Source organism: Bradyrhizobium dasycarpum, assembly GCF_042019905.1.
Lineage (GTDB): Bacteria > Pseudomonadota > Alphaproteobacteria > Rhizobiales > Xanthobacteraceae > Bradyrhizobium > Bradyrhizobium japonicum_B.
This window is the reverse complement of sequence record NZ_CP169574.1, coordinates 675,325-1,129,195: the sequence shown is the minus strand read 5'-3', so window position 1 is coordinate 1,129,195 and position 453,871 is coordinate 675,325. Positions and strand designations below refer to the sequence as shown.

General features: G+C 65.3%; 392 protein-coding genes, 2 tRNA genes and 62 pseudogenes (2 of these 456 running past the window's edge). 211 read left to right on the top strand and 245 right to left on the bottom strand.

The annotated features are described in order from the left end of the window. Positions 1-335: the 5' portion of a carboxymuconolactone decarboxylase family protein gene (locus ACETMP_RS05745; protein WP_375160211.1), read on the bottom strand. It extends 142 nt beyond the left edge of the window; only the first 335 of its 477 coding nucleotides appear in the window; the start codon lies at positions 333-335; its stop codon lies off the left edge, out of view. 54 nt (positions 336-389) lie between these two features. Here ACETMP_RS05745 and ACETMP_RS05740 point away from each other — a divergent pair, with 54 nt between their 5' ends. Beyond that, a complete protein-coding gene (locus ACETMP_RS05740) occupies positions 390-920 on the top strand; it encodes a MarR family winged helix-turn-helix transcriptional regulator (RefSeq protein ID WP_375160210.1) in 531 nt (176 codons plus the stop codon). A gap of 35 nt (positions 921-955) precedes the next feature. Here the strand turns inward: ACETMP_RS05740 and ACETMP_RS05735 are convergent, their stop codons facing one another. Both ACETMP_RS05735 and ACETMP_RS05730 read right to left on the bottom strand, forming a co-directional pair. Continuing rightward, the gene (locus ACETMP_RS05735; protein WP_375160209.1) at positions 956-1,207 is read right to left on the bottom strand and encodes a hypothetical protein; all 252 of its coding nucleotides are present in this window, start codon (positions 1,205-1,207) and stop codon (positions 956-958) included. 64 nt (positions 1,208-1,271) lie between these two features. After that, positions 1,272-1,532 carry a hypothetical protein gene (locus ACETMP_RS05730; protein WP_375160208.1) on the bottom strand — a complete coding sequence of 87 codons (261 nt, stop codon included), beginning with the start codon at positions 1,530-1,532 and terminating at the stop codon, positions 1,272-1,274. A 148-nt stretch (positions 1,533-1,680) separates the two neighbouring features. On the opposite strand from ACETMP_RS05730, the gene ACETMP_RS05725 reads away from it, so the two are divergent. After that, a complete protein-coding gene (locus tag ACETMP_RS05725; RefSeq protein ID WP_375160207.1) occupies positions 1,681-2,910 on the top strand; it encodes a lytic murein transglycosylase in 1,230 nt (409 codons plus the stop codon). A gap of 103 nt (positions 2,911-3,013) precedes the next feature. Here the strand turns inward: ACETMP_RS05725 and ACETMP_RS05720 are convergent, their stop codons facing one another. The 3 genes and pseudogenes from ACETMP_RS05720 to recJ all read right to left on the bottom strand — a co-directional run bounded on the left by ACETMP_RS05720 (position 3,014) and on the right by recJ (position 6,645). Beyond that, positions 3,014-3,811 (bottom strand): aldolase, encoded by a 798-nt coding sequence (locus ACETMP_RS05720; protein WP_375160206.1) that lies wholly within the window; start codon positions 3,809-3,811, stop codon positions 3,014-3,016. A 96-nt stretch (positions 3,812-3,907) separates the two neighbouring features. Further along, positions 3,908-4,717, bottom strand: a complete 810-nt coding sequence (locus ACETMP_RS05715) for an SDR family NAD(P)-dependent oxidoreductase (RefSeq protein ID WP_375160205.1) — start codon at positions 4,715-4,717, stop codon at positions 3,908-3,910. A gap of 87 nt (positions 4,718-4,804) precedes the next feature. Further along, positions 4,805-6,645, bottom strand: a pseudogene (gene recJ, locus ACETMP_RS05710) (single-stranded-DNA-specific exonuclease RecJ). Between the two features lie 278 nt (positions 6,646-6,923). On the opposite strand from recJ, the gene ACETMP_RS05705 reads away from it, so the two are divergent. The 3 genes from ACETMP_RS05705 to ACETMP_RS05695 all read left to right on the top strand — a co-directional run bounded on the left by ACETMP_RS05705 (position 6,924) and on the right by ACETMP_RS05695 (position 10,803). Continuing rightward, a complete protein-coding gene (locus tag ACETMP_RS05705) occupies positions 6,924-8,000 on the top strand; it encodes a methyl-accepting chemotaxis protein (protein ID WP_375160204.1) in 1,077 nt (358 codons plus the stop codon). 371 nt (positions 8,001-8,371) lie between these two features. Beyond that, positions 8,372-9,115: an SDR family oxidoreductase gene (locus ACETMP_RS05700; protein WP_375160203.1), complete on the top strand. Its 744-nt coding sequence runs from the start codon at positions 8,372-8,374 to the stop codon at positions 9,113-9,115. A 395-nt stretch (positions 9,116-9,510) separates the two neighbouring features. Further along, a complete protein-coding gene (locus ACETMP_RS05695; protein WP_375160202.1) occupies positions 9,511-10,803 on the top strand; it encodes an adenylate/guanylate cyclase domain-containing protein in 1,293 nt (430 codons plus the stop codon). 75 nt (positions 10,804-10,878) lie between these two features. Here the strand turns inward: ACETMP_RS05695 and ACETMP_RS05690 are convergent, their stop codons facing one another. From ACETMP_RS05690 to ACETMP_RS05665, 6 genes and pseudogenes are all read right to left on the bottom strand, one after another. Then, positions 10,879-11,892, bottom strand: a complete 1,014-nt coding sequence (locus tag ACETMP_RS05690) for a 4-hydroxythreonine-4-phosphate dehydrogenase PdxA (RefSeq protein ID WP_375160201.1) — start codon at positions 11,890-11,892, stop codon at positions 10,879-10,881. Further along, positions 11,889-13,427 (bottom strand): tripartite tricarboxylate transporter permease, encoded by a 1,539-nt coding sequence (locus tag ACETMP_RS05685; protein ID WP_375160200.1) that lies wholly within the window; start codon positions 13,425-13,427, stop codon positions 11,889-11,891. The genes ACETMP_RS05690 and ACETMP_RS05685 overlap by 4 nt, the downstream gene beginning before the upstream one ends. A gap of 12 nt (positions 13,428-13,439) precedes the next feature. Then, positions 13,440-13,922 carry a tripartite tricarboxylate transporter TctB family protein gene (locus ACETMP_RS05680; RefSeq protein WP_375160199.1) on the bottom strand — a complete coding sequence of 161 codons (483 nt, stop codon included), beginning with the start codon at positions 13,920-13,922 and terminating at the stop codon, positions 13,440-13,442. Between the two features lie 177 nt (positions 13,923-14,099). Further along, positions 14,100-15,091, bottom strand: a pseudogene (locus tag ACETMP_RS05675) (Bug family tripartite tricarboxylate transporter substrate binding protein). 53 nt (positions 15,092-15,144) lie between these two features. Continuing rightward, positions 15,145-16,395, bottom strand: coding sequence for a CaiB/BaiF CoA transferase family protein (locus ACETMP_RS05670; RefSeq protein WP_375160198.1), 1,251 nt, complete (start codon positions 16,393-16,395; stop codon positions 15,145-15,147). 9 nt (positions 16,396-16,404) lie between these two features. Continuing rightward, on the bottom strand, positions 16,405-17,199 hold the full coding sequence (locus ACETMP_RS05665; RefSeq protein ID WP_375160197.1) for an enoyl-CoA hydratase/isomerase family protein: 795 nt from the start codon (positions 17,197-17,199) through the stop codon (positions 16,405-16,407). A gap of 118 nt (positions 17,200-17,317) precedes the next feature. On the opposite strand from ACETMP_RS05665, the gene ACETMP_RS05660 reads away from it, so the two are divergent. Both ACETMP_RS05660 and ACETMP_RS05655 read left to right on the top strand, forming a co-directional pair. Beyond that, positions 17,318-17,983 carry a GntR family transcriptional regulator gene (locus ACETMP_RS05660; protein WP_375160196.1) on the top strand — a complete coding sequence of 222 codons (666 nt, stop codon included), beginning with the start codon at positions 17,318-17,320 and terminating at the stop codon, positions 17,981-17,983. Positions 17,984-18,147: 164 nt separating this feature from the next. Beyond that, positions 18,148-19,131, top strand: coding sequence for an MBL fold metallo-hydrolase (locus ACETMP_RS05655; protein WP_375160195.1), 984 nt, complete (start codon positions 18,148-18,150; stop codon positions 19,129-19,131). A gap of 72 nt (positions 19,132-19,203) precedes the next feature. Here the strand turns inward: ACETMP_RS05655 and ACETMP_RS05650 are convergent, their stop codons facing one another. The 5 genes and pseudogenes from ACETMP_RS05650 to ACETMP_RS05630 form a co-directional block, all read right to left on the bottom strand. Continuing rightward, positions 19,204-19,923 carry a haloacid dehalogenase type II gene (locus ACETMP_RS05650; RefSeq protein WP_375160194.1) on the bottom strand — a complete coding sequence of 240 codons (720 nt, stop codon included), beginning with the start codon at positions 19,921-19,923 and terminating at the stop codon, positions 19,204-19,206. A gap of 140 nt (positions 19,924-20,063) precedes the next feature. Then, a complete protein-coding gene (glpX, locus tag ACETMP_RS05645) occupies positions 20,064-21,065 on the bottom strand; it encodes a class II fructose-bisphosphatase (protein WP_375160193.1) in 1,002 nt (333 codons plus the stop codon). An 86-nt stretch (positions 21,066-21,151) separates the two neighbouring features. Then, complete coding sequence (locus ACETMP_RS05640) at positions 21,152-22,468, bottom strand: homoserine dehydrogenase (protein WP_375160192.1); 1,317 nt, start codon at positions 22,466-22,468, stop codon at positions 21,152-21,154. 29 nt (positions 22,469-22,497) lie between these two features. Further along, positions 22,498-23,717 (bottom strand): annotated as a pseudogene (locus tag ACETMP_RS05635) (LL-diaminopimelate aminotransferase). Between the two features lie 215 nt (positions 23,718-23,932). Beyond that, complete coding sequence (locus ACETMP_RS05630) at positions 23,933-24,208, bottom strand: hypothetical protein (RefSeq protein WP_375160191.1); 276 nt, start codon at positions 24,206-24,208, stop codon at positions 23,933-23,935. A gap of 252 nt (positions 24,209-24,460) precedes the next feature. On the opposite strand from ACETMP_RS05630, the gene ACETMP_RS05625 reads away from it, so the two are divergent. Together ACETMP_RS05625 and ACETMP_RS05620 are read left to right on the top strand one after the other, a co-directional pair. After that, positions 24,461-26,269 (top strand): PHA/PHB synthase family protein, encoded by a 1,809-nt coding sequence (locus tag ACETMP_RS05625; RefSeq protein ID WP_375160190.1) that lies wholly within the window; start codon positions 24,461-24,463, stop codon positions 26,267-26,269. A 142-nt stretch (positions 26,270-26,411) separates the two neighbouring features. Then, positions 26,412-26,809 (top strand): annotated as a pseudogene (locus ACETMP_RS05620) (MAPEG family protein). 28 nt (positions 26,810-26,837) lie between these two features. On the opposite strand, the gene ACETMP_RS05615 reads toward ACETMP_RS05620, so the two are convergent. The 3 genes from ACETMP_RS05615 to ACETMP_RS05605 are packed head-to-tail and all read right to left on the bottom strand — an operon-like array spanning position 26,838 to position 29,535. Next, positions 26,838-27,161: a hypothetical protein gene (locus ACETMP_RS05615; protein ID WP_375160189.1), complete on the bottom strand. Its 324-nt coding sequence runs from the start codon at positions 27,159-27,161 to the stop codon at positions 26,838-26,840. Between the two features lie 56 nt (positions 27,162-27,217). Further along, positions 27,218-27,691, bottom strand: coding sequence for a hypothetical protein (locus ACETMP_RS05610; protein ID WP_375160188.1), 474 nt, complete (start codon positions 27,689-27,691; stop codon positions 27,218-27,220). A gap of 8 nt (positions 27,692-27,699) precedes the next feature. Next, positions 27,700-29,535 carry a caspase domain-containing protein gene (locus tag ACETMP_RS05605; protein WP_375160187.1) on the bottom strand — a complete coding sequence of 612 codons (1,836 nt, stop codon included), beginning with the start codon at positions 29,533-29,535 and terminating at the stop codon, positions 27,700-27,702. 216 nt (positions 29,536-29,751) lie between these two features. Between ACETMP_RS05605 and ACETMP_RS05600 the strand changes: the two genes are divergently transcribed. After that, positions 29,752-29,886, top strand: coding sequence for a hypothetical protein (locus ACETMP_RS05600; protein ID WP_375160186.1), 135 nt, complete (start codon positions 29,752-29,754; stop codon positions 29,884-29,886). Between the two features lie 134 nt (positions 29,887-30,020). Here ACETMP_RS05600 and argC (ACETMP_RS05595) read toward each other — a convergent pair whose 3' ends face one another. The 4 genes and pseudogenes from argC (ACETMP_RS05595) to ACETMP_RS05580 form a co-directional block, all read right to left on the bottom strand. Further along, positions 30,021-31,004 carry an N-acetyl-gamma-glutamyl-phosphate reductase gene (gene argC, locus ACETMP_RS05595; RefSeq protein ID WP_375160185.1) on the bottom strand — a complete coding sequence of 328 codons (984 nt, stop codon included), beginning with the start codon at positions 31,002-31,004 and terminating at the stop codon, positions 30,021-30,023. A gap of 42 nt (positions 31,005-31,046) precedes the next feature. Next, positions 31,047-32,093, bottom strand: coding sequence for an N-acetyl-gamma-glutamyl-phosphate reductase (gene argC, locus ACETMP_RS05590; RefSeq protein ID WP_375160184.1), 1,047 nt, complete (start codon positions 32,091-32,093; stop codon positions 31,047-31,049). Beyond that, positions 32,090-32,774 (bottom strand): annotated as a pseudogene (locus tag ACETMP_RS05585) (FMN-binding negative transcriptional regulator). Before ACETMP_RS05585 ends, argC (ACETMP_RS05590) begins: the two are co-directional and overlap by 4 nt. A gap of 269 nt (positions 32,775-33,043) precedes the next feature. Next, positions 33,044-33,573 (bottom strand): annotated as a pseudogene (locus ACETMP_RS05580) (DedA family protein). 273 nt (positions 33,574-33,846) lie between these two features. On the opposite strand from ACETMP_RS05580, the gene parE reads away from it, so the two are divergent. The 4 genes and pseudogenes from parE to ACETMP_RS05560 all read left to right on the top strand — a co-directional run bounded on the left by parE (position 33,847) and on the right by ACETMP_RS05560 (position 38,287). Further along, positions 33,847-35,889, top strand: a complete 2,043-nt coding sequence (parE, locus tag ACETMP_RS05575) for a DNA topoisomerase IV subunit B (RefSeq protein WP_375160183.1) — start codon at positions 33,847-33,849, stop codon at positions 35,887-35,889. 441 nt (positions 35,890-36,330) lie between these two features. Continuing rightward, positions 36,331-37,119: an outer membrane protein gene (locus tag ACETMP_RS05570; RefSeq protein WP_375160182.1), complete on the top strand. Its 789-nt coding sequence runs from the start codon at positions 36,331-36,333 to the stop codon at positions 37,117-37,119. A 189-nt stretch (positions 37,120-37,308) separates the two neighbouring features. After that, positions 37,309-37,494, top strand: a complete 186-nt coding sequence (locus ACETMP_RS05565) for a hypothetical protein (RefSeq protein WP_375160181.1) — start codon at positions 37,309-37,311, stop codon at positions 37,492-37,494. A gap of 21 nt (positions 37,495-37,515) precedes the next feature. Continuing rightward, positions 37,516-38,287: pseudogene (locus ACETMP_RS05560) on the top strand (SDR family NAD(P)-dependent oxidoreductase). Between the two features lie 109 nt (positions 38,288-38,396). Here the strand turns inward: ACETMP_RS05560 and ACETMP_RS05555 are convergent. From ACETMP_RS05555 to ACETMP_RS05540, 4 genes and pseudogenes are all read right to left on the bottom strand, one after another. Continuing rightward, positions 38,397-39,164 carry an outer membrane protein gene (locus tag ACETMP_RS05555; RefSeq protein WP_375160180.1) on the bottom strand — a complete coding sequence of 256 codons (768 nt, stop codon included), beginning with the start codon at positions 39,162-39,164 and terminating at the stop codon, positions 38,397-38,399. A gap of 179 nt (positions 39,165-39,343) precedes the next feature. Then, positions 39,344-40,585 (bottom strand): FAD-dependent oxidoreductase, encoded by a 1,242-nt coding sequence (locus ACETMP_RS05550; protein WP_375160179.1) that lies wholly within the window; start codon positions 40,583-40,585, stop codon positions 39,344-39,346. Positions 40,586-41,005: 420 nt separating this feature from the next. Continuing rightward, positions 41,006-41,443 carry a hypothetical protein gene (locus ACETMP_RS05545; RefSeq protein WP_063831428.1) on the bottom strand — a complete coding sequence of 146 codons (438 nt, stop codon included), beginning with the start codon at positions 41,441-41,443 and terminating at the stop codon, positions 41,006-41,008. Positions 41,444-41,532: 89 nt separating this feature from the next. Beyond that, positions 41,533-43,048, bottom strand: a pseudogene (locus ACETMP_RS05540) (caspase domain-containing protein). Between the two features lie 464 nt (positions 43,049-43,512). Between ACETMP_RS05540 and ACETMP_RS05535 the strand changes: the two are divergent. The 4 genes and pseudogenes from ACETMP_RS05535 to ACETMP_RS05520 all read left to right on the top strand — a co-directional run bounded on the left by ACETMP_RS05535 (position 43,513) and on the right by ACETMP_RS05520 (position 48,438). Next, positions 43,513-45,071, top strand: a pseudogene (locus ACETMP_RS05535) (DEAD/DEAH box helicase). 167 nt (positions 45,072-45,238) lie between these two features. Then, positions 45,239-46,306 (top strand): GGDEF domain-containing protein, encoded by a 1,068-nt coding sequence (locus ACETMP_RS05530; protein ID WP_375160178.1) that lies wholly within the window; start codon positions 45,239-45,241, stop codon positions 46,304-46,306. Positions 46,307-46,480: 174 nt separating this feature from the next. After that, a pseudogene (gene fabA / locus ACETMP_RS05525) lies at positions 46,481-47,010 on the top strand (bifunctional 3-hydroxydecanoyl-ACP dehydratase/trans-2-decenoyl-ACP isomerase). A gap of 735 nt (positions 47,011-47,745) precedes the next feature. Then, the gene (locus ACETMP_RS05520) at positions 47,746-48,438 is read left to right on the top strand and encodes an outer membrane protein (protein WP_375161848.1); all 693 of its coding nucleotides are present in this window, start codon (positions 47,746-47,748) and stop codon (positions 48,436-48,438) included. 392 nt (positions 48,439-48,830) lie between these two features. On the opposite strand, the gene ACETMP_RS05515 is transcribed toward ACETMP_RS05520, so the two are convergent. Then, complete coding sequence (locus tag ACETMP_RS05515; protein WP_375160177.1) at positions 48,831-49,559, bottom strand: Crp/Fnr family transcriptional regulator; 729 nt, start codon at positions 49,557-49,559, stop codon at positions 48,831-48,833. Positions 49,560-49,719: 160 nt separating this feature from the next. Then, the gene (locus ACETMP_RS05510) at positions 49,720-49,959 is read right to left on the bottom strand and encodes a hypothetical protein (protein WP_375160176.1); all 240 of its coding nucleotides are present in this window, start codon (positions 49,957-49,959) and stop codon (positions 49,720-49,722) included. Positions 49,960-50,206: 247 nt separating this feature from the next. Here ACETMP_RS05510 and ACETMP_RS05505 point away from each other — a divergent pair, with 247 nt between their 5' ends. Further along, positions 50,207-51,544: a hypothetical protein gene (locus ACETMP_RS05505; protein ID WP_375160175.1), complete on the top strand. Its 1,338-nt coding sequence runs from the start codon at positions 50,207-50,209 to the stop codon at positions 51,542-51,544. Here ACETMP_RS05505 and ACETMP_RS05500 read toward each other — a convergent pair. Further along, positions 51,478-51,837 (bottom strand): hypothetical protein, encoded by a 360-nt coding sequence (locus tag ACETMP_RS05500; protein ID WP_375160174.1) that lies wholly within the window; start codon positions 51,835-51,837, stop codon positions 51,478-51,480. The two genes, ACETMP_RS05505 and ACETMP_RS05500, sit on opposite strands and share 67 nt — an antisense overlap. 121 nt (positions 51,838-51,958) lie before the next feature. Here ACETMP_RS05500 and ACETMP_RS05495 point away from each other — a divergent pair, with 121 nt between their 5' ends. Next, positions 51,959-52,519 (top strand): spermidine synthase, encoded by a 561-nt coding sequence (locus tag ACETMP_RS05495; protein WP_375160173.1) that lies wholly within the window; start codon positions 51,959-51,961, stop codon positions 52,517-52,519. Positions 52,520-52,545: 26 nt separating this feature from the next. Here ACETMP_RS05495 and ACETMP_RS05490 read toward each other — a convergent pair whose 3' ends face one another. From ACETMP_RS05490 to ACETMP_RS05450, 9 genes are all read right to left on the bottom strand, one after another. Continuing rightward, complete coding sequence (locus ACETMP_RS05490) at positions 52,546-53,037, bottom strand: TfoX/Sxy family protein (protein ID WP_375160172.1); 492 nt, start codon at positions 53,035-53,037, stop codon at positions 52,546-52,548. Positions 53,038-53,234: 197 nt separating this feature from the next. Next, positions 53,235-53,576 (bottom strand): iron-sulfur cluster assembly accessory protein, encoded by a 342-nt coding sequence (locus ACETMP_RS05485; RefSeq protein WP_028136648.1) that lies wholly within the window; start codon positions 53,574-53,576, stop codon positions 53,235-53,237. Positions 53,577-53,693: 117 nt separating this feature from the next. Continuing rightward, complete coding sequence (locus ACETMP_RS05480; protein WP_018641712.1) at positions 53,694-54,065, bottom strand: SUF system Fe-S cluster assembly protein; 372 nt, start codon at positions 54,063-54,065, stop codon at positions 53,694-53,696. Beyond that, a complete protein-coding gene (locus ACETMP_RS05475) occupies positions 54,062-55,309 on the bottom strand; it encodes a cysteine desulfurase (RefSeq protein WP_375160171.1) in 1,248 nt (415 codons plus the stop codon). The genes ACETMP_RS05480 and ACETMP_RS05475 overlap by 4 nt, the downstream gene beginning before the upstream one ends. Continuing rightward, a complete protein-coding gene (sufD, locus tag ACETMP_RS05470) occupies positions 55,306-56,628 on the bottom strand; it encodes a Fe-S cluster assembly protein SufD (protein WP_375160170.1) in 1,323 nt (440 codons plus the stop codon). The genes ACETMP_RS05475 and sufD overlap by 4 nt, the downstream gene beginning before the upstream one ends. 12 nt (positions 56,629-56,640) lie before the next feature. Next, positions 56,641-57,393 (bottom strand): Fe-S cluster assembly ATPase SufC, encoded by a 753-nt coding sequence (gene sufC, locus ACETMP_RS05465; RefSeq protein ID WP_028136651.1) that lies wholly within the window; start codon positions 57,391-57,393, stop codon positions 56,641-56,643. A gap of 132 nt (positions 57,394-57,525) precedes the next feature. Then, complete coding sequence (sufB, locus tag ACETMP_RS05460; RefSeq protein WP_375160169.1) at positions 57,526-59,022, bottom strand: Fe-S cluster assembly protein SufB; 1,497 nt, start codon at positions 59,020-59,022, stop codon at positions 57,526-57,528. Positions 59,023-59,135: 113 nt separating this feature from the next. Further along, on the bottom strand, positions 59,136-60,275 hold the full coding sequence (locus ACETMP_RS05455; protein ID WP_375160168.1) for a cysteine desulfurase family protein: 1,140 nt from the start codon (positions 60,273-60,275) through the stop codon (positions 59,136-59,138). A 9-nt stretch (positions 60,276-60,284) separates the two neighbouring features. Beyond that, entirely contained in the window at positions 60,285-61,520 is a 1,236-nt protein-coding gene (locus tag ACETMP_RS05450; protein ID WP_375160167.1) for an acyltransferase, read from the bottom strand. Between the two features lie 59 nt (positions 61,521-61,579). Between ACETMP_RS05450 and ACETMP_RS05445 the strand changes: the two genes are divergently transcribed. The 3 genes and pseudogenes from ACETMP_RS05445 to ACETMP_RS05435 all read left to right on the top strand — a co-directional run bounded on the left by ACETMP_RS05445 (position 61,580) and on the right by ACETMP_RS05435 (position 63,554). Then, positions 61,580-62,311, top strand: coding sequence for a hypothetical protein (locus ACETMP_RS05445; protein ID WP_375160166.1), 732 nt, complete (start codon positions 61,580-61,582; stop codon positions 62,309-62,311). After that, the gene (locus ACETMP_RS05440; RefSeq protein WP_375160165.1) at positions 62,233-62,583 is read left to right on the top strand and encodes a LytTR family DNA-binding domain-containing protein; all 351 of its coding nucleotides are present in this window, start codon (positions 62,233-62,235) and stop codon (positions 62,581-62,583) included. The genes ACETMP_RS05445 and ACETMP_RS05440 overlap by 79 nt, the downstream gene beginning before the upstream one ends. A gap of 324 nt (positions 62,584-62,907) precedes the next feature. Then, positions 62,908-63,554, top strand: a pseudogene (locus ACETMP_RS05435) (alpha/beta hydrolase). 103 nt (positions 63,555-63,657) lie between these two features. Here the strand turns inward: ACETMP_RS05435 and ACETMP_RS05430 are convergent. Both ACETMP_RS05430 and ACETMP_RS05425 read right to left on the bottom strand, forming a co-directional pair. After that, on the bottom strand, positions 63,658-64,335 hold the full coding sequence (locus tag ACETMP_RS05430; RefSeq protein WP_375160164.1) for a glutathione S-transferase family protein: 678 nt from the start codon (positions 64,333-64,335) through the stop codon (positions 63,658-63,660). Positions 64,336-65,346: 1,011 nt separating this feature from the next. After that, entirely contained in the window at positions 65,347-66,447 is a 1,101-nt protein-coding gene (locus ACETMP_RS05425; protein ID WP_375160163.1) for an anhydro-N-acetylmuramic acid kinase, read from the bottom strand. 163 nt (positions 66,448-66,610) lie between these two features. Here ACETMP_RS05425 and tyrS point away from each other — a divergent pair, with 163 nt between their 5' ends. The 4 genes from tyrS to ACETMP_RS05405 all read left to right on the top strand — a co-directional run bounded on the left by tyrS (position 66,611) and on the right by ACETMP_RS05405 (position 71,880). Then, positions 66,611-67,864, top strand: coding sequence for a tyrosine--tRNA ligase (tyrS, locus tag ACETMP_RS05420; protein WP_375160162.1), 1,254 nt, complete (start codon positions 66,611-66,613; stop codon positions 67,862-67,864). Between the two features lie 56 nt (positions 67,865-67,920). Then, on the top strand, positions 67,921-69,192 hold the full coding sequence (locus tag ACETMP_RS05415; protein ID WP_375160161.1) for an MFS transporter: 1,272 nt from the start codon (positions 67,921-67,923) through the stop codon (positions 69,190-69,192). A gap of 207 nt (positions 69,193-69,399) precedes the next feature. Then, positions 69,400-69,810, top strand: coding sequence for a DoxX family protein (locus ACETMP_RS05410; RefSeq protein ID WP_375160160.1), 411 nt, complete (start codon positions 69,400-69,402; stop codon positions 69,808-69,810). Between the two features lie 375 nt (positions 69,811-70,185). Then, positions 70,186-71,880: a methyl-accepting chemotaxis protein gene (locus ACETMP_RS05405; RefSeq protein ID WP_375160159.1), complete on the top strand. Its 1,695-nt coding sequence runs from the start codon at positions 70,186-70,188 to the stop codon at positions 71,878-71,880. A 171-nt stretch (positions 71,881-72,051) separates the two neighbouring features. On the opposite strand, the gene ACETMP_RS05400 is transcribed toward ACETMP_RS05405, so the two are convergent. Beyond that, positions 72,052-75,861, bottom strand: coding sequence for a DUF3971 domain-containing protein (locus ACETMP_RS05400; protein ID WP_375161847.1), 3,810 nt, complete (start codon positions 75,859-75,861; stop codon positions 72,052-72,054). 204 nt (positions 75,862-76,065) lie between these two features. Between ACETMP_RS05400 and ACETMP_RS05395 the strand changes: the two genes are divergently transcribed. Both ACETMP_RS05395 and ACETMP_RS05390 read left to right on the top strand, forming a co-directional pair. After that, positions 76,066-76,749: a peroxiredoxin gene (locus ACETMP_RS05395; protein ID WP_375160158.1), complete on the top strand. Its 684-nt coding sequence runs from the start codon at positions 76,066-76,068 to the stop codon at positions 76,747-76,749. Positions 76,750-76,860: 111 nt separating this feature from the next. Further along, positions 76,861-78,213, top strand: a complete 1,353-nt coding sequence (locus tag ACETMP_RS05390; RefSeq protein WP_375160157.1) for a peptidoglycan DD-metalloendopeptidase family protein — start codon at positions 76,861-76,863, stop codon at positions 78,211-78,213. Between the two features lie 90 nt (positions 78,214-78,303). Here the strand turns inward: ACETMP_RS05390 and ACETMP_RS05385 are convergent, their stop codons facing one another. From ACETMP_RS05385 to ACETMP_RS05365, 5 genes are all read right to left on the bottom strand, one after another. Further along, the gene (locus tag ACETMP_RS05385; RefSeq protein ID WP_375161846.1) at positions 78,304-79,215 is read right to left on the bottom strand and encodes a DMT family transporter; all 912 of its coding nucleotides are present in this window, start codon (positions 79,213-79,215) and stop codon (positions 78,304-78,306) included. An 86-nt stretch (positions 79,216-79,301) separates the two neighbouring features. Then, positions 79,302-80,174, bottom strand: coding sequence for an NAD(P)-dependent oxidoreductase (locus ACETMP_RS05380; protein WP_375160156.1), 873 nt, complete (start codon positions 80,172-80,174; stop codon positions 79,302-79,304). A gap of 2 nt (positions 80,175-80,176) precedes the next feature. Continuing rightward, a protein-coding gene (prfB, locus tag ACETMP_RS05375) for a peptide chain release factor 2 (protein ID WP_375160155.1) occupies positions 80,177-81,308 on the bottom strand; the annotation gives its coding sequence in 2 pieces (ribosomal slippage) (positions 80,177-81,238 and positions 81,240-81,308; 1,131 coding nt in all). A gap of 106 nt (positions 81,309-81,414) precedes the next feature. Further along, on the bottom strand, positions 81,415-83,913 hold the full coding sequence (locus ACETMP_RS05370; RefSeq protein WP_375160154.1) for a penicillin-binding protein 1A: 2,499 nt from the start codon (positions 83,911-83,913) through the stop codon (positions 81,415-81,417). Positions 83,914-84,205: 292 nt separating this feature from the next. Next, entirely contained in the window at positions 84,206-85,501 is a 1,296-nt protein-coding gene (locus ACETMP_RS05365) for an N-acetylmuramoyl-L-alanine amidase (RefSeq protein ID WP_375160153.1), read from the bottom strand. 704 nt (positions 85,502-86,205) lie between these two features. On the opposite strand from ACETMP_RS05365, the pseudogene ACETMP_RS05360 reads away from it, so the two are divergent. The 3 pseudogenes from ACETMP_RS05360 (at position 86,206) to ACETMP_RS05350 (ending at position 92,198) form a co-directional block, all read left to right on the top strand. Next, a pseudogene (locus ACETMP_RS05360) lies at positions 86,206-89,314 on the top strand (Rne/Rng family ribonuclease). 104 nt (positions 89,315-89,418) lie between these two features. Continuing rightward, a pseudogene (locus tag ACETMP_RS05355) lies at positions 89,419-90,916 on the top strand (amidase). A gap of 50 nt (positions 90,917-90,966) precedes the next feature. Next, positions 90,967-92,198, top strand: a pseudogene (locus tag ACETMP_RS05350) (NAD(P)/FAD-dependent oxidoreductase). Positions 92,199-92,244: 46 nt separating this feature from the next. Here the strand turns inward: ACETMP_RS05350 and ACETMP_RS05345 are convergent. The 3 genes and pseudogenes from ACETMP_RS05345 to ACETMP_RS05335 form a co-directional block, all read right to left on the bottom strand. Beyond that, a pseudogene (locus ACETMP_RS05345) lies at positions 92,245-92,417 on the bottom strand (cation:dicarboxylate symporter family transporter); the annotation flags it as partial. Positions 92,418-92,428: 11 nt separating this feature from the next. After that, positions 92,429-92,986 carry a biotin transporter BioY gene (locus ACETMP_RS05340; protein ID WP_375161845.1) on the bottom strand — a complete coding sequence of 186 codons (558 nt, stop codon included), beginning with the start codon at positions 92,984-92,986 and terminating at the stop codon, positions 92,429-92,431. Positions 92,987-93,080: 94 nt separating this feature from the next. Beyond that, a pseudogene (locus ACETMP_RS05335) lies at positions 93,081-94,266 on the bottom strand (pyridoxal phosphate-dependent aminotransferase). Positions 94,267-94,456: 190 nt separating this feature from the next. Here ACETMP_RS05335 and ACETMP_RS05330 point away from each other — a divergent pair. From ACETMP_RS05330 to aat, 10 genes and pseudogenes are all read left to right on the top strand, one after another. Next, a complete protein-coding gene (locus ACETMP_RS05330; protein WP_375160152.1) occupies positions 94,457-95,854 on the top strand; it encodes a M48 family metalloprotease in 1,398 nt (465 codons plus the stop codon). 94 nt (positions 95,855-95,948) lie between these two features. Then, positions 95,949-96,716, top strand: coding sequence for a DsbA family protein (locus ACETMP_RS05325; RefSeq protein WP_375160151.1), 768 nt, complete (start codon positions 95,949-95,951; stop codon positions 96,714-96,716). 210 nt (positions 96,717-96,926) lie between these two features. Next, positions 96,927-97,800, top strand: a pseudogene (locus tag ACETMP_RS05320) (DUF1236 domain-containing protein). Positions 97,801-98,027: 227 nt separating this feature from the next. Continuing rightward, on the top strand, positions 98,028-98,495 hold the full coding sequence (gene aroQ / locus ACETMP_RS05315) for a type II 3-dehydroquinate dehydratase (protein ID WP_028136675.1): 468 nt from the start codon (positions 98,028-98,030) through the stop codon (positions 98,493-98,495). A 37-nt stretch (positions 98,496-98,532) separates the two neighbouring features. Beyond that, complete coding sequence (accB, locus tag ACETMP_RS05310) at positions 98,533-99,021, top strand: acetyl-CoA carboxylase biotin carboxyl carrier protein (RefSeq protein WP_375160150.1); 489 nt, start codon at positions 98,533-98,535, stop codon at positions 99,019-99,021. Positions 99,022-99,101: 80 nt separating this feature from the next. Continuing rightward, positions 99,102-100,460 (top strand): acetyl-CoA carboxylase biotin carboxylase subunit, encoded by a 1,359-nt coding sequence (gene accC / locus ACETMP_RS05305; RefSeq protein WP_375160149.1) that lies wholly within the window; start codon positions 99,102-99,104, stop codon positions 100,458-100,460. A gap of 106 nt (positions 100,461-100,566) precedes the next feature. Further along, on the top strand, positions 100,567-102,093 hold the full coding sequence (locus ACETMP_RS05300; protein WP_375160148.1) for a CHASE3 domain-containing protein: 1,527 nt from the start codon (positions 100,567-100,569) through the stop codon (positions 102,091-102,093). Continuing rightward, positions 102,090-102,530 (top strand): response regulator, encoded by a 441-nt coding sequence (locus tag ACETMP_RS05295; protein ID WP_028136679.1) that lies wholly within the window; start codon positions 102,090-102,092, stop codon positions 102,528-102,530. Before ACETMP_RS05300 ends, ACETMP_RS05295 begins: the two co-directional genes overlap by 4 nt. After that, positions 102,527-103,630, top strand: coding sequence for a sensor histidine kinase (locus ACETMP_RS05290; RefSeq protein WP_375160147.1), 1,104 nt, complete (start codon positions 102,527-102,529; stop codon positions 103,628-103,630). The genes ACETMP_RS05295 and ACETMP_RS05290 overlap by 4 nt, the downstream gene beginning before the upstream one ends. A gap of 59 nt (positions 103,631-103,689) precedes the next feature. Then, positions 103,690-104,370 (top strand): leucyl/phenylalanyl-tRNA--protein transferase, encoded by a 681-nt coding sequence (gene aat, locus ACETMP_RS05285; RefSeq protein ID WP_375160146.1) that lies wholly within the window; start codon positions 103,690-103,692, stop codon positions 104,368-104,370. Positions 104,371-104,409: 39 nt separating this feature from the next. Here aat and ACETMP_RS05280 read toward each other — a convergent pair whose 3' ends face one another. Further along, entirely contained in the window at positions 104,410-105,444 is a 1,035-nt protein-coding gene (locus tag ACETMP_RS05280; protein WP_375160145.1) for a DUF2155 domain-containing protein, read from the bottom strand. A gap of 205 nt (positions 105,445-105,649) precedes the next feature. On the opposite strand from ACETMP_RS05280, the gene ACETMP_RS05275 reads away from it, so the two are divergent. The 3 genes from ACETMP_RS05275 to ACETMP_RS05265 all read left to right on the top strand — a co-directional run bounded on the left by ACETMP_RS05275 (position 105,650) and on the right by ACETMP_RS05265 (position 107,995). Beyond that, entirely contained in the window at positions 105,650-106,597 is a 948-nt protein-coding gene (locus ACETMP_RS05275) for an alpha/beta hydrolase (protein WP_375160144.1), read from the top strand. Positions 106,598-106,610: 13 nt separating this feature from the next. Then, positions 106,611-107,618: a Na+-dependent transporter gene (locus ACETMP_RS05270; protein ID WP_375160143.1), complete on the top strand. Its 1,008-nt coding sequence runs from the start codon at positions 106,611-106,613 to the stop codon at positions 107,616-107,618. Positions 107,619-107,740: 122 nt separating this feature from the next. Next, positions 107,741-107,995, top strand: a complete 255-nt coding sequence (locus tag ACETMP_RS05265; protein WP_375160142.1) for a PepSY domain-containing protein — start codon at positions 107,741-107,743, stop codon at positions 107,993-107,995. Between the two features lie 89 nt (positions 107,996-108,084). On the opposite strand, the gene ACETMP_RS05260 is transcribed toward ACETMP_RS05265, so the two are convergent. Beyond that, complete coding sequence (locus ACETMP_RS05260) at positions 108,085-109,023, bottom strand: GlxA family transcriptional regulator (protein ID WP_375160141.1); 939 nt, start codon at positions 109,021-109,023, stop codon at positions 108,085-108,087. Positions 109,024-109,118: 95 nt separating this feature from the next. On the opposite strand from ACETMP_RS05260, the gene ACETMP_RS05255 reads away from it, so the two are divergent. Then, a complete protein-coding gene (locus tag ACETMP_RS05255) occupies positions 109,119-109,805 on the top strand; it encodes a DJ-1/PfpI family protein (protein ID WP_375160140.1) in 687 nt (228 codons plus the stop codon). A gap of 511 nt (positions 109,806-110,316) precedes the next feature. Here the strand turns inward: ACETMP_RS05255 and ACETMP_RS05250 are convergent. Further along, positions 110,317-110,724 (bottom strand): NADH:ubiquinone oxidoreductase subunit NDUFA12, encoded by a 408-nt coding sequence (locus ACETMP_RS05250; protein WP_375160139.1) that lies wholly within the window; start codon positions 110,722-110,724, stop codon positions 110,317-110,319. A 228-nt stretch (positions 110,725-110,952) separates the two neighbouring features. Between ACETMP_RS05250 and ACETMP_RS05245 the strand changes: the two genes are divergently transcribed. The 3 genes from ACETMP_RS05245 (at position 110,953) to ACETMP_RS05235 (ending at position 114,529) form a co-directional block, all read left to right on the top strand. After that, on the top strand, positions 110,953-111,630 hold the full coding sequence (locus ACETMP_RS05245; protein ID WP_375160138.1) for a BA14K family protein: 678 nt from the start codon (positions 110,953-110,955) through the stop codon (positions 111,628-111,630). Positions 111,631-111,875: 245 nt separating this feature from the next. Further along, a complete protein-coding gene (locus tag ACETMP_RS05240; RefSeq protein WP_375160137.1) occupies positions 111,876-112,292 on the top strand; it encodes a response regulator in 417 nt (138 codons plus the stop codon). Then, positions 112,289-114,529, top strand: coding sequence for a CHASE3 domain-containing protein (locus ACETMP_RS05235; RefSeq protein WP_375160136.1), 2,241 nt, complete (start codon positions 112,289-112,291; stop codon positions 114,527-114,529). Before ACETMP_RS05240 ends, ACETMP_RS05235 begins: the two co-directional genes overlap by 4 nt. 51 nt (positions 114,530-114,580) lie before the next feature. On the opposite strand, the gene ACETMP_RS05230 is transcribed toward ACETMP_RS05235, so the two are convergent. Further along, positions 114,581-115,477: a DMT family transporter gene (locus tag ACETMP_RS05230; RefSeq protein WP_375160135.1), complete on the bottom strand. Its 897-nt coding sequence runs from the start codon at positions 115,475-115,477 to the stop codon at positions 114,581-114,583. Between the two features lie 762 nt (positions 115,478-116,239). Between ACETMP_RS05230 and ACETMP_RS05225 the strand changes: the two genes are divergently transcribed. From ACETMP_RS05225 to ACETMP_RS05205, 5 genes are all read left to right on the top strand, one after another. Beyond that, positions 116,240-120,007, top strand: coding sequence for a vitamin B12-dependent ribonucleotide reductase (locus ACETMP_RS05225; protein ID WP_375160134.1), 3,768 nt, complete (start codon positions 116,240-116,242; stop codon positions 120,005-120,007). A 176-nt stretch (positions 120,008-120,183) separates the two neighbouring features. Continuing rightward, a complete protein-coding gene (locus ACETMP_RS05220; RefSeq protein ID WP_375160133.1) occupies positions 120,184-121,461 on the top strand; it encodes a nucleotidyltransferase in 1,278 nt (425 codons plus the stop codon). Continuing rightward, positions 121,424-122,080 (top strand): hypothetical protein, encoded by a 657-nt coding sequence (locus ACETMP_RS05215; protein ID WP_375160132.1) that lies wholly within the window; start codon positions 121,424-121,426, stop codon positions 122,078-122,080. Before ACETMP_RS05220 ends, ACETMP_RS05215 begins: the two co-directional genes overlap by 38 nt. Further along, a complete protein-coding gene (locus ACETMP_RS05210; protein ID WP_375161844.1) occupies positions 121,966-122,946 on the top strand; it encodes a CBASS cGAMP-activated phospholipase in 981 nt (326 codons plus the stop codon). Before ACETMP_RS05215 ends, ACETMP_RS05210 begins: the two co-directional genes overlap by 115 nt. Positions 122,947-123,051: 105 nt before the next feature. Beyond that, the gene (locus ACETMP_RS05205) at positions 123,052-123,564 is read left to right on the top strand and encodes a ParB N-terminal domain-containing protein (RefSeq protein WP_375160131.1); all 513 of its coding nucleotides are present in this window, start codon (positions 123,052-123,054) and stop codon (positions 123,562-123,564) included. A 77-nt stretch (positions 123,565-123,641) separates the two neighbouring features. Here the strand turns inward: ACETMP_RS05205 and ACETMP_RS05200 are convergent, their stop codons facing one another. Both ACETMP_RS05200 and ACETMP_RS05195 read right to left on the bottom strand, forming a co-directional pair. Continuing rightward, positions 123,642-124,376: a hypothetical protein gene (locus ACETMP_RS05200; protein ID WP_375160130.1), complete on the bottom strand. Its 735-nt coding sequence runs from the start codon at positions 124,374-124,376 to the stop codon at positions 123,642-123,644. A gap of 408 nt (positions 124,377-124,784) precedes the next feature. After that, a pseudogene (locus ACETMP_RS05195) lies at positions 124,785-125,348 on the bottom strand (type 1 glutamine amidotransferase domain-containing protein). A gap of 370 nt (positions 125,349-125,718) precedes the next feature. On the opposite strand from ACETMP_RS05195, the gene ACETMP_RS05190 reads away from it, so the two are divergent. Then, positions 125,719-126,216, top strand: coding sequence for a DUF421 domain-containing protein (locus ACETMP_RS05190; protein WP_375160129.1), 498 nt, complete (start codon positions 125,719-125,721; stop codon positions 126,214-126,216). 164 nt (positions 126,217-126,380) lie between these two features. Here the strand turns inward: ACETMP_RS05190 and ACETMP_RS05185 are convergent, their stop codons facing one another. From ACETMP_RS05185 to ACETMP_RS05160, 6 genes are all read right to left on the bottom strand, one after another. Next, entirely contained in the window at positions 126,381-126,647 is a 267-nt protein-coding gene (locus tag ACETMP_RS05185) for a DUF2312 domain-containing protein (protein WP_025575662.1), read from the bottom strand. Between the two features lie 299 nt (positions 126,648-126,946). After that, positions 126,947-127,228: a hypothetical protein gene (locus ACETMP_RS05180; RefSeq protein ID WP_375160128.1), complete on the bottom strand. Its 282-nt coding sequence runs from the start codon at positions 127,226-127,228 to the stop codon at positions 126,947-126,949. 168 nt (positions 127,229-127,396) lie between these two features. Continuing rightward, positions 127,397-128,053 (bottom strand): cell envelope biogenesis protein TolA, encoded by a 657-nt coding sequence (locus tag ACETMP_RS05175; RefSeq protein WP_375160127.1) that lies wholly within the window; start codon positions 128,051-128,053, stop codon positions 127,397-127,399. Positions 128,054-128,151: 98 nt separating this feature from the next. Then, positions 128,152-128,580 carry a VOC family protein gene (locus tag ACETMP_RS05170; protein ID WP_375160126.1) on the bottom strand — a complete coding sequence of 143 codons (429 nt, stop codon included), beginning with the start codon at positions 128,578-128,580 and terminating at the stop codon, positions 128,152-128,154. Between the two features lie 273 nt (positions 128,581-128,853). After that, positions 128,854-129,213: a c-type cytochrome gene (locus tag ACETMP_RS05165; protein WP_375160125.1), complete on the bottom strand. Its 360-nt coding sequence runs from the start codon at positions 129,211-129,213 to the stop codon at positions 128,854-128,856. Between the two features lie 128 nt (positions 129,214-129,341). Continuing rightward, complete coding sequence (locus ACETMP_RS05160) at positions 129,342-129,794, bottom strand: pyridoxamine 5'-phosphate oxidase family protein (RefSeq protein WP_375160124.1); 453 nt, start codon at positions 129,792-129,794, stop codon at positions 129,342-129,344. A 163-nt stretch (positions 129,795-129,957) separates the two neighbouring features. Here ACETMP_RS05160 and ACETMP_RS05155 point away from each other — a divergent pair, with 163 nt between their 5' ends. Both ACETMP_RS05155 and ACETMP_RS05150 read left to right on the top strand, forming a co-directional pair. After that, positions 129,958-130,131: a hypothetical protein gene (locus ACETMP_RS05155; protein WP_164718698.1), complete on the top strand. Its 174-nt coding sequence runs from the start codon at positions 129,958-129,960 to the stop codon at positions 130,129-130,131. A 121-nt stretch (positions 130,132-130,252) separates the two neighbouring features. After that, on the top strand, positions 130,253-130,603 hold the full coding sequence (locus ACETMP_RS05150) for a zinc ribbon domain-containing protein YjdM (RefSeq protein ID WP_375160123.1): 351 nt from the start codon (positions 130,253-130,255) through the stop codon (positions 130,601-130,603). A 69-nt stretch (positions 130,604-130,672) separates the two neighbouring features. Here ACETMP_RS05150 and ACETMP_RS05145 read toward each other — a convergent pair whose 3' ends face one another. Then, complete coding sequence (locus ACETMP_RS05145) at positions 130,673-130,927, bottom strand: hypothetical protein (protein ID WP_375160122.1); 255 nt, start codon at positions 130,925-130,927, stop codon at positions 130,673-130,675. 171 nt (positions 130,928-131,098) lie between these two features. Beyond that, positions 131,099-131,302 (bottom strand): hypothetical protein, encoded by a 204-nt coding sequence (locus tag ACETMP_RS05140; RefSeq protein WP_257194443.1) that lies wholly within the window; start codon positions 131,300-131,302, stop codon positions 131,099-131,101. A gap of 259 nt (positions 131,303-131,561) precedes the next feature. Between ACETMP_RS05140 and ACETMP_RS05135 the strand changes: the two genes are divergently transcribed. Further along, entirely contained in the window at positions 131,562-132,875 is a 1,314-nt protein-coding gene (locus ACETMP_RS05135) for a hypothetical protein (RefSeq protein ID WP_375160121.1), read from the top strand. A gap of 5 nt (positions 132,876-132,880) precedes the next feature. Here the strand turns inward: ACETMP_RS05135 and pdxY are convergent, their stop codons facing one another. After that, a complete protein-coding gene (gene pdxY, locus ACETMP_RS05130; RefSeq protein ID WP_375160120.1) occupies positions 132,881-133,699 on the bottom strand; it encodes a pyridoxal kinase in 819 nt (272 codons plus the stop codon). A 57-nt stretch (positions 133,700-133,756) separates the two neighbouring features. Then, complete coding sequence (locus ACETMP_RS05125; RefSeq protein WP_375161843.1) at positions 133,757-133,918, bottom strand: hypothetical protein; 162 nt, start codon at positions 133,916-133,918, stop codon at positions 133,757-133,759. A gap of 197 nt (positions 133,919-134,115) precedes the next feature. On the opposite strand from ACETMP_RS05125, the gene ACETMP_RS05120 reads away from it, so the two are divergent. Further along, positions 134,116-134,460 (top strand): DMT family transporter, encoded by a 345-nt coding sequence (locus tag ACETMP_RS05120; RefSeq protein WP_375160119.1) that lies wholly within the window; start codon positions 134,116-134,118, stop codon positions 134,458-134,460. A 28-nt stretch (positions 134,461-134,488) separates the two neighbouring features. Here the strand turns inward: ACETMP_RS05120 and ACETMP_RS05115 are convergent, their stop codons facing one another. From ACETMP_RS05115 to ACETMP_RS05095, 5 genes and pseudogenes are all read right to left on the bottom strand, one after another. Further along, complete coding sequence (locus tag ACETMP_RS05115; protein ID WP_375161842.1) at positions 134,489-134,809, bottom strand: hypothetical protein; 321 nt, start codon at positions 134,807-134,809, stop codon at positions 134,489-134,491. 71 nt (positions 134,810-134,880) lie between these two features. Further along, a complete protein-coding gene (locus tag ACETMP_RS05110; RefSeq protein WP_257180249.1) occupies positions 134,881-135,087 on the bottom strand; it encodes a hypothetical protein in 207 nt (68 codons plus the stop codon). A gap of 225 nt (positions 135,088-135,312) precedes the next feature. Further along, a complete protein-coding gene (locus tag ACETMP_RS05105) occupies positions 135,313-135,591 on the bottom strand; it encodes a hypothetical protein (protein WP_375160118.1) in 279 nt (92 codons plus the stop codon). Positions 135,592-135,761: 170 nt separating this feature from the next. Beyond that, entirely contained in the window at positions 135,762-136,877 is a 1,116-nt protein-coding gene (locus ACETMP_RS05100; protein ID WP_375160117.1) for an SH3 domain-containing protein, read from the bottom strand. A gap of 156 nt (positions 136,878-137,033) precedes the next feature. Beyond that, positions 137,034-138,955 (bottom strand): annotated as a pseudogene (locus tag ACETMP_RS05095) (FAD-binding monooxygenase). Positions 138,956-139,058: 103 nt separating this feature from the next. Here ACETMP_RS05095 and ACETMP_RS05090 point away from each other — a divergent pair. Both ACETMP_RS05090 and ACETMP_RS05085 read left to right on the top strand, forming a co-directional pair. Beyond that, entirely contained in the window at positions 139,059-139,523 is a 465-nt protein-coding gene (locus tag ACETMP_RS05090) for a MarR family winged helix-turn-helix transcriptional regulator (RefSeq protein ID WP_375160116.1), read from the top strand. Between the two features lie 115 nt (positions 139,524-139,638). Continuing rightward, entirely contained in the window at positions 139,639-140,070 is a 432-nt protein-coding gene (locus ACETMP_RS05085) for a hypothetical protein (protein WP_375160115.1), read from the top strand. Positions 140,071-140,096: 26 nt separating this feature from the next. Here the strand turns inward: ACETMP_RS05085 and ACETMP_RS05080 are convergent, their stop codons facing one another. Then, the gene (locus ACETMP_RS05080; RefSeq protein ID WP_375160114.1) at positions 140,097-140,705 is read right to left on the bottom strand and encodes a L,D-transpeptidase; all 609 of its coding nucleotides are present in this window, start codon (positions 140,703-140,705) and stop codon (positions 140,097-140,099) included. A gap of 361 nt (positions 140,706-141,066) precedes the next feature. On the opposite strand from ACETMP_RS05080, the gene ACETMP_RS05075 reads away from it, so the two are divergent. Beyond that, the gene (locus tag ACETMP_RS05075) at positions 141,067-142,110 is read left to right on the top strand and encodes a hypothetical protein (RefSeq protein WP_375161841.1); all 1,044 of its coding nucleotides are present in this window, start codon (positions 141,067-141,069) and stop codon (positions 142,108-142,110) included. A 364-nt stretch (positions 142,111-142,474) separates the two neighbouring features. After that, on the top strand, positions 142,475-142,705 hold the full coding sequence (locus ACETMP_RS05070; RefSeq protein ID WP_028136727.1) for a DUF6894 family protein: 231 nt from the start codon (positions 142,475-142,477) through the stop codon (positions 142,703-142,705). Here the strand turns inward: ACETMP_RS05070 and ACETMP_RS05065 are convergent, their stop codons facing one another. Beyond that, entirely contained in the window at positions 142,706-143,491 is a 786-nt protein-coding gene (locus tag ACETMP_RS05065; protein ID WP_375160113.1) for an SDR family NAD(P)-dependent oxidoreductase, read from the bottom strand. Between the two features lie 128 nt (positions 143,492-143,619). Between ACETMP_RS05065 and ACETMP_RS05060 the strand changes: the two genes are divergently transcribed. Then, positions 143,620-144,009 carry a hypothetical protein gene (locus ACETMP_RS05060; protein ID WP_375160112.1) on the top strand — a complete coding sequence of 130 codons (390 nt, stop codon included), beginning with the start codon at positions 143,620-143,622 and terminating at the stop codon, positions 144,007-144,009. A 117-nt stretch (positions 144,010-144,126) separates the two neighbouring features. Beyond that, on the top strand, positions 144,127-144,372 hold the full coding sequence (locus tag ACETMP_RS05055; protein WP_375160111.1) for a hypothetical protein: 246 nt from the start codon (positions 144,127-144,129) through the stop codon (positions 144,370-144,372). Between the two features lie 20 nt (positions 144,373-144,392). On the opposite strand, the gene ACETMP_RS05050 is transcribed toward ACETMP_RS05055, so the two are convergent. The 5 genes from ACETMP_RS05050 to ACETMP_RS05030 form a co-directional block, all read right to left on the bottom strand. After that, positions 144,393-144,578: a hypothetical protein gene (locus tag ACETMP_RS05050; protein ID WP_375160110.1), complete on the bottom strand. Its 186-nt coding sequence runs from the start codon at positions 144,576-144,578 to the stop codon at positions 144,393-144,395. Between the two features lie 207 nt (positions 144,579-144,785). Continuing rightward, a complete protein-coding gene (gene minE, locus ACETMP_RS05045) occupies positions 144,786-145,067 on the bottom strand; it encodes a cell division topological specificity factor MinE (protein WP_375160109.1) in 282 nt (93 codons plus the stop codon). Continuing rightward, positions 145,064-145,879: a septum site-determining protein MinD gene (minD, locus tag ACETMP_RS05040; RefSeq protein ID WP_375160108.1), complete on the bottom strand. Its 816-nt coding sequence runs from the start codon at positions 145,877-145,879 to the stop codon at positions 145,064-145,066. Before minD ends, minE begins: the two co-directional genes overlap by 4 nt. Before the next feature lie 19 nt (positions 145,880-145,898). Further along, on the bottom strand, positions 145,899-146,597 hold the full coding sequence (minC, locus tag ACETMP_RS05035; protein ID WP_375160107.1) for a septum site-determining protein MinC: 699 nt from the start codon (positions 146,595-146,597) through the stop codon (positions 145,899-145,901). 413 nt (positions 146,598-147,010) lie between these two features. Continuing rightward, on the bottom strand, positions 147,011-148,015 hold the full coding sequence (locus ACETMP_RS05030; protein ID WP_375160106.1) for an ABC transporter substrate-binding protein: 1,005 nt from the start codon (positions 148,013-148,015) through the stop codon (positions 147,011-147,013). A gap of 100 nt (positions 148,016-148,115) precedes the next feature. On the opposite strand from ACETMP_RS05030, the gene ACETMP_RS05025 reads away from it, so the two are divergent. The 6 genes from ACETMP_RS05025 (at position 148,116) to ACETMP_RS05000 (ending at position 153,322) form a co-directional block, all read left to right on the top strand. Beyond that, positions 148,116-148,763, top strand: a complete 648-nt coding sequence (locus tag ACETMP_RS05025; RefSeq protein ID WP_028136736.1) for a TetR/AcrR family transcriptional regulator — start codon at positions 148,116-148,118, stop codon at positions 148,761-148,763. Between the two features lie 83 nt (positions 148,764-148,846). Continuing rightward, positions 148,847-149,617 (top strand): ABC transporter permease, encoded by a 771-nt coding sequence (locus tag ACETMP_RS05020; RefSeq protein ID WP_028136737.1) that lies wholly within the window; start codon positions 148,847-148,849, stop codon positions 149,615-149,617. A 27-nt stretch (positions 149,618-149,644) separates the two neighbouring features. Beyond that, entirely contained in the window at positions 149,645-150,682 is a 1,038-nt protein-coding gene (locus ACETMP_RS05015) for an NAD-dependent epimerase/dehydratase family protein (protein WP_375160105.1), read from the top strand. Further along, positions 150,669-151,490 (top strand): GNAT family N-acetyltransferase, encoded by an 822-nt coding sequence (locus ACETMP_RS05010; RefSeq protein ID WP_375160104.1) that lies wholly within the window; start codon positions 150,669-150,671, stop codon positions 151,488-151,490. The genes ACETMP_RS05015 and ACETMP_RS05010 overlap by 14 nt, the downstream gene beginning before the upstream one ends. Positions 151,491-151,496: 6 nt before the next feature. Further along, positions 151,497-152,552, top strand: coding sequence for a dihydrodipicolinate synthase family protein (locus ACETMP_RS05005; RefSeq protein WP_375160103.1), 1,056 nt, complete (start codon positions 151,497-151,499; stop codon positions 152,550-152,552). Then, the gene (locus tag ACETMP_RS05000; protein ID WP_375160102.1) at positions 152,540-153,322 is read left to right on the top strand and encodes an ABC transporter ATP-binding protein; all 783 of its coding nucleotides are present in this window, start codon (positions 152,540-152,542) and stop codon (positions 153,320-153,322) included. Before ACETMP_RS05005 ends, ACETMP_RS05000 begins: the two co-directional genes overlap by 13 nt. Positions 153,323-153,635: 313 nt before the next feature. Here ACETMP_RS05000 and ACETMP_RS04995 read toward each other — a convergent pair. From ACETMP_RS04995 to ACETMP_RS04985, 3 genes and pseudogenes are all read right to left on the bottom strand, one after another. Next, positions 153,636-154,728, bottom strand: a pseudogene (locus ACETMP_RS04995) (TRAP transporter substrate-binding protein). Between the two features lie 114 nt (positions 154,729-154,842). Continuing rightward, on the bottom strand, positions 154,843-155,100 hold the full coding sequence (locus ACETMP_RS04990) for a hypothetical protein (RefSeq protein WP_024338019.1): 258 nt from the start codon (positions 155,098-155,100) through the stop codon (positions 154,843-154,845). 68 nt (positions 155,101-155,168) lie between these two features. Next, positions 155,169-156,137, bottom strand: coding sequence for a DUF2778 domain-containing protein (locus ACETMP_RS04985; RefSeq protein WP_375161840.1), 969 nt, complete (start codon positions 156,135-156,137; stop codon positions 155,169-155,171). A 201-nt stretch (positions 156,138-156,338) separates the two neighbouring features. Between ACETMP_RS04985 and ACETMP_RS04980 the strand changes: the two genes are divergently transcribed. Beyond that, on the top strand, positions 156,339-156,776 hold the full coding sequence (locus ACETMP_RS04980) for a DUF1810 domain-containing protein (RefSeq protein ID WP_375160101.1): 438 nt from the start codon (positions 156,339-156,341) through the stop codon (positions 156,774-156,776). A gap of 111 nt (positions 156,777-156,887) precedes the next feature. Continuing rightward, positions 156,888-158,969: a methyl-accepting chemotaxis protein gene (locus ACETMP_RS04975; RefSeq protein ID WP_375160100.1), complete on the top strand. Its 2,082-nt coding sequence runs from the start codon at positions 156,888-156,890 to the stop codon at positions 158,967-158,969. A gap of 70 nt (positions 158,970-159,039) precedes the next feature. On the opposite strand, the gene ACETMP_RS04970 is transcribed toward ACETMP_RS04975, so the two are convergent. Further along, positions 159,040-159,630 (bottom strand): NADPH-dependent FMN reductase, encoded by a 591-nt coding sequence (locus tag ACETMP_RS04970; protein ID WP_375160099.1) that lies wholly within the window; start codon positions 159,628-159,630, stop codon positions 159,040-159,042. A gap of 50 nt (positions 159,631-159,680) precedes the next feature. Further along, positions 159,681-160,628: a helix-turn-helix domain-containing protein gene (locus tag ACETMP_RS04965; protein ID WP_375160098.1), complete on the bottom strand. Its 948-nt coding sequence runs from the start codon at positions 160,626-160,628 to the stop codon at positions 159,681-159,683. 298 nt (positions 160,629-160,926) lie between these two features. Between ACETMP_RS04965 and ACETMP_RS04960 the strand changes: the two are divergent. From ACETMP_RS04960 to ACETMP_RS04950, 3 genes and pseudogenes are all read left to right on the top strand, one after another. Continuing rightward, a pseudogene (locus ACETMP_RS04960) lies at positions 160,927-162,037 on the top strand (DUF2336 domain-containing protein). Further along, complete coding sequence (locus tag ACETMP_RS04955; protein ID WP_375160097.1) at positions 162,034-162,360, top strand: PilZ domain-containing protein; 327 nt, start codon at positions 162,034-162,036, stop codon at positions 162,358-162,360. The pseudogene ACETMP_RS04960 and the gene ACETMP_RS04955 overlap by 4 nt, the downstream one beginning before the upstream one ends. 47 nt (positions 162,361-162,407) lie before the next feature. Next, complete coding sequence (locus tag ACETMP_RS04950) at positions 162,408-163,523, top strand: HD-GYP domain-containing protein (protein ID WP_375160096.1); 1,116 nt, start codon at positions 162,408-162,410, stop codon at positions 163,521-163,523. 25 nt (positions 163,524-163,548) lie between these two features. Here ACETMP_RS04950 and ACETMP_RS04945 read toward each other — a convergent pair whose 3' ends face one another. Continuing rightward, positions 163,549-163,752, bottom strand: coding sequence for a hypothetical protein (locus ACETMP_RS04945; protein WP_080672188.1), 204 nt, complete (start codon positions 163,750-163,752; stop codon positions 163,549-163,551). 131 nt (positions 163,753-163,883) lie between these two features. Continuing rightward, a complete protein-coding gene (locus ACETMP_RS04940) occupies positions 163,884-164,561 on the bottom strand; it encodes a nitroreductase (protein ID WP_375160095.1) in 678 nt (225 codons plus the stop codon). Positions 164,562-164,679: 118 nt separating this feature from the next. Here ACETMP_RS04940 and ACETMP_RS04935 point away from each other — a divergent pair, with 118 nt between their 5' ends. Next, positions 164,680-165,642: an alpha/beta hydrolase gene (locus tag ACETMP_RS04935; RefSeq protein ID WP_375160094.1), complete on the top strand. Its 963-nt coding sequence runs from the start codon at positions 164,680-164,682 to the stop codon at positions 165,640-165,642. 6 nt (positions 165,643-165,648) lie between these two features. Here the strand turns inward: ACETMP_RS04935 and ACETMP_RS04930 are convergent, their stop codons facing one another. Continuing rightward, complete coding sequence (locus ACETMP_RS04930) at positions 165,649-166,113, bottom strand: cupin domain-containing protein (RefSeq protein ID WP_375160093.1); 465 nt, start codon at positions 166,111-166,113, stop codon at positions 165,649-165,651. A gap of 159 nt (positions 166,114-166,272) precedes the next feature. On the opposite strand from ACETMP_RS04930, the gene ACETMP_RS04925 reads away from it, so the two are divergent. Further along, on the top strand, positions 166,273-166,521 hold the full coding sequence (locus ACETMP_RS04925; protein ID WP_049820148.1) for a hypothetical protein: 249 nt from the start codon (positions 166,273-166,275) through the stop codon (positions 166,519-166,521). Positions 166,522-166,722: 201 nt separating this feature from the next. On the opposite strand, the gene ACETMP_RS04920 is transcribed toward ACETMP_RS04925, so the two are convergent. Further along, the gene (locus tag ACETMP_RS04920) at positions 166,723-167,604 is read right to left on the bottom strand and encodes an MBL fold metallo-hydrolase (protein ID WP_375160092.1); all 882 of its coding nucleotides are present in this window, start codon (positions 167,602-167,604) and stop codon (positions 166,723-166,725) included. A gap of 148 nt (positions 167,605-167,752) precedes the next feature. On the opposite strand from ACETMP_RS04920, the pseudogene ACETMP_RS04915 reads away from it, so the two are divergent. Continuing rightward, a pseudogene (locus tag ACETMP_RS04915) lies at positions 167,753-168,734 on the top strand (glycerophosphodiester phosphodiesterase family protein). Here the strand turns inward: ACETMP_RS04915 and ACETMP_RS04910 are convergent. From ACETMP_RS04910 to ACETMP_RS04880, 7 genes and pseudogenes are all read right to left on the bottom strand, one after another. Then, the gene (locus ACETMP_RS04910; protein ID WP_375160091.1) at positions 168,731-170,353 is read right to left on the bottom strand and encodes an ABC-F family ATP-binding cassette domain-containing protein; all 1,623 of its coding nucleotides are present in this window, start codon (positions 170,351-170,353) and stop codon (positions 168,731-168,733) included. The pseudogene ACETMP_RS04915 and the gene ACETMP_RS04910 sit on opposite strands and share 4 nt — an antisense overlap. Before the next feature lie 129 nt (positions 170,354-170,482). Then, positions 170,483-170,854 (bottom strand): hypothetical protein, encoded by a 372-nt coding sequence (locus ACETMP_RS04905; protein WP_375160090.1) that lies wholly within the window; start codon positions 170,852-170,854, stop codon positions 170,483-170,485. A gap of 28 nt (positions 170,855-170,882) precedes the next feature. Next, positions 170,883-173,956 (bottom strand): annotated as a pseudogene (locus ACETMP_RS04900) (efflux RND transporter permease subunit). Continuing rightward, positions 173,851-175,713, bottom strand: coding sequence for an efflux RND transporter periplasmic adaptor subunit (locus tag ACETMP_RS04895; protein WP_375160089.1), 1,863 nt, complete (start codon positions 175,711-175,713; stop codon positions 173,851-173,853). The pseudogene ACETMP_RS04900 and the gene ACETMP_RS04895 overlap by 106 nt, the downstream one beginning before the upstream one ends. A 51-nt stretch (positions 175,714-175,764) precedes the next feature. Beyond that, positions 175,765-176,148 carry a hypothetical protein gene (locus ACETMP_RS04890; RefSeq protein ID WP_375160088.1) on the bottom strand — a complete coding sequence of 128 codons (384 nt, stop codon included), beginning with the start codon at positions 176,146-176,148 and terminating at the stop codon, positions 175,765-175,767. Positions 176,149-176,309: 161 nt separating this feature from the next. Then, positions 176,310-176,663 carry a hypothetical protein gene (locus ACETMP_RS04885; RefSeq protein ID WP_375160087.1) on the bottom strand — a complete coding sequence of 118 codons (354 nt, stop codon included), beginning with the start codon at positions 176,661-176,663 and terminating at the stop codon, positions 176,310-176,312. A 77-nt stretch (positions 176,664-176,740) separates the two neighbouring features. Beyond that, the gene (locus ACETMP_RS04880; RefSeq protein WP_375160086.1) at positions 176,741-176,995 is read right to left on the bottom strand and encodes a hypothetical protein; all 255 of its coding nucleotides are present in this window, start codon (positions 176,993-176,995) and stop codon (positions 176,741-176,743) included. An 80-nt stretch (positions 176,996-177,075) separates the two neighbouring features. Between ACETMP_RS04880 and ACETMP_RS04875 the strand changes: the two are divergent. Next, a pseudogene (locus tag ACETMP_RS04875) lies at positions 177,076-177,848 on the top strand (DUF3750 domain-containing protein). Positions 177,849-177,947: 99 nt separating this feature from the next. Here ACETMP_RS04875 and ACETMP_RS04870 read toward each other — a convergent pair. The 7 genes and pseudogenes from ACETMP_RS04870 to ACETMP_RS04840 form a co-directional block, all read right to left on the bottom strand. Next, positions 177,948-178,382, bottom strand: coding sequence for a hypothetical protein (locus ACETMP_RS04870; protein ID WP_375160085.1), 435 nt, complete (start codon positions 178,380-178,382; stop codon positions 177,948-177,950). A gap of 237 nt (positions 178,383-178,619) precedes the next feature. Beyond that, the gene (locus tag ACETMP_RS04865) at positions 178,620-179,324 is read right to left on the bottom strand and encodes a GrlR family regulatory protein (protein ID WP_375160084.1); all 705 of its coding nucleotides are present in this window, start codon (positions 179,322-179,324) and stop codon (positions 178,620-178,622) included. A 252-nt stretch (positions 179,325-179,576) separates the two neighbouring features. After that, positions 179,577-179,726 (bottom strand): hypothetical protein, encoded by a 150-nt coding sequence (locus ACETMP_RS04860; RefSeq protein ID WP_007609497.1) that lies wholly within the window; start codon positions 179,724-179,726, stop codon positions 179,577-179,579. 72 nt (positions 179,727-179,798) lie between these two features. Next, positions 179,799-180,620: a tetratricopeptide repeat protein gene (locus ACETMP_RS04855; protein WP_375160083.1), complete on the bottom strand. Its 822-nt coding sequence runs from the start codon at positions 180,618-180,620 to the stop codon at positions 179,799-179,801. Positions 180,621-180,652: 32 nt separating this feature from the next. Beyond that, the gene (locus tag ACETMP_RS04850; RefSeq protein WP_375160082.1) at positions 180,653-181,336 is read right to left on the bottom strand and encodes a substrate-binding domain-containing protein; all 684 of its coding nucleotides are present in this window, start codon (positions 181,334-181,336) and stop codon (positions 180,653-180,655) included. Positions 181,337-181,354: 18 nt separating this feature from the next. Continuing rightward, positions 181,355-182,056, bottom strand: a complete 702-nt coding sequence (locus tag ACETMP_RS04845) for a GrlR family regulatory protein (protein WP_375160081.1) — start codon at positions 182,054-182,056, stop codon at positions 181,355-181,357. Between the two features lie 194 nt (positions 182,057-182,250). Next, positions 182,251-183,286, bottom strand: a pseudogene (locus ACETMP_RS04840) (glutamine synthetase beta-grasp domain-containing protein). Positions 183,287-183,824: 538 nt separating this feature from the next. Between ACETMP_RS04840 and ACETMP_RS04835 the strand changes: the two are divergent. The 5 genes from ACETMP_RS04835 to ACETMP_RS04815 all read left to right on the top strand — a co-directional run bounded on the left by ACETMP_RS04835 (position 183,825) and on the right by ACETMP_RS04815 (position 186,977). Then, on the top strand, positions 183,825-184,028 hold the full coding sequence (locus ACETMP_RS04835) for a DUF2735 domain-containing protein (protein ID WP_028136764.1): 204 nt from the start codon (positions 183,825-183,827) through the stop codon (positions 184,026-184,028). Positions 184,029-184,325: 297 nt separating this feature from the next. Next, positions 184,326-185,069: a tyrosine-protein phosphatase gene (locus tag ACETMP_RS04830; RefSeq protein ID WP_375160080.1), complete on the top strand. Its 744-nt coding sequence runs from the start codon at positions 184,326-184,328 to the stop codon at positions 185,067-185,069. Between the two features lie 24 nt (positions 185,070-185,093). Beyond that, on the top strand, positions 185,094-185,774 hold the full coding sequence (locus ACETMP_RS04825) for an SDR family oxidoreductase (protein ID WP_375160079.1): 681 nt from the start codon (positions 185,094-185,096) through the stop codon (positions 185,772-185,774). A 115-nt stretch (positions 185,775-185,889) separates the two neighbouring features. After that, positions 185,890-186,576, top strand: a complete 687-nt coding sequence (locus tag ACETMP_RS04820; protein ID WP_375160078.1) for a DUF2161 domain-containing phosphodiesterase — start codon at positions 185,890-185,892, stop codon at positions 186,574-186,576. A gap of 95 nt (positions 186,577-186,671) precedes the next feature. Then, on the top strand, positions 186,672-186,977 hold the full coding sequence (locus ACETMP_RS04815) for a hypothetical protein (RefSeq protein WP_375160077.1): 306 nt from the start codon (positions 186,672-186,674) through the stop codon (positions 186,975-186,977). An 80-nt stretch (positions 186,978-187,057) separates the two neighbouring features. On the opposite strand, the gene ACETMP_RS04810 is transcribed toward ACETMP_RS04815, so the two are convergent. From ACETMP_RS04810 to ACETMP_RS04780, 7 genes and pseudogenes are all read right to left on the bottom strand, one after another. Continuing rightward, complete coding sequence (locus ACETMP_RS04810; RefSeq protein WP_375160076.1) at positions 187,058-187,663, bottom strand: GNAT family N-acetyltransferase; 606 nt, start codon at positions 187,661-187,663, stop codon at positions 187,058-187,060. 152 nt (positions 187,664-187,815) lie between these two features. Then, a complete protein-coding gene (locus ACETMP_RS04805; RefSeq protein WP_375160075.1) occupies positions 187,816-188,187 on the bottom strand; it encodes a PaaI family thioesterase in 372 nt (123 codons plus the stop codon). A 201-nt stretch (positions 188,188-188,388) separates the two neighbouring features. Further along, positions 188,389-189,592: pseudogene (gene kynU, locus ACETMP_RS04800) on the bottom strand (kynureninase). Between the two features lie 20 nt (positions 189,593-189,612). Then, a pseudogene (gene kynA, locus ACETMP_RS04795) lies at positions 189,613-190,450 on the bottom strand (tryptophan 2,3-dioxygenase). A gap of 36 nt (positions 190,451-190,486) precedes the next feature. Further along, positions 190,487-191,296 carry an alpha/beta hydrolase gene (locus tag ACETMP_RS04790; RefSeq protein WP_375160074.1) on the bottom strand — a complete coding sequence of 270 codons (810 nt, stop codon included), beginning with the start codon at positions 191,294-191,296 and terminating at the stop codon, positions 190,487-190,489. Between the two features lie 252 nt (positions 191,297-191,548). Then, entirely contained in the window at positions 191,549-192,826 is a 1,278-nt protein-coding gene (locus tag ACETMP_RS04785) for an ArgE/DapE family deacylase (protein WP_375160073.1), read from the bottom strand. 53 nt (positions 192,827-192,879) lie between these two features. Beyond that, positions 192,880-193,605: a pyridoxamine 5'-phosphate oxidase family protein gene (locus tag ACETMP_RS04780; protein WP_375160072.1), complete on the bottom strand. Its 726-nt coding sequence runs from the start codon at positions 193,603-193,605 to the stop codon at positions 192,880-192,882. A gap of 74 nt (positions 193,606-193,679) precedes the next feature. On the opposite strand from ACETMP_RS04780, the gene ACETMP_RS04775 reads away from it, so the two are divergent. Together ACETMP_RS04775 and ACETMP_RS04770 are read left to right on the top strand one after the other, a co-directional pair. Then, positions 193,680-195,152 (top strand): PLP-dependent aminotransferase family protein, encoded by a 1,473-nt coding sequence (locus tag ACETMP_RS04775; protein ID WP_375160071.1) that lies wholly within the window; start codon positions 193,680-193,682, stop codon positions 195,150-195,152. Between the two features lie 67 nt (positions 195,153-195,219). Further along, positions 195,220-195,468, top strand: coding sequence for a DUF6719 family protein (locus ACETMP_RS04770; RefSeq protein WP_375160070.1), 249 nt, complete (start codon positions 195,220-195,222; stop codon positions 195,466-195,468). On the opposite strand, the gene ACETMP_RS04765 is transcribed toward ACETMP_RS04770, so the two are convergent. After that, positions 195,469-195,834, bottom strand: a complete 366-nt coding sequence (locus ACETMP_RS04765; RefSeq protein WP_375160069.1) for a hypothetical protein — start codon at positions 195,832-195,834, stop codon at positions 195,469-195,471. Positions 195,835-195,868: 34 nt separating this feature from the next. Next, positions 195,869-196,033, bottom strand: coding sequence for a hypothetical protein (locus ACETMP_RS04760; RefSeq protein WP_375160068.1), 165 nt, complete (start codon positions 196,031-196,033; stop codon positions 195,869-195,871). Here ACETMP_RS04760 and ACETMP_RS04755 point away from each other — a divergent pair. Together ACETMP_RS04755 and ACETMP_RS04750 are read left to right on the top strand one after the other, a co-directional pair. Further along, positions 196,014-196,439 carry a hypothetical protein gene (locus ACETMP_RS04755; RefSeq protein WP_375160067.1) on the top strand — a complete coding sequence of 142 codons (426 nt, stop codon included), beginning with the start codon at positions 196,014-196,016 and terminating at the stop codon, positions 196,437-196,439. The genes ACETMP_RS04760 and ACETMP_RS04755 overlap by 20 nt on opposite strands. Positions 196,440-196,451: 12 nt before the next feature. Beyond that, on the top strand, positions 196,452-196,637 hold the full coding sequence (locus tag ACETMP_RS04750; protein WP_375160066.1) for a hypothetical protein: 186 nt from the start codon (positions 196,452-196,454) through the stop codon (positions 196,635-196,637). Here ACETMP_RS04750 and ACETMP_RS04745 read toward each other — a convergent pair. Further along, positions 196,627-197,175 (bottom strand): CreA family protein, encoded by a 549-nt coding sequence (locus tag ACETMP_RS04745; RefSeq protein ID WP_375160065.1) that lies wholly within the window; start codon positions 197,173-197,175, stop codon positions 196,627-196,629. The genes ACETMP_RS04750 and ACETMP_RS04745 overlap by 11 nt on opposite strands. Before the next feature lie 208 nt (positions 197,176-197,383). Here ACETMP_RS04745 and ACETMP_RS04740 point away from each other — a divergent pair, with 208 nt between their 5' ends. From ACETMP_RS04740 to ACETMP_RS04720, 5 genes and pseudogenes are all read left to right on the top strand, one after another. Then, entirely contained in the window at positions 197,384-198,991 is a 1,608-nt protein-coding gene (locus tag ACETMP_RS04740; protein WP_375160064.1) for a L,D-transpeptidase family protein, read from the top strand. Between the two features lie 92 nt (positions 198,992-199,083). Continuing rightward, a pseudogene (locus ACETMP_RS04735) lies at positions 199,084-199,652 on the top strand (glutathione peroxidase). 167 nt (positions 199,653-199,819) lie between these two features. Next, the gene (locus ACETMP_RS04730; RefSeq protein WP_375160063.1) at positions 199,820-200,839 is read left to right on the top strand and encodes a polysaccharide deacetylase family protein; all 1,020 of its coding nucleotides are present in this window, start codon (positions 199,820-199,822) and stop codon (positions 200,837-200,839) included. Positions 200,840-200,846: 7 nt separating this feature from the next. Continuing rightward, entirely contained in the window at positions 200,847-201,398 is a 552-nt protein-coding gene (locus ACETMP_RS04725) for a dihydrofolate reductase (RefSeq protein WP_375160062.1), read from the top strand. A 405-nt stretch (positions 201,399-201,803) separates the two neighbouring features. After that, positions 201,804-202,919: a helix-turn-helix domain-containing protein gene (locus ACETMP_RS04720; RefSeq protein WP_375160061.1), complete on the top strand. Its 1,116-nt coding sequence runs from the start codon at positions 201,804-201,806 to the stop codon at positions 202,917-202,919. A gap of 3 nt (positions 202,920-202,922) precedes the next feature. Here ACETMP_RS04720 and ACETMP_RS04715 read toward each other — a convergent pair whose 3' ends face one another. After that, positions 202,923-203,375: a DoxX family protein gene (locus ACETMP_RS04715; RefSeq protein ID WP_375160060.1), complete on the bottom strand. Its 453-nt coding sequence runs from the start codon at positions 203,373-203,375 to the stop codon at positions 202,923-202,925. Between the two features lie 296 nt (positions 203,376-203,671). Then, positions 203,672-205,982 (bottom strand): annotated as a pseudogene (locus ACETMP_RS04710) (NADP-dependent malic enzyme). 246 nt (positions 205,983-206,228) lie between these two features. On the opposite strand from ACETMP_RS04710, the gene ACETMP_RS04705 reads away from it, so the two are divergent. Continuing rightward, a complete protein-coding gene (locus ACETMP_RS04705) occupies positions 206,229-208,193 on the top strand; it encodes a hypothetical protein (RefSeq protein WP_375160059.1) in 1,965 nt (654 codons plus the stop codon). 187 nt (positions 208,194-208,380) lie between these two features. On the opposite strand, the pseudogene aspS reads toward ACETMP_RS04705, so the two are convergent. Next, positions 208,381-210,152: pseudogene (gene aspS / locus ACETMP_RS04700) on the bottom strand (aspartate--tRNA ligase). A 195-nt stretch (positions 210,153-210,347) separates the two neighbouring features. Here aspS and ACETMP_RS04695 point away from each other — a divergent pair. Further along, positions 210,348-211,820, top strand: coding sequence for a YdiU family protein (locus ACETMP_RS04695; RefSeq protein ID WP_375161839.1), 1,473 nt, complete (start codon positions 210,348-210,350; stop codon positions 211,818-211,820). Positions 211,821-211,934: 114 nt separating this feature from the next. Here the strand turns inward: ACETMP_RS04695 and ACETMP_RS04690 are convergent. Together ACETMP_RS04690 and ACETMP_RS04685 are read right to left on the bottom strand one after the other, a co-directional pair. Next, positions 211,935-212,469, bottom strand: a pseudogene (locus tag ACETMP_RS04690) (transposase). 125 nt (positions 212,470-212,594) lie between these two features. Then, positions 212,595-212,819 (bottom strand): hypothetical protein, encoded by a 225-nt coding sequence (locus tag ACETMP_RS04685; protein WP_375160058.1) that lies wholly within the window; start codon positions 212,817-212,819, stop codon positions 212,595-212,597. Positions 212,820-212,886: 67 nt separating this feature from the next. Here ACETMP_RS04685 and ACETMP_RS04680 point away from each other — a divergent pair, with 67 nt between their 5' ends. The 5 genes and pseudogenes from ACETMP_RS04680 (at position 212,887) to rnd (ending at position 218,302) form a co-directional block, all read left to right on the top strand. Beyond that, the gene (locus ACETMP_RS04680; RefSeq protein WP_375160057.1) at positions 212,887-213,504 is read left to right on the top strand and encodes a phosphodiesterase; all 618 of its coding nucleotides are present in this window, start codon (positions 212,887-212,889) and stop codon (positions 213,502-213,504) included. A gap of 1 nt (position 213,505) precedes the next feature. Continuing rightward, on the top strand, positions 213,506-214,456 hold the full coding sequence (locus ACETMP_RS04675) for a carbohydrate ABC transporter permease (RefSeq protein WP_375160056.1): 951 nt from the start codon (positions 213,506-213,508) through the stop codon (positions 214,454-214,456). Continuing rightward, entirely contained in the window at positions 214,453-215,322 is an 870-nt protein-coding gene (locus tag ACETMP_RS04670; RefSeq protein WP_375160055.1) for a carbohydrate ABC transporter permease, read from the top strand. The genes ACETMP_RS04675 and ACETMP_RS04670 overlap by 4 nt, the downstream gene beginning before the upstream one ends. An 11-nt stretch (positions 215,323-215,333) precedes the next feature. Next, positions 215,334-216,668: an ABC transporter substrate-binding protein gene (locus ACETMP_RS04665; protein ID WP_375160054.1), complete on the top strand. Its 1,335-nt coding sequence runs from the start codon at positions 215,334-215,336 to the stop codon at positions 216,666-216,668. Positions 216,669-217,154: 486 nt separating this feature from the next. Further along, positions 217,155-218,302 (top strand): annotated as a pseudogene (gene rnd, locus ACETMP_RS04660) (ribonuclease D). A 164-nt stretch (positions 218,303-218,466) separates the two neighbouring features. Here the strand turns inward: rnd and ACETMP_RS04655 are convergent. From ACETMP_RS04655 to ACETMP_RS04635, 5 genes are all read right to left on the bottom strand, one after another. Continuing rightward, the gene (locus ACETMP_RS04655) at positions 218,467-219,849 is read right to left on the bottom strand and encodes an aspartate aminotransferase family protein (RefSeq protein ID WP_028136798.1); all 1,383 of its coding nucleotides are present in this window, start codon (positions 219,847-219,849) and stop codon (positions 218,467-218,469) included. Positions 219,850-220,064: 215 nt separating this feature from the next. Further along, on the bottom strand, positions 220,065-220,235 hold the full coding sequence (locus tag ACETMP_RS04650; RefSeq protein ID WP_196236032.1) for a hypothetical protein: 171 nt from the start codon (positions 220,233-220,235) through the stop codon (positions 220,065-220,067). Between the two features lie 30 nt (positions 220,236-220,265). Next, positions 220,266-220,829 carry an isochorismatase family protein gene (locus tag ACETMP_RS04645; protein ID WP_375160053.1) on the bottom strand — a complete coding sequence of 188 codons (564 nt, stop codon included), beginning with the start codon at positions 220,827-220,829 and terminating at the stop codon, positions 220,266-220,268. A gap of 25 nt (positions 220,830-220,854) precedes the next feature. Next, a complete protein-coding gene (locus ACETMP_RS04640; RefSeq protein WP_257194360.1) occupies positions 220,855-221,475 on the bottom strand; it encodes a GNAT family N-acetyltransferase in 621 nt (206 codons plus the stop codon). Next, positions 221,462-222,079 (bottom strand): hypothetical protein, encoded by a 618-nt coding sequence (locus tag ACETMP_RS04635; protein WP_375160052.1) that lies wholly within the window; start codon positions 222,077-222,079, stop codon positions 221,462-221,464. The genes ACETMP_RS04640 and ACETMP_RS04635 overlap by 14 nt, the downstream gene beginning before the upstream one ends. A gap of 71 nt (positions 222,080-222,150) precedes the next feature. On the opposite strand from ACETMP_RS04635, the gene ACETMP_RS04630 reads away from it, so the two are divergent. Continuing rightward, a complete protein-coding gene (locus ACETMP_RS04630; protein WP_375160051.1) occupies positions 222,151-223,191 on the top strand; it encodes a LysR family transcriptional regulator in 1,041 nt (346 codons plus the stop codon). A gap of 18 nt (positions 223,192-223,209) precedes the next feature. Here the strand turns inward: ACETMP_RS04630 and ACETMP_RS04625 are convergent, their stop codons facing one another. Further along, positions 223,210-224,364, bottom strand: coding sequence for an autotransporter outer membrane beta-barrel domain-containing protein (locus tag ACETMP_RS04625; RefSeq protein ID WP_375160050.1), 1,155 nt, complete (start codon positions 224,362-224,364; stop codon positions 223,210-223,212). A 377-nt stretch (positions 224,365-224,741) separates the two neighbouring features. Between ACETMP_RS04625 and ACETMP_RS04620 the strand changes: the two genes are divergently transcribed. Next, positions 224,742-224,948 (top strand): cold-shock protein, encoded by a 207-nt coding sequence (locus tag ACETMP_RS04620; RefSeq protein WP_018645416.1) that lies wholly within the window; start codon positions 224,742-224,744, stop codon positions 224,946-224,948. A gap of 91 nt (positions 224,949-225,039) precedes the next feature. On the opposite strand, the gene purN is transcribed toward ACETMP_RS04620, so the two are convergent. Together purN and purM are read right to left on the bottom strand one after the other, a co-directional pair. Continuing rightward, entirely contained in the window at positions 225,040-225,693 is a 654-nt protein-coding gene (purN, locus tag ACETMP_RS04615; protein ID WP_375160049.1) for a phosphoribosylglycinamide formyltransferase, read from the bottom strand. Then, positions 225,693-226,766, bottom strand: a complete 1,074-nt coding sequence (purM, locus tag ACETMP_RS04610) for a phosphoribosylformylglycinamidine cyclo-ligase (RefSeq protein WP_028136805.1) — start codon at positions 226,764-226,766, stop codon at positions 225,693-225,695. Before purM ends, purN begins: the two co-directional genes overlap by 1 nt. 156 nt (positions 226,767-226,922) lie before the next feature. Here purM and ACETMP_RS04605 point away from each other — a divergent pair, with 156 nt between their 5' ends. The 4 genes and pseudogenes from ACETMP_RS04605 (at position 226,923) to ppx (ending at position 232,126) form a co-directional block, all read left to right on the top strand. Next, on the top strand, positions 226,923-227,465 hold the full coding sequence (locus ACETMP_RS04605) for a CDP-alcohol phosphatidyltransferase family protein (RefSeq protein ID WP_028136806.1): 543 nt from the start codon (positions 226,923-226,925) through the stop codon (positions 227,463-227,465). Positions 227,466-227,587: 122 nt separating this feature from the next. Continuing rightward, positions 227,588-228,266, top strand: a pseudogene (locus ACETMP_RS04600) (chromosomal replication initiator DnaA). 148 nt (positions 228,267-228,414) lie between these two features. Then, positions 228,415-230,608 (top strand): annotated as a pseudogene (locus tag ACETMP_RS04595) (RNA degradosome polyphosphate kinase). Between the two features lie 15 nt (positions 230,609-230,623). Continuing rightward, positions 230,624-232,126, top strand: a complete 1,503-nt coding sequence (gene ppx / locus ACETMP_RS04590) for an exopolyphosphatase (protein WP_375160048.1) — start codon at positions 230,624-230,626, stop codon at positions 232,124-232,126. Between the two features lie 17 nt (positions 232,127-232,143). Here ppx and ACETMP_RS04585 read toward each other — a convergent pair. The 3 genes and pseudogenes from ACETMP_RS04585 to ACETMP_RS04575 form a co-directional block, all read right to left on the bottom strand. Beyond that, positions 232,144-233,542: pseudogene (locus ACETMP_RS04585) on the bottom strand (sensor histidine kinase). Beyond that, the gene (locus tag ACETMP_RS04580) at positions 233,539-234,204 is read right to left on the bottom strand and encodes a response regulator transcription factor (RefSeq protein WP_028136810.1); all 666 of its coding nucleotides are present in this window, start codon (positions 234,202-234,204) and stop codon (positions 233,539-233,541) included. The pseudogene ACETMP_RS04585 and the gene ACETMP_RS04580 overlap by 4 nt, the downstream one beginning before the upstream one ends. After that, positions 234,204-234,530, bottom strand: a complete 327-nt coding sequence (locus ACETMP_RS04575; protein ID WP_375160047.1) for a PepSY domain-containing protein — start codon at positions 234,528-234,530, stop codon at positions 234,204-234,206. Before ACETMP_RS04575 ends, ACETMP_RS04580 begins: the two co-directional genes overlap by 1 nt. Before the next feature lie 132 nt (positions 234,531-234,662). Between ACETMP_RS04575 and ACETMP_RS04570 the strand changes: the two genes are divergently transcribed. From ACETMP_RS04570 to ACETMP_RS04550, 5 genes and pseudogenes are all read left to right on the top strand, one after another. Then, complete coding sequence (locus ACETMP_RS04570; protein WP_028136812.1) at positions 234,663-234,938, top strand: PepSY domain-containing protein; 276 nt, start codon at positions 234,663-234,665, stop codon at positions 234,936-234,938. Between the two features lie 11 nt (positions 234,939-234,949). After that, positions 234,950-235,513: a cytochrome b/b6 domain-containing protein gene (locus tag ACETMP_RS04565; protein WP_375160046.1), complete on the top strand. Its 564-nt coding sequence runs from the start codon at positions 234,950-234,952 to the stop codon at positions 235,511-235,513. Between the two features lie 329 nt (positions 235,514-235,842). Next, positions 235,843-236,877 carry an efflux RND transporter periplasmic adaptor subunit gene (locus ACETMP_RS04560; protein ID WP_375160045.1) on the top strand — a complete coding sequence of 345 codons (1,035 nt, stop codon included), beginning with the start codon at positions 235,843-235,845 and terminating at the stop codon, positions 236,875-236,877. Beyond that, positions 236,878-239,951 (top strand): annotated as a pseudogene (locus ACETMP_RS04555) (efflux RND transporter permease subunit). Beyond that, positions 239,948-240,259, top strand: a complete 312-nt coding sequence (locus ACETMP_RS04550) for a DUF3240 family protein (protein ID WP_375160044.1) — start codon at positions 239,948-239,950, stop codon at positions 240,257-240,259. The pseudogene ACETMP_RS04555 and the gene ACETMP_RS04550 overlap by 4 nt, the downstream one beginning before the upstream one ends. A gap of 9 nt (positions 240,260-240,268) precedes the next feature. Here the strand turns inward: ACETMP_RS04550 and ACETMP_RS04545 are convergent, their stop codons facing one another. Both ACETMP_RS04545 and ndk read right to left on the bottom strand, forming a co-directional pair. Then, on the bottom strand, positions 240,269-241,129 hold the full coding sequence (locus ACETMP_RS04545; protein WP_028136817.1) for a TerC family protein: 861 nt from the start codon (positions 241,127-241,129) through the stop codon (positions 240,269-240,271). A 57-nt stretch (positions 241,130-241,186) separates the two neighbouring features. Then, positions 241,187-241,609 (bottom strand): nucleoside-diphosphate kinase, encoded by a 423-nt coding sequence (gene ndk, locus ACETMP_RS04540; RefSeq protein ID WP_028136818.1) that lies wholly within the window; start codon positions 241,607-241,609, stop codon positions 241,187-241,189. A gap of 312 nt (positions 241,610-241,921) precedes the next feature. On the opposite strand from ndk, the gene ACETMP_RS04535 reads away from it, so the two are divergent. The 3 genes from ACETMP_RS04535 to ACETMP_RS04525 all read left to right on the top strand — a co-directional run bounded on the left by ACETMP_RS04535 (position 241,922) and on the right by ACETMP_RS04525 (position 244,499). Next, positions 241,922-242,176 carry a sulfur globule protein precursor gene (locus ACETMP_RS04535; RefSeq protein WP_257180360.1) on the top strand — a complete coding sequence of 85 codons (255 nt, stop codon included), beginning with the start codon at positions 241,922-241,924 and terminating at the stop codon, positions 242,174-242,176. Positions 242,177-242,400: 224 nt separating this feature from the next. Beyond that, a complete protein-coding gene (locus tag ACETMP_RS04530) occupies positions 242,401-242,574 on the top strand; it encodes a hypothetical protein (RefSeq protein ID WP_375160043.1) in 174 nt (57 codons plus the stop codon). A gap of 62 nt (positions 242,575-242,636) precedes the next feature. Beyond that, complete coding sequence (locus tag ACETMP_RS04525) at positions 242,637-244,499, top strand: ABC-F family ATP-binding cassette domain-containing protein (protein WP_375160042.1); 1,863 nt, start codon at positions 242,637-242,639, stop codon at positions 244,497-244,499. A gap of 82 nt (positions 244,500-244,581) precedes the next feature. Here ACETMP_RS04525 and ACETMP_RS04520 read toward each other — a convergent pair whose 3' ends face one another. The 4 genes and pseudogenes from ACETMP_RS04520 to ACETMP_RS04505 form a co-directional block, all read right to left on the bottom strand. Continuing rightward, positions 244,582-245,547 carry a tripartite tricarboxylate transporter substrate binding protein BugD gene (locus ACETMP_RS04520; protein WP_375160041.1) on the bottom strand — a complete coding sequence of 322 codons (966 nt, stop codon included), beginning with the start codon at positions 245,545-245,547 and terminating at the stop codon, positions 244,582-244,584. Positions 245,548-245,818: 271 nt separating this feature from the next. Further along, the gene (locus ACETMP_RS04515) at positions 245,819-246,301 is read right to left on the bottom strand and encodes a hypothetical protein (protein ID WP_375161838.1); all 483 of its coding nucleotides are present in this window, start codon (positions 246,299-246,301) and stop codon (positions 245,819-245,821) included. 165 nt (positions 246,302-246,466) lie between these two features. Next, positions 246,467-246,920: pseudogene (locus ACETMP_RS04510) on the bottom strand (DNA polymerase III subunit chi). Between the two features lie 6 nt (positions 246,921-246,926). Beyond that, positions 246,927-248,426, bottom strand: a complete 1,500-nt coding sequence (locus ACETMP_RS04505) for a leucyl aminopeptidase (protein WP_375160040.1) — start codon at positions 248,424-248,426, stop codon at positions 246,927-246,929. A 338-nt stretch (positions 248,427-248,764) separates the two neighbouring features. Here ACETMP_RS04505 and lptF point away from each other — a divergent pair. From lptF to ACETMP_RS04460, 9 genes and pseudogenes are all read left to right on the top strand, one after another. Beyond that, a pseudogene (lptF, locus tag ACETMP_RS04500) lies at positions 248,765-249,933 on the top strand (LPS export ABC transporter permease LptF). After that, a pseudogene (gene lptG, locus ACETMP_RS04495) lies at positions 249,930-251,030 on the top strand (LPS export ABC transporter permease LptG). Before lptF ends, lptG begins: the two co-directional pseudogenes overlap by 4 nt. Next, positions 251,030-253,509, top strand: a pseudogene (locus tag ACETMP_RS04490) (LPS-assembly protein LptD). The pseudogenes lptG and ACETMP_RS04490 overlap by 1 nt, the downstream one beginning before the upstream one ends. A 68-nt stretch (positions 253,510-253,577) precedes the next feature. Continuing rightward, a complete protein-coding gene (locus tag ACETMP_RS04485; RefSeq protein ID WP_375160039.1) occupies positions 253,578-254,513 on the top strand; it encodes a SurA N-terminal domain-containing protein in 936 nt (311 codons plus the stop codon). Beyond that, positions 254,513-255,559 (top strand): 4-hydroxythreonine-4-phosphate dehydrogenase PdxA, encoded by a 1,047-nt coding sequence (gene pdxA, locus ACETMP_RS04480; RefSeq protein WP_375160038.1) that lies wholly within the window; start codon positions 254,513-254,515, stop codon positions 255,557-255,559. The genes ACETMP_RS04485 and pdxA overlap by 1 nt, the downstream gene beginning before the upstream one ends. Then, on the top strand, positions 255,559-256,416 hold the full coding sequence (gene rsmA, locus ACETMP_RS04475; protein ID WP_375160037.1) for a 16S rRNA (adenine(1518)-N(6)/adenine(1519)-N(6))-dimethyltransferase RsmA: 858 nt from the start codon (positions 255,559-255,561) through the stop codon (positions 256,414-256,416). Before pdxA ends, rsmA begins: the two co-directional genes overlap by 1 nt. Positions 256,417-256,439: 23 nt before the next feature. Then, complete coding sequence (locus ACETMP_RS04470) at positions 256,440-257,498, top strand: alcohol dehydrogenase (protein ID WP_375160036.1); 1,059 nt, start codon at positions 256,440-256,442, stop codon at positions 257,496-257,498. A 77-nt stretch (positions 257,499-257,575) separates the two neighbouring features. Next, positions 257,576-257,812, top strand: coding sequence for a hypothetical protein (locus ACETMP_RS04465; protein ID WP_257180376.1), 237 nt, complete (start codon positions 257,576-257,578; stop codon positions 257,810-257,812). Between the two features lie 156 nt (positions 257,813-257,968). Then, positions 257,969-258,685: a Crp/Fnr family transcriptional regulator gene (locus ACETMP_RS04460; protein ID WP_375160035.1), complete on the top strand. Its 717-nt coding sequence runs from the start codon at positions 257,969-257,971 to the stop codon at positions 258,683-258,685. Between the two features lie 11 nt (positions 258,686-258,696). Here the strand turns inward: ACETMP_RS04460 and ACETMP_RS04455 are convergent, their stop codons facing one another. Continuing rightward, positions 258,697-259,434: a Crp/Fnr family transcriptional regulator gene (locus tag ACETMP_RS04455; RefSeq protein ID WP_375160034.1), complete on the bottom strand. Its 738-nt coding sequence runs from the start codon at positions 259,432-259,434 to the stop codon at positions 258,697-258,699. Positions 259,435-259,583: 149 nt separating this feature from the next. Between ACETMP_RS04455 and ACETMP_RS04450 the strand changes: the two genes are divergently transcribed. Together ACETMP_RS04450 and ACETMP_RS04445 are read left to right on the top strand one after the other, a co-directional pair. After that, positions 259,584-259,823 carry a hypothetical protein gene (locus ACETMP_RS04450; protein WP_375160033.1) on the top strand — a complete coding sequence of 80 codons (240 nt, stop codon included), beginning with the start codon at positions 259,584-259,586 and terminating at the stop codon, positions 259,821-259,823. 17 nt (positions 259,824-259,840) lie between these two features. After that, on the top strand, positions 259,841-260,542 hold the full coding sequence (locus ACETMP_RS04445) for a Crp/Fnr family transcriptional regulator (RefSeq protein ID WP_375160032.1): 702 nt from the start codon (positions 259,841-259,843) through the stop codon (positions 260,540-260,542). 18 nt (positions 260,543-260,560) lie between these two features. On the opposite strand, the gene ACETMP_RS04440 is transcribed toward ACETMP_RS04445, so the two are convergent. Continuing rightward, positions 260,561-261,187, bottom strand: coding sequence for a cupin (locus ACETMP_RS04440; RefSeq protein ID WP_375160031.1), 627 nt, complete (start codon positions 261,185-261,187; stop codon positions 260,561-260,563). A gap of 157 nt (positions 261,188-261,344) precedes the next feature. Between ACETMP_RS04440 and ACETMP_RS04435 the strand changes: the two genes are divergently transcribed. Together ACETMP_RS04435 and ACETMP_RS04430 are read left to right on the top strand one after the other, a co-directional pair. Next, the gene (locus tag ACETMP_RS04435; protein ID WP_375161837.1) at positions 261,345-262,226 is read left to right on the top strand and encodes a GyrI-like domain-containing protein; all 882 of its coding nucleotides are present in this window, start codon (positions 261,345-261,347) and stop codon (positions 262,224-262,226) included. Positions 262,227-263,489: 1,263 nt separating this feature from the next. After that, on the top strand, positions 263,490-264,704 hold the full coding sequence (locus tag ACETMP_RS04430; RefSeq protein WP_375160030.1) for a hypothetical protein: 1,215 nt from the start codon (positions 263,490-263,492) through the stop codon (positions 264,702-264,704). Here the strand turns inward: ACETMP_RS04430 and gmk are convergent. From gmk to ACETMP_RS04385, 9 genes and pseudogenes are all read right to left on the bottom strand, one after another. Then, on the bottom strand, positions 264,637-265,296 hold the full coding sequence (gene gmk, locus ACETMP_RS04425; RefSeq protein ID WP_375160029.1) for a guanylate kinase: 660 nt from the start codon (positions 265,294-265,296) through the stop codon (positions 264,637-264,639). The two genes, ACETMP_RS04430 and gmk, sit on opposite strands and share 68 nt — an antisense overlap. Before the next feature lie 3 nt (positions 265,297-265,299). Beyond that, on the bottom strand, positions 265,300-266,187 hold the full coding sequence (locus ACETMP_RS04420; RefSeq protein WP_375160028.1) for a YicC/YloC family endoribonuclease: 888 nt from the start codon (positions 266,185-266,187) through the stop codon (positions 265,300-265,302). 115 nt (positions 266,188-266,302) lie between these two features. Further along, a pseudogene (mltG, locus tag ACETMP_RS04415) lies at positions 266,303-267,577 on the bottom strand (endolytic transglycosylase MltG). A gap of 123 nt (positions 267,578-267,700) precedes the next feature. Beyond that, positions 267,701-268,968, bottom strand: a pseudogene (fabF, locus tag ACETMP_RS04410) (beta-ketoacyl-ACP synthase II). A gap of 107 nt (positions 268,969-269,075) precedes the next feature. Continuing rightward, positions 269,076-269,315, bottom strand: coding sequence for an acyl carrier protein (locus ACETMP_RS04405; RefSeq protein WP_008551805.1), 240 nt, complete (start codon positions 269,313-269,315; stop codon positions 269,076-269,078). A gap of 312 nt (positions 269,316-269,627) precedes the next feature. Then, entirely contained in the window at positions 269,628-270,365 is a 738-nt protein-coding gene (gene fabG, locus ACETMP_RS04400; RefSeq protein WP_375160027.1) for a 3-oxoacyl-[acyl-carrier-protein] reductase, read from the bottom strand. 14 nt (positions 270,366-270,379) lie between these two features. Then, complete coding sequence (gene fabD, locus ACETMP_RS04395) at positions 270,380-271,339, bottom strand: ACP S-malonyltransferase (protein ID WP_375160026.1); 960 nt, start codon at positions 271,337-271,339, stop codon at positions 270,380-270,382. 187 nt (positions 271,340-271,526) lie between these two features. After that, positions 271,527-272,554 (bottom strand): annotated as a pseudogene (locus ACETMP_RS04390) (fatty acid desaturase family protein). Positions 272,555-272,557: 3 nt separating this feature from the next. Beyond that, positions 272,558-273,263 (bottom strand): annotated as a pseudogene (locus ACETMP_RS04385) (TetR/AcrR family transcriptional regulator C-terminal domain-containing protein). A 337-nt stretch (positions 273,264-273,600) separates the two neighbouring features. Here ACETMP_RS04385 and rpsF point away from each other — a divergent pair. The 4 genes and pseudogenes from rpsF to rplI all read left to right on the top strand — a co-directional run bounded on the left by rpsF (position 273,601) and on the right by rplI (position 276,108). Next, a complete protein-coding gene (gene rpsF / locus ACETMP_RS04380) occupies positions 273,601-274,101 on the top strand; it encodes a 30S ribosomal protein S6 (protein ID WP_126258271.1) in 501 nt (166 codons plus the stop codon). A 5-nt stretch (positions 274,102-274,106) separates the two neighbouring features. After that, a pseudogene (gene rpsR / locus ACETMP_RS04375) lies at positions 274,107-274,345 on the top strand (30S ribosomal protein S18). 132 nt (positions 274,346-274,477) lie between these two features. Beyond that, positions 274,478-275,566: a hypothetical protein gene (locus tag ACETMP_RS04370; RefSeq protein ID WP_375160025.1), complete on the top strand. Its 1,089-nt coding sequence runs from the start codon at positions 274,478-274,480 to the stop codon at positions 275,564-275,566. Then, complete coding sequence (gene rplI / locus ACETMP_RS04365) at positions 275,509-276,108, top strand: 50S ribosomal protein L9 (protein WP_028136849.1); 600 nt, start codon at positions 275,509-275,511, stop codon at positions 276,106-276,108. The genes ACETMP_RS04370 and rplI overlap by 58 nt, the downstream gene beginning before the upstream one ends. A gap of 115 nt (positions 276,109-276,223) precedes the next feature. On the opposite strand, the gene ACETMP_RS04360 is transcribed toward rplI, so the two are convergent. The 3 genes from ACETMP_RS04360 to ACETMP_RS04350 all read right to left on the bottom strand — a co-directional run bounded on the left by ACETMP_RS04360 (position 276,224) and on the right by ACETMP_RS04350 (position 278,309). Continuing rightward, complete coding sequence (locus tag ACETMP_RS04360; protein WP_375160024.1) at positions 276,224-276,691, bottom strand: PaaI family thioesterase; 468 nt, start codon at positions 276,689-276,691, stop codon at positions 276,224-276,226. An 11-nt stretch (positions 276,692-276,702) separates the two neighbouring features. Beyond that, positions 276,703-277,299 (bottom strand): TetR/AcrR family transcriptional regulator, encoded by a 597-nt coding sequence (locus ACETMP_RS04355; RefSeq protein WP_375160023.1) that lies wholly within the window; start codon positions 277,297-277,299, stop codon positions 276,703-276,705. Positions 277,300-277,406: 107 nt separating this feature from the next. After that, positions 277,407-278,309 carry a hypothetical protein gene (locus ACETMP_RS04350; RefSeq protein WP_375160022.1) on the bottom strand — a complete coding sequence of 301 codons (903 nt, stop codon included), beginning with the start codon at positions 278,307-278,309 and terminating at the stop codon, positions 277,407-277,409. A gap of 279 nt (positions 278,310-278,588) precedes the next feature. Between ACETMP_RS04350 and ACETMP_RS04345 the strand changes: the two genes are divergently transcribed. The 3 genes from ACETMP_RS04345 (at position 278,589) to alr (ending at position 283,564) form a co-directional block, all read left to right on the top strand. Further along, positions 278,589-279,839 (top strand): class I SAM-dependent methyltransferase, encoded by a 1,251-nt coding sequence (locus ACETMP_RS04345; RefSeq protein WP_375160021.1) that lies wholly within the window; start codon positions 278,589-278,591, stop codon positions 279,837-279,839. An 896-nt stretch (positions 279,840-280,735) separates the two neighbouring features. After that, complete coding sequence (locus ACETMP_RS04340; RefSeq protein ID WP_028136855.1) at positions 280,736-282,241, top strand: replicative DNA helicase; 1,506 nt, start codon at positions 280,736-280,738, stop codon at positions 282,239-282,241. A gap of 51 nt (positions 282,242-282,292) precedes the next feature. Then, complete coding sequence (gene alr / locus ACETMP_RS04335) at positions 282,293-283,564, top strand: alanine racemase (RefSeq protein WP_375160020.1); 1,272 nt, start codon at positions 282,293-282,295, stop codon at positions 283,562-283,564. Between the two features lie 142 nt (positions 283,565-283,706). On the opposite strand, the gene ACETMP_RS04330 is transcribed toward alr, so the two are convergent. Further along, on the bottom strand, positions 283,707-283,928 hold the full coding sequence (locus ACETMP_RS04330; protein ID WP_028136857.1) for a cysteine rich repeat-containing protein: 222 nt from the start codon (positions 283,926-283,928) through the stop codon (positions 283,707-283,709). Positions 283,929-283,968: 40 nt separating this feature from the next. On the opposite strand from ACETMP_RS04330, the gene ACETMP_RS04325 reads away from it, so the two are divergent. Further along, positions 283,969-284,739: an exodeoxyribonuclease III gene (locus tag ACETMP_RS04325; RefSeq protein ID WP_375160019.1), complete on the top strand. Its 771-nt coding sequence runs from the start codon at positions 283,969-283,971 to the stop codon at positions 284,737-284,739. 130 nt (positions 284,740-284,869) lie between these two features. On the opposite strand, the gene ACETMP_RS04320 is transcribed toward ACETMP_RS04325, so the two are convergent. Further along, on the bottom strand, positions 284,870-285,646 hold the full coding sequence (locus ACETMP_RS04320) for a potassium channel family protein (protein WP_375160018.1): 777 nt from the start codon (positions 285,644-285,646) through the stop codon (positions 284,870-284,872). Between the two features lie 87 nt (positions 285,647-285,733). Continuing rightward, the gene (gene treZ / locus ACETMP_RS04315; RefSeq protein WP_375160017.1) at positions 285,734-287,560 is read right to left on the bottom strand and encodes a malto-oligosyltrehalose trehalohydrolase; all 1,827 of its coding nucleotides are present in this window, start codon (positions 287,558-287,560) and stop codon (positions 285,734-285,736) included. A gap of 264 nt (positions 287,561-287,824) precedes the next feature. Here treZ and ACETMP_RS04310 point away from each other — a divergent pair, with 264 nt between their 5' ends. From ACETMP_RS04310 to ACETMP_RS04300, 3 genes are all read left to right on the top strand, one after another. Continuing rightward, positions 287,825-288,106, top strand: coding sequence for a DUF3606 domain-containing protein (locus ACETMP_RS04310; protein WP_375160016.1), 282 nt, complete (start codon positions 287,825-287,827; stop codon positions 288,104-288,106). A gap of 23 nt (positions 288,107-288,129) precedes the next feature. After that, the gene (gene glgX, locus ACETMP_RS04305; protein WP_375160015.1) at positions 288,130-290,367 is read left to right on the top strand and encodes a glycogen debranching protein GlgX; all 2,238 of its coding nucleotides are present in this window, start codon (positions 288,130-288,132) and stop codon (positions 290,365-290,367) included. A 196-nt stretch (positions 290,368-290,563) separates the two neighbouring features. Beyond that, complete coding sequence (locus ACETMP_RS04300) at positions 290,564-291,289, top strand: sulfite exporter TauE/SafE family protein (RefSeq protein ID WP_375160014.1); 726 nt, start codon at positions 290,564-290,566, stop codon at positions 291,287-291,289. 10 nt (positions 291,290-291,299) lie between these two features. On the opposite strand, the pseudogene ACETMP_RS04295 reads toward ACETMP_RS04300, so the two are convergent. Next, positions 291,300-293,352, bottom strand: a pseudogene (locus tag ACETMP_RS04295) (putative bifunctional diguanylate cyclase/phosphodiesterase). A 17-nt stretch (positions 293,353-293,369) separates the two neighbouring features. Continuing rightward, on the bottom strand, positions 293,370-294,518 hold the full coding sequence (locus ACETMP_RS04290) for an ABC transporter substrate-binding protein (RefSeq protein ID WP_375160013.1): 1,149 nt from the start codon (positions 294,516-294,518) through the stop codon (positions 293,370-293,372). Between the two features lie 193 nt (positions 294,519-294,711). On the opposite strand from ACETMP_RS04290, the gene radA reads away from it, so the two are divergent. The 5 genes and pseudogenes from radA to ACETMP_RS04265 all read left to right on the top strand — a co-directional run bounded on the left by radA (position 294,712) and on the right by ACETMP_RS04265 (position 300,886). After that, positions 294,712-296,157, top strand: coding sequence for a DNA repair protein RadA (radA, locus tag ACETMP_RS04285; protein WP_375160012.1), 1,446 nt, complete (start codon positions 294,712-294,714; stop codon positions 296,155-296,157). Positions 296,158-296,324: 167 nt separating this feature from the next. Next, a pseudogene (locus ACETMP_RS04280) lies at positions 296,325-296,955 on the top strand (CvpA family protein). Positions 296,956-296,981: 26 nt separating this feature from the next. Further along, a complete protein-coding gene (gene purF, locus ACETMP_RS04275) occupies positions 296,982-298,505 on the top strand; it encodes an amidophosphoribosyltransferase (RefSeq protein ID WP_375160011.1) in 1,524 nt (507 codons plus the stop codon). Between the two features lie 141 nt (positions 298,506-298,646). After that, complete coding sequence (locus ACETMP_RS04270; RefSeq protein WP_375160010.1) at positions 298,647-299,387, top strand: SDR family NAD(P)-dependent oxidoreductase; 741 nt, start codon at positions 298,647-298,649, stop codon at positions 299,385-299,387. A gap of 272 nt (positions 299,388-299,659) precedes the next feature. After that, complete coding sequence (locus ACETMP_RS04265; RefSeq protein ID WP_375160009.1) at positions 299,660-300,886, top strand: ABC transporter substrate-binding protein; 1,227 nt, start codon at positions 299,660-299,662, stop codon at positions 300,884-300,886. A 172-nt stretch (positions 300,887-301,058) separates the two neighbouring features. Here ACETMP_RS04265 and ACETMP_RS04260 read toward each other — a convergent pair whose 3' ends face one another. The 8 genes and pseudogenes from ACETMP_RS04260 to ACETMP_RS04225 all read right to left on the bottom strand — a co-directional run bounded on the left by ACETMP_RS04260 (position 301,059) and on the right by ACETMP_RS04225 (position 310,123). Beyond that, a complete protein-coding gene (locus ACETMP_RS04260; RefSeq protein WP_375160008.1) occupies positions 301,059-302,315 on the bottom strand; it encodes a TCR/Tet family MFS transporter in 1,257 nt (418 codons plus the stop codon). After that, the gene (der, locus tag ACETMP_RS04255) at positions 302,312-303,694 is read right to left on the bottom strand and encodes a ribosome biogenesis GTPase Der (RefSeq protein WP_375160007.1); all 1,383 of its coding nucleotides are present in this window, start codon (positions 303,692-303,694) and stop codon (positions 302,312-302,314) included. The genes ACETMP_RS04260 and der overlap by 4 nt, the downstream gene beginning before the upstream one ends. A 48-nt stretch (positions 303,695-303,742) precedes the next feature. Then, the gene (locus ACETMP_RS04250) at positions 303,743-304,291 is read right to left on the bottom strand and encodes a hypothetical protein (protein WP_375160006.1); all 549 of its coding nucleotides are present in this window, start codon (positions 304,289-304,291) and stop codon (positions 303,743-303,745) included. 33 nt (positions 304,292-304,324) lie between these two features. Further along, the gene (locus tag ACETMP_RS04245; protein WP_375160005.1) at positions 304,325-304,978 is read right to left on the bottom strand and encodes a tetratricopeptide repeat protein; all 654 of its coding nucleotides are present in this window, start codon (positions 304,976-304,978) and stop codon (positions 304,325-304,327) included. A 167-nt stretch (positions 304,979-305,145) separates the two neighbouring features. Further along, positions 305,146-306,739, bottom strand: a pseudogene (locus ACETMP_RS04240) (class I adenylate-forming enzyme family protein). Between the two features lie 154 nt (positions 306,740-306,893). Beyond that, positions 306,894-307,478: an NnrU family protein gene (locus ACETMP_RS04235; protein ID WP_375160004.1), complete on the bottom strand. Its 585-nt coding sequence runs from the start codon at positions 307,476-307,478 to the stop codon at positions 306,894-306,896. A 191-nt stretch (positions 307,479-307,669) separates the two neighbouring features. Then, positions 307,670-308,248: a hypothetical protein gene (locus ACETMP_RS04230; RefSeq protein ID WP_375160003.1), complete on the bottom strand. Its 579-nt coding sequence runs from the start codon at positions 308,246-308,248 to the stop codon at positions 307,670-307,672. Positions 308,249-308,500: 252 nt separating this feature from the next. After that, positions 308,501-310,123, bottom strand: coding sequence for a peptide chain release factor 3 (locus tag ACETMP_RS04225; protein ID WP_375160002.1), 1,623 nt, complete (start codon positions 310,121-310,123; stop codon positions 308,501-308,503). A gap of 174 nt (positions 310,124-310,297) precedes the next feature. Here ACETMP_RS04225 and sugE point away from each other — a divergent pair, with 174 nt between their 5' ends. Beyond that, the gene (gene sugE / locus ACETMP_RS04220; protein WP_028136879.1) at positions 310,298-310,612 is read left to right on the top strand and encodes a quaternary ammonium compound efflux SMR transporter SugE; all 315 of its coding nucleotides are present in this window, start codon (positions 310,298-310,300) and stop codon (positions 310,610-310,612) included. Here sugE and ACETMP_RS04215 read toward each other — a convergent pair. The 7 genes from ACETMP_RS04215 to ACETMP_RS04185 all read right to left on the bottom strand — a co-directional run bounded on the left by ACETMP_RS04215 (position 310,605) and on the right by ACETMP_RS04185 (position 317,153). Then, the gene (locus ACETMP_RS04215; RefSeq protein WP_375160001.1) at positions 310,605-311,612 is read right to left on the bottom strand and encodes an anion permease; all 1,008 of its coding nucleotides are present in this window, start codon (positions 311,610-311,612) and stop codon (positions 310,605-310,607) included. The genes sugE and ACETMP_RS04215 overlap by 8 nt on opposite strands. Before the next feature lie 70 nt (positions 311,613-311,682). Beyond that, positions 311,683-312,327: a DUF47 domain-containing protein gene (locus tag ACETMP_RS04210; RefSeq protein ID WP_375160000.1), complete on the bottom strand. Its 645-nt coding sequence runs from the start codon at positions 312,325-312,327 to the stop codon at positions 311,683-311,685. Positions 312,328-312,483: 156 nt separating this feature from the next. After that, positions 312,484-313,452: a branched-chain amino acid ABC transporter permease gene (locus ACETMP_RS04205; protein WP_375159999.1), complete on the bottom strand. Its 969-nt coding sequence runs from the start codon at positions 313,450-313,452 to the stop codon at positions 312,484-312,486. Between the two features lies 1 nt (position 313,453). Then, entirely contained in the window at positions 313,454-314,317 is an 864-nt protein-coding gene (locus tag ACETMP_RS04200; protein ID WP_008551982.1) for a branched-chain amino acid ABC transporter permease, read from the bottom strand. A 65-nt stretch (positions 314,318-314,382) separates the two neighbouring features. Further along, positions 314,383-315,603 (bottom strand): ABC transporter substrate-binding protein, encoded by a 1,221-nt coding sequence (locus ACETMP_RS04195; protein ID WP_028136883.1) that lies wholly within the window; start codon positions 315,601-315,603, stop codon positions 314,383-314,385. A gap of 55 nt (positions 315,604-315,658) precedes the next feature. Then, the gene (locus ACETMP_RS04190) at positions 315,659-316,405 is read right to left on the bottom strand and encodes an ABC transporter ATP-binding protein (protein WP_375159998.1); all 747 of its coding nucleotides are present in this window, start codon (positions 316,403-316,405) and stop codon (positions 315,659-315,661) included. Further along, on the bottom strand, positions 316,398-317,153 hold the full coding sequence (locus ACETMP_RS04185) for an ABC transporter ATP-binding protein (RefSeq protein ID WP_028136885.1): 756 nt from the start codon (positions 317,151-317,153) through the stop codon (positions 316,398-316,400). The genes ACETMP_RS04190 and ACETMP_RS04185 overlap by 8 nt, the downstream gene beginning before the upstream one ends. 313 nt (positions 317,154-317,466) lie before the next feature. On the opposite strand from ACETMP_RS04185, the gene ACETMP_RS04180 reads away from it, so the two are divergent. Continuing rightward, the gene (locus tag ACETMP_RS04180; RefSeq protein WP_375161836.1) at positions 317,467-318,153 is read left to right on the top strand and encodes a hypothetical protein; all 687 of its coding nucleotides are present in this window, start codon (positions 317,467-317,469) and stop codon (positions 318,151-318,153) included. A 60-nt stretch (positions 318,154-318,213) separates the two neighbouring features. On the opposite strand, the gene ACETMP_RS04175 is transcribed toward ACETMP_RS04180, so the two are convergent. Next, positions 318,214-318,573 carry an ArsC family reductase gene (locus ACETMP_RS04175; RefSeq protein ID WP_375159997.1) on the bottom strand — a complete coding sequence of 120 codons (360 nt, stop codon included), beginning with the start codon at positions 318,571-318,573 and terminating at the stop codon, positions 318,214-318,216. Positions 318,574-318,677: 104 nt separating this feature from the next. On the opposite strand from ACETMP_RS04175, the gene ACETMP_RS04170 reads away from it, so the two are divergent. Continuing rightward, complete coding sequence (locus tag ACETMP_RS04170; RefSeq protein ID WP_375159996.1) at positions 318,678-319,049, top strand: tRNA-binding protein; 372 nt, start codon at positions 318,678-318,680, stop codon at positions 319,047-319,049. Between the two features lie 209 nt (positions 319,050-319,258). On the opposite strand, the gene ACETMP_RS04165 is transcribed toward ACETMP_RS04170, so the two are convergent. The 6 genes and pseudogenes from ACETMP_RS04165 to ACETMP_RS04140 form a co-directional block, all read right to left on the bottom strand. Continuing rightward, positions 319,259-320,308, bottom strand: coding sequence for a LacI family DNA-binding transcriptional regulator (locus ACETMP_RS04165; protein ID WP_375159995.1), 1,050 nt, complete (start codon positions 320,306-320,308; stop codon positions 319,259-319,261). Then, on the bottom strand, positions 320,305-320,949 hold the full coding sequence (locus tag ACETMP_RS04160; RefSeq protein WP_375159994.1) for a ThuA domain-containing protein: 645 nt from the start codon (positions 320,947-320,949) through the stop codon (positions 320,305-320,307). Before ACETMP_RS04160 ends, ACETMP_RS04165 begins: the two co-directional genes overlap by 4 nt. Before the next feature lie 10 nt (positions 320,950-320,959). Beyond that, positions 320,960-322,057 (bottom strand): Gfo/Idh/MocA family protein, encoded by a 1,098-nt coding sequence (locus ACETMP_RS04155; RefSeq protein ID WP_375159993.1) that lies wholly within the window; start codon positions 322,055-322,057, stop codon positions 320,960-320,962. A gap of 22 nt (positions 322,058-322,079) precedes the next feature. Next, positions 322,080-322,928 carry a carbohydrate ABC transporter permease gene (locus tag ACETMP_RS04150; RefSeq protein ID WP_375159992.1) on the bottom strand — a complete coding sequence of 283 codons (849 nt, stop codon included), beginning with the start codon at positions 322,926-322,928 and terminating at the stop codon, positions 322,080-322,082. Continuing rightward, positions 322,921-323,852, bottom strand: a pseudogene (locus ACETMP_RS04145) (carbohydrate ABC transporter permease). The gene ACETMP_RS04150 and the pseudogene ACETMP_RS04145 overlap by 8 nt, the downstream one beginning before the upstream one ends. Position 323,853: 1 nt before the next feature. Then, positions 323,854-325,113 carry an extracellular solute-binding protein gene (locus tag ACETMP_RS04140; RefSeq protein WP_375159991.1) on the bottom strand — a complete coding sequence of 420 codons (1,260 nt, stop codon included), beginning with the start codon at positions 325,111-325,113 and terminating at the stop codon, positions 323,854-323,856. A 169-nt stretch (positions 325,114-325,282) separates the two neighbouring features. Here ACETMP_RS04140 and ACETMP_RS04135 point away from each other — a divergent pair, with 169 nt between their 5' ends. From ACETMP_RS04135 to ACETMP_RS04035, 21 genes and pseudogenes are all read left to right on the top strand, one after another. Next, positions 325,283-326,041, top strand: coding sequence for an SDR family NAD(P)-dependent oxidoreductase (locus tag ACETMP_RS04135; RefSeq protein ID WP_375159990.1), 759 nt, complete (start codon positions 325,283-325,285; stop codon positions 326,039-326,041). Positions 326,042-326,264: 223 nt separating this feature from the next. After that, a complete protein-coding gene (locus tag ACETMP_RS04130; protein ID WP_028136896.1) occupies positions 326,265-327,515 on the top strand; it encodes an ABC transporter substrate-binding protein in 1,251 nt (416 codons plus the stop codon). A 127-nt stretch (positions 327,516-327,642) separates the two neighbouring features. Further along, positions 327,643-328,470: an AraC family transcriptional regulator gene (locus ACETMP_RS04125; RefSeq protein WP_028136897.1), complete on the top strand. Its 828-nt coding sequence runs from the start codon at positions 327,643-327,645 to the stop codon at positions 328,468-328,470. A gap of 201 nt (positions 328,471-328,671) precedes the next feature. Continuing rightward, the gene (locus tag ACETMP_RS04120; RefSeq protein WP_375159989.1) at positions 328,672-329,682 is read left to right on the top strand and encodes a branched-chain amino acid ABC transporter permease; all 1,011 of its coding nucleotides are present in this window, start codon (positions 328,672-328,674) and stop codon (positions 329,680-329,682) included. Between the two features lies 1 nt (position 329,683). Beyond that, on the top strand, positions 329,684-330,772 hold the full coding sequence (locus tag ACETMP_RS04115) for a branched-chain amino acid ABC transporter permease (protein WP_375159988.1): 1,089 nt from the start codon (positions 329,684-329,686) through the stop codon (positions 330,770-330,772). Then, the gene (locus ACETMP_RS04110; protein WP_375159987.1) at positions 330,765-331,547 is read left to right on the top strand and encodes an ABC transporter ATP-binding protein; all 783 of its coding nucleotides are present in this window, start codon (positions 330,765-330,767) and stop codon (positions 331,545-331,547) included. Before ACETMP_RS04115 ends, ACETMP_RS04110 begins: the two co-directional genes overlap by 8 nt. Beyond that, positions 331,540-333,758: pseudogene (locus tag ACETMP_RS04105) on the top strand (ABC transporter permease). The gene ACETMP_RS04110 and the pseudogene ACETMP_RS04105 overlap by 8 nt, the downstream one beginning before the upstream one ends. A 3-nt stretch (positions 333,759-333,761) precedes the next feature. Continuing rightward, entirely contained in the window at positions 333,762-334,595 is an 834-nt protein-coding gene (locus ACETMP_RS04100) for a phosphoenolpyruvate hydrolase family protein (RefSeq protein ID WP_375159986.1), read from the top strand. Between the two features lie 26 nt (positions 334,596-334,621). Beyond that, positions 334,622-337,528, top strand: a complete 2,907-nt coding sequence (locus tag ACETMP_RS04095) for a flotillin domain-containing protein (protein WP_375159985.1) — start codon at positions 334,622-334,624, stop codon at positions 337,526-337,528. Between the two features lie 9 nt (positions 337,529-337,537). After that, positions 337,538-337,966, top strand: a pseudogene (locus tag ACETMP_RS04090) (SRPBCC family protein); the annotation flags it as partial. A gap of 10 nt (positions 337,967-337,976) precedes the next feature. Continuing rightward, a complete protein-coding gene (locus ACETMP_RS04085) occupies positions 337,977-338,420 on the top strand; it encodes an SRPBCC family protein (protein WP_375159984.1) in 444 nt (147 codons plus the stop codon). A 2-nt stretch (positions 338,421-338,422) separates the two neighbouring features. Further along, entirely contained in the window at positions 338,423-339,241 is an 819-nt protein-coding gene (locus tag ACETMP_RS04080) for an FAD binding domain-containing protein (RefSeq protein WP_375159983.1), read from the top strand. 6 nt (positions 339,242-339,247) lie between these two features. Continuing rightward, the gene (locus ACETMP_RS04075; protein ID WP_375159982.1) at positions 339,248-339,724 is read left to right on the top strand and encodes a (2Fe-2S)-binding protein; all 477 of its coding nucleotides are present in this window, start codon (positions 339,248-339,250) and stop codon (positions 339,722-339,724) included. Between the two features lie 13 nt (positions 339,725-339,737). Further along, a pseudogene (locus ACETMP_RS04070) lies at positions 339,738-341,331 on the top strand (xanthine dehydrogenase family protein molybdopterin-binding subunit). A gap of 1 nt (position 341,332) precedes the next feature. Beyond that, complete coding sequence (locus ACETMP_RS04065; protein WP_375159981.1) at positions 341,333-342,355, top strand: xanthine dehydrogenase family protein molybdopterin-binding subunit; 1,023 nt, start codon at positions 341,333-341,335, stop codon at positions 342,353-342,355. A gap of 10 nt (positions 342,356-342,365) precedes the next feature. Continuing rightward, a complete protein-coding gene (locus ACETMP_RS04060; protein ID WP_375159980.1) occupies positions 342,366-343,247 on the top strand; it encodes an AAA family ATPase in 882 nt (293 codons plus the stop codon). After that, complete coding sequence (locus ACETMP_RS04055) at positions 343,244-344,365, top strand: VWA domain-containing protein (protein ID WP_375159979.1); 1,122 nt, start codon at positions 343,244-343,246, stop codon at positions 344,363-344,365. The genes ACETMP_RS04060 and ACETMP_RS04055 overlap by 4 nt, the downstream gene beginning before the upstream one ends. Further along, positions 344,362-345,246, top strand: coding sequence for an amidohydrolase family protein (locus tag ACETMP_RS04050; protein WP_375159978.1), 885 nt, complete (start codon positions 344,362-344,364; stop codon positions 345,244-345,246). The genes ACETMP_RS04055 and ACETMP_RS04050 overlap by 4 nt, the downstream gene beginning before the upstream one ends. Before the next feature lie 31 nt (positions 345,247-345,277). Beyond that, a complete protein-coding gene (locus ACETMP_RS04045) occupies positions 345,278-346,126 on the top strand; it encodes an N-acyl homoserine lactonase family protein (protein ID WP_375159977.1) in 849 nt (282 codons plus the stop codon). 20 nt (positions 346,127-346,146) lie between these two features. Next, the gene (locus tag ACETMP_RS04040) at positions 346,147-347,721 is read left to right on the top strand and encodes an isochorismatase family protein (protein WP_375159976.1); all 1,575 of its coding nucleotides are present in this window, start codon (positions 346,147-346,149) and stop codon (positions 347,719-347,721) included. 3 nt (positions 347,722-347,724) lie between these two features. After that, positions 347,725-348,351: an FMN-dependent NADH-azoreductase gene (locus ACETMP_RS04035; RefSeq protein WP_375159975.1), complete on the top strand. Its 627-nt coding sequence runs from the start codon at positions 347,725-347,727 to the stop codon at positions 348,349-348,351. A gap of 162 nt (positions 348,352-348,513) precedes the next feature. Here ACETMP_RS04035 and ACETMP_RS04030 read toward each other — a convergent pair. Together ACETMP_RS04030 and ACETMP_RS04025 are read right to left on the bottom strand one after the other, a co-directional pair. Beyond that, positions 348,514-348,598, bottom strand: a tRNA-Leu gene (locus ACETMP_RS04030). A gap of 181 nt (positions 348,599-348,779) precedes the next feature. Continuing rightward, complete coding sequence (locus tag ACETMP_RS04025) at positions 348,780-349,022, bottom strand: FliM/FliN family flagellar motor switch protein (RefSeq protein WP_018647371.1); 243 nt, start codon at positions 349,020-349,022, stop codon at positions 348,780-348,782. Between the two features lie 118 nt (positions 349,023-349,140). Between ACETMP_RS04025 and lipB the strand changes: the two genes are divergently transcribed. Further along, on the top strand, positions 349,141-349,890 hold the full coding sequence (lipB, locus tag ACETMP_RS04020) for a lipoyl(octanoyl) transferase LipB (protein ID WP_375159974.1): 750 nt from the start codon (positions 349,141-349,143) through the stop codon (positions 349,888-349,890). A 6-nt stretch (positions 349,891-349,896) separates the two neighbouring features. Here the strand turns inward: lipB and ACETMP_RS04015 are convergent, their stop codons facing one another. Both ACETMP_RS04015 and ACETMP_RS04010 read right to left on the bottom strand, forming a co-directional pair. Continuing rightward, complete coding sequence (locus ACETMP_RS04015) at positions 349,897-350,562, bottom strand: substrate binding domain-containing protein (RefSeq protein ID WP_375161835.1); 666 nt, start codon at positions 350,560-350,562, stop codon at positions 349,897-349,899. Beyond that, complete coding sequence (locus tag ACETMP_RS04010; protein WP_375161834.1) at positions 350,534-350,785, bottom strand: LysR family transcriptional regulator; 252 nt, start codon at positions 350,783-350,785, stop codon at positions 350,534-350,536. Before ACETMP_RS04010 ends, ACETMP_RS04015 begins: the two co-directional genes overlap by 29 nt. Before the next feature lie 97 nt (positions 350,786-350,882). Here ACETMP_RS04010 and ACETMP_RS04005 point away from each other — a divergent pair, with 97 nt between their 5' ends. Beyond that, positions 350,883-351,296 carry a tautomerase family protein gene (locus ACETMP_RS04005; RefSeq protein ID WP_375159973.1) on the top strand — a complete coding sequence of 138 codons (414 nt, stop codon included), beginning with the start codon at positions 350,883-350,885 and terminating at the stop codon, positions 351,294-351,296. A 219-nt stretch (positions 351,297-351,515) separates the two neighbouring features. Next, positions 351,516-352,229 (top strand): DNA helicase, encoded by a 714-nt coding sequence (locus ACETMP_RS04000; RefSeq protein ID WP_375159972.1) that lies wholly within the window; start codon positions 351,516-351,518, stop codon positions 352,227-352,229. Positions 352,230-352,271: 42 nt separating this feature from the next. On the opposite strand, the gene ACETMP_RS03995 is transcribed toward ACETMP_RS04000, so the two are convergent. Further along, on the bottom strand, positions 352,272-352,694 hold the full coding sequence (locus ACETMP_RS03995; RefSeq protein WP_375159971.1) for a 4-oxalocrotonate tautomerase family protein: 423 nt from the start codon (positions 352,692-352,694) through the stop codon (positions 352,272-352,274). A gap of 111 nt (positions 352,695-352,805) precedes the next feature. Here ACETMP_RS03995 and ACETMP_RS03990 point away from each other — a divergent pair, with 111 nt between their 5' ends. Continuing rightward, positions 352,806-353,657, top strand: coding sequence for a LysR substrate-binding domain-containing protein (locus tag ACETMP_RS03990; protein WP_375159970.1), 852 nt, complete (start codon positions 352,806-352,808; stop codon positions 353,655-353,657). Positions 353,658-353,762: 105 nt separating this feature from the next. After that, the gene (locus tag ACETMP_RS03985; protein WP_375159969.1) at positions 353,763-355,283 is read left to right on the top strand and encodes an ATP-binding protein; all 1,521 of its coding nucleotides are present in this window, start codon (positions 353,763-353,765) and stop codon (positions 355,281-355,283) included. 67 nt (positions 355,284-355,350) lie between these two features. Here the strand turns inward: ACETMP_RS03985 and ACETMP_RS03980 are convergent, their stop codons facing one another. From ACETMP_RS03980 to ACETMP_RS03965, 4 genes and pseudogenes are all read right to left on the bottom strand, one after another. Then, positions 355,351-355,650 carry an acylphosphatase gene (locus ACETMP_RS03980; RefSeq protein ID WP_128918091.1) on the bottom strand — a complete coding sequence of 100 codons (300 nt, stop codon included), beginning with the start codon at positions 355,648-355,650 and terminating at the stop codon, positions 355,351-355,353. Beyond that, the gene (locus ACETMP_RS03975) at positions 355,647-356,513 is read right to left on the bottom strand and encodes an oxaloacetate decarboxylase (protein ID WP_375159968.1); all 867 of its coding nucleotides are present in this window, start codon (positions 356,511-356,513) and stop codon (positions 355,647-355,649) included. Before ACETMP_RS03975 ends, ACETMP_RS03980 begins: the two co-directional genes overlap by 4 nt. A 148-nt stretch (positions 356,514-356,661) precedes the next feature. Then, complete coding sequence (locus ACETMP_RS03970; protein ID WP_375159967.1) at positions 356,662-358,677, bottom strand: acetyl-CoA carboxylase biotin carboxylase subunit; 2,016 nt, start codon at positions 358,675-358,677, stop codon at positions 356,662-356,664. 193 nt (positions 358,678-358,870) lie between these two features. Beyond that, a pseudogene (locus ACETMP_RS03965) lies at positions 358,871-359,948 on the bottom strand (putative zinc-binding metallopeptidase). 219 nt (positions 359,949-360,167) lie between these two features. On the opposite strand from ACETMP_RS03965, the pseudogene ACETMP_RS03960 reads away from it, so the two are divergent. From ACETMP_RS03960 to ACETMP_RS03945, 4 genes and pseudogenes are all read left to right on the top strand, one after another. After that, positions 360,168-362,646 (top strand): annotated as a pseudogene (locus tag ACETMP_RS03960) (PAS domain S-box protein). 223 nt (positions 362,647-362,869) lie between these two features. Next, positions 362,870-364,153 carry an MFS transporter gene (locus tag ACETMP_RS03955; protein ID WP_375159966.1) on the top strand — a complete coding sequence of 428 codons (1,284 nt, stop codon included), beginning with the start codon at positions 362,870-362,872 and terminating at the stop codon, positions 364,151-364,153. 26 nt (positions 364,154-364,179) lie between these two features. Further along, positions 364,180-365,430, top strand: coding sequence for an arsenic transporter (locus ACETMP_RS03950; protein WP_375159965.1), 1,251 nt, complete (start codon positions 364,180-364,182; stop codon positions 365,428-365,430). Between the two features lie 130 nt (positions 365,431-365,560). Further along, the gene (locus tag ACETMP_RS03945) at positions 365,561-365,797 is read left to right on the top strand and encodes a hypothetical protein (RefSeq protein WP_257180467.1); all 237 of its coding nucleotides are present in this window, start codon (positions 365,561-365,563) and stop codon (positions 365,795-365,797) included. Positions 365,798-365,866: 69 nt separating this feature from the next. Here the strand turns inward: ACETMP_RS03945 and ACETMP_RS03940 are convergent, their stop codons facing one another. Both ACETMP_RS03940 and ACETMP_RS03935 read right to left on the bottom strand, forming a co-directional pair. Beyond that, positions 365,867-367,231, bottom strand: a complete 1,365-nt coding sequence (locus tag ACETMP_RS03940; protein ID WP_375159964.1) for an MFS transporter — start codon at positions 367,229-367,231, stop codon at positions 365,867-365,869. Between the two features lie 27 nt (positions 367,232-367,258). Next, positions 367,259-368,020 (bottom strand): GntR family transcriptional regulator, encoded by a 762-nt coding sequence (locus ACETMP_RS03935; protein WP_375159963.1) that lies wholly within the window; start codon positions 368,018-368,020, stop codon positions 367,259-367,261. Between the two features lie 194 nt (positions 368,021-368,214). Here ACETMP_RS03935 and ACETMP_RS03930 point away from each other — a divergent pair, with 194 nt between their 5' ends. From ACETMP_RS03930 to ACETMP_RS03920, 3 genes are read left to right on the top strand one after another with little or no spacing between them, the layout of a single operon-like run. Then, entirely contained in the window at positions 368,215-369,414 is a 1,200-nt protein-coding gene (locus ACETMP_RS03930) for a mandelate racemase/muconate lactonizing enzyme family protein (protein ID WP_375159962.1), read from the top strand. A 12-nt stretch (positions 369,415-369,426) separates the two neighbouring features. Then, positions 369,427-370,194: a glucose 1-dehydrogenase gene (locus ACETMP_RS03925; RefSeq protein WP_375159961.1), complete on the top strand. Its 768-nt coding sequence runs from the start codon at positions 369,427-369,429 to the stop codon at positions 370,192-370,194. 20 nt (positions 370,195-370,214) lie between these two features. Next, on the top strand, positions 370,215-371,246 hold the full coding sequence (locus ACETMP_RS03920; RefSeq protein WP_375159960.1) for an L-idonate 5-dehydrogenase: 1,032 nt from the start codon (positions 370,215-370,217) through the stop codon (positions 371,244-371,246). A 75-nt stretch (positions 371,247-371,321) separates the two neighbouring features. On the opposite strand, the gene ACETMP_RS03915 is transcribed toward ACETMP_RS03920, so the two are convergent. After that, positions 371,322-372,206 carry a DUF2380 domain-containing protein gene (locus tag ACETMP_RS03915; RefSeq protein ID WP_375159959.1) on the bottom strand — a complete coding sequence of 295 codons (885 nt, stop codon included), beginning with the start codon at positions 372,204-372,206 and terminating at the stop codon, positions 371,322-371,324. Positions 372,207-372,396: 190 nt separating this feature from the next. On the opposite strand from ACETMP_RS03915, the gene ACETMP_RS03910 reads away from it, so the two are divergent. Together ACETMP_RS03910 and ACETMP_RS03905 are read left to right on the top strand one after the other, a co-directional pair. After that, complete coding sequence (locus ACETMP_RS03910; RefSeq protein ID WP_375159958.1) at positions 372,397-373,782, top strand: histidine kinase; 1,386 nt, start codon at positions 372,397-372,399, stop codon at positions 373,780-373,782. After that, positions 373,779-374,441, top strand: a complete 663-nt coding sequence (locus ACETMP_RS03905) for a response regulator (protein ID WP_375159957.1) — start codon at positions 373,779-373,781, stop codon at positions 374,439-374,441. The genes ACETMP_RS03910 and ACETMP_RS03905 overlap by 4 nt, the downstream gene beginning before the upstream one ends. A 27-nt stretch (positions 374,442-374,468) precedes the next feature. Here ACETMP_RS03905 and ACETMP_RS03900 read toward each other — a convergent pair whose 3' ends face one another. Beyond that, positions 374,469-375,452: a VOC family protein gene (locus tag ACETMP_RS03900; protein ID WP_375159956.1), complete on the bottom strand. Its 984-nt coding sequence runs from the start codon at positions 375,450-375,452 to the stop codon at positions 374,469-374,471. Between the two features lie 145 nt (positions 375,453-375,597). Here ACETMP_RS03900 and ACETMP_RS03895 point away from each other — a divergent pair. Then, positions 375,598-376,390, top strand: a pseudogene (locus ACETMP_RS03895) (DNA-binding transcriptional regulator). Here ACETMP_RS03895 and ACETMP_RS03890 read toward each other — a convergent pair. After that, the gene (locus ACETMP_RS03890; protein ID WP_375159955.1) at positions 376,387-377,562 is read right to left on the bottom strand and encodes a cytochrome P450; all 1,176 of its coding nucleotides are present in this window, start codon (positions 377,560-377,562) and stop codon (positions 376,387-376,389) included. The pseudogene ACETMP_RS03895 and the gene ACETMP_RS03890 sit on opposite strands and share 4 nt — an antisense overlap. A gap of 22 nt (positions 377,563-377,584) precedes the next feature. Then, positions 377,585-378,733 carry an ABC transporter substrate-binding protein gene (locus ACETMP_RS03885; protein WP_375159954.1) on the bottom strand — a complete coding sequence of 383 codons (1,149 nt, stop codon included), beginning with the start codon at positions 378,731-378,733 and terminating at the stop codon, positions 377,585-377,587. Positions 378,734-378,946: 213 nt separating this feature from the next. Here ACETMP_RS03885 and ACETMP_RS03880 point away from each other — a divergent pair, with 213 nt between their 5' ends. After that, the gene (locus ACETMP_RS03880) at positions 378,947-380,299 is read left to right on the top strand and encodes a bifunctional 3-(3-hydroxy-phenyl)propionate/3-hydroxycinnamic acid hydroxylase (protein ID WP_375159953.1); all 1,353 of its coding nucleotides are present in this window, start codon (positions 378,947-378,949) and stop codon (positions 380,297-380,299) included. Positions 380,300-380,481: 182 nt separating this feature from the next. Continuing rightward, positions 380,482-381,333, top strand: coding sequence for a fumarylacetoacetate hydrolase family protein (locus tag ACETMP_RS03875; RefSeq protein WP_375159952.1), 852 nt, complete (start codon positions 380,482-380,484; stop codon positions 381,331-381,333). Between the two features lie 18 nt (positions 381,334-381,351). Here ACETMP_RS03875 and ACETMP_RS03870 read toward each other — a convergent pair whose 3' ends face one another. Then, the gene (locus tag ACETMP_RS03870) at positions 381,352-382,194 is read right to left on the bottom strand and encodes a hypothetical protein (protein ID WP_375159951.1); all 843 of its coding nucleotides are present in this window, start codon (positions 382,192-382,194) and stop codon (positions 381,352-381,354) included. A gap of 213 nt (positions 382,195-382,407) precedes the next feature. Between ACETMP_RS03870 and ACETMP_RS03865 the strand changes: the two genes are divergently transcribed. From ACETMP_RS03865 to ACETMP_RS03850, 4 genes are read left to right on the top strand one after another with little or no spacing between them, the layout of a single operon-like run. Continuing rightward, positions 382,408-383,292, top strand: coding sequence for an IclR family transcriptional regulator (locus ACETMP_RS03865; protein ID WP_375159950.1), 885 nt, complete (start codon positions 382,408-382,410; stop codon positions 383,290-383,292). Position 383,293: 1 nt separating this feature from the next. Continuing rightward, on the top strand, positions 383,294-384,490 hold the full coding sequence (locus ACETMP_RS03860; RefSeq protein WP_375159949.1) for a CaiB/BaiF CoA transferase family protein: 1,197 nt from the start codon (positions 383,294-383,296) through the stop codon (positions 384,488-384,490). Between the two features lie 57 nt (positions 384,491-384,547). Then, on the top strand, positions 384,548-385,534 hold the full coding sequence (locus tag ACETMP_RS03855) for a Bug family tripartite tricarboxylate transporter substrate binding protein (protein ID WP_375159948.1): 987 nt from the start codon (positions 384,548-384,550) through the stop codon (positions 385,532-385,534). Positions 385,535-385,557: 23 nt separating this feature from the next. After that, a complete protein-coding gene (locus ACETMP_RS03850) occupies positions 385,558-386,778 on the top strand; it encodes an ABC transporter substrate-binding protein (RefSeq protein WP_375159947.1) in 1,221 nt (406 codons plus the stop codon). Positions 386,779-386,808: 30 nt separating this feature from the next. On the opposite strand, the gene ACETMP_RS03845 is transcribed toward ACETMP_RS03850, so the two are convergent. The 5 genes from ACETMP_RS03845 to ACETMP_RS03825 form a co-directional block, all read right to left on the bottom strand. Further along, a complete protein-coding gene (locus ACETMP_RS03845) occupies positions 386,809-387,075 on the bottom strand; it encodes a hypothetical protein (protein ID WP_375159946.1) in 267 nt (88 codons plus the stop codon). 123 nt (positions 387,076-387,198) lie between these two features. Beyond that, positions 387,199-387,696 carry a ferritin-like domain-containing protein gene (locus ACETMP_RS03840; RefSeq protein WP_028136948.1) on the bottom strand — a complete coding sequence of 166 codons (498 nt, stop codon included), beginning with the start codon at positions 387,694-387,696 and terminating at the stop codon, positions 387,199-387,201. A gap of 260 nt (positions 387,697-387,956) precedes the next feature. Next, positions 387,957-388,448, bottom strand: coding sequence for an SRPBCC family protein (locus tag ACETMP_RS03835; protein WP_375159945.1), 492 nt, complete (start codon positions 388,446-388,448; stop codon positions 387,957-387,959). A gap of 3 nt (positions 388,449-388,451) precedes the next feature. After that, on the bottom strand, positions 388,452-388,832 hold the full coding sequence (locus tag ACETMP_RS03830; RefSeq protein ID WP_375159944.1) for an ArsR/SmtB family transcription factor: 381 nt from the start codon (positions 388,830-388,832) through the stop codon (positions 388,452-388,454). A gap of 104 nt (positions 388,833-388,936) precedes the next feature. Next, positions 388,937-389,641: an SDR family oxidoreductase gene (locus tag ACETMP_RS03825; RefSeq protein ID WP_375159943.1), complete on the bottom strand. Its 705-nt coding sequence runs from the start codon at positions 389,639-389,641 to the stop codon at positions 388,937-388,939. A 117-nt stretch (positions 389,642-389,758) separates the two neighbouring features. Between ACETMP_RS03825 and ACETMP_RS03820 the strand changes: the two genes are divergently transcribed. Next, positions 389,759-390,601, top strand: coding sequence for a GNAT family N-acetyltransferase (locus tag ACETMP_RS03820; protein ID WP_375159942.1), 843 nt, complete (start codon positions 389,759-389,761; stop codon positions 390,599-390,601). Positions 390,602-390,708: 107 nt separating this feature from the next. Here ACETMP_RS03820 and ACETMP_RS03815 read toward each other — a convergent pair whose 3' ends face one another. Beyond that, positions 390,709-391,155 (bottom strand): hypothetical protein, encoded by a 447-nt coding sequence (locus ACETMP_RS03815; RefSeq protein ID WP_375159941.1) that lies wholly within the window; start codon positions 391,153-391,155, stop codon positions 390,709-390,711. Positions 391,156-391,433: 278 nt separating this feature from the next. Here ACETMP_RS03815 and ACETMP_RS03810 point away from each other — a divergent pair, with 278 nt between their 5' ends. After that, the gene (locus tag ACETMP_RS03810; RefSeq protein WP_375159940.1) at positions 391,434-391,715 is read left to right on the top strand and encodes a hypothetical protein; all 282 of its coding nucleotides are present in this window, start codon (positions 391,434-391,436) and stop codon (positions 391,713-391,715) included. 986 nt (positions 391,716-392,701) lie between these two features. Here the strand turns inward: ACETMP_RS03810 and ACETMP_RS03805 are convergent. Beyond that, positions 392,702-393,272 (bottom strand): annotated as a pseudogene (locus ACETMP_RS03805) (hypothetical protein). A 393-nt stretch (positions 393,273-393,665) separates the two neighbouring features. Between ACETMP_RS03805 and ACETMP_RS03800 the strand changes: the two are divergent. Beyond that, positions 393,666-394,325 (top strand): peroxiredoxin, encoded by a 660-nt coding sequence (locus ACETMP_RS03800; protein WP_375159939.1) that lies wholly within the window; start codon positions 393,666-393,668, stop codon positions 394,323-394,325. 117 nt (positions 394,326-394,442) lie between these two features. Here ACETMP_RS03800 and ACETMP_RS03795 read toward each other — a convergent pair whose 3' ends face one another. Continuing rightward, positions 394,443-396,173, bottom strand: a complete 1,731-nt coding sequence (locus ACETMP_RS03795) for a methyl-accepting chemotaxis protein (RefSeq protein WP_375159938.1) — start codon at positions 396,171-396,173, stop codon at positions 394,443-394,445. 167 nt (positions 396,174-396,340) lie between these two features. On the opposite strand from ACETMP_RS03795, the gene ACETMP_RS03790 reads away from it, so the two are divergent. Together ACETMP_RS03790 and ACETMP_RS03785 are read left to right on the top strand one after the other, a co-directional pair. Then, positions 396,341-397,732 carry a cryptochrome/photolyase family protein gene (locus ACETMP_RS03790; protein ID WP_375161833.1) on the top strand — a complete coding sequence of 464 codons (1,392 nt, stop codon included), beginning with the start codon at positions 396,341-396,343 and terminating at the stop codon, positions 397,730-397,732. Between the two features lie 68 nt (positions 397,733-397,800). Then, the gene (locus ACETMP_RS03785) at positions 397,801-398,097 is read left to right on the top strand and encodes a histone (RefSeq protein ID WP_375159937.1); all 297 of its coding nucleotides are present in this window, start codon (positions 397,801-397,803) and stop codon (positions 398,095-398,097) included. A gap of 159 nt (positions 398,098-398,256) precedes the next feature. Here the strand turns inward: ACETMP_RS03785 and ACETMP_RS03780 are convergent. Continuing rightward, positions 398,257-399,128 (bottom strand): annotated as a pseudogene (locus tag ACETMP_RS03780) (DMT family transporter). A gap of 97 nt (positions 399,129-399,225) precedes the next feature. Next, positions 399,226-399,672 carry a hypothetical protein gene (locus ACETMP_RS03775; protein WP_028136960.1) on the bottom strand — a complete coding sequence of 149 codons (447 nt, stop codon included), beginning with the start codon at positions 399,670-399,672 and terminating at the stop codon, positions 399,226-399,228. Positions 399,673-399,961: 289 nt separating this feature from the next. Here ACETMP_RS03775 and ACETMP_RS03770 point away from each other — a divergent pair, with 289 nt between their 5' ends. Next, positions 399,962-400,225, top strand: a complete 264-nt coding sequence (locus tag ACETMP_RS03770; RefSeq protein ID WP_375159936.1) for a hypothetical protein — start codon at positions 399,962-399,964, stop codon at positions 400,223-400,225. 31 nt (positions 400,226-400,256) lie between these two features. Here ACETMP_RS03770 and ACETMP_RS03765 read toward each other — a convergent pair whose 3' ends face one another. Continuing rightward, positions 400,257-400,718, bottom strand: a complete 462-nt coding sequence (locus ACETMP_RS03765) for a host attachment protein (RefSeq protein WP_375159935.1) — start codon at positions 400,716-400,718, stop codon at positions 400,257-400,259. Positions 400,719-400,757: 39 nt separating this feature from the next. Then, on the bottom strand, positions 400,758-401,045 hold the full coding sequence (locus tag ACETMP_RS03760; protein WP_375159934.1) for a DUF3775 domain-containing protein: 288 nt from the start codon (positions 401,043-401,045) through the stop codon (positions 400,758-400,760). 22 nt (positions 401,046-401,067) lie between these two features. On the opposite strand from ACETMP_RS03760, the gene ACETMP_RS03755 reads away from it, so the two are divergent. From ACETMP_RS03755 to ACETMP_RS03745, 3 genes are all read left to right on the top strand, one after another. Continuing rightward, entirely contained in the window at positions 401,068-401,358 is a 291-nt protein-coding gene (locus ACETMP_RS03755) for a hypothetical protein (RefSeq protein WP_375159933.1), read from the top strand. Positions 401,359-401,406: 48 nt separating this feature from the next. Then, a complete protein-coding gene (locus ACETMP_RS03750) occupies positions 401,407-401,703 on the top strand; it encodes a hypothetical protein (protein ID WP_375159932.1) in 297 nt (98 codons plus the stop codon). A gap of 436 nt (positions 401,704-402,139) precedes the next feature. Continuing rightward, entirely contained in the window at positions 402,140-403,105 is a 966-nt protein-coding gene (locus ACETMP_RS03745; protein ID WP_375159931.1) for a helix-turn-helix domain-containing protein, read from the top strand. A 76-nt stretch (positions 403,106-403,181) separates the two neighbouring features. Here the strand turns inward: ACETMP_RS03745 and ACETMP_RS03740 are convergent. The 3 genes from ACETMP_RS03740 to ACETMP_RS03730 form a co-directional block, all read right to left on the bottom strand. Further along, a tRNA-Arg gene (locus ACETMP_RS03740) sits at positions 403,182-403,258 on the bottom strand. A gap of 148 nt (positions 403,259-403,406) precedes the next feature. After that, on the bottom strand, positions 403,407-403,937 hold the full coding sequence (locus ACETMP_RS03735) for a hypothetical protein (protein ID WP_375159930.1): 531 nt from the start codon (positions 403,935-403,937) through the stop codon (positions 403,407-403,409). Positions 403,938-404,109: 172 nt separating this feature from the next. Beyond that, a complete protein-coding gene (locus tag ACETMP_RS03730; RefSeq protein WP_375159929.1) occupies positions 404,110-404,682 on the bottom strand; it encodes a hypothetical protein in 573 nt (190 codons plus the stop codon). 179 nt (positions 404,683-404,861) lie between these two features. On the opposite strand from ACETMP_RS03730, the gene ACETMP_RS03725 reads away from it, so the two are divergent. Continuing rightward, entirely contained in the window at positions 404,862-405,245 is a 384-nt protein-coding gene (locus ACETMP_RS03725) for a VOC family protein (RefSeq protein WP_028136969.1), read from the top strand. Between the two features lie 148 nt (positions 405,246-405,393). Here ACETMP_RS03725 and ACETMP_RS03720 read toward each other — a convergent pair whose 3' ends face one another. Beyond that, a complete protein-coding gene (locus tag ACETMP_RS03720; RefSeq protein ID WP_375159928.1) occupies positions 405,394-405,891 on the bottom strand; it encodes a hypothetical protein in 498 nt (165 codons plus the stop codon). 250 nt (positions 405,892-406,141) lie between these two features. Here ACETMP_RS03720 and ACETMP_RS03715 point away from each other — a divergent pair, with 250 nt between their 5' ends. Then, on the top strand, positions 406,142-406,495 hold the full coding sequence (locus ACETMP_RS03715) for a GrlR family regulatory protein (RefSeq protein WP_375161832.1): 354 nt from the start codon (positions 406,142-406,144) through the stop codon (positions 406,493-406,495). Here the strand turns inward: ACETMP_RS03715 and ACETMP_RS03710 are convergent, their stop codons facing one another. The 9 genes and pseudogenes from ACETMP_RS03710 to ACETMP_RS03670 all read right to left on the bottom strand — a co-directional run bounded on the left by ACETMP_RS03710 (position 406,496) and on the right by ACETMP_RS03670 (position 420,234). Then, complete coding sequence (locus ACETMP_RS03710; RefSeq protein WP_375159927.1) at positions 406,496-409,183, bottom strand: PAS domain S-box protein; 2,688 nt, start codon at positions 409,181-409,183, stop codon at positions 406,496-406,498. Positions 409,184-409,306: 123 nt separating this feature from the next. Continuing rightward, complete coding sequence (locus ACETMP_RS03705) at positions 409,307-410,221, bottom strand: DMT family transporter (RefSeq protein WP_375159926.1); 915 nt, start codon at positions 410,219-410,221, stop codon at positions 409,307-409,309. A gap of 77 nt (positions 410,222-410,298) precedes the next feature. Continuing rightward, on the bottom strand, positions 410,299-411,096 hold the full coding sequence (locus tag ACETMP_RS03700) for an NUDIX hydrolase (RefSeq protein ID WP_375159925.1): 798 nt from the start codon (positions 411,094-411,096) through the stop codon (positions 410,299-410,301). A 7-nt stretch (positions 411,097-411,103) separates the two neighbouring features. After that, positions 411,104-412,054, bottom strand: a pseudogene (locus ACETMP_RS03695) (dihydrodipicolinate synthase family protein); the annotation flags it as partial. A 108-nt stretch (positions 412,055-412,162) separates the two neighbouring features. Beyond that, positions 412,163-413,040, bottom strand: a pseudogene (locus tag ACETMP_RS03690) (SDR family oxidoreductase). A gap of 117 nt (positions 413,041-413,157) precedes the next feature. Continuing rightward, on the bottom strand, positions 413,158-414,018 hold the full coding sequence (locus tag ACETMP_RS03685; RefSeq protein ID WP_375159924.1) for a MaoC/PaaZ C-terminal domain-containing protein: 861 nt from the start codon (positions 414,016-414,018) through the stop codon (positions 413,158-413,160). A gap of 202 nt (positions 414,019-414,220) precedes the next feature. Beyond that, the gene (locus ACETMP_RS03680; RefSeq protein WP_028136978.1) at positions 414,221-414,610 is read right to left on the bottom strand and encodes a Zn-ribbon domain-containing OB-fold protein; all 390 of its coding nucleotides are present in this window, start codon (positions 414,608-414,610) and stop codon (positions 414,221-414,223) included. Then, the gene (locus ACETMP_RS03675; RefSeq protein ID WP_375159923.1) at positions 414,610-415,767 is read right to left on the bottom strand and encodes a thiolase domain-containing protein; all 1,158 of its coding nucleotides are present in this window, start codon (positions 415,765-415,767) and stop codon (positions 414,610-414,612) included. Before ACETMP_RS03675 ends, ACETMP_RS03680 begins: the two co-directional genes overlap by 1 nt. Before the next feature lie 973 nt (positions 415,768-416,740). Further along, positions 416,741-420,234 (bottom strand): annotated as a pseudogene (locus tag ACETMP_RS03670) (indolepyruvate ferredoxin oxidoreductase family protein). Between the two features lie 282 nt (positions 420,235-420,516). Between ACETMP_RS03670 and ACETMP_RS03665 the strand changes: the two are divergent. After that, positions 420,517-421,740: a c-type cytochrome gene (locus tag ACETMP_RS03665; protein ID WP_375159922.1), complete on the top strand. Its 1,224-nt coding sequence runs from the start codon at positions 420,517-420,519 to the stop codon at positions 421,738-421,740. A 139-nt stretch (positions 421,741-421,879) separates the two neighbouring features. On the opposite strand, the gene ACETMP_RS03660 is transcribed toward ACETMP_RS03665, so the two are convergent. Further along, a complete protein-coding gene (locus tag ACETMP_RS03660; protein ID WP_375159921.1) occupies positions 421,880-422,521 on the bottom strand; it encodes a trimeric intracellular cation channel family protein in 642 nt (213 codons plus the stop codon). Positions 422,522-422,687: 166 nt separating this feature from the next. Between ACETMP_RS03660 and ACETMP_RS03655 the strand changes: the two genes are divergently transcribed. Then, positions 422,688-423,080 carry a hypothetical protein gene (locus tag ACETMP_RS03655; protein ID WP_375159920.1) on the top strand — a complete coding sequence of 131 codons (393 nt, stop codon included), beginning with the start codon at positions 422,688-422,690 and terminating at the stop codon, positions 423,078-423,080. 192 nt (positions 423,081-423,272) lie between these two features. Here ACETMP_RS03655 and ACETMP_RS03650 read toward each other — a convergent pair whose 3' ends face one another. Genes ACETMP_RS03650 through ACETMP_RS03640 form a run of 3 tightly spaced genes read right to left on the bottom strand, consistent with a single transcriptional unit; the run spans position 423,273 to position 424,846 of the window. After that, positions 423,273-424,082, bottom strand: a complete 810-nt coding sequence (locus ACETMP_RS03650; RefSeq protein ID WP_375159919.1) for an oxaloacetate decarboxylase — start codon at positions 424,080-424,082, stop codon at positions 423,273-423,275. Positions 424,083-424,133: 51 nt separating this feature from the next. Then, positions 424,134-424,484, bottom strand: coding sequence for an antibiotic biosynthesis monooxygenase family protein (locus ACETMP_RS03645; protein WP_375159918.1), 351 nt, complete (start codon positions 424,482-424,484; stop codon positions 424,134-424,136). A gap of 53 nt (positions 424,485-424,537) precedes the next feature. Then, on the bottom strand, positions 424,538-424,846 hold the full coding sequence (locus ACETMP_RS03640) for an NIPSNAP family protein (RefSeq protein ID WP_375159917.1): 309 nt from the start codon (positions 424,844-424,846) through the stop codon (positions 424,538-424,540). A gap of 212 nt (positions 424,847-425,058) precedes the next feature. On the opposite strand from ACETMP_RS03640, the gene ACETMP_RS03635 reads away from it, so the two are divergent. Further along, the gene (locus ACETMP_RS03635) at positions 425,059-425,757 is read left to right on the top strand and encodes a winged helix-turn-helix domain-containing protein (RefSeq protein WP_028136987.1); all 699 of its coding nucleotides are present in this window, start codon (positions 425,059-425,061) and stop codon (positions 425,755-425,757) included. A 255-nt stretch (positions 425,758-426,012) separates the two neighbouring features. Beyond that, positions 426,013-426,261, top strand: coding sequence for a GCG_CRPN prefix-to-repeats domain-containing protein (locus ACETMP_RS03630; RefSeq protein ID WP_375159916.1), 249 nt, complete (start codon positions 426,013-426,015; stop codon positions 426,259-426,261). Positions 426,262-426,415: 154 nt separating this feature from the next. Here the strand turns inward: ACETMP_RS03630 and ACETMP_RS03625 are convergent, their stop codons facing one another. Next, positions 426,416-426,703, bottom strand: coding sequence for a twin-arginine translocation signal domain-containing protein (locus ACETMP_RS03625; RefSeq protein WP_375159915.1), 288 nt, complete (start codon positions 426,701-426,703; stop codon positions 426,416-426,418). Positions 426,704-426,903: 200 nt separating this feature from the next. Then, complete coding sequence (locus tag ACETMP_RS03620; RefSeq protein WP_028136990.1) at positions 426,904-427,218, bottom strand: hypothetical protein; 315 nt, start codon at positions 427,216-427,218, stop codon at positions 426,904-426,906. Positions 427,219-427,351: 133 nt separating this feature from the next. Between ACETMP_RS03620 and ACETMP_RS03615 the strand changes: the two genes are divergently transcribed. Together ACETMP_RS03615 and ACETMP_RS03610 are read left to right on the top strand one after the other, a co-directional pair. Beyond that, positions 427,352-428,005 (top strand): glutathione S-transferase family protein, encoded by a 654-nt coding sequence (locus tag ACETMP_RS03615; RefSeq protein ID WP_375159914.1) that lies wholly within the window; start codon positions 427,352-427,354, stop codon positions 428,003-428,005. 75 nt (positions 428,006-428,080) lie between these two features. Beyond that, complete coding sequence (locus ACETMP_RS03610; RefSeq protein ID WP_196236034.1) at positions 428,081-428,233, top strand: hypothetical protein; 153 nt, start codon at positions 428,081-428,083, stop codon at positions 428,231-428,233. A 109-nt stretch (positions 428,234-428,342) separates the two neighbouring features. Here ACETMP_RS03610 and ACETMP_RS03605 read toward each other — a convergent pair whose 3' ends face one another. The 3 genes from ACETMP_RS03605 to ACETMP_RS03595 all read right to left on the bottom strand — a co-directional run bounded on the left by ACETMP_RS03605 (position 428,343) and on the right by ACETMP_RS03595 (position 430,798). Further along, positions 428,343-428,690 carry a hypothetical protein gene (locus tag ACETMP_RS03605; RefSeq protein ID WP_375159913.1) on the bottom strand — a complete coding sequence of 116 codons (348 nt, stop codon included), beginning with the start codon at positions 428,688-428,690 and terminating at the stop codon, positions 428,343-428,345. A gap of 14 nt (positions 428,691-428,704) precedes the next feature. Continuing rightward, positions 428,705-429,127 carry a hypothetical protein gene (locus tag ACETMP_RS03600; protein ID WP_375159912.1) on the bottom strand — a complete coding sequence of 141 codons (423 nt, stop codon included), beginning with the start codon at positions 429,125-429,127 and terminating at the stop codon, positions 428,705-428,707. A gap of 138 nt (positions 429,128-429,265) precedes the next feature. Continuing rightward, positions 429,266-430,798 carry an acyl-CoA carboxylase subunit beta gene (locus ACETMP_RS03595; RefSeq protein ID WP_028136994.1) on the bottom strand — a complete coding sequence of 511 codons (1,533 nt, stop codon included), beginning with the start codon at positions 430,796-430,798 and terminating at the stop codon, positions 429,266-429,268. Between the two features lie 377 nt (positions 430,799-431,175). On the opposite strand from ACETMP_RS03595, the gene ACETMP_RS03590 reads away from it, so the two are divergent. Both ACETMP_RS03590 and ACETMP_RS03585 read left to right on the top strand, forming a co-directional pair. Further along, positions 431,176-431,769: a hypothetical protein gene (locus ACETMP_RS03590; RefSeq protein ID WP_375159911.1), complete on the top strand. Its 594-nt coding sequence runs from the start codon at positions 431,176-431,178 to the stop codon at positions 431,767-431,769. A gap of 79 nt (positions 431,770-431,848) precedes the next feature. Beyond that, a complete protein-coding gene (locus tag ACETMP_RS03585; RefSeq protein ID WP_375159910.1) occupies positions 431,849-432,844 on the top strand; it encodes a dienelactone hydrolase family protein in 996 nt (331 codons plus the stop codon). Positions 432,845-432,991: 147 nt separating this feature from the next. Here ACETMP_RS03585 and blaOXA read toward each other — a convergent pair. From blaOXA to ACETMP_RS03545, 8 genes and pseudogenes are all read right to left on the bottom strand, one after another. After that, positions 432,992-433,811 (bottom strand): annotated as a pseudogene (gene blaOXA / locus ACETMP_RS03580) (class D beta-lactamase). Between the two features lie 67 nt (positions 433,812-433,878). Further along, positions 433,879-434,142: an EscU/YscU/HrcU family type III secretion system export apparatus switch protein gene (locus ACETMP_RS03575; RefSeq protein ID WP_028136997.1), complete on the bottom strand. Its 264-nt coding sequence runs from the start codon at positions 434,140-434,142 to the stop codon at positions 433,879-433,881. Then, positions 434,139-435,749, bottom strand: coding sequence for a flagellar hook-length control protein FliK (locus ACETMP_RS03570; RefSeq protein WP_375159909.1), 1,611 nt, complete (start codon positions 435,747-435,749; stop codon positions 434,139-434,141). Before ACETMP_RS03570 ends, ACETMP_RS03575 begins: the two co-directional genes overlap by 4 nt. Positions 435,750-435,817: 68 nt before the next feature. Next, positions 435,818-436,612, bottom strand: a complete 795-nt coding sequence (locus ACETMP_RS03565; protein WP_375159908.1) for an ATP12 family chaperone protein — start codon at positions 436,610-436,612, stop codon at positions 435,818-435,820. A gap of 73 nt (positions 436,613-436,685) precedes the next feature. Further along, a complete protein-coding gene (locus ACETMP_RS03560) occupies positions 436,686-436,994 on the bottom strand; it encodes a hypothetical protein (RefSeq protein ID WP_375159907.1) in 309 nt (102 codons plus the stop codon). 31 nt (positions 436,995-437,025) lie between these two features. Then, positions 437,026-438,240 carry an RluA family pseudouridine synthase gene (locus tag ACETMP_RS03555; RefSeq protein WP_375159906.1) on the bottom strand — a complete coding sequence of 405 codons (1,215 nt, stop codon included), beginning with the start codon at positions 438,238-438,240 and terminating at the stop codon, positions 437,026-437,028. A 52-nt stretch (positions 438,241-438,292) separates the two neighbouring features. Beyond that, entirely contained in the window at positions 438,293-439,630 is a 1,338-nt protein-coding gene (locus tag ACETMP_RS03550) for a replication-associated recombination protein A (RefSeq protein ID WP_375159905.1), read from the bottom strand. Continuing rightward, positions 439,627-441,033: a DegQ family serine endoprotease gene (locus tag ACETMP_RS03545; protein WP_375159904.1), complete on the bottom strand. Its 1,407-nt coding sequence runs from the start codon at positions 441,031-441,033 to the stop codon at positions 439,627-439,629. Before ACETMP_RS03545 ends, ACETMP_RS03550 begins: the two co-directional genes overlap by 4 nt. Positions 441,034-441,339: 306 nt before the next feature. Here ACETMP_RS03545 and ACETMP_RS03540 point away from each other — a divergent pair, with 306 nt between their 5' ends. Then, positions 441,340-442,953, top strand: a complete 1,614-nt coding sequence (locus tag ACETMP_RS03540) for an OprO/OprP family phosphate-selective porin (protein WP_375159903.1) — start codon at positions 441,340-441,342, stop codon at positions 442,951-442,953. A 99-nt stretch (positions 442,954-443,052) separates the two neighbouring features. On the opposite strand, the gene ACETMP_RS03535 is transcribed toward ACETMP_RS03540, so the two are convergent. Continuing rightward, positions 443,053-443,430: a helix-turn-helix domain-containing protein gene (locus ACETMP_RS03535; RefSeq protein WP_028137006.1), complete on the bottom strand. Its 378-nt coding sequence runs from the start codon at positions 443,428-443,430 to the stop codon at positions 443,053-443,055. Between the two features lie 120 nt (positions 443,431-443,550). Here ACETMP_RS03535 and ACETMP_RS03530 point away from each other — a divergent pair, with 120 nt between their 5' ends. Continuing rightward, complete coding sequence (locus ACETMP_RS03530; RefSeq protein ID WP_375159902.1) at positions 443,551-444,564, top strand: zinc-binding alcohol dehydrogenase family protein; 1,014 nt, start codon at positions 443,551-443,553, stop codon at positions 444,562-444,564. Between the two features lie 106 nt (positions 444,565-444,670). On the opposite strand, the gene ACETMP_RS03525 is transcribed toward ACETMP_RS03530, so the two are convergent. Together ACETMP_RS03525 and ACETMP_RS03520 are read right to left on the bottom strand one after the other, a co-directional pair. Next, positions 444,671-444,967, bottom strand: a complete 297-nt coding sequence (locus ACETMP_RS03525) for a DUF1330 domain-containing protein (RefSeq protein ID WP_375159901.1) — start codon at positions 444,965-444,967, stop codon at positions 444,671-444,673. An 8-nt stretch (positions 444,968-444,975) separates the two neighbouring features. After that, entirely contained in the window at positions 444,976-445,764 is a 789-nt protein-coding gene (locus ACETMP_RS03520; protein ID WP_375159900.1) for an SDR family NAD(P)-dependent oxidoreductase, read from the bottom strand. Positions 445,765-445,957: 193 nt separating this feature from the next. Between ACETMP_RS03520 and ACETMP_RS03515 the strand changes: the two genes are divergently transcribed. Next, positions 445,958-446,935, top strand: coding sequence for a Bug family tripartite tricarboxylate transporter substrate binding protein (locus ACETMP_RS03515; protein WP_375159899.1), 978 nt, complete (start codon positions 445,958-445,960; stop codon positions 446,933-446,935). 78 nt (positions 446,936-447,013) lie between these two features. Here ACETMP_RS03515 and rplQ read toward each other — a convergent pair whose 3' ends face one another. The 9 genes and pseudogenes from rplQ to rpsE all read right to left on the bottom strand — a co-directional run. After that, positions 447,014-447,430, bottom strand: coding sequence for a 50S ribosomal protein L17 (gene rplQ / locus ACETMP_RS03510; RefSeq protein WP_375159898.1), 417 nt, complete (start codon positions 447,428-447,430; stop codon positions 447,014-447,016). Between the two features lie 242 nt (positions 447,431-447,672). Continuing rightward, a complete protein-coding gene (locus ACETMP_RS03505) occupies positions 447,673-448,704 on the bottom strand; it encodes a DNA-directed RNA polymerase subunit alpha (RefSeq protein WP_375159897.1) in 1,032 nt (343 codons plus the stop codon). A gap of 114 nt (positions 448,705-448,818) precedes the next feature. Continuing rightward, complete coding sequence (gene rpsK / locus ACETMP_RS03500) at positions 448,819-449,208, bottom strand: 30S ribosomal protein S11 (protein WP_007603045.1); 390 nt, start codon at positions 449,206-449,208, stop codon at positions 448,819-448,821. A 122-nt stretch (positions 449,209-449,330) separates the two neighbouring features. After that, a pseudogene (gene rpsM / locus ACETMP_RS03495) lies at positions 449,331-449,698 on the bottom strand (30S ribosomal protein S13). A 185-nt stretch (positions 449,699-449,883) separates the two neighbouring features. Further along, complete coding sequence (locus ACETMP_RS03490; protein ID WP_375159896.1) at positions 449,884-450,786, bottom strand: adenylate kinase; 903 nt, start codon at positions 450,784-450,786, stop codon at positions 449,884-449,886. A 265-nt stretch (positions 450,787-451,051) separates the two neighbouring features. Further along, positions 451,052-452,383 carry a preprotein translocase subunit SecY gene (gene secY / locus ACETMP_RS03485; protein WP_375159895.1) on the bottom strand — a complete coding sequence of 444 codons (1,332 nt, stop codon included), beginning with the start codon at positions 452,381-452,383 and terminating at the stop codon, positions 451,052-451,054. 151 nt (positions 452,384-452,534) lie between these two features. Continuing rightward, the gene (rplO, locus tag ACETMP_RS03480) at positions 452,535-453,020 is read right to left on the bottom strand and encodes a 50S ribosomal protein L15 (RefSeq protein WP_375159894.1); all 486 of its coding nucleotides are present in this window, start codon (positions 453,018-453,020) and stop codon (positions 452,535-452,537) included. A 76-nt stretch (positions 453,021-453,096) separates the two neighbouring features. Continuing rightward, positions 453,097-453,291 (bottom strand): 50S ribosomal protein L30, encoded by a 195-nt coding sequence (gene rpmD, locus ACETMP_RS03475; RefSeq protein WP_011088137.1) that lies wholly within the window; start codon positions 453,289-453,291, stop codon positions 453,097-453,099. Positions 453,292-453,316: 25 nt separating this feature from the next. Next, positions 453,317-453,871: the 3' portion of a 30S ribosomal protein S5 gene (gene rpsE / locus ACETMP_RS03470; RefSeq protein WP_014494507.1), read on the bottom strand. The gene runs 42 nt beyond the window's last position; 555 of the gene's 597 nt are visible here — the last part of the coding sequence; its start codon lies off the right edge, out of view; it ends in the stop codon at positions 453,317-453,319.

Here is a 453,871-nt window from a genome sequence, read left to right as displayed (position 1 = left end):
GCGTAGACCTCCTCGCTGACGCCGTCGGGCAGCAAGGTCAAGGCCTCGGCCCAAGCCAGCGCGGCCCGCTCGCGCGGCGAAAAATTCGGCGCCTCGCGCCAGACTGCGACCAGATGAAGCTTGTCGACGGGAACGCCGATCCGTTCCGACAGCAGGACGTGGTGCTGCACGCAGAAGGCACAGCCGTTGATCTGCGAGGCGCGCAGCTTGACGAGCTCGACGAGCTGCTTGTCCAGGCCGGCCTTGCCCGCAAGCTGCCCCAGCGCCAACACCACATCATATACGTCGGGCGCGATCTTCTTGAAATCCTCGTATTCGCTGCGGGCATGGGACATTGCGGTTCACCTCGTCTTATTGTAAGTGTCCTTATATCTTATAAGAGCTCTGATATGTCGCGCAAGACCGCTGTCGTCACAAGATCGAAAACTGCCCACCAGGTGCAAGAAGCTGCCGGCCACGGCACAGTGCGCGTCCCCGCTCCCGGCGAAGGCAAGCGCGGCGAGCAAGGCTATCTCGGCTATCTGCTGCGCCAGGCTCATGCCGCGGTCCGGCTGACGATGGAGCGGGCCCTCGCCGATCTCGGCGTGACCTCGCCGCAATTCGCCGTGCTGACGATGCTGAATGCCTATCCGGGTCTGTCGGGCGCCGACGTTGCCCGCCTCACCTTCCTGACGCCTCAGACCGTCGGGGTCATCATCCGCAATCTCGAACGCGACGGCGCGATCGTGATGACGCCCCATCCCGTTCACGGCCGCATCCAGCAATGGACGCTGACACCGCGCGGCGCGGCGCTTCTGAAAGCCTGCCGGGCGCGTGTGATCGAATTGGAGAAGCGCCTTGCTCGGAGCCTGGATGCGAAGACCGAGACTGCAATCCGGCGCTGGCTCACCGGCATCGCGACCGAACTGCAAGAAGATTAGACGCTCCGTCCCGCCTCCTGCGACCCGCAAGGGCTCTATCCCCTCTTCAGCGCATCCTTGACCTCGCCGTCGGGCCAGGCTTCGCCTGCGGCGATCACCCGCACGCGGGTTCTGTCGCCAGCATTGACCAGCACATGCGAACTCACCCGGTCGCGGCTCGGCTCCAGGTGCAAATCGGTTTCGGGCTTCCAGCTCAGCGTGGTCGCGAGATCGCCGGGAAAGATCTGCCATTGCGAGCCGTCATCGAGTTCGACGACATGGCTCTCCGCATGCGTGCGTATCTTCATTCCAGCCCGATTTTCCTGATGAACAGAACTTGGCCCCGGCGCACTCTGACCGGGGCCTGTTCCGTCAGTCGTTGTCGTGATGAATCACGGTCTTTTCGCGATTTCCGTATTCATCTTCCTTCTTGATCACCGTGGTGCGATCAGAGGGCTCGCGCTCCCGGATCACGGTGGTGCGGTCGCGATCCCGATGCCGCTCGCGGTACTCGTGGGATTGACCGACCGTCACGCCAGCGCCGGCCGGACCGACGTGAACGCCGACTTCGTCGGCGAACGCGGGCATAGCGATCGCCGTGACCATTGCGGCCGCCAACAGATATGTCCTCATATTCTCCTCCTCATCTCGTGCGGAAGGAATGCGGGACTGCGACAGTTTGTTCCGGCGGGAACAGGACCATCGGACCGACACCAAAATCAAGCACCGGCTGTTCCAGGAACCCACTCACACGCACCATGTTTCCGGCTAGAATGTGCCCATGAAACACGCTGATTCCTCGCCCCATCAAACCCGCCGCGCGCTCCTGAAATCCACGCTGGGCGCGGCCGCGCTGCTCGCATTGCCCGGAAGCGGTCACGCTGCGCCTCCGGGCTTCGAAGAATGGCGCGAGAGCTTTCGTGCACGTGCGATGGCGAAGGGCATTTCCGCTGCGACCTGGCAACGCGTGATGGGGCGGGTCGAACCCGACATGAGCGTGTTCAAGCAGATGCGCAACCAGCCCGAATTCCACGAGCAGGTCTGGCAATACATCAATCGCCGCGTCTCCGACTGGCGCATCATCAACGGCACGATCGCGCTGAAGAACAACGAGTCGTTGTTCGCCCGCATCGAGCGCGATTTCGGCGTCGAACGCGGCACGCTGCTGGCGCTGTGGGGCGTCGAGTCCGCCTATGGCGATCCCCTGGTGCAGCAGAACCACATGAGGCCGGTGTTTCCATCGCTCGCGGCGCTCGCCTGGAATGAGCCGCGCCGCAAGACCTATTGGGAGACCGAGCTCATCAACGCGCTGCGCATCGTGGACAAAGGCTGGAGCACGCCGGAGGAGATGAAGGGCTCCTGGGCCGGCGCGATGGGGCACTCGCAATGGATGCCGGAGGTCTGGCTCAATGTCGGCATCGACTACGACGGCGACGGCAAGGTGTCGCCGTTCGGCAAGCCCGACGATCTGCTCGGCTCGACCGCAAAGTATCTCGTCAATCGCGGCAAATGGCATCGCGGCGAGCATTGGGGCTATGAGGTGCGCGCGCCCGGCAATATGAGCGGCAGCCGCACCTATGCGGCCTGGCAGGCGGCCGGCGTCACCCGCGCCGACGGCCAGCCCTTCCCGCAGCCGAATGCATCGGCGCAGATGTGGACACCGGTCGCGGGCGGGCCGACGTTCCTGCTGGGGCCGAATTTCTACTCGGTGAAGAGCTACAACCCTTCGATGAACTATGCGCTGGCGATCTGCCATCTCGGCGACCGCTGCCTCGGCGCCCCGCCGTTCATCCAGCCCTTCCCCGGCTCCGAACGCGCACTGACGCTCGCCGAGGTGCAGGAGATGCAGACGCGCCTGACCAAGGCCGGCTTCGACACCGGCGGCACCGACGGCCGCGTCGGCAACGACACCATGAAGGCGGTCAAGGATTTCCAGCAGCGCGCAGGCATCACGCCGGCAGACGGCTATGGCGGGCTGAAGGTGCTGGCGAAGCTGCGGCAGGGGTCGTAGGCACCGGTCATTCCGGGGCGCGCCTAGCGAGAACGCGGAATCTCGCGCCACATCTCTGGATTCCGGGTTCGAGGCTCCGCCTCGCCCCGGAATGACACAATAGTCAATGCCGGTACTGCGGCTCCTCCGCATCCAGCTGCCTACGGATCGCGGCAAGGTGCAGCCGTGCGGATTCGCTATCGCCCTCGCGCATCTGCCGGTAGGTCTCCGCCGCAACGGCGGGATCGACCGGCAGCACCTTCCGTCCCGTCGACATCGCAAGCACCTGCACCTCGGCAGCCCGTTCGAGGTAATAGAGGTCGTCCCAGGCCTCCGCGATGGTCGGGGCCAGCACCATCACGCCGTGATGCTTCATGAAGACGATATCGGCGTCGCCTACCGCCGAGGCGATCCGGGCGCCTTCGCGGCTGTCGAGCGCGAGGCCGTTATAGTCGCGGTCGACGGCCGTCCGGCCATAGAATTTCAGCGCGGTCTGGCCGGCCCAGATCAGGGGATCGCCTTCGGTCATCGACAGCGCCGTGGCGTAGGGCATGTGGGTGTGGAACGCGACCTTGGCACGCGGCAGCAGCCTGTGCATCTCGGCGTGGATGTAGAACGCGGTCGCCTCGGGCACGCCCTCGCCGTCGAGCACGTTGCCGTGGAAGTCGCAGATCAGGAGCTTCGACGCGGTCAACTCGCGAAAGGCGTAGCCATAGGGGTTGACCAGGAACAGATCGTCATGGCCGGGCACGACGGCCGAGAAGTGATTGCAGATGCCTTCCTCAAAACCGTTGCGCGCGGCCATGCGGAAGCAGGCGGCGAGGTCCTCGCGCGCGGTGCGGATCGCATCGGTCGCAAGGTCCGGCCGGTTCGAGCGGAATGGCGCGGGCGCGGATGAGGAAGCGTGAAGGCTGTGCGCCATGGCGAAGAACACCTCTGTCGGGTCGGGGGCTAGTCACGTTGTACAGCGGCCGCGCCTGCGCGTCAGCCCCTCACTTGCCACCCTGCCCTGCGCGGATCAGGCCCGCCGCGGCACGCCGCCTGCGTTCATGCCGCCGTCGATCACAAGCTCGCTTCCGGTGACGTAGCGCGAGGCATCGGAGGCCAGGTACAGCACGCCGGAGGCGATCTCCGCGGCCTGCCCGGCGCGGCCGAGCGGAGTTGCGACCTTGGCCCGTTCCTCCGGATCGATCGGCGCGTTCTGGCCGGCGCCGGTCGCCCCGGTCGGGATCTTGGCCCAGATCGGCGTGTCGATGATGCCGGGATGAACCGAGTTGACGCGGATGCCGTCGCCGGCCGCGGCGCATTCCATGGCGATCGACTTGGCGAACAGCCGCACGCCACCTTTCGTCGCTGAATAGGCCGACAGGCCGGGTGCGCCGCGCAGGCCCGCCAGCGAGGACATCATGACGATCGAGCCGCCGCCATGCTTGCGCATCAGGGGAAGGCAATGCTTGACCGAGAGAAAGACACCGTCGAGATTGATCGCGTTCTGCTTGCGCCAATCGGCGAGCGTCATGTCCACGATCGAGGGCACCGCAATGCCGATGCCAGCATTGGAGACCAGAATGTCGAGCCGCCCGTAGCGCTTGCCGATCTCGGCGACCACGTCGATCCAGCGCTCCTCGCTGGTGACGTCCTGTTCGAGAAAGAGCGCCTTGCCGCCGGCACTCGTCACGCGCCTGGCGAGCTCCGGGCCGCGCAGCTCGTCGATATCGGTGATGACGACGGTGGCGCCTTCGCGCGCGAACAGCTCGACGATGGCCTCGCCGATACCGGAGGCCCCGCCCGTCACCAGCGCGACCTTGCCCTCAACCTGCCCTGCCATGTTCACTCCCTTTTCTTGTTATTCGAGACGCTATCTTTCACGCATGATCTTTTCGGAAAACCGCTTCACACTTTTCCGGATCATGCGTCATCTAATCACGGACGGCCCCTGGTCCGGTAGCGCGACGTCGACGACGCGGAATTGCACCCGCTCGGCGCCCTGATAGCGGTCGACCGAGAGTGAGCCGGCGACATGCAATTGCTGGCCGCGATTGGCGAGCAGCGCGTTGCCGAGCTTCTGGCCGACCGAGCGGAACGCGATGCCGTTGACGATGGCGCCGTCGCCCGACTTGAAGCGCAGCCTCAGGTGAGCCTGGCCGACCTCGTCGGCAAAGACGAGCTGGTGCGCCGGCAGCGCCAGCACGGGCTCCGGATTGCCGCTGCCGAACGGACCGGCGCGGTTGAGCGTCGCCGCAAGCTCCGGCGTCACCGCGCGCGCGGAGACCGCGCCGTCGATATAGAGCTCGTTGACGTGGCGGGCCTCGGCGACGTCCTGCGCCAATGCGTTCTCGAGATAGGCCCGGAATTCGGCGAGCTTCTCTTTCCGCAGCGTCACGCCCGCGGCCATCGCGTGCCCGCCGCCTTTGAGCAGAATGCCGTCGGCCACCGCCTGCCGCACTGCCTTGCCGAGATCGACGCCGGCGATCGAGCGGCCCGAGCCGGTGCCGATGCCGCCGGGTTCCAGGGCGATGGCGAAGGCGGGCCGCGCAAACTTCTCCTTGAGGCGGGAGGCCACGAGGCCGACGACGCCGGGATGCCATCCCTCGGAGGCCGTGACGATGACGCCGAGCTTGTCCTCCAGGCCGATCGAGGCCAGCGCCTCGGCTTCGGCCTGCGCTTCGGCCGCCTGCTCGATCACGCGACGTTCGCTGTTGAGGCGGTCGAGCTCGGCCGCGATCCGCGCCGCCTCGACGCTGTCGCCCTCCAGCAACAGCCGCACGCCGAGATCGGCGCGGCCGATCCGGCCGCCAGCGTTGATGCGCGGCCCGAGCATGAAGCCGAGATGCCAGGCCTCCGGCGGCCCGTTGAGCCGGGCCACGTCCATCAGCGCGGTATGGCCGACATGATCGCGCCGGCGCATCGCGATCAGGCCCTTGGCGACGAAGGCGCGGTTGAGGCCGATCAGCGGCGCCACGTCGGCAACCGTGCCGAGCGCGACGTGATGCAGCATGCCGAGCAGATCCGGCTCGGGCATCTCCGCGCTCCAGAAACCGCGCTGACGCAGCTCGCGATTGACCGCCACCAGCGTCACCAGCACGAGACCGACCGCGGCGAGATGGCCAAGGCCCGAGAGATCGTCGAGCCGGTTCGGATTGACCAGCGCGTCAACCTCCGGCAGCTCGGTGCCGGCCTGGTGATGGTCGATCACGACCACGGACATGCCGAGGCGCCTGGCTTCGGCGAGCGGCTCGATGCTGGTGGTGCCGCAATCGACGGTGACGAGCAGCGTGGCGCCCTTGGCGGCGAGCGCACGCACCGCTTCGGTATTCGGTCCGTAGCCTTCGAAAATGCGATCGGGAATGTGGATCAGGGGATCGAGGCCGCAATGGCGCAGGTGCCAGGCCAGTAGCGCTGCCGAGGTCGCGCCGTCGACATCATAGTCGCCGAAGATCGCGACCTTTTCGCCCTTGGCTGCGGCATCCGCGATCCGCTTCGCCGCGGCCTCCATCTCCGTCACGGTAAAGGGGTCCGGCAAGAGCTTGCGGATGGTCGGATCGAGAAAGTCGGGCACGGCGTCGATGTCGACGCCGCGGCCGGCCAGCACCCGGGCCAACAACTCCGGAAGCTGGTGCCGCTGCACGATCGCGAGCGCCTGGGCCGCCCCCGGGCATCCAGCCGGTCGCGCCAGAGCTTGTCGGTCAGCGAGCGCGCGACGCCGAGAAACGCTTGGGGCGCTTCGACGGGCAAGGCGGTGGCAGGCGGCGTCATGTATCGCAGTTGGTTTGAGGAAGCCGCAGCCAACGCGGTCGCGCCGGTCCGGCTTGCGGAGTGATTGACCCGGAATCTCCGGGCATTTGCAATCTCCGCGGCGCACAAAGCGGTGGATTGCCGATTTGCTGCGCTGAGTGACTATCATTTGGGCAATCCGCCGAACAGCAAATTAAGCAGGCGTTAGGCGGAATCTTCGAAAAAGAATCGTATTCGATCTGTAATTTGTAGTTCCGGGTTCGTTGCAGATCAGACCTCATTGCCAAGGGATGCCCCCGATGTCTGCTGCGCTGGGCCTGAAGGCCAAGCCGATCGCCACCGAACCCGCTGAGGACGATTCCGACATTTCCGCGCTGATCAACCGCCTCACCGCGGAGGTCAACCAGATCGCGGTCGACAAGACCAAGTCGATCCAGCACATCACCAACCAGATGAAGATGCTGGCGCTGAACGCGCTGATCGAGAGCTCGCGCGCCGGCGCGCAAGGCGCGGGTTTCGCGGTGGTGGCGCAGGAGGTGCGCGGCGTCGGCCAGCAGGTCGAGACCATCGCGCGTGAGCTCGAAACCCAATTGACGAAGCGCACCGGCGACCTCGTCTCCTCGATCGAACGCATGAGCCAGCGTTCGCGCGGCGAGCGCATGATGGACCTGTCGCTGAACGCCATCGAGCTGATCGACCGCAATCTCTACGAACGCACCTGCGACGTGCGCTGGTGGGCGACCGATTCCGCCGTGGTCGATTGCGCGGCATCGCCGAGCGCCGCAGCCATCTCCCATGCCTCGCAGCGCCTGGGCGTGATCCTCGGGGCCTACACCGTCTATCTCGACCTGTGGCTCTGCGATCTCGACGGCAACGTCATCGCCAACGGCCGGGCCGACCGCTTCCGCGCCGTCGGCCAGAACGTCGCCCACACCAAATGGTTTCGCGAGGCGAAGGGCTTGCGCTCCGGTGACGATTACGTCGCCGGCGACGTCGAGAACCAGCCGCTGCTCGGCAACGCGCAGGTGGCGACCTATTGTGCCAGCGTCCGCGCCGGCGGCCAGGCGAGCGGCGCCCCGATCGGCGTGCTCGCCATCCATTTCGACTGGGAGCCACAGGCCCGCGCCATCGTCCAGGGCGTGCGCGTCGGCGACAGCGACAAGGCGCGCGTGCTGCTGGTCGATTCAAACTTGCGCGTGATCGCGGCGTCCGACGGCCAGGGCATCCTCAGCGAGCGCATCTCGATCTCGCTGAACGGCCAGCGCTCCGGCTTCTATCACGACCGCAACGGGTCGCTGGTCGCCTTCCATGCAACGCCGGGCTACGAGACCTATCGCGGGCTCGGCTGGTACGGCGTCATCATTTGCGGGGCGTGAGGCACTAGGCTGATCTTAAAACTGCGAAAACAACCCCATGCACAGTAGACTCGGGGTTGTTTTCATTGGCATTTTGCGCCACCAGAACGCCGCCTCGCCAAAGCTCTTTTGACACGTCGGGCAAAACGCCGGCCTTCCTGGCGCGGCCATGACCATGCCCGCACGCCCCTGCAAGAGGGGAATGATCCCCGACCGACCAGCTCACATCCCCCCATATGCGCGGTTGAGCATTTTCCGACGAGCCAAGCCGATTCCAGGCAAAAGCCCGCCGCATTGCTCGGGTAGATTCCGCGCTCGCGTTGAGGGGCGGACCAGGCGTCGCTTCAGGCCCTTCACCAAGCTCACATTTGCCCCATGCCGAGGAGACCTTCATGAAGATTGTCGTGATCGGCGGAACCGGGTTAATCGGATCCAAGCTCGTGGCGAAGCTCAGACAGCAAGGCCACGACGCCGTCGCCGCCTCACCAAAATCGGGCGTGAATGCGGTGACCGGCGAGGGCCTCGCTGCGGCATTGGCGGGCGCGGATGTTGTCGTCGATGTCGCCAACGCGCCGTCCTGGGAGCCCGCCGCCGTGCTCGAATTCTTCGAGCGTTCAAGCAAGAATCTCGTCGCGGCAGAGGCTGCGGCGGCCGTGAAGCATCACGTGGCCCTGTCGATTGTCGGAACCGAACGGTCGCCCGACAACGCCTATTTCCGTGCCAAGCTCGCGCAGGAGACCATCATCAAGGCTGCCTCAGTCCCCTACTCGATCGTGCGCGCCACCCAGTTCTTCGAATTCCTCGGCGCCATCGCCGAAATGGGTGCGAGCGACGGCAGGATCGTCGTTCCATCGGCCTTGTTTCAACCGATCGCTGCCGACGACGTCGTCGCTCACCTCGCTGAGGTCGCAACGGGCAAGCCGCTCAACGGCACGATCGACATCGCGGGTCCCGAAAAGGCTCCCTTCAATGAATTCATCGCACGCCGCCTGAAGGCATCCGGCGACACCAGACCGGTGGTCGGAAACCCGAAGACGCCGTATTACGGCAGCCTCATTGACGACACGTCGCTGAATCCGCTCGGCACGGCGCGACTGGGGCCAACGCCGCTTGCAACGTGGCTCGCACGTCTCTGACACCCAAACCAGGGCGTGCTGGTCGAGGATGGGCGCGGAGGTTCCTCACCCGCCCACATCCACGCGCCCTCCGTCCTCATCTATGCCACGGTCCTGAAGGTGCGATCCGCAATCAGATCAATGACGGCCCGGCCAAGATCTTCAAACGGAAGAGACTCTTTCGAAAAGCCAGTTCCCACCTCGGATCAGAATCTGCGGTGCGATGTCCGGCCCAGATGACCCGCCCTCCTCCACGGCGCGCCGAGCGTACTAGAGCTGCGCGATGATGGAACCGGCGCAGCTCTGCTGCGGAACGCCACTTGTCGCATGTCCGGGCACGTCCCAAATGAACGGGGTGGTCGATCGCTGGCTTCGAACCGGCGGGCCATCCAAGGTCCTCCGCGACGGAGACCAGCATGCCGTCACCGACACCCGCAAATGAGACTGAGAGATTGGCCGCCCTACGCGCGCTCGACATCCTCGATAGCGCGCCTGAAGCCGCTTATGACGAGATCGCCGAGCTCGCGGCGCAACTCTGCGGCTGCCCGGTCTCCTACATCAGCTTCATCGACGACGAGCGGCGCTGGCTCAAGGCGCGATATGGTCTACCGGCTGACGTCACCGACGCTCCGCGCGAGAATGCAGTCTGCACAACGACGATCTGGGGCACCGAGCTGCTCGTCGTTCCCGACCTGAAACAAGATCCGCGTTTCGAAAACAGCCCGATGGTCGCGCTGAAGCCATCCTGCCGATTCTATTGCGGCATGCCACTCATCACCGATGAAGGTTATGCGCTCGGCACGCTATGTGTGATGGACTTCGAGCCACGGCAGCTTTCCTTCGAGCAGACGGAGGCTCTCCGAATGCTGTCACATCAGGTGCTGGCCCAGCTCGAACTGCGCCGCAAATTGATCGAGTCCCGCCAGACCATCGAGCAGCTGGAGGAGGCACGCATGGAGGCCGCCACCGAGCGAGAGCGCGCCGAGAATCTGCTGCGCAACGTCCTGCCGGCGCCGATCGCCACCGAGCTGACACGCCACGGCAGGGTCCAGCCGAAATACACCCGGTCGGCCACCATTCTGTTCGCGGATATCCAGGGCTTTACCCTGCTCGCCGAACGGGCCGAGCCGGCGAGGCTGATTAATCTCCTCGATGAATATTTTTCGGCTCTGGACGAAATCGGTGCCCGACACGGCCTGGAGAAGGTCAAGACCATAGGCGATGCCTATATGGCGGTTGCCGGGGTGCTCTCGCCCGACCGACGACACTCGATCGATGTCTGCCTTGCCGCATTGGAGATGCGAGCCCGGCTTGATCATCTCAGAGCCCAATGCGAAGCGACCGGCGAACATGCCCTACAGTTGCGCATCGGCATACATACCGGCCCGGTCATCTCAGGTGTCGTCGGCAACCGCCGGATGACCTTCGACATCTGGGGTGATGCGGTCAACACCGCGTGGTTCATGGAAGCGTTTGGAATAGCGGGCCGGATCAACATCTCGGAATCCGTGGCGGGGCACGTCCACGGGCTGTTCGACCTGGAATCGCGCGGCCCTATCGAGGCCAAGCATGCGCGCGCGCACGAAATGTTCTTTCTCAACGGCCTGAAGAGGGAATATTCGCGTAACGAGGACGGCGATCTTCCGAACGATCGTTTCATTTCGGAATATCACCGCATCGGTGGTTCGCGGCTGGCTCAGGAACGGTGAGAGCGTTCACTGCCGGAACGATGATCGCAAGACCGCTTGCAGACGAACTGCCTCGCTCGTTCACCTGATTTTCGGTCAGCTCGAGCTGGCACCGTGACGCGCCGCCATCTCCGCCGCGAGCAGCAATGCGGCGCGGCTGGCGCCGATCGAGGCAATGCCCTGCCCTGCGATGTCGTAAGCGGTGCCGTGCGCGGGCGTGCAGATCGGGAACGGGAAGCCGCCGAGCAAGGTCACGCCGCGATCGAAGCCCATCAGCTTCATCGCGATCTGGCCCTGGTCGTGATACATCGTCAGCACCGCATCGAACGCGCCGGCCTTGGCGCGCAGGAACACGGTATCGGCGGGAAACGGTCCCTCCGCCGCAATGCCCTCGGCCCGGCCGGCTGCGACCACGGGCCCGATCACGTCGATCTCCTCGCGGCCGAAATTGCCGCCGTCGCCGGCATGCGGATTGAGACCGGCGACCGCGATGCGCGGCCGTGCGAAGCCGGCCTTGCGCATGCAGGCATCGGTCAGCGCGAGCGCACGATGGATGCGCTCGCCGGACAGCTTTGCCGCGACGTCCCGCAGCGGGATATGGGAGGTGACCCGCGCGTTCCAGAGCCGGTCCAGCACGTTGAATTCGCTTGCCGGCGTGTTGAGGCCGACCACTTCGGCCGAGAACGCGATCTCGTCGTCGTACTCGGCGCGCGCAAGCCGCATCGCCTGCTTGTTGAAGGGCGTGAAGCAGACCGCGTCGACGCCGCCGTCGCGGCCAAGCTCGAGCGCGTGCCGGTAATTGATCAGCGCGAATTTCCCGCCGGCGAGAGCCGCGGTCTTCGGCTCGACTTCTTTGGGGTCGAGATGGCCGAGGTCGACGAACAGCGCCTCGCCCGCGGCCGCGCGAAAGTCGGCGCCCTGCTCCACCGTCGTCAGCGCCGGCTTGACGCCGGCAACGCGCGCGCCCTCGTCGAAGATGCGGCGATCGCCGATGACGACGAGCCGGCAGCGCGCGCGGATGTCATCCTGCGCCACCAGCTTGGCCGTCAGCTCGGGGCTGATGCCGGCGGGGTCTCCCATGGCGAGCGCAATCAGCGGCTTTGCGGTCATATGATCGCTTTCTCCTGGCCTGTCGCGCCGGCGGCGGGGGATGCGGGTTTGCGCCGGAGGCGCGCGAGCTGCAGCACGAGCGGCAGCAGCAGAAGCGCGATGCCGGCCACGATCAGGCATGTCACCAGCTTGTTGGCAAAGAAGATGCCGAGCGATCCCTTGGACATCAGCATCGACTGCCGGAACGCGTCCTCGGCCTTGTCGCCGATGACGATGGCGAGCACGAGAGGCGCCAGCGGGTAGAACAGCTTCTTGAAGAGATAGCCGACGACGCCGAAGCCGAGCATCATGACGACGTCGAGATAGGAGTTCGAGACGGAATAGGCACCGACGACGCAGATGATCACGATCAGCGGCGCGATCACCACGAAGGGGATCCGCATCAAGGCGGCGAAGACCGGAACGGTAAGCAGCACCAGCACGACCGCGACGATGTTGCCGACATACATCGAGGCGATCAGGCCCCAGACAAAGTCCTTCTGATCGACGAACAGCATCGGCCCTGGATTGAGGCCCCAGATCATCAGTCCGCCCATCATGACGGCCGCGGTCGCCGAGCCGGGAATGCCGAGCGCGAGCATCGGCAGCAGCGCGCTGGTGCCGGCGGCATGATCGGCGGTCTCCGGCGAGACGATACCTTCGACCTCGCCCGTGCCGAAATACCGGCCGCGGCGCGAGAACCGGCGCGCGATGCCATAGCTCATGAACGAGGCCGCGGTCGGGCCGCCCGGCGTAATTCCCATCCAGCAGCCGATCGCAGCGCTGCGCAGCAGCGCCACGCCATGCCGCGGCAGACGGCCGACGGCACGAAACACTTCGCGCCAGTCGATCTTGGACGAGACCGCGCGGGCATGAAACTCCTCCTCGACCGCGACCAGCAGTTCGCCGATGCCAAACAGGCCCATCACCGCGACGACGAAGCTGACGCCCTTGACGAGCTCGTCGATGCCCATGTTGAGGCGTACGCTGCCGGAGACGGTGTCGATTCCGATCGCGGCGATAGCAAAGCCGATCGCGAGCGCCACGACCGTCTTGATCGGCGCCGCACCGCCCATGCCGACGAAGCTGGCAAAGGCCAGGAAATAGACCGCAAAATATTCGGCCGGACCAAAGGCGAGCGCGACCTGCGCCACCCAGGACGCCAGGAACGTGATCAGGACGACGCCGACCAGGGCGCCGAACGCCGCCGAACCGAAGGCGGTCGCCAGCGCCGTGGTCGGCCGGCCGTCCCGTGCCATGGGATAGCCGTCGAAAGTGGTCGCGACCGACGACGGCTCGCCCGGAATATTGAACAGGATCGAGGTCACGGAGCCGCCGAACAGCGCGCCCCAATACATGCTGGAGAGCAGGATGATCGCCGACACCGGCTGCATGCCGAAGGTCAGCGGCAACAGCAGCGACACGCCGTTCGGCGCGCCCAGCCCCGGCAGCACGCCGACGAGAATGCCGAGCAGCACGCCGACGACCATCAGGACCAGGTGCGGCACCGTCACCGCGATGGTGAAACCGTGCAGGAGCTCCTGGAGATTGTCCATCCCGCCGCTCCCTCAGAACCCGAGCGCGGAAGCGAGCGCGCCGTGCGGCAGGCTCACCTGGAACATGCGCTCGAACACGAGATAGAGCGCGAGCGCCGTGGCGCCTGCCATGGCGAGCGCGCGCGGCACGGATTGGTGCCGGGGGATCGCCAGCACGGTGAAGACATAGAGGGCGGAGGCGACGTACATCCCGGCGAGCGGGATCGCGGCGACGAAGATCGCAGCCGGCACAAACAGGCCGGCGAGCCGGCGCAGCTCGATCGACGTGATCGCGATGGGAACGTTTGCGAGCCTGGCAGCCGGCAGCGCGCCGCGTACCAGATTGTAGAGGCTGCCGAGCACGACGATGATCCCGGTCAGGAACGGGAATGTGCCGGCGTCTACCCCGGCGCTCGACCAGCCGATACCGTTGTCGAGGCTGGAGACGACGACGGCCACGCCGAAGCTGCCGGTGAGCACGGCGGTCAAAAGTTCAAGCGCGCGGCGGGAGATCATGGGCAGCTCCAGCGAAACAGTCCTCATCCTGAGGAGCGCGCCTTGGCGCGCGTCTCGAAGGACGGCTCCGAGCGACGTCGCATCCGCGGCCATCCTTCGAGACGCCCGCCTCCGGCGGGCCCTCAGGATGAGGACCAGGACTGCAGTCGGCAGTGCGATCGAAGGCCATCCTCGGCCTCACTTCACCAGCCAGCCCTGCTCGCCGGCGACCTGCTTGACGTGCTCGAGGTCCGCCTTGATGAACTTGTCGAGCTCGGCACCGGTGAGGAAGGTGTCGACCTGAGACGTCTTCTCGATGTAGTCCTTCCATTCCGGCGTTGCCTGTACCTTCTTCATGAGGTCGACATAGAACGCGGCCTGGTCCGGCGTGACCTTGCCGGGCAGCCACACCGTGCGCGGCTGCTCATATTGCTTGATGTCGAGGCCCTGCTCGACGCAGGTCGGAACGTCGCTCCAGCCTTCGGTCGCGGTGACTTTCGGACCCTGCGGCAATCGCTTCGGGCTGAACACGCAGAGCGGACGCTGCGTGCCGCCGCGCCATTGCCCGAGGCTCTCGCTGGGATTGTTGACGTGGAATCGAGATGACCGCCGGCAAGCTGCACGGCGGTCTCGGCGCCGCTCTTGAAGGGGATGTAGGTCAGCTTGACCTTGCCAACCTTCTCGATCATGCGCGTCAGGACCTCGTCGGTGTCCTTGGACTGCGCGCCGCCCATCTTGAATTCGCCAGTTGCCGCCGCCTTCAGATAATCGCCCGCATTCTTGTAAGGCGAATCCTGCTTGACCCAGAGCAGGAACTCGTCCTGCGCCATCGCCGCGATCGGGGTGAGATCGGTGTAGTTGAAGGCGACCTTGGAGACGAGCGGCTGCTGCCAGGCGTTCGACGTGCCGAAGATCACCTTGTAGGGATCGCCGGCCGACGCCTTGCCGTAGACGTAGCCTTCGGCGCCGCTGCCGCCGCCCTTGTTGACGACGACGATCGGCTGCTCCGTCAGCTTGTGCTTGGTGATGATGTTCTGCACCGCGCGGGCGAGATTGTCGGTGCCGCCGCCCGGCCCGGCAGTCGCCACGAACTCGATCGGCTTTTGCGGTTGCCAGGCACCGAGCGCCGGCATGGTGCCGGCGAGCACAGTCGCGGCCGCGGAGAGCAGAAATGTTGACGTCCGACCCATGATTTCCTCCAGCTGGTATTTTTTATCTTTGGTCTTGTCGTATCGACGTCCGGTCAGGCGACGCGTTCCTCGCGTCTTGAGCCCAGGACGATGGCGCCTTCTTTGGCGAGCGCTTCGATCTGCATCTGGTCGAACCCGTGCTCGGCCAGCACCTCTCTCGTGTGCTCACCGTAGACCGGTGCGCCTGACAGCACTTTGCCTGGGGTCTCCGAAAACTTCACGGGAAGCCCGATCGTCTTCACGGGACCGAGCGTGGAATGCTCGACCTCGACGACCATCTCGCGCGCCAGCGTCTGCGGATCGCTGAGCGCCTCCAGCATGTCGTGCACGGGGCCGCACGGCACGCCCTTCTCGTCCAGCGCGGCGAGCCAGTGCGCCCGCGATCGGGTGCGGAAGCGCTCGCTCAAGACCGCTTCGAGCTCCTTGAGATTGGCCATGCGGTCGGCGCCGTTGACGAAGCGCGGATCGGCGGCGAGCTCACTCGCGCCGAGCGCCTCCAGCATCAACAGCCAGTGCTTCTTGTTGGCACCGCCGACCACGAGCCAGCCGTCCGAGGCTTCGAACGCCTGATACGGCGCGTTGAGCGGATGGGCCGAGCCCATCGCGCGCGGCGCGGTGCCTGCGGCGAGCGCGATGGTCGACTGCCAATAGGTCTGCACCAGCGCGGCCTCGTATAGCGAGGTTTCGACCCACTGCCCCTCGCCGGTCTTGAGACGGTGCGTGTAGGCCGCCAGGATGCCCATGCTCGCGAGCAGGCCGGCGGTGATGTCGGACAGCGGCGGGCCGCACTTCACCGGCGGACCGTCGGGGCGCTCGCCGGTAAAGCTCATGATGCCGCTCATGGCCTGCGCGACGAGATCGAAACCACGGCGGTGCTTGTAGGGACCGGTGCGGCCAAAGCCAGACAGCGAGCAATAGATCAGCGATGGATATTGCTCGTGCAGCTCCTCGTAACCGAAGCCGAGACGTTCCATCGCGCCGGGCGCAAAGTTCTCCACCAGCACGTCGGCATCCGCGATCAGCCGGCGCAGCACCTGCTTGCCGCCCTCGGTCTTGAGGTCCAGTACGATGCCGCGCTTGTTGCGGTTCATCATCAGGAAGGAGGCCGCCTCATCCCCGATCTTCGGCGGCACCGAATGACGGGTATCGTCGCCGTTCGGCGATTTCTCGATCTTGATGACGTCGGCGCCCATGTCGGCGAGCATCAGGGTGCAGGTCGGCCCCGCCATGACATGGGTGAGATCGACGACCTTGAGGCCGGCGAGCGGTCCCGAACGGCGCGAGGTGGATTGCGAGCTTTGCATCGGGGCGTCCTATTGGCCGCGCCATTGCGGCGCGCGCTTGTTGAGGAAAGCATCGAGCCCTTCGCGAAAATCCTGGCTCGTGTAGCACATCAGGATGAGGTCCTCGCCCTCGTCCCGCGACAGCCGCCGTTGCAGGCGGGCGACCGCCTGCTTGGTCGCGTTCAGCGTCAGCGGCGCGTGGCTCGCGAGCAGCCGGGCGACCTCGCCGGCACGGCGATCCAGCGCGGCAAGATCCTCGACGACCTCGCCGAGCAGCCCGACGCTGGCGGCTTCCGCGGCATCGACCAGGCGCGCGGTGAAGATCAGGTCCTTGACGCGCGCAGCGCCAATCAGCGCGGTGAGACGGCTGACGTTGGACATCGACAGGCAATTGCCGAGCGTGCGGGCGATCGGGAAGCCGATCTTCGCGCTTGCCGTGCCGATGCGCAGGTCGCAGGCCGCGGCAATGCCCGCCCCGCCCCCGGTGCAGAACCCGTTGATCGCCGCAATGGTCGGCACCCGGCACTGCTCGAGCGTGGTCAGAATCCGGTCGATACGGTTCTCGTAGTCGATCGCGTCCTGCGGCGTCTTGAACTCGCGGAACTGGTTGATGTCGGTGCCCGAAGCGAAGGCCTTGTCACCGGCTCCGCGCAGCACCAGCACCTTGATGGTCTGGTCGCGGTTGGCCTGCTCGCAGACCGCGGCGAGCCGTTCGTACATCGCGAAGGTGAAGGCGTTGCGCGCCTGCGGCCGGTTGAAGGTGATCCGCCCGATGCCGTCGTTGCATTCAAAAACGAGGTCGTCCGTCGCCGCCGCCAGGTCCATTTCCTCGTGTCCTCTTGTTTTTTGTATTTTTGAATGCAAAATTCGCGATTAGCAAGCTGGAACTTCAAGATTTCGGGTAAGTACGCCAGTTTTGCATTCAAATTGGAGCGCCGGTCCCATGCTTCACGAGGATGTCGTCAGCCGTATCCGTGCGATCCTGCTCGACGGCGAGATTCCGCCGGGCGCCCGGATTCCCGAGCGCGAGCTGTGCGAGCGGCTCGGCATCTCGCGCACGCCGCTGCGCGAGGCGCTCAAGGTGCTCGCTGCCGAGGGGCTCGTGCAGCTCTTGCCGCATCGCGGCTCGCGCGCGGCAAAACTGACCGACAAGGACATGCGCGACCTGTTCGAGGTCTGCCAGGGCCTGGAGGCCCTCGCCGGCGAGCTCGCCTGCGAGCGCATCACGGACGCAGAGATCGACGCAATTGCCGCCGCGCATGCAGCCATGGTGCAGCATTATCGCGACGGCGACCTGATCCAGTACTACCGCGGCAACCGCGCCATTCACGAAGCCATCGTGACCGCGGCCGGAAATCCCGTGCTCGCGGGGCTTTACACATCGGTGACGGCACGCATCCGCCGCGCGCGTTACGTCACGCCGATGACACCGCAGCGCTGGGCCCTCGCGGTGAAGGAGCACGAGGCGATCCTGAACGCGCTGCAGCGGCGCGACGCGGCCGGCCTCTCGCATATTCTGCGCGCGCATCTGCGCCACAAGCGCGAAGAGGTGCTGCAGGCCGGCTTTGCCGAGACAGAAGGCAACGATCTCGCGCTGAGAATTGCGTGACGCGCAATTCCGCGGTCGGATGCATCCGCAAAGCCAATTCTACTTGCTAGCTTGTCGTAAGCGGCGCAGCATGGCCCCTGCCGACCTCTGGCCGCGTGGCCGCTGGGGGCGGTCGCAACGCGCGAACAATCGCGCAAAGCAAGAGATAAAAGCGGAGGAAACGCATGACAATCGATGTCTCACGTCGATCCCTACTTGCACTTGGAGCCAGCCTTGGGGCAGGCCTTGGTGCCAGCGCGATGCTCGGTAGCAGCGCGTTGGCGCGAGCTCCCAAGCTCGGCACCCAGACGCCGTACTGGCACCGGTTCGTTCTCGGCGACGCCGAGGTGACCGTCGTGTCCGACGGACCGCTGCCCCTCGGCGATCCCTCCGGGACCTTCACCGGCGTTCCCAAGGAAGAGGTCAAGAAGATGCTGGCGGACAATTTCCTGTCGCCGGACAACGTCGTGCTCGAACAGAATTCGCCGATCGTGAACACCGGCGACAAACTGATCCTGTTCGATACCGGCATGGGCTCATCGAAGATGTTCGGCGCCAGCACCGGCCGGCAGCAGAAGAGCATGATGGAGGCCGGCATCAAGCCGGGCGACATCGACGCCGTGGTCTGTTCGCATGCCCATATCGACCATATCGGCGGCATCGTCGATGAAGGCGGCAAGCCGCTGTTTCCGAACGCACAGGTCTACATCTCGCAGACCGATTTCGATTTCTGGACCGACGAGGCCAAGCTCGGCAGCCCGGCCAAGGATTTCGTCGTGCATGCCCGCAAGAACCTGCTGCCGGTGCGCGACCGCATCGTGTTCTTCAAGGACGGCCAGGAATTCCTGCCCGGCGTGCAGGCCATCGCGGCGCCCGGTCACACTGTCGGCCACACCATCTTCATGGTGTCGTCGGCCGGCAAGTCCTTTGCTTTCCTCGGCGACCTCTCGCACCATTCCGTGCTGCTCCTGGAGCGGCCGCGGATGGAGTTCTCCTACGACACCGATCCGAAGCAGGCGGCCGACACGCGGGTCAAGCTGCTGACGATGCTCGCGGCGAACAAGACGCCAGTGATGTCCTATCACTTCGCCTGGCCGGGCTACGGTCATGTCGCCAAGGCCGGCGACGGATTCCACTATTATCCCGAACCGATGAAGATGACGCTGTAGCGCAGATCACCTCCGGGCGGCGCTCGCGCTGCCCGGACCGCTGTTGCCGCGCACTTCGATCGAGCACGGCAGCTAGCACCCCAGCCTGTCGGCGATGCCGCCAAAGTCCCTGGCGACGATGTCCCAATTGCCGGTCGCCTCGAAGTCGACCTTCTGCAGCGGACCGTACTCCGTCGGCCGTGCCACGAACGCCGTCTTCAGCCCGTTCTTTTGCGCGGCCGCGAGATCGCCGTTGTGGGCGGCGACCATCATCACTTCTTCCGGCTTGAGGCAAAGCAGCTTTGCTGCGCCGAGATAGGTCTCGGGATCGGGCTTGTAATGCTCGAACAGCTCGGCCGACATGATGAGGTCCCACGGCAGGCCTGCGAACTTCGCCATGTTGGTGAGCAGCGCGACGTTGCCGTTCGAGAGCGGCGCGATCACGAACTTCGATTTCAGCCGCGTCAGGCCGGCGACGCTGTCCGGCCAGGGATGGAGGCGGTGCCAGCCCTTGGTGAGGTAGTCGAGATCGGCTTCGGTGAGGCCTTTGATCGCGAACTGCGCGACCAGCTTCTCCAGCGAGCGGCGGTGCAGATCATCGAGCATGACGTAGCCGCGCTCGGGATGCTGGCGCACGTCGTCCATGGAGGCCATGTACATGCCGCGCCAGCCGTCGACCAGGGCGGTCCAGTCGGCGCTGATGCCGCGCTGCCTGCTCCACCACATGAAGTCGGCGATCAGGCTGGTGCGCCAGTCCACGACGGTGCCGAACACGTCGAAGACCAGGGCTTTGACGGCGGAGAGATCGGACATGGCGCTTCCCTCTTGTTCTTATCATTGTCATTCCGGGGCGATGCGCAGCATCGAGCCCGGAATCCAGAATTTGTGGCGCGAGATTCCGGGTTCTCCGGGCCGCGCCTTGCGCGGTCCCGTCGCCCCGGAATGAAGCGGGCTTAGTCCAGATGGAACTTGGCGAGCTCGCGATGCTCGGCCTTGATGTAGCGCACGGTGCCGGTGACGGAGCGCATCACCACCGTCTCGGTCTCGATCACGCCGTCCTTGCGGAACTTGACGCCTGACAGCAGCGAGCCGGTGGTGACGCCGGTGGCGGCGAACAGGCAGTCGCCGCGCGCCATGTCCTCGATGCCGTAGATCATCTTGGGATCGTTGACGCCCATCTTGGCGGCACGCTCGCGCTTCTCGTCGGAATCGAGGATCAGGCGGCACTGCATCTGGCCGCCGATGCAACGCAGCGCCACCGCGGCGAGCACGCCTTCCGGCGCGCCGCCCGTTCCGAGATACATGTCGACGCCGGTGTTGTCAGGATCGGCGCAGTGAATGACGCCGGCGACGTCGCCGTCGGTGATCAAGCGCACGGCGGCGCCGGTGGAGCGCACGCTCTCGATGATGCTGGCGTGGCGCGGACGGTCGAGCACCAGAACGGTGATGCCCTCCGGCTTGACGCCCTTGGCCTTGGCGAGGCGGCGGACGTTGTCGGCCGGGCTCGCATCGAGCTCGACGACGCCCTTGTCGTAGCCGGGACCGATCGCGAGCTTCTGCATGTAGACGTCGGGAGCGTGCAGCAGCGTGCCGCCGTCGGCCATCGCCATGGTGGCGATCGAGCCCGGCATGTTCTTGGCGCACAGCGTGGTGCCTTCGAGCGGATCGACCGCGATGTCGACCTCCGGACCCGTCTTGAGGCCGACCTGCTCGCCGATATAGAGCATCGGCGCCTCGTCGCGCTCGCCCTCGCCGATCACGATGGTGCCCTGGATCGGCAGCTTGTTGAGCTCGCGCCGCATCGCGTCGACCGCGGCCTGGTCGGCCGCCTTCTCGTTGCCGTGGCCGCGCAGGCGCGCCGACGACACTGCCGCCCGCTCCGTCACCCGCACGATCTCCAGCGTCAGGATGCGCTCGAGCAACGCTTGCGGCGGGACTGAAATATGGGTCGACATCGGCTAACTCCTTCAAACCGGTTTGGGACAGATATTCTCTGCCCGCATCAATTCGCAACGCCCACGATTCGTTCGAACGAACCGCCTCAGTTCTTCTCGATCCGGATCACCTGCGGCCGTCCGCTGATCACCTTGTCCTTCTGCACGGCCGCGAGGGCACGGCGCACGGCATCCTCGTGCGTGGCGTAGGTGATCAGGATGACGGGCACGGGGACCGCCTTGCCGTCCGCCGGCGCAGCGCCGCCATTGGGATGACGCTGCACGATCGACTCGATCGAAATCTTCTGCTCGGCAAGCCGCGTCGCGATCGCAGCCGCGGTGCCGGGGAAATCCCGCGCCAGAAGGCGGATGTAATAGCCGCCCTCGTGGCGCTCCATCGGCGCCTTCTTGGTGTCGCGCAATTGCGCGATGGGGCGGCCGAACGGATTAGCGCGGATGCCGCGTGCGACGTCGGCGATGTCGGCGACCACCGCTGAGGCGGTGGCGGCGCCGCCGGCGCCGGGGCCGACCAGCGTGATCGGCGGAATGCCCTCGCCGTCGATCGTGACCGCATTGGTGACCCCCATCACCTGCGCGATCGAGGAGGATTTCGGCACCATGGTCGGATGCACGCGCTGCTCGATGCCCGTGGCGGTGCGCACCGCAACGCCGAGCAGCTTGACGCGGTAGCCGAGATCGGACGCCGCGCGCAGATCTTCCGGCGCGATGGATGAGATACCTTCGACATACACCGCGCTTTGAGCAACTTTCGTGCCGAAGGCGAGGCTGGCGAGGATCGCGAGTTTTTGCGCGGTATCGTGGCCGTCGACGTCAAAAGACGGGTTGGCCTCGGCATATCCGAGCCGCTGCGCGTCCTTGAGGCATTCGGCGAAGGACAGCCCCTCCTGCTCCATCCGGGTCAGGATGTAATTGCAGGTGCCGTTCAGGATGCCGTAGACGCGGTTGATGCCGGTGCCGGCAAGCCCCTCGCGCAACGTCTTGATGACGGGGATCGCGGCGCCGACGGCTGCCTCGAAATTCAGCGCTCCGCCGTGCTTTTCAGCCGCCTTGGCGAGCTTGATTCCGTGCTTGGCCAGCAGCGCCTTGTTGGCGGTCACGACCGACTTGCCGGCGTTGAGTGCGGCCTCCACCGCCGCCAGCGCGGGATCGCCGGCGCCGCCCATCAGCTCGACGAAGCAATCGATGCCGGGATGGGTGGCCAGCGCCATCGGATCCCTCACCCATTCGACGCCGCGCAGATCGATGCCGCGCTTCTTCGCCTTCGAGCGCGCGGTGACGGCGACGACGCGGATGCCGCGGCCGCTGCGGGCCGCCAGCACGCGCGCCTGCGTTTCGATCAAACGGACCACTTCGGCGCCCACGGTGCCGAGCCCCGCTATGCCCACTTTCAGGGGTGCAACCATGATGTCTTAGAAAACCTGCCGAAGAGAACTCAACGCCGATTGGCGAGCGGAACGACGTTGTGCAACGTTTCGATGCCGCTTTCAAGGAAGCGTCGCACGCCGCGCGCGGCCTGCCTGATCCGTTGCTCGTTTTCCACCATGGCGATGCGGACATATCCTTCACCATGCTCGCCGAAGCCGACGCCGGGCGAGACCGCAACGCCCGATTTCTCCACCATCAGGGTGGCGAACTGCATGCTGCCGACGCTGCGGAAGGCCTCCGGCAGCGGCACCCAGGCGAACATCGAGGCCTCCGGCGGCGGATCTCCCACCCCGCCCGGCCGAACGATTCAACCAGTGCATCGCGGCGCTTGCGATAGGTGTCGCGCATCTCCTTGATGCAATCATCCGGGCCGTTCAGCGCCGCGGTCGCGGCCACCTGGACCGGCGTGAACGCGCCGTAATCGAGGTAAGATTTGACGCGGGCGAGCGCTGCGATCACGCGCTCATTGCCGACCGCAAAGCCCATGCGCCAGCCGGCCATCGAATAGGTCTTCGACATCGAGGTGAACTCGACCGTGCAGTCCATCGCGCCGGGCACCTGGAGCACCGAGGGCGGCGGGTTGCTCTCGTCGAAATAGACCTCGGCATAGGCGAGATCGGACAGGATCAGGATCTCGTGCTTCTTGGCGAAGGCGACGAGGTCCTTGTAGAAATCGAGGCTCGCGACATAGGCGGTCGGGTTCGAGGGATAGCAGACCACGAGCGCGAGCGGCTTCGGGATCGAATGGATGATCGCCCGTTCGGCCGCCTCGAAGAATTGCGGCGTCGGCTCGGAGGGCACCGAGCGGATCACGCCGCCCGCCATCAAGAAGCCGAAGGCGTGAATCGGATAGCTCGGGTTCGGACAGAGGATGACGTCGCCGGGCGCGGTGATCGCCTGCGCCACGTTGGCAAAGCCCTCCTTCGAGCCGAGCGTCGCCACGATCTGGGTGTCAGGGTTGAGCTTCACGCCGAAGCGGCGGGCGTAGTAGCCGGCCTGGGCCCGGCGCAGTCCGGGGATGCCCCGGGACGCCGAGTAGCGGTCGGTGCGCGGCTTGCCCAGCGTCTCCTTCAGCTTCTCCAGCACATGCGCCGGGGCCGGCAGATCCGGGTTGCCCATGCCGAGGTCGATGATGTCGGCGCCGGCATTCCGCGCGGCCGCCTTGGCCCGGTTGACCTGCTCGAACACGTAAGGCGGAAGGCGGCGGATGCGGTAAAATTCTTCCATGGCTCTCTGGGCTCCCGGGCAACCGGTCAGGACAGAATCGAAAGACAGGACGGCTTTACGGAAAGCGGCTCGGTCCCGCTGCGAAAATCGCTCAAAATCAAATACTTAGAGCAATCATCGACAACGAAGACTGAAGGCCTTCGCCCTGACTTTCGGCTGAACCGGGCTCTTTTAGCACGGCAAGGCGGGGGCGCCAGCGATTCCCTTGCAGCGCCTCACTTCGCATCCTTGCCGGCAACGGCCTGGCGATCGCGCGCGGCGGCGAGCTCAGCCTCGATCTTGGCGCGCTGCTCCGGCGGGATGATCGCCTGATCGCGATCCGGAGGCAGGTCGTGCACCGGCAGATAGCTCCCGGGCTCCCTCGAAGGCGCCTGCGCGTCCATCGGCGTCATATCCGCGAACTGACTCGAACAGCCGCCCAGCGCAAATGCCACGCTCAGCAGCGCGCCACCGATCAGCAGCGACCTCTGTAGGACCCTCAACGCCAACACTTGGGAAATCCCCTGCTCGTCCCAACGCAAGCTGCCGCACACTAACCCGACAACCTGCCCAAGCTCAAACCATTGCTGCCCACAAATGGAACGAGCGAGAAAACATCAAAGGCCCACGACCGGAGGGTTGCACCGCGATTGTGACAAAACCAAGAAGCTTTGTCGCAGTGCAGCACATCTTCGAGCGGGTTTAACGTCAAACATGCGAGCTTCGCGGTGACGAATACGGAATGAGTCGTTACTGTTCTGCCCATGAGTATGGCCACGACCGATACGCCTGAACCCGAGACGAAGTTCGATGCGGAAGCCTTCGCGATGAATGTCGCGCGGGCGATGGAGAGCGGCGGCAAGGCACTTGCGGCCTACCTCAAGCCGCGCGAGAGCGGCGAGGTGCAGGATCGCCCGCCGGCCGAGCTTGCCGAGGTCGTCAAGACCTTCACCTCGGTTGCCGAATATTGGTTGTCGGATACGTCCCGCTCGTCCGATCTGCAGACCAAGCTCGCCAAGGATTATCTCGACCTCTGGGGCTCGGCGGTGCGCCGCATGGCCGGCCAGGACGCTCCCCCTGCGATCGCGCCCTCGCCGCGGGACAAGCGCTTTGCCGATCCGGAATGGAAGTCGAACCAGTTCTTCGATTTCGTCATGCAGCTCTATCTGCTCACGACCAAATGGGCGCAGGAGCTGGTGCGCGACGCCGAAGGGCTCGATCCGCATACCCGCCGCAAGGCCGAGTTCTACGTCCAGCAGGTCACCAACGCGCTGTCGCCGTCCAACTTCGTGCTGACCAATCCGGAAGTGCTGCGCGAGACCCTGGCGAGCAGCGGCGAGAACCTTGCGCGCGGCCTTTCGATGCTGGCCGAGGACATCGCGGCCGGCAAGGGCATGCTGAAGATCCGCCAGTCCAACCCGGACAACCTCGTCGTCGGCGTCAACATGGCGACGACGCCGGGCAAGGTGATCTATCAGAACGAGATGATGCAGCTGATCCAGTATTCGCCGACCACGGAGACGGTGCTGCGCACCCCGCTCCTGATCGTGCCGCCCTGGATCAACAAGTTCTACATCCTCGATCTGAAGCCGGAGAAATCCTACATCAAATGGTGCGTCGACCAGGGCATCACCGTGTTCGTGATCTCATGGGTCAATCCCGACAAGCGGCTCGGCAACAAGAGCTGGGAAGACTACATGAAGGAAGGCCCGCTCACGGCGATGGACGTGATCGAGAAGGTCACCGGCGAGATGAAGGTGCACACCGCCGGCTATTGCGTCGGCGGCACCATGCTGGCGACCACGCTGGCCTGGCTCGCCGAGAAGCGCCGCCAGCGGGTGTCGTCGGCAACGTTCTTCGCGGCGCAGGTCGACTTCACCCATGCCGGCGACCTTCTGGTGTTCGTCGACGAGGAGCAGATCTCCTCGCTCGAGCAGGACATGAAGGCAGCCGGCGTGCTTGAAGGCTCGAAGATGGCGATGGCCTTCAACATGCTGCGCTCCAACGATCTGATCTGGTCCTACGTGGTCAGCAACTATCTCAAGGGCCAGCAGCCCAGCGCATTCGACCTCTTGCACTGGAATTCCGACGCGACCCGCATGACGGCGTCGAACCATTCCTATTATTTGCGCAATTGTTATCTGGAGAACCGGCTCTCCACCGGCACGATGGTGCTCGACAACACGCTGCTCGATCTCTCCAAGGTCAAGGTACCCATCTACAATCTCGCCACCCGCGAGGACCACATCGCGCCGGCGGAATCGGTGCTGTACGGCTCGCAATTCTTCGGCGGTCCGGTGAAATATGTGCTGTCGGGCTCGGGCCATATCGCAGGCGTGGTCAATCCGCCGGCCTCCAACAAGTATCAGTACTGGACCAACGACAACATCAAGGACGTCAGCGTCGCCGAGTGGCTGAAGGGCGCGGTCGAGCACAAGGGCTCGTGGTGGCCGGACTGGCGGCAATGGCTGGGCGAGCTCGATCCGGAGCAGGTTCCGGCGCGCCTACCGGGGAGCGACGCATTCCCGCCGATCGAGGACGCGCCCGGCAGCTATGTCAGGGTGCGCGCATAGTGCATGATCCGGAAAGTGCGGAGCGATTTTCCGGTTAGATCATGCACAAACAAGAAACGAAGCTTTCCTTGCGTATGGCGAAATCTCTCGCGCTTTCGTATAGACTCGCGCTCACCACAGCGACGACAGAGGGGACCGGACTATGACGCGCGAATTGTTCTGGCTGACACTGACGGTGATTCTGACCGGGATCCTCTGGATTCCTACACGATCAACCGATGTCAGGTCCGCGGCCTCAGCGGCGCGATGGCCAACCCTTCTCGCAACGACAAGCCGCAATCGGACTGGGCGAACCGGCTGATGTTCGCGCATGACAACGCGGTCGAGAACCTCGTGGTCTTCGCGCCGCTGGTGCTGATCCTCAACGCGATCGACTATTCCACCAAATGGACGGTGCTCGCCTGCGCCATCTATTTCTGGTCCCGCGTCGCACATCTGATTGTCTACGCGCTCGGCATCCCGGTGTTCCGCACCCTCGCCTTCACTGTCGGCTTCCTCGCCCAGGCCGTGCTGGCGCTGGCGATCTTCAGGGTGTTTTGAAGGGCGCGCCCCGCATCGTTGGCCATACTCAACCGCGCAGCGCCGCGTCGATCTGAGACGCAACGTCGCCATCATCGAGATACCCGGCGATGCCATGCCGATTGTCGGTATGGTTGTTCACGAACGGGTAGTTCTTGACTGGTGGCTTGACGTTGAAATTCCCGGCGTTGAGGGGGTAAAGCGCCACGACGTCGCGGTCATCGAATGCATTGTACCAATCCCGGACCCCGACCGGCACCGTCAGCGGTGTCGCAAGCTTGTTGCGTATGGCCCGGATGCCGAGCGGCGACCCAACCGTGATGAGGCGCGGCACCGAATTGCCGACATGCTCGCGCAACACCTCGTAGGCCACAACCGTGCCGAGCGAATGCGCGACGATAACGGTGGGCTCAGTCGTCAGCGCGGCAGCTACGATCCTGTTGATCTCGCGCCGCGTCCTGAATCATTGACATAGACGAATACGTCACGCAGCAGCTTGCCGATGCTGTAATCCGAGACGCCTGGCGTCCGGCGGTCGATGGCGCGAATGACCGCCTGAACCCACTCCCAGTTTTCCGGACCACGCGTCCCGGGCACCGCTCCCAACTCGCCTTCGATTTCGCGATGCGTCACCTTGTCGTCATGGCTGAGCTGGATGGCAACATCCTCCAGAAATGCCGCATAATCGTCGGCCACCGCGCCGCGCGTTGCGATGCCATCGGCGGGAGGCAGGTCGTAACGCTGCAATTGCTTGATCAGTTCGTCGCCGTAGAACGGCGCGTCGATCTTGAGGTCAGCCGGCAGGCTGCCGCCGATTCCCCCAAATCCGCGGCGCAGCGCCGTCATCCACTCGTCTTCGATGATTTTCGACGACTTGCCTTCCTGCGCGCGGCCATGAACCAACATCAACCTCATCGAAACTCTCCCCGCTTCATCGCATCGCGCAACAGCGCCAGCCCTTCCGGTGCGAACGTGCTCCACAATCCCGGCAGCAGCCAATCGCGGGCCTTGCTCGCGGCTTCTGGCAACACTGCGCCTCGCACCGCGAGCAGGGACCAGCCCTGGCGCAGCACTGGGCAAAACGGCAAAATTGGTAATTCGGTTGCGGAAGCTTCGCGCGGCCGAACGTCCCGGCGCGCCAACATGGCGACGTCGAACAATTCGGCGCGCAGATCCTGACGCATATAGTTCAGCACCGACTCGACTTCGGCGTCGATGCCGGCGCTGGCATAAGCGTAGGCCGCATACAGACCAAGTGCCGGATCGAACACTTTCAGACTCCGGACCTTGTCGGCAAAGGCCTTCGCGTCCTGCGGCGCAATGCGGAACACGCCGAGACTGGCGGCGGCCGCCACCGCAGCCCGCAACGCCTCCACATCTTTCTGGACCTGTTGATAGTCGCCCCAGCGCGCGCTTGTCGTGGACGGCACATAGTTGACGTTGGTCACAGCGCCTCCATCGACGAAGACGTGTCCGACGTAGCCTCTCAGTCCCGGCAGCATCGCACCGTTTCCGCCGCCGAATTCGATCAGCACGCTTGTCGAGGGCAAATCCGGTCCGTACGGCCCAAGTCGCACAAGTTGAGGGCCAAGGACTTCGATTGGGAAGTGAGGAGAAAGTGCCTTGACTACCTGCGCACCGGTCACAGCGAATCCGGTTTCGGTTTCGAAGTGGTCAACTGGAGCCGCGGCCGAATAACGCTCGATCGCGTCCGAGATTTTCGCGCCATGGCGCGCTTGACGAACAACCGCGGCGGCGGCCTCGGCGCCCTGCCCCTGACTGACCAGATCGATCGCCTCACGCGCAAGCGAGGCGACCGATCGAGGGGCCGACGACCGATGGACCCGTCTCGAGGGCGGAGGCCGGTGCTCGCTTCTGCGAAGACCCAACTCTTCCAAAGCCTTGCCCATCACGTTGCCCAGCCTCTCGAGCGACGGAACGATTGTGTCAATCTTCAAGAGGGACGTCGTCCGCTCGACGCGTCCAACATAGGCTTGAACGGATTCCAGGATGAACTCCGGCGCTTGCCCAGCCTTGGGCAATTCGTCCGAGGCCGCGTCCTCGACCAGTTCGCTGATGAGATCCCGGAGCCTTCGGTTGGTGATGACCTCAATGAACCCGCCGTTCTCAGGGATCTTTTCGACGAATTCCGCTGGCGGATCACGATATCCTCGGATGAATTCTCGCGTGAAGACTCCACCGCCGCGCGCATCATCATTCGCCTTGGCGGCTTCCACTGCCACCAGTGACGGCAATGTTGCAAACACACGATCGATCTCCGGCCGGGTACGCCGCCTGAGCCCCAGATTGGGAAAGATCGCCCCGCCGTCGACCCGGCTGTCCTGCATCCGCGCGGGGATCGAGCGGCAGGCATCCGAAATGAACACCACGCTCTTGAGCCCACTTTCCCGAGCCGCCATCACAGATGCTTCGACGGAAATCGCCTCGCTGGCGCGGTCAGGAGCACCCGACAGCAGCCAGACTTCAGAGCCTCCGTTCTGGAAGCCGTGACCCGCAAAATAGATCACGACCTGCGAATAGGTGGCCGCCGCCACAACGCGTTCTACCTCGTCGGCAATACTGGCGAACGTCACCGGCGCGACGTCATCGACGAAGGTCTTCACTTCAAAGCCCTGCTCGGGCCTTGCAATCCATTCGGCAAATGCCTTTGCATCCTTCACCGCCCCGTTCAACGGCGCAGGTGATCTTGGCTTGTTCACACCAATCACGATCGCGATGCGGGACATTAAGTCCTCCGTCGACCGGCGGCCAGCCGTCGTTGCGACGGCGAATTCAACTAAAGATAGCAATTGCGGTCAAACCCTAAATGACCGCTCCCGAGAAGCGCCGCCAGCAAGGCCCGGTGCGATTGCGTGCCTTGGACGCTCGACCGGGGAAGTATCAAATGGTCTTGCCCACGGCATCGCTCGCGTTCGAAGCCATCAGCAACCGCAGCCGCCAGCGTGACCCTCACGGCTAGTGGCGCACTGGCGCGGGCCGGCACGTTCTCGCGCACCGATCGGTTCGATCAGGACGTCGATCTGACCACCGCCCGCATCAATTGCCGGCTCGGCGGGCAGCTCGTCGCGAAGCATTGAGGCCTCGTGTCCCGGACGCGCGAAGCGCGCGCCGGGATCCAGAAGCCGCAAACCAATCAGGAAGCATAGGCCCCGGCTCTGCAGCGCATCACCGAAGAAGCGCTGCGCTGCGTCCGGGGCACGGGTGCCTGCCCCTACTCCTCCGGCAGGCCCAGCATCAGCCGCATGTTCTGCACGGCTGCGCCGGATGCGCCCTTGCCGAGATTGTCGAGCCGGGCGACCAAGACCGCCTGATGATATTTGTCGCTGGCGAAGACGTAGAGCTCGAGCGTGTTGGTGTCGTTGAGCGCCTCCGGCTCGAGCCGGCCGCCCTTTGACGCTTCGTTCTGCAGCGGCATCACCTTGACGTATTTCGAGCCGGCGTAACGCTTGGCCAGCGCGGCTTGCAGGTCGGCTCCGCCAGGCTTCCCGGGCAGCGTGTCGAGCTGCAGCGGCACCGAGACCAGCATGCCCTGCCGGTAGTTGCCGACGGACGGGATGAAGATCGGCCGCCGCGTCAGGTTGGAATAGAGCTGCATCTCGGGCAGATGCTTGTGCTCGAAGCCGAGGCCGTAGAGCTCGAACGACGGCGCGCTGCCGTCTTCAAAGCTCGCGATCATCGACTTGCCGCCGCCGGAATAGCCGCTCACCGCGTTGACGGTGACGGGATAATCGGCCGGCAGCAGCCCGGCATCGACGATCGGCCGCAGCAGCGCGATCGCGCCGGTCGGATAGCAGCCGGGATTGGAGACCTTGCTGGCGGCCTTGATCTTGCCGGCCTGGTCCGGCGTCAGCTCGGGAAAGCCGTAGGCCCAGTCCGGCGCGACCCGGTACGCGGTCGAGGCGTCGAGCACCTTCGGCGCATGAGCCCCCATGCTGTCGACCAGGGCGACCGTCTCCTTGGCGGCATCGTCGGGCAGGCAGAGGATGACGAGGTCCACCTCCTCCATCAGCGCCTTCTTGGCCGCGGGATCCTTGCGCTTGTCGTCGGAAAGCGCCTTCACGACGACGTCGTTCTGGAGCTTCAGCCGCTCGTTGATGCCGAGGCCGGTCGTGCCGGAGCCGCCGTCGACGAAGACGCTGGCGGGTTTCTTGGCAGCGTCGGTCGACGGGGCTTTGGCGGTGTCCGTTAGGCTCATGATACGCTCCTTTCGAGCTTGTTCGTGTCGTGGCGCCTCGCCTTATGGAAATAGCGCGATCTGCTCCAGGCCGGCGGTCTCAGGAAATCCAAACATCAGGTTCATGTTCTGGATCGCCTGACCGGCCGAGCCCTTCACCAGATTGTCGAGCGTCGAAAGCACGATCGCCCGATCCTTGATGCGGTCGGCGACGACGCCGATCTGAACATAGTTGGAGCCGCGCACGTTCTGCGTCTGCGGCAGCACACCCTTTTTGGTGACATGCACGAACGGCTCGTTGGCATACGCATTCTGAAGCGCCGCCCGCAGATCGTCGGGCGTTGCACCGTTGAGCTTGACGTAGGAGGTGCAGAATTCGCCCCGCGCCATCGGAATCAGATGCGGCGTGAAATTCACCGTCACTGCGGCGCCCGCCGCGAGGCTGATTTCCTGCTCGATCTCAGGCGCGTGCCGGTGAGTGCCGACCGAATAGGGCGACAGCCCCTCGCCCGCTTCGCTGAACAGCGTGTTCTGCTTCAGCCCGCGGCCGGCACCGGTGAGGCCCGATTTCGCGTCGATGACGATGTCGTTCACGTCGATCAGCTTGGCCTTCGCCAGCGGCACCAGCGCCAGCAAGACCGCGGTCGGATAGCAACCGGGACAGGCGACCAGCCGGGCGGAAGTAATCTTCTCCCGGTAGAATTCAGTCAACCCATAGACGGCCTCCCCTTGCAGTTCGAGCGCCCGATGCTCATGGCCGTACCACTGCGCATAGGTGTCCTTGTTGCGCAGCCGGAAGTCCGCGGACATGTCGAGGATCTTGATCTTGGGATTGGCCTTGAGCACGGCCGCAATGATCTCCTGCGTGGTGCCGTGCGGCAGCCCGCAAAGCACCGCGTCGAGCTTGGTCCACTCGACCTTTTCCCACTCCACCAGTTCTGGCAGATCGAGCATGAAGAAGTGCGGAAACACCTCGCTCATGGCCTTGCCTGCATGGGTGTTGGCGGTGAGCGCCGTGATCTCGGTATTCGGATGCCGCGCCAGAAGGCGCACCGCGTCGGCCCCGGTGTAGCCGGACGCACCAAGAATGCCGATCTTCTTCCTGCTCATCGCACGCCCCCTTCGGGCGTCATCGCTTGCTGCGCTTGTATCGTCTCTGTTGCGAAGGCCAACGGTCTCGCTTCGCGCATCAGGCCTGCGATCGTGCGCGCGTCCGCATCCGTTTGCGCGCTGAGCGCATTGGCGATCGCCGCATAGTCGGCGTCCGATTTGTGCTGGTTGAGCTTGAAGCTGCCTTCGACCTCTTCAACGTTCATCACCAGACCCACGATCGCCTTCTTCATCGTCTCCAGGCGGCCCGCTGTCATCTTGCCCGACGTCCACGGCTTCTTCGGCAGCAGCCAGCTCTCGAACTTGTCGCTGAGCGTATCGATCTGCACCGACAATTCGTCGTCCGTCAGAAGACGCACCGGCCCGCTCAGATGCACCGACTGGTAGAGCCAGGTCGGAACCTGATCCGGCGAGACGTACCAGTCCGGCGATACATAGGCATCGGGGCCGTTGACCGCGAGCAGCCAGGACGCATCGCCGCCCGCAAGCTTTAGCAGCGGATTGTGACGCGCGACATGAAAGGCGGCCTGCGGCGTGCCGTCGGCGGCGTAAGTCAGATAGAACGGCAGCGGCGAGGCGATCGGCTTGCTGCCGTCGAACGCACATGGTGCCGAAGCCGCGCGCTTCGGCGAATTTCAGGCTTGCGGCGCGGTCCTGCTTGAAAAAGGGTGGCGTGTACATCGTGGTCTCCTGCTGGGCCTCCTTGGGGGCCGCCGGATCAGGTCGCGCTGACAGGAGAGAGAATGCCGCGGATCGGATCCAGCGGCAAAGACGATGATCTCAAACGCGATCGACCGCCCAAACCGCTAAAGAGCGGCGGCGGCGACGGGCGAACAGGATGGTCGCGGCGTTGATCATGGCGCGCGGCTATAAAGCGAGATCCGGTTCCCGTCAAGGCAACCCCTGTCATTCCGGGGCGATGCAGAGCATCGGAGCCGGAATGACGGGACCTAGATCACCCGCCAGATCCATTCCATGATCTTGGCGAGCACGTCGCCGAACAGCAGGAGCACGGCGGACCAGAGTAGGGCCGAGACGAAATTGGCGACCTGGAAGGTCCAATAGGGCATCTCGAAAATGCCGGCTGCGAGCGGCACCGAGGCGCGCAAGGGGCCGAAGAAGCGGCCGATGAAGATGCTGGGAATGCCCCAGCTGCGCACGAAGGCCTCGCCTCTGGGCAGAAGTCCCGGATAGCGCGAGAGCGGCCAGATCTCGGCGACCTTTTCCTTGTAGCGATAGCCGAACCAGTAGGAGACCCAGTCGCCCAACGCCGCGCCGAGGCCGCCGGCGATCCAGACCGGGTAGAAGCTGATGCCGCTCACCCCGATCAGCGCACCGATCGCGACCAGCGCGCCCCAGGCCGGAACCAGCAGCGAGACGAAGGCGAGCGACCCTCGAAGGCGAGCAGGAACACGATTGGGGCCGCCCAAGCCTGGTGAACGCGCACGAAATCGGCCAGGGCGTGCGCAAATTGCTCCATCAAAAAATAGCCTTCCCGCCCCGTCTCAAGGTGCTGCTCGATGAAAAAGACTGGTAAGCCAAGCACTTGTGTGACATCAAGTCACAAAACGCCACAGGACGCCTGGCGAACCGTCAAATTGCCGGGAATGGATGGCCTGCGGCGTAAAATCGTCGGGATTGGCTCCCAACACGCCGCCCGGCCCGCCCCTGCAATAACCTTTCCCGGTCAGAAGTGGCATAGTCGGCCAAATCGATTCGCCGCTTATGCGGCCCTCAAAACGCATCAAGATATATGTCCAAGCAGTTGAAACCCAAAGCAAACGACGACTTTTTCGGCGGCGACGAGCCGAAGCCCCGGGCCGCCAGGCCGGCGCCACGCGGAAGCGGCGGCGAAGCCGACTACACCGCCGCCGACATCGAGGTGCTCGAAGGCCTGGAACCGGTGCGGCGCCGGCCGGGCATGTATATCGGCGGCACCGATGAGAAGGCTTTGCACCATCTGTTCGCCGAGGTCATCGACAACTCGATGGACGAGGCGCTGGCCGGACATGCGACCTTCATCGGAGTCGAACTCAGTGCGGATGGGTTCCTGACCGTCACCGACAACGGCCGCGGCATCCCGATCGATCCGCATCCGAAGTTTCCGAAGAAGTCGGCGCTCGAAGTGATCATGTGCACGCTGCATTCGGGCGGCAAGTTCGACAGCAAGGTCTATGAGACCTCCGGCGGTCTGCACGGCGTCGGCATCTCCGTGGTGAACGCCCTCTCCTCGCGGCTCGAGGTCGAGGTCGCGCGCGGCCAAAAGCTGCACCGCATGATTTTCGAGCGCGGCCATCCCAAGGGTAAGCTCGAGGACCTCGGCAAGGTCAACAACCGCCGCGGCACGCGCGTGCGCTTCAAGCCCGACACCGACATCTTCGGGCCCAAGGCCGCCTTCAAGCCGCAGCGCCTGTTCAAGATGACGCGCTCGAAGGCCTACCTGTTCGGTGGCGTCGAGATCCGCTGGAACTGTGCGCCCGAGCTGCTCAAGGGCGTCGAGGATGTGCCGGCGGAAGCCACGTTCCACTTCCCCGGCGGCCTCAAGGACTATCTGGCGGCGGCAATCCACGCCGACACGCTGGTCCATCCCGACATCTTCTCCGGCAAGTCGGGCCGCAACGGCGCGCATGGCGCCTGCGAATGGGCGGTGGCCTGGACCGCGGATGCGGACGGCTTCCTCTCCTCGTACACCAACACCGTCCCGACGCCCGACGGTGGCACGCACGAATCCGGCCTGCGCAGCGCGCTGCTCCGCGGCCTGAAGGATCACGCCGAGCGCGTCGGCCAGGGCAAGCGCGCCTCGTCCATCACGTCTGAAGACGTGATGGTGGGCGCGGCCGTGATGCTGTCCGTGTTTGTGCGCGAGCCCGAATTCCAGGGCCAGACCAAGGACCGTCTCGCCACCGCCGAAGCGCAGCGCATCGTCGAACAGGCCATGAAGGATCCGTTCGACCATTGGCTGTCGGGCAATCCGAACATGGCAAACCGGCTGCTCGACTTCGTGATCGACCGTGCCGAGGAGCGACTGCGGCGCCGCCAGGAAAAGGAAACGGCGCGCAAGACCGCCGGCAAGAAGCTGCGCCTGCCCGGCAAGCTCGCCGACTGCACCGATGCCGGCACCGACGGCTCCGAGCTCTTCATCGTCGAAGGCGACTCGGCCGGCGGCAGCGCCAAGCAGGCGCGCGACCGCAAGACGCAAGCGGTGCTGCCATTGCGCGGAAAGATCCTCAACGTCGCTTCCGCCGGCAAGGACAAGCTGACCGCGAACGCACAGCTCTCCGATCTCGTGCAGGCGATCGGCTGCGGCCAGCTGCTGCAATATCGCGAAGAGGATCTGCGCTACCAGCGCATCATCATCATGACCGACGCCGACGTCGACGGCGCGCACATCGCCTCGCTCCTGATCACCTTCTTCTACCGGCAGATGCCGAAGCTGATCGACGAAGGACATCTCTTCCTTGCGGTGCCGCCGCTCTACAAGCTGACCCACGGCACGAAGTCGGTCTACGCGCGCGACGACAAGCACAAGGACGAGCTGATCAAGACCGTCTTCAACGCCAACGCCAAGGTCGAGGTGAACCGCTTCAAAGGCCTCGGTGAGATGATGCCGGCGCAGCTCAAGGAGACCACCATGGATCCGGCCAAGCGGACCTTGCTCAAGGTGGTCCTGCTGCCTGATGACCGTGATACCACCGCCGATTCGGTGGAGCGCCTGATGGGCACCAAGGCGGAGGCGCGTTTTGCCTTCATCTCGGACAAGGCTGAGTTTGCCAGTGAAGAGTTGCTGGACGTCTGAACGCCAGCATTGTCGCCCTCCACTCAAGAGCCCCGGCCAGAAGCCGGGGCTTTTCGTCCTGAAGGCCCATTCATGGCCGGATTTACCAACCTACCGTCCGCCCCGCCTCTTGCGATTCCCGGCACGGTGGCCCCGATCTGACCGCCGACTCACGGTGGTCGGACCGTGGCGGCACGGCATCGATCTCGGAGAAGGCTGAATTTCCTAACGAAACCCCACCTGAATTGGCAGCCCGATAATTTTTACAAGCTATTGAATTTACATCATTATTGATGATTTTTGCGCTCAGGTCCCAAACGCGCACTCCCCGGCGTTTTCCGGCGACTGTGCCTGCCCGGCAACAGCATTTCGGCGGGAAACGTCTATAGTTCAGGCCATCAGATGACACGAACTTCAGTGCGCTCGCGCTTGTTACGACAGACCAAGGTTGGGGATTTTGACATGAAGAAGGTTTTGCTCGCACTGACCGCGGTTGCCGCGATGACCGGCTCGGCCTCGGCCGCCGACCTCGGCGCCCGTCCCTACGCGAAGGCCCCGATGCCGGCGCCCGTCGCCAACTGGACCGGCTTCTACGTCTTCGGCGGCGGCGGCGGCGGCCTCTCCAACACCGACCAGCATGTCCAGACCACGGTCGGCGCGGTTCCGCTGACGATCAACCAGCGTCAGGGTGGCTCGGGCTGGTTCGGCACCGTCGGCGCCGGTTACGACTGGCAGTTCAGCGGCACCTGGGTGGCCGGTGTGTTCGCCGACGGTCAGTTCGGCAGCATCAAGGGCACCATCCAGGATCCCACCGTTGTCGGCGGCCTCACGGGCAGCCAGAAGCTGGAAACCTCGTGGGCTGCGGGTGTTCGCCTCGGCTGGCTGGTCGCACCGAACGTTCTCTCCTACGTCAACGGCGGTTACTCGGGCGCGCATTTCGGCCGCACCAACTTCACTAACCTCGCCGGCACGCCCGCTGGTGTCCACCTCGACGGCTACGACCGCCACGGTTGGTTCATCGGCGGCGGCGTCGAGAACAGCCTGAACTTCTTCGGCATCACCTCGCCCGGCTGGTTCATGAAGACCGAGTATCGTTCGGCCTTCTACAGCGGCAAGACCAACACCGAGCTGAGCGACGTCGGCAACGTTCCGCTCGCCAACAGCATCCGCACCACCCATTGGAACCAGACCATCAGCACCTCGCTGGTCTACCGTTTCAACTGGACCGGACCGGTCGTCGCGAAGTACTGATCTGATCACACGATCAAGCGTCAAAGCCCCGGCATCGCCGGGGCTTTTTCGTTTTGAGCTCCAGCGTTCTTGCGGCCGCGGCCCATTGTATCGGCACCAGAGCTACGGCTAGTCTGGCGTCAAGTTTTCGTGGCTGCGGCTTTCGTTGATGCCGTGGAACGCGACAGAAGCGGATCGATGGAGGAACGCATGCGCAGATTTCTGCTTGTCGCAGGCCTGTTTGCAACCGCCATCGGGCTGCTCTGGATCGGCCAGGGCACCGGCACCGTCCCTTGGCCGGGATCGAGCTTCATGGTCAACCAGCTGCAATGGGCCGGCTATGGCGCCGCCATGGCCGGCTTCGGGCTGGTGCTGATCTGGCAGAGCAACCAATAAAACAAACCAGGACATGAAAGCATGACATCCAGCCGGTTCGATCTCCGCGGCAAGGTCGCGATCGTCACAGGAGGCAATGGCGGCATCGGCCTCGGCATGGCGCGCGGTCTTGCCGATGCAGGCGCCGACATCGCCGTGGTCGGGCGCAACGAGGCGAAATCCAAAGCAGCCGTCGACGATCTCGGCCGGCGCGGCATCAAGGCAATCGCGGTTGCGACCGACGTCACTGACAGGGCCGCGATCGAAGCGATGATTGCCCGCGTGCTGAAGGATCTCGGCCGCATCGACATCCTCGTCAACAACGCCGGCATGAGCATCCGCAAGCCGCCGCACGAGCCTCGAGCTCGACGAGTGGAACAAGGTGATCGAAACCAACCTCACCAGCGCCTTCCAGTGCTCGAAGCTCGCCTATCCGCACCTGAAGGCGTCCGGCAACGGCAAGGTGATCAACATCGGCTCGATGATGTCGATCTTCGGCGCGAGCTTCGCCACCGCCTATGCGGCGAGCAAGGGCGGCATCGTGCAGTACACGCGCGCCTGCGCCAATGCCTGGGCGCCTGACAACATCCAGGTCAATGCGATCCTGCCGGGCTGGATCGATACCGACCTCACCCGCGGCGCGCGGCAGCAGGTGTCGGGATTGCACGAGCGGGTGCTGGCCCGCACGCCGGCGGGACGCTGGGGCGACATCGACGACTTCGCCGGAATCGCGGTGTTCCTGGCATCGCCCGCCTCGAACTTCGTCACCGGGACGGCGATTCCAGTCGACGGCGGCTTCTCGGTGATGGCCTGAGGCGCGTCCATCATCGAGCAGCGCAAAAAAGAAGCCCCGGACAAATCCGGGGCTTTTGAATTTGGCAGTGCTTTTCTTGATCGTTGGTCGCGTTGCGTCGTCGACGTGCTCAGTAACGGGCGATGGTCGGGGCGTCGAACTTGTAGCTCGCGCGCACGACGGCCCACTGGATGTCGCGCGGCTTGGTGTCGAAGGTGTAGTTCCCTGCCGTCCCGCCGAGCTGATAGGTCTGGCTGCCGAACGCGGCGTAGTTGTATTCGAGACCCACGATCCAGTTGCGGGTAACGCCGTATTCCCAGCCGGCGCCGATGGTCCAGCCGTTGTGCCAATGGGTCTGTCCGCCGGAACCCGTCGCCACACCGGTGGTGTCGATGACCGAGAGACGGTTGTTCACGCCGGCATAGCCGCCCCTGATGTAGAACAGGTTGTTCTGCACGGCGAAGCCGGCGCGGCCGACGATCGTCGCGAGCACGTTGGCGCGCCAGGAGAACACGTCGTCCCCGGCACCGAACGCGGTGTTCGTGAACGAACCGTGGTTGTCGAGGCCGGAGATCGTGCCTTCCATGCCGAACACGTAGTTGTTGGCCTGCCAGTTGTAGCCGATCTGGGCGCCGCCCATGACACCCGAGCTGCGCTGACGATAGCCCTGGCCCGGGACGAGGTCGCCGAACGGCGCGCCGATCCCGTTGTTGACGAACTGCTCGTTGGTCCATGCGCCGCCGATGTGGCCGCCGACATAGAAGCCGGTCCAGTTGAACAGCGGCTCGACATAGGCGGGCGCCTTGTTGTAGCGCGCGCCGAGATCGGCGGCGGAAGCAGCGCCGGTCGAAACCAGAGCGGTCGTGCAGGCGAAGGCGGCAATCAACTTATTACGCATGGTATACCCCGTGTCCTTTGATGGGTGCACGGTCACAGACGGGCGTTACTAAAATTGGAATCAACAGAGTTAACGCGGCGCGCGGGGCTGCACAGGTCCGCAATTCCGCCCGCGCTGTTGCAGACCCGCAACGCCCGAGGTGCGATTTAACGCGGCATTATCCCTACCGATGTGTTGCGCTATGGCGCGGCCTTCGAATGCACGTGCTCGGGCCGCACGCCGAGCGCCAGCAGGCGCGCCGGAATGCCCTGGAGCCATGGCAGCGCGCTGATGAGGCGCACGATCAGCGGCACCTTCAGCGGCCGATCGCCGTTCCGCAGCGCGCCGCTGATGATGTTGTTCTGCACGAGCACCTGCATGCGCTGCGTCATCTTCACCGGGAATTCGCGGCGACGCCTGACGGCATCGAGCTCGTCCTCGGACGGGCAGCCAGGCTGAAGCTTGTCCGCCAGCAGATTTGCGGTCGCGACCGCGTCCTGCACGGCGAGATTGACGCCGATGCCGCCGACCGGCGACATCGCGTGCGCGGCATCGCCGATGCAAAGCAGGCCCGGCCGCGTCCAGCGCGGCAGCCGGTTGATCGCGACGGTCAGCAGCTTGACGTCGTCGAAGCTCTTCACCTCGGCAATGCCTGCCTTGAGGACCGGTGCCATGCGCACGACGTCGTCGAGCAGCGCCTGCAGCCCCCTCGCCTTCACCGCCTGGTGTTGTCCCTTGGCGATGACATAGGCGCATTGCCAATAATCGCCGCGATCGAAGGTGATCATCATCTTGCCGGGCTCGACGCGTGCGAACACGTTTTCCGTCGCCTCGGCGTTGCGGCCGGCGCGGAACCAGAGCACGTCCATCGGCGCGCCGATCTCCTCGACCGCGAGGCCCGCGCGCTCGCGCACCGTCGAGTGCCGGCCGTCGCAGGCGATGGTGAGATCGGCTTCGATGTCGATGAGACCGTCAGGCGTCTTCGCGCGCACGCCGGCGATGGCTTCGCCGCGGCGGATCAGATCGACCGCCTCGGTGCTCATCATCACCTCGAGCGAGGCAAAGCGGCGGCCGGCCTCGCGCAGGAAGTTCAGGAAGTCCCATTGCGGCATGAAGGCGATGAAAGGATATCTGGTGCGGAGTCGCGAAAGATCGGCAATGCGCACCGGCGTGCCGCCGAACAGGCCGTCCATCGTCTGCAGGCGCTGATGCGGCAGCTTCAGGAAGCCGTCGATCAGGCCGAGCTCGTCCATCACTTGAAGCGTCGAGGGGTGCAAGGTGTCGCCGCGAAAATCGCGGAAGAAATCCGCATGCTTCTCCAGCACCACGACCTCGATGCCGGCCCGCCCCAGGAGATAGCCGAGCATCATGCCCGCAGGTCCGCCGCCGACGATGCAGCAGCGGACCTGTTTCGTCCGGTTCGTTGGTTGGTCGGATGTCATTGCAGCCACGATCCGCGATGTGAGATCGATCAAGCTATGGCCGGCAATGTAACGCCGATTCCGCTGGAGCGGAGCTTGAAATCTGGATGTGCGATGCCGGCACTGGCCGGCAGCTCGGATCGTGCGGGCCCGTCCGATCCCGGGAATAAGCCGCGCCCCCTGTTGTTATCAGGATACGACCCGAAAGGGCACCCGAGGGAACGTTCAACGTGGCATGGTTGCTTGCAGGGGTGGCAGCCTGGCTGACCATCAACATCGCGCTGGTCTATTTGCGCACGCGCCGAGCCCGCGATGCGGAAGAGAACGAGCCGCGGATGTAGCTCTGGCTGCGGCAGCCGCTCGCGTCAGGGCCGTCGGGCGCCACTTGCGAGGCAACAGATAGGCCCGCAGCACGCGGGCCTATCCTGGACGGCAGCCAGCCTATTTCTGATCTTCATTGCTGGTCCCGGTGCCCGGGCTGCCGATCGGCAAGCCGTTCGGCGCATGACCGACACCCGCGTTCCGTTCGGCTTGCGCGGCCGATGGCGAGGTGCCGTTTGCGGTCGGCGGCTGCACGTTCGGATTGTTCTGGCTCCTGTTGGTGTTGACGTTCGCCCCGGTCGTGGTGCCCTGCGTTCCCATGCCGGAAGGAGCCGATGGCCCCGAGTTGGCGCTGCTGGAGGATGTGCCCATTCCGGCGCCCGAGCTCGCCGCGGACCCGGCCCCGCCGGTCCCCGTTCCGGCAGCAGCACCGGCACTGGCACCGCCACCCGCACCGCCGCCCGCTCCTCCTCCGCCTCCGCCGCCACCTCCTTGAGCGAAGGCCGCGGTCGAAAGTGCCGCACAAGCAATGGTCACGAGGATGGACTTGCGGATCATGGATCGTCTCCCTGGTTTGCTGGACAATCCAGGTCGCCCGGAAGTTGTTCCACTTCCGAGCATCACAACCTATCCGCCGACAATCGCCCTCAATTGCTACTGCGGTTCGCGCTGCGAAAACTCTTGATCTCGGACACGCTGCCGTCGCGATAGGTCAGCTCCACGGAGACGGTCTGCGTCGCCGGTGCGAGCTTCATGTAGAGCGGCATGCCGGCGGTGATGGCGCTGGGATCGCGCATGTCGCAGGGCGGCATCTTCAGCACCTGGTTGGGCACGGCGGTGTCGATGCCGATGCGCACCTCGCGGATGGCGCAGCGGTAGGACACGAGGTGCGTGTAGTAGACCAGGAGTCCGTTGAAATCGCGGAACGACAGCCAGCTCGTCGACGTCATGTCGAGGATCTTGCGCTGATCGCGGATCAGGGCGGCCTCGGGATCGAACCGGATCGGGAACGGCCCCTGCATGTCGCCGGACTGGTCGACATAGCGGACCTCGATGGTGCCGGCCTGCGCATCCGGCGGCAATTCGATCGAGGGATTCGGCATCCGCTTGCGGGTGCGCGGGTCGAGCGTGTCGATGAAGCCGGTCTCGCGGAAATCGCCCTTGCCGGCCATGCGCCAGGAAATGCCGAGCGTCGGGTCGGCGAACGAGAACACCACGCTCCAGCCGCCATTGTGCCGCGAGAAGCTGGCGATCGGCGCGTTGGTGGTCACCTCCTTCGGCAGCTGCGGCACCGACACCGGCGGCAGCGCAGCGAGCTTCTGCGGCGGCGGATCGTCGGAACGCGCGACAGCGTCCTTGGCGACACCGCTGAGGAAGACGTCGTCGACCATCTGATCGAAATAGACCGGCACCTGCCTGTGCTTGACGGTATCGGCCATCTCGCTGACCGCGCGGCGGGTGCGCTGCGCCACCTGCACGAGGTTCTCGCCGGGCTTGAGCAGCTCCCTGGCGAAGGTGCGGGTGAACACCGAATTGGGGTTGGTGTCGTCATTGGACAGGCGATCGAGTGCGGTCTGGCGGGGACCGGCCGAGAACACCGAGAACACGCCTTCGGGCAATTGCGTCATCGGCGCGAGCCCGCCGGCGCCGGCAACCGCGCGGGTGCCTTTGCGCTCGAACGGGTTGTTGCGGCAGGCGTCGAACACCAGGATCGAGGTCCGCGCCTTCTTGTTCTGCAGGCGCTCGATGATGCGATCGGCAAGGATCGCGGAGTCACGCACCACACTCCTCCTGCCCTTCCGTCGCCGCCGGCACGTCGGTCGGCAGCAGGTAGTTCTGGCCTGCGATCTCGAAGCCGTGGCCCGCATAGAAGAAGAACGCGGTATCGCCGGGCTCGATCGCCTTGTCGAAGGCGAGCAGCGTCTCGGAGAATTGCTGCCGGCTCTGGTTCTCCGCGACCATCACCGAGAAGCCGAGCTGCTTCAGCGTATCGCCCATGGTGCGGGCGTCGTTGACCGCCTTGAGCAGCTTCGGGACGTTCCTGTAATCGTTGTTGCCGACCACGAGCGCGATGCGCTTCTCGGCATGAGCGGGAAGCGCAAAGCCGCCGAGGATCGCCGCGAGGCCAAAGGCCGCCAGAATTCTGAAAAGCGGACGCGTCATCGCAATTTCCCGTTGCAGAACGGCGGAGAGGCCGCTTCCTTCGAACGGCAGCTCATTGGACCCCCCTGCCGCTGAGGGATAGTCGGCCCAGGCGTAACGACGGTTCAAGGGGCCCATGGCATGGCTCCCGGCGACTTCCGGACGCGAGGGCGCACGGGTCGGCGCTAGCCGCCGCGCCGAGGGCCCGCTCGGTCAATGCGTGGGCCGGAAAACCCTAGCCGCGCCCGAGATTTGGGCAAAACCTCAGGTTTTTTAGGGCCTTCCCGCGCCTGCTCCATTGACTTTGGCCGATTCCGCCCTATGTTCCGTGGCGACGCGGCTCAGATCGAAGAGCGATTCCTGAGCCTTGCGCTTTGTTCGCGTGAGTCAGCACCCCCAGCTTCTTTGAGAGCGCGCCGTTTCGGGGTGGAACGCGACAGCCTTATCACCCTCGATTCCGAACGGCGGTTTCGACCAGAGGCTCAATGTCCTTCTCAAATCTCGGACTGTCCGAAAAAGTCCTCGCCGCAGTGGCGGCCACCGGTTACACCACCCCGACCCCCATCCAGGAACAGGCGATTCCCCACGTCCTCGCACGCAAGGACGTACTCGGCATCGCCCAGACCGGCACCGGCAAGACCGCGGCCTTCGTGCTGCCGATGCTCACCATCCTCGAAAAAGGGCGCGCCCGGGCACGTATGCCCCGCACCCTGATCCTCGAGCCGACCCGCGAGCTCGCGGCCCAGGTCAAGGAGAACTTCGACCGCTACGGCGCCGGGCAGAAACTGAACGTCGCGCTGCTGATCGGCGGCGTCTCGTTCGGCGACCAGGATGCCAAGCTGACGCGCGGCGTCGACGTGCTGATCGCGACCCCCGGTCGCCTGCTCGACCATACCGAGCGCGGCGGCCTCCTGCTCACCGGCGTCGAGCTGCTCGTCATCGACGAAGCCGATCGCATGCTGGACATGGGCTTCATCCCCGACATCGAACGCGTCTGCAAGCTCGTCCCGTTCACACGGCAGACCCTCTTCTTCACCGCCACCATGCCGCCGGAGATCCGGCGCATCACCGAAACCTTCCTGCACAATCCGCAGAAGGTCGAGGTCTCAAGCCCGCCACCACCGCCGTCACCGTCACGCAGGTCCAGGTGCCTGCCGGCCGCGAGGCGCACGAGAAGCGCGAGCTGCTGCGCCGCCTGCTGCGCGAGGCCAAGGACCTCAAGAACGCGATCATCTTCTGCAATCGCAAGCGCGACGTCGCGGTCGTTCACAAATCGCTGCAGAAGCACGGCTTCAGCGTCGGCGCATTGCACGGCGACATGGATCAGTCGGCCCGCACGGCCGCACTCGAGCAATTCCGCAAGGGCGAGCTGCCGCTGCTGGTCGCCTCCGACGTCGCCGCCCGCGGCCTCGACATTCCCGAGGTCAGCCACGTCTTCAATTTCGACGTCCCCCATCACGCCGACGATTACGTCCACCGCATCGGCCGCACCGGCCGCGCCGGCCGCACCGGCACCGCGATCTCGATCGTGACGCCGCTCGACCAGAAGTCGATGGTGGCCATCGAAAAACTGATCGGCCAGAGCATTCCGCGCGCCGAAGGCGATTACGAAATCCAGGCTGAATCCTCCGACGGGACCGAACGTCCGCGCGAGGCGCGCGGCCGCGAACGTTCACGCGGCGGACGCGGCAAGCCGCAGCGCGGCCGTGAGCGCAGCCACGAGCCGCGCGAGTCGCGTGGCGAGGCAAGCCACGCTTCGGAGCCGAGGCGCACTTCGGAGACAAGGCGCACTTCGGAGCCAAGGCACGCCTCAGAAGCAAGGCACGCTTCGGACGCAAGGCAACCGTCCGAGGCGCGGCATCGGTCCGACGACAAGCGCAAGGCCGAGCCGCGTCACGACGCGCGCCAGCAGGCGCCGTCGCATGTGCCGTCGATCGGACGTCCCGAGCCGCGCCGCCATCGCGAGGCCGACACGGAGCCGGGCGATCACTCCCATCTTCCCGCATTCCTGCTGCGGCCGGTCCGCTCTCCCGCCGGCGCCTGAAGCGCGGGGGCGCGCTCCGGGTTTCAGTTGCGGAAACAGGAAGCACACGTTTTTAGATGTTTCGTGAACGTACATTTACGGGGCGTTCACGATCGTCCGTTAGCCTACGAACATAATTTAAGCATTGCTGCGGTCGCCGGCGCTCCGACCGCTGTGGGGTATGTTCCGTGGTCAAGGTGCTCGACGAACACGAACGCACGATGGCGTTCGCCGAAGTGGCGCTCGGTCAGATCCGATCGCTTCGGCAGACGGCGATTCCCCGCAATTACGAGATCTGGTACGTCTACGCCACCGGCTACAACGCGCCGCTCAACAAGATCGTCAACGAGACGCTGGCGCGCAGCGGCAAGCTGACCGAGGCCGACCTCGAGCAGATCTACGAGACCTATCTCTCCCATATCAAGACCACCGACCGCATCGACAAGGTCGGCGCGCGCGTCATCGGCGAGATCGACGACGTGATGAAGGTCTTGAGCGACGCCCTCGGCATGACCGGCTCCTACGATACCACGCTGTCCGGCGCGGCCGCGAAGCTGTCGTCGGCCGAGAGCCGCGATCAGATCAAGACGATCGTTGAAACGCTGCTGCGCTCGACCGGCGAGATGCGCGAGGCCAACAAGGCGCTGGAGGACCGCCTGGCGCTGTCGAAGAACGAGATCAGCAATCTCCAGCAGAGCCTGGAGGCGATCCGCGCCGAGAGCCTGACCGATCCACTCACCGGGCTTGGCAACCGCAAATATTTCGACCGCATGATCGACATGGCGGTGCAGAGCGCGCTGGCCTCGGGCGAGCCGCTGTCGCTGCTGCTGTTCGACATCGACCACTTCAAGTCGTTCAACGATTCCTACGGACATCTCACCGGCGACCAGGTGCTGCGGCTCGTCGGCCTGTCGCTGAAGCAGACCATCAAGGGCCAGGACATCACCGCGCGCTATGGCGGCGAGGAATTCGCGGTCGTGCTGCCCAACACCGCGCTGCGGCAGGCCCTCACGGTGGCCGACCACATCCGCCGCGCGGTGATGGCGAAGGAATTGAAGAAGAAGTCCACCGGCGAGATCCTCGGCCGCGTCACCATCTCGGTCGGCGTCTCCATGCTGAAGCCGAGCGACGACACCGACGCGCTGATCGAGCGCGCCGATGCCTGCCTCTACGCCGCCAAGCGCAACGGCCGCAACCGCGTGATCTGCGAGGCGGATCCGGAATACGCGGTCGAGTCGCACAGCCGCGTCGCGTAGGTCTCCATCAACTGCCGCAGGGTAGTCGCAGGGTTGGCAAAAGGCGCAAAGCGCCGTGCCCACGTATAGTCCGTGGGCACGCTCCGCTTTGCCCACCCTACGGCACCGCCGCTTGACATTCTCCAATCGCAAGCAACATCTTCCTCGCTGTTTGAACATCGAGGTCTTGTCGCCTTGCCCAACCCTCACGATTTCCACACGCCGCAACCGTCCTACACCAGAGCCGAGCTGCTGAGATCGAGCGAAGGCGGCTATTTCGGCCCGGGCAATGCGCAATTGCCGGCACCGCCGATGCTGATGATGGATCGCATCACGAGATCAGCATGGACGGCGGCGCGTTCGGCAAAGGCCATATCGTCGGCGAGCTCGACATCACGCCAAGCCATTGGTTCTTCGACTGCCACTATCGCGGCGACGCGATGATGCCGCCGACGCTGGGCCTCGACGCCATGTGGCAGATGATCGGCTACTGGCTCGGCTGGTCGGGCTCACCGGGCAAAGGCCGCGCCATCGGCGTCGGCGAAGTCGAGTGCACCGGCACGGTGACACCCGACACGAAGCGGGTTCGCTACGAGGTCGCGATGCGCATGGTCCGGCGCGGCAAGCTGGTGCTCGGAATCGCCGATGGGCGCGTGCTGGCCGACGGCGCATCTGTCTTCGCAGCGAAGGATATGCGCGTCGGCCTGACCAAGGCCGCGGACTAGCCCCTCTACTCATCAAGCCGCTGGCCGCTGATGTCTGCTCGGCGCCGATAGCGACGAACAAACGATATCTCCAGAGATCGCTGAAGGGCCAGGAGCCGACCTTTTCAGGTCATCTGTATCGTGGGTCCTTGTGGTTGCTACTCTCCGAAAATGTGGTCGTCTCCCGCTCGCCACGGGGTCGCGACCTGCGCCATCGTGCTCGCGTTTCAACGCTGTCGAGATAACCTGCACAAAATGCGGGGCGTCAGCGATGAGACTGACGCTAGTTGAGCCTCGCTATCTCATCCATCCTTGCTCGTTCCGCGATTGAGCACCTTACTCTTGGTCGCCGGAACCTTGAAGGCCCCGGAACCTTGGTTGGATCCCTCCGCTCTACGCGCGTCAATCGCGTTCTGCACAAGATAAGCATTGGTAGGTCCGAAGCTCACGCCTGTGCTTCAGAAGCTCGACCTCCTCGTTTCGACGTTGCAGTCCATGCAGATCGGAACCGCCATGATTCTTCCGCCTGATTTCGCAGAACCTCAGTCGCGAAGCCGTCTCTCTGCATCGATCGATCTTCTTGTCGAGAGATGCACTTCGCGTACTGGGCTGTCGTTGCGGGTCGACACGGTTCCTCAATTAACAAATGATCGCTCTGCAAACGAAGATTGCGACGTGTGTCTGTCGCGCTACAGCAAATGCACTGAATCGAGAGTTAGTGGTTTTGGCACAGCAATCGAACATGAAAGACTCGAAATGAAAAAGTTCCTTCTCGCTACTGTCGCTTTGGCCGCCCTAGCGGGTACAGCATCGGCAGCTGATATGGCCGCACGTCCTTACACCAAAGCCCCAGCGATGCAGCCTTCGCCGATCTACAATTGGACCGGCTTCTACATTGGCGGTCACGTCGGCGGCGCATTCGGCGGCGACAACAACATTCTGGCCCCCGGCTTCACCGGCACCAGCAGCAACGACGGTGTGTTCATGGGCGGCGCGCAGGTCGGTTACGACCATCAGTTCTCACCGAACTGGGTGCTAGGCATTGAAGCGAACTACAGCTTCCTCGACACCAACAGCGACCCCTTCGTCAACCGTGGGCTCGGTTCGGTCACCGGTCGCCTCGGCTACACCTGGGGTCCGGCGCTGCTGTACGTCAAAGGCGGTTATGCCTGGGCTGACTCCCGCCTGACGAACGGCTTCGGCGGTGGCACCTTTACCAACAATGGCGGTGGTCGCGACGGCTACACCGTAGGCGGCGGCCTCGAATATCTGTTCGCCCAGAATTGGTCAGGCAAGGTCGAATACCAGTACTACGACTTCGGCACCCGGAACGCTCTCTTCACCAGCGCCGCTGGTGTTGTTACGGCCGTAGGTTTCCGCAACGACGAGCACACCGTCAAGGCTGGCCTGAACTATCGCTTCAATTGGGGCGCTGGCGCCGGCTTCTAGGCACCAACGACTTGGATGATACACTCAAAGGGTCAGCCATCTGGCTGGCCCTTTCTCATAGGAGTCGTTGCTTACCGAGGCCCAGTGACCGACATAAATCCAATTGGACGATTCAGCGGTTGGGAAGTGGCGCGGGTCGACCGCGATATAGATCCCAATCGACGCCCGCAGGCGGTTTGCCGCCCAAGCCGCTTAGGGCACGAGGTCTGGCATGTGATCATGCCTGACCTCACCTTGATTCAATGAGGACCCTTGGACAGCCGTATTGCATTAGCGCCGTTTGGAAGGTCGGGCCTGTTGCTCCAGTCTGCCCAACCAGCCGACAACGTGTACACCGCCCGAACTTCGCGTTCGGGCCACAAGCGGAAGCGCACTGAACGGCGCATCTGTCATCAGATCGATGGACGCTGGTGCAGGTAGATCTTTTCGAACTGGCCAACTTCCTCAACTTTGGCTTGGTCAAGCAAGTGGAAAGTTCTGCGCTCGATCGCGACGATTCCCTCTTGGCGAAGCTGTTGGAGAGTTCGGTTGACGTGCACCACGGACAGGCCGAGGCAGTCTGCCAGCTCGATTTGCGTGATTGGCAGCTCAAACGACCCGTTTAGCGTCCGTCCGATTAAAGCGAGGCGCTCGTGGAGCTCCGCAAGCATGTGTACCATTCGAGCGCGCGCTGGCCTGCGGCCGACATTGACGATCCATTCCCTGAAGATTGCGGAATCGACCAATGTCTCACGCCAAAGCGCAGCCGCCACGTTCGGACGCATTTTAATCAGTTCACGTAACGCATCGTGTTTGATGAAACCGAGCGTGCATTCTGTGAGCGTCGTTAGGTCATGGTCCATGACGTGCAAGTGAAGGCTTTGAAGGTCCGGGATTTCTCCCGGAATATGGAGCGACAGAATTTGCCTTTGTCCGTCTTGCGTTAGCTTCGACCGGAAGGCAAACCCATCAACAATCAGGCAGGACTCCGACGGGCGGTCACCGTCGCGCACAACGCGGTGCTGCGCAGCGACACGCTTGCTATGGATGGGAAGCTGCTGAATCGCCAGGATGTCGTCCTGGTCGAGCCGATTGACCTTGCTAAGCTTCTGAACGAGTGCAGCCGTCAATGTCCCCGGCATCACACCACTCCGCGCTTGAGGAAGTTGAGCTGGAATGGGGAACTCGCCGCTCCAGCCGGCAAGGCGGGAGCACAAAACTCTCAGCCACCAGCGCCCAAGAGTCTCAGCCGGTGATAGGGGAATAAACACATGTTAAGGGGAAGGTTCCAAATAAACTATGTTAATCCAGTCGAAAATGTTCGATCTCGAAGCGTAGGGCAATCCGCAGAACTGGGCCCAGATCATCACGAACTTCGATCGCAAGCGTCCTGACGACAGAGCCAGGCAGCACATCCTTGGCAAGTTCGGTCAATGCCGTCGTCGCCTGGGCCTTCACATCGTCCAAGGAGGAGAAGTCAAGGCCGTCATCGTCGGCGATGAATATATCGTCGTCTCGTGAGTCGAAGTAATAGCGCGGCATCTTTCACAATCAGGAACGCTCACGTCCGTTCCTAGCTCTCGTCCGCTTTGGGGTCATAAGGGGCGTTTTGCGGGCGAAGCAGTCATTTCCGGTCTCCCCTGAGCAGCAGTCGTTTGACCTGGTCGCTGAAGGGCCGGGAGCCGATCTCGACGCCCTCGATGGACCTCCGGGCCACGTCCTAAGGTGGGCGTCCTGATCCGCTGTTCACCATGGCTTAACCCTGCGCACCGAGTGCCAGATCGGGCCATTGATCCAGCCTCGTTCGGCCAACCACCCGCAACCTTTACTTACCTTTTCTCCAGCAGGTTGCGAAGGCGTGGGAGAATGGATCATCAATATGACGGCCGTCGAGTTACCTGCGGATGCGCCCGCGCAGAGATTCGCTGCGCCCCGTGTCCGCGTTCTCTGCATCCTCTTCTTCTTTTCCGGCTTTCCGGCGCTGATCTATCAGCTGACCTGGCAACGAAGCCTGTTCCGGATCTTCGGTGTCAATTCGGAATCAGTCACGATTATCGTGACCGCCTTCATGCTCGGGCTCGGGCTTGGCAGCCTGTGTGGCGGCTGGATATCCCGACGCACCAACGTCAAGCCGCTGTTGCTGCTCGGAGTGATCGAGCTTGCGACCGCCGCATTTGGATTGGCCTCGCTCCAGATCTTCGAGACGGTGGGCGCCATGGTCGCAGACCTGCCGCTGCCCGCCCTTGCCGCAATCAACCTCGTCCTGGTGCTGCTGCCAACCCTTCTGATGGGCGCAACGCTGCCGATCCTGGTCTCGTATCTGGCACGCGTGACCGGCCAGATCGGCGACGCCGTCGGCACACTCTATTTCGTCAATACGCTCGGGGCCGGTGCCGCGTGCCTCGTATGCGCCACCCTGATCTTCCCTTTTCTCGGCATGCATGAGTCAATCACGATCGCGGCTGGAATCAATCTCGTGGTCGGCGCCGGTGCGATCGCGGCGCACATTCTCTCTACTCCCGGCGCGACGCCGGACTCACAGACGTCGACCAAGGCTCTGGACACTCAGCCGATCCTCGGCATGGGTGTTGTCGTCCTGCTCGCGATGACGGGTGGATTCATCTCGTTGTCCTACGAGATCTACCTGTTCCGCGTGATGTCGTTCGCCTCGGGATCGAGCTCGCTGGCATTTGCGATGACGCTCTATGCTTTCCTGACAGGTATCGCGGTTGGCGCTCGAAAGGCCGGACAGTCCTGCACGACGCTCGCGCCGCAGGATGCCTTGCGCCAAGCCGCGAGCGATCTGATCTGGGCCAATTTGTTCGCCGCCATGTTCCTTCCGTTGATGACGCAATTGGCCTGGGTCGGCGCCGGCGTGATCGGCATCGCCGTCGCGATCACCTACCTGATCGCGCGGCAATGGGGTGCACTGCTCCCCTATCTTTCGCAGTTTGGCATCGCGACCGACGAGCGAATTGGTCAGCGGACGGCGCTGCTGTATTTCGCCAACATCGCGGGCTGCGCCAGCGGGGCGATCCTCACGGGCTTCGTGCTGACGGATTATCTTGAATCAGACAGATCGCAGCGATGCTGCTCGTCGGCGGCACGATGGCCGCATTTGCATTGATTGCGCTTGCCCCAAGGCAGGAGCGAAATCGTCTTGGCTATCTTGCCATTGCGGTTCTCGTCTTCGGCCTCGGCGCAAGCGCCTTGTTGAGCCAACGGCTGCTGGAAAATCTGCAGGCAAAGACGCTCGCCGACCACGACTTTACGGAGATTGTCGAGAATCGTAGCGGCATCATCACCGTCGACAACGACGGCACCGTCTTCGGCAACGGCATGTATGACGGCCGCTTCAACACGGATCTGAAGTCCGATCGCAATGGCATCATCCGGCCGTACGCGCTGAGTCTGTTCCACCCCGCTCCACGGCAGGTGCTGATGATCGGTCTCTCGTCCGGTTCATGGGCTCAGGTCATCGCCAACAATCCCGACGTGGAATCGCTCACGATCGTCGAGATCAATCGCGGATATCTCGAAGTTGATCGCAAAGCACGACGATGTCAGGTCGATCCTGAGCAATCCCAAGGTCAGGATCGTCGAGGACGACGGACGCCGCTGGCTCCGCCACCATCCCGACGCACGTTTCGATGCGGTCGTCTCCAACACGACGTGGCATTTCCGCGCGAACGCCACCAATCTGCTGTCGTCGGAATTTCTTGGCCTTGTGCAGCAACACCTGAAGCCCGGTGGGATCTTCTTCTACAACACCACCACTTCGCGGCGCGCGCAGCGCACAGGCTGCACCGCCTTCGCCTATGGTGCCCGGTTCCTGAACCATATGGTGCTGTCGCAGACCCCGATCGCGTGGGATCATGAGCGCTGGCGACGAACGCTCGAAACTTACAGCATCGACGGCAAACCCGAATTTGCTTCCGATGACGCTGACCGCGCTCGGCTCGACGCACTGATTGCCGACTTCCGTCAGGATGGTTCCACGATCGAACCATGTCCGCAGCTGCTGGAGGCGACCACCGGCCAAACCCTCGTGACCGACAACAATATGGGTACCGAATGGCGCTACTTTCTCGGTTTGGAGTGAGCGCCGTGCCCACCATCTCGGCATAACTATCTCGAAGGGCGGGCCCGCTTCCGCCTTCGCTCTGCGAGCTGCGGCGGACGCGTCGCTTTGCCCACCCGACGCACCGACTTCTTGACTGCCTTCTTCGCCGTCTTCTTGGCAGCAGGCTTCTTCGGCTCGGTTTTCTTGCTGGCCGTCTTCTTCCCGTTCGGCCGCTTCTTCACCTTGGCGCGCTGGGCGGCCGTGAGTGCCGCCCTCGCCCATTGCACGAACTCCTCGGAATCGTCGAACAGCCGCGCCGGCAGCTCCCAGTAGGAGTTGACCACCACGGTCTTGGCGCGGGTCGAATATTGGAACGGCTTTGAGCCTTCAGCCTCGAAGTCCGGGATGGTCACCTCGTCGGCGCGGAAGAACAGGCCGGCGCGCAAGGACAGCGCGAAGTTGATGCCGTCGGCGGAGATGCCAAAGCCCGAGAACATCCTGCGGATGGTCACAGGACCGAAATCGGCGAACAAGTCGATCAGGAATTCGCGGTCCATACGCACGCTCCCTCGTGCCCCGGACGCGGCGCGCCGTGCAACGGTGCGCCGCTGAGCCGGGTCCCAGCCCCTCCGAGACGGAACCATAGCGTGGGTCCCGGCTCTGCGCAGCAGCAGCATAAGCGCGTTTACGCGCGTCTTCGACACGCTATGGCGCTGCACCGCGTCCGGGACAAGAGAGCAAAGCGTAGGCGGAATTACCCGTCGATCTTGGCCGGCCGCAGCTCGACCGACTCGCCGCAGCCGCAGGCGGAGATCTGGTTGGGGTTGTTGAAGACGAACTGGGCCTGCATCTTGTCGGCCCTGTAGTCCATCTCGGTGCCGAGCAGGAACAGCACGGCCTTGGGGTCGACCAGGATCTTGACGCCCTTGTCCTCGACGACCTCGTCGGTCGGCCGGATCTCGTGAGCATATTCGACCGTGTAGGACTGGCCGGCGCAGCCGCCGTTCTTCACGCCGACGCGCAAGCCGACGATCTCGGAATCCGCACGCTGGGTCAGCTCGGTGATGCGCTGGGCGGCCGCATCCGTCAGCCGCATCACCTGCGGGCGCGGACGCCGCGGCTTCGAGCGGATGCTGGGGTCGAACCTGACGAAATCTGGGTCATCTTATCTATCTGGTCCGTTGCGGAGCGAATTCAATGCCGGTGTAACGCGTCACCACATGTTGAGGACGAGGCGGGCCTCGTCACTCATGCGCTCGGGCGACCACGGCGGCTCCCAGACCACCTTGACGTCGACCACGCCGACGCCGGGAACGCTGGCGACCGCGTTCTCGACCATGGTCGGCAGCTCGCCGGCGGCGGGGCAGTTCGGCGTCGTCAGCGTCATCTGCACGTCGACGGAGCGGTCGTCCTTGATCTCGACCTTGTAGATCAGGCCGAGCTCGTAGATGTCGGCGGGAATTTCCGGGTCGAACACGGTCTTGAGCCCGGCGATGATCTCGCGGGTCAGCCGCTCGGTCTCCTCCGGCGGCAGCGCCGAATGGGTCTCCATCGGATTGGCTTTGATTTCGGCCGTGTCACTCATGCGAACAAATCCCGCGCCTTCAACAGCGCCTGTGCCAGATGATCGACTTCTTCCCGCGTATTATACATGCCGAACGAGGCCCGGCAGGTGGCCGTCACGTTGAACCGCTCTAAAAGCGGCATCACGCAATGGGTGCCGGCACGCACCGCGATGCCCTGGCGGTCGATCACGGTGGCGACGTCGTGGGCGTGCGCGCCCTTGAGCTCGAAGGAGATCACCGGGCCCTTGCCCCGGGCCGTGCCGATCAGCCGCAGCGAGTTGATCTCGCGCAGGCGATCCTGTGCGTAGGTGGTGAGATCGGCCTCGTGCGCGGCGATGCGTTCCTTGCCGATCGAGTTGACGTAGTCGATGGCGGCGCCAAGGCCGACGGCCTCGACGATCGCCGGCGTGCCTGCCTCGAACTTGTGCGGGGGATCGCCATAGGTGACGACATCGCGCGAGACCTCGCGGATCATCTCGCCGCCGCCGTTGAAGGGGCGCATCGCGACGAGATGGTCGTACTTGGCCCAGAGCACGCCGATGCCGGTCGGCCCGTACACCTTGTGGCCGGTGAAGACGTAAAAGTCGCAGCCGATGTCCTGGACGTCGATCGGCAGATGCACGGCGCCCTGGCTGCCGTCGACCAGCACGGGAATGCCGCGCGCATGGGCGATTCTGACGACCTCCTTGACCGGCACGATGGTGCCGAGCGCGTTCGACATCTGTGTGATCGCAACCAGCTTGGTCCTGGCCGTGAGCAGCTTCTCGAACTCGTCGATGAGGAAATTGCCTTCGTCGTCGACCGGCGCCCATTTGATCACCGCACCTTGGCGCTCCCTGAGGAAATGCCAGGGCACGATGTTGGAATGGTGCTCCATGATCGAGATGACGATCTCGTCGCCCTCGTTGATGTTCGGCCCGCCCCAGGACGACGCGACCAGATTGATCGCCTCGGTCGCGTTGCGGGTGAAGATCACCTCCTCGGTCCGCGGCGCGTTGATGAACTGCGCCACCTTGGTGCGGCCGCCCTCATAGGCTTCGGTCGCCGCGTTGGCGAGGTAATGCAGGCCGCGATGCACGTTGGCGTATTCGCTCGTATAGGCCTGCGTCATGCGCTCGAGCACGGCGCTCGGCTTCTGCGCCGAGGCGGCGTTGTCGAGATACACCAGCGGCTTGCCGTAGACCTGCAGCGCGAGCGCCGGAAAGTCCTGGCGCACGCGCGCGACGTCATAGGCGCCGTTCTTGACCGCAGGATGCGTGCTCATGAGCGCCGCTCCAGCCAGCGCTCGGCGATGCCGATCACGTGCTCGCGCAGGGCCTCGTCGGCGATCTGCTCGACCGCCTCGCCGACGAAAGCCTGGATCAGCAGCGCCTGGGCCTGCTTTTCCGGCAGGCCGCGCGCCTTCAGATAGAACAGCAGGCTGTCGTCGAGCGCGCCGGCGGTGGCGCCGTGGCCGCAGGAGACGTCGTCGGCGAAGATTTCCAGCTCGGGCTTGTTGTCGGCCTCGGCCTCGTCCGACAGCAGCAGCGCACGGGTCATCATCTTGCCGTCGGTCTTCTGCGCGTCGGGACGGACGATGATGCGGCCCTGGAACACCGAGTGGCCGCGGTCGTCGATCACGGCGCGGAAGATCTCGCGGCTGACGCAGTTCGGCACGGCGTGGTCGACCACCAGCGTGGTGTCGCCATGCTCGGTCTTCTTCAGCAGGTTGACGCCGTTGGCCGAGAGCTCACTGCCCTCGCCCGCCAGCGTGATGAAGCCCTGAAGGCGGCTCACCGCAGCGCCGGTGGTCATGTTGAAGAAGTTGAGCTTGGTGTTGGCGCCGACGGTGACGAAGTGCGAGGTGATGTTCACGGCGTCGGGCGCGTCGTCCATCAGACGGATGTGCGCGACATCGGCGTCATTGCCGATCCAGAGGATCACCGCATCGTTGACCTGATAGCCGCCTGCCTTTCCGGCCGCGACGAATGTCTCGATGATCGTGGCACGAGCACCTTTGCCAATCCGCAGGTGCGAGCGGGTGAACGCGGACGCGCCAGCCGCCGTCGCAACATGGATGATCTGGATCGGAGCGGCCAGTTGCACGCCGTCGGCAATCGTAACGACCACCCCATCCGTCGCCATGGCTGCATTGAGCGAGATCACTCCATCGGTCGAGGTGGTTCGGAGGAGATCGCCCGCGACCGGGTTGGCCCCGTTGTCCAGGATCTCGCGTAGCGTCTTGACACCAGCTTCTGAAACCAGCGCCTTCACATCGGAGAGACCGGCCGCGAACACGCCATCGACCAGCACCAGCTTGCGGGCGCCGGCGATCGCATGGACCTTCACCGCGTCCGCGGCGCGCTTCAACGCGGCCGCATCGGGCGCGGCTGCCAGCGGCAGCACCTCGCCGACCAGCGCGCGCAGGTCGGTGTATTTCCATTCCTCGATCCGGCGGTGCGGCAGGCCGAGCCGCTCATAGGTCTCGAACGCCTCGCGGCGCACGGCGATGACCCCCGGCGAACCCGGCAGCCGGCCCTCGGCGCTGGTGAAGAGATCGCTCACCGCGCGGCCCTTTCCGGTCTTTGCCACAGCAACGTTCATTGCAAACAATCCTTACGCGGCATCCTCGAACTGGGCGTAGCCGGACGCTTCCAGCTCCAGCGCCAGTTCCTTGCCACCGCTCTTCACGACACGGCCCTTCGACATCACGTGCACGACATCGGGCACGATGTAGTTGAGCAGCCGCTGATAATGGGTGATGACGACCATCGAACGCTTGGGCGAGCGCAGCGCGTTGACACCGTCGGCCGCAATGCGCAGCGCATCGATGTCGAGGCCGGAATCCATCTCGTCGAGGATGCACAGGCTCGGCTCGAACAGCGCCATCTGCAGCACCTCGTTGCGCTTCTTCTCGCCGCCGGAGAAGCCGACATTGACGCCGCGCTTGAGCATGTCCTGCGGGATGTTCAGCGACTTCGAGACCTCGCGGACCTTCTTGAGGAAATCCGGCGTCGAATATTCATCCTCGCCGCGCGCCTTGCGCTGGGCGTTGAGCGCCGTACGCAGAAAATTCATGGTGGCGACACCGGGAATCTCGACCGGGTACTGGAACGCCAGGAACACGCCCTTGGCGGCGCGCTCGTTCGGCTCCATCTCCAGGAGGTCCTCGCCCTTGAACAGGATCTGGCCGTCGGTGACCTCGTAGCCGGGCTTGCCGGCGATGACGTGCGAGAGCGTCGACTTGCCGGAGCCGTTCGGCCCCATGATCGCGTGCACCTCGCCCTCGTTCACGGTCAGCGTCAGCCCATGGAGGATCTCACGCTCCTCGACACGAACCTTGAGGTCTTTCACTTCAAGCAAAGCCATCATGTTTTTCCATCTATCCCCTCATCCTGAGGAGCGCCGCAAGGCGCGTCTCGAAGGATTGAGGCCAACAATCTTTCCGGTATCCATCCTTCGAGACGGCCGCTGCGTGGCCTCCTCAGGATGAGGTCCGAGTTAACCGACCGACCCTTCGAGCGAGATCGAGATCAGCTTCTGCGCTTCCACCGCGAACTCCATCGGCAGCTGCTGCAGCACGTCCTTGACGAAGCCGTTGACGACGAGGCCGACGGCCTCTTCCTGGCTGAGCCCGCGCTGGATGCAGTAGAACAGCACGTCCTCGGAGATCTTCGAGGTGGTTGCTTCGTGCTCGAACGTCGCCGACGAGTTCTTGGCCTCGATGTAGGGCACGGTGTGCGCGCCGCATTTGTCGCCGATCAGCAGCGAATCGCAGGCGGTGAAGTTGCGCGCGCCGGTCGCCTTGCGGTGCGCGGTAACGAGGCCGCGATAGGTGTTCTGCGACCTGCCGGCAGCGATGCCCTTGGAGATGATCCGGCTCGACGTGTTCTTGCCGAGGTGAATCATCTTGGTGCCGCTGTCGACCTGCTGGAAGCCGTTCGAGATCGCGATCGAGTAGAACTCGCCGCGCGAATTGTCGCCGCGCAGGATGCAGCTCGGATATTTCCAGGTGATGGCGGATCCCGTCTCGACCTGGGTCCAGGAGATCTTGGAATTGGCACCGCGGCAATCGCCACGCTTGGTGACGAAATTGTAGATGCCGCCCTTGCCTTCGGAATTGCCGGGATACCAGTTCTGCACCGTCGAATATTTGATCTCGGCATCGTCATGCGCGACGAGCTCGACCACGGCGGCGTGCAGCTGGTTCTCGTCGCGCTGCGGCGCGGTGCAGCCTTCGAGATAGCTGACGTAGGAGCCCTTGTCGGCGATGATCAGCGTGCGCTCGAACTGGCCGGTGTTGCGCTCGTTGATGCGGAAGTAAGTGGACAGCTCCATCGGGCAGCGCACGCCGGGCGGCACGTAGACGAACGAGCCGTCGGAGAACACCGCCGAGTTCAAGGTCGCATAGAAATTGTCGGAGGTCGGCACCACCGAGCCTAGGTACTTCTGCACCAATTCAGGATGCTCGCGGATCGCCTCCGAGATCGGCATGAAGATCACGCCGGCCTTCTTCAGCTCGGCCTTGAACGTGGTCGCCACCGAGACCGAATCGAAGACAGCATCGACCGCGATCTTGCGGCGGACGGGATCCTCCTCGCCCGGCTTGGGCTCGACGCCTTCGAGCATGGCGACTTCCCGCAAGGGAATGCCGAGCTTCTCGTAGGTCTTCAGGATCTCCGGATCAATCTCGTCGAGCGAGGTGACCGTCTTCTTCGGCTTCGGCGCCGCATAGTAATAGAGATCCTGGAAGTCGATCCTGGGATAGTCGACGCGCGCCCAGGTCGGCTCGGCCATGGTCAGCCAGCGCCGATAGGCCTCGAGCCGCCACTGCAGCATCCAGGCGGGCTCGTTCTTCTTCTGCGAGATGAACTTGACGGTGTCTTCCGACAGCCCCTTGGGGGCCTTGTCGGACTCGATCAGGGTCTCAAACCCATAACGATACTGGTCGACGTCGATGCGCTTCACGCGCTCGACCGTCTCTTGTACGGCTGGCATTCCATCCTCCGCTCGCGGTTTCAAGGACCGCGGTGGATCAAACTCGGTCGAGTATTACGATATTTCTCTGCGGAAAGCACGGGCTTAGAACCGTTCAAGCCGTGTTTCATCGCTTAGCCCTTAAGTAGGGTATTACCGAGCTTTCGCCAAGCCTCTAACGCCCTATTGATGTCATCTGGTTCCGTGGACCAGCCCAGACTGAGGCGCACCGCTCCCTGCGCTACTGCGGGGTCGAAGCCCATGGCGGAAAGCACGTGGGACGGCTGGACCTTGCCCGAGGAGCAGGCCGAGCCGGAGGAGACGGCGATGCCTTCGAGGTCGAAGCCGATCACGGCCGTCTCGGCCTTGAGGCCGGGCGCCGTGAACAGGACGGTATTCGGCAACCGCTCGGCGTCCTCCGCGAAGATGGTGGCGCCCGCGATCCCCCGGATGCCGTTTTCCAAGCGGGTTCTGAGGGTTGTGATGCGCTCCGCATCCTCCGGCAGAGCCTGAAGCGCGACTTTCACGGCAGCACCAAAGCCGGCGATGCCGGCGACATTCTCGGTTCCGGCGCGACGGCTGAGCTCCTGCCCGCCGCCTCGCAGCACCGGCTCCAGTCCGGCGATCCCCTCCGCCATGACCAGTGCGCCGACGCCCTTGGGGCCGCCGATCTTGTGGCCAGAAAAGGTCGCAAGGTCGATGCGCATAGCCTTGATATCGAAAGGGATTTTCCCAAGCGCCTGGATCGCATCGACGTGCAGGAGGCCGCCGGCCTCGTGAACGATCCGCGCCGCCTCGGCGACCGGCTGGAGCGCGCCCGTCTCGTTGTTGGCGGCCATGATCGAGACCAGCGCCGGCGGCCCGTCCGCGAGCCTTGCCTTCAGGTGCTCGAGATCGACCACGCCGGAGCGCGTGACGCGGATCAGGCCGGTCCTGTCCGCCGGGAACCGGCCTCCCGCCAGCACGGAGGCGTGCTCGACCGCCGACACCAGCAGCCGCTGGACAGGTCCGCCGGACGGTCCCCGCAACCCCGGCGACAGCGCGAGCGCGTTGGCCTCGGTTCCCGCCGAGGCGAAGACCACGTTCCGGGGCAAGGCGCCGACCGCCAAGGCAAGCTCGGCTCTAGCCTCCTCCACCAGTCGTCGCGCCTCCCGTCCCTCGGCATGAACCGATGAGGGATTGCCGACCAGGTCGAAGGCCGCAACCATCGCGGCCCGAGCCTCGGGCCGCAGCGGCGTGGTCGCGTTCCAGTCGAGATAGACACGGGTCGGCATCTCGCCCTCTTAGCACCTTTTGCCATCCGTCCAATCGGAGGCCGCGTGCATCAGGGCCGGCCGGTGCGGCTCCATCGCGGCAACCGTCCGCGGCAGCACCCGCAATCCGAACAGAGGTCGCAGCCAGACAATGCGCCGGACGATTTCATAGGTCGCCACACATGCGAGTGCGGTCCCAATGATGACGATGAAGGCCTCGGCCCCAACCGGGAGACCGCTGTCGCGCAAGGCGTGGGCGATCACGATGATCGCGGTCTGATGCACGATGTAGTACGGGAAGATCGCGTCGGTGAGATAGCGCCGCACCGGTCCGTCGGCGGCGAGGTGGCGTCGCGCAAAGCCCAGCACGGCGGCGATCGCGAGCCACTGGTAGCAACCATAGGCCGAGGCGGCGGCCCACTTCAGCGCGGGTGACGGCGCAAACAGTCCGCTGCGAACCAGGATGAAGGCCGAGAAGCAGGCCGCTGCAGCCGCCAGCGCCCCCCAACGCTGGCGCTCGACCTCGCGCCAGATCCCCTCCTGCCTCGCCAGCAGGAAACCGATCAGGAAGGCGGTGGCGTGGTCGGCGTGGTTGTACCAGTCGCCGAACAGCGCATGGGTCGACGGGAAGGCCGGAAACAGCACCAGGCGCCAGGCCACGTACAACACGCACGGCACGATCAGGAGCCACGGCCCGGCGAGCACGACGGCCAGCTTGCGCCCAAGCCAGTCAGCGCCGGCCGGCCAGAGCGCAAGCACGCCGATCAAGGCCATCGTGTAGACCCACAGATAGACCACGAACCAGAGATGGTTCCAGGTCGGCAGCACGATGCAGGGGTTCGGACAGAACTGCGCGCCGAACGCAAAGTAATGCCTGGCATAGAAATCGAGAAAGCCCGCGGGATAGCCGAGGCTTTCGACGATCTGCAGATAGGATTGCGGCGGCACGATCACGAGCATGCCGAAAACCAGCGGGATCAGCAGCCGTGCCGACCGGGCACCGGCAAGCGCGGCCAGGGTCGACTTGTCGAGCATGAAGCGGGTGGCAACCCCGGACACCAGAAACAGCAGCGACAGCCGCCAGGGATTTAGCAACAGCATCACCGGTTCCAGCCAGGTCAGCCGGTGCTCGCTCTTGATGTGAAATCCCCAGGACACGTAGAGCATGCCGACGTGGTAGAAGATCAGCAGCCCGAAGGCTAAAATCCGCACCCAGTCCAGATCGATGCGCCTGTCCGAGCTTTGGAATTGCTGTGGTGTTGTCATGGTTTTCTGCTCCTTGACGGGACGACGAACGCGGTTTTCGGGCCAGGTTGACAGTGAAAATGGCTGACACCGAAAATGCTCCGCCGACGCCGCGCGTCGAGCCGGTTTGGGATCAGAATCCGACGCGACGGGACGAGCCGCCGGTGGCTGGGACGAATAGCGGACCTTTCGGGATTAGCGGGGGCGACCGGACCACGTTCGCTGCGATCGCGGCGGTCGCGCTCGCGATCGGAATCGTCAACGCGTTCTCGGGAGCCCAGGACGCGGCTTGGCGCGGCGACAGCTACGACATCGGCCGGCGGCTGTTCTGGGAGATGTCGAGCATCGCGATCATCCTGCTGCTGCTGCCGATCCTGGTGCTGGCGGTCCGCCGCATGCGCGGAACCCCTGGCCTTGCCGCCCGTGCAGCAATCGGGGCGATCATCCTGCTCGGCTTCTCGGCCCTCCACATCACCGGCATGGTCTGGGCGCGCAAGCTGGCGCTCTGGCTCGCCGGCGGCGCTTACGATTTTCGCTTTTCGCTCGCGACGGTCCTCTACGAATTCCGCAAGGACGCGGTGGCCGTCGTCCTGATCGCCAGCACGATCTGGCTGCTCGAAAGCCGCCGTGAGCTGAAAAGCGCCGCAGCCGCTCCTCGCCTCCGCCCGCTCCGCTCCGGCCCTTGTCCCCCGACGCGATCTGGCTGCGCGACGGCACGAGCCGCATTCGCGTGGTGCCGCGCGACATCCTCTGGGTCGCCTCCGCCGGCAACTACATCGAATACAGCCTCGCCGACGGCACTCGGCACCTGATCCGGGGCACGCTAGCGGCGGCGGAAAGCGAGCTGGCGCGCTTTTCCATCGTTCGCGTTCACCGGACCAAGCTGGCCAATCTCGACCGGGTGCGCGGCGTCGACCTCAAGCCGTCGGGAGATTTCGAGCTCGTCTTCGACAACGGCCAGACGCTCGGGGGCAGCCGGCGTTACCGGCCGGCGGTCGCCACGCTCGGAAGCCGAGCCCCCTGTGGGAATCGCCGGCGCCGATCGACCTCCGATCCCCAAATAATCGTGATTCCAATCGGTTGAGCGGTGTCCTAAGGCAAAGCGGACGGCTCCCGACGTGGTCCGCTTGATTTCAGGCCGATGCCGGTCACGGCCGCCAGGCCGGACATGAGGCCGAGATGACTGGCTAAGCTCTTGAGCCCATTGAGAGATGTCGAAGAAGCTTGCTTTTTGACCCTTGCCTCGTGTTAGAAGCGCGCGTCAGTTCACCTGCGCGCCACTCGCGCATCATCCGAGGGCGCGCCTCTCCACCTTTCATCCGTGCTCTCGTCGGCGGCAACGCCGGGCAGAGCCACAATCGGACGATTGCGCAGGGATCACCTCCAAGGGACTCAATCAGAGACATCCATGCCTGAAGTCATTTTCACCGGCCCTGCCGGCCGTCCGAGGGCCGCTATCACCCGGCCAAGCAGAAGAACGCGCCGATTGCGATGATCCTGCATCCGCACCCGCAGTTTCACGGCACGATGAACCATCAGATCGTGTACCAGTGCTACTATGCCTTCGCCCATCGCGGCTTCTCGGTGCTGCGCTTCAACTTCCGCGGCGTCGGCCGCAGCCAGGGCTCGTTCGACCACGGCACCGGCGAATTGTCGGATGCGGCGGCAGCCCTCGATTGGGCACAGACCATCAATCCCGAGGCGCGCGCCTGCTGGGTCGCCGGCTTCTCCTTCGGCGCCTGGATCGGCATGCAGCTATTGATGCGCCGCCCCGAGGTCGAGGGCTTCATCTCGATCGCGCCGCCGGCCAATCTTTACGACTTCTCGTTCCTCGCCCCCTGCCCGTCGTCGGGCCTGATCGTGCACGGCGAGAAGGACGCGGTGGTGCCGCCCAAGGACGTCAACACGCTGGTCGAGAAGCTGAAGACGCAGAAGGGCATCGTGATCGACCAGCAGATCATCCCCGGCGCCAACCATTTCTTCGACGCCAAGCTCGAGCCGCTGATGGAGACCATCACGGCGTATCTGGATATGCGCCTCGCCAACGTGCGCTGAGGCTTCTCGGTGCCCCGGACGCGGTGCATCACGCAGTGATGCGCCGCAGGGCCGGGGCCCATACATCGCCGGGCTAGATTTCAGCGAAATCCGGACAACGAGATCACGCTGCCAGCTTGAGCAGATGCGCATCGTGGCGCACCAGGAACGCGCGCAGCAATTGCAGATAGTCCGCGCCCACGGCCGTGCGCACGCTCGGACGCTTCGCGAGCTCGGCGCGCCACGCGCGCACCTTCGGCACATCGCGGAAGATGCCGTGCTCGGTCAGCTCGTCGAACAGGTCGAAATAGCGGAAGACCGGTGCGAACACCGCATCGACCAGGCTGAACGCATCGCCAGCGAAATACGGCCCCGCGCCGAGCGCGGCTTCGACACGCGCGAACTTCGACACCAGCGCCTGACGCTTGCTCTCGAAGGTCGCCGCATCGGTCGTGGTCTCCAGCCCCCAGAGATCGCCGAGGATCGCCGAGCCGAACTCCATCCAGGCGCGGTGCTCGGCGCGCTTCAAAGCGTCGAGCGGATGCAGCCGCGCACCGCCTTGCGTCTCCTCGATGTACTCGCAGATCACATTGCTCTCGAACAGCGCGACCTCACCCTGCTCCGTCGTCACCACCAGCACCGGCACCTTGCCGAGCGGCGACAGCTTCAAGAACCAGTCGGGCTTGTTGGCGAGATCGATGTCGACGCGCTCGAACGGCACGCCCTTCTCCTTCAGCGCGATCACCGCGCGCTGCACGTAGGGGCAAAGCTTGTGGCTGATGAGTTTCAGCGAGGCGGTCATGGTGTGATCCCGAGTTAGATGCAATTGCATCTAATATAGATGCAGATGCATATATAAGTCAATATCGATGCAACGCGACAATCCTCCTCCGTCATTCCGGGATGCGTGCGCCAGCACGCAGGCCCGAATCCATCGCGTAGCACCGCTTGGTGCACAATGGATTCTGGGTTCGCGCTACGCGCGCCCCGGAATGACGGCGGAGGAGTTGATGGCGCTGCAGCGAGGCGTCGGGCAAAACACCCAAAACCCGTCAATCCCCACCCGCAAAAACATTTCACTTTTCCGAATTTCGGATTTGTGGCATAGACCCGCTCATCCCGGCCCTGCCAGAGGGGCGCTTCGCGATCGTCACGAGATGCGGGCCGGGGTGCGGTGGACGCGGCAGCGCCGGCGCGGATGTGTGGCGACAGGGCGGCCCAGCCGTGAGTCTCACGCAACGTGCATACGACACGGCGCGGTCACAGCGGTCTCGTTGATGCCTGGAGGCGAGCACACGCAAGCCTTCGGGTCGTTCGGCGGGATCGTCCGCGGACGGAGAAGTCGTGTGGTCCCGACGCCCGGGGTTCTGGCGTCAAACCTCGCGGTGATGCGGCGGCCAACCGGTGCGCGCATCGATCAGCCGCAAGGCGACGGGGGCAATAGTGCAACGCTCCCCGAGGAGAGCACGAAGGACACCGTTAAAACCATCCGCGCAGGGAAGGCCGGGCGACCGGCACACCTGTGGTCCACCCCGTGTGCGTTCTTATCGCCACGGACCTGCGGGTGCCGCCGGCGCCCGGCCTTCCCTGCGTCCTTTGGCAACCAACGGGCGCGAACGAGAAGCATAACTCGGGCGAAACGCGCCGCGAGATCGCGCTGGCGTGTCTGCACCACACACCCTGTCATCGCCCGCGCAGGCGGGCGATCCAGTATTCCAGAGGCGGCAGTGATTGAACCGAGAAACCGCGGCGTACTGGATTCCCCGCCTGCGCGGGGAATGACAGCGTCAGGATTGCGCTGAAAGTCGAGGTCTCACGGCCGGGCAATCACCCCGCCCGTCATCGGCATCGGCACGCCCGTGGTAGCGGGATACGACAGCGGCAGGCCCTTCATGCCGCGGACGGCGAGAAAGCCGAAGGCCTGCGCTTCGATGGCGTCGGAGGCCCAGCCGAGGGTCTCGGCGGCCTCGACGGTGGCTGATCCCACCCGCTCCCGCAGCATGCGCAGCATGGTGAGGTTGCGGGCGCCACCGCCGCAGACGATCCAGCTCCGTGGCCGCCGTGGCAACAGCGGGATAATTCGGGCGATCGCCGCCGCGGTGAAGGCGGTCAGCGTCGCGGCGCCGGCGGCCGGCGCGACGTCGCCGAGCTTCAGCGCCGCGAAGTCGTTGCGGTCGAGCGATTTCGGCGGCGGCAGCGCAAAGAACGGCAGCTCCAGGGCCTTCGCGATCCAGGCCTCGTCGACCTTGCCAAGGCTCGCGAACTTTCCTTCCGCATCGAACGCCTGGTTCATGGTGCGATACATGAAATCGTCCAGCAGCGCGTTGCCGGGGCCGGTATCGCAGGCGATCAGCGTGTCGCCGTCGATATAGGTGATGTTGGAGACGCCGCCGATATTGACCACGACGATCGGTCCCTCGCGGTCCAGCGAATTGGCGAGCGCGCGGTGATAGACCGGGACGAAGGGCGCGCCCTGCCCGCCCGCTTCGACATCGGCGGCACGGAAATCATGCATCACGGGAATATGGATGGCTTTTGCCAGTGCCTGCGCATCGCCGATCTGCACCGTCAGGCGCTTTTCAGGCCGGTGCAGCACGGTCTGGCCGTGGAAGCCGACGATGTCGATGTCCTCCGGCCTCATGCGGTTCTGGGTCAGGAAGCTGGCCACCGCCTCGGCATGGGCTTGCGTCACCGCCCGCTCGGCCTCGGCCAGAACGCCCGGGCGGGCATCGCGCTGGGTAAAATGCACGGCTTCGCCCAGGGCCTGACGCAGCAGATTGCGCTCCGCAGGTTGATAGGGCCGGTAGCCGGACGGCCCGAACGCCTTCACCTGTTTTCCATCGGTTTCGATCAGCGCGACATCCACCCCGTCCAGCGAGGTGCCGCTCATCAGACCGAGTGCCGTCAACATCATGGATCAGCGTCCTCAAGACCCGTTCCGGCATGCCGATCTTGTGCCAGAGGGGCACATCTTATAATGCCACAGCGCCAAGTGGCGGGCGGCCGTCGGGTTCCCATGCAAGACCCTTAAATTGCCCCCAAAACAGTAAACCAAGAATTGTTGGGCACGCCGACAGATGACTGTATTTAAATCGGATTTCCTCAATATCCTGCAGGAACGTGGCTTCGTCCACCAGTGCTCGGATTTCGAGGGGCTGGACGCGCTCGCTGCCAAGGGTGAAGCGACCGCCTATGTCGGCTACGATTGCACCGCCCGCTCGCTGCATATCGGCAATTATCTGACCATGATGATGCTGCACTGGCTGCAGCAGTCCGGCAACAAGCCGATCACGCTGATGGGCGGCGGCACCACCATGGTCGGCGACCCCTCGGGCAAGGACGAGACGCGCGCGATGCGCACGATCGCCGAGATCGAAGCCAACAAGGAATCGATCCGCGGCGTGTTCGCCAAGGTGCTCAACTATGGCGACGGCAAGAGCGACGCCATCATGCTCGACAATGCGGAGTGGCTGACCAAGCTGAACTGGATCGAGATGCTGCGCGACGTCGGCCGGCACTTCTCGGTCAACCGCATGCTCACCATGGACTCGGTGCGGCTGCGGCTCGAGCGCGAGCAGGAGATGAGCTTCATCGAGTTCAACTACATGGTCTGTCAGGCCTACGACTTCGTCGAGCTCGCCAAGCGGACCGGCTGCAAATTGCAGATGGGCGGCTCGGACCAGTGGGGCAACATCATCATGGGGGTCGATCTCGGCCGCCGCATGGGCACGCACCAGCTGTTCGCGTTGACGACGCCCCTCTTGACCACCGCGTCGGGCGCCAAGATGGGCAAGACCGCGCAAGGCGCGGTGTGGCTCAACGCCGACCAGTTCAGCCCCTACGATTTCTGGCAGTATTGGCGCAACACCGAGGACGCCGACGTCGGCAAGTTCCTGAAGCTGTTCACGACGCTGCCGATTGCCGAGATCAGGAAGCTCGAGGCGCTCGGCGGCTCGGAGATCAACGAGGCCAAGAAGGTGCTCGCCACGGAAGCGACCGCGCTGCTGCACGGCCGCGACGCCGCGAACGAAGCGGCAGAAACCGCGCGCCGCACCTTCGAGGAAGGCGCGCTGGCCGAGAGCCTGCCGACGGTGGAAATTCCGCGCGGCGAACTCGACGCCGGCCTCGGCGTGCTCGCCGCCTTCGTCAAGGCGGGCCTCGTCGCCTCCAACGGCGAGGCACGGCGGCAGATCAAGGGCGGCGGCCTGCGTGTCAACGATGCGCCGGTCACCGACGAGAAGATGGCGCTCTCTGCGGCCAATCTGACGCCGGAGGGCGTGATCAAGCTGTCCTTCGGCAAGAAGAAGCACATCCTGATCAAGCCTGCATAGGCGTATGAGCTTTTCGCTGCTTGTCAGGGTGCGCGGATGCGCGCTCCCTGACGGCAATGGATCAGAACACGCCCAAGGGAACGACAGCGGAAACGCGCAAGGAACAGGGCGGAAGCACCAGGCGGGAGGCGGTGCGCACCGCGCTCGTGGTGCTCGGCCTGTGCTTTACGCTGGCTGTTCTCGGCCGCGGGCTCAGCGAGAGCTTCACCGTCTTCCTCAAGCCGATCTCCGAGAGCTTCGGCTGGGACCGCGCGCAAGTCGTCTCGATCTATTCCCTGACATGGCTGATCAGCGGACTGACCGCGCCGCTGGTCGGGCGCCTGTTCGACCATTCCGGACCGCGCGTCGTCTATGCGCTCGGGCTGCTCCTGCTCGGCTCGGCCTTCCTGATCGCAAGCCGGGCCCAGTCGTTGTGGCAGTTCCAGCTCTCGATCGGGCTCTGCGTCGGCATCGGCGTTGCCTTCATCGGCAACGTGCCCAACTCGATCCTGCTCGGCCGCTGGTTCGGACCAAAGCTGCCGACCGCCATGGCGGTGGTGTACTCGGCGATGGGCGGCGGCGTGCTGGCGCTGCTGCCGGCCTCGCAGCTTCTGATCGACCATCTCGGCTGGCGCGAGACCTACCAGGTCTATGGCCTCGCCGCGCTCGCCCTGCTGGTGCCGCTGCTGCTGCTGCCCTGGCGGATGTTTTCGGCCGGCTCGCCGCATGTCGCCAAGAGAAGCGATCCCGACTTCGTCGACCATGGCTGGACGCTGGCGAGCGCCATGCGCCACCATGCCTTCTGGGCGCTGTTCTCGACCTTCTTCTTCACCGCGGTCGGCATGTACGCGATCGCCGCCCAGATCGTGGCCTATCTGATCGACGCCGGCTTCCCGCCGCTGCAGGCGGCGACCGCCTGGGGGTTTTCAGGCGTCGTCCTCGTGTTCGGCATGCTCGGCGTGTCCGCGCTCGACGGGCTGATCGGGCGGCGGCCCTCTGTGCTGCTCAGCTACGCCATCTCGATCCTCGGCATCGTGCTGCTCTGGCTGCTTCAGTATTATCCCGATGTCATCCTGCTCACCGGCTTCGTCGTCTGCTTCGGGAGCATGATGGGCTCGCGCGGCCCGCTGATCACCGCGACCGCGATGAAGATCTTCCGCGGCAAGCGCGTCGGCACGATCTTCGGCACCATCTCGATCGGCAGCGGCCTCGGCTCCGCCGTCGGCTCGTGGAGCGGCGGCCTCATCCACGATTTCACGCACGGCTACAATCTGCTGCTCGTTTTCGCACTTGCGAGCGTGATCCTCGGAATGATTCCATTCCTCATCGTCCCCGCCTTGCGGGAGTAAGTCTCCCCAACGTAACCTGCACCCCTCGATGTCACCGGGGAATTACGCAGGTCATGCGGGCACGGTACGCAACAGCTCGGGCGCGAACGGACGAAGTGCGGTGTCGTGTCCGACATGACGAAAATGTCAGCGCAAATTGGCGCGGAGCCGCTTGCGAGACCGAGCCGAATACGGTCCTAGTCGCAGCATTGGATGGAGGGCAAACCAATGGACTTTCCTTATCTCACTCGCTTTCAACCGCTTCTTCTGAGCCTGTTTCGCTTCATGACCGGCCTGTTGCTGTTCCAGTACGGCGTGGCCAAGCTGTTCAAATATCCGGCTGTCCCGATGTTCGCAAAAGTCGAACTGATGTCGCTTTACGGCGCGGCCGGTGCGCTTGAACTGGTGCTTGGCGGACTGTTGATGATCGGCCTGTTCTCGCGGCTCTCAGCCTTCATCTTGTCCGGCGAAATGGCTTTCGCATATTTCATGGGCCACATGTTCAGGGGCGAAACACCGGTGTTCCTGCCCTTGCTGAACAATGGCACTCTCGCCATCCTGTTCTGCTTCGCCTGCCTCTATCTCTCGGCGGCGGGCGGCGGCCCGGCCAGCGTCGACGCAGCGATGGGCAAGGACTAGCGATCGGGTACGCGGCGCTGCGGCGCCAGTGTTTGACCCCGCAAACGGACGGCACCGGCAGACCGGCGGTGCCGTCTCAGCGCGCCCCCAGCACGTTCCAGATCAGAACCAGGGCCGCGACGAGCAGCAGGGACATGATGATGCGATGAACGAATCGAGTCATTGCAGGTCCAGCCAGGCTGTTTAGATCCCAAAGTCCAAAATCGATTCTGTCGCCCGGACGGGCTTGAGCCGGTCGGCAAGGCGATTTGCCTGCACGATTGCGCATAAGGTTGCAGATGCCGCGCGCCTGGCAGGCCGCCGCATGCCTCCATTCATGATTGGTAAGAACTTCATGCTACCCAGGCGAGCAATAACCATTCCGTAGGGGCTGTGATGAAGCTGCTGAGCCATCTGACGATCCGCACCAAGCTTGCCAGCATGGTCTGCCTTGCTGCACTCACAGTAGCGGCCATCATCGGCGTATCGTCCGCACTGAGCAAGGGCCGCATGATGGAGGATCGCGTCCAGCAGATGCGGACCGCGGTCGAGTTGCTGTACAATTACGCACAATCGCTTCAGGACGAGGTGACCGCCGGCAAGCTGACATTGGCCGATGCCAAGGCCCACTTCCACCAGCGCGGCCGCCGCATGAACTTCAACGGCAACCAGGGCTACCCGGTCGTCTACAATTCCGACACCTCGCTTCTGGTGAACGGCGCCAACCAGCAGCTCGAGGGCAAGATCACCGGGGCCAAGGATTCCAACGGCGTCCTGATCGCCGACGCCATTGTCAAGGCGGGTGAGCAGACCCCGCAGGGCGGGGTCACCTCTTATCTCTATCCCCGTCCCGGCCAGACCGAGCCGGTCCGCAAGACCGTGTTCGCGCGCAAATTCGCCCCCTGGAACGCGACCATCAGCTACGGCCTCTATGTCGACGACATCGACGCCGACGTGCGTGCGTTGACGCTGGAGCTTGCCGCGATCGGCACCGGCCTGATGCTGCTGATGGCGGCACTGTCCTGGCTGATCGCCCGCGACGTGCTCAGCGCGCTCGAGCGCCAGAAGAGCCGCATGCAGGAGATTTCCGCGGGCGCCATCGACAAGCCGGTCGAGGAAACCGACCGCGGCGACGAGATCGGCCGCATGGCCGAGACCCTCGAGGTACTGAGGCAGACGGCTTTGACGGCCCGCGCGCTGGAGGCCGAACAGGCCGCCACCAAGACGCGCACCGAGCAGGAAAAGCGCGACGCCCTGATCGCCCTCGCCGACCGCTTCGATGCCTCCGTCGGCCAGCTCGTCGGCCTGATGGCCTCCGGCTCCGGTGAGCTCGAGCATACCGCCAAGTCGATGTCCTCGACCGCCGAAGGCACCAACCGCCGCGCCTCATTGGTCGGCTCGGCCGCCACCGAAGCCAGTCAGCGCGTCCAGACCGTCGCGGCCGCCGCCGAGGAGCTCTCCTCCTCCATCACCGAGATCAGCCGCCAGGTCGCCCAATCCGCAGAGGTCACCGGACGCGCGGTCGACAGCGCCCGCCGCACCGACACGATCGTGCGTGCGCTGTCGGACGGCGCCCAGCAGATCGAGCACGTCGCCGAGCTGATCTCCAACATCGCCGCGCAGACCAATCTGCTCGCGCTCAACGCCACCATCGAGGCCGCGCGCGCCGGCGAAGCCGGCCGCGGCTTTGCCGTCGTCGCCTCCGAGGTGAAGTCGCTCGCGAGCCAGACTGCGGATGCCACCCGCGAGATCGGCGACAAGATCGCCCAGATCCAGGGCGCGACCAAGGAGGCCGTGGACGCCATCGGCGGCATCACCGCAACCATCGAGGAGGTCAGCCGCATCGCCACCTCGATCGGGGCCGCGATCGAGGAGCAGGGCGCCGCCACTGCCGAGATCGCCCGCAGCGTCTCGCAGACCGCGGAGGCGACCCAGGAGGTCACCACCAATATCGGCGGCGTCTCGACCGCCGCGAACGAGACCGGCAATGCCGCCGGCATGGTGCTTGCCGCCGCCAGCAACCTCTCCAAGCAGGCCGAACAGCTCTCCGGCGAAGTCGGCACGTTCCTGGCAGGCGTGCGCGCGGCGTAGGCGGCGCAGCACACTCCGAGCGCTTGCCGTCATGCCCGGGCTTGTCCCGCCTGCGCGGCCGAAGCCGTTTCGGCGCGGCGAACGCCCGGGCATCCACGTTCTTCGTGCCATGTGGTGAGACGTGGATGGCCGGGACAAGCCCGGCCATGACGCCGGAGCAGCCGCCCGCTTCTACCGCCGCGTGAGGCTGCAGCCGCTCGAGAGCTGACGCGTCGACCCGGTCGAGCCGTCGTTCGACTGCGAGGGGAATTCCTCGAACGGCGTGTTCTGCTTGCCGGTGTTGAACTCGAAGATCTTGCGGAACACGCCCGGCACCATCGCCGAGACCGGATTGACGCGCATCACGGGCGCAGCCGGCGTGCCGATGACCTCGTAGGTCACGCCGATCAGTCCCTCCTTGTCGCCACCGCCCAGGAACAGCCCGAGGACCGGAATCTGTCCGAACATGTTGTTCAACCCGTACATCGGCACGAAGGTGCCGCTCATGCAGACCTGATTGCCGGGATAGTCGATCGAGCCTTCGATGGTGGCGCCGATCATCGGGCCCTTGACGACGCCGTCGCGGATCGTCAGGGCGCCGTTCTGCCGGGTGAACTCGGCGCGCAGCGCACTGAAGGAGACGCCGTTGCCGGTGCCGTTGGGCGCGCCGGCGGCGACGCGCTCGAGCTGCGCCTCGCCCTTCACCGTGAAGTCGCGGACGTTGATGAGGCCCTCGCGCGAGGTGTTCGGCTCGGATGTCGGCGGCTCCATCGCGACCACCATCTGGCCGCCGACCGCCTTGGTGTAGGTGTCGGTGAAGCGCAGCAGCGCGCCGGCATCGTTGGTCTGGAGATAGATCACTTCGCGGCTGCCCTGCGCACGCCCGCCGCGGAGATCGGCCGCCACCGGCGTATCGCGGCCGATCTTACCGTTCAGGGTAAAGGCCTTGATGGCGCCGTTGCGCTTCGACATCTTGGCATCGACGCTGCGCATCGCCTCGCCGTTGAAGCCCGCGACGGCACCGAGCTTCACGTCGATGTCGAAATCGACGTTCCGCATCTTGTTGTTCTTGTCGTCCTTGGAATTGCCTGAGATCGCCGACTTCAGGAACCCGCGGCCGTCGAACACGTCGCCGCGTATGGTGCCCCTGATGACGCCGTCCTGACCACGCTCGGCCTTCAACGAGGTCTTGTCGCCGTCGGACGGCGAATAGATCGGGAAGTTCGCGTTGACGAGGTCGCCGTTCGCGTCGACTTCGAGCGACCCCTTGATCGAAGCGCCGCCGCCTTCGATGACGATGTCCTCCAGACGCGTCGATTGCGCGGTCGGCACCACCTTGAAGCTGGCCTTGCCCGACTTGCCCGGCAGCTTGACCCAGCCCGGCAGGATATTGTCGAGCTTGACCGACGTCAGGTCGGCCTCGACGCCGAGCTTCGTGGTCTGGTCGGGACCGCCGGCGATCTTGCCCGACAGCTTGATCGGCAACGATCCGCTGACGGCGGGGCTGAGATCAAAGCCGAGGCGCGCGCGGCTCGCATCGTCCAGCGTCGCCTGCAGCCTGACGTCCGCATCGCCTTCGGTCGGCTTGCGATAGTCGAGCGAGGCCGCCTGCCCGTTGATCTTGACGTCGCCCTTGACCTGATAACCCCCGTTGTTGGCGACGATCTTGAGGTTGTTGGCCTCGAGCTTCTGGTTCATCACCAGCTTGTCGGCGGCAAAGCCGTTGAGGTCGGCACTGACGGCATAGATGGTGTCAGCCTTGGTCAATTCGCCCTTGACCGGCAGGCCGAGCTGAATGTTCGCCGTGAACGTCCCCTTGCTGGTGTTGGGATCGACGATTGTCGACGACAGATCGCTGAGGCGATCATTGGACAGCATTTCAGCGGCCGCGGGCACCGGGCCATCGACGCGGAACCTGGTCCGCGACGGCGACGGCTTCGGCGCCATGTCGGGCACCTCGAAGACGAAATCGGAGATCGTGATCTTGCGGCCCGCAGGCGTATCGGCGATGCCCTGGCCGATCGTCACGGTCGCGGTGCGGCCGGTCACGCGCGCCTTCAGATCGGCATCGTGCACGACCGGCATGCCGTCCACGGGACGGACCGCGACGCCGCTCGCCACGATGTTGACCGAGAGGCCGTCGTCGGGAATGGGCGGGCCCTTGCGCGGAAGATTCTTCGTCGGAGAATTGATGCCGATCTCGATGCGCTGAAGCGTGCCGCGCTCGATCCGCTCGATGACCCATTCGCGCAACTCGGGAACGACGAGCGTCGGCCACATCCGCTTCAGCGCGGAGGCCGACATCGGCGTTCCCGCAAAGCCCAGCGTCAGGCGCGGCTCGCCCGAATAGTCGATCGCACCGGTGCCGGCGACGCCGATCTCGCCGTTGCTGATATCGGCCTGCGTCAGCAGGAAGCGCTTGTGGTCGGTGTCGAAGCGGAATCCGATCGCGATGCGGTTGAAGACGAGCGGCGGCTCGTTGTCGATGCCGCCGAGCAGGATCGACCCGCCGCTGAAGCCGAGCTGCCAGTCGTTGACGGTGCCGTTGGGCGGCTCGAGATGAGCCAGCAGCGTCAGCCGGTTCGCGCCCGACAGCACCTTGAACGGCGCCACCAGCACCCGGCGGTTGGCATCCCACTCGAGATTGATCTCGGCCTGGTCGATCGCCATCGGATAGTCGGGCGTGTCGGTGTCGATGATATTGCCCGCGCCGACCGCGATCTTGCCGCGGAAGAAGGTCGGCACGCCGTCGCGGCCGAGCTCGCCCTTGAGCTCGCCGGTCAGCGGCAAATCGGCGGTATAGGTGAGGTCCTTGACCCGCAGCGCCAGGAGGATGTTGGAGGTCGAGACCTTGTCGGCCTTGATGTCGACCGAGCGCACGCCGTTCTCGGCCGGACCGATCGTGGCCCGCAGCATCCAGGGGCGCGCGCCCTCCTCGCCGAGGCTGAGCGTGACGCCGCCGCGGCTCGGCCGGCGCAGGCTGAGCGTGATGTTCTCAAACGACCATTTGCTGCCGCGCTGCTGATCGTCGACGATCAGATTGCCGTTCTTCAGACCGATCTCGTTGAGGTTCTGGCCGTCCAGACCGGTCATGCTCAGGCTGTCGAGCCAGTCGAGGCCCTGAAGAATGCCGCTCTGCGCGGTCGCCTGGGGCGGGCCCTGGGAGGCGGCTTGAGATGGATCCTGGCCGACGGGCGCCGTGGCGAAGGGCGGCGGCGGAACGCCGCTGCGCGGGAATGTCGGTGGCAGGCCGGCATCCTTCTTCGAGGCGACGCCGGTGGCCAGCGGCTTTGCGGTGTCGCCGGCGGACACGGTGACAGTGCCGTCGGGCGCGATCCGGATCGCGAGCTCGGCATCGACGAGATTGAGGCTTTCGGCACGCAGGTGCCCCATCAGCAGGCCCGCCCCCGACAGCTTGACCTCGGCCTTCGGCGCGCTGGCGACGACGGCGTGATCGCGGTCGCGGACGATGATGTCACGGATACGGACGGCGATGCGGACCCGCCCGGCCCGCTCGATCTGGGTGCCACCGATCTCAACCGTGTTGCCGTGGCCGATATTGTCCTCGATCGCGGCGGCCAGCCACGGCGTGGCGATGTCGAGATTGATCGGACCGGCGCCGAGCCGCCACCACAGCGCAGCGAAACAGCCGACGAAGATGACGGCAACAGTCCCGACGACGAGGACGAGGCGCTTCAGCCAGCGATCGGCGGCCAGCCAGCGGCGCAGCGCGCCAAACCCGTCGCCGAAGCGAAGGAAGCGCGAGCTGGAACGCGCCAACAGCCGGCGCGCGCGATGGCCCGCGGCCGCCTCCTGATCCGGATCCCAATCGGCGTCGTCCCATTCCTGCGGCTGTTGACCGCCGTGCCGATCGAAGTCCCGATTGTAATCCTGGGGCGACTTATTCCTTGCCATTGCCTCTCGATACAGGCGCCCGTCATGAGATTGAGCGCCGCCGGGACCACAGCCGTCCCCAGGAAGCAAAGCTCCCTGCGCCGGCATTGCAGCCATACTTCGAATATTCCTGCTGTTCGTCATTTCGCCCCGGGAGCGCGTTCAACGAGCAGTGGGGTGGTGCGTGGAATTCCTTGTAACCATACTCCGGCGTCGTCAGACTTGCCCAGCCAAGGGCGCCAGTCCGGCACACCGGACGAGAGCTGCAATACCGTTTCGGTTGACCCGCCGAAAGCGTCGAAAGGAAGGCGTATGTCCAAGAAATCCCAAAAGAAATCGTCCACAGCGCCCTCCGGCAGTCCGACGGCTAAGAAGAAGACCCTGAAAGCACGGGCATCGACTCAAACAAAGTCCGCAAAGACGCAGCGGACACCGGCGAGCAAATCAGCCGGGACTTTAGCAAAATCAGGATCACATAAGGCCGCATCGAAACAGTTAAATTCCTCCAAATCGGCCTCCGCGACGGCGAAGGCCGGCCTGGCCGAGGGCCAGAAGGCCCCCGCCTTCCGCCTGCCCCGCGACGGCGGCGACGTCGTCACATTGGCGGATTATGCCGGCCGAAAGCTGGTGCTGTTCTTCTATCCCCGCGCCGACACGCCCGGCTGCACCCGGGAGGCGATCGACTTCACCCGCCTCGCCGGCGCCTTCGCAGCCGCCGGCACCGCCGTGCTCGGGATCTCCGCCGATCCCTTAAAGGCCCAGGAGAAGTTCCGCGACAAGCACGGTCTCGGTGTCCCGCTCATCTCGGACGAGCAGCACGAGATGCTCGAGGCCTATGGCGCCTGGGGTGAAAAGTCCATGTATGGCAAGAGCTTCCTTGGAATTCTTCGCACCACGATCCTGGTCGGGGCTGACGGCAAGGTGGCCAGGATCTGGCGCAATGTCCGGGTCGACGGGCATGCCGATGCGGTGCTGGAGGCGGCAAGAAGCCTTTAACCAGTCCTTTGAATTCGCCTGTTCCCGTTTCCGGAAAATTAACCATGACCGGCCCAGATTGCTGCGGCAATTAGGGCCGTACGGACTCATCCGACCGGCGCGGGAGTGCCGATGTCGAAAAGTTCTGCCCAATATTCGCAGTACCCCCAACATCATCCGCACGACCATGGCCGGGCCTTCCAGCGCCGTCCCGCGGTCGCGGCCGCCGCGGCGATCCCCCTTCCTGCGACCGACGATGCCTACACCATTGTCCATGCCGGCAAGCAGGTCCGCTTTGGGCCCGTGGTGTTCTGGATCGTGGTCGGTACGGTGGTGCTGCTCGGTCTCTGGTCGGCGGCGACCGCCACCTACTTCGCTTTCCGTGACGACGTGCTGACCCGGCTGATCGCCCGTCAGGCCGAGATGCAATACGCCTATGAGGATCGCATCGCCGAGCTGCGCGCCAAGGTCGATCGCACCACCAGCCGGCAGCTGCTCGACCAGGAACAGTTCGACCAGAAGCTCGACCAGATCATGAAGCGCCAGACGGCGCTGGAGTCCCGGGCCACGGCGCTCGGGGCCATGCCCGACGTGACCGGCTCGATTCCCCGTGCGGTCCCGCAGCGCGGCGATTCGAGCCAGAGCACGCCAAAGCCCTCGCCGATCAGCGACACCGTGATCTTCGTGGCGCCGCCAGACCGTGAGGCGCGGCTCGAATCGCGCGCCCCCTCCGTCGTGGCTCCCCAGACCAATCAATTTGCGAAGAACCATGGCTTCGACAACGTCCTGGTCCGGCTCACCACCTCGCTCGATCAGGTCGAGCGTCGCCAGATGGCGGTGCTCAGCGCGGTCGAGGAAAGCATGGACTCACGCATGCGCCGGATGCGCGGCGTGGTCAGCGATCTCGGTCTCAACCTCGCCAGTCTCGAAGCCGCCGTGCCGCGCAGCGCAATGGGCGGGCCCTTCGTTCCCATCAAGCTGACCGCCAATGCCGGGCCGTTCGAGAAGCAGCTCAATCGCATCAACATCACCCGCGCCGAGATGGATCGTCTCAACCGCACGCTGGCGCTGGTGCCCTACCGCAAGCCCGTCATCGGCGAGGTCGAGTTCACCTCAGGCTTCGGCGTCCGCAGCGATCCCTTCCTCGGCCGGCCCGCGATGCATACCGGGCTCGACTTCCGCGCCGCCAGCGGCGATCCGGTCCGCGTCACCGCCAACGGCAAGGTCGTTTCCGCCGGCTGGTCCGGCGGCTACGGCCGCATGGTGGAGGTCGATCACGGCAACGGGTTGTCGACCCGCTACGGCCATCTCTCGGAGATCAACGTCAAGGTCGGCGAGATCGTGAAGATCGGCCAGGTCGTCGGTCTCGTCGGCTCCACGGGCCGTTCGACCGGTCCTCACCTGCACTACGAGACCCGCATCGAAGGCGAAGCAGTGGATCCGCAAAAATTCCTGCGCGCCGGCGTCCGGCTCAGCGCGGGTTAGTTTCCGACCTGCACCGCGGAAAGCTCCACAGTCTCCCCCCGAACGATCACGTTCCATTCGCGTCGACCACCGCCTCAGCCAGTGGTGTCTTCAATGCGACCGAACGAAACGACGCAATACGCGTCCATCGATCACGAGAAGCGCGCTGGCAATGATCAGAGCGCCGGCAATCTCACGCACTGAAATCGGCTCGCCCAGGACGAGATAGCCGAGCAGGATTGCCGTCACGGGAACGAGGAGCGTTACCAAAGTCACGTTGGTTGCTCCCGAGCGCCGCAGCACCTGGAAAAAAACGAGATATGCGAGCGCGGTCGAGAGACCAGCCGAGCCGAGCACGGCGAGCCAGGTGGTCACGCCGGGCATCGGCAGGCGCCATGGCCGGTCGAACACGAAAGCCAGCGCCGTCATCATGACCGTCGATGCGAGCAACTGACATGTCGCCGTCGCAAGCGGAGGTGATTTCGACAGCCAGCGCCGTGCCACCAAGGCCGCGAATCCGTAGCTGAGAGCCGCACCGAGGCAAAGCAGAATCCCGATCCCCTGACCTGTCAGCACCTCGATCCCAGCCCCCTTGAGAATGATGACGCCGATCAGGCCCACGACAACACCGGCAGCCCGACGCGCTATCAGCCTCTCCTCTCCGACAGCCGCCATGACGACGACGGTGAATAAGGGAGTGGTCGCGTTGAGGATCGACGCCAGCCCGCTCGAAATGTACAATTGCGCGGTCACGATCATGCAAAAAGGCAATACGTTGTTCAGCAACGCCATGGCGACATACGGCCGCCAACTCGCGACGTCTCCCGGAAGGCTGATCCGATAAAGCCGCAGCAGCGGCAGAAGCAGGGCCGCACCCGCCGCCACTCGCAGCAGCACCAGCGTCAATGGCGGCAATTCCCTCAAGGCCGCGCTGTTGAAAAAGAACGAGCCGCCCCACAGGATCGAAAGGAGACCCAACAGCAACCAGTCGCGTGCGTCGATCCTGTTATCCGTCGGAAGCATGAGGTCTCGCATCTGGCGCCCAAAGCCTTCGCCTAGCCCGAAGCCATGGAAGCGACCACCCGATTTCCGGAACAGCGCCAAGCGGCTTATTTCGGCCGCGACACCAGCTCGATCATCCTGCCTTCATCATCATCAGGCATCGCCGCCTTGGCCTGCGCATAGGCCTCGACCGCGGCGCGCGCGACCAGCGGCTTGCCGGCCAGGAGGCTCTCCGCCAGCTTCACGGCGTAGGCGGCATCCTTGTGCCGCAGCGCCGCGGTGAAGGTCGCGCCGGAAAAATCGCGGGCGACCATGCGCTTGGAATGACGCGTGACCTGCGGGCTTGCAGCGACGCCCGCCTGGATCGATTCCAGCACGAGCTTCATGTTGAGCCCGGCCTGCTCGGCGATCGCAAGGCCCTCGGCGAGGCCGGCGATCTGGATCGCGCCCATCAGATTGTTGATGAGCTTGTAGACGGTGCCGGAGCCGACCGCGCCGAAATGGCGGATGGTCGTGCCGATCGGTTCGAGATAAGGCCGCGCGCGTTCGAGATCGGCGCTGTCTGCGCCGACCAGCAGCGTCAGCTTTCCGGCGGCTGCCGCATCGGGCAGTCCGGTCACGGGGCAGTCGATGTAGATCAGCCCGCGCGCATTCAGCTCGCGGCCCATCTCGCGGGCATGGTCATAGGAGACGGTCGAGCATTCGATCGCGATGGTGCCGGCCTTGGCGGTCTTGGCCGCGCCCTTCGGCCCGAGCCAGACCGCGCGCGAGGCCTCGTCGTCGGCGACCATGGTCACGACGGCGTCGGCATCGATCGCGGCATCCTCCGGCGAGGTCGCCCAATGGGCGCCGCGGGCGATCAGGTCGTCCGCTTTTGCCCTGCTGCGATTCCACAGCGTCACGGTGAAGCCGGCATCGAGATAGCGGCCGGCCATGCCGTGCCCCATCCGCCCCAATCCGATGAAGGCGACACGGGGCATGATCAGTCCACGTCCTCGATCTCGCCGGTCGTGGTGCCGAACGCGCGCTGCGCCAGCGTCGCGGCCATGAACTCGTCGAGCTCGCCGTTGAGCACGCCCGATGTGTCGGAGGTCTGCACGCCCGTGCGCAGATCCTTCACCATCTGATAGGGCTGCAGCACGTAGGAGCGGATCTGGTGGCCCCAGCCGATATCGGTCTTGGCGGCCTGGTCGGCGGCGGCCTTCTCCTCGCGCTTCTTCAGCTCGATCTCGTAGAGGCGCGCGCGCAGCATGTCCCAGGCCTGTGCCCGGTTCTTGTGCTGGGAGCGGCCGGCCTGGCAGACCACCGCGACGCCGGTCGGAATGTGCGTGAGGCGCACCGCGGATTCGGTCTTGTTGACGTGCTGGCCGCCGGCGCCGCCGGATCGCATCGTATCGACGCGAACGTCGGATTCCTTGATGTCGATCTTGATGCTGTCGTCGATGACGGGAAACACCTGCACGCTGGAGAACGAGGTGTGGCGCCGCGCATTGGAATCGAACGGCGAGATGCGCACCAGGCGGTGCACGCCGGCTTCCGTCTTCAGCCAGCCATAGGCGTTGTGGCCGGAGACCTGGATGGTCGCCGACTTGATGCCGGCCTCTTCGCCCTCGGACTCTTCGAGATATTCGACCTTGAAGCCGTGATTTTCCGCCCAGCGCGTGTACATGCGCAGCAGCATCTGCGCCCAGTCCTGGCTCTCGGTGCCGCCGGCGCCGGCGTGGACTTCGAGGTAGGAATCGAAGCGGTCGGCTTCGCCCGACAGCAGCGCTTCGAGCTCGCGCCGCGCCACTTCCTTCTTGAGGTTCTTCAGCGCGGCTTCGGCCTCGGCGACGACGCCGTCATCGCCCTCGGCCTCGCCGAGCTCGATCATGCCGATATCGTCTTCGAGCTCCTGCTCGACCTTGCCGATGCCCGAGAGCAGATCCTCAAGCGAGGTGCGCTCCTGCATCAGCTTCTGGGCTTTCTGGGGATCGTTCCAGAGATTGGGATCTTCAGCGAGCTTGTTCAGCTCAGCGAGGCGCGCCGTCGATTTCTCGACGTCAAAGATGCCTCCTCAGCAGCCCGACTGACTGCTTGATCTCTTCTACCAACCGTTCGATTTCGGCGCGCATGTTGTTCTCTGTCTTGCGGAATCCCGCGTGCAGTTCGAGAGGGGATGTAGCGGCGGCGGCCGTAAAGCGCAACCGCCGGAGCCGTGATCGTCGACTTATCCGCGGCCTACCACAGCCCGCCGGTGCCCGGCCGCATCAGGAAGCCGGAATCCGGCTGCTGCTGCGAGACCGGCATGCGCCCTTCGGCGTCGGCGACGCCGATGACCGAGTAATTGTCCGGCGGCGCCGTGCCCGGCTTGAAGGCTTCGAGGATGGTGCCGCCGGTCTCGCCGGGACCGGCGCGCATGCCGGTCTTGGAGACGACGCGGACGAGCTTGATGCCGGCCGGCACCTTGAAGGGAACCGCAGGCTTGTCGGCGAGCGCGAGCTTGAGGAAATCGCGCGCGATCGGAGCCGCCAGATGGCCGCCGGTTGCGGCATTGCCCTTACCGAGCGGACGCGGCTTGTCGTAGCCCATGTAAATGGCGACCGCGATGTCGGGCGAGAAGCCGACGAACCAGGCGTCCTTCGCCTCGTTGGTGGTACCGGTCTTGCCGGCGACGGGTTTGCCGACGTCCTTGATGACCGTCGCCGTACCCGCCTGCACCACGCCCTCCATCAGCTCGGTGATCTGGTAGGCGGTCATGGAATCCAGCACCTGCTCGCGGCGGTCGATCAGCTGCGGCTCGGCCTGGTTCTTCCAGCCGCCCGGGGCGTCGCAGCCGCGGCATTCGCGTTGGTCGTGCTTGAAGATGGTGCGGCCGTAACGGTCCTGGATACGGTCGATCAGCGTCGGCTTCACGCGGCGGCCGCCATTGGCGAGCATCGAGTACGCCGTGACCATACGCATTGCGGTCGTTTCGCCGGCGCCGAGCGCATAGGAGAGATAGTTCGGCAGCTCGTCATAGACGCCGAAGCGGCGGGCATATTCGCCGATCAGCGGCATGCCGATGTCCTGCGCAAGGCGCACCGTCACCGTGTTGAGGGATTGTCGCAGCGCGTTGCGCAGCGTCACCGGTCCCTGGAATTTGCCCGAGGAGAAGTTCTCCGGCCGCCATACGCCGGCGCCCTGCCCCTGATCGATTTCGATGGGAGCGTCGAGCACGACGGTCGAGGGGGTATAGCCGTTGTCGAGCGCAGCCGAATACACGATCGGCTTGAACGACGAACCCGGCTGCCGATAGGCCTGCGTGGCGCGGTTGAACTGGCTCTGATCGAACGAGAAGCCGCCGACCATCGCGAGCACGCGGCCGGTCCAGGGATCCATCGCCACCATCGCGCCGGACACTTCGGGGATCTGGCGCAGGCGGTACTGGCCCTCGACCGGCTGGCCGTCCTTGTAGAGCGGATCGGCATAGATCACGTCGCCCGGCTGCAGCACCTGCGACACCGCCGTCGGCGTCTTGCCCTTGGTTCCGCCCTGTGCGGCTCGTGCCCATTTGACGCCGTCGACCGTGATGATGCCGGTCTCGCGCTGCTTGCTGACGGCGCCGCCAAGCTCGCGGCTCGGCTGGAAGCCGATGCGCGCCGACTGGTCGCTGGTTTCCAGCACGACCGCCATGCGCCAGGGCGAGATGTCGGAGAGCGATTTGATCTCGGCGAGCTTGACGCCCCAGTCACCCGAGATGTCGAGCTTGCTGATGGCGCCGCGATAGCCTTGCTGCTCGTCATAGTTCACGAGGCCGGTGACCATCGCCTTGCGCGCCATGACCTGGATCTTGGGATTCAGCGTGGTGCGGACCGACAGGCCGCCTTCATACAGCTTCTTCTCGCCGTAGCGCTCGAAGATGTCGCGGCGAACTTCCTCGGCGAAATATTCGCCGGCGAACGTGTGGGCGCCGTTGGAACGGCTGGTGACGGCGAGCGGCTCCTTGCGCGCCTTGTCGGCGTCGGCCTGCTTGATCCAGCCGTTCTCCAGCAGACGGTCGACGACATAGTTGCGGCGCTCGATGGCGCGGTCGCGGTTGCGGACCGGATGCAGCGTCGCCGGCATCTTGGGCAGCGCCGCCAGATAGGACGCTTCCGCCACGGTCAGCTCGTTCACCGACTTGTCGAAATAGACCAGCGAAGCGGCCGCGATGCCGTAGGCACCGAGACCGAGATAGATCTCGTTTAGATACAGCTCGAGGATCTTGTCCTTCGAATAGGTCTTCTCGATCCGCATCGCCAGCAAGGCTTCCTTGATCTTGCGGGCGAACGAGACCTCGTTGGTCAGAAGGAAGTTCTTGGCGACCTGCTGGGTGATGGTGGAGGCGCCTTGCGGACGGCGGTTCGAGCCGTAGTTCTGGATGTAGACCAGGCCCGCGCGCGCCATGCCGGTGTAGTCGATGCCGCCATGCTCGTAGAAGTTCTTGTCCTCGGCCGCGAGGAACGCGTTGATCACGAGCTTGGGCACCGCCTGGATCGGCAGATAAAGGCGCCGTTCCTTGGCGTATTCGCCGACCAGCGAACCATCGACCGCGTGCACGCGGGTCATCACCGGCGGCTCGTAATCCTGAAGCTGAGAATAGTCTGGCAAGTCCTTGGAGAAATGCCAGATCAAGCCTGCCACGGCCCCGACACCAACAAGGAACACCACCGTTCCCGCGGCGAACAGGAAGCCCATGAACCGCACCAGCAAGCGCATTATCTATTTATCCGTTCAAAGTCTGGATCAGCCCAGTATCGATCCCATCGGACCCAAAAAACTGGCGCCCCAAACTGGCACCAACCTCACGTCGCGAATTCGCCCGCTTACACAATACCATCAGTGCCGGACTTAAGACGCTTGCCGAACAGGATTCTCGCCGATTCCGGAACCCCCTGCGGCATTTTTTATAAAGCGCCCGCTGTGGCCAAACTAGGGCCTTTGCGACGGGACGGATACCCTTTCAGTTTCGAATACCCCCCGGGGCGTCAGTTCGCCGATTCCGGGGTCGTCAATTGGACGATCCCGCCGTGGCCATCCGCTTGGTCAAAAACCCGTCGATCGCCTGCGCCATCGAGCCCACGGCACGGGACCGCCAGCCCTCGGAAACCAGATGCTCGAGGTCGCCCTTGTTGGAGACGTAGCCGATCTCGACCAGCACCGAGGGCACGTCGGGCGCCTTCAGGACCCGGAAGCCGGCCGACTTCAGGGGATGCTTGTGCATCCGCACGGTCGTCTTCATTTCGCCCATCAAGAGGCGGGCGAAACGGTTTGAAAAAGTGCGCGTTTCTCGCTGCGTGAGATCGATCAGGATGTCGGCGACCTCATTCGGCTCCTCCGCGAGGTTGAAGCCGGCGATCGCATCGGCCCGGTTTTCCGCATCCGCTAGCCGCTGGGCCTCGGCGTCGGACGCCTTGTCGGACAGTGTATAGATGGTCGCGCCCTGCGCATCGCCCTCGGCTCGCGGCAGCGCGTCGGCATGAATCGAGACGAACAGCGCCGCCTTGTGGTTGCGGGCGATCTTGGTGCGGTCATTGAGGGGAATGAAGGTGTCGTCGTCCCGCGTCATGACCACACGGTACTTGCCGGCCTTCTCCAGCCTGTCGCGCAGCGCCAGCCCGAAAGCCAGCACCAGGTTCTTCTCGCTTTCGCCGCTCGACTGCGTGCCATTGTCGATGCCGCCATGGCCGGGATCGATCACGACCACCGGGCGGCCGTCGGACTTCTGCTGCGCCGTTTCCGGGGCTGTGGTCGCCGGCGCCGTTGCAGGCTGCGCCTCGGCGATGGTGGGCCGCAGCTCGGGGCGGCTTTCGGGCGCGAGCGCCTGCATGAAGGCGGCACGGTCGACCTCCTCGAGCTCCAGCACAAGCCGGGCTGGCTGGCCGTTGGCCGCCTCGACCACGTAGGACTTGGCGATCTTGGCCGGTCCCGTCAGGTCGAACACGATTCGCGAGCCGCCGGGCATGACGAGGCCATAGCGGAAGGCCTTGACCAGTCCGCGCCCTCCGGCCCCCGTGCCCGCGGGCAGCTGAAAATTGACCTGCGGCACGTCGACGACGACCCGGTACGGGTCAGCCAGCGTGACGGCGCGGAAGGTAACGGCCTGGTTGATGTCGAGAATGAAGCGGGTCTGCTTGCCGTCGCCGGCCAGCCGGGCGGCCGATGCGATCGGAAAATTCGCCGCTGCAACAGTGGGTTGCGGCTGGCTTTCCGCTGCCCTCAGGCGCGAGGAATCAGCACATGGCAATGCTGCAACGCACAACAGCGCGCATCCCAGCAAAACCCGTCGATGTGTGCGGCTCGCCACCGATTCCGTGCCTCCGAGCAGCCCTCTTAACGCAATAGAACCACAGGGTTAATCGATCCTTAATGACAGACGTGCGAAACTCTTCGACTGTGACCGCCGTGCGACGCTCCTTGCACGGATGGCTCATTCCTCGTATGTACGGAATGCTGACGGCCGATATTTTCGGTTGTGTCGCATTCAGCCTCCCGGTGCAGCGCCGGAACTCCCAAAATTTGGGAATTCCAGCGTTTTCCGTTTCTCTCTAAGGCCAGCGCAGTGCGCGGCAGCGGGTGGAACGGGTCACGCGTCGGCGGCGGACCGGTCCCTGGTTACCACTCACGTTACCGGGACGGTTCTGACAGCGACGTAACCCATTACCCGTTCCCTTGATCCCAAGGGAACGGTTCTTCATCCCCAAGGCGAGCGCGCTCGCGCCATGCCTGGCCTGCAGCAACTGATTGAAGGGCGGCCTCGCCGCCCAATGTTTCATACGGGCCGACGCTTGATGCGCCAGACTGTGCCGACGAATTCTGAAGGACCATTCGCGACGCTGCGGAGTGAAGTTCCCGCGCGCCGCAATGGTCCTGAAGCTTCCGGTCCGGCAAGGCGCGAGAGACGGCGTTTCGGCCTTCCCCTCACCCCCGAATCAGGTGGACCGTCGCGTCACCCGGCGGCGCGATACGCGCCCACGGTGAATCGCGCCCGCCGCCGCCAAGAGTTAAGACATGCCCAACAAGATGTTGATCGATGCCACCCACCCGGAAGAGACCCGGGTCGTCGTGGTCCGCGGCAATCGCGTCGAAGAGTTTGATTTCGAGACCGCGCAACGCAAGCAACTGCGCGGGAATATCTACCTCGCCAAGGTCACACGGGTCGAACCCTCGCTCCAGGCCGCCTTCGTCGAATATGGCGGCAACCGCCACGGCTTCCTCGCCTTCAGCGAAATCCATCCCGACTATTACCAGATCCCGGTCGCCGACCGGCAGGCGCTGATCGAGGCCGAGGAACAGGCCCATCGCGAGGCCGAAGAGGAGAGCGAGAATCGCTCCCACGGGCGCCGTCGTTCACGCCACCGCAATGCCCGCCGCCGCGGTCACGGCGAGCGCGTGCGCAGCGACATCGTCGAAGGCCTCGACGCCGGCGCCGATCCCGCCGCCCAGCCGATCGAGGGCGCGGCGCAGCCGGAGCATGGCGAGGGTGCCTTGCAGGAAGGCGAGCACCTGCATGCCGATGCCGAGCATCACGGCGAGCACGCGAGCCACGACCACGATCATGACGGACATGATCATGGCGAGCATGATCACGGCGATCGTCATGCCCATTCTGACGAGCCCGCCCACGATCACGACCATGGTCACGATCACGACCATCCGCACGATCATCACGACCATGATCATGCCGGCGAGACGCCCGCGCCTGTCGCGGCCGTCGGCGCCGAGCCCGTGGTCGCGACCGCAACGGTTGCCGAGCCGCAGGAGGCCGCCCCTTCCGAAGCGCACGCCGAGGCCCTTGCCGAAGCCGTGACTGCCGCCGCCGAGCCGGCCGACGCCGTGTACGGCGAGAGCACCGAAGCGCCGCATGCCGACGCCGGGGACGCAGCCGACGAAGACGACGAAGACGAGGATGAGGACGAAGACGGCGATGAAGCCGAAGAGGAAGTCGTCGAATCCGTCGGCGGCGACGACGTGCTGGAGGAAGTGCCGGAGCGCACGTTCCGCCCGCGTCGCCAGTACAAGATCCAGGAGGTCATCAAGCGCCGCCAGGTGATGCTGGTGCAGGTCGTCAAGGAAGAGCGTGGCAACAAGGGCGCTGCGCTGACGACCTATCTGTCGCTCGCCGGCCGCTATGCCGTGCTGATGCCGAATACCGCGCGCGGCGGCGGCATCAGCCGCAAGATCACCAGCGCCCAGGACCGTTCCCGTCTGAAGGAAGTGGTGCAGGATCTCGACGTGCCCGAGGGCATGGGCATCATCCTGCGCACGGCCGGCGCCGCCCGGACCAAGCCGGAGATCAAGCGCGACTTCGAATATCTGATCCGGATGTGGGAGACGGTGCGCGACCTCACGCTGAAGTCGCAGGCCCCGACGCTCGTCTACGAGGAAGGCTCGCTGATCAAGCGTTCGCTGCGCGACCTCTACAACAAGGAGATCGACGAGATTCAGGTGGCCGGCGAGTCCGGCTACCGCGAAGCGCGCGACTTCATGAAGATGCTGATGCCCGCCAATGTCAGCGCGGTGAAGCAATATCGCGACGGTCAGCCGCTGTTCTCACGCATGGGCGTCGAGAGCCAGCTCGACGCGATGTTCTCGCCGACCGTGCAGCTGCGCTCCGGCGGCTACATCGTCATCAACCAGACCGAGGCGCTGGTCTCGATCGACGTCAATTCCGGCCGATCGACGCGCGAGCACCATATCGAGGATACCGCGCTGAAGACCAACCTGGAGGCGGCCGAAGAGGTCGCCCGCCAGCTTCGCCTGCGCGACCTCGCCGGCCTGATCGTCATCGACTTCATCGACATGGACGAGAAGCGCAACAACCGTGCGGTCGAGCGCAAGCTGTCCGACTGCCTCAGGCAGGATCGCGCCCGCATCCAGGTCGGACGCATCTCGCATTTCGGCCTGCTCGAGGATGTCGCGCCAGCGCATCCGCGCCAGCGTGCTGGAAAGCTCGACCGATCCGTGCCCGCATTGCGGCGGCACCGGCCATGTCCGCTCGGTGTCCTCGGTGGCGCTGCAGCTGCTGCGCGGTCTCGAAGAAATCCTGATGAAGGGCGCGACCCACAATCTCGTGGTCCGCACCCGTACCGACGTCGCGCTCTATGTGCTCAACCACAAGCGCGGCCACCTGCGCGACCTCGAGAACGGCTTCAAGGTGACGCTGTCGGTCATTGCCGATCAGTCTGTCAGCGGACCTCAGGCTTACGTGATCGACCGCGGCGAGCAGGTGCATACGCTGGAAGCCGCCAAGGCGCTGCTTGCGGCGCAGGCGGTTGCGAGCCCGCCGCCAGCGGCCGAAGAGCCCTACGAGGATGAGGACGTCTTCGACATCGAGACCGAATCCGAGGTCGAAACCGAGGAGACCGAAGGTCTCGCCGAAGAGCAGGCGTCCGGCGATGCCGCGTCCGACCAGGACGGCCAGCGCCGCAAGCGCCGACGTCGCCGCCGCGGCCGCGGTGGCCCGCGCGACGGCGAGTTGCGCGAGGATAGCCCTCCCACTCTTCCCGAGGCGGCCGTTGCGGCCGGCGAAGGCGAGGACGATGCCGAATCCGAACAGGACGGCGAGGAAGGCGAGGAACAAGCAGCCCGCGGCGAGCAGCAGGGCAGCGGCGAGCGCCGGCGCCGGCGCGGTCGCCGCGGCGGTCGCCGCCGTCGCGGTGGCAGCGAGGAAGGTCTCGCCGGCTCGATCAGCGACGAACTCGGCACCAATCAGCCATCGGAAGCTGCCGAGGCGGTCGCCGATTTCGACGGCTTCGGCAATGAGGCTGCGCCCTCGATTGCACAGGCCGAGCACAGCGCTGAACCGCAGGCCTCGCAGCCCGAACCGCGCGCCGAGGTGCAGGCCGAGGCACCGGCTCAGCCCGAGCCCGTTGCCGCGGAGGAAGAGCCCGTCGACGACAAGGCCGCACGGCGCCGCTCAACGGTGCGCGAAAAGGTGAGCTTCCTGTCGAGCGGCCCGAGCGAGCCGGCAACGCAAGTGTCGCCGGTTGCGCAGGCGGCCGAGCCGGTCACGCCGCCCGCCCCGGCAGCTGAACCCGCGCCGCAACCGGCAAGCGACACGCCCGCCGTCCCGCGCCGCGCCGGCTGGTGGTCCCGCCGTTTCGGCGGCGGCGAATAAGGCCGAACATCCAAATGCAAAACGCCCGGCATCCGCCGGGCGTTTTCGTTTCGTCGTAGCGACGATGTGCTAAGCCGTTTTCGCAATCTGAAAGGGGACCGGCATTGTCAGAGCTTTGCGATTCCAGCGCCGTCGAACTGCGTCGCCTGTTGGCCGCGCGGGCAATCTCGCCCGTCGAGTTGCTCGACGCCTGTCTGTCCCGCATCGCCGCGATCAACCCCGCCGTCAACGCGGTCGTGACGCTGGACGAGCCGGGCGCACGCGCCGCCGCCAAGGCGGCCGAGGCCGCCATCCTGGGCGGGGAGGATCGCGGTGCTCTGCACGGGCTTCCCGTTCTCATCAAGGACACCCAGGACACTGCCGGGATGCGCTCCACCTATGGCAGCCCGCTGCTGAAGGACAACGTCCCCGCTGCCGACCAGGGCTCGGTCGCGCGCCTGCGCGCGGCGGGCGCCGTCATCTTCGGCAAGACCAACACGCCGGAATGGGCGGCGGGCGGCAACACCCGCAATCCCGTATTCGGCGCGACCGGCAATCCCTTCGATCCCCTGCGCTCGGCGGCGGGCTCCTCCGGCGGCTCGGCGGTGGCGCTGGCCTGCGGCATGGCTCCGCTCGCCTCCGGCTCGGACACCGGCGGCTCCCTGCGCAATCCGGCAGGCTTCGCCGGCATCGTCGGCATGCGTCCGTCCTACGGCCTCGTGGCCAGCGAGAAGCGTGCGTTCGGCTGGTCCAATCTGTCGACCGACGGGCCGATGGCGCGCAACGTCGCCGACACTGCACTGATGCTGTCGGTGATGGCGAGCGATGATGCCCGCGATCCGCTCGCCTATACGCTGCCCGGCGAGCCCGTGCGCGCTCGCGCCGAGCGCTGGGCCGCCCCGCGCCCCGCAGAGCTCGGCAAGCTGCGTCTCGCCTTCACCGAGGATTTTGGCTTTGCCCCGACCGAGCAGGCGATCCGGCGCGTGTTCCGCGCCCGGGTGAAGAAGCTCGCGCCGCTGTTCTCCTGAATCCCGCGAGGCGACGCCGGATTGCTCCGGCGCGGACGACGCCTTCGCGGTGCTGCGCGCAGGCCTGTTCCTGGCGATGCACGGCAAGAACTACAGGGAACGTCGCGAGATGCTTGGCCCCAATGTCCGCGCCAATGTCGAGGAAGGGCTGGGCTACACGCTCGAAGACCACGCACGGGCCACGGCGACGCAGACGCGGATATATCGCGCCTATCAGAGCTTCTTCGAAACCTGCGACGTGCTGATCAGCCCGACCATTACGCTGAGCCCGCGGCCGTGGTCGGAGCCTCATCCGGCTGAGATCGACGGCGTGCCGACCAGGTCTTATTTCCACTGGCTCGCGCTGGCCTACGCCGTCACGCTCCCCGGTCATCCCGCGATCAGCATTCCGCTCGGGCTCGATGAAGCCGGCCTGCCGTTCGGCCTCCAGATCATCGGTCCGCGTGGCGGCGACGCCATCGTGCTCTCGGTCGCCGCGGGCATCGAGGCGGCGTTCGCGGGCGATGCGCAATTGTGCCGGCCCGTCCCGGATCTGGCGCGGCTTGCCGCGGCGCGGCCGCTCTCCGCTGCCCCCGGCTTCCTCACCTGGGAATGATCTTGGGAATGATCCTGGGAATAACGCGATCCGACAGGAGAAGTCTTCCGATGCAAAGCGCAATGGTTCTCGGCGGCGGCATGATCGGTGTGAGCGCCGCACTGCACCTGCAGCAGCGCGGCTGGACCGTCACGCTCGTCGATCGCAGGGAGCCCGGTCGCGAGACCAGCTACGGCAATGCCGGGATGATCCAGGCCGAAGCGGTCCGCCCCTATCCGATGCCGCGCGACCTTGCGACGCTGCTGAAGATCGCGACAGGCCGCACCAACGACGTGCGCTACAGCCTGTCGTCGCTTCACCGCCATATCGAGCCCCTGCTCCGCTATTGGTGGCATTCGGCGCCGAAACGGCATCGCGAGGCGATCGAGGCCTGGGCGCGACTGATCGCCTACGCGACTTCGGAACACGACATCCTCGTTCGCGAGGCTCATGCCGACAATCTGATCCGCCGCGCGGGCTACCGGGCGCTGTACCGCAACGCCGCGGAGCTGGAGCTCTCGATCAAGGCCGCGGAGGAAGACCAGCGCGAATTCGGCGTGAATTTTCGCGTGCTGTCCGGCAGCCAGCTCGCCAAGGCCGAGCCGATCCTGCGCGACGATCTTCCCGGCGCGATCCATTGGCTCGACACCTGGACCGTGTCCGATCCAGGCGCCCTGGTCACGTCCTATGCCGAGCTGTTCGAGCGCCTCGGCGGCACCATCGTGCTCGGCGATGCGCAGTCGCTGCAGCAGACCGCAACCGGCTGGTCGGTCGCGACGGACCAGGGGCGCCTCGACGCCGCCCACGCCGTCGTGACCCTCGGGCCGTGGTCACCCGATCTGCTGCACAAGTTCGGCTATCGCATTCCGCTGGTCCGCAAGCGCGGCTACCACATGCATTACCGCGGCGGCGCCTCGCTCGATCTGCCGCTGGTCGACAAGGGCGGCGGCTACGCCATGGGGCCGATGGCGAAGGAATCCGCATCACCACCGGCGCCGAATTGACCGGCATGGACGCCCTCGCCACGCCGGTGCAGCTCGCCAGCGCGGAAAGCTCCGCACGCGAGCTGATCGACCTCGGCCAACGCGTCGAGCCGGACCCCTGGTTCGGCACCCGCCCCTGCACCCCCGACATGCTGCCGGTGCTCGGGCAGGCTCCGCGTCATCCCGGCCTCTGGATGAATTTCGGCCACGGCCACCAGGGATTCACCCTGGGACCCGCGACCGGACGCCTGCTCGCCGAGATCATGAGCGGCGAGACGCCGACGATCGATCCGCTGCCCTATCGACCGGAGCGGTTCTAGAATCGAAGAAATGGGCTGATCGAGAAGATCGACCAGCCCCGTTACGTCGAGCGCTCCCCTGGATGTGGGCGATGCCGGAGACGACGGTGCAGAAGATGATCGGTGCGATTACCATCTCGATCAGCTTGATGAGCCGTCGCCGAGCGCCTTGATCTCATCGTTGGTGGCAACGGTCTGCCAGAGCCAGCCGACGCGTGCGCCGAGCACGATGGCGATCAGCCTTTCGCGCTCTATCGCCGGCGCTCGATCAGCCTGCGCGCCGCCGGCATCAACGTCGCGCCAAGCGCGTTCTTGATCAGCGAAGCCGCCACGAACGGCACGATGCCGACCTGCCAAGCCTTCGCAGCGCCGAGCCCGAGGCCGAACGCCAGCCAGCCGAAGCCGGCGGCCAGAATGACGACATGGCCAACAGCCATGGCTGCAAACAGCAGCGCCACGCTGCGATCCCAGCCGCGCTCGGCGAGCCAGCCGGTCACGAAGGCGGCCGCAATGAAGCCGAACAGATAGCCTGCGGTCGGGCCAATCAGCGGCGCAATCCCACCCACCGGTCCGGCAAAGACCGGCGCGCCAAGCGCGCCCTCGGCGAGGTAGGCGATCATCGTTGCGCTGCCAAGACGCCAGCCATAGGCCGCGCCGATCATCAGCACCACCAGCGTCTGCAACGTCATGGGCACATAGGGCAGCGGCAGGCTGACCTTGGCTGACAGCGCCATCAATGCGGTGCCGAGTCCAACCAGCACGACGGCACGCACTGCGCCGACGGTTTCGCCCGGCCGGGTCGGCCACATCAATGCGGCGAGAGAAAAATGTGGCGCGGCAGCGGTCGGGACGGTTCGGTGGTCAGGCAAGATGAGAACTCCGGAGCTGGTCGAAAACTGGCGGCTATTTAAGCCAGTGAGCGATCCGGTCAACTGCCTCGCGCATCTCCCCCGGCGAGCGTGCATACGAAAAACGAATGAACGATCGGCCGTGAACGGGATCGAAATCGAGGCCGGGCGTCGCCGCAACGCGTGCCTGCTCGAGCATCTGCTTGGCGAACTCGAAACTGTCGGAGGTGAAGTCCGAGACGTCGGCATAGAGATAAAATGCACCATCGGCCGGCAGGAATTTGCTGAGGCCCGCTTTCGGCAATCCCTCGATCAAAATCTGCCTATTCTCCTGATAGCCGTGCTTGATCGCTTCCATCTCGGCCGCACCGTCGAAGGCGGCCTGCGCCGCGATCTGCGACAACGCCGGCACCGAGATCGACAGGTTCTGCTGCAGCCGCTCGATCGGCCGCACCAGGATTTCGGGCACGACCATCCAGCCGACGCGCCAGCCCGTCATGCAAAAATATTTCGAGAACGAATTGATCACGAGTGCGTGCGCGGACAGCGCGGCTGCGGTGACGGCCGGGAACGCATAATCGAGCCCATGATAGATCTCGTCCGAGATGAAGCGGATGCCCGCGTCTTCGGCGGCCGCAATCAGGCCGGCGAGCGCGTCGCGCGACATCATCGTCCCCGTCGGATTGGCGGGGCTGCCGACCAGCACGCCCTTCAGCGGCGCCTTGCGATGGGCGGCGAGCAATGCCTCGCCGGTGAGCGCATGGCGCGTCTCGTTCGTGGTCTCGATCAGCACCGGCTCGCAACCGAGCGCGGTCAGGATGTGCCGGTAGGGCGGATAACCCGGCACCGTCACGGCGACGCGGTCGCCCGGCTCGAACATCGACAGGAAGGCCAGGATGAACCCGCCGGAGGAGCCGGTGGTCACCACAATCCGCTCGGGGCTGACGTCGCAGCCATAGGCGTCGCGATAATGGCGTGCGATGCGCTCGCGCAAGGAGGGGATGCCGAGCGCGGAGGTATAATCGATCCGCCCGGTCTCGAGCGCCATATGGGCGGCGGCGATCGCCGTCCTGGGCGCGCTGGCCGCGGGCTGGCCGACCTCCATGTGGATGACATGGCCGCCGGCGGCCTCGATCGGGCCGCCGCGGCCATGACGTCCATCACCATGAACGGGGGAACATCGCTGCGGCGGAGGGCTCGAGCCACTGCCCCAACCGGGTCCTTAAAGTCGCATCGTGCATCGATTTCTGCTATTTCGCTGGCGGGCCGGTGCCTCCGGTCCGGGAAACGGGGCGCTTGCGCCCCAGACTGGCCGCATTGTGCGGCTCATAAGGGGAACGGCTCACAAGGGCATATCGCGTATCCGGTCCGCCGCCAATCGCCAAACCAATCACGAACCTGCTTTCCAGACCGTTTGACCAAGACCGTTTGATGTCGCTCCAGATCGCATTGCGCAAGAAGGCTTCCGCTCTCACCGCCCTCGTCACGGCCGCGGCGATCGCGCTGACGCCGTTCTCCGCCGCGCGCGCGCAAGCCAAGGGGCCGCCGGTCCTGCGCGACACCGAGACCGAGCAGCTGCTGCGCGAATATACGCGCCCGATCCTGCGCGCCGCAGGTCTGGAGAAGCAGAACATCCAGATGGTGATCCTCAACGACGGCTCGTTCAACGCGTTCGTCGCCGATGGCCGCCGCATTTTCGTCAATTACGGCGCGATCCTTCAATCGGAGACGCCGAACCAGATCATCGGCGTGCTCGCGCACGAGACCGGGCATCTGGCGGGCGGCCATCTGTCCAAGCTGCGCGAGCAGCTCGCCGCCGCCCAGACCCAGATGATCATCGCGATGCTGCTCGGCGCCGGCGCGATCGCTGCGGGCAGCACCCAGCGCGGCAGCGGCAACAACGGGCTCGCCAATGCCGGCGCCGCCGCCATGTCCGCTCCCCAGGAGGTGATCCGCCGGTCGCTGCTGTCCTATCAGCGCCAGCAGGAAGAGAACGCCGACCGCGCCGGCGTGCGATTCCTGACCGCAACCCAGCAATCGCCGAAGGGCATGTACGAGACCTTCAAGCGCTTCACCAGCGAGAGCCTGTTCGCCGCGCGAGGCGCCGACCCCTATCTCCAGTCGCATCCGATGCCGGCCGAGCGCGTTGCCGCGCTGCAGGAGTTCGCAAGCTCCAGCCCCTATTGGAGCAAGAAGGACGATCCCGCGCTTCAGCTTCGCCACGACATGGTTCGCGCCAAGATATCCGCCTTCATGGAGCGGCCGGAGACGGTCTACCGCCGCTATCCGCTGTCGAACGACAGCATGCCGGCGCGCTATGCCCGCGCCATCAGCACCTATCTGCACGGCGATCTGCGCAACGCGCTCACCCAGATCGACGCGCTGATCCAGGTTCAGCCGAACAACCCGTATTTTTACGAGGTGCGTGGCCAGGCCCTGCTGGAAAGCGGCAAGCCGGCCGAGGCGATCCCTGCCCTGCGCAAGGCTGCCGCACTCTCGAACAACTCACCCCTCATCGAGATGTTACTTGGGCAGGCTCTGGTTGGAACCGATAATAAGGCCTACACCGACGACGCCGTTCGGATTCTCCGCGCCGCGGTGGCGCGGGAGCCCGAGGCCATCCTCGGTTACAGCCAGCTCGCGATGGCCTATGGCCGGAAGGGAGATTATGCCGAGGCGGATCTCGCGTCGGCCCAGGCCGCTTACTTGCGCGGCGACAACAAGACCGCCCGCGAGCTCGCCACGCGCGCGAAAACCCGCTTTGCCGTCGGCACGCCTGGATGGGTCAAGGCCGACGACATCGTGGCGGCCAAGCCGCCGCGCAACTGACGAGACCGACGCCTGACACCACGACGTCACGACACCGAGCTTTGACGCCGCCGGGACGTTTCCCGAAACCTGCTTTGGATAAGAGGATTTGCCTATGCCTTCGCTGCGCTCGCTTGCTCCCGCGCTGTTTGCGCTCGCCATGTTCGGCGCAGTCGCGCCGGCCGCTGCCGACAGCTTCTCCGACACGCAGCGCACCGAGATCGAGAAGATCATCAAGAACTATCTCGTGAGCCACCCCGAGGTGCTCGAGGAAGCCATGGCCGAGCTCAGCAAACGGCAGGCAGCGGCCGAAACGAAGAAGCACGAAGCGAGCATCGCGCAGAACGCCGACGCGATCTTCAACTCGCCGCGACAGGTCGTGCTCGGCAACAAGGACGGCGACGTCACTTTCGTCGAGTTCTTCGACTACAATTGCGGCTACTGCAAGCGCGCGATGGACGACATGCTGACCATCATGAAGAGCGATCCGAAGCTGAAGGTCGTGCTGAAGGAGTTTCCGGTGCTGAGCCAGGGCTCGGTCGAAGCGGCGCAGGTCGCGGTCGCCGTGCGCATGCAGGATCCCACCGGCAAGAAATATCTGGACTTCCACCAGAAGCTGCTCAGTGGCCGCGGCGCCGCCGATAAGGCACGCGCGCTTCAGGCGGCCAAGGAAGCCGGCCTCGACACCGCAAGGATCGAGAAGGACATCGGCAGCCCCGAGGTGCGCGCCACCATCGAGGAGAACTTCAAGCTCGCCGAAGCGATGGGCATGAACGGCACGCCGAGCTACGTCATCGGCAAGCAGATCGTGATCGGAGCCGTCGGCGTCGATAGCCTCAGGGAAAAGATCGGCATCGCCCGCTGCGGCAAGGCAACCTGCTGATCACGGGTTTTGCGACATTCGGAAACGCGACAAGGCCGGCTGGAAAGCCGGCCTTTCTTCTTGCGCCCAACGTTGGCGTCTTCGCGCAAAGTCATTCATCTGGCGTTCAACAAACAAATGCCGCGGAACAGACGAAGTTCCGGAACAACTCAAATCTCCTTTCGTTGTCGGCGCGGGCAATGACGCAAAGAAACACGTGAGGAGAATTCGATGTTGAACCGCTTTATGATCTCAGTTGCCGCAGTCGCCCTCGTCGCGGGCGCCGGTCTGGCGAACGCACAAGACAAGGGCCGCGACAGCGGCTCCGGCTCGCAGCAGATGCAGCATTCGCAGCCGTCAGGCGGTGCCGCCGAGCGCGGCGGCTCGATGGGCCGCGACTCCATGAGCCATGACAAGGGTACCGTTGGCCAGGCCGGCGGCGCCAGCAACATGAAGTCCGATCGGACCTCCGACGACAAGTCGGGCGCGATGAAGGACGAGCGCTCTTCTGGCGGTGCGATGAACAAGAACGCGGCGGAGGACAAGGCTGGCGCGACCAAGGGCCAGCGCACCGACGATCGCGCGCAGGGCCAGATGGACAAGTCCCAGCAGGACAAGTCCAAGAGCATGAGCCAGGACACCAGCAAGGACACCATGAAGTCCGGCAAGGACCAGAAGGACATGAAGGCTGAGGGCAGCAAGAGCGGCACCTCGACCAACAACGCCGAGACCCAGAAGGGCACCGGCACCAGCACCAACCAGAACGCGCAGGGCCAGACCGGCACCAGCAGCACTCAGAACGCGCAGGGCTCGTCCTCGACCACGGTCGGCCAGGCGGGCGCCGCCGCGAAGCTCTCGACCGAGCAGCGGACCCAGATCACCTCGGTGATTCTGCGAGCAGCGCGTGGCCCCTGTGACCAACGTGAACTTCTCGATCTCGGTCGGCACCCGGGTGCCGCGTGAGGGCATCACCCTTCATTCCCTGCCGTCCCGGGTCGTGACGATCTATCCGGAGTGGCGAAGCTACAAGTACATCCTGGTCCGGGAAGAGATCGTGATCATCAATCCGGACACCTACGAGATCGTGGCGGTCCTGAACGTCTAAGGCCGGACATCGGCAAGCTGAGGGGGCGGGCAGCAATGCCCGCCCCCTTTGCGATTGCCGGCAGCCATGGTCCGGACTGGTTAACAAGCAATTTCCGTAGCTTCCGCACAGATTTTTGCAGCCAGGATGAGGTACCTGAAGGCCCCTCGAAGGTCCTTCAAGGCTTCCCCTGGGACGCTTTGTTACCTATAACCCCGCCACGCCGAAGCACCTCTTCCGGGATTGGAATGGCAGAACCCGCAACCGACACGATCCTCGTCCTGAACGGGCCGAACCTCAACATGTTGGGGACGCGCGAGCCGGAGAAGTATGGCCACGCGACGCTGGCCGACGTCGAGGCGCTGTGCCGGGAGACGGCGGCGACGTTCGGTCTCAAGGCCGATTGCCGGCAGTCCAACCGCGAGGGCGAGCTGATCGACTTCATCCACGAGGCGCATCGGCGCAAGATGAAGGGCATCATCGTCAATGCCGGCGGCTATTCCCACACCTCGATCGCGCTGCACGACGCGCTGCTCGCGGTTCAGATCCCGACGGTCGAGGTGCATGTGACCAACATCCACGCCCGCGAGAGCTTTCGTCATCACTCCTATACGGCACGCGCGGCCTTTGCCTCGCTCTGCGGTTTCGGCATCGAGGGCTACCGCCTCGCCATCCAGGGCCTTGCCGCCAAGCTTGCCATCAAGCCCAAAGCCTGAAGCTCCCTCATCAAACAGAACATTCGGATCAAACAACATGGCGCGCCAGCCAGACGACAAAGCAGCCGCAAAGTTTTCCAGCGAGGATTCCGCGCTCGTCCGCGAGCTCGCGCTCCTGCTCGATGAGACCAGCCTCAGCGAGATCGAGATCGAGCGTGCGGGCCTGCGCCTGCGCGTCGCCCGCAACATCAGCGTGGCTGCGACCATGCCCGTGCCGATGGCCGCGGCTCCCGCCGCCCTGCCGGGCGCCCCCGCCGCGACGGCCGCCGCCGGGCCCGACCTGTCGAAGCATCCCGGCGCGGTCAGCTCGCCGATGGTCGGCACCGCCTATTGGGCGCCCGAGCCCGGCGCCAAGCCGTTCATCGAAATCGGCAGCAAGGTCTCGGTCGGACAGACGCTGCTGATCATCGAAGCCATGAAGACCATGAACCAGATCCCCTCGCCGCGCGCCGGCACGGTGACGCAGATCCTGGTCGAGGACGGCCAGCCGGTCGAGTACGGCGAGCCGCTCGTCATCATCGAGTGAGGCAGTGGCGAATAGCGGGTAGCGACGAGCTGCTCCTCTCTCTTCGCCATTCGCTATTCCCCATTCGCCCCTGAGGCACCATGTTCGACAAGATCCTGATAGCCAATCGCGGCGAGATCGCCCTTCGCATCCTCAGGGCGTGCAAGGAGCTCGGCATCGCGACCGTCGCCGTGCACTCCACCGCCGACGCCGACGCCATGCATGTGCGCCTGTCAGACGAGAGCGTCTGCATCGGCCCGCCGGCATCCAAGGACAGCTATCTCAACGTCCCCGCGCTGCTCGCGGCCTGTGAGATCACCGGCGCCGATGCCGTGCATCCCGGCTACGGCTTCCTGTCGGAGAATGCGCGCTTCGCGGAGATCCTCGCCGAGCACAATCTGCATTTCATCGGCCCCAAGGCCGAGCACATCCGCCTGATGGGCGACAAGATCGAGGCCAAGAAGACCGCCAAGAAGCTCGGCATTCCCGTGGTGCCCGGCTCCGACGGCGCGGTCGGCCCCGAGGACGACGCCCTGGGGATCGCAAGGCAGATCGGCTTTCCGGTGCTGGTGAAGGCGGCGGCCGGCGGCGGCGGTCGCGGCATGAAGGTCGCCCACAGCGAGGCGGATCTGCAGGTGGCGCTATCGACGGCGGCCAACGAGGCCAAGTCCGCCTTTGGCGATGCCTCGGTGTACCTGGAAAAATACCTCCAGAAGCCGCGCCACATCGAAATCCAGATCCTCGGCGATGGCCGCGGCGGGGCGATCCATCTCGGCGAGCGCGACTGCTCGCTGCAACGCCGGCACCAGAAGGTCTGGGAGGAAGGCCCCTCGCCCGTGCTCGCCGCCGCCGCGCGGGCCAAGATCGGCGAGACCTGCGCCAAGGCGATGCGCGAGATGAAATATCTCGGCGTCGGCACCATCGAATTCCTGTTCGAGGACGGCGAGTTCTACTTCATCGAGATGAACACCCGCATCCAGGTCGAGCATCCCGTCACCGAGAGCATCACCGACATCGACCTCGTGCTGGAGCAGATCCGCATCGCCGCCGGCGGTGACCTGCCGGCCAAGCAGGAAGAGGTCCAAGTCATCGGCCACGCCATCGAGTGCCGCATCAACGCCGAGAATCCCCAGACCTTCCGCCCCTCGCCCGGCCGCATCCTGCAATACCATCCCCCGGGCGGACTGGGGGTGCGGATCGATTCCGCCGTCTACCAGGGCTACACGATCCCGCCCTATTACGATTCCCTGGTCGGCAAGCTGATCGTGCACGGCAAGACCCGCGCCGAATGCCTGATGCGGCTGCGCCGGGCGCTGGACGAAATGGTGGTGGAAGGCATCGAGACCACGTTGCCGCTGTTCCGCGCCTTGGTGCGCGAAGGCGATATCATCAACGGCGACTACCACATCCACTGGCTGGAGCAGTATCTGGCCGGCAAGGTGGAACCCGCCCCGCGATAATCCACTTTTGCCGTGGAACCCTTTGGCCCTGATTGCGTTCTGGACGCGGGGACAAGTTCCAAGGGGGCGTTTTGACTTCCGCAGGACGTGACAAAGCGAGGCCGTGGTGACGGCCGAGGCCCAACGACGGCGGGCATTTTGGCAGATCCTGCTGATCGCGGCGGGTCTTCTGGTGCTGACCGTGATCAGCGCCGGCTCGGTCTACCTCGTCAACAAGGCGCGGGAAGACAGCAAATGGGTGGTCCACACCATCGAGGCGGAGAGCCAGATCAACGCCCTGTTGCTTGAGATCCGCCGTGCCGAGAGCAGCGCCCGCGGCTTTCTGCTGACGCAAGGACCGGATTTCCAGTCGGATCACGAGAAAGCCGTCGCCGCGATCATTCCGGCGCTCGACAAGCTCACGCGCCAGATCGGCGACAATCCGGCGCAACGCGACAGCATCGAGAAGCTGAGCGCGGCCATCGAGACCCGGCTCGACCAGTTCTCGCGGGAGATGAGCCTCGTCAAGCAGGGGCAGCTCGACCGCGCCACGGAGCTCGTCCGCGAGGCTGCTCGCGGCAACACCACGACCACGATCACCAACCAGGCCAACGCGATGATCCGCGAGGAGGAGCGGCTGTTTCGGCTCCGCACCGCCAACTCCGACCGCAGCCAGACCTTGGCCGCATCGCTGACCGGCATCGGCTCCGGCCTCGTCGTGCTGCTGGCCATGATCTCGACCTGGCTGGTGCGGCGCTCGGCCCGCGCCCGTGACGAGGCCGAAGCGCGCCTGCGCGACGCCAACGTCAACCTGGAGTCCATCGTCGACGAGCGCACGGCGGATCTGCGCGAGGCCAACGACGAGATCCAGCGTTTTGCCTATATCGTCAGCCACGATCTGCGCTCGCCGCTCGTCAACATCATGGGCTTCACCAGCGAATTGGAGGAGCTCGGCGGCGACATCTTCCGCCGCATCGGCAGCCTCGCCCATGTCTCTGCCAATGGTGCGCCGCTGGCCCCCGCCCGCCCTGGCGAGACCGCGCTCGAAGGTCCGGACAGGCAGCTCCGGGAGGATTTCGCCGAAGCGCTCGGCTTCATCAAGACGTCGATCGCCAAGATGGACCGCCTGATCTCGGCGATCCTCAATCTCACCCGCGAGGGCCGGCGTGAATTCAAGCCGGTGAAGATCGACACAACCGAGCTGATCGAGGCCGTCGCCTCGACCCTGGCGCATCAGGCGGCGGAGGCGCAGGCCGAGATCCACCTCGAGCCGCTGCCGAATGTCGTGAGCGACCGGCTCGCGCTCGAGCAGATCTTCTCCAATCTGATCGACAACGCGATCAAATATCTGAAGCAAGGCGTTCCCGGCGAGATCAGAATCCGCGGGCGTACCAAGCTCGGTTACGCTATCTTCGAGATCAGCGACAACGGCCGCGGGATCGATCCGAAGGATCACCAGCGGATATTCGACCTGTTCCGCCGCGCGGGAACCCAGGACAAGCCCGGCCAGGGCATTGGGCTTGCGCATGTGCGTGCACTTGTGCGTCGCCTCGGCGGCACCATGTCGGTATCATCGGAACTGAACGCGGGCAGCACCTTCACGATCACGCTGCCGATTGCCTGGAACGTGAGCAACCGGAACAGAGAGCGATGACCCAGCCTGTCACCATCATCATGATCGAGGACGACGAGGGCCACGCCCGCCTGATCGAGCGCAACATCCGCCGCTCGGGCGTCAACAACGAGATCGTCTCCTTCACCAACGGCACCGACGCGATGCAGCACCTGTTCGGCGCCGACGGCAGCGGCCTCGTCCAGAAGGGCAACGCGCTTCTGATCCTGCTCGACCTCAACCTGCCCGACATGACCGGGATCGACATCCTGAGGCAGATCAAGGAAAACAAATATCTGAAGGCCTCGCCCGTGGTGGTTCTGACCACCACCGACGATTCCCAGGAAATCAAGCGTTGCTACGAGCTCGGCTGCAACGTCTACATCACCAAGCCCGTCAATTACGAGAATTTCGCCAATGCCATCCGGCAGCTCGGCCTGTTCTTCTCGGTCATCCAGGTCCCGCCCGCCGCCCCATGAACCAGCGCACGCCAACCCTGCTCTACATTGACGACGACCGTGCGCTGGCGCACCTGGTCGAACGCGGCCTGACGCGGCGCGGCTACAGGGTCGTCCATGCCGCGAGCGGCGAGGAAGGCCTGGAGCGCATCCGCCGCGCTCCTGCCGAGGGCGGCATCGACGTGGTCGCGCTCGACCAGTACATGCCGGGTCTCGACGGGCTGGAGACGCTCGAGCAGATCATGGCGATCCCGGACGCACCGCCCGTTGTGTTCGTCACGGCCTCGCAGGATTCCACCATCGCCGTCACCGCGCTGAAGGCCGGCGCGGCCGATTATCTCGTCAAGGACGTCAGCGGCGATTTCATCCCCCTGCTCCACGTCGCGACCGAGGGCGCGTTGCGCCAGGCCGAATTGCAGAAGGCGCGCGAGGAAGCCGAAGCCGAGATCCATGCCTCGCGCGACCGCTACGCAGCCCTTGCCGCCGAACGCGAGCTGCTGCTGCGCGAGGTCAATCACCGCGTCGGCAACTCGCTCCAGATCATCGCCTCTCTGCTGCACCTTCAGGCAAGCTCGGCCGCGCAGGACGAGGTCAAGGCAGCGCTGACCAACGCGATGGGCCGTGTCGCCGCGGTCGCGCAAGTGCACCGGCGCCTCTACACCTCGCAGGACCTCAAGAGCGTGGTGCTGAACCAGTATCTGGAGTCCCTGCTTGAGGATCTCCGCCGCTCGGCCGAAGGCAACCGGATGTCGCGCCTGACGCTGAAGGCCGAGCCGATCGAGATCGATCCGGACCGCGCGGTCGCCGTCGGCATCATCGTCAACGAGCTGGTGATGAACGCGGTGAAATACGCCTATCCCGACGGCGCCGGGCCGATCCATGTCGATCTGACCGCGCAAGGCGACGATCTCCTGCTCTCGATCGCCGACAACGGCGTCGGTGACGCCGTCAAGGCCGATCCGCGCTCCACCGGCATGGGCCAGCGCATCGTCGCGGCCATGGCCGCCAAGCTCGACGCCTCGGTCGAGCGCGATCCCGCACATTCCGGAACCCGGGTCGTGCTGAAGTTCGCCCGCGTGCCCGCAAGCCCGGGCAAGCCCAGCACCGCTGCCGCCGGCTGACCTCGCGATGCCGTTGCGCCCATCGCAACGGCCTCGCGATCCTGCTATCATCGCGAACCATGACTTCGCGCGACTCCGCTCCGTCTGAAATCACCCCGGCCGTGCTGCTGCGCGCCTATGCCTGCGGCATCTTTCCGATGGCGGAAAGCGCCGACGATCCGACCCTGTTCTGGGTCGAGCCGGAATTTCGCGGCGTCATCCCGCTCGACGGATTTCGCGTCGCCTCGCGGCTTGCGCGCACGGTGCGCTCGGACGTGTTTCGCGTGACCGTCAACACCGCGTTCAAGGCGACGATCGCGGGCTGCGCCGCGCCGCAGGCCGGGCGCGAGGACACCTGGATCAACAAGCGCATCCGCGACCTCTATGGCGGCCTGTACCAGCTCGGCCATTGCCACAGCGTCGAAGCCTGGCAGGGCGATGATCTCGTCGGCGGGCTGTACGGCGTCAGCCTGGGGCGGGCCTTCTTTGGCGAGAGCATGTTCCACACCGCGCGCGACGCCTCGAAGGTCGCGCTGGTGCATCTGGTCGCGCGGCTCATTTATGGCGGCTTCGAGCTGCTCGACACCCAGTACGTCACCGAGCACTTGAAGAGCTTTGGCGCAGTCGAGATCTCGCGGCGGCGCTACACCGCGCTGCTCGACAAGGCGCTGGGCGGCGAGCCCGGAGATTTCCTCAGGCTCTCACCCGGCGAGGCCATCCCGGGCGCGCGCGCACTCGAGATCATCGCTTCAAAGCAATAGTCGATCGCCGGCTTACCGGCCGAAGCCGGAGGATTTGGCCTAGCGGCCAAACCCAGGAATCCCGAACAGGCCCGGCCGCTGCTCCGGCGGCGGGGGTGGCGGTGGCGGTGGCGCCGGTTGCTGCTGGATCGGCGGCAGAGGTTGGGGCGGACGCTGCTGCACCTGCTTCGGCGCAGCCTTCTTCTGCGCGGGCGGCGGTGGCGGCGGCTTGGCCGCCGGATCCGGCGCCGCGGTCGCAATGGTCTGCTGCGGCTCTTTGCAGTCGGTGAGCCAGATGTCGTAGATCGGGTGCTCGACGCCGTGCAGGCCCGGGCTTGCTGCGTACATCCAGCCGGAGAAGATGCGCTTCACCTCGCCCTGCAAGGTGATCTCGTCAACCTCGACGAAGGCATCGGTGTTGGTGGCCTCCGTCGCCGGCCGCGTGTAACAGGCGTCGGTCTTGACCCTGAGCGCGCCGAACTGGACGGTCTCGCCGATCTCCTCGTCGAAATTGATGATGCGGCCGGTGATCTTGTCGAGGCCGGAAAAGGTCGCCTTCTTGTTCACGATCTTCTGCGCCGGCGGCTCGGTGACGACCTCGTCGCCCGGCTGGAGACTTGCCGGGGTCTGCGGCACGGCACCCGGAGCGCCCTTCTGCTGCGGCTGACGACCGGGCGCGCCCGGGGCACCTTGCGCACCGGGCGGCGCGATCGCCGCGGAGGGCGGCTGGTTCGGCGGAGCGACGGTGGAGCCCGGCGGCGGCGCCAGCGGCTGGGTTTCGACCGGCCCCGGCATCACGTTGCCCTGCCGGCCCGGCGGCGGCGGCATCGGACGCGACGGCAGCACGCGGCCCTGCGGCGGCAGCTCCGGCACCTCTTCGTCGTCGTCGGGGATCTGTTGCGGCTGCGGCTGGCCGCGCGGAATATTGCCTGGCGGCCGCAGCGGCGGCGGATCGGAAAAAATCGTGCCGATTTGGGCCTGAGCCGGCGTCGCAACCGTCAGCGCGGTGGCGGCCAAAAGCGCCGCAAGACCTGTCAGGGTAATGGTTCGAAACATCTCGCGCGGCTTCAACAGCGAATCGGGCTTGTTGGACATTCTATAGGGGTTACCGCCGCTCGCAGGTCATCCGGTTAACACGGCGAATACGGCGGGGGAAGGGCGGCATTCCTGCCCTTCCCGGCCCTGTCTGGCCAGACCGGCTCCCAAATGGGATAGTCAAACAGCCTCTCCCAGGGGCGTGGGGCCCGGCATCGCCCCCAAAACGACATCCAACCAGACTGGAAACCCCGAGGTCGCCCCCATGCCCGTTGTGCTCGATCCCGATGCCGCCGCCGTCTACAGGGCTTTCCAGGACGCCGGCCGCCCGGCCTACGAGAGCCTGACCGCGCCGGAGGCCCGCGCCTATTATGCGCAGGCGCGCTTTGCCACCAATCCCGAGCCGCCCGAGCTTGCCCGCGTCGCTTCGCTCTCGATCCCGGCCCCGCACGGCACGATTCCCGCCCGTCTCTACGTTCCCAAGGAGCCGCGCCGGCACGACGGCCTGTCGCCGGCCCTGGTATTCTTCCACGGCGGCGGCTGGGTGATCGGCGACCTCGACTCCCACGATGTCGTCTGCCGTCAGCTCGCGGTCGAAGGCGCGCTGATCGTGATCTCGGTCGACTACCGCCTCGCGCCCGAGCACAAATTTCCCGCCGCCATCGAGGACGCGGTGGCCGCGACCCAATGGGTTGCCGCCAACGCGCGCGAGCTCGGCATCGACGCGACGCGCCTGTCGATCGGGGGCGACAGCGCCGGGGGCAATCTTACCGCAGTCGTCGCGCTGGCCGCGCGCGACGCTGGCGGCCCTGCACTCGCGGGCCAGGTGCTGATCTATCCCGCCACCGATTTCGCCATGACGCACGGCTCCCATAGCGAGCCCGAGACCAGCGTGCTGCTGACGCACTCGGTGATCCGCTGGTTTCGCGACCATTATCTCAATGGCGCCGCCGACATCCACGACTGGCGTGCGTCGCCTGCGCGCGCGCAAAGCCTGGCCGGCCTGCCGCCGGCCTATGTGCTGACCGCCGGCGCCGATCCCTTGCGCGACGAAGGCAACGAATATGCCGTGCGCCTCGAGCAAGCCGGCGTGCCCGTGACGACCAGGCACTATCCCGGCCAATTCCACGGCTTCTTCACCATGGGCAAGCTGTTGCGAGAGGCCAATGTTGCCGTCGGCGAGATCGGTGCGTGGTTGAAGGGATTGGGCTGAAACGCCGTTCCGCATGGCTTCTCCGCTCCGAACCATCGCCGCCCTGCCGCTGCGTGTCCTGAGCTGGCTGGGCAGCCAGGGCACGCGCGGGGTCGCCGCCATCGTGTTCATCGCAGCCGCAGTGCCGCCGCTCGGCGCATTGCTGCGTCCCTATCTCACCGAGGCGATCCTCTGCCTGCTCTGCATCTCCTTCATGCGGGTCGACCTGGCCGCGCTCTACAGCCATCTGCGCCGGCCGGCGCTGGTTGCGACCGCCACGGCCTGGACCACGATCGGCGTGCCGGTGATCGTCGGCCTATTCGCGCACGCAACCGGCCTCACGGCTCGCGCGCCGGGGCTGTCGCTCGCACTGATACTGCAGAGCATGGCCTCGCCGATGATGGCCTCGCCGGCCCTCGCCGCGCTGATGGGACTCGATGCCACGCTCGTGCTGATCACGCTGGTGACCTCGACCGCGCTGGTGCCCTTCACCGCCTCGCTGTTCGCCGGCCTCTTCCTCGGTGACATGCTCAGCATCACGCCGCTCACACTCGGCCTGAAATTGCTGGGCATCCTCGCCGCATCGCTGCTGGCTGCGACAGCCATCCGGTGGATCTTCGGCAAAGAGGCAATCCAGCGTCACAAGACGCCGATCGACGGTCTCAACATCATCATCCTCTTCATCTTCGCCGCGGCGATCATGGGCGACGTCGTGAGCGACCTCCTGGCACAGCCGCTTCTCACCATCAGCCTCGCGGCCCTGTCTTTCGCGATCTACTTCACCCTCCTCGCCATCACCGCGCTGCTATTCCGCCGCGTCGGGACCGAGCGCGCGCTGGCACTGGGACTGATGGTGTCACAGCGCAATCTCGGCCTGATGCTGGCGGCCACCGCCGGGGCTCTGCCGCCAACGACCTGGCTCTATTTCGCGCTGACGCAGTTTCCCATTCATCTTGCGCCGTACATCCTGATGCCGATCGCACGGCGCCTGACCGCACGCGCAGATGCATCCCGCCGCGTGCCGGCAAATGGCACCCCGTAGGCATGCCCCTCATCGATTCGGGTGTCGAGGTGAGCCACGGCTGTTCCCTCATTTGCACCGACGCAGTCGAGGAACCTCAATTCGGCGATCCCGTTGAACCTCTCACCGCAAGGAGGTTCGCGATGAAGTTTGCCACAATCCTGGTTCTCGGCTCGCTCGCCGTCGCCTCGGCAGCAAGAGCAGATCAACCCGGACCTGACTGGATGCCGATGGAGCAAGTCAAGGCCAAGGTCATGGAATCCGGCTATTCGCAGGTGACCAAGCTTGAAGCCGACGACGGCCGATGGGAGGGCGAAGGCGTCAAGAACGGACAGAAGATGGAATTCCATGCCGACCCCAAGTCCGGCGTCATCGTGAGCGAAAAGCCGGATCGCTAGGCATCGCTGCTAGACATGGCTACCAGACATGGCTCATGCACGCGGACGTAGCCATTGCGCGGGGCGCACTGAGTTCAAGAGCATACGCCCTACCCCGCCCGCGCCGCACGCCGCAGCGCCTGCGGCGGCTGGCCGAAGGCGCGGATGAAGGCGCGGCGCATGCGCTCGGGATCGCGAAAGCCGGTCGCCTCCGCGACGCGCTCGATGCCCTCGCGCGAGGACTGCACGCGCTCGCGTGCGACTTCGAGCCGGAGCCGCTCGATCGCCTTCGATGGCGTCGTGCCGGTCTCGGCGGCGAAGGCGCGGGCGAAATGCCGTGCGCTCATGCCGGCGCGGTCGGCGAGATCCTCCACCGTCAGCGGCGCGTCGAGATTTTCACGTGCCCAGGACAATAGCGCGCCGAAGCGGCCGTTCGGCGCCTTCAGCTCCAGCAGCGAGGAAAACTGCGACTGGCCGCCGCTGCGGCGATGATAGAGCACGAGCTGCCGCGCGGCGGCCCGCGCGATCTCCTCGCCATGGTCCTCGGTGACCATCGCGAGCGCGAGGTCGATGCCCGCGGTGATGCCGGCCGAGGTCCAGACATTGCCGTCGCGGGTGAAGATCTGGTCGGGCTCGAACTTCACCTTCGGATAGCGCGCGACGAAGTCGCGCGTCCGCCCCCAATGCGTGGTGGCGCGGCGGCCGTCGAGAAGACCCGCTTCAGCCAGCACATAGGCGCCCGAGCAGACGCTCGCGACCCGCACGCCGCGCCGCGCCAGCCGCTGCACGAAGGCCCGCGTGACCTCGCAGCGCGCGGCATCCGCAACGCCGACGCCGCCCGCGATCACCAGCGTGGTGATCGCATTCGCCGACTTGAAATCGCGCGCCATCATCTCGACGCCTGACGAGCTGCGCACCGGTCCCGCATTCACCGCCAGCACCCGCAGCGCAAGCGGCCTGCCGGCGCAGCGTGCCGCGACCTCGAATACCGAGATCGGGCCGGCCGCATCGAGCAGCTGGAAATCCGGGAAGATCAGGATGCCGATCATAGGGTGTGTCCGAAATAGTGGGAATTATGCCATTTCAGACACGACGGCAGCATGCCAATCTTCGCCCGTCAAGCTCATGTTTGGAGGATCCGCCGATGTCGTCACCGCTCCAGATCGGCCTTCTGATATTTCCGCGCGTGACCCAGCTCGACTTCACCGGCCCCTTGCAGGTGTTCTCCATGGTGCCCGGCGCAAGGCTGCATCTGATCTGGAAGCGGATCGAGCCGGTGCCGAGCGATTCCGTGCTGACGCTGACGCCGACCACGACACTCGCCGACTGCCCGCAGCTCGACGTGATCTGCGTGCCCGGCGGCGGCGGCACCAACGACCTGCTGGGCGATGACGAGGTGCTCGACTTCCTGCGCCGGCAGGCCGAGGGCGCGAGATACGTCACCTCCGTCTGCACAGGATCGCTGGCGCTCGGCGCCGCCGGGCTGCTCAAGGGCTACCGCGCCGCGACCCATTGGAGCGCGATGGAGATGCTCGGCCAGTTCGGCGCGATGCCAACAAAGACGCGCGTCTGCATCGACCGCAACCGCATCACCGGCGGCGGCGTCACCGCCGGCATCGATTTCGCGCTGACGCTGGTGTCGATCCTGGTCGATCGCACCACCGCGCAAGCGATCCAGCTCCAGATGGAGTACAACCCGGCTCCGCCGTTCAATTCGGGCTCGCCCGATACGGCGCCGGCCGAAGTGATGGCCCTGCTCCGCCAGCGCGGCGCGCAAAACCACGCGCGGCGGCTGGAGGCAGTGAAGCGCGCAGCCGAGCGGGTCGTGTAGCGCGCGCGATGCTCTCGTGCCCCGGACGCGATGACCGGATGCGGAGAAGCAACCTCCGCTCTCCTCGTGTCCCGGACGCGCTGCAGCGCGTAGCGCTGCTGCGCAGAGCCGGACCCGGAAAGCAACACGGCGCGCCGCAAGCGACATCGTCACTACGTCCCGGACGCGTCATCGCGACAACAACAGAAAAAGGCCGCTCGGTTTCCCAAGCGGCCTTTCCTGTCTTACGGCGGCTGCACATTCACATCGGGCGATGTCGGAGCTTCCAGACCGGGGGCCTATCTCCCGATCGAGTCCTACTCGGCGGCCGCTGCATCTCGGGACAGTCGCGAACTGTTGCCCGAACCGAACGCAATGGTCTCCCATCTCCGTAAGATAGGATCATTGAGCCGCATCGCTTGCGCGGCTGCAACGTCCGCGCAGACGCCATCCCCGCTGTTCCCGTTGTCCACAGCAGCGTGAGGCGGATGCGGGTGCATCCAATTGGCGATGAAGATCGCGGCCGAAAAGACTAGCCAGGGGTCCAGGGCTGATAGTCGCCGGTCGCCTTCGGACGCTTGCCGCTGGCGAGGGTCGATCCCGAGGGACGATAGGCCTTGGCCGTGCCGGTGAGATTCGGCTGGTGCGGCTTCTCCCACTCGCGCGGCTGATAATTGGCCTCGGTCGGCGGCACATCGACGGTGTGATGAATCCAGCCATGCCAGGACGGCGGGATCCGGCTCGCTTCGGCATAGCCGTTATAGATCACCCAGCGCCGCTCGAAGCCCAGGGTCGGATCGATCGCCCCGCCGCGGGTGCGATAGTAGAGATTGCCCTGCTCGTCCTGGCCGACCAACTCCCCGTACCGTTTGGTCCAGAGTTGGGTGCCAAAAGTCTGGCCGTTCCACCAGGTGAAGAACTTGAGGAAGAATTGTTTCATGCGGCAAGGGCCCTGCTTCGTCGGGCCCTGATGCCATCCGGCCGGCGAAATGTCCAGTTCGGCAGGCTCTCACGATGTGCCGCTGCGACATGTATCGCCGCAAATCGGACGCAATCCGTTCATGCCGGGCACAGCGGCCGGCGCGAGGCTCAATTCCCACTGAAACTGGCACGATCCCAGGAACTCCTGCCTGCTGATGGGGTTTGCTTGCGGGAAAGGAGTCAAACCATGAACACTTTGAAAGTTTTAAGCGCTGCCGCAACGCTGGCGCTCGTTCTACCCATGACCTCGCCGAGCTTTGCGCAGGGAGCGGGCCCGGGTAGCGCTCGCGGCGGCGGCGGAGGCGCCGGCGCGTCGATTGGCGGCGGTGGCGGCGCATCCATGGGCGGCGGTGGTGCATCCATCGGCGGGGGCGGTGGCGCGCGGATGGGTGGCGGCCCCGCAATCGGCGGAGGCGGCGGCATGGGCGGCGGAGCCGCCATGCGTCCAAGCACAGGCAATTTCGCCGCCGGCCCTGCAGTCCGCCCCGGCAGCGGTGGCAGCTTCGTAGGGGGCATGGGATCCCGTCCCACGGTCTCGCCATCTTACGACGGGTCTCGCTACGTTGCGGGCGGCAATTGGCATAGCGGCGGCGGCCGCCACTGGCATCATCATCGCCGCGGCGGCTTCTGGCCCGGCTTCGCGGCTGGCGCCGCGATCGGCGGGCTCGGCTCCTACGCCTACTATGGCAACCGCTACGGCTATTACGATGATCCCTACTATTACGGCTACTATGATGAGCCGTCAGTTGCGGTGGTGCAGGATGGCGGCGGCGACTCCGCCTATTGCGCGCAGCGCTACAAATCCTATGACCCGGCTTCGGGCACCTATCTCGGCTATGACGGCCGGCGGCATCCCTGCCCGTAACCCGTCGAGCCGCGCGTAACGGAAGGCGTCGCAGCGCTGCGACGCCTTTTCCGTGCACCGGGCACATCTCCGTGATGTCGCCTCCAGCGAGCCCATCGCCGGCGATGATGGGTACAATTGCATGTAAATGGACCTGTATGCATCGCACCGTGCATATCTACCCGGACCCAATCCAAAATTGACCCGACACACGATTCGCGGATATCACCAATCCCAGTGGGGACTTCGATCTACTGGGAAGTGTCATGCCGCGTATTCTCGTGGTTGATGACGATCCGATGGTCGGCGCGACCATCGAGGTCCTCCTCCAACGTCAGGGCTTCGACGTCACGCTGACCGACGGTGGTGAAACTGGACTGGCTGCGCTGGAAACGCAGACCTTCGACGTGATGCTGGTTGACATCTTCATGCCGCACATGCGCGGCTTCGAGTCGATCCGCATCTTTCACGAGCGCGCACCGGCTACTCCGCTGATCGCGATGTCCGGCTACGCCTTCGCGTCATCCGCCTCGCCCTCTCCCGATTTCCTCCGCATGGCGCTGGAGCTCGGGGCGACGCGCTGCCTGCGCAAACCGTTCACGCCGGAAGCTTTGCTGACCACGATCCGGGAATGCCTCGCAAGCGAGAGCGTGCAATCGAAGGACAAGAAAGAAGCCCCTTGATTCCAACGCAGCGCGTCATTCTGGGTGCTGGACTTGCCATCCTCCTGATCATCACCGCGGCCTCGATCGCCCTCGACGTCAAGTCGCGCTCGGATGCTGCGTGGGTCAATCAGACGGTTCACGTCCAGAAGAAGATCTCCGATCTGCGCGTGCTGCTGCGCCGCGCCGAGAGCGCCGCGCGCGGCTACGAGCTCTACCGCACCCCCGGCTTCAGCGCCGAGTTCCAGGCGGTGCAGGCCCAGATCGCGCCGGCGCTGGCCGATCTCAAGCGCGGCGTGCGCGACAATCCCGATCAGGTCGCGCTGCTGGAGGGCACCGAACCGCTGGCGCTGCGCCGGGTCGAGATCGCGGCCGAGGCGATGCGGCTGCGCGCGGCGAACGACCAGGCCGGCATCGCCGTGCTCAACGGCAGAGCCGAGGGCCGCGGTCTCATGGACACGGTGATGGGCAACCTCGACCGATTGAGCGCGGAGGAGGAACGCCTGCTCGCCGCGCGCTCCCAGGATCTGCGCCGCACGGGCGTCGTGCTGCTCGGCATCGATGTCGCGGGTGCCGTGCTGATCCTGCTGCTGGTCGCGCTGGTGATGCGCGAGAGCCGGCGCACCACGGTGCAGCTCCAGAGCACGCTGAGCGAGACCACGGCCGCCAAGGACGCGCTCGCGGCGGCGGTGGCCGATCGCACGCAGCATCTGGTGACCGCGCATGACGAGCTGCGCCTGTCGGTCAACGTGCTGCAAAGCACGTTCGACAGCATGGCCGAGGCGGTGCTGGTGATCGATGCCGAAGGCAACGTGCTGCTGTCCAATCCGGCCGCGGAGCGCATGCTGCTGCATCGCACCGGCATGAACCTGCGCAATCTGCGGGCGCTGTCGGACGTCCTCCACGGCGACGGCGTCACGCCGATGCAGGCCGACGAGCTGCCTTCGGTGCGCGTGCTGCGGGGCGAGAAGTTCGAGGACCTCGAGATGATCGTCCGCCCGCACAGCGGCAATCCGCCCCGTCATCTCATGGTCAGCGGCCGGCCCATGCTGGACGGGCAAGGCGAGATCTCCGGCGCGGTGCTGGTCTATCACGACGCCACCATGTCGCGCGAGACCGAGCGGCAGCTGTACCAGTCGCAGAAGCTGGACGCGATCGGCAAGCTGACCGGCGGCGTCGCGCACGACTTCAACAACATGCTGACCGTGATCTCCGGCAACACCGAGACGCTGGTGGATAGCCTGAAGCAGCAGCCCGAGCTGCAGCGCGTGGCGCGGCTGATCGACGATGCGGCCGAGCGCTGCGCCGAGCTGATCCAGCATCTGCTCGCCTTTGCGCGCCGGCAGCCGCTGCAGCCGCGCAACGTCGAGATCAATGCCGCCATCGCCGACATCGCCAAGCTGCTGCGCCCCACCCTCGGCGAGCAGATCCAGATCGAGACCGTGCTGGAACAGGGGCCGATGACCGCGCATATCGATCCGTCCCGCCTCACCAACGCCGTGCTCAACATGGCCATCAACGCGCGCGACGCCATGCCGAACGGCGGCAAGCTGCTGCTGGAGACCCACCGCGTCGTGCTGGACGAGGCCTATGCGCAGGCCCATGCGGACGTCACCGCCGGCCCCTACATCATGCTCGCGGTCAGCGACACCGGCACCGGCATGTCCGTGGAGACCCAGCACAAGGCGTTCGAGCCCTTCTTCACCACCAAGGAGGTCGGCAAGGGATCGGGCCTGGGCCTCTCCATGGTCTACGGCTTCGTCAAGCAGTCCGGCGGCCACATCAAGATCTACAGCGAGGAAGGCCACGGCACCACGATCAAGCTCTATCTGCCGCCGGGCGAAGGCACCGCGGAGGTCGCGGTCACCGCCGCGCCGCCGGCCGAGGGCGGCGCCGAGACCATCTTCGTCGTCGAGGACGATCCGCTGGTGCGCAATTTCGTCACCGCGCAGCTCACGAGCCTCGGCTACAAGACCATCGCCGCGCCCGACGGCAAGACCGCGCTGGACCTGATCGCGGCCGGCCAGACCTTCGACCTGCTCTTCACCGACGTCGTCATCCCCGGCGGCATGAGCGGCCGCGAGCTCGCCGAGGAGGTGGCCAAGCTGCGGCCGGGTGTGAAGGTGCTCTACACCTCCGGCTACACCGACAACGCCATCGTCCATCACGGCAAGCTCGACGACGGCGTGATGCTGCTGACCAAGCCCTACCGGCGCAACCGGCTTGCGGAGATGATCCGGAAGGCGCTGGGCGCATGATCCGGAAAAGTGCGCAGCGGTTTTCCGGCAAGATCATGCGCAATCAAAAGCCTACCGCGTCGCCAGCACCACCGCCGCCAGCGTGAACACCAGCGCGGCGATCTGCCCTGCGCCGAGCGGCTCGCCGAGTGCGATCGCCGAGGCGACGACGCCGATGACGGGCACCGCCATGGTGCCGATCGCGGCGACCGAGGCCGGCAGCCGCGCCAATGCGGCGAACCAGCTGACATAGGCGATGCAGAACTGCACCACGGTCGAGTAGACCAGCAGCCACCAGCCGAGCGGCGTCACCTTGTCCAGATGCGTGGTCTCGACCAGGAGGCCGATGATCGAGATCGGAAGACAGCCGATCCCGATCTGCCAGGCTGCGGCCGCGATCGGCGGCAGGTGGATCGGATATTTCTTGGAGAACACCGTGCCGACGGCGAAGCCGAACGCGCCGCCCAGCGCCATGATGATACCAGGCGCCTTCTCGACGCTGGCGGCGATGCCGTTGCCGCCCATGATCGAGGCCAGGCCGACGAAGGCCATCACCAGCCCGAGCGTGCGCAGCAGCGTCGGCCGCTCGCCCAGCACCGGCCAGGCGATGATCGAGGCCCAGACCGGCATCGTGTAGGCGATCAGCGCCGCCTCGCTCGCCGGCAGCCAGAGCAGCGCGAGGCCCATCAGCACCATCCAGCCGGTGACGTTGAGCAATGCCGCGGTGAGCAGGCGCGGCCAGGTCGCGGCGTCCACATGCAGGCTCTGCCGGCGCATCACCGCCAGCGCCGCCAGCAGCACGGCGCCGAGCACGCCGGTGACCCCGCGCAAGGTCAGAGGCGGCAGCTCGGCGAGCAGGAATTTCGTCACCGGCCAGTTGAAGCCCCAGCCGATCGAGGTGATGGCGAGGAACATCAGGCCGGCCGGGGCGATGCGCGGCCGCGCATCCCGACGAGTCGAATCAAGCATGTGGGGTATCCGGCAAAATCGAGGTCAGCTTGGCGCGGATTCGCCGCCCAAGCCACTGTCTCGGCGGGCATGCCTGCCCTCACCTTCCGTAGGGCTACGTGAGTCCTGCTGACGCAATCCCTTCGCCCAAAAATATACCTGCCCTGTGAACAGCGGGATGAAGCCTGCGCGGCATCACCGGATGCAAATTTTTTCAGTTGGGAATCCGTGAGGACTCACTGATACTTGCCTCCGTAGCAGGCGCGGCCAGGACCCCTGTTATCCCCCACAATCCACCATATTTAGTATTTGATTCAGGAACTCGCACTAGTTCTTGACGGGCGCAGCGGAGAGTCCTAGCTTTCGATCCGTTCGGCGCGAGTGAGTTTGCGTCCCGCCGGCACTCCCCCAAAGGGTCTCGCAAATCGGCACTCCGCCAAGCCAGCCAAAGGCAGCGGATGAGGGCTTGTCTGCCCGCGAAAGGCGGATTCTTCGGGTGCCAGAACGGGCCGGCGACAGGCTCGGATGGCAAGGAAAGACGTTGTGACGGTGGGGCGTTGAACGCGTGTCGGGCTCATCCCCTTGGGGGCGGAGGGGCCTGGACAGGCAGGCGGGATGTGAGGTGCGCGCACCGAGCCATCGCGTCGGGAGAACAAGGGCCGGGTCCACCGGCTGAACTGCGGAGCTCAAGGCCATCAGGCCGAAGGCGCCGCGAAACGAAATGTCGACCGGCACGCCTGAACGGAGGCGAGACCGGTCAAAACTTAAGGACGGGGCAAGACGATGCGGATTGAGCGGCGCCACACCACCCAGGGACAGTCACCCTACGCGGGAATCGATTTCCGGCTGACCACGTCGGAGATCAGGAATCCCGACGGCTCGGTCGTGTTCAAGCTCGACAATGTCGAGGTCCCGACCGAGTGGTCGCAGGTCGCCTCCGACGTGCTCGCCCAGAAATATTTCCGCAAAGCCGGCGTTGCCGCGCGCCTGAAGAAGGTCGAGGAGGAATCCGTCCCCTCCTTCCTGTGGCGCTCCGTGCCCGACACCGAGGCGCTCGCTGCACTCCCTGAGAAGGAGCGCTATGTCAGCGAGCTCAGCGCCAAGCAGGTGTTCGACCGCCTCGCCGGCTGCTGGACCTATTGGGGCTGGAAGGGCAAGTATTTCTCGTCCGACGAGGACGCCCAGGCCTTCTACGACGAGCTGCGCTACATGCTCGCGATGCAGATGGTCGCGCCGAACTCGCCGCAATGGTTCAACACCGGCCTGCACTGGGCCTATGGCATCGACGGCCCCGGCCAGGGCCATTATTACGTCGACCCCTTCACCGGCAAGCTGACCAAGTCCAAGTCCGCCTACGAGCACCCGCAGCCGCACGCCTGCTTCATCCAGGGCGTCGGTGACGACCTCGTCAACGAAGGCGGCATCATGGACCTCTGGGTCCGCGAGGCCCGCCTGTTCAAGTACGGCTCCGGCACCGGCTCCAACTTCTCGCGGCTGCGCGGCGAAGGCGAAAAGCTCTCCGGCGGCGGCCGCTCCAGCGGCCTGATGAGCTTCCTCAAGATCGGCGACCGCGCCGCCGGCGCCATCAAGAGCGGCGGCACCACGCGTAGAGCCGCCAAGATGGTCGTGGTCGACGTCGATCACCCCGACATCGAGACCTATATCGACTGGAAGGTGAAGGAGGAGCAGAAGGTCGCCGCCCTCGTCACCGGATCCAAGATCAACCAGAAGCACCTCAAGGCGGTGCTGAAGGCCTGCGTCAATTGCGAAGGCTCGGGCGACGATTGCTTCGATCCCGAGAAGAACCCTGCCCTGCGCCGCGAGATCAAGCTCGCGCGCCGCAGCCTGGTGCCCGACAATTACATCAAGCGCGTCATCCAGTTCGCCAAGCAGGGCTACAAGGACATCGCGTTCGACACCTACGACACCGACTGGGACAGCGAAGCCTACCTCACGGTCTCCGGCCAGAACTCCAACAATTCGGTCTCGCTGCGGGACGATTTTCTGCGCGCCGTCGAAACGGATGGCGACTGGAATCTGGTCGGACGCACGACCAAGAAGATCACCAAGACGCTGAAGGCGCGCGACCTCTGGGAGAAGATCGGCTACGCCGCCTGGGCCTCGGCAGACCCCGGCCTGCACTTCAACACCACCATGAACGACTGGCACACCTGCAAGGCGTCCGGCGACATCCGCGCCTCCAACCCGTGCTCGGAATACATGTTCCTGGACGACACGGCGTGCAACCTCGCCTCCGCCAATCTGCTGACGTTCTATGACATCGAGACCAAGCGATTCGACGTCGAGGGCTATGAGCATCTCTGCCGGCTCTGGACCATCGTGCTCGAAATCTCGGTGATGATGGCGCAATTCCCGTCGAAGGCGATCGCCGAGCTCTCCTATGAGTTCCGCACCCTCGGCCTCGGCTACGCCAATATCGGCGGCCTGCTGATGACCATGGGCCTGCCCTATGACAGCAAGGAAGGCCGCGCGCTCTGCGGCGCGCTGACCGCCGTGATGACCGGCATCACCTACAAGACCTCGGCGGAAATGGCTGCCGAACTGGGCACCTTCCCCGGCTACAAGAAGAACGCGCCGCACATGCTGCGCGTGATCCGCAACCACCGCCGCGCCGCGCACGGCCAGTCCAACGGCTACGAGGCGCTCAGCGTCAACCCGGTGCCGATGGACCTCGTCTCCTGCCCGCAAGCTGACCTCGTCAGCCACGCGCAGGCGGCCTGGGATGCGGCGCTCCAGCTCGGCGAGCAGCACGGCTATCGCAACGCCCAGACCACGGTGATCGCGCCGACCGGCACGATCGGCCTCGTGATGGATTGCGACACCACCGGCATCGAGCCCGACTTCGCCCTGGTGAAGTTCAAGAAGCTCGCCGGCGGCGGCTACTTCAAGATCATCAACCGCGCGGTCCCCGCAGCGCTGCGCGCGCTCGGCTATCGCGAAGCTGAGATCGCCGAGATCGAGGCCTACGCCGTCGGCCACGGCTCGCTCTCCAACGCGCCCGGCATCAACGCCTCGACCCTGAAGGCCAAGGGCTTCACCGAGGAAGCCATCGCCAAGGTCGAGAAGGCGCTGCCGACCGCCTTCGACATCAAGTTCGCCTTCAACAAGTGGACTTTCGGCGAGGATTTCATCCGCGACCAGCTCGGGATCGGCGCCGAGGCGATCGCCGCCCCCGGCTTCGACCTGCTCCAGGCCGTCGGCTTCACCAAGCGCGAGATCGAGGCGGCCAACGTCCACATCTGCGGCGCGATGACGGTGGAAGGTGCCCCGCACCTCAAGGCCGAGCACTATCCGGTGTTCGACTGCGCCAATCCCTGCGGCAAGATCGGCAAGCGCTATCTGTCGGTCGAGAGCCACATCCGCATGATGGCGGCGGCGCAGCCCTTCATCTCGGGTGCGATCTCCAAGACCATCAACATGCCGAACGACGCCACGGTGGAGGACTGCAAGTCCGCCTACATGCTGTCGTGGAAGCTCGCTTTGAAGGCCAACGCGCTCTATCGCGACGGCTCCAAGCTCTCCCAGCCGCTCAACTCGCAGCTCATCAGCGACGATGAGGACGAGGACGATGCGGTCGAGATGCTGCACGAGAAGCCGATGGCGGCGCGGACCACCCAGGTGGCCGAGAAGGTCGTCGAGAAGCTGGTCGAGCGCATCATCGTGATGCGCGAGCGCGAGAAGATGCCGGATCGCCGCAAGGGCTACACCCAGAAGGCGGTCGTCGGCGGCCACAAGGTCTATCTCCGGACCGGCGAATACGATGACGGCCGGCTCGGCGAGATCTTCATCGACATGCACAAGGAAGGCGCGGCGCTCCGCTCCTTCATCAACAACTTCGCCATCGCGGTGTCGCTCGGCCTGCAATACGGCGTGCCGCTGGACGAATATGTCGACGCCTTCACCTTCACCCGCTTCGAGCCGGCGGGCCCCGTGCAGGGCAACGACAGCATCAAGTACGCGACCTCGATCCTCGACTATGTCTTCCGCGAGCTCGCGGTGAGCTACATGTCGCGGTTCGACCTCGCCCATGTCGATCCCAACGAGACCGGCTTCGACGCGCTCGGCAAGGGCGTCGAGGAAGGCAAGGAGCCGGACGAGGACGGCGGCCACCACGCCACCCGCCTGGTCTCGCGCGGCCTCACCCGCTCGAGGACCGACAACCTCGTCGTGATGCGCGGCGGCAGCGCCGCGGTCACCCAGGGCAACGACAGCGCTCCCTCAGGTGGCAGCAAGGTCACGGCGTTGGCGCACGGTGCGTCCGCCCGTGTCGGCGATGCCATCGAAGGCGCCGTCGCCCTGAAGCAGGACGTCCAGCACGACCTCTCGCCGACGGAGAAGCTGGAGCAGCTGCAGTGGAGCAAGGCCGGCACCGCCGCGACCGCCGTCCCCTCCAAGGCCGAGCGCCGCGCCGAGGCCAAGGCCAAGGGCTACGAGGGCGAGATGTGCTCGGAGTGCGGCAACTTCACGCTGGTGCGGAATGGCACGTGCATGAAGTGCGATACGTGCGGCAGCACGACGGGGTGTAGTTAATAGTTCGGAGTTGCATCCGCCCGGCAGAACTTCCTGAGTGATCGGCCCCGAAAAGTAGTTCGGAGCTGCGATCTCCGGAGAGCGACTACAGGTTTTCCGGCGGCCGTCAGGGCCGCCGGAAAATGGCGGAAGGAACGAAACAGGAATTGAAGCAAAGGTTGTAGAGGACAGTCGATATGAACTATTCCGATCGCTACCTGCGTCAGATCGCGAGCTACTCGATCATCGATGTGATGCTGGCCGACGTGGCGATCCGGATCCAGCTCAGCCCGACCGACTACCAGCTCGCCGTCGACCACTACCATGCCATCAACGAGTGGCTGGAGCGCGACGACAGCGCCCTGAAGGGGCACGTGAGCGACTTTTATCCGCAGGGCGGCTTCGCCATCGGCGCGACCGTGGCGCGCCACTCCACCGACGACGAGTTCGACATCGACGTGATGGCCGACATCGCCTATCGCCTCGACGTCGATCCCGAGGACGCCCTGGCGACGCTACACGACGCTATCCGCGGCGAGCGCGGCTCGCGCTACTGGCTGAAGACCGACCGCAAGACCCGCTGTAGCACGGTCAACTACGACGGCATGCACCTCGACGTGACGCCGACCGTCCGCATCGCGGACACCATCGACAAGACGGGCCTGATCTTCCACTCGAAGCCGGAGGAGCCGTGGGCGAAGAAGTCCCTACTCGCGAACCCGCACGGCTTCGCGCAGTGGTTCATCTCCCGGACCCCGCCGGACCAGGACTTCGGCACCTTCTTCGAGCGCCGGTCGCTGGACTACGACCGCGAACGGGCGATTCTGTCGAAGCGGGCCGACGCCGCGGCGGTCCCCGAGCAGTGCCCCGCCTACCAGAAGTCGCGCGCTGTAATCGCCCTGCAGTTGCTCAAGCGCTGGCGCAACCTGGCCTACGACAAGCGGCACAAGGACCGGCGGCTGCCACCATCGGTGCTGCTGGCCTTCTACGTGGCCTGCCATGCAAACCGAACCACTTCGCTGGCGGAGGAGCTCAGCTTCCAGGTCGAGAGCATGCTGGCTGTGCTCCGGGCGGCCCACGACCAAGGCAAAAAGGTCTCCGCCAGCAACCCGACGTGCGAAGACGATCTTCTCACCGACCGTTGGCCGGCGGACCCGAGCGACCAAGCCGTCTTCATCCGGGAACTCACCGACTTTGCCGTCAAACTCCGGCGGCTTCGCGGCGAGATCGCGCTGCCCGAGATGCAGCAGATTCTGGAGGATCTGTTCGGCGAGAAGCCGGCGCGGTCGGCGGTGAAGGACCACGTCCAGCGCTTCGGCCGAGACATTGGCTCAACGGGCAGCCGCTTCATGCCGGGTAAGGCGGCAATCCCCGCGGCGGTCGTCGGCACCGCGGCTGCGCCGAGCAGCGTCAGGTCGGCGCCGTCGCACAAGTTCTTTGGCGATCATCCCGATGACGTTCCGAAGCGTCCATGAACAGGACGCCGAAATCCGGCGGCTCTTCCCCGATTTCCGCCTCACGGCTCATGCTGATTGGATCGCCGTTTGGGAAGGCCTGCTCAGGCCGGCGTCGAAGACCTACCGCGTCCGCATCGTCCACTTCCGGCGGACGATCTTCGAAGGCTGGATTCTCGATAACCCCTACGTGACCGTCCATGTGGTCGATCCGCTCGTCGGCGCCGAGATGCTGACGAACAAGACCCTTCTGCCGCACGTCTATTGGAACGATCGTAATCCAGCCTGGCCGGCGCTGTGTCTGTGGGATCCGGCTGAGATGTTCTGGACCCCCGAGATGTCGATCGCGACGACCATCATTCCGTGGACGTCGGAGTGGCTGCTGTTCTTCGAATACTGGCAGATCTCCGGCGAGTTCTTGGGTCCAGGCCGGCACCCGCCGAGGAGACGCAAAGAATGCCCGAACCTGCCCGAGACTTCCGACCCGGAGACCCGCGCTCGAAGGGCGCGATTCCGCAGCGGCGAATTCCACAGGATTGGCCGAAGGACCGGCGTTTTCGGATCCTATCTCTGGACGGGGGCGGCATTAAGGGGCTGTTCCCAGCAACTGTTCTCGCCGAGCTCGAAGAACGATTTCTGAGCGGCCAGCCAATTGCTAAGTATTTTGACCTGATCACCGGCACATCGACCGGAGGAATTATCGCGCTCGGCCTTGGAGCCGGCCTGAGAGCATCAGAACTCGCCGAACTGTACTCTCATCGCGGCGCCGAGATTTTTCCGGAACGCGGCCGGATCCGCCGAGGTTTGCAAGCAGCGAGAAATTTCGTTCATTACCACTACGAACGAAATGCGTTGGAGAACATCCTACTAGATATTTTGGGGGCGAAACTCCTTGGAGATTCAAGCGTCCGTCTTTGCATTCCTGCTTTTGAAGGGAGGAGCAGCGAAGTCTTCGTGTTTAAGACACCACACCATGCCGATTATACGGTGGATCGCTTGGAGCCCATGGTGAAGGTGGCACTAGCAACTTCCGCTGCACCGACGTTCTTCCGTCCTTTAGAGCACAATGGCTACACACTCGTAGACGGAGGAGTGTGGGCTAATAATCCCATCATGCTGGCGGTAGTTGAGGCTCTAATTTGTTTCAATCTTAAACGCGATCAGATCGACGTTCTGAGTATTGGTTGCGGCGACGACCCATACGTTGTTTCGGAGGTGCAGTTGAATTCAGGTGGTAAGCTAGCCTGGAAAGACGTGATCTTCGCGGCGATGCGCTTGCAGTCCCTGTCCGCCACCAACCAAGCACGGCTCTTACTGAGCCCAGCATCCGTTCGACGCATCGATCCGCCATTCCAAGCCGAACCGATCCCTCTTGATGGCTTCCGCCGATCTCTCAATGAACTCGTTCCCGCCGCACGAACTATTGTTGATCAACAAGGATATCAACTTGCAGAAGACTTTCTTTCTACGCCGGCCCTTCGCTACAGGCCGCACCCGACGATGTAGCGACACGCTCCGTCCGAATTGCCTTTGCGGCCTCGCCCTTCCCCTTTAAACTCACAACCCAACGGCATGGGTTCCGACGGGCCCGGTAGACGCGGAGTTCAAGTTATGCCCAAACCGGAAAGCTTCCCGATCGAAAAGATCTTCGTTCCCACGAAGCAGAAGAAGGCCATCAGGCCCGAGATCGTCGCAGAGATCGCGGAAAGCATGCTGGACATCGGACAGCAGACTCCCATTTCCGTTCGGCGCGACGGAGATCGCCTCGTTCTGGTCGAGGGACTGCATCGGCTCGAGGCCTGCAAGGCGCTCGGCGAGACGACCATTCTCGGGGTCCTTGTTACGGCCGAGCTTGCTCAACCCAAGCCACTGCTCGCCGAACGACCCGAGGTCGAGGCCGAGCGCATCAAGATGGCGCGGTTGAAGCAGTTGCGCCTGGAGAGGGAAGCCGCGGAGGCAGCGACGGCGGCCTCGAGAGGCAACGCGATGCAAGCGCCGCGCGCAGGTTCGACGAAGGGCCTTCGCGACAATGCGAAAGCATCACCCGTCCGGATGGTGAAAGCGAAACCGAAATCATTGTCGGACTGGATCACGCAGCAGAAGGGCAGCGGCAGCCGCTATTGATGGTCGGCTCCAGAACTGCTGGTGCCAGCGCGCTAAAATCCTTCGCTGTCGCCGGATATGCTGCTTCCGAGGCTGGCCTAACGCAGCATGCGGATCGGCTCGAACGACGTGCTCAGGCTGATGAACGCCGGCTCTGACGCCGGGCTCGTGACGGCCACCCTGAGTTCGGGGAAATAGGTTAGAAAGAGGCTTTTCGTCTGGCCGCCGGCCGTGAATTTGACCGCCTTTCGATACACGGCGAGCCCACACGAACCAACGACCGTCTCCCCGGCCGACACGAAAATGTGGTCGAAGCTCTGCTCGGCCTGCCGGGTCGTGCCGTTCCGGTACGTGAACGTCCACAGGACCTTGAAGGACACGCTGTTCCGGTGATCATAGTCCTCGATCGAGATGCCGGAGTAGCTGAGCTGCCCATCGCGATCGGGCACGCCTTCGACATTGGTTGTCGATGAGGTGGCGATGGCGAATCCGTTGATGGTGTCCGCCTTGGCGACGTTGATGCCATTTGGCGCTATCTGCCGTGTCCAGAGGACTGCCGTTTTTCCCGCGCCCCTATAAATCTGATAAGTCTGCTCGAATCCGACGAACCTGACGACGAGTTCAACCGGCACTGTCGTCGACTTGATCTTGCTGCAATCAGTCGAGGACGCAAGCACTCCGGTCGGGACCAGGATCAAGCCTGCGATCATGAGGGCGAAAGAGGCGCAGGAATTGCGAAGCCTGACGTCGACCACCGCACCTTCGGTCAGCACGCCCGGAGGCATCTTGGGCTGCAAAAGCCGCTCGGACGCTGCGCCGTCTACCTCGATCATTTCATTTACGCTCGCGCACTTGTCTGCAGCTCAGTGTACAACCCATGGTTATATGGGGCAAGGCCCCGGCGGCCGGAGCATGGGCCTGCATGACGCAGCTCCCCGTTCGAGCCCCGGTGACGCACGGCGCAAAGCCCGTATGATCGCAGCGGCCTTGCTGCCTGATCTCCAAGATGTCGCTGCGCTCATCCGAGCTACGAAACCGCAAAGGCGCGTAGGGTGGGTGGAGCCCTTGCGAAACCCATCATTCCGCGACGGCCGTTGATGGGTTTCGCTTCGCTCGTTCTACGGGATTGACCGCCCTGCTCTGAGTACGGCCACAGTAAACCGAATTCACCCCGCGATCGCTGCCCGATCCGCGGCCCGGCTGAATTGCGTCAGCCGAGTCCACCGTGACCGCAATCCCGACTACGCCGCGCTGCTCCGCTGCGTGTGACGTCCCTCCCTCACCTCTTCGATGATCTTGGCGCTGAAGGCCTTGAGGTCACCGGGGTTGCGCGAGGTGATGAGGCCCTGGTCGACGACGACCTCCGAGTCTTCTCACTTCGCCCCGGCATTGGCGACGTCGGTCTTGATCGATTTGTAGGACGTCATCCTGCGGCCCTTGGCAATGCCGGTCTCGATCAGCAGCCAAGGCGCATGGCAGACCGCGGCGACGACCTTCTTGGCATCGAACACGCTCTTGATGAATTGGAGCGCCTTGGGCTCGACACGCAGCAGATCGGGGTTGATCTGGCCGCCGGGCAACACCAGGGCGTCGTAATCGGCAGGCTTGGCCTGATCGAGGGTCTTGTCGACCTTGACCGGGCGGCCCCAGTCCTTCTCGTCCCAGCCCTTGATCTCGCCGGATTGCGGCGAAATGATCTCCACTGTTGCGCCGGCCGCCTTGAGGGCATCACGCGGCATTTCGAGTTCAGACTGCTCGAAGCCGTGGGTGGCGAGGATCGCGATCTTTTTTCCGGACAGTTCCATCCGTGTCTCCATTGCGTGTGAGGCGATGCCACTCAATCGAGTGCTTTCGCCTTTGGTTCCTCACACGACATCGCGAGCCGTAACCCTTTTGCGCCGTCATTCCGGAGCGCGCCGCTTGGGCGCGAGCCCGGAATCCATCGGGCGGCACGACGCGTGGCGCAATGGATTCCGGGCTCGCACTTCGCGCGCCCCGGAATGACGGCGAGTTCCGTTGCGCTCCTGCTCCGGCGAGGCCGTCTCCCACGCGCGCATGTAGAGGTCGAGCAGGCTTTCGCGCTCGTCTGAGTGGGCGGCCTGCAAGCGCACAGCGTTAGTCCACTAGGTCATCTAGACATGCTAGCAGGAAGCTCCTGTTTAGATGCGAGGCCCCATGTTGAACTTCCAGCTCCCGTGGCACGAGATCTTTGCTCCGACGCATTCGCTCATAGAAATGCTGGTGCGGGGCACCATCATGTATTTCGGCATCTTCGTGCTGATGCGCCTCATCCTGAAGCGGCAAACCGGCGGAATCAGCATCCCGGATGTGCTTCTCGTCGTGCTTCTGGCCGACGCCGCACAGAACGGCATGGCGGGTGAATACCGGTCGATCACAGAAGGCCTGGTGCTCGTTGCCACCATTATCTTCTGGAACCTTGCTATCGATTGGCTCGGTTATCACGTGCCCTTCGTCGAGCGGCTTGTCCGGCCCCCGCCGCTCCTTCTGATCAAGAACGGCCAGGTCCTTCGCCGCCATTTGCGACAGGAGCTGGTGACGATGGACGAGCTGCTGAGCAAGCTCCGGGAAGAAGGCGTCGACAGCCCTGCGGAGGTGATCGAGGCCTATATCGAAGGCGACGGCAACATCAGCGTCAAAAAGAAGGAAAAGTGACACGCGATGTCGCGGCGGCCGAGCGCGTAGGGTGGATTAGCGAAGCGTAATCCACCTTCCTTCGTCGAATACGCAGTGGTGGGTTACGCCTTCGGCTAACCCACCCTACGAAGCAAGCGCCATTAGCCGATTGCAGCTACTTCCGCGAAAGCGACCCTCTGCTCTTACGCCGCTTTCGCCTGCTCCGGCGAGGCCGTCTCCATCGCGCGCATGTAGAGGTCGAGCAGACTTTCGCGCTCGTCGCGCTCGTTCTTGTCTTCCTTGCGCAGCTTGATGATCTCCTTGAGGATCTTGACGTCGAAGCCCTCGCCCTTGGCTTCCGCGAAGACTTCCTTCTTCTGCTCGCTCAGCTCCTGCATCTCGCTGTCGAGGTTCTCGATCCGCTCGACGAAGGAACGGATCTTGCCGCCGGGAATGGTGATGTCGGACATGGTGCCTCCTCGCTGACTGAGGTCGCGAAAATGCCCGCAAAGACATAACCAATCTGTTAACCGCGCGGCCCCGCGCATTGCCCCTGTGGACAACGCCGAGGGTGCCGTTCCATGCAAGCCGGGCTGACGATGGAGAGCGTCACGCTGCGCTTGCACGGTGCCGCAGGGTGGGCAAAGCGACTTGTCCGCCGTAGCTCGAAGAGCGAAAGCGGAAGCGTGCCCACGAATTTGATCATGTCGGGGAAAGTCCGTAGGCACGGCGCAAGCGCGCCTTTGCCTACCCTACGAATTGTCGTGACCTACCACCAATACGGCCAGCGCCAGCCCTCGTAGCGAACGTAGGACGGCACCAGCGGCGGGCCATAGGGATCGACCTTGTCGTCCTCGGGGCGATAGCGATAGCGCGGAACGATGTTGTAATCCCACGGCGTCGGCCTCAGCACGGGCGCGGTGATGATGAGCCGCTCTTGCGGGGCGCGAACGACGACGGCCTTGCGCGTCTTCGCCTCAGCGCCCGATGTTGCAAGGCTGCCCAGCACCAGGGCGGTTCCGAGCGCGCAGGCGGCGATTGCTTTTGTCATGCGTTGTCTCCTTCGCAGCAAAGAGTGCAAAAGGATGTCAGGCAAGGCAAGCGAATTTCGCGCGAGCTTTTGTGCGGCCATCCTTCGAGACGCCCGCTTGGGCGGGCTCCTCAGGATGAGGGTGGAGTGCGCGGCAGCAGGTTCAGCGGGCGCGATCGCCGCTCAGCCTCATTCACGCGCGCGGCGCAGCGCCTCCTGCAGCTTCATCCGCTGCTTGTCCCAGCGGGTTTCTTCCGCCCCGGCGCGCTCGTCGAGCGCGGCGCGGGCGGCTTCGATCTCCTCCGCCTTCGCCTCGTGCTCGCGCCTTGCCTTGTCCAGCGCCGCTTCCGCCGCGGCGACGGCCTTGTCGCGGCGCGCGCGCTGCTTGGCGCGGGCGGCCTCCTCCTTGCGGCGCGCGGCCTCGCGCCGCCGCTCCTCTTTCTCGAACGCCGCCGCGGCCTTGCGGGCCGCCTGCTCGCTCAGCTTGCGCGACGGCGTCTTTGCGGACTTGGCGGACTTCTTTGCGGTCTTGGCCGGACGCTTGCCGGATTTTCGCCTGGGCCCGGAATCGTCCTCGGCAAGATCGGTCGGCAGCTCCGCGCTTTCGGTGAAGGGACCGTCGGATCCGACCGGGCGCCTGAGCACGACGCCCGGCTGCGCCAGCGTCGCCGCGACGACATCAGGATCGTCGGTCTCCTTCGCGGCGCCCTGATGGAACAGATTGGAGCTGGCGCCCCAGGCCTCGAGCGCCGCCTTCATCGAGGGCGCGGCGATGGCCTGGTCGTAGAAGCCGAGCGAGGTCTGGTAGGTCTTCAGCTTCCGTGTCGGTTTTGCTCGCTTTGGCATGTCGTCCTGATGCTGGCTTCGCTGTGCGCAGGCGAACGTAGCCCGGATGGAGCGTAGCGCAATCCGGGGTCTTGTGTCCGCGGGTGAAGCTTCCCGGATTACGCTTGCGCTCCATCCGGGCTACGCGCCTCCAAGAGCGCATCGTATCCCTTCGCGCTGAACGCCAGCAGGCAGAAGCCGTGCCCGAACGGATCGGCCAGCATCGCGATCCTTCCATAGGGCGCATCGCGCGCCGGCACCTCCAGGACCGCGCCGGCACGCAGCGCGCGTTCGACGGCCGCATCGACATTGTCGACGACGACGTCGATGTGCACCGGCGTCCAGTGCCGGGCGTAGCGGCGGCGATCGCCGCCGGCGCCGACCGTGCCGGCCTGCTTGGTCAGGAGATAGACCGGCGCCGGCCAGCCGAGCAGCTCGACGAAGCCCGTGCCGAAGCGGCGGCCGACCGTGAGGCCGAAGGCTTCGGTGTAGAAGCTGGTGGCTTGCTCGATATCGGGGACGTCGATGTTGAGGAGGAAGAAAGTCATGGCGGGCTCATCGCAAATTGCGGCGACAACGTAGCCCGGATGGAGCGCAGCGCAATCCGGGATGATGCCGCATCTTCGGCCCCGGGATTTCGCTGCGCTCCATCCGGGCTATGCAGCCTCCGCCTCAGCGACGGACGAGCGGCACACTGGCATCATGCCCCTGTTTTGCCCGACGCTGCAAATTCAATTCGGCTTACCAGAAACATCCAGCCTTATCAAACACATCGCTACTGTGCATGGGGTTGTTTTCGCAAAATCGTGTCGGCGAGGTGCTCACCTGCCCCTGAGGCTGAGGATATAGGCCGACAGCATATCCGCCTGCTCCGGCGAGATCACGAGGTTCGGCATGTTCTGGTGGCTGGTGCGCCAGAACACCTTGAGCGACAGCGCGGTGGTGCCGCTGCGGTCGGCGATGGCCTGGAAGCTCGGGGCTTCGTCGAACCATCCGGCCATGCCCGGCTCGACCGCGTGACAGGTCTGGCACCACGCCTGCGCCAGGCGATGCCCTTCGGCAACCGCGCGCGGGCCGGACCGCGGCGCGCCCGCGGCGGTGTGGATCACGCCGAACAGGAACAGCAGCGACAACGCGATCAGGAGAGCGAGGCCGAGATAGATTCGAGCACTATGCGACATCGGCCTAACCTCACCGTGATTGAATCATCGAGCCAGCCTAGATTTGCACGGTAAGGCCAAGTTGATCTGCGTCAAGGACGGAGCCGATCACGGCTCTCGTCCTCGCATCGAACTTCCGCCGGTGTCCCTCAGCACGCCACGAGATCGGTGTGGCCGAATCCCTTGGAATAGTCGAGCAGCGAGATCACCGTCGGTGTGAGACGGATCAGCCGCACCTCGGAAGGCTTCGGCACCGAGAGGCCGGAGGCCTTCTGCTCGGGATAACGCGCCATCAACAGCGCGATCGCCTTCTCGGCTTCGACCGGGTCGGTCACGGCCACCGCCCGTGCCGCCATGGAGACGCCGGTGATCTCCATGACTTGCGCCGGGTCGTCGTCGATCGCCAGCGACACGCGGTCGTCGCGGGACAGGTTCTGCGCCTTCTGGCTGTCGATGCCGCAGAGGAAGTAGATGGTGAAACCTTCGTTGGCGTAGCCGACCGTCGTCACTTGCGGCCAGCCGTCCGGGCGCACGGTTGCGATCCGCATCGTGCGGTGCTGGTCAAGCAAGGCCTGGATCTTTCGTCTGAGAGTGTCGTCCATCGCACGGCCTCCGGCAATTACCCGAAGACGATACGACCCTTGCGCGCGATGCCGTTGACGTAGCTCAACCCGCGCGCGCGACATTGGCTCATCGATCATGCCGCTCGCCAGCGAAGAGGCGAATGCATAAGCTCGCGCTCAGGCGACGTCAGGAGGCATCATCATGAACGGCAACCGCTATTACGGCGTTCGCGTCGAGGGCGCGAAATACGGCGTCGGCTTCGGCTCGGCGCTCGCCATCGCGATCTCCTATGCCGACAACCATTCGATCCTGTGGGCGATCATCCACGGCATCCTGGGTTGGCTCTACGTGATCTTCGTTGCGCTGTTTCGGTGATATCGCACCGGCAGACGATGGGCCGGCCGCGCCCTCGGCAGCTTTCCCTTGCTTTCCTGTTCCCGGCCCCTACGGTCGCGCCGCGAACGTGAGACGAGCAAAGGGTTAGACGAGACTTGCCATGACCGACGCGATGAAATGCCCCGCCTGCAGCTCCGAGCACGCCTATCAGGACCGCGATCTCTGGGTCTGCCCGGAATGCGGCCATGAATGGAGCGGTGCGGCGGCGGCGGCCGCGGAGAGTGCGCCGGATGCCGGCGTGCGCGATGCCAACGGCAATGCGCTCGCTGACGGCGACAGCGTCATCGTCATCAAGGATCTCAAGATCAAGGGCTCGTCCTCGGTGGTCAAGGGCGGCACCAAGGTGCGCAACATCCGTCTCCAGGACGCCAGCGACGGTCACAACATCGCCTGCAAGATCGACGGCATCGGCGCCATGAACTTGAAGTCGGAGTTCGTCAGGAAGGCGTAGCCGCGGCCTTAAGCCGAGGCGGCGGATCCCGCCTTCCGCGGAACCCACCTGCCTTCATGCGTTGTCAGTTCAGCGGGCAGCGCCCGTGGTGACGTTGGCGGTCGTCAGCTTGCGCGGGCCGAGGACGTTGGTCTGGTGGACCGAGGCGACCGTGGTCGGCGCAGCAGCCTGCTGCTCGACATGGGCGGCGCCGAGGACACGAACCTGCAAGGGCGAGACCGCAAATCCGTTGGCCTCGTAAGTCGGCAACTCGGCGGCAAAAGCCGCGGTGCTGCCCGCGATCGTCAGGATGGCGGCGGCGATCGACAAAGTCTTCTTGTTCATTGGTGATGCTCCGGAGGTGGAAGAGTCGGAGCATATTTAGGCCGACTTTGCTGCATTGCGACATACTTTGTCGCATTGCAACATCGCGTCCGGCGCATGGCGATATGTTTAATGTGTCCAAGGCTTTGGCCGAATCACGCCGGCCGCGACATGCACATCGGCGGACGGTGCTCAGCCACCGAGCACGTTGCCCCAGCCATCGAACAGATAGGTTTTCCAGGCCACCGTTCCCTCGGGGCCCGGCCGGCTGGCCCGCTTGTAATCGTCGGCCTGGTCAGCCGTCCAGGTGATGATCGTATCCGTGAGGCGGTCGTGCAGGATGGCGGGTTCGGTCGGATCGAAGGCGTCCATGGGACGAAGCGAGGCATGCGTCATGGCCGACCAAACGTGCCAGCTACAACAAAGTTGCCGCGACGCGGCAATCAAGCTGCTTTCGTGGAACCGGCGTTGCGCCTCAGCAACAGTGCTGCGAAAAGCCTATTTTTGCCGATTTGCGCCATTGCGCTGCCACACGGGGCTCCGAACAATCGACCTACTGCGTGCCTTTCCATGCCAGGCTGTTTGCGTCAGGCTGTTTGCATCATGACTGTCCGGACAAGACGGGTTCGGGCAGAACCGTTTGGAGGCAGGGATCATGAACGATCGGCAGTCTCTTCTGGTGGCGGTCACATGCCCCTCGGCCGTGCTCGCCGGCTGGCTGGCGCTCTCCCTCTCCGCCTATGCCCCTGCGCTCATCGAGAACAGCGGTGCCAATGCGGCTGCCGTCTCGCGCGCCAAGGATCTCGTCAAGGATATCAGCCGGCTCGACCTCGCAGACGTGCCGCGCGCTGCGACGATCGAGGACGGCATCGCCTTGACTGCCGACATCGCGGCTGCCGTGGCCGCGGCACCGGCTCCCACGAGCGAAGCAGCGCCTGAGACGCCCGCTCCAGCCATCAAGCTCGCCTCGGCCGATCCGGCGCTGATCCTGCCGGTAGAGGCGCCGCCTGCGTTGCAGATTTCGCCGGAACCGGAGCCGGAAGTCGGCGAGGCTGCTCCCGTCGCGGCGCCGGAGCCCGTCAAGCTCGCCTCGGCCGATCCCACCGAGATCGTGACGACGGATGCGTTGTCCCCCGCGGCAATCGCCAGCGGCCCGGTCACGCCCGTGAGCAAGCCATCGCCACCGGCCGACACCGTCGCCGTGCTCGACGAATGCTTCGTCATGGATGCCTGCATCGACCGCTATCTCTGGGCGCTCTATCAGCGCACCGCCAAGGAAGACACGATCAAGGTCCAGGAGCGCCGCGCCGTCACGATCAAGCGCAAGGGCAAGACGGTCACGGTGATGCGCAGCTTCACCAAGCTGGTCGACCAGGACTTCACCTGGAAGGATCCGAAGGCGGCCGAGCACGCCGGCATGTCGATGATGGACTACGTCATCGGCGGCATGGACAAGAGCTTCAAGCTGAAGCTATTCCGCACGCTGCTCGCCGCGGAAGCCGCCGGCCTCTCGCCCGGCATCACCAGCGCGTTCCGCGACGATTATCGCCAGTCGATCGCCAGCGGCCTGAAGGCGGCCTCCGACCGGTCCTATCACGGCGGCAGCTTGCGCGGCGGTTACGGCCACGGCATGGCGGCCGACATCGTCAGCACGCAAGGCAACAACCGCGCGCAGCGCTGGGTCTCGACCGAAATCCTGTGGAAGTGGATCGACGCCAACGGCAAGGCCTATGGCATCGGCCGGCCCTATCTCGGCCGCGATCCGCCGCATGTCGGCCCCATCGACGGCAAGGAGTACATCTCGCGCCGCGGCACCGGCGACGGCAAGCAAGTCGCCAGCGCGAAGTCCAAGCCGGCCGTGCGCGCCGCATCCCATGCCAAGCCGCCAAAGGCCCAGGTTGCGCGCGAGCAGAAGAGCCCCGCCAAGCCGCAGAAATCGGCGCAATCGGCCGGCAAGCCTGCGACCTGAAGCCGTTACGGCGCGCGTCCCGACGCCGGCAGCGGCACCAGCCGCATCTCGGCCGTGCCGGCGTCCTGGGTGCGCACCAGCACCGGAAAGACGGTGTCGACCGCAAGCCGCACCGCGGCCTCCGTCGCCTGGCCCTTGGCCAAATGTGCTGCGATCAGGCCGGTAAGGAGATCGCCGGTGCCGTAGGGGCGGATCGGCAGGCGCGGCGTTGCACAGCGCGACAATTGCCCGCGGGCACACAGGATCGTCTCCACCTGCCCTGCCGCCGTATCGGCGAGCGTGCAGCCGGTCGCGACGACGTCGATGCGACCAGTCCCCGCCAGCGCTGCACACGCCGCGCGCAGGCCCTGCGCATCCGCGATCGTGAGGCCCGAAAGCAGCTCGAGCTCGAACTGGTTCGGCGTCGTCAGCTTCGCCGCCGGCAGCAGCCGGTGCCGGACCACGTCCAAAATGCCGTCGGCGACATAGACGCGGCCGTCATCGCCGATCACGGGATCGCAGAGATAGACGAGCTTCGCATTCCGCCTCAGCGCCCGCTCGACGAAATCGGCGATCACGGCGGCATTGCCCGGCGAGCCGAGATAGCCGGTCACGAGCACAGCCGCCTCGTCGACCAGCCCGCGCTCCTCGACACCCTTCAGGAGATCGGCGACGAGTTCGGTCTCCAGCACCCGGCCGCGCAGGCTCGGATAGCGCGGATGGTTGGACAGCAGCGTCGTCGGCACCGCCGCAACGTTCACGCCTTCCGCCTGCATGGCATAGGCGGCCGCGCTGTTGCCGACGTGACCGTGGACCACCTGGCTTTGAATGGAGATGACGAGCATGAAAATGTCCGTACGGACAAACGTCGGGCGATGCAACAGGAGCCCAGAACTGAAGCTTCAGCGCCGTGTCAATTCCCCGAGATAAGCGCAGAACAGGTCAGCCAGCCCGTCGCCGTAACGCGTGATCTCGGCCGCGTTGCGCGGTACTTCCGAGAACCGCTTGCCGACCTTACTCGGCGTCGTCTTGATCAGCTCGCCGGCAAGCTCGCGCACCATGATCGCGCGGCAGCATCGTACGGGCTCAACACCGGTCCTCGCGACCCGTTCGGTTTCCGATCGGTGTCGCAGGTTCGTCACTGACACATGATATCCGCTCGCGGCAAAAAGATATCCGCTCGCGGCAAAAAGCCGTCCATCGGGTTGGCTTGGATTTGACTTGGCTGCGCCTGCGCTATCTCTCTTACGCCGAGAGGCTCATGACCTCCGCTTTCAATGCTTACGCGGCCCTCGCCCTCGCCATCGTGTTCGAGGTCACCGCGTCGGCATTCCTGCAGCAGTCCGCGCAGTTCACCCGTCCATGGCCGACGCTGGCGATGGTGATGTTCTACGTCGCCTCGTTCTATGCGCTGTCGGTCGCGATCCGGGTCATTCCGTTGAGCATCGCCTATGCGATCTGGGGCGGGGTCGGCATCATCCTGACCGCCACCGTCTCCTTCGTGCTGTTCCGCCAGATACTGGACTCCGCAGCCTTCATCGGTATCGCCCTGATCGTATCAGGGGTCGTGATCATCAATCTGTTCTCGGAGAGTGCGGTGCGTTGATTTGGGCAAGCTGCGGCGCGCACAGCAGCTACTGGCTCTGCACCGGCTTGGGCTGATTCGGAGTGGATCGCGCCGGCTTCTTCGCGGGCCTGGCCGCAGCGCGCGGCGGCGGCTCGTCGACCGATTCCAGATAGGCGGCGAGCATCCTCGCCGAGTCCGAACTGGTCGCGTAATGGTCCTTCAGGAACCAGGACAGCGTCAGGGTAAAGCGACCCTTGGCAAGGCCGCGCGGACTGCGATGGCAGGTCGCACAGCTGTCAGCGAAGAGCTTGGCGGGCGACTTGCCGGCGTCGAGATTTTGCGCGGTCGCAACCGTTGCCGTGAAAACGGCCGCGGCTGCAAGACCCATCAGGGCCGCGATCGGCGCGCGCCCCGGTCCAAACAGCGATGTCAAATGACGTCCCCTCGGCCGCGCGTCGGTTACGCCGCCGACAGCTGATCGAATTCGGGCGGCGCGTAGGCCTTGCCATCCTGGTCGGTGATGACGACGCGCCACCCTTCGCTCGCCCACACCCTTGCCTTCGCCACGATGAGCAACCGGCTCTCGCGGGCGAAACTGTACTTTTCGTTGTCGCGTTCTGCGATCATCTTGTAGGCCAATTCGCGTCCCCTTGCGTCGCCCTGCACCCGGCCTCCTCGTGGCAGCGGGCTTTGGCGGCAATTCGCCGGGAGCGTGGCAATTTGGTGCCATCCGCAGGTACGACGCCGGCGGCCGAGGCCGAGCGTGCCCGCGGCAACGCGATTTCACCCGCCGCAAGCCTGCCCGCCCGCGAGGGCACTAGAGTCCCCTTCGTGCTGAAGCGGCCGCCGGAAGCTGGTCCGTCACATCAGCTGCAACGGAACCGAGCTCCGCTAGTGCACGCGGATAATATGGGGACGGCCGAGATCGATCAGTCCCTGCACCGCCGAGAGGCGGTCGTCGAGGGCTGCGATGGTGAGCAGCAGATTGTTGCGGCGCTCGTCGAGCATGCCGATCTCGGCGCCGGTGAGCTTCGCGCCCATCCGCTCCTTGTGAATCCCTTCCAGGGATCTGCGCAGCCCGGCAATCAGAGCGGCCAGCTGCTTGGCCTCTTTGGTCATCGACCGCTTCGCGACGTTGTGGCGGCGCGTCTCCGCCTGGCTTTGTCTCATCGTCATCCTCCCGTGCCCCGCTGCCCCGAGTGGATGCTTGCATCTTTGGGTACACATCTTACGATCGATGAAATCTGCCCGCGAAGAACTTTCTTAAATTGTACGCGCAGGGAACCCGACTCAACTCAGCAGAAAGCCCGGCGCGCGGGCCGGGCTTTCCTTCGGGCTGCTTAGCGCTTCTGGTGGCCACCGCCGGGGCCGCCGGCCGGGGCACCACCGCCGCGGGGAGCGGCGTTGACGTGCGGGGCGCCCCCACCGCCGTGCGGCATTGCAGGCGCAGCGGCACGGGGCGCCGGCATCTGCGCTCGCGCATTCATCGGTGCGCCGTGGCTCACATTCGGCTGCGCGACATGCGGCACCGCGCGTCGCTCGGCAGGTGCGGCCGAGACACGCGGGGCTTCATGCGCGCGAGCTATCGGCTGGGTCCGCACCGGAGCAGGGCTTGCGGCCCGTTCGTGCATCATGCGGGCCTGGGCATCGCGCGGACTGCGAGTCTGCACATGGCTCCGCTCATGTGCGGTGCGCTCGCTCCGTCCGACACGCGTCCGGTCGGCGGCAACAGCCGCGTCGCGCTTCGCGATCGCCGCGTCGCGCTTCGCGATCGCCGCGTCGCGCCTCGTGATCGCAGCGTCACGTCTCGTGATCGCCGCGTCACGTCCCGTGGTCGCGGCGTCACGTCTCGTGGTCGCGGCGTCGCGCTTCGCGATGGCGGCGTCGCGCGTGGCGATCGCGGCGTCGGGCCGCGCGTTCGCGGCGTTGCGTCCGGAGATCGCGGCGCCCTTGCCCCGCACGCCTTCCCGTTCCAAAGCAAGCGCCGCATCGCGCGTCGCCGCGCGACCGATACGGGCCGCGCGCGGATCAAGCGTCATTCGGGTCGCGATGCTCTGGTGCGAGGTCCAGTAGCTGTTCCAGTGGGCGTGGCGACGATACCAGGGACGTCCCGAATAGTGGCTCGACCAGTACGATGTCAGCACGAACGGGACGACGGGCACGCCGATCTCGTCGACATAGTCGGGCAGATAGACGTAGCGGTTGCGATAGAGATATTCGAGATATTGCGACGACACCCAGCCGCGATCGTCGGAAAAGCTGACATCGCACCAGGCGTTGCCGCGCAGGCAGCCATGGATGTTGACGCGGGCGCCGCCGGGGATGCGATCGACCAGGGGAAAGCCTGCGCCCGGGCCAGCCCGCAGGCCGGTCGAGACGGTGACGATGCCCGGCGCGGCCAGCGCGGCCGTTGGCGCGAGCAGCAATGCGGTAATCAAAACGCTCTTGAATTTCATGGTGTGTTCCTCCTCTTTCGAGTCGGAACGCGCTGGCGGAACGGGCGTTCCGTGCACGGGAGCCGTATCCATTGAAAGATTGAAACGCAGACGGCGCGCGGTTCAATATTCATTCGCCGTTCATCGGCGCAACGCACCAGCGGCGCTGCCGGACTGTCAGTTGACCTGCAACATGAACGCGTCGAAGTACGATGCAAGCCCGGCAAAGTCGTCGAGCGGCAGCACGTTCGCGACATACTGGTCCGGCCTCACCACGACCATGCAACCGGCTTTCCGATCGATGCCCCGCATGGCGAAAACGTCGTGACCGCTCTTGAGGTCCGGGCAGAACATCTTCTCGTAGTCGCGCAAGCCGTAGCGGCCTTTACGCGGGAGCAGCAGCGGCGGCATTGCCTCGACGGCGAGCTCACGATGGTTCTGCTGGAACACCGCGCGCAGGTCGATCACGCTGTCGACGTCGGCGCCGTCAGGCGTATAGCGCCTCACCGGCGATTCCTCGCCTCGGTCAGGAAATTGCAGAGCGCGCGAATGGCCGAGCCTGCGGCTGCAGGATCTTCCGCGGGAGAGAAGGCATAGATCCGGAAACGGCCGTCGGCCTGCCCGGCATGACCGAGATGCACCGGCTTGGCGTCGGCCAGCCGGATCACCGGGGCGGAATGGAAGCGCTTGCCGATGACGAGGCCTTGTGCGAGGTGCTGATGCGACGCCGCGCCGGTGAGGAGCGATGGCCTGTAATGCGTCGCCGTGCCCGCGGTGTAGCGGCCATGCCGGACGAAATAGTCCTGGGTCCTGGCAGCATCAGCGCCGCCGGCCTTGGCGGCGGAGGCAAGAATGCCCGCCCACTCACGGTCGAAATCGATCAGCTCCTTGGCGACCGCCTGGCGCTCGGCCGAATAGGAATGCAGCAGCTGTGGGGCGCACTGCTGCCGCATGACGGCAGCGAGCTTCCAGCCCAGATTGAAGGCGTCCTGCATCGAGACGTTCATGCCCTGCCCCGCCTTCGGACTGTGGGTGTGGCATGCATCGCCGGCGATGAAGATGCGCGGCAGACGCGTTGCGGTCTCCGCATCCGGCACGTCGTCGAACTTGTCGGTCAGGCGCTGGCCGATCTCATAGACCGACCACCAGGCGATCTCCTTCACCTCCAGCGTGTGCGGCTTCAGGATCCGCTGCGCCTTGGCGATCACGTCATCGGCGGTGATGTTGCGGCTCGCGACGCGCTCACCGACCTCGAGCTTGGCGAGCTCGACATAGATGCGGACCATATAGCCGCCTTCGCGCGGAATGATCAGCAGGCTGCCGTCCGTGGCCGACTGGATCAACGACTTGAAGCGGATGTCCGGAAAATCCGTCACGGCCAGCACGTCCATCACACCCCAAGCGTGGTTGGCGGAATCGCCGTGCAGCTCGCGTCCGATCGACTTGCGCACCGTGCTGCGCGCGCCGTCGCAGCCGACGACATAGCGCGCCTTGACGGTCTCGACCTTGCCCTCGTTCGCCGCATCGACGCGTTCGAGACGCACCGTCACCGCATGATCGCCGGGACCTGCGGCCGGATCGACCTGGAGGTCGAGAAGACGGCGGCTGTAATGGGGTTCGAGCTTGGCCGGCGATTTGCGCATGACGTTGAGAAAGCCGTCATGGATGCGTGCCTGGTTGAGGATGACGTGCGGGAATTCAGACAGGCCGTCCTCGACGTCCTGCACCCGGCCGCTGCGGATGATGGTGCCGGGCCGCCGTTCGTCCGGCTTCCAGAACGTCGTCTCGTTGACCCAATAGGCCTCCTTCAGCACGCGCTCGCTGAAACCATAGGCATGAAACATCTCCATGGTGCGGCAGGCGATGCCGTCGGCCTGCCCGACCAGCAGGCGATCCGGCTTCTGCTCGACGATGCAGGTCTTGATATCAGGGAATTGCGCAAGCTGAGCCGCGAGCGTGAGGCCGGCCGGCCCGCAGCCGACGATGAGGACATCGACCTCGTCGGGCACGGCGCCCGCTGCGCCGGAAGCCTGAAGGCGGTCGGCGGGATCGGCTATCTCGGGATCGCCCGGCTGAAATCCATTGAGATGGAATTGCATGAGCACCTCTCCCGGCAACGCTCTGTTTGGATATTGCTCAGTATGCTGACCATCAGTATACTTGTCAACGCGCCGCGCTATCCCGTCGCAGGAGAAGAATTCGGTGAAAGACAACAACGACATGCCCGGGCATCTGGCGCGCCGGTTCCAGCAGATCGCCGTCGCGGTGTTCCTGGCCGAGGTCGAGGATGCCGGCTTCGACCTGACGCCGGTGCAATACGCCGCGCTTGCGACCATCAAGGCCAATCCGGGGCTGGACCAGGTGACGCTTGCGGGCCTCATCGCCTACGACCGCACCACCATTACCGGCGTGATCGACCGCCTCGTGCAGAAGGGCCTCGCCGAGCGGCGCGCCTCCAGCCGCGACCGCCGCGCCCGTGAACTCGTCATCACCGACGAAGGCCGGCGCACGCTGCGCAAGATCACGCCGGCGGTCGAATCGGCCCAACGCATCATGCTGCGCGGCCTCAGCACGAAAGAGGCCGAGGAGTTGATGCGACTGCTGCGCAAGGCGATTGCCGCCGGCAACGATCTGAGCCGCGCACCGCTGCGCGAGGCGCAGGTCTGATGCCGCACGTGCCGCAATTGTCGCGGCGCACGAAACCAGGAACTAACTTTCGGCTGCTAACGTCGGCCGCATTGGGCGCTTAACGCGCGATTAACTTTGCGGGACGGAGTTCTGAATGTTCAGGTTCCTCGTTATGGCCGCAGCCATGACGCTCACGGTCAGTCATGCGGTGGCGGGCGGCCATGGCGGCGGTGACCCTCCCCCGCCGAAGGTCGAGACGCCGGTGGCTCCGGCCAAGGTCATCCTGACCAAGCAAGGTGCCAAGCTCGTCGATCTCAATGGCATGACGCTCTATACCTACGAGCGCGACACCACCGGAAAGACGTCGAACTGCAACGGCAAGTGCACCGAGAGCTGGGTGCCGCTGCCCGCAACGGCCGACGCCAAGGCGGTCGGCGACTTCACCGTGATCAGCCGCAGCGACGGCAGCAGGATGTGGGCGTACCGCTATCGTCCGCTCTACACCTCGCCCGCCGACAAGGCGCCCGGCGACGCCAACGGCAACGCCACGACGCTGCAATGGCGAATCGCGCGGCCTGAAAACTAACGCGCGATCAGCGCAAGCATGTGACGTCAGAGCGCGCGTAAGCTCTGCCAGCCACCGCCCGTCTCGGCCCGCGCGCTCTGTCCGGGCGGCAGCACCACGACCATCGAATTGAGCTTTACCCGGTCGTACAGGTCGATCACGTCCTCGTTGCGCATCCGGATGCAGCCGGACGAGATCGCCTGGCCGATATATTCGGGCTGGTTGGTGCCGTGGATGCGATAGAGCGTGTCCTTGTTGCCGACATAGAGATAGATGCCCCGCGCGCCCAGCGGATTGGCGGGACCGCCGGGAACCCGTGCCGGATACGGTCCGAGCCGCGCCTGGATATCAGCCGTCGGAACCCAGTCCGGCCATTCCGCCAGGCGGCCGACCCGCGCGACGCCGGAGAACGCCATGGCTTCCTCGCCCACTGCAACGCCGTAACGGATCGCCTTGCCGTCAGGCAGCACGAAATAGAGGTAGCGGGCGTCGGTATCGACGAGGATGGTACCGGGCTGCTCCTTGCGGTGATAATCGACGATGTGACGGAGATATTGCTCGGGCACATTCGCCTTCGCGTAAGGCGTATGCGCGAGCAGCTGCCGGTCGCGCGGCGTCATGCTCGCATCGCTCGAAGGTGAAAGCGTGGTCTGCATGCAGCCGCCCAGCGGCAGCAAGGCAATAGCGAATAAAGCGATTAAAGATCTTGGCACCGCCGGCCCCTCTAGCGGATAGCACCCCCAGCGCCGCCAGATGTTGCCAAAATCGTGCTGAAAACAAGGCAGTGGGGAACACGTGCACGTGTTCGACAAATCCGGTTCCATCACCACAAACGGCGGAAGAGCGTCGCATCATCTCCATCCCCTCGCCTTGCTTTGGTCAAACCCGGCTGGACTCGTGCGTCATGCGCCGGGCTCATCGGATTTAGGTGGGTCCCCTCGACAGATCGGCTCGCGCCAATGCGAGCGACCAGGACGTAACACCGGGCCTCAACGCCTGGGCTTCAAAGGAGCTGCGATGCTCGCGACGCTGAACCCCAAGCAAATCGTCGATGAGATCGTGAAGGACACGGTCAAGGACAACGATCCGCACGACGCGATTCAGATTTCGCCCGACATCGTGCTGGCCTCGCGCCCCATCAGCGTTGCACCCGCGTTGGCGCCTGACGTCACGACCCGTCCGGAGCCGAAATTCGCGCCGCCGCCCAAAATCGCTCTTGAGCCCAAGCGCTCCCTGGAGCCTCGATTCGCTCCGGTCTCGGAGCCGCCGGCGGCGCCGCCGCCCTCGGTCGACACGGCCGTACGCGTCGCAGCGAGCGACGATCATGTCCGGCCGAAGCGATCGGCAATGCGCAAGTGGCTGCGCGGTGCGTTCGTCACCTTTCTGTTTGCGGGAGGAGGCGCGGCCGCCACCATCGCCTGGGAGAGGCACGGCGATACGGCCAAACAGATGCTCGCCGAATGGACGCCTGCTCTGGCGTCGCTGACGTCGCTGTTGCCCTCGGCATCACAAACCGCGCCGCTCGCCCCCGCGCAGGCCGCGGCGCCTGCGCAGCAAGCTGCGCCGTCCGCAGCGCAAACGGCGACCGATCAAGCCATTGATCAATCGGCCGCGCCGCCTGCGGAGCAGGTTGCAGCGGTCGCGCCTGCGGCAACAGCTTCCGATTCAGCGCAGTCGGTGCAATCGATGACGCGCGACCTCGCCGCGATGGCGCAGCAGATCGAGCAGCTCAAGGCCAACATCGCCGAACTGAAAGCCGGACAGGAGCAGATGGCACGCGAGATCGCGAAGCCGCCTGCGCCGAAACCGGTGGCCGAGGCCAAGCCGGTCGACCCGCGCGCACGCGCAGCCGGGCTGCCGCCGAAACCTCCGGCGCCGCCGCCGGTTCGCAAACCGAAACCGGTCGTGTCGCAAACTTACATGCCGGCTCATTCGCCCCAGCCGCTCGCACCGCCGCCGCCGTCGCAAGCTGCAGCGGTCCCGCCGCCACCTGTCACCACAACGCAAGCCGTTGCCGATGACGACGGCCCGGTCGTGCGTCCGCCGATGCCGTTGCGCTAGACGCGCGCGGCAGCGTCGCACACGCTGTCCGAGTCGATGTGATGGGTTGAGTCCGGGCAACTACGGAGACGATATTTCACGCTCAAGAGAAAAGGCCGTCGGGATCTATGCCGGCGGCCTTCTCTTGCAGCTGCCGGTTCCCGGAGCCCGGTTCTGCTGCAATTCCATGCCTTATGATTGCGTTACGTATTTAATAAACTCTTAACGGCCCCGCAGGCTGCACATCATTTCTGCGCCATAAGCACAGAGATTGCGCGGCCCGTTCATTCGATAGATATCGACTCAGTGGTACCATCCGGGACGTGTCGAGGTTTCCACTGAAGACTTGCTTTCCAAAGTCGGGTCGTCACATCGGGGAATTCGGATGCCTTACTACTCCTTCGATCTTGTGGTTGGTGAAGAGTTCAGGAACCAGGGCGGAATCATTCTCGAGGACATCGAGGTCGCCTCCGATCGCGCCGATCAACTCGCATGCGAGCTGTCGCAGGTGAAGCCGGAGCTGCAGCAGAAGGGTTGCGCGGTGCGCGTCACCGATCGCGATCACAACGAGCTCTATCGCACGCCGCTCGATCCGGTGCCGGCCTGGCGCCGCTGACTAGGCGTCGAGCGCCGGCGGTTCGAACCAGTTGGTCAGCGCCAAGCCGCCGTCGACGACGAAGGCCGCGCCGGTGACGTAACCGGACAGCTTGTTCGACAGCACCGTGAGCGCCATCGGTGCGAGGTCGTCGGCCTCGCCGAGACGTCCGAGCGGAATGTGCCGCGCCAGCGCGGGATCCGCAACGAACCCGCCGGCCGCGATCGCACCAGGCACCAACGCGTTGACGCGGATGCCGTAGCGGCCGAACGTCCTGGCCAATTCCTTCACCAGCATCGCCAACCCTGCCTTCGCCGTGGAGTAATGCGGCAGGTTGCGCGGCGTGCCGGCATGCAGCGAGGTGAGAAACAGGAACGAGCCCGGCCGTTTCGCCGCGATCAGGCGCTTGGCGAGCTCGCGCCCCAGGTGAAAGCCGGCATCGAGATTGACGGCATGCATCTGCTGCCAGGTCCTGCGATCGACCGCGAGCGCATGGTCGGCCTCGCGCCGCGGCGGCGACGCGCTGTGGACGAAATGCGTGATCTCGCCCAATGCCGCCTTCGCCGCTTCGAGCAACGCCTCGCATGCGGCCGGCTCGGCGAGATCGCCGACCCAGGGCACGGCGAGCTCAGGCCGCGGGCTGGCGCCGATCGCGGCACTCACCCGCCCGGCATCGACGTCGGCGAACACGGTCCGCACGCCCTCGCCGACCAGAGCCTGCGCGATGGCGCGGCCGATGCCGTTGCCCGCGCCAGTCACGAGCGCGGCGTCACGGGTGGGATCGAACGGCGTGCTGAAAAGGCTCATGTCGTCCTCCAGGGCGAGGGTCCAGCCACGATAGCGCACTCCAGCGGGTTGCGACAAATCTGTCCCGGCACCATTGCGGAGCCGCGCGCCGGACGCTAGCCTCCCCAAAAATCGGAGGAAAGACCAGGATGCGCTACGGTTTGCTGATCGCTGCCCTGTTGCTGAGTGCAGCTCCCGCTCGGGCCGAGGACCACACACGCTCGACCTATGTGACCCTGATGCTGCAGGCCTTCGCCGCCAAGGTTCAATGCCCGGGCACGGACGTCCTCTACCAGGACCTCGTGCAGAGGGCCGAACAGATGCACCTGCCCGAGGGCACCACCGAGAAGGTGCGCAAGGCGATCGCCTGGATGCACACCGGTGGCAAGATGGGCGAGAAACAGGATGACGATCTGATGGCCGAGGTCGCGGTGGCGACCCAGGCGACAGACCTCAACCAGCGCCGCCTCGGCATGCCGAGCTGGTGCGAGGTGCAGAAGACCAACCTCGCCGGCCTGATCCGCGCCAAGGGCGGTTGACAAGGACGTGTTAAGCACGCGGCCGGGAAACTTTCCGCCGGCCAACAATTGTCACAATTCTGGAAAGCATGCGAGGCCTCTTCGAATTCGAACAGGGAATTCGAACAGGAACCTCTCATGCGGATGATCCATTTCGTTTTCGCCGGCACGCTCGCGGCCGCCACGGTTCTGACCGGCCCTGTGCTGGCGAAGAATTCAGACAGCCAGAAAGCCGAGGGCAATTCGCCCTCTTCCGGTTGTAGCGCGTATCAGCAGGCGCCTGACGGGACCTGGGAGCCGCTGCCCTGCAAGGAGGCAGGAGACCGCAACCAGTCGCAAACCCGCCGATCCTCGTCGCACGGAACCGAGCGCGACGGTCGTTGACGCAGCTTGCTACGGCACGTTCAGCTCTGGTGCGGCCCACGCATGAGCTTCATGGCGTCGGCGATGTGGCGCCATTCCCTGGCCTCGTCGCCCTCGCCGCGGCTCTCGCAGGCCTGGGCCTGCTCGGCCGCCTTCGCGATCGCAGCAAAACCGTGCCGCTCGAGCATCTGCCGCGCAACGGTATGGACCTGGACCTCGGACATCATCGGCGCTCTCCGTCTGGCGAAACCGCGACGGCCTGCCTGGCCTCCCCGCGGTTTTCGGTAACGATTTCGCCGCAGGTCCCGTTCCGCCTGCCATCGATCACATTGGCTGGCCGCGAGCCGGAGTGACGCGAACGACAAAGGCGGCCCGCTATGCCCAGCGGACCGCCTTCTCACCCACCCCAAAATGGCTTGTCTCAGCCGCGATCCCTACGCGACCGCGGCTTTCTTGCGCTCGAAATCGTTGGGCACCTCGATATCGACCTCCAGGGTCGAGACGTCGTCGCCGCGTTCGAGCCGGACGATGACCTTGGTCGGATCCAGCGTCACGTGCCTGGAGACGACGGCAAGGATTTCCTCACGCAGCACGCCGAGCAAATCGGGCTGGCCACGCATTCCGCGTTCATGGGCAAGCAGGATCTGCAGCCGTTCGCGCGCGACCGGTGCAGAGGCCTTGTTGCCGCGGAGAAGCCGAAGCAGACCCATGCTCATGCCGCCCTCCGTCGCAGCAGGCGATCCATGAAGCCCTTGCGCTCGGTCGGCACCTGCATCGGCACGGTGTCGCCGCAGAGCCGGCGCGCCGCGTCGATATAGGCCCGCGCCGGTGCGCCGTCGGCATTCGACAGCGTGACCGGCGTGCCGACATTGGAGGCACGCAGCACGTCCTGGCTCTCGGGGATGATGCCGAGCAAGGGCGTTGCCAGGATCTCGAGGATGTCGTCGATCGTCAGCATCTCGCCGCGCGCGGCGCGGGAGGGATCGTAGCGGGTGATGAGGATGTGCTTCTCGACCCGCTCGCCCTTCTCGGCCCGCACGGTCTTGGAATCGAGCATGCCGATGATGCGGTCGGAATCGCGCACCGAGGACACTTCCGGATTGGTGACGATCACCGCCTCGTCGGCAAAGCGCATGGCCATGGAGGCGCCGCGCTCGATGCCGGCCGGGCTGTCGCAGATCACCCAGTCGAAGCGGGCGCGCAGCTCGTCGATGACCTTGCCGACGCCCTCTTCCGTCAGCGCGTCCTTGTCGCGGGTCTGGGAAGCCGGCAGCAGCCAGAGGTTCTCCAGCCGCTTGTCGCGGATCAGGGCCTGCGGCAGCTTCGCCACGCCCTGCACCACGTTGATGAGGTCGAACACGACGCGGCGTTCGGCGCCCATCACGAGGTCGAGGTTGCGCAGGCCGACGTCGAAGTCGACGACGACAACCTTGTCGCCGCGCTGCGCCAGCGCGGCCCCCAGCGCGGCGGTGGTCGTGGTCTTGCCGACCCCGCCCTTGCCTGATGTCACGACCAGTACCTTGGCCATTTCCGAAATCTCCTTCTGGTCAGTTCAGCGCGGTAATTCGCATAATGTTGCCCTGCAGGAAGGCCTGGGCCGGCCGACCGCGAAGCGCGGCGTCGATATCGTCGGCAGTCTGGTAAAACCCATCGATCGCAAGCAGTTCGGCCTCGATCTTCTGGCAATAGATGCGCGCGCTGGTGTGCCCGTTGACGCCCGCCATGGCGCGGCCGCGCAGGGCGCCATAGACGTGGATCGAGCCACCGGCGACGACCTCCGCGCCGGAGCCGACCGAGCCCAGGATCGTGACGTCGCCGTCCGGGAAGATCACGGTCTGCCCCGAGCGCACCGGGTTTTCGAGCAGCAGCGAGCATGACTTGGTCTCGGACTTCGCCTCGGGCTTCTTCGGCGCGGTCGGCTCGACCACGCAGCTGCGCCCGCCCGACAGCAGCGGCGGCATTAGGGGCGTGAGCTTCGCCTCCTCCACGCCCTCGATGCCGAGCACGCGGATATTGCGGTCCTGCAGGCTGGTGAGCAGATGGCCGATGCCGGACTGGCTGAGATCGACCGAGGACAAATCGATCACCACGGGCCGGCCAGCAAAGAAGCCCGGCGAGCGCGCAATGGTGGCGTCGATCTCGTGCAGCCAGTCCTGCACCGGAACCGTCGGCGTAAACACGAAGGCCACGTAGGAGCGCCCGCGCAGGCGCACCATTTGGCGTTGAGGTTTGACTGCAGCCTCCATGGCGGCCGACTCGTTCCCTGTTATTGAATGGTTAACGATGCGGCGGATATGGTTAACGGCCGGTTAATTCTCCGTGGGATTACGTGGGGAGATGGGGTAGAGAGCGCCGGTCTCGTGTCCCGGACGCGCTGCAGCGTGCAACGCTGCTACGCAGTGCCGGGACCCAGACCTCCCGGATCATGCACTCGGTAAAATGGGCCCCGGCCCTGCAGCGGACCGTCAAGGACGCTGCGCTGCGTCCGGGGCACGGGTAAGAGCGAGGCACACACCCTCTCCACATCCTTGCGAGGCGCCCTTGGGGCGAAGCAATCCAGACTGTCTCCGCGGAAAGATTCTGGATTGCTTCGCGGAGCTTGTCATCGGGCCGCGCTTCGCGCGGACCCGTTGGCTCGCAATGACGAGCAGAGAGCCCCCTACTTCTTCACCTTGCTCGCGTCCATCTTGATGCTCGGGTCCAGCATCTTGGTGGTGAAGGCGGTCGTGACATCGAACGGCTTCTCCATGCCGAGATAGGTCTGGACCAGTTCGTAATCCTTCTTCATCCGCTCGCCGTCGATCCAGCCGAGACCCTTTGTCGTCGTGAACTCGTCCGTCATCAGGAACTTGATGCGCTCCCACTGGCGCTCCTGGTTCGCCTTGTCGAGCCCGGAGACCTGGTCGAGCAGCGCCTTCAGGCACGGCGTGACATCGGCAACGCAGGCCGCAAAGGCCTTCTGCGTAACGCGCACGAAGTCTTCCACGACCTTCGGATTCTTCTGCAGGTACGCGCCATTGACGATCAGCGAATTGCCGTAGGGATTGAGTCCGATGTCCTTCCAATTGACGTAGCCGAGATCGGGACCGAACTCGATCACCTTCAGATCGTGCTCGTTGTAGAAGTCGCTGATGATATCGACGGTATGGCTCTTCAGCGCCGCGATCTTCGCGGTCGGCCCGACATTGACGAAGCCGACGGAGTCCGGCGCAAGCCCTGCGGCCTTGGCGAAGGCAGGCCACATCACGCGCGAGGCATCGCCGGGCGGATTGCCGATCTTGTGGCCGGCGAAATCCTTTACTCCGTTCACGCCATAGCTCTTCAGCCAGTAGAAGGTCTGCCCGGTGTTGGCGTAGACGCTCATCACCGCGACGGTGTCGGCGCCCTTGCTCTTGGCCACCAGCATGGTGGCGAGATCGGCGACGCCGAACGGCGAGCCGCCGGAGCCGACCTTGGCGGCGGAGACGCCGGAGCCCTTACCGGTCTCGATCGTGAGATCGATCCCCGCCTTCTCGTACCAGCCCTGCGCCTTGGCGTAATAATACGGCGAGTGATCGGCCGTCGGCGTCCAGTTGAGGATCAGGTTCACCGCCTCGCCCGCGCTCGCCGGCACCGCCGGCAAACCGAGCATCAGGGCCACAACAGCCGCCTGCAAACGCTTCATCGCATCTCTCCTCATGCCAGCGACCCGGCTTGTCGCTCTCCCCTTGTGCAGATACCAATGCAACAAGCCCGCCCTCCACTTGTCAACTGTTTGGTTGGAAATGCCCGCAAAACGATCTGGCGACACCGTGCCGCAGCGCCGCGATCCTGTCGCCACCCGCAACAAGCTGCTCACCGCGGCGCGCCTGGAATTCGCCCGGCACGGCTTTGCAGGCGCACGCGTCGACGAGATCGCGATGCGCGCAGGCGTCAACAAGCAGCTCGTCTACCATTATTTCGGCGACAAGGACGCGCTCTACCTCGCCGTGCTGGAATGGGTCTATGAGGACATTCGCGAGCAGGAGCGCAAGCTCAACCTCGAAGGCCTGCCGCCGGAGAAGGCGATCCGCAAGCTGATCGAGGCCTCGTTCGACCATCTGGCCGCAAACCCCGATTTCATCGTGCTCTTGAACGACGAGAACCGCGGCGGCGCCCGCCACGTCCGCGGCTCGACGCGGCTGGAAGCGATGCATTCCCCGCTTGTGAAGAGCGTTTCGCACATCCTCAACGAAGGGGTGCGCGCGGGCGTGTTCCGCAAGGGGATCGATCCGGTCCAGCTCTATATCTCCATTGCCGGCCTGTCCTATTTCTTCTTCTCCAACACGCCGACGCTGTCGGCGATCTTCGGCAAGGACCTGTCGAGCCGCGCCCAGCGCCGCGCCCGCCGCCGCCACGTCGCCGACCTGGTGCTGCAGTCGCTCCGGCCATAATCAACCAACTGGTTGAAACTTTCCCAGAACGCGGCTAGGCTCGCGACCTGCGGCCGCGTTGCCGCGGCAACAGGGAGCCATCGGTGGCAGGAGACAGGGCCCGCATCCCGCGCAGCTTCGCGATCATCCTGATCGTGCATCTCGCCGTGCTCGTGCTCTGGCAGGTCGCGGTCGACGCCTTCCAGGTCCCTAAATTCATCCTGCCCTCCCCGCTGGCGACGATCCAGACGCTGGGCACCGCGGGCTATGCCTGGGGCGCCAACACGCTGGTGACGGCGGTCGAGATCCTCGGCGGCTTCGCGCTCGGCGCCTTCGTCGGCGTCGCGCTCGCCGTGATCTTCAGCTGGGCGCCGCTGCTGAGCCTGGTGCTGCTGCCGCTGTTCGTGACGCTGAACATGATCCCGAAGGTCGCGCTCGGCCCGCTCTTCATCGTCTGGTTCTCCTACGGCATCGTGCCGAACATCCTGATTGCCTTCAGCATCTGCTTCTTCCCGATCCTGCTCACCACCGCGCGCGGCCTGCGCGAGGTCGAGCCGGATCTGCTCGATCTCGTCAAATCGCTGCGCGGCTCGCGCTGGATCCTGTTCCGCAAGATCCAGCTGCCGGGCTCGCTGCCTTACATCTTCTCCGGCATGAAGGTCGGCGCCATCCTGGCGGTGGCCGGCGCCATCGTCGGCGAATTCATCGCCTCCGAACGCGGGCTCGGCTACCTCATGATCCAGGTGCAGTCCTCGCTCGACACGCCCGCGATGGTGATGGCGGTCGTGCTGCTGACGCTGCTCGGTGTCGCGCTCTACGGCCTCGTCCTCGCCCTCGAACGCATGTTCGTGGTCGGCGACGCCAGACAGACCTGATAACGGCAGACCTTAAGGACCCAATCCATGCTGCTCACCCGCCAGACGCTGCCGAAGACCATCCCCGATGTCGCAGCCCTCGACGACCTCTTGTGCCGGCCGACGCAGGCGCTGATCGACGACCTCGCCAAGGTCGAGGGCGACATCATGATCCTCGGCGTTGCCGGCAAGATGGGCCCGACGCTCGCCGGGCTTGCCAAGGCCGCTGCGCCGGATCGCCGGATCATCGGTGTCGCCCGCTTCAGCGACGCGGGCGTGAAGGACTGGCTGCATGCGCGCGGGGTCGAGACGATCAATTGCGACCTGATGGACGAGACGGCGATTGCGGCGCTGCCGAAGGCGCCGAACATCGTCTTCATGGCCGGCCGCAAGTTCGGCGCCGAGGGGGATCTGTCACTGACCTGGGCGATGAATGCGCATGTGCCCGCCTTGGTGGCACAGGCCTTCCCGTCCTCGCGCATCGTGGCGTTCTCGACCGGTTGCATCTATCCCTTCGTCCCCGTTGACGGCAAGGGCTCGACCGAGGACATGGCGCCGAATCCACCCGGCGAATACGCGCAGTCCTGCGTCGGCCGCGAGCGCATGTTCGAATATTTCTCGCGCAAGCTTGGAACGCCGGGGCGGCTGTTCCGTCTCAATTACGCGATCGACATGCGCTACGGCGTGCTGCACGACATCGCGACGAAGGTGCTCAACGGCGCGCCGATCGACGTCAGCCTGGGTCATGTCAACTTCATCTGGCAGGGCGATGCGTCCGCGCAGGCGCTGCGCTGCCTCGCTCATTGCACGGCGCCGACCTCACCGATCAATGTCAGCGGCCACGAGATCCTGGCGGTGCGCGATCTCGCCGAGAAGTTCGGCGCAAGGTTCGGCCGCGCGCCGGTGCTGACGGGCAAGGAAGAGCCGACGGCCTGGCTGACCGATACGTCAAGGGCGATCGAGCTGTTCGGCCTGCCGGTGGTTGATACCGAGCAGCTGATCGCCTGGACCGCCGATTGGGTCGCGCGCGCCATGCCGAGCCTCGGCAAGCCCACCAAATACGAGGTGCGCGATGGGCGCTACTGAGGCTCTGCCGGTCCTCAAGCTCGGCGTGCAGGACGCGATCGCGGGGCTGGCGCTCTCGACGGAGGCGCACTGGAATCAGACCGAAGAGGACTGGCGCATCTTCCTGCGCGACGGCATCGTGTTCGGCATTCGTGACGGCGCGCGGCTGGTCGCAACCGCCGCCCTGCTGCCCTATTCCGGCAACAACGCCTGGATCAGCATGGTCTTGGTGTCGGCAACGCATCGGCGCCGCGGCCTAGCAACACGCCTCGTCGATGCGTGCCTGGACACCGCACGCAAGAACGGCCTGACGAGCTGGCTCGACGCTACGCCCGACGGCGCTGCCGTCTACGGCCCGCTTGGGTTCACGCCATCGCTGCAATTGCGCCGGCTGAAGCTGGCGAGGCCTGCCCGAGCGGAAGCGCCTCCATTGTCGTTAGCGACGCTCGATGCGCTTGCGATGCGGGATCGGCGCGCGAGCGGCTTTGACCGGACCGCGCTCCTCTCCGCCTTCGCCCAGCGTCCCGGCTCGCGCATCGTCGGCACGGACGGCGCCATCGCGCTGCTGCGCGACGGCCGCACCGCCCGCCATATCGGTCCACTGTTGGCCGACAATGCCGCGGCAGCCCTGGCTTTGGTTGATTCGATCGTGCGGTCTGAAACCAGCCCGCTCCTGCTTGACGCCGTCGCCTCGCAAGCCGCGTTCCTGGAAGGCCTGACCGCCTCCGGCTGGACCGTCGAGCGCCCGTTCCAGCGCATGCGGTTCGGCCCCGCCACCGTCACGGGTAAGGAAGCCCCATTCGCCGTCGCCGGCCCCGAATTCGGATAGGACATCATGCACCACAGCCAGATCAACAGCGACGTCCGCAGGCTGATCAATGAGGGCACTGTGCTGCCGGCGCATCCCCTCGCGCTCACCGCCGACCGTCAGCTCGACAAAAAGCACCAGCGGGCGCTGACGCGCTATTACATCGACGCAGGCTCAGGCGGCCTCGCCGTCGGCGTGCACACCACGCAGTTCGCGATCCGCGATGTCGGCCTCTACCGCCCCGTGCTCGAGCTCGCCGCCGAGACCGCGGCGAACTGGACCAAGCGTCCGCTGGCGATGGTTGCGGGCCTCGCCGGTCCGACAACGCAGGCGGTCACCGAAGCACGCACCGCGCGCGACATCGGCTATCACGCCGGCCTGCTCAGCCTCGCCGCGATGAAGAGCGCCTCCGAGGACGAGATCATCGCGCATTGCACGGCGGTTGCAGCCGAAATCCCGCTGGTCGGCTTCTATCTCCAGCCGGCCGTGGGCGGCGTCGTCCTGTCGAGCCGGTTCTGGCAGCGCTTCGCCTCGATCGACAACGTCATCGCGATCAAGATCGCGCCGTTCAACCGCTACCGGACGCTCGACGTGCTGCGCGGCGTTGCAGCCGCCGGCGCGCTCGACCGCGTCGCGCTCTACACCGGCAACGACGATCACATCCTGCTTGACCTGATGCTGCCGTTCGATCTCCGCGACAAGGGCGTCACCACGCGCACCTATTTCAAGGGCGGCCTGCTCGGCCACTGGTCGGTGTGGACCGCGAGCGCGATCAAGCAGTTCGAACGCTGCAAGGCGGCGCGGCACAAGGACAGCGTGCCCGCCGACCTGCTCGCACTCGATGCCCGGGTCACCGACTGCAACAGTGCCTTCTTCGATGTCGCCAACAATTTTCACGGCTGCATCGCCGGCTGCCACGAGGTCCTGCGCCGCCAGGGCCTGATGCAGGGCCTGTGGTGCCTCGATCCGAACGAGGGCCTCAGCCCCGGCCAGAAGGAGGAGATCGACCGCGTCACGCGCGAGCACGCCGACCTCGGCGACGATGCTTTCGTCGCCGCGAACCTGAACAAATGGCTGGCATGAGCCCAGATCCCTTCATCAGCCTGCAGGGCGTCCGCAAGGTCTATCGCAGCGGCGGCGCCGAATTCCTGGCGGTGTCCGACGTCACCATGGACGTGCAGGAAGGCGAGCTCGTCTCGCTGGTCGGCCCCTCCGGCTGCGGCAAGACCACGGTGATGAAGATTCTGGCCGGCCTGCACGGCGCCGACGGCGGCACTGTGCGGATCGGCAATGCCGACAGCCCGTTCGATCCGACCCGTGACATCGGCATGGTATTCCAGCAGGCGCTCCTGCTGAAGTGGCGGACGATCCTGGACAACGTGCTGTTGCCGGCCGAGATCGTCGGGCTGCCGATGAAGGCGGCGCGCGAGCGGGCGCGCGACCTACTCAACCTCGTGGGGCTCGCCGGCTACGAGCACAAATATCCGCAGCAGCTGTCCGGCGGCATGCAGCAGCGTACCGCCATCGCGCGCGCCTTCATTCACGATCCCAAGCTGATCCTGATGGACGAGCCGTTCGGCGCGCTGGATGCGCTGACGCGCGAGCAGATGAACCTGGAGATGCTGCGGATCTGGCGCGAGAGCGGCAAGACCATCATCTTCGTCACGCATTCGATCCAGGAGGCCGTGTTCCTGTCTTCGCACTGCGCCGTGCTGACGGCTGGACCTGCGAAGATGGCCGATTATTTTCCAATCGACCTGCCCTTCCCGCGCGACCTCCCGCTGAAGACCACCGATGCGTTCGGCGCCTATGCCCGGCGGATCTACGCGAAGCTGGGATTGGCGACAGCGTAATTCGCCGCTCCGCGGTCATTCCGGGGCGAGACGACGTCGCGAACTACGATGCGCAGTTGCGCATCTGAGAATCCATCGGGCCGCAGAACACGCGGTGAAATGGATTCCGGGTTCGCGCCAAGAGGCGCGCCCCGGAATGACGGTGACGGCCTAACGGCCTCGCCCGCTTCTCAGTGCCGCAGTGCCGTAGGGTGGGCAAAGCGAAGCGTGCCCACCAATGCAAGTGAAGCACGTGATGGTGGGCACGGCGCAAGTGCGCCTTTGCCCACCCTACCAGAGCGCGGCGCAATCGCGGCACCGCACTCCCTTCACATCAGCTCTTGTTGCGCATCTTGCTGAGCAGGTAGTTGTCGTAGAAGTTCTCCGCGATCTGCGTGTAGAACAGCAGCTCCTTCATATACGCGTCGTGGCTCTCCTTGGTGCGCTTGAACAGGTCGCTCTTGGCGGCGAGCTCGTTCAGATGGTCCTGGGTCGCGTTGTAGCAGGCCTCAAGCACCGGCTGCGGGAACGCCTTCAGCTCGGTGCCGCTCGCGATCAGCCGCTTCCAGCGCGCCCGGGTTCACGCTGTCGTATTTCTCGACCATCCACGCCCCGGCCGCCGAGCCCGCCTGATTGACGATCGCCTGGTATTGCTTGGGCAGCGAATTCCACTTCTCGTCGTTGACGATCATGTGCAGCATGGCGCCGCCTTCCCACCAGCCGGGGAAGTAATAGTATTTGGCAACCTTGTAGAAGCCGAGCTTCTCGTCGTCATAGGGACCGACGAACTCGACCGCGTCGATCGTGCCCTTCTCCAGCGCCGGATAGATGTCGCCGCCCGCGATCTGCTGCGGGACGACCCCGAGCTTTGCCAACACATGGCCGCCCATGCCGGCGATGCGGAACTTGAGACCCTTGAGGTCGTCGACGGTCTTGATCTCCTTGCGGAACCAGCCGCCCATCTGGGTGCCGGAATTGCCGCAGAGGATCGCATGGGCCTTGAACGGCTTGAGCGCCTCGTTGGTGAGGTCGGCGCCGCCGCCGAAGTGCCACCACGATTCCTGATGGCGATGGTTCATACCGAAGGGCGCGCCGGTGGCATAGGCCAGAGCGGGCTCCTTGCCGATGTAGAAATAGAGCGGGGTCTGCGCCATCTCTACGGAGCCGGTGCTGACGGCATCGAGCGCCTGCAGGCCCGGAACGATCTCGCCGGCGCCAAAGGTCTGGATCTGGAATTTGTTGTCGGTGGCCTCCGCTACGTATTTCGCGAAGGTCTGCGCCGTGCCGTAGATGGTATCGAGCGACTTCGGGAAGCTCGAGGTCAGGCGCCATTTGGTCTCGGGCGTGCTCTGCGCGATCGCAGGTGCAGCAACCAGCGTCGTCGCGCCGGCAACCGCGCCGCCCTTAAGAAATGTACGGCGTTTCATGATGGGCTCTCCTCAAAGTAGGTTTCAACATACGGCTTGCGGCAACAAACTTCGCGGATCGTTTGCCCGTTCCTGCAGCGGAGTTCAAGCTGTGCGGACAAGGCCCGCAGGCCTTCAGAGCAGCTTCGCGCTGACGAACAGCGCGCGCACGGCGTTGGTTGCCTGCACCGCCAGCATCGCATTACCGGCAGCGCCTTCCAGGGCCGCGACGGCGTCCTCGTGCAGGGAGCGGAATTCCATCCACTCGACCGACTTGAAGTTGGTGAGGAATTGATAGGCCTGGCCGACAGTCGCGATCGCCAGCGTGTCGCCGTTCAGCTTGATCTTGAACGTCGTACGCAGCGGGGTCTCGGAACTTGATGGATCGCTCATGGGCTGCTTCTGGACGATGACGGCTTAACGAAGGGGAAACGGCAGCCCTGCCCTGGCAGGCAAGAATATCAGGAATCGGTGCTCGCGCGCCGCGAGGCGGTCGTCGCCCCGCTCAGGCTCGGCACCACGACCAGACGGTTGAACTCGCCGTTGTCGTAGGCTTTGAGGAAACGATCATAGTCCTTGATCGAGACACAGCCATTGGAATCGCCACGCGGCCCGAGCAGGTAGCTGTGGGTGAGAAGGCCGACGCGGCCGAGCGCGCTGGTGCCCTCGGTCGGCGTCAAGCGCAGCGCGCGGATGCCGTGGAACAGCTTCTCGCGCGGCTTCAGATCGTAGATCGCCGGCGGGGTCGCGCCGACCATACGCTGATCGACATGATCGGGATCGTCCATCAGCGCGCCCATGCCGGAATGGGCTTCCAGCACGACGCCGCTCGGCAGGTAAACCGCCTTGGCCTTGATGTCATAGACTGCGGTCCGCGAATCGTAGCCGAGGGCGGCGAGATCCGGTGCCTTGCCGAACAGGCCGTCGCCGGGCGTCAGCGACGCCAGCCGGATCTTGTCGGTGAATTTCTCGAAGAAGTTGCGGTTATCGACCCTGGGATTGGTGGTGTCGGCATAGGCCTGGCTGGAGGCGATCTGAGCCGACAGGTCCGCCTGAACCGGGCGCGAGCGCGGCATCGGGATGGCGTCGGCACGCTGCGAGGACCTGGCCTCCTCGGTCAGGTAACGGTCGTCGTCGGTCAGGGTCGAACGCCAATCACCGCCCTGGAGCTTCTGCGCCAGCATCGCCTTGGCGTCGCGGAGCTTGAGCTGGACAGAATTCAGGGCGGAACGCTCCAGCGTTCTCAGGCCGAGCTCCCGGGCCGGCGGATTGCCGGACGCCGAGGCGAAGCGGTCCTCAAAGGAAGGGGTATTGGCCGGCGGCAGGGCGGCGGAGACCAGCGTGCTGGAATCACTCAAGGCCGAAGCCCCGATGTCCGCGACCCAGGCGGCGGCCCCCAGCGCCAGCGCGACGGCAGCCAGAGACAGCAAAACGCGCTCGGCCCGCCCCATACGGCGGCGCGGCAACAGCCTCTCGGCGCGTGCGCGGTCGGAAACCATCAGATCCCCAAATCGATCCCCGGGGGGCCCAACCCCCACCCGGAGACTCTATATCAGCTACCACATTGGGAGCCAAAAGTTAGGCATAATCGCGGCCGGCAAGGGCCCGACAAGGCATCCCCGGGGTATCCAATGACCGATCCTTTCGATCTCGAGCGCTTCGTCAGGGCCCAGGACCCGGTTTTTCGCGCCGTCGAGGCCGAGCTGGCCCGGGGCCGGAAGCAGACTCACTGGATGTGGTTCGTCTTCCCGCAAATTACCGGTCTCGGCTCCAGCGCCATGTCGCAGCGCTACGCCATCGGCTCCCGCGCCGAGGCGAAGGCCTATCTCGCCCATCCCGTGCTCGGGGCGCGCCTGATCGAATGCACCGGGCTCGTGCTCGCCGTCCAGGGACGGAGCATCAACGCGATCCTCGGCGCGCCGGACGACGCCAAATTTCGCTCGTCGATGACGCTGTTCGGCGCGGTGTCCGACGAGCCCATTTTCGGCGCGGCGCTCGCCCGCTATTTCGCAGGCGAGCGCGATGCCGCGACGCTGGAGATCCTGTCGAAGCTGGACCGACAGGCCTAGAGCCTGTGATCCACGCCCCTGGCGGGTAGCGGCAGAGAGCGTAAACCCGGGATTAACATCACCTGCCTATCGTCCGGGCAAAATAATTCTCCGCTATTTGCCGGACAGATCATGAAAATCGGTACGCTCCTGACCACCGCTATCGTTTCGCTCTCGACCGTAGGCGGCGGCCTCGCCGTCTACGTCGCCGTGACCAAGTACCAGACGATGGAGCGCATCACCGAGGCGCAAGGCCGGCTGGCGATCGTCCGCGCCGTCAGCGACATCCCGCGCTACCTCAATCCCGAGCGCGGCTTTTCCACCAATATCCTTTATGGGCCGGCCAGCATCGACCCGGCGCTGCTCACCGAGCAGGACAAGCTGCGCAAGCAGACCAACGGCGCCCGCGACAAGATGAACGCGCTACGCCAGGAGCTGCCCGGCTCGTTCGACGACGGCGCTGCCATCGGCAGCAACATCGACGGCATCAATGCGAAATTCACCGTGCTGCGCGAGGCCATCGACAAGGCGCTGGCAGGCCCAGTCGAGGCGCGCAAGGACGCGGCCAAGAAGATCGTCGCCGACAACGCCGTGCTCAACAGCGGCGTGACCGCGCTGCTCAACGAGCAGGTCCGCCGCATGGCGATCCTCAACGGCGACGCCTACCGCCAGGCCAGCTACGCCAACATCGCAATGACGTTGCGCGACGTCGGCGGCTTCAACTCCAGCCTGCACAAGAATCTCGTCGGCGGCAAGAAACCGGCGACCGACGCCGAGAAGGCCGACATTGCCCGCTCGCAGGGCCGCAACGATCAGATCGTGATGTCGCTGCAGGAATTGCGCGGCAATCCAACAACGCCGGCGAACGTCGCCGCCGCGCTCGAGAAATTCAACGCGAGTTACGTCGAGGAGTTCGGCCGCGAGCTCAAGCTGGTCAAGGACGGTGCGGTCAGCGGCAAGTACGAACACGACATGGAGACCTATTACGCCGCCACACAGCGCGGCCTCGGCACCATCATCGAGGTCCGCGACGCGTTCTATGACAATGCCGAGCAGATCCTCGCCAGCGCCTCCTCCGCCGCCCGCACCAGCTTCACCATCGCGCTTGCGGGCCTTGCAGCTGTGCTGATCGCGAGCATCGGCCTGATCGTGATGGTCCGCCGCCGCGTCTGCGCTCCGATCGTGAACCTGACGACGCGGATGTCGCGGCTTGCCGAGGGCGAGGTTACGGACAGCATTCCCGGCGCCGAGCGCTCCGACGAGATCGGGGCGATGGCTGCGGCCGTTCAGGTCTTCAAGGACAACATGATCCGGGCCGACCGGCTCGCGGCCGAGAAGCAGGCCGAGAACGACGGCAAGATGCGCCGCGCCCAGGCGCTTGATGAGCTCACCCGCGCCTTCGAGGCCAAGGTCAGCGAACTCGTCGGCGGCCTGTCGCAGGCGTCCTCGACCATGGAAAGCACCGCCCAGTCGATGACCTCGACGGCGGCCCAGACCAACAGCCAGGCCGCGGTCGTCGCCGCCGCCTCCGAGCAGACCTCGACCAACGTGCAGACGGTCGCCAGCGCCACCGAGGAGCTGACCTCCTCGATCTCCGAGATCGGCCGCCAGGTCGCACAAAGCACCGAGATCGCGGCCCGCGCCGTCGACAACGCCCGCCGCACCGGCGACACCGCACGCACGCTGGCCGAGGGCGCACAGAAGATCGGCGACGTCGTCACGCTGATCCAGAGCATCGCCGAGCAGACCAACCTGCTGGCGCTGAACGCCACCATCGAGGCCGCCCGCGCCGGTGATGCCGGCCGCGGCTTTGCCGTGGTTGCCTCCGAAGTGAAATCGCTGGCGGGCCAGACCGCCAAGGCGACGACCGAAATCTCCGAGCAGATCGCGGCGATCCAGACCGCGAGCGACGAGACCGTAGCCGCGATCCGCAACGTCGCCGACGTCATCGGCGAGATCGACCAGATCGGCACCGCGATTGCCGCGGCGATCGAGGAACAGGGCTCGGCCACCAAGGAGATCGCCCGCAGCGTCCAGGAAGCCGCCCGCGGCACCCAGGAGGTCAACACCAACATCTCCGGCGTGCAGCGTGCCGCCGACGACACCGGCGCCGCGGCGCGGGAAGTGCTGGTCGCCGCCGAGCAGCTCTCGACCCAATCGCGTGATCTCGCCGGACAGTTCGACCGCTTCCTCGGCGAGGTCAGGGCGGCGTAGGAGCAGATTGGTAGCCCGGCTCGCGCCGCGCACCATCCGGGCTACGGCACCGCCCTCGCGGCGAACGACGTCAATAAGGCGGCGGCTTGCGCGCCCGCTGCGCTTTCGCCGCCTCAATCCACCACGTCAGATCATCGGCGAAGCGCGGGAACGAGCGCTCCAGCGCCTTGCCGCCCTCGCCGATCGGCTCACCCTCAGCCGACAATGTCTGCGCGATCGGGCCGACGCCGATGGTGCTCGACACCACCACCATGCCCATCTCCGACAGCGTACCGTGCCAGGCGGTTGCGGCGCGCGCGCCGGACAGCCGGCCGGCCGAATAGCTCACGATCGCGGCCGGGCGCCAGAACCACTCTTCGAGGAAATGGTCAGTGAGATTCTTCAGGCCGGGCTGGATGCCCCAATTGTATTCGCCGGTGACGAAGACGAAACCGTCGGCGCCGCGGATCTGTCCGGCCAGCTTCTCCAGCGCCTCGGGAGCCGCGCCCTTGGGATATTCCTTGTACATGCGGTCGAGCATCGGCAGGCCGATCGCCTTGGCGTCGATCAACTCGACGTCCTCGCCGCGGCTGCGCAGACCATTGATGACGAAATTCGCAAGGCGGATGCCCATGCGATCGGCACGGTAGGAACCGTAGAGGACGAGAATGCGATGGCTCATGACGCGACGGTAGCACGAAACCGGCGGCCGGCTCCACGCCATTTATCAGACTAACGCCCGCGCCCGCGCTCCAGCGTTTGCGACGGTGTCTCACCGAACTGGTCGCGGTAACTTCGGGAGAAGTCGCTGAGATGCCAGAAGCCGAGGGCGAGCGCCACGGCCTTGACGCTGTCGGCGCCCGCGAGCAGCCGCCGGCGCACCAGCCACAACCGGCGCAGCCGCAAGTAACGGTGCAGGCTCATGCCGCGATAGCGGCGGACGACGTCGTGCAAGGTGCGGACGGACAGCCCGAGCTTGCGCGCAATCTCCTCGCTGTAGATCGGCTGCGAGAGATCATCGGACAAAAGCGCACTGATCTCCCGGAATATCCTGAAGTTTCGCTCGTCATTGGGGCGCAGGGTCCAGCGCACCGAAACGACATCCATCAGCGCGTGATCGACGGCTGCGAGCAGAGATTCCTTCATCGCTCTCGCCGTGAGGCGGAGATCCGCCGCCTCGACGGGCTCTGAAGCCGCGGCCATGACCTCGCGCACAACATGGCGCAACCTGTCCAGGCCGGCCGCGCTCGTTTCGAAGATCTTGAAGCTCCGGGAAGCTCTTGGCCAGCCGCGGTCCGTCACTTCCGGCCTAAAAATCACCGAGGCGATCTGGCGCTGCACTTCTTCGACGATGGTGTAGGCCGCGCCCCCGCTGCCGATGACAATCGCCGGACGCGCACGCTGCGAACCATTGAAGCGAATGGGCACGTCAAGGTCGTCCATGTTGAACCCGACCGCCGTGCAATTCTCGACAAGCTGCGCGTCGACCACGCGCGGAAACGCGGTCGTCAGATTCACGTCGCAGCCGGGCAACGACAGAATGATCTGCTCGGCCGAAATGCTCCGCACGAAAGGCGTGAATTCTAAGTCCAGGCCGCGGATGGCATACCGAAATTCATCGACGTCTGAAAAGCGAAATATCCTGGGTGCCAACCCGGGCACGTCATCAATGCTGTTCATGGCGGTGCGAAACGCTGCGCCGCAATTGGCGCGCGTCCGGCGGCGGTGCCGGGTCCCCTTCCTCTTCGATTTTGCGTCTGACCAAGAGAATCAATCTTAACGTGTCTTGGGCAGTTGGCGAAGGTACGATTGCAAGGACAAGCCGTGACGCCAGATCTCGCCGAATTTCGATAGCGATTTTCGGGAATTCGGCGCTGAGCACTACCTGAATACTCGATCCCTAAAATTCACATTAACGCCCTTAGGATGCAATGAGACCCATTGCATCGTCAAAGTCATTTCAATTCAGGCCCCTGCCATGATGGCAAATTCGCCTGCTGATATTCTGGCTGAGTTGGAAAACGCGGTCGCAACGTGTCCGCTGAACCGTTGCGACCGTATTCTCCAGGGCATTTTGCAGCTGCTCACCGGCAGCCGTGACCGGTCGCAGGAATTGCTGGCCAATGTGGTCGACGGCGTCCTGCTGCGGCTGGTGGAGCGGGTCGAGGCCACGGCATTGATCCAGCTCGGCGCGGCCCTTGCCGAGCTCAAGGTGGCTCCGCCGGAGACCTTGCGGCGTCTCGCTTCCCACGACGACCCCGGCGTGGCTTGCCCCGTTCTGGTCAAATCGCAGGCCCTGTCCGCGCCCGATCTCGAAACAATCGCAATTTCAAGCAGCGAACGGCAGCAACTCGCGATCGCCACCCGCGCATTCATCGAGCCGCCATTGACCGAGACGCTCATCAGGCACGGCGGCCGCACCGTTCACCTTGCGCTGATTGGCAATGCAGGAGCAGGGTTCTCCGAGGCCGCCTACGTTGCGCTTGTCGAGAGATGCGCGAGCGATGACGAACTCACGAGGGCCCTGGCACTCCAGACCGTCCACGCCCGACCCGGTGCTGCGGAAGTTGCTCTCGGCATCGCCGCCCCCCAACGTTCGCGCGGCGCCGAAAACTCCCTCCGTCTCGCCTCCTCAAGCAGGGGCGCCGACCGCACAGAAGCTGCCCAGCGCGGCCGCCTATGCAAGCGCGCGGCCGGAGATCGTCGCGCTCAACCGCATCGGCAAACTGAACGATTCCACGGTGAACCGCTTCGCGATCCGCGGCGAGACCGCCAATTTGTTCACGGCGTTGTCGGTGCTTTCGGGGACTCCCATCGAGATCGTCGAGCACGTCATGACCGACGACGATTGCGAAGGCCTGGTCATGGCCTGTCGGGCTTCGCGGCTGAACTGGCAGACCACGGTTGCCATCCTGAGCAACCGCAGAGGGACCAGGCTTTCCTTTGCCGAGCGCGAGCGCGCGCAACACCTTTTTGAGTCACTGCTTCTGTCGACCAGCCAATGGACGGTGCGCTGGGGAGAGATTGCCGCAAACGCCAAGGAGAGCTGTCGCGGACATCGCGGCGCGAAAGTGGGGGTCAGCCGATGAAGTTCGATGGTCGAAAGGCATCTCGCGTGAAGATGGACCACCGCCAACCCGTCAACCTGATGGGCTCCGACGGCACATGGCGGCGCAGTTGCGTTCTGCTCGACGTGTCGCAAACGGGCGCGAAGGTCGAGGTCGAGGGCACGCTGGACGTGCTCCAGGCCAAGGAATTCTTCCTGGTGCTGTCGTCCACCGGACTCGCCTATCGGCGCTGCGAATTGGTCTGGATCGACGGCACCACGGCCGGCGTTCACTTCGTCACGGCGGACGGCAAGAAGAAGCCGGCGAGCGCACCGCAAGCAAAGACACAGACCACCCCAGGATAATCTAGCCGACAATTCATCCCACAATCCAGGACATCGCGAGTCAAGCCGTGCAGAACGCGCGAACCATGCTCCGCCACGCGAACCCGGCCGGCATCGGCGACAAGGAACCGGCCCGCTCGTTCGTGCACGTGCTGGCCGACAGATCCGACAAGCTGGCCGGCGTCTGCTCGATGCTCGAGGAGCGCTTCGCCGTCGCGGGCGAACGGCTGGATGCCGAAGCCAAGCTGACCCGGGTACCCTCCGCCATCGTCATCCGCGCGGACCTGCGCGATATCGATAATATCGCGGCCATCAAGAAACGGGCCCGCAATCTCGCCAAGGCGCCGAAGCGGATATTTCTCCTCGAGCACAGCTCTCACGTCGGTATCTCGCAGGCCTACGCGCTCGGGGCGACGCTCGTCCTGCCCGGCACAATCAACCGATCCAGGCTGCTGGCGGCCCTGGCCGACCCGGCGGACCCGTCTCTCGCATCGGGCGAGACGGCACAGTCCGATACTGCGGTCGAAGCCGCGGCAACCGCGATCGCTTCGATGTTTACGGCGGTCACCCTTGGTCAGCCGCTCGACGTCGATGGCACCAAGGAGGCCGGCCGCCAGATCGCCAACCGCATTGCCGAGCGAGGTCTTTCGGAATGGCTCGCGACGGTAAGGCGACACCACGAAGGAACCTACCAGCACTGCCTGCTCGTGACCGGCTTCGCCATCGACTTCGGCCTGAGCCTTGGTGTCGGTCGAGCCGATCTGGAGCGCCTCTATTCGGCAGCCATGTTCCACGACATCGGCAAGGCACAGATACCGCTCGCCATTCTCGACAAGCCGGGCCGCCTCGCTGCGGAGGAACGGGCTCTGATCGAGACCCACCCGGCCGCGGGCTACGCGTTTCTGAAGGGGCACGACAAGATTTCACCGGAAATTCTCGATGCCGTTCGCCATCATCATGAGTATCTCGACGGCAGCGGCTATCCCGATGCACTCTGCGCCGAAAGCATTGGCGACATCGTGCGGATTCTGACGATCTCGGACATCTTCGCGGCGCTGATCGAGCACCGGCATTACAAGCCGACCCTGCCGCGCGCGGAGGCCTACAACATCTTGTGCGGGATGAATGGCAAGCTGGAAAAAGCTCTGGTCCGCTCCTTCAGGGAGGTCGCGCTGACGCGGTGAGGCGACCGACCCGTCTCGCACGCTCCTAATGCGTGGCGCGATAGCTGGCGCGGCGCGGGATGGATCGGCAGGCCAGGCCATCGGCCAGCAGCTTCATGTCCTCGTGCCGGCCGCTGCGAATCAGCCGACCGAACTCTTCGGGTGTGAAAGGAAGACTTGGATCTTCATCGATCGGGCGCCGCAATCGCGGGCCGAAGAAACGCCGAACCAGGCTAGCCAGCCGCCGCATGTCAATTCCCTCGCGCCAGCAACAAACCTCTCACCGGACATATTGTTCCTCCCGCACCTTCGAGATTGCAAGAGGCCGCTTGGGGCTCCGCACCAAAAATTTCGCGAGAGAATAATCTCCTCTCGGACACGCTAGTCGGCAAAACCCACGTAGCGTACAAACTCCTGATTGTGTTCGCGGTCCGAGCGCACCGCGTTTGCGGCAAAGCCGTCGTCCGGATAGCCCATCGCGACGCATGTCATGATGACCTCGTCCTCCGGAATCTTCGCGACCTCGCGCACGATGTCCGAGCGCATGATGCCCTGCCCGTTGATCACCGAGCCGAGGCCGCGGTCCCACGCCGCGAGCACGATGCCGTAGCAGAGCGCGCCGAGATCGAAATGGCAGACCGCGCCGGGATCGAGCACGCGGTCGTAGGTCAGGACCAGCGAGACCGGCGCGTCGAACTGGCGGAAGCCGCGCAGCACCCAGTCCTGCCGCATCGGCTTGTCGTCGCGCGCGATCCCCATCGCGCCGAACAGTTTCTTGGCAATGTCGACCTGGCGCGTGCGGTGCACGCCCTGATACTCGCCGTGGCTGACGATGTCGCGCTTGACCTTGGCGCCGCCGACCATCTCCTCCATGTTGCGGCGGCGCACCTCTTCGAGCGGGCCGCCTGTGAGCACATGGACATGCCAGGGTTGAGTGTTCATCGACGACGGCGCGCGCTTGGCGCTCTCGATGATCGCCTCGATCACCGCGCGCGGTACCGGCTCCTTCTTGAAGCCACGCACGCTGCGGCGCGACTGGACCAGCGTTTCGAATTCCACCTTCAGAACCTCCCTGCCTCTTCATCCGCCGGCGCGACGACACGAGGCCGGTTGCCGATGCGGCGCGCAAAATCTATGCTGACCCGCAAGCAAGACCAAGAACCCTGGAGGAGCCGCCATGACCACGCCACTCGATCCCGTCATCGCCGAGATCATTCCGCTCATGCCGATGCGCGATCCCACGGTCATGACGCCACAGAGCGCCCGCGATTCCTTGCGCGCACTGGCTGCCTCGCGCGCCGCTATCCCGCCGCCGCCCGTCGATAGCGTCGAGGATATCAAGGTCAAAGGCGGCGCCGGCCCGCTTTCTGCGCGGGTCTACCGGGTCGGCACCACGCCGGCACCGACCGTGGTGTTCTTTCATGGCGGCGGCTGGGTGGCGGGCGACCTTGAGACCCACGACCGGCAGGCGCGCAACCTTGCGATCGAGACCGGCGCCGTCGTGATCTCCGTCGACTATCGGCGCCCGCCGGAAACGCGCTTTCCCGGCGCGTTCGAGGATGCCTATGCCGCAGTGAGTGACGTCTTCAACCGCGTCGCGGAATTTGGCGGCGACGCGCAACGCCTCGGCGTTGCCGGCGACAGCGCCGGCGGCAATCTCGCCGCGACCACCGCGATCGCCTGCCGCGATGGCGGCATCAAGCTCGCCGCGCAATTACTGGTCTATCCCGTAACCGACGTCCTCGGCGCCTACGCCGACGCGCGCGAGAATGCGCGCTATCCCTCGCGCACCGAGAACGCCGAGGGTTACTTCCTCACGCGTGCCACGATGGAATGGTTTTGCGGCCATTATCTCGCCGATCCCGGCCATGCCTCCGACTGGCGTGTCTCGCCGCTGCGCGCAACATCCCTCGCCGGTGTCGCCCCTGCGGTCGTGACCACCGCCTGGTTCGATCCCCTGCGCGACGAGGGCGCGGCCTATGCGCGGGCGCTGGAGGCGGCCGGCGTGCGGGTCAAGCACCATGAGGGTCCCGGACTGATCCACGGCTATTTCGGCATGGGCGACGCCTCGGACGCCGCGCGCGCAGAGGCGCAAGCCGCCCGGGCCGACTTCAAGGCGCTATTGATGCGTGGCGCGTAGGATGCGTCAGGCGCTCGGCGCTCGCTGCGCGCCGGTGTGGCCCCAGGTCTCGTCCCAATCCTGACCGGCGGCGTCGACGACGCGGCCGTCGGTTTCGAAGAACTTGTTCGGCACCTGGAAGATCGCGAGGATCAGGGCGCCGTTCGGACACCACGCGGCGTGCCGGCTGCCCGCCTCGCGCCAGATGAACTCACCGGCCTTGCAGGCGATGCCCTGGGCCGGGCCCTCCTTGTCGACCAGCGCCCCCTCGATCACCCAGCTCTGCTCGATACCGACGTGCTCGTGATCGGGCAGCACCGATCCCGGCGCAAACCGCATCAAGGCGGTCATCAGGCCCGTGCGCCGGTCGAACAGCAGCGTCTTGGCCTCGCAGCCCGGAAAGCGCGTGGTCTGCCATTCCATGTCTTGGGGCCGAACCAGGTGAGAATGCTGGTCGGCGGCTTCCTGGTGTTTCGGGATCACGGCGTCCATCACGATGCTCCATCCAGCTCAGCTGACCAAGCCTAGCAGGATTGCCCGCCGGGGTCAGCGAGCAGTGCAACAGGCCAGGCGACAGGGCTGTCATCCAGCTTGATTGCGCCACGATTCCCGGCTCCAATCCCTCCGCCATTTCTGGCTGACGGAGACCCTATGATGAAGCGGATTTTTCTGGCTGCGATCGTTGCCACCTTTGCAGCAGGCTCGGCCTTTGCGCAAGAAACCTGCGAGAGCAAGGCGGTCGGCAAGGACGGCAAGCCGCTGGCCGGCGCCGCCAAAACGTCGTTCCTGAAGAAATGCAAGGCCGATGCCTGCGCGCCCAAGGCCGTCAGCGCCGACGGCAAGCCGCTCGCCGGCGCCGCCAAGAACAGCTTCATGAAGAAGTGCGAGACCGGCGCGTAAGGCGCCCGACTTAAAACACCCTCGTGCCCCGGACGCAGCGCAGCGCTCTCTAGGAGATGCGAAGCATCGTCCGGGAGCGATGCGCTACGGAGCCGGGGCCTACGCTTCCCATCCGGTCCGACCGATGGGTCCCGGCTCTGCGGCGCGTCACTGCATGCCGCACCGCGTCCGGGACACGAGACTCGGCTCAATGCCAACCCGTCACGTGTCAACTCGCCTGAACCGATAATCGAACGCATCGCCCAGCGGCCTGATCCATCCCGCCGTCGGTGCCGGAAAATGCACCGGCAGGATCAGCGTATCGGTGTCGGCAACGGAGGCGAAAAACTTGCGTCGCGACAGCGCCGACTGCTTTGGATCCCAATCCGGCCGCGCCGACCAATCCGGCTCGCGGCACTGGATCTGGTGATGCATGAGGTCGCCCGCGACCACGGCGCGGTGCCCTTTCGACAGAATGTTCACGCAGCAATGGCAGGGCGAATGCCCCGGCGTCGGCGTCAGCGTCACGGTGTCGTCGAGCGCGTAGTCATCGTCGACGAGCAGCGCCTGCCCGGCCTCGACGATCGGCAGGCAATTGTCGCGGAAGACCGTGCCCGGCGGATTATTGCCCTTGGCATGCTCGGCCTCCCAGGCCGCGTATTCCCCCTTGTGGAAGACGTACTTGGCGTTCGGAAAGGTCGGCACCCAGCGGCCGTCGCGCAAGGTCGTGTTCCAGCCGGTGTGGTCGATATGCAAATGCGTGCAGAACACGTAGTCGATCTGCTCGAAGGAGATACCGAGCGCGAGCAATTCGTTGCGCCAGCGCTCCTTGCCGGGAAAATCGAACGGCGGCGGATGACCCTTGTCCTCGCCGGTGCAGGTGTCGACCAGAATGGTGTAGCGCGGCGTCCGCACCACAAAGGTCTGATAGGTGATCACCATCATGCCGCGCGCGGCGTCGAACACCTCCGGCTCCATCGTCGGCAGATGGCGCTTGAACACGCCCTCGTCATAGGCCGGGAAGAAATCCTGCGGCCGCCGCCACGGCCCCTCCCGCTCGATCACCGCATCGATGGTGATGTCCCCGATCCTGAGTTGCTTCATCGCTGTTTCGCTCCCCTTTTTTGAGCGAAGCGTAGCGGCCGGCATGGGACCATTCAAGCCATGCAACGCGCACCGCGCTCATGCGCGACGATTGCCGCAAATCAACCTCAAACTCGGTCGACGGTGATCGCGAAATTGGAAAGATCGCGTGGGAAGAAAACTCAAGTTCGCCGCGCTGGCCCTGATTGCCGTCGCGGCTGGCGTCTATGTCAACAACACCAGTCTTCTGACGCCGCATCCCGGCGGCAAGCCGGTCCTGCTCGCCCATCGCGGTATGGCGCAACGCTTCGATGAGCGCGGCGTGAAGAGCGATACCTGCACCGCCACACGGATGTTGCCGCCGACGCACGATTATCTGGAGAACACCCTGCCCTCGATGCGCGCGAGCTTCGAGGCCGGCGCCGACGTGGTCGAGCTCGACGTGCATCCGACTACCGAGGGCCAGTTCGCCGTATTCCACGACTGGACGATCGACTGCCGCACCGACGGCCGGGGTGTCACACGCGAGCAGAGCATGGCGAAGCTGAAAATGCTCGACATCGGCTACGGTTACACCGCCGACGGCGGCAAGACATTCCCATTTCGCGGCAAGGGGATCGGGATGATGCCGACGCTGTCGGAGGTGTTTGCCACCTTCCCCGACAAGGGACTTCTTATCAATGTGAAGAGCCGTGACGGGAGCGAAGGCGAGACTCGCCGCGGCGCTGAACGCGTTGCCGGCCGAGCGACGGCGGACCATCATGGTCTATGGCGGTGATGAGCCGATCGACATGATCCGTCGCCTGACCCCTGATGTCCGCACCATTTCGCGCGCGGCGATCCGAAGCTGCCTGATCCGCTATATCGCCTATGGCTGGACCGGTCTCGTCCCGCCGGCCTGCCGCAACGCGATGGTGCTGGTCCCTGTCAACGTCGCGCCCTGGCTATGGGGCTGGCCCAACCGCTTCCTCAATCGGATGACCGATGCTGGCAGCGCGGTCTTCGTGCTCGGCCCCTACAGCGGCGGCGAATTCTCCACCGGGATCGATACGCCCGAATTGTTCGCCCGGCTCCCGCAAGGCTATTCCGGCGGTATCTGGACCAACGAGATCGAGACCGTCGCCAGGATCGCGGGCAAGAGCAAAGACTAGCTCCGCAAGCCCGGCGCCTCCTGCCCGGTGCGCGCGACGTACTCCGTGTAGCCGCCGCCGAACTGGTGGATGCCCTCCGGCGTCAGCTCCAGCACGCGGTTCGACAGGACGCTGAGGAAATGCCGGTCGTGCGAGACGAACAGCATGGTGCCCTCGAAATCCGATAGCGCATTGATCAGCATCTCCTTGGTGGCGAGGTCGAGATGGTTGGTCGGCTCGTCCAGCACCAGGAAGTTTGGCGGATCGAACAGCATCTTGGCCATGACGAGGCGCGCCTTCTCGCCACCCGACAGCACCCGGCAGCGCTTCTCGACGTCGTCGCCGGAGAAGCCGAAGCAGCCGGCAAGCGCGCGCAAGGAGCCCTGCCCGGCAGTCGGAAACGCATCTTCCAGCGACTGGAACACGGTGCGCTCGCCGTCGAGCAGATCCATGGCATGCTGGGCGAAATAGCCCATCTTGACGCTGCCACCCAGTGCCACCGTGCCCTGGTCGGGCTCGCTCGCGCCCGCGACCAGCTTGAGCAGCGTCGACTTGCCGGCGCCGTTGACGCCCATTACGCACCAGCGCTCCTTGCGGCGGATCATGAAATCGAAGCCGTCGTAGATGCGCTTTGAGCCGTAGCCCTTGTGCACGCTCTTGAGCGCGACGACGTCCTCGCCCGAGCGCGGCGCCGGCGGGAAGTCGAACGCCACGCTCTGGCGGCGCCGCGGCGGCTCGACCCGCTCGATCTTGTCGAGCTTCTTCACCCGGCTCTGCACCTGCGCCGCGTGCGAAGCACGCGCCTTGAAGCGCTCGATGAACTTGATCTCCTTGGCGAGCATTGCCTGCTGGCGCTCGAACTGCGCCTGCTGCTGCTTCTCGTTCAGGGCGCGCTGCTGCTCGTAGAACTCGTAGTCGCCGGTGTAGGTGGTGAGCGAGCCTGAATCGATCTCGATCACCTTCGAGATCACGCGATTGATGAACTCGCGGTCGTGCGAGGTCATCAGCAGCGCGCCTTCGTAATCGTGCAGGAATTTTTCCAGCCAGATCAGGCTTTCGAGGTCGAGATGGTTGCTCGGCTCGTCGAGCAGCATGACGTCGGGACGCATCAGAAGGATGCGCGCCAGCGCCACGCGCATCTTCCAGCCGCCGGAGAGCTTTCCGACGTCGCCGTCCATCATCTCCTGGCTGAAACCGAGGCCCGCCAGCGCCTCGCGCGCGCGGCCGTCGAGCGCATAGCCGTCGAGCTCCTCGAAGCGGTGCTGCACCTCACCGTAGCGGGCGATGATCTCGTCCATCTGGTCGGCCTTGTCAGGATCGGCCATCGCGGTCTCGAGCGCGCGCAGCTCGGCGGCGACCTCGCTGACGGGACCCGCGCCGTCCATCACCTCGGCCACGGCGCTGCGGCCGGACATCTCGCCGACGTCCTGGTTGAAATAGCCGATGGTGATGCCGCGATCGATCGAGACCTGTCCCTCGTCGGGCAGGTCCTGGCCGGCGATCATCCGGAACAGCGTGCTCTTGCCGGCGCCGTTAGGGCCGACGAGCCCGATCTTCTCGCCCTTGTTGAGGGCAGCGGAGGCTTCGATGAACAGGATCTGGTGGCCGGCTTGCTTGCTGACGTTGTCGAGGCGGATCATGAGTGTCTTTTGGGGGGATTTTTGCGTTGCAGCGTCATAGGGCATGCGGGGCGCGAGGGGAAGCCCGGCGGGACCCGGATTCCGTGCTCCGCCGCCTGCCTACTCCGTCGTTTCACCCCGGATCCCAGGCTATTCCACAGTGTATCTCGCGGTTAGAGAATGACCGTGCAGGCTTGCGGAAAACACCACGATCGCCTTTGGCGATAGCTCGGCCTGCAGCCTCCCCGTCATCATGTTGGGATTGGCCGGCGCAAGTGGAACCGTGACGGTCTTGCCGCCGTCCTGAATCGTTGCGCGCCCCCGCATCTCCTTGGTCGAAAGCGGGGAACCATCGTCGTCCCCCACGTAAAAGACGATATCCGTGCCCTTGCGGACAAACTCGATGGGGTGTCCCTGCGATTTGACAACGGGACCGCCGTTGCTGCCTTTGGTCTGCGCCGAGGCAAGACTCGGGACAGCGGCGATCACAGCGATCACGGCAAGGAAAGCGTAGTTTCTCATCGGTAGCTCCTCGGGGCTTGTGCGGAGTTCAATAGGCTTCCGCGGGGGTGGGGGCCGCGGCATATCCAGCTGCTAGCCGCGCCAACGGCTGCTCGCCGAACATCAAGAACAGAATTGGGGTCACGACGGTGTCGAGGATCGTGGCGCTGAGCAGACCGCCGAAGATCGTCACGGCCACGGGGTGCAGGATCTCCCTGCCCGGTTGGTCCGCGTCGATCAAGAGCGGCGTCAGGGCGAGGCCGGCGCAAAGCGCCGTCATCAGAACGGGGCTGAGGCGCTCCATGCTGCCACGAACGACAAGCCCGGTCCCGAAACGCTCGCCCTCATGAATGGCGAGATTGATGTAATGCGAGATCTTCAGGATCCCATTGCGCGCCGAAATGCCGGCAAGCGTGATGAAGCCGATCATCGAGGCAACTGACAAGGGTTGGCCGGAGATCTTCAGCGCCGCCACGCTGCCGATCAGGGCGAGCGGGATGCCGCCCATAACGATTAGCGACAGCACGGCTGATCGGTAGCGACTGTAGAGCACGATGAAGATCAGCGTCAGGGACGCCAGCGACAGAATGCCGATGCGCCACGAGGCTTCCTGCTGGGCCTGAAATGCGCCTTCGAGATTGGTGGTGTAGCCTTGCGGAAACTCGACTTCCCGAACCGCCCTCTGAATGTCCGCAGCGATATCGGCGATGTCGCGGCGCCCATCGCCGTTGCCGTAGACGACGATCCTGCGCTGGGTCCCCTCCCGCTGAATCTGGTTCGGCCCATCCGTCTCGACGACTTCGGCCAGAGCGCTCAGCGGAACGAATTCCAGGCCGGTCGGAATCAGCAGGTTCTGCAGCCCCGTCGTCGAACGGTCTTGCTCCGACAGGCGCATGACGACGTCGAAGCGGCGATTGCCATCGACGATCTGGGACACCTTCCGGCCATTGGACAGGGCGTCCAGTGCCTGGGTGATCGCCGCCGGCGTCAGGCCATGAAGTGCGGCGCGGGCATGGTCGACCTGAACCCGCACCTGAGGGATAAGCACCTGCTTTTCGACCTGGAGATCCACCAGACCGGGGACCGTCGCCAGACGACGGCGCACCGTTTCGGACAGGCGGCGCAGCACCTCGATGTCCTGTCCAAAGATCTTGAGCACGATCTGGGCACGAATACCCGACTGCAGATGATCCAGGCGGTGGCTAATCGGCTGTCCGATGGCGACGGAGGCCGGCAGTGCGGACAGGGCTTCCCTGATGCTCGCATAGATATCCGCCTTTTGCCGCCGGGACGGAACGAGATCGACATCGATCTCGCTGAAGTGCACGCCTTCAGCGTGCTCATCGAGCTCGGCGCGGCCGGTGCGGCGCCCGACCGATTTCACCTCGGGCACCTTTGCCAGCAACCGTTCCGCCAGGAGTCCAAGTCGGTTCGACTCCGCGAGCGAAATGCCCGGATTGTACTGCAGCGACAGCACCAGCGTCCCTTCATTGAAGGGGGAAGAAAGCTGCGGGGCATCTGGCTCGCGGCGTAGACTGCCACCACGACCGCCGCCGCGACCGAGCCCAGCACGAGGCCGCGCTGCTCGAACGCCCATCCCAGCACCCGCCGATTGGCTCGCTTCAGCTTGGTGACGACAAAGCTTTCGCGATCACCTGAATGGGTCCGCCCCGAAAGCAGATAGTACGAAAGAACCGGCGTCACCGTGATCGACGTCAGAAGCGACGCGAGGATCGAAACCACGTAAGCCACGCCGAGCGGCGTGAACAGCCGCCCTTCGATACCGGGAAGGGCGAACAGCGGCACGAAGACGAGAACGATGATCATGGTTGCATAGACGATACTGGAACGAACCTCCTGGCTCGCTCCAGAGATGACGTCCAGCACAGGACGCGGCGTGCTCGACGCGGCGTTCTCCCGCAGGCGCCGCAGGATGTTTTCCACATCCACCACGGCATCGTCGACCAGCTCGCCGATGGCGATGGCAAGGCCGCCCAGCGTCATCGTGTTGATCGTGAGGCCGAAGGCGCGGAACACCAGGATTGTCACCAGGATCGAGATTGGAATGGCCGTCAGCGAAACGAACGCGGCCCGTGCGTTCATCAGAAACACCAAAAGAACCACGGCGACGACGATGGCGGCCTCGGCCAGAACGTGCTCGACATTGCTTATCGACGTCTCGATGAACGTGGCCTGACGGAACTGCACGTGAGTGACGCTGACCCCACTGGACATGGTGCGCTGCAGTTCCGCGAGGGTGGCTTCGATATTGCGCGTCAAAGCCACGGTATCCGCGGCCGGCTGCTTCATGACACTGATGATGACGGCGGGCTTGCCGTTGTATCCGGCGTCGCCCCGCTTGGTCCGCGCCGCAAAATCGACGGACGCGACCTGCTTCAGCAGGATCGGCTGCTGGTCGCGCGTGGCAACGACGGTGTTGCCGAGGTCCTCGATCCTCCTGGTCAGCCCGACGTTGCGGATCAGATATTCGCGGCCGTGCTGATCGACAAAGCCGCCGCCGCTATTGGTGCCGAACCTCGCGACCGCCTGCTCGATCTGGTCGTGGGTGATGCCGAGCGCCTGCATGGTCGCAACATTCGGCGTCACGCGATACTGGCGAACCTCACCGCCGATGGGGATCACCTGCGCGACACCGGAAATGGCGAGAAGCTGCGGCCTGACGACGAAGTCGGCAATCTCACGCACGTCCATGGGCGAAGCCGTTCCATCGCTGGTCAACGCGATCAGCATGATCTCGCCCATGATCGACGTCACCGGCCCCATCTGGGGATTGACGGAAGCGGGCAATTGTTCGCGGATCAGCGCCAGCCGCTCGGAGACGAATTGTCGGGCGCGGTAGACGTCGATACCCCAGTCGAATTCGACGTAGACGACCGACAGGCCAACGCCCGAGACCGAGCGTACCCGGATCACGCCGGGCATGCCGTTCATTGACGTCTCGATCGGAAACGTCACCAGCTGTTCGACCTCCTGGGGCGCCAGTCCCTCGGCCTCGGTCAGGATGTTGACGGTCGGACGGTTGATATCCGGCAGGACGTCCACGGAAACGCTCGGCAGGACGAACAGGCCGTAGCCAACCAGCACGGCGGCGACCGCCAGCACGAACAGGCGATTGCGCAAACTTGTTTGCACGATGAGCTGGAACATGAGCGGTCTACCGGATCTGGTTGATGAGGTCGGTGCCGCGCACGACGATGCGCTCGCCGTCGTTGATGCCGGCCGCCACAATCACGCGGCCCGCATCCACCGGCAGCACGCGAACGGGTTTCGGCTCGAAGCGCTCCGGGTCCGGAGTGCAGCCAGACGATACTCTCGCCATTGCCGCTCCGAACGACCGCATTGCGCGGAAAGATCAGGCCGGTTACAGGCGCGCCGGTCTGGACCATCACATTGAGCGGCTGGCCGATATTGAGGCCCGCCGGCGGCTCCGGCACCGCGAACTGGATGACGGATGCATGCTGGCGCAGGGCCCGGCTGGTTCCGACGAAGGTCAGCGCCATCTGCTCCCCGTTCGGGGCCATCGCCGTAGCGGCTTCGGGCTGCTTCAAACCGATATCGTCATAGGCCAATGCCTCGACCCAAAGGCTGCTCGGGTCCGCGATCTGAAACAGGACGTCTTGCGGCTGAATGACCTGACCCGGCACGACCTTGGCGGACGTGATGATGCCGTCGGTCGATGCCCGCAGCTCCTCGAAGCCGGTGCGAGAATTTCGGACGGTTTCGCGGCGCGCCCGCAGACCCTCCAATTCACTTTCGAGGTCGTTGACCTGTCCTTGCGGCACCGCGCCGCGTTCGGCCAACGGCCTCAGCCGCCGCAGCTTGTTTTCCGTGACGGCCAGCAGCTGTTCGATCTCACCCACTTTCTCGAGGATCGTCGTGCGGTCGGCGACCGGCAGGTGCGGCTCGATCTGAATGAGCAGATCGCCCTTGCGAACGGTTTGTCCTATGCGGGGTATGTCGCCATTGCTTGGAACCACGCGACCCCCGTAGACGCTCTGCACAATGCTGCTGCGGTTGGGGTCGGCCATGACGCGGCCGATCAGCGTGACCGCGGGATGAATGGTCTGCGGCTCGGCTGCCGCGGTCCGTACATCGAGTAACCGCTGCGACGGCTTGGCCGCGAAGACGGTGCCGTCTTGCAGGCGCCGCGGGGCATCACCCAGTGCGGGAGCGTCCGGCGGATTTGGCGGCATCACGTTCGTCCGGCCTTCGCCGAACATAATGGCGGCGAGGATGATGAGCGCCGCTGCCGCCGCCGCGCCAATGGAGGCGGCCATGCTGCGGCTACGTCGCCTCCACGAGGCGACGAGAAGGCCGAGGCTCAAAGCAGCCAGCGCGGAGGCAGCGATGGCAGTTCGGCTTGAGACAAGCCAGCCCTGCGTGCGCTTCTGTTCTGAAAGCCGGGCGTCGCCCGCAGGCGTCGGGATGAACGAGTCGACCAGCAGATCATTCCCCTTGCCGGCGCCGATGGAGAAGATGACCTCAACCGATCCGGGCGGCAGGCCGTTCGGAATCGCGGCGGTGTAGACTCCGTCCCGGCTTGGAGCCTCGATCGGGGCGGAATCGCCGATCGTGACCTGCAAGGTAGCGTCCGAAACCGGCTCGTTCGTGACCGCGTCGTCGATGAAGACGGAGAGCTTGCTATCCTTCAGGATGCCGACGATCTCATAAAGCTCGGAGCGCGCGGCAACCCTTGGATAGGTTGAGGACAGAACGGTCGGCTTGTCGGCATCGCCGTGATCGTGGCCTTCATGGGCAAGGGTTCCGGACAGACCAAAGATCAGGCTCGCCAGCCAGACGCATCCGGCCAGCTCAAAGATCGCGAGCCGCCCTTTCGGGCAGCGCAGATTCATGAACATGGAAAATTCCTTCAGACGTGCGAAAGGGCGGCGGCCTGAGGGCCGCCTGAACTACGCGATGCTGAAGGTACTTGGTGGCCGGATCAGTGCCGCGGGGCTCACCCCGACAATGGCTCGCGCAAAAGGAAATTCGACAGCGCCGAGCACTTCAAAGGAACTGGGCAGGTGAACGAACTGCGGTGAAGCGATCGCGGTGCCAAACATGTCCCAAAGCACGCTTGGAGCACCCTCGTCGCCGTGATCGGGCCCGTCATGGACGTGGCCTTCGGAGTCGTCGCCATCGTGGGAATGCACGTGGCCTGCCAGCTGATCGTGGAAATGCAGGGAGCCGCTGAGCGTGACGGAAGGCATCGGCATGGCACCGGCGGCCGCCGCCACCTGCGAGACCGAGATCAGGCACGCCTGAAGGACAAACGCCCCGATCGCCACGAACATGGCCGTTCTGGCGAATTGACGAAGGCATTGGACAAGACTGCGCTGCACGGCCAAGAACTAGGTCATTGCGGCTGCAATTTCAATGACGTCCGCAGAAGGATCGAACGAGACCGGCTCCGTAAGCCATCGCCCCTCGAGCGCCGGGCCGCTGCGGATGCTCGTTATTTCCTAAGGATGCCGGTATCGGTCTTTCCAAGCTGCTGGATGGCAGCATTCGCGGCTGGCGTGTTGTAAGTCGGTCGAGATCCACCGCCGTCCTGACCAGAAGGCGTGACGCCAAGTCGCTCACCTGTCGTTCCCTTGTTCTTTGCATTGGACGTGTTGGGGCCCGGAGAACCGCCAGTTCCGCTCAGCGTGGTCCCATTCGAGAGCGTCGAACCGCCGGGACCGCCCGAGCCGGCTCCACTCGTGCCGCCGCCGGATGAAGCACCGCCTGAAGCGCCCCCCGAGCTTTGCGCCATGGCGAATGAAATACTGCCCAGCAGAATCGTCGCCGCGATAGCAAGAAGGTTCATGTCCGTCCCTCCATTCACCAGCGACCTCTCAGGTCGCTGCAGGTTTCCCTGGGGCCAATCGCGCCAGCTCACCGCTCCTAACGCCGACGAGCGATCCATGCTCCGGCGAGAAAAGCCACGAGCAGCGATCGTAACGGCGCCCTCGCCGCCACCTCGCGCAGCTGGTCGGCCCATCGCGTCGCGGACTCCAGCGAAGGCGAGTTGAGCTGCGACCCGACAGCGCCCGCTTTCTCTCTGGAACCCGATCGCTGGCTTGTGGTCTGGTTCGGGCGGTCCTGCTGGTCCGTAAGTCCGGAGGCCTCTGTCATCGCCTCTGCTTCCTTGATGTCCATGCGCGAACTCCAGTCCTGCCGCGGTTGCGAAACAACATCTTGATCTCAGGTGCTATGGCGCCAGCGTTCATGCGAACTATATGGTTGGCCACAAGCCCCGCCGTATCACTCCCTTGAAGAAGCCCTTGCTCATCCTTCTGTTCCTCGTCTTGGCACCGCTTGCCGCCTCAGCGGTGAGATATCTCTGGCTGGGCGATGGCCGCGAGAATTGGCAAACGGCCGATCGGTCGAGCGCTGGCCTTTGCCGGCCGCTGCCGCCCATTCCGAAGCCGTCATACGGGTGTTCGGCGCGAGAACGGTGAGATGGCGCAGCATCTTCGCGGTTCACACCTGGATCGTCGTCAAAGAGAAGAATGCGCCGGCCTACACGCGATACGACTACACGGCGTGGGGCGAGCCGATCCGCGCCAACGGCTTTGCTCCGGACGGTCGATGGTTCGGCGCAGCGCCCGAAACCATTGTGGCTGTCGATGGCGCGCGCGCGGAGGCGCTGATCCCCAAGATCCGGCATGTGATCGAAAACTATAAGTTTCGATCCTATGGCGATTACAGCGTCTGGCCTGGTCCCAATTCGAACACCTTCGTGCAGGCCGCGCTCGACGCCGTCCCCGAGCTTCGCGCCGTCCTGCCGCCGACCGCGATCGGCAAGGACTTCCCGTACACCGGCAGATGGTTCGGCGTAACGGCGTCCGGCACGGGCATCTATGCCTCGCTGGCCGGATATCTCGGCTTCTCGATCGGTTGGGTCGAAGGTCTGGAGATCAATTTCTTCGGCGCCGTGCTCGGCTTCGACGTTCGGCGTCCGGCGCTCAAGCTACCCGGCCTCGGCCGCTTTGGGGTAACGCCGGGCTAAGAGTCTCCTGTTGTTACGGGTGTCGACAAAGCTGACCGGTTCCAAGCGCTTGCTCATCACGCTGGGCAGAGAAGCTACACCGGTACGGTCGCTTTGGTCCTACCGCTGGAGGCCCGAAGGGCCGCGGCGGCGCTTTCGGCCACGTGTCCGAAATCGCCTCTCAGCGCCATGAGGGCTCGGCGTTCCTCCTCGATTTCGTAGGACGTGCGAAAGCCAAGCTTTCTCCAGAACCGGGACCGGCGGGCACCAGCCTTGGATCGCGTGTTGAAAAAGAAAGCTCGTGACCAACGCCGGGAGGGCGAGCCAGCGCCGGCTGTTGGTGGCGGCCAACGCCACGCCGGCGAAGGCGATCACCGCAGCATTTGCTTCGATCGCCCTCTCGATATCCCACTCCTCATCGATTTCACGCATGCGGTCGGCGATCTGGTCGCGGTGTTCGGCGAAATAGGCCACGTTGGCGCGCATCGCGCGCCTGATGCGCCGGTTGTCGCTGTCGGAAGTGTGGAGAGGCACCCTGTTTCGCGTCGTCGTCATGAAAACCTCCACGCGCTGGCTCGACTACGCGTCGGGTTCTGGTTTGTTCCTAAGCTGCATGGCCATCGGCTCGGTCCGCGATCGCCTGACACGGGTTGCCGGGGAGACTTGCTCCTTGCCAACATCTGTCCGGGCCCAAGCTGCGACTTGGCGCCCGAAACCTGCATCAGCCCAGGGACGACCAGCATTTCGCGTCGCTATTCGCAGTGGCCGACGCAAATGCGTCAGTCCAACGTCCTAAGCGCGCCGCATCAGCTTGAGCGAGGCTGCCAGACGCAAGCTCCGCTTGCCGGCGAGCGCGATGCCTTCGAGTTCGCCGCTGTCCTCGTTGCATGTCCCGGAGAAGCCGATCCCGACCTCGAAGCCGCCGAACACGGGGTTCTCACCCTTCGCCGGCGTGTGCTCCTGGTTCAGCATCTCGCCCTTCCAGCGGCCGTCCGCGGAGGAGTAGGAGCCGAGGTAATAGAAGAACGCATCGCCGCCGAGGATGCGGCCGTCGATCAGCAGCATCACGCCGGAGAGCCCGGCATCGACGCCGTCGAGCGCGCGCAGGCTCATCCCGTAGAGCCCGTTGGCGATGCCGCCCTGCCCGATCGTGCCGCGCGGCGGCAGCGCGCCGTCGTCGAGCCGGGTGAGATTGGCCCAGAAATGCGCGCCCGGCATGGTGTCGGCGCCGCCCTGCAGGCGGATCTGGTCGCCGTGAAGCCGGCCACGCGCACCGATCCTGGCGACGTCCGCGCCCATCAACGGCTTGTAGTTGGGATCGAAATTATGCCGCTCGGTGATCACCTCGGCGACGATCTCGCCGCCCTGCTCAGCATAGGTGCCGAGATGGGCGAATCCCGAATTGCCGCCCAGCATCTTGCCGTCATGCAGGCACATGATGCTGCGCCCGAACGCGTCGTTGACGCCGTATTCAACCTTGTAGAGTCCGTCCAGCAACGCAATGAGCCCACAAAACCGGAAAAGAACCGCGCGGGCTACCTAGCATTGCCGCCGCATCCCGGCCACCCGGCTTTTGCGCGCAGGCGCATTGCGGGTCTCAGCGGCCATGAGGATCTGACGTCCCCCTTCGGGCCGGGTCAACCCACAATTTCGCTTAATCAGCATTCAACGATTTCAAAGACTTGGCTACTGTGCATGGGGTTGTTTTTCGACTTTTTCGTCCGGCTCGCGGAAAAGGCCCATCCCGCGTCAATGACGCTTGAAGTACTGCACCTCGCGCTCGTGCTTCTCGGCGGCTGCACGGCTCTTGAACGTACCGAGGTTGCGACGCTTGCCGGTCTTCGGATTCACCTTGCGTGAATAGAGGCGGTATTCGCCCGATGCCAGTTTGCGGATCATGATCGCGGCTCCGTTTTGTCCGGACGTCAACGACGTACGCGCGAGCCGGGTTCCGTCCGGTCCCGGCTCTGCTCAGAAGCACAGCGTGGTGACGAGCTTGCCCTGCTTGTCCTTGATCGCATAGGGACAGCGAATGCGCTCCAGCGCCTTCTTCGCGTCCTCGTCGCCGAGCGCCGCGGCGCGCTCGTAATAGGCCTTCGCGGCCTCCTTGTCCTTGGGCCCGCCGCGGCCTTCCTGCGCGAAGGCACCCATCCGCTCCAATGCGCCGGGATGGTTTTGTGCCGCCGCCTTCTCGAACAGCGCACGCGCCGCGACGTCGTCCTTCGCACCGCCCGTGCCTTCGGAGAGCATCAGGCCGAGCTGGTACTGCGCTTCCGCGTTGGTCTCGGCAGCCTTGCCGAGCAGCGCGCGCGCCTGCGCGGGATCGGCCGGCGCGGCGCCACCTGCGCCGCCGAGCGCGGCGAGATTGCTGACGCCACGGGGGTTGCCGGCCTGCGCCGCCTTCTCGAACAGCTTTCGCGCTTGCGCCTCGTCCTTGGCAATGCCCGCGCCGGTGGCATAGGCCACGCCGAGTTCGACCATGGCCGCGCTCGATCCCTTGTCGGCGGCCTTACGCCAGGCTGCGATCGCCTCCGCCGTCTGCCGGTTGGCGGCATAGGCGCGGCCGAGCGCGAACATTGCGCGCCGCGAGGATGGCGCGGCCTGCTTGCAGAACCTGACCGCAGTTGCAATGTCGGAAGCCGCAATGTCCGCCACGCCCTTCACGTCGGCCGGCTTGTCGGGATCGCTGGGATCGGCGGCGACCCGGTCGCACAGAACGAGGTCGGCCGATTGCGCCTGCGCCGTCACGGGCACGGCGAGCGCGAACAGTATGGCAAGGAGGAAAGTCCGCATGGTCGACACGTTGCGTCCCCGTCCCGGCAAATTCAAGGCTCGAGTCCTGATTGGCGCAGCACGGGCACGACATCGGGCGATGCCAGATAGCGCAGCAGCCGGTCGGCGGCGTCGGCATGTTTCGCATTCGCCATGCGGCCGGCGGAGAACACGGCCGGCGTCTGCAAATCGTGCGGGATCGGGCCGGCGACCTCGATGCCGCCAACCTGCTTCAGCTCGCTGATCTGCTGCACGGCGAGGTCCGCCTCGCGGGTCATGAGCCGCTCCGCCGTAAATCCCTGCTCGACGATGGTGGCCCTGGCGTTGATCTCGGCCGCGATCCCCATCCGCTCGATCAGCTCGGCGAAGTAGACGCCGCTGGCCCCCAGCCGCGAATAGGCGACGGACCGCGCTGCGAGCAGGGTCGTGCGCAGCGCCGCTTCGCTGCCGATGTCGGGGTGCGCCTGCCCGACCCGCACGGCGATGCCGACGAAGGACCGCGCCAGATCGGCCGCGCTCTCGGCGATCACGCGCCCCTCGCCGATCATCTCGTCGAGCCCTTCGCGGGTGAGGATGACGAGGTCGGCGGCCTCACCCTCGCGCAAGCGCTTCAGCAGTGCCAGGGTCGGCGCGAAATCGGCGTCGACATGGATGCCGGTTGCAGCCTCGAAGGCGGAGGACAGGCTGCGCATCGCGCCCATCAGGCCGAGCGTCGAGAGCATGCGGACATTTTCCATGAGCAGTTCCTGGTCCGGTCAGGCGCGATGCATCAGCTTGAGCGCGGCAGTCAGGCGCAGGCTGCGCTTGCCGGCAAGCGCGGCCGCCTCCAGCACCGCCTCTTCCGCGTCGTAGCGGCCGGAGAAGCCGATGCCGACCTCGTGGCCGCCGAAGATCGGATCGTCCTTGGCCGGCGTGTGCTCCTGGTTGAGGATCTGGCCCTTCCAGCGGCCGTTCGCGGCGGTGTAGCTGCCCAGATAGTAGAACGAGGCATCGCCGCCGAGGATGCGGCCGCGGTTGAGCAGCATCACGCCGGTGAGGCCGCCGTCGAGACCGTCAAGCATGCGCAGATGGATGGAATAGAGACCGTCGGCGATGCCGGCTTCGCCGACGCCACCGGCGATCGGCACCTCGTTGTCCGTGATCGGCGTCATCACCGACTGGAAGGGAATGCCCGGCAGCTCCTTCAGCTCGCCCTTGAAGCGATAGAGGTCGCCGTCCGCCCAGCCCTTGGCGAGCAAGGTGGCGTCGTCGGTGCCGGCCATGGCTCGGTAGTTCGGATCGGGATTATGGCGGACGGTGCTGATCACGACGTCCACGCCCTCGTCGGTCTTCACATAGGTGCCGATATGGGCGAAGGCCGAATTGCCGCCGAGCATCTTGCCATTGCCGGCATGCATTACGCTGCGGCCGACGGCGTCGCCGAGCTGAAACTTCACCTTGTAGAAGCCTTCAAACACCAGCCGTGTCCCCGGCCCTTGCGCGCATCCCAAGACATTCTATCGCGCTTTCGGCAGCAATGGCGAAGTTTCGCGCGGCCGAGCGGCAGGTACGAGGACGGCCGTCATCCAAACGCAGAAATCCGCCGGAGCCTTGCAGCTCCGGCGGATTGAACGCCAACCCGGGCCAGCCCCCAACCCGGGCCGGGAGGATCCTAGGCCGCGGCCTTCTTGTCGGTCGGCACGGAGGCGATCGTCTTCAGGATCTGCGAAGCGATCTGGTATGGGTCGCCCTGCGAGTTCGGACGGCGGTCTTCCAGATAGCCCTTATAGCCGTTGTTGACGAAGGAGTGCGGAACGCGGATCGATGCGCCGCGGTCGGCAACGCCGTAGCTGAACTTGTTCCACGGCGCGGTCTCGTGCTTGCCGGTCAGACGCTTGTCGTTGTCCGGGCCGTAGACGGCGATGTGGTCCATCAGGTTCTTGTCGAAGGCGGCCATCAGCGCCTCGAAATACTCCTTGCCACCCACGGTGCGCATGTACTCGGTCGAGAAGTTGGCATGCATGCCCGAGCCGTTCCAGTCGGTGTCGCCGAGCGGCTTGCAGTGGAATTCGATGTCGATGCCGTACTTCTCGGTCAGGCGCAGCATCAGGTAGCGGGCCATCCACATTTCGTCAGCGGCCTTCTTGGAGCCTTTGCCGAAGATCTGGAATTCCCACTGGCCCTTGGCGACTTCCGCATTGATGCCTTCATGGTTGATGCCGGCAGCCAGGCAGAGGTCGAGATGCTCTTCGACGATCTTGCGGGCGACGTCGCCGACGAACTTGTAGCCGACGCCGGTGTAGTACGGGCCCTGCGGCGCCGGATAGCCGTATTCGGGGAAGCCGAGCGGACGGCCGTCCTTGTAGAAGAAATATTCCTGCTCGAAGCCGAACCAGGCGCCGGGGTCGTCGAGAATGGTGGCGCGCTTGTTGGACGGATGCGGGGTCTTGCCGTCGGGCATCATGACTTCGCACATCACGAGGACGCCGTTGGTGCGCGCCCCGTCCGGGAAGACGGCGACCGGCTTCAGCACGCAATCGGAGCTGTGGCCTTCGGCCTGCTGGGTGGAAGAACCATCGAAGCCCCAGAGCGGAAGCTGCTCGAGCGTCGGGAACGACGCGAATTCCTTGATCTGGGTTTTGCCGCGCAAATTCGGAGTCGGCGTATATCCGTCGAGCCAGATGTACTTCGAGCTTGTACTTGGTCATTGAGCCTCTCTGTAGATGATGCGAAAGGTTTGGGGCCCGGAGGCCCCTGAACGTTTTGTACCCGGCCATCATCGGCCGGCCCTCTACAAGCATTTTGCGTGCCAAAAAGCCGCAGATGCGGGCCGTTTTCCGTCGCGGCCGAGGTCTCCCCACTGCGAGCTGACCGCCCCGGCGATATGCGTCATAGCCGCGCACCTTCCCGTGAAGCTGCGACGCAAAAACCTGCGCAGATCGCCCGTTTCTGCAGCAGGCGGTGTATCCCCGGAAGTTGCCGATGAAACGCGCATCAACCGCCGGCAATTTTTGCAAAGTCTTCCGCCCCTTTGCCGCAACCTTTGGAATGGCCTCCGCGTTGGCCCCGGGCACGCTGCCTTCGGGGATGCAGACCTCTCGCTGCCTACAAATTGGGCGGCAACTGATTTCCTTTTCAGCACTTTCCAATCCGGGGGACGCGGCCGATATGGGAATCCCGGTAACCACAATCGAACGAGTCGGGCGCACCATGGAGGCCGATGCGCTTCGACCGAGGAGAATCGCAATGATGAACAATGGTCTGAGTCACGGATCGGCAACGATCTACCAATTCCCGGTCGGGGGCCGCGCAGCTCTCGCCGGACGCCGCTATGGCGAGACCCGCCTCCCCGCCGATCATGCCTCGCATCCCGCGAATGTCTCGATCTGCAGCGACAGCTGGTATCACCAGGACGCGGTCGACGACGCCAAGCCGAAATGGGATCGCTGATGCCTGTGCTCGGTTTGAAACCGCCGCGCTCGCGCAAGCGCCTGGCGGCAGTTGAAGAAAAAGGGTCGAAACAGCGATGTTTCGGCCCTTTTTGATTCCTGGGTGAAGCCGCGCCGTTGCACCATGCACAGGCCGTGGCCGGCGACCTCAGAGGCTTGACCGTGGACGCGCCGGACTTACCCGCAAGAGAAGGGCCTTGTGCCGGCTCATGATCGCCCGCTGTAATGGATTCTCGAGGACGCTCCTCGCGCGCCCGATGGAACCATGACCGAAGCCGATCCCATGCAAGACTCCTGTTTGAGAGACCCCCCTGCCCGTCACCTGGCCCTGCAAGGCGCCAGCAATTTTCGCGATCTCGGCGGTTATCCGACCGCCGATGGCCGCACCACGCGCTGGCGCCACATCTTCCGCTCCAACCATCTCGGCCAGCTCACCGCCGCCGATGTCGAGATCGTCCGCGCGCTGGGCGTGCGAAGCGCCTTCGATTTCCGCGGGCTGGAGGAGCGCACAGCCGGCGTCTGCGTGGTGAAAGAGATCAATGTGCATTCGCTGCCGATCGAGCCGAGTGTCGTGGCTGCGCTGCGCGCCGAGATCGCGAAGGGGACGCTGACCGCGCCGGTGGCACTCGAGCTGATGCGCGAGTCCTATCGCAACTACGTCCGCCACCATACGCACAGCTTTCGCGCTCTGTTCGGCCATCTGCTGGAAGACTGCGCACCACTGGTGATTCACTGCACCGCCGGCAAGGACCGCACCGGCTTTGCCAGCGCGCTGATCCTGCATGCGCTCGGCGTGCCCGATGAAATCATCGCCGAGGATTATCTCTTGACCAACCGTCACTACAAACGCGATGCGACGGCCGCCATTGACCTGCCCGAGGACGTCCGCAACGCCATCGGCAGCGTCGAGGCCTCGTATCTCGCTGCGGCCTTCGAGGCCGTCGGCGAAGAATACGGTGATCTCGAAGCCTATTTGCGCGATGGACTCAAGCTCGGTGCGGCCGAACGGACCGCACTGCAGGAGCGTTATCTCGAATCCTAGGGCGGCCGCGGCGGGAGAGCGATGATGCAAGACAAGGCTTTGATCGTGACGGGCGCACGCGGCGCACTCGGCAAGGTGGTCGCCGAGATCGCGCAGTCGCGCGGGGCGCGCATAGCCTGCATCGATCACGCGCCGTCGCAGAATCCCGCAAGTACCGTCCGCATCGAGATCGGCGGCATCGACCTGTCGGACGCGGCCCAGGCGAAGACGGCAGTCGATGCGGCGGCCAAGCATTTCGGCCGGCTCGATGCGCTGATCAACATCGCCGGCGGCTTTGCGTTCGAAACCATCGGTGACGGCGACATCCAGACCTGGCAGCGCATGCACGCGCTGAATGTGCTGACCGCGCTCAACGCCTCGCGCGCGGCACTGCCGCATCTCGCCGCATCCAGCGCCGGCCGCATCGTCAACATCGGCGCCCTTGGCGCGCTCCAGGCAGGCGCTGGCATGGGGCCCTATGCGGCATCGAAAGCGGGCGTGCATCGGCTCACCGAGGCGCTCGCCAACGAGTGGAAGGGCAAGGTCACGGTCAACGCAGTGCTGCCGTCGATCATCGACACCGCGGCCAATCGCGCCGACATGCCGAAGGCGGACTTTTCCAAATGGGTGACGCCGCAGGAACTCGCCGAGGTCATCCTGTTCCTCGTCAGCGAGGCCGCGAGCGGCGTCACCGGCGCGCTGATCCCGGTGGCCGGGCGGATCTAGGCGCGCGCCCTCCGATCACATCATCCTGCGCGACGGCTTTGATTCAATCGGACCACAGAAGATCTAGACTGCCGCAAGTGATTCTCCGATCGAACATCGCCACCGGAACCTTCCTTTGGAAACCGCGCTTTACCTGCCCGTCAAACGCTTCCTCGAAGAGCTCGGCTTCACCGTGAAGGGCGAGATCGGCGGTTGCGACCTCGTGGGCCTTAGCGCCGGCGATCCGCCGGTCGTGGTGATCGGCGAGCTCAAGCTCGCCTTTAATCTCGAGCTGATCCTCCAGGCGGTCGACCGCGCGCCGGCCGGCGACGAGGTCTGGATCGCGGCGAAGATGTCGGCCCGAGGCAAGGGGCGCGAGAGCGATGCGCGCTATCGCAATCTCTGCCGCCGCCTCGGCTTCGGCATGCTCGGTGTCACCGATCGCGGCCAGGTCGAGGTGCTGGTGAAGCCGCCGACGGCAGCGCCGCGCCGCGAGCCGAAGGTGCGCTCGCGCCTCGTCACCGAGCATCAGCGCCGCCAGGGCGATCCTGTGCTCGGCGGCAGCACCCGCGCACCGATCATGACGGCGTATCGGCAGCAGGCGCTGGCCTGCGCCTCCGCGCTCGCCGACGGACCGCGGCGCGTGCGCGAATTGCGCGTGCGCTGTCCTGATGCCGGCAAGATCTTGCTTAACAATGTGTATGGCTGGTTCGAACGGGCTGACCGGGGAATCTACGGGCTCACCGAGGCCGGTCACGCCGCCCTGAAACGCTGGCCACAGCAGCGGGTTGAGGTCGATTCCGCTGTTGCGGCGCTGCCATGACACCCGACCGGTGCATAGCTGAGATGCCACACCAATTTCATATTGCAATGCAACATTGGCGGCACTAGGTATCCCGGCATCGAAACGAGGCCGTTATGAGCGCAGACTGGACTACCAAATATGGCACGCGGCGCGTCCGCCATGATCCGCCCACCCTGGACGAGGCGATCTTCGCCGCCATCGGCATCACCGACGATCAGGGGCAGCAGGCTGAGATCGCCGCAGCCCTGATGGGGATGCCGCTCGACGTCGTGCAGGCCGAGGTGAAGAAGCAGGCGCGCACCAACAGCCGCATCACGGCGACGCGCGTGATCGCCGGCGAACAGGGTGCACAGCGCTCCGTCGTGGTCGAACGCCGCGTCGTCCGCCGTTTCGGCAACGACAAGCGCACCGGTACCTGAGGCGTTCGTTTTACGACGCGCGAAATACGAAGCGGACCGGCCATGCCGGTCCGCTTTTTGATTCAGCCTGCGATTTGAAGTCAGGCCGCGCGATTGTCGTACATGCTGGAGATGATCTTCCAGCAGGTCGAGTTGAGGCTGAGAAGAGCGCGTCCGGCCGCGAAGGGCGAAACCGCGAGATCGGCAAGCTCCGCCTCGGGCGTCTTGGCAAGATCGATCGTGCCAGTCGATTCGCCCTGGCGGAAGGCCAGGTGCGCCCCGAACTTTCTGGCGAGCGCCCGCATCGCGTGATTTTCGGCGCCGGTCGTGATGCGCAGCTGCTTGTAGCCCTTCCAGCGCGCTTCCGCGATCAGGCGGCGGAACAACGCGGTGCCGACACCCTGGCGCCGCGCCGAAGCTTCGACGCTGAAGGCAACTTCAGGCAAGGCCTCAGCCTCCGGCGGATGCAGCTCGGCCGCACCGCGGACCACACCGTCGACGATATAGGCAACGATCACGGTGCCGTCCTCGGCGCAGCGGGCGGCGTAACGCTCGATGAAGCTGTCGTCGAGATAGCCATTGAAACGGTCGTGCCGGCTTGCGGCATCGAGCCTCAGCAAATGATCCCGCAGGAGCGGCAATTCTTCCTGCTGGATCAGGGTCCGTACATAGCCCGGAGCAGTGCGGACGGTCTCTTCAAGTACCACGTCAAAACTCCTCTTGGTGACCCTCGAGGAGGCGTTCGAATCCCTAGGCCCCCTATATTGTGCATCGCAACATCTTTTGCAAGTCAGGGACCTGCCCAAGTTAAAGGCACCGGAGACGACTAATTCGTTAATGAAATCAAAGTCCCGTAGTCTTACAGGACTAGCTGGGTCTGGGTCACCACGGCCACCAGCTTGCCGTCCTCTGTCTCCAGCCGGGTGGTCCAGACCTGGGTCCGCCGGCCGCGATGGACCGGGGTGGCAGTGGCAATGATCGTGGTTCCCTCCTTGGCCCCACCAATGAAATTGGTCTTGCTCTCCAGCGTGGTCGTGCCCTTGGCGTCGTCAGGCAGATTGATCACAGTCGCCGCCGCGCCAACGGAATCGGCCAGCGCCATCAACGCCCCGCCATGGATGGTGTGGTGCAGCGTGCAGAGATCGGGGCGGACCGTCATCCGCGCCACCACGCGGTCCTTCCCGGCCTCGATGAACTCGACGCCCTTGAGCTCGGCGAACGGCATCTTCATCGCTTTGAGTTTCTCGAGGCGGCGTCATCAGGTCTTCTCCCAATTCGTTGTTGTCTCAGGGTGAATTGCTTCACGCGGCAAAGCAATGACGTCCGAGGTAATGGCCGCGCTGACATGGGCGCCCAGCGTCAACACACGCTCGTGTTCGCGGACGTGCCGCAACGCGCAGCGTCGCTGCGCTGAGTCCGGCGCACAGCTGACTCACGTCACCGCGTTCACGACCTGATATTCCGGCCGCCGCCACAACTCCCCTGCGATCACCTCCTCGATGATCTCGGCGGCACGGATGATCTCGCACTCACCAATATACAGCGGCGTGATCCCGAACCGCATGATATCAGGCGCGCGAAAATCGCCGATGACACCGCGGGCGATCAGCGCCTGCATGGCGGCGTAACCGCCGCCGAAGGCGAAGGAGACCTGCGAGCCGCGGTGATCATGCGCGCGCGGTGTCACCAGCTTCAGGGACGGACAGCGGCGCTCGACCTCGGCGATCAGCAAGTCGCCGAGCGCCAGCGAGCGTGCACGGACTTCAGCGATATCGACGCGGTCCCAGATATCGAGCGAGGCTTCCAGCGCCGCCATCGCCAGCACCGGTGGCGTGCCGACGCGCATGCGCTCGACGCCGCCGGCGGCCGCATAGGCAAGCTCGAACGCAAACGGCTTGGCGTGCCCCATCCACCCCGACAGCGCGGCGCGCGCGGTGTCGGCGTGGCGCGGCGCAACGTAGAGGAAAGGCCGGCGCGCCCGGCCCGGCGTTGAGATATTTGTAGGTGCACCCTGCGGCGAAATCGGCGCCGGTCCCGGCGAGATCGACCGGCAGCGCGCCGGCGGAATGCGCGAGATCCCAGACCGTGACGATGCCGAGCGCATGCGCCTTCGCGGTCAGATCCGCCATGTCGTGGCGGCGGCCGGTGCGATAGTCGACCTCGGTGATATAGAGCACCGCGATCTCCTCCGACAACGACGCCGCGACGTCCTCCGGCGCCACCAGACGCAATTGGTGGCCCCGGCCGAGCGTCGCGATCAGGCCCTCGGCCATGTAGAGGTCGGTCGGGAAATTGCCGGTATCCGACAGGACGATCTTGCGCGACCGATTCATGTCCAGCGCAGCGGCGAGCGCCTGGTAGACCTTGAGCGACAGCGTGTCGCCGACCATCACCGAGCCGGCTTCCGCACCGATCAGCCGGGCGATGCGATCGCCGAGCTGGCGCGGCTGGACGTACCAGCCCGCGGTATTCCAGGCGCGGATCAGCTCATTGCCCCACTCCGTCGTGATGACGCGGTTGACCCGTTCGGCAACGCCCGACGGCAGCGCACCGAGCGAATTGCCGTCGAGATAGATCACGCCGTCAGGCAGACGGAACAGAGCTTTGGTCTCGTCATAGACGCGATATCTGGTCATAGACATGTCTTTGGGCATTTCTACAGGATGGTGCGGACGCGCCAGAGCTCGGGGAACAGCTCCACCTCCAGCATGCGTTTGAGATAACTGACCCCCCGGTGCCGCCGGTGCCGCGCTTGAAGCCGATGACGCGCTCGACCGTGGTGACGTGGTTGAAGCGCCAGCGGCGGAAATAATCCTCGAAGTCGACCAGTTTTTCGGCGAGTTCGTAGAGCATCAATGCGTCTCCGGCGCCTCGTAGACGACGCGCCAGGCCTGCAGCACGCCTTCGTTGAAGCTGTGGGTCTCGCGCACATCGCGCGCCAATACCGCGGCGGGCATCTTCAGCCCGTTGCGGTCGGCGAGCCTGAGCACCTCGTCATAGAGACTTGGGGTCGCAAGCTCGGCTTCCAGCAGCTTGGTCGTCTCCGGATCGTGCGCGTGCGGCTTGAGCATGGCGTGGTTGCGGTTGCCGAGCAGGAATTCGATCAGCCGGTATTGGCGCGACTGGAAGCCCGACGATTGTCCAAGCTGCGAGCGGAAGCGCGTATACTCGCTCGGCGTCATCGTGCGCAGCACGTCCCAGGCGTTGTTGAGCTGCTCGAAGATGCGCGACATCCGCGCCAGCATCTTCATGGCAGGCGACACATCGTCCCTGGCAATGGCCCGGCGTGCGGCACTGAGCTCGTGGATGGCGAGGCGCATCCACAGCTCCGTGGTCTGATGCTGAATGATGAACAGCATCTCGTCATGTGCTTCCGACAGCGGATGTTGCGCACCGAGGATCGCGTCCAGCGCGAGATAGTCGCCGTAGGACATGCGACGGGCAAAATCGGTCTCGGCGCCTTCGCTGGTGGGATCATAATCGCTGGACGTCATGGGCAGGCCCTTTCGATCGATCTTCCCCGGCCATGCTCAGTCGAGGCCGATCAGGCGCGCGGTGATCGGCGAGGCCGGATCCTTCAGTCCGTCGATCACAGTAAAATGGTTCAGCCCGGGATCGACGACGAGACTGGTCGGCACGTCGAAACCGGTCCAGATATTGGCCATCAGATCGGACTGGCGGATGAATTCGGGCCGCTCGCCGCCACCGACCCAGGCGGTCACGGGCGAATGCCCGCGCGGCAGATGCAGCGCCGCGCTTTCGAGCGCCGCCTCCTCCATGGTCATGCGCAGCGTGTCATTCATTTTGGTCTTCAGCAGTGGCCGCAGGTCGTGCAGACCGCTGATCGAGAGCGTACCGCTGATGCGGTCATAGACGGCGGGCTCCAGCCGGCTGTCGTCGCATAGCATGCGTGTGACGAGGTGGCCGCCGGCGGAATGGCCGGCCAGCCGGATCGGTCCTGCGACGAGCGCCGCCGCTTTCGCGATCGCGGCGGTGATCTCGGCAGTGATGTCGGAGATGCGTGCGGCCGGGGTCAGCGTGTAGCTCGGCAGTGCCACGGTCCAGCCGTGACGGCGCGCGCCTTCGGCGAGATCGGTCCACGCCGACTTGTCGAAGCGCATCCAGTAGCCGCCGTGCACGAAGACGACGAGGCCCTTGCTGTCGGCGTCGGGCAGGACCAGGTCGAGCTTCTGGCGCTCACCGGCGCCATAGGCGATATCAGCGCGAAAATTCTTCAGCCCGGCCCGGTAGGCCGCCGCCCGCTCCGCCCACAGCCCGGGCATCTTGTCCGAGCCGGGGATATGGGCCGAATTGGCGTAAGCATCATCCCAATCGCGCATTGTCACTCCTCGGACTCGGGGCTCTGCGATCAGGCGTCAGTCTGCCACCGGTCAAAGCCGCATCCTAGTGCTTATTTTAAGCTTAAAGGATTTTGGAGGGCCCGTGTTTCGGGCAACGCTCGCTCCAGCCGGGATATTGTAGGGTGGGCAAAGCGCAGCGTGGCCACGACTTTGGTCATGTTCGAGACAACTCGTGGGCACGGCGCTAACGCGCCTTTGCCCACCCTACGACCGCTGCGACCGAGGCGACGGCTACGCCTTCTCGACTCCGCACCATTCCGCGACGAACAGCGCCATCGCCTTGGTGGTCTTCTTCAGCGAGTCCAGGTCGACGAATTCGTTGAAGCCGTGCATTTCGCCGCCGCTGGCGCCGAAGCAGAGGCTGGGGATGCCGTGGTTGAGGCCGTAAAAGCGGGTGTCGGTGAGCGCGGTGAAGACGAGATCCTCCGGCATGCCGCCATAGACCTTGCCGAACGCCTTGGCGAAGGCAGCTTCCGGCGCAGCGGCGTCGGTCAGCTCATAGCCTTCCGACAGGAAGCCCGACCATTCGATCTCGGGCGGATTGTTGGCGAGGAAGCGGTGGTTGCGCGCCGCGGCCGCGACGCAGGCCACGATCTCCTTCTGGTGATCGGCGATCGACCAGCCCGGCAACACCGCGATCCGGCAATCGACATCGCACCAGGCCGGCACGCTGGAGGCCCAGTCGCCGCCCTTGATGATGCCGGGGTTGAAGTTGATGGGATGATTGAGCGTCTTGAAGTGCCTGTCGGCCTTGGCGCGCTCGTTCCACTCGACCTCAAGCTTCTGCAGCGCCTGGATCAAATGATAGGCCGCCATGATGGCGTTGGCGCCGGAGCCGGCGAAGGCGACATGGGTCGGATGCCCCTTCACGCGCAGGCGAAACCAGATCACGCCGACCTGCGAGCGCACCATCTTGCCGCCGGTCGGCTCCGGAATGAAGCAGGCGTCGGCGCGGTAGCCGCGCTGGAGCGTCGAGAGCGCGCCGACACCGGTGCTCTCCTCTTCGATCACGGATTGGAAATGGATCCGCGCCGTCGGCTTGAAGCCCGCGGCCTTGATCGCATCCAGCGCATAGAGGGCGCCGATGGTGCCCGACTTCATGTCGCAGGCGCCGCGGCCGAACATCTTGCCGTCCTTGATGACCGGCGAGAACGGCGGCGTGTCCCACAATTCCAGCGGGCCAGCGGGCACCACGTCGCAATGGCCCTGCAGGATCAGCGACTTGCCGCCATTCGTTTGCGGACGGTAGGTCCCCACCACCGAACGCGCCTTGGAGAAATCATGCTCGATCGGGCCGAAGCCGCGCAGATCCTTGAGATCGTCTACATCGATGTGCCAGTCGTCGACCTCGTAGCCGCGCTCGCGCAGGAGGTCGCCGATCATGTCCTGGCACGGCCCCTCGGCCCCACGGGTCGAAGGGATCGCGACGAAATCGCGTGTGGTGGCCAGCTGGGCTTCGAAGCCGGCATCGACGGCGTCGAGGATTCTCTGCTGCGTTTCGGCATTCATCAGGCAACTCCAGGCATTCCAATGGTCCCAAGGAGTGTGCAAGCTAACCGATTTCAACCGTTCGGGTACTCCACAAAATATGCATCCCGCAATGCATCTTCGAGCAGCCGGCCTTCGCAATAGCCGTCCAGTGTCGGAGGGCGTTTCACGCCGTCGAGCAGGCGCGGACACGGCTCCGGCGCGCCGAGCACCGTGCGAACCGGGATGCGCTCGGCATAGATCGGCAACGCGTAGTCCTCGTCGTCGTCAGCAACACCCTTGGCGCGTATCTTGGCCGAGGCTTCCTCGATCTCCATCGCGATGAAGGACGTCGCCTTGACCTCCTGGGCGGTGCTGGCGCGAAGGCTCGCGGTGCGGTCCGGGAAGAAGCGGTCGACCATCGCGATCACCGCGCGCTCCTTCTCCGCGGGATCGGTGACGAGATAGGCGGTGCCGAATGCCATCACCGCGCGGTAGTCGGCGGAATGGTTGAAGCCGCAACGCGCCAGCACGAGGCTGTCGAGATGGGCGACCGTGAGGCACACGCGCTCGCCCTTGGTCTGGTTGCGCAGCATCCGGCTGGCGCTCGAACCATGCCAGTACAGCTTGGTGCCCTCGCGCCAGAAGAAGGTCGGCGTGCAATAAGGCTGGCCGTCGATCACATAGGAGACATGGCAGAGCATCGAGGAATCCAGGATGCGATGGACCGTTTCGTGATCGTAGAAGCCGCGGTCGTGCCGGCGCTTCACCTGGTTGCGCGCCGATGTCGGATAGGAATTCGAGGTCTCGGTCTGGCTCACGGCCGCTCCTGATCGGATTGGAAAGATCGGGAAGAGTTGTAGCGGCGCATTTGGTCTGCGATAGTTCCAATTCCATGCGAAAAATTCCGACCAATTCCCTGCCGTCACCGGCCAAGACCGAGCTGCCGCTCGATCTCGCCGGCCCCCACGTCACGGCCGGCCTCTCCGCCGCGCACCGGCTCTATCAGGCCTTGTGCGAGATGATCGTTTCCGGCCTCGTCAAGCCTGGCGAGCCGCTGCCGCCCTCGCGCACGCTGGCCAGGCAGACGGGCTTCCGGCGCAACGCCATCGTGATCGCCTATGAGCGCCTGATCGCCGACGGCTTTGCCGAGGCCAAAGTCGGCTCCGGCACCTTTGTCGCCGCGCGCATCCCAGCGCGCGCGGCCGCGCCGCGCAAGCCGAAGGCGGTTGTCGAAGCGCCCAGGCAAGGTGCATTCTCCCTCGGCTGCACCCATATCGACGCGCGTGCCGTGCAGCGCTTCCGCGCTTTCGTCGGCCGGCGCATGCGCGCCTTCGGGTCCGAGCATCTGCACTATGGCGATCCGCGCGGCAGCCATGAGCTGCGCGCCGCCATCGCTGATCATCTGTTGTCAGCGCGCGGGCTGCGCTGCGATCCCGATCAGATCATGCTGACGTCAGGCACCCTGCATGCGCTGCGTATCGTGCTGAGCGCGATCCTGAAGGCCGGCGATCAGGTTTGGTGCGAGGACCCCGGCTATCCCGCCGCGCGAAAGACCTTCACGCATTGCGGCTATCGCGCCGTGCCCGTTCCCGTCGACGAGCACGGCATGCGTATTGCCAAAGGCCGCGCCGCGGCGCCGTCTGCGCGCGCGGCCTACGTCACGCCGTCGCACCAGTTTCCGCTCGGCGTGCAGATGTCGATGCCGCGGCGGCTCGAGCTTCTGGACTGGGCCAGGCAGGCCGGCGCCTTCGTGCTGGAAGACGATTATGACAGCGAGTTTCGCTATGACGGCGCACCGCTGATGTCGCTCGCCGGCATCGACCGTCTCCAGCGCGTCATCTATCTCGGCACCTTCGCCAAGACGCTGTTTCCGGGCCTGCGCATCGGTTATTGCGCCCTGCCCGAACGCCTCATCGCCGACGTGACGGCGGCGCGCGCAGCGCTCGATCGCTTCCCGGGCACGCTGATGGAAGGCGCGGTCGCCGACATGCTCAACTCGGGCGCATTCGCCGCCAACCTCAAGCGGGTGCGAAAACTCTATCGCGAAGCGCGCGATGTGCTGGCCGAAACGCTGGAAGCGGCTTCCGATGGCGCGCTCTCAGTGCCGGTGCCGTCACAAGGCCTGCATCTGGTCGCCAGGTTCGATCCGTCGGTCGACCCGTCGGTGGCCGCGCGGGCCAAGCAGGCGTGCGGCGCGGAAGGCTGGCTGTTGGCAGACACCTATTCGCGCGCGCGCCCTCTGACCGGCTTCGTGCTGGGATTTTCTGGCCATGCGGTTCCGCAGCTCAAAGCGTCGGCCGAACGGCTCGCGCGGGAATCGCGCGCAGCCCTGCGCGCGGGAACCAGAGCCGCCCGGCGCGCGTGATGAAGGTTCACTATGAGAATCGCCGGCCAGTCCCTACATTGCAGCATCGTCTCCGAGATCTTTCACCATGCTGCTACGCCGGACGACCTGCCTCTCGTTCCTGATCTCCATCGTGCTTGCCGCGACGGCGCATGCCGCCGGCTCGGTTGGACGCGAGCAGGACATCGTCGATCTCAAGCTGGGTCAGCGCGTGCAGGTGGATGACGGAACCTGTCCTGCCGGACAGGTCAAGGAAGTGCGTGGAGCGAGGATGACCGACAAGGGCGTCGCGCGTACCAGCACCTGTGTGCCGCGATACGGTCCGAAGACGAAATAGCTACGGCTTCGCCGGATCGAACATGCACTGCAAGGTGGGCTTGGCGATCTTGGTGAAGGTCGGGCCGATCTCGCTTTGCTTGGAAGCCGGCACCCAGTCGGTCTCGATGGTGGGCACGCCGGTTTCGCTGATACCGCGCAGCAGCGCCTCGCGCAGATCGCGGTCCTCGACGGCCGCCGCGGCGTGATCGTGCAGGCAGCCGCAGACTTCCTCGGGATGGGCCCACCGCCCGAGCATCCGCGGCGCGCATTGGCGCACGAACTCAGTGCGGGGATCCGGTAATCTGGAGGGCGCCCGCACCTGCGCCTCGGCGGCGCTGATCGTCAGAATGGACACGAAAGCAGCGGCGCAAGATCGAACGAGCATGACGGCCTTTACCGGCTGATTTTCTTGTTGTCGATCAGAAGCGCGCGGCCACCACGATCGGCTGCGACGTCGCAATGGTCACCGGCGAGCCGCTGTACTGGAAGGTGCCGATACCCGGGAGATTGCCATCCGGCGCGCCCGCGAACGAGGAGCCGGCAACCACGAAAGCGAAAGCAAGGATGAAGCTGAGCGCGCGCATGGTGTCGTCTCCGAATTCCGTGGCCGGCGGTGCGCCGTTCGTCGTTGTGAAGTTGATAACCATGGGCGGTTTCGCGCGTGATGCGCCAAAAGCGCAAAATGGTTTCATCTTGCCTGAGAATTGTTTCGTCGGGTCCGAGGCGACGACACAATTCTCGAAAACAGCCAATCATTTCAGACAGGTCGCGCCGGAGCTCAAAGCGGCCTGCCAGGTTCCGGATCCGGCGTATGAGCGCGCGGTGCGCCGCCGTCGTCACGGTCCAGCCTTGCGCGCTTCACACGCATTTTACGTTTTTCTGCTGAAGAGGAGAGACGAACGAAGGCTGGGCCGTCGAACCGAGGGCGCATCGGCTGCGACCCAAGCCATCGAAACCGAGACGCCGGGATCACCGGGCGCGTTCAACTGAGGGATGGCCATCATGATGGGGCAAGATCGCGCAACGCCGCGCGAGGCGGAGCAACGGACCGACGGCGGAAATCAGCGGTCCAGCCGCGTCGTCTCGGCCGGCGCGATGTCGCTGCAGTCCGGCCGCGGCTTTGAGGCCGCGCCGCAGGCCTTCGCGCGGCTGACCGGCTCGCATCTGGCCAAGCGCGTCAGTCCGTGAAGAACTCGCCGCACTTCTGAACGTTTGTGTCCGCCAGTCCCCACGGCATGATCGGCACTGTCGAGGTCGAGTTCTTCGGCGACCCCTCGATCAGCCTGTCCGAATAGACCATGTAGACCAGCACGTTGCGCTTGGCGTCGCAGCCGCGCACGATTTGCATCTTCTTGAAGAACAGCGAGCGCCGCCGGCGGAACATGTCGTCGCCCTGCTCCATCTTGTTCTTGAACCTGATCGGGGCGACCTGGCGGCAGGCCAGCGAGATGTCCGAGACCTCCTCGGCAAGCCCCAGCCAGCCCTTGAAGCCGCCCTTCTCCGGCACCGTGAAATGACAGGCGACGCCTTCGACCTCGGGATCGTCGAGACCATAGGTCGCGAGCTTGTCGTTCGGGCTCATCCATTTGAACACGGTGGAGCGGCGGAAGATCAGATCGGGCTCGTCGGCAGCTTGGACGGGCGCTGCCGGCACAGCCAGGGCCAGGAGGAATAAGGCAAGGCCTTTCAAGCGGATGCCGGCAAGACCAGGGAAACGAGATGACATGAAGTTCTCCGCTAACAAGTCCCCGCAATGTAGGAACGCGTCAGCCCGACAGGAAGACGACGCGCAGCCAGAGATGGCCGCCGTTTACCGCTCTGTGAGGCTTTTTTGTTACGTCTTGAACAAAAGTAGCCGACGGCAGAACCACCCTGCTGGTGAACGCGTATCCCCTTTGCGAGACTAACGTCTGATTTGGATTATGGATTCGAGGATGAACAGCGTGATCGGGTCGGGTTTTTCGGCCAAACCGGCGCGGCTTTGGCAGCTCGCCATCTTGACGGCGGCGGGTGTGATCGGCGCGACCAGCCAGGCAGACGCAGCATTTTACTATTGGACAGATTATTCCGACGGATCCTATTACCCCCGTCAGAGCCGGCATCCGGAGATTCCGCGCCAGAAGCCGCAGAAGCGCAGCGCGACCGACAAGAAACAGATTGTCGCCGAGAAGGAAGCAGGCTCCAAGCCTCGAGGGCCGCTGGTCATCGTCGTCTCGATCGACCGGCAGAAGCTCACGGTCTACGACACCAATGGCGTGTTCGCGGAATCTCCGGTGTCGACGGGCATGAAGGGCCATTCGACGCCGATGGGTGTGTTCAGCGTCATCCAGAAGCACAAGTTCCACCGCTCCAACCTCTACAGCGGCGCGCCGATGCCGTACATGCAGCGGATCACCTGGTCCGGCGTCGCCATGCATGCCGGCGTATTGCCGGGCTATCCGGCTTCGCATGGCTGTATCCGCATGCCGATGTCGTTCGCGATGAAGATGTGGAATTGGACCCGAATGGGCGCGCGCGTCATCGTCGCGCCCGGCGAGATGACGCCACACAGCTTCTCCCACCCCCTGCTCGCCTCCGTGCGCGTGCCGCCGCAGCCCACCGTCAGCCTCGAGCCGCAGACCAATGTCGGCGACAAGGCCGACAAGGGCACGGCGTCAAAGGCCGCCGAAGCCAAGACGACCGAAACCAAGACGACCGAAACCAAGACCGCCAGCGCCGATGCCGTGCTCCAGCTGCGCGCCTCCGTCGGTCACACTGTGATGTCGGATGCGACCACGGGCAATGCGTCGGTCCGCGAGGATGCCGCCGCCCCGGCCGACGAGGTCAGGACCGCCGACGCATCCGATGCGGCCAGGCCTCGATCGGACGAAGCCGCCAAGCCTGCGAACGAGGACAAGCCCGCCGACAAGGCCGAGCCGGCCAAATCTGAAGCGGCCAAATCCGAGTCGGCCAAGACGAACACCGCGAAGACGCCCGATGCACCGGCACCTTCGATCGCCGCCTCGCCCGACGCCAGCAAGGACGAGAGCCGCGTTGCCGAACCGGCGCCGGCTGCGAAGCCGGAAGCTCCCAAGCGTGCCGGCCAGATCGCCGTCTTCATCAGCCGCAAGGATTCCAAGCTCTACGTGCGGCAGAATTTTGCGCCGCTATTCGATGTCCCGGTCACGATCGCCACCAGCGACCGTCCGCTCGGCACGCATGTCTTCACCGCCGAGCTCGACAAGACCGATTCCAATACGCTGCGTTGGTCGGTGGTGTCGCTGCCCATATCCGCCCGTGCCGCGGCCCGCGAGGACGACAGCCGCCTGACGCGCCGCAAGGTGGGCGCTGCCGTGATCCCCGTCGCCGCCAAGCCCGTCGCCAGGCCCGTGGTGACGCCCGACAGCCCGGCCGAGGCCCTCGACCGCATCTCGATTCCCGCCGACACCATGGCGAAGATCAACGAGATGCTGACGACAGGCGGCTCCATCATCATCTCCGACCAGGGCATCAATCAGGGCGAGACCGGCGAAGGCACCGACTTCATCGTTCGCCTGTACTAGCCTGACTCACGGCGTCCGATAACGCGGTGTTGACGAGGCGGGGCGCTGCCGCGGAGTAACATGCGGCCCGGATCATTTCGGGGGATGCCGTCATGGTGAACCGCAGGACCATGCTCACGGTGGCGCTGGCGGGCGTGCTCGCGCCGGCGACGCGTGCATTTGCCGATGGCGGCATGAGCCGCATCTCGGCCTATGCCTTTTCTTTCCCCGCTTTGTCCGGCGACGACATCCGCCTCGCCGCTTTCACCGGTAAGCCGCTGCTGGTCGTCAACACCGCCTCGCTCTGTGGCTACACGCCGCAATATGCCGGCCTGCAGGAGCTCTGGAACGAGTTTCGCGAACGCGGCTTCACCGTGATCGGTGTGCCCTCCAACGATTTCGGCGGCCAGGAGCCGGGGGTAGCAGCGAGATCGCGGCGACCGCGCACCACCAATATGGCGTGACCTTTCCGATCACGGCGAAGGCTGCGGTGGTCGGTGCCAAGGCGCATCCGTTCTACAAATGGGCCGCCGAGGCGAGGCCTCGGGAAGTTCCGCGCTGGAACTTCCACAAATACCTGATCGGCCGCGACGGCTATATCGCCGACGTGTTTCCCTCGGCGGTCGAGCCGGCCGACACGCGGATCAAGACGGCCGTTGCCAAGGCACTGGCCGCCGCTTAACGCCAGCCGCGCCCCATCGGATTGGGCACAATCGTGGCGAGGTGCCAAACAGCCGTTGCAATGGCGATGGCCTACCATCTAGGCTAGGATTGGTTTGGGGCAGGATGGTTTTGCCGGTGGCGAAAAAGCCGCGGCGGAACAACGGGATCAATCTCGAGGACAATATTATGCGCGTGGCGGCAGGACTGATTTTGGCAAGCGCGATATCTCTGGCCATGACCGGCGCGGCGTGGTCGCAGACCCCGGCAAAGCCCGCAGCCGCGGCGCAAGCCGCACCGGCGGCCACACCGGCTGCGGCGGCTGCTGCCGCTCCGCCCGCAGCTCCCGCGGCAGGCGCCGCGCCGGCGGGCTTCGTCAATCCGCCGCCGCCCAAACAGGCACCGCAGCCGGCGCGCGCGGCCTGCACCACGCCGGGCGCGCTCGGTGTCGCCCGCACCGTCGAGATCGACACCACGGGCGGTCCGGGCTTCGGCTTCGAGCACTTCAAGGAGCTCGACTTCCTGCGCGACAAGGAGGTGGTGCTGACCTTCGACGACGGCCCATGGCCGCGCAACACACCCGCGGTGCTGAAGGCGCTCGCCGATGAATGCACCACCGGCATCTTCTTCATCATCGGCAAGCACGCGACCTACGAGCCGGAGATCCTCAAGCAGGTCTATGCCGCCGGCCACACCGTCGGTGCCCACACCTGGTCGCACGCCAATCTCAACAACAAGAAGCTCAACGAAGCGCAGCGCAAGGACGAGATCGAGAAGGGCTTTGCAGCGGTGAAGTGGGCGCTCGGTGGCATCTCGCCCGCGCCGTTCTTCCGCTTCCCGGCACTGCAGCATCCGCCGGAGATGGTCACCTATCTCGGCAACCGCAATGTCGCAAGCTTCTCCTGCGACATCGACTCGTTCGACTTCAAGGCCTCCAAGCCCGAGAAGATCGTCGACACCGTGATGAAGAAGCTCGACACCAAGGGCAAGGGCATTGTCCTGATGCACGACTTCCAAAAGCACACTGCGGAGGCCCTGCCCGAGCTGCTCAAGCGGCTGAAGGCCGGCGGCTACAAGGTGGTGGCGATGCGCGCCAAGTTCCCGGCCTCGACGCTGCCGGAATACGACCAGGAGCTGATCAAGGACCTCAAGCTGCCAACGGTAAGCCAGCGCCCGGTCAATTCCGTGGTGACGACCGTTTCCGAATAGACGGCCATTGTCTTTCCGGATCGAGGGCTACGTCATCGTCTCGGCGGACGGCATGCTTGCCGACCCCGGTCACGTCATGCCCGACAGCCTGAAATTTGAGGGCGACAAGCTGTTCTTCGAGCAGGCGCTCGATCGCGCCGCGCTGATCGTGCATGGCCGCAACTCGCATGAGCAGCAGCCGAACTCGCCGAATCGCAAGCGGCTGATCCTGACCCGCAAGATCAAGGCGCTCACCGTCGATCCGGAACTGCCGAACGCGACGCTGTGGAATCCGGAACATGCGAGCTTCGAGGACGCGTGTGCCTTTGCCGGCGTCGCCGCCGGCATGGTCGCCGTGATCGGCGGCCCCGTCGTGTTCGACCTGTTCATGGACCGCTACGACACGTTCTGGCTGTCGGAAGCCCCGCATGTGCGCCTGCCCGGCGGCGAAGGCTGCTTCGTCGGCGTACCCCAGCGGACGCCGCACGACGTGCTGGCTTCGCACGGACTGAAGCCGGGCCCGCCTTATGTGCTCGACGCGGCGCATGAGGTGACCGTGACGCCCTGGCGGCCCGGCTAGCCCCATTAAAATCGGGAAAACAACCCCATGCACAGTACCGGCATCATGACACCTTTACGTATCTTGCCCATATCATGCTGAAATTGGTCCCGCCGCCGGCCAGCGCAAAGCCGGCTAGCAAATCTGCCGAGACCGATAATCGGCCCCGACGGCGGTGATGGCGCTATAGCCAACCTCTGTGGCACTGCGTCAAGACGGGCCGACCATTCCGAAACACCGCATCAATAGACTGAGACAAAAGCGCAAGACTGGACGGGCTCGGCTCGCGGCTACCGCCGTGCAGGCGGCAGGGCTCCCCGCAAAACGAACCCTTTGCCTTCGCCGGATATCAACCACCAGCCCGGCATGATGGCCCGGCGCCATTGCCGCTCCTTCACTGACGATCAAAACGCGACCATCACCGCCATGAGCGACGACGCTACGACGACGGGACCGACTGACGCCTCCGGGCCGGCCGCTGATGCAGCGCCGATTTCAGCCCTGCTCCCGGCATTCGGCTTCCGCGCCGACCAGATGGAGGCCGATGCCAACGTCGCGGCGTGGCGGGAGGCTGTCGCCACGCTGTTCGACGTCGACGAACTCGCCGCCGACGAACCGGGCCCGTTCCGCGCCGACATCAGCTCCTACGCGATGGGACCGGTGCTGATCGGATTGAGCCGGGCCAGCGGCCAGCGCTTTCGTCGCACCGCCAAGACGATCGCGCGCAGCGGCGTCGATCACATCATCCTCCAGCTCTATCTCAGAGGCGGCTTTGACGGCATCGCAGGCGATCGTCCGATCCGTGTGCGCGCCGGCGACATCTGCCTGTTCGACCTGGCCCAGACGCTGGAGACCAAGGCGACGGCCTTCGAGAATGTCACGCTGGTGGTTCCGCGCCCGATGTTCGGCACGCATCTGCTGCGGGTTGACGATTTGCATGGTCTCGTCCTGCCGGGCAGCAGCGTGATCGCGAGACTGCTTGCGGGGCATCTCACCGCCTTGTTCGAATTTGCCCCGCGCCTGAGCCTCGACGAATGCCAATCGGTGGTCGAGGGCACAGTTTCGCTGCTGGCCGCGTGCCTGCGCAACGAGCTCGAGCGCGGCGATCCCGACGCCGACCATGCCGTCACGGCGGGTCCGTCCTTGATGCGGATTCGCCAATATATCGAAGCCGGCCTTGCCAGCGACGAGCTGTCGGCCGGGTCGATCGCGGCGCATTTCGGCCTATCGCGCGCTTCGCTGTACCGTCTGTTCGCGCCGGTCGGAGGGATCGCCGACTACATCCGCAGCCGACGGCTGCACCGCGCCTTCTTCGACCTCGCCAGTTCAGATGCGAGAACCTTGAGGATCAGCGAGGTCGCGCGGCGCTGGCAGCTTGGCACCGACGCGCATTTCACACGCTCCTTCAAGGCGGCCTACGGCATCACGCCACGCGCCGCGCGCGAGGCCGCCCTGCTCGGTGTGCAGCGGAGCACGGACGGAACGAGCAACGCAACGATTTCGCAGTGGATGCGCGAGATCGCGCCCCCGCGTGCAGATTGATCGTTACACGTCGCCGTAGGCCGCCTCGGCCGGACGCGTTGTGCGGCCGTAGCCCATCAGCATGAACAATGCGCCGATGATCGAGAGATTCTTCAGCGCGTCGACCACCACCTTCGCATTGTCGGGCGCCGCCTGGTTCCAGAAGTCATAGAACAGCACGGTCGCGACCGCGACGTAGATGATCATCAGCAGCGCGAAGAACCTGGTGCCGAAATTCAGCGCGATCATCAGGCCTGCGACGATCTCGAGCCCACCGATCGCGATCGCCAGAAGCTGCGGCGTGGTCATGGCGGTGGCGGTCTCGATCTGGCTGGCATAGGGCGCGACGATGTCGGGCACCACGATCTTGGTGGCGATGAAGTCAGCCGTCGCCTGGATGGCAAAGAGCTTGGTCGCGCCCGTGTAGATGAACAGCACGGCGAACAGAATTCGCCCGAAAGTCACGAACGCTGGCATGATCGGCCTCTTGGCAAGCTCAAAGCGCGGGAATGCTTCGCAGGATTATGAAGAGTCGTACGCCGGTTTACAAACGGGGAAATGGCGAGCTGAAAGGAACTCAAAACATGTTGCGCGCGCGGTACTCCTTCTCCCCTTGTGGGAGAAGGTGGCGCGAAGCGCCGGATGAGGGGTATCTGTCCGCACGCTCAATGTCAGAGAGGGACTCGCGGAAGGATACCCCTCACCCGTCTCGCCGCTATGCGGCGAGCCACCCTCTCCCACAGGGGGGAGGGGAAGGGCAGCGCGATCCGCCGTTACGTAAACAAGGTCGGCTGCTGCCGCGCCGCGCGCTCCTGCGCTTCCACCACCGCCACGGCGGTCATGTTGAGGATGCCGCGCGCCGTCACCGACGGCGTGAGGATGTGTGCGGGGCGCGCCGGGCCGATCAGGATCGGGCCGACGGGCAGTGCGTCCGCCAGCGACTTGATCATCTGATAGGCGACGTTGGCGGTGTCCAGCGTCGGCATGATCAGGATGTTGGCCTCGCCCTCCAGCTTGGAATGCGGCAGCACCATTCTTCGCGCGGCAGCGGAGAGCGCGGTATCGCCCTGCATCTCGCCGTCGGCCTCGATCTCGGGATGCTTGTCCTTCAACAGCTGGGTCGCCAGCCGCATCTTGCGCGAGGAATCGGTATCGTAGCTGCCGAAATCCGAATGTGAGACGAAGGCGATCTTCGGCTTGATGTTGAAGCGTTGGACGTGGACCGCGGCGAGCGATGCGATCTCGGCCAGCTCCTCCGCGCTCGGATTGGGGCGAACCTGCGTGTCGGCGATGAAGAAGGCGCCCTTTGTCGTGATCAGCAGCGCCAGCGCCGCGTAGTCGCTGATGCCGGGACAGAAGCCGACGATCTCGCGGACATGGCGCAAATGGCTCATATAGCGGCCCTCGACGCCGCACAGCATGGCGTCCGCCTCGCCGCGAGTAACGGCGAGCGCAGCGATCACCGTGTTGTTGGTGCGCACCACGGTGCGGGCCGCATCCGGCGTCACGCCGCGGCGGCCGGCGACCTCGACATAGGACTGCACGTAGGAACGATAGCGCGGATCGTCCTCGGGATTGACGAGATCGAAATCCTTGCCGGCGCGGATCGAGAGGCCGAAGCGCTTGATGCGCGCCTCCACGACCGAAGGACGGCCGACCAGGATCGGCCGCGCCAGGTTCTCCTCCAGCACCACTTGCGTTGCGCGCAGAACGCGCTCGTCCTCGCCTTCGGCGTAGATCACGCGGACCGGCTGGGTCTTGGCCTTGGCGAACATCGGCTTCATGACGAGGCCGGAGCGGAACGCGAAACGCATCAGCTGCGCGGCATATTCGTCGAAATTGGTGATCGGACGCGTCGCGACACCCGATTCCATCGCCGCCTTCGCAACCGCCGGCGCCACCCGCAGGATCAGCCGCGGATCGAACGGGCTCGGGATGAGCGAGCCCGGACCGAAACCGCCGGTCTCGTTGGTCTCGACCCCCAGCGCCACCGCATCCGAGGGCGCCTCGCGGGCGAGCTGCGCGATGGCTTCGACCGCAGCGTGCTTCATCTCCTCGTTGATCGCGGTGGCGCCGACGTCGAGCGCGCCGCGGAAGATGAAGGGAAAGCACAGAACGTTGTTGACCTGGTTCGGATAATCCGAGCGCCCGGTACAGATCATGGCGTCGGGCCGCGCCTTCCGCGCCTCCTCCGGCATGATCTCCGGCGTGGGATTGGCGAGCGCCATGATCAACGGCTTGTCCGCCATCGCCTTGGCCATCTCCGGCGTCAGCACGCCCGGTGCCGAAAGACCGATGAAGATGTCGGCGCCGCCGATGACGTCGCCGAGCGTGCGCTTGTCGGTCTTCTGCGCATAGACCGCCTTCCAACGGTCCATCGTGGTGTTGCGGCCCTCGTGCACGAGGCCGTCGATGTCGCAAACCCAGATGTTCTTGCGCTGCGCGCCCATCGACACCAGGAGATTGAGCGTCGCGATGGCCGCGGCCCCTGCCCCGGACGCCACGATCTTGACGTCGGACAGCTTCTTGCCGTTCAGCCTGAGGCCATTGGTGATGGCAGCGGCGACGATGATGGCGGTGCCGTGCTGGTCGTCATGGAAGACCGGGATCTTCATGCGCTCCTTCAAGCGCGTCTCGATCTCGAAGCACTCCAGGTCCCCGGATGTCCTCCAGATTGATGCCGCCGAAGGTCGGCTCGAGCGCCGCCACGGTCTCGACCACGCGGTCGATGGTGTCGGCGGCAATCTCGATGTCGAACACGTCGATGCCGGCGAACTTCTTGAACAGGACCGCCTTGCCTTCCATGACGGGCTTGGAGGCCAGCGGCCCGATATTGCCGAGGCCGAGCACGGCGGTACCGTTCGAGACCACGGCAACCAGATTGGCGCGGGTGGTCAGGCTGGCGGCCTCGGCCGGATTCCTGGCGATCTCGGTGCAGGCCGCGGCGACGCCCGGCGAATAGGCCAGCGCGAGGTCGCGCTGGTTGGCAAGCGGCTTGGTCGCCTGGATCTCGAGCTTGCCGGGGCGCGGCAGACGATGGTAGGCGAGCGCCGCCTGGTGGAGATCATCAGAATAGGACGACATGCGTTGTCTCGCCTCGCGTTACCGGCCCCAAAATGCACGATCCGGGGCCGCCATCCAAGCGGACCGGATTTCCGGTTCATGGACACGGGATGAAGCACGCCGGGTGCCCCGGTGGCAACATCCGATTGCCCGCCCATCAACAAGGCGCACGCTCAAATATCTGATAACCAAAGCTTTCCCTGGACCGCGCGCTGTTTCCCGAATATGGCAGGTTGCGCGGCGCAAAAGAGCAACTGGAGCCACGGAATGAAGCGAATCCTGATCGGCCTGATCGTGGCAGCCGCGCTCGGCGCGGGCGGATGGTTCGGCTTCAATCTCTACGTCCAGCACCGCGCGACCAGCGAGGTCGAGGCGGCCTTCGAGCGGCTTCGCGCTGGCGGCAGCAAAGCCAGCCACGGCAAGATCACGTTCGCGCTCGCGACCCGGACGCTGACGATCGAGGACATTGCGGTCGAGCCTGCCCAGCCGCAGGTCGCCACCTTCAAGGTCGCCAAGATCACGGCCGTCGGTGTACGCCAGCCGGACGAAGCCCGTTTCTCGGCCGACAGCATCGAGGCGTCAGGGGTCGAGGTCGGCTTCACCTCCACCGAGCGGATAACCGTGAAGGCGAGCTACAAGATCCCGCAGATCAGCGCGCGAGATTTTTCCGGCTCGACCCGCGCAGACGGCTCGCCGGTGTCCGGCTCGATCATCGACATGTATCGCTTCATCCTCGCGCAATACGCGACCATCTCGGCGTCGGAGATCGCGGTGCCGACCCTCTCGGTCAACGTCGATGCGGGCAGGAATGCCGGCAGCGGTGATTATGTCTATTCAGGTCTATCGGTCCAGAACGTCAACCGGGGCAAGATCGAAACGGCGAAGATGGACCGCGTTACCTATGCGATCGACCTGGCCCAGCCGGGCAAGCCCGCCAAGATGACCGGCGAATTGTCCGGTCTGGCCATCTACGATTTCGACGCAACCGCTGTGAGGGCCGCGCTCGATCAGCAGGGATCGAACGACGACAATTTTCACGGGATCTATCGCCGTATCTCGGTCAACTCCTATGTCGTGACGGCGGCGCCCGGCATGCGCATGCAGGTGGACGGCTTCACCTTCGACGACATTGCCATCCGGCCCTCGAAATTCCGGCCGGCCGAAATCATCGCGCTGGTGCCGGCTGACGGCGCGATCCCGACGCCGGCGCAGTCGCGCGACATGATCGCGAAGATGGCTGACTTCTTCGAAGGCTTTCAGATCGGCAAGGTCGAAATCGGCAAGCAGACGGTCGAGATGCCGCAAGGAACGTGGCGGCTCAGCGCCGTCAAATACGATCAGGACAAGGTCGCGCTGGAAGGCCTCGACATGCCGCTACCGCAGGGGCAGCTCAAGATCGAGCGCTTCGCGCTGAAGTCCTTCAGCGCGGCGAATCTGATGCGCTGGGCGGCGAGCCTCCAGACGTCCGGTCAGCCGCCCTCGCCGGATCAAATGCTCGGCCTGTTCCGCGTGCTCGAAGGTGCCGAGGTCAAGGGGGTGGTGTCGCCTTACAAGAATACGCGGCAGCTCTTCACCATCGACACGATCAGCCTGAATTGGGGCCAGCTGGTCGGGTCGATCCCGAGCCGGGCCAATCTGGTCGTCAAGATGGTCACGCCGACCGATCCGGCCAATCCGGCGCTGCAGCCGCTGATCATGGCGGGCGTGGACAAGCTCGCGATCGACCTCGATCTCGGCGCGGCCTGGACGGAATCGTCAGGCGCATTTGCGCTTGCGCCCGCCACCATCGATCTCGGCAACCTCGCCAAGGCACAGGCCCGCTTCGCGCTCGCCAACGTGCCGCGCGGCCTGTTCACCACCGACCCGCTGCAGGCGATGGGTCAGGCGGCGCAGGTCGAGACCGGTGCGTTCGAGCTCTCGCTGCGCGACAGCGGTGTGGTCGATCTGGTCGTGGCGCAGTTCGCGCGCATGCAGAATGTCAGCCGCGACACCGCGCGCAGCGCCATCGTCGAGATGATCCGCGCGCAGGGCGAGAAGATCGCGGGATCCAGCGTCGACGCCAGGGGGGCGGTGGATGCGCTCGCCGGCTTCGTCGAGACGTCAGGACAGACGCTGAGCCTCAAGCTCGCGCCCCGCGCCAAGGTGCCGCTGATGCAATTGATGCAGCTGATCCAGACCGCCCCGGACAGCGCGCTGGCGCAGTTCAGGATCGAGGCGTCGACGGGGCTGTAGGAGCTGTCACGTGTCCCGGACGCGCTGCAACGCGCCAGCGTTGCTGCGCAGAGCCGGACCCAGAATGCTCACTGCTCGCTGCGACATGGGCCCCGGCTCTGCAGCACACCGCTGACCGCACGATGCTTCGCATCGCCCGGACAGCGCTGCGCTGCGTCCGGGGCACGAGACCGAAACCGCCGCGCCATCACTTCTGCGGCAGGTTCACCCGCACATGCAGCTCGCGGAGCTGCTTGGTGGTGGCTTCCGACGGGGCGCCCATCAGGAGGTCCATGGCCTGCTGGTTCATCGGGAACAGCGAGATCTCGCGCAAATTCGTGGTGCCACAGAGCAGCATCACGATGCGGTCGACGCCGGCGGCCATGCCGCCATGGGGCGGCGCGCCATACTGGAAGGCGCGGTACATGCCGCCGAAGCGGTCGACCACTTCCTGCTCGCCGTAGCCCGCGATCTCGAACGCCTTCACCATGGCTTCCGGCACGTGGTTGCGGATACCGCCCGAGGCGATTTCGTAACCGTTGCAGGTGATGTCGTACTGGAACGCCTTGATGGTCAGCGGATCCTGGCCCTTCAGCGCATCGAGGCCGCCCTGCGGCATCGAGAACGGGTTGTGCGAGAAGTCGACCTTCTTGTCGTCCTCGTTGTACTCGTACATCGGGAAGTCGACAATCCAGGCGAGCTCGAAACGCTCCTTATCGGTGAGGTTCAATTCCTCGCCGACCTTGTTGCGGGCAAGCCCCGAAAACTTCCAGAACTTGTCGGGATCCCCGGCAACGAAGAAGGCGGCATCGCCCTCCTTCACGCCGAGCTGCGCGCGGATCGCGGCGGTGCGCTCAGGACCGATATTGTTGGCGAGCGGGCCTGCGCCCTCGCCCCCTCGCGCCACATGATGTAGCCGAGGCCAGGCTGGCCCTCGCCTTGCGCCCACGAGTTCATGCGGTCGCAGAACGCGCGGGAGCCGCCGCCCGGCGCCGGGATCGCCCAGACCTGGTTCTTGGGATCCTCCAGCATGCGCGCGAACACCTTGAAGCCGGAGCCGCGGAAGTGCTCGGAGACGTCCTGCATCTCGATGGGGTTGCGCAAATCCGGCTTGTCACTGCCGTATTTGCGCAAGGCTTCGGCGAACGGAATCCGGCGCCAGCCCTTCGTGACCGGCTTGCCCTTGGCGAACTCCTCGAACACGCCGGTGATGACGGGCTCCATCGCCGCGAACACGTCGTCCTGCGTGACGAAGCTCATCTCGACGTCGAGCTGGTAGAACTCGCCGGGCAGACGGTCGGCGCGCGGGTCCTCGTCGCGGAAGCACGGCGCGATCTGGAAGTAGCGGTCGAAGCCCGACATCATCAGCAGCTGCTTGTATTGCTGCGGCGCCTGCGGGAGCGCGTAGAACTTGCCGGGATGAATGCGCGAGGGCACCAGGAAGTCGCGCGCGCCTTCCGGCGAGGACGCGGTCAGGATCGGGGTGTTGAACTCGAAGAAGCCCTGCTCCTCCATGCGCCGGCGCATCGACTTGATGATCGCGACGCGCGTCATGATGTTCTGGTGCAGCTTCTCGCGGCGCAGGTCGAGGAAGCGATACTTGAGGCGGATATCTTCAGGGTATTCCTGGTCGCCGAAGACAGGCAGCGGCAGGTCGCCGGCCGGCCCCAGCACCTCGATCTCGCTGATATAGACCTCGACCTTGCCGGTCGGCAGGTCGTCATTGTCGGTCCCGTCGGGGCGGCGGCGGGCCTTGCCGTCCATCCGCACCACGAATTCCGAGCGCAGCTTCTCGGCCAGCGAGAACGCCGGCGAGTCCGGATCGACCACGCACTGGGTCAGGCCGTAATGGTCGCGCAGGTCGATGAACAGCACGCCGCCATGGTCGCGGACGCGATGGACCCAGCCCGAGAGGCGGACCGTCTCGCCGATGTTGCTCTCGCGGAGCGCGCCGCATGTATGTGACCGGTAGCGATGCATGGCCGTCCCAAAATCGATGTCTGAGGAATCGAATCGGACCACCGGAAACGGCCGGTCCGAGATGCGGCAGGGTTTACCCGACGAGGCCCGAGGCGGCAACCAAGGGAACGCGCTGTTTTGGACCCGGAGGGCCCCTTTTTGGCTTATCAGAGACCGAGCCTTTGCCATCAGGCGTTCCAGCCCTATCTTGAGACCATGACGGTGCATTTTCCCTTCCAGAACTCCTATTCGGCCCTGCCGGACAGCTTCTTCGCCCGGGTGGCGCCGACCCCGGTCGCCGCGCCCCGGCTGATCAAGCTGAACCGGCCGCTCGCGCTCCAGCTCGGGCTGGATCCGGACCTGCTGGAGACCCCCGAGGGCGCAGCGATCCTGGCCGGCAAGACGGTTCCCGAAGGCGCCGATCCCATCGCCATGGCCTATGCCGGGCACCAGTTCGGGCATTTCGTGCCTCAGCTCGGCGACGGCCGCGCCATCCTGCTCGGCGAGGTCATCGACCGGGACGGCGTCCGCCGCGACATCCAGCTCAAGGGAAGCGGCCCCACCCCGTTCTCCCGCCGCGGCGACGGCCGCGCCGCGCTCGGGCCGGTGCTGCGCGAATACATCGTCAGCGAAGCCATGTATGCGCTCGGCATTCCCACCACCCGCTCGCTCGCCGCCGTCGTCACCGGCGAGCACGTCATCCGCGAGACCGCGCTGCCCGGCGCGGTGCTGACCCGCGTCGCCTCCAGCCACATCCGCGTCGGCACCTTCCAGTTCTTCGCCGCGCGCGGCAACACCGAGGCGATCCGCGCCCTCGCCGATCACGTCATCATCAGGCATTACCCGAAGTTGCGCGACGTGGACCGGCCCTATCACGCCCTGCTCGCAGCAGTGGCTGAGCGCCAGGCCACTCTCATCGCGCGCTGGCTGCTGGTCGGCTTCATCCATGGCGTGATGAACACCGACAATTCGTCGATATCGGGCGAGACCATCGATTACGGCCCCTGCGCCTTCATGGATGCCTACAACCCCGCGCAGGTGTTTTCTTCGATCGACGAGATGGGCCGCTACGCCTATGCCAACCAGCCGCGCATCGCGTTGTGGAATCTGACGCGCCTCGCCGAATGCCTGCTGCCGCTGTTCTCGGACGAGCAGGAGAAAGCGGTCGCCGAGGCCCAGGACATTCTCGGCGCGTTCTCCGACCAGTTCAGCGCGGCGTATCAAGCGGGTCTTCGCCGGAAGGTCGGCCTGTTCACGGAGCGCGACGGCGACGAGGCGCTGATCCAGGACCTGCTGGACGCCATGGCCAAGAACCAGGCCGACTTCACCCTCACCTTCCGCAAGCTCGGCGATGCCGCGGCCGACGACGGCAGCGACGTGCGCGCCCAGTTCATGGAGCCCGCCGCCTTCGACGAATGGGCCGGACGCTGGCGCTTGCGCCTCGCGCTGGAGCCGCAAGGCCCGGCCGAGCGGCAGGCCGCCATGCACGCCGTCAATCCGATGTTCATTCCGCGCAACCACCGCGTCGAAGCCGTGATCCAGGCCGCGGTGAATGACGACGACTACGCGCCGTTCGAGGAGCTTGTGCAGGTGCTGGCGAAGCCGTACACGGACCAGCCGGAGTATGCGGCCTACGCCGATCCGCCGCTCCCGGACCAGCGGGTGTTGCAGACATTCTGCGGGACGTAGTCACAAACGCGATGCGTAGGGTGGATTAGCCGAAGGCGTAATCCACCACCTCTCTCACCACACGGGAGGTAAGCGGTGGATTACGCTTCGCTAATCCACCCTACAGGGCGACCGTCACACCCGCTCACCAAACTCCCCAACGACCTCCTTGTCACCGCCCCAATCCTCGGGGAACAATCCCGCGCGGACATCACGGTGAAACGACGAGTATGGCCAGTCATACACCTTCGAGACGTGCCCGTGCTTGACGGGATTGTAGTAACAATACTCGACATGGCGTGCATAGTCGGCCTCGTCCCGGATGAGATGTTCCCAGAACCGTCGCTGCCAGATGCCGCGTTCATTCCGTGCAAAACGAACTGCGCTCAGTCGCTCCGTCGCCGGAAGTGCTTTGGCAAAACGAGTCTTGATCAACCGCCAGCGCGCCGAAAAATCAGCGTCACCGGACGGCAGCCGCCAAATTGCGTGCAGATGGTCGGGCAGGACCACAAACGCATCGATCTCGAACGGATGGCTCCGGCGCGTTGTCGCCACCGCGTCGCGCAAGATTTCGATCTTGTCCGTCAAAAGCGCATGGCGTCGGTCGAGCAAAGTTCACCGTGAAGAACCAGCATCCCCCAGGAACGAACGCGCGGCGATAGTTCGACATGCGCATTCAATAGCACAACTTGACGTTGGCACACAGAGGTGGATTACGCCTTCGGCTCATCCACCCTACGACATCGTCGCTTGTGGACACCGGAACCGCTGTCATCAAACTGAAACACACGCGCTCTAACCGCCTGTCAGGGTCGTCTTGCCGGAGGCGCCCGTCCTCCAACGATCCTGACAAGCGCCATGCCCTTCAAGTTCATCCACCTCACCGACACGCATCTCGCAAATCCCGGCGCGACGCTCTATGGCCTCGACCCGCGCGCCCGGCTGGATGCGGCGATCGCCGACATCAACAGGCATCAGTCCGACGCCGCGTTTGCGGTGCTGACCGGCGATCTCACCCATTGGGGCGAGGCTGAATCCTACGCCAACTTCGCCGAGGCGATGGCGGCGCTGAAGATCCTACATCGCGATGGTCGGCAATCACGACCGCCGCGTCATCTGCCTCGACGCACTGAAGGCCGCGCCGCGCGATGCCAACGGCTTCGTGCAGGGCACGAAGACCACCGAGCACGGCCTGTTCGTCTTCCTCGACACCCTGGACGAGACCAGCCATGCCGGCGAGATGTGTGCCAAGCGCCTCGGCTGGCTGGCGAGCACGCTGGCGACCGCACCCGCCGACCAAGAATTCGTCGTCTTCATGCACCATCCGCCCTTCCCGGTCGGCGTCCACGCCATGGACGAGATCGGGCTGAAGCAGAGCGCGGAATTCGCCGAGGTGATCGCGCCTTATCGCGCGCGCATCCGCCACCTGTTCTTCGGCCACGTGCACCGGCCGATCTTCGGCAGTTTTGGCAAGATCCCGTTCTCGACGCTGCGCGGCACCAACCACCAGGTCTGGTTCGAGCTCGACCAGAGCGCGCCGCATCTCGCCAGCCACGAGCCGCCGGCCTACGGCGTGGTGCTGATCGACGACGACAACATCGTCGTGCACAGCCACGACTTCCTCGACGAAAGCCTGCGCTTCCCGTTCGAGCCGCCCGCAGGAATGGACGGCCGCGACTATGCGCTCAACTTCGCAGCACGGTGAGATGAGCCTCGCTGAACCCGCGGCTCTCCCGGTCGCGACCTCGGCGGCGCCGCGCCTCGACATCCTCCGGCGCCTCACCACCCGCTTCCAAGCCTCGCTGCCGGCCTATCTTCTGCTGCTGCCCTCGCTGGTCTTCCTCGCGCTGTTCACCTATGGCGCGATGGGCCGCGTGTTCGTCGATGCGCTGTATCAGCGCACGACGCCGAAGGCACCGGTCCGTTTCGTCGGTCTCGACAATATCAGCGCGGTGCTGGCCGACCCCGCCTTCACCGGCGCGGTCGTCAACAATCTCATCTACGCCGTCGGCACGGCGGTCCCGAGCATCGCGCTGGCGCTGCTGTTCGCGCTGGCGCTGTCGCGCACCAACGCCGTCAGCAGCGCGCTGCGCGCCGCGCTGTTCCTGCCCGTGCTGATCCCGATGGTCGCGGCCTCCGCACTGTTCATGTTCATCTTCCTGCCGAACGTCGGCCTGCTCGACTATTATATCGGCCGCCTGCTTCCGGTGCTGCCGAACTGGCTCGGCGATCCCGACATCGCGCTCTACGCGATCATGGTCATCACGATCTGGAAGAACGCCGGCTATTACATGCTGTTCTTCCTCGCCGGCCTTCAGGCGGTGCCCGAGGACGTGATGGAGGCAGCCCATCTCGACGGTGCCGGGCCTTACATGCGCCTGCGCCACATCATCCTGCCGGAGCTCAAGCCCACCTTCCTGTTCGTCACCGTCATCGCGATCCTCAACGCGGTGACGCAGGTCGACCACGTTTTCGTCATGACCCAGGGCGGGCCGTCGAACTCGACCAATCTCGTGCTGTTCTACATCTACCAGCAGGCGGTGGAGCATTACGATATCGGCAAGGCCTCGGCCGCGACGCTGCTGACGCTCGCCGCGCTGATGGGCCTGACCGCGCTCTCGTTCCGCACCATGGCCAGCCGCGAGGGCGCGCCATGAAGTTGATCGACTGGCTCACCAAGGACGCCCCGCTCGCCACCCGCAATGAGATCACGCCGAAGCTCGGCTTTCTGCTGACCGTGCTGCTCGCGATCGTCTGGCTCATCCCGTTTCTGTGGATGGTCGTGGCGACGCTGCGTCCGGCCTCCGATGGCATCAACGCCATGGCCGAGCTGATGCCGAGCCTGGCGCCGACGCTCGACAACGTCAGGGATGCCTGGGAGATCGGCGATTTCCCGCGCTACACGCTCAACACGACGATCATCTGCGCCGGCATCCTCTTGGTGCAGTTCGTCACCATCACCCTGGCGGGCTTTGCCTTCGCGCGCCTGAAATTCGTCGGCAAGACGCTGATCTTCTACCTGTTCCTGATGCAGCTGATGCTGGTGCCGGTGCTGCTGATCGTGCCGAACCTGTCGCTGGTGGCGCAGCTCGGCCTCTACGACACGCTCACCGGCGTGATGATGCCGTTCTTCGCCTCGGCCTTCGGCACCTTCCTGATGCGCCAGGCCTTCGAGGCGATTCCGACCGAGCTGGAAGACGCCGCCCTGATCGACGGCGCCAGCCTCATTCAGCGCATCCGCCACATCTACGTGCCGCTGTCGATGCCGAGCTTCTCGGCCTTCGCCATCATCTCCGTCACCAGCCACTGGAACGACTTCCTGTGGCCGCTGATGGTGATCAACTCGCCGGACAAGCGGCCGCTCACGGTGGGCCTCTCGGTGTTCACCAAGACCGCCGAAGGCACGCAGGCCTGGGGCACCATCGCCGCGGGCACGCTGATGGTGATCGCGCCGCTGCTCGTCACCTTCCTGATCTTCCAGAAGCGTTTCATCAGCTCTTTCGTCACCTCAGGCATCAAATAGGAGATTCTTCGATGCTGTTTTCCCGCAGGCTTGCACTCGGCCTTGCCATGATAGGCACCATGGCCGGCGCGCTCGCCTTTCCGGCCCTCGCCGGCGAAGGCCCGACCGAGATCGATCTGTTCTTCCCCGTCCCCGTCGACGGCAAGCTCGCCCGCGACATGGGCACCCTGATCAAGGAGTTCAACGAGACCCATCGCGACATCAAGGCGACCGCGGTCTACACCGGCTCCTATGACGACACGCTGATCAAGACGCGCGCCGCGATCAAGGCCGGCAAGCCGCCGTCCGCAGTGATCATGTCGGCCAATTTCCTGCTCGACATGCAGATCGAGAACGAGCTCACCAATCTCGATGCGCTGATCAAGGCCGATGGCACCACCAAGGAGCAGTTCCTCGGCCAGTTCTTCCCCGCGCTGCACGGAAACGCGGTGATCAACCGCTCGGTCTATGGCGTGCCGTTCCACAATTCGACGCCGCTGCTCTACATCAACGCCGACAAGGCCAAGGAAGCCGGCCTCGACCCGAACAAGCCGCCGCAGACCTGGGCCGAGCTCACCGACTGGGCCAAGAAGCTGACCAAGCGCGACAGCGACAAGGTGAGCCAATGGGGCATCGCGATCCCCTGCGCCTACGATTATTGCGGCTGGATGATGGAAACGCTCACCATGAGCAATGGCGGGCGCTATTACAACGAGGAGTTCGGCGGCGAAGTCTATTACGACACGCCCTCGATGCTCGGCGCGCTCTCCTGGTGGAACGACCTGATCTATAAGCACAAGGTCCATACGCCCGGCGCCACGCCCGGCCCTGCCGTCAGCACCTCCTTCATCTCGGGCAATGCCGCGATGATGATGCTGTCGACGGGCTCGCTCACTTACGTGCGCGACAACGCCAAGTTCAATTACAAGGTCGCCTTCATCCCACGCAACGTCCGCAACGCCGTGCCGATCGGCGGCGCCTCGCTGATCGTTCCGGCCGGTCTCGAAGCCGACAAACAGAAGGCCGCCTGGACGCTGATCAAGTGGATGACCTCGCCCGAGAAGAGCGGCTGGTGGAGCCGCGCCACCGGCTATTTCGCGCCCAACATGGCGGCGTACAAGACGCCCGACATGGTCGAGTTCCTGAACAAGAATCCCGACGCCAAGACCGCCGTCGAGCAGCTTGACGTCGCCAAGCCGTGGTTTGCGACCTACAAGACCGTGCCCGTCCGCAAGACTCTCGAGGACGAGGTGATGCTGGTCCTCAACGGCAAGAAGCAGCCGAAGGAAGCCCTCGCCGCCGCCCAGAAGGCCGCCGACGAGACGCTGAAGCCGTACAATGCGGAGACGTCGCTGAAGCTGCCGTAAGCCTACAACGTCGTCATGCCCGGGCTTGTCCCGCCTGCGCGGGCCGAAGCCGCTTCGGCGCGGCGAAGGCCCAGGCATCACGAGCTTGCGCGCGAAAAGAACGTGGATGGCCGGGACAAGCCCGGCCAAGACGACGAGCGGGATGGAGCCATTAACCCCTCGTCCACCATCCGGATGCCCGCACGGCCGGTAGCCGCGAGAATTAACAGACCCTCAACATACCCCCGACAAATCTATCAATGTTGCTGGAGATTTCGCCGTGGATCTGTTGGTTTTCGAGTTCCTGGGGCTGGCGCTGGTCGTCATGTGTGTAATCGTGGTGGCGCTGCCCTGCGCCCGCAAATCCTCGCACCGGATCCGTTACGAATAGAAATTTCGTCGGAAAAAGCGATTCCGGCCCCGATGCAAGGCTCGAATTCGCATCGAGCCCCTTGACATCACAGCACTTTCGGCAGAACGGCTGATGTCAAGTGTCATGGGCCGTTCATGGATTTGATTACCACCACCGCTGACCTCGCGGCTGCCTGCAGCCGGCTGGCCAAGCACCCCGTCATAACCGTCGATACCGAGTTCCTGCGCGAGACCACCTACTACCCGCTGCTGTGCGTGGTGCAGATGGCCAGCGCCGAGGAAGCCATCGTCATCGACACCCTGGCTGCCGGCATCGACCTCAAGCCGTTCTTCGAGCTGATGGCCAACGAGAGCGTGCTGAAGGTATTCCACGCCGCCCGTCAGGACATCGAGATCATCTGGCATCAGGCCGGCATCATCCCGCACCCGGTGTTCGACACCCAGGTCGCCGCGATGGTGCTCGGTTACGGCGACAGCATCGCCTACGACGCCCTGGTCGAAAAGGTTACCGGCCACCGTCCGGACAAGACCCATCGCTTCACCGACTGGTCGCGCCGGCCGCTGACCAAGGAGCAGATGCATTACGCGGTATCCGACGTCACCCACCTGCGTGACGTGTTCGCCGCGCTCGACGCCGACCTCAAGAAACGCCGCCGCAGCGAGTGGGTCTCCATCGAGATGGAGGTGCTCACCTCCCCCGAACCTACGACTTCCATCCCGAGCGGGCCTGGGAGCGGCTGAAGACGCGCGTGCGCAAGCCGAAGGATCTCGCGGTACTGATGGAGGTCGCGGCCTGGCGGGAGCAGGAGGCGCAGAGCCGCGACGTGCCGCGCGGCCGCGTGCTGCGTGACGAGGCGATCACCGACATCGCCACCCACGCGCCGACCACGCTGGAGAAGCTCGCCCATCTCCGCTCGGTACCGAAAGGGTTCGAGAAATCCAAATGGGGCGCGGACATCGTCGCCGCGGTCGAGCGCGGGCTCAAGCGGGATTTTTCGACGCTGCCGAAGCTGGAAAAGCCGCGCAACAATTCCAACGGCGCCGCCATCGTCGAGCTGCTGAAGGTGCTGCTGCGCATGACCGCCGAGCGCCACGCGGTCGCCAGCAAGGTGATCGCGACGGTCGACGATCTCGAGGAGATCGCGGCCGACGACGAGGCCGACGTGCCCGCCTTGCGCGGCTGGCGCCGCGAATTGTTCGGCGATGCCGCGCTCAAGCTGAAGCGCGGCGAGCTGGCGCTGGCGATCGAAAAGGGTCGCGTGATCGGGGTGCAGCGGGCGTAGTCGGCCAGCACGATCGTCACAGCGGCGGCAGAGCCAGATCCTCATCCTGAGGAGCGCGGAACGCGCGTCTCGAAGGATGAAGGCCCGGCTGGTGGCCTCGCCCTTCGAGACGCGCGCAACGTGCGCGCTCCTCAGGGTGAGGGTCCACCATCTCCAATGCTGCTCTATGCCGGCGTCAGCTTGGCGACTTCCGCCTTCATGTCGTCCAGCACGCCCGAGATCGCGGCGACCAGATCGTCGATGTGGGATTTGTTGACGATCAGCGGCGGGCAGATGGCGATGGCGTCCAGCATGTTGCGCGAGATCACGCCGCGCTCCTGCAGCATGCGGCTGGCGATGCCGCCGACCGCACCGGGCGTTGCCGCGGCCGTCTTGCGCCCCTTGTCGAGCACGAGCTCGATCGCCGCGATCATGCCGACGCCGCGAACCTCCCCGACCAGCGGATGGCTGGTGAGCTCGCGCAAACGGCCCTGCATGTAGGCGCCGAGCTCGGCCGCATGCGCGACCAGACCGCGTTCCTCGATGATCTTGAGGTTCTCCAGCGCGATCGCCGAGCCGACCGGATGGCCGCCGGCGGTAAAACCGTGGCCGAGCACGCCGATCTTGTTGCTCTCGTCCGCGATCGGCTCGAACATGCGGTCGTTCATGATGATCGCCGAGAGCGGGAAATAGCTCGACGTGATCTGCTTGGAGACCACGATCGCGTCCGGCTTGATGCCATAGGTTTCGCAACCGAACATCTTGCCGGTGCGGCCGAAGCCGCAGATCACCTCGTCGGCGACCAGGAGGATGTCGTACTTCTTCAGGACCGCCTGGATCTTGTCCCAATAGGTCGCCGGCGGCACGACGACGCCGCCCGCCCCCATCACCGGCTCGCCGAAGAACGCCGCGATCGTCTCGGGCCCTTCCTTCTGGATCAGCGCGTCGAGCTCCTCCGCGCGGCGCGTCGCAAACGCCTCCTCGCTCTCGCCGGCGGCGCCGTCCTTGTAGAAATGCGGCGAGCCCGTGTGCAGAATGTTCGGCAGCGGCAGGTCGAACGAGCGGTGGTTGTTCGGCAGGCCCGTGAGGCTGGCGGAGGCGATGGTGACGCCGTGATAGGCGCGCATCCGGCTGATCACCTTCTTGCGCTGCGGCTGGCCGAGCGCGTTGGAGCGATAGGCGATCAGCTTCAACACGGTGTCGTTGGCTTCCGAGCCGGAATTGGTGAAGAACACCTTGCTCATCGCGACCGGCGCGAGCGCGACCAGCTTCTCGGCGAGGTCGATCGAGGGCCCGTGCGATTTGGCGGAGAAGGTGTGATAGAACGGCAGCGCCTGCATCTGCTTGTGCGCGGCCTCGACCAGCCGCTTCTCGTTGAAGCCGAGCCCGACGCTCCACAGCCCGGCCATCGCCTCGAAATAGCGCTTGCCCGACGCATCGAAGACGTAGGGACCATCACCGCGTTCGATCACCAGGGGACCGGCCTGCTGATGCGTGCGCGCGTTGGTGTAGGGGTGGAGCTGATAGGCCACATCCCGGGCCTCTTGCGAATTGGGCAGCATGGACATTTGCGAGGATCCTTGAAAGCGTCACGTCGCAGGCATAGCCGGCGTCATCACTCGATGATCAAGTCTCTTGGCTATTGCGACAGCGCAGAACTTGCAACGCCAATTCGCCGGCAGCAAGCGCTCAGCAGCGTTGCACAAAGCCGCAGACGACAAAGCCGCGCATCACGGAACGGCACATCGCAGCCCGCATGTCGGAAACGGCTGGGGGGCAGCTCTCACGCCGCACCGTCGTCATGCCCGTCGTCGGCGCCGGCTGCGGCTTCCCTCACTTCCACCAGCGCCATCGACAGCAGATAAACCGTCGTCGGCAGACCAAGCCTGCGCGCCTTCTCGGCGGCATGCGACAGGTCGCTGGCCAGCTCCTCGAGCTCGTCTCCCCGTGACAATCCCTCACCCCATCCGCCGGTCGCGGCCGCCTACACCGCAACGACGCCGCTGGTTCTGATCAGTTCGGCGCTGGATTGGATTGTAGCAAAATTCCCGACCACATTCACTACCGCATGCTTATAGGCGGCGGCATCGCCTGTGCCCGGCTGGCGGCAAGCCACGGCGTCGGCGACAACCCGGTAGTGATGGCTGCGGTGAAACCCGTCGGCGGCGGTGGCCAGGATCGTCTCATCCAGCGAAAACCCGACCAGAATGCAGCGCACATTGCGGATATTGGACATGTAGTCCACAAACCGCGACGAGCTGTAGGCGGACGGCAGCGGATGCTCGAACGTCAGTTCCCCCGGCCGCGGCTTCATTTCCGCGATCCAATCGGTCAGCCTGGATGCCGGATTGAACCAAGCGGCCTGCGCGATGCGCTTCAAATGCATCACCGGCCACAGATTGCCGCGCCACAGCGTCAGGAGTTCCAGGCAGCGCGCCGTGGCGCCGTCGCCGTCGAGGATGACGTGGCGGCGCCCTGGGGTTAGGTATTCGATCTGCAGATCCGCGCAGACCAGGATCGGCGGATCGTCGTGGATAAAAGCCGGCATTGTGTTGCGCAGAGCTGCACCAGTTTCAGCGATCGGCGAGCGCGAGGTCGCGCAGCGGTGAGGTCACCGCCCGCCCCGCCGAGGCGTCGAGCACGCCCGGCCGATCCCAATCGCCCTCGGGACGGATGATCACATAGGGATCGCTGTCCAGCGTGATCGCGTCCGGGCCCGGCTCGATCTCCAGCAGCATCTCGGTGTAGGAAAAATCCGAGAAGGTGATCTTGCGATTGTGGCCGAGCGGCTTGGCGCCGAAATGCGCCCAGAAATCCACCAGCCTGTCCTGCGCCTGACCATAGATCTTGCGAAATCCCTTGCGCTTCACGTAGTCGACGCTGGCCTGGACCAGCTTGAACGAGACGCGCGAGCGCCGGTATTGGTGGCGCACCGCGAGCCGCTCCACCTTGGCGAAATCGCCGAAGAAGCGCACCCGCAGGCAGCCCGCAGGTTCGTTGCCGACGAAGCCGATGAAGTGCGCCGCGACCATGTCGTTGCCATCGAACTCCTCCTCGAACGGACAATCCTGCTCGGCGAGATACACCGCGGAGCGAATGGCGGTGACCAGCATGAGATCGTTTGGATCGCGCGCAAGGCGGATGCTGATGGCGCGGGAACTGGGCTTGGCGACGGGAATCCTAGTACCGTGCATCTGCAAAACTCCTTGCTTGAATGATTGCACCCGGCATGCGCATCGGCTGCCGATGCCAGGGCCGCTCGTAGCACCAGAGGTCGGGCTGGAAGCTTGGGACCGGTGCGAAGCCGGTCGCCCGCATGATGTTGCGTCCGGCCACCGTTGACGGCTGCGCATAGCAATCCGCGCCGCGAAACCTTAGCTGTCGCAGATGTGCCGCGGCCTTGCCGAGACCGGCGACGCCGCGCCCCGTCGCCGCGATCGCCCAGATGTAGATGGCGGCGACGTCTTCCTTCGCGGAAGCGAGATAGCGCGTCTCGGGCGCGGTAAGGCAGATCTCGTCGAGCAGCAGCGCATCGTGCCCGCGGTCATTGAGAAACAGGAAGGCCATGCCGCCGACGAGATGGCCCTTTCGGCTGAACGTCAGAATGCTCTGGGGATCGAACGTGGCATATCGCGCGAGCTCTTCCGCTCCGATCCGCACGCCCGGCACCAGCCGGTGCGCCATCTGCGCCAGCGCGGCTATTTCGGAAGATTGCGCGCACCGGACGTCGACTTCCGGGCTCAGCGGCAAGGCATCGAAATCATGTCTTGCGGCAATCGAGCCCCTTTCCATACCCATATCACGCCTCTATCGTTCGAGGCTTTCGTGCCCCGCTATTCCGAGAAGCTTAGCGGCTGGAGATCAGGAGTATGCACCAGTTATTGCACCGGGGTGCTGCGATGATGCAGCACCGTGAAGAGGCCCTGGATGCGTCCTGGGACGATTTGAAGCTGTTTTTAGCATGCGCAAAATATAAAAGTTTTCGCAATGCCGCCGAGGAGCTCGGGCTCACCTCGACCACGCTGATGCGCCGGGTCGACCGGCTCGAAGAGAGCATCGGCTGCAAGCTGTTCCTGCGCGACCAGAGCGGGCTCACGCTCAGCGATGAAGGCACCGCAATGATCGCCGACGTTGCGCATATGGAGCGTCACGCCTTCAACGTCTTCCGGCGCGCCTCGCGATCATCGAACGACACCTCGGGCACCGTGCGCGTCGCGGTGACGGAGGGTCCCGGCAATTTCTGGATCCTGCCGCGGCTGATCGACTTCCAGAAGACCTACCGCAGGATCACCGTCGATCTGCGCTGCGCGATGGAGCAGGCCGACGTCGCACGGCTTGAATCGGACATCGCGATCCAGCTCGAGCCGCCGACCAATCCCGACCTGATCGTCGCCAAGCTCGGCCGCCTGCACATCTATCCCTTCGTCTCCAAGGAGTACGAAAACCTCTACGGTGTGCCGACGACGCTTGCGGAGCTGAAGGACCACCGCATCATCAAGCAGAGCGCACCGCAGGTCGACGACGGTGCCTATGCCCGCGTGCTTGGACTGAAGTCGCTGGAGGGCATCGTCGGGATCAAGACCAATTCCTCGGTCGGCGTGCTTTATGCCGTCGAACGCGGCGCCGGTATCGGCTTCCTGCCGACGGTCTCGATCGCGCTCGGCGCGCCGCTAGTCGCCGTCGATCTCGGCGTCAGCCACCACGCCGATCTCTGGCTCACCTATCACAAGGAGTTCCGAACCTCGGAGCGCCACAAGATCGTGGTCGACTGGCTGAAGAAGATCTTCGATCCCAAAACCTATCCCTGCTTCCGCGACGAATTCATCCATCCGAACGCGCTGGTGCCGATGATGGCGGACGCGCGCGAGGGATTTGGACTGACGGGATATGTCGCCACGACGCCGGCTTGAGCGCGGGCGAGCTTGAGCTCACCATTTGTACTCGAAGCCGACCGTGCCCTGGTGCGACGTCAGCTCGTTGCGGAATTTGCCGTCGTAATTGACGTAGAGCCGCGCCACACTGGTCAGGCTGAGCGAAGCCGAGGCGCCGGCATCCGCGCCATAGCGGCTCTCCCCGATGCCGGGAACGACGATGCTCTGGGTTCCCAGGCTGACCTGGATCGACCCGAGATCCTGATGGAAATTGTCGACGAACTTGCCGTAGGCGGACAGGTCGAGGATTTTCTGATCGATGATGAAGTAGCGGCCGATCTCGGCCCCGATCATGACGCGTGCGCGCGCGAGCGCCGTTGGGCCGACGTTGAGCGGATCGAGACCGCCGGTCTCCTGGAACGCCGCGCTGGTGGCGCGCACATATTCCAGCGCCCCCTTTGGCACGACACGCATCTGGTCTTGGGTCCAGTAATAGCTGATCTCGGTCAGCGCGCCGTCGATCGCGGCGCTATAACCCGCGGTGGCAAAGCCGAGACCCGTGTCGCGGCTGGAGCGGACCTTGCCGAAGCCGTGCACCACGGCGAAGGCCCAGGTCCACGGGCCCTTGTCGACCGAGCCGCTGAAACCGATCTGCGTCAGGTCGAGCGTCGCCGATTGCAGCGCCAGCGGTACGTCGACGTCGGTGTGGCTCTGGTCGACGGAGAAGCCGAGATTGACACCCGGCGCAACGCGCGCGCCAAAGCCGGCGACGCCGCCAACCGTCTTGCGCTTGTCGCCGACGAAGTCGCCCTGCGCGTCGGTGCGGACCGAGATGCCGTAGCCCTCGAACCAGGTGCGGTAGCGCGGATCTTCCGCAGCTGCCGATGCGCCGCCACCGCCGGGATTGGTCCGCAACGCCCGGTCGAAACCACCCGAGGCCTGGTTGCCGAGCCGCTCGAGGAAGCTGGAGCCGAGATTGAGCGCACCGTTGCGGACCGACTGGTCGTAATTGGTCGATGTCGGCGTCGGGATCGGGGTCGGTGACGGCGTGGGCGTCGGTGTCGGGGTTGGCGTTGGGCTTTGCGCCAGGACCGGCGATATGGCCGACATCATCACGAGGATCGCAAACACCACGATTGCGGCCGCGACCCTGCCGACGCGGCCCCGCCCGATCGTCTGCCGTATCCCTAAGGGCTGCGATGTGCAGCACATGACGACAAATCCCGAAAGCCAAAGGCGGCGCGCAAAATGCAACACGCGCGGCGCACGCAAGCCGCGATTTGGGCCGAACTGCTCCGGAGGGTCAACCGCTTAGCATGCCGGCACGCAGGCTATTGCCTCGATTGTGGTTCCGCAGCCACAGGTCGGAAATTGCAGATCGGTCCGGCCTGCCTGCCCTTGAAATTCGCGCTCTGCTTGCTAACGCGCGATTTTCGTGTTGCAATATCGGACACAATCGGAATTGGCCGCTCGACTGTGCGTTTCGCGACATTGCGCCTCAAGACTCGAACAGACTTCGGAAGCCCGTTTGTGGCGTGGCACGCGAAAAGCGGCCGCGTCTTTTTTGTATCTAGTGGAGGAGACTAGCGATGCCGCAAAAGGGCACCGTCAAATGGTTCAACCCGACCAAGGGCTATGGGTTCATCAAGCCGAACGGTGGCGACAAGGATGTGTTCGTTCACATCTCCGCCGTCGAGCGCGCCGGACTCTCGACCCTCAACGAAAACCAAGTGGTTGAATACGACCTCGTGGAGAACCGCGGCAAAGCATCCGCGGAGAACCTCAAGGTCTCCTGATGTCTCTCGGCGTGGAGCGCGAGAGACCATGACGTGGCCCCCGGCTCTGCCGGGGGATTTTGTTTTGGGGCGAGCGCAGCGAGATGTCGCTTCAGCTCACCACCGGCGCGATCAGGAAATTCTCCGACGGCCCGCTTCCATCCGTCCTGCACACATCGCCCTCGATCCGGACCTTGCCGGTCGCGAGCAGCCGCAGCGCTTCGGGATAGATGCGGTGCTCGACCTCGAGGATGCGCTCCGACAGCGTATCCCCCGTATCGTGATCGCTGACGGGCACCGCGCCCTGCATCACGATCGGACCGGCATCGGTCTCGGGGATCACGAAGTGCACGGTCGCGCCCGACAGCTTGACGCCGGCGCGCAAGGCCTGGCCGTGCGGATCGAGGCCGGGGAAGGACGGCAGCAGCGAGGGATGGATGTTCAGCATCCGCCCGTACCAGGCTTTGGTGAACTCGGCCGTGAACAGGCGCATGAAGCCGCCGAGACAGATCAGCTCGATGCCGTGCTGATCGAGCGCCGCCTGCAGCACCTTCTCGAAGCCGGCGCGGTCCTTGCCGAACGACTTGCTCTCGATCACCAGCGTGCTCACGCCCGCCGCCTTGGCCCGCTCGAGCCCGGGCGCATCGGCCTTGTTGGAAATGACGAGCGAGATCTCCGCCGGGAAATCCGCCGAGCTTGCTGCCCTGATCAGCGCGGCCATGTTGGAGCCGCGGCCGGAGATCAGGATGGCGACGCGGCGCTTCATCACAGCGCCAGATCGAGATGGCCGTTATAGACGACGCGATGCTCGCCCTCGGCCGGGATCACGGTGCCGAGCTGCGCCACAGTCTCGCCGGCGTCGGTGAAAACCTCGATCACCTGGTCGACCTTGTCGGGCTCGACGATCGCGATCATGCCGATGCCGCAATTGAAGGTTCGCAGCATTTCCAGCTCGGCAATGCCGGCCTGCGCCGCCAGCCATTTGAACACCGGCAGCACCGGCAGGCGCGCGAGGTCGATGCCGACGCCGAGGTGCGGCGGCAGCACGCGCGGAATGTTGTCGGTGAAGCCGCCGCCGGTGATGTGGGCGAGCCCCTTCACCGCGCCGGTCTCGCGGATCGCGCGCAGGCAGGACTTGACGTAGAGCCGGGTCGGCGTCAGTAGCGCGCCGCCGAGCGTCATCACGGGTGCGAACGGCGCCTGCGCCGCGAAGCCCAGGCCGGATTGTTCCACGATCTTGCGCACCAGCGAAAAGCCGTTGGAATGCACGCCCGACGAGGCAAGGCCGATCACGGCGTCGCCCGCCGCGATGTCCTTGCGAGGCAGCAGCGTGCCCCGCTCCGCCGCGCCGACGGCAAAGCCGCCGAGGTCATAGTCGCCGTCCTTGTAGAGGCCGGGCATCTCGGCGGTCTCACCCCCGATCAAGGCGCAGCCGGATTCGCGGCAGCCTTCCGCGACGCCCGCGACGATCGAAGCCGTGGCCTCGGGGTCGAGCTTGCCGCAGGCGAAATAGTCCAGGAAGAACAGCGGTTCGGCGCCCTGCACCACGAGATCGTTGACGCTCATGGCGACGAGGTCGATGCCGATCCCGCCGTGCAGCCCGGTCTCGATCGCGATCTTGACCTTGGTGCCGACGCCGTCGGTCGCGGCCACGAGGACGGGGTCCTTGAAACCGGCCGCCTTGAGGTCGAATAGGCCGCCGAAGCCGCCGATCTCGGCATCGGCCCCCGGCCGCGCCGTGGCGCGCACCATCGGCTTGATCAGATCGACCAGGCGGTTGCCCGCATCGATATCGACGCCTGAATCGGCGTAAGTGAGGCCGTTTTTGCGGTCGGTCATGCCCGATGTCCAGTGGGGTTGCGGCTGGTTACGTCGAATTCCGGGGACACGCAATGGCTCGCATGGCGCACCGCCATATACTATGTAGAGATATCAACCGGTTCAGCCTCCCGAGGGGCCGGATTCGAGGTAGACCGGGTGCCGGGAAGCGCTTTCGTGAGTATTCCGAACATCATTACGCTGGGCCGCATCATGCTGGTCCCGATCATCGTCTGGGCCATCGTGTCGAGCCAAATGGAGGTCGCGTTCGCCGTCTTCCTGATCGCCGGTATCAGCGACGCCGTGGACGGCTTCCTGGCCAAGCGTTTCAACATGACGAGCGAACTTGGGGCCCTGCTCGACCCGCTCGCGGACAAGGCCCTGCTGGTCTCGATCTACATGGCGCTGGGGATCTGGGGTGCGATCCCGCGCTGGATCGTGATCCTGGTGGTCTCGCGCGACATCATGATCGTCGCCGCCGTGATCATATCCTGGCTGTTTGACCGGCCCGTCGAGATGAAGCCGTCGAAAGTGTCCAAGCTCAACACCGTTGCCCAAGTGGCGTTCGCCGCCCTGGTGCTGGCGGCACTTGCCTTCGGCTTCAAGCCGGCTCCTTATGATATCATCCTGATGGGCCTCGTCACGGTCTTCACGCTCTCGTCGGTGTCGCTCTATCTCGTCGGGTGGCTGCGGCACATGAGCACGATCGAGGCCAAGTGAGAGCGGACCAAGTGAGAGCGGACCAGGTGAAAGCGGAAGCAGCCCCGCAAAAGGCCAATTCCGCTCGATCAAATCGCATTCTCTTCAAACGGGCCGGCGCGCCGGCATGGAGCAAAGCAAGCGTGGCAGGCCGCGTCCATCCCCGACAATTGGCGTTTACGCTTCCGCATGCGGAGAGCCTCAGCCGGGACAATTTCCTCGAGGGTCCCGCCAACGCGGCCGGCGTGGCCCTGATCGACAGCTGGCCGGAATGGCCGAACCGGATCATGTGGCTCGCCGGCCCCGAAGGCAGCGGCAAGAGCCACCTCGCCGCGATCTGGGCCGACATATCAGGCGCCCGCTCGGCTGCCGCCAACGTCCTGACGGCAGCCGGCGTTCCGGGCGCGCTCGCCACCGGCGCCCTGGTGGTCGAGGATCTCCGGGCGGGAGATTTCGACGAACGCGCCCTCTTCCACCTGATGAACCTTGCCCGCGAGGACGGTGCCTACGTGCTCTTCACCGGGCGCGAGGTGCCGGCCGCGCTTCGAGATCGAGCTTCGCGACCTGCGCTCGCGCCTGCGCGCCGTGCCTGTTGTCACGCTGCTGCCCCCGGACGACCAGCTCTTCCGCGGCCTGATCTTGAAATTCTGTGCCGACCGCCAGCTCAATGTGGACGAGAGCGTGGTCGGCTATCTCGCCACCCGCCTGGAGCGGTCCTCGGCCGCCGCCCGCCAGGCCGTGGAACTGCTCGACAGCGAGGCCCTCCGGCTCGGCCGCCCCGTGACCAGGGCACTGGCCGCCGAGCTGCTGCGGGACGCCTGACCCGTTCGCCCGGGAGCCGCGGAGCCCGCTTGACGCAGCGAAGCGGCGGAACATCAATGTCATCGAAACGTCATCGCTGTAACACATGCTCCCGCGGGTTTTGCGCATAGATCGCAAAGTGAGGCGAGACAGGATGGACCGACTTCTGATGGACTCTGCGCAAGCTATTGAAATAAAAGAGAAAGTTCAGGAAGCCGAGGGCCTGCCGGCGATCGCGGCCAGCCCCGAACGATTCATCAATCGCGAACTCTCCTGGCTGCATTTCAACCGCCGCGTCCTGGAGGAATCCGTCAATACCAGCCACCCCGTGCTGGAGCGGGTGCGATTCCTGTCGATTTCGGCGAATAACCTCGACGAATTCTTCATGGTCCGCGTCGCCGGCATCAAGGCCCAGGTGCGCGAGGGCATTGCCGAACGCAGCCCCGACGGCCTGACGCCGTCCGAGCAGCTCGCGCTGATCAACCGCACCGTGTCCGAGCTTGCCTCCGACCAGCAGGCGATCTGGCGCGACCTGCGCAGCACGCTGGCCGATGTCGGCATCGTGCTGGTCGACGGCAAGGATGTCAGCAAGGCGGAACGGACCTGGATCGAGGACTATTTCCTCAACAACGTATTCCCGCTGCTGACGCCGCTGGCGATCGACCCTGCGCATCCCTTCCCGTTCATCCCGAGCCTCGGCTTCACCATCGCGCTCCAGCTCACGCGCGCCGCCGACGGCAAGCAGATGAACGCGCTGATCCGCATGCCCGGCAAGATCGACCGCTTCATCCGCCTGCCGGCCGACGGCAAGATCGTTCGCCTGATCTCGCTGGAACAGGCAACCGCCCTGTTCATCAACCGCCTGTTCCCCGGCTACAACCTGCACGGCCAGGGCGCCTTCCGGATCATCCGCGACTCCGAGCTCGAAATCGAGGAAGAGGCGGAAGACCTCGTCCGCCTGTTCGAGACGGCGCTCAAGCGCCGCCGCCGCGGGTCGGTGATCCGGCTCGAGATCGACGCCAAGATGCCGGAGCAGTTGCGCAGCTTCGTTCAGCACGCACTCTCGGCCGCCGACGACGAGGTCTTCCTGGTCGACGGCGTGCAGGCGATGAACGAGCTCTCGCAGCTCACCCGCCTCGATCGCCCCGATCTCGAATTCACCCCTTACGTGCCGCGCCACCCCGAGCGTGTGCGCGAGCACGGCGGCGACATCTTTGCCGCGATCCGGCAAAAGGACCTCGTCGTCCATCACCCCTACGAATCCTTCGACGTCGTGGTGCAGTTCCTGCAGCAGGCCGCACGCGACCCCGACGTCGTCGCGATCAAGCAGACGCTCTACCGCACCTCCAACAACTCGCCGATCGTGCGCACGCTCGCCGAGGCCGCCGAGGCCGGCAAGTCCGTCACGGCGCTGATTGAGCTGAAGGCGCGCTTCGACGAGGAAGCCAACATCCGCTGGGCCCGCGACCTCGAACGCGCCGGCGTGCAGGTCGTCTACGGCTTCCTCGAGCTGAAGACGCACGCGAAGCTTTCGATGGTGGTGCGCCGCGAGGGCGGCAGCCTCACCACCTATGTTCATACCGGCACCGGCAATTATCACCCGGTCACCGCGCGCATCTACACCGACCTCTCCTACTTCACCTCGGATCCGACCATCGGCCGCGATGCCGCGCGCGTGTTCAACTTCATCACCGGCTACGCCGCGCCGAGCGATCTGGAAAAGATGGCGGTGTCGCCGCTCACCCTGCGCAAGCGCATCATCGAGCACATCCAGGGCGAGACCGCGCATGCGCGGCACGGCCGGCACGGCGCGGTCTGGATGAAGATGAATGCGCTGGTCGACCCCGACATCATCGACGCGCTCTACGAGGCCTCGCAGGCGGGCGTGCAGGTCGAGCTCGTGGTGCGCGGCATCTGTTGCCTGCGCCCCGGCATTCCCGGCCTGTCCGAGAACATCCGCGTCAAGTCGATCATCGGCCGCTTCCTGGAACACGGCCGAGATCTACTGCTTCGGCATGGGCCAGGGCCTGCCGAGCGCCAAAGCGGCTGTGTATATCTCCTCCGCCGACATGATGCCGCGCAACCTCGACCGCCGCGTCGAGGTGCTGTGCCCGCTGCAAAATCCGACGGTTCATCAGCAGGTTCTCGAACAGATCATGGTCGCCAACCTGAAAGACAACGAGCAGAGCTGGCAGTTGTTGCCGGATGGGTCCTCAACGCGTATGAAGACCGCGAAAGGCGAGGAGCCTTTCAACGTCCACAACTACTTCATGACAAATCCGAGTCTGTCTGGCCGTGGAAAGTCGCTCAAGGAATCCTCGCCGCGTCGTCTCACGCGCCGGAACGAACGCCATCAATCCTGATCGGGGATTTCCGACGTGAAGCGGCCGCGCAAGCGCGGCTCGAGCGTCGCGGTCATCGACATCGGCTCCAACTCGGTCCGTCTCGTCGTCTACGAGGCGCTGGCGCGGAGCCTCATTCCGATCTTCAACGAGAAGACGCTGTGCGGTCTTGGGCGCGAGGTGCAGAGCACCGGCCTGCTCGCCCCCGACGCCGTCGACAAGGCGCTGACCTCGCTCAAGCGCTTTCGCGCCCTGTGCCGCGTGATGCAGGTCGGACGCGTGTTCGCGATCGCGACCGCGGCCTGCCGCGACGCCTCGAACGGTGCCGACTTCATCGCCCGGGCCGAGCGCATCTGCGCCGTGGACATCGAGATCCTGTCGGGCCCGCGCGAGGCGCGGCTGTCGGCGCTCGGCGTGATCTCCGGCATCCATCATCCCGACGGCATCGTTGGCGACCTCGGCGGCGGCTCGCTCGAACTGATCGACGTGCGCAAGAACAGCGTGCGCAGCGGCGTGACGCTGCCGCTCGGCGGGCTTGCGCTGCAGGATCTCGCGCACAAATCGCTCAAGCGCGCCGACCGCATCGTGCGCGAGGAGCTCGACGAGGTGCCGCAGCTCACGGCGGGCCGCGGCCGCACCTTCTACGCGGTCGGCGGCACCTGGCGCGCGCTCGCGCGCATTCACATCATCCAGAGCGGCTATCCGCTCCAGGTGATGCACGGCTATTCGCTGTCCGCGGCGGAAGCGCTCGACTTCTCCCGCAGGCTGCGCCGCCTGGTGGCCGCGAACATGCTCGCCGACATCGAGAGCGTCGCCGACGCGCGCCGCCCGCTCCTCACCTACGCGGCACTGGTGCTTGAGCACATCATCCGGGTCGCGAAGCCCAAGACCATCGTGTTCTCGACCTTCGGCGTGCGCGAGGGCCTGCTGCACGAGAAGCTGGCGGAGGCGGAACGTAACAAGGACGGCCTGATCTGCGCCGCGGAGGAGCTGAACCAGCTGCTGTCGCGCTCGGCCAAGCACGCCCACGAGCTGATCGCCTGGACCGATCGCCTCGTGCGCGTAGTCAAGCTGCGTGAAACCGAGGAGGACCGACGGCTGCGCCACACCGCCTGCCTCTTGTCCGACATCGGCTGGCGCGTGCATCCGGATCACCGCGGCGAGCAGACGCTGAGCCTCGTCGTCAACGGCAATTTCGGCGCGATCACCCACACCGAGCGCGCCTTCGTCGGCCTGTCGGTGTTCTATCGCTATGCGGGACTCAGCGAAGAAAATCAGCCGCCGGTCACCACGCAGGAGCTGCTGACCCCGGCGCAGCTCGAACGCGCGCGTCTGTTGGGCGCTGCGTTCCGCGTCGCGCATCTGATCTCGGCGGCGCGCCCGGGTGTCTTGCCCGCCACGCATTTCCGCAGCCAGGGACGTAAATTGATGCTGGTGTTCGAGCACCGGCTCGGCGACCTCGTCGCCGACCGCGTCGGCAGCCGCTTCCGCCAGCTCGCCCGCCTCATTGGCCGCACCGGCTCGATCGTGCGGCGCTGACGAACCGCAACGATGCGTCAAGCGAGCGGCTGGGTTCTTCGATCAGCAACAGCCATCCGGTCGCCGCTTCCGTCCGGCGCGACGACGGCTTTCAGTCCACCGAGCTCAGACTCGGCGAGAATAAGCTGCCATCCGTAGGCACTGAGCACGTCCTGAACGATCGCGAGGCCGAGGCCGGCCCCTTCGCCACGCTGGTCCAGCCTGACCCCGCGTTCGAGCACACGTGAACGTTCGGCGGGCGCGATGCCCGGACCATCATCCTCGACCGTGATCGCCGGTTTCGCCGCATCCGCGCCGATGCGCACCTCGCTCTTGGCGTGACGGGCGGCGTTCTCCAGGGAGATTGCCCAGCACTTCCGCCAGATCAGTGCGATCGAGCGGCACGCTCGGCTCGCCCGTCATACAGGTCTTGAAGTCGAGCCGCTGTGCCGCCGGCGTCCGCGCCAAGGTCAGGATCAGGGACTGGACGAGCGGTCTGAGCGGGGTGGAAATGCCGCCGCGCAGGCGTGCCGTCCCCCTCGCCCGCGCACGCGCCAGCTCGCGGTCGACGTGACGGCTCATTGTGTCGCCGACGGCTTCGATCGCCTGCGCGACCTCCTGCTCACCGCGCTGACGCAGCAGCGCGACATCGGCGGCGAGCGCGGCAAGCGGCGTCTTCAGCCCGTGCGCCAGGTCGGCGGCGCGGCGGCGCGACCGTTCGATTTCGCGTTCCTGAGCGTCGATCAGGCTGTTGACCTCCTCCACCAGCGGCTTGACCTCCGTTGGGACCTCGACGGGGAGATGCTTGCGCTGCCCGGAGCGGACGTCCGCGACGCCGCGGCGAAGTGCGTCGAGCGGACGAAGGCCCAGGCCGACCTGGATCGAGGTGGCCGCGGCCAGCACCAGCCCCAGCACGCCAAGCGCCAGCGTCAGGTCCCTGGCAAAATGCGAGGCAGCGGCCGAGACGCGGGCGAGATCGGCCGCCACCGCGACGCGCACCGGCGCCCGGCGGTCGCCCAAGGTGAGCAGCACGCGGCGTTCACTGACCAGGAGCTGCGCGTTTGCAGGTCCGGGGATGACGTGACGGTGCAATTCGCCAGGCGACGGCTCATCCCGCGGCAGGTCCAACGCCGTGTCCCACAGCGAACGTGAACGCAGCACCTGTCCGCCATCGTCCGATACCTGCCAGTACAAGCCCGAAAGAGGGTCGTCAAAACGAGGATCGGCGGGCGGACGCCCCACCACCAGCCTGCCCTGTGCGTCGGCGTCGATACCAGCGACGAGTTGCTTCAGATAGACGTCGAGGTCGTCACCGATGGTGCGCGCGACATGGCGTTCGAACAGCAACGTCAGCCCGGCGCCGGCAATCGTCAGCGCGATCAGGATGGCTACGAGTCCGCCCGCGACCAGCCGCAGCCGCAGCGAACCCCAGCTCATGGCGTCGTCTCCGGTACCAGATAGCCGAAGCCGCGCCGGGTCTCGATCAGGTCGGCTCCGAGCTTCTTGCGCACGCGGCCGATCAGCACTTCGAGCGCATTCGACTCGTGGTCCTCGCCGTGGCCATAGACGTTTTCCTCAAGCTCCTGCTGTGACACGACACGGCCGCGATGGTGCAGCAGAAAGGCGATCAGACGGTATTCCAACGGCGACAACGCGACGGGTACGCCGCGCAGCGTCACCTTCATCTGACGCTCGTCGAGCTCGACTTCGCCGGCGGTAATCCGTGGGGAGGCATGCCCTGCCGAGCGGCGCACGATCGAGCGCAGCCGCGCCAGCAATTCCTCCATCCGGAACGGCTTCGGCAGGTAGTCGTCGGCGCCCGCGTCGATGCCATCGACGCGCTCGGCCCAGCTGCCGCGCGCCGTCAGGATCAGCACCGGCATCGATCGCCCATTCGCGCGCCAGCGCTTGAGCACGGCCAGACCGTCCATGCCGGGCAGGCCGAGATCGAGCACGATCGCGCCGTAATCCTCGGTATCACCGCGAAACCAGGCCTCCTCGCCGTTGCCGACGGTCTCGACGACGTAACCGGCCGCGCGGAGCGCCCTTCCCACATCGGCCGCGATCCGTCGGTCGTCCTCCACGAGCAGCAGGCGCATCACTTCTCCTTGATGCGTTCAATCTCGCCGCTGCGCGCGTCCACGTACGCTTCGTAGAGCCGGCCCTTGTCGTCGACGAGGCGAAACTCATAGATCCAGCGGCCGCGCTCACGCTCTATCTCGACCCCGGCGACCTCGCCCGGCAGCTTGCCACGGAGCGCGGCGAGAATGTCGGCGAGTGACTTGATCTCACCCGCCTCGACTGCGCGGCGAACCGCGTCGGGCGCGCCTTTATCGCGGTCGCCTGCGGCCGCAGGCAACGGCGCGAGCAGGAATCCTGCCAGCAGCGGCACCGCGAGAGATTCCAGGAAGCGCGAGGATTGCATTGGCAGAGAATGCCCCAATCAACCTGACAAATTGCTGACGTGGATCAACAGGCGGCCGTCAGGGCTGGTCTGGCAATGTCCGCCCATCGCCTCGCCGCATGACGCGGCCGGGCGCCACAACCGGAGAGAACCATGCGCAAGATCACCATCATCGGCGCCGCCGCCGCCATGCTCGCAGCCACCGCGACCGCTCACGCCGGCAGCCTCGGGCGTCCCTGCACTGCGGCGCCGCAGGCCAGCTGGCTGTCGATCGAGCAATTGCAGGCCAAGATCGAAGGCCAGGGCTACAAGGTCCAGAAGGCCAAGCTCAAGAACGCCTGTGGCGAGCTCTACACGATCGACAAGTCCGGCAGCCGGGTCGAATTGTTCGTCGATCCGACCAGCGGCCAGATCGTCGGTCGGCTGTAAGAGGCCGCACCATGAGCGCCATTCATGATACGGTCCTAGCCGGCGGCGCCAAGCCGCCGGCTACGGTGAAGGTCTGGGACCTTTTCGTGCGCGTGTTCCATTGGTCGCTGGCCGGGCTGTTTCTGCTCGCTTATGCGACCGGGGACGAGATCGAAAAAATCCACATTGCCGCCGGCTACGCCATTGCCGGGTTGCTTGTGCTCCGGATCGTCTGGGGCTTCGTGGGACCGCGCCATGCGCGCTTCAGCGACTTCGTGCGCTCGCCGCGCGCGGTGCTCGCCTATATGCGCGACGTGGCGCTGCTCAGGGCACCACGCTACCTCGGCCACAATCCTGCCGGCGGCATGATGGTCGTGGCGCTGATCGTCATGCTGATCGGCACCTGCATCACCGGTTACATGATGACGACCGACAGCTTCTGGGGAGCGAAATGGGTGGAGGAAGTCCATGAGACGTTCGCCAACCTCACGATCGGTCTCGTGGTCGTCCATGTGCTTGGCGTGCTGCTGGCAAGCTTCGAGCACCGCGAAAGCCTGGTGACGGCGATGATCACGGGAAGGAAGCGTTCGTCATGAGCGAGGTCGGTTGGCCTGATGGCCCCCTTTCCGAACGGCGTGAAGACAGCTTGACCGCTACGGCTATGAAGCAATCCACCGAGATCAACCGAAGCGCTCTGCGAACCGCGAGCAGCCTTCCACGACGGCTGGCCCGCTTGAGGCAAATCAACCCATCAACGCGGCGGCGGAGTAATCCAAATCTGCCATCGATCAGCGCTTCGTTCGCCTGCGGGCGTGGGTTATTCCTGATGCGAATCCGTCGCAAAATTCCCCCTCTCACCTCTTCCGGGGGCGTGCTCGTTCGTGCGCTCTTCGCCATTGCATTGTGCCTGCCGAGCTCGGTATCGATGGCGCAGGACGAGGTGAAGCTGAGCGATGCGCAGGCGCGCAATCTCGGCGTCCGCGTCACCCATCCGGTTGCCAGCCGGACCGATCTGACGCTGCCCTACCCCGTCCAGATCATGATCCCAACGCCGCAATTGTGGGTCGTCAGCGCACCGGTGGCGGGCATGGTCGCCAATCTCCTGGTCGGGCGCGGCGATCGCGCCACGGCCGGCCAGCCGCTGGTCACCCTGGAGAGTCCGAGCTTCGTCTCCCAGCAACGCGACTATCTGCACGCGATCGCGCAGGAGCATCTCGCCAGCCAGCAGCTCAAGCGGAACGTCGATCTGTTCGAAGGCAAGGCCGTGCCGCAACGCGTGCTGGAGGCGAGCCAGGCCGAAGCGCGCCAGGCCGCTCTCGTCGTCGCCGAGCGGCGCCAGGTGCTGCGCCTGAGCGGGATGTCGGACGATGCCATTTCCCGACTGGCCCAGGAGGCGGCGATCAGCGGCACGCTCACGGTCAACGCGCCGCAGACCGCGTCCGTGGTCGAGATCACGGTGTCGCCGGGGCAGCGGCTCGAGCAATCCGCGCCGCTGGTCAAGCTGGCGCGGCTGTCGCCGCTGTGGGCCGAGATCGCGGTCCCCGCCGCCAATATTCGGGCGATCCGCACCGGCGCGAAAGTCGAGATCGAGGGCTATTCCACGCCCGGCAAGGTCGTGCTGGTCTCCGAGACCATCGACCACGCCACCCAGACCATTCTGGTTCGCGCCGAAGTTCCCAACGACGGCGAGCTGCATCCCGGTCAGACTACCGTTGCCCGCATCGGTTTTCTCTCCGCCGGCGAAAGCGCCTTCGAGATTCCCTATAGTGGGCTGATCCGGCGGGGCGAGCAGACCTCGGTCTTCGTCGCCTTCGACGGCGGCTTCCGCCTGGTCCCGGTCAAGCTGCTCGCGGAGGATCAGGATCACGTCGTCGTGGCGGGCCCGATTACGGACCGGGATACCATCGCGATCGGCGGCATCTCGGCGCTTCGCGGCATTCTGTCAGGACTGGGGCAATAGATGCTCCGCCGCCTGGTTGCGTTCGCGTTGTCGCAGCGGCTGTTCGTGATGCTGAGCGTGCTGCTGGTGATCGGCGCCGGCGCGGTCCTCCTGCCCGGCCTGCCGATCGACGCCTTCCCCGACGTCTCGCCGGTTCAGGTGAAGATCATCATGAAGGCGCCGGGGCTCACCCCTGAAGAGGTCGAGCAGCGCATCACGGTCCCCATCGAGCTCGAGCTGCTCGGATTGCCGAACAAGAAGGTGCTTCGGTCGACCACGAAATACGCGCTGGCCGACATCACCGTCGATTTCGAGGACGGCACCGATATCTACTGGGCGCGCAACCAGGTCTCGGAGCGCCTGTCGAACATCTCGCGCGACTTCCCGGAAGGCGTGATCGGCGGTCTGGCGCCGATCACGAGCCCCTCGGCGAGATGTTCATGTTCACCATCGACAGTCCCGAGCTTTCGCTTGCCGAGCGCCGGACCCTGCTCGACTGGGTGATCCGCCCCGCGCTGCGGACGGTGCCCGGCGTTGCCGACGTCAATTCGCTCGGCGGCTATGTTCGCGCCTTCGAGATCGTGCCGCGCAACGATGCGCTGGCCGCGCGCGGCATCTCCTACGACCTGTTTCGCCGGGCCATCGAAGCCAACAGCCGCAACGACGGCGCCGGACGAGTGAACCAGGGCGAGGACAGCGCACTGGTTCGGATCGAAGGCAGCATCCGTTCGATCGAGGACATCAAGGCCATCGTCGTCGACACCCGCGAGGGCGTGCCGATCCTGGTCAATGACGTCGCGACCGTCAAAGTCGGGACGCTGACGCGCTATGGCGCCGTCACGGCGGACGGCCGCGGCGAAACCGTCGAGGGGCTCGTCCTCGGCCTGCGCGGCGCCAACGCGGGTCAGCTCATCCGTGACGTGCGCGCCCGGCTCGCAGAGCTGCAAGGCACGCTGCCCAAGAGTGTTTCGATCAACGTGTTCTACGACCGCAGCCGCCTGGTCAACCGCGCCGTCGGCACCGTGGTGCGGGCCCTCGGCGAGGCCACCGCTCTCGTCATCGTCCTCCTGCTGCTGTTCCTCGGAAATTGGCGGGCTTCGCTCGTGATCGCGCTCAGCCTGCCGCTCGCCATCGTGATCGCGTTGATCATCATGCGCGTGGTGGGAATGTCGGCCAACCTGATGAGCCTCGGCGGACTTGCGATCGCGATCGGCATGCTGATCGACGCCCTGGTGGTCGTGGTCGAGAACATCGTCGGCAACCTCGGCAAGCACGAACCGGGCAAGGCTCTGCCGCTGATCCACCTGATCTACCGTTCGGTTTGCGAAGTCCTGGAGCCGGTCGCCTCGGGCGTGCTCATCATCATCATCGTGTTCGTCCCCCTGCTGACGCTGCAGGGGTTGGAGGGCAAGCTGTTCATCCCGGTCGCGCTGGCCATCATTTTCGCGCTGGCCGGCTCGCTGCTGCTGGCGCTCACATTGATCCCGGTCGCGACCTCCTTCGTGCTCAAGTCCGCCTCGCATCGCGATCCCCTGCTGGTGCGTGCGGCCCAACGGGTCTACGCGCCGGCATTGCACTGGGCCTTGAACAACGAGCGCAAGGTGATGGCGGCGGCGCTGATCGGCCTGGTCGCGGCGGGCTTCGCCTACACCAAGCTCGGCAAGACCTTCATGCCGACGATGGACGAAGGCGACGTCATCGTCAGCGTGGAGACGCTTCCCTCCGTCAACCTCGACGAGTCGCTGGCGATGAACGCGAGGCTCCAGACCGCGCTGCTGGCCGTGCCTGATATTGCCGGCATCGTCGCCCGCACCGGGTCGGACGAGCTCGGCCTCGATCCGATGGGACCGAACCAGACCGACACCTTCCTGGTGCTCAAGCCCGCCGCCGAGCGCGCGAGCGACAACCGCGAGGACCTGCTGCAGAAGCTTCGCGAGGTGCTGAGCGGCTTTCCCGGCATCTCGCTCAGCTTCACCCAGCCCATCGACATGCGCGTGCAGGAGATGATCAGCGGCGTGCGCGGCGACGTCGCCGTCAAGATCTTCGGCCCCGACATCGCCAGGCTGAACGAGACCGCGGCAAGATTGTCGGCGATCCTCTCCAGCATCGACGGAGCCGAGGACGTCTACACCACTCTGAACGAAGGCGCCCAATATTACACGGTTGCGGTCAATCGCATGGAGGCCGGCCGCCTCGGCCTGACCGTGGATTCGATCGTCAACTCGCTGCGGATCCAGATCGAGGGCCGAACCATCGGGACCGCGCTCGAGGAGGGACGCCGCACGCCGATCCTGATCCGGGGCAGCGAGACGACGCGGGAAGCGCCAACCTTGCTGGCGAGTCTGCCGCTGACGCTGGCCTCGGGGCAGCATGTGGCGCTGTCACAGGTCGCCCGCATCCAGCGCGTCGACGGCCCGGTGAAGATCGACCGCGAGGACGGCGCCCGCATGAGCGTGGTGCGCGCCAACGTGCGCGGCCGCGACATGGTCGGATTCGTCGAAGCGGCGCGCCAGAAGGTGGCGACCGAGCTCCCGCTCCCGAACGGCTACCGGCTGACCTGGGGCGGACAGTTCGAGAACCAGCAGCGCGCCGCCGCGCGCCTGTCGATCGTGGTCCCCGTCGCGATCGGCCTGATCTTCGTGCTGCTTTTCACTACGTTCGGCGCCATCCGCCAGGCCTTGCTGGTGCTCGTCAACATTCCCTTTGCCCTGATCGGCGGCGTCTTCGCCCTGGTGGTGACGGGTGAATATTTGTCGGTGCCGGCCTCGGTCGGATTCATCGCGCTGCTCGGCATCGCCGTGCTCAACGGCGTCGTCCTGGTGTCCTACTTCAATCAGCTGCGCGCCCATGGTCTGCCCGAGGACCGCATCGTCGTCGAAGGCGCCATGCGCAGGCTTCGGCCCGTGCTGATGACCGCCAGCATCACGGCGCTCGGCCTGATCCCGCTGCTGTTCGCTTCCGGGCCGGGATCCGAGGTGCAGCGGCCGCTCGCCGTCGTCGTGATTGGAGGATTGCTGTCCTCCACCCTGCTCACGCTGATTCTCCTGCCGATCCTGTATCGCCGCTACGGCGGGACGTCGAAGGTGGCGAAATGATCGACCAGCCCATCTGCCTCACGCTGATCGTGCCGCATCGGCTCCGCGAGGAGGTGTTGGACTATCTCGCCGAACAGGGCGATCTGGTTCCGGGATTCACAGCCTTGCAGGCCGCCGGTCACGGCATTGAGGTCCGATTGCACACGGCGGCCGAACGCGTGAAGGGCCATGCCGACCAGACCGTCGTGCAAGTGGTGCTGGCAGGGCAAGATGCCAGCCGGCTGATCGAGCGGCTGCGGGCTTCGTTCGCCGGAACCAAGCTGGTCTACTGGACGACGCCGGTGACGGAGCTCGGCACGATCGACTGAGCGGCCGGCCTACTCGGCCGACGCCCTGGCGTGGCGCTCGGACGATTCCAGCGCGGCGGCGATCAGCTTGCGCCGGCGCCAGATGCTGCCGACCACCAGCACGACGAGGACGCCGAGCGCGGCGCAGAAATATTCGCCGCCGGCCCCGCCATGGCCGAATTGCGGCGGGATGCGCAAGGCACCGAGCATGGCGTCGAGCGAGGCACCGAACGGACCGTCGAACAGCGCGTGCAGCCCGGGTGCCACGCCGGGATCGGTCGCGATCACCTCGCCCGCGATCCAGCCGAGCAGCGCCGCACCGGCCCAGACCAGCACCGGCAGCTTTTCGAGCAGCGCCATAATCAGCGCCGCGCCGGCGACGATCAGCGGCACGCTGATGGCAAGACCGAGGATCAGGAGCGGCACGCTGCCATTGGCAGCGGCAGCCACCGCGATGACGTTGTCGAGACTCATGACGATGTCGGCGACCACGACGATCTGGATGGCGTGCCACAGATGCGCGGCGGCATCGACGTCGTCATCGTCCTCGTGCTCCGGCACCAAGAGCTTGGCCGCGATCACGATCAGCGCAAGACCGCCGATCAGCTTGAGGTACGGCAGGCCCATCAGCGTGGCAACGATGCCGGTGAAGATGATCCGCAGCATCACCGCCGCGCCGGCGCCGAAGATCATGCCCCACAGACGGTGTCGCGGCGAGAGGCCGCGGCACGCCAGCGCAATCACCAGCGCGTTGTCGCCGGAGAGCAGGATGTTGATCCAGATGATCTTGCCGACCGCAAGCCAGAAGGTCGGCGCAGCCATCTCGTTGCGAAACTGGGTGAAGAATGCCCCGATCGTCGCGGGATCGAAGATCTGCCAGAGCCAGTCCACAATGAGTCCTTTCGCCCAGTCTTCAACTTACGGCCGATTTGACTTACGGCCGATTGATCAGCCGACGATCTCGTTGCCCGAGAAGAACTGCGCGATCTCGATCGCGGCAGTCTCCGGCGCATCCGAGCCGTGCACCGAATTCTCGCCGATCGACTTTGCGTAGAGCTTGCGGACGGTTCCCTCGGCGGCCTTGGCCGGATCGGTCGCGCCCATCACTTCGCGGTACTTGGCGATGGCGCCCTCGCCTTCCAGCACCTGCACCACGACCGGACCGGAGGTCATGAACTCGACGAGCTCGCCGAAGAACGGGCGCGCCTTGTGGACGGAATAGAAGGTCTCGGCCTGCTCCTTGGTCATGCGGATGCGCTTCTGCGCGACGATCCGCAGACCCGCCTTTTCGATCACGGCATTGACGGCGCCGGTCAGGTTACGCGCGGTCGCGTCGGGCTTGATGATCGAGAAAGTACGTTCGAGGGCCATGATCTGTCCTTGGGAAGAAAGGCGGTGGTTGCCAGGTTGGGGGGGCTTATATCGGCGCCTTCGCCGGACGGCAAGCGAGCGTCCGGACGACCGCGCCGGCGCATCGCCACCGGCGGCCCGGCCGGATCCGGACATGGATTACCGAGATTTCACCCAGATGAACCAAATCTGAAGCCTCCATTCAGGCTTTGGTTCGGCCTGCCGGCTTAAGCTCCTTCCATCGAAACCCAAGTCCGACCATTAAGCGGACCGTTTCGGCGGCCTTTCCATCGACGCGGATGCCCCCGCGCCGGCAGTTTTGAGGAGATCACCATGTTGAGGAAACTTTCGCTTGCCGCTGTCGCTGCGGTTGCGCTCGGAGCCGCGCTGGCCCCGACCTCGGCCTCCGCTCACTGGCATGGCGGCGGTCCGGGCTGGCATGGCGGTGGCGGCTGGCACGGCGGCCACCGCTGGGGCGGACCGCGCTTCTATGCCCCCGTCTCCTACGGCTATGGCGGCTGCTATGTGCGCCGGCTGGTCCCGACCCCCTGGGGACCCCGCTGGCGGCTGATCAACCGCTGCTACTGAGCCCGACAGCACCTTCCTAAAACCCTGAGGTATCTGCGCCCCCACAGATACCTTCCAAGAGGAGCCCCGGCGATCCCCCCGCCGGGGCTTCGCATTTTGGGCGGATGTGACGGGGTTCATGCAATTTTGACGAGAATGGCCGTGATCCCCTCGGAGTGGCGAAACCATTTTGGGGGTCAATGACTTGGTACCGTGTCTTTACTTTGAGAACACGGAACCTGGTGATGGCTGGGCCTTTTGCCAATGACAGCGAACAGATCGACCGGCGCACCAGCCGATCGATCTGCGATGCCGTGGGCGAACGGCTCCAGCAGAGCCTGCGTCCCGAGCCCCGGCTCCCGACGCATCTGGAGCAGCTCCTCAACGAGCTGGAGCGGCGCGACCGCGACGCGCATTGAGCGCGGTCAACGCCGTTGCAGAAACGGGTTGCGTTTGACGGCGGCTGCGGTGACAAGGCCGCATGCTGTCCATTACAGACCTCTCCATCCGCCTCGCCGGACGCCTTCTGATTGACCAGAGTTCCGTGCAGATCACGCCGGGCTCGCGCGTCGGCCTGGTCGGACGCAACGGCACCGGCAAGTCGACGCTGTTCAAGGTGATCCGCGGCGAGCTGGCCGCCGAGCATGGCTCGGTGACCTTGCCGCCGCGCTGGCGGATCGGCAGCCTCGCCCAGGAAGCTCCGAACGGACCGGAAAGCCTGATCTCCGTCGTGCTCAAGGCCGACCTCGAACGCGACGCGCTGCTCACTGAAGCCGAAAGCGCGACCGATCCGCATCGGATCGCCGAGATCCAGACCCGCCTCGTCGACATCGACGCGCATTCGGCGCCGAGCCGTGCCGCCGCGATTCTCTCCGGTCTCGGCTTCTCCGCCGCCGATCAGCTCCGCCCCTGCGCCGAATTCTCCGGCGGCTGGCGCATGCGCGTCGCACTTGCCGCCACCCTGTTCGCGGCGCCCGATCTGTTGCTGCTCGACGAGCCCACCAACTATCTCGACCTCGAAGGCACGTTGTGGCTGGAGGATCACCTCGCGCATTATCCGCGCACCGTGATCGTGATCAGCCACGACCGCGACCTGCTCGAAAGCTCGGTCGACCAGATCCTGCATCTGGAGCGCGGCAAGCTCACGCTCTACAAGGGCAGCTATTCCTCGTTCGAGGAGCAGCGCGCCGCGCGCGAGCTGCTCGATGCCAAGGCCATCAAGCGCCAGGAGGCCGAACGCGCGCGCCTGCAGGCCTTCGTCGACCGCTTCAAGGCCAAGGCCTCGAAAGCCCGGCAGGCGCAGTCGCGCGTCAAGATGCTGGAGCGGCTGAAGCCGATCACGGCGCTGGTCACCGAGGACGTGCGTGAGATCAGCTTTCCCGCGCCGGAAAAGATCCTCTCGCCGCCGATCATCGCAGTCGACAACGCCTCGGTCGGCTACGATCCGGCAAGCCCGGTGCTCAATCGCGTCACCTTGCGCATCGACAACGACGACCGCATCGCGCTGCTCGGTGCCAACGGCAACGGCAAGTCGACGCTGGTCAAGCTGCTGGCCGGACGCCTCGCGCCGTTCTCCGGCAAGGTGACGCGCGCCGACAAGCTGTCGATCGCCTATTTCGCGCAGCACCAGCTCGACGAGCTCAACGAGGACGCCTCCGCCTACGACCACGTCCGCAAGATGATGGGCGATGCGCCCGAAGCGAAAGTGCGGGCGCGCGCCGGCGCGATCGGCTTCTCCGGCAAGGCGGCCGATACCAAGGCCGGCAAATTGTCGGGCGGCGAGAAAGCGCGGCTGCTGCTCGGCCTTGCGACCTTCTTCGGCCCCAACATGATCATCCTGGACGAGCCGACCAACCATCTCGACATCGACAGCCGCGGCGCCTTGGCCGAAGCCATCAACGAATTTCCCGGCGCGGTGATCATGGTCTCGCACGACCGCTATCTGATCGAGGCCTGCGCCGACCGGCTCTGGATCGTCGCCGATCGCACCGTCACCAATTACGACGGCGACCTCGACGAATATCGCCGCCTGGTGCTGTCCACGCGCAACGGCGAGCCCGCCCCGCGCGAGCGCAGCGCGTCAAGCGAAAAGCCGCAGCGCGCAAGGTCGGACAATCGCGGAGGCTTGAAGAAGCGTATCGCCGAGGCCGAGGCCGAGATCGCCCGCGTCACCGAGATCATCGCCAAGATCGACACCGCCCTGGCCCTGCCCGACATCTTCACGCGCGATCCCAAGCAGGCCGCGCAATTGTCGAAGGCGCGCGCCAATGCGGCCGACGCGCTGGCGCGGGCGGAGGAGCAATGGCTGGAGGCGAGCACGCAGTTCGACGAGGCGGCGGGGTAAGCGAGCTCTCGTCTCCCGGACGCGGCGCGGCATGAAATGACGCGACGCAGAGCCGGGACCCATGCGTCAGCGCGCACGCGGCTCAGTCCGCGTACTGCCCGGCTGCCTTGATGATCGGCGCCCAGCGGTCGATCTCGCTCGTCAGCATCGCGCCCAGCGCCTCCGGGGTCGCCTTGTCCTGCGGCACCGGCTCGGTGTTGATGTCGTTGAACCGTGCGATCAAGGCGGGATCCCTGAGCGCCGCCTGCAGCGCCGCCGTCAGCTTCTGGATCACCGCCGGCGGTGTGCCCTTGGGCGCGTAGATGCCGTGCCAGACGCCGAGCTCGAACCCCTTGAGGCCGGCCTCGTCCGCCGTCGGCAGGTCGGGAAGACTCTTCAGCCGCTCCTTGGTGGTGATCGCGTATGCCTTGACCTGCTTGGCCGTGATCGGACCGGTGGTGTTGGTTGCCTGGTCGCAGGTGAGATCGATCTGCTTGCCGAGCAGATCGTTCATGATCGGACCGTTGCCCTTGTACGGCACCGTGGTGAGCTGCTTCTGGATCGCCGTCATGAACAGCATGCCGCAGAGGTGCGATGCCGCACCCAACCCGGCATTGGCGTAGGTCAGCTTGTCGCCCTGCTGCTGGGCGTAGGCGACCAATTCCTTGAGCGTGCCGGCCGGGAAATCCGCACGCGCGATGATGGTCATCGGCGCGTTGGTCACGAGCCCGATCGGCGCAAAGGCCGTCTTGGTGTCATAGCTGAGGTTGCGGTACAGCGTCGCCGCGGTCGAGATGCCGACGTGATGGATCAGCAGCGTGTAGCCGTCCGGCTGGGCGCGCGCGGCGCGGGTCGAGCCGATGGTGCCGCCGGCTCCGGTCGCGTTCTCGACGATGACCTGCTGGCCCAGCGATTTGGCCATGCCCGCCGCGGTCAGCCGCGCGATGGTGTCGGTCGGCCCGCCGGCGGCGAACGGCACCAGCATGGTGATCGGCCTGGTCGGATAGTCCTGGGCGAGCGCCGCGCCGAACGGCAACAGCAGAGCCGACACGAGGGCAATGAACCGCATGGTTTCCTCCGGATTGTTGTTGACGCCATCAAAGCGCATTCCCGGCCGCGCGGCCATCATGAAAGCAACGCATCAGGAGTGTTGCGATCTGTGCCAAGGCGCAAGCGCTACCGATGCCACTGGCGCGTCGGCTCAAGTCCAGCACTCTGTTTTATGCAGCCGCGGGGTAAGGCTTCGTGTCCCGGACGCGACGCGTCATGAAATGTCGCGACGCCAAGCCGGGACCCACTGCAGCGTCCAAGCGGCTGCTGGCCGCCGCGGCGGATCCGCCTTACGCGTGCTTCTTCTTCGGCTTCGCTGCCCTTGGCACCGGCTGCGGGTCCGGATTGCCCTCGATCGAGGACAGCCGTCCGGCCGTGAAGGTGTAGATGCCGGCGCGCGGTCCGGTGGCCCACGTCACCACCGCAACGCGGCGGCCGGCGGCATCGTTGGAGAGGTTGACGCTCGAGGGCGCGCCGATGCCGCGCACCACGTCGCATTCGGTATGGCCGAGCGCGACCGTGCCGCCCATCGGCGCCGGCGTCGTCGATGCGTTGGCATCGGCCGGCCCGGGCGGCGGCGCCATGCCGGGACAGCCGCCGTCGGCGCTGACGAGATCCTCAGCTCTAACCGGCTTGTCGGGGGTCAGCGGCGGCGATTCGATCGAGATGTTCTTGATGAAGAGACGGCCCGGCTTCTGGAACCATTCCGCGTCCTTCGACAACAGATCGCTCCCGCCTGCACAGCCCGCGACCAGCGGTGCTATTGCAGCCAACGCAAACAGGAGCGACGTGGGAAGCTTTTGATGTCGCACGATAAACCAAATTCCCCGCGTGAAGGACCAGCCCTAAGCGATTGTCCCAACATCACTTTGCGGCACGAAGGTGACCAAAGCCAGCATCGCCCGAAAAGTGCAGATTATCATTAATTGCGGACGCCCCTAATTCCGCTTCTGCCACCGGCCCCGCTCGTCGGCCTGCCAATAGGTGACATCAAATCCCCGCGCCTTGCAATCCGTCCAGGCGCTGCGGGCGAGCGCCAGCGCATCCGGGTCGTCGCCGTTGAACAGCAGCACCATGCGCGCATAGCCCTGCGCGTCCTCCGGCAGGGCGGCATTGTCGACCAGAAAGCGGACATGGGCGCCGTTCGGATTGCCCTGCTCGATCGCCAGCACGATCGGCTGATCGGCGGCGTCGCTCACCCGCCATGTCGCGTGCGGCAGAAAGGAATCGTCGCGGTAGGTCCACAAATGCGCGTCGAGCGCGTCGGCGCGTTCCTCCGAGGTCGACTGCACCACGACGCGCCAGCCGCGCTCGAGCGATTTCTCGAGGAAGCGGCGGCAACACGTTCTCCACCGTCATATTTTGCAGATGATAGAACAGGACTTCAGTCATCTCGGCTCATTTGCGTTCATAGTGGTCGGCGACCAGACGGTCGAGCAGACGGACGCCATAGCCGCTGCCCCAGCTCTGGTTGATGTCGGTCTTGGGCGCGCCCATGGCGGTGCCGGCGATGTCGAGATGGGCCCAGGGCGTGCCGTCGACGAAGCGCTGCAGGAACTGCGCCGCCGTGATCGAGCCGCCGTGACGGCCGCCGGTGTTCTTCATGTCGGCGAACTGGGAGTCGATCAGCTTGTCGTATTCCGGACCGAGCGGCATGCGCCAGACCTTGTCCCCGGTTTCGATGCCGGCCGTCAGCAGACGTTCGGCAAGCTCGTCGTTGTTGGAGAACATGCCGGCATGGTCGGTGCCGAGCGCGACCACGATCGCGCCGGTCAGGGTCGCCAGATCGACCATGAATTTCGGCTTCACCTTCTTGGCGACGTACCAGAGCACGTCGGCCAGCACGAGACGGCCTTCGGCGTCGGTGTTGATGATCTCGATGGTCTGGCCCGACATCGAGGTGACGATATCGCCCGGCCGCTGCGCATTGCCGTCGGGCATGTTCTCGACGAGGCCGATGGCGCCGACCACATTGGCCTTGGCCTTGCGCGCCGCCAGCGCGTGCATCAGGCCGACGACGCAGGCTGCGCCGCCCATGTCGCCCTTCATGTCCTCCATGCTGCCGGCCGGCTTGATCGAGATACCGCCGGTGTCGAAGCAGACCCCCTTGCCGACGAAGGCGACCGGCGCCTCGCCCTTCCTGCCGCCGTCCCAGCGCATGATCACGGTCCGGCTCGGCCGCGCCGAGCCCTGGCCGACACCGAGCAGCGCGCCCATGCCGAGCTTTTGCATCGCCTTGACGTCGAGCACCTCGACCTTGACGCCGAGCTTGCGGAGCTGACTGGCGCGGCGCGCGAACTCCTCGGGAAAGAGCACGTTCGGCGGCTCGTTGACGAGGTCGCGCGCGATCATCACGCCGTCGATGACATGGCCGGCCGCGACAAACGCCTTCTTCGCGGCAGCGGCATCGCCGACCGCAAGCGAAATGTCGGCGCGCGAGCCGCCCTCTTCGCCATCCTTCTTCTTGGTCTTATAACGGTCGAACTTGTAGGCGCGTAGGCGCAGGCCGGAGGCGATCGCAACCGCCTGCTCGCTCGTCATCGCGCCCGCCGGCAGTTCCGCCATGACGGTCATGGCGGCAGTCCCGCTGGGAAGCTTGCTCGCCGCCACACCGCCGAATTTGAGGAAATCGTTCGCCTTCAGGCCGGCCCCCTTGCCGGCGCCGATCACGAGCAGGCGGGTGGCCTTCACCCCTTCCGGCGCCAGGATGTCCAGCGCGGCCCCGCTTTTCCCCTTGAAGGCGGCGGCAGCCGCCGCGCGCTTCACGAGATCGACAGCGCCGCCCAGCGCCTTGGCCGTCGCGGGACCGACCTTGAGGCTGTCGTCGCAGAACACGACCAGGATGCCACGGGCGGCTGATGACAACGGGACGAAGCCGACCTTGATGGCATCGGACATGGGTAACTCCTTTAAAAGCCTTGATCTTTTGTCGCTCGCGGCCGTCGCCGGGGCGAGCCCTGAACGACGATTCACTGAGCCTTGCGCACTATGGGCCAGCGGCCGGGCCAATGCCAAGCGCCGCCGTGGCCTCAAGGCCACAACGAGCGAAATATTAACCATATATTGAGGGTGCCACGGGCCAGCCATTTTGTTGACGGATCAAGGGGATGGTAGTGAGAGAGTGAGCTGGCGGAAGAGCCCCGTGGCCAACCTTGGGGATCCCCTGATCGGGGATTGGTTGGGCAAGCGGAATTTCGGCCGACATTGGGGACTTGGTGGGGTTCGTGCGGTAGCGCATGGGGTCGATCGACAGGTATATCTTCCGCACGACGCTGGCGTCGTTTGCGCTGGTCCTGGTCAGCCTCACCGGCGTGATCTGGATTACGCAGGCGTTGCGCGGCATCGACCTGATGACGAGCCAGGGTCAGACCATCCTCACCTTCCTCGGCATCACCAGCCTCGTCGTCCCGGCCCTGGTGCTGATCATCTCGCCGATCGCGCTGATGATCGCGATCTCGCACACGCTGAACAAGCTCGCGACCGATTCCGAGATCATCGTGATGAATGCCGCCGGCTTCTCGCCGTTCCGGCTGTTCTATCCGTTCTTCTACGCCACCTGCGTGGTGGCGCTGCTGGTTGCCTTCATCGCGGCCTATCTCGCCCCCGACGGCATGCGGCAGATCAAGCAGTGGGATGCCGAGATCACCGCCGACGTGCTCACCAACATCCTGCAGCCCGGCCGCTTCGCCCAGCTCGACAAGAACCTCACGATCCGGATTCGCGAACGCCAGCCCGGCGGCGTTCTTGCCGGCATCTTCATCGACGACCGCCGCGATCCGAACGAGCGCGTCTCGATCGTCGCCGAACGCGGCGAGATCGTGAAGAACGACACCGGCTCGTTCCTGGTGCTGGAGACGGGCAATCTGCAGCGCTTCGAGGCGGGCAAGCGCGATCCCGCGCTGGTGGCTTTCGGCCGCTACGGCTTCGACATGTCCAAATTCTCCAACCAGGGCCGCGACGTCACCCTCGGCATCCGCGAGCGCTATCTCTGGGAGCTGTTCTCGCCGTCCGAGGACGATCCCGTCTACAAGCAGATTCCCGGGCAATTCCGCTCGGCCCTGCATGACAGCCTGCTCGCGCCGATCTATCCCTTCGCCTTTGCCGTGCTGACCTTCGCCTTCCTCGGCGCGCCGCGCACCACCCGCCAGAGCCGCAACTTCTCGATCGGCTCGTCGATCATCGCGGTGTTCGGGCTGCGCATGGCAGGCTTTGCCTGCTCGGTGATGGCGGTGAAGTCGTCGGGCCCGGTGCTGGTGCAATACGCGATGGTGTTCAGCGCCATCGGCGTCGGGTTGTGGATGATCATCAGCGGCGTCGTGGTCGAGCCGCCCCCGGCCTGATGGAGGCCATCAACAGGTCGAACGCGCGCATCGCGCGGCTGTTCGGACGTCCGGCCACCGCATGAGCATGCTGACCAACACACTCGGGCGCTATTTCGCCGGCCGCTTCGTGGTCGCGGCGCTCGGCGTGTTCGCGAGCATCTTCCTGCTGCTGGTGCTGGTCGACTACATCGAGATGGTGCGCAAGACCTCTGGCCTTGCCTCTGCCTCGGCGCTCATGGTGGCCGAGACCTCGCTGTTCCGGGTGCCGCAGCTCTTGGAGAAGCTGACGCCGTTCTGCATGCTGATCGGCGCCATGACCTGCTATCTGGCCCTCTCCCGCCGGCTCGAGGCTCGTGGTCGCCCGCGCCGCCGGCATCTCCGCATGGCAGTTCATCGCGCCGGCGCTCGGCAGTGCGCTCCTGATCGGCGTGATCGCCACCGTCGCCTACAATCCGATGTCGGCCAATCTGCGCGAGGCCTCCAAGCGCATGGAGGCCGAGCTGTTCGGCTCGGCGCCCGGCGGCGGCATCCAGGACGCTTCCGGCTTCTGGCTCAATCAGGTGACCAGCGACGGCCAGACCATCATCAACGCGGCGCGCAGCGAGCAGCAGGGCGTCCGGCTCACGGGGTTGACGCTGTTCCGGTTCGACCCGGACCAGCACTTCAAGGAACAGGGTCGAGGCGCGCGAGGCGACGCTTCGAGGCCGGCCGCTGGCTGTTCAAGGGGGTCCGCCGCTTCTCGCTGGACGCCCCACCGATCGACCAGGCCAGCCTGGAGATTCCGACGACACTGACTGAGGCGCAGGTCCGCAACAGCTTTTCCACCCCCGAGACTGTGTCCTTTTGGCAACTACCGAGCTACATCCGCTCGTCCGAAAGCTCGGGCTTCGCGACAGCCGGATACCGACTCCAGTATCAGAAGCTTCTGGCGCAGCCGTTTTTGCTTGCGGCCATGGTGATGCTCGCGGCCTCCGTGTCGTTGCGCTTCTTCCGGATGGGCGGCGTGCAAAAGATGGTTTTGAGTGGCGTGGGCGCAGGCTTTCTGCTCTACGTTCTGTCGAAAGTAACTGAGGATCTGAGCAAGGCTGAGTTGATGCATCCGATCGCTGCGGCGTGGTTGCCCGTTGTAGTGGGCGGCCTCACCGGCTTTTTGGCCTTGCTCTATCAGGAGGACGGTTAGTGAGTGCCGTCCAACGAGGGCTCGTGTCTCGTTTGACGCGGCGCATTTTGGTGCGCGCGAACGGATGCGGCTTGTCCAGGCTGCTGCTCGCCGTCGTGACCGCTGCCTCGCTCGGCGGGCTGATCGACGTTGCCGCCGTGACGCCGGCCTCCGCCCAATATACCTACAATCCGCTGCCGCCGCGTCCGAAGCCGCCCAAGGCCCCCAACGACAACCAGATGCTGGTTCAGGCGACCGAGGTCGACTACGACTACAATAATTCGCGCGTCTCCGCGGTCGGCAACGTCCAGCTGTTCTACAACGGCACCAGCGTCGAGGCCGACAGGGTCATCTACGACCAGAAGACCAAGCGGCTGCATGCCGAAGGCAACATCCGCATGACGGATGCCGACGGCAAGATCACTTATGCCGAGATCATGGATCTCTCCGACGATTACCGCGACGGTTTCGTCGATTCGCTGCGCGCGGACACCGCCGACCAGACCCGCATGGCCGCGAGCCGCGCCGACCGCTCCAGCGGCAATTACACGGTGTTCGAGAACGGCGTCTACACGGCCTGCGCGCCGTGTCGGGACGATCCGAAGAAGCCGCCGCTGTGGCAGGTCAAGGGTGCGCGCATCATCCACGATCAGCAGGAGAAGATGCTGTATTTCGAGACGGCACAGATCGAATTCTTCGGCGTGCCGCTCGCCTACATGCCCTATTTCTCGACGCCCGACCCGACCGTGAAGCGCAAGTCCGGCTTCCTGATGCCGGGTTATATTTCCGGCACGGAGAACACGGGCTATGGCGTCGAGGTTCCCTATTATTGGGCGATTGCGCCCGACATGGACGCGACATTCACCCCCGCTTCTTGTCTCGGCAAGGCGTGCTGCTGCAGGGCGAATTCCGTCAGCGCCTGATCGACGGCGCCTACCAGATCCGCGCTTACGGCATCAACCAGCTCGATCCCGGCGCGTTCTCCGGCCAGCCCGGCGACCGCGACTTCCGCGGCGCCGTCGACACCAAGGGTCAGTTCGCGCTGAACGACAAATGGGTCTGGGGCTGGGACGGCGTCCTGATGTCCGACTATTATTTCTTCTCGGACTACCGGCTCTATCAGTACCGCGATCCGCTCGGCTCGTTCCTGCTGCTGCCGACGGAGGCGCTGTCGCAGCTCTATCTGACCGGCGTCGGCAACCGCAGCTTCTTCGACGCGCGCACGATGTACTGGCTGAGCTATTCGGGCAACCAGAGCCAGGTGCCGATCGTCTATCCGGTGATCGACTATTCCAACGTGCTCAACTATCCGGTCTTCGGCGGCGAAGTCAGCTACAAGACCAATTTCGTCAACCTGTCGCGTGACCAGGCGGTGTTCGATCCGATCACGACGACCGCCAATACCAGCAGCCTGTGCACGACGGCGTCGGCCGATCCGCTCGCCCGCATGCCCTCGCAGTGCCTGCTGCGCGGCTTCGCCGGCACCTACACCCGCCTCACGGCGGAAGCGCAGTGGCGCAAGTCCTTCACCGATCCGTTCGGCCAGATCTGGACGCCGTTCGCGAGCCTGCGTGCCGACGCGATCAACTCCTCGGTCTCCAACCAGCCGGGCGTGTCGAACTATCTTCCCGTCGGCGACACCCAGGCGTTCCGCCTGATGCCGACCGTGGGCCTCGAATACCGCTACCCCTTCATCAACATTCAACCCTGGGGATCGACCACGGTCGAGCCGATCGCGCAGATCATCATCCGGCCGAACGAGACCTATGCCGGCCGGCTTCCGAACGAGGACGCCCAGAGCCTGGTGTTCGACGCCTCGAACCTGTTCAGCGTCGACAAGTTCTCCGGCTACGACCGCGTCGAGGGCGGCGGCCGCGCCAATGTCGGCGTGCAGTCCACCACGCAGTTCGACCGGGGCGGCGCGGTCAAGGTGCTGTTCGGCCAGTCCTACCAGCTGTTCGGCTTGAACTCCTTCGCGGTCAACGACGCCATGAACACCGGCCTCGATTCCGGCCTGGACAAGCCGCGTTCCGATTACGTCGCGAGCACGAGCTACTCGCCCAACAGCACCTACACGTTCAGCGTCCGCTCCCGCATGGACGAGCAGACCTGGAACGTGCAACGCTTCGAGGCGGAAGGCCGCGCCAACTTCAATCGCTGGGCGGTCAGCGTGGTGTACGGCAATTACGCAGCTCAGCCGGAACTCGGCTATCTCGCGCGCCGCGAGGGCATCCTGACCACGGGCTCGCTGAAGGTGGCGACCAACTGGGTGGTGTCGGGCTCGGCGCGCTGGGATCTCGAGGCCAACAAGATCAACCAATATGTGCTCGGTGCCGGCTATGTCGACGATTGCTTCGTGCTGGCGGCGAACTACGTAACTTCGTATAGTTATTCCGCGGGCACCGCGCCGCCCACGCTGAGCCACGCGTTCATGTTCCAGATCGGTCTGCGCACGCTGGCGACCTCGTCGGCGAGCAGCAGTTCCGCCGGCCTCCAGTGAACGGTTTGAAGTGCCGGCCGCGCTTGCCCCCTCACAGGCTCGACGCGGCTGACATGCGAGCGACAATCATGACGACCCCATTGCCCGTCTTCCGCCTCCTGCTTGCCATCGGTGCCGGGCTGATCCTCACCGGACTGCCCTCGCCGTCGCGCGCGCAGAACATCGTCGTCATGGTCAACGGCGATCCGATCACCGATTTCGACATCGAGCAGCGCTCCAAGCTCGACCAGCTGACGACGCAGAAGACCCCGAGCCGGCAGGACGTCATCAACCAGCTGATCGACGACAAGGTGAAGATCAAGGAGGGCAAGAAGTACGGGGTCGATCCCAGCGCCTCCGACATCAACCAGTCCTTCGAGGGCATGGCGCAGCGCATGCGCATCACGTCGGACCAGCTCGCCAAGTCGCTCGAATCCAAAGGCCTCCGCCCCGAAACGCTGAAGAGCCGCATGAGGGCCGAGATGGTCTGGTCCAGCCTCGTGCGGGGCCGCTTCAAGGAGAAGCTGCTCGTCGGCGAGCGCGACGTCGCGCAGGCCGTGCAGGCCCAGACCGGCGACAAGCTGCAGGTCGAAGGCACCGAGTACAAGATGCAGCCGATCGTGCTGATCGTGCCGCGCGGCTCCTCGCCGGCGTTCCTGGAGACCCGGAAGAAGGAAGCCGAGAGCTATCGCGCGCGCGTCGGCAGCTGCGAGGAAGCCAATTCGCTGTTCCGCTCGACGCCGAACGCCACCATTCGGGACGCCGTCACCAAGACCACCGCCGAACTGCCGGAGGCGCTGCGCAAGGTGCTCGATGATACCCCGATCGGCCATCTGACCGCGCCCGAGCTGACCAAGAACGGCATCGAGATGGTGGTGCTGTGCTCACGCAAGCCGACCATGATCGACACGCCGAAGAAGCGCGAGGTCCGCGAGAAGATGTATCAGGAGAAATACGAGAAGACCCAGAAGGCCTATCTCGACGAGCTCCGCAAGGCGGCGATGATCGAATATCGCAACCGCTGATGGCCGATCGCGCAGCAAAGCCGCTTTCCCTTCCTCTTGCCCTGACCCTGGGAGAGCCGGCCGGCATCGGCCCCGACATCACGATCGCAGCCTGGCTGCGGCGCCGCGAGCTGAACCTGCCCGCCTTCTATCTGCTCGGTGACGAGGCACTGATCGCGCGCCGCGCCAAGGCGCTCGCCCCGTCGCTGGGGGCCGGCGTCAGGACCGTGGCGGTGAGTCCCGGTGAGGCGGCTTCCGCCTTCACCGATGCCCTGCCCGTGGTCGCCACCGGCGAGCGCGCGACCGCCGAGCCTGGCAAGCCCGACGCAACGAGCGCGCCGGCCGCGCTCGCCTCGATCCGGCAAGCGGTTACGGATGTGCGCGAGGGCCGCGCCAGCGCCGTCGTCACCAATCCGATCGCCAAGAGCGTGCTCTACCGCGCCGGCTTCCGTCATCCCGGCCACACCGAATTCCTCGCCGAGCTCGCCGCAGAGGGCGGGCGCGTGCCGCAGCCGGTGATGATGCTATGGTCGCCGCAACTCGCCGTGGTGCCCGTGACCATTCACGTCTCGATCCGCGATGCCCTGGTCCAGCTCACCAGCGAGCTGATCGTCGCGACCGTGCGCATCGTCGCAACCGAGCTGAAATCCCGTTTTGGCATCGCGCGGCCGCGCATCGCGGTCTCCGGCCTCAATCCGCATGCCGGCGAGGACGGCTCGCTCGGCCATGAGGAGCAGACCATCATCGCGCCGGCGCTGAAAGTCTTGCGCAATGACGGCATCGAGACCAGGGGTCCGCTGCCCGCCGACACCCTGTTCCACGAGGCCGCGCGCAGCACCTATGACTGCGCCATCTGCATGTATCACGACCAGGCGCTGATCCCGATCAAGACGGTCGCGTTCGACAACGCGGTCAATGTCACGCTCGGCCTGCCCTTCGTCCGCACCTCGCCCGATCACGGCACCGCCTTCGACATCGCCGGCACGGCCAAGGCCAACCCGGCGAGCCTGATCGCAGCCTTGAGGCTCGCCAGCCGGATGGCGGCTTCACCAAGCTCACAAAGCTGATGAGCGCGATCGACGACCTCCCGCCGCTGCGCGAGGTCATTCGCCGGCACGCGCTGTCGGCGCGCAAGTCGCTCGGCCAGAACTTCCTGCTCGATCTCAACCTCACGGCGCGCATCGCGCGCGCCGCGGCGCCGCTCGAGGATTCCACCATCGTCGAGATCGGCCCCGGCCCGGGCGGGCTGACGCGCGCCCTTCTGGCGCTCGGCGCGCGGCGGGTCATCGCCATCGAGCACGACGAGCGCGCGATCCCGGCCTTGCAGGATATTTCCGCACGCTATCCCGGCAGGCTCGAGATCGTGCATGGCGACGCCATGACATTCGATCCGCGCCCGTTGCTCGATGGCGAGCGAGCCAGGATCGTCGCCAACCTGCCCTACAACATCGCGACCCAGCTCCTGATCAACTGGCTCACCAGCGAGCCCTGGCCGCCCTGGTACGACATGATGGTGCTGATGTTCCAGCGCGAGGTCGGCGAGCGCATCGTGGCGCACGAGGACGAGGAGGCCTATGGCCGGCTCGGCGTGCTCGCCAACTGGCGCTGCGAGACCAAGATCCTGTTCGACATCGCGCCGTCCGCGTTCGTGCCGCCGCCCAAGGTCACCTCCTCCGTGGTGCGCCTCAAGCCGCGCGCAGAGCCGCTTGCCTGCGATCGCAAGCTGCTCGAACAGGTCGCCGCCGCCGCCTTCGGCCAGCGCCGCAAGATGCTGCGGCAGAGCCTGAAGTCGCTCGGCGTCGATCCGGCGCGGCTCGCGCAGGCCGCCGGCGTCGATGCGACCCGGCGCGCGGAGACCATTCCCATCTCCGGCTTTGTTGCCATGGCGCGCGAATTGGCGGATATACGCAGCGAAACCGCGTAACCAAGAATTCCGGAGGAAAGAAAATGGCGCTGATGCGCAGGCAGTCCCTGGTCAAGTTCGATGCGCCCTTGTGCGAGACCATCGTCGACACGCCGAAGCCGCAAGGCCGCGAGGTGCTGGTGCGCATCGAGCGCTGCGGCCTCTGCCATTCCGACCTGCATATCCAGGACGGCTATGCCGATCTCGGCGGCGGCAAGAAGCTCGACACCACGCGCGGCATGACGCTGCCGTTCACCCTGGGCCACGAGATCGCCGGCGTGGTCGACGAGGTCGGCCCTGACGTGCCGGCCAGTCTCGTCGGCGCCAAGAAGGCCGTCTTCCCCTGGATCGGCTGCGGCCAGTGCCGCGATTGCGCCAATGGCGACGAGAATCTCTGCGTGAAGCAGCGCTTCCTCGGCGTCTCCATCGACGGCGGCTTTGCCACCCACGTGCTGGTGCCCGACGCGAAATACCTGCTCGACTACGATCCCCTGCCCGTCAACCAGGCTGCGACCTTGATGTGCTCCGGCGTCACCGCCTACGGCGCGCTCAAGCGCCTGGTCGACCGTCCGCGCCAGCGCAACCTGTTGCTGATCGGTCTCGGCGGCGTCGGCATGATGGGACTGTCGTTCGCCCAGGCGATGTTCAAGCAGCCGATCACGGTCGCCGACCTCTCGCCGGCCGCGCGCGACACCGCGCTGAAGAACGGCGCCGCGGTCGCCTACGACCCGTCCGAACCCGACGTGATCAAGCGCATCCTGAAGGAGACCGAAGGCGGCTTCGACGAGATCGTCGATTTCGCCGGCAACGAGAAGTCGATGGCCTTTGCGGTCGCGGTCGCCGCGCGCGGCGGCAAGATCGTGGTCTCCGGCCTGATGGGCGGCCAGTTCACGCTGCCGATGGTGCAGTGGGTCTACAAGCGCATGACCATCGAGGGCTTCATGGTCGGCACGCTCGCCGAGGCCCACGAGCTGATGGCGCTGGCGCGCGCCGGCAAGATCAAGCCGACGCCGATGCGCGAGGAGCCGATGGGCGACGTCCAGAAATGGATCGACGAGCTTCGTGCCGGCAAGGTCGTCGGCCGCATCGTGCTGAAGAACTGACCGATCGCTTGTTGCGGGCCCGGCGCAAGTTGGGCCCGCGGCACGGAACGCCTTCGGTCTCGCCGCGTTGGCAGCGCATGTCCATTCGGTGCACCGTCGAAAGCGCATTCTTCATCGCCTGGAGCTGCCTCGAGCAGAGCGGCGAGCTCGGCCCGCCGGACGAGAGCGCGAACTTCCTTCTCGACGCCATCGAAGCCCAGCTCAGGACCGGCGAACGCCGGCAGCTGATGCTCGCCAACAGGGCGATCGACGCCTATCGCGCCCACGCAGCCGAACGCCGCTCCACGGCAGACCGCGAAGCACGGGTCGGATGACGTTCATCGCCGCCGTCGGGCTCCGGGGCAAAGACCTGCGCGCGAACTTTTCGGCCCCCGAGCCACCCCTTGTGTGCACTTTGGAACCGTTGGTTCCGCCACGGAAACGTAGGGTTGCGACCGGCGCCGATTCCCGGCCAGCCAAGAGAAGAAACTGTGACCGGTCGGCCCCCGAACGATCTGCTCCGGCAGCTCGCCCCCCGAGATTTCGAGCTTCTTGCACCTCATCTCCAGCCGGTCGACGTCGAGGCGGGCCACATCCTGCATCACGCCGGCGACACCGTCGCGGCGGTTCATTTCCCCTGCGGTCCCACGCTGGTGTCGTTCGCCGTTCCGGTCGAGGATGATCGCGAGGTCGAAGGCCTGCTGGTGGGACGCGAGGGTGCCGTGGGCGTCGCCGCCGGCCGCAATCCTTCGCTCGCCTATTCCCGCATCGTCGTGAAGCTCGGCGGCACGCTCGTTCGGCTGCCGCAGCGCGCGCTCGAGCAGGCGCAGCAGAGGTCGACCGCGCTGCAAGAGGCGTTCTCGCGCTATGCTGATTGCCAGTTCGCGCAATTGCTGCAGAACGCGGCCTGCAACGCCGCGCATTCGATCGAGCAGCGCGCCGCCAAGTGGATCATCTCCGCGCAGGAGCGGATCGGCCAGGCCGAGATCCCCCTCACCCACGAGCAGCTCGCCGGCATGCTCGGCGTCTCCCGCAGCTATGCCAGCCGCGTCATCCAGATGTTCAAGGCACGGCGCATCCTCGCCACCCGGCGCGGCGCCATCCTGATCCTCGACGCGGCGGCGCTCGAGGCTAGGGCCTGCTGCTGCAACGATTGGGTGAAGAAGCATTGTGACGAAGTGCTGGGCGCAGCAGTTGACGGCAGCTAACGCCTGTAACTTCAGACCTGTGGCGGCGACTGCCGCCTCTGGTGCAGATAGGCCGGGCTGAAATCGCCGAGCCGCTGCAAGTCGCGCCATTTCAGCACGATCAGCTCGCCCTCACGCAGATCCATGGCGCCGCTGCGCCGGAGCTCGGCGAGCGTCCGGTTCACGGTCGCGATCGCCATGCCCAGCGTCTCGCCGAGCTGCACCAGGCTGATCGGCAACAGGCAGCGATTGCCGCGGACGAGCTGCGCGGCACGGGCGCGGTAGAACAGCTCGCAGAACAGGTGAGCCATGCGCGCCTGCATCGGCCGGGCGCTGTTGTTGGTGATGGCTTCGCGAAAGATCGCGGCATCGAGCAGCGTCTCGCGCCAGACGGCCAGCGCAAAGGTCGGCCGCCGCCGGAACGCGATGAACAATTCGCGATGCGGGATGAAGGCGACCGAGGCGGGCCCCACCGCGCTCAATCCGTGGTCCATCTGGTCGATGAACAGGCCCTGCGCGTCGGGCAGGTCGCCGGTGAGGTGGAAGGCGAGATATTGTCGGCCGCCGCCGCCGAGCAGATGGTAGCGCGCGACCATGCCCGAGACGACCAGCACCGAATGTTCGGGTTCGTCGCCCTGTCGGATGAAATCCTCGTTCGACTCGAAATCGCGCATCGTGAAAGTGAGTGCGCAGATCTCGGCGAGATCCTCCGCTGCGAGCGCGGTGTGTTCGCACAGGTTCCGGATCAGCACGTCGTGGGCTTTTTCCATTGGTCCGCCAAAAAACGCGCCGGTTCTATCAAATGATACGTCCGGCTTGGATTGAGCGGACTAGAACGCATCTCGGAAGCAGAGGTTGCTAATCGATCTCGGACCGTACCGGGTCGCATCCACACCGTCATCTCGACGAGCCGCCATTCATGAGCCCTACGACGATCCTGGAACGTATCCGCGGCCTGTTCGCGGCGGATACCAGCGAGCACCTCGACAGCATCAACGATGCCTTCGTCCAGGGCGCGCTGAAGCAGCCGGTCCGGCCGATGTCCGATCAGGAGCTTGCCCGCGCCATTCGCGAGTTCCACTCTGCGCCCGTCTCCGACTGGACCCTCGCAAAGCTCTCGCGCCGCTTCGTCGAGGCATGCGGGTCGCGCGACGATTGAACCGGTACGCGAGGCTCATGCCGCATCCGAAGTTCATCGCGCGTCTGCAGGCCATCGAAGACCTGTCCGAGGACGAACGCCGAGAGATCGCCGCCCTGCCCTCCACGCTGCGCCAGGTCGCCGACGGGGAGATCGTGCTGCGCCAGGGCGAGCCCGTCTCGCGCTGCGTCTTCGTCGTGCACGGCTTCCTCTACCAGGCCCGCATCGTCGGCGACCGCAGCCAGATCCTCGCCTTTCACGTTCCCGGCGACATGCCCTGCCTGCACACGCTGCTGGTCGCGCCGATGGATGCCGACCTCGTCGGCCTCGGACCGACCATCGTCGGCACGGTCGCGCACAGCCAACTCAAGCAGCTTCTCGACGGCTCGATGCATTTGACTCGCGCGTTCTGGCGCGAGACGCTGATCGATGCGGCGATCTCGCGGCAATGGATCGCCCGCCTCGGTGCGCAGGCCGCCCTGGCCAGGGTCGCGCACCTCATCTGCGAGCTCGCCGCACGGCTGGAGATGGTCGGCCTCGTTACGGACGGCTGCTTCCAGATGCCGATGACGCAGCGGCACGTTGCAGATGCCTGCGGCCTGTCGATCGTCCACGTCAATCGCACCATCCAGGAGCTGAGGCATCGCAGGTTGATCGCTTGGGAGGGCAGCGAGATCGAGCTGCTGCAACCCGAGGAGCTGCGCAAGCTTGCGGATTTCACGCCCGACTATCTGACGTGAGCGCGGCCGACGTGAGAGCTACCCGCCGGATCGCGATCGCGACCGCTCTCTCCGCCACGAGCGCAGCAGCGGGCCGCCGGGTCCAAGGACCGGATCGGCTGTCGGCTTGCGGACCTTGGCGATGCGCTTGATGGCGTCGGGACGCTCGCGCGTGTCAGTGCACTCGTCATAGGTCCCGTCCTGCGGATAGGCGCCGACCACCAGAAAGTCCCGACTGGCCTCGATGAGCCGGTGTCCGGTGCCCGCGGGAAGCACCAGAACGTCGCCGGCCTTGACGCGCAGGATCCGGCCCTTGACGCCGCCGCACTCGATCCTGGCCGTGCCACGTGCCACGCCCATCACCTCGTGGATCTGCGAATGATAATGGACGAAGTCATACACCGTATCGCGCCACGACCGGCCCCAGCCATTCGCATCGAACATCGTGTCGATGATGACGTCAGGGGGAAAGCGCCGGCTGTTCAGCTTCACCGCCCCGCGATAGAGCAACGCTGGAAATTTCGGATTGTTCGGCACGATGCCGTCGTCGCGAAAACGGAGCGCGGCCGGCTTTCGCGCCCGCACCAGCGCCCGCAGCGCCGCGGCATCGGGACGATCCTCCACCAGCTTCCTGGCGAAATTCTTGACCTGATCCTTGATCGGCATGGCGTCTCCTCAGCCCCGATTCAACCACGGCGGAGGCGAGAAGTTTCCCAAAGTGAAAACAGCTTGGCGGCGTTCTGCGCCCCGTGGCAAAACCGCAAGATCGGTCGAGCACGTCATGCCCGCCTGCGCTTTAGCTGGTGCCGCCACGGAGGACACGATGACGGCGGCGCTTCGCAACTACCATGCCCGGATGCAGCGGGTGCTGGATCACATCGACCGGCATCTGGATGACGATCTGGACCTGGATGCGCTGAGCGGCGTCGCGGCCTACTCCAAGTATCATTTCCACCGACAGTTCACGGCGACCTTCGGGCTGTCCGTGCATCGCTACATCCAGCTTGCCCGTATGAAGCGCGCTTCATACCGGTTGGCCTACAACGACGCCGACAGCGTCACGGATATCGCGATGGATGCCGGCTACGACGCACCCGACGCCTTCGCCCGCGCCTTTCGGCAACGGTTCGGACAATCGCCGTCGTCGTTCCGGAAGTCTCCCGACTGGGAGCCGTGGCTTGCGGCCTTCGGGCCACTCGACAATGCGAGGAGCAAGTTCATGCAGAAGACCTTTACCAGCGACGACGTGACGATCCTCAACGTGCCGACGACGGCGGTGGCGATCATGGAGCACCGCGGCGACCCGGCGACGCTTCCCGCCACCATCCAGCGCTTCATCGCCTGGCGCAAAGCCGCCGGTCTGCACCCGCGCACGAGCCCGACCTTCAACGTCTGGCGGTCCGAGCGGCGGCCGGCCTCGCCTGCCGACTACAGCGTGGACCTCTGCGTCGGAACCGACAAGCCGATCGAGCCGAGCGGCGCGGCGATCAAGGCCGGCGAAATTCCGGGCGGTCGCTGCGCCGTGCTGCGCATCGTCGGCAACACCGACAATCTCGAGCCCGCCGCGCTCTACCTCTATCGCGACTGGCTCCCGGCCAGCGGCGAGGAGGCGCGCGACTTCCCGATCTATTGCCAGCGGCTGAACTTCGTTCCCGATGTCGCCGAGCACGAGGCAGCGGCGGACCTGTTCCTGCCGTTGAAATGAACCTTCGTCACCTCCACCGTCATTCCGGGATGCGTGCGCAAGGACGCAGGCCCGGAATCCATCGGGCCGCATGCCCCGCCGTCCGATGGATTCCGGGCTCGCCCTTTCAGGGCGCCCCGGAATGACGAGCGGAGGCTGAGGCAACCGCTCGCGAGGCGTCGGGCAAAACACCATGAAACCCGTCAACCCCTTCCCGCAAAAATATTCCACTTTCCCGAATTTCGGATTTGTGGCATAGAGCGGTCATCCCGGCCCTGCCAGAGGGGCGCTTCGCGATCGTCACGAGATGCGGGCCGGGGTGCGGTGGACGCGGTAGCGCCGGCGCGACAGGCGGTGACAGGGACGGGCGACCGTTGAGTCATGCGCGGCGTGCTACGACACGGCGCGGTCACAGCGGTCTTGTTGATGGTCGGGGGCGCGCACATCGGGCCCCGGATGCTGAGGCAGGGGCGTCCGCGGACGGAGAAGTCGTGTGGTCCCGACGCCCGGGGTTCTGGCGTCAAATCTCGCCGTGATGTGGCGGCCAACCGGCACGCGCATCGATCAGCGGCGAGGCGACGGGGGCAATAGTGCAACGCTCCCCGAGGAGAGCACGAAGGACACCGTTAAAACCATCCGCGCAGGGAAGGCCGGGCGACCGGCACACCTGTGATCCACCCCGTGTGCATTCTTCGTTGTGCACGGATTGCGGGTGCCGCCGGCGCCCGGCCTTCCCTGCGCCTTCTGGTCTTTCGAGGGCGCGAACGAACAGCAAAGCTCGGGCAAGAAGTGCCGCGAGAATGCGGTTGTGCGTCTGCAACAAAGAGCGCCGATGGAAAGAGCAAGCCGGTGCCACATACTCCGTCATTGCGAGCGCCGCGAAGCAATCCAGACTGCCTCCGTGGAAAGATTCTGGATTGCTTCGCGGCGCTTGCAATGACGGCGGAGAGAGAATGATCCGAGCTCCTCTCGTGCCCCGGACACGGCGCAGCGCCCCCCGCGATGCAAAGCATCGGTCGGTCAAGGCGACGGCGTCACCTTCACCGGCTCGGGGCGTCTCGGCGCGCGCAGCGGTTCCGGAAGCTGGCGCCGCTCCGACGGCTGCGGTGGAACCTGGAGTTCGGCGAAACAGTAGCGCCGGAAAGCCGCTATTTTCAGCGGAACGAACGCCTCGCAGGCCCGATTCAAGCCACATCCTCTCCGGATTTGCGGCTCATTGCCACCCAAGTCTTTGATGACAAAGGGCAGGTCAAGAGTTGCGTCATGCGTAACCGGGAGACCAGGATGGGCAACCGCACCGCAAAATTCATATCCGCGCTGGTCAGCAGCATTATTGCCGGCCTGCCACTGGCCGCCGTGTCGCAGAACGCGCCGAACGGATCGGGCACCGCCACCGCAAACGCCGACTGCCTGGCCTCGCCGAAGGGCGCCGCGCCGCAGGGACAGCATTGGTACTATCGCCTCGACCGTACGACCAAGCGGCAATGCTGGTACCTGCGCGCCGCCGGCGACAAGGACAGCGCGAAGGCCGCGCAGGCTACGCAGGCCGACACACCATCGGATTCAACAGCATCGCCGCAGCAGACCGCGCAGGACGCGCGCGCCGAATATCTGGGTGCGCGCAGTGATGCGGCCGCCAAGACGCCGAACGCGATCACGCCGGGCGCACCGACGGCCCCGACGGCACAGCAACCCGCCAACCAGGCTGACAGCAGCGCGCAGCCAGCTTCTGTCGCCTCGCCATGGCCCGAAGTCTCGGCAGCGCCCACCGCTCCAGAGCCGCAGCCGGCAACGACCATGGTCACAGCCGTTGCGCAGCCGAAGACAAAGCCGTCAAAATCCCCTGCCCCGCCCCCGCCTGCCGCAGCAGACGGCATGACCGACAAAACCGGCGGCTCGGTGCAGATGCTGCTGCTGGTGATCGGCGGCGCGCTGGCACTCGCGGGCATCCTCGCCAGCGTGGTCTACCGTTTCGCCCGCAGGCGCGTGCGCGTTCAAGCTGCTTCCGACCGCCGCGGGCATTGGGACGATTGGGCGCCGCAGGATCACGACGGAAGCCGCGCGCCATGGCTCGGTGCGAATTCAGCGGCCCAGCCGCACGCGCAAGGCGGCCCGGTCGATTTCGACGAAGCCCGACCGCAGACCGCGCAGCTCGCGGCATTCACCAGGGAGATCTCCGTGATCGCCGCCCAATCCGCCTCCGTCCGCAGCAAGGCTGGCGAGCTCGACAAGGCCGACATCTTCCGCGGCGCGTTCGCGATCGAGCCAGCGCCCCCGCGGCTCGCGGCCAAGGCGACCGACGACAAGAAGCCCGTTGCTGACGACGAGGCCAATCGCAATGACGATGTGAAGAGCGAGGATGCCGTCGATGTCGACGTGATCACCGCGATGCTGGAACGGCTGGCGAAGCAGGGGCCGCGGCTGCGGGAGCCTAGCCCTGAAGCTGGCCTTGCAAACCTCGCACGAAACCAACGAGGCCAATCCGCCGCTCGCGCTTGAGGCGCTCGGCCTTCAGGATCGACTGCACCTCGGCGAAGGCCTCATCGACGTCGTGGTTGATGACGATGTAGTCGTACTCGGCCCAGTGGCTCATCTCGTGGCTGGCGCGGCTCATGCGCTTGCGGATCACCTCGTCGGAATCCTGCGCGCGCGAATGCAGGCGCTTTTCGAGGTCGGCCGCCGAGGGCGGCAGGATGAAGACGCGGACGACGTCGACGCTGGCTTTCTGGTGCAGCTGCTGCGTGCCCTGCCAGTCGATGTCGAACAGCACGTCCTTTCCGGCAGACAGCGCCGCCTCCACCGGAGCACGCGGCGTGCCGTAGAGATTGTCGAACACGGTGGCCCATTCGAGCAACTCGTCGCCCTTCACCATCGCTTCGAAGCGCGGCTTGTCGACGAAAAAGTAGTCGCGACCCTCGACCTCCCCGGGTCGCTTCGCGCGCGTGGTCGCCGACACCGACATCTTCAGGCCGGGCTCTCGGTCGAGCAACATCCGCGACAGCGTCGTCTTGCCCGCGCCCGAGGGCGAGGACAGCACGAACATCAAGCCGCGCCGCTCGACACCGTCAGTTCCGTGGCCGCCCGTCGTCATCGATCACTCCAGATTCTGGACCTGCTCGCGGAACTGCTCGACCACGTTCTTCATGGCCAGCCCCGTATTGGTCAGCTCGATGTCGTTCGACTTCGAGCAACAGGTGTTGACCTCGCGGTGAAACTCCTGCGCCAGGAAGTCGAGCTTGCGGCCGATCGGGCCGCCCTTGCCGATCAGCTCGCGCGCCTGCGCGACGTGGGATGCGATGCGATCGAGCTCCTCACGGATGTCGGCCTTGGTGGCGATCAGGATCGCCTCCTGCATCAGGCGGTCGGAATCGAACCGGTCGGAGGTGTCGAGCAGCGCCGCGATCTGCTCGGCGAGCCTGGCCTTGATCGCCTCCGGCTTGCGGCCGGGCGCAGCTTCCGCCTTCTTCGCCAATTGCTCGATCTCGTCGACGCGCTGGGTGAGGATCTGGCCGAGCGAGGTGCCCTCGCGCTTGCGCATCGCAACGAGCTCGGCGAGCGCCTTGTCGAAGGCCTCGGCGGCAGCGGCACGCGCGGCGTTGTCCTCCGCCTCGTCGCCCTCGGGCTCGGCGACCTCGACGACGCCCTTGATGGCGAGCAGGCCGTCGATGCTCGGGGCAACCGCGTCGATCTTGCCGCCGATCATGGCGGCGGCCTTCAGGACGGCGTTGAGCACGTCCTCGTTGACGCGAACCGTTGCGGCGGCATTGCTGCGCTTGACGGTGAGATTGGCGTAGACGGTGCCGCGCGACAAAAGCTCGCCGGCGCGCTTCTTGGCGTAGGCCTCAAGCTCGTCGAAGCCCTGCGGCAGCCGCACCCTGAGGTCGAAGCCCTTGGCGTTGACGGACTTCAATTCCCACTCGAACGTGTACGGCCCGCTTGCGCCGTGGCATCTCGCAAAGCCGGTCATGGACGACAGCGCCATCAGGTCAAATTCTCCAAAAAACGCGGGATTCGCGAGGCATCAAGCCACGCAGATCTTAAGACTATTTTGCAGGAAAGTGGAATCCGCAAAGTCCGCAGCAGCGGTTGGGACGGATCTAGCGCTGGACCACCGGTGGCGACGGCTGCACCGCGCCCTGCCGCGCCGGTGCCGGAGCTGCCGGGCGTGCCGCCGGCGGCTTTTTCTGCTGATTGGGCCGCGCCGGTGTGGTCGCGGTCGGCGTATCGGCGGCTCCGGGCGCAGCGGCGGCCGGCGGCGGCGCATCCTCGGGCGGCTCGACCGTGTCGTTCTGGATCTGCTTCTCCATCGCGCGCAGCTTGGCCACGTTCTTCTGGTGCGCGTCGTAGGTCTCGGTAAAGGCGTGCCCGCCGCTGCCGTCGGCGACGAAATAGAGGTCGCGGGTGCGGGCCGGATTGGCGGCGGCCTCCAGCGAGGCGCGGCCGGGGTTGGAGATCGGGCCCGGCGGCAGGCCTTCGATCACATAGGTGTTGTAGGGCGAAGGCTGCGTGATCTCGCTGCGCTTGATCGGGCGACCCAGCGTGCCCTTGCCGCCGACCAGCCCATAGATGATGGTCGGATCGGACTGCAGCTTGATCCGCTGCTTCAGGCGATTGACGAACACCGCGGCGACGCGGCTGCGCTCGTCGGGCTTGCCGGTCTCCTTCTCCACGATCGAGGCCAGGGTCACCAGCTGCTCCGGCGTCCTGACCGGAATGTCCTGATTGCGACGCTCCCAGATCTCGGCGAGCACACGCTTGTGCGCCTGCTGCATGCGCTGGACCACCTGCTCGCGCGGCGTGCCGCGCGGAACTTGTAGGTTTCCGGCAGCAGCGTGCCTTCGCGCGGCAGCTCGCGCACGCTGCCGGTGAAGATGTCGTTGTCGGACAGGCGCGCCACGATCTGCTCGGAGGTCAGCCCCTCCGGAATCGTGACGGCATGCTGCACCACCTTGCCCTCGACGATGGTGGCGATCACGTCGCGGAGCGAGGCGTTTTTCTGGAACGAATATTCACCCGGCTTGAGATCCGAGCTCGCCTTCAACGCGGCAACGCTGGCGATGAACACCCAGGGATTGACGTCGGTGACGCCTTCCCGGTTCAGCGTCTCGGCGATGTCGCGCTTGCCGGCGCGCTGCGGGATGTTGACGATCTTGTCGTCCTTCAGCGGCCCGGGCGCCTCGAGGCACCTGGCGGCCGTAATAATAGACGCCGCCTGCGCCGAGCATGGCGATCAGCAGAAGGGTGATGATGGCGTTGCCGACGACCACGAACGGATTGCGCGCACGGTCCGAACGCTTCGGCGGCGGCGGGAGCTGCTCGGGCTCAAGTGCTGCCCGCGGACTCCGGGGCGAGATGGGCGGCCTTTCACTCATAGAAGCAACCTGAATCCTGCCGGTTCAATAGCGGCCCGACCATCGCTTGCCGAGCCAAATGCACGCCCACTTCCATGACTATCGCCGAATACGGCAAAACGGTGGATTCGTTTCAAACGCAAACTAATCGGCCAAACGTCGGACGATCACCGACGCATTGGTACCGCCAAAACCAAACGAGTTCGACAAGGCAACATTGACCTCACGCTTCTTCGCAACGTGCGGCACGAGGTCGATCGCGGTCTCCACCGACGGATTGTCGAGGTTGATCGTCGGCGGCACGACACTATCGCGAATCGCGAGGATGGCGAAGATCGCTTCGATCGCGCCGGCCGCGCCGAGCAGATGACCGGTCGACGATTTGGTCGAGGACATCGCGACCTTGGAGGCGGCATTGCCGAGCAGACGCTCGACGGCACCAAGCTCGATCTCGTCGCCGAGCGGTGTCGAGGTGCCGTGCGCGTTGATATAATCGAGATCGGATGCGGTCAGGCCGGCGCGCTTGAGCGCAGCCGACATGCTGCGGAAGCCGCCATCGCCGTCGGGCGACGGCGAGGTAATGTGATAGGCATCACCCGACAGACCGTAGCCGATCACCTCGGCATAGATCCTCGCGCCGCGGCGCCTCGCGTGCTCGAGGCTCCTCCAGCACCAGGACGCCGGCGCCCTCGCCCATCACGAAGCCGTCGCGGTCCTTGTCGTAGGGACGCGAGGCCTTCTCGGGAGTCTCATTGAAGCCGGTCGAAAGCGCGCGCGCGGCATTGAAGCCGGCAATGCCGATGCGGCTGATCGGCGACTCGGCGCCGCCTGCGACCATCACGTCGGCATCACCCAGCGCGATCAGGCGGGCGGCATCGCCGACCGCATGCGCGCCGGTCGAGCAGGCGGTGACGACGGCATGGTTCGGCCCTTTCAGCCCGTGTGCGATCGAGACGTAGCCGGAGGCGAGATTGATCAGGCGACCCGGAATGAAGAACGGCGACACCCGGCGCGGTCCGCGCTCCTTCAACAGGATCGCAGTTTCGGCAATGCCGCTGAGGCCGCCGATGCCGGATCCGATCATGGTTCCAGTCGCGCACTTGTCCTCTTCGGACTCGGGGTGCCAGTTGGCGTCGTCGAGCGCCTGGCCGGCCGCGGCCATGCCGAAGATGATAAAGTCGTCGACCTTGCGCTGGTCCTTCGGCTCCATCCACTTGTCGGGATTGAAAGTACCGTTGCTGCCGTCGCCGCGCACCACGGTGCAGGCGTATTTCGTCTGAAGATCGGAGACATCAGAAGCTCTCGATCGCGCGCGCGCCGCTTTCGCCGTTGAGGATGCGTTTCCAGGTCGGTTCGACGCCGCAGCCGAGCGGCGACACCATGCCGAGACCAGTGACGACAACCCGCCTCATGTCCGAAAACTCCGCATCGAAACCTTCACGGCCAATAACAAGAAACCGGCTGACCGCTGCGAAGCGGCCCGTCCGGTTTCAATGTTGTCCCCGCGAAATGAAGAGCGTCAGCTCTTCGCGTTCTTCTCGAGAAACTTCGTGGCATCGCCGACGGTGAGAATCGTCTCCGCGGCGTCGTCCGGAATCTCGCAACCGAATTCCTCTTCGAACGCCATCACCAGCTCGACGGTGTCCAGACTGTCGGCGCCGAGGTCGTCGATGAAGCTCGCGTTGTCGACAACCTTCTCGGGTTCAACACCAAGGTGTTCGACCACGATCTTCTTAACCCGCTCGCCAATGTCACTCATTGCTTAACCTCGTGTTGTTCCTGTAGACCCGACCCCCCGGGACGATACGAGCCGTCGTGGTCGTGTTACTTGCCTTCGCTTACGTACTTTGATTTGGCCCCACCCTAACCGATACAGGGCCCGGCGAACGACGGCCAAGGCTCCGCATCGCCAATATACAGGGTTTCAAAAACCTGCAATGGCGTTCTTTGCCCATCCGTTGAAGGTCCGGTTATCACACTTCAATTGCCTTGACTACAAGCCTCATTTCACTCGAAAACGGCCGTTTGCCGCATTCCACGCCGACCATGTGGGCAGCGCGGAACGAAGACCTCAGATCATGGCCATGCCGCCGTTGACGTGGATGGTCTGGCCGGTGACGTAGGCTGCTTCGTTCGAGCTCAGGTACACGGCCGCCGCGGCGATGTCCTCGGGCGTCCCCAGACGGGCAGCCGGAACCTTGGTCAGAATCATTTCGCGCTGCTTGTCGTTGAGCGCGTCGGTCATCGGCGTCTTGATGAAGCCCGGCGCGATGCAGTTCGCGGTCACGCCGCGCTTGGCGTATTCGGCGCCCAGCGTCTTGATCATGCCGATCAGGCCCGCCTTCGAGGCGGTGTAATTGCCCTGCCCGGGATTGCCGGTGACGCCGACCACCGAGGTGATGGCGATGATGCGGCCGAAGCGCTTGCGCATCATCAGCTTGGTGGCGGCACGCGCGAGGCGGAAGGTCGCGGTCAGATTGACGTTGATGACCTCCTCCCAATCCTCGTCACGGAGCTGCACGAAGAGATTGTCGCGGGTGATGCCGGCATTGGCGATGAGGATGTCGACCTGGCCCATCGCGGCTTCCGCGGCGGGCACCAGCGCCTCGACCTCGTCGGCCTTGGAGAGATTGCAGGGCAACACAAAGACGCGCTCGCCGAGCTTGCCGGCAAGCTCATCCAGCACTTCCTTGCGCGTTCCTGAGATCGCGACGGTCGCGCCCTGCCCATGCAGCGCCTGCGCGATCGCGCCGCCAATGCCGCCGGTGGCGCCGGTGACGAGCGCCTTCTTGCCAGTCAGATCGAACATCGATGACAACTCCTCTAGGCCTGCTTCGCAGCGGCCAGTGCATCCTTGGCGGCGGCAATGTCATTGGGACCGCCGACCGCAACGCCGACGGCACCGTCCGCGATGCGCTTGACCAGACCGGTCAGCACCTTGCCCGCGCCGATCTCGAAGAAACGGGTGACGCCCTGCCCCGCCATATAGGCGACCGACTCGCGCCAGCGCACCGTTCCGGTGACCTGCTCGATCAGGCGGCGGCGGATCTCGTCGGGGTCGGTGATGGCGCTTGCCAGCACGTTCGACACCAGCGGCGCGGCCGGCGCCTTGATCGTGACCTTCGACAGCGCCTCCGCCATGGCGTCGGCGGCGGGCTGCATCAGCCTGCAATGGAACGGGGCGGACACCGGCAGCAGCATCGCGCGCTTGGCACCCTTGGTCTTGGCGATCTCGACGGCGCGATCGACCGCAGCCTTGTCGCCTGAGACCACCACCTGCCCGCCGCCGTTGTCGTTGGCGGCCTGGCAGACCTGCCCCTGCGCCGCCTCGTTGGCGACCTCCATGGCGGCCTCGTAATCGAGGCCGAGCAGCGCGGCCATTGCGCCAGCGCCGACCGGGACGGCCTTTTGCATTGCGAGACCGCGGGTGCGAAGCAGACGGGCGGTATCCGACACCGTCAGGCTGCCGGCCGCAGCGAGCGCCGAATATTCACCGAGCGAATGGCCGGCGACGAAGGCTGCGTCTCGTCCCACGGAAAAACCGGCCTCGGCCTCCAGCACGCGCAGGGTGGCGATGGACACCGCCATCAGCGCCGGTTGGGCGTTTTCGGTGAGCTGGAGCGTTTCGGCCGGACCATCCCAGATGATGGCCGTCAGTTTCTCGGACAGCGCGGCATCGACCTCGTCGAACACGGCGCGCGCCACCGGAAAGGCGTCGGCCAGGGCCTTGCCCATGCCGACCGCCTGGGACCCCTGCCCCGGAAATGTGAATGCTGCCGTCATCGGCGCTCCCTGCTTGTCGGGCACGATCCCTCGAGAACCGGCAGCCGATTACGCGCGGCCTTGGGTGGTGGTTCCTTGGGCCATGGTTCCGGATCACGCTCCAAAGGGGGCCGTAGACACTGTCAGGGGCCGGACTGTCAAGCCGCGATGGGAACCCCGGCCGGCATTCAACTGGGGATACGCAGGCTCAAAACCCGCCGGCAGTCTGGTTGGCGTCGACCTTCGCCCCCGCCTGCGCACGGCGCGCGCTGTTCACCAACTCACCCCGCCGGTCATCCCGATCGGGCCTCGCCGTCGCCAGCCGCAGCACCGCGGCGTAGCCCGGTTGCACCTCCATGCGGCCGGCATAGCGGCTCGCGCTCAGCAGCCGATGCACTTTCGGCAGATTATAGCAGGGCACGTAGAACAAGAGATGATGCTCAAGGTGATAGTTCACGTAGTACGGCGCGATGAACAGCCGCTTCGAGGAAAACCGGCATGCGTGGTGCGGGTGTTGCGCAAGGGATCGCTGCTGTCGGGGACGACGGCGTGCTCGGCGATGTTACGGATGCGGGTGATGACCATCATCCAGGTCAAGAGCGGCACCAGCCATAACAGCGGGTAGGCCAACCACACGCCCGCCGCCGCGCACGCGGCGAACATCAGTGCATTGACGATGCATTGCGGACCGAGCTTGTCCCAGAAATGAGTGAGGCGCTGGCGCCACGGCCAGTCCCTCGCGCCAAGCGCGTTGAGCAGCTGCGCCTTGCGCTGCTGGTAGCCGGTCTGTCCGGTGATGTCGCGAATGAACTTGCGGCGATAGCTCAGCTTCGTGATCGGAAACGGCGCCGACAGCACGAGATCGGGATCATCCTCCTGCTGCGTGCGCGCATGGTGCTGCAGGTGGTAACGACGGTAGCTGCGCGTCTCCGCAAACAGCGGATAGGCACAAAACCATTGGCTCAGGGCCAGATTGGTCTTCTCGTCGGCGGACAGGCAGCCATGCGCGCCGTCATGCATCAGGATCGCGAGGCCCAGCTGGCGCGAGCCGATGATCGCGACGGCGAGGACATAGGTGACCGGATTGGGCCACCACGCGACCAAGGCCATCGCACCAATGATCAGCGCCCAGGCGTGCGCGATCAGCGCAACGCCCTTCCAGGTCACACGCCGGCGCACGTCGGCAAGTTGGTCGTCGGTCAGGAAATCACGGGCACGCATGCGAAGCGCGGTCATGGCCTAGCTCTCCTCGTCCGGCGTGGTCGTTGCATCACGCTCCTCGACAAGGCGCAGGCGCGTCGTGTCGGTAGATTTCGCCTGCTCGCCAAGCACCCGCAGCATCTCGGCGCAGAGTTCCTCGGGCGAGCGGCCCATCGCATGGCCTTCGAGAATGACGCCGATGGCGACGGCCCAGAACCGCCGCGAGCTTTCGTCGGGCGCACGCAGCGAGCGCCAGCCGTGCCGTGCCACCTGGGCTCGCATAGGCGCGCGCGCCCTCGCCGTGCAGGCGCTCGATGGTGCGCTCGACGAGGGGCGCAAGATCCTGGCGGCGCCGCGTCAATGTCAGCGCCTCGGCGAAGAAGGCGACTGAATCGCGCGCCGTCACGGTCTGCGCCAGCGCGTGCGTGTAGTCCCGCGGCGTCCGCGCGGTCAGCGCCGCCTGCTCGGTCGCACGCGCCAGATACAGGAGCTCGCGGCAGGCGCATTCGACGAACAGCGCCTCCTTGGTGCGGAAGTAATAGGTGATCTGGCTGGGAAATGCGTTGGCCGCGGCCGCGATGTCGGTGATCGCCGTGCCCGACAGCCCCCGCTCCCGGAACAGCGGACTGGCCGCATCCAGTAGCAGCGAGCGCATCTTGCGGCCGGCCGACCGTGTCGCGCGCGCGGCGTGCTTCGGATCGCCCGCCGACGCCTCGAACGGAGCCTGAATCGATTCACCCGCCATCAAGTCCTCCCGATCCATTATTTGTATGACATACAAACAAATAGGTCAAGCTGGTATGGGAGGGTGGATTGGCTGCCCCGGCCGCCCCCGTGTCGGCCGAAAGCTCGGGGCTCGAACCTTGCCATCTCCGCCAAAATCCGTATAAGGCGCGCATCCGCAGACCCCGGCCGGGAGCTGAACGGACGGTCTCAGCAAATCCTTCGTGATTTTGGTGTGGCAGGGCCAGTCGGCCCGTCGTCCCGTGTTTCCGCCTTCTGAGCTTAATCCCAGAGTCCTTTCCGAAGGCCTCTTAAGGGCTTGACGCCGGGCGATGCGCCAACATGAGGAAAGGACCACCATGGCTCTTTATGAGCATGTTTTTCTCGCGCGTCAGGACGCGAGCACGCAGCAGGTCGAAGAGCTGACTGCGCAGATGACCGGGATCGTCGAGGGTCTCGGCGGCAAGGTCACCAAGACCGAGAATTGGGGCGTGCGCTCCCTCACCTACCGCATGAACAAGAACCGCAAGGCGCACTTCGTGCTGCTCAACATCGACGCGCCGTCCGCGGCGATCGCCGAGATCGAGCGCCAGGAGCGCATCAGCGAAGACGTGATCCGCTATCTCAGCGTCCGCGTCGAGGAGCTCGAGGAAGGTCCGTCCGCGATGATGCGCAAGGCCGACCGCGATCGCGAGCGTGACGACCGTGGCGGCGGCTTCCGCGGCGAGCGTGAAGGCGGCTTCCGTGGCGACCGCGAGGGCGGTTTCCGTGGTGGCGATCGCGACGGTGGTGGCTTCCGCGGCGACCGCGGCCCGCGCCGTCCGCGCGAAGAAGCTGAAACCACGACGGATGGGGAGTAAGAACAATGGCTGAAGCTGGTGCACGCCGCCCGTTTTTCCGTCGTCGCAAGAGCTGCCCGTTCACGGGCGCCAATGCTCGAAGATCGACTACAAGGACTCCAAGCTCCTGATGCGTTACGTCTCCGAGCGCGGCAAGATCGTGCCGAGCCGCATCACGGCAGTGTCCGCGAAGAAGCAGCGTGAGCTCGCCCGCGCCATCAAGCGCGCGCGGTTCCTGGGCCTCTTGCCCTACGTCATTCGCTAACACGACCAATCCGGCCGGCGGCCCCGAGCCGCCGGTCGCAACTTTTTCGAACTCATAAGGCTTCCGGGTCGTCCGGTCGCCGATGGTTGGGGCAGACGAGCCTCTAACCGCTCGAAGGGAGCGGGACAGCTGATGATGGCTTTTGCACTGATTGGCCTGATCGCCGGCGCTGCGTCGGCCCTGATGTTCGCCTCGATCATTTCGGGCGCGCTGATCTCGCTCGTCCTGTTCTATCTCGCTCCACTGCCGCTGATGGTCGCCGCGATCGGCTGGGGACCGCTTTGCGCCAGCCTCGGCGGCATCGCTGCTGCGATCGGCCTCGGCGCGCTGTTCGGCCTGCCCTATGGCATCGCATTCGCCCTCACCGTCGCACTGCCGGCCTGGTGGCTCGGCCATCTCGCCCTGCTCAGCCGTCCCGTGGGAGCTGTCGCGCCAAACGCCGCCGCCGAACCAGCCGCCGCACCTGAGCTCGAATGGTATCCGGTCGGCCGCATCCTGCTGTGGCTCGCCGGCTTTGCCGCGCTGACCACGATGGCTGCCCTGCTTACGCTCGGGACCGACGCCGAGACCATCCTCGGCACGTTGCGGCGCGGCCTGATGCGCCTCCTCCGCGCCACCGACCCGCAAAGCTCCGGCGAAGCCGGTCAGTTCGTCGACGCGCTGGTGCGCATGGCACCGGCCGGGGCCACCATCATCGCGATGCTGACACTGACCCTGAACCTCTGGCTCAGCGCCAAGATCACCGCCACGTCGGGCCGGCTGCGGCGCCCGTGGCCGGACTTGAAGACGGCGGAGCTGCCGCCGATGACGCTGGTGGCGCTCTGCGTCGCGCTCGCCTTCTGCTTCACCGGCGGGCTCGTCGCGATCGTCGCTCAGATCACCGCGGCGGCGCTGATGATTGGCTATGCGCTGACCGGCTTCGCGGTGCTGCACACCCTCACGCTGGCGCTGAAGAGCCGCACGTTCTGGCTCGGCTCGACCTATGCCGTCGTGGTCGTGTTCGGATGGCCCGTGATCGCAATGGTGATCCTCGGCCTTGCGGACGCCATGTTCGGCTTCCGCGAACGCTTCCTGCGCAGCCGGCAGCAGCCGCCACCGCTGCCGACCCCTGAGTTCAACCCGAAAACCGAAAACCCACAGAGCACTTCAATAGGAGAACGAATATGGAAGTCATTTTGCTGGAACGCGTCAACAAGCTCGGCCAGATGGGCGAAGTCGTGAAGGTTCGCGACGGCTACGCCCGCAATTTCCTGCTCAAGCGCGGCAAGGCGCTGCGTGCCACCGCCGACAACCGTGCCAAGTATGACGGCATGAAGGCCGAGCTCGAGGCCCGCAACCTCCAGGCCAAGGGCGAAGCGTCCAAGGTCGCCGAGAAGATCAAGGACAAGAACATCATCGTGATCCGCCAGGCTTCCGAAGCCGGCCAGCTGTTCGGCTCGGTCACGGTGCGCGACATCGTCATGGCGTTCGAGGCCGACGGCGTCCACCTCGACCGTCCGCAGGTGCAGCTCGACGCGCCGATCAAGACCATCGGCAAGCACACGGTCATCGTTGCCGTTCACCCCGAGGTCGAGGTCGAGATCACCGTCACGGTTGCGCGCAGCCAGGACGAGGCCGAGCGCATCAACCGCGGCGAGGACATCTCGACCCGCAACGAGGACCGCGACGCGGCCGCCGAGGCGATCGCAGCCGCCGGCGAGTTCTTCGATCCGGAAGCCGAGCACGACGAGGTCGCGCCGGCGCCGGCCGCGGAAGAGAAGTAAGTTCAAATGTCGTCATTCCGGGATGGTCCAAAGGACCAGACCCGGAATCTCGAGATTCCGGGTTCGATGCTGCGCATCGCCCCGGAATGACGAGCCCCACACAAGCCCGGCTGCCTCAGGCGGCCGGGCTTTTCGTTTTGGCGGCAGCGTCCTCGCTCAACATCGCGATCGAGGCCAGCGCCGTTGCCGTGTGCTTCTCGACGCCGCCGCTGACGCAGAACACGTCGGCGGCAACGACCGAGACCTGACGACCCGGCTTGATCACCCGGGCACGGCAGATCAGCTTCTCGCCGACCGCGGGCGACAACAGGTTGAGCTTGTATTCCGCGGTCAGCGCCGGCTGGCCGCGCGAGGTGGCGGCTGCGATCGTCGTGGCGTTGTCGACCAGGAAGGCGGTGACGCCGCCGTGGAAGAAGCCGTGCTGCTGCAGCAGCTCCGGCCGGCGATCCACGGCAATCGTGCAGGTGCCGCGCGTCAATTCCGACAGCTCGGCGCCGACCAGGTTCATGAAGCCCTGCCGGCCGACATTGGCATGAATGTGCTCGGCAACGGCCGCGAATTCCGGATCTGCTTCGGCGCGCATGCAATCTCTCCTTAGTGCTTGTTGATGCGATCGTGTGGCCGTAGCGCACGGATGGCGCAGGCGATCAGCGTGTCGGCCTCGGCGCGCGGATCGGCGCGGTCGCGTCCCGACAGGAAGGCGCGGCAGAAAATCTGCGCCGGACCGATGAGCTGGCTGACGAACATCGCCGGCGTCATCGGCAAGAGCTCGCCGTTGGCAACCAGCGGCGCGCGCCAGCGCTCGATGCCGTCGGCAAGGCGTGCATTCTGCGCGCGCTGGGCGTCGCGGACGTCCTCGCCCCATTCGCTGCGCGAGATCTCGAACAGGTAGCGCGCCTCGCGCCGGCTGGTCACGACCCAATCAAGATGTGCCCGGATCAGCCGATCGATGCCCTGCTCCGCCGCGGGCACAGGATCGAGCGCGGCCAGCACCGCGGCGTGATAGTGCCGCAAGACCTCCAGGAACAGCGCACCGGCAAGCTCCTTCTTTGAGCCGAAGGCGTGAAAGAAGCTGCCATTGGAAGCCCGTGCCCGGGCACGGATCGCGGCCACCGTCGCGGCTTCGAAGCCGACGCGGTCGAACACGGCCAGCCCGGCTGCCAACAGGTCGTCTCGCACGCTCGCCGCCATCGGCGCCTCCTAGAGCATTACTCTAGAGTGGCACTCTAATGCCGTCAATACGATGCGGAGGCCACGACGAACGCGGCCTCCGCATGTCGGGCGGAAAACGGGCTGGCTTAGCGCGAGATCGGCGGCGCTGGCGGGCCGGACGACCCGGCCGGCGCGGCAGGCGCGGTCGCGGCGGGCGATGCCGGTTCTTGCGGCTTGGCCGCCGGTTCAGAGCTGGCGGCCGGCGCAGCAGGCTTGGGAGCTGCCTCTTCCGCCGACTTGGACGCAGCCGGCTCGGCAGGCTTCGCGGCCGCCGGTGCAGCGGGCGTTACCGGGGGGACAGGATCGGGCCGTACCGCCGGGGTCTCGCTGCGGGGTTCGACCTTGGCGCTGTCGGGCTTGGTCTCGTCGCGGCCGGGCTCGACCTTGGCCGCGTCCGGCTTCGGCTCCGGCGCGCTCTTCTTCTCGTCAGCTGTTGGCGCGACGGCGTCGGCCTTCGGCGCCTCCTCGGTACCGGGCTTGTCGCGGCGTTTGCCTTTGCGCCCCTCGGGCGCAGCCTGTGCTTCGGGCTTCGAGCCGTCCTCGGCCGGCCGTGTCGCACGCTTCTGGCGGGCGCCCTCGGCCGCGGGCGCGGCAGCCTCGCCGTCCGGCCTGGCGTCCTGGGCGCGCGGGCGACGGCCCTGAGGCTCGGGATTGCTGCTCGCGTCCTTGTCCTTGGCGCCGTCCTTCTTGCCGTCCTTGGCCTGGTAGCGGGTGTCGGTGGCACCGTTGGAGACGAGATAGGAGGCAAGAACGCCCGCCATGTCCGAGCTCGTGGTGTAATGCTGGCGCAGGAAGCCCGGCAGCGAACCCGGCGCGACGGTCTTCAGAAGCCCGCGTGGGCTCTTGTGGCAGGCGTTGCAGGTCTGGGCGAAAAGCTGGGACGGGGTCTTGCCGGCCTCGAGATCTGTCGGCTGCGCAAAGACGGTATCGGTCGCGCCGAAGCCGATCAGAAGCAGCACCGTCGCGAGGCTGAGCGCTCGGCTCGACATTCCCAACATCTCCATTGATTCCGAGAGGTGCAGCCGGCCTCCGGCGCGGCGGCGGGTCACCTTTTATCCGATTGAGCCGCGAATGGAAGCAGCCTCCGCGCGCAAGGATGTGATTAAGCCCTTTTGGAATATCGGCTGTGAACACAGCGCAATAGCGCAGCCGCGCCGCCATCCCTAGATTTGGATGCAAACGCATAGGAACCAGAGCGGGACCTGAGCGTCCGATGTGAAGGCCGGGTTAGTCGCATCTCTTGGGGTTCGCTCGAGAGGAAGGTGGCGATGGACCGATTGTTGCGTAAATTCCTGTCTCAATTCATCCGCCGCGGGTCGATGACGGTGACCGGCTCCAGTGGATCGAAATTCACCGTCGGCGACGGCACCGGCGAGCCGGTGGCGGTGCGCTTCGTCACCGCGGAGGCGGAGCGGAAGATCCTCGTCAATCCCGAGCTCGGGCTCGGCGAGGCCTATATGGACGGCGAGTTCGTCGTCGAACGCGGCACCATAGCTGATGCCCTCGCGATCCTGCTCGATCAACCCGACCTATTGCCGCAGTGGGCACGGCCCTGGTGGCACCTGCGCTACCTGACGCGGCACCTGAAGCAATTCAATCCGCGCTCGCGTTCCCGCCGCAACGTCGCGCATCATTACGATCTCGACGCCCGGCTGTATTCGCTCTTCCTTGACGCCGACAAGCAATACAGCTGCGCCTATTTCGAGACGCCGGAGACGACGCTCGACGACGCGCAGCTCGCCAAGAAGCGGCACATCGCCGCCAAGCTGCTCGTCAGGCCTGGACAGCGCGTGCTCGACATCGGCTCCGGCTGGGGCGGGCTCGGGCTTTATCTCGCCGAGACCACCGGCGCCGATGTCACCGGCGTGACGCTGTCGACCGAGCAATTGCAGATCGCCAATGCGCGCGCGGCGGAAAAGGGCCTGTCCGGCTCGGCCCGATTCCTGCTCCAGGACTATCGCGATGCCGAAGGCCCGTTCGACCGCATCGTCTCGGTCGGCATGTTCGAGCATGTCGGCGCCGGCTTCTACGATACCTATTTCCAGCGCTGCGCCGAGCTGCTCAGCGAGAACGGCATCATGCTGCTGCATTCGATCGGCCGCTCACAGGGCCCGGATTCGACCAACCCCTGGATCGCCAAATACATCTTCCCCGGCGGCTACATCCCGGCCTTGTCGGAAGTGCTGCCGGCGATCGAGCGCGCCGGCCTGCTGGTCTGCGACATCGAGATCCTGCGCCTGCACTACGCGGAAACGCTGAAAGCCTGGCGGGAACGTTTCATGGCGCGGCGCGAGGAGGCCGTGCAGCTCTACGACGAGCGCTTCGCGCTGATGTGGGAATTCTATCTGGCGGCCTGCGAGATGACGTTCCGCAAGCAAGCCATGATGAATTTCCAGATCCAGCTCGCACGCCGCCAGGGCGTGGTGCCGATGACCCGTGACTACTTGCCGCGCGAAGAAGCCCGGCTGCGCGCTCGCGAGGGCGTGGCTGGGCCGAAGCTCAAATTGGCTGGTGAATAGATCCTAGTGATGCAGGGTCGAAATCCGGGGAAACCGGACCAGAGCCGTCAACGCCAGTTGCGCCCGCAGTTCCAAGAGGATTTCGGGTGCGACCGGCTGGCGACGCACGTCGGGCCGTTCAGCGTGCTCCATGGCCGCAATCAGCCCGGACAGCCAACGCCGGCTACCCGCCTCGCTCCGCCAAGTCTGGGACTGCCAAGTCTGGGACTGCCAAGTCTGGGACTGCCAAGTCTGGGACTGCCAAGTCTGGGACTGCCAAGTCTGGGACTGCCAAGTCTGGGACTGCCAAGTCTGGGACTGCCAAGTCTGGGACTGCCAAGTCTCGGGCTGCCGTTCTGGCCGCATCGCTTGCCTCGTTCCCTGTGGCGGACCGCGGGAGACAATTCCCGTCCCGTCCGCCTGTTCCGCTCCTACCCCCGAAAATATCCGGGAAGATGTGATCCACTTCACATAAGTCTGGTCGGCCTTGGCCTAGATCGTCGCCATGAGCAAAGAGACCCAAACCTCGCTTGACGTGCAGGACGACCTCCGCACCGATTACGCCCTGATCGCCACCGGCGTCGGGGCGGCTCTGGTTGCGCTGGTCTACCTCCTGCTGGTCTGAAGCCGAGCCGAAAGCGGCCAGCGTGCGCATATCGCGCGCCTCTTGGTACGTCTGCGCGCCAATCCATAAAGTTCACGGTTTCAGGATTTTTCCGTGGCGCGGTCGCGGCCAATTCAGGCCGGGGGCCGGTTCCGCAAAAATCCGTCAAGCGCGGCGCGTGCCGGGGCTGCCAGTCATCCACCACTTTCACTGAGCAGTTGATAGCGGCCAGCTTTCGCTTCCGCTTTGACCTCCGGCGGCGCTTTATCCCGGCCCCGCATCCGCCCAAGAAAATTGCTAAGCACGTCCGACCATGGCCCTGACTGATTCGAACGTTCTCAAACTCGCGCCCGATGCCGGAACTCCCGCCTATCGGAGCGCACCGCACAATATCGAGGCGGAACAGAGCCTTCTGGGCGCGATCCTGGTCAACAACGATGCCTTCTACCGCGTCTCCGACTTCCTGGAGGCGAAGCATTTCTTCGAGCCGCTGCACCAGACCATCTTCGAGACCGCCGGCAGCCTGATCCGGATGGGCAAGATCGCGACGCCCGTCACGCTGAAGACGTTCCTGCCCGCCGACACCGATGTCGGCGGCATGACCATCGGGCAATACCTGGCGCGGCTTGCCGCCGAAGCGACCACCATCATCAACGCCCAGGATTACGGCCGCACCGTCTACGACCTGTCGCTCCGGCGCGACCTGATCGGCATCGGCGAAGACATGGTCAACGTTGCCTATGACGCCCCGGTCGACTTCCAGCCGCGGGCGCAGATCGAGGACGCCGAGCGCAAGCTTTACGAACTCGCCGAATCCGGCCGCTATGACGGCGGCTTCCAGAAATTCTCGCAGGCGCTGACGGTCGCGGTCGATCTCGCGGCCAAAGCATTCCAGCGCGACGGCAAGCTGTCGGGCATCTCCACGGGCCTGCGCGACCTCGACACCAAGATGGGCGGCCTGCAGCATTCCGACCTCATCATCGTGGCGGGACGTCCCGGCATGGGCAAGACGTCGCTGGCGACCAACATCGCCTACAACGTCGCCAAGGCCTATGTGCCGGAGCTTCAGGCCGACGGCACCATGAAGGCCGCCAACGGCGGCGTGATCGGGTTCTTCTCGTGCGAAATGTCGGCTGACCAGCTTGCGACGCGTATCGTCGCCGAGCGCACCGGCATCCCCTCGTCCCACATCCGCCGCGGCGGCATCACGGAAGCCGATTTCGAGAAGATCCGCCAGGTCTCGATCGAGTTGCAGTCGCTGCCCTTTTACGTCGACGCCACCGGCGGCCTGTCGATCGCACAGCTGATGGCGCGCGCGCGGCGGCTGAAGCGGCAGAAGGGCCTCGATCTGCTCGTGATCGATTACATCCAGCTGCTCTCGGGTTCAGGCAAGCGAAGCGACAATCGCGTCCAGGAAATCACCGAGATCACGACCAGCCTGAAGGCGCTGGCCAAGGAGCTCAACGTCCCCGTGATCGCGCTGTCGCAGCTGTCGCGTCAGGTCGAATCGCGCGACGACAAGCGGCCGCAGCTGTCGGACCTGCGTGAATCCGGCTCGATCGAGCAGGACGCCGACGTCGTGCTGTTCGTGTTCCGCGAGGAATATTACCTCGCCATGAAGGAGCCCCGCCCCGGCACCGAGGAACACGCCAAATGGCAGGCCGACATGGAGCGCACGGTCGGCCGCGCCGAAGTCATCATCGGCAAGCAGCGTCACGGTCCGACCGGCACGGTCGAGCTGCACTTCGACGCCTCGGTCACCCGCTTCGGCGACCTCGCGCATGACGGCCAGCTGCCGGACCGCAGCAGCGACTACTAGGTTCCCCGGGTTGAACCGCGCGGGTCTCTTGCGTAAAACGGCGCCATGACAATGGCGTCCGACCCAAAATCCCTTTCGCAATCCGGCCTTCTCTCTGCCGAGGCCAACCAGGCCGCCGCGCTCGCCGCCTATGGCGGCATCCTGACCGTCGATCTCGATGCTGTCATCGCCAATTGGCGCAAGCTCGAGAAGACGGCGGTGCCGGCCGAATGCTCGGCGGTGATCAAGGCCGACGCCTATGGCTGCGGCGCCGCCGAGGTCGCGCGTGCGCTGAACAAGGCCGGCTGCAAGACCTTCTTCGTCGCCACCATCGAGGAAGCGCGCAAGGTGCGCGCCGCCGTTCCCGAGCCCACCATCTACGTGCTCGGCGGCTATTTCCAGAACACCGGCGAGCACTACGCCAGGATCAATTGCCGCCCGGTGATCGGCGATCTCAACGAGCTCGCCGAATGGGACGTGTTCTGCCGCCGCACCGGCTGGAACGGAGGGGCTGCAATCCACATCGACACCGGCATGAACCGGCTCGGCCTGACGTTGACCGAAGCGCAGGCCATCATTCCCCGCATCAACGCCGGCGATCACGGCATCACGCTGGTGATGAGCCATCTGGTCTCGGCCGAGCAGCTCAACAGCCCGGTGAACGCCCGGCAGCTCGCCGCCTTCCGCAGCATCGCCAGCGAATTCGCCGGCGTGCCGGCCGCGCTCGCCAATTCCTCCGGCATCTTCCTGGGCGCGCCCTTCCAGTTCGACCTGGTGCGGCCGGGAGCTGCGCTCTACGGCGTCAACCCGACGCCGGAGGCCGACAATCCGATGCAGCAGGTGGTCGATCTCAAGGCGCGTATCGTGCAGACCCGCAGCATCGAGCGCGGCGAGAGCGTCGGCTATGGCGGCACCTGGACCGCGCGGCGGCCGACCAAGCTCGCGATCATCGCAGTCGGCTACGCCGACGGCTATTTCCGCGCTGCCAGCTCCAATGACGGCACCCGCGGCGCCGAGGTCATCGTCGCCGGCAAGCGCTGCCCGGTCGCGGGGCGCATCTCCATGGACCTCATCGCGGTCGACATCACCGATCTGCCGCCGAACGCGGCGCGGCGCGGCCATATGGTGACGCTGCTCGGCGAGGGCATCACCGTCGACGAGCTCGCGCATCATTTCGGCACCATCGGCTATGAGGTGCTGACCAGCCTCGGCCACCGCTATGCGCGCATCTACAAGGGCGGCAATGTGGAGGAGCCGCTGGTGAAGCCGGCTGCCGTGACCGGAGCCGAGCCACCGCCCGCCCCGCCGCCAATCGAGCAGCCCCCGCCGCCGCTGCCGGGCTAATTCCGATAGGGACTCTCGTGGCCCGGACGCGGCGCAGCGCTTCTTCAGCGATGCGCCGCAGAGCCGGGGCCCGTCTCTCTGCATCCGATCGTATGACTTCTGCGTCCCGGCTCGCGCTTCGCGCGTCCGGGACTCGGAACGCTTACTTCTTCTTCCTGTTGTCGAGCGCCTCTTTGCAGGTCGCGCTGAGCTGATCGCGCTTATCGGTGAGGCAGGCGACCACGCGGCCGCCACCGGGCGCGATGCCGGCGCAGAATTTGTCGTAATCTGCCTTGCACGCACCGCGCGGGTCGGACGATTGTGCCGACGCGAGCCCGGAGAGCGCGACAGCTGCGACGATAGCGGCAAAGTTCAACTTGGACATTGTGTCTCCGGATACGGAAGGCAGGAGCCGGCAGCTCTACATGAAGATCGCGACATTCAACATCAACAACATCAACCGCCGCCTGCCCAACCTGTTGGCATGGCTGCGCGCGGCGAAGCCCGATGTCGTCGCGCTTCAGGAATTGAAGGCAAGTGATGGCGAATTTCCGGCAGCAGCGATCGAAAAAGTCGGTTATGGCGCGGTGTGGCGCGGACAGAAGACCTGGAACGGGGTCGCCATCCTCGCCCGCAACGCCGCGCCCATCCTGACCCGCGATCGCCTGCCCGGAAGACCTGGCGATCACGACGCCCGCTACATCGAGGCGGCCGTGCGCGGCATCATCGTCACCAGCATCTATCTGCCCAACGGCAATCCGCAACCGGGACCGAAATTCGACTACAAGCTCGACTGGTTCGGGCGCCTCAAGCGTCACGCCAACACTTTCATCAAGCAGGATCTGCCCGTCGTGCTCGCCGGCGACTACAACGTCGCGCCCACCGAGATCGACATCTATCCGACGCGCTCATGGGACAAGGATGCGCTGGTCCAGCCCAGGAGCCGCGCGGCCTATGCCTCGCTGGTCTCGCAAGGCTGGTGCGATGCGATCCGCGAATTGCATCCGGACAAGCGCATCTACACGTTCTGGGATTACAAGCGGAACCGGTGGCCGCGCGATGCGGGCCTGCGGCTCGATCATCTCCTGCTCAGCCCTGCCCTGGCCTCACGGCTGGCGAAGGCTGGCGTCGACAAGAAGGTGCGCGGCGAGGAAGGGGCCAGCGATCACGCGCCGGCATGGGTGGTGCTGCGGTGACGGCCCATGCCCAAAATATCAAAAACAACCCCATGCACAGTAGCCGGCCCCAGTCGATTCAATGGGTTAGCGCCCCCGATTTCGGCTCGTCACGGGATGGGTCCAACGGCATCATTCCCACAGACGCGCCTCACACCGCGCCTTCGTCCGGAATATTGAGAAGCTTGCCGCAAGCCTTGCAATGCACAGCGTCGGCATCGTGCCGCTGGAGCCCGCAGGCCGGACACGAAAACCGCACCTTGTTGGGACTGAGCAGCGCGCGAGCAAGATTGAAGAACAGGGTGACCCCGAAGATCATGATCACGACGGTGATGAGACGACCGAGCGTACCCGGCAGGGTGATGTCTCCGAAGCCGGTCGTCGTCAGCGCCGTGACCGTGAAATACAGCGCATCGGCATAATTGTGGATCTGATCGTTGCGAAACTTCTGGGTCTCGTAAACGATCCCGGTCATGACGAAGATGAAAACGGCGAGGTTGGTGACGGCGAAGATCACGTCTTCGTTGCGACGGAAGAACGGAGAATCGATGCGCAGTCGCACCAGCATCTGATAGTCGCGAAGCAGCCCCAGCGTCCGCAGGATCCGGAGAAAGCCGCCAGCTTCGCCGGCAAGCGGCGCGAGGAAGGACACGATCGCAACCATGTCGGCCCAGGTCGCGAGCTGACGGAACCTCCGGAACGGATGCCGGCCGACGAGGAGCCGTGCCGAGAAGTCGGCCAGCAGCAGCAGGCCGAACAGAATATCGAGCGTCTCGATGATCTCGCTGGGATGTAGGAACGAGGTGGCAATGATGAACAACACCGTCACGATATCGAACGCGAGCAGCGTATAGCGGAAGCGCACGCCGCTCGGCGTTGCGCCCTCGTACAGGCGGCGGACGGTGCTTCTGAGAGACGAGACGGTCACTCCCTCATGATTGCGGTTTGCACGGATGATTGCAACCGGCAGCCGGCGCCGCAGGATCGTACCGCCATCAGGCCGGGATTCCGCCGGTCATGCCTGACCAACTCGTACAATGATGTCGCCCGGCAGGAGCGCTGGTTCGTCCGCCGGACCGCCCCGCCACAGGCATTCGCCGGCAACCAAACCCGGCATCGGCAGCGAATGGCCGGCGAAGTTGGCGACGATCTGCAGGGTCTCTCCCCTCCTCGTCTGCCAGCGCACGTCAATCGCGCCCTGACGAGGATCGGCGCCGATCAGCTCACGCTGCGCGGAAACGAAACCTTGCTCGATCAGCGGCACGATCCTCTCGCGCCGGATCGTCAGCAATCGCGTGGTCAAGGCCCGAAAGCCCGCGCAACCGGGAGAATGATCGATGCTGCTCCAGTCAAGCTTCGAGGCCTGAAAGGTCCCCTCGTCGCACGGGTCCGGAATCCTGGCGCGCATTTCGGGGGTCGAAAACGCCTTGAAGTGCGAAAACTCCCTGCGCCGCCCTTCCCGCGTCAACTCGGCAGCTTCTCCGGTCCAGTCTGCGAAGAACAGGAACGGCGTTTCGACGGCGGCTTCCTCACCCATGAACAGCATGGGAATGTGCGGATTGAGCAGGACCAGCGCCATCGCCTGGCCGAGCCTGTCCGGGCCGACCAATCGTGACAGTCGCTCACCCAGAGCCCGGTTGCCGATCTGATCGTGGTTCTGCGCGAAGAAGATCGTGGCTTCCGGCGGCAGATGGGCACTTGGCTCGCCGCGCTGCTCGTTGTGAAGGGCAAAGACTTCACCCTGGTACGCAAAACCCTCGGTGAGCGATCGCGCCAGGTGCTCGAGCGGCTTGTCCGCAAACGCGCGGTAATATCCCTCGTCTTCCCCCGTCAGCAGGACATGAAGCGCATTGTGGAAATCGTCGCCCCATTGGGCGTCGTAATATTTCGGACGTCCTGCTACGCGATCGAGCAGGTGCGCCTGATTGGCTTCATTCTCCAGCATCAGATGCACGCGCCGGCCCGGCAAGTCGTGCCTGACGGTCTCGGCAAGCTCGATGAGGAAATGCCGATCGGAATCGTCTTTCAGCGCGTGGACGGCATCGAAGCGCAGCCCGTCGAAGCCGTAGTCGCGCAACCACATCAAGGCATTCTCGACCAGGAACTCGCGCACGAAAGCGCCGTCGCGTCCCTCCAGGTTGACCGCAGGTCCCCAGCCGGTGGTGTGACGCTTGTTGAAAAAGTTGTCCGCGTAGCTGTGCAGGTAGTTCAACTGCGGACCAAAGTGGTTATAGACCACGTCGAGATAGACCATGATGTCGAGCGCGTGGGCTGCTCGCAACAGCCGCTTGAGATCCTGCGGGCTGCCGTAGCGGGCATTGGGCGCGTTCAGCAGCACGCCGTCATAGCCCCAATTGTGCCGGCCGGGGACATCGTTGACCGGCATCAGCTCGATCGCGGTGATGCCGAGATCGCGCAAATAAGGCAGCCGCTTCTCGACGCCCGCATAGGTCCCCTCCTCGCTGAAGGTGCCGATGTGCAACTCGTAGATGACGGCCTCCGCCCATGGACGCCCCGGATAAGGGACGGGATCCCGCAGCGCCGCCGTATCGACGACTTCGCTTGCCGCGCCGACGTCATCCGGCTGGAAGAAGGAGGCAGGGTCCGGGACGATCAGGTCCTCGTTGATCCTGAACTGATAGCGCGTGCCGGCATGCGCGGTCGGGCTGAGCATCTGATACCAGCCGTCGTCATCGCGCGACATCCGACGCGGCGGCCGGCCGGTCTCCAGTATCTCCACCGATCGGGCCCTCGGCGCCCAGAGGTTGAAGCTGACGCCATCATCGACGATCTGAGCGCCGTGGCGCCGGGCCTGCCCGGCTATTCCCAGTGTCCGAATCAAATCTGTCCGCCTTTCACACACATGCTCGCAGGCATGCATTGGCGAATGCGGTTTGAGCGAGACGTTCCGATCGCTTCAAGGATGCCCGCGAATGAAAAGCGGGCGTGCACTCATTCGTTCCTCGCCATGGACGTGAGCCCGGCATGGGGCGGCCTTGCCGTCTCGATCCCTCGGTCGGCGCGGCCGACGCCGGCGGGCGCCGTTCGCCGGGCAACTGGAACGGAATCATCGCGCGATGGTTACGATCATGCAGGAGTTGCCGCCATGCGCCGCTCGACACCAAAGCCGACCCGCAACAAGCTCGACCTGACCGACCGCGTCCAGATGCGCCTCGTCCGAAAGCGGTCGGGCCTGTCCGATGCCGAGTTGACCGCGATCGTCGGGCGGATCGGCAATTCAATCGCCGCGATCAGCAAGGAGGCCGCCCAGCAGCGCGCCAGCGTCCTGGCCAAGCCTGCCGACGTGCCGCCGGCGGCCGTGATCGTCTCGGCAACGGCTGCCGAACAGGCCGCGACTGAACTACCAGCAACAACGCCGACGTCCTGACCGGATCGTCATCGGGGGCAGACATGGACCAAAAGACGCACCCGGACGACGCCCTGACGCGGGCGGCGTCGAGCCTGCGCCGATCGCGGATCACCGAGGGCAAACCGTTTCCGCTCGGCGCCACCTGGGATGGTCTCGGCGTCAATTTCGCGCTGTTCTCGGCTCACGCCACCAAGGTCGAACTCTGCCTGTTCGACGACGACGGCGAGACCGAGCTCGAGCGGGTGGAGCTTCCGGAATACACCGACGAAGTCTGGCACGGCTATCTGCCCTCGGCCCGTCCCGGCACCGTCTACGGCTATCGCGTCCATGGGCCGTACGAGCCTGATGCCGGCCACCGCTTCAATCCCAACAAGCTCCTGCTCGATCCCTACGCCAAGCAGCTGATCGGACAATTGCGCTGGGGACCCGAGCTGTTCGGCTACCGGCTCGATCACGCCGACAAGGACCTCTCGTTCGACGAGCGCGACAGCGCACCGTTGATGCAGAAGTGCCGCGTCATCGACCCCGCCTTCACCTGGGGCGCGGCGCGCAAGCCTGAAGTGCCCTGGGAGCGGACGATCGTCTACGAGATGCACGTCAAGGGCTTCACGCAGCGGCATCCGCTGGTGCCCGAAGCAGACCGCGGCACGTTCTCGGGGCTCGCGCATTGGGAAATCCCCGCTTATCTGCGCTCGCTCGGGATCACCAGCGCGGAGCTGCTGCCGATCCACGCCTTCGTCGATGACAGCTACCTGGTCGATAAGGGTCTGCGCAATTACTGGGGCTACAATTCCATCGCCTTCTTCGCGCCGGAGCCGCGTTATCTGAAGACGCCGTTCGCGAACGAGTTCAAGGAAATGGTCAACCAGTTCCACGCCCATGGCATCGAGATCATCCTGGACGTCGTCTACAATCACACCGCGGAAGGCAACGAGCTCGGTCCGACGCTGTCGTTCAAGGGCATCGACAACGCCAGCTATTACCGCCTGCTGCCGGACCAGAAGCGCTACTACATCAACGATACCGGCACCGGCAACACGGTGAACCTGTCGCATCCGCGGGTGCTTCAGCTGGTTGCGGATTCCTTGCGCTATTGGGCAACGGAGATGCGGGTCGACGGCTTCCGCTTCGACCTCGCCACCATTCTGGCACGTGAGCCCTATGGCTTCGACGAAGGCGGTGGCTTCCTCGACGCCTGCCGCCAGGATCCGGTGCTCTCCAGCGTCAAGCTGATCGCGGAGCCATGGGACATCGGCCCGGGCGGTTATCAGGTCGGCCAGTTCCCGCCGGGATGGGCCGAGTGGAACGACAAGTTCAGGGACACCGTGCGCGCCTTCTGGAAGGGCGACGAGGGATCGATCGCGGACTTCGCCAAGCGCGTGTCGGGATCCGGCGATCTCTTCAACAAGCGCGGACGCCGGCCCTGGGCCAGCGTCAACTTCGTCACGGCCCATGACGGCTTCAACCTCAACGATCTCGTCTCGTACAACGACAAGCACAACGAGGCGAATGGCGAGGACAATCGCGACGGTCACAGCAACAACCATTCCTGGAATTGCGGCGCCGAGGGACCGACCGACGATCCCGAAATCATTGCGCTGCGCGAACGCCAGAAGCGCAACTTGCTCGCGACCATGCTGCTGTCCCACGGCACGCCGATGCTGCTGGCGGGTGACGAGTTCGGGCACACCCAGAACGGCAACAACAACGCCTATGCCCAGGACAACGAGACCACCTGGCTCGACTGGATGGGCATCACGGCAAACGGCCGCGGCCTTCGTGAATTCACACGCAAGCTGATCGCGACGCGCAAGGCCTTCCCGATCCTCTATCGCAGCCGGTTTCTGGTCGGCTCGCACAATGAAGAGCTCGACGTCAAGGACGTGACCTGGCTGTCGCCCTCCGGCGACGAGATGACCAACGAGCAATGGGACGACGGCAACGCCAAGTGCTTCGGCATGGTGCTCGACGGACGTGCCCAGGAGACCGGCGTCAAGCGCCGCGGCTCGGACGCAACGATGCTTCTGGTCTACAACGCTCATTACGACGTCGTGAACTTCACACTTCCGCCGGTCACCGACGGAAGCCGCTGGCTGGGACTGATCGATACCAATCAGCCCGAGACCCAGATGCCCGCGTTCGAGTTCGGCCACGCTTACGCCGTGACTGGACGATCGCTCGTCGTCTTCGGCCTGGCCACCGAGAGCGCGGCGACGCGCCGCCTGCGACAAGGTCTCGGGGCCCTGCTTGACGTCGTGGAAGCGCCGCTGCCCGGCTAAAGCACGATCCGGAAAAGTGCGCGGTGGTCTTCCGAAAAGATCATGCTTAAACAATAACCTAAAGCGCGATGACGATTCATCCTGATCGCATCGCGCTTTGGAGTTCCGCCTTCGCTGGAAGCACACCAAGCCGCGCCCGGCATCGCCCCCGCCGGCCCGTCCGGCTAGACTACTCCGATTCCCGGAGCGTCCGCCTTTGGCCTTTCTCTTCGTCCTCGCCGTCGGGCTCGTCGCCGGCACCATCTCAGGCATCGTCGGCACCGGCTCGTCGATCATGCTGATGCCGGTGCTGGTCTATGCCTACGGGCCGAAGGAGGCCGTGCCGATCATGGCGGTGGCGTCCGTGATGGCGAACTTCTCGCGCATCCTGGCCTGGTGGCGCGAGGTCGATTGGCGGGCTTGCGCCGCGTATTCGATCACGGGCATTCCGGCCGCCGTGCTCGGCGCGCGGACGCTGCTGGCGCTGCCCTCGCACGCCGTCGATCTCGCCATCGGCGTGTTCCTGATCGCGATGGTGCCGGTCCGGCACTTTCTGGCGCGGCACGATTTGAAGGCCAATCTCTGGCATCTGGCGATCGGCGGCGCGATCATCGGCTATCTCACCGGCATCGTGGTCTCGACCGGCCCGCTCAGCGTGCCGCTGTTCCTGTTCTACGGCCTCTCGAAGGGCGCCTTCCTCGCCACCGAAGCCGCCTCCTCGCTCGGCCTCTATTTCGCGAAGTCGGTGACCTTCGAACGTTTCGGCGCGCTGACCGGCGAGGTCTTCGTCAAGGGTCTTGTCGCGGGCGCCTCGCTGATGGCGGGCGCCTTCATCGCCAAGCGCTTCGTGCTGCACCTGAAGCCGGACATGTTCCGCCTGCTGATGGACGCGATCATGATCGCGGCCGGGCTCTCCATGCTGTGGAATGCGACGCAGACGTAGCCAGCTGCGCTCAGGCGGCGAATTCGGGCGCGATCGGGGGACTGTCGGCGAGGACGCGGCGCTCGACCGCTGGCTGCCTCTCGAGGCCATCGCAGCACGGCGTCGAGCGGCTGCGGTCGTTGATAGAAATAGCCCTGCCCGAACCTCACCCCCATCTCGCGCATGGCCGCGGCCTGTTCGGCGCGCTCGATGCCCTCGGCGACCAGCGTCAGTCCCAGGGTGCCGGCGAGCGATGCGATCACGCCGACGATGGCCTTGTCTTCGGCGCTATCGGGAATCTCGCTGATGAACGCCTTGTCGATCTTGACCTTGTCGAGCGGGAAGCGCCTGAGATGCGCGAGCGAGCTGTAGCCGGTGCCGAAATCGTCGAGCGCGATCGTGGCACCCAGGCGGCGCAGCCGATGCAGCGTCTCGGCGGCGCTGGCGATGTTGTTGATCAGCGAGCCCTCGGTGATCTCGAGCTCCAGCAGCGAGGCCGCAACATCGAAGCGCGCGCAGGTCGCGCGCAGCGCGGTGGCGAGCGAATGGTCGGCGAGCTCGGACGGCGGCAGATTGATCGCGACCCGGATCTCGGGCCGGCCGGCGGCGGCCAGGCGCTGCAGTGCCCAGCAGGCATCGGTCAGCACGTAGCGGGTCAGCCTGCCATTGTTGCCGCTGCGCTCGATCAGCGGCAGGAATTCGGCCGGACCGATCACGCCATGGTCGGGATGGCGCCAGCGGATCAGGGCTTCCAGGCCGACGATCTCGTGGCTTTCGAGGTCGACCTGGCTCTGGTACCAGACCTCGAACTGTCCCTCGGCAAAGCCGGCGGGAATGGCGAGCTCGAGATCCCTGCGGCGGCGGTAGTCGAGCTGAAGCGCTTCATCCAGCACGGCGACCGTGCCCGGCGCCTTGCTCTTGGCATGATAGAGCGCGATGTCGGCCAGCGTCGGCAGATGCGACAGCTCCGGATCGTCGGCGCGGCGCACGGCAAGGCCGATGCTGGCGCGCGGCACCACCTGCTTGTCGTGGAGCCGGATCGGCTCGGAAATGGCGGCCAGCACCTGCTGTGCGAAGGCGTGCGCCGATGCCTCGTTGCTCACCTCGGGGCGGATGACGACGAATTCGTCGCCGCCGAGCCGGGCGACCCAATCCTCCGCTTCGACCGCGCTGCGAAGACGCTCGGAAATCTGAACCAGGAGCCTGTCGCCGGCCTCATGGCCGAAAGTGTCGTTGATGCCCTTGAAGTCGTCGAGATCGATGAAGCAGAACGCGACCAGCGCGTCCGCTCGGCCGCGATGGCGGCTCGCGACCGCCAGGCGCTCGGTCAGGGAGCGCCGGTTGGGCAGCCCGGTGAGCGGATCGTGCGCGGCCATGTGTCCAAGCCGGTCGAGCGCGCCTGACGTCGTATGCTGCATGGCGTTGAAGGCGCGCGCGAGCTGGCCGAATTCGTTCGAGGATGTGACGTCCGCCGGATAGGCCCGGCCGTCCTGCTTGCTGCGCTGGATCGCCGACATCATGGCGGCGAGCGGCCGGCCGATGAAGATGTTCGCGGAGATCCGCATGGCGATCAGCGTTGCAAAGGTCGCGAGCAAGCCCACGATAAGCAGCAGCACCAGCCGGCTGCCGGCGTCGGCGTAGAGCGCCGCATTGGAATAGGCGACCGCGATGCGGCCGGCCTCGACGGCCATGTTGCCGTTGCTGTAATGGATCGGACGCGAGACCTCCAGGTCCGCGTGGCGTTCGGGGCGCGCCGCCACGCGGGCAATCGCCGCGCCCGTATCGTCATAGACGGCCGCCGCCGCGATGGTCTCGTCGTGCATGATCTCGTTGAGCACGCCCGTGACCTGGTCGTAGCGCATCTTCCAGAGCGGCTCGGCGATCAGCTCGGCCCGGCTCTCGGCGAGGCGGGCCATGCGGGCGTCGAGCTGCCTGACCTGCGACCAGAAGCTCGAAGCCTCGACGCCGGCGGAGGCGAGCAATTGCACCAGCAGCAGGACGGGCACCGTGGCCCAGATCATGGCGCGAACGACCGAGCGCAAGCGCGGCGGTGCGGCCTGGTCGTTGCGTTCGGGACCGGTCATCGCCTCATCCTTGCGCATCAGTCGGCGGCGCCTTCGGGAAGCGGCAGGGACGAAATCAGCGCATCGAGTGAGAAGTCGTAATGACCGCAGCGCCCCCTCTTCGCCCGGAAGCGCGCGAAGTCGATCCGGTCGAACGCACGCGTCTTGATGAGGTCGCCGACCGAGCCGAGATCTTGACGGGTGATCGCCGACGTCTTGACCTCGACCCGGGGCGAGACCGCCGCGAAATCACAGCCGTCGGCATAATCGCGCAGCAGGACGATCGACCAGCCGCCGAGCAGGAAATGCCCGCCGTCGGTCAGCAGCAGGCGGCCTGTCCCGACCTCGCGCAGCGCATCCTCCGACCAGTTGAGGCCGACCAGCTGGATGTCGCGGCCGGGCATGAGGCCGGCGGCGACCACCGCGCGCAGCGCGCCGAGCGCCATCGGATCGTTTCCGGCCCAGATGCCGGCGGGGCGGATCTCCTTGCGCGCGGCCCAGCCCAGATAGTTCGTGGTGACCCGCTCGGCCTCCGATTGCGTCCAGTTGGCGAACAGCAGCCGGTCCACCACGACGTCGGGGGCGGCATCCACCGCCAGCTTGAGACCTGCGTTGCGCGCGATCGAAGCGGGCGTGATCTCGTCGCCGCCGATGCCGAGAATATGGATCTTGCCGTCCGCGCTCTGCCATTTCTCGGCACGCGCCGTCGCGATCAGGGCGTTGGCCATCCGCGCGCCCGCGGTCTGGAGATCGGTCGTGATGTCGCCGAGCCAGGTCTTGAGCTTCTGCCGCGGCGGTCCAAGACGCGCGGCATCCTCGCCGATCAGCGTGTTCGAGAGCAGCAGCGTCTTGACGCCCGCAGCCTCGGCCGCCTCCAGGATCGGAACGGCGGCGGATTCCTCGTTCGACAGGATGAGGAAATCGGGCTTGTCGCGACGTGCCAGCACGCCGAGGCCGAGCTCCTGCATGGTGCGATAATTGCGTTCGCTGGTCAGCACCTCGACATGGGCGTCGAGCTTGCGGCCGGCGGCCTGCATGCTCTGCCCGACCATGTCCCAGAAGACCTCGCCGGACTTGCCGGGATTGACGAAGACGATCTCGAGCGGCTTGGCAAGGCTGGCACCGGCGGGCGCGAAAACGCCACAGGCCATGCCCGCAGCGAGCAATATTCGCAGGAATCTCGTCATGTCTCGTCGCCGCCCCCAGATGGTTCCGAAGTTGGACCCGCGTCCGCTAACACTTCGCAAAATCCACCCGGTCACAGCGGTACAGGGCTAATGAAAGGTATAACTGGCGTGCCGCGCCGAGATCATCGAAGCGCCGGCGATCACCCCGCCATTCCGTGCTATCAGCAAGCCGAAACCTCGACTCACCGGTCCCATGGCCAAGAACACGCTTTCCTTCGTCTGCCAGAACTGCGGCGCGGCCTATAACCGCTGGCAGGGCAAGTGCGAGTCCTGCGGCGAGTGGAATACGCTCGCGGAAGAGGACACCAGCGGCAGCGTGCCGGTGTCGATCCGCTCCAAGCGCAAGGGGCGGACATTCGCGCTGGAGAGCCTCTCCGGCAAGAGCCCGGATGCGCCGCGCCTGTCCTCAGGCATGGCCGAGCTCGACCGCGTCACCGGCGGCGGCTTCGTCCGCGGCTCGGTGCTGCTGGTCGGCGGCGATCCCGGCATCGGCAAATCGACGCTGCTGACGCAGGCGACCAGCCTCTTGGCGCGCGCCGGCCATCGCGTCGTCTACATCTCCGGCGAAGAGGCGGTCGCGCAGGTGCGCCTGCGCGCCGAACGGCTCGGGCTGTCGGACGCGCCGGTGCAGCTTGCGGCCGAGACCTCGGTCGAGGACATCGTCTCGACGCTGTCGGAGGGCGCGGTGCCCCGGCTCATCGTGATCGATTTGATCCAGACCATGTGGACCGACACGGTGGAATCGGCGCCCGGGACCGTGACCCAGGTGCGGGCCTCGGCGCAGGCACTGATCCGTTTTGCCAAGAAAACCGGCGCCGCCATCATCCTGGTCGGCCACGTCACCAAGGACGGCCAGATTGCCGGTCCCCGCGTGGTCGAGCACATGGTCGATGCCGTGATGTCGTTCGAGGGCGAAGGCTCGCAGCAATTCCGCATCCTGCGCGCGGTGAAGAACCGCTTCGGCCCGACCGACGAGATCGGCGTGTTCGAGATGACGGGCCTCGGCCTGCGCGAGGTCACCAACCCCTCCGAGCTGTTCCTGTCCGAGCGCGACCTCGGCACGCCCGGCACCGCAGTCTTCGCGGGTATCGAGGGCACGCGGCCCGTTCTGGTGGAATTGCAGGCGCTGGTGGCGCCGACCTCGCTCGGCACGCCCAGGCGCGCGGTGGTCGGCTGGGATCCGAGCCGGCTCTCGATGGTGCTGGCGGTGCTGGAGGCCCATTGCGGGGTCAAGCTGTCCGGCCACGACGTCTATCTGAACGTCGCCGGCGGCCTGCGCATCCACGAGCCGGCAGCGGACCTCGCCGCGGCGGCGGCGCTGGTGTCGTCCCTGGTTAACGCGCAATTGCCGAGCGATGCGGTCTATTTCGGCGAGATCTCGCTGTCCGGCGTGGTGCGCCCGGTGGCGCAGACCCCGGCCCGGCTGAAGGAAGCCGCCAAACTCGGCTTTCAGCGCGCCGTGCTGCCCGAATCGGCACGCGGCGAGAGCGGCGGCGATGCCGGATTGTCGCTGAACGCGATCAACAGCCTGACGACTCTGGTGGCCGAGATCGCGGCTCGCGGCTCCCGCCGCGGCGAATCGAGCGCGCCGGCCGAGAAAAATGCCACACCGGCAAGATTCCGCCGCGGAGAGGGCTAGGCGGAGGTGACGCCGAAGGCCTCCGCCGCTATACAGCCGTCACAAAAGCAGCATGGGATTGCGTGGTTGCGGCCTTGCCGGGAACGCCGTCTGCCCCTCTTTTAAGGCAGCGGCCAAGCACCGATTCGCTAGAGCACCTTTGAAGTACGAGCGGACCAGACCAGCCGATGCCAGTAACCATCCTCGACCTGATCCTGCTGGGTGTGATGCTGATTTCGGGCCTGCTCGCCATGGTCCGCGGTTTCATGCGCGAAATCCTGTCGATCGCGGCCTGGGGCGCGGCGGCGATCGTGACGCTCTATTCGTTCTCGAAGCTGCTGCCGACCGCCAAGACCTATTTCAACAACGACACGGTCGCGAGCGTGGTCGTGGTCGCGGGCGTGTTCATCGGCACCCTGGTCGTGGTCTCCGTGATCACGGTGCGGATCTCCGACATGATCCTGGATCTCGCGCATCGGCGCGCTCGACCGCACCCTCGGTTTCCTGTTCGGCTTGGCTCGCGGGCTTTTGATCGTCGTGGTCGCGTTCCTATTCTTCACCTGGCTGGTGCCGGACAAGCAGCGTCCGGACTGGGTCACGGGCGCCAAGTCCCGCGTGGTGCTGCAGGGAACCGGCGATTGGCTGATGGCCCTCTTGCCTGACGACCCCGAGAACACCATCTTAAAAAGATTCAAGAAAAACAAACCAGATGATGATCAAGCTGATTCCGAGCAGCAGCCTTCGGGCAGTGGCGACGGATACAGTAAACCTGCTCGTGACAGTTTGAAGAAACTGATCGAGAAACCTGCGGCGCGTTGATGCCCCTAAAGAGAGGCGCGGACGAGATGCGACACCCTGACCAGGACGCCCAATTCGATCTCGATCCACACGCTGGCCCCGGTCCGGCCGCGCTCGAGGTTCAGGACGATCTGGAGGGGGATACGCTGCGCGAGGAATGCGGCGTCTTCGGCATCTACGGTCACCCCGACGCCGCCGCCATCACCGCGCTCGGCCTGCATGCGCTTCAACATCGCGGCCAGGAGGCCGCCGGCATCGTCTCCTACGACGGCGGCCGTTTTCACAGTGAGCGCCGGCTCGGCCTCGTCGGCGACACCTTCTCCCGCCGCGAGGTGATCGACCGCCTGCCCGGCAACATGGCGGTCGGCCATGTCCGCTATTCCACCACCGGCGCCACCATCCTGCGCAACGTGCAGCCGCTGTTCGCCGAGCTCAATGCCGGCGGCCTCGCGGTGGCCCACAACGGCAACCTCACCAACGGCCTGACGCTGCGCCGCGAGCTCGTGAAGAACGGCGCGATGATGCAGTCGACCACCGACACCGAGGTGATCCTGCACCTGGTCGCGCGCTCCCGCCGCAGCCGCTTCATCGAGCGCTACATCGACGCGCTGCGCGAGATCGAGGGCGCCTATGCGCTGGTCTCGCTGACCAACAAGAAGCTGGTCGGCGCGCGCGATCCGCGCGGCATCCGCCCGCTCGTGCTCGGCGAGCTTGACGGCTGTCCGATCCTGACCTCCGAGACCTGCGCGCTCGACATCATCGGCGCGCGCTTCATTCGCGACATCGAGCCGGGCGAGGTCATCGTGTTCGACGAGAGCGGCCAGGACATCCACAAGCCGTTCCCGCCGATCGCGCCGCGCCCCTGCATCTTCGAGTACATCTATTTCTCCCGGCCGGATTCCATCGTGCACGGCCGCTCAGTCTACGAGGTCCGCAAGGCCTTCGGGGCTCAGCTCGCGCGCGAGAGCCACGTGCCGATCGACGTCGTCGTGCCGGTGCCGGATTCCGGCGTGCCCGCCGCGGTCGGCTACAGCCAGCATTCCGGCGTGCCGTTCGAGCTCGGCATCATCCGCAACCATTATGTCGGCCGCACCTTCATCCAGCCGACGCAGGCGATCCGCGAATCCGGCGTGCGCATGAAGCATTCGGCCAACCGCGCCGCGATCGAGGGCAAGCGCATCATCCTGATCGACGACTCGCTGGTGCGCGGCACCACCTCGAAGAAGATCGTGCGCATGATGCGCGATGCCGGCGCCAAGGAAGTGCACTTCCGCCTCGCCTCGCCGCCGATCCTGTATCCCGATTATTACGGCATCGACCTGCCCGACCGCGGCGGTCTTCTCGCGGCGACGCATTCGCTGGAGGAGATGCGCGAGATCATCGGCGCCGACTCGCTCGCCTTCCTGTCGATCGACGGCATGTACCGCGCCATGGGCGAGCCCGGCCGCGACCCCGCCAATCCGAAGTTCTCGGATCATTGCTTTACCGGGGCGTATCCGACCCACCTCACCGACCAGACCCAGACCGAGCAGCAGCCGCGCCAGCTGTCGCTGCTGGCCGAGGCGAGCTGACGGCGCAGCCGTCATCCCGGGGCGGTCCGTAAGGACCGAACCCGGGATCTTGAGATTCCGGGTCTGGTGCTTCGCACCATCCCGGAATGACAGGTGCAAGCGGGGACTTGTCCCGGCCGTCCACGCCTGTAAAACCCCGCCATGACAAATCCCCTCGCCAACCGCATCGCTCTCGTCACCGGCGCCTCGCGCGGCATCGGCTACGCCACGGCCCTCGCTTTGGCGAAGGCCGGCGCGCATATCGTCGCCACCGCGCGCACGCAAGGCGGGCTGGAAGAGCTCGACGACGAGATCCGCAAGCTCGGCGGCAGCGCCACCCTGGTGCCGCTCAACCTCACCGATTCCGACGGCATCGCGCGGCTCGGCGCCGGGCTGCACGAGCGCTACGGCAAGCTCGATATCCTCGTCGGCAATGCCGGCGTGCTCGGCCCCTCCTCGCCGATCGGCCATATCGAGCCGAAGACCTTCAACGACGTCATGGCCGTCAACGTCTCCGCGAATTTCCAGCTGATCCGCTGCATGGAACCGCTGCTGAGGCAGTCCGACGCCGGCCGCGCCGTGTTCATCACCTCGGGCGCCGCCAACAAGGCCACCGCCTATGTCAGCCCCTATGCCGCCTCCAAGGCCGCGCTGGAAACATTGGCGCGCGCCTGGGCGCAGGAGACCGCGAACACCAAGCTGCGCGTCAACCTGTTCAATCCCGGCCCGGTCCGCACCCGCATGCGCGCAACCCTGATGCCGGGCGAGGATCCCGCGACGCTCGACACGCCCGAGCAGGTCGCCGAATTCATCGTGCCGATGTGCGCGCCCGACTGGACCGAGACCGGCAAGTTCTACGACTACAAGACGCGCACGCTGATGAGCTTCCGCGCGCCGGCCTGATTGACGCCATGGCGATCGATGCCAAGGGTAACGTCTATACCGCCGAGGTCGACACCGGAAAGCGCATCCAGAAATTCAGGCTGACATCGGACGCGCTGGAATAGCGTCTTGACGCATTTTGCCCAAAAGTTAACCGAGAGATGACGCTACGACGCAGCGTCATCCGGCTTTAGGTGCATTGCCGCCGGCTCTCGGACAGGCTAGAGCCATCGGAAGGACCAAGGCTCCCGCAAGAGAGCCGTCCGCATATTTGACAATGGAGGAAACCTTTTATGACGACGACGTTCGCCCGCCGCTCCGCGGCCCTGCTGGCCTGTGCCGCCTTCGGTTTTGCTACATCCGCTTTCGCACAGGACAAGACCGTCAAGATCGGCGTGCTCAACGACATGTCGAGCCTCTATGCCGACATCGGCGGCCCCAATTCCGTGGTCGCGATCAAGATGGCGGTCGAGGATTCCGGCTTGCTCGCGAAGGGATGGAAGATCGACGTCATCAGCGGCGATCACCAGAACAAGCCGGACGTCGGCGTCAACATCGCCCGGCAGTGGATCGACAACGAGAAGATCGACGCGATCGCGGACACGCCGAACTCCGGTGTCGCGCTGGCGGTCAGCAACCTCGTCAAGGAAAAGAACGCGGTGCTGCTGAACTCCGGCGCCGCCTCCGCCGACCTGACCGGCAAGGCCTGCACGCCGAACACGGTGTCCTACACCTATGACACCTACATGCTGGCCAACGGCACCGGCAAGGCACTGACCAAGGCCGGCGGCGACAGCTGGTTTTTCCTGACCGCGGACTATGCCTTCGGTCACGCGCTCGAGCGTGACACCACCGCGGTCGTGACCGCGAACGGCGGCAAGGTGCTCGGCAGCGTCAAGCATCCGATCAACACCGCGGACTTCTCGTCCTTCCTGCTGCAGGCGCAGTCCTCCAAGGCCAAGGTCGTGGGCCTTGCCAACGCCGGTGGCGACACCACGAACTCGATCAAGCAGGCGGCCGAATTCGGCATCGTCTCCGCCGGCCAGAAGCTCGCCGCGCTGCTGCTGTTCATCAACGACGTGCACTCGCTCGGTCTGAAGACCGCGCAGGGCCTGACCTTCACCGAATCGTTCTACTGGGACCTGAACGACAAGACCCGCGAATGGTCCAAGCGGTTCTCCAAGCTTGCCAGCAAGAACGCGATGCCCTCGATGACCCAGGCCGGCAATTACGCGATGGTGCTGCATTATCTCAAGGCGATGGAAGCGCTCGGCGGCAATCCGCATGACGGCGCGAAGGTCGTCGCCAAGATGAAGGAACTGCCGACCGACGATCCGCTGTTCGGCAACGGCCCGCTGCGCCAGGACGGCCGCCGGCTCATCCCGGCCTATCTGTTCGAGGTGAAGAAGCCCGAGGAGTCGAAGGGACCGTGGGACTATTACAAGCAGATCGCCACGATCTCGGCGGAAGATGCCGCCAAGCCGCTCAAGGACAGCGATTGTCCGCTGGTGAAGAAGTGACCGCGTAGCGGTCCATACGGTCTTGACGGCGTCATGCCCGGGCTTGTCCCGGGCATTTTCGTTTGGGGCTTCAAAAAAAACAGCTGTAGGGTGGGCAAAGCGAAGGGTGCCCACGATTTCTTCGTTTCACGAACAGGTCGTGGGCACGGCGCTTATGCGCCTTTGCCCCACCCTACGAGGCCGTCCTCGTCGCCCCCAGCGTCCGCACCGCGATCGTCACGCACAGCACCATCAGTCCCGCCGCAAGCAGGAATGGCGCGCCGGGCAGATGCAGCGGCGCGCTGCTGCCGATGAAATAGGAAAAGGTCAGCGTGAACAGGAACGGACCGACGAGCTGCGAGACGCTCTGCACGCTCGCCGACGCGCCCTGCAGCTGGCCCTGCTGATCGGGCGAGACGAGCCGCGTCATCAGGGCCTGCGATGCGGCGCCGGAGATCCCCCACAGCGCCAGAATGGGAATGCCGATCCAGGATAGCGGCCCGGTCGGCGCCGCGCCCAGGACCGCGAAGCCGAGCGCACCGCAGCACAGGCCGAGCAGCAAAGCGTTCCGCTCGCCAAGCACACGCACGATGGGGCCGATCGCGAGCCCCTGCACCACCATGGCGCAGATGCCGACCATCGCCAGCGTCAATCCCACGGTCTTGGAATCCCAGCCGTAGCGGTAGGTCGCATAGAGCACGAAGGTCGAGGGCAGCACGACATGCGCGACCTGCGCGATGAAGTTCACGACCGACAAGGCGGCCAGCACCCCGTTGGATCGCAACAGACGCAGTGCCCCGATCGGACTGGCACTCCTCCAGCGGAACGGCGCGCGCTTGTCGGGCGCCAGCGATTCCGGCAGAACGAACAGTCCATAGAGCGCATTGGCGAAGCTCAGGGCCGCAGAGGCCCAGAACGGCAGGCGCGGATCGATGTCGCCGAGCAGACCGCCGAGCGCCGGCCCCAGGATGAAGCCGGCCCCGAAGGCAGCGCCGACCCTGCCGAAGACCGCCGCGCGCCGCTCCGGCGGCGTGATGTCGGCGATATAGGCAAAGGCGGTCGAGATGCTGGCCGAAGTAATGCCTGATATCACGCGGCCGATGAACAGCCAGAGCAGAGACGGGGCCAGCGCCATCAGCACGTAGTCGGCGGCCAGGCCGAAATTCGACAGCAGCACCACCGGCCGCCGTCCGAACCGATCGGAGAGCGCGCCGAGCAGCGGGGAGAACACGAATTGCATCAGAGCCCAGGCGGTGCCGAACAGGCCGAAGATGCGGGCCGCATGCGCGGTGTCGTTGTCGACGAAGCTCTCGATCAGCTTCGGCAGGATCGGCATGATCACGCCGAGCGCGAGCATGTCGAGCAGGATGGTGACGAAGATGAAAACGACCGCGCCGCCCCTCGCCGGCACAGCGCCTTGCGCCGCTGCCGCTCCGGCACCGTCGCTCATGACGGGCGCTTGCGTTTGTGCGCGAACGGATTGGCCTTCTCGCGCAGGGTGATGCGCACCGGCGTGCCTGGCAGATCGAAGCTCTCGCGCATGGAATTGGTGAGGTAGCGCAAATAGGATTGCGGCACCGCGTCGGCGCGCGAGCAGAACAGCACGAAGCTCGGCGGACGCGCCTTGTTCTGCGTGATGTAGTTCAGCTTCAGCCTGCGGCCGGACACCGCCGGCGGCGGGTTGGCCTGGACCGCCTGCTCGAACCAGCGATTGAGTGCCGAGGTCGGCACGCGCCTGTTCCAGACCGCATAGGCGTCCTGGATCGCCTGCATCAGGCGGTCGATGCCTTCGCCCATCAGGCCCGACACGGCGACAATAGGCACGCCCTTGACCTGCGGCAGCCAGTGGTCGGCATCACGGCGCAAAGTCGAGATCGCGCCGCCGCCCTTCGTCTCCATCAGGTCCCATTTGTTGACGGCGAGCACGATGGCGCGGCCCTCGCGCTCGATCAGATCGGCGATGCGCAGATCCTGCTCCTCGAAGCGGTTTTGCGTGTCCATCATCAGCACGACGACTTCGGCAAAGCGCACCGCGCGCAGCGCATCGGCGACCGAGAGCTTTTCCAGCTTCTCCTCGATGCGCGAACGCCGGCGCAGGCCGGCGGTGTCGAACACGCGAAAATCGCGGCCCTTCCAGTGGATCTCGACCGCGATGGAATCGCGCGTGGTGCCGGCCTCCGGGCTCGTCAGCAGCCGCTCCTCGCCGAGCAGATGATTGATCAGCGTCGACTTGCCGGCATTGGGCCGGCCGACGATGGCGACGCGGATCGGACGCGTCGCGGCCTCTTCCTCGGAGAGCGGCGCGTCGTCCTCGATCTCGTCTTCGTCGACGGGCTCCGGCATCAGCTTGGCGAGCGCATCGTAGAGCTCGCCCATGCCCTCACCGTGCTCGGCCGAGATCTGGATGGGATCGCCAAGGCCGAGCGCGAAGGCTTCCATCGCGCCGGCATCGCCGTGCTTACCCTCGCTCTTGTTGGCGATCAGCAGCACCGGCTTGTTGGCCTTGCGGGCGAAATCGGCGAAGGCGCGATCGGTCGGGGTGAGGCCGATGCGGGCATCGATGACGAAGAACAGCGCGTCGGCTTGCGCGATCGCGGCCTCGGTCTGCTCCTGCATGCGCGCGGTCAGCGAACCCTTGGCGCCCTCGTCGAGGCCGGCGGTGTCGATGATGGTGAAGTGGAGATCGCCGAGCCTGGCCTCGCCCTCGCGGCGGTCGCGGGTGACACCCGGCAAATCATCGACGAGCGCGAGCTTCTGTCCGACCAGGCGGTTGAACAGCGTCGATTTGCCGACATTGGGCCGGCCGATGATGGCGATCGTGAAGGACATCGGTCATTCGTGCGCTGCCAGGGCTGCGCGTGTCAATGAAATGAATGATCAGCGCGAGAAGCTGCCGCTCGGCAGCGGCGCCGGGAAAGCGCCCTGCGATTGCTGCTGCGTGGTCTGGGTCGGTTGCGCCTGCTGGACCGGCTGATCCGGCGGCGGCGCGGTGGTGCGCTTGCGGACGATCTTGTGCTTGGGCGGCGGAGCGGCCGTGGGCGGCGCCGCCTCGGGCTGGGCCTCGCCGTCGACCTCGCCGGCAGGCGCCTCGGCCGGCGCGACGGCAGCGGCCGGCTGCCTGGTGTGCTTCGCCTTGGCGCCCTTCCCCGGCTTGGCCGGCTCCGGCGGCGGCTCCGCGGGCAAAGCCGCGACGGCAGGCGCGTTCGGATCGGGCTGCTGCTGAGCGCCTTTGTACAGATCCTTCGGCACGCCCTGCTCGAGGCCCGGCACACCTTCCGGGAAGACCGGCTTGCGGTCGCCCGGCAGCTTCTTCTTGGTATCGAGGAAGTCGAGCAAGTCGCTTGGATCGAAGCTGGAGCAGCCGCCCAGGCCGCCGGTGAAGGCGATCAGGACGGCGGCTGCGATCAAGCGTGGCGTGCGGCGCATCTTGTGTCTCGTTTACGTCAGAGGGCCCGTCGGTCAGCTTTTGGCGACGGGCGGCAGCAGGGCCTGGAGCGCCTCGGCGCGCGAGCGCAGGCCGGGCGGGGTTTCATTGTCCTCGCCAATCGCGTCGAGCCATTTGCGGGCCGCGGTCATGTCGTTGTTGCGCCAGGCCGACAGCGCCAGCATCTCGCGGGCGCTGTGGCGGAAGGTCGCCTTGGGCTCGGCGGAGGGCTGCAGCCGCTGCAGCATGTCGGCATAGCTGGCGCTGTCGAGCATGAGGCCGGCGGCGCGGATCTTCGCCAGATCCTGCCACTCACCGCCGACGCTGCGGTCGGCAGCAATATCGTCATACATCTTCGCGGCGGCCTTGGGATCGCGCGCGGCAGCCTCGGCGGCGGCGCGCAGCCGTGCCAGGGTGCGATAACCCGACGGCGCCTTGGCGGCGAGCTCGGTGAAGGCGGCCTCGGCCTCGGCGTGCTTGTCCTGCTCGGACAGCTCCGCCGCCTTCTCGAAGGCGGCGCCGGCCTCGGCGGCCTTCTTGGCCTCAAAGTACTTGTAGCCCTGCCAGCCAGCGGCCGCGGCCACGACCAGCACCATCAGGGCGATGAAGTAGATGGAATACTTGTCCCACAGCCTCTTGAACTGTTCGCGACGTACTTCCTCGTCGACTTCGTCAAATAATTCAGACACTTATGCTAATCCCATACCCGTCCGGGTGCGCGCGCCGAAGCGTCCGCGTCAGGAATCCCGTCCCCCGTGTGGCGGCGAGGTACCCTAACGATATGGCGGTGGCAAGGCAAAGCGAGCCCGATCAAGGCGTTAACCACCCGGGAGAGCCCGGATGGGCCCTGCCCGGCTCAAGCTCCGAGCAGCTCCCGCAGCTGCCGCTTCAATACCTTGCCGTTGGCGTTACGCGGCAACGGGTCGGCCGTGATCGCCATGGTTTCGGGAACCTTGTAGTCGGACAGCCGCTCCGCGCACCAGGCCCGCAAGTCGCTGTCGGCCACCGGCGCCCGCGTCACCACCACGGCATGGACGCGCTCACCCAGCACCGGGCAGGCTTTGGCGATGATCGCGCTCTCGACCACGGCGGGATGGCCGGCCAGCACGGATTCGACCTCGGCCGAATAGATCTTCAGGCCGCCGCGATTGATCATGTCCTTCTGCCGGTCGAACACGCGGACGAATCCCTCCGCATCGACCGAGCCGAGATCGCCGGAGTGCCAGAACCCGCTAGTGAAGCTTTCGGCGGTGGCCTTCGGATTATTCCAATAGCCCTTGATGACGGAGGCGCTCTGGATCCAGAGCTCGCCGATCTCGCCGCGCGGCAGTTCGTGGCCATCCGGATCCATCGCCACGATCCGCGCGCCGGGGCACGGCAGGCCGACGCTGTCGATGTGGCTCTCGGTCAGCTCGCCCGGCATGATCGTCGAGGGTGACGTCGTCTCGGTCGCGCCGTAGCAGTTCATCAGCTTCAGGCCAGGAATGGTCGCCTTGAGCTTCTCGATGGTCGCGACCGGCATCGGCGCGCCGCCGAAGCCGCCGATGCGCCAGCTCGACAGGTCGTAGCGGTCGAAATCCGGCTGCAGCAGGCAGAGATTATACATCGCCGGCACCATCACCGTGTAGGTGACGCGCTCGCGCGCGGCGAGCTTGAGGTAATCGGCGGCTTTGAACTCCGGCATGATGATCAGCGCGCCGCCGCAGCGGATCATGGTGGTGATGTTGGCGACGACGCCGGTGACGTGGCCGAGCGGCACCGCCGCGATCGAGCGATCAGCTTGCGTCAATTGCAGGCAGGACACGAACACCATCGAGGAATGGACGATGTTGCAATGGGCCAGCATCGCGCCCTTCGGCTTGCCCGTGGTGCCCGAGGTGTAGAGGATCATCGCGGTGTCCTCCTCGCTCACCTCGACCGGCGCCGGTGCCGGCGCGTTGTCGGCGAGCGTGGCGAAGCGCGATCGGGCCGGATCCTCGTCGATGGCGACGCGATGGATCGGATCGGGCAAATCCTGCGCGTCGGGCAGCCGCTCGGCGAGCGAGGCCTCGTGGATCAGGATCCTCGCGCCGCAATCGCCAAGCACATAGGCGATCTCCGGCTTCTGCTGGCGCGTGCTCAGCAGCACCGTGACCAGCCCCTCATGCGCGGCGGCAAACAGCAGCAGCGGAAATTCGATGCGGTTGCCGAGCAAGATCGCCACGCGGTCGCCGCGCTGCAAGCCCAGCTTGCGAAAGCCCGCCGCGATCCGTGTCGCCTGCTCCACGGCCTGCCGCCAGCTGAGCCGGACATTGCCCGCAATCAATGCCTCGCCATCCGGATTGCGGGCGCAGGCGTCCGCGATCATCGCCCACAGGCTCGCCGGCCGGTCGCAAAACGCCGGCATCACCCGATCGCCGAACCGCGCCTCGAGGCCGCATCGGCGGAATCTGAGATTGCGACCAGTCCATCGGAACGCCCTCGGCTTGCTGCTCTTGTCACGTTCCGCGCACGGCTGCGCGGATGGGTCTTGCGCTGAGCAGCTATCTAACTTTGGCGCATGATCGTGTCGGAAAACCGGTCCACACGTTGCGCGACCGCGGCCCTTCGGGTCCGGTTCATGCGCTACACCCCGACGACCGGCACGCCGATCACGACCGGATGGAACGCGAACGCCAGGGCCACATAGGCGACCACGCCGACCCCGACCGCGATCAGATCGTTGGTGATGCCGCCCACCGGTATGGGCGGGCCGCCGGCGTCGGTGCGAGCTTTTAGCGAAATGCGGTCATAGACGGCCCAGCCCAGGAACGAGCCGAACAGGATGATGGAGCCGAGATCGCCATTGGCCAAAAGATGCGCCGCAGCCCACAGCTTGATGCCGGCCAGCATCGGATGCTTCAGCGTCGCATAGATTCGGCCGCGCAAATAAGAGGCGACCACCAGGATCACCGCAGGCAGCATCAGCGCGACCGTGATGTGCTTCATCGCCTTGGGCGGATACCAGACGTCGATCCAGCCCGTCGCGCGATATTGGGCAAAGCCCCAGACGATCAGCGCGAGCCCCGCGAGCGAGACCAGCGTGTAGAGGATCTTGTAGGTCCCCTCGCCCAGCCTTGCGATCGCCTGCGCGCGCGCGTCTCGTTTGGTTGTGAAAACATGGGCCGCAAAGAACAGCACCAGCCCCAGGATCATGACCAGCAGACCCACGACATCCTCCCCGCAAAGCAGCCCCCACCAAATGGCGTATCATCGATTGGCCGCGGGCCGCAACTCTTACCCCTCATGGTGAGGAGCGCGCCCTTGCGCGCGTCTCGAACCATAGAGGCCCGACTGTCACCTCGGCCCTCATCCTTCGAGACGCGCGTGACGAACGCGCTCCTCAGGATGAGGGGATGGAGCTATTTTCCAAGCTCGCGATTGTCGACATAGCGGACCGCGATCGGCCGGCCTGCCAGGGCGCCGCCGAGACCGCCGGTGAATTTCAGCGGCAGGCAGGCTTTCAGCGATGAATTGATCGCGTCGAGGTAGGTGGCTCGGGTCTCGGCGGGCACGCCGGAGGTCGCATATGTGAGGCGCGGCGGGCCGATCAGGCCGCCGTCTCTGTTGAAGCTGAAGCGCACCGACACCTGCATGCCCGCGCGCGCATTGTCCGATGGCGGCGACCAGCAGCTGCGCAACGCGGCGAAGAGGTCCGCGATCGTATCGAGATCGTGATCCGGCTTCTGGTATTTGGCGCGGTCGGCCTCGGATGGAACACTCTGGATGGTGAGCTGGAGGTTCTGGCCGTAGGGGTAGTCGATCTCGGGAATGCAGGGGCCGGGTTCGAGCGGGCTGCAATAGGACGGCGTGCATGGTCCGTAGTCGAGCACGCTGCACGGCTCGTGCGCAAACGGGATCGGATTGATCTGGCGAGGTCGCGCGTCAGCGGCGCTAGCAGCAACGAGGGTTAGCAATAGAACCAAGATTGCGCGCAGCATGAATGACACCGCGGTGAGTGACCACAATCAAATCGGGAGGCCTTGATGTGGCATCAAGCCCATTTCGCGTTCACATGCTCGCGTTCACCCTCGGTGTCGTCGTCCGGCCAGTGCGCAATCGCGCGCTAGGACCGGACGACCCAGTACGCCGCGGCAGTTGTGATGAGCCTCGATGTCTCTGGAATACTGGATGCCCCGCCTTCGCGGGGCATGACAGCGGAGGGTGTGGTTAGGCACCCGAGTAGGCAGCCCCTACCCCTTCTTCTTGACGTCCTTGACGTTGGTGAACTCGATGCCCTCGGCGCGCTCCTTGGTGTAGCCGAGATAGAACTCGTTCCGCGCCAGATACACGGGATCGCCGTCGACGTCGTCGGCGATGCTGGAGGTGTTGGCGGCGATGAAGCTGTCGAGCTTCTTGCGGTCCTGCGAGGAGACCCAGCGCGCCAGCTGGAATTCGCTGACCTCGAACTCGACCGGCAACGAATATTCCGCCTCGAGCCGCGCCTTCAGCACGTCGAGCTGCAGGGCGCCGACGACGCCGACCAATGCCGGGGCGCCGTCGCGCGGGCGGAACACCTGCACCACGCCCTCTTCCGACATCTGCTGCAGCGCTTCCTTCAGCTTCTTGGCCTTCATCGCGTCGGTGAGCCGTACCCGGCGCACGATTTCCGGCGCGAAGCTCGGCACGCCGACGAAGTTGAAATCCTCGCCTTCGGTCAGGGTGTCGCCGATGCGCAGCGTGCCGTGATTGGGAATGCCGACGACGTCGCCGGCGAAGGCTTCGTCCGCGACCGAGCGGTCCTGGGCGAAGAAGAATTGCGGGCTCGACAGCGGCATGCTCTTGCCGGTGCGCACCAGCTTGGCCTTCATGCCGCGGCTGAGCTTGCCGGAGCAGAGGCGCGCGAACGCGATGCGGTCACGGTGGTTCGGATCCATGTTGGCCTGGATCTTGAACACGAAGGCACTCATGCGCGGATCGGTGGCCTCGACCCTGCGCTGGTCGCTGTCCTGCGCGCGCGGCGAGGGCGCGAACTTGCCGAGGCCTTCCAGGAGGTCGCCGACGCCGAAATTGCGCAGCGCGCTGCCGAAATAGACCGGCGTCAGATGGCCTTCGCGGAACGCCTCGAGTTCGAACGGCTTTGACGCCGCCGTGACGAGCTCGAGCTCGTCCTTCACGGCAGCGACGTCGAGATTGGCGTTGAGCTTGGCGAGCTCCTCGATCGCGATCTGCTGCGCCGCGCCGGTCTTGGCGCCGCCGCCTTCGAGCAGGCGCACGCCGCCATTGACGACGTCGTAGGTGCCGAGGAAGTCGCGGCCGCGGCCGACCGGCCAGGTCATCGGCGTGGTGTCGAGTGCCAGCGTCTTCTCGATCTCGTCGAGCAGCTCGAAGACGTCGCGGCTTTCGCGGTCCATCTTGTTGATGAAGGTGATGATCGGAATATCGCGCAGGCGGCACACCTCGAACAGCTTGCGGGTGCGCGCCTCGATGCCCTTGGCGGCGTCGATCACCATGACGGCGGAATCGACCGCGGTGAGCGTGCGATAGGTGTCTTCGGAAAAGTCCTCGTGGCCCGGCGTGTCCAGGAGGTTGAAGACGAGGCCCTCAAACTCGAAGGTCATCACCGAGGTCACGACCGAGATGCCGCGCTCGCGCTCGATCTTCATCCAGTCCGAACGGGTGTTGCGCCGCTCGCCCTTGGCCTTGACCTGGCCGGCCAGGTTGATGGCGCCGCCGAACAGCAGCAGCTTCTCGGTCAGCGTGGTCTTGCCGGCGTCGGGGTGCGAGATGATCGCAAAGGTGCGCCGCCGCGCGACTTCCGCGGCAAGCGGGGAACGGGCCGGCGATTCGGCGGTGGTGGTGGCGATGTCGGACATGGCGGCAGCGTTTGGCAGGGAAAATGGGCCTGATCAAGCCTCAATTGGCGATTGCGAAGCCCTTCGGCCAGCCCCATATCGGCTTGAATCGGATCGATCTTGGGGAAGGACGGCCTTCCCCCTCATCAGCCTGTCAGCCTGCGGGGACGCCCCTGCCTTGAATGGAGGGTCGTCATGGCCTGGAGCATCCTGTTCGTCGCCGGACTTCTCGAGATCACCTGGGCGATCGGCCTGAAATACACCGAGGGTTTTACCAGGCTTGTTCCGTCCGTCGTCACGCTGGCGGCCATGGCCGGCAGCGTCGTCCTGCTCGGCCTCGCGCTCAAATCGCTGCCGGTCGGAACCGCCTATGCGGTGTGGACCGGGATCGGCGCCGTCGGCACCGCGACGCTGGGCATCGTCCTGTTCGGGGAGCCGGCCACGGCGCTGCGGCTTGCCAGCATCGGCCTGATCGTCGCCGGGATCGTCGGGCTGAAGCTCGTCACCTGACGAAGAGCTGGACCGCCCACCAGGTCAGCGCCGCGACGATGCCCGACGCCGGAATCGTGATCACCCAGGCATAGACGATCGAGCTTGCCACGTTCCAGCGCACCGCCGAGACGCGGCGGGCCGCGCCGACGCCGACGATGGCGCCGGTGATGGTGTGCGTGGTCGAGACCGGAACTCCGAGGAAGGTCGCCATGAACAGTGTCGCCGCGCCGCCCGTCTCGGCGCAGAAGCCCTGCATCGGCGTCAGCTTGGTGATGCGCAGGCCCATGGTGCGGACGATGCGCCAGCCGCCCATCAAGGTGCCCAGCGCCATCGCCGCCTGGCATGACAGCACCACCCAGAACGGCACCGAGAAGTCGCTGCCGAGATGGCCCTGCGAATACAGCAGCACGGCGATGATGCCCATGGTCTTCTGCGCGTCGTTGCCGCCATGGCCGAGCGAATAAAGCGAGGCGGAGGCGAACTGAAGGATGCGGAAGGCGCGATCGACCGCGAACGGCGTCGAGCGCACCGAGGCCCAGGACACGATCGCCACCAGCATCATCGCGAGCAGGAAGCCGACCAGCGGCGACAGCACGATCGCCAGCACCGTCTTGGTCAATCCGCTCCACACCGCCGCGGAGATTCCGGCCTTGGCCATGCCGCCGCCGACGAGCCCGCCGATCAGCGCGTGCGAGGACGAGGACGGGATGCCGAGCGCCCAGGTCACCAGGTTCCAGACGATGGCGCCGACGAGCGCGGCGAAGATCACCTGGGGATCGACGATCGCCGGATCGATGATGCCGGTGCCGATGGTCTGGGCGACGTGCAGCCCGAACACCAGAAAGGCGATGAAATTGAAGAACGCGGCCCAGAACACCGCATATTGCGGCCGCAACACGCGGGTCGAGACGATGGTCGCGATCGAATTGGCGGCGTCGTGCAGGCCGTTCAGGAAGTCGAACAGCAGCGCGACGGCGATCAAGCCGACCAGGATGGGAAGACCCAGCGCAGCATCCACGGCCAGGCCCTACTTAAAGCTTGCGCATGATCTGAGCGGAAAACCGCCGCACACTTTTCCGGATCATGCGCTACACCTGCTCGATGACGATGCTGTTGATCTCGTTCGCGACGTCGTCGAAACGATCAGCCACCTTCTCAAGGTGGTCGTAGATCTCGACGCCGACGATGAAGTCCATCGCATTGCCGTTGCGGTGCTTGAGGAACAGCTCCTTCAGCCCGATGTCGTGGAGATCGTCGACGCGGCCTTCCAGCTTGCCCAGCTCTTCCGTGATCGCAGTGAGCATGGCCACGTTCGGGCCGATCGACTGCATCAGCGGCAGTGCACGGCCGACCAGGTTGGCGCATTCGATCAGAAGCGCGCCGATCTCGCGCATCGGCGGCTCGAAGGTGCGGACCTCGAACAGCATCACGGCCTTGGCGGTCTGCTGCATCTGGTCGATGGCGTCGTCCAGCGAGGTGATCAGGTTCTTGATGTCGCCGCGGTCGAACGGGGTGATGAAGGTGCGGCGCACCGCCGTCAGCACCTCGCGGGTGATGTTGTCGGCGTCGTTCTCGAACTGGTTGACGCGCTGGCAATAGACCGGCGTCTCCTCGCCCCCGTTGAGCATGCCCTGGAGCGCGATCGAGCCCTGGATCACCGTCTGGGCATGTCGGTCGAACAGGTCGAAGAACCGTTCTTCCTTGGGCAGGAAAGCACGAAACCATCGCATCATGGGGATAGGCTACCGGTTGGAAAATGGCCCGGCCCAAGGGGCCGTCATCGAACTGTCATAAACCATTTTCGCGCCGCGCGCGTGTCATCTCACGCCCGCGGAGCCGGATCATCCACCGCTTTCACGCGACAAGTAAATTGACCTTAAATCAATTACTTAGAGCGATCTCCGGAAGTAATGCGCGATTTCACCGACGACGCCGCGGCGGAAGGTGAGCACGCAGACCACGAAGATCGCGCCCTGGATCACCGTCACCCACTGGCCGAAACCCGCCAGATATTGCTGCATGGCGATGATCACGAAGGCGCCGACCACGGGGCCGAAGATGGTGCCGAGGCCGCCGACCAGCGTCATCAGCACGACCTCGCCGGACATCGACCAATGGACGTCGGTGAGCGAGGCGTTCTGCGCCACGAACACTTTCAGCGCGCCGGCAAAGCCGGCCAGCGTGCCTGAAAGCACGAAGGCCAGGAACTTGTACTGGTCGGTCCGGTAGCCGAGCGAGATCGCCCGCGGCTCGTTCTCGCGGATCGCCTTCAGCACCTCGCCGAACGGCGAGTTGATGATACGGAAGATCAAGAGGAAGCCGGCGAGGAACCCGGCCAGCACGACGTAATACAGCACCGTCGGCTTCGACAGATCGAAGATGCCGAACATGTGTCCCTGCGGGATGCCCTGGATGCCGTCCTCACCGTGGGTGAACGGGGCCTGGAGGTAGATGAAGTACAAGAGCTGCGACAGCGCCAGCGTGATCATCGAGAAGTAGATGCCCTGGCGGCGGATCGAGATGTAGCCGGTGACGATCGAGAGCACGAACGCCGCAGCGATGCCGACGAGGATGCCGAGCTCGGGCGGCAAGGCCCACACCTTCAACGCATGCGCGCTGCAATAGCCGGCAGTGCCCAGGAACATCGCGTGGCCGAACGACAACAGGCCGCCATAGCCGACCAGCAGGTTGAAGGCGCAGGCGAGCAGCGCAAAGCACAGCGCCTGCATGACGAAGAACGGGTAGACGCCCGTGAACGGCACCGTCGCGAGCAGCAGCGCCATCACCACGAAGACAATCATCTCGTCGCGCATCGCGCGAGGAGTTACCGGCAGCGTGTCGTCCGTCAGGGTTGTCATATCAGGCCGCCCTTCCCGTCAATCCCGTTGGCTTCACCAAGAGCACCAGCACCATCAGCACGAACACGACGGTATTGGAGGCCTCGGGGTAGAAATATTTGGTCAGACCCTCGATCACCCCGAGCGCGAAGCCGGTGATGATGGAGCCCATGATCGATCCCATGCCGCCGATCACGACCACCGCGAACACGACGATGATGAGGTCGGCGCCCATCAGCGGCCGCACCTGGTTGATCGGCGCCGAGAGCACGCCGGCGAGCGCGGCGAGGCCGACGCCGAGACCGTAAGTTAGCGTGATCATGCGCGGCACGTTGATGCCGAAGGCGCGCACCAGAGTCGGATTTTCAGTGGCGGCGCGCAGGTATGCGCCAAGCTGGGTCTTCTCGATCAGGAACCAGGTCGCAAGGCACACGACCAGCGAGAACACGACCACCCAGCCGCGATAGATCGGCAAGAACATGAAGCCGAGATTCATGCCGCCCTTGAGCTGGTCCGGAATGGCGTAAGGCAGGCCGGACGAGCCGAAATAGTTCTGGAACACGCCCTGCACGATCAGCGCGATGCCGAAGGTCAGGAGCAGGCCGTACAGATGATCGAGCCCGGTCAGCCATTGCAGCATGGTCCGCTCGAGGATCATGCCGAAGATGCCGACGATGATGGGCGCCAGCAGCAACGCCCACCAATAGTTGATGCCGCCGAGGTTCAGCAGGAAATAGGCGACGAAGGCGCCCATCATGTAGAGCGCGCCATGGGCGAAATTGATGATGTTGAGCATGCCGAAGATCACGGCAAGCCCGAGACTGAGCAGCGCGTAGAACGAGCCGTTGATCAGTCCCACCAGTAGCTGAGCGTAAAGAGCCTGCATCGATCAATCTCGTACCCGGTCGCGTTATGCCAATTCATTCTGCCGCGCCCGCGGGCGCGGCCAACTCACTTCTTCACCAGGGGACAGGCGCTTTCCGACAGCGGCCGGAAGGCCTGCTCGCCGGGGGTCGTGCCGATCAGCTTGTAATAGTCCCACGGCCCCTTGGATTCCTCGGGCTTCTTCACCTCGAAGAGATAGGCCGGATGCAGCTTGCGGCCGTCGGCGCGGATCGTGCCCTTGCCGAACAGCGCGTCGTCCGTCGGCATCTCCTTCATCTTGGCGACGACCTTGGCGCCGTCATGCGGATTGCCACCCATCGCCTCAAGCGCCTTGAAATAGTGCAGCAGGCCTGAATAGACGCCGGCCTGCACCATCGAAGGCATCGCCTTGTTCTTCATGCGCTCGGAGAAGCGCTTGGAGAACGCGCGCGTCCCGTCGTTCATGTCCCAATAGAAAGTCTCGGTGAAGTTCAGGCCCTGCGCCACCTTCAGGCCGAGCGCATGCACGTCGGTGATGAAGAGAAGCAGGCCCGCAAGCTTCTGGCCGCCGGAGACGATGCCGAACTCCGCCGCCTGCTTGATCGTGTTGGTGGTGTCGCCGCCGGCATTCGCCATGCCGATGATCTTGGCTTTGGACGCTTGCGCTTGAAGCAGGAACGACGAGAAGTCGGCGGTATTGAGGGGATGCTTGACGTTGCCGATCACCTTGCCGCCCGATTTCAGCACGACCGCGGCAGTGTCGCGCTCGAGGGCATGGCCGAAGGCGTAGTCCGCGGTCAGGAAGTACCAGGTGTCGCCGCCCGACTTCACCAGCGCCTGCCCCGTGCTGTTGGCCAGCATGTAGGTGTCATAGACCCAGTGGACCGTGTTCGGCGAGCACTGCGCGTTGGTGAGATCCGACGTCGCTGCGCCGGTGTCGATCAGGATGGAATTCTTCTCCTTGACGACATTGTTGACCGCCAGCGCAACGCCGGAGTTCAGGACATCCATGAAGATGTCGACCTTCTCGACGTCGATCCATTGCCGGGCAATCGTGGAGCCGATGTCGGGCTTGTTCTGATGGTCCGCGGAGATCAGGTCGAGCTTCCAGCCCTTGGCCGCGAGCCCGGAATCCTCGATCGCCATCTGCGCGGCGACGGTCGAGCCAGGGCCGCCGAGGTCGGCATAGAGTCCCGAATTGTCGGTCAGCACGCCGATCTTGATGTTCTTGTCCTGCGCGACCGCGGCACCTGCCGAACCGAAGGCCAGCGCTGTGCCGAGCAACATTGCCGAAATGCCGTGCTTCATGATCCGCTCCCCAGTATGGCTTTAATAGTTACTCTCGATGGTCCGGCCTGCACAGCTACACACCGAGATAGGTGTGGAGCTTGTCCATGTTGGCGGCAAGCTCGGCATTGGAAAATCCGTCAATGATCTTGCCATGCTCGACCACGTAATAGCGGTCGGCGACCGTGGAGGCGAAGCGGAAATTCTGCTCGACAAGGAGGATCGTGAAGCCCTCCTTCTTGAGCCGCGCAATGGTGTGGCCGATCTGCTGGATGATGACGGGCGCAAGGCCTTCGGTCGGCTCGTCCAGCATCAGGAAGCTCGCGCCGGTGCGCAGGATGCGCGCGATCGCGAGCATCTGCTGCTCGCCTCCGGACAACTTGGTACCCTGGCTGTTGAGCCGCTCCTTCAGGTTCGGAAACAGCTCGAATATCTGTTCGAGCGGCAATCCGCCTTCACGGACCACCGGCGGCAGCATCAAGTTCTCGCGCACATCGAGACTGGCGAATATGCCCCGCTCTTCCGGGCAGAACGCGATGCCCATGCGCGCGATCTTGTCGGAGCTCGCGCGGATAATCTCCTGGTTGTTGAACTTCACCGAGCCGGTACGCTTGCCGATGATGCCCATGATCGACTTCAGCGTGGTCGTCTTGCCGGCGCCGTTGCGCCCGAGCAGGGTGACGACCTCGCCCGCATTCACGTCGAAGTTGATCCCGTGCAGGATGTGGGACTCGCCGTACCAGGCTTCGAGGTTGCGGACTTGAAGGATGTTTCCGCCGGTCGCAACCTTGGCCGGAGCCTCGGCAATCGCAGTGTCAGGCATGCCCGGCTCCCAAGTATGCTTCCTTAACGCGCTCGTCCTTGGTGAGCTCGCTGTAATGACCTTGCGCGAGCACCTGCCCGCGCGTCAGCACGGTGATGATGTCGGAGAGGTTGGCCACGACGCTCAAATTATGCTCGACCATCAGGATGGTATATTTCGCGGAGATGCGCTTGATCAGGGCCGCGATCTTGTCGATGTCCTCGTGGCCCATGCCGGCCATCGGCTCGTCCAGCAGCATCATCTCCGGGTCGAGCGCGAGCGTGGTTGCAATTTCGAGTGCACGCTTGCGCCCATAGGGCATCTCGACCGCGGGCGTGTTGGCAAATTCGCTGAGACCGACATCGTTGAGGAGCTCGCGGGCGCGGTCGTTGAAGCGGTTGAGGACCGACTTGGAGCGCCAGAAATCGAACGAAGAGCCGTGCTGGCGCTGAAGCGCGACACGGACGTTCTCCTGCGCGGTGAGATGCGGAAATACCGCCGAAATCTGGAACGAACGAACAAGCCCCAGGCGAGCCACATCGGCCGGCGCCATCGCCGTGATGTCCTGCCCCTTGTACAGGATTTTTCCGGCAGACGGTTTGAGGAACTTGGTCAGAAGATTGAAGCAGGTCGTCTTGCCGGCCCCGTTCGGGCCGATCAACGCGTGAATGCTCCCACGGCGAACCTTGAGCGCAACGTCGCGGACGGCGAAGAAGCCCGCGAACTCCTTGGTCAAGCCTTCCGTTTCGAGAATGAACTCATCGGCCAAACAGATTTCCCCCTGCCCGCGCGCCGCGCGTGGCTATCCTTGTTGCTTCGGCTTTCCGGTGGCCTTGGAGCCTGTCCTTGAAGCCCATCCGGAACGCCGCCTCCGGGCGCGGAATATGCCGGAGGTGACGGGGGTTAGGCAAGGCGGAAAGCTGAGCAGATCAGGTCTCCGGCTGGGATACAGATGCTCCCTTAGTCGGAGGTGCGTGATGTCGTGCCTGCCCGGCCTCCCGGTTCGCAAGACACCGGTCGTCAAGCCGTCGTTAACGGTCTTTCGTTCCGTGCGCCAGCCTTCATCAAAAATTTTCCCGCACATGGGATCGTGCGCGGGTTTGATGGTCGGGAATATTGTCTTGGATTTCGCGAGCGCCGCTCCTTCCGTCGTCAAGTCGATCAGGCAGCGTGATCTCCTGAACACGTGGCTGCGACTCTATGCGCGCCAGCAGATCGCGCCAGCACTCTGGGAATATCAGCCTGCGCGGCTCGAGGAAGAGCTGTCCGATCTCATCTATTATACGGTGGATGCTTCCACGCCGGTCCCGCGCCTGATCATCCAGAGCGAAAACACGCGCATCTCGCGCGCCTATGGACATACCGGCAAGGGCGTTCTGCTCGAGGACTATCTCGGGCCGCGACTCGCGCCGTTCGTGATGCCGATCTATCACGCATGCGTGGCGCGCGGGCTGCCCGTCTACAGCGTCGCCGACGTCGACGACATCTACGGGCGCATCGTCGCCTACGAACGGCTGCTGCTGCCTTTCCAGACCGATGGCAAAGTCTGTCACGTCATCGCATCGGTCAAGACCTTCTGCGAGGATGGCGGCTTCGAGATCAAGAATCTGATGCGCGGAAATGACGCGCTGCCGCGCCCGAAACTGCGCGCCCTGATCGATCGTGAGCTCTTTCATCGTGCGCCCGGCCGCATCGCGACGGCCGAACTGGTCGAGTTCGCGGACCAGCCGGGTCCCGGCGTCGCCAACGAGATCATCGAGCTTAACTAAGCGCGGAACGCGTTTGCGCGCCGACAAGCCCAAACAACAAGCCAAAGCGCGATGACATTCTCAGCGCGACTTGGGGCCGATTTCCCTGGCATAGATGTCCGGCTTGAAGCCGACCAGCAGCTTGCCGCCGATCTCCAGCACCGGCCGCTTGATCATGGATGGTTGCGCTAGCATCAAGGCCAGCGCCTTTGTCTCGGAGAGGCCTTCCTTGTCGGCATCGGGAACCTTCTTGAACGTCGTCCCGGCGCGATTGAGCAGCGTCTCCCAGCCGACCTTGTCGCTCCACTGCTTGAGCTTGTCCTTCTCCACGCCCGCCGCCTTGTAGTCGTGAAACGCATACGGCACGCCATGGCTGTCGAGCCAAGCGCGCGCCTTCTTCATGGTGTCGCAGTTCTTGATGCCGTAGATGATGTTGGGCAAGACGTTCCTCGCGCATGACGCATCGTGATGGACGCGGCGTTGTACGAAACTCCGCTCCGCGCGACAATATTGCGAACGACGCCACCTCGCCGAACGGACATCCCATGCACGTCACCCACGATCCCGCAGCCGCCGCCACGCCGACCATCGACTTCAACAGCTTCCTCGCTGTCGATATCCGCGTCGGCACCATCGTCGACGCCAAGCCGTTTCCCGAGGCGCGCAAGCCGGCGTTTCGGCTATGGATCGACTTCGGACCCACCATCGGCGTGCGCAAGAGCTCGGCCCAGATCACCGAAAACCATCCGCTCGAGACGTTGGTAGGACAACAGGTCGCGGCCGTCGTCAATTTCCCGCCACGCCAGATCGGACCTGTCATCTCGGAGGTGCTGACGCTCGGCTTCCCCGATGCCGACGGCAAGGTCGTGCTGGTGCAGCCGAGCCAGCCGGTGCCGAACGGCGGACGGCTGTTCTAGCCGCGCGGTCCAGGGGCTGCCGCGTCGCTGCCCCCGGCGCACTGCCGAAGCCCTGCCCAACCGCCGCGCCCGCGCCGGCGCCGTCGACGGCATTAAGATACCGCGCGCCCTGATCGTGGCGCCGGTCGAACGCGGCCAGCATGATGGTCTCATCCGGCGCGACCTCGGTGCGGACGATCGCGCGCACGTCTTGCGGCCGCCGCGGAAGGTTACGGCAGATTGTCCCGCAGAAAAATGTCGATGCGGATGCGCTCCTGATCCGGGCTGATCGGCTCACCCGAACAATGCGCGAGCAGGACCCGCGCCGCAGACCGCGCCTCGTGGCCGGGATCCTGGTTGATGATGGCATCGAGCGTGCCGCGCACCAGGAAACGCCGTGTGTACTGGGTGAGCTCGTGGGTGATCCAGACCACCTCGCGCGCGCGGCCGGAGGCTTCGAGCGCATCGGCGATGCCGCGATTTCCGGCGCCGCAGCAATATATGCCGCGGAGATCGGCATGGCGCGCGAGCAGCGCGGCGGTGAGCTCCCGCGTGCGTGCGCTGTCGTCGCGGCCCTCGATGACCGGCAGCATGCGCAGGTTCGGATACTCGCTGGACAGGATCTGGTGGAAACCGAACTGCCGCTCGGTGTGATCGCGCAGCGACAACGACCCGGCGATCACCGCGACCGTCCCCTCGCGGCCGGCGAGGAAGCGCCCCAGCAGCGTTGCGGCAGTTCGTCCCGCGGCCGGGTTGTCGATGCCGACATAATGCAGGCGGCGCGAGCTCGGCGCGTCCGATACGAGGGTCACCACGGCGACCCCGCGCGCGGTGAGTTCGTCGATCGCAGCGCGCACCCTTGGATGGTCGAGCGCGATGACGGCGACGCCCTGATAGGCCGGCGACAAGTCTTCCAGCGCACCGGCCAGCACATCCGGATCGAACACGTCGACATGGAGGATGTCGATGAAGCCGCGCTGGCCGGCAAGCCAGTCTGCGGTGCGCTGGACCTGCTCGGCCAAATTGGTCATGAAGCTGTTGCTGCCGGACGGCAGCACGAAGGCAAAGCGATAGCTTTGCCCGCGTGCGAGCCGCGCCGCCGCCACGTCGGCGCGGTAGCCCAGCTTGGCAACGGCGGCCTCGACACGCGCGACGGTCTTGGCGCGCACGCCCTCGCGCCGGTTGACGACGCGGTCGACGGTCGCGAGCGAAACGCCGGCGGCCCGCGCGACATCCTCGAGCGTCGCGCGAACGACCGGCTGCGTCGCGTCAGCTCTCATTCGCGCGCCGCCCACAGCATGCCGCGGGTCATGAGGGTGCGGATCTCCGGCACGTCGAGCTCGTAGGCGCGGTGGCCGAGCGAGGAATAGAACACCCTGCCCGCGCCATAGCGCTTTTTCCACACCACGGGCATCACCACGCCCTCGATCCAGGGCGCGTGCTCGCCGGTAAAGGTCGTCGTCGCCAGCACCTCGTTGGCGGGGTCGACATGCATGTAGTACTGCTCGGAACGATGCTCGAAACTCTTCAGGCCCTTCATGATGGGGTCGTCCGGCTTCGTCAAGTCGACTTTGTAGTCGATGATGTTGCCGGGATGGGCGACCCATTGCCCGCCGCACAGGAACTGGTATTCGACGGACTCGCGGAAGGCATCGCACATGCCGCCATGATGGCCGGCGAGCCCGACGCCGCCGCGCACCGCAGCGCAGAGATTCAGCGCGTCCGCCTTCTCGATCTTCGACATGGTGTAGATCGGGATGATCAGCGAGAGATCATGGATCGCCGGATCGCCGAATGCTTCCGTGGTCGTTTCGATCCGGACCTCAAAACCTTCCGCCCTGAGCCAGCCGCGGATCATCGAGGCACACAGATCCGGATCGTGTCCCGGCCAACCGCCCCAAACAATCATTGCCTTGCGCATGTTTCTGTCCTCAGTCGATCTGTCCGGTTTCACGTCCGGCCGGCAGCATCGCCGGCCGCTCGGCGCGGCTCTCGATCTTGACGCGCCGCCCTTCGTCGGCGGAGGTCTGGAACGCCTCCATCACCTCCAGCACGTGGAAGGCGAGCGCGCCGCTGGCGCGATGCGGCCGGTCGTTGAGGATCGCGGAGGCCATATCGGCGACACCGATGGAACGGAACTCGCCCTCGACATGACCGTGGGTCAACGGCACCGTCTCCCATTCAGCGCCGGTCTTGGCGACCTGCACCTCGCCGCCGAAGCGGTTCGGGTCCGGCACCAGCATGCTGCCCTTGTCGCCATAGATCTCGATCGGCGCATGCCGGTGCTTCGGCACGTCGAAGCTCATCGCAATCGAGACGACCGCTCCGCTCTCGAATTCGAGCGTGCCTGCGACATGGGTCGAAACCTCGACCGGGATCAAGCTGCCGTTCATCGGCTGGCTGGTGACCAGACGCTCGGATTTCGGGCGCGCGGTCGACCCCATCACGCTCGCGACCGGACCGAGCAGCTGCACGAGATCGGTGATGTAGTACGGGCCCATGTCCAGCATCGGGCCGCCACCCCGCAGGTAATAGAACCCCGGTGCCGGATGCCAGCGCTCGTGGCCCGGGCAGCCGAAAAAGGCACTGCCCGCCACGGGCGTGCCGATCGCGCCGTCGTCGATCAGCTTGCGCGCGGTCTGGTGTCCGCCGCCGAGGAACGTGTCGGGCGCGCAGCCGACGCGAAGGCTTTTCTGCGCGGCGAGATCCATCACCTTGCGGGCCTCCGCGACGTTGATGCCGAGCGGCTTCTCGGAATGCACGTGCTTGCCGGCATTCAGCACCGCCAGGCTGACGTCGGTGTGGGCGAGCGGCACGGTGAGGTTGATGACGATCTCGACGTCGTCGCGCTTGAGCAGCTGATCGACCCGCATCGCCGGCAGCCCGAAGGCGGCACCCTGACGCTCGGCCATATCGCTGCGCATGTCGGCCAACGCTCTCACCTCCATGACCGGGAAGCGCTGCGCTGCCTTGAGGTAGGCGGTGCTGATCACACCGCAGCCGATGATTCCGACGCCGACTTTTCTCATTGCGTTCTCCGTGAAGTCCTGCTCATCCCTTCACCGCGCCTGCGGTGAGGCCGGCGACGATGTGCTTCTGTGCCAGAAGGAACAGAATGATCGTCGGCAGGATGGTGAGCGTGATGAAGGCCAGGATCAGGTGCCACTCGGACGAATATTCCCCCTGGTAGATCATGATGCCGAGCGGCCAGGGATAGAGCGCATCGGTGTTGAGCATCACGAGCGGCAGCAGATAGGCGTTCCAGCTGTTGACGAAGGTGATGGTGCCGACGGTCGCGAGGATCGGCCGTGACAACGGCAATGTCACGTAGCGGAAGAATTTGATGTAGCTACAGCCATCGACCAGCGCGGCTTCGAGCAGCTCGTGCGGAATGTCCTTGAAGAAGCGCCGCAGCAGCAGCACGCTCATGGCGAGGCCGAAGGCCACCTGCGGCAGCGCGACGCCGAAATAGGTATCGAGCAGTCCGAGGTCGCGCACCTTGATGAACAAGGGCAGCACGGCGGTCGCGGCCGGAAACAGCAGACCGAGCGTCAGGTAGCTCAGCAGCATCGAGCTGCCGTAGAACTTGACATGGGCAAAGGTGAAAGCCGCCATCGATGCGACGATCAGGGTCAACGTCACCGTGAGCGTCGAGATGATCAGCGAGTTACGCAGGAGCTGCCAGTAACGCGCCGAGAACAGGATGTCGGCATAATTCTGCCATTCCCATTGCATGGGCCAGCCGAACGGATTGACCCGCAATTCGCCGAGCGACTTGAAACCTCCGAGCACGGTCGCGAGCAGCGGCACCAGCACGAAGACGGCGACGACGGCGAGGAACACCGTCTTGAGCGGCACGGCGGGATCGAACGGCGCGCGGGCGGTTTCGACACTACTCATCGCGCATGAACCATCGCTTGTAGGTGAAGGCAAAGGTCACGCAGATCACGAACAGGATCACGCCGATGGCGCTGCCATAGCCGACCCGCATGCGCGAGATGCCGTTGTTGTAGAGGAAGCTCACCATGGTGTTGGAGGAATCCGCAGGGCCCCCGCGCGTCAGCGGCATGACCAGGTCGAACAGCTGCAGCGAGCCGACGATGGCGAAGAACACCGAGAGCCGGATCGTCGGATAGAGCAAGGGGATGACGACGTGACGCAGCGCCTGCGAGCGCGTTGCACCGTCGATTCTCGCCGCCTCGACCAGGCTCTTGTCGAGGCCCTGGAGCGCGGCGATGAACAGCATCATGTGGAAGCCGAAATACTTCCAGACGATCACGATCAGCACCGCCAACATCGCCGTGTCGGTCGAGGCCAGAAGATGCGGCGGCTCGGCGCCGAAGGTGCGCCAGATCGAGGCGACCAGGCCATAGTCGCCGTCATAGACGAACGAGAAGATCAGCCCGGTCGCGATCTCGGCCAGGATGTAGGGCATGAAGAACAGCATGCGCAGCGCCACGGCCCCCGAAAGCGCTCGGCGAGCATCAGCGCCAGCGTCAGCGCAAGCGGCAGCTGGATCGCGAGCGAGACTGCGATGATCAGCCCGTTGTTGCGCAGCGCGAGCCAGAAGGCACGTGTCTCCAGCACGAAGCGGTAATTGTCGAATCCGATCCAGTTGGTCGGCCTGCCGAACCCGTTCCAGTTGAAGGCCGAGTACCAGGCGGCCTCGCCGATCGGCAACACCACGAACAGGGTGAACAACAGCAGCGCCGGCGGAAGGAACAGGATCAGGACCGTGAAGCGGCCGTCCCAGCTCGGGCCGCGAACCGCGGCCGTCTCGCCGGCAACGCTCATCGCCGGCGCGATCGCGATCCGCCGCGTCACCTCAATTGCCCTGCTTCCACGCCGCCTCGATGGCTTTCGCCGCGTCCTGCGGGTTCATGCTGCCACCGGCGATTTCCGCGGTGACATCATTGACGACGCGGCCGACGGAGGGGCCCAGGCTCTGGTCATAGAAGTTCTGGTGGTAGTTCGATTTCGACAGATTGGCCGCGATCAGCTTCATGAAGGCGTTGTTGAGGCCGGCATCGGCGCCCTGCACCACCGGGATGAGGAAATTGCCTGCCGCAAGCCGCGTCTGCACGTCCTTCGAGACGAAGTACTTCAGGAAATCGACGGCTTCCTTCGGCGAGCCCTTGGTGATCAACCAGCCCGTGATGCCGCCGAGCGTATCCGTCGGTGCACCCTTGCCGCCTGGCACGACCGGAAAATCGAACCAGCAGATCTTGTCCTCGCTCAATCCGACCTTGTCGGCGGCGAGCGCGCGCTGCAAGTGATAGACGGTCGAGATCGCGAGCGTCATCGCCGCCTTGCCGTCGCCAAAATAGCCGACGGCCTGCGGGTTCTTGAAGCCGAGAAAACCGTTCTGGAACGGCTGGAGATCGACGAGCTGCTTGAACAGCTCGCCGGATTTCTGGAAGGTTTCGCCGGCGAAGCCGCCATTCTCGCCGCGCAGCGCCGCGTCGAAGGCCGGCTTGCCGCCGATGCGTACCGCAAGATGCGTCCAATAGAAGTGCAGCGGCCATTTGTCGGCGCCGCCGACCACGATCGGCGTGACGCCCGCCGCCTTCAGCGTCTTCACTGCGGCAAGCAGATCGTCCCACGTCTTGATCGCGGCAGGATCGACCTTCGCCTTGGCCATCAGGTCCTTGTTGCAGAGGAAACCAACCTGCGACAGCGCGGTCGGCAGGCCATAGACGCGGCCGTTGCTGGTGAAGGCGGCGAGCGCCGCCGGCGTCAGGCTGTCGCTATAGCCTTTCACCTGGTCGGTGATGTCATCGAGGACGCTGGCCTCGATCTGCGTCTTCAGGACGCCGCCGGCCCAGCTGTAGATGATGTTCGGCCGGTCCTTGGATTGCAGGATGGTCGGCAGCTTGGCCTTGTAGGCCTCGTTCTCGAGAAATTGCATCTCGACCTTGACGCCCGGATGCGACGCCTCGTAGGCGCGCGCAACCTCCTCCCAGATCTTCACCTGGGCCGGATTGGCTTCGATGTGCAGCCATTTCACGGTCGTGTCGGCTGCGGCCGAATTGGCCCAAAGCAGACTGGCGGCAGCGGCGAGTCCCAGCTTCCCGAGCAGTCTCATCACATTCCTCCCACCGGCTCTTATTCGTTGATCGCAATCCTGCCTTCGATTTTTGAGGTGCGCAACTAAAATTCTGATCTATGGACCTCAGAGGGGAACAGCTAAGGTCGGTCCAGGGAGAGATGGGCGGCGCCCTGCGCCGTCCGCAAACGCAACTCGAGAGGTGTCCATGACCGCCGTTTATTCCGACCTCGCCCGCAAGGTCGTTCTTGTCACCGGTGGCGCATCGGGAATTGGCGCTGCGATCGTGCGGCGCTTCGCGCAACAGAAATCCGAGGTCGTGTTCTTCGACATCAAGGCCGAGGCAGGTCAACGCCTCGCGAGCGAGTTGTCCGATCAGGCTCTGGCTGCGCATTTCCGGCGCGTCGACCTGACCGATATCGCCGCGTTGCGCGCCGGCATCGCGGAGGTGCGCAGCGCGCACGGCGCGATCAACATCCTCGTCAACAATGCCGCGAATGACGAACGGCACAAGACCGAGGAGATGACTCCGGAATATTGGGACGATCGCATCGCGGTGAACCTGAAGCACCAGTTCTTTGCGGCGCAGGCCGTGCTGCCGGACATGAAGGCGGCAAATGCCGGCGCCATCATCAATTTCGGCTCGGTGTCGTGGATCGCCGGACAAGGCGGCATGGCTGCATACACGGCCAGCAAGTCGGGCGTCATCGGTCTCACGCGCTCCTTGGCGCGCGACTATGGTCCCTACAATATCCGCGTGAACGCGATCGCGCCGGGCTGGATCATGACCGAGCGCCAGCTCGAGAAATGGATGACGCCGGAGGGCGAGGTGGAGCTGATGCAGCGGCAATGCCTGAAGCGCAAACTCGTCCCCGACGAGGTCGCCAGATTCACCGTCTTTCTCGCCTCCGACGAAGCCTCCGCCTGCACCGCTCAGCACTACATCGTGGATGGCGGCTGGGTGTGAGATGCCGAGGACCGCGGCTGCATCGAGGCACGGCGCGGTCACCGCTTGCACTGCAAAACAACTTGCGCCGCAACATTCAAAAATGAGACTGCCCGTCAAACCAGACGAGGCGCTCACGCGGGCAGGCGCATTCGACTTCGGCTAGCTTCCCTCCAAAGCCGCGGGCCGTTCGAGAGCCACGGGCGTCGCGCGGCAACAAAGCTGCGATACAGGGAGGAGCAAAATGTCGAAATGCAGTGTGGGACTGCTCGCGCTGAGCAGCCTGTTTCTTTCGGGCGCGGCGATCGCCCAGGAAAAGATCAAGGTCGGCGTCACCGCGACCCTCGAAGGCACCTACACGGTGCTCGGCGAGGACGGTATCCGCGGCCATCAGACCGCGCTGAACGTGCTGGGCAAGAAAGTCGGCGACAAGGAGCTCGAGTTCATCATCGCCTCCACCGACGCGACGCCCGACTCTGCGGTCCGTGCCGTGCGAAAACTGATCGAGCAGGACAAGGTGCAGATCCTGCTGTCCCCGCTATCCGGTGACGAAGGCATCGCCGTCAAGAATTTCGCAAAGACCCATCCGGAGCTGACCTTCATCAACGCCGCCTCGGGTGCGCAGGAAACGACCTATGTCGATCCCGCTCCGAACTTCTTCCGTTACAACATGGACGGCGCGCAGTGGCAGGTGGGCCTCGGCAAGTACGCCTATGAGGAGAAGAAGTATCGCAAGATCGCGACCGTCGGCGAGGATTATTCCTTCATCTACACCCAGGTGTTCGGCCTCGTGCTCGAATTCTGCGGCGCCGGCGGACAGGTCACCAACCGGCAATGGGTGCCGCTCGGCACCAAGGACTTCGCCTCGGTCATCGCGGCGCTGCCCGACGATGTCGATGCGATCTATCTGGGCCTCGGCGGCGCCGACGCCGTCAACTTCCTGAACCAATATCAGCAGGCCGGCGGCAAGGCGCATCTGATGGGTGGCTCCATCATGATCGACCAGACCATCCTGTCGTCCAAGGGCAACGCCAAGAACGCTCTGATCGGCACCATCGCGGCGAGCGGCCAGGCCGACACCTGGGAGGATCCGGGCTGGCAGAAATTCGTGAAGGCCTATCAGGATGCCTTCCCGCCCAACAAGCGCTTCCCCAGCCCGTCACTGCTCGCCACCAACTACTACGACTCCACCATGGCGCTGATCCTGGCGCTGCGGCAGGTCAATGGCGATCTCTCCAACAACCAGGCCAAATACAAGGAAGCCCTCGCCAAGATCGAGATCGACGCGCCCAACGGCAAGATCAAGCTCGACTCCAACCGACAGGCGATCGGCACGAACTTCGTCACCGAAGTCGTCGACGACGGCAAGGGCGCGCTGTTCTCGAAGGTCGTGAAGGTGATCCCCAACGTCAACCAGACGCTGGGCTATGACCCTGCGGTGTTCGCCAAGATCGGTTTGCCAAGCCGTACAGTACCGGAATGTAAGAAGTACTGACGTAGTCCCGTTGCGGGCGATGACTGACCGGGGAGAGATTTGTAAAGGCGCGACGTGTGCGCACTTGCATTCTCTCCCCGGTTGTTGAACGCTATCGGAAAAACGAAGAGCTTCTGGGAGGGAAGGCATGAGCCGGGCGCTCGCCGTCTTCCACGGCCGCTTCGGCCGGGCGACGGTCTATCAGTTGAACCGCCCTTTCAACATTCACGCACATCGTGAAGGTCATTTGATCTTCCATGTCGGGGGGCGTCCCGCATGCATCGATGTCAGCGATGGACGTTACGAGCTCACCGAAGGTTCCGTCGTCGCCGTCAATCCATGGGAGCCGCATAATTTCCTGCCGTCCGACCTCGAAGGCGGCGCCGTTTTCTTCGTGCTCTATGTCAACGCGGAATGGTTTGCGCCCGACGCGCCCGGCACCGACCGGTTGCGCTTCGGCCGCACCCAGTTCACGAGATCGGTCGCGCTGGACAAGCATATCCGGCACGCAGCCGCCCTCGTCTGCGGCGCTCCCTCGCTCAACAGCCTCGATGGCGAGCTGAGACGGCTGATCGACATCTGCTACGACGAGAGTTGGCAACAGGCGGAGGCCGCACGCGATCCGCGCGCGAACGGCTCGGTTACCGATTTTCGCGTGCGCAAGTGCATCAAGATGATGTCGGAAAGTCCCGGCGCCGAGATCGAGCTCGACACCATCGCGCGCGAATCCGGCCTGTCGCGACCGCACTTCTACCGGCTGTTCCGCACCCAGACCGGCGTCACGCCCCACCTCTATCTCAACACGCTGATGATGGAGCAGGCGCTGGAGGCGCTGGTGGCGAGCGAGGCGCCGATCGCCGATATCGGCTTCGATCTCGGCTTCTCCTCGCAAAGCGGCTTCACGCGTTTTTTCGCCGCCAATGTCGGGATGGCCCCGACCGATTATCGCCGCGCCGCCAAGGTTTTGCGCGCCTGACGGGCGCGCGAAAAGATACTCACGATCAAATGCGTCCCCATCAGCCCCATTAGGATGTGCGGGACGCGGTCCCGACACGAGGACCGCGGTCGACAGGGAGCGCACGTTCATGGCAGGGCTTGCGGCCGGTGACGGTCTGCGCGCCCCCTCACCTCGCTTGCAGGGAGAGGGTTGGATCGACGTTGAGACGGAGCGGCGATCATGAGCCGCTTCGTCGAGCGTCATCCCGCCTGGGCATTGATCGTCATCATCGCGGTCGCGGTGGCGCTGTGGCTGATCTTCGCGGTGTGGCCGCCAGGCCTCGAAGAGGCTGTCGGCCGCAAGCGGGTGTTCCTCAACGCGCTCTTCAACGGCATCACGCTGGGAGGTCTTTATTTCCTCGTCGCCAGCGGCTTCACGCTGATCTTCGGCCTGATGCGCAACGTCAATCTCGCGCACGGCTCGCTCTATTTGTTCGGCGGCTATGTCGGCTACGCCATCAGCGTCTCCACCGGCTCCTGGGTGCTGTCGTTCATCGTCGCCTTCGTCCTGACCGCGCTGGTCGGCGTGCTGCTCCAGGTTCTCGTGTTCCGCCGCATGGAGGGCCAGGATCTGCGCCAGACCATGGTGACGATCGGGCTCTCAATCGTGTTCGCCGACCTGATGCTGTGGGCCTGCGGCGGCGACTTCTACCAGATCCAGACCCCGAACTGGCTGATCGGCCCGATCGAGCTGCCGCTGCTCACCGCGGTGAAATCCTCGGGGGAGCCGGTCTACCTGCGCTATCCGCTGGTCCGGCTCGTGATCTTCCTGGCCTCCGCCGTCATCGGCATCGCGATGTGGCTCGCGCTCAACCGCACCCGGATCGGCATGATCATCCGCGCCGGCGTCGACGACCGCGACATCCTCGCTGCGACCGGCGTCCGCATCCAGGTCGTCTTCGTGCTCGTCTTCGCGCTCGGCGCCGGGCTTGCCGGCATCGCCGGCGTGGTCGGCGGCACGTTCCAGTCGCTCTCGCCCGGTGAGGACATCCGCTTCCTGCTCGCCTCTCTCGTCGTCGTGATCGTGGGCGGCATGGGTTCGATCCCCGGCGCCGCGCTCGGCGCGCTGATCATCGGCCTCGCCGAGCAGCTCGGCTCGGTCTACATCCCCACTTACGCCATCGTCGTGACCTTCCTGATCATGGTGCTGGTGCTGGCGCTGCGGCCGCAGGGCCTGCTGGCGAGGCGCTGAGATGTCCGTCACTCATGACGCCCGCGTTCAGGTTCACCGGCCCGCGTCGACGGCGGTACGGCCGGCTGCGCGCACCTGGCCCGACATCAATAATCCCGCGGCCTGGATCGTGGCGGCCATCCTGCTGATCATGCCGCTGATCGCCAACAGCTTCTTCCTGATCGAGATCTTTGCCACCACCTTGATCCTCGGCACCGTCGCGCTCAGCCTGATGTTCCTGGCCGGATATGGCGGCATGGTCAGCCTGATGCAGCTCACCATCGCGGGCTTTTGCGCTTACATGGTCGCGGTGTTCGGCGTCAGCGGCAATGCCAATATCAGCCTCGGCTGGCCGTGGTGGCTGGCGGTGCCGATGGCGCTGACGCTGGCAGTCGTCTTCGGCACGCTCGGCGGCGCGCTGGCGGTGCGCACCGAGGGCATCTACACCATCATGATCACGCTGGCGATCGGCGCCGCGTTCTACTACTTCACCAACCAGAACTGGGCGATCTTCAACGGCCACACCGGCATCAACAACGTCTCGACTCCGCGTTTCTGGGGTGTCGACTGGCGGGCGGACATTCCCTTCTACTATGTCGTGCTCGCGACAGCCGGGCTCTGCTATTTCGCGGTCGACTACATCTCTCGCGCGCCATTCGGCCTCGCCCTCCAGGGCGTGCGCGACAATCCGCGCCGCATGTCGGCGCTGGGCTTCAACGTCAATGCCCACCGCGTCGCGGCCTATGCGGTGGCGTCCTTCATCGCGGGCCTTGCCGGTGTGCTCCAGGTCTGGAACTACCGCCAGATCTCGCCCGGCTCGGTCAGCGTCGGCGCCTGCATCGACATCCTCATCATCGCCGTCGTCGGCGGCATCACCCGCCCGGTCGGTCCCTATATCGGCGCGCTGGTCTTCGTGCTCCTGCGCACCTTCGCGCTCGACTTCCTGGTCAAGATCGGGCTCGACGGCAACCGCTTCCGCCTGCTGATCGGCCTCGGCTTTCTTGCCATCGTGTTCTGGTCGTCGGACGGCGTCATCGGTCTCTGGCAGCGCTGGCGCCAGAGCCGGCTACGCGAGACCAACCGCCAGGGCGGAGGGCGCGGCCATGGATAGCGTCGCCCAGCGCCTCTCCGCCGTCGGCGCCGGCGCCGCGCTGGAACTGCGCGGCGTGACGCGGCTATTCGGCGCGCTGGCGGCCTTGACCGACGTCACCATCACCGTGCGTCCAGGCGAACGCCGCGCGGTGCTCGGCTCCAACGGCGCCGGCAAGACCACGCTGTTCAACTGCATCACCGGCGACTTCCCGCCGACATCAGGCACGATCCGCTTCTTCGGCGAAGACGTCACGCATTTCCCGCCTTATGAGCGCATCCGCCGGGGGCTGCGGCGCACCTATCAGATCTCCGCGCTGTTTCCCGGCCTCACCGTGCAGGACAACGTCTACCTCGCCTGCCGCGGCGTCTCGCGCGGACGGTTCTCGTTCCTGTGCCCCGGCCAGAACGACGCCTTGATGCACGCCGCCGACGGTCTGGTGCAGGCCGTGCATCTGACTGGGGTCAAGGACCAGCGCGTCGCCGAGCTCGCGCACGGGCAGCAGCGCCAGCTCGAGATCGCGCTGGCGCTCGCCGGCGCCCCGCGCTTCGTGCTGTTCGACGAGCCGGCCGCAGGCCTGTCGCCGACCGAGCGCGCCGAGCTGATCGAGATCCTGACCTCGCTGCCGGCCCATATCGGCTACATCATCATCGAGCACGACATGGACGTGGCGCTGCGCGTCGTCGAGAGCGTGACGATGATGCACAACGGCCGCATCTTCAAGGAAGGCCCGCCGGAAGAGATTCAGTCCGATCCTGAAGTGCAGGAGCTATATCTCGGAGGCGGCCATGAATGAGGCCCGCCGCACGTCCGCTGCGCTCGAGGTCCGCGGGCTCGATGTCTATTACGGCCATTCGCACGCGCTCCAGGGCGTCGATCTTTCGCTGGAGAGCGGCGTGTTCTCCGTCGTCGGCCGCAACGGCATGGGCAAGACCACGCTGTGCAAGGCCATTATGGGTCTGGTGCCGGTCAGCGGCGGCTCGATCCGGGTCCGCGGCGAGGACATCACGCGGCGGCCGCCCGCTCACATCGCGCGCCTCGGCGTCGGCTATGTGCCGCAGGGCCGCCGGCTCTGGCGCTCGCTCAGCGTGGACGAGCATCTCCAGCTTGCCGGCGGGATGCGGTCGGGCGCCTGGACTGTCGAGCGCATCTACGACACTTTTCCGCGCCTCGCCGAGCGCAAGGACCATGGCGGCAGCCAGCTCTCCGGCGGCGAGCAGCAGATGCTCGCGATCGCGCGCGCGCTGCTGACCAACCCGCAACTCCTCGTCATGGACGAACCGACCGAAGGCCTCGCGCCGGTCATCGTCGCCCAAGTCGAGGAGATGCTGCTGCGGTTGGGCGAGGACGGCGACATGTCCGTGCTCGTGATCGAGCAGAATATCGGCGTGGCGACCGCGATCTCGCGCAATGTCGCCATCATGGTCAACGGCCGCATCAACCGCATCATCGACTCGGCGCGGCTCGCCGCCGACCGCGAGTTGCAGCAGCGTCTGCTCGGCGTCGGCTTGCATGCCGAGCTTACGCCGGATCTCGACGTGCCGGCGACAGGCCCGGACGCGAAGCCGGCGCCGCAGGCCGCCCGACCGAGCGGCCCGATCCGGATCTACATCTCCAACCCGACACCGCCGACACGCTGGTCCCAACCCGCGCCGATCGCACGGATCGAAGCGGCGGCACGCACGCTCTCGACCCAGGTATCGCGCCTCGACGAGACGGCGCGGCGCAGACGCGAGCCAGCGACGTCGCAGTCGTCAGGGCCGCCGGTCGTGCTGGTCGTCGGCACGCTCGACACCAAGGGGACGGAACTCCGCTTCATCCGCGACATCATTGCCGAGCGCGGCCTGCGCACGCGCCTGGTCGACGTCTCCACCAGCGGCAAGCACGCCAGCTGCGATGTCTCCGCGCAGGAGATCGCACTGAACCACGGCCGCGGCGGCGCTGCCGTGTTCGGCGCCGACCGCGGCGCGGCCGTGACGGCGATGGCGGACGCGTTCGCCAACTGGCTGCGGCGCCAGGGCAACGTCGCCGGCGTGATCTCAGCCGGCGGCTCGGGCGCGGCCTCGCTGGTTGCCCCGGGCATGCGCACCCTGCCGGTCGGCGTGCCCAAGCTGATCATCTCATCCGTCGCCTCCGGCGATATCGGGCCCTATGTCGGCCCCGCCGACATCACCATGATGCACTCGGTCACCGACATTCAGGGACTGAACTCGATCTCCCGCGCCGTGCTGTCGAACGGCGCCAACGCGATCGCGGGCATGGTCAAGGCGCGCCTCGATCAGCACGAGACGAGGCAGCGCGCCGTCAACCCAGCACTGCCTGCGGTCGGCATCACCATGTTCGGCGTGACGACGCCGGCGGTCCAGAAGATCGCTGCAGATTTGGGCGAGGACTTCGAATGCCTCGTCTTCCACGCCACCGGCGTCGGCGGCCGCTCGATGGAAAAGCTGGTCGAATCCGGCCAGCTCGCCGGCGTCATCGATATCACGACAACCGAGATCTGCGACTTGCTGATGGGCGGCGTGTTTCCCGCCACCGAGGATCGCTTCGGCGCGATCATCCGCACCCGCCTGCCCTATGTCGGCTCGGTCGGCGCGCTCGACATGGTCAATTTCGGCGCGCCCGACACAATTCCCTGAACGCTACCGCGGCCGCAAGTTCCACGTCCACAATCCGCAAGTGACGCTGATGCGGACGACTGTCGAAGAGAATGAACGGATGGGCCGCTGGATCGCCGAGCGGCTGAACCAGATGGATGGCCCCGTGCGCTTCTTCCTGCCCGAGGGCGGCGTCTCCGCACTCGATGCGCGCGGCCAGCCGTTCTGGGATCCGGACGCCGATGCCGCCCTGTTCCGCGCGCTGGAGCGCGACGTGCGACAGACCGGCAGCCGCCAGCTCATCCGCATTCCCAAGAACATCAACGATCCCGATTTCGCCGCCGCCATCGTCAGTGCATTCCGAACCCTGTTCGGCCGCACCGGGCGCGCGGCGGAGACTAGCGAGGTGACCGATGGCCCGGTTTGAGCGCGCTGCACTCCTGAAACGATTCCGCGAGATGGCGAGGCGCGGCGAGCCGATCGTCGGCGGCGGGGCCGGCACCGGCCTGTCCGCCAAATGCGAGGAGGCTGGCGGCGTCGACCTCATCGTCATCTACAATTCCGGCCGCTATCGCATGGCCGGTCGCGGCTCGCTGGCGGGGCTGATGGCTTACGGCGACGCCAACGCCATCGTACTGGAGATGGCTGGCGAAGTTCTGCCCGTGGTCAGCAAGACGCCGGTGCTCGCCGGCGTCAACGGCACCGACCCGTTCCGCGACATGGACGTCTTTCTCGACCAGTTGAAGACGCTCGGCTTTGCCGGCGTGCAGAATTTTCCGACGGTGGGTCTGATCGACGGCGTGTTCCGCGCCAACCTCGAAGAAACCGGCATGTCCTACGCGCTGGAGATCGACATGATCGCCAAGGCGCGCGAGAAGGACCTCCTGACGACGCCGTACGTCTTCAGCGAGAAGGAAGCCGCCGCGATGGCGATCGCCGGCGCCGATATCATCGTCTGCCATCTCGGGCTCACGACCGGCGGCACGATCGGCGCGCAGACCGCAGCAAAGCTGAAGGACTGCCCGGCGCGCATCGACGTCTGGGCCTCCGCCGCGCTCAGCGTCAATCCCGATATCCTGGTGCTCGCTCACGGCGGCCCGATCGCGGATCCCGCCGATGCCGATTTCATCATGAAGAACACCCGCTACTGCCACGGCTTCTACGGCGCCTCTTCGATGGAGCGGCTGCCGGTCGAGCGGGCTCTGACGGAGCAGGTACGCAAATTCAAGGCGATCGGCGCGCAGTAACGCCGGAACGATCGAGGGAGAGAAACATGTCAGGGATCCTGGTCGGCGAGCTTATCCTCTGGCTGATCGTCGCAGTCGTCGTCATCGTGGTCGGCGTCTACATCGTCAACTGGCTCTACCACCGCTCCTCCAAGGAGGTCTCGTTCGTCCGAACCGGCTTCCTCGGCGAGCGCGTGGTAATCAACGGCGGCGCCTTCGTGCTGCCCTTCATCCACGACTACACCTCCGTCAACATGAACGTGCTGCCGATGGGCATCGTGCGTTCCAAGCAGGATGCGGTGATCACCCGCGATCGCATGCGGGTCGACATCGAGGCCGACTTCTACGTCCGCGTCCAGGCGACCCGTGAAGCCGTCTCGATCGCGGCCGCGACGCTTGGCCGCCGCACCATGGAGCCGGAGCAGCTGCACGCGCTGCTGGCCGGCAAGTTCATTTCCGCGATCCGCTCCGTCGCTTCGGAAATGACCCTGGAGGAGATGCATGAGCGGCGCGGCGACTATGTCGAGCGGGTCAAGACCAATGCGGCACAGGCCCTCGCGCAGAACGGTCTCGAGCTGGAATCGGTCGCCATCACCGATCTCGACCAGACCGACCTCGAGTTCTTCAACCCCTCGAACCGGTTCGACGCCGAAGGCTTGACCCGCCTGATGGAGGACATCGAGGCCCGGCGCAAGCTGCGTAACGACATCGAGCAGGACTCGATGATCAAGATCCGCACCCGTAACCTGGAGGCCGAGCGTCAGGCGCTCGACATCGAGCGCGAGAGCGAGACCGCCCGGCTCGAGCAGGAACGCGACATCGAAATGCGCCGCGCGCTCCAGCGCACGGAAGTTGCCCGCGAGCGCGCGCTGCGCGAGACCGAGGCCGAGCAGGCCCACATCTCGGCACGCGAGGCGATCGAGCGCGCGCGGATCGCCAATGAGCAGGCGATCGCGGAGGCCCGCATCGCCTCCGAGCGCGAGACCCGCCAGAAGGAGATCGAGCGCACCCGCACCATCGAGGAGAAGGAGCTGCTGGCGCGCGAGGAGATCGAGAAGACCCGGATTGCCAACCAGCGCTCGATCGATACGACGCGGATTGCGTCGGAACGTGAAGTCCGCCAGCGCGAGATCGAGCGGATGCGCACCGTGGAGGAGGCCGAGATCGCCGCGCGCGAGGCGATCGAGAAGGCCCGCATCCAGCAGGACCGCGTCGTCACCGACGCCCGCATCGCCAACGAGGAGGAGACAAGGCGCCGCGAGATCGAGCGCAGCCGTGCCGTCGACGAGGCCGAGATCGCCGCCCGCGAAGCCACCGAAAAGGCACGCATCGCCCAGACCCTGATCGTCAACGTCGAGCGTATCTCCTCCGACGAGCGGACCCGCGCGCTGGAGATCCACCAGGTGCGCACCATCCAGGAGGCCGAGATCGAGGCGCAGCGCGCCGTCGAAGCCGCCCGCATCGCCCGGGAGCGGACGCTTGCCGCCGAGCGCATCGCCGCCGAGCAGAATACCCGGCAGCTGGAGATCGAGCGCAACCAGGCCCTCGAAGTCGCAGGCATCGCCGCGCGCGAGACCACCGAGGCCTCGCGCATCGCCCAGGAGGAGCGCGTGCGTTCGCTTGAGATCGCCCGCAACCGGGCCGTCGAGGAAGCCGACATCGCCTCCCGCGAGGCGATCGAGGCGGCGCGCATCGCCCAGGAGAAGGCGGTCGCGGCCGAACGCATCCAGGCCGAGCGCGATACGCGCTCGCTGGAAATCGAGCGCACCGGCGTGCTGGAGGCCGCCGAACTGAAGCGGCGCGATGCCATCGAGCGCCAACGCATTACGGTCGATCTCGCGCTCGAGGCCGAGCGCATCAACTCGTCCAAGAAGCGCGAGGTGCTCAACATCGAGCAGAAGAAGGCGATCGAGATTGCCGACGAAGACCGCGTCATCGCGCTCTCCGCGAAGAAGTCGGAACGGATCGATGCCGATCGCCAGGTCCGGCAGGCCGAGATCGTTGCGCGCAAGGAGGTCGAGACCACGGACGTCTCGCGCGAGCAGGCGCTGGAAGCCGCGCGGCTCGAGCGTCGCCGCGCCATCGAGCAGCTCGAGGTCGCCCGCGTCCAGTCGCTGCAGGAGGCCGAGATCGCCTCCCGCGAAGAGGTCGAGCGCGCCCGCATCGCCTCCGACCGTGGCCTCGACGAGGCTCGCGTCGGCCGCGAGCGCGAGCTGCGCAAGCTCGAGGTCAATCGCGAAAAGGAGGTCGAGACGGTCCTGATGGAGAAGGCGATCGCCATTCACCAGAAGTCGCTGGAGGAATCCGCAGCCAAGGCCATGGCCGAGGAGGCGCGGATGCGGGCGACGGAGGCGACCGAGCGCGTCATTACCGCTCGCGAGAGCGAAATTGCAAAGCGCCGCAAGACCGTCGAGGTGCTGCTCGCCGAGAAGCAGGCCGAGGAGACCCGCATCGCCGCGGAGGCCGAGCGCGTGCGCGCGGCCGTCGAAGCCGAGGCGCAGCGGATGCTCAACGAGGCCGAGAACGTGCTCACCGACCAGGCGCGCTATTCCCTGTTCCGCAGAAAGCTGCTCGACCGGATCGAGGGCATCGTCCGCGAAAGCGTCAAGCCGATGGAGAAGATCGAGGGCATCCGCATCCTCCAGGTCGACGGCCTCAACGGCAACGGCCACGGAAACGGCAATGGCGGCCGCAGCGCCACCGACGAGGTCATCGATTCCGCACTGCGCTACCGGGTCCAGGCGCCGCTGATCGACTCGATGCTGGCCGACATCGGCGTCGAGGGCGGCAGCCTCGCGAAGATGCCGGGCCTGATCCGCGAGGCGCGCGACATGCAGGGCATCAAGGATTCCGCGCGCAAGGGCGGCGGTGGCGGCGACAAGCCGGCCGCCTCCCCGCCTGCGGCCGAAGGCAGCGAACCGCCGACCGAGCGCGGACCGCGGAAGAAGAGCTGAGATCGCGCCATGGCCCGCGTCTATGTCTCCACCGTCATCAACGCCCGCAACGACCGCGTCTGGGCGCGGGTGCGCGACTTCAACGGCTTGCCGAACTGGCATCCGGCCATCGCCGAAAGCCGCATCGAAGGCGGGGAGCCCTCGGACAAGATCGGTTGCGTCAGAGATTTCCGCCTGCGCAACGGCGACCGCATCCGCGAGAAGCTCTTGGGCCTCTCCGACTACGACATGTTCTGTACCTATTCGATCCTGGAATCTCCGATGGGCGTCGAGAATTACGTTGCCACGCTGCGGCTGACCCCCGTCACCGACGGCGACCAGACCTTTGCAGAATGGACCGCCGAGTTCGACTGCGCGCCGGAGCGCGAGACCGAGCTCGTCGGCAATATCGGCGGCGGCGTGTTCCAGGGTGGGTTCGACGCGCTGAAGCGCGTGTTCGAGGCTGACCGTGCCGCATATCGTCAAGAGCACGATCCTGGATGCGCCGACCGATGCGGCGTGGGCCATGCTGCGCGATTTCAACGGGCACGATCGCTGGCATCCGGCGGTCGCGACCTCCTCCATCGAGCGCGCACAGTCCTCCGACAAGATCGGTTGTATCAGGCGGTTCAAGCTCAAGGACGGCTCCGAGCTGCGCGAACAATTGCTGGCGCTGTCCGACCTCGAACAGAGCTTCAGCTATTGCCTGCTCGATACCCCGATCCCGATGTTCAACTACGTCGCCCATGTCCGCCTGCTGCCGGTCACCGACGGTGACCGCACTTTCTGGCATTGGGAGTCGCGCTTCACCACCAAGCCCGAGGACAAGGACCGCATCACCCATATGGTCGCCGAAGACATCTATCAGGCCGGATTCGATGCGATCCGCCGACACCTGAGGGAGGCCGCATAATCATGGCCGTGACGGTCAAGACCTTTACAAGCGCCAGCGAGGCGGCCGGCGCGCTGTCGTCGGATCGCAGCGCGCGCTATCTCGGTGGCGGCACGCTGATGATGCGCGCGTTGAACGAAGGGGACGTGTCGATCTCGACCGTCGTCCGCGCGCAGGATCAGGCCCTCACCCGGATCGACGCATCGGGTCCGCGCATCACGTTGGGTGCCGGCGTTACCTTCGCCCGCATTCTTGCGGAACGCGACCTCGCCTTCCTGCATGCTCCTGCCCGCTCGATCGGCGGTCCAGCCGTGCGCAACATGGGAACCGTCGGCGGCAACCTCTTTGCGCCAACTCCCTATGGCGATTTCACCGTCGCGATGCTGGCGCTCGATGCCACCGTGGCCGTGCAAGGCGGCTTTGGCGCGCGCGACATTCCGATCGAGGAGTTCTTGCAGGCGCGCGACCGCCAGGCCGGCACGCTCGTGCTGTCGGTGTCCTGCACCCGTCCGGCCGGCACCGAGGCGTTCCGCTATCGCAAGATCGCCCGGATCAAACCGAAGGGCGGCTCGGTCATCACGCTGGCCGCGCATCTGCCGATCAGCGGCGGCCGGATCGCAGGCGCTCGCATCGCGCTGGGATCGATGGCGCCGACGCAAATCCGCGCCCGTGCCGCCGAGCGGGCGCTGGAGGGCCGCTCGCTGGATGCCGCCACCATCGCGGCGGCCGCATCCGCGGCGACCGAGGGAACGTCGCCATCCGACAACGCGCTCGGCAGCGCCTGGTATCGCCGCGAGATCGTCGGCGTGCATCTGCGCCGCCTGCTGTCAGGCCAGGAATAGATCGCCATGACAAAGATCCCCCTGCAATTTCGCCACAACGGCCGCGACGTCGCGATCTTCGTCGACGGCGGCACCAATCTGCTGGTCGCGCTGCGCGAGCTGATCGGCGACATGACGCCGAAGTTCGGCTGCGGCCAGGGCGGCTGCGGCGCGTGCAGCGTGCTGGTTGACGGCGAGCTGCACCTGTCCTGCCTGACGCTCGCCGAGACGGTCGCCGGCCGCTCGATCGAAACGCTCGACGGCATGAAGCAGGGCCCGAACCTGCATCCGCTCCAAAGTGCGTTTGCCGACCATTTTGCCGCCCAGTGCGGCTATTGCACGCCCGGCATGCTGATGGCCGCAAAAGCCCTGCTCGACCGCAATCCATCGCCAAGCCGCGACGAGGTCATCGAGGCCATCTCCGGCAACATCTGCCGCTGCACCGGCTATGAGCCGATCATCAATGCCATTCTCGCCGCCGCAGGCGGCCGGGTCAGCGCCTGAAGGACGCCGCGCCATGCTGGAATTACGCAAGGACATCTTCGCCGACGAGCGCGACGACAACCTCAAGGAAATCGGCAAGGGCACCCAGCGCCAGGACATGCTCGGCCACGTCACGGGCACGTCGAGCTATTTCAATGACCATCAACTGCAAGGCATGTTGCACCTGAAGGTCCTGCGCTCGACCCAGGCCCATGCACGGCTGCGCCGCATCGATACCACGGACGCGGAACGCTCGGCCGGCGTCCGCCGGATCATTCGTGGCGCCGACGTTCCGGTCAACCTCAACACGCTTCTCCAGCCTCATCAACTTCGGCAAGGACGACGAGCCGTCGCTCGCGGTCGACAAGGTCCGCTACAAGGGCGAGCCGATCCTCGCCATCGTCGCCGACAGCGAGCGCGAGGCGTTCGAGGCCATCGCCAAGGTCAAGGTCGATTACGAGCCGCTGCCGGCCGTGTTCGACGTCGAGGACGCGCTGAAGCCCGGCGCCCCCGTGGTCAACGAGACCTATCCGAAGAACGCCTTCATCTATCACGACGTCTATGACCACCAGCGCCTGCGTTTCGGCGATGCCGACGCGGCGCTTGCGAGCGCCGAGCACGTGCTCGAACAGCGTTACCAGATGTCGCCGATCGAGCACGCGCCGACCGAGACGAATGGCGCCATTGCCGCGCCCGACACCAACGGCCGCTACGTCGTCTACACCTCGACCCAGGCGCTGTTCTTCTCGGTCGACACCTGCGCCAAGATCCTGGACGTGCCCTCCAACACCTTCCACTTCATCGGCGGCACCGTCGGCGGCGGCTTTGGCGGCAAGGTGGATACCTTGACCGAGCCGCTCGCCATTCTCGGCGCAATGCTGACCGGGCGACCGGTGCGCTACGTGTTCGGGCGCGAGGAGGAGATGCAGTACGGCCCGCCACGCGGCGCCGAGCGCATCTACATCAAGGACGGCGTCATGCGCGACGGCCGCATCGTCGCGCGCAAGATCCGGGCCTATTTCGACAGCGGCGCCTATACCAGGCTGTCCAGCTATGCCGCCGTCAAATGCGCCGCGCATCTGCCGGGCCCCTACACCATCCCCAACGTCTACGGCGACGTCTATTGCGTCTTCACCAATCGCACGCCGGCGACCGCGATGCGCGGCTTCGGCGTCACCGCGATGGATTTTGCCATCGAGTGCCAGATGGACAAGCTGGCAAATCTCGTCGGCATGGACCCGATGGAGTTCCGCATTCTGAACGCCTATCGCGACGGCGACATGAAGGCACACCGGCGTGAAGCGAAGAACACGGCGCTCATCGAATGCGTCCAGGTCGCCGCCGAGAAGGCCAAATGGCCGATCCGCGACGAGTTCAAGCGCGCCTCTTCGCGCAAGGACGGCGGCGGCAGCCGCGCCGCGATCCCGCCGACGCCGACGGATTCTTCGCGCGCGAGGCCGGCGCCGGCGCAGCAGCGCACCAGCTATGACCGCGCGCCGGTGACCGCGACACGGGAGCCGCCGCGCGACCCGCCGCCGCCGGCGCCGCCCCCTCCCCCGCCGCGCTCGGCCGCGCCATCGCACGGCGCGACGCGGTTCTCATCCGTGTTCGGGACCAGGAGACGCTGACATGACCCGGCATCGCGGACGCGGCATGGCGTCGATCAACTATCCCATCGGCATGAACCTCGGCGGCGATCCGAGCCAGGCCCTGGTCCACTCCAATCCCAGCGGCAAGTTCACCGTGGCTTTGTCGTCGATCGACCTCGGTCAGGGCATGAAGTCGGTGACGCGGCAGATCTGCGCGGAAACGCTCGGCGTTCCCGTCGAGGACGTCTATGTCGACACGGCGGACTCCGACACCGGCCCGCACTGCATGGGCTCGTTCGCCTCCCGCGGCACCCACCGCGTCGGCAACGCGGTGATGGCCGCCGCCCGCGAAGCGCGCGGGGTGATGATGGAAGCGGCGGCCGAGGAGCTGGAGGTCAACGCCGCCGATCTCGACACCGACGGCCGCGGCAACATCCACGTCAAGGGCGCGCCGCACCGCTCGATCTCGACCAAGGACGTCGCGATTGCCGCGCAGTTCAAGCAGGGCAAGACCATCTCCGGCCGCGGCATCTTCCTGGTCCCGCTCTCCGATGTCGATCCGGAGACCGGCGAGATGTCGCCGGCGACCTGCTACGCCCATGCCTGTCTGGTCGCGGAAGTCGAGGTCGATGACGAGACAGGCGACGTCGCGATGGTGCGGATGGATTCCGCCTATGAGCTCGGCCGCGCGCTCAACCCGCGCTTGGTCGAACAGCAGCTGGTCGGCGGCGCCTGGATGGGCGTCAGCCACGCGCTCTACGAGACCCCGGAGCCGTATTATCCCGATCCCGTTCATGGGCCCCGCGACTTCGTCGAATATCTGATGCCCGGCCCCGGCGACATCTGCCCGCACGATATCGCGGTGCTGGAGCGTCCGGCGCCCGATGGTCCCTTCGGGGCCAAGGGACCTGGTGAGATGTGTGCCAATCCGGTGCTGCCGGCCGTCGCGAATGCGATCTTCAACGCCGTCGGCGTCCGCATCGACGACCTGCCGATCACGCCCGAAAAGGTGCTGCGCGCGATCAAGGCCCAGGGTGGCGCGCGGCCGCAGGCGCGGCGTTAGGGGATCGGCCGTGGCGGTCCGCAGCAACATCGTCGGTATCGACAGCCCGGAGGCGCTGGAGAAGGCGCTGCGCGCGGCCTATTACCTCGCCGACGAGGGGCTGGCGACAGCTGCCTATCTCGGCCTCGCACTCGGCAAGCCGCTGCTGCTCGAGGGCGCGCCGGGCGTCGGCAAGACCGAAGCCGCAAAAGCGATCGCTGCCGTGCTCGGCCGCCGCCTCATCCGCCTGCAATGCTACGAGGGCATCGACGCCTCCGCCGCGCTCTATGAGTGGAACTATCCGCGCCAGATGCTGGCGATCCGCCAGGCCGGGGACGAGAGCATCGATATCTATGGCGAGGCCTTCCTGATCGAACGTCCCATGCTGGCCGCGCTTCGCGCACCCGATTCAACCGTGCTCCTGATCGACGAAATCGACCGCGCCGACCAGGAGTTCGAGGCGTTCCTGCTCGAGTTCCTCTCGGACTTCCAGATCTCGATTCCCGAGCGCGGCACCGTACGCGCCGCCGAGCGGCCGGTCGTCGTGCTGACCTCGAACCGGACGCGCGATCTTCACGAAGCCCTGCGGCGCCGCTGCGTCTATCACTGGATCGACTATCCGACCGCGGAGCGCGAGGCGCGGATCATCATGATGCGCGCCTCCAGCGTCGCCGAGTCCACGGCCCGCGCCGTCGTCGCCGCCGTGGAAAGATTGCGGCGCGAGCCCCTGAGCAAGGCGCCCGGCATCGCCGAGGCCGTCGACTGGGCCGAAGCCGCGACGCTCCTCAACAAGGGCGGCGCGCGCTGGCCGGATGCCTTCAAGCGGTCGATCGGCGTCGCGCTGAAGGACGAGGAGGATCTGCACTTCATCGCGCCCCGGCTCGACGCCATGCTCGCGGAGGCGACCGCATGAACACCGAGCCCCGGCTTCCGCGCGCCGCCCGCGTCTTCGTCTCCTTCGTTGCGCTGCTGCGCGCCAACAGCTTTGCGGTCGCGCCGGAGCAGACCACCGCGTTCCTCACCGCGATCGAGCTGCTCGGCCCGCGGGACCTCGAGGATATCAGGCAGGCGGCGCTCGCCACCCTCGCCCCGCCGCCCGAGCGCCGCGCCACTTTCGACCGGCTGTTCGATCTGCACTTCCGAGGCAGCGAGGCGATCGAGCGCGCCGACGACGGCGAGGACGACGAGACCGTCCGGCTCCAGGAAGAAGGTCGCGGCGACGAGGAACCATTGCTGTCCGATGACGCCAATGAATCCGGCCTCACTGCCGCACGGACCGAGGCGCTGGTCGAGCGCCGCTTCGCGCAACTCTCCACGACCGACGCCCTGCGCCGCCTGACGCGCGAGGCTCCACGACGCCTGCCGCGGCGCCGCGGTCACCGTCGCATGCGGACCCGCCGCGGCCCGTTCGCCGACCTCCGCCGCACCTTGCGCGACAGCGTTCGCAGCGACGGCGAGATCCTGCGGCTCGGCCACATGAAGCGGCGTCAGCGCCCGCGCAAGATGCTGCTGCTGATCGACGTCTCCGGCTCGATGAAGAGCCGCACCGAGGAGAACATGAAGCTCGCGCATGCGCTGGTGCAGGTTGCGCCCAATGTCGAGGTGTTCACCTTCGGCACGCGGCTGACCCGGGTCACCCGTCCGCTGCGGCTGAAGCGCCGCGAGCAGGCACTGAACGCGGCCGCGCATCTGGTCAGCGACTGGGACGGCGGCACCCGCATCGGCGACGCGCTCCAGGCCTTCCTCGCCGTGCCCCGCTTCGGCGGCTATGCCCGCGGCGCCGCTGTCGTGATCATCTCGGACGGATTGGAGCGTGGCGAGCCCGACGCGCTGCGCGATGCGGTCGCAAAGCTGTCACGGCGGGCTTGGCGGGTGAGCTGGCTGACGCCGCTGGCGACAGGCCCCGCCTTCCGCCCCCAGACCGAGGCGCTCATGGCCATCGAGCGCTTCGTCGACGACCTCGTCGACGGCGGCTCGAGCGCGTCGATCGTCGCGCACATTCTGGCGCTGGGACGAAGGAGAGCGGCGTGACCGATATGATCGACGGGCATCACCACATCTGGCGGCAGGCCGACCTGCCCTGGCTGGTCGGGCCGATGCAGCCCCGCATCTTCGGACCCTACGAGCCGATCCGGCGCGATTATCCGATCCAGGAATATCTCGACGACCTCAAAGGCACCGGCGTCACCCGCTCGGTCTACGTCCAGACCAACTGGGCCAACGACCGTTTCGAGGACGAAGCCGCCTGGGTCCAGCAAACCGCCGACGCGCATGGCTGGCCCCATGCCATTGTCGCCTACGCCAATTTTGCCGTGGACGACGTGCGACCTCAGCTCGATCGCCTGAAGCGCTATCCCCTGGTGCGCGGCGTGCGCATGCAGCTGCACTGGCACGAGAACCCGCTCTACCGCTTTGCAGCCCGCGCCGAGCTCTGCGCCGATCCGATGATCCAGCGCAACATTGCGCACCTTGCCGACTATGGCTGGAGCTTCGATCTGCAGGTGTTCACGCCGCAAATGCCGCAGGCCGCTGCGCTCGCAGAAGCCTGCCCCGACGTCACCTTCATCCTCCAGCATGCCGGCATGCTCGAGGATCTCTCGCCCGCCGGCCGCGCAGCCTGGCGCGCCGGCATCGCGCGGCTGGCAGCCTGTCCGAACGTGGTCGCCAAGCTGTCGGGGCTCGGCACCTTCATCCATCGCAACGACCCCGCGCATGTTGCCGACGTCGTCACCGACACGGTCGCGGTCTTCGGCGCCGAACGCTGCCTGTTCGGCTCCAATTTTCCGATCGAGAAATTGTGGACCAGCTATCGCGAGCTCGTCGATGCGTTTCGCGCAGCGGCTGCGCCGCTGAGCACCGAGCAGAAGGACGCGATCTTCAAGACGACGGCAATGCGCGTCTACCGGCTTTGACAGGCAAGGGACAGGACAGGGAGAGCAACGAATGGCGCTGGAGATCAAGATCCTGGACTATGGCGATATCGAACTGGAATCGAGCTTTCTGGTTCTCGGCCGCGACTGCGGCCGCACCCGCCGCGTCCTCACCCTCGGCTTCCTGATCCTCGGGGGGAAATATCCGGTCGTGGTCGACACCGGCTACCGCTCCAACCAGATCATGGAGACGCTGGGCATGCGCGGCCTTCAATACCACGAGAACATGATCGAGAACCAGCTGGCGCGCCACGGCGTGCGCATGGGTGACGTCCGTTTCGTCTGCCACACGCATCTGCACATCGACCATGCCGGCAAGGATGATCTGTTTCCGATGAACACGACGGTGGTCCTCAATCGCAAGGAGCTGGAATATTCCGTCTCCGGCCTGATGCATCCGCAATACCCGGCGCCCGATATCAAGCACCTGATCGACCGCCTGCATACCAAGAGCGCGCTGCGTTTCCTCGACCTCGAGATCACCGGCCCGATCGAGCTGATGCCCGGCGTCTATTGCGACGCCGCCAATGCGCATACCGAGGGATCGATGAACGTCATCGTCGAGACCGCCGACGGCATCGCGACCATCTGCGGCGATGTGATCTACGACTTCAACGACCAGATCGTCACGCCCTTCAACGAGATCCACGACTGGGAGCCGCGCACCACCGGCAACCACGGCACCAGCAAGCGCGCGGAGAAGGCCTCGATCAAGAAGCTGCTCAGCAATTCGCGCTATCTGCTGCCCGTGCACGACCGTCCGGCCAAGATCGAAGGCGGCAATGTGATCGGGCGCCTGCACGACCAGGTCCCCGGACCGGTCGTGCAATCGCTGCCGGCGCGCAACTGGTTTCCGGCGTGACGTGACTTGAGGATCGAGCGATGACCCACGTCACCTTGCGAAGCGAGTTCGAGACCCTGATCGATCCCTACGCGCCGGTCGCGCAGGTCGGCACCGGCTTCGACTTCACGGAGGGGCCTGTCTGGCACCCGATCGATCACTATCTGCTGTTCTCGGACATGCCTGGCGACGTGCGGCGGCGCTGGGACCCGCGGCGCGGCGTCGCCGAGGTCAAGCGCCCGTCGAACAAATGCAACGGCATGACCTATGACGCCGAGCTGAACCTGATCGTCTGCGAGCACGCGACCTCGCAGCTGGTCCGCGAGCGGCCGGACGGCCGGCGCGAGGTGCTCGCCTCGCACTTCCAGGGTCAGGAACTGAACAGCCCGAACGACGTCTGCGTGCACTCCTCGGGCGCGATCTATTTCTCGGACCCCTGGTACGGCCGCATGCCGGTCTATGGCGTCGAACGACCGCGGCAACTCGGCTTCCCGGGCGTCTATCGCGTCGTGCCCGGCGGCGAGCCGAAGCTCGTGGTGGACCGCACATTGTTCGACCAGCCGAACGGATTGTGCTTCGCGCCGGACGAGAAGCTGCTCTATGTCAACGACACCGTCCAGGCGCTGATCCGCGTGTTCGAGGTCGCCGGCGACGGCTCGCTGTCCAATGCGCGCGTGTTCGCCAGCGGCATCCGCTCCGAGCTCGAACCCGGACTGCCCGACGGCATGAAGTGCGACCAGCACGGCAATGTCTGGGTCACCGCGCCGGGCGGCGTCTGGGTCTATTCACCGCGCGGCGAATTGCTCGGCAAGATCCGCCTTCCCGAGCTCGTCGCCAACCTCGCCTGGGGCGGCCCGGATTTCCGCACGCTGTATCTGACCTCGACGCATTCGGTCTACGCCATCCCGACCAAGGTCGGCCCACGCCATGAGCCCTATATGAACGCCAGACCTGGCAGCGGCCCCGCGGCTGCCGGCTCCGTACCTGCTGCCCCCATCCTTGCCGATGGCGAGATGCATCTCGATCCGCAGCGCTGTGCCATGATCATCCAGGATCTCCAGAATGACGTCATCATGGCCGGCGGCGCGTTTGCCGATTCCGGAGCGCCGGAGCATGCGCGGCAGCAGCACGTCGTCGAGAACGTTCGCCGTCTTGCCGAGGCCGCGCGGGCCCACGGAATCGTCATCATCCACGTCTGGTTCGTCGTCGAGCCAGGCGCGCCCGGGGTGACGCTGAACGCCCCCTTGTTCGAAGGCTTGGTCGACAGCAAGGCGATGGTGCGCGGCAGCTGGGGCGCGGCGCCGGTTTCGGGTCTCGAGCCGAGGCCCGGCGATTTCGTCGTCGAGAAGATGCGGATGAGCGCCTGGGAGGGCACGCGGCTGGAGACGATCCTGAAGGCGACCGGGCGCGACATGATCATCAACACCGGCGCCTGGACCAACATGTCGGTCGAGCACACCGCCCGCACCGGCGCCGACAAAGGCTACTTCATGATCGTCCCGGAGGATTGCTGCTCCACCATGAATGCCGACTGGCACAACGCCTCGATCAACTTCGCCATGCAGAACGTCGCGATCGTCACCCGGGCGGACGCCGTCATCCGGGCGTTGGGATGAAACGTGGCGAAGCTCCTGCATCTGTCCTGCTCGCCCCGCCCCGACTCCGAGTCGAGCGCCGGCGCGCGCGTCTTCCTTGACGGGTTTCGCCAAACGCGGCCGGACTGGGACATCGACGTGATGGATCTCTGGCGCGAGCGGCTGCCGGAATTCATCGGTCCCATCGTCGAAGCCAAGTATGCGCGAATGAAGGCGCAGGCGTTCGACGACGCGCAGCGCCACAGCTTTGCCGAGGCGGAGCGGATCGCGTTGCGCTTCTCGCTGGCAGATCGCGTGCTGATCTCGACGCCGATGTGGAATTTCGGCATTCCCTACAAGCTGAAGCAATGGTTCGACATCGTCATCCAGCCCGGCCTGACGTTCCGGTTCGATCCAGCGCAGGGCTATCTTCCGCTGCTCAAGGACCGGCCAACCATCGTCATCCTCGCCTCCGGCGGCGATTTTGCCACCGGCATGAACCGCGGCCGCATCGACATGGCAACGCCCTATTTGCGCGAGGCGCTTCGCTTCATCGGCGTCAGCGACGTGCGCTTCGTGCCGATCGGACCGACGACGGGACCGACCGAGCCAATCCGCGTTGCGCGCGAGGCGGCATATCGGCAACTGGGGCAGATCGCTACGCGGTTCTGATCAGCTCGTACGTATCCGGTGGCCGTAGCGGAACGCGCTGAGGACAAGCTGCCAGCCTTCATTTCTGGACGGCGACGCCAGGACTCTCGGCGGGTTGCGCCGGCAAAAGGGCCGTCCTCGGACGACTTAAAATAATCTTGGTATTTGAATGAGTTACGCGTCTGGTGCGCTCGGAGGGACTCGAACCCCCACGATTTTACTCACTGCCACCTCAAGGCAGCGCGTCTACCAGTTCCGCCACGAGCGCTTTGGGGATGCCGGCTTGAGGCTTGAAGGCCGGCCGGATCAACGGCGCCGATCTAACAAATCCATCAGGGGGTACAAGCCTGCAAAGGCCCTGAATTCCACAAGCTTTGCAGGAAAGTTCGGGCCCCGCGCCAAATCCGCCCTATCCCCGGTGCCCAGGCCGCTACCGCGTGCCCGGGTCGCTACCGCGTACCCGGTGAGCGCGGCAGCATCTGCTTGACCTCGACCGCGATTCGGTTGCGGTCCACCAGCACGACGCCGGAGGCGACCGGCAGGTTGTTGGCCAAGACCTTGACCTCGTCGGCCTCGGTTGCGTCCAGCTCGATAATGGCGCCGCGGGAAAGACGTAATACCTGATGGATCGGCATCGTGGTCGTCCCGAGCACGACCATGAGATCCACGGTGACTTTATCGAGGGTGGGCACTGTCAGGACCGCCGCAACTTGGGACTGGGACTTGGAATGTGGGACCGACCAAGGGACTTGGACTTGGACTTGGACTTGGCATTTGCCCCCGAGATGATCACCACGTTATGGTTAGCCAATGGTTAATTCGCCGCAAAACCCCCGTCAAAACCAGCGTGAAGGGCTCGATCTGACGCCGTTTTCCGCTGCCGGCGGCGAGCCGGTCGAGTGGCGAATCTCGGACGCGCCGGTGCCTTATCCGGAAGCGGTGGCCGCGATGGAAGCCCGGGTTGCGGCCATCGCGGCGGGCGAAGCCGCGGAGCTGGTCTGGCTGCTCGAGCACCCTCCGCTCTACACCTCCGGCACCTCGGGCAAGGATACCGACCTGCGCGATCCCCGCTTCCCGGTCTTCGCCACCGGACGCGGCGGCCAGCTCACCTATCACGGGCCCGGCCAGCGGGTGGCCTACGTCATGCTCGACCTCAAGCGGCGCCGGCCGGACGTCCGGGCCTATGTCGCGAGCCTGGAGGAGCTGATCCTGCGCACGCTCGCCGCCTTCAACGTCCGCGGTGAGCGGCGCGAGGACCGGGTCGGCGTCTGGGTCAAGCGGCCCGACAAGGGCGCGGACCACGAGGACAAGATCGCGGCGATCGGCGTGCGGTTGAAGCGCTGGGTCTCGTTCCACGGCATCGCGATCAATGTCGAGCCGGAGCTCTCGCATTTCGCCGGCATCGTCCCGTGCGGCGTCGTCGATCCCCGCTACGGCGTCACCTCGCTGGTCGATCTCGGCCAGCTCGTGACCATAGCCGACGTCGACATCGCGCTACGCCAGGCGTTCGAACAGCTGTTCGGACCGACCCGCGCGCTGCTGCCGGAAGCGGCGATCTGAATCCCGTCAGCAGTTCGTCCTTAGAAAGTCAATGAAAGCGCGGACCCTGGGAATAGCTTGCCGCCCGGGCAGGATCAGCGCCGTGATCGGCTGCGGATCGGCGTCATGGCAGTGCGACAGCAAAGGCACCAGCCTGCCCTGCTTCAAGGCTTCTTCGCCCAGGAAGTCACCGAGGCGAATGAGACCCGCACCTGCCAGTGCGAGGTCGAGAAGCAGTTCGGCGCTGTCGGATCGGACCGTCCCGTTGACGGGAATCGCCACCGGTTTGCCGTCCTCGAACATTGGCCATTGCGCCAGCCGCGAGGTGCCGCTGAGTTGGAGGCAATTGTGCCGCATCAGATCGGCGGGCTGCTCGGGCACGCCATGGCGTTCGAGATAGCGCGGGCTGCCGACGATGATGCGCCTGATCTCGCCGAGGCGCACCGCGATCAAGTCGCTGTCGATGAGTGGGCCGACCCGGATCGTCACGTCGACCTGCTCGCTGAACGGATCGATGCGATGGTCACTGACGCTCAGATCAATCCGGATTTCCGGATATTGCTCCATGAACTGAGGCAGCCGCGGCGCAAGTCGCCGTCGAGCGAACGCGGTGCTGCTGTTGACGCGGATCGGCCCGCGCGGTCGTCCATGGACGGACGCAACGTCAGCCTCGGCGGCCTCGACTGCCGCCAGAATGCTTCGCGCGTGGGCAAGAAACGTTTCCCCTTCCTGCGTCAGGACGAGCCGCCGGGTCGTCCGGTGCAGAAAGCGCCACCCCGAGGCGGCGCTCCAGCCGGCTCACGATGCGGGAAACGCCAGAAGCGGTCAGGCCAGCCTCGGCGCCCACGGCGGCGAAGCTTCCCAGATCGATCGTACGGACAAAGGCGCTAAGGTCGGGGATGGGATGCGAGGCCATATTCGTGACTTCTAGGAATGACAGCTTCTCAATATCGCAATTTATCTCCATCTACAGCACGAATAAGGGTCATCCGTCCAACCACGGAGCCCAAGCTATGCCCCTCGCCCGCATTTCCGTTCCCACCCAGCTTCCGATTGAGCGGGTCCACGCGCTCGCCGATGCCGTCCATGAGGGCCTAGTCGAGACCTGCGGCGTGCCGCCCAAAGATCGGTTTCAGCTCGTTAGCCGTTACGCGCCCGACTTGATGGTCATCGACCCGACATTCCCCAATGTCACGCGCACGGCGGAGGCATCGATCGTCGAGGTCCTTTTTCTCGAGGGACGGACGATCGATCAGAAGAAGCGTCTGTTCCGGTCGATCGCGGAGCGCGCCGTGAGAGCCGGTTTCTCCGGCGACGACATCATGATCGTGCTCACCGAGAACGCGCCGGTGGACTGGTCGCTTGGTCGCGGCCTCGCCTTCGGCGACCAGCACGAACCGCTGGGCACGAGGTCCGACATCGTGTGACCCATGCAGCGGAATCCACGCGCGCATTTCTGTTGGCGCGAACCGCGCACGTTCTCCTCGCGCGACGAGTCAGCTATGCTCGATTCCGGTGCCGCCCACGCCTCCCCCTCCGCCGGGAAAGCAGACCTCATGCCGGGCGATGTGATCATCGGACCGACTGTTCGGGCGCCAGGCATAAGGAGGGATTGCGCTTTCTGCTCGCAATGGGAGGTTTTGACGATGAGACTCTCTGCGCCGATCTATCATCTGAAGCGACGAGCCAGGCGCCTGTCCCGGGAGGAAGGCATTCCGCTGCACGACGCGCTGGACCGCATTGCCAGGACGGAAGGGTTTTCCGCCTGGAGCCTGATCGCAGCGAAAGCCGCCGCGCTGACGCCCGCTAGCAGGCTGTTCCCGCAGGTCCGGCCGGGCGATCTGGTGCTGGTCGGCGCGCGGCCCGGTCAGGGCAAGACGCTGCTGAGCCTCGAACTTGCGGTGGAGGCCATGCGGTCCGGCCAGCGCGCCGCGTTCTTCTCGCTCGAATATACCGAGAAGGATGTTTTGGATCGCTTGCGTGCGATCGGCGTGGAGCCCGCGCAATTCGACAAGCTGTTCGAGGTCGATTGCTCCGACACTATCAGCGCCGACTACGTCGTGAAGCAAATGGCCGCGGCGCCCCGCGGCACCTTCGTGGTGATCGACTATCTGCAACTGCTCGACCAGAGACGCGAAAATCCCGACCTCAACGTTCAGGTGCGCGCGCTGAAATCGTTGGCACGCGGTCAGGGCCTGATCGTTGTCTTCATCTCGCAGATCGACCGATCCTATGACCCCTCGGTCAAGCCCTGCCCCGATCTCGGCGATATCAGGCTGCCGAATCCGCTGGACCTGAAGCTGTTCGACAAGACGTGCTTCCTGAACAATTCCGAAGTTCAGTTCCGCGCCGCGAGCTGACGACAAGACCGCGGGTGAAATACATCGCCCGCGGCCTCCGCCTTATGCTGCCCTCAGCGCCACCCCCAGCTTGCCGGCGATGTAGCGCCGCTCTTGAGTGAGGCCGCCAAAGCCGTAGGCGTCGCCCCTGACCTCGTCGACATGCAGATAGGTCTCGGGATGCAGCGGCCCCAGGATCTCGGCCATGCGCTTGAACATCGCGGCGAGATAGGCCGCCTTCTCATCCTTGGTGTTGGTCCCTTCCGTGACGTGGATGTCGAGCCAGTAGCTTGCAAGCTTCTGCTCGGCCAGCGACTTGCCGCCGGCGAACCAGTCATCGGCATCCACCGGCTTGACGATGATGGCGGTGACCTTGGGATCCTTGTGCAGGATCTCGGCGGTGAGCTCGGACACGGCGTTGGCGATGTCGGCCTTCAGGGACGGCGACTGGCGGGAGTTGCTGTAGGACACGGTGATCAGGGGCATTGTGGCTCTCCTCGAGATGCTGCGCCGGTCAGGCGGCGTTGGCGAGAAGCTAGACCTCCGCTCATCATTTTGATATCTTATCTCTGTTGATATCAATGATAATACTCCATAATGACACCGACGCTCGACATCGCCACCGTGCAGGCCTTCCTGCTGGTCGCCGACCTCCGGAGCTTCACGCGTACCGCCGAAGCGCTCGGCACGACACAGGCGGCGGTCAGCCTGAAGCTGCAGCGGCTGGAGACGCTGCTGGGAAGACGTCTCGTCGAGCGCTCGCCGCGCGCGGTCCGGCTCACCGCCGACGGCGCCAGCTTCCTCGAACGTGCCCGTGTGCTGATCGCGGCGCATGACCGCGCGCTGTCGGATCAGGCACCGGCCACGCAATCGCTCTCGCTCGGCATCTCCGATCATGCGGCAGGGCCGGAGCTGGTGCCGCTGCTCGAACGGCTGCACGCAATGTCGGCAAATCTCACCCTCGCCGTCACCATCGGCTTCTCGCGCGAGATGCAGGATGCTTACGACGCAGGCGAGCTCGATGCGGTGATCGTGCGCCAGGAAGGCAGCCGCCGCGGCGGCGAGAAGCTGACCGAGGACGAGTTCGGCTGGTTCGCCGCACGACGCTTCACCCTGCCGAAAGGCGAGCCGCTGCCGCTCGCGACACTCGCCCCGCCCTGCGGCGTCCGCGCCATCGCCGTGCGCGCGCTCGACAAGGCCGGTCTCGCCTGGCGTGAACGCTTCGTCGGCGGCGGTGTCACGGCGGTGGTCGCTGCGACGCTCGCCGGCCTTGCCATCGCACCGCTGGCGCGACGGATCGCGCCTGCCGGCCTGGTCGACATCGGCCCGGTGCACAAGCTGCCGAAGCTCGGCAGCTCCAAAGTGATGCTGCATTCGAAGGTCAGCGATCCCGCCAAGCTTGCCGCGCTGCGGACGGTGGCGACGACGTTCCGGAGCGTGAGGGCCTGAGGGCGCTCTGGCGCTCCGGTACGGAAGACCTGCCTAAAAATGTCACACCCGGCGGGAACCATCCGCCGCCTGCGGCGTTTGTCCCCGTCGAGGCGGGGTTTGGGAATGGTCGAAAAGTTCAGTCAACAGAGAGACTTGTTCGAGAGCGAACGCAGTTTCCGGCTGTTGGTTGAGGGAGTTGCGGACTACGCCCTCTATATGCTCGATCCCAAGGGGATCATCACCAGCTGGAACATCGGCGGCGAGCGCATCAAGGGCTATTCGCCCGGGGAGATCCTCGGCCAGCACTTCTCCCGCTTCTACACCGAGACCGACCGCGCCAACGGCAAGCCGGCCCGTGCGCTCGGTATCGCCAGGGAAAAGGGCCGCTATGAGGAGGAAGGCTGGCGCGTCCGCAAGGACGGCACGTTCTTCTGGGCCAGCGTCGTGATCGATCCGATCTACGAGGACGGCGAACTGGTCGGATTCGCCAAGATCACGCGCGACATCACCGAACGCCGCAATGCCCAGATCAAGCTCGAGGCGATGCAGAAGCAGCTCGCCGAGTCCCAGAAGTTCGACGCGCTCGGTCAACTCACCGGCGGGGTCGCCCACGACTTCAACAACCTCCTGATGATCATCAGCGGCAGCCTCCATATGCTGAAGCGAGGGGCCGACGACGCGGCCAAGCTCCAGCGCGCGATCTCGGCGATCGAGACCGCCACCAGGCGCGGCGCGGCGCTGACCAATCAATTGCTCACCTTCGCGCGGCGGCAGAGCGTTAACCCGCAGGCGATCGACTTCGCCGAACGCATCGCCGCGATCCGCGAGGTGCTCGATGCCGGCGTCGGCAGCTCCGTCCGGCTGGCATTCGACATAGACCGCGACGTCTGGCCGATCAAGACCGACGCCTCCGAACTCGAGACCGCGCTGCTCAACCTCGTCATCAATGCTCGCGACGCCATGCCCGACGGCGGCACGGTGACCATCGGCGCGCACAACGTCGTGCTGGACGAAGCGTCCCTCGCCGGCGATTTCGTCGCGATCGGCGTCACCGACACCGGGCTCGGCATCCCCTCCGACGTGCTCGACAAGATCTTCGAGCCGTTCTTCACGACCAAGCCGATCGGAAAGGGCACGGGCCTCGGCCTGTCCCAGGTGCACGGCTTCGCGCATCAGGCCGGCGGCACCGTGAAGGTCGCAAGCGAACTCGGCAAGGGCACGACCTTCACCGTGCTTTTGCCGCGCGGAGAAGACGCGCCATCGCAGGACACGCAGGGGGAGCCGGCGTTCCACGGCAGCGGCACAGTGTTGCTGGTGGAGGACAATCCGGACGTCGCAGTCGTCAGCATTGGCCTGCTGGAGCAGCTCGGCTACCAGGTGCGCCGCGTCGCCGACGCCGAGGCGGCCTTGCGCGAGATCGAGACCAACGGCGTCGACTTCGTATTCTCGGACATCGTCATGCCCGGCAAGATGGACGGCCTCACCCTCGCCTATCATCTCCGCCAGATTCGCCCCGGCCTGCCGATCCTGCTCGCCACCGGCTACAGCGAGGTCGCCGCCGGCGTGCGTGGCGACTTCCCGATCCTGCGCAAGCCATACGAGATCCACGAGCTCAGCGAAGCCATCGCCAAGCTGCCGAGGTGAGGGATCACTTCCTCACCTCTCCCCGCAAGTACGGGGCGAGGGAGCGCACCGTCTGCGCGGCAAGCACCTACACCGTCGGCAGGACCGAAAACGCTTCCCCTGCCCGGCGCAGATTCAGCTCATCCGCACCGGCGGTCTCGCTCGTCACGCTGTCGACGCGCGAGGATGGCGGGCCGTGGCGACACAGGGCGACCATGTCGGCGACGTGTTTCGGCGTGCCGGCGAACAGCGCTTCCACGCTGCCGTCGCGGCGATTGCGAACCCACCCCTCGAGGCCGCTCGCCGTCGCCTGATACTCGACCCAGGCCCGGTAGCCGACGCCCTGCACGCGCCCGCGGATCATCACCTGGAGAATCGCCCGGCTCATTTTTTCAGTCCGAGGAGGTCGGTGCCGCGCGCCCGGACATCGGCCTCGCGCATGACACGGGCCGTCAGCTCCGACGATGCGAGCCCTTTGAGATTTTTCGGCGACGCACCTTCGAGGAGCGCCTTCAGGGTCTCGTACACGGCCTGTGTCGCGGCCGCGATCGGCGCATGACCCTGGAGCGCGATGCGGACGCGCCGACCCGCGAGGTAATCGAGCGCGCTCAAGTCCTCGGGCGCCCCGCCGAGCACGATCGGCAGGCGCGTCGCAGCGCTCACCGCCTCGAGCTCGGCGCGCGACTTGATGCCGGTGAAGAACAGCGCATCGACACCGGCGGCTTCGTAAGCGTTGGCGCGGCGGATCGCGTCGTCGAGCGAGGTGATCGAGGGCGCTCCCGTGCGGCCCATGATGACCAGCGAGGCATCGCTGCGGCCGCCGAGCGCCGCCTTCATCTTGCCGACGCCCTCCTCGAGCGAGATCAGCTGCGTCTTCGCCTCGCCAAAGGCAGCCGGCAGCAGCGTGTCCTCGATGGTGAGGCCGGCGGCGCCCGCCGCTTCCAGCTCCTGCACGGTGCGGCGCACGTTGAGCGCATTGCCGTAGCCGTGATCGGCATCGACCAGAACGGGGAGTGTTGCGGCGCGCGACATCCGCCGCATCTGCTCGGCAAGCTCGGTGAGCGTGATCAGCGTGACATCGGGATCGCCGAGCACGGCGAGCGAGGCAACCGAACCGCCGAACATGCCGAGCGGAAAGCCGAGATCCTCGGCGATGCGGATCGAGATGGCGTCGTAGACCGAGCCGGGATGGACGCAAGCTGCGCCCGCCAGGATGGCGCGAAGTTTCTCGCGGCGGGAACGAAAGGCCATGGATGCCTCACTCCAAATTCCTCATCCTGAGGGCGCGCTCTTGCGCGCGTCTCGAAGGATGCAGGCCCGGCTGGTGGCCTCGCCCTTCGAGACGCCGCGAAGACGCGGCTCCTCAGGGTGAGGGTCTTCTGTCGTGCCCGAAGCGCTCTTACGCAAACTCCAGGATCAGCGCGTCCACCGCCAGCGTCGCGCCGGCACTGGCGTGGATCTTCTTCACCGTGCCGTCCTGCTCGGCGCGCAGCACGTTCTGCATTTTCATGGCTTCGACCACCGCCAGCGTCTCGCCGGCCTTGACCTCCTGCCCCTCGCTGACCGCGATCGAGACCACGAGGCCGGGCATCGGACAGAGCAGCTTCTTGCCGCTGTCGGAGGCCGTCGTCACCGGCATCAGCCGCGCCGAGGTCGCCTCCGCTTCGGTCCAGACATAGACCGGCACCTCGACACCCTGATGCGCGAGGCGGATACCGTTCGGGATCGGGCGCGCCTGCACCGCGACGAGGTGGCCGTCGATGGTGCCCTGCCAGACCGGATCGCCCGGCTTCCATGGCGAGACCAGCAGATGCGCGTTGCCGGCCTTGCCGTTGGCATCGATGAAGCGGATCGCGATGGCCTCGCCTTCGCGCGCGATCTCGAGCTGGATCTCCTGGCGGTCGAGCCAGACCGCGCGGCGCCGCTCGCGCTGCACGACGCGGCCGCCCATTTGGCCCGAGATCTGCCGCTTGCGCTCACCCAGCACGTGATCGATGGCGGCGCCGACCGCGGCGATGCGCCGTGCGACCTCGCCTTCCGGCACGCGCACCGCAAACCCCTTGGGGAATTCCTCGGCAATGAAGCCGGTCGACAGCCGCCCCTCGCGCCAGCGCGGATGATGCATCAAGGCCGACAGGAACGGGATGTTGTGCCTGATGCCGTCGACATAGAACGAATCCAGCGCGGTCGACTGCGCCTCGATCGCGGCGGCACGCGAGGGCGCGTGGGTGACGAGCTTGGCGATCATCGGATCGTAGTGGATCGAGATCTCGCCGCCCTCCTGCACGCCGGTGTCGTTGCGGATGGTGATGCCGTCCTGGCTCGCTTCCGCCGGCGGGCGATACTTCACGAGCCGCCCGATCGAGGGCAGGAAGTTGCGGAACGGATCTTCGGCATAGAGGCGGGATTCCACCGCCCAGCCCGTCAGCGTGACGTCCTTCTGCGCGATGGCGAGCTTCTCGCCGCTCGCAACGCGGATCATCTGCTCGACGAGATCGATGCCGGTCACGAGCTCGGTGACGGGATGCTCGACCTGAAGGCGCGTGTTCATCTCCAGGAAATAGAAGCTCTTGTCCTGGCCGGCGACGAACTCGACGGTGCCGGCGGAATCATAGTTCACGGCCTTGGCCAGCGCGACCGCCTGCTCGCCCATCTTGCGGCGGGTGGCCTCGTCGAGCAGCGGCGACGGCGCCTCCTCGATGACCTTCTGGTTGCGGCGCTGGATCGAGCATTCGCGCTCGCCGAGATAGATCACGTTGCCGTGCTTGTCGCCCAGCACCTGGATCTCGATGTGGCGGGGGTCGACGATGAACTTTTCGACGAAGACGCGGTCGTCGCCGAACGAGGCCTTCGCCTCGGCCTTGGCGAGATTGAAGCCTTCGGCGACCTCGGCCTTCGAATTCGCGATGCGCATGCCCTTGCCGCCGCCGCCTGCGGAGGCCTTGATCATGACGGGGTAGCCGATTTCGTCGGCGATCTTGACCGCGTGGTTGCCGTCCTCGATGACGCCGAGATAGCCGGGCACGGTCGAGACCTTGGCCTTCGCGGCCGCCTTCTTCGACTCGATCTTGTCGCCCATCGCCGCGATCGCGCCGGGGTTGGGACCGATGAAGACGATCCCGGCCGCCTCCAGCGCGCGCGGAAACGCCTCGCGCTCGGACAGGAAGCCGTAGCCGGGGTGCACGGCTTGCGCGCCCGTCTTGCGGCAGGCTTCCACGATCTTCTCGATCACCAGATAGCTCTCGGCAGCCGCCGGCGGGCCGATCAGCACGGCCTCGTCGGCCATCTCGACATGGAGGGCGTCGCGGTCGGCCTCGGAATAGACCGCAACCGTCTGAATTCCCATACGGCGCGCGGTCTTGATGACCCGGCAGGCGATTTCGCCGCGATTGGCGATCAGAATGCGTTTGAACATGCTTTTTCTTGAGTCTCGACCTTGGGCGGGACCCTTCCCTGACCGTTGGGGCCTATGCGGGACGGGCCGTGTGGCTTCCGTGGTACATCAAAATGGGCCGGAGGCAACGGTCTAAATCCGGCCCGCCCTGGCGTACCAGCGCAAGACCGAAACCGGCTTGGGAACGGGCTGGCGGGCCGCGGCCGCCTTACGCCTAACCCGGCCTCGACGCGGACTTGGCCACGTCCCGGACCAGGCCGTGAATGAAGCCGAGCTTACCGACCACCGCAGGCGACAGGATGAAGGGATAGAGGTCGCGCAGGCCCATGGCGCGGTTGACGCTGTTCATGGCGAAGGTGAAGGGCAGCCAGGCGTTGACCAGCGCCTCGACATCCCTGGCCTCGTAGGGGTTGAAGCGGATGCGCGCCGTCAACTCCCCGTCGCGGTCGACCTTGGGGCGCACCTCCATGCCGAACTCGCCGGCCATCTCCAGAGCATCCACGATGTGGACATAGTGCGCCCAGGTCTCGGCGAAGTCTTCCCAGGGATGGGTGGTGGCGTAGGCCGAGACGTAGGTCTGCTGCCAGTCCGGCGGCGGGCCTTCGGCATAATGGCGCTGCAGGGCCTGGCCGTAATCGATGGAATCGTCACCGAACACCGCGCGGCATTCCTCGAGCTTGCCGCCGCCCTGCACCAGCACGTCCCAGAAATAGTGCCCGACCTCGTGGCGGAAATGCCCGAGCAGCGTGCGGTACGGCTCGCCCATCTCGAGGCCTGCGCCGCTCGCGCTCGATGGTATCGGCTTCGGTGAGCGCGATCGTGATCAGACCGTTGTCGTGGCCAGTCAGGATCCTCTCGCCGCTGTTTGGATCGTCGGCGAGGAAATTGAAGATCAGCCCATGCTCGGGGTCCTCCTGCCGCGTCCGGAGCGGCAGCTTCCAGCGGATCAGGGAATAGAACAGACGGTGTTTCGCCACCTCCAGCTCGCGCCAGCCGGCGAGCTGGGCCGGATCCGAGAGGTTCGGCACCATCCCGTTGTGGCGGCAGGCGCGGCAATAGCCGGTGGCATCGCCCGCGTCGGTAAGCCAGTTGCAGGCGTCGTATTCGGCGTTCCGGCACAGCATCCGGCTTTCGCCCTTGCTGGCCAGCATCCTCCAGGCTTCGCCGTCCGGCTCGATCGCCGACATCGTCTCCTGATCGGGCAGGAACGCGACCTGATGGCCGCAGCGTTCGCAGGCGCGATTTTCGAAATACAGCACGTTGCCGCAGGCCTGGCAGAGAAAGAGCTTCAAGATTTAGCCTCTTTGGAAAGGAGAGCTTCATGGAAGCTGCTCATTGCGCCTCGCGACGACGCGTCCGCCGGCCGATCGTTCCAGTCTCTGGAACAAATTGCCAGATTGGGCATTGGCATGACGCAGTCCTTCCGGTCCGCGCAAGTCACATTTTCCCGCGAGGCGCTGCCTCGTAGCAATGGCCATCACGCTCCGTCTGTGTGAATATCGCTCCGGCATGTGCGCTCCCGCATGACAACGGCCGATGCCTTGAACGATCCCTTGCCCGAGACCATCGCCGCCGAGAGGCTGCGTCAACACCTCGAAGACGTCGCGCGCGAGCGCGACAATGCCTATCGCGCACTCCAGGAGCGCGAGGCCGAGCTGGCGCGCGTCCAGCGCATCGGCAAGGTCGGGGGCGTCGAGGTCGACTTCCGCGAGGGCTTCAAGAATCGCCGTTCACCCGAGTATCTGATCATCCACGGCCTGCCACCGGAAGCGGCCGAGGAATCGCACGAGGATTGGGTCAATCGTCTCCATCCCGACGACCGCGACGCCGCCGTCAAGCACTTCATCGATACGCTCGCCGGCACCAGCGAAGATTACACCGCCGAATACCGCATCATCCGCCCCAATGACGGCGAGACCCGCTGGATCCGGGTCGTCGCCAAGATCGAACGCGACAAGGATGGCCGCGCCGTCCGCCTCGTCGGCGCCCATATCGACATCACCGACCAGATGCACGCCCGCGAGACTCTGCGCGAAAGCGAGGAGCGCTTCCGCCTGATCGCCGACAGCGCACCGGTGCCGATCTGGGTGACCAAGCTCGACCGCAAGCGCTCCTTCGCCAACCAGGCCTATGTCGACTTCGTCGGCCTGCCCTACGACCAGGCCATCGACTTCGACTGGCGCAAGGTGCTGCACCCCGACGACCTGCCGCACGTGCTGCAGCAATCCGTCCAGGGCGAAGCGTCGCTCAAGCCCTTCGTGCTGGAAGCGCGTTACAGGAACGCCAGCGGCGAATGGCGCTGGCTGCGCTCGGAATCGCAGCCGCGCTGGGACCCCACCGGCAAGCATATCGGCTTCATCGGCGTGGCCCACGACATCACCGTCGCCAAGCAGGCCGAGATCGAGCTGCGACAACTCAACGAGACGCTGGAACAGCGCATCGCCGAGCGCACTGCCGAGCTCGAGTCCAACGAGTCCCGGCTCCGCGCCATCCTGGCCACCAGCAACCAATATCAGGGCCTGGTCAACCTCGAGGGCGAATTGCTCTATGCCAACCGCACCGCGCTCGACGGCATCAGGGCCAGCGCCGCGGACGTGATCGGAAAGCCGTTTTGGGACACGCCCTGGTTCACCGGCACCGACGGCATGAGCGCCACCGTGCGCGAGGCTTTCCACGCCGTGCTCAAAGGCGAAGCGGTGCGGCTCGAGATGCGCCTTCGCCTTCCCATCGGCGAGCGCGATTTCGACTTCGGGATGCGCCCCGTGCTCGACCGTCACGGCAACATCACCGGCGCGGTGCCCGAGGCCGTCGACATCACCGAGCGCCGCCGCGGCGAGGAAGCCTTGCGGCAGTCGCAGAAGATGGAGGCGATCGGCCAACTTACCGGCGGCGTCGCGCACGACTTCAACAACCTCCTCACCATCATCCGCTCGGCCACCGATTTTCTGCGACGCCGCGAGCTGCCGGAAGAGCGTCGCCGCCGCTATGTCGATGCCATCTCCGAGACGGTGGAACGCGCCTCCAAGCTGACCGCGCAGCTGCTGGCATTCGCGCGCCGGCAGCCGCTGAAACCCCAGATCTTCAACGTCGGCAGCCAGGTCGAGGCCGTCGCGCAACTGGTCCGGCCGCTGGTCGGCGGCCGGATCGACATCGCGGTGGAGATTGACGACGCCGACTGCTTCACCGTCGCCGACATCGCCCAGTTCGAGACCGCGCTGATCAACCTCGCCATCAACGCCCGCGACGCCATGGACGGCGAAGGCCGCCTCACCATCGCCGTGCGCAAGGTCGCTGGCATCCCCAGCCTGCGCGCGCAGTCTGCGCGCAGCGGCGATTACGTCGCCATCTCCGTCGCCGACACCGGCAGCGGCATCGCGCCGGAGCATCTCGAATCGATCTTCGAGCCGTTCTTCACCACCAAGGAGGTCGGCAAGGGCACCGGCCTCGGCCTAAGCCAGGCCTTCGGCTTCGCGAAGCAGTCCGAGGGCGACATCGCGGTGACGAGCATGCAAGGCAAGGGCGCGACCTTCACCATCTACCTGCCGCAAGCCCACAGCCCTGTCGCCGAGAAGGAAAGCCGCGGCGCTGACCCATGAGGCCGCCACCACCGGGCGCGGCTACCGCGTGCTCGTGGTGGAGGACAATGACGATGTCGGCCAGTTCTCGACCGAGCTGCTGGAAGATCTCGGCTATGTCGTCCGCCGCGTCGCCAACGCCAACGCGGCCCTCGCCATCCTCGGCGAGAACGAATTCGCCGTCGACCTCGTCTTCTCCGACGTCATCATGCCCGGCATGAACGGCGTCGAGCTCGCCGGCATCATCCGCGAGCGCTATCCCGGCCTACCCGTAGTGCTCACCTCCGGCTACAGCAACGTGCTCGCCGAAAACGCCCATCGCGGTTTCGAACTGATCCAGAAGCCCTATTCGGTCGAATCGCTGTCGCGCATCCTGCGCAAGGCGATCACGGAGAAGCTATCCGTTGCGCGATGAATGTGCATCAAAACGCGCTGTCGTCCCGGACAAGCGCGCAAAAAGCGCGCGCCGATCCGGGACCCATACTACCAGACGGACGTTGTAGCGTGAGCTGGTAGCCGACAATCTTCGCCCAACTTCATCCTGTGGCTATGGATCCCGGATCTGCGCTTGCGCTTGTCCGGGACGACAGTCGAGTGTTTGGCGGGTCGCGATCCACACAACGACGATCGAGAAACCGATGTCCAGCGAAAATCCCGACGAGGCGAGGCGCGCCGGCCGTGCGCTGGACGCGGCCAATTTCTTCCTCGCCGACGTTCGCGACGGGCTCGGCCCTTATCTCGCGGTCCATCTTCTCACCGAGCAGCATTGGAACGAGGCTCGCATCGGCCTCGTGATGTCGATCGCAACGCTTGCCGGCATCGTCGCGCAGACGCCGGCCGGCGCACTGGTCGACGCCACACGGGCGAAGCGGCTGGTGATGGCGGCCGCCGCAATTCTGGTGACGCTCGCCTCGCTCTCGCTGCCGTTGTTCCCCAACCTCCTGCCGGTGATGATCTCGCAAGGCATCGCGCAAGCCGCTGCCGTGGTCTTCCCGCCGGCGATCGCCGCCGTCTCCCTCGGCATCTTCGGGCATGCCGCGTTTACCCGGCGCATCGGCCGCAACGAGACTTTCAACCACGCCGGCAACGCGGTCGCGGCGGGCATCGCCGGCCTCACCGCCTACTGGTTCGGACCGACCGTCGTGTTCTACCTTCTCGGCGCCATGGCGATCGCGAGCCTCGTCAGCATCCTGGCGATCCCCGAACGGGCCATCGACCACGATCTGGCGCGCGGACTGCACCACTCTCCTATCAACAGCGCACCCGAACAACCCTCGGGCCTTGGCGTGCTCCTGACCTGCCGCCCGCTGCTCATCTTCGCGATCTGCGTTGTCCTGTTTCACCTCTCCAACGCCGCGATGCTGCCGCTGGTCGGGCAAAAGCTCGCGCTCCAGGACAAGAACATCGGCACCAGCCTGATGTCGGCGTGCATCGTTGCGGCGCAAGTGGTGATGGTGCCGTTCGCGATGCTGGTTGGCGCACGGGCCGACCGCTGGGGGCACAAGCGGTTCTTCCTTGCCGCATTGTTGATCCTGCCGGTCCGCGGTGCCCTCTATACGCTCTCCGACAATCCGTTCTGGCTGGTCGGCGTGCAGCTGCTGGATGGCGTCGGCGCCGGCATTTTCGGGGCAATATTTCCCGTCATCGTCGCCGACCTCATGCGCAACACCGGCCGCTTCAACGTCGCACAGGGCGCCGTCATCACGGCCCAGAGCATTGGTGCAGCGCTATCGACGACACTGGCGGGCCTGGTCGTGGTCGGTGCGGGCTACAGCGCAGCATTCATCACCCTCGGCGCCGTGGCGGCGATCGGCGCCGTGATCTGCCTCCTGGCCTTGCCCGAGACGCGGCAAAGCGGCGATGGCGATCCGCGCCCGCGGGGGAAGACAGCGGCGCCGGCATCGGTTATCGCTGCCGAATGAATCCAACCTCATTCGAGAACTGAACCGTGCCGTCTGACGCCATCTGGGCCTGGAGCATCATCGCTGTCGCGACCGCTTGCGTCATCATTCGTCCGTTTCGCCTGCCCGAGGCGGTCTGGGCCGTGATCGGCGCGAGCGCGCTGGTGCTGCTCGGCCTGCTGCCATGGCAGGACGCGCTCACCGGCATCGAGAAAGGCCTCGACGTCTACCTCTTCCTGATCGGCATGATGCTGATCGCCGAGCTGGCGCGGCTCGAGGGCCTGTTCGACTATCTCGCCGCGCTCGCGGTGGAATATGCGGCCGGCTCGCCGCAGCGGCTGTTCCTGCTGATCTATCTCGTCGGCACGCTGGTGACGGTGCTGCTCTCCAACGACGCCACCGCGATCGTGCTGACGCCCGCCGTCTATGCCGCGACGCGCGCGGCCGGCGCAAAGCCGCTGCCCTATCTGTTCGTCTGCGCCTTCATCGCCAATGCCGCGAGCTTCGTGCTGCCGATCTCCAACCCGGCCAATCTCGTCGTGTTCGGCGCGCGCATGCCGCACCTGACCGAATGGCTGCGCCTGTTCGCCCTGCCCTCGGCGGCCTCGATCCTGCTCACTTACGTGGTCCTGCGCCTGACCCAGCACCGCGCGCTGAAGGAGGAGACGATCGCCCGCAGCGTGCCGCATCCCAAGCTCGGCCGCGGCGGCAAGCTGACGGCTGTCGGCATCGTCGCGATCGGCGTCGTGCTGGTCACGGCGTCGGCGCTGGACAAGCAACTGGGCCTGCCGACCTTCATCTGCGGCGGCGTGACGGCCGCAATCGTGCTGCTGCTCAGCCGGCAGTCTCCCTTGCCGGTGCTGCGGGGCGTGTCCTGGAGCGTGCTGCCGCTGGTCGGCGGGCTCTTCGTCATGGTGGAGGCGCTGATCAGGACCGGCGTGATCGCGCAGCTCAGCGCGCTGCTGCACCAGGCGGTGGCGCAATCGGTCCCCCAGGCAGCCTGGAGCGTCGGCATCGCGACCGCGCTCGCCGACAACATCGCCAACAACCTGCCGGTCGGCCTCGTCGCCAGCTCGGTCGCCGCCAGCGATCATTTGCCCGCACCGGTCGTCAGCGCCATCCTGATCGGCGTCGACCTCGGCCCCAACCTGTCGGTGACCGGATCGCTCGCCACCATCCTCTGGCTGGTCGCGCTCCGCCGGGAAAAGATCGAGGTCGGCGCCTGGCCGTTCCTCAAGCTCGGTCTGCTGGTGACGCCGCCCGCGTTGATCGCCGCCTTGGCGGCGGCCATCAGGTAAGGCGGGCTGGACGAAGCTTTCGAAAAGAAGTGCAGCTATTTGCGGTGCGTCAATGCCGGTGGCGACGCCGTGGCTAAGAATCCAGTGTCGCGCAAATCAGGTCGATATCGCGCGATAAGGAAGGTTCATCATGCCGATCCAATCGAAGGCGTTGCCGCGGAGCTCCCTTCTGCGCCGCGCGATCCGGAGCTTCACCGCATCGAGCGAGAGCGGCGCCGAGACCGCCCACCCCCTGCTGGTCATCTCCGCATTGGTGCTGTTCACCCTGTTCGCCATCGTGGAGATCGACCTCCACTCCGCCCAGCTTCAGGCGATCGGCCTGCTCGGTCATGGCACGGGAATCGATCCGGTCTTCCTGGGTCCGTAGTCGCCGGCGCGCAGCTTCCGGAAAACGTCTCCCGATCGCGGCGATAACGCCGCGACCGGGCCGCCCTTCTCAGTCGTTTTCGTAGCCGTAGACCTCCGGCAGGATGAAGATCGCGGCAAGCAATCCGATCAGCGGAAAGATCGCGACCATCAGCGTGGCATTGGCCTGGCCGATCGCTGCGAACACCGTCGGAAACAGGAAGATCGCCAGGAACGACGGCAGCTTCACGAACATGTAGGCGAAGCCGCTCGCGGTGCCGCGATATTTGGGCCTGGCGACCATGGTCGGGATCGTCATGCAGTTCGACGCGTCCCAATAATGGCCCCACAGCATCGCAGCGGCCGCGAACGGCAGCAGGATCGTGTTGTCGGTGTAGAGCGCGAAAGCCGCGACCAGCAGCGCGGCCAGCACGATCGAGAAGCCCGCGATCGAGATGCCGCGGTGACCGATCTTCGGCGTCAGCAGCGGACCGACCCAGCCCGACAACGCGGCGAAGGAGAACAGCGCCATCGTCACCAGATTGATGCCGAGCACGCTCGACACGCCGACCATGACGAAGAGGACCGGCAGATAGAACGCGAAGGTCGAGAACTCGCTGGCCTGCACAAAGCAGGCGATCCAGCCGTAGATCGTCGCACGCCAGCGGATCGGATCCTTCCTGAGATCGGCAAGGAATGCCCGGGTCGAGACCTTCGGCACCTCGACGTCCCGGTCCGGCAGCATGTCGAGATTGTCGTTGAACATCTCGCGCGCGACCTGCTTGGCCTCGCGGTAGCGGCCCTTCTGCACCAGCCATACCGCCGTCTCCGGCACGTCGTGCCGCATGATCAGGATGATCAGCGCCGGCACCGCGCCGAGGCCGAGTGTCACCCGCCACAGCAGCTCGTGATTCATGTCGATCAGGAGGAAGATCACGATGACGCCGATGGTGAGGACCTCGCCGACCGCGAACATGAACTGCCAGCGGTTGCCCATGACCTCGCGCTCACCCTTGGCCATGGATTCCATGATGTAGGTGTAGCCGGTCGAGATGTCCGAGCCGAGCGGAATGCCGAGCAGGAAGCGGATCACGATCAGCCAGGTGATATCGGGCACGAAGGCCTGCGCGAGCGCCAGCACGATGAACAGCACCATCGTGGCCAGGAACATGACGCGGCGGCCGATCTTGTCGGAGAGCCAGCCGCCGAGCAGCGCGCCGATCAGCGCGCCGCCCTGCGTGCCCGCCGCGGCAAGGCCGAGCATCAGTGCGGTGGGGTTGTACTGTTCCTTGATGAAGATCAGCACGAAGGCGATCGAATAGAGGTCCCAGGCCTCGACCAGGATCGAGGCCATCATCAGCCAGCCGACCTTGTTGCCCTTGGGGCTGTAATTGGTGATGAGGTAGCGGACCGCGGCTTCGCTCGCGGTCGGTTGTGGCACCGCCATCGTTGACATTTTCTTGGTTCCTCTCTTCGAAACTCTCTACGCCCCGAGCAGCGGCTCGATGCTGCAATCGAGCAGGCGCGGATCGATCCCCGCCTCCATGCCCGTGAACATCTCGCCCATGTAGTCGATCAGCGCATCGCTCGCCTTCACCGCGTCCTCGACGCGGCGGTTGGCCACCGCGATGAGAATGGACAGGTGACGGTCGATCGTGCCTGACAGATCGGCTTGGCCCGGCATGAAGCGGTGGTGGATGTAGCCGATGCGCCGGTACAGCGTGTGCAGCGGCCGCATCGTATGCACCAGGAACGGCTCGCCGGCCGCCTCCAGCACCAGCGCGTCGATGCGGCGGTCGATATGATTGAATTCGTCGAGCATCAGATTGGCGCGGCGCTCACGCAGCAGCCGCTCGATGTGCAGCGCCTGATTGCGATGCGAAAGGCTGGCGCGATCGGCGGCGAGGCGGATCACGAAGCGCTCCATGTCGCGGCGAAGGCCCAGCAGCATGCGCTCGCGCGCCAGATCGATCGGCGCGATCTGCAGGCCGTGGCGCGGACGGATGATGATGAGCGTGTCGGCGGACAGACGATTGACGGCATGATGCACCGGCGTGCGGCCGAATCCGGTGATCTGCTGCAAATCCTGCATGGTCATGAACTGGCCGGGCTTGAGCTCGCAATGAACCAGGAGCTCCTCGATCCTCTGATAGGCCAACTCGAAGAAGTTGAGACGGTTGCTCCGGGAGGGCCTGCCCTCGCCGTCGTCTCTCACCACCTCGAGCGCGCGCTTGCGCCGTGCCATGTCGTCCTCCCGTCCGCCCGCGTTCGGGCTGCAAGGGGCACTCGCCGCCGTACGCCCCGTTTGTGATACCCCTAAAACATGTTGTGATATATTACAAGCGGGCGTAAGACTGCACCGCCGCGCACCGCTGCCGAGCGCGGCCCGAAAATGACAAACGACAGGGCGTTAAAGCGCCTGACGGGAGGAGTGTTGCCGTGAAGATCATGTCGATCGAGACCCTGCGCACCGAGGAATTCTCCAACGTCATCTGGGTACGAATTCACACCGACAGCGGAGTGATCGGGCTCGGTGAAACGTTCTACGGCGCGGGCGCGGTCGAGGCGCAGATCCACGACACCTTTGCCGGCCGCCTGCTCGGGCGCAATCCCCTGCACATCGAAGCCATCCATCGCGACATGCTCAACCTGCCGATGGCGCAGTCCTCGACCGGCGTCGAATATCGCGCGGCCTCCGCGATCGACATCGCGCTGTGGGATCTGTTCGGCAAGGTCTGCAATCAGCCGGTGCACCAGATGCTTGGCGGCCTCTGCCGCGACAAGCAGCGCATCTACAACACCTGCGCCGGCACGCAATATGTCCGCTCGACCAATATCAGCCCGGTGTCGAACTGGAATCTCGGCGCCGCCAAGGGGCCCTATGAAGACCTCGACGGCTTCATGAACCGCGCCGACGCGCTGGCCGAAAGCCTGCTGGAAAGCGGCATCTCGGCGATGAAGATCTGGCCGTTCGATCCGGCGGCGCAGGAGAACAAGGGTCTCTACATCACCGCCGCCCAGATGAAGCAGGCGATCGAGCCGTTCGAGAAGATCCGCAAAGCCGTCGGCGACAGGATGGAGATCATGGTCGAGCTCCATTCGCTGTGGAATCTGCCGACCGCCAAGCAGATCGCGCGCGCGCTGGAGCCCTACAAGCCGACCTGGTACGAGGACCCGATCCGGATGAACTCGCCGCAGGCGCTAGCCGAATACGCCCGCTCGACCGACGTCTGGGTCTGCGCCAGCGAGACGCTGGGCTCGCGCTTTCCCTACAAGGAGATGCTCGACCGCGACGCCATGCACGTGGTGATGGCCGATCTGTGCTGGACCGGCGGCCTCACCGAGGGCCGCAAGATCGCCGCCATGGCCGAGACCTATCACCGGCCCTTCGCGCCGCATGATTGCATCGGCCCGATCGGCTTCATCGCCGCCATCCACATGTCGTTCAGCCAGCCCAACACGTTGATCCAGGAATCGGTGCGCGCCTTCTACAAGGGCTGGTACAATGAGCTCGTCACCACGATGCCTGACATCAGGGACGGTTTCGTCTATCCGATGGAAGGTCCCGGCCTCGGTGTCGACCTTCTGCCCGCCGTATTCGACCGCTCCGATCTCACCGTGCGCCGCTCCAACGTCTAAGGACCTCTCGACATGAGCACTTCCCTGTTCGATCTCTCCGGCCGCACCGCGCTCGTGACCGGCTCGTCCCGCGGTCTCGGCCGCGCCATCGCCGAGGGCATGGCCAAGGCCGGCGCCAGGATCATCATCAACGGTGTCGACCCCAAGCGAGTCGAGCAGGCCGTCGCCGAATTCCGTGCCGCCGGCCATCAGGCCGAAGGCGCCGCGTTCAACGTCACCGACGAGCCCGCCATCCTCGCCGCGTTCAACGACTTCGACAAAAAGGGCATCGCGGTCGACATCCTCGTCAACAATGCCGGCATCCAGCACCGCAAGCCGCTGGTGGAGTTCACCACCGACGAATGGCGCAAGGTGATCGAGACCAACCTCACCAGCGCCTTCGTGATCGGCCGCGAGGCGGCCAAGCGCATGATCCCGCGCAAGCACGGCAAGATCATCAATATCGGCTCGCTCGGCAGCGAGCTCGCCCGCCCGACCATCGCGCCCTACACCGCGGCGAAGGGCGGCATCAGGAACCTGACGCGCTCGATGGCGGTGGAATGGGCCCAGCACGGCATCCAGGCCAACGCGATCGGCCCCGGCTACATGCTGACCGATATGAACGAGGCGCTGGTCAACAACACCGAGTTCAACAATTGGCTGATGGGCCGCATTCCCTCGAAACGCTGGGGCAGGCCGGACGAGCTGGTGGGCGCCGCGATTTTCCTGGCGTCGGACGCCTCCACCTACGTCAACGGCCAGATCATCTATGTCGATGGCGGCATGATCGCCGCGATGTGACCGCGAACCAGGAGCAGCCCATGCGCGCCGTCGTCATCCACGCACCGAAGGACCTGCGGATCGATCTGTATCCCGATCCGGCGCCCGGCCCGGGCGAGGTCCGCGTCAAGATCGCCAATGGCGGCATCTGCGGCTCCGATTTGCATTACTACCATCACGGCGGCTTCGGCGTCGTCCGCATCCAGCAGCCGATGGCGCTGGGGCATGAGATCGCCGGCGTGGTCGCCGCCGTCGGTGACGGCGTTACCGGCGTGAAGCCGGGCACGCGCGTTGCGGTCAATCCGAGCAGACCTTGCGGGCAGTGCCTGCATTGCCAGGAGGGCATGCGCAACCAATGCCTCGACATGCGCTTCCTCGGCAGCGCGATGCGTTTTCCCCACGTGCAAGGCGGTTTCCGTGAGTTCATCACGGTCGACGCCGCGCAAGCCGTACCGATCGCGGACAAGCTCTCGCTCGCGGAAGCTGCGGTCGCCGAGCCGCTGGCAGTGAGCCTACACGCCGGCAAGCAGGCCGGCCCCCTGCTCGGCAAGCGCGTGCTGATCACCGGCTGCGGCCCGATCGGCGCGTTGATGATCCTGGTGTCGCGCTTCGGCGGCGCGGCCGAGATCGTGGTGACCGATGTCGCCGAGGCGCCGCTTGCGGTTGCCAGGAAGCTCGGCGCAAGTCACGCCATCAACGTCGCGACCGATGCCGCCGCACTCGATCCCTGGCGCGCCGGCAAGGGCGTGTTCGACACGCTGTTCGAAGCCTCCGGCAACCAGGCGGCGCTCCGCACCGCGCTCGACGTGCTGAGGCCCGGCGCCACGCTGGTGCAGCTCGGCCTCGGCGGCGAGATGACGCTGCCGATCAATTCCATCGTGGCCAAGGAATTGCAGTTGCGCGGCACCTTCCGCTTCGACCCCGAGTTCGAGCTGGCCGTGCGCCTGATGGGCGAAGGCCTGATCGACGTCAAGCCGCTGATCACGGCCACCATGCCGTTCGAGAACGCGGTCGCCGCTTTCGAGCTCGCCAGCGACCGCTCGCGATCGATGAAGGTGCAGCTTACTTTTTAGAGCGTGATCCGGAAAAGTGTGCACCGGTTTTCCGATAAGATCATGCTCAAACAGGAATCCAAGGAGCGATGACTCTCATCGTGCTTGAGTGCCGCCGGCCTGCTGGCTGTCGATCAGCCGGTCGCTGACCAGCCGAACCGCGCCGCGCTTCCAGGAATAATCCGCGCCGAGGCGCAGGCCGCTGTCGCCGCGCGCCAGCACCGCGCCGGTGCCGGCGTCGCGCAGCTGGAAACCGAGCGTGTATTCGGTGCGGCTGACCCGCCGCACCACGCCGATCAGCGATTGATCCGCGCCGCGCGCCTTCGCGATCGCCGCCTCGCAGCCGCCGCAGTCGCGCAAGCCTCCCGCCGTCGCCGCCTCGCGGCCGACATCGACGATGCGGTAACGGCCGGATTGGCCGAGCGCCTCGCGCACGGCGCCGGTGACCTCCGCGAGGTGCGATGCGTCCGAGGCAGCTGACGCGCCCACCGAGGCTGCGGTCGTATCCTCGAGCTCGAAATCGAACACCGCCAGCGCGACCGGCGCAGGACTTGCCAGCGCAGCCATGACCTCGCGCGAGACGAAGATCTCGGCGCGCTCCCAGGCTTCATCATTGTCGCCGCGGAAGCTGTAGAGCTTGTCCATCACCAGCCTCTTGGCGCCGACGTCGATCACCGCGACCTTGGCCCATTGCACCAGCGTGCTGGTCTTCTGGATGCCGCCGATGACCTTGAACGCGGCCCCGTCCTGGGCGGACGACACCAGCCGATAGCGCCCACCCTCGCCGATATCCCGCCTGAGCGCGGCCATGAACGCCTGAAGGCGCCGTTCGTGGGCCGCAATCTGGTTGGTCGGCTCGCCCGACGTGTCGGTATAGCTGAAATCCTCCATGGCAACGCCAATGGCGGCCTCTGCGGCAGCTGGCGAGCAAGGCAGGACGAGCAGGAGAACGGCAGCAAGGATCGACCGGGAGACGTGCATGAGCGGGGCCTCGTACTTGGCGCGATCGGGAAATCTCGGCGGCCAGCCCGAGCCCTTGCAACGGGGACCGTCCCGCCGAGGCCCGGGAAAATCTCACGACGTTGCACTGCGGCAACGCCTGGCGCTTTCCGCAGGCGGCGTTCTGCCGTTTAATGCCGAGGCGACAAATCCGTTCGCGCAAGGTGCCCTGATGTGGAACCGCCCGAGATTCGATCTCAAGGTCCGTCTGACGTTGCGCGTGGCCGCCATAACCGCGGCCTGCTTCGCCGTCATCTCCGCCTATTTCCTGATCGCCGCCGACCGCGACGCCCATGCCCGCATCGACGGCGTCGCCGCGATCGTGGCGAAGTCGCTGGAGTTGCAGCAAGGCAAGATGCAATGGGTGGCCGGTGCGCGCTCGGACTTTCCCAACCTTGATCCCGTCGCGGCCTATGTGATGACGCCGGGCCTGTGCCTGGCTTTGCGCGGTGCGAACGGCGAGATGCTCCAGCGGTTCTGCAGCGGTGCGCCGGCCCCGGCGAGCCCGCCGCCGCAGGCCTTCGCGGCCTTCTATCGCAGCCTGTTCGATCCGGGCCGCGAGGCGGCACGGCCTGTGATGGTGCGCGGCGCCAAGCTCGGCGAGACCGTGGTGTCGGTCGATCCGGCGGTGCGGACGGCGGAGGCCTGGCACGACGCCGGCCGTCTGACCATCGCGCTTGCGATCGCGCTGCCGCTATTGTGCCTCCTGGTCTATGCCGCGCTGGCGCGCGCGCTGCGCCCGACCCGCCTGATCTGCACCGGCCTCGATCGGATCGCGGCCAACGATCTCACGGCGCGGCTGCCGCCGTTCGATCTCGCCGAGCTGTCCGCGATCCGCGACGGCTTCAACCATCTCGCCGAAAGCCTCGACACCGCGCTGGCCGAACGCAACGAGCTGACCCGCAAGCTGATCGCACTGCAGGACGATGAGCGCCGCCATCTCGCCCGCGAACTGCACGACGAGTTCGGTCAGTCGCTGGCCGCCATCCGCGCGCTGGCCTCCTCTGCCCGCCACACCGCGGCGCAGGACTGCCCGGCTTTGCTGTCGGAATGCGACGGCATCGCGCGCACCGCGACCGGCATGATGGAGACGCTGCGCGGCGCGCTGTTCCGGCTGCGGCCGCCCGACGTCGAGGAGCTCGGCCTCGTTGCGAGCCTGGAAGGCCTCGTCGCCGGCTGGAACGGTCGCAGCCGCGGCGAGACGCGCTTCACGATCCAGTTCGACGGCGCGTTCGAGACCCTGCCCGCCGCGATCAGCGCCAATCTCTACCGCATCGTGCAGGAGGCGCTCACGAATGCCGCCAAGCATGCCGGCGCCACCAGGGTCGGCGTCCATTTGACGGTGGCCGGAGAGGAGATCGCGCTGGCCATCGACGACGACGGCCGGCCCGGCGATGCCTCGAGCAAATCAGGCATGGGCCTGCTCGGCATGCGCGAGCGCGTGGCGGCCTTGCGCGGCCGGATGAGCTTCGAGGTCGGCCCCAACGGCGGCTCGGCGCTGCGCGTCGTCATTCCGCTCGCCGCCACCGGGCCGCAGGTGCTGGAGCATGCGGCATGAGCGCGGCCGATGCGTCGATCCTGCTGGTCGACGACCATTCCGTCGTCCGCGAGGGTTATCGCTCCGTGCTCCAGAAGCAGCCGGGCCTGCGCGTCATCGCCGAAGCGGCCGACGGCGCCGAGGCCTACCGGCTTTACAAATCCGAGTCTCCCGATCTCGTCATCATGGATCTGAGCATGCCCGGCATCGGCGGCATCGAGGCCGTCAGGCGGATCAGGCAATGGGACAAGGGCGCCAGGATCCTCATCTTCACCATGCACCAGAATGCGGGCTTCGCCGTGCAGGCGATCCGCGCCGGTGCCAGGGGCTACGTCACCAAGACCAGCCCGCCGGAAACGCTGGTGCGCGCCGTGATGGACGTGCTCGCGGGCAAGATCGCCATCAGTCCCGACATCGACCACGAGCTCGCGCTGAGCCGGCTCGGCGGCGAAAGCTCGGCCGCCGACGTCCTCACCGCGCGTGAGTTCGAGGTGCTGCGGCTGCTGCTCGCCGAGAAGACGACGGACGAGATCGCCGCGACGCTCCACGTCAGCCCCAAGACGGTGGCGAACCTGCATTCGCTGATCAAGGACAAGCTCGGCGTCGGCTCCGACATCGAGCTGGTCCGCCTCGCGCTCCGCCAGGGCCTGCTGACCGAGCCCGATCTCGGCGAGACCTGATCGTTCAGCCGCCGCACGTGGCCACGATCATTCGCGCGTGACTACCTGGTCCAGCCATGCGCAGTTCAGCGGCGGCACGCGCGGATCGGCGACACGCACGCCGCGCGCGGCTGCATCCAGCCGCATGTCGCGCAATCGCTTGCGCTGCTCTTCCGGCATGTGGAGCCGCTCATGGCCCCACAGCGACGGCCCGTCGAAGGTCTCGTGCGGCTGCCAAGTCTCGGGATCGATCACGCGCGCGCCCCAGCCATATTCGATGAAGAAGCCGGAGGGCGTGTTCACGTAGAAAGACGTCATGTGATCATTGGTATGGCGGCCCAGCGTGTAGGCGACACGGCCCTCGTCCAGCTGCGCCAGATCGTAGCCCTGACCGACGTCGTCGAGGCTGCCAAGCTCGACCATGAAATGATGCATCGCTTTGCGCCCGGAGCCGACCATCGCAAAGCTGTGGTGGCGGCCGTTGACGTGGAAAAAGTACAGCCCATAGGGCTTCAATCCGAAATCGGAGACGTGAAAGCCGAGCACGTCGCGGTAGAACGGCAACAGCAGCTCGACATCCTCCACGTTGAGCACGACGTGCCCCATGCCCAGCGCGCCGGTGCGAAAGCCCGAGATCGGCCGGCCCGGCCTGAAGGGCTCGCTGGCAAGCTCGGGCTTGCAGAAGGCCTCGAGCCGATTGCCCGCCGGATCGGCGAACGAGATCAGCTCGGTGACGTGCCGCTCCGCGGCGAGCGCGGGCGATCCAGGCGTCACCTTCACGCCGTGGCTTTCGAGCCGGCCGGCGAGGCGGTCGAGCTCTGCGCTTGACGGAACTTCCCACCCCATCACAGCAAGCCCGGCATCGCTGCTGCCGTCCACGATCAGCCGCTGCTTGCGGTCGTCCATCCGGAAGGCGCGCATCTTGCCGCCACGGTCGACCTGCTGCATGCCGAGCAGTTCCGTCGCCATCCGGCCCCACTGATCGAGCTGCGACGACTTGATTCCAATATAGCCGAGCGCGATGATTTCCATCGAAAGTCCTCCCGAAGGCATCGCGTGTGCCGCCATGCGGCGAACTTGATACCCGCCGCGCACGATCCTACGGTGGCGTTCCGCAATCGCTTCGCGCTCGCAACGATAATCGCGGGACCGTGCACTACAAGGGAGGAAATGCGAAGTGTCCAAGGAGCGGACGGGGCCGAGAGTGCCGCGGCAGTCGGAAGGCGTCCGCGCCTTCAAGCGCGGGCTCGACGTGCTGCGGGAGGTCAATCGCTCCGGGGGCATCCGTGCCGGCGACGTCGCCCGCGCGCTCGACCTGCCCCGCCCCACCGTCTATCGCCTGCTCGAAACTCTGGAGGAACTCGGCTACATCGCCCGCAGCGCCAGCGATGACCGGTTTCGCGTGACCCGGCGGGCGCTGAGCCTGGGCGACGGCTACGATCCCGGCGTGGTGATCTGCCAGGCGGCGGCTCCCTATCTCGCCGAGCTCAGCAAGACCCTGGTCTGGCCGGTCGATCTCTCGACTTACGAGAACGCCGCGATGGTGGTGCAGGAGACCACTCACGCACGCAGCCCGCTCTCGATCGACCGTGGCATGATCGGCAAGCGCCTGCCGATGCTGCGCACCTCGGCCGGCCGCGCCTATCTCGCCGCCTGCCCCGACCACGAGCGCGAGCTGATCCTCAATCACCTGCGCCGCATCGACGAGGCGGATGACCGCCCCTTCCTCGAGACCGGTCGGCTCGAGCGCATGATCGCCGAGACGCAATCGCGCGGCTACGCCATCCGCAGCGAGGGAGAGTACAATGCGAAGACCGCTTCGATCGCCGTGCCGATCGTGCGGGGCGGCGCGGTGTTCGGCTGTATCTCCATCATCTGGATTCTGCTCGGCATTGGCGATCGAGGACGCGATTGCGCAGTTCGTCGGCCCGATGCGCGATACGTCCGAGGCGATCCCCGTCAACCCCTAGCTCACCCGCACCGGCAAGGATGCGAGGCCCCGCAACACGTTGTTGAGCGCCAGCACGGGCTCGCCGATATCGAAGTGCCGGACCTTCTCGACCAACACTTCGAGAAGCGCGGTCATCTCCAACCGGGCCAGATGCAGGCCGGCGCACATATGGGTGCCGTTGCCGAACCCGAGATGATCGCTGGCGCGACGACGGACATCGAAGCGCTCCGGATCCTGCCACTTCCGCTCGTCGCGATTGGCCGATGCATAGAGCAGCAGCACGCGGCTTGACTTCGGGAGGGTAACGTCCCCGATCGTCGCGTCATCGGTCAGATGGCGGGTAAATCCCCGTATCGGAGATTCCAGGCGCAATGCTTCGTTGATCGCGCCCGGGATCAAGCCGGAGTCCTGCCGCACGAGATCCCATTGATCGGGATATTTGCCGAACAACAGGATCAGGTTGGCCGTCGCAAAGATCGTGGTGTCGAGGCTCGGTCCCAGATAGTCACGCATCAGGACCGGGCAACGCTCGGGCTCGACCTCGCCGCGGTCCGCGGCTGCGAAAACCCTGTCGCCCCAGCTGCCCGGCCGCAGGTGATCGCGGAGGGCGGAGCCGCCGAGATAATGACGCATCTCCTGCACATCGGTCATGGCCGCGCAGGCGCGATCATTCATCGCGCCGAGCACGTTGAACGTCGCTGACGCCCATCGCAGCATGCTGCCGCGTCCATAGTCCTCCAGACCCACGAGCTTGGATACGATGGTCAGCGGCAGATGCTGCGCCAGATCCGTCACGGCGTCGAACTGCCCCCGGCTCACGAGATCCTCGACGAGCCGCCGCGCCTCCCTCCTGATCTCGGGTCCGATCTGCTCCAGCGCTCCCGGCAGCAAGGGAGCCGCGATGATCGCCCGCAAGCGATCGTGCAACGGCGCATCGCTCGCGAGCGTCGTGCCTCGCGACATCTCGTTGACATGATCGTTGGCGGCAACGCCCTGGGCCGATGAGAACAGGCCGGGGTTGCGCAAGGCTGCGCGGACGTCCTCGAAACGGCCGACCGCGTAGAGCCCGTTGCGCGGGACCCAGACGGCTGCACCCAGATCGCGCAACGCGCGATAGTGCGGATAGGGTTGGCGCAGGACGTCGTCGGCGTAGAGATCGACGTCATAGACCGGACATTCCGCGACAGCCATGATCCCCGCTCCGTTCTGCCGCTCAGCGCACTGCAATCCATTCGCCCTTGTCGAGCTTGCCCAGCGTCAGCGCGCTCGGGTCCAGTCCGGTGTGGTCGTTCGGTCCGTAATTGTAGACGCCGCGTGATCCCGCGACGCCCTTGAGCCCCTCGATCGCGCTTCGCAGACCTTCGCGAAATTCGGCGGTTCCCGGCTCTCCCGTCTTCAATGCCGCGGGCACCGCCTGCTCGATCAGGATCAACGCGTCGTAGGCAGAACCTGCAAAGATGTTGCGGCTGCCGGCTCCAAACTTGGCCTCGTAGCGCTGGATGAATTCGAGCGCCGCCTTCTTGGCGGGATAATCGTCCGGGAAGGACGCAGCGCCCACGGCGGGGCTCAGCGGCACGAAGATGCCGTCGCCCTGCGTGCCGGTCAGCTTGCGGAAATCGCCGAATGTGGCACCGAGCGTGCCGTAGATCTGCCCCTCATATCCCTTCTCCCGCAATTGCAGCAGCGGAAGGGCCGCCGGTGCGCCCGAGGCCGCAATCAGAACCGCATCCGGCCGGGCTGCGATGATCTTGAGGATCTGCCCGACGACCGTAGTGTCTGTTCGGGCGTATTTCTCGTTGGCGACGAGCTCGATCCCGGCGGCCGCGCACATGTCGGCGCTCACCTTGCTCCAGGCATCGCCATAGGAATCGGCAAAGCCGATCAGCGCGAGCCTTCTGACGCCGGTCTTCTTCATGTTCGCGAACAGCGGCGCGGCCTCGTGATCGTCGTTGGTCGTGGTCTTGAATATCCAGCGCCGCCTGGCATCGACCGGGGCCACCAAGGCATTGACGGGCGCAAGCGTGATCACCGGAAGCTTGTATTCGACCGCCGGGTCGATCACGGCAAACGAGCCCGGCGTCGAGGTCGGCCCGACCAGGATGTCGATCTTGCTCTCCTGGTAGAGCTTGCGCAGCGCACTGACCGCCGCGGTGCTGTCGGAGGCTTCGTCAAGGAAGAGATAGTTGACCTTCCTGCCGGCAATCTCGGTGGGGCCGAAAGCCGTGCCGTTGCGCTCGGCATTGCCGATCGCTGCGGCCGGGCCGGTTGCCGAGAGGATGATGCCGACGTTGATATCGGCAGCGAAACCCGGCGCGGCCCAGAGTTGCACCGCAAGGCACACGCCCAGTATCGATCGCAGCATCGCCATCTCCTCCCGGCGGCCGCCTCGCGGACGGCCTGCACTTTATTGCTGTTGCACTGACCCTCCTTAGCCACACCGAGCCAGAAGTGCTTAGCGCGATCGTCGAATTGTCCGGCTGGTGGACAGTGGGAGAAGGTGGGACCGGCGTCCGCTGGGCGGACACTTCAGCCGGCGGCGTTGATGCTGCGGCGCAGCTCGGGGAAGAGATAACCCATGCAAGATAGCTCCACCCCCGAAGACTTCGACGTCGTGATCGTCGGCCGCGGCCCGGTCGGCGCCACGCTCGCCAACCTGCTCGGCCTGTGCGGCGTGCGCACGCTGGTGCTGGAGCGCGAGGCGCGGACCTATCATTTGCCGCGCGCGGTGCATTTCGACGACGAATGCATGCGCGTGTTCCAGACCATCGGCCTGGCCGACGCCATCCTGCCGCAGGTGATCCTGAGCCCCGGGATGCTGTTTCTCGACGCCGACGGCCGCATGCTGCTGGACTGGTCCCGTCCGCAGACGCTGACCCCGATGGGCTGGCATCTCAGCTACCGCTTCCACCAGCCCGACCTGGAGGATGTCCTGATCGGCGGCCTCAGCCGCTGGCCACACGTCGCCTTGCGCAATCGCTGCGACGTCTTCGCGCTCGATCAGGACGAGCGCGGCGTGCGCGTCCGCTATGAAGACCTCTCGACCGGGAAACTCAATGAAGTCCATGCAGCCTATGTGATCGGCTGCGACGGCGCACGCTCGCTGGTCCGCCGCTTCATCGGCTCCGGCATACACGATCTCGGCTTCCACGAGCGCTGGCTGGTCATCGACGTGCTGCTCAAGCGTGCGCGCGACGATCTCGGCGACTACAGCCTGCAGCATTGCGATCCCGCGCGCCCGGCGACCTATGTGCGCGGCACCGGCGTGCGGCGGCGCTGGGAGATCACGATCCTGCCGGACGAGGATTCCCAGGAGATCGTGCAGACTGCAAAGGTCTGGAACCTGCTGTCGCGCTGGATCACGCCCGACGATGCCGAGATCGAGCGCGCTGCGGTCTACACCTTTCATTCCGCGATCGCCCAGCAATGGCGGAATGGACGGTTGCTGCTCGCGGGCGATTCCGCACACCAGACCCCGCCCTTCCTCGGCCAGGGGATGTGCGCGGGCATCCGCGACGCCGCGAACCTCGCCTGGAAGCTCGACGCCATCATCCGGGGCGGCGCCGGGGCCGAACTGCTCGACACCTATCAGAGCGAGCGGCTGCCCCATGTGCGCGAATTCATCGAGCTCGCCATTCGTCTCGGCGGATTGATCAACACCAAGGCGATCGAAGCGGGTCTGGCTGCGGGCGAGCCCCGCGAGAACGCGCCGGTGAAGCTTCGAGGTAAAGAAGCCCCTGCTCGGCCCCGGGCTGGCACCGCGCGACCTGCCTCTCGCCGGAGATCTGGCGCCGCAGTTCGAGCTGCGGGACGGCAGCCGCAGCGACGACCGGGTCGGCTATCGCCACGTTCTGTTGGTCGCAAACGCGGCCGCCCTCTCCGCACGCCCGGCGCTTGCTCAGGCAGGACTCAATATCCTGAGCAGCGATGACGCGCCGGCCATCGGCGACTGGCTGCTCAAGCACGACATCATCGCCGCGCTCGTACGCCCCGACCGCTATGTGCGCGGCACGGCCCGCAACGACGCCGAGCTTGACCAGTTGATCGCCGCGCCCCAGCCTTTAACCTCCGTGCCGTCCGCGGCCTGACCCAACATTTCCCAGGGATGATCTCATGAAGCTGCTTTCTTTCATCGCCGACGGCCGAACCTCGTTCGGCGCCGTCAAGGACAATGGCGTCGTCGATCTCGGCGCGCGGATGACGGGCTGCACGATGCTGCGGCAATTGCTCGAAACCGGCCGCTTGGCCGAGGCGGCAAAGCTGGTCGCGTCCACCGCGCCCGATCATCCGCTCGACCGCATCACCTTCCTTCCCGTCATCCCCGATCCCGGCAAGATCATCTGCGTCGGTCTCAATTATCGGGACCACGTCGTGGAGACGGGCCGCACCGTCACCGAGAAACCGGCGCTCTTCGCGCGCTTCGCCTGCAGCCAGGTCGGCCATCTCCGGCCGATCGTGAAGCCGAAGGTCAGCGACGACTTCGACTATGAAGGCGAGCTCGCGCTGGTCATCGGCAAGCAAGGCCGCCACATCCCCGCTGACCGCGCGCTCGGGCACGTCGCCGGCTATTCCTGCTACAATGAAGGCAGCGTCCGCGACTGGCAGCGCCACACCAGCCAGTTCCTGTCCGGCAAGACCTTTGCCGAGAGCGGCAGCTTCGGCCCCTGGCTGGTGACGGCGGACGAGATTCCCGATCCGTCAAAGCTCAGCTTGCAGACGCGCCTGAACGGCACCGTGGTGCAGGACACCACCACCGATCTCCTGATCACCGCCATCCCCGAGCTGATCGCCTACATCTCCGCGATCTGCCCGCTCGACCCCGGCGACGTCATCGTGACCGGCACGCCCGGCGGCGTCGGTGCCAGGCGCACGCCGCCCTTGTGGATGCGCCCGGGCGACACTGTGGAGGTCGAGATTTCCGGCATTGGCGTCTTGCGTAACGCGGTCATTGCGGAGCCGGCCTGACCACGCCTCCGCAATCGTTCACGCCAGATAGAGCGCCAGATAGCCCTGCATCGCATAGAGCGCGCAGAGCGCGAGGCTCGACCACACTGCGGCGCTGAAATACAGGAACATCCAGGTCAGCTCGCCCTTCCAATGCGCGATGTCGTGGGTCACCACCCAGCGGGTCGAGACGTCATGCAGTCCCTCGAGGAAGCCGAGGAACGTATTGCCTTCGGCGTGCCCTGCCCGCCAGCGGCTGAGATACATCGGCACGTCGACGGTGACGAGGAAGGCGAGGAAGCAGGCGATGCCGACGATGCCTGACATCAGCGCCCAACGCACCACGCCCTGGAATTCCGGCATCAGGCGGCACAATGCGATACCGGCGAGGAAGAAGGTCACCGCCCACAGCGAGTTCTCGATCGCGTTGTAGAGGAAGTTGGTCGTCACCACCGCGTACCACGAGAAGCACTCCGCGATGATGATGATCGGCACGATCACGAGCGCGATGTTCACCGCGGTCTCCGCGCCGGTCATCTTGCCGAGCTGATGCAGGATGATGGCCCATTGCGCCACGAAGCAGAGCTCGGCCACGGTCGCGACCGTCCGGCCGACCACGACGCTCGACAGCCAGGTGTCGAACAGGCAGATGCGCTGCACGTCGGCGCGCGGCAGGAACGAGCGGAACGCGCAGCCGAACACATAGCCGGCGCAGAGCAGGAACATCAGCCCGATATCCGAGCCGCCGCTGAGATTGCCCGACGGCGTCGGGTAGAACTCGCGGTACAGCATGAACCAGACGAGGATATTGGCGCCGCTCACAAGCGTGAGAGATCCCCACCACCACGCAAGGGGATTTGACCGCGCCTGCCACTGCAACATGAGCCGCTCCGCAAATAATCGATCTGACATGTCGTCGTAATAATCCTGTCACAAGACGGCGTGCAATCACGACAAAAATCTGTGTGCTGGGTCTGTCACATGCGCTTTCAAGCGGAACGCCCGGCTCGGTAAGGCTGTCCACATATCGGACAATTCAACCGATATTGTCGAATCTATTGGACAGCGCTCGTCGCCTCGTCTGATAGTTAGGGCATGGCTCCAACAGACTCATCCAAGCCGCGACATCCGCTCTCCTCCGCCGCCGCCGTGCTGGCGGAGAGCGCCGATGACGCCGCCTTCGCCACGACGCTGGCCAAGGGGCTGGTCGTGCTCGAAGCGTTCAGGGCCGGGAGCACGTTGCTGGGCAACATGGAGCTGTCGACGCTGACGGGCATCCCGCGGCCGACGGTCGCGCGTCTCACCCACACGCTGGCCGAGCTCGGCTACCTCCGCTACGACGCCGAACGGGCCAAGTACCGCGTCGGTGCGCGGGCGCTGCGGATCGCGCATCCTCTGCTCGCTGGGATGCAGTTCCGCCAAGTGGCGCGGCCGATGATGCAGGAGCTGGCGCTCAGCGTCCGCGGCACGGTCTCGATCGGCCTGCTCGACGCCACCTCGATGATCTATGTCGAGACCGCGCGCTCCGGCGACGTCGGACCGCACGTGCCCGACATCGGCATGCCGATTCCCGTGGTGCTGACCGCGATGGGACGCGCCGCGGCAGCAACCCTGCCGGCGGCCGACGCCGACCGGCTCGAGCGGAACATCGCCGCCGAAGACGCCGAGCTATGGTCGGCCTATCGCGACAAGTACCGCGCCGGGATCGCGCAATGCAGAAGCCGCGGCTTCTGCACCTGCTGGGGCGAGTACATGGCGTCTATCCATGCGGTCGCGGCGCCGCTGTTTCACGCCGGCGAATCGAAGCAGTCGTTCTCGATCAATTGCGGCATCCCGGCATTCCGGCTCCAGCCGGGCCAGCTGGAAGCCGAGATCGGTCCGCGCATCGCGGCGCTCGCCGACAGCATCCGCGCCATCGTCGGGCAGGCCGAGCTCGCGCCGCCGCGCAAGACCAAGAAGATCGCAAGGACCGGGGCGTGACATGGCTGGACCGCTCGAGGGATTGAAGGTTCTCGACATCGCGACCATCATCGCAGCGCCCTTTGCCGCAACGCTGCTGGCGGACTACGGCGCCGATGTCCTCAAGATCGAGATGCCGGGCCAAGGTGACGGCGTACGGTCGTTTCCGCCGTTCAAGGACGGCAAGCCGCTATGGTGGAAAGCGGCCAACCGCAACAAGAAGTTCGCCACGCTCGATCTGCGCACGCGGGAAGGACTTGCGCTGTTCAAGCAGCTGCTTCCGCGCTTTGACGTGCTGATCGAGAATTTCCGTCCGGGAACGCTCGACCGGTGGGGCCTGTCGAAGGAGGTGCTGTGGTCGATCCAGCCGCGCCTGGTAATCCTGCGCGCCACCGCCTTCGGGCAGGACGGACCCTATCGCGAGCGGCCCGGCTTTGCCCGCATCTTCGAGGCCATGGGCGGGCTCACCTTCATCACGGGGGAGCGCGAGGGCGAGCCGACCCATCCCGGATATCCGATCGGGGATCTGATCGGCGGCCTGTTCGGCGCCGTCGGCGTGCTCGCGGCGCTGTGGAAACGGGCACGTGACCCGAATGCCCCCGGCGAGGAGATCGATCTTTCGCTGACCGAAGCCACTTTCCGCCTGCTCGACGTTCTCGCCATCGAGCACGATCAGCTCGGCGCGGTTCGAGAGCGGATCGGCAACGCCAACGGCTATTCGGCGCCGGCCGCCGTGTTTCGCACGAGCGACGATCACTGGGTGACGCTCGCAGGCTCGACCAACGCACTCTTTGCGGCGAACTGCCGGGCGATCGACCGGCCCGACCTGATCGATGACCCGCGTTTCGCCACCAACGACCGCCGCGTCAAGCACGCCTCCGAGCTCAACGACATCTTCGCCGGCTGGTGCGCCGCCCATCCCCTCGACGAGGTCCTCGCGAGGTTCAATGCCGCGCAGGGAACGCTCGCCCCGATCTATTCGATCGACCAGATCGTCGATGATCCGCAAGTGAAGGCGCGCGAGGTGATCACCCGCGTGGCCGACCGCGATTTCGGCACAGTCGCCATGGCCAACGTCGTTCCTCGCTTCAGCGTCGATCCCGCGCGAATGCGTCACGCCGCAGGTGACGTCGGCCAGGACAATGACGAGGTCTTTCGAGACTGGCTCGGCCTGTCGGACCAGGAGATTGAACGGCTCACCCAACGAAAGGTGATCTGACGCCGCAAGAAGACCAACAACACAAGAAGACCAACGACAAGAGGGAGGACGAAAACGGTGGCATCATTCAAGGTCACACGCCGAACCCTGCTGGGCACGATCGCAGGCGGCCTCGCAGCAGGATCAGGCTTGGCAGCGCATGCCGAGGACGCCTGGCCGTCGCGCCTAGTGCGGCTGATCTCGCCTTACGGCCCCGGCGGCTCCAACGACATCTCGCTGCGCCTGCTGGCCGAGGAGTTCGGCCGCAGTCTGCGTCAGCAGTTCATCGTCGAGAACAAGCCCGGTGCCGGCACCCGCATCGCCAACGACATGGTCGCCCATGCGCCCGGCGACGGCTACACGCTTCTGTATGTCGCGGCCCCCTACGCCACCGCCGAGGCGCTGTTCGGCAAGCTGACCTATGACCGCAAGGAGCTGCAGCCGGTCGCAATGGTCGTGATCGCGCCGCTGTTTCTCATCATCAGCGCGGACGCACCGTTCAAGACGCTTCCCGAGCTGATCGCCTACGGCAAATCGAAGCCCGATGGGCTGACCTTCGCCTCTCCCGGCGCGGGCTCGCAACCGCACCTGGCCGGAGAGCTGCTGTTCCGCGACGCCGGCGTCAAGGGCCTCAACATTCCGTTCCGGGGCGATGCCGCCTCCTACACCGAGCTGCTCGCCGGCCGCGTCGATGCCACGCTGACGGCGCTGCCGACCGCCCTGCCCTACATCCAGAGCGGCAAGTTCATCGTGCTCGGCGTCGCCTCGCCCGAGCGCAGCGCGCTCTATCCGCAGGCGCCGACCTTGCGCGAGCAGGGCTTTCCCAACGTCGCGGCCGCCGGCTGGTACGGCTTCATGGCGCCCTCCACGACGCCGCGCGCGATCGTCGACAAATTCCAGGCCGAAGTCCTGCGCGCGCTCGCCGAGCCGGCCATCAAGGACAAGCTGACGGCTCAAGGCCTCGAGGTGCGCGCCGGCACTGCCGCCGAGTTCGGCAAGTTCATCGATGCCGAGACGCAGAAATGGACCAAGCTGATCCGCGATGCCGGACTCAAGGGCGAATGACCGTGTGCGAACAGGGAATGAAAATGAAGAACCGTCTTCTCGAACGCATCGCCGCCTCCGCTCTCGCTCTGGCGCTGTCGATCGCACAGGCTCACGCGCAGAAGAAATACGATCCCGGCGCCTCCGACACCGCGATCAAGGTCGGACAGACCGTGCCGCTGAGCGGTCCCGCCTCGGCCTACGCCGTGATCGGCAAGACCCAGGCGGCCTACATGAAGATGATCAACGACCAGGGCGGCGTGAACGGGCGCAAGATCGAGCTGATCCAGTATGACGACGCCTATTCGCCGCCGAAGACGGTCGAGCAGGTCCGCAAGCTGGTCGAAAGCGACGAGGTGCTGCTGACGTTCCAGATCATCGGCACCGCGCCGAACGTCGCCGTGCAGAAATATCTCAACGCCAAGAAGATCCCGCAGCTGTTCGCGGCCACCGGCGCGGCCCGCTTCACCGATCCCAAGAACTTCCCCTGGACCATGGGCTTCAACCCCTCCTACCTCGTCGAGGGCCGGATCTACGCGCAATATCTCCTGAAGAACCATCCGAACGCGAAGATCGGCGTGCTCTTCCAGAACGACGACCTCGGCAAGGATTATCTCGCCGGCCTCAAGGCGGGGCTCGGAGACAAGGCGAAGATGGTGGTGGCCGAGACCTCCTACGAGATCTCTGAACCGACCATCGACTCGCAGATCTTGCGGTTGAAGGACGCCGGCGCCGACGTGCTGTTCAGCGCCACGACGCCGAAGCAGGCGGCGCAGGCGATCAAGAAGGTCGCCGAGATCGGCTGGAAGCCGCTGCACATCATCGACATCAACGCCTCCTCGCTCAGCGCCGTGCTGAAGCCGGCGGGTCTGGACAATTCCAAGGGGGTTATCAGCGTCGGTTACGTCAAGGATGCCGCCGATCCCGAATGGAAGGACGATGCCGGCATGAAGCGCTACCTCGCCTTCATGGCGAAATACTATCCCGAGGGCGACAGGGATCTGAACCTGAACGTCTACGGCTACATCACCGCCCAGCTGCTGGTGCAGGTGCTGAAGCAATGCGGCGACGATCTGACGCGTGAGAACGTGATGCGGCAGGCCGCGAGCCTCAGGGACGTCGTGCTCGATCTGACGCTTCCCGGAATCTCCGTCACGACGACGCCGACCGACTACCGCGTCAACAAGCAGTTCCAGATGGTGCAGTTCGACGGCCAGCGCTGGCAAAAGCTCGGAGACATCGTGACGGACGAGGCGAAGGAGTGAGGCGGCGAGAGGCTTGCTTGGGCACAGCGCTCAACGCTCGCCGACCCGGCGTCCGCCGCTGCGGATCAGGCCGTCGCTCTGCTCGACATAGTCCTGATATTGGGCGATGGCGCGGTTGGCCATGAGGATCCGGTTCGTCTGTCCATCCTCGACCATCCCGGTGATGCGCTGCGCCAGGAACACGCACGCCTCGAATTCATCGCGGATAGCGCCCGAGCGGTTGAGAAAGTCCCAGGCGATCTCGTAGGCCTGCTCCGCGGCGGGATTGCGATAGTCGCTGAAGATAATGTGCGTCATGACTGCCAAAGCCGAAGCGCAGCGATCGTTCCTATCGGCCAAGGCACGGCCGGGCCGAGACGGGAAAACCACCGGCGGCCGAGGCGCGCCGGTGGTTCAATCCTGGCGAACGACGCAAGAGAGCTACGCCGCCTGGCGCTGATGCGTCAGGTACTCCATGGTCACCTTCTCGACATTGGAATCGATCCAGGAGGCCATGCGCTGCTCCTCCTTCAGCGAGGCTTCGAGCAGCGGCTTGGCTTCTGGGGCCCCAGCCGGCCCGCAGAGCGTCAGGAGCGACTTGTAAGCCGCAATCTCAAAATTCTCGAACGCGTTGTTGGCGAACGTGTTCTTGAGGATCTCGTCGCCGGCAACCGAATGCGCCATCGCCATCATGTTGGCCATCACCGACTGCGCCGCGTCCTTCAGGCTGGACGTGCTCTCGCCGCAGGCTTCGAGGCATTTTTCCAGCCGCCTCAGCTGTTCATTGGTCTCCTGCAGGTGCGCCGTGACCTTCGCCTTAACTTCCGGATAATCGTCCAGCCGTTCCGACTGGCGCTCCATCAACTCTCGCGCCTGCACTTCCATCGCATGCGCATTTCGTAGTCCGACCACGAACGTGTCGCGGGCTTCGTTAGCCATTGTGCTGTCCTCCGTATGGGTTGGTCTCGTTCGCGCAACCCGCAAGTCGAACAGATCGTTCCTATCGGAGCGAGACGGCTTGATCAGACGGCTTGCCGCAGCAGACCGGCTGCGCTCCATCAGCCCGCATAGGAACGGTCGGCTCCGCGCGTGATTGGTCCGACAGGGCGCCCCACGCTGCGGCGTGAGTGCCTCGTCGGTCGCGCTTCGGTGCAGGCGAGAACGGTCCCGGCATGTTCCGCGCCGGGACCGCATTGTCCTCACCGCGTCATGCCCGCCACATAGGCCGCGAGCTTGTCCAGCGTCTGATAGCCGTATTCGACGGCGCCGAAGCCGATCATGCCGTCGCGCTGCTCGGTGCTCGAGGCCAGCTGGCGCATCATCAGCACGGTCTTGCCGTTGCTCTGCTCGGCAAAGGTGACGGTGAAGCGGAACATGCCGGGATCGTCGTCCTGGTCGAGGCCGTGATCCATCTCCATCAGGAACGGCCGCTCGATGCGGCGGAAGCGCATCCGGTTTGGATAGACCGTGCCGTCGGGGCCGATCATGTTGAAGCGCCAGACGCCGCCGACGCGCACGTCGATCTCGAAGGTCTCGATCTTGAACCCCTTCGGCCCGAACCATTGCGGCAGATGCTTCGGGTCGGACCAGGCCTCGAACACCAGATCGCGCGGCGCATCGATCACGCGCGACATCACGATCTCGCGGTCGAGCGACCACTGCGACAAAGCGGGATTGGCTGACTTCGTCATGGCTTAGAACCTTTTCCGTCTGGTTGTTCGGGACGGCCGCTTGGCGGCCGCCCTCTCTTTCTTGAGCTTCATCACGTAGGCTTCGAAACGGTCCAGCCGCGCCTCCCACACCGCGCGCTGCTGCTGGAACCAATCCTCCGCGCCAAGCAGCGCATCCGGACTGAGACGGCAGGTGCGCACGCGCCCGGTCTTCTCCGACAGAACGAGCCCGCTCGTCTCCAGCACATGGATGTGTTTCATCAAGCTCGGCAGCGCCATGTCGAAGGGATCGGCGAGCTCGCCGACGGAGGCCTCGCCCGCGCACAGCCGCATCACGATCGCCCGCCGCGTCGGATCGGCAAGCGCTGCGAAAACCTGGTCGAGGCGGGTCAATTGGTTAGCCATGTAGCTAACTATATTCCCATGACGACGGACGTCAACAAATACTTATCCGTCAGGCTAACTTTATCGCGGCCGCCGGTTGGACCTGGACGATCCGGATCCGCGCCTCACACCGAGCGCATCAGCCCGCCGTCGACGCGGATGTTCTGGCCGGTGATGTAGGCGGCGCCGTCGGAGGCCAGGAACGAGATCGTCGCCGCGATCTCCTCCACCTTGCCGTAGCGCTTCAGCGGCACGCTGTCGCGGCGCGCGTCCTGCTGCGGCAGGCTGTCGATCCAGCCCGGCAAGACGTTGTTCATGCGGATGTTGTCGGCCGCATGCGTGTCGGTGAAGATCTTCGTGAAGGCGGCAAGGCCGGCGCGGAACACCGCCGAGGTCGGGAACATCGCACTGGGCTCGAACGCCCAGGCCGTCGAGATGTTGATGATGGCGCCGCCCTTCTGCGCCTGCATCAGCGGCGTCACCAGCCGCGTCGGGCGGATCACGTTCAGCAGATAAGTGTCGAGGCCGGCGTGCCATTGCTCGTCGGTGATCTCGGTGATGGCCGCCCGCGGCCCGTGGCCGGCGCTGTTGACGAGCACGTCGATCCGTCCCCACTTTGCCATGGCCCCGTCGACGAGACGCTTGAGGTCGTCGTTCTCCTTGTTCGAGCCGGTGACGCCGAGCCCGCCGAGCTCGGCGGCCAGCGCCTCGCCCTTGCCGGAGGACGACAGGATCGCGACACGAAACCCGTCCGCGGCCAGCCGCCGCGCAGCCCCTGCCCCCATGCCGCTGCCGCCGGCGGTAACGAGCGCAACCTTCTCTGCTGCCATGACCGATCATCCCCTGGAGTTGAGGCGAGCCGCAGGCTCGGCCTATCATGCGGCCTTCTACATCCAGACCTGTCGGCAGGTCCATGGTCGAAGGACGCATCCCATGCGCCACGCGCGATGAGTGACTTGCTGATCCGCAATCTGCGCCCCGAGGAAATCTCCCTCGCCATCGACTGGGCCGCGGCCGAGGGCTGGAATCCGGGCCGCTACGATGCCGCCTGCTTCGCAATCCCCGACGCGCACGGCTTCTTCGTCGGCGAGATCGATGGCGAGCCGGCCGCAACCGTCTCCTGCGTCAATTACGACGACCGCTTCGCCTTCCTCGGCTTCTACATCGTGCGCGCAGACCTTCGCGGTTCCGGCCACGGCCTGCGGATCTGGAACGCGGCGATCGCCCATGCGGGCTCCCGCGTGATCGGGCTCGACGGCGTGGTGGCGCAGCAGGACAATTACAGGCAGTCCGGTTTCCAGCTGGCTTACGCCAATATCCGCTATAGCGGTGCCGTCGCCGCGCCCGTGAAGCCGCCAGCCGATGTCGTCGCACTCGGCACGATCCCGTTTGCGCTCGTGGAAGCCGACGACACCACCGTCTTCCCGGCGCGGCGTAGCGCCTTCCTGCGCGCCTGGATCGACGCGCCAGGTCATGTCGGCCGCGCGCTCTTGCGCGACGGCAAGCTCGCCGCCTGGGGCGTGATCCGGCCGTGCCGGATCGGCTCCAAGATCGGCCCGCTGGTCGCCGACGACCGCACGGCGGCGGACGCGATCGTGGAGGCCCTGCTGCCAAGCGCCAATGGCGGCGAGGTGTTCCTCGACGTCCCCGCCGTCAATCGCGAGGCCATCGCGCTCGCGGAGGCGCTCGGACTCAAGCCGGTGTTCGAGACGGCACGGATGTATACCGGCGCGATCCCGCCGCTGCGTATCGATCGCGTCTTCGGCGTGACCAGCTTCGAGCTCGGCTAACACGCGATGAGATTTGAATGAATCGTCATCGCGCTTTGGTTGTTGCTTGCGCATGATCGTTTTCGGAAAACCGCTGCGCAGTTCTCCGGATCATGCTTTAGAGCCGCTCAATAGCAGCGCGTGATGTTGACCGTGTGCTCGCTGCCGCCGCGGCCGGGCACCCTCACCTGCTCCGTCGGGCAGCTCGGCACGTAGGGCCGGTCGGACGGCACGACGTTCGGCGGGAAACGATGGGTCCAATCCCATGGCACGTCATAAGTGTAGGTGTAGCGCACGTCGGCGGAGAGCGACTGGGCCGCCGCATCGACGAAGGGCTGGCTGTAGCCGGCGCTGTCGTGGAAGAAGCCACCGCCGGGCCAGTAGACGAAGGGATTGTTGCGCCGGTGGAACCGGGCGCCCGGCGCGATGGGCGGACGCGCGATCGCGCCGGACGGCGCCGCACTCAGCCCATGCGGCGCGGCACCACCGGGCTGTGCAGAACCATCACTGAGGCTAAGGAGCAGCGCGGCTGCGCTGAGCGGGGCGAGCATCGCCCCATATGATCTGGACATCATGATACGCACCAACTCGTTTGGCTTCTGCGGCTCCCCGCAGCTACGCTAGGCCGGGCCGTCGCCCAGCCGCAAACGTATAATTAATTATTGGTTAAGGCATCGGGATTAGCCGGGGAACCGGTGCGGCAAAGAGCGCCCGGATGGCAGCCGATAGGCATTTCGTTCCGAAAAAGCGTCTCATAACCAGTTGATCGGAGTTGATCGCTCCTGCGGCACCGGCTCCGGAACGCTCCCGCAGTGCAACCGTTGGCCCCCGACACAAGCAAGGAGCATCTCCAATGCAGAACAAGTCAAAACTCCTCTGCCTGGTTACGGCATCGCTCGTCGCGGGCACGGCGGCAGCCTCGGCGCAGGGCTACGACTGGAGTGGATCCCGCATGGGTTGGGACCGCAGCGCCCCCGCCTACGAGCCCGTCCAGCCCCGCGCGTACTATCCTGATGTGGCGGGATCCTATGGCGCGCTCAACGGCACCAACCACCCGACCCCGAGCTCGTCGCAGGGCGACGTCGGCCCTGAGGGCAACAACAACGGCACCCTGACCGGCCGCTATCGCTGGTAGAGCCCGCCCGCACCTGAGGCCCGCCGTCCACATCGGACGGTGGGCCTTCGTGCGTCGGCTTCCGGCGCAGCTGACCGCGCGCCGGATCGAGCGTTCTCCCCCAATCCCTTGCGCTATCCGACGGCAAAACACCCAAGCCATCGGTCAATCGGCCTCGCCGAAAATATTCACCTTTACCGAATTTCGGAAATGACGTATGTGTCGCGCAACCCGGCCCAAGGAAGAGGGGCGTATCGCGATCGTCACGAACGCGGGCCGGGCGGCGGTGGACGCCGATGGCATCGGCGCGACGGGTTTTGCAGGGCGGGCAACCGTGAGCGAAACGTCTCGCGCACACGACCGGTGCAATCGGCGTACGGCAAAATCGTGTGGTCCTGGCGCCCGCAGGCTGGCGTCAAGTCTTTGCGGTGATGTGGCGGCTCGACCGGGCACGCGCATCGATCATCCGAGAAGGCGACGGGGGCAATAGTGCAACGCTCCCCGGGGAGAGCACGACATAAGCCGTAAAGCCACTGCGCAGGGAAGGCCGGATGTTTCGGCTTCACCTGTATGCCGCTGTGCAGCTTTCTTGAAGCACACGCTTTCGCACAGTGGACCGTGGGTGCCAGCCGGCACCCGGCCTTCCCTGCGCCCTCTTTCAATCAAGGGCGAAGCGATCAGGCAAAACTCGGGCGACCTGCGCCGCGAGGCTGCGATCCCATGTCAATCATTCACCGACGCTCTCGTGCCCCGGACGCAGCGCAGCACGCAGTGATGCGCTGCAGAGCCGGGGCCCATGCAGCAGCAGCGAGCACGCGGCTCGCTGGGTCCCGGCTCTGCGCAGCAACGCTTGCGCGTTGCAGCGCGTCCGGGACACGAGAGATGCGCGCTATCACCACACACCCGTCGGCCTCGAGCCGAAGACCGGCACACAAAAAACGGCGGGGAAAGACCCCGCCGTTCGATCGCGTCCTCATGAGTGACGCGTGGATGCTACATGCCCAGTCTTACATTCCGATGTCGAACACGTTCGGCAATTGGCCCGCCAGCGGCAGCGCGGTGGCGCCGAGGAAGGTCGCCACCATTGCCATCAGGCGACGGCTGTTGTGGCGCTTGCCGCGCATCTGGCCGGCGATCCACTCCAGCATCTCGCTGTTGACCTTGGAGGCATAGGACGGCGCCCAGCTCTCGATCTCGGTATCGGCCGACAGCGCGACGCTGCGCGGCGGCACCTTCAGACCCGAGGCGCTGGCGGCATAATGGGCAACGGCCTTGGCGAGCAGGTCGTCGAAGCGGCCGCCATCGCTGCGCTCGGTCGCGGCTTCGTTGATCTCGAACAGGACCTCGGCCTCGGCGCGGCTGACCGGCTGGTCGTTGACGGCGGAGGCCGTCAGGATCGCGTGCACCAGGCGGTGTCATCGGCATCGAGCGAACGGGAGAAGTGTACTCTTCCTTGGTGGTCGGCCCTTCGCCGGTGATCACGCCGTCACGCACGATGGAGAGTGCACGAGCCGCGGTATCGCGGCAGGACGGTTCGAGGGACGAGGACTCGACAGATTTAGGCGCAGCGGCAGACATAGTTCACTTCCAGACTTCTTCTGACCGGCCAGCATTTTCATGCCGGCGTAAAGGGGTGGTTAACGATTCGATACGGCGATCGCGACTTTTCGAGATGGTTGCCAATTGGTCGCTGTCAGGACCAGTTTGGTTCTAGGACGCGTCGGGCGAGCGTGATGGAAGTCATAAAAGGCATTCTCGGGGCGACCGAGGCCGTGCGACCCCGGATGGAGATGTTTCGCCGCAGCTGCCGCTGTAACAATAAGTTGCTAGGAAATCGGGCCTTCAAGGAAGGAATTCACATTTTACTCGAACCGGTTCAGCGGGCGTTCACTTGGTCTGGCAAGGTCCCTATAATGTGGGTGACGGCCAGAGAAGAATTTCCCAGTCAGTTCAATGCGATGAGGTAAAATCATGACACTTCCGATCGGCGCCACCGCACCCGACTTCGAAGCCGAGACCACCGAAGGGAAGATCAAGTTCCACGACTGGATCGGCAACAGCTGGGCGCTCCTGTTCTCGCACCCCAAGGACTTCACGCCGGTTTGCACGACCGAGCTCGGCGCCCTCGCCAGGCTGAAGCCGGAATTCGACAAGCGCGGCGTCAAGCTGATGGGCCTCTCGGTCGATCCGGTCGACAACCATGCCCGCTGGTCGGAGGACATCAAGGAGACGCAAGGCGCAGCGCCGAACTACCCGATGATCGGCGACACCGATTACAACGTCTCGAAGCTCTACGGCATGCTGCCGGCCGCGATCTCGGGCGATCCTCTCAAGCGCACCGCCGCCGACAACCAGACCGTCCGCAACGTCTTCATCATCGGGCCGGACAAGAAGATCAAGCTGGTGCTGGTCTATCCGATGACCACGGGCCGGAACTTCCAGGAGATCCTGCGCGTCATCGACTCGCTGCAGCTCACGGCCAAGCATCGCGTCGCGACCCCGGCGGACTGGTCGCAGGGCGACGACGTCATCATCGCCGGCTCGGTCTCCAATGACGAGGCCAAGACGATCTATCCGCAGGGCTGGAAGGAGCCGAAGCCCTACCTGCGCATCGTGCCGCAGCCGAAGTGACTTTTGGCGGCCGCACCTAGGGGTCGCCAAAAGTCATCCCGGGCGCGCAAGCGCGAACCCGGGATCTCGAGATCCGGGTTCGGTCCTTTGGACCGCCCCGGAATGACTGCGTTTAAATCAAGCCGCCCGCACGCGGTCGAGGAAACCGTCGACCTCTGCCTTCAGATGCAGGCTCTCGCCGGACAGCGCCTGGGCCGAGGCAAACATCCGGCTCGAGGTCTCGCCGGTCTCGCCGGCGCCCTTGGCGGCGTGCCGGACGTTGACGGCGACCTCGGCCGTGCCTGAGACCGCCGCGCGGACGCTCGCCACGATGTTTTGGGTTGCGCCTTTCTGTTGCTCGACCGCAGCCGAGATCGAGCCGGCGATCCCGCTGATGCGCTCGATGGTCTGGCTGATCGCCTTGATGGCGGCAACCGATTCCTCGGTCGCAAGCTGCATGCTCTCGATCTGGTTCGAGATCTCGTCGGTCGCCTTGGCGGTCTGACCGGCCAGCGTCTTGACCTCCTGGGCTACCACCGCAAAGCCGCGGCCGGCATCGCCGGCCCGCGCGGCCTCGATGGTGGCGTTCAGCGCCAACAGGTTGGTCTGTTCGGCGATGGAGGTGATCAACTTGACGACGTCGCCAATGCGCGCGCCGGCTTCCGAGAGCTGCGCGATGCGCTGGTCGGTGGCCTCGGCCTGCCGGACGGCTTCGGCGGAAATCTCGTTCGATTCCTGCACGCGCCGGGTGATCTCGGTGATCGACTGAGACAGCTCGTCGGAGGCCGAGGCCGCCGAACGCACGTGCTCGGAGGCATTTTCGGAAGCGCCGGCGGACTGCGCCGACAGATCGGCGGTGGAGCGTGCCACATCGGTCAGTTGTCGCGCCACGCGCTCGAACTCGCCCGACGATGTCAGCACCTTGTCGAGGATGCCGCCGACGCCGCCGCGGAACTCCTCGACGAAGTTGCGCAGGTCGGACTTGCGCTGCTCGGCCGCCGCGGCCGCGGCCGCCGCCTGCTCGCTGCGCATGCGCGCCCGCTCCAGCGAATTGCTCTTGAACACGGCGACCGTGCGGGCGATCTCGCCGATCTCGTCGGCGCGATCCTCGCATTCGATCGTGACGTCGCTCTGGCCGTTGGCAAGCGCGGTGAGCGAGTGCGTCACGGAGGTGAGCGGTCGGGTGACGCGGCGGACGACCAGCAGGGTCAGGCCCAGCACCAGAAGCGCGGCAAGTCCGGCGGCCGCAGCCATGCTCTCGATCGCGCGGGCCAGCATGCTCTCGTACTGGACCATGGGGATGCCGACATAGAGAATGCCGACGACCTTGCCGGCCGCGTTCGCGATGGGGAAATAGGCGGTCATGAAGGTCTTGCCGAATAGCGTGGCCGGACCCTTGTAGGCCTCGCCACGGCGCAGCGGTGCCTGTCCCGGATGGTCGGCGGCAAGCTGGGTGCCGACGGCGCGGTCGCCGTTTTCCTTCTTCACGTTGGTGGAGCGGCGGACGAACTGCCCGCTCGCATCGTCGAACACGAACAGGGTCGCATTGCCGCCGACATAGGACACCGCGCGGTCGACGATGGTGTGATCCTTGATCTCGGGCATCGCCGGAATTTCGGCGCGCACCACCGTGCCGTCCCGCATCGTGATCTTGGCGGCCGGAACGATCTCGGTGAAGGCCAGCGCCAGCGTGCGCAGGTTGACCTCGATGTCGCGCAAGGCGCGGTCATTGAAGGCGGAGGTCAGCGACCAATAGCCGGCGCCGACCACGAGCGCCGTGTTCACGGCGATCAGCAACACGGCGCACAGAACCGCTTTGGTGCCCAGCTTGAACTGCGGCAAGAACTTCCCGGTCAGAACCTTGGACATGAATGGTATCACCCCCGTAATTCCTGCATAATCGTGCAGTGGTATTACAGTCCCCTTAATGACGATTATACCGCCGCTCCCGGCATGCTTTCCAAATCGTAAACGAGGATACCCTGACCGAGCCGAGCGTGCCGCCCATCGTCGTCTGGTTCCGCGACGACCTTCGCCTGTCCGACCATCCTGCCCTGCACGCCGCTGCTCAGACCGGTGCGCCGGTGGTCTGCCTTTACGTGCTCGACGATGGCCTCTCCCGGCCGCCCGGCGCCGCGACGCGCTGGTGGCTGGCACAGTCGCTGCGGGCGCTCGGTGCCGCAATCGCGGCGCGCGGCGGATCGCTCGTCCTGCGCAAGGGAGCGGCGGCCAGGATCATTCCGGAGGTGGCACGCGACAGTGGTGCCCGCGCTGTCTATTGGAATGGAATTGCGCAGGCGCCGCATCTGGCCGTCGAGAGCGGGCTCGCGGCGGCGCTGGCACGGCTCGGTGTCGATTCGCAAAGCTTCCCCGGCGATCTCCTCGCCCCGCCCTCGGCCATCCGCACCAAGGAGGGCCGCGGCTTACGCGTGTTCACGCCGTTCTGGCGGCGCGTGCTGTCGCTTGGCGATCCGGCAAAGCCGCTGCCTGCTCCGAAACAGCTGCGCCCCGCGCCGAAGATCGCCGGCGATGTGCTGGAGAGCTGGGGACTTGAACCGGGCAAGCCGGATTGGGCGGGCGGCCTGCGCGAAACATGGACCCCGGGCGAGGCCTCGGCCCGGGCGCGCCTGCTCGACTTCCTCAAGCACACCGCGCGCGCCTATGTCGACGACCGCGACCGTCCGGACCGGGACGGGACCTCACGGCTCTCGCCGCATTTGAGGTTCGGCGAACTCAGCCCGCGCCAGATCTGGCATGCGGCGCGGTTCGCGGCGGACCAAGATCCGGCACTCCGGCCCGGCATCGAAAAATTCCTGAGCGAGCTCGGCTGGCGCGAGTTCTGCCGCCACCTGCTCCACGATCACCCCGACCTCGCCATCGAAAACCTGCAGGCGAATTTCGACGGCTTTCCCTGGAAGCGGGACATCAAGGCGCTCGCCGCCTGGCAACGCGGCCGCACCGGCTATCCGATCGTCGATGCCGGCCTGCGCCAGCTCTGGCACACCGGCGTGATGCACAACCGGGTGCGGATGGTGGTGGCCTCCTTCCTGGTCAAGCACCTCTTGATCGACTGGCGCGAGGGCGAAGCCTGGTTCTGGGACACGCTGGTCGATGCGGACGCCGGCAGCAATCCCGCCAATTGGCAATGGGTCGCCGGCTGCGGTGCCGACGCCGCGCCGTATTTCCGCGTGTTCAATCCGCAGCTGCAGGGCGAGAAGTTCGATCCGGATGGAACCTATGTCCGGCGCTGGGTGCCGGAGCTGAAACAGATGCCGGCCAAGCTGATCCACCGGCCCTGGCAGGCAACGCCGATCGAGCTCATGGGCGCAGGCATCACGCTCGGCAAGACCTATCCGCACCCGATCGTCGATCATGCCAGTGGACGCGAACGTGCCCTCGCAGCGTACGCGAAGATCCGCAAAGGTTGAGCGCTGCTTTGACACAATTATGAAACGCGCTATCGTCGTCGCGCCATACAAACCGTGGGGGACACGATATGGACGACGACAAGCCGATCACCGAACAGGCGATGGAGACGATCACCAATGCCGTGGAGGCGACCAAGGACGCGGCAGTCACCGCCGTCAAGAAGGTCAGGAAAGCCGCCAAAAAGGTCGCGAAGAAAGTAGCGCCGAAGAAGGCTTCCAAGAAGAAGGCCGCGAAGAAGAGTTCGAAGAAGGCCGCCAAGAAGGCCACCAAGAAATCCTCGAAGAAAGCGGCCAAGAAAACCGTGAAGAAGACCGCCAAGAAAGCTGCAAAGACGAAGAAGAAGGCCAAGAAGGCGAAACGCTGATCGAGGCGCTCAGCGGCGTCGCCGGATGCGAGCGCGTCCGGAGACCCGTCCTCGCCACGCTAAAGCGCGATGCGATTAGGATGAATCGTCATCGCGCTTTAGGTCGTTGTTTAAGCATGATCTTTTCGGAAAACCGCTGCGCACTCTTCGGATCACGCTTTAGAAGCGGCGGTTGACCACGAACACCGCAGCGGCGCACATCGCCATGCCGGCGATCGCCAGCGCATCGAGCTTCTCGCCGAACAGCAGGTAGGCCATCAGCGCAGTCACGGCGGGCACCAGATAGAACAGGCTCGCGACCGAGGTCGCCGCGGCGTGGCGGATCAGCCAGTAGAGCAGCCCGATCGATCCGATCGAGAGCGCGACAGCGAGCCAGGCGAGCGCGAGCACGAACTCCCTCGTCCAGTGCACCACACGGTCCTCGAACAGGAAGGCGCCGATCGCGAAGAAAATGGTGACCGCGACATACTGCACGAGATTGCCCGCGCGCCAGTCGATCTGGTTGCAATAGCGGCGCTGATAGAGCGTGCCGAGCGTGATGCTGATCAGCGAAACCACCGAGGCGAGCCAGCCCAGCCCGGCGTCGCCGGTCATGGGACGGTTGTGCAGGATCATCACCACGCCGCCGAGGCCGAGCACGAGCCCGGCCCATTGCACCGGCGTCACCTTCTCGCCGAGCCAGCGGTTGGCGATGGTCGAGGTCAGGATCGGCTGAAGGCCCGGGATCAGCGCGGAGAGACCGGCGGAATCGAGTGCGCGATCGCAATCGCGGTGCCGCCAAGATAAAAGCCATGGACGAGAATGCCCGCGACCGCGCTGTGCGCGATGCCGGTGCTGTCAGGCCATTTCGGCCGCGCAAGGCCGGCGATGATCGCCATCAGGCCGACCACGATCGCCATGCGGATGGCAAGATAGGTCAAGGGATCGGCGTTGTTCACGACGTATTTGGTGCCGATGAATCCGGTGCTCCAGAGCAGGACGAACAGGATCGGCGCGGCGCGGGCGGTCAGGGCTTCTTGATTATGGTTCATTGCCGCCCTCATTGCCCCAGCGGGGGCTATGCGGCAATGCGAATTTCGTCCGGACGATGCTGCATTGCGACGGACGATGGCGACTCAGCGCAGCCGCTCACCACTCTTCCGGACAGGGATCGACGATCTTCCAGAGCTCGACGCCGTTCTTGATCTTCTTCATGTCCGTCGTGAGCCCGCCATTGCGACGAATCCAGTCCTTCACCGTATTGGGATAGTAGGACATCAGGTCGGAGGTCCCCTCGGAGCTGGTGACCTTGATGCCGAAGGTGAAGGCCTTGTCGTAATAGGCCTGGTGGAAACCAAGGCTTGCGCGCGGCGTCACGCAGATCTTGTTCATCGGCACGATGCCGAGCACCAGCGTGCAGGCCGAATTGCAGATGCCGTCGATGATGACGCGCTCGCCCTTCTCGCGGACCCGCTTGTACTTGGCCTTGTATTCCTCGACATAGCCGCCGTGGTCGCGGGTGATATGCAGCTCGGCCCGCGCCGGCGTGGCGGCGGCGAGACAGAGCAACAGCAGGCTCAGGAGCGTGATGCGCATGGCGAGGTGACGGCGATGGCCTTCAGGAATGCACCGGCCTCGAAGGACCCCAAAAGGCCGGCGACAGGATTCTTAACCGAATAGTCTTTGGTCATACTTGTGTGGGGAATTCGTTAAGCATCCCGAGAAGGCCAAAAATGGGCAGGCCTCGCCGCCATTTCGGCAATTCTGTCACACCCACCCGGGAATCCGCGGGTTTATCCGGGATTTCCAGGCGCCGGGCGGGTGCCCCGGCGGTCCGAAATGGCTATAGATGGCTGACCTATTCGCGCGGGTCCCGGAGAATCAGATGAGCAAGTTGACGCATGTCGCCGCGGTTGCGGCCCTGTCGGCCGCAATCCTAGCCCCTGGCCTGGCGGAGGCGGGGGGCCGTCACCGGCACCACCGCGCCTATGCCAATCCGCTGCCCTACCCGATCAGCTATCTGCACAATTACGGGCCCGGCATCACGCCCGGCACCTTCGCCTATTACGACGGCCCGTCGACCAACCACTGCTACCAGAGCGCGGCCGCCTATGTCGGCCAGGACCGCCGCCGGCACCCCTGCTACTGAGAAGGCCGGCGCGGCCTGTTTCCGGGCGCGCCTATTTGGGCGTGCCCGACAGCAGCAATTGCTTCTCGATCTCGTAGACCGGCAGCTTGACGAGATCCTTGCCGACCTCGCCCTGAAGCGCCTTGCGCACAAGGTCCGAATAGTCGGCGCGGATCATGCCAAGCGCACGTGGTGAGGCCACCATGGTCAGGGCCGTCGTCTCGCCGGAGCTGACGGCGGCATCGAGCCGGCCGGCCAGGCTTCGCAGGAAGGCGCGCTCGGCCTCGTCGTGCCAATCGGTCTGCTCGACCGAGCTGCGGGCGCCGCCCGTAGCGGCATGCAATCGTCCGGGCGCATCGCTGCCTTGCGCGCTGGTCGACGGGTTCGGCTGCTCGTGCACCTCCTTGGTGTGAAGGTTGGGAAACATCTCGTCGCCGAGGTTCTCCAGAATCAGCGCCTTGCGCCCGTCGCACACCACCAGCCAGTCGCCCTTGTCGATTCTCATTTTATCCATTGCAGCTCTCCTTGAAACTTGCCGACGCCGTATCCGGCATCAGAGATGTTCTTCGAATTCCTCGAAAGACTTGCCGAACTGCGCCATCGCCTCCTCCAAATAGTCGGCGAGCATCGGCGTGCCGATCAGGTAGGAAGCCGTGCGCTCGTTGTGCGCCTGCGCGGCCTGGGCATGCAATTCGCGCCAATTGGAGAGATCGCCGTCGCCGCGACCAAGCCAGGTCAGCGCCACCAGATCGATCTGCTCGTCGATATTGAGATCGCGGATAAAGCCTGCGAGCTCCGCACGGTCTGTGGTCCCGCCGCGCCCATTGCGGCCGTAGCTCATGTCATCGTCGCCCGAGTCCAGGATGACGCCACCTCCGGCCGCCTCGCTGTCGGACCGGCGCGATTTCGAGATGACGAAGAAGACTTTCTCCGGCGAGATCGACAGATTTGGAATGACTCGCATCCACTTCACCTTGCCCGGCAGCGAGCCCCATGCTGCTGCCACGGAGCAACATTATGAGCCGAGGCAGACTTGCGAATTGCGCAGGATCAAGGTCGGCACGGCATTGGCCATGCGGCCAAGCCAGCCCGGCTGGGCGGATTTGCGGAAGATCCGTTCATCAGCATTACATTTCGGCTCCGCCACAATTTGATCCGAACACCTTCGATAATCCTGTCTTGCGTAAGCGGAGGAAGACATCATGACTCGCAAGATTGGCCTCATCGCCGCAGGCCTGTTCGGTGCCATGTTCGGGGCTCTGGCGGCATTGCCGACGGCGTCCGCCATGCCTATCGCGCCCGCGCCTGCAACACCTGATGTTGCCGGCGTCGAGCAGGTGCGCATGGTCTGCGACGTCTGGGGGCGCTGCTGGTGGCGCCCGAACTACTATGGCTATTACGGGCCCCGGCCGTATTACCGCCCTCGATATTATGGACCGCAGCGCTATTACGGGCCACGCTATTACGGCCCGCGCTATTACGGCTATCGCGGCTGGTAACATGTGAAGGGGCCCTCCGGGGCCCCTCGCTTTTCCGAGATTTTGCGCCGCTGTCGCCGGCCCGGGGCGGTTGCGAGTCGATCCAGATCAAAGATGAAACTGCCCACACGGTCATTCTATGGTGATGGCCGAGTTCATCGTCTTTCGATGCCCGAGACGGGCATGAACGTGCAGATGCCTCTGGAGGAGCAGGAGAGAACAGAGGGGCGAAGCTTTGCATCCTTTGCCTGCCCCGTCGGCCCGCGGCTGCACGTCGTCGACCTCGCTAGGCCGATGGGCCAGGAGCGTGGACCATGACATTGATCCGATGGGCATTATGACATGATGTCCGCAATACTACGGCCTGAAATTCGATTTACTGGAACGCGATGTTTCGCCATTGATGGCGATGCATCGACGGTCATTTGATTGTCACATTTCAGCGGCGGCCAGACCCATGTTGTTCGACGCTCTCACTCCGTCCTCCGCGCTTCAGCTGATCGGCTTTGCCGACGTCGACGCGTTTCGACCGATCGAGTCGATGGAGGATGCCAGAAGCATTCCGCTCGACATCCCGAGCTTCGCCGCGGTCCGTGCCGCCGTCTCCCTTCCGGCGTGCCGCATCATCATGATGAGATCGTTCGCGCGCATCCTGGACACGGCCTATCGGATGCCGGGCGGGATGGTGATCCTGTCGATGACCGACGATCTTCAGGCCAACTTCAAGGGCCTGGATCTCGATGCGCGCTTCTTCATTGCGCTCCGCGGCAGCGATGAATGCCATTTCGTCGAGCCGCAGACCAATCATCATGCCATAATCATCTTCTCCCCCGAGCTGAAAGACCGGGGCTGGTTCGATCGCGCCGACGATCTGCGGGCCCGTGTCGCGAACCGGCCCGCCCTGCTCCACACGCGGCAGCTCCTGCTCGACATCCTGCGGACCGCCTCAGTGCAGCCGCTCCTGTTCGAGACCACCGAGGTTGCGCTCCATCTCCAGGAGGGCCTGCTGCTCGCGCTCGACGATTTGTTTCGGATCGATTCGATGTCGGACCTGAGCGCCTCGGTCCAGGCCGTACGGGCGATCAAGCTCGTGCAGCGGATCGACGAGTACCTCGCGGCCCGTCCGACCGCGCCGATCTATACCGCCGATCTCGCCGGCGAGTTCGGCGTCTCGATCCGGACGCTCGGCGGGGCGGTGAGCAGGGTGCGGGGCATGAGCCTGCACCAGTACATCCGCCTCAAGAGGCTGTGGGCGACCCGCACCCGCCTCCTCAGGGGCGGCGCCACGGTCGCCACGTGCGCGCGCGCCCAGGGCTTTCATCATCTGGGTGAATTTGCCGCGGCCTACCGCGCGATCTTCCACGAGATGCCCTCCGACACCCTGGCGCGTGGACGGCAAAGCCGCGTCCGTGGGGCGGACTGATCCAGCCAGCTATTGCGACGGCCCGGCTTTGGCGCCGGTTCGGAACATATCTGGAACGGGCTGGACAAAGATTAACTGGCGCGCTCGGAAGGATTCGAACCTCCGACCCTCGGAATCGAAATCCGATGCTCTATCCAGCTGAGCTACGAGCGCCTGGGCCCGATCGGGCCAGAACCGGAAAACACCGCACCGCGGCTGGCGAGCCAGCGCTCCGATGGGCGTTCGGATGGATTGGAATTAGCAGAGAGGCTGTCCAATAAAAAGCCCTCCCCGCCTCGTTTCGAAGCGGGGCGTAGCGTTCTTACCAGGTGTTGCCGAAGAAGCCGAATTGCGGGCGCTGCGCGATCATCATCGGCCGGTCTTGCTGTTGCGGTGCCGAATACGCCCTGGCGGTCTTGCGCTTCGGCGGCTGCGCCTGAGGCGCCTGAGCAGGCTGGGCGTTCGCCTGAACCTGCGGCTTGGCGTCCACCTTGTTCGCGGCGGCGGCGCCCGTCTTCGGTCCTCCCGGCGTGAACTGGGCGAACGTCTCGCGGACCCGCGCCTTGGCCGACATCTCGGCGAGCGCGGCCGACGTGCCGTCCTGCACCGGCGGCTGAGGCGCAACGACAGCGGCGGTTTTCACCGCAGGCGGCACGATCGTGGGCTGGGTGGTGTCGAGCACGACACGCTCGGGCAGATGGCGGTCGGAGCGAATCCGGATCAGCGGCTGATCGTTGCTTACGGTGGTGGCGACGGCCTGCGCGACCGGCTGCGATGGCAGAACGAAGTCCGTTGCGAGCAGCAGTGCGAGCAAAGCTCCACCGACGAAGACGAAATATCGAAAGACAGGCATTGGCCGCGCTCCGCCCCCCGCATCCCCGCGTGGGCTCTCCGCCTCAACAGGCGATCTCTCAATTGGTTCCTGGCCCCAGCCGTTCGGTTCAAATGGCGATGCGAGGTTTTTTGGCCAAGGGGTCGCGGAGTGCCGCGAAGGGTAACTTTTCCGCTACCGGAACATGCGGCCCTTATGCGCGGCGTGCCGCAACCAACGAACATTTCGCCTGATCGGCGTTCACGTTGACGAAGCCGACGGGTATCCGCGCGAAGGTCTTGCGGCTCTTCATGCCGACCGGGTCGGCGAGCACGCGACTGCGATCGGTGAGATGGCTGCCATCACGCCGCGCAAAGGCGCAGACGATCTCGACATCCTTTACGGCATAGTCATTGTCGTTTCGCACTGTGAACGTCACCAGGGCTTTCGAGCCGAGGCCGCCGCGACGCCAAGTCTGCGAGGAAATCCTGAGACGACCAACGTCCGCCAGGGCGGGGACCTGAGCTTCGGAAGCCAGCGATGCCGACGCGGCCGGATCGCCCGAAGGAGCCGTCTCGGCGGCTGCCACCTCCGACTTGACCTGCTCAGCGCTATTGCCTTTGGACGGGGGCAGCAGCATCCAGACGCCGCAGCCGACGATGATGGCGGCCAGCATCCACAGCAGGCTGCGGCCGAATGAGACGCTCGCGATCGTGACGGCCCGCGCCAGTCGCTCGCCGGTCCCGGCAAAGCGCCCCAATCCGATCCGGTCGAGCCTGGCGTTCATTTGCTTCACCGATCGCAGCCGAAGCCGTCGGACGACGGAATGGGCCACTGGTTAGCTTAATCCGGAAGACGACCTAAGGTTCCCGCGCAGCTGCGAATCCGGCAAGGACGGTGGCGATCGCCGACCACGGCCGCTAACATGCGCTGCAACATCGCGAAACAGCATCGGGAGACATCGAAATGCCAGTCGTCACTTGGGATCACGTCCACCTGCGCAGCCCCGATCCGGAGGCGACCGCAGCCTGGTTGCGGGACATCCTCGGTGGCGAGATCGTCCACGCGCCGGGACGGATCGACGTGAACCTTGGCGGCGCCAGGATCTTCATCGCGCCGCTCGAGGGCGACGGCGCGGTCAACCCGCCGCCTCCGCACCCGCATCAGGGCCTCGACCATTTCGGTCTGACGGTGAAGGACATCGATGCCGTCGCGGCCGAGATCAAGGCCAAGGGCGTCACCTTCACCCGCGAGCCGACCACGATCCGGCCGGGGGTGCGCATCTGCTTCATCCGCGGCCCCGAAGGCATCTCCATCGAGCTGCTCGAGCGGGACACAAAATATACCTGACACCGCGCGTGCCGCGTCACTCACCGGGCAACGTGCCGCCGGGGCGGCTAAAAGCATGATCGGGAAAGTGCGCAGCGGTTGTCCGTAAACACCATGCTCAAACGATGGGCTAAAGCGCGATGACGATCCTTCCTCATCGCATCGCGCTTCAGGTCATGCTGCCCGGCATGAAGCAGCGGACGGTGACGCCCATGTAGCCGTAGATCGGCCACACCATGGTGCGCCCCACCCGGTTCGGCTCGGAGATCACCGCGTCCTCGGGGACATCGACCCAGACCAGCTCCTGCGGCTGTCCTTCCAGCCCGGAGCCGTAGCGCGGGAGACGGACGCGATAGTGCCCGTCCTTGCTGTCCCAGTCGCTGTCCGAGAGCGCCGAACCGTCGGCATCGGAGCAGCATGGCCCCTTGCCGCTGCGCAGGCCGTCGAACCAGGCTTTCAAGTCCGCATTGGTGTTGGCGAACTGGCCGCGGTCGCGTGCCTGGCCGATGGGGGCTGCGAGCGCAACCAGGATCAAGGCCCCTGCCAGTCTCGTCAGGCCTCGCCAGCGTGTTGCGCTGCCGGAGCGCCGGCATTTCGTTTTGCAGTTCGTCGGACGCGCACAGCACAGACACGGCTCATCGCCGCCGGAATCGATCCAGTTGCTCATCGTCTTGCTCCAGCACCCCGCGGCCAGTGCAGCAAATTGTTGTGCATTTTGCGGGCCAACTCTGATTCGCAACGACCGGCCTCGCCCCATCATCAGGCCGTCATGAGGCGTCACGCACAAGTCGGGACAACTACGGCTCACGGCGATGCGGCCGGCCGGCAAACTGCCGCGTTGCGCGGGGCGAGACGCTTTGGCATAAATGCCGGACCGGTTGCGCCATTGGGCGATGGCGGCCGGCCCGTGGGACGTTATGAAAAACGGGCTTTATTCGATTCACGTGACCCTGCTCGATGGTCGAGCCGGCAAGGGTAGCGGCGTGATCCTTTTTCGCGACGGCAAGATTCTTGGCGGCGATGCCTACCTCTATTACACCGGCAGCTACGTGGTGAAGGACGACACCACCTTCAAAGGCGAGGTGCTGGTGCAGCGGCACACCTCGCCGCGGGGCGACGACAATCCGCTGTTCGGCGGCCCTGCCCCGGTCGGCATCGGTGTCAGCGGCACCTACACCGACACGCGCGCGGAGATGACGGGCACGGCGCTGGTCGGCAAGGCCAGCCTGATCTTCGGCGCCACCCTGCACAAGCTCGCTGACGCAGATTAGCTATTCGGCCGCCTGCTCCAGCGGCGCCACCCGCGGCAGGATCATCTGGATGCGCGTGCCGCCGCCCGGCTCGGAATCGAGATCGAGCCGCCCGCCGAGCCGGTTGGTGACGATGCTGTAGACGATGTGCAATCCGAGGCCGGTGCCGCCCTGGTCGCGCCGCGTCGTGAAGAACGGATCGAAGGCGCGGCGGCGCACGTCGAGCGACATGCCGCAGCCGTTGTCGGAGAAGATGATCTCGACGTTGTCCTTGCCGGATTCCCGCACCTGGATGTCGATCGTTCCCGGCCGGCCGTCCGGGAAGGCGTGCGCCACCGAGTTGAGGAACAGATTGGTCAGCACCTGGCCATAGGGGCCCGGATAGCTGTTCATGGCGAGATCGGGCTGGCACTCGACATTGAGCGTCAGATTGTGCTTGCGCAGACCCGGTCGCAGGCTCATCACCACCTGCTCGGTGAGGTCGCCGAGATCGAACGTGCGCTGGTCCGAATAGTTGCGGTCGGCGGCGACCTGCTTGAACGACTGGATCAGCTCGGCGGCGCGGTTGAGATTGGAGACGAGCTGCGAGGACGCGTCGCGGCTGGTGCTGAGGAAATCGTTGAGCGTGGAGCGGCGGAGCTCGCCGCGCTCGACCTCGGCGGTGAACATCGCGGTCTTGCGCTCCAGCGCGGAGGCGACGGTGAGGCTGATGCCGACGGGATTGTTGACCTCGTGGGCGACGCCGGCAACGAGGCGCCCGAGCGCGGCGAGCTTCTCGGCCTCGATCAGCGAGGCCTGCGTCTCGCGCAGATTGCGCAGCGCCGTCTCGGCGGCTTCCTTGGCCTTGCGCATCTCCTGCTCGCCGCGCTTGCGCTCGCCGATGTCGAGCGCGACGGTCACGATGCGCTCGATCTCGCCCTCGGCGTCGAGCAGCGGCAGCTTGTTGACGAGCCATTGCCGCATGTTGCCGGAGACGTCCTTGTACTCCTCCTCGTAGAAGCCGAGCCCCTTTCGCAGCGCCAGCACGCGCTTGTCGTTCTCGTCGGTCTTGGCCGCGCCATAGCGCGACATCAGGTCCGCCGTGGTGCGGCCGAGCGCGTCGCCGGGCTCGATGCCGAAGATGCCAGCCATGTAGCGGTTCATCAGCACGTAGCGCAGGTCGCGGTCCTTGACATTGATCACCGCCGGAACGGTGTCGATGACCTGCTGGAGCAGGCGACGGCCTTCGGCGATGGCGTCTTCCGCCCGCTTCTGGTCGGTGATGTCGCGCAGCGTGCCCTCGTAGCGGACGATGTTGCCCGCCTCGTCCCGCACGCCGGTGGCGCTGTCGGAAAGCCACAGGATGTCGCCGCTGCGCTGGCGCACCTGGTACTCGAATTCGCGCACCATGCCGTCACGCGCCATCAACCGCTGGTATTCGGCGCGCGCCTCGGGATGGACGTAGATCGTGTGGGCGATGTCGTTGATGCTGGCGATGAGATGCTGCGGGCTGTCGTAGCCCATCATCCGCGCCAGCGCCGGATTGGCGTTGAGGAGCTCGCCGGCCGGCGTCGTCACATAGATGCCGTCGATCGAGCCCTCGAACAGCTTCCGGTAGCTCTCTTCGGCGAGGCGCTGCTCGGTGAGCGCGTGCACCGCCGCCTCGCGTGCCGTGTCGGCCTCCTCCAGCGCGCGGCGGAAGACTTCGGCGGCCCGCGCGATGTCGCCGATCTCGTTGTCGAGGTCGGCCGACGGGATCGAGGTGTCTTTCCGGCCCGCCGCAAGCGCGCGGATGGAGCGTGCGATCTGAGCGAGCGGGCGGACCGTCCGCCGCACCACGAAGCCGGCTGCGAGAATGCCGATCAGAACGCCGATGCTGCCGAGCACGATGCTCTGCCATCGCGCCTCCGTCAGCGTGCGGGCAAAGTCGCGCGATAGCACATGGCCGCGCCGGTCGCTGACTTCGCGCAGCAATTCGGTGACGCGACCGATCAGCCGCCCCTCGGTTCCCAGCACCTCGCGGTCGATATCGGCGATCTGCCGCTCGCGGACGGCCACCGCCATGATGGCTTCGGCATAGTCGTTCACCGCTTCCTTCAGCTTGGCGTCGCCAATGTTCAGTGCCCGCATGTTCTGGGCGGCCTGCTCGGCGGCGGACGGGTTGCGCGCAAGCAGCCCGAGCGCGATGCGGCTCTGGGTCTCCGACAGGCGCGAGGCCAGCTCCCGGTCGGCGGTGCCGGAGACGGCCGCATCGAACTGTTCGCGCAATGGCGGCAGGCCGGCGAGCAGCTGGGCGCGGCGGTCGATCAGGGTCGAGATCCGCTCGAGGCCGGTCCGATAGGTCGCGAGGCGCTCGGTGACCCCGTCGATCATGTCCTGCTGCTCGGGCGCGAGCTCGATACGGGTCTTTTTCAGGATGTCACTGAGCGTCGAGGCCGCCTCGCCGACCTGCTGGAACTGGATGCCGGCGCCGGGATCGGTGACGAAGTCGCGCGCGGCGAGCCGCAGCTCGTTCATGCGGCGGTCGATGTCCTCGGCAAGGTCGCCGACGCTCTGGAGCCGCTGCAGCTCGGCGAAGGTCGTGTCGATGTGCCGGATCGCGATCACGCTTGCGGTCGAGGTGACGATGATCACCGCCAGCACCAACAGAAAGCTGCCGAAGGTGAGCTGGCCGATGGAGAGCGAGAAGGTTCGCTTTTTCTCAGGGATCGGCGTCAATTCGGCGGACATTGGGGTGATGAGAGGACCGGGCTATCGGGAGGGCCCAATATACGACGTATTGCCGCCCGGGGGGAACATGCCTCCGGAGGCCGATTATGCTTAATATCGCGGTCCCGGAGCCCCCTTCCCGACCTATGACGGCTTGACGCTCGCCAGCCGCCGGGCCGGGATCGTCATGGCGGCGACGCCGAGCACGACAAAGGCCAGCCCGATCCAGGCGGTGCGGCTCAGGCTCTCACCGAGGACCGCGACGCTGATGGCAACGCCGATGGGTACGCGGAGATAGGCCTGCGCCGTGGTGCCGACCGAGCCCAGGGTCTGGATCAGGCGGAAATAGATCACGAATGCCGCGGCGGTCGAAAACAATGCGAGCGCGAGCAACGCCAGCACGGAGCTCAGCGACGGCGACAGCGTCCAGGGCTGCTCGACCACGAGCGAGGCCGGGATCAGGACGGCGGCCCCGGCCAGCAACGAGCCGCCAGCCGGCGCCACGGGGTCGAGCCCTGCGAAGCTGCGGCCGAAGATCGCGGCGCAGGCGTAGCAAATGGTGGCAGCGACAATGGCGGCCTCTGCGAGGAGGCCTCCGCCGACGTCGTGGAAGGCGTCGACGCCGACGATCAGCAGGATGCCGACCATCCCCGCCACCACGCCGAACAGTTTCCGCGGGCTCGTCGCCTCGTGGCGGGTGACAACGGCCGTGAGCAGGAAGGTGAAGATCGGGCCGGCGGAGTTGAGGATGGTGGCGAGGGCGGCATCGACATGCCGCTCGCCCCAGGCGATCAGCGTCCAGGGGATGACGCTGTTGAGCACAGCCTGGAAGGCGAAGCGCCGCCAGGTCGCGGCGTCGCTGGGCATCTTGATGCCTCGCGCCGCCATGACGCCGAGCAGCAGGAGGCCGGCGATCGCGGTTCGCGCGGCGATCAACGTGATCGGCGGAATGGTGGCAACGCCCAGCTTGATGAACGTGTAGGAGCCGCCCCAGAGCGTTGCGAGCGCGACCAGCAGCGCCAGCTCGACGGCGATGTTGGTATCCTGCCTGATATTCATCGCCTGGCTCGTCCTTCATGATGGACGGAACCTAGCGCGACCGTGGTCCTCAATACTTCGTCCGGCGTCGAAGTGTATCAGCCGAGCGCCCCGACCTCGAACACCTCGCCGTCATAGCCGGCCTCGCGGGGAATGCGGAGCTGACGGCCGGTGTCGGTCTTGGTCATGACCGGCATCACCGTGACGATCGACAGGCTGCGAGCGTGCTCCATCGCGGCCTGCACCGTCGGCTGCTTCGCCAGCCGGATCAGATTGCGCGTGGTGGGGAACGGCAGCTTGAAGCGGCCGCTTTCGCCGCCCTCCACCGCCTCGCGCGGCGAGACCCAGATCGAATCCGTCGATTCCCGGCCGTCGTGGGCGCCGAGCTGGTCCGGCGGAGCGGCCGCCAGGAAGAACCAGGTGTCGAAACGCTTCGGCATGCCCTCCGGCGTGATCCAGTGCGCGTAAGGCACCAGCGTGTCGAGCGCGAGCTGAAGGTTATTGTCGGCGAGAATGTTCAGGAAGCTGATCCTGTGCTCGTTGAGCGGGATGCGGTGCGCGTCCGCGATCTCGCCGGCACGCCTGGCGCCGACGGGGGCGCCCGTCTCCCTGCATCGCGCCAGCAGGATGCCGCTCTCCTCAAATGTCTCGCGGATCGCGGCGATACGAAAACCGCGGTCCGCCTCGTCCAAGCCTTCCGCGCCCGAATAGAGGTCCGCACGGGCAACGATCTCCTTGTCGCCGGCGTCGACGCTGCCGCCGGGAAACACCAGCGCGCCCGAGTTGAACTCGATCTGATGATGGCGAACCATCATGAAGACCTCGATTTCCCGTGCTGCGCCGTCGCGCAGCAGGAGGATCGTCGAGGCCGGGCGCGATGCTGGTGTCTCGGCCATACGACCAACCTGCGGCGCTGGATTGCGGGCCGAGATTGGCGCGCTTGTCGAAGCGGGCGACGCGCGACAAGAGGTAATCGACCTCGGCCTTCGCCGTCGCCGTGATCGTCGCGCCGGGCTTGCGCTGCGCGCTGGAGGCGATGATGCCGCGCTTCTGCAGCACGTATTTGCGCACGGTCAGGCCGACCCCCGGCTGCTGCTCGTAGCGGATCAGCGGCAGATGCGCGTCGAACAGATCATGCGCGGCGTCGCGCTTGCCGGCCTTGGAGAGATTGACGACGTCGATCAGAAGCTCCGGGAAGGCGTAGCCGGTCATGGCGCCGTCGGCGCCGCGCTCCATCTCGAAGTCCAGGAACGTGCCGCCATTGCCGCACAGGATCGAGAGCGGCCGCAGCGAGCCGTCCTTCTGGAAGCCGCGCAGCGTCGTAATCTTCTCCAGGCCCGGCCAGTCCTCGTGCTTGAGCATCACGCAGTTCGGATTGTCCATGACGATCTTGCGGATCACGGACGGTGTGAACACCACCTGCAAGGTGAGCGGATAGTCCTGGAGCACCCAGGGCACGTCGGGGCCGATCGCCTCGGCCGCCTGCTTGAAATAACCGATGATCTGCTCGTCGGTGCGCAAGCTCGGCGGCGGCGCGATCATCACGCCGGCGGCGCCTGCGTCCATCGAGGCCTTGGCCAGCGAGCGCATGGTGGCAAAGCCCGGCGCGGAGACGCCGACGATCACCTGCATCTTCTTCGCGCGCTTGACGTAGCGCACCGCCACCTGCTCGGCCTCGGTGGCATCGAGCTTGGGGGCCTCGCCGAGGATGCCCAGCACCGTGACGCCGTCGCAGCCGACCTCCTCGTAGAAATCGGTCAGGCGGTCGATCGAGCGCTCGTCGATGCGGCCGTCGTCATGGAACGGCGTCGGCGCGATTGCGAAAGTGCCCTTGGCATCGGCGGTGAGTTTCATCAGTCCTTGCATCCTCTTGTTCGTCACTCCGGGGCGGCTCGCAGAGCCGAACCCGGAAGCTCGAGGTCCCGGGTTCACGCTTCGCGTGCCCCGGGACGACAAATCAGCCTAAAACCGCCGCGCGCCCATCTTGATCTGCTCCTCGGAGAAGAAGATCTCCTTGGCGTGATCGACGATGTCCTGGGCGTTCCAGCCCGAATGCGGCGGTTTCCAGCCTTCCATCTCCATCATCCGCATCTCGCGCACGCCGCGGGGCCCGGACACGCCCAGCACCTTGCCGGTCTGATCGCCCGACAGGTCGCTGACCATGTATAGCACGGCCGGCGCGATGCCGTCCGGCCCCAGCGCCGCCCCCGGGTTCTCCTTATAGCGGGGCAGGTCTGCGGTCATGCGGGTCAGGGCGCCCGGCGCCAGGGTCCAGATCCGGATGTTGTACTTGCGGCCCTCGATCGCCAGCACGTTGGACAGGCCCCAGATGCCGCCCTTGGCCGCGCCGTAATTGGTCTGGCCGAAATTGCCGATCAGGCCCGAGGTCGAGGAGGTGTTGACGATGACGCCGCCGCCGTTTTCCCGCATCCAGCGAAACACCGGCAGGGTGCAACAAAAGGTGCCCTTGAGATGGACCTTGATGACCTTGTCCCAGTCGGATTCGGACGCCTTGTGAAAGGTCTGGTCGCGCAGGATGCCGGCATTGTTGACCAGGATGTCGGCGCGGCCGAAATGCTTGATGGCGTCGTCGAACACGGACTGGCCGCCCTCCATGGTGGAGATGTCGGCGCCGTTGGCGACCGCCTTGCCGCCCTCGGCCTTGATCGCGTCCACGACCTGCTGGGCCATGGACTTGTCGGCGCCGGAACCGTCACGGGGCCCGCCGAGATCGTTGACGACCACCGAGGCCCCCTCCCGCGCGAACAGTCTTGCGTAGGCCTCGCCGAGCCCCCGCCCGCGCCGGTGATCAGCGCAACCTTGCCGTCGAGCAGTCCCATGGTGGCTTCTCCCTGTTTTTATCGTCATTCCGGGGCAGCGCGCAGCGCTGAACCCGGAATCCAGAGGTTGTAGCGCGAGATTCCTGGGTTCGCGCTTCGCGCGCCCCGGAATGACGGCTAACCCAGCACCGTCTTGCCGTTCTTGATCACCGTCACCCCGCGCGACTTCACCTTGGCTTCGAACGAGATCGTGTTGCCGTCCTTCCAGAGATCCATGGTCACGGTCTCGCCGGGATAGACCGGCGAGGAGAACCGCGCGACGTGCTGGCGGAAGGCGGAGGCGTCGTAGTCGGCATAGGTCTGCAGCACGCCGCGGCAGGTGATGCCGTAGGTGCACATACCGTGCAGGATCGGACGCGGGAAGCCGGCCTTCTTGGCGAATTCCGGATCGGAGTGCAGCGGGTTACGGTCGCCGCAAAGACGATAGACCAGCGCCTGGTCCGGACGCGTCGTGATGTCGATGGTCCTGTCGGGGCTGCGCGAGGGGATCTTGTGCGGATCGGGCTGGGTCAGGCTCGGCCCGCCAAATCCGCCGTCGCCGCGGGCGAAGCGCGAGGCGACGAGCGTTGCGAGCTTCTCGCCCTTCTCGTTCTTCAGCACGGTCTGGTGCACGATGACGACGCCCTTGTCCTTGCCCTTGTCGTAGACCTCGAGCACGGAGGAATCGGCGGTGATGTTCGCGGCGACCGGCAGCGGCTGGTGGAAGGTGATGTCGCGCTCGCCGTCCACCACCATGACGCGGTTGAGGTTCATCTCGCCCGGCCCCGAGCCCCAGGCCGCAACGGAGGCGAAGGTCGGCACCACCTTGAGCGGTCGCGGCGTGTACGTGCCCTCGTTGACGAAGGCGAGCTCGTTCTCGTCCATGGGATCGGCGCCGAGGCCGATGCCGTAGGCGTAGAGCATCACCTCGCGGTCGGTGTAGGCGTATTTCTGGCCGAGGTTTTTGAGGGATTTGAGCTCGTCGTATCTGGCGGACATTTTTTGTTTCCTCTCCGGATTCTTGTGCGCCGCTGCCAGTCGAAGTGCCCTCTCCCCTTGTGGGAGAGGGCTGCGAGAGCCGTGCGGCAAACTCGTTTGGGTGAGGGGTTGCTTCCGCATCGAACACTCTCTCCGCGGAGCGATACCCCTCATCCGGCGCTTCGCGCCACCTTCTCCCACAAGGGGAGAAGGAAGAAAGCAATCAGGCCGGCGTGAAGAACGGCAGCGGCGCGCCGTCGGTCGGCTTGAACACCACCTTCACCTTCTGGCCGATCTTCAGCTTTTCGAGATCGCAATCGACGAAATTGGTTTGCACCGACGGCCCCTCCTTCAGCGTGACGTAGCCGATGGCGTAAGGGCCGGTCGGCGACTTCCGCATCAGGCTCCAGGTGTAGATGGTGCCCTCGCCCGACGCCTGCTCCCACACCGTCTTGTCGGAGTAGCAGAACGGGCAGATCGAGCGCGGGAAGTAGTGCGCTTCGCCGCAGGCGGTGCAGCGCTTGATCATGAACTTGCCCTCTTTCGCCGCCTCCCAGAACGCTGATGTCTCGGGGTTCGTGACCGGGGCCGGATACTTTTTCACTTCGCTCATCACACGCGCTCCAGAATGGCCGTCGAGGCGGCGTGGCGAACTCCGAGGAGACCGCCGGTGCCGTGGGCGATGGCAAGATCGCAATTCTTGACCTGCACCTTCGGATGCGCCTCGCCGCGCAGCTGCCGCACGGCCTCGAGGATCTTGGTCATGCCGCCGCGGTTGACGGGATGGTTGCTGCAAAGGCCGCCGCCGTCGGTGTTGAACGGCAGCTTGCCGACGCCCGAGATCAGGTTGCCGTCGGCGACGAACTTGCCGCCCTCGCCCTTCTTGCAGAAGCCGAGGTCTTCCAGCTGCATCAGCACAGTGATGGTGAAGCTGTCGTAGATCGAGGCGTATTTGATGTCCTTCGGCGTGATGCCGGCCTCCTCGAACGCGCGCGGGCCGGACCACACGCCGGCGGAGTACGTGAGGTCGAGATCCTTGCCGCCGCGCGGACCCTTCATCGCCTCGCCATGGCCGATCAGGCGCACCAGAGGCTTCTTCAGGCTTTTCGCGATCTCGGGCGTCGTCACGATCATCGCGCCGCCGCCGTCGGAGACGACGCAGCAATCCATGCGATGCAGGGGATCGGAGATCATCGGCGAGTTCAGCACGTCCTCGACGGTGACGACGTCCTTGAGCATCGCATGCGGATTGTATTGCGCATGATGCGAGGCCGCGACCTTGATCCAGGCAAGCTGCTCGGAGGTGGTGCCATAGTCGTGCATGTGGCGCATGGCACACATGCCGTAGGCATTGTGGGTGGTCGCGCCGTAAGCGGTTTCGAAATCGACCTCGGCGCCGGCTGCGCGCGGCGGCATCGCGCCGGTGCGCGGCTTGCCGGCGAGCGTCACAAGCGCGATCGAGCATTTGCCCGCGGCGATCGCCTCGGCGGCATGGCCGAGGTGGATGATATAGGAGCAGCCGCCGGTCTCGGTGGAATCGATATGGCGGAGCTTCCTGGTGTTCAGACCGAGATAATCGACCATCGGCCAGGCGCCGCCGGGCGCATCGCCCGCGCAGAAATAGCCGTCGACGTCGTCCTTACTGATCCCTGCATCCTCGATCGCCCCCTTGGCGACCTCGGCGTGGAGCTGGGCGGTGGATTTATCCGGCGCATGCCGGGTCGGGTGTTCGTAGATCCCGGCAATGTAGGCCTTGCCCTTGATGGTCAAACTCAGGTCTCCGCTCGCGTTTCTTGTTGCCTCGTTTTTCTGAACCGCGGGGGCCTGATTGGCAAGCGTGGAAATATTCCGCGCCGCGAGAGGGCGGCGGGTTGGCGCAAGTGGCAGATACTCTCGTGTCCCGGACGCGCTGCAACGCCATAAGCGCGTTCACGCGCGTGTTCGACACGTTATGGCGTTGCTGCGCAGAGCCGGGACCCATGCGGCTGCGAATTCCGTGCACGAAGGTCCTGGGCCCCGGCTCTGCAGCGCACCGCTCTGCGTTGCGCCGCGCCCAGGGCACGAGACCTGTCTTACGGACATGCTTTCGCATTCTCGCGGCGCGTTTCGCCCGAGCCTTGCTTCCGTCTTGCCTCCCTCCAGAAACAGAGGGCGCAGGGAAGACCGGGTGCCAGCTTGGCACCCACGGTCCGCTGCGCGCGAATTGCGCGAAGAACAGATGCACAGCGGCATACAGGTGCGGCCAAACATCCGGCCTTCCCTGCGCAGTGGCTTTACGGCTTATGTCGCGCTCTCCCCGGGGAGCGATGCACTATTGCCCCCGTCGCCTTGCAATGACTCGCAAGACTTGACGCCAGCCTGCGGGCGTCAGGACCACACGATTTTGCCGTACGCAAGACCACGCCCGTCGTGCACGAGACAATGCCTCGCGCGACGCAGCCCGCGTCCACCGCCGCTCACCCCGCGTTTCGTGACGATCGCGATACGCCCCTTCCCGAGGGGGATGAGGTGGCGGACAGATACGACAATTCCGAATTTCGGTAAAGCGGAATGTTTTTGCGTCGGCGGATTGACCTGCCTATTGGTGTTTTGGCCGACGGGCAGCGCAACGGATGGTGTCGTAGGGTGGGTTAGCCGAAGGTGTAACCCACCGCTTTGCTCTGAGCGGAAGCAGAAGCGGTGGGTTACGCCTTGCGAACCGCGCTTCGCGCATTCGCAAGGCTAACCCACCCTACAGAACCGGCTACTCCGCCGCGATCTGCCTTGGGGCGGGCGGCGGGTTTGCCAAATCGGTGGCGAGCTGGGCGTAGCGGGCCTTGGCGTCGTGCACCGCCTTCTCCTTCACGGGACCGTAGCCGCGGATACGGTCGGGCAGCGAGAGCAACTCGACGGCGGTGTCGACCGTCACCGGCGACAGCAGGCCGAGCACGGTCGCGACGTCCTTCTCGTAGCCGGCGATCAGGTCGCGCTCGAAGGCTTGCGGTCGGCGCTGCGGCCGAAGATGTCGAACGGGGTGCCGCGCAGGAACTTGAACTTTGCCAGCACGCGGAAGACGTTCAGCATCCACGGGCCGAACGCGCGCTTCCTGGGGCGGCCGAGCGCATCGACGCCGCTCGCCAGGATCGGCGGCGCGAGGTTGAAGCTGAACTTGAAATCGCCCTCGAACTGGTCGCGGAGCTGCTGCTCGAAAGCGCCATCGGTGTAAAGGCGCGCGACCTCGTACTCGTCCTTGTAGGCCAAGAGCTTGGCATAGTTCACCGCGACCGCGCGTGGCAGCGCATCGCCGTAGCCACCCTGCTTGGCAGCATCGCGGACCTGATCGACCAGCTTGCGATAACGTCTTGCCAGCCGTCCATTCTGGTAGGCGGTCAGATGCTTGACGCGATGCTCGATGATCTCGTCGAGCGTCATCGCGTCCAGCGTCTTAGGCGCGACAACCTCATCCGTGCCCTTCAGCATGTCGGCCAGGCGCTTGGGATCGGCGACCGCGAGGCGGCCGAGGCGGAAGGCTTCCTTGTTCATCTTGATCGAGACGCCGTTGACCTCGATCGCCTGCTCGATCGCTTCCGCCGACAGCGGGAACAGACCCTTCTGATAGGCAAAGCCCATCATCATCATGTTGGTGGCGATGGCATCGCCGAGCAGTTGCTCGGCCGGCTTGGTGAAGTCGAAGAACACGGAGTCCTTGTGTAGCGCCGTCTCCAGCACCGCGTTCAGCTTGCGGGTCTGGAAGTTGAAGTCGCGGTTGAGGACGAAATCGGCGGTGGGAATGACGTGGCTGTTGATGATGCCGCGGGTGCGGCTGGAGTCGCACAGCGAGATGGTGTCCTTGGCGACGGCAACCACTTCATCTGCCGCAAGCACCAGATCGGCCGTGCCGGTGACGATGCGCGAGCAGGTCACCTCGGCCGGATGATCCGACAGGCGGACGTGGCTGAGTACCGCCCCACCCTTTTGCGCCAGACCTGACATGTCGAGGATCATCGAGGCCTTGCCCTCGATATGGGCGGCCATGCCGAGCAGCGCACCGATCGTCAGCACGCCGGTGCCGCCGACGCCGCCGACCGCGATGTTGTAGGGCCTATCAAGCGTCGGGCGCGACGCCGGCTCGGGCAATTCGCCGATCTCGCTGAGCTCAGCCGGGGCGCGGTGGCGCGGCTTGCCCCCGTCCACGGTGACGAAGGACGGGCAGAACCCCTTCAGGCAGGAATAGTCCTTGTTGCAGGACGACTGGTTGATGGCGCGCTTGCGGCCGAACTCGGTCTCCAGCGGCTCGACCGAGATGCAGTTCGACTGCACCGAGCAGTCGCCGCAGCCTTCGCAGACGGCCGGATTGATCATGACGCGGCGCGCCGGGTCCTCCATCAGGCCGCGCTTGCGGCGGCGGCGCTTCTCGGCCGCGCAGGTCTGCACGAACACGATGGCCGAGGTGCCCTTGAACTCGCGGCACATCTTCATGACGCGGTCGAGCTCATCGCGGTGATATTTCTTCACGCCGGGTGCGATGGTGTCGGCCGGATAGGAATCGGGCGCCTCCGAGACCAGATAGATCTCGCGGATGCCCTCGGCGTGGAGCTGGTGGGTGATCTGCTGCGGCGAGAGATCGCCGTCATGACGCTGGCCGCCGGTCATGGCGACGGCGTCGTTGTAGAGGATCTTGTAGGTGATGTTGGCCTTGGAGGCGACCGCTTGGCGGATCGCCAGAATGCCGGAGTGGAAGTAGGTGCCGTCGCCGAGATTGGCGAAGATGTGGTTCTCGTTGGTGAAGGGCGCGATGCCGACCCAGGGCACGCCCTCCCCGCCCATATGCGTAAACGTCTCGGTCGAGCGGTCCATCCACAGCGCCATGAAGTGACAGCCGATGCCGGCCAGCGCGCGGCTGCCTTCGGGAACCTTGGTCGAGGTGTTGTGGGGGCAGCCGGAGCAGAAGTAAGGCGTGCGGGAGACGGGTGCGACCGCCTGCATCTGGGTCGCCTGACGGCCGTTGAACCAGTCGGCCTTGACGCGGAGCATTTCCGCAATTTCTGGATTGAGGTTAAGTCGGAGCAGCCGCTCGGTAAGCGAGGTCGCAAGCGAGGCGACGCTGAGCTCGGCGGCGAAGGTCAAGAAGCGCTTGTCGTGCTCGTCCATCTTGCCGACGATGCGCGGGCGGACGTCGTCGCGCCAGTTGAACAGCTCCTGCTTGACCTGGTTCTCGACGATCTCGCGGCGCTCCTCGACGATGAAGATCTCCTCGAGGCCGACCGCGAACTGGCGCACGCCTTCCGGCTCCAGCGGCCAGGGCATGCCGATCTTGTAGAGACGGAGGCCGATCTTGGCAGCGACTTCCTCGGTGATCCCAAGCTCGCGCAGCGCCTGGCGGACGTCCTCATAGCTCTTGCCCGACGCCATGATGCCGAAGCGCGCGTTCGGCGAATCCATGGTGACGCGGTTGACCTTGTTGGCGCGCGCGAAGGCGATGGCGGCAAAGCCCTTGTAATCCTGCAGCCGGCGATCCTGCTCGAAACGGTCGTCGGGCCAGCGCAGATTGAGGCCGCCCGGCGGCAGCTCGAAATCGCTGGGGATGACGAACGGCTTCATCTCGTCGGTGAGATCGATCTCGGCGGTGGTCTCCACCGTCTCCGTGATCACCTTCATGCCGACCCAGCAGCCCGAATAGCGCGACATCGCGATGCCGAGCAGGCCCATCTCGATCATCTCGTGGATGCTCGAGGGATAGAGATACGGCATCAGTGCCGACATGAAGGCGTGATCGGACTGATGCGGGACGGTGGAGGATTTTGCGCCGTGGTCGTCGCCGGCAAGGCAGAGCACGCCGCCGTTCTTGGCGGAGCCGGCGGCATTGCCGTGGCGGAACACGTCGCCGCAGCGGTCGACGCCGGGGCCCTTGCCGTACCAGATGCCGACCACGCCGTCATATTTGGCGCCGGGCGAGAGGTTGAGCTGCTGTGAGCCCCAGACCGCGGTGGCCGCCAGATCCTCGTTCACGCCAGGCTGGAACTTGATGTTGTACTGTTCGAGATGCTTGCGCGCGGCGAAGAGCTGCTGGTCGTAGCCGCCGAGCGGCGAACCGCGATAGCCGGAGATGAAGCCCGCGGTATTGAGTCCGTTGGCCCGGTCGCGCCGGATCTGCGCCATCGGTAAGCGCACCAGGGCCTGGATCCCCGTGGTGAAGACGTGCCCGGTCTCCTGAGTATATTTTTGATCGAGACTGATCGGACCCTGGTTGATGCCCATGCTGTCCTCTTTTGCCGCCCTGTTCAGGTCTTGCTCACTTAAGCCGTTGCCTTCCCGTTGTTTTTAGCTAGGGCGCGCCGACCAATTCCGCCACTCTATGTCGGATATTTCACGATCCGCACCACAAATCTGGACCAAAGCGAGCGCCGGGTAAAAATCGCAATTTCGTGGCCTGAAACACGCATACCGTTTTCAATTTGTGTCACCATACCCCCGGCGTCGTGAAACGAATGGACGCTCACTCGTGCCGGATGCGGGCGTTTGGTCGCAGGAGTGGCCTTGATGCGGACGATTCTGACTGGCTCGGTTGTCGCCGGCTTGGCGTTGTGCAGTGCGGTTAAGAGCGCAGCCCACGCCGCCGGGCCGTCGCCGGAGCTGATCGCCTATGGCAAGACGCTGGTCGAGGCCGGCGGCTGCGCGGGCTGCCACACTGCCGATCCCGCAAGACCGTTCGCGGGCGGCAAGCGCATCGACACCCCCTTCGGCGCGATCTATGCGCCGAACCTGACCCCTGACCGCGACACCGGGATCGGCGCCTGGCAAGATGCCGATTTCACCCGCGCCCTGCGCTATGGCATCGCGCCTGACGGCTCGAACTATTACCCGGCCTTCCCCTATCCCTATTTCACGAAGATGACGAAGGACGACACGCTGGCGATCCGCGCCTATCTCGGCACGCTCGCGCCGGTCGTGAGCCGCAACAAGCCGCCGGAGCTGCGCTGGCCATTCGGCTATCGCGGCCTGATGCGGGTCTGGAACGCCATGTACTTCAAGCCCGGCCTGTTCGAGCCGGACCAGAGCAAGAGCGCGGCCTGGAACCGAGGCGGCTATCTCGTCACCGGGCTCGGCCATTGCGGCGCCTGCCATACGCCGAAGACTTATTTTGGTGCGGACAGGGACGCGCAGGCACTGACCGGCAATGAGGTCGCGGGCTGGTTCGCTCCCCGGCTCGATGGCGCAGCGCGCACGGGATTGAAATCGTGGAGCGAGGCGGACATCGTGGAGTATCTGCAGAGCGGACGCAACGCCAGGAGCCATGCCGGCGGACCGATGGCGGACGTCGTCGTCAACTCGACCTCCAAGATGAGCGATGCCGATGTGCGCGCGATCGCGCTGTATCTGAAGAGCCTGCCGCCGGCGCGGCGCGAGACCATCGTGACGCCGCCTGGCGACGCCGAGATGAAAGCCGGCCAGGCCGTCTACGCCAAACTCTGCGTAGCCTGCCACGAAGCCGACGGCTCCGGCGCCCCGCGCATCTATCCGCCGCTGCCGGGCAATGCGCTGCTGCAATCCAACAATCCGTCCTCCACCTTGCGCATCATCCTCGACGGCGCCCGCACCGTGACCACGCCGCGCGCGCCGAACACCGGCGAGATGCCGGGCTATGGCGGGCAATTGTCCAACGAGGAGATCGCGGCCGTGACGAACTACATCCGCAATTCCTGGGGCAATGCGGCCCTGCTGGTGACGCCGGCGCGGGTCGCGAAGGCGAGGAGGGACGAGTAATCCATCCACGTCATTGCGAGGAGCTCGCGACAAGATTGCGAAGCAATTTTGCGCTGATGCGATGAAGCAATCCAGACGGCCTCTGCGGGAAAGTTCTGGATTGCTTCGCTGCGCTCGCAATGACGATGTGGACAGAGCCCTACTTCTCATCCTCGGTGAACACGAATTTCGGCATCTCCCATCTGTAGCGCACCGCCAGCAGGCGGAAGCTGATGCCGAGCACGAAAGTCAGGATGGTCGAGATCTCGGCGTTGAGCTCGAGGCCGAACGCGGTGGCATAGAACAGGCCGGTCACCACCGACACGCTGGCGTAGAGCTCGGAGCGAAACAGCAGCGGCACGTCGTTGCAGAGCACGTCGCGCAACACGCCGCCGGCGCAGCCGGTCACCATGCCCGAGACGATGACGATCGGCAGCGAGGCGTCCATCTGCCAGGCGACGTCGCAGCCGGCCATGGTGAAGACGACGAGCCCGATGGCATCGAGCACGATGAAGGCGACCTTCAGCCGGTGCACGAGGCGCGCGAACAGGATGGTGAGGAACGCCGCCCCGCCGGCCAGCGCGAGATAGATCGGGTTCTGCACCCAGACCAGCGGATAATGTCCGAGGAAAAGATCGCGCAAGGTACCACCGCCGAGCGCGGTGATGCAGCCGAGGAAGCAGACGCCCAGCCAGTCCATGCTGCGGCGCCCGGCCGCAAGTGCAGCCGTCATCCCTTGGGCCGCGATGGCAACCAGGGAGAGGAAATGCAGCACGCTATCGGTCGGCGGCAGGCTCCACATAGCTTGTTCCCTCGTCGCGGCCATGGAACTTGCAGTTCAGGGGCCGGGACTGAACAGGTTCCCGATTCCCGGAACGAGGGCAACATGCGACGAAAGCATAAGAAGCGCGGAACAGAATCTCGCATCCACGGGTTGTTTGGACGTCATAACCGAGGAGACCCAATCGATGGCTGACGACCGTTTTCCCAACGATCCGTACCGCCCGAACCTCGCCGACGATGAGTATCTTCGCACGGCGCGCCGGGATGCCGACCTTCAGGCCGATCCCCAGCTCGGCGAAGGCCCCGCCTCCAGCGGCAAGGTGGCCTTGTTCGCCGTGGCGATTGCGCTGGTGCTTGGCGCCGTCTTCTACGGCCTGAACAATACCAGCACGACCAATCAGGCCAGCAATCCGCCGGCCTCGCAGACGGCACAGACGCAGCCCGCCAATCCGGCCGCGCCTCCCGGCATGCGCGACGTGACGCCGCGCACCAACACCGAGCCGGGCGTGACCACGGGCGCGGCGCCGACCAGGCCGGCCCCGGATGCGCAGACGCCGCCGGCTGAGGGCGCGAAGTAACAGGCGACCGCTTCACGCACAACTGTCATCGCCCGGCTTGACCGGGCGATCCAGTACTCCGAGACGGTCGTTGTTGAATCGAAAGGCCGCGGCGCATTGGATGCCCCGCCTGCGCGGGGCATGACACCGAGAGGATGCGAGAGCGGCGGGACGAATGTCTCGCCGCTTTCGTTTCTCTCGGGTTTCGTTTGGTCAGCTGAACATCTTGTTGAGCTCGCCGCCGGGATAGCCGCTGCCGAGCTCGGTAAACGTCCCCTTCTCCGCCATCTCCTTCGCCGCGCGCATGAAGCCGCCCCAGGCGACGCGGGCCAGCGAGCCACCGACGCTGATCCGGCGCACGCCGAGATCCTCGGCCTCCTTCAGCGACAGGCCGGACGCGCCGATCAGGAGATTGAACGGCTTCGGTGCGACGGCCTTCACCACCGCGCTGATGTCCTCGCGCGTCTTCAGGCCCGGCGCATAAAGGCAGTCGGCGCCGGCGTCGGCATAGGCGGTCAGCCTGTCAATGACCAGCTTGAGATCGGTCACACCCCACAAATAGGCTTCGCAGCGGCCGACCAGCAGCGTGCCGCTGTCGCCGATCGCCTTGCGCGAGGCCTTGATGCGTTCGACCGCGAGGCTGCGCTCATAGAGCGGCTTGGCTTGGTCGCCGGTGGAATCCTCGATCGACAGTCCGGCAACGCCGGTGCGCACGCAGCGCTCGACATTGTCTGCGACCCTGTCCGGCTCGATCGCAAAGCCGCCCTCGAAATCCGCGTTGACGGGAATGTCGACGGCTGAGCTCAATGCTGCCAGATGCTGACAGACATCCTCGACCGTGACGTGATTGTCGGCCTTGCCGATGGTCCAGGCGAAGCCCGCGCTCGACGAGGCGATGGCCTTGAAACCGAGATGCTGCAATGCCTTGGCGCTGCCGACGTCGACCGGATTGGGCAGGATGAAGCAGCCGCTCTCGTGCATCTTCTTGAAGGCCGCGCGCTTGTCAGCAGTTGTCACATGCATGTTTCTCTCCCCTATTTGCCGCGATGACATAAGCGCGCATTCACGCCGGCGCTAGTGCGCGTCGTGCACGGCGCGACTATCCTTCGGCGCCTGCTCGCGGTCGCTCATGCTGTAATCCCTGACCACGCTGGCGATGCGCAGATGATAGTCGGCGAAGATTCCTGCGCGGCCCTTGGCCTGGGTGCGGCGGTGCTCCATCGTGTTGCGCCAGGCGGCGACGGCCGCCTCGTCGCGCCAGAACGACACCGACAGGATCTTGCCCTTCTCGGTCAGGCTCTCGAAACGCTCGACCGAGATGAAGCCGTCGATGGTCTGCAGCAGCGGCTTCAGGTCGGCTGCGAGGTCGAAATAATCCTGGCGGTGTTCCGGCTTGGGCCAGACCTCGAAGATCACGGCGATCATGGGCGTCTCCTCGTCGTTGGTGACCGACAATACCACTTATAAAACCACCTGGCTTATAAGATCACTTGGCGCAGGAAGGTTCGCTCTTCGGCGAGGATGAATTTTTGTTCCTCGGCAAAGTTGAAGTTTGCCACGCCATCGAAATCGACGCGCAACGTCTTGCGATATGATTCATAGTCCGCGAGACTTTCGAAGGAGATCAGGCCGAAGGCGATGTTGTTGGTGCCCTCATGCGGCATGAAATAGCCGATCAGCCGGCCGCCGCAGCGCGGAATGATTGTGAGCCAGCGCTTGGAATACTCCTCGAACTGCGCGCGCTTGAACGGGTCGAGCTGGTAGCGGATGAAGACGGTGACGGACATGATTGGCTCTCCTGCTTGTACATCGTCATTTCGAGCGCTGCGTCGCGTAGGGTGGGCAAAGCGAAGTGTGCCCACGTCCTTCGTCCGCAACGACGAATGGTGGACACGTCGCTGCGCTCCTTTGCCCGCCCTACCGGCGCGCGCCTCGCAATGACGAACTGGTGAGACGCTACCTGCTTGCCCGACTTCAATGCTTCGGCTACCATCGAAGCATGAAATCAGGACCCGACATCGCCATGGTCGCTTCGCTGGTCGGCGATCCCGCCCGCGCCAACATGCTCACCGCGCTGATGAACGGCCGCGCGCTGACCGCGAGCGAGCTGGCGCAGGAGGCCGGCATCACGCCGCAGACTGCGAGCTCGCATCTGGCCAAGCTCGAGGCCGGTGGTCTCATCGAGCCGGAGAAGCAGGGCCGCCACCGCTACTATCGCCTCACCGACGACGACGTCGCCGGCGTGCTCGAAGGCCTCGCCGGACTTGCGGCGCGGACCGGCCATATGCGGGTGCGCACCGGGCCAAAGGATCCGGCGCTGCGGCGCGCGCGGATCTGCTACGACCATCTCGCCGGCGATCTCGGCGTGCAGATGCTCGATTCCTTGCGCGAGCGGAATCTGGTCAGGCAGAAGAAGCAGGACATCGAGCTGACCGCCGAGGGCGAGCGCTTCCTTGCCAAGCATCTGCAGATCTCGTCCGACATGCTTGCGCACCCGCGGCGCCCGGTGTGCAAGGCCTGCCTCGATTGGAGCGAGCGGCGGCATCATCTCGCCGGCACGCTTGGGGCCGCCATGATGCAACGCTTCGCCGAGCTGAAATGGGCGGCGCGCGATGCGACGCCCGGCAGCCGCGTCGTGAATTTCACCCGCACCGGCGAGAAGCAGTTTGCCGCGCTGTTCGGCAACGGCAAGGACTGACCCGCGCGCTCCATTGCGGACCGGAGCGCTGCAGCCGCACGGCGGTTCGGAGCTTTCCCAGCGCCGGCGCCGTCCCTGTCGCGTCAGGCCGCATGCGGGCAACGTTCATGCCGCATTCAGGTCATGATTGGCAGGTTTGGATCGCGTCGTGCCGATATGTTGCAAGATTCGACATGTCGAACGCGTCTGATGATTCATTGTGCGCCACTAGCGCCGCCCCCAAAGACTTGCCCCAAGAATGAGAAGGAAGATCAAATGAAATATCTGTTCGCCGCCGCCATACTGGCCAGCTCGGTCGTCGGTTTCGGCGAGGCGGCCAGCGCCGCCGAGGGCTGCGGCCGTGGGTTCTATCGCGGTCCCTATGGCAATTGCCGTCCGATGCGCGGCGCGGTCGTGGTGCGCCCGGCTCCCGTGTATGTCGCCCCGCCGGTCGTCGTCGTGCCCCGCGCCCGCGTCTGCCCCTATGGCCTCCACTGGCACGCCGGCCGCTGCCGCCCGTACTGATCTCTTCCTCGCAAGATGGCCGCGCGGCGAAAGCCTGCGCGGCCATTGTCGTTTTCCGGGTGGTGCCGACGATCCGCCGCGAAACTGAAGCGCCTCAAAATCGAAACGGGGACCGCGGTTGCGATCCCCGTCCAATTCACTCTGTGCCGCGGGCTCACCAGGAATGGCGACGGTGCCAGCGCCGGTGATGCCGGCGCCAATGACGGCGGCGCCAGCCCCAGTGGCGGTGATGGCCGCGCCAATGAACCTGCTCGGGCGTCAGTTCGGCGGCTTCCTCGCTGGTGGTGACGGCAGGATGAGCGTCGGGACTACCCTGCGGCATGCGCTTGGGATCGCTGACCGGCTGCGGTGACAGCGGCGCGGCCTGCGCAGCGGTCGCGGCGAACACAGCCGCTCCGGCCGTCAGTCCCAATGCAAGTTTCAGAAAATTCCGGCGCTCCATGGCTTCTTCCTTCTTGGATCATCGTGCTTGTGATGCAGAAGGAGTGTCGCCGTGACGGCATGAACCGATGCTGAAAAGTGCGTTCAGATTCGCAGCTACCAAGATGAAGATTTCGTAGCCTGGATGGAGCGCAGCGCAATCCAGGTTAGTGCGTCATACGAGACCCGGATTACGCTTGCGCTCCATCCGGGCTACAGACCTTACGTCGCGAACTCCTGCGCCAGCACCAGCGTCTCGCGCGAGCGCTTCACGTCGGGCCAGTCGCGGTTGAAATCGGCGACGAGCTTTTGCAGCGCGTCGCCTTTCAGCATCGCGGCGAGCTTGGCCTCGTCATCGAACTGATACATCGCCTGGTGCAGCGAGGGATCATCGAGGCTCCAGAACCGCCACGCCTTGCTGACGCCGAACGCCTTCACCGCGTCGGGCAGATGTTCCGCCTCGTACCACCGGTCGAAGGCGGCGCGCTTTTCAGCGTCGGGGACGATGGCGCGGACGACGAAGAAGGCAGCGGGCATCGGGTTTTCCTCCTGTTTGTTTCAACCGAGACTAGCGCCTGCGGCGCCCGCGGCAAAAAAGAGTTTCGCGCCGGTGTCGGAATGGGCGCCCTTCGCCCGTCCTCTGCTTCGAACCAGGACACGGAGACAGCAAATGGCCGACCTTACCCTGACCACCTTCGACTGGGTTCCCGCAGCCCCGCGCGGCTTCGTGCGCGACTTCCGCGTGCGCTGGGCGCTCGAAGAGGCCGCCCTGCCCTATCGCGTCGCCAGCGTGCCGTTCGACGGTCGCGGGCCTGCGCATTTTGCCCACCAGCCGTTCGGCCAGGTGCCGTGGCTGACCGACGGCGACCTCTCGATCTTCGAGACCGGCGCGATCCTGCTGCATCTCGGCGGGCTCAGCGATAAGCTGATGCCGGCAGGTCCGCGCGGCCGCATCGAGACGACGGAATGGGTGTTCGCGGCGCTGAATTCGGTGGAGATGGCGAGCCTGCCCTGGGGAATGTCGAAGTTCATGGGACATCCGACCGACACGGCGGCGTGGAAATTCGTCGACGACTTCCTCAAGCTTCGGCTGAAGCATCTCGAGCCGGTGCTTGCGGGGCGCGAATGGCTGGCCGGCTCCTTCTCCGTCGCCGACATCCTGATGGCGGACGTGCTGCGGGTCGTCGATGGTTTCGGCGGCCTGGCGGACAGCCCCGCCTTGCGCGCCTACGTCGCGCGCGCCACCGGCCGTCCGGCATTCGCCAAGGCGCACGCCGACCAGATGGCGCATTTCGCTGCGACGGATAAGGCGCGCGGAACGTGATCCGCCTCACATAGTCGATCCGGTGACCGGCGTAGAGTTGCCGCCATCGGAACAAAACCATTCGACAGGTGCCACATGCTCCGCATCGAATATCTCAAGCGACAGATCGCCCGCGCCGAGCGGCTGGCCAAGGCCATCCTCGACCGCCAGACCGCCGAGCGGCTGCAAGCCTTCGCCGCCGAATGCCGCACGGAATTGTCGGAGCTGACAGTCAAGCAGGCCGCGTGAGGCGTGGTGGGGAGATACGTAGGGCGGATTAGCGAAGCGTAATCCGCCACTGCTCCATCTGGTGACAGATAACTTGGTGGATTACGCTTCGCTAATCCACCCTACCGCATCACACCAGCTTCAGCGGCGCATCGGCGACGACGCGGAGATCAATGCTCCCGATCAACGCCGCGCGCCGCGCCTCCGCAGCGCTGATGGCCTCCTCCGTCTGCCGCAACGTGCTCACGTTCGAGCCGAGCGAGACGATCCCGCCCAGCACCAGCGCGATCGATCCAAGCGCGGCGGTCTGACCGAATCCGAACAGGCCGAGGATCGTCACCACCAGCAGCGCGCCCCCGCCACCGATCGCGATCTTGGACGCCAGGATGTACTTGCGGCAACGCTCGGCGATCTCAGCGAGACGCTCGATACGATTCTCGATGTCGGAGATTTCGTCGGTCGGATCGTCTTCGGTCATCAGCACGCCACCGCCTAGGACACCGGCACCACGCACGCGGGGATAGGCCCAAGCGACATAGCGGGCTCGCGCGGAGAATCACCAGGGCTGAGCGGTGCACCAGGATCCTCGGCAAGGCCGGGTAAGACCCTGACGCGAACAACCACCCTGTCCCGTCTTCGATCGGTGATCGCTTCGTAGCGCAGACTATCCGGCCCGCTGTAACCGGAGCGTGCCAAGTAGAATATGCTTATGCCGCGGATCCAGCGTCCGATACAGGCTTGATCCCGTCCGCTGTCGCTCGCCACCTCAAAATCCTCAATGCGATAACAGACGATCCCGTGTTCCGGTGACTTCATAAGCAGGAGCCGGGGAAGCTCGACCGGCGTGCACGTATTGTCCGCGTCGGCATAGCCTTCGATAACGGCCTCTTCCGACGTCCGGGTGGTGACGGTCATCTCGCTCTCTTGTGCGAAGCAGGAGATGTCCATCGCCAGGACTGCGGACAAAACACCCAATATCAGGCCGCACGATCCGATGGCGCGCCGCCATGATCTCGATCGACGACGCCGAATTGCCATGACGTCTTCCGTCCCTCACAACGGCAAATTGTCGTGCTTCTTCGCCGGCGCTTCGACCTTCTTGTCCTTCAGCATTGCCAGCGCCCTTGCGATCCGCTTCCGCGTCGAGTGCGGCATGATGACGTCGTCGATGTAGCCGCGCTCGGCGGCAATGAACGGCGACAGGAAGCGGTCTTCATATTCCTTGGTGCGGGCGGCGATCTTGTCGGGGTCGCCGATGTCGCTGCGGAAGATGATCTCAACGGCGCCCTTGGCGCCCATCACCGCGATCTGGGCGGTCGGCCAGGCGTAGTTCATGTCGGCGCCGATTTCCTTGGAGGCCATGACGTCGAAGGCGCCGCCATAGGCCTTGCGGGTGATGACGGTGACCAGCGGCACGGTGCACTGCGAATAGGCGAACAAGAGCTTCGCGCCGTGCTTGATCAAGCCGCCATATTCCTGCGCGGTGCCCGGCAGGAAGCCCGGCACGTCGACGAAGGTGACGATCGGGATGTTGAAGGCATCGCAAAAACGAACAAAGCGCGCCGCCTTGCGTGATGCGTCGGAGTCAAGCACGCCTGCCAGCACCATCGGCTGGTTGGCGACGAAGCCGACGGTGCGCCCCGCAATTCGGCCGAAGCCGGTGACGATGTTCTTGGCGAAGGCCTCCGCGATCTCGAAGAAGTCGCCTTCGTCCACGACCTTCAGGATCAGCTCCTTCATGTCGTAGGGCTTGTTCGGATTGTCGGGGATCAGCGTGTCCAAGGACATGTCGACCCGGCCGATGTCGTCGAAGCTCGGCCATTCCGGCACGCCGTCGGTGTTGTTGGACGGCAGGAAGTCGATCAGCCGCCGCATCTGCAACAGCGTCTCGACGTCGTTCTCGAAGGCGCCGTCGGCGATCGAGGAGCGCGTGGCGTGCACCGAGGCGCCGCCGAGCTCTTCCGCCGTGACGACCTCGTTGGTGACGGTCTTCACCACGTCCGGGCCGGTGACGAACATGTAGCTGGTGTTCTTCACCATGAAGATGAAGTCGGTCATCGCAGGCGAATAGACGTCGCCGCCGGCGCAGGGGCCCATGATGACGGAGATCTGCGGGATCACGCCGGAGGCGAGCACGTTGCGGCGGAACACATAGGAGTAGCCGGCGAGCGCCGCGACGCCTTCCTGGATGCGGGCGCCGCCCGCGTCATAGAGCCCGATGATGGGCGCCCTCGCCTTCATCGCCATGTCCTGAAGCTTGGTGATCTTCAGCGCGTGGGTTTCGGACAGCGAGCCGCCGAACACGGTGAAGTCCTTGGCGAAGACGAACGTCTTACGGCCGTTGACGGTGCCCCAGCCGGTGACGACGCCGTCGCCGGGTACCTTGGTCTTCTCCATCCCGAACTCGGTGGAGCGGTGCTCGACGAACATGTCGAACTCCTCGAACGACCCCTTGTCGAGCAAGAGCTCGATCCGCTCGCGCGCCGTCAGCTTGCCGCGGGCGTGCTGCGCCTCGATGCGCTTCTCCCCGCCGCCGAGCTTGGCACCGGCGCGACGATCTTCAAGGGCGTCCAGGATGTGTTTCATTTGCTCCCGCCAGTTCTTAAGCCTAAATGCGATTGCCGGGGGTTCTAACACGGCATTTTGCAAGCCGGAAAGCGCCTTTCCGCGTCGCAGGGCTGCCCTGAGGCAGCGGGAAAGCGCAAGGAATTCCAGAGTTTTGCCGGGCGGCCGAGGCTGGAGGCGGGAATGACCGGACGTGCCACGGTCGGGCTTCGCCATCTCGGCCGGGCCGGCTCGCAGACGAGCGTCTGATCCGGTCCGGTGCCCGCAGATTGGTGCCCTGGCCCGGTTGACCGGGACTGCCGATTCAGGCTTGCTTCGCGCTTGCGATCAGGCGCCGAATGTTGCGTGAGCCCAGTCGGTACGGCGGCCGTCACCACTCTTTGGCTCAAGCATCACTCATGTCCGCGACGGTCGTTCCCCTGCCGCCGAGCTCATCGTCAGAGACCGTCGGCTTCCTGCGGCGCATGGCCAGCATGGTGTCGGGCCGGAATGGCGAGATGCTGCTGCGCGCCGCGAGCCTGATCGAGCAGCTCGGCCAGCGGGCGACGTCGGCCGAGCGGCTGTATCACGAGCAGCAGATCGAGAGCACGCGCGACGCCGAGCTGCGCGAGGCCGCCGAGCGCGCCTCCGACGCCATGGTCGGCCAGATCGAGGTGCTGCGGGCGCAGCTTGCCGAAATCACCACGGCAGCCGCAGCCCAGCGCGCCGCCTTCGATGCCGAGCGCGGCAGGCTGATCGGCCTGATGCAGGATGCCGAGAGCCATATCGTCAAGCTCGCGACCGAGCGGGACAGCCTGCGCGCCTCGGTCGACAGCTTCAACGAGACCGCGGTCTCGGTGCCGATCGAGGTGCTGCGGCTGGCGCGGACGCAGTTCGACTATCTCTCCAGCGGCTTTGCCCGCAAGGGCGACGTGATCTCGCAGGCGATGAGCGAGATCGGCGGCTTTGCCATCGACCAGGCGCTGACCGCGAAGAAGACGGACACCGCCTGAGACACACCGGTGGCGCGCGTCAAATTGACAGCGTGCCGACCCGTTGGTCTACTCACCCAAAATCATTGGGGAGGCTCCGATGCCCACGGCATTCCGCATCGCCATGGCGCTCTGCATCTCGACACTGTTCGGCGGCACAGGCGCCCATGCGCAATCTCTGCCCAGGGAAGTCGCCACCCGCACCGAAATCTACCCGATCGCCTCTCTCACACTCTCCGACCAGCAATTCCTCAGCGGCGATGCCGCCGCAGGCAAGCCGGTGACGGTGGCAGGCGAATTCCGCGTCGCGCAAGGCACCGGCAAGCTCCCCGTCGTGGTGCTGATGCACGGCTCCAGCGGCGTCGGCGCCACCACCGAGGCCTGGGTGCGCGCCTTCAACGCCATGGGCATCTCGACCTTCGTGATCGACGGTTTCACCGGCCGCGGGCTGACCATGGTGGGCCCGAACCAGGCCCTGCTCGGCCGGCTCAATCTGATCATCGACATCTACCGCTCGCTGGACATCCTGGCCAAGCACCCGCGCGTCGATCCGGACCGCATCGTGCTGATGGGCTTCTCGCGCGGCGGACAGGCGACGCTCTATGCAAGCGTCGATCGCTTCAACAAGCTCTGGAACAAGTCCGGCATCACGTTCGCCGCCTATGTCCCGTTCTATCCGGACTGCTCGACGAGCTATGTCGGCGACGACGGGGTCGTCGCACGCCCGATCCGCATCTTCCACGGCACGCCCGACGACTACAATCCCGTCAGCAGCTGCAAGGCGTTTGTCGAACGGCTCAAGGCGGCAGGGCGCGACGTGGTGCTGACCGAATACCCCGACAGTGCGCACGGGTTCGACAGCGGCCTGCTCGGCGTCAGCACCGTCGCGGTGTCGGCCAATTCGCAGACGGTACGCAACTGCAAGATCAAGGAAGGTGACGGCGGCGTGCTCATGAACGGCGATACCAACGCGCCATTCACCTACAAGGACGCCTGTGTCGAGCTGAACCCGCATGTCGGCGGCAATCCGAAGACGGCCGCCGAGGCGCGCAAGGCGGTGCAGGAGTTCTTGCAGGTGTTGTTCAAGCTGGGGTGAGACCCTCCTCCGCGCGCGATGCCGGTAGGGTGGGCAAAGCGCCAGCGTGCCCACCACTTCAATCGCGACACTGAAAGGCGGTGGGCACGGCGCTACGCGCCTTTGCCCACCCTACGGGACTTAAGCCGAATGACTGGCGCCGCAGCGCTAGATCGCGCCGATCTCGGCAAGGCAGGCTTGCGTCAGCGACATGCGCTCGGCGACGAGGCGCAGCTCTTTGCAATCCATGTTGAGCGCAAACACCGTGTGCGCCTCGCCCTTCTCGGCCCAGCCGACCATCCAACCGAGCGACGGCTCGCCGCGCTCTGCACCGAGCAGACCCGACTTGGCGCGGATGACGCTGTCGCCCACCTTGGTCACCGGCAGGATGTCGGCGACCAGATCCTGGCTCCGCTTCGAGATTGGCAGCGCGCGGCGGCGCAGCCGGTCGACGAAATCGATCTGCTCGACCGGATCGATGCGCAAGGCTCCCGTGAGCCAGAACTGGTCGATGCCGCCGCCGATGTCACGGTTGCCGTAGTCGAACTCCTCGAGATATTTCTGCATGCGCTCCTGGCCGATGCGGCGCGCGATCTCCTGATAGACCGGCACCGCGCTCACGGCGATCGCACTGCGCAGCGTGTGATCCTTGTTCCAGGCTTCGATCGGACGCTTCACGCCGTCCCAGGGGAAGACGTCCTTGTCGGGGTCGGCGACGACGCCGGTCCTCGAGCGCGATCAGCGAGTTCGGAATCTTGAAGGTCGAAGCCGGCAGCTTGCCCTCGCCCGAGCGATCCTTGTCGCTGGCGACGACCAGATAATCCTCCACCTTGTAGCCGACGAAGGTGCCCGATGTGCCAAGGTCGGTGAAGCGCTTTGCGAGACTGTCACGGATCTCGTTGCGCGGCGGCGCGACGTGAGCGAGCGCGCGCCGCGGCATGATTGCAGATGCGGCGAGCAGGCCGAGAGTGGAGCGGCGGGTCAGCAAGCGAAACGTCCTGAATTGAGCAACACGTCGGCACCATGGCAGCGCCACGTGGTGAAACGATGACGGCCTACCGCCCTCGGCCCGACAGCCGCAGCACGAACACCAGCACCTCGGCGACGGCCTTGTAGAGGTCGGGCGGGATCTCCTCGCCGAGCTCGACCTTGGACAGCGCGCCGGCCAAGACCTCGTTCTCCTCGATCGGGATGTCGTGGGCCTTGGCGATCTCGACGATCTTCTCGCCGATCGTGCCCTTGCCCTTGGCGACGACGACCGGCGCGCCGGAGCCCCTCTCGTAATGCAGCGCGATCGCGAGCTTGGACGGGTCGCTCATGTGGCGCGATCCAGGAAGTGGCCGGCGCGGGCCGGCGCCGGTTGCGGTGGCGTGCCGTCGCGAACCAGGATGTCGCCGGGCTTGAGCTCGGCCCGCACCAGAGCCTGGCTGAGCTCACCGATGCCGGCGCGGAGCTGCTGCGCGGTTGCCGGCCGCTCCGCCCACATCCGCACGAAGGTCTTGTCCCCGCTCAGCGTGATCAGCGCGTGGACGGGGCCCGCCGGCTCGACATCGAGCGTGAAGCGGGCGCGCCAGGCTTGCTTGGCGGCATCGGCGGATTCGCCAGTGCCATCGCGCGAGATCTCGAACTGCGCCATCGCGGTGCCTTGCGGCGTCGCAAAGGGAATCTCGAAATTCCACTGCGGCACATTCGGATCAACGCGGTGACCGCCGGCGTCAGTGCGGTCGGGGAGCGATGCGACCTGAAGCAGGGTCTGCCGCGCGATCGCGGCATCGGTCTCGTCGAGCAGGCGATGCACGGTCGCAGCGAGCGGCGTATCCGGCGCGAGCGACGGCGAGGCGATGGATTGCGCCGAGGGCAGCGCGCCACGGAACGGCGGCGGTGTCGCGCGCGCCGCCGCCTCGAAGATCTCGCCGTCGGGCACCGCTTTGTTGGAGCCGGGGACGTTGCCGGTCAGGCGCGGCAGGTCTTGCGTGACCTCCTGCAGCAGGCTTGCGGCAAGTCCGGCGGACATGCGCGGCATTGCCATTTGCGGCGCGTCCGCCGCCAGGCCGCCCAGCACCGCCGCCGCGAGATTGGCGTTGCGCAGCGTTTGCGGCTGTTGCGCAATTTCAGGTGCGATCGACGGCGATACGGCGTGTGCGACCGCACCGGCCGGCTGAGCCGGCGCGGAGGCGACCTGCGGTGTCGCCGCGGAGCCGGCCGGGATCGCGGCGCCCTGGCTCTGCGGCGCGGCCGTCCCGATCGTGGCCAAGGTCTGGCGCAACACCAGCAGCGCCGCCTTCAAATCCGGAATAGCCCCGGAGGACGGCGCCGTGCCTGCGGCCAGTGAAGCCTCGAGGAACAGCCCTGACTTCTGGAAGGCGGACTCGATGCCGCCGCCGTCGAGCGCGGGGTCGAGCGGCGTCTGCTGTGCCAGCACGTTCAGCACCGCCTGCTTCAGGCCCGCCGGCAAATCGCTGCCGGTGACGACGGCCGCCAGATTGGCGAACAGCGGCGCCTGGCTGCCCTGCTTTGCCGCAGCCTCGGCCGAGGCTGCGCTGACCGCGACCTGCTCCAATGGCGTGAGCGTATTGCGCGTCGCGGACGGCGCCAGCGGTGGGCTTTCCACCAACGAGGCAGCGCGAGGCGTCAGCGTGACCTGATCGGGAGTTGCCTCGCCTGCGCCGCTCATGATCGCAAGGCGGATGGTGCCGTCGCTCTTCGACACCGCGAGCTGCAGATTCTGCCCCGGTGTCAGCGCCACTTCCGACATCACGTCCATCGAGAGGTTGGCGATCGCGATCCGCACCAGATTGTCGGCCATCACGCTGACGACCCGTGCGTTCACGACGCTGCCGGCCTGAAGCGCGAGGTCAGGCGTCGTCGCATCAGCCACAGGGCTGGCGGCACTGACGCGTACGATGGAAGTGACCGGCGTCGGCATCTCAGGAGGCCCAAGGGAACACGGAAGGCAGCACCAGCCACCCTAACGCCTGCGGCGTAAACCTCTCGTTAAGGACCTCTGACCAATGGCGCCCTCACCGCCGCCAATACCGTCACGGCGGCCTCGAAATCCCGCAGCCGCGTGGCCCGGCGGGCGGCCGCCTCCTCGTCCACGCCCCATTGCTCGGCGTTCCAGTCCTCATCGACATGGGCGGCGGCCCAGACCTGGCCGGCATCGCGCACGCCATGGGCAAGTGCCAAGGCGAGCAGTGCCGAGCCGGTCAGGGTCGTCACCACATGGAGCGCGGCGACCGACCAGGGGTCCCCGGGCAGCGCGGCACGTGCGATCCGGAGCGCCTCGTCCGGCTGCTTCACGTGCATGACGCCCTCGGACAGGATGAAATGCGCCCCCAGCGCCTCCGCCGCCCAGAACAGCACGGGGTCCCAATGCGCCGCCTCGCGGGCGACCAGCCCCTCGGGGTGGCCGGCGCGATAGAACAGCAGGTCGGACTCGAAGTATTTTGCGAGATCATCGCTGACCAGCCCGACGCGGTCGACGACGCCCTCCACCACGCTGTTGGCGATCCGTGTCAGCGGCATGCTCACGGGATCGATGCTCTCGCCCTGGGCCGCCCATTCCGCGGCCACGGCATCGGCAAGCGTCCGCGCCGGGATCACCACCTGGCGGCCGGACGGCGTGCGGATCGGTCTGCCATCGAGCGTGATGGCAAAACCGCCCTCGGCGTCAGTGACGCCGGCCTCCTTGTAGAAGCGCTTGCGCAGCGGCGTGCGCGCGGACGCGCGCGCCGATTCCCGCGGATCCGGCGGGGGCTGGCTTGCTGCTTCTTCGAACAATTCGCGCATCGATCTTTCGGTCCCTGTCGTTCGTCAAGTTACCTGGGTCGCAATGGCTTCGCCATGACGTCCATCAGTGCTGCTAGTTCGCGCAGCTTCGCGCATAAGTGCCGCGATCGGCCGGGCCCAGTCCCGCGGCCGCGGCGTCGTCGAGGCATTTTGCGACGCGGTCGCTGAACGAATTGCGCGGCAACGGCTGGTAGTTGTAGCGCGGCGGCGCGTCGAATTGCGGAACCCTCGGCACCTCGATCTTCGGCGGCGGTGGCGGCGCCGGCAACGGTGGAGCGAGCCGCGAGGCGCCCGGCAGCACATATTGCGCGTGGGCGGCCTGCCACGCCCCTAGCGCGGCCAACACCACAAGACTGATCGAGAGCCGTGTCATGGGCGACATGTCGTGCCTCCACCGCCCCCGTTCAACCCGGCTATTCCTCCGGCGCGTTCTCGATCGGATCAAACCGGCTGGCATCGAGCCCGAGCAGGTTCCATGACTGCTGCATGTGCGGCGGCAGCGGCGCGGTGGCGTCGATCACGCCGCCGCGCGGATGGGGAATGACGATGCGGCGCGCGAGCAGATGCAGCCGGTTCTGCAGGCCGCCTGGCAGCTGCCAATTCTCGATGTTGAAATATTTGGGATCGCCGACGATGGGATGGCCGATATGGGCCATGTGGGCGCGCAGCTGGTGGGTGCGGCCTGTCACCGGCTTCAGCGACACCCAGGTCAGCTTGTTGCCGGCGGTCTCGACCACCGCGTAATAGGTCACCGCGTGGCTGGCGCCCTCGTCGCCGTGCTGGGCGATGCGCATGATGGTATCGTCCTCGCTCTCCTCCTTCGCGAGGAAAGTCGAGATGCGGCCCTGCTTCGGCTTCGGCAGGCCCGGCACCAGCGCCCAATAGACTTTTCGCGCCGATCGCGAGCGAAACGCGCCGGTGAGATGCGAAGCTGCAAAGCGCGTCTTGGCGACCAGGAGGCAGCCCGACGTCTCGCGATCGATGCGGTGCACGAGGCGCGGCTTCTGGCCCTTGGCATCGCGCATCACCTCAAGCATCTGGTCGATGTGCCGCGTCATGCCCGAGCCGCCCTGCACGGCAAGGCCGGCCGGCTTGTTGAGGACGAGCACGTCGTCGTCCTCGTAGATCGTCATCTCCTTCAGCGCCTTGAGCGTCTTCTGCGCAGCTTCCGAGAGCTCACCGACGACCTTCGGCGCATCGAGCTTCAGCGGCGGGATGCGGACGCTCTGCCCCTCCTCGAGGCGGTCCTTGCTGTCGACGCGCTTGCCGTCGACGCGCAGCTCGCCTTTGCGGACGACGCGCTGGATATGGGAGAACGACAGGCCGGGGAAGCGCGCCTCCAGGAAGCGGTCGACACGCATGTTGTTCTCGTCCGCCGTCACCTTGACGGTCTGGACCTTGGTCGGCAGCAAGACGTCGACCGGCTTTGCCGGCGCGGCCCTCTCCGGCTCGGGCTTGGGCGCTCGCCGCTCGGCGCGCTCGCCAGCAAAGCGCAGCGGCTTGCCGCCGGACTTGGCGCCCGGCCGTGGCCCGGCCTTCTTCGCGCTGCGCGCCTGATGCGGACGCGCGTCCTCGCGCTCGTCTCGCGAACGCGGCCTTGGATTCATTCTTTTGATGCGGCGGCTCATGATTGCCTGCCTAGCCTAAAAGCGGCCATTCGTCACGACGAAATGGTCCCCTCTAGCGCGAACCGCCCCGCTCCTTGCGCAGCTTGGCCCAATAGTCCAGCCGCTTCCGGATCTCGCGCTCGAAGCCGCGCTCCGGCGGGTCGTAGAAGGTCTGGCGGCCCAGGGCTTCCGGAAAATAGTCCTGGCCCGAGAAGGCCTCCGGGGTGTCGTGGTCGTATTCGTAGGCTGCGCCGTAGCCTTCCGACTTCATCAGCTTGGTCGGAGAGTTGAGGATGTGCTTTGGCGGCAGCAGCGAGCCGGCCTGCTTGGCAACCTGCATCGCCGTGCCGAAGGCGGTGTAGACCGCGTTCGATTTCGGCGCGGTGGCGAGATAGACCACGGCCTGCGCGATGGCGAGCTCGCCCTCGGGATGGCCGAGAAAGTCGAAGGCGTCCTTGGCCGCGTTGGCGATGACGAGCGCCTGCGGGTCGGCCAGCCCGATGTCCTCGACCGCCATGCGCACGACGCGGCGGGCCAGGAACAGCGGGTCCTCGCCGGCGTCCAGCATCCGCGCGAGATAATACAGCGCCGCATCGGGATCGGAGCCGCGCACCGACTTATGCAGCGCCGAGATCAGGTTGTAATGGCCGTCCGCCGACTTGTCGTAGATCGGCGCGCGGCGCTGCAGGATGTCCTGCAATTGCGCGGCATTGAAGATCTCGTCCGCCCGCGCCGAACGCCAGACCTCTTCGGCGAGCGTCAGCGAGGCCCGCCCATCGCCGTCGGCCATGCGCACCAGCACCGCGCGCGCTTCTGCGTCGAGCGGCAGCTTCTTGCCCTCGACCACCTCGGCGTGCGCGAACAGCTTTTCGATCGCGGCCGCGTCGAGCGAGCGGAACACCAGGACGCGCGCGCGCGACAGAAGCGCGGCGTTGAGCTCGAAGGACGGGTTCTCGGTGGTGGCGCCCACCATCACCACCGTGCCATCCTCCATCACCGGCAGAAACGAATCCTGCTGGGCACGGTTGAATCTGTGGACCTCGTCGACGAACAACAGCGTGCCCTTGCCCATCTCGCGGCGGGCGCGCGCCGCTTCGAAGGCTTTCTTGAGGTCGGCGACGCCGGAGAACACCGCGGAAATCTGCTCGAAATGCAGGTCCGTGGCATCCGCCAGGAGCCGCGCCACCGTGGTCTTGCCGGTGCCGGGCGGTCCCCAGAATATCAGCGAGCCCAGCGTGCGCGTCTCCAGCATCCGCGTCAGCGCACCGTCGGGGCCGAGGATATGGTCCTGGCCGACGACCTCCGACAACAGGCGCGGGCGCAAGCGATCCGGCAGCGGATGCGGCGCATCGTGGTCGAGCCCCGCCGCGGCGAAGAGCGTCGGCGTCTCTTGTGGTCGCTTCGGACTCATCCGCCCAGCGTGACGTTGATCTGCTGGCCGCCACGCACCAGCGTGATGCGCCAGATCCGCGCACGCTCGGCTGCGGCCTTCTCGAGGTCTCCGGTCTTGCTGATCTTCTGGTTGTTGACGGCCAGGATGATGTCGCCCTTCTGAAATCCGACATTCGCAGCCGCGCTGTCGCCGCCGAGGTCGGTGATCACGACGCCTTCGGTGTCGGCGTCCAGACGCAGCTCGTCGGCGACTGCCGGCGTGATGGTCGAAACCTTCGCGCCCTGGAACGGCGAACGCGCGGTGACGATGAGCTCGTTGCGTCCCGTATCGGGCGCAGTTTCCAGCGTCACCGTCAGCTTCAGCGGCTTGCCGCCGCGCTGCACGTCGATCTGCGCGCTGCCGCCGAGCAGACGGGTGGCGAAGCGATAATCGAAAGCGTTGGGATCATCCACCGTCTGGCCGTCGATCCCGGTGATGAGATCGGAAGATTTCAGGCCGGCCTTCGCCGCAGGGCCACCCGACACCACGCTCGCGACCAGCGCACCGGTCGGCGAACGCAGGCCGAGGCTCTCGGCGATCTCAGGCGTCACCGCCTGCAACTTTGCACCCAACCATGGCCGCTTCACCGCCTTGCCGCCGCTCTTGGCGGAGGCAACGACGACGCGCACCATGTTGGCGGGAATTGCAAAGCCGATACCTTGCGAGCCGCCGGAGCGCGAGTAGATCGCGGTGTTGATGCCGGCAAGCCGGCCGTTCATGTCGACCAGCGCACCGCCGGAATTGCCGGGATTGATCGCCGCATCGGTCTGGATGAAGAACTGGTAGTCGGTGATCCCGACCTGCGTGCGCGCAAGCGCCGAGATGATGCCGTGGGTCACGGTCTGGCCGACGCCGAAGGGATTGCCGATCGCCAGCACGAGGTCGCCGACCAGCAGCTCGTCGGAATTGGTGAATTCGAGCGCCGGAAACTTCTCCTTCGAATCCTTCAGGCGCAGCACCGCAAGATCGGTGCGGGAATCCTTCAGCACGATCTCGGCCTCGAACTCGCGCTTGTCCGACAGCGACACCTTCACCTGGTCGGCGCCTTCGATGACATGGACGTTGGTGACGACGAGGCCGGACGTATCGACGATGACACCGGAGCCGAGCGAGCGCTGCACCTGCTCGGGCTGCTGGCCCGGCACACCGAAGAAGCGGCGGAAGATCGGATCGTCCAGCAGCGGATTGCGGTTCTGCACCACCTTGGCGGCATAGACGTTGACCACGGCCGGCTGAACCCGCTGCACGATCGGCGCATAGGACAGCCGCAGCTCGGCCTGCGAGGACGGGACGCGACGGTCCTGCGCTGAGGCCGGATTGAACTGGGCGGAAAAGGTTATGCACAAGGCCGTGACGGCGGCGGTCCAGATCGATCGAAACATTCCTACCTCTTGGAAAAGACGCCGGAATATAGGCGCGTTCGCCCCTCAATAGAAGGGCGCGGGGCGGCAATATTCGGCCTCATTCCGACGGCTCGCGCCCGAGCCGGGCGTGCGAAACGGCAACTTGCCGGCGGGGCCGATTGGCATGACACGCATCATCTTGCATGCTCGCTCTCGGCGGATTCGGTTGCGACGAATTTACATCAGCGGGAACCAGCGCAACCGGGGCTTGCCGTCGCGGGGCAGTCATCGACCGTTCTTAGGCTCGCGACTTCTGGAAGTTGGTCCAACCGATGGAGTGATGACGTGAGCAGGACAAGAATTGCAGCCATGGCGATTGGCCTTGCCGGCGCACTGGCCGCCTCGCAAGCCCAGGCCCAATCGGCAAGCAGCAGCGAGCAGGAGATCGCGCTGCTGAAGCAGCAGTTGAAGCTGCTGGAGCAGAAGCTCGACAAGCTCCAGAGCCAAACCGCGGCGAACACGGCGGCCGCCGCGAAAGCCAAGGCCGAAGTAAGGGCCGAAGCGAAGGCCGAGGCGCGCTCGGAGGCAAAGGCCGTCGTTGCCAACGCCAATGCGGCGATTCCCGTCAAGGGGCCGGCACCTGCATCCGGCGTCGTCGTGACGATGCCGAATAATCGCCCGACGATCTGCACCGCCGACCAGGCCAATTGCGTCGGCATCACCAGCCGCGTGCACTGGGATGTCGGCGGTTACGACTATCGCCCCAGCACGGCGGCGACCGTGCCGCAGAAGCTCGACAGCGGCCAGAACGTCCGCCGTGCGCGCATCGGCGTCACCGGCAAGTTCTTGAACGACTGGAACTTCGCGCTGGTCTACGATTTCGGCGGCTCCTCCGACGGATTTGGCGGCGCCGCGCCAGGATCGCTGCCGGGCGGCGGCCTCTCCGGCGTCGAGAACGCCTATCTCAGCTACACCGGCCTGAAACCGTTCGGCGGGCGGATGGCGATCGAGGCCGGCATCATGGACCTGCCCTACACCATGGACGAGGCCACCAGCTCCAACGACATCATGTTCATGGAGCGCGCCTCACCGGGCGTGATCGCGACCAACATCGCCGCCGGCGACTTCCGCTCCGCAGCCGGCACACGCTGGTACAACGACCAGCTCTGGATCGGCGGCTATGTCACGGGACCGTCGACCGGCGCGATCCACTCCGCCTCGAGCGCTTCGCCGCCGGGCACGAGCGAGCAATATGGCGCGGTCGCCCGCGTGGCCGGCAATCCCATCAGCGCAAAGGACTACTCCGTGCATATCGGCGCCAATGCGCAATGGCTGATCCAGCCGCCGCGCAACCTGATCGCCAACACCCAGACCGTCACCCTCAGCGATCGTCCGGAATTGCGGCTCGATCCGACCACGCTGATCTCCACCGGCGCCATCGCCAATGCCTCTGGCGCGCAAGTCTACAGCGTGGAGGCGGCGGCGACCTACGGACCGCTCATCGTCCAGGGCGAGTACTTCTGGTACAATGTCGACCGCACCGCCAACACTGGCGCGCCGCTGGTCGGCGCGCCCAGCCTGAAGTTCCAGGGCGGCTATGCGCAGGCCGGCTACGTGCTGACGGGCGAAGGCCGAACCTACAACGCCGCAAACGCCGCCTATCATGGCGTCAAGCCGGCCCATCCGTTCTCGCTCGACGGCGGCGGCTGGGGCGCGTGGGAAATCGCGGGACGCTTCTCGACAATCGACCTCAATGATCAGCTCGCAACCGCGACCGGCGTCGCCGGCGGCCGACAGACCGTCTACACGCTGGCGCTCAACTGGTACGTCAACGGCAATGTCCGCTTCATGCTGGACTATCTGCACGGCACCGTGTCGCGACAGGCTTCGCCTGTTTCGACCGCCGATGTCGGCTCGAAGTTCGACGCGGTCGCGATGCGCACGCAGTTCGCGTTCTAGGCAGAGCTGTCGTCCCGGGGCGCGCGAAGCGCGAACCCGGGACCCACAACGGCGCGTTCGCAGGAAAGACACGGAGAGGTTGGCAACAGCGTCTCTAAATCATGCCGCGCGCTTCGGCTTCCCCACCACGACCGGCGGCGGCGCGCAGGACAGCCGCTCCTGATGGCTCTCGCCCCAGGTCTTCAGGGTGTCGATGACCGGCTTGAGGCTCTCGCCGAGCTCGGAGAGGCAGTACTCCACCCGCGGCGGCACCTCGGCATAGACCCTGCGGATGACGAGCTTGTCCTCCTCCAGCGCGCGCAGCTGCTTTGTCAGCATGCGCTGGGTGATGCCGGGCATCCGGCGGCGCAATTCGCCGAAGCGCTGCGTGCCGCTCTGCAGGTGATAGAGGATCACGCCCTTCCACTTGCCGTCGATCAGGTCCAGCGTCGCCTCGACCGCGCAGCCGGGGCGACGGGCAAAATTGCGCCGTTTCATGCGTCTTTCCCAATAGTATCCAAACAGGGACTATCTCCCCGAATTTACAGTACTTGCCAAATCGGAGCCAGAGCGACAGTTAGGACGGCAGGCGAGCATGCCATCTGATGGAGACAAGCCATGAAGGCCGTCGGCTACAAGAAATCGCTTCCGATCGAGGACGCGGATTCGCTGTTCGATTTCGAGACCGCAAAACCGGAGCCCAAAGGGCGCGACATCCGCGTCGCCGTGAAGGCGATCTCGGCCAATCCGGTCGATTACAAGGTGCGCAAGCGCGCAGCCCCGCCCGAGGGCGAGACCAAGATCCTGGGCTATGACGCAGCCGGCGTGGTCGATGCCGTCGGGCCCGAGGTTACGTTGTTCAAGCCGGGCGACGAGGTGTTTTACGCCGGCTCGATCCTGCGCCAGGGCACCAACGCCGAATTCCACCTGGTCGATGAGCGCATCGTCGGCAACAAGCCGAAGAGCCTGTCGTTCGCGCAAGGAGCCGCCCTTCCCCTCACCTCCATCACCGCCTGGGAATTGCTGTTCGACCGGCTCGGCGCGGTGCCCGGCAAGAGCGTCGATCCGCGCACGCTGCTGATCACGGGCGGTGCCGGCGGCGTCGGCTCGATCCTAATCCAGCTTGCCCGCCGCCTCACCGGCCTCACGGTGCTCGCCACCGCGACGCGGCCGGAATCGCGGACATGGTGCCTCGATCTCGGCGCGCACGCCGTGATCGACCACGGCAAGCCGATGAAGGAGCAGATCGAGCAGTTGAAGTTGCCGCCGGTCGCGCTGGTGGCGAGCCTCACCTTCACCGATCAGCACTACAAGGCGATCGCGGACTTCATGGCACCGCAGGGCAAGTTCGGCCTGATCGACGATCCGCCGGAATTCACCATGAGCACGTTCAAGGGCAAGGCGATCTCGGTGCACTGGGAATCGATGTTCACCCGCTCCTCGTTCCAGACGGCGGACATGATCGCGCAGCATCATCTGCTGAACGACGTCGCCGACCTCATCGACAAGGGCGTGCTGCGCACCACGCTCGACCAGACCTTCGGCACGATCAACGCGGCCAACCTCAAGCGCGCGCACGCGCTGCTGGAGAGCGGCAAATCCCGCGGCAAGATCGTGCTGGAGGGGTGGTAGTCGAAGGCGTTGTAGGGTGGGCAAAGGCGCACTTGCGCCGTGCCCACCATCTCGCTCCGTCGCAAAAAGTGCGTGGGCACGCTTCGCTTTGCCCACCCTACGGCAGCTACGCTTCCGGCACGCCCTCGACGAACAGCAGCCGCCGCTCGAGCGCCGTCTGGCGCAACTTCAGCGCCTCGGCATATTCCGGCGAGGCGTACCATTCCTTCAGCCTCGCCATCGACGGAAATTCGACGATGACGATCGCCTTCGCCGGGAGGTTGCCTTCGGCAAGCTCGGCCTTGCCGCCGCGCACGAGATAGCGTCCGCCGTACTGCGCGATCGTCTTCGCGGCAAGCGTGCGATAGGCTTCAAATCCGCCCGCGTCGCGCATCTCGACTTCGGAGACCACATAGGCTGTCATGCGCGGCCTCAGGCAATGGTGTTGACGATACCGCCTTCTGCGCGCAGCGCGGCGCCGTTGGTGGCGGACGCCTGCTTCGAGGCGACGTAGACCACCATGTTGGCGATCTCGTCGACGCCGGCGAAACGCTGAAGCAGGGAGCTCGGGCGATGCTGCTTGACGAAATTGGCGGCGGCCTCGTCCACCGACTGTCCGTTCTGCCTGGCGAGATCCTTCACGAAAGTTTCGACGCCCTCCGACATGGTCGGGCCGGGCAGCACGGAGTTGACGGTGACACCGGTGCCGCGGGTGAGCTGCGCCAGGCCGCGGGCGACCGACAGCTGCGCCGTCTTGGTCATGCCGTAATGGATCATCTCGACGGGAATGTTGAGCCCGGACTCCGAGGAGATGAAGACGATGCGGCCCCAATTGCGCGCGAGCATGCCCTTCATGTAGGCCCGCGACAGCCGCACGCCGCTCATGACGTTGACCTCGAAGAAGCGGCTCCAGTCCTCATCGGGAATGTCGAAGAAGTCCTTCGGCTCGAAGATGCCGGCATTGTTGACGAGGATGTCGACGTCCGGCAGCGCCGCAACGAGCGCCTTGCAGCCCGAAGCGGTCGAGACGTCGGCGGCGATGCCGCGGACCCTGGCGCCGGTCCCTTCCAGCTTGCGCACGGCGGCATCGACCTTGTCCTGGCCGCGGCCGTTGATCACGACGCTGGCGCCGGAGGCCGCCAGGCCTTTGGCGATGGCGTGGCCGATGCCGGCGGTCGAGCCCGTCACCAGCGCGGTTTTTCCGGAAAGGTCGATGTTCATGCAATATCTCCATCAGATCGATGACGGGGATATCGGTCGCGGTGGACCGGCCCGCAATCGGCGCTCACCAATCAGTGAGACGCTCGGCGCCGTTCCGGCAGCAATGGGGCGCCCGGCTCGACCGCAGGTGGAATGATTATTGCTAAACCAGACCCGAGCATCTTGGCTCATGCGAACACGGAAGGACCAAGCGATGAAGAGAACCGCCCTCATTGTTGCGCTCGGGTTGCTCGGCCTGATGGGCAGCAATTCGCTCGCGCCGGCGCAAGCGGTCTATCCGGACAAGGCCCTGCAATTGATCGTCCCCTTCCCGCCCGGCGGCGCCTCCGACGTGGTGGCGCGCATCATCGGCGGCGAGCTGGAGACGCGGCTCGGCAAGCCCGTGATCATCATCAACCGCCCCGGTGGCGGCACCACGATTGCTGCCAAGGAAGTCGCCCGAGCGGCGCCGGACGGATACACCCTGTTCTTCAGCTCGAACTCGAGCTTCACGCTGCCGGCAGCCGTCAAGGAAACCGTGCCCTACGACGCGGCCAAGGATTTCGAGCCGCTCGGCCAGGTCGGCAAGATCACGCTGGTGCTGGTCACCTACAAGGACAATCCGGTTAAGAACGTGGCTGCGCTCGTCACTGAAGCCAAGGCCAATCCCGACAAGCTCTCGCTGGCGTCCTTCGGCGTCGCGACCGTCTCGCACTTTGCCGGCGAATTGTTCAAATCGGCGGCCGGGATCAAGATGGTGCATCTGCCCTACAAGGGCAGCGCACCGGCGATGAACGACCTCATCGGCAAGCACATCCAGTACCACGTCGACACGGTGATCGCGGTCAAGCCGCAGATCGAGGCGGGCACCGTCAAGGTGCTCGCCGCGTTCTCGGCCAAGCGCACGCCGTTCCTTCCTGACGTGCCGACGCTCGCCGAGCTCGGCTATGGCAACATCGACTTCGCCTCATGGGGCGCCGTGGTCGCTCCCAAGGGTCTGCCGCCGACCGTTCACGACAAGCTCTCCGCAACGCTGGAGGAGACGATCAAAAATCCCGCCGTGGCCGAGCGCTTCGCCAAGGTCGGCTTCGAGCCCGGCTTCGCGCGCTACAGCGATTGGGCCGGAGCGATCGGCAAGGAAACCGCCGACATGAAGGACATCGCGCAAAAGGCAGGGATCAAGGAGGAATAATCCCACGCATCTGCACCGGTCCCAGACGCAAAAACGGCGCCCGAGGGCGCCGTTTTCAATCCATATCCGCTGAGTGGCTTACGCCGCCCCGGCTTCCTTTTCCTGCACCGGGCCGGAATCCTGGCCCTTGGCATCGACGTCGCGGTCGACGAACTCGATCACGGCCATCGCGGCATTGTCGCCGTAGCGGAAGCCGGCCTTGATGATGCGGGTGTAGCCGCCCTGGCGGTCCTTGTAGCGGGTCGCCAGCGTGTCGAAGAGCTTCCTGACCATGTCGACGTCGCGCAGCTCCGAGATCGCCTGGCGGCGCAGCGACAGACCGCCCTTCTTGCCGAGGGTGACGAGCTTCTCGACGATCGGACGGAGCTCCTTGGCCTTCGGCAGCGTGGTGACGATCTGCTCGTGCTTGATCAGCGCGGCCGCCATGTTGGCGAACATCGCCTTGCGATGCTCGGCCGTGCGGTTGAGCTTCCGATGAACCTTGCCGTGACGCATGTGAATAGTCCTTTTCGATTGTGTCGCGGTGGTTCAGCGACTGGTTTCAGGTGGGCTTCCTGCGTTCGCCCGCGAAAGCGCGACGCGCCTTCGCTTTCTAATCTTGAGCATGATCCTGATCGGAACCGCTTCGCACTTTTCCGGGATCATGCTCTCGTCATTCCGGGCGGCTCGCAGAGCCGAACCCGAATCTCGAGGTTCCGGGTTCGATGCTCGCGCATCGCCCCGGAACGACAAAACACTCAGTAATGATCCTCGAAGCGCTTGGCGAGCTCGTCGATGTTCTCCGGCGGCCAGCCCGGCACTTCCATGCCGAGATGCAGACCCATCTGGGCCAGCACTTCCTTGATCTCGTTCAGCGACTTGCGGCCGAAGTTCGGAGTGCGGAGCATTTCGGCTTCGCTCTTCTGCACGAGGTCGCCGATGTAGACGATGTTGTCGTTCTTCAGGCAGTTGGCCGAGCGCACCGACAGCTCGAGCTCGTCCACCTTCTTGAGGAAGGCCGGGTTGAAGGCGAGGTCCGGGATGATCTCCTGGGCGACTTCCTTGCGCGGCTCTTCGAAGTTGACGAAGACGTTGAGCTGGTCCTGCAGGATGCGGGCAGCGTAAGCCACCGAATCATCCGGCGAGATCGCGCCGTTGGTCTCGATCGTCATGGTCAGCTTGTCGTAGTCGAGGATCTGGCCCTCGCGGGTGTTCTCGACCTTGTAGGAGACCTTGCGGACCGGCGAGTACAGGCTGTCGACCGGGATCAGGCCGATCGGCGCGTCCTCGGGACGGTTGCGCTCGGCGGGCACGTAGCCCTTGCCGGTGGCGACCGTGAACTCCATGCGGATCTCGGCGCCCTCGTCGAGGGTGCAGATCTGCAGGTCCGGGTTGAGCACCACGACGTCGCCGACGGTCTGGATGTCGCCGGCGGTGACCACGCCCGGGCCGGACTTCTTCACGACCATGCGCTTGGGGCCTTCGCCCTGCATCTTGATCGAGATGTCCTTGATGTTGAGCACGATGTCGGTGACGTCCTCACGGACGCCCGCGATCGAGGAGAACTCGTGCAGCACGCCGTCGATGTGCACCGACTGCACCGCCGCGCCCTGGAGCGAGGAGAGCAGGATGCGGCGCAGCGCATTGCCGAGCGTCTGGCCGAAGCCACGCTCGAGCGGCTCGGCGACGATCGTCGCGAAACGCGAGGAATCGCTGCCGGGCGTAACCTGGAGCTTGTTCGGCCGAATCAGTTCTTGCCAATTTTTCTGGATCGTCACTGTTTCACCCATACAGGCCAGTCGAACTGCCATTGCAGACACTGGCGTTGGAGAAAGGCCGCAGGTCGCACCAGCGGCTTCTTGCAAAGTCATTGCGGGCGCCGATGCGCCCGCAACTCGTAAAAATCAAACGCGACGACGCTTGCGCGGACGGCAACCGTTGTGCGGGATCGTGGTCACGTCGCGGATCGAGGTGACGGTGAAGCCGGCGGCCTGAAGCGCGCGGAGCGCCGATTCGCGGCCCGAACCGGGACCGGCGACTTCGACCTCGAGCGTGCGCATGCCGTGCTCCTGCGCCTTCTTGGACACGTCCTCGGCGGCAACCTGCGCGGCGTACGGGGTCGACTTGCGCGAGCCCTTGAAGCCCATCGTGCCGGCGGAGGACCAGGCAATCGTGTTGCCCTGCGCGTCGGTGATGGTGATGGTCGTGTTGTTGAACGACGAGTTCACATGCGCGACGCCGGAGGCGATGTTCTTGCGCTCACGACGACGAACGCGGGTGGCTTCCTTGCCCATTGAGTCCCTTTCCTGAAGATCTCAAACGCCGCCGTAATGCCAGCGGCTACACCTGTGGAACGAAAGGCGCGCGGCGAACGGGCATCCCCTGTTCGCCGCACGCCGCGACTAGATCTGAAAACTTACTTCTTCTTGCCGGCGATGGCTTTCGCCGGCCCCTTGCGCGTGCGCGCATTGGTGTGGTGCGCTGGCCGCGCACCGGCAGACCACGACGATGACGCAGACCGCGATAGCAGCCGAGGTCCATCAGACGCTTGATGTTGATGCCGACCTCGCGGCGCAGGTCGCCCTCGACGAGATAGTCGCGGTCGATCACTTCGCGGATCTGGAGCACTTCAGCGTCGCTGAGCTGATTGACGCGACGATCCACGGGGATCTTCACCTTCTCCAGGATCTCACTGGCGATCTTCTGACCGATGCCATGGATGTACTGGAGCGCGATCAGCACGCGCTTGTTGGTGGGAATGTTCACGCCGGCAATACGGGCCACGGCCTTCTCTCCTGTTGCCGATCCTCGTCAGGATCGGGCTTTAAGTGCTTGTGTTCTCGGGCAGGTGTTCACAAACGCGAACACGACGCCCTCCCCCGGTCTTCCTGGGGCCCGGCATCGTCTGAAACTATCCGACTTGGATGCGGGGCTTATTAGGGGATTCCGGGGGCTTTCGTCAACCGCTGCTAGCGCTTGGCTCGCTTTTTCGTGACCTTTTTTGCAGCCGTCCTGGCACCCTTTTTGACCGCCCTTTTGGCGGCCTTCTTTGCGGCCTTCTTCACCTTTTTCTTGACGGTCTTCCTGGCCGCCGTCTTGCGCCCCTTGACGGCCTTCTTGGCAGCCTTCTTGGCGGATTTGGCCGGTTTGGCGGCCTTTTTGGCTGCTTTCACCGCCTTTTTGGCCGTTTTCTTCGCCGCCTTGGCCTTCTTGGCCGGGGCGGCCTTGGCCGCGCTCCTGGTCTTTGCCTTGGTGGCTTCCTTGGCCTGCATCTTGGCGTCGGCCGCGCCCAATGCCTGGAGCTGGCGGTCGATGGCGCGGGTGACCTCGTCGATGGCCATCATGCCGTCGATGGTGGAGAGCTTCCGCCGCTCGGAATAGTAATGAATCAGCGGTTCCGTCTGGCTGCGGTAGCTGGCGAGTCGCTTGGTCAGGACTTCCGGCGTGTCGTCGAGCCGGACCTCCTCGCCGCGCTCCCGCATCTGGGCGACGCGGGTCTCGACACGGTGCAGGAGCGCGCTCTCGTTGACGCGGAGCTCGATCACGGCGTCGAGCTTGAGGCGCTTGTCCTTGAGCAGTTCGTCCAGCGCTTCGGCCTGCGGCACGGTGCGCGGGAAGCCGTCGAGGATGAAACCGTTCTTGGCGTCCGGCTGGTCGATGCGATCGGAGATGATTCCGACCACGACCTCGTCGGGCACGAGGCCGCCGCCGGCCATGATCTCCTTGGCCTTCAGCCCGACCGGCGTTCCGGCCGCCACCGCGGCACGCAGCATGTCGCCGGTCGAGAGCTGGACGATGCCGTAGCGCTGCACCAACAGCTGCGCCTGCGTCCCCTTGCCCGACCCCGGCGGTCCCAGAAGTATAATTCTCATCGGCATACGCCCCCCGGATTGGTGAGCGATACGTCGCGCACCTGTGTTTGAAATCGAAGAACAGTGCAAACCACAATCGGCGCTGCACCGCTACCCTACCATAGGGCAGCAGATGGGTGGACGCCAAGAAGGGCTTTGAAATCAGTGATTGCAGAGCAATGAGAGCGGCACTGCCGAGGTGACCGAGCGGTCGCCCTCAAGGGCCGAGCGCTGCTTGTGCGGCGAATCGGCGGCGCAGTCGCGCCGCCTTCAGAGCACACCGCCTTTAGCGGCGGCGGCCGCGCAGCTTCGACTTGCGGATCAGGCCTTCATACTGGTGTGCCAGCAGATAGCCCTGCACCTGTGCCACCGTATCCATGGTGACGCTGACGACGATCAGCAGCGAGGTGCCGCCAAAGTAGAACGGCACCGAGGCATACGAGATCAGGATCTCCGGGATCAAGCAGACGATCGCCAGATAGATCGCGCCGAGCACGGTGACGCGCGAGAGCACATAGTCGATATATTCCGCGGTGCGCTCGCCGGGCCGGATGCCCGGAATGAAGCCGCCGTGCTTCTTCAGATTGTCCGCGGTCTCGGTCGGGTTGAACACGATCGCGGTGTAGAAGAAGGCGAAGAAGACGATCAGCGCCAGATACATGAACAGGAACAGCGGACGGCCGTGGCCGAGCTGGGTGGTGATCCACTGGAACCATTCCGGCCCGCTGCCCGCGTTGAAATTCGCGACCGTCGTCGGCAGCAGCAGCAGCGAGGACGCGAAGATCGGCGGGATCACGCCGGAGGTGTTGAGCTTGAGCGGCAGATGCGAGGACTGGCCCTCGAACATCTTGTTGCCGACCTGGCGCTTCGGATACTGGATCAGGAGGCGGCGCTGCGCGCGCTCCATGAACACGATGAAGGCGATCACGGCGACGGCCATGATGATGACGACCAGAATCAGGCCGGTCGACATCGCGCCCTGACGGCCGAGCTCGAGCATGTTGGCGAGCGCGGAGGGCAGCTCGGCGACGATGCCGGCGAGAATGATCAGCGAGATGCCGTTGCCGATACCGCGCGAGGTGATCTGCTCGCCCAGCCACATCAGGAACATAGTGCCGCCGGTCAGCGTGATCGCGGTCGAGAGGCGGAAGAACATGCCGGGCTCGCTGACGACGTTGCCGGCACCTTCGAGGCCGACCGCGATGCCGTAAGACTGGAACGCGGCCAGGATCACGGTGAGATAGCGGGTGTACTGGTTCAGCAGCTTGCGGCCGGACTCGCCCTCCTTCTTCAGCGCCTCGAGCTGCGGCGAGACGGTGGTGAGGAGCTGGATGATGATCGAGGCCGAGATATACGGCATGATGTTCAGCGCGAAGATCGCCATGCGGTGGATGCCGCCGCCGGCGAACATGTTGAACATGCCGAGGATGCCGCCCGCCTGGGAGCGGAATACCTGCTCCCAGACATTGGGATCGATGCCCGGAAGCGGGATATAGGTCCCGAGCCGATAAACGAGCAGCGCACCCAGGGTGAACCAGATGCGCTTCTTCAGTTCGTCAGCCTTGGCGAACGCACTGAAATTGAGATTGGCTGCCAGTTGTTCCGCTGCAGAGGCCATCTTGGACTTTCTCCCGCCGCCTATCGCGCCGTCATGCCCGCGGCCGGGCTACATTATACCGGACACCGGACATTATCTGGGGCTCGGCTTCGATAAGTCCATCGTCCCACATGCGTAAAGGCCCGCGCGCCGCGGGCCGATGACGCAGTTGTTACGCCGCCTCGCCTTCTTCCTTGGCAGGGGCGAGAATCTTCACCGAGCCGCCGGCCTTCTCGACCGCTTCGATCGCGGTCTTGCTGGCGCCGTGGACTTCGATGTTGAGCTTGGACTTGAGCTCGCCACGGCCGAGCAGCCGCAGGCCGCCCTTGGCGCGGCGCAGCACGCCGCCCTTCACCAGGGCCTCGACGTTCACGACGCTGCCGGCGTCGATCTTCTTGGCATCGACCGCTTCCTGGAGCCGATCGAGATTGATCTCGGCGAACTCGATGCGGAAGATGTTGTTGAAGCCGCGCTTGGGCAGACGGCGATGCATCGGCATCTGGCCGCCTTCGAAGCCCTTGATGCGCACGCCGGAACGCGCGGTCTGGCCCTTGCCGCCGCGGCCGGACTGCTTGCCCTTGCCCGAACCGATGCCGCGGCCGACGCGCATACGCTTCTTGCGCGAGCCGGCGTTGTCGGCGATATCGCTGAGCTTCATCGCCCTTCTCCTTGTGTCTTGCGCCTGATCTTCGCCGAAAACGGGTAACCCGCTGTTCGGGATCGTGCGCCTTTGCTTACTTCTCGTCGACGATGCGGACGAGATGGTGAACCTTCTCGATCATGCCACGGACCGCCGGCGTATCCGGCAGTTCGCTGGTGCGGCCGATCTTGTTGAGCTTGAGCCCGATCAGCGTCGAGCGCTGCGAGTGATGGCGGCGGATCGCGCTGCCGGTCTGCTCGAGCTTGATCGTCTTTGCGGCCTTGGCCATGGGAGTCTACTCCGAAAAGCTTCCGTTAGTCGGCAGCCGCCTCGGCGTCGCCACCGATACGGCGGGACTGGAGGGTGGACACCTTGATATTGCGGCGGGCAGCGACCGAGCGCGGCGAGTCCTGGTGCTTCAGCGCATCGAAGGTCGCACGAACCATGTTGTAGGGGTTCGAAGAGCCGATCGACTTCGCCACCACGTCCTGGACACCGAGCGTCTCGAACACGGCGCGCATCGGACCGCCGGCGATGATGCCGGTACCGGCCGGCGCCGCACGCAGGTAGACACGGCCCGCGCCATGACGGCCGGCGATGTCGTGATGCAGCGTGCGGCCTTCGCGCAGCGACACGCGGGTCAGGTTGCGCTTGGCGGACTCGGTGGCCTTGCGGATCGCCTCGGGCACTTCGCGCGCCTTGCCGTGACCGAAGCCGGCGCGGCCCTTCTGGTCGCCGATCACGACCAGCGCTGCGAAACCGAAGCGCTTGCCGCCCTTGACGACCTTGGCCACACGATTGATGTGGACGAGCTTGTCGACGAACTCGCTGTCGCGCTCCTCGCGCTCTCTGCGTTCACGTCCGCCGCC

Excerpts from the sequence above, each read along its gene's own strand:
- ACETMP_RS05740 (WP_375160210.1), top strand. The coding sequence starts at position 390 with ATGTCGCGCAAGACCGCTGTCGTCACAAGATCGAAAACTGCCCACCAG.
- ACETMP_RS05735 (WP_375160209.1), bottom strand. The coding sequence starts at position 1,207 with ATGAAGATACGCACGCATGCGGAGAGCCATGTCGTCGAACTCGATGAC.
- ACETMP_RS05730 (WP_375160208.1), bottom strand. The coding sequence starts at position 1,532 with ATGAGGACATATCTGTTGGCGGCCGCAATGGTCACGGCGATCGCTATG.
- ACETMP_RS05725 (WP_375160207.1), top strand. The coding sequence starts at position 1,681 with ATGAAACACGCTGATTCCTCGCCCCATCAAACCCGCCGCGCGCTCCTG.
- ACETMP_RS05720 (WP_375160206.1), bottom strand. The coding sequence starts at position 3,811 with ATGGCGCACAGCCTTCACGCTTCCTCATCCGCGCCCGCGCCATTCCGC.
- ACETMP_RS05715 (WP_375160205.1), bottom strand. The coding sequence starts at position 4,717 with ATGGCAGGGCAGGTTGAGGGCAAGGTCGCGCTGGTGACGGGCGGGGCC.
- ACETMP_RS05705 (WP_375160204.1), top strand. The coding sequence starts at position 6,924 with ATGTCTGCTGCGCTGGGCCTGAAGGCCAAGCCGATCGCCACCGAACCC.
- ACETMP_RS05700 (WP_375160203.1), top strand. The coding sequence starts at position 8,372 with ATGAAGATTGTCGTGATCGGCGGAACCGGGTTAATCGGATCCAAGCTC.
- ACETMP_RS05695 (WP_375160202.1), top strand. The coding sequence starts at position 9,511 with ATGCCGTCACCGACACCCGCAAATGAGACTGAGAGATTGGCCGCCCTA.
- ACETMP_RS05690 (WP_375160201.1), bottom strand. The coding sequence starts at position 11,892 with ATGACCGCAAAGCCGCTGATTGCGCTCGCCATGGGAGACCCCGCCGGC.
- ACETMP_RS05685 (WP_375160200.1), bottom strand. The coding sequence starts at position 13,427 with ATGGACAATCTCCAGGAGCTCCTGCACGGTTTCACCATCGCGGTGACG.
- ACETMP_RS05680 (WP_375160199.1), bottom strand. The coding sequence starts at position 13,922 with ATGATCTCCCGCCGCGCGCTTGAACTTTTGACCGCCGTGCTCACCGGC.
- ACETMP_RS05670 (WP_375160198.1), bottom strand. The coding sequence starts at position 16,395 with ATGCAAAGCTCGCAATCCACCTCGCGCCGTTCGGGACCGCTCGCCGGC.
- ACETMP_RS05665 (WP_375160197.1), bottom strand. The coding sequence starts at position 17,199 with ATGGACCTGGCGGCGGCGACGGACGACCTCGTTTTTGAATGCAACGAC.
- ACETMP_RS05660 (WP_375160196.1), top strand. The coding sequence starts at position 17,318 with ATGCTTCACGAGGATGTCGTCAGCCGTATCCGTGCGATCCTGCTCGAC.
- ACETMP_RS05655 (WP_375160195.1), top strand. The coding sequence starts at position 18,148 with ATGACAATCGATGTCTCACGTCGATCCCTACTTGCACTTGGAGCCAGC.
- ACETMP_RS05650 (WP_375160194.1), bottom strand. The coding sequence starts at position 19,923 with ATGTCCGATCTCTCCGCCGTCAAAGCCCTGGTCTTCGACGTGTTCGGC.
- glpX (WP_375160193.1), bottom strand. The coding sequence starts at position 21,065 with ATGTCGACCCATATTTCAGTCCCGCCGCAAGCGTTGCTCGAGCGCATC.
- ACETMP_RS05640 (WP_375160192.1), bottom strand. The coding sequence starts at position 22,468 with ATGGTTGCACCCCTGAAAGTGGGCATAGCGGGGCTCGGCACCGTGGGC.
- ACETMP_RS05625 (WP_375160190.1), top strand. The coding sequence starts at position 24,461 with ATGAGTATGGCCACGACCGATACGCCTGAACCCGAGACGAAGTTCGAT.
- ACETMP_RS05605 (WP_375160187.1), bottom strand. The coding sequence starts at position 29,535 with ATGTCCCGCATCGCGATCGTGATTGGTGTGAACAAGCCAAGATCACCT.
- argC (WP_375160185.1), bottom strand. The coding sequence starts at position 31,004 with ATGAGCCTAACGGACACCGCCAAAGCCCCGTCGACCGACGCTGCCAAG.
- argC (WP_375160184.1), bottom strand. The coding sequence starts at position 32,093 with ATGAGCAGGAAGAAGATCGGCATTCTTGGTGCGTCCGGCTACACCGGG.
- parE (WP_375160183.1), top strand. The coding sequence starts at position 33,847 with ATGTCCAAGCAGTTGAAACCCAAAGCAAACGACGACTTTTTCGGCGGC.
- ACETMP_RS05570 (WP_375160182.1), top strand. The coding sequence starts at position 36,331 with ATGAAGAAGGTTTTGCTCGCACTGACCGCGGTTGCCGCGATGACCGGC.
- ACETMP_RS05565 (WP_375160181.1), top strand. The coding sequence starts at position 37,309 with ATGCGCAGATTTCTGCTTGTCGCAGGCCTGTTTGCAACCGCCATCGGG.
- ACETMP_RS05555 (WP_375160180.1), bottom strand. The coding sequence starts at position 39,164 with ATGCGTAATAAGTTGATTGCCGCCTTCGCCTGCACGACCGCTCTGGTT.
- ACETMP_RS05550 (WP_375160179.1), bottom strand. The coding sequence starts at position 40,585 with ATGACATCCGACCAACCAACGAACCGGACGAAACAGGTCCGCTGCTGC.
- ACETMP_RS05545 (WP_063831428.1), bottom strand. The coding sequence starts at position 41,443 with ATGATCCGCAAGTCCATCCTCGTGACCATTGCTTGTGCGGCACTTTCG.
- ACETMP_RS05520 (WP_375161848.1), top strand. The coding sequence starts at position 47,746 with ATGAAAAAGTTCCTTCTCGCTACTGTCGCTTTGGCCGCCCTAGCGGGT.
- ACETMP_RS05515 (WP_375160177.1), bottom strand. The coding sequence starts at position 49,559 with ATGCCGGGGACATTGACGGCTGCACTCGTTCAGAAGCTTAGCAAGGTC.
- ACETMP_RS05510 (WP_375160176.1), bottom strand. The coding sequence starts at position 49,959 with ATGCCGCGCTATTACTTCGACTCACGAGACGACGATATATTCATCGCC.
- ACETMP_RS05490 (WP_375160172.1), bottom strand. The coding sequence starts at position 53,037 with ATGGACCGCGAATTCCTGATCGACTTGTTCGCCGATTTCGGTCCTGTG.
- ACETMP_RS05485 (WP_028136648.1), bottom strand. The coding sequence starts at position 53,576 with ATGCGGCTGACGGATGCGGCCGCCCAGCGCATCACCGAGCTGACCCAG.
- ACETMP_RS05480 (WP_018641712.1), bottom strand. The coding sequence starts at position 54,065 with ATGAGTGACACGGCCGAAATCAAAGCCAATCCGATGGAGACCCATTCG.
- ACETMP_RS05475 (WP_375160171.1), bottom strand. The coding sequence starts at position 55,309 with ATGAGCACGCATCCTGCGGTCAAGAACGGCGCCTATGACGTCGCGCGC.
- sufD (WP_375160170.1), bottom strand. The coding sequence starts at position 56,628 with ATGAACGTTGCTGTGGCAAAGACCGGAAAGGGCCGCGCGGTGAGCGAT.
- sufC (WP_028136651.1), bottom strand. The coding sequence starts at position 57,393 with ATGGCTTTGCTTGAAGTGAAAGACCTCAAGGTTCGTGTCGAGGAGCGT.
- sufB (WP_375160169.1), bottom strand. The coding sequence starts at position 59,022 with ATGCCAGCCGTACAAGAGACGGTCGAGCGCGTGAAGCGCATCGACGTC.
- ACETMP_RS05455 (WP_375160168.1), bottom strand. The coding sequence starts at position 60,275 with ATGCCGACCCGTGTCTATCTCGACTGGAACGCGACCACGCCGCTGCGG.
- ACETMP_RS05450 (WP_375160167.1), bottom strand. The coding sequence starts at position 61,520 with ATGACAACACCACAGCAATTCCAAAGCTCGGACAGGCGCATCGATCTG.
- ACETMP_RS05445 (WP_375160166.1), top strand. The coding sequence starts at position 61,580 with ATGGCTGACACCGAAAATGCTCCGCCGACGCCGCGCGTCGAGCCGGTT.
- ACETMP_RS05430 (WP_375160164.1), bottom strand. The coding sequence starts at position 64,335 with ATGACCGCCTCGCTGAAACTCATCAGCCACAAGCTTTGCCCCTACGTG.
- ACETMP_RS05425 (WP_375160163.1), bottom strand. The coding sequence starts at position 66,447 with ATGATGTTGACGGCACTCGGTCTGATGAGCGGCACCTCGCTGGACGGG.
- tyrS (WP_375160162.1), top strand. The coding sequence starts at position 66,611 with ATGACTGTATTTAAATCGGATTTCCTCAATATCCTGCAGGAACGTGGC.
- ACETMP_RS05415 (WP_375160161.1), top strand. The coding sequence starts at position 67,921 with ATGGATCAGAACACGCCCAAGGGAACGACAGCGGAAACGCGCAAGGAA.
- ACETMP_RS05410 (WP_375160160.1), top strand. The coding sequence starts at position 69,400 with ATGGACTTTCCTTATCTCACTCGCTTTCAACCGCTTCTTCTGAGCCTG.
- ACETMP_RS05405 (WP_375160159.1), top strand. The coding sequence starts at position 70,186 with ATGAAGCTGCTGAGCCATCTGACGATCCGCACCAAGCTTGCCAGCATG.
- ACETMP_RS05400 (WP_375161847.1), bottom strand. The coding sequence starts at position 75,861 with ATGCCGGCGCAGGGAGCTTTGCTTCCTGGGGACGGCTGTGGTCCCGGC.
- ACETMP_RS05395 (WP_375160158.1), top strand. The coding sequence starts at position 76,066 with ATGTCCAAGAAATCCCAAAAGAAATCGTCCACAGCGCCCTCCGGCAGT.
- ACETMP_RS05390 (WP_375160157.1), top strand. The coding sequence starts at position 76,861 with ATGTCGAAAAGTTCTGCCCAATATTCGCAGTACCCCCAACATCATCCG.
- ACETMP_RS05385 (WP_375161846.1), bottom strand. The coding sequence starts at position 79,215 with ATGCTTCCGACGGATAACAGGATCGACGCACGCGACTGGTTGCTGTTG.
- ACETMP_RS05380 (WP_375160156.1), bottom strand. The coding sequence starts at position 80,174 with ATGCCCCGTGTCGCCTTCATCGGATTGGGGCGGATGGGGCACGGCATG.
- ACETMP_RS05370 (WP_375160154.1), bottom strand. The coding sequence starts at position 83,913 with ATGCGCTTGCTGGTGCGGTTCATGGGCTTCCTGTTCGCCGCGGGAACG.
- ACETMP_RS05340 (WP_375161845.1), bottom strand. The coding sequence starts at position 92,986 with ATGTGGCCGACCCGGCCGGGCGAAACCGTCGGCGCAGTGCGTGCCGTC.
- ACETMP_RS05330 (WP_375160152.1), top strand. The coding sequence starts at position 94,457 with ATGTCGCTCCAGATCGCATTGCGCAAGAAGGCTTCCGCTCTCACCGCC.
- ACETMP_RS05325 (WP_375160151.1), top strand. The coding sequence starts at position 95,949 with ATGCCTTCGCTGCGCTCGCTTGCTCCCGCGCTGTTTGCGCTCGCCATG.
- aroQ (WP_028136675.1), top strand. The coding sequence starts at position 98,028 with ATGGCAGAACCCGCAACCGACACGATCCTCGTCCTGAACGGGCCGAAC.
- accB (WP_375160150.1), top strand. The coding sequence starts at position 98,533 with ATGGCGCGCCAGCCAGACGACAAAGCAGCCGCAAAGTTTTCCAGCGAG.
- accC (WP_375160149.1), top strand. The coding sequence starts at position 99,102 with ATGTTCGACAAGATCCTGATAGCCAATCGCGGCGAGATCGCCCTTCGC.
- ACETMP_RS05295 (WP_028136679.1), top strand. The coding sequence starts at position 102,090 with ATGACCCAGCCTGTCACCATCATCATGATCGAGGACGACGAGGGCCAC.
- ACETMP_RS05290 (WP_375160147.1), top strand. The coding sequence starts at position 102,527 with ATGAACCAGCGCACGCCAACCCTGCTCTACATTGACGACGACCGTGCG.
- aat (WP_375160146.1), top strand. The coding sequence starts at position 103,690 with ATGACTTCGCGCGACTCCGCTCCGTCTGAAATCACCCCGGCCGTGCTG.
- ACETMP_RS05280 (WP_375160145.1), bottom strand. The coding sequence starts at position 105,444 with ATGTCCAACAAGCCCGATTCGCTGTTGAAGCCGCGCGAGATGTTTCGA.
- ACETMP_RS05275 (WP_375160144.1), top strand. The coding sequence starts at position 105,650 with ATGCCCGTTGTGCTCGATCCCGATGCCGCCGCCGTCTACAGGGCTTTC.
- ACETMP_RS05270 (WP_375160143.1), top strand. The coding sequence starts at position 106,611 with ATGGCTTCTCCGCTCCGAACCATCGCCGCCCTGCCGCTGCGTGTCCTG.
- ACETMP_RS05265 (WP_375160142.1), top strand. The coding sequence starts at position 107,741 with ATGAAGTTTGCCACAATCCTGGTTCTCGGCTCGCTCGCCGTCGCCTCG.
- ACETMP_RS05260 (WP_375160141.1), bottom strand. The coding sequence starts at position 109,023 with ATGATCGGCATCCTGATCTTCCCGGATTTCCAGCTGCTCGATGCGGCC.
- ACETMP_RS05255 (WP_375160140.1), top strand. The coding sequence starts at position 109,119 with ATGTCGTCACCGCTCCAGATCGGCCTTCTGATATTTCCGCGCGTGACC.
- ACETMP_RS05250 (WP_375160139.1), bottom strand. The coding sequence starts at position 110,724 with ATGAAACAATTCTTCCTCAAGTTCTTCACCTGGTGGAACGGCCAGACT.
- ACETMP_RS05245 (WP_375160138.1), top strand. The coding sequence starts at position 110,953 with ATGAACACTTTGAAAGTTTTAAGCGCTGCCGCAACGCTGGCGCTCGTT.
- ACETMP_RS05240 (WP_375160137.1), top strand. The coding sequence starts at position 111,876 with ATGCCGCGTATTCTCGTGGTTGATGACGATCCGATGGTCGGCGCGACC.
- ACETMP_RS05230 (WP_375160135.1), bottom strand. The coding sequence starts at position 115,477 with ATGCTTGATTCGACTCGTCGGGATGCGCGGCCGCGCATCGCCCCGGCC.
- ACETMP_RS05225 (WP_375160134.1), top strand. The coding sequence starts at position 116,240 with ATGCGGATTGAGCGGCGCCACACCACCCAGGGACAGTCACCCTACGCG.
- ACETMP_RS05220 (WP_375160133.1), top strand. The coding sequence starts at position 120,184 with ATGAACTATTCCGATCGCTACCTGCGTCAGATCGCGAGCTACTCGATC.
- ACETMP_RS05205 (WP_375160131.1), top strand. The coding sequence starts at position 123,052 with ATGCCCAAACCGGAAAGCTTCCCGATCGAAAAGATCTTCGTTCCCACG.
- ACETMP_RS05200 (WP_375160130.1), bottom strand. The coding sequence starts at position 124,376 with ATGATCGAGGTAGACGGCGCAGCGTCCGAGCGGCTTTTGCAGCCCAAG.
- ACETMP_RS05190 (WP_375160129.1), top strand. The coding sequence starts at position 125,719 with ATGTTGAACTTCCAGCTCCCGTGGCACGAGATCTTTGCTCCGACGCAT.
- ACETMP_RS05185 (WP_025575662.1), bottom strand. The coding sequence starts at position 126,647 with ATGTCCGACATCACCATTCCCGGCGGCAAGATCCGTTCCTTCGTCGAG.
- ACETMP_RS05180 (WP_375160128.1), bottom strand. The coding sequence starts at position 127,228 with ATGACAAAAGCAATCGCCGCCTGCGCGCTCGGAACCGCCCTGGTGCTG.
- ACETMP_RS05175 (WP_375160127.1), bottom strand. The coding sequence starts at position 128,053 with ATGCCAAAGCGAGCAAAACCGACACGGAAGCTGAAGACCTACCAGACC.
- ACETMP_RS05170 (WP_375160126.1), bottom strand. The coding sequence starts at position 128,580 with ATGACTTTCTTCCTCCTCAACATCGACGTCCCCGATATCGAGCAAGCC.
- ACETMP_RS05165 (WP_375160125.1), bottom strand. The coding sequence starts at position 129,213 with ATGTCGCATAGTGCTCGAATCTATCTCGGCCTCGCTCTCCTGATCGCG.
- ACETMP_RS05160 (WP_375160124.1), bottom strand. The coding sequence starts at position 129,794 with ATGGACGACACTCTCAGACGAAAGATCCAGGCCTTGCTTGACCAGCAC.
- ACETMP_RS05155 (WP_164718698.1), top strand. The coding sequence starts at position 129,958 with ATGAACGGCAACCGCTATTACGGCGTTCGCGTCGAGGGCGCGAAATAC.
- ACETMP_RS05150 (WP_375160123.1), top strand. The coding sequence starts at position 130,253 with ATGACCGACGCGATGAAATGCCCCGCCTGCAGCTCCGAGCACGCCTAT.
- ACETMP_RS05145 (WP_375160122.1), bottom strand. The coding sequence starts at position 130,927 with ATGAACAAGAAGACTTTGTCGATCGCCGCCGCCATCCTGACGATCGCG.
- ACETMP_RS05140 (WP_257194443.1), bottom strand. The coding sequence starts at position 131,302 with ATGACGCATGCCTCGCTTCGTCCCATGGACGCCTTCGATCCGACCGAA.
- ACETMP_RS05135 (WP_375160121.1), top strand. The coding sequence starts at position 131,562 with ATGAACGATCGGCAGTCTCTTCTGGTGGCGGTCACATGCCCCTCGGCC.
- pdxY (WP_375160120.1), bottom strand. The coding sequence starts at position 133,699 with ATGCTCGTCATCTCCATTCAAAGCCAGGTGGTCCACGGTCACGTCGGC.
- ACETMP_RS05120 (WP_375160119.1), top strand. The coding sequence starts at position 134,116 with ATGACCTCCGCTTTCAATGCTTACGCGGCCCTCGCCCTCGCCATCGTG.
- ACETMP_RS05115 (WP_375161842.1), bottom strand. The coding sequence starts at position 134,809 with ATGGGTCTTGCAGCCGCGGCCGTTTTCACGGCAACGGTTGCGACCGCG.
- ACETMP_RS05105 (WP_375160118.1), bottom strand. The coding sequence starts at position 135,591 with ATGAGACAAAGCCAGGCGGAGACGCGCCGCCACAACGTCGCGAAGCGG.
- ACETMP_RS05100 (WP_375160117.1), bottom strand. The coding sequence starts at position 136,877 with ATGAAATTCAAGAGCGTTTTGATTACCGCATTGCTGCTCGCGCCAACG.
- ACETMP_RS05085 (WP_375160115.1), top strand. The coding sequence starts at position 139,639 with ATGTTCAGGTTCCTCGTTATGGCCGCAGCCATGACGCTCACGGTCAGT.
- ACETMP_RS05080 (WP_375160114.1), bottom strand. The coding sequence starts at position 140,705 with ATGCAGACCACGCTTTCACCTTCGAGCGATGCGAGCATGACGCCGCGC.
- ACETMP_RS05075 (WP_375161841.1), top strand. The coding sequence starts at position 141,067 with ATGCTCGCGACGCTGAACCCCAAGCAAATCGTCGATGAGATCGTGAAG.
- ACETMP_RS05070 (WP_028136727.1), top strand. The coding sequence starts at position 142,475 with ATGCCTTACTACTCCTTCGATCTTGTGGTTGGTGAAGAGTTCAGGAAC.
- ACETMP_RS05065 (WP_375160113.1), bottom strand. The coding sequence starts at position 143,491 with ATGAGCCTTTTCAGCACGCCGTTCGATCCCACCCGTGACGCCGCGCTC.
- ACETMP_RS05060 (WP_375160112.1), top strand. The coding sequence starts at position 143,620 with ATGCGCTACGGTTTGCTGATCGCTGCCCTGTTGCTGAGTGCAGCTCCC.
- ACETMP_RS05055 (WP_375160111.1), top strand. The coding sequence starts at position 144,127 with ATGCGGATGATCCATTTCGTTTTCGCCGGCACGCTCGCGGCCGCCACG.
- ACETMP_RS05050 (WP_375160110.1), bottom strand. The coding sequence starts at position 144,578 with ATGATGTCCGAGGTCCAGGTCCATACCGTTGCGCGGCAGATGCTCGAG.
- minE (WP_375160109.1), bottom strand. The coding sequence starts at position 145,067 with ATGAGCATGGGTCTGCTTCGGCTTCTCCGCGGCAACAAGGCCTCTGCA.
- minD (WP_375160108.1), bottom strand. The coding sequence starts at position 145,879 with ATGGCCAAGGTACTGGTCGTGACATCAGGCAAGGGCGGGGTCGGCAAG.
- minC (WP_375160107.1), bottom strand. The coding sequence starts at position 146,597 with ATGGAGGCTGCAGTCAAACCTCAACGCCAAATGGTGCGCCTGCGCGGG.
- ACETMP_RS05030 (WP_375160106.1), bottom strand. The coding sequence starts at position 148,015 with ATGAAGCGTTTGCAGGCGGCTGTTGTGGCCCTGATGCTCGGTTTGCCG.
- ACETMP_RS05025 (WP_028136736.1), top strand. The coding sequence starts at position 148,116 with ATGCCCGCAAAACGATCTGGCGACACCGTGCCGCAGCGCCGCGATCCT.
- ACETMP_RS05015 (WP_375160105.1), top strand. The coding sequence starts at position 149,645 with ATGCTGCTCACCCGCCAGACGCTGCCGAAGACCATCCCCGATGTCGCA.
- ACETMP_RS05010 (WP_375160104.1), top strand. The coding sequence starts at position 150,669 with ATGGGCGCTACTGAGGCTCTGCCGGTCCTCAAGCTCGGCGTGCAGGAC.
- ACETMP_RS05005 (WP_375160103.1), top strand. The coding sequence starts at position 151,497 with ATGCACCACAGCCAGATCAACAGCGACGTCCGCAGGCTGATCAATGAG.
- ACETMP_RS05000 (WP_375160102.1), top strand. The coding sequence starts at position 152,540 with ATGGCTGGCATGAGCCCAGATCCCTTCATCAGCCTGCAGGGCGTCCGC.
- ACETMP_RS04990 (WP_024338019.1), bottom strand. The coding sequence starts at position 155,100 with ATGAGCGATCCATCAAGTTCCGAGACCCCGCTGCGTACGACGTTCAAG.
- ACETMP_RS04980 (WP_375160101.1), top strand. The coding sequence starts at position 156,339 with ATGACCGATCCTTTCGATCTCGAGCGCTTCGTCAGGGCCCAGGACCCG.
- ACETMP_RS04975 (WP_375160100.1), top strand. The coding sequence starts at position 156,888 with ATGAAAATCGGTACGCTCCTGACCACCGCTATCGTTTCGCTCTCGACC.
- ACETMP_RS04970 (WP_375160099.1), bottom strand. The coding sequence starts at position 159,630 with ATGAGCCATCGCATTCTCGTCCTCTACGGTTCCTACCGTGCCGATCGC.
- ACETMP_RS04965 (WP_375160098.1), bottom strand. The coding sequence starts at position 160,628 with ATGAACAGCATTGATGACGTGCCCGGGTTGGCACCCAGGATATTTCGC.
- ACETMP_RS04955 (WP_375160097.1), top strand. The coding sequence starts at position 162,034 with ATGAAGTTCGATGGTCGAAAGGCATCTCGCGTGAAGATGGACCACCGC.
- ACETMP_RS04945 (WP_080672188.1), bottom strand. The coding sequence starts at position 163,752 with ATGCGGCGGCTGGCTAGCCTGGTTCGGCGTTTCTTCGGCCCGCGATTG.
- ACETMP_RS04935 (WP_375160094.1), top strand. The coding sequence starts at position 164,680 with ATGACCACGCCACTCGATCCCGTCATCGCCGAGATCATTCCGCTCATG.
- ACETMP_RS04930 (WP_375160093.1), bottom strand. The coding sequence starts at position 166,113 with ATGGACGCCGTGATCCCGAAACACCAGGAAGCCGCCGACCAGCATTCT.
- ACETMP_RS04925 (WP_049820148.1), top strand. The coding sequence starts at position 166,273 with ATGATGAAGCGGATTTTTCTGGCTGCGATCGTTGCCACCTTTGCAGCA.
- ACETMP_RS04920 (WP_375160092.1), bottom strand. The coding sequence starts at position 167,604 with ATGAAGCAACTCAGGATCGGGGACATCACCATCGATGCGGTGATCGAG.
- ACETMP_RS04910 (WP_375160091.1), bottom strand. The coding sequence starts at position 170,353 with ATGATCCGCCTCGACAACGTCAGCAAGCAAGCCGGCCACCAGATCCTG.
- ACETMP_RS04905 (WP_375160090.1), bottom strand. The coding sequence starts at position 170,854 with ATGAGAAACTACGCTTTCCTTGCCGTGATCGCTGTGATCGCCGCTGTC.
- ACETMP_RS04895 (WP_375160089.1), bottom strand. The coding sequence starts at position 175,713 with ATGTTCATGAATCTGCGCTGCCCGAAAGGGCGGCTCGCGATCTTTGAG.
- ACETMP_RS04890 (WP_375160088.1), bottom strand. The coding sequence starts at position 176,148 with ATGTTCGTGGCGATCGGGGCGTTTGTCCTTCAGGCGTGCCTGATCTCG.
- ACETMP_RS04885 (WP_375160087.1), bottom strand. The coding sequence starts at position 176,663 with ATGAACCTTCTTGCTATCGCGGCGACGATTCTGCTGGGCAGTATTTCA.
- ACETMP_RS04880 (WP_375160086.1), bottom strand. The coding sequence starts at position 176,995 with ATGGACATCAAGGAAGCAGAGGCGATGACAGAGGCCTCCGGACTTACG.
- ACETMP_RS04870 (WP_375160085.1), bottom strand. The coding sequence starts at position 178,382 with ATGACGACGACGCGAAACAGGGTGCCTCTCCACACTTCCGACAGCGAC.
- ACETMP_RS04860 (WP_007609497.1), bottom strand. The coding sequence starts at position 179,726 with ATGATCCGCAAACTGGCATCGGGCGAATACCGCCTCTATTCACGCAAG.
- ACETMP_RS04855 (WP_375160083.1), bottom strand. The coding sequence starts at position 180,620 with ATGCGGACTTTCCTCCTTGCCATACTGTTCGCGCTCGCCGTGCCCGTG.
- ACETMP_RS04850 (WP_375160082.1), bottom strand. The coding sequence starts at position 181,336 with ATGGAAAATGTCCGCATGCTCTCGACGCTCGGCCTGATGGGCGCGATG.
- ACETMP_RS04835 (WP_028136764.1), top strand. The coding sequence starts at position 183,825 with ATGATGAACAATGGTCTGAGTCACGGATCGGCAACGATCTACCAATTC.
- ACETMP_RS04825 (WP_375160079.1), top strand. The coding sequence starts at position 185,094 with ATGCAAGACAAGGCTTTGATCGTGACGGGCGCACGCGGCGCACTCGGC.
- ACETMP_RS04815 (WP_375160077.1), top strand. The coding sequence starts at position 186,672 with ATGAGCGCAGACTGGACTACCAAATATGGCACGCGGCGCGTCCGCCAT.
- ACETMP_RS04805 (WP_375160075.1), bottom strand. The coding sequence starts at position 188,187 with ATGAAGATGCCGTTCGCCGAGCTCAAGGGCGTCGAGTTCATCGAGGCC.
- ACETMP_RS04790 (WP_375160074.1), bottom strand. The coding sequence starts at position 191,296 with ATGCGCGATTGGGATGATGCTTACGCCAATTCGGCCCATATCCCCGGC.
- ACETMP_RS04785 (WP_375160073.1), bottom strand. The coding sequence starts at position 192,826 with ATGAATGCCGAAACGCAGCAGAGAATCCTCGACGCCGTCGATGCCGGC.
- ACETMP_RS04775 (WP_375160071.1), top strand. The coding sequence starts at position 193,680 with ATGCGAAAAATTCCGACCAATTCCCTGCCGTCACCGGCCAAGACCGAG.
- ACETMP_RS04770 (WP_375160070.1), top strand. The coding sequence starts at position 195,220 with ATGCTGCTACGCCGGACGACCTGCCTCTCGTTCCTGATCTCCATCGTG.
- ACETMP_RS04765 (WP_375160069.1), bottom strand. The coding sequence starts at position 195,834 with ATGCTCGTTCGATCTTGCGCCGCTGCTTTCGTGTCCATTCTGACGATC.
- ACETMP_RS04755 (WP_375160067.1), top strand. The coding sequence starts at position 196,014 with ATGAAGCTGAGCGCGCGCATGGTGTCGTCTCCGAATTCCGTGGCCGGC.
- ACETMP_RS04760 (WP_375160068.1), bottom strand. The coding sequence starts at position 196,033 with ATGCGCGCGCTCAGCTTCATCCTTGCTTTCGCTTTCGTGGTTGCCGGC.
- ACETMP_RS04750 (WP_375160066.1), top strand. The coding sequence starts at position 196,452 with ATGATGGGGCAAGATCGCGCAACGCCGCGCGAGGCGGAGCAACGGACC.
- ACETMP_RS04745 (WP_375160065.1), bottom strand. The coding sequence starts at position 197,175 with ATGTCATCTCGTTTCCCTGGTCTTGCCGGCATCCGCTTGAAAGGCCTT.
- ACETMP_RS04740 (WP_375160064.1), top strand. The coding sequence starts at position 197,384 with ATGAACAGCGTGATCGGGTCGGGTTTTTCGGCCAAACCGGCGCGGCTT.
- ACETMP_RS04730 (WP_375160063.1), top strand. The coding sequence starts at position 199,820 with ATGCGCGTGGCGGCAGGACTGATTTTGGCAAGCGCGATATCTCTGGCC.
- ACETMP_RS04720 (WP_375160061.1), top strand. The coding sequence starts at position 201,804 with ATGAGCGACGACGCTACGACGACGGGACCGACTGACGCCTCCGGGCCG.
- ACETMP_RS04715 (WP_375160060.1), bottom strand. The coding sequence starts at position 203,375 with ATGCCAGCGTTCGTGACTTTCGGGCGAATTCTGTTCGCCGTGCTGTTC.
- ACETMP_RS04705 (WP_375160059.1), top strand. The coding sequence starts at position 206,229 with ATGAAGCGAATCCTGATCGGCCTGATCGTGGCAGCCGCGCTCGGCGCG.
- ACETMP_RS04695 (WP_375161839.1), top strand. The coding sequence starts at position 210,348 with ATGACGGTGCATTTTCCCTTCCAGAACTCCTATTCGGCCCTGCCGGAC.
- ACETMP_RS04685 (WP_375160058.1), bottom strand. The coding sequence starts at position 212,819 with ATGGGTGAGATCGCCGGTCAGCACCGCAAACGCGGCGTCGGACTGATG.
- ACETMP_RS04680 (WP_375160057.1), top strand. The coding sequence starts at position 212,887 with ATGGTCGGCAATCACGACCGCCGCGTCATCTGCCTCGACGCACTGAAG.
- ACETMP_RS04675 (WP_375160056.1), top strand. The coding sequence starts at position 213,506 with ATGAGCCTCGCTGAACCCGCGGCTCTCCCGGTCGCGACCTCGGCGGCG.
- ACETMP_RS04670 (WP_375160055.1), top strand. The coding sequence starts at position 214,453 with ATGAAGTTGATCGACTGGCTCACCAAGGACGCCCCGCTCGCCACCCGC.
- ACETMP_RS04665 (WP_375160054.1), top strand. The coding sequence starts at position 215,334 with ATGCTGTTTTCCCGCAGGCTTGCACTCGGCCTTGCCATGATAGGCACC.
- ACETMP_RS04655 (WP_028136798.1), bottom strand. The coding sequence starts at position 219,849 with ATGTCCATGCTGCCCAATTCGCAAGAGGCCCGGGATGTGGCCTATCAG.
- ACETMP_RS04645 (WP_375160053.1), bottom strand. The coding sequence starts at position 220,829 with ATGCCGGCTTTTATCCACGACGATCCGCCGATCCTGGTCTGCGCGGAT.
- ACETMP_RS04640 (WP_257194360.1), bottom strand. The coding sequence starts at position 221,475 with ATGCACGGTACTAGGATTCCCGTCGCCAAGCCCAGTTCCCGCGCCATC.
- ACETMP_RS04635 (WP_375160052.1), bottom strand. The coding sequence starts at position 222,079 with ATGGGTATGGAAAGGGGCTCGATTGCCGCAAGACATGATTTCGATGCC.
- ACETMP_RS04630 (WP_375160051.1), top strand. The coding sequence starts at position 222,151 with ATGCACCAGTTATTGCACCGGGGTGCTGCGATGATGCAGCACCGTGAA.
- ACETMP_RS04625 (WP_375160050.1), bottom strand. The coding sequence starts at position 224,364 with ATGTGCTGCACATCGCAGCCCTTAGGGATACGGCAGACGATCGGGCGG.
- ACETMP_RS04620 (WP_018645416.1), top strand. The coding sequence starts at position 224,742 with ATGCCGCAAAAGGGCACCGTCAAATGGTTCAACCCGACCAAGGGCTAT.
- purN (WP_375160049.1), bottom strand. The coding sequence starts at position 225,693 with ATGAAGCGCCGCGTCGCCATCCTGATCTCCGGCCGCGGCTCCAACATG.
- purM (WP_028136805.1), bottom strand. The coding sequence starts at position 226,766 with ATGACCGACCGCAAAAACGGCCTCACTTACGCCGATTCAGGCGTCGAT.
- ACETMP_RS04580 (WP_028136810.1), bottom strand. The coding sequence starts at position 234,204 with ATGCGCCTGCTGCTCGTGGAGGACGACCGACGGATCGCGGCCGATGTG.
- ACETMP_RS04575 (WP_375160047.1), bottom strand. The coding sequence starts at position 234,530 with ATGCAATCCTCGCGCTTCCTGGAATCTCTCGCGGTGCCGCTGCTGGCA.
- ACETMP_RS04570 (WP_028136812.1), top strand. The coding sequence starts at position 234,663 with ATGCGCAAGATCACCATCATCGGCGCCGCCGCCGCCATGCTCGCAGCC.
- ACETMP_RS04565 (WP_375160046.1), top strand. The coding sequence starts at position 234,950 with ATGAGCGCCATTCATGATACGGTCCTAGCCGGCGGCGCCAAGCCGCCG.
- ACETMP_RS04560 (WP_375160045.1), top strand. The coding sequence starts at position 235,843 with ATGGCGCAGGACGAGGTGAAGCTGAGCGATGCGCAGGCGCGCAATCTC.
- ACETMP_RS04550 (WP_375160044.1), top strand. The coding sequence starts at position 239,948 with ATGATCGACCAGCCCATCTGCCTCACGCTGATCGTGCCGCATCGGCTC.
- ndk (WP_028136818.1), bottom strand. The coding sequence starts at position 241,609 with ATGGCCCTCGAACGTACTTTCTCGATCATCAAGCCCGACGCGACCGCG.
- ACETMP_RS04535 (WP_257180360.1), top strand. The coding sequence starts at position 241,922 with ATGTTGAGGAAACTTTCGCTTGCCGCTGTCGCTGCGGTTGCGCTCGGA.
- ACETMP_RS04530 (WP_375160043.1), top strand. The coding sequence starts at position 242,401 with ATGGCTGGGCCTTTTGCCAATGACAGCGAACAGATCGACCGGCGCACC.
- ACETMP_RS04525 (WP_375160042.1), top strand. The coding sequence starts at position 242,637 with ATGCTGTCCATTACAGACCTCTCCATCCGCCTCGCCGGACGCCTTCTG.
- ACETMP_RS04520 (WP_375160041.1), bottom strand. The coding sequence starts at position 245,547 with ATGCGGTTCATTGCCCTCGTGTCGGCTCTGCTGTTGCCGTTCGGCGCG.
- ACETMP_RS04505 (WP_375160040.1), bottom strand. The coding sequence starts at position 248,426 with ATGTCCGATGCCATCAAGGTCGGCTTCGTCCCGTTGTCATCAGCCGCC.
- ACETMP_RS04485 (WP_375160039.1), top strand. The coding sequence starts at position 253,578 with ATGACGACCCCATTGCCCGTCTTCCGCCTCCTGCTTGCCATCGGTGCC.
- pdxA (WP_375160038.1), top strand. The coding sequence starts at position 254,513 with ATGGCCGATCGCGCAGCAAAGCCGCTTTCCCTTCCTCTTGCCCTGACC.
- rsmA (WP_375160037.1), top strand. The coding sequence starts at position 255,559 with ATGAGCGCGATCGACGACCTCCCGCCGCTGCGCGAGGTCATTCGCCGG.
- ACETMP_RS04470 (WP_375160036.1), top strand. The coding sequence starts at position 256,440 with ATGGCGCTGATGCGCAGGCAGTCCCTGGTCAAGTTCGATGCGCCCTTG.
- ACETMP_RS04465 (WP_257180376.1), top strand. The coding sequence starts at position 257,576 with ATGTCCATTCGGTGCACCGTCGAAAGCGCATTCTTCATCGCCTGGAGC.
- ACETMP_RS04455 (WP_375160034.1), bottom strand. The coding sequence starts at position 259,434 with ATGGAAAAAGCCCACGACGTGCTGATCCGGAACCTGTGCGAACACACC.
- ACETMP_RS04450 (WP_375160033.1), top strand. The coding sequence starts at position 259,584 with ATGAGCCCTACGACGATCCTGGAACGTATCCGCGGCCTGTTCGCGGCG.
- ACETMP_RS04445 (WP_375160032.1), top strand. The coding sequence starts at position 259,841 with ATGCCGCATCCGAAGTTCATCGCGCGTCTGCAGGCCATCGAAGACCTG.
- ACETMP_RS04440 (WP_375160031.1), bottom strand. The coding sequence starts at position 261,187 with ATGCCGATCAAGGATCAGGTCAAGAATTTCGCCAGGAAGCTGGTGGAG.
- ACETMP_RS04435 (WP_375161837.1), top strand. The coding sequence starts at position 261,345 with ATGACGGCGGCGCTTCGCAACTACCATGCCCGGATGCAGCGGGTGCTG.
- ACETMP_RS04430 (WP_375160030.1), top strand. The coding sequence starts at position 263,490 with ATGGGCAACCGCACCGCAAAATTCATATCCGCGCTGGTCAGCAGCATT.
- gmk (WP_375160029.1), bottom strand. The coding sequence starts at position 265,296 with ATGACGACGGGCGGCCACGGAACTGACGGTGTCGAGCGGCGCGGCTTG.
- ACETMP_RS04420 (WP_375160028.1), bottom strand. The coding sequence starts at position 266,187 with ATGGCGCTGTCGTCCATGACCGGCTTTGCGAGATGCCACGGCGCAAGC.
- ACETMP_RS04405 (WP_008551805.1), bottom strand. The coding sequence starts at position 269,315 with ATGAGTGACATTGGCGAGCGGGTTAAGAAGATCGTGGTCGAACACCTT.
- fabG (WP_375160027.1), bottom strand. The coding sequence starts at position 270,365 with ATGTTCGATCTGACTGGCAAGAAGGCGCTCGTCACCGGCGCCACCGGC.
- fabD (WP_375160026.1), bottom strand. The coding sequence starts at position 271,339 with ATGACGGCAGCATTCACATTTCCGGGGCAGGGGTCCCAGGCGGTCGGC.
- rpsF (WP_126258271.1), top strand. The coding sequence starts at position 273,601 with ATGGCTCTTTATGAGCATGTTTTTCTCGCGCGTCAGGACGCGAGCACG.
- ACETMP_RS04370 (WP_375160025.1), top strand. The coding sequence starts at position 274,478 with ATGATGGCTTTTGCACTGATTGGCCTGATCGCCGGCGCTGCGTCGGCC.
- rplI (WP_028136849.1), top strand. The coding sequence starts at position 275,509 with ATGGAAGTCATTTTGCTGGAACGCGTCAACAAGCTCGGCCAGATGGGC.
- ACETMP_RS04360 (WP_375160024.1), bottom strand. The coding sequence starts at position 276,691 with ATGCGCGCCGAAGCAGATCCGGAATTCGCGGCCGTTGCCGAGCACATT.
- ACETMP_RS04355 (WP_375160023.1), bottom strand. The coding sequence starts at position 277,299 with ATGGCGGCGAGCGTGCGAGACGACCTGTTGGCAGCCGGGCTGGCCGTG.
- ACETMP_RS04350 (WP_375160022.1), bottom strand. The coding sequence starts at position 278,309 with ATGTCGAGCCGAGCGCTCAGCCTCGCGACGGTGCTGCTTCTGATCGGC.
- ACETMP_RS04345 (WP_375160021.1), top strand. The coding sequence starts at position 278,589 with ATGGACCGATTGTTGCGTAAATTCCTGTCTCAATTCATCCGCCGCGGG.
- ACETMP_RS04340 (WP_028136855.1), top strand. The coding sequence starts at position 280,736 with ATGGCCCTGACTGATTCGAACGTTCTCAAACTCGCGCCCGATGCCGGA.
- alr (WP_375160020.1), top strand. The coding sequence starts at position 282,293 with ATGGCGTCCGACCCAAAATCCCTTTCGCAATCCGGCCTTCTCTCTGCC.
- ACETMP_RS04330 (WP_028136857.1), bottom strand. The coding sequence starts at position 283,928 with ATGTCCAAGTTGAACTTTGCCGCTATCGTCGCAGCTGTCGCGCTCTCC.
- ACETMP_RS04325 (WP_375160019.1), top strand. The coding sequence starts at position 283,969 with ATGAAGATCGCGACATTCAACATCAACAACATCAACCGCCGCCTGCCC.
- ACETMP_RS04310 (WP_375160016.1), top strand. The coding sequence starts at position 287,825 with ATGCGCCGCTCGACACCAAAGCCGACCCGCAACAAGCTCGACCTGACC.
- glgX (WP_375160015.1), top strand. The coding sequence starts at position 288,130 with ATGGACCAAAAGACGCACCCGGACGACGCCCTGACGCGGGCGGCGTCG.
- ACETMP_RS04290 (WP_375160013.1), bottom strand. The coding sequence starts at position 294,518 with ATGACGAGATTCCTGCGAATATTGCTCGCTGCGGGCATGGCCTGTGGC.
- radA (WP_375160012.1), top strand. The coding sequence starts at position 294,712 with ATGGCCAAGAACACGCTTTCCTTCGTCTGCCAGAACTGCGGCGCGGCC.
- purF (WP_375160011.1), top strand. The coding sequence starts at position 296,982 with ATGCGACACCCTGACCAGGACGCCCAATTCGATCTCGATCCACACGCT.
- ACETMP_RS04270 (WP_375160010.1), top strand. The coding sequence starts at position 298,647 with ATGACAAATCCCCTCGCCAACCGCATCGCTCTCGTCACCGGCGCCTCG.
- ACETMP_RS04265 (WP_375160009.1), top strand. The coding sequence starts at position 299,660 with ATGACGACGACGTTCGCCCGCCGCTCCGCGGCCCTGCTGGCCTGTGCC.
- ACETMP_RS04260 (WP_375160008.1), bottom strand. The coding sequence starts at position 302,315 with ATGAGCGACGGTGCCGGAGCGGCAGCGGCGCAAGGCGCTGTGCCGGCG.
- der (WP_375160007.1), bottom strand. The coding sequence starts at position 303,694 with ATGTCCTTCACGATCGCCATCATCGGCCGGCCCAATGTCGGCAAATCG.
- ACETMP_RS04250 (WP_375160006.1), bottom strand. The coding sequence starts at position 304,291 with ATGCGCCGCACGCCACGCTTGATCGCAGCCGCCGTCCTGATCGCCTTC.
- ACETMP_RS04230 (WP_375160003.1), bottom strand. The coding sequence starts at position 308,248 with ATGCTGCGCGCAATCTTGGTTCTATTGCTAACCCTCGTTGCTGCTAGC.
- ACETMP_RS04225 (WP_375160002.1), bottom strand. The coding sequence starts at position 310,123 with ATGTCCGACATCGCCACCACCACCGCCGAATCGCCGGCCCGTTCCCCG.
- sugE (WP_028136879.1), top strand. The coding sequence starts at position 310,298 with ATGGCCTGGAGCATCCTGTTCGTCGCCGGACTTCTCGAGATCACCTGG.
- ACETMP_RS04210 (WP_375160000.1), bottom strand. The coding sequence starts at position 312,327 with ATGATGCGATGGTTTCGTGCTTTCCTGCCCAAGGAAGAACGGTTCTTC.
- ACETMP_RS04205 (WP_375159999.1), bottom strand. The coding sequence starts at position 313,452 with ATGACAACCCTGACGGACGACACGCTGCCGGTAACTCCTCGCGCGATG.
- ACETMP_RS04200 (WP_008551982.1), bottom strand. The coding sequence starts at position 314,317 with ATGCAGGCTCTTTACGCTCAGCTACTGGTGGGACTGATCAACGGCTCG.
- ACETMP_RS04195 (WP_028136883.1), bottom strand. The coding sequence starts at position 315,603 with ATGAAGCACGGCATTTCGGCAATGTTGCTCGGCACAGCGCTGGCCTTC.
- ACETMP_RS04190 (WP_375159998.1), bottom strand. The coding sequence starts at position 316,405 with ATGCCTGACACTGCGATTGCCGAGGCTCCGGCCAAGGTTGCGACCGGC.
- ACETMP_RS04180 (WP_375161836.1), top strand. The coding sequence starts at position 317,467 with ATGGGATCGTGCGCGGGTTTGATGGTCGGGAATATTGTCTTGGATTTC.
- ACETMP_RS04170 (WP_375159996.1), top strand. The coding sequence starts at position 318,678 with ATGCACGTCACCCACGATCCCGCAGCCGCCGCCACGCCGACCATCGAC.
- ACETMP_RS04165 (WP_375159995.1), bottom strand. The coding sequence starts at position 320,308 with ATGAGAGCTGACGCGACGCAGCCGGTCGTTCGCGCGACGCTCGAGGAT.
- ACETMP_RS04160 (WP_375159994.1), bottom strand. The coding sequence starts at position 320,949 with ATGCGCAAGGCAATGATTGTTTGGGGCGGTTGGCCGGGACACGATCCG.
- ACETMP_RS04155 (WP_375159993.1), bottom strand. The coding sequence starts at position 322,057 with ATGAGAAAAGTCGGCGTCGGAATCATCGGCTGCGGTGTGATCAGCACC.
- ACETMP_RS04150 (WP_375159992.1), bottom strand. The coding sequence starts at position 322,928 with ATGAGTAGTGTCGAAACCGCCCGCGCGCCGTTCGATCCCGCCGTGCCG.
- ACETMP_RS04140 (WP_375159991.1), bottom strand. The coding sequence starts at position 325,113 with ATGAGACTGCTCGGGAAGCTGGGACTCGCCGCTGCCGCCAGTCTGCTT.
- ACETMP_RS04135 (WP_375159990.1), top strand. The coding sequence starts at position 325,283 with ATGACCGCCGTTTATTCCGACCTCGCCCGCAAGGTCGTTCTTGTCACC.
- ACETMP_RS04130 (WP_028136896.1), top strand. The coding sequence starts at position 326,265 with ATGTCGAAATGCAGTGTGGGACTGCTCGCGCTGAGCAGCCTGTTTCTT.
- ACETMP_RS04125 (WP_028136897.1), top strand. The coding sequence starts at position 327,643 with ATGAGCCGGGCGCTCGCCGTCTTCCACGGCCGCTTCGGCCGGGCGACG.
- ACETMP_RS04120 (WP_375159989.1), top strand. The coding sequence starts at position 328,672 with ATGAGCCGCTTCGTCGAGCGTCATCCCGCCTGGGCATTGATCGTCATC.
- ACETMP_RS04115 (WP_375159988.1), top strand. The coding sequence starts at position 329,684 with ATGTCCGTCACTCATGACGCCCGCGTTCAGGTTCACCGGCCCGCGTCG.
- ACETMP_RS04110 (WP_375159987.1), top strand. The coding sequence starts at position 330,765 with ATGGATAGCGTCGCCCAGCGCCTCTCCGCCGTCGGCGCCGGCGCCGCG.
- ACETMP_RS04100 (WP_375159986.1), top strand. The coding sequence starts at position 333,762 with ATGGCCCGGTTTGAGCGCGCTGCACTCCTGAAACGATTCCGCGAGATG.
- ACETMP_RS04095 (WP_375159985.1), top strand. The coding sequence starts at position 334,622 with ATGTCAGGGATCCTGGTCGGCGAGCTTATCCTCTGGCTGATCGTCGCA.
- ACETMP_RS04080 (WP_375159983.1), top strand. The coding sequence starts at position 338,423 with ATGGCCGTGACGGTCAAGACCTTTACAAGCGCCAGCGAGGCGGCCGGC.
- ACETMP_RS04075 (WP_375159982.1), top strand. The coding sequence starts at position 339,248 with ATGACAAAGATCCCCCTGCAATTTCGCCACAACGGCCGCGACGTCGCG.
- ACETMP_RS04065 (WP_375159981.1), top strand. The coding sequence starts at position 341,333 with ATGACCCGGCATCGCGGACGCGGCATGGCGTCGATCAACTATCCCATC.
- ACETMP_RS04055 (WP_375159979.1), top strand. The coding sequence starts at position 343,244 with ATGAACACCGAGCCCCGGCTTCCGCGCGCCGCCCGCGTCTTCGTCTCC.
- ACETMP_RS04045 (WP_375159977.1), top strand. The coding sequence starts at position 345,278 with ATGGCGCTGGAGATCAAGATCCTGGACTATGGCGATATCGAACTGGAA.
- ACETMP_RS04040 (WP_375159976.1), top strand. The coding sequence starts at position 346,147 with ATGACCCACGTCACCTTGCGAAGCGAGTTCGAGACCCTGATCGATCCC.
- lipB (WP_375159974.1), top strand. The coding sequence starts at position 349,141 with ATGGTTAATTCGCCGCAAAACCCCCGTCAAAACCAGCGTGAAGGGCTC.
- ACETMP_RS04010 (WP_375161834.1), bottom strand. The coding sequence starts at position 350,785 with ATGGCCTCGCATCCCATCCCCGACCTTAGCGCCTTTGTCCGTACGATC.
- ACETMP_RS04005 (WP_375159973.1), top strand. The coding sequence starts at position 350,883 with ATGCCCCTCGCCCGCATTTCCGTTCCCACCCAGCTTCCGATTGAGCGG.
- ACETMP_RS04000 (WP_375159972.1), top strand. The coding sequence starts at position 351,516 with ATGAGACTCTCTGCGCCGATCTATCATCTGAAGCGACGAGCCAGGCGC.
- ACETMP_RS03995 (WP_375159971.1), bottom strand. The coding sequence starts at position 352,694 with ATGCCCCTGATCACCGTGTCCTACAGCAACTCCCGCCAGTCGCCGTCC.
- ACETMP_RS03990 (WP_375159970.1), top strand. The coding sequence starts at position 352,806 with ATGACACCGACGCTCGACATCGCCACCGTGCAGGCCTTCCTGCTGGTC.
- ACETMP_RS03985 (WP_375159969.1), top strand. The coding sequence starts at position 353,763 with ATGGTCGAAAAGTTCAGTCAACAGAGAGACTTGTTCGAGAGCGAACGC.
- ACETMP_RS03980 (WP_128918091.1), bottom strand. The coding sequence starts at position 355,650 with ATGAGCCGGGCGATTCTCCAGGTGATGATCCGCGGGCGCGTGCAGGGC.
- ACETMP_RS03975 (WP_375159968.1), bottom strand. The coding sequence starts at position 356,513 with ATGGCCTTTCGTTCCCGCCGCGAGAAACTTCGCGCCATCCTGGCGGGC.
- ACETMP_RS03970 (WP_375159967.1), bottom strand. The coding sequence starts at position 358,677 with ATGTTCAAACGCATTCTGATCGCCAATCGCGGCGAAATCGCCTGCCGG.
- ACETMP_RS03955 (WP_375159966.1), top strand. The coding sequence starts at position 362,870 with ATGTCCAGCGAAAATCCCGACGAGGCGAGGCGCGCCGGCCGTGCGCTG.
- ACETMP_RS03945 (WP_257180467.1), top strand. The coding sequence starts at position 365,561 with ATGCCGATCCAATCGAAGGCGTTGCCGCGGAGCTCCCTTCTGCGCCGC.
- ACETMP_RS03940 (WP_375159964.1), bottom strand. The coding sequence starts at position 367,231 with ATGTCAACGATGGCGGTGCCACAACCGACCGCGAGCGAAGCCGCGGTC.
- ACETMP_RS03935 (WP_375159963.1), bottom strand. The coding sequence starts at position 368,020 with ATGGCACGGCGCAAGCGCGCGCTCGAGGTGGTGAGAGACGACGGCGAG.
- ACETMP_RS03925 (WP_375159961.1), top strand. The coding sequence starts at position 369,427 with ATGAGCACTTCCCTGTTCGATCTCTCCGGCCGCACCGCGCTCGTGACC.
- ACETMP_RS03920 (WP_375159960.1), top strand. The coding sequence starts at position 370,215 with ATGCGCGCCGTCGTCATCCACGCACCGAAGGACCTGCGGATCGATCTG.
- ACETMP_RS03915 (WP_375159959.1), bottom strand. The coding sequence starts at position 372,206 with ATGCACGTCTCCCGGTCGATCCTTGCTGCCGTTCTCCTGCTCGTCCTG.
- ACETMP_RS03910 (WP_375159958.1), top strand. The coding sequence starts at position 372,397 with ATGTGGAACCGCCCGAGATTCGATCTCAAGGTCCGTCTGACGTTGCGC.
- ACETMP_RS03905 (WP_375159957.1), top strand. The coding sequence starts at position 373,779 with ATGAGCGCGGCCGATGCGTCGATCCTGCTGGTCGACGACCATTCCGTC.
- ACETMP_RS03900 (WP_375159956.1), bottom strand. The coding sequence starts at position 375,452 with ATGGAAATCATCGCGCTCGGCTATATTGGAATCAAGTCGTCGCAGCTC.
- ACETMP_RS03890 (WP_375159955.1), bottom strand. The coding sequence starts at position 377,562 with ATGGCTGTCGCGGAATGTCCGGTCTATGACGTCGATCTCTACGCCGAC.
- ACETMP_RS03885 (WP_375159954.1), bottom strand. The coding sequence starts at position 378,733 with ATGCTGCGATCGATACTGGGCGTGTGCCTTGCGGTGCAACTCTGGGCC.
- ACETMP_RS03880 (WP_375159953.1), top strand. The coding sequence starts at position 378,947 with ATGCAAGATAGCTCCACCCCCGAAGACTTCGACGTCGTGATCGTCGGC.
- ACETMP_RS03875 (WP_375159952.1), top strand. The coding sequence starts at position 380,482 with ATGAAGCTGCTTTCTTTCATCGCCGACGGCCGAACCTCGTTCGGCGCC.
- ACETMP_RS03870 (WP_375159951.1), bottom strand. The coding sequence starts at position 382,194 with ATGTTGCAGTGGCAGGCGCGGTCAAATCCCCTTGCGTGGTGGTGGGGA.
- ACETMP_RS03865 (WP_375159950.1), top strand. The coding sequence starts at position 382,408 with ATGGCTCCAACAGACTCATCCAAGCCGCGACATCCGCTCTCCTCCGCC.
- ACETMP_RS03860 (WP_375159949.1), top strand. The coding sequence starts at position 383,294 with ATGGCTGGACCGCTCGAGGGATTGAAGGTTCTCGACATCGCGACCATC.
- ACETMP_RS03850 (WP_375159947.1), top strand. The coding sequence starts at position 385,558 with ATGAAGAACCGTCTTCTCGAACGCATCGCCGCCTCCGCTCTCGCTCTG.
- ACETMP_RS03845 (WP_375159946.1), bottom strand. The coding sequence starts at position 387,075 with ATGACGCACATTATCTTCAGCGACTATCGCAATCCCGCCGCGGAGCAG.
- ACETMP_RS03840 (WP_028136948.1), bottom strand. The coding sequence starts at position 387,696 with ATGGCTAACGAAGCCCGCGACACGTTCGTGGTCGGACTACGAAATGCG.
- ACETMP_RS03835 (WP_375159945.1), bottom strand. The coding sequence starts at position 388,448 with ATGACGAAGTCAGCCAATCCCGCTTTGTCGCAGTGGTCGCTCGACCGC.
- ACETMP_RS03830 (WP_375159944.1), bottom strand. The coding sequence starts at position 388,832 with ATGGCTAACCAATTGACCCGCCTCGACCAGGTTTTCGCAGCGCTTGCC.
- ACETMP_RS03825 (WP_375159943.1), bottom strand. The coding sequence starts at position 389,641 with ATGGCAGCAGAGAAGGTTGCGCTCGTTACCGCCGGCGGCAGCGGCATG.
- ACETMP_RS03820 (WP_375159942.1), top strand. The coding sequence starts at position 389,759 with ATGAGTGACTTGCTGATCCGCAATCTGCGCCCCGAGGAAATCTCCCTC.
- ACETMP_RS03815 (WP_375159941.1), bottom strand. The coding sequence starts at position 391,155 with ATGATGTCCAGATCATATGGGGCGATGCTCGCCCCGCTCAGCGCAGCC.
- ACETMP_RS03810 (WP_375159940.1), top strand. The coding sequence starts at position 391,434 with ATGCAGAACAAGTCAAAACTCCTCTGCCTGGTTACGGCATCGCTCGTC.
- ACETMP_RS03800 (WP_375159939.1), top strand. The coding sequence starts at position 393,666 with ATGACACTTCCGATCGGCGCCACCGCACCCGACTTCGAAGCCGAGACC.
- ACETMP_RS03795 (WP_375159938.1), bottom strand. The coding sequence starts at position 396,173 with ATGTCCAAGGTTCTGACCGGGAAGTTCTTGCCGCAGTTCAAGCTGGGC.
- ACETMP_RS03785 (WP_375159937.1), top strand. The coding sequence starts at position 397,801 with ATGGACGACGACAAGCCGATCACCGAACAGGCGATGGAGACGATCACC.
- ACETMP_RS03775 (WP_028136960.1), bottom strand. The coding sequence starts at position 399,672 with ATGCGCATCACGCTCCTGAGCCTGCTGTTGCTCTGTCTCGCCGCCGCC.
- ACETMP_RS03770 (WP_375159936.1), top strand. The coding sequence starts at position 399,962 with ATGAGCAAGTTGACGCATGTCGCCGCGGTTGCGGCCCTGTCGGCCGCA.
- ACETMP_RS03765 (WP_375159935.1), bottom strand. The coding sequence starts at position 400,718 with ATGGATAAAATGAGAATCGACAAGGGCGACTGGCTGGTGGTGTGCGAC.
- ACETMP_RS03760 (WP_375159934.1), bottom strand. The coding sequence starts at position 401,045 with ATGAGCTACGGCCGCAATGGGCGCGGCGGGACCACAGACCGTGCGGAG.
- ACETMP_RS03755 (WP_375159933.1), top strand. The coding sequence starts at position 401,068 with ATGACGCCACCTCCGGCCGCCTCGCTGTCGGACCGGCGCGATTTCGAG.
- ACETMP_RS03750 (WP_375159932.1), top strand. The coding sequence starts at position 401,407 with ATGACTCGCAAGATTGGCCTCATCGCCGCAGGCCTGTTCGGTGCCATG.
- ACETMP_RS03745 (WP_375159931.1), top strand. The coding sequence starts at position 402,140 with ATGTTGTTCGACGCTCTCACTCCGTCCTCCGCGCTTCAGCTGATCGGC.
- ACETMP_RS03735 (WP_375159930.1), bottom strand. The coding sequence starts at position 403,937 with ATGCCTGTCTTTCGATATTTCGTCTTCGTCGGTGGAGCTTTGCTCGCA.
- ACETMP_RS03730 (WP_375159929.1), bottom strand. The coding sequence starts at position 404,682 with ATGAACGCCAGGCTCGACCGGATCGGATTGGGGCGCTTTGCCGGGACC.
- ACETMP_RS03725 (WP_028136969.1), top strand. The coding sequence starts at position 404,862 with ATGCCAGTCGTCACTTGGGATCACGTCCACCTGCGCAGCCCCGATCCG.
- ACETMP_RS03720 (WP_375159928.1), bottom strand. The coding sequence starts at position 405,891 with ATGAGCAACTGGATCGATTCCGGCGGCGATGAGCCGTGTCTGTGCTGT.
- ACETMP_RS03715 (WP_375161832.1), top strand. The coding sequence starts at position 406,142 with ATGAAAAACGGGCTTTATTCGATTCACGTGACCCTGCTCGATGGTCGA.
- ACETMP_RS03710 (WP_375159927.1), bottom strand. The coding sequence starts at position 409,183 with ATGTCCGCCGAATTGACGCCGATCCCTGAGAAAAAGCGAACCTTCTCG.
- ACETMP_RS03705 (WP_375159926.1), bottom strand. The coding sequence starts at position 410,221 with ATGAATATCAGGCAGGATACCAACATCGCCGTCGAGCTGGCGCTGCTG.
- ACETMP_RS03700 (WP_375159925.1), bottom strand. The coding sequence starts at position 411,096 with ATGGCCGAGACACCAGCATCGCGCCCGGCCTCGACGATCCTCCTGCTG.
- ACETMP_RS03685 (WP_375159924.1), bottom strand. The coding sequence starts at position 414,018 with ATGTCCGCCAGATACGACGAGCTCAAATCCCTCAAAAACCTCGGCCAG.
- ACETMP_RS03680 (WP_028136978.1), bottom strand. The coding sequence starts at position 414,610 with ATGAGCGAAGTGAAAAAGTATCCGGCCCCGGTCACGAACCCCGAGACA.
- ACETMP_RS03665 (WP_375159922.1), top strand. The coding sequence starts at position 420,517 with ATGCGGACGATTCTGACTGGCTCGGTTGTCGCCGGCTTGGCGTTGTGC.
- ACETMP_RS03660 (WP_375159921.1), bottom strand. The coding sequence starts at position 422,521 with ATGTGGAGCCTGCCGCCGACCGATAGCGTGCTGCATTTCCTCTCCCTG.
- ACETMP_RS03655 (WP_375159920.1), top strand. The coding sequence starts at position 422,688 with ATGGCTGACGACCGTTTTCCCAACGATCCGTACCGCCCGAACCTCGCC.
- ACETMP_RS03650 (WP_375159919.1), bottom strand. The coding sequence starts at position 424,082 with ATGCATGTGACAACTGCTGACAAGCGCGCGGCCTTCAAGAAGATGCAC.
- ACETMP_RS03645 (WP_375159918.1), bottom strand. The coding sequence starts at position 424,484 with ATGATCGCCGTGATCTTCGAGGTCTGGCCCAAGCCGGAACACCGCCAG.
- ACETMP_RS03640 (WP_375159917.1), bottom strand. The coding sequence starts at position 424,846 with ATGTCCGTCACCGTCTTCATCCGCTACCAGCTCGACCCGTTCAAGCGC.
- ACETMP_RS03635 (WP_028136987.1), top strand. The coding sequence starts at position 425,059 with ATGAAATCAGGACCCGACATCGCCATGGTCGCTTCGCTGGTCGGCGAT.
- ACETMP_RS03630 (WP_375159916.1), top strand. The coding sequence starts at position 426,013 with ATGAAATATCTGTTCGCCGCCGCCATACTGGCCAGCTCGGTCGTCGGT.
- ACETMP_RS03625 (WP_375159915.1), bottom strand. The coding sequence starts at position 426,703 with ATGGAGCGCCGGAATTTTCTGAAACTTGCATTGGGACTGACGGCCGGA.
- ACETMP_RS03620 (WP_028136990.1), bottom strand. The coding sequence starts at position 427,218 with ATGCCCGCTGCCTTCTTCGTCGTCCGCGCCATCGTCCCCGACGCTGAA.
- ACETMP_RS03615 (WP_375159914.1), top strand. The coding sequence starts at position 427,352 with ATGGCCGACCTTACCCTGACCACCTTCGACTGGGTTCCCGCAGCCCCG.
- ACETMP_RS03610 (WP_196236034.1), top strand. The coding sequence starts at position 428,081 with ATGCTCCGCATCGAATATCTCAAGCGACAGATCGCCCGCGCCGAGCGG.
- ACETMP_RS03605 (WP_375159913.1), bottom strand. The coding sequence starts at position 428,690 with ATGACCGAAGACGATCCGACCGACGAAATCTCCGACATCGAGAATCGT.
- ACETMP_RS03600 (WP_375159912.1), bottom strand. The coding sequence starts at position 429,127 with ATGACCGTCACCACCCGGACGTCGGAAGAGGCCGTTATCGAAGGCTAT.
- ACETMP_RS03595 (WP_028136994.1), bottom strand. The coding sequence starts at position 430,798 with ATGAAACACATCCTGGACGCCCTTGAAGATCGTCGCGCCGGTGCCAAG.
- ACETMP_RS03590 (WP_375159911.1), top strand. The coding sequence starts at position 431,176 with ATGTCCGCGACGGTCGTTCCCCTGCCGCCGAGCTCATCGTCAGAGACC.
- ACETMP_RS03585 (WP_375159910.1), top strand. The coding sequence starts at position 431,849 with ATGCCCACGGCATTCCGCATCGCCATGGCGCTCTGCATCTCGACACTG.
- ACETMP_RS03575 (WP_028136997.1), bottom strand. The coding sequence starts at position 434,142 with ATGAGCGACCCGTCCAAGCTCGCGATCGCGCTGCATTACGAGAGGGGC.
- ACETMP_RS03570 (WP_375159909.1), bottom strand. The coding sequence starts at position 435,749 with ATGCCGACGCCGGTCACTTCCATCGTACGCGTCAGTGCCGCCAGCCCT.
- ACETMP_RS03565 (WP_375159908.1), bottom strand. The coding sequence starts at position 436,612 with ATGCGCGAATTGTTCGAAGAAGCAGCAAGCCAGCCCCCGCCGGATCCG.
- ACETMP_RS03560 (WP_375159907.1), bottom strand. The coding sequence starts at position 436,994 with ATGTCGCCCATGACACGGCTCTCGATCAGTCTTGTGGTGTTGGCCGCG.
- ACETMP_RS03555 (WP_375159906.1), bottom strand. The coding sequence starts at position 438,240 with ATGAGCCGCCGCATCAAAAGAATGAATCCAAGGCCGCGTTCGCGAGAC.
- ACETMP_RS03550 (WP_375159905.1), bottom strand. The coding sequence starts at position 439,630 with ATGAGTCCGAAGCGACCACAAGAGACGCCGACGCTCTTCGCCGCGGCG.
- ACETMP_RS03545 (WP_375159904.1), bottom strand. The coding sequence starts at position 441,033 with ATGTTTCGATCGATCTGGACCGCCGCCGTCACGGCCTTGTGCATAACC.
- ACETMP_RS03535 (WP_028137006.1), bottom strand. The coding sequence starts at position 443,430 with ATGAAACGGCGCAATTTTGCCCGTCGCCCCGGCTGCGCGGTCGAGGCG.
- ACETMP_RS03530 (WP_375159902.1), top strand. The coding sequence starts at position 443,551 with ATGAAGGCCGTCGGCTACAAGAAATCGCTTCCGATCGAGGACGCGGAT.
- ACETMP_RS03525 (WP_375159901.1), bottom strand. The coding sequence starts at position 444,967 with ATGACAGCCTATGTGGTCTCCGAAGTCGAGATGCGCGACGCGGGCGGA.
- ACETMP_RS03520 (WP_375159900.1), bottom strand. The coding sequence starts at position 445,764 with ATGAACATCGACCTTTCCGGAAAAACCGCGCTGGTGACGGGCTCGACC.
- ACETMP_RS03515 (WP_375159899.1), top strand. The coding sequence starts at position 445,958 with ATGAAGAGAACCGCCCTCATTGTTGCGCTCGGGTTGCTCGGCCTGATG.
- rplQ (WP_375159898.1), bottom strand. The coding sequence starts at position 447,430 with ATGCGTCACGGCAAGGTTCATCGGAAGCTCAACCGCACGGCCGAGCAT.
- ACETMP_RS03505 (WP_375159897.1), bottom strand. The coding sequence starts at position 448,704 with ATGGGTGAAACAGTGACGATCCAGAAAAATTGGCAAGAACTGATTCGG.
- rpsK (WP_007603045.1), bottom strand. The coding sequence starts at position 449,208 with ATGGGCAAGGAAGCCACCCGCGTTCGTCGTCGTGAGCGCAAGAACATC.
- ACETMP_RS03490 (WP_375159896.1), bottom strand. The coding sequence starts at position 450,786 with ATGAGAATTATACTTCTGGGACCGCCGGGGTCGGGCAAGGGGACGCAG.
- secY (WP_375159895.1), bottom strand. The coding sequence starts at position 452,383 with ATGGCCTCTGCAGCGGAACAACTGGCAGCCAATCTCAATTTCAGTGCG.
- rplO (WP_375159894.1), bottom strand. The coding sequence starts at position 453,020 with ATGAAGCTCAGCGATATCGCCGACAACGCCGGCTCGCGCAAGAAGCGT.
- rpmD (WP_011088137.1), bottom strand. The coding sequence starts at position 453,291 with ATGGCCAAGGCCGCAAAGACGATCAAGCTCGAGCAGACCGGCAGCGCG.